The organism is Serratia bockelmannii (assembly GCF_051803255.1).
Classification (GTDB): domain Bacteria; phylum Pseudomonadota; class Gammaproteobacteria; order Enterobacterales; family Enterobacteriaceae; genus Serratia; species Serratia bockelmannii.
Genome location: NZ_CP196512.1, coordinates 2,326,012 through 2,784,774, shown reverse-complemented (window position 1 = coordinate 2,784,774; position 458,763 = coordinate 2,326,012). Strand labels below are relative to the sequence as shown.

404 protein-coding genes, 4 pseudogenes, 2 riboswitches and 1 other annotated feature (1 of these 411 only partly in view) are annotated in these 458,763 nt (G+C 60.1%); of the genes and pseudogenes, 206 read left to right on the top strand and 202 right to left on the bottom strand.

The genetic code is table 11. From position 1 onward, the window contains the following. Positions 1–214 precede the first annotated feature (214 nt). On the top strand, positions 215–1,918 hold the full coding sequence (locus ACSJLU_RS13275; RefSeq protein WP_197790918.1) for a SulP family inorganic anion transporter: 1,704 nt from the start codon (positions 215–217) through the stop codon (positions 1,916–1,918). A gap of 53 nt (positions 1,919–1,971) precedes the next feature. On the opposite strand, the gene ACSJLU_RS13270 is transcribed toward ACSJLU_RS13275, so the two are convergent. Together ACSJLU_RS13270 and ACSJLU_RS13265 are read right to left on the bottom strand one after the other, a co-directional pair. Then, positions 1,972–2,724, bottom strand: coding sequence for a YciC family protein (locus ACSJLU_RS13270; protein ID WP_016927513.1), 753 nt, complete (start codon positions 2,722–2,724; stop codon positions 1,972–1,974). A gap of 34 nt (positions 2,725–2,758) precedes the next feature. Next, positions 2,759–3,199 (bottom strand): YkgJ family cysteine cluster protein, encoded by a 441-nt coding sequence (locus ACSJLU_RS13265; RefSeq protein ID WP_025303054.1) that lies wholly within the window; start codon positions 3,197–3,199, stop codon positions 2,759–2,761. Between the two features lie 286 nt (positions 3,200–3,485). Between ACSJLU_RS13265 and ompW the strand changes: the two genes are divergently transcribed. Beyond that, positions 3,486–4,118: an outer membrane protein OmpW gene (gene ompW / locus ACSJLU_RS13260; protein WP_016927514.1), complete on the top strand. Its 633-nt coding sequence runs from the start codon at positions 3,486–3,488 to the stop codon at positions 4,116–4,118. Positions 4,119–4,162: 44 nt separating this feature from the next. On the opposite strand, the gene ACSJLU_RS13255 is transcribed toward ompW, so the two are convergent. From ACSJLU_RS13255 to ACSJLU_RS13230, 6 genes and pseudogenes are all read right to left on the bottom strand, one after another. Next, positions 4,163–4,477 (bottom strand): BON domain-containing protein, encoded by a 315-nt coding sequence (locus tag ACSJLU_RS13255; protein WP_025303053.1) that lies wholly within the window; start codon positions 4,475–4,477, stop codon positions 4,163–4,165. Between the two features lie 217 nt (positions 4,478–4,694). Beyond that, positions 4,695–5,501, bottom strand: coding sequence for a tryptophan synthase subunit alpha (gene trpA / locus ACSJLU_RS13250; protein ID WP_025303052.1), 807 nt, complete (start codon positions 5,499–5,501; stop codon positions 4,695–4,697). Continuing rightward, positions 5,501–6,691 (bottom strand): tryptophan synthase subunit beta, encoded by a 1,191-nt coding sequence (gene trpB, locus ACSJLU_RS13245; RefSeq protein WP_025303051.1) that lies wholly within the window; start codon positions 6,689–6,691, stop codon positions 5,501–5,503. Before trpB ends, trpA begins: the two co-directional genes overlap by 1 nt. 41 nt (positions 6,692–6,732) lie before the next feature. Beyond that, complete coding sequence (trpCF, locus tag ACSJLU_RS13240; protein ID WP_099817284.1) at positions 6,733–8,094, bottom strand: bifunctional indole-3-glycerol-phosphate synthase TrpC/phosphoribosylanthranilate isomerase TrpF; 1,362 nt, start codon at positions 8,092–8,094, stop codon at positions 6,733–6,735. Between the two features lie 3 nt (positions 8,095–8,097). After that, a pseudogene (trpD, locus tag ACSJLU_RS13235) lies at positions 8,098–9,694 on the bottom strand (bifunctional anthranilate synthase glutamate amidotransferase component TrpG/anthranilate phosphoribosyltransferase TrpD). Then, positions 9,694–11,256: an anthranilate synthase component 1 gene (locus tag ACSJLU_RS13230; RefSeq protein ID WP_301480310.1), complete on the bottom strand. Its 1,563-nt coding sequence runs from the start codon at positions 11,254–11,256 to the stop codon at positions 9,694–9,696. Before ACSJLU_RS13230 ends, trpD begins: the two are co-directional and overlap by 1 nt. A 24-nt stretch (positions 11,257–11,280) precedes the next feature. After that, positions 11,281–11,384 (bottom strand) — a sequence feature (Trp leader region). A 252-nt stretch (positions 11,385–11,636) separates the two neighbouring features. Between ACSJLU_RS13230 and rnm the strand changes: the two genes are divergently transcribed. The 5 genes from rnm (at position 11,637) to rluB (ending at position 15,676) form a co-directional block, all read left to right on the top strand. Continuing rightward, positions 11,637–12,518, top strand: a complete 882-nt coding sequence (gene rnm, locus ACSJLU_RS13225; protein ID WP_325976573.1) for an RNase RNM — start codon at positions 11,637–11,639, stop codon at positions 12,516–12,518. Between the two features lie 47 nt (positions 12,519–12,565). Further along, on the top strand, positions 12,566–13,186 hold the full coding sequence (locus tag ACSJLU_RS13220) for an L-threonylcarbamoyladenylate synthase (protein WP_025303045.1): 621 nt from the start codon (positions 12,566–12,568) through the stop codon (positions 13,184–13,186). Between the two features lie 115 nt (positions 13,187–13,301). Next, a complete protein-coding gene (locus ACSJLU_RS13215) occupies positions 13,302–13,661 on the top strand; it encodes a Rap1a/Tai family immunity protein (RefSeq protein WP_025303044.1) in 360 nt (119 codons plus the stop codon). Between the two features lie 149 nt (positions 13,662–13,810). Next, entirely contained in the window at positions 13,811–14,608 is a 798-nt protein-coding gene (locus ACSJLU_RS13210; RefSeq protein WP_043142506.1) for an alpha/beta fold hydrolase, read from the top strand. A 162-nt stretch (positions 14,609–14,770) separates the two neighbouring features. Then, positions 14,771–15,676, top strand: coding sequence for a 23S rRNA pseudouridine(2605) synthase RluB (gene rluB / locus ACSJLU_RS13205; RefSeq protein WP_025303042.1), 906 nt, complete (start codon positions 14,771–14,773; stop codon positions 15,674–15,676). 38 nt (positions 15,677–15,714) lie between these two features. On the opposite strand, the gene cobO is transcribed toward rluB, so the two are convergent. Beyond that, on the bottom strand, positions 15,715–16,305 hold the full coding sequence (gene cobO / locus ACSJLU_RS13200) for a cob(I)yrinic acid a,c-diamide adenosyltransferase (RefSeq protein ID WP_342096329.1): 591 nt from the start codon (positions 16,303–16,305) through the stop codon (positions 15,715–15,717). A gap of 13 nt (positions 16,306–16,318) precedes the next feature. Next, on the bottom strand, positions 16,319–17,080 hold the full coding sequence (locus ACSJLU_RS13195; RefSeq protein ID WP_025303040.1) for a YciK family oxidoreductase: 762 nt from the start codon (positions 17,078–17,080) through the stop codon (positions 16,319–16,321). A gap of 359 nt (positions 17,081–17,439) precedes the next feature. On the opposite strand from ACSJLU_RS13195, the gene sohB reads away from it, so the two are divergent. Further along, entirely contained in the window at positions 17,440–18,486 is a 1,047-nt protein-coding gene (gene sohB, locus ACSJLU_RS13190; protein ID WP_004930703.1) for a protease SohB, read from the top strand. Between the two features lie 51 nt (positions 18,487–18,537). Here sohB and ACSJLU_RS13185 read toward each other — a convergent pair whose 3' ends face one another. Next, positions 18,538–18,789, bottom strand: coding sequence for a YciN family protein (locus tag ACSJLU_RS13185; RefSeq protein WP_025303039.1), 252 nt, complete (start codon positions 18,787–18,789; stop codon positions 18,538–18,540). 427 nt (positions 18,790–19,216) lie between these two features. On the opposite strand from ACSJLU_RS13185, the gene topA reads away from it, so the two are divergent. The 5 genes from topA to acnA all read left to right on the top strand — a co-directional run bounded on the left by topA (position 19,217) and on the right by acnA (position 29,096). Next, positions 19,217–21,814: a type I DNA topoisomerase gene (topA, locus tag ACSJLU_RS13180; protein WP_004930691.1), complete on the top strand. Its 2,598-nt coding sequence runs from the start codon at positions 19,217–19,219 to the stop codon at positions 21,812–21,814. 360 nt (positions 21,815–22,174) lie between these two features. After that, positions 22,175–23,149 carry an HTH-type transcriptional regulator CysB gene (cysB, locus tag ACSJLU_RS13175; protein WP_004930690.1) on the top strand — a complete coding sequence of 325 codons (975 nt, stop codon included), beginning with the start codon at positions 22,175–22,177 and terminating at the stop codon, positions 23,147–23,149. 333 nt (positions 23,150–23,482) lie between these two features. Continuing rightward, positions 23,483–25,792, top strand: coding sequence for a type VI secretion system Vgr family protein (locus tag ACSJLU_RS13170; protein ID WP_342096328.1), 2,310 nt, complete (start codon positions 23,483–23,485; stop codon positions 25,790–25,792). A 17-nt stretch (positions 25,793–25,809) separates the two neighbouring features. Further along, positions 25,810–26,205: a hypothetical protein gene (locus ACSJLU_RS13165; protein WP_043142513.1), complete on the top strand. Its 396-nt coding sequence runs from the start codon at positions 25,810–25,812 to the stop codon at positions 26,203–26,205. A 218-nt stretch (positions 26,206–26,423) separates the two neighbouring features. Then, the gene (gene acnA / locus ACSJLU_RS13160; RefSeq protein WP_049207441.1) at positions 26,424–29,096 is read left to right on the top strand and encodes an aconitate hydratase AcnA; all 2,673 of its coding nucleotides are present in this window, start codon (positions 26,424–26,426) and stop codon (positions 29,094–29,096) included. A 56-nt stretch (positions 29,097–29,152) separates the two neighbouring features. On the opposite strand, the gene ribA is transcribed toward acnA, so the two are convergent. Next, a complete protein-coding gene (gene ribA / locus ACSJLU_RS13155) occupies positions 29,153–29,746 on the bottom strand; it encodes a GTP cyclohydrolase II (protein ID WP_025303036.1) in 594 nt (197 codons plus the stop codon). A 279-nt stretch (positions 29,747–30,025) separates the two neighbouring features. Between ribA and pgpB the strand changes: the two genes are divergently transcribed. Next, positions 30,026–30,787 (top strand): phosphatidylglycerophosphatase B, encoded by a 762-nt coding sequence (gene pgpB, locus ACSJLU_RS13150; protein WP_049295738.1) that lies wholly within the window; start codon positions 30,026–30,028, stop codon positions 30,785–30,787. Positions 30,788–30,809: 22 nt separating this feature from the next. On the opposite strand, the gene ACSJLU_RS13145 is transcribed toward pgpB, so the two are convergent. Then, positions 30,810–31,604 (bottom strand): DeoR/GlpR family DNA-binding transcription regulator, encoded by a 795-nt coding sequence (locus ACSJLU_RS13145; protein WP_025303034.1) that lies wholly within the window; start codon positions 31,602–31,604, stop codon positions 30,810–30,812. A 404-nt stretch (positions 31,605–32,008) separates the two neighbouring features. Between ACSJLU_RS13145 and ACSJLU_RS13140 the strand changes: the two genes are divergently transcribed. The 11 genes from ACSJLU_RS13140 (at position 32,009) to lapB (ending at position 42,876) form a co-directional block, all read left to right on the top strand. Beyond that, entirely contained in the window at positions 32,009–32,812 is an 804-nt protein-coding gene (locus ACSJLU_RS13140) for a transketolase (RefSeq protein ID WP_166730056.1), read from the top strand. A 2-nt stretch (positions 32,813–32,814) separates the two neighbouring features. After that, the gene (locus ACSJLU_RS13135) at positions 32,815–33,720 is read left to right on the top strand and encodes a transketolase family protein (RefSeq protein ID WP_089195944.1); all 906 of its coding nucleotides are present in this window, start codon (positions 32,815–32,817) and stop codon (positions 33,718–33,720) included. A 9-nt stretch (positions 33,721–33,729) separates the two neighbouring features. Next, the gene (locus tag ACSJLU_RS13130) at positions 33,730–34,530 is read left to right on the top strand and encodes a GolD/DthD family dehydrogenase (RefSeq protein WP_025303031.1); all 801 of its coding nucleotides are present in this window, start codon (positions 33,730–33,732) and stop codon (positions 34,528–34,530) included. 63 nt (positions 34,531–34,593) lie between these two features. Then, complete coding sequence (locus ACSJLU_RS13125; protein WP_025303030.1) at positions 34,594–35,526, top strand: D-ribose ABC transporter substrate-binding protein; 933 nt, start codon at positions 34,594–34,596, stop codon at positions 35,524–35,526. Positions 35,527–35,590: 64 nt separating this feature from the next. Beyond that, positions 35,591–36,208: a DUF2291 family protein gene (locus ACSJLU_RS13120; RefSeq protein WP_025303029.1), complete on the top strand. Its 618-nt coding sequence runs from the start codon at positions 35,591–35,593 to the stop codon at positions 36,206–36,208. Between the two features lie 9 nt (positions 36,209–36,217). Then, positions 36,218–37,717: a sugar ABC transporter ATP-binding protein gene (locus tag ACSJLU_RS13115; RefSeq protein WP_046898951.1), complete on the top strand. Its 1,500-nt coding sequence runs from the start codon at positions 36,218–36,220 to the stop codon at positions 37,715–37,717. 10 nt (positions 37,718–37,727) lie between these two features. After that, complete coding sequence (locus tag ACSJLU_RS13110) at positions 37,728–38,792, top strand: ABC transporter permease (RefSeq protein ID WP_197771160.1); 1,065 nt, start codon at positions 37,728–37,730, stop codon at positions 38,790–38,792. Next, complete coding sequence (locus ACSJLU_RS13105; RefSeq protein WP_342096326.1) at positions 38,785–40,308, top strand: FGGY family carbohydrate kinase; 1,524 nt, start codon at positions 38,785–38,787, stop codon at positions 40,306–40,308. The genes ACSJLU_RS13110 and ACSJLU_RS13105 overlap by 8 nt, the downstream gene beginning before the upstream one ends. Next, a complete protein-coding gene (locus ACSJLU_RS13100) occupies positions 40,305–41,102 on the top strand; it encodes an SDR family oxidoreductase (RefSeq protein ID WP_025303025.1) in 798 nt (265 codons plus the stop codon). Before ACSJLU_RS13105 ends, ACSJLU_RS13100 begins: the two co-directional genes overlap by 4 nt. A 292-nt stretch (positions 41,103–41,394) precedes the next feature. Continuing rightward, on the top strand, positions 41,395–41,697 hold the full coding sequence (locus ACSJLU_RS13095; RefSeq protein ID WP_342096370.1) for a LapA family protein: 303 nt from the start codon (positions 41,395–41,397) through the stop codon (positions 41,695–41,697). Positions 41,698–41,703: 6 nt separating this feature from the next. Then, the gene (gene lapB, locus ACSJLU_RS13090) at positions 41,704–42,876 is read left to right on the top strand and encodes a lipopolysaccharide assembly protein LapB (RefSeq protein WP_025303023.1); all 1,173 of its coding nucleotides are present in this window, start codon (positions 41,704–41,706) and stop codon (positions 42,874–42,876) included. 61 nt (positions 42,877–42,937) lie between these two features. Here the strand turns inward: lapB and ACSJLU_RS13085 are convergent, their stop codons facing one another. Beyond that, positions 42,938–43,237, bottom strand: coding sequence for an Arc family DNA-binding protein (locus ACSJLU_RS13085; RefSeq protein WP_025303022.1), 300 nt, complete (start codon positions 43,235–43,237; stop codon positions 42,938–42,940). A gap of 172 nt (positions 43,238–43,409) precedes the next feature. After that, complete coding sequence (gene bhsA / locus ACSJLU_RS13080; protein WP_025303021.1) at positions 43,410–43,670, bottom strand: multiple stress resistance protein BhsA; 261 nt, start codon at positions 43,668–43,670, stop codon at positions 43,410–43,412. 329 nt (positions 43,671–43,999) lie between these two features. Here bhsA and pyrF point away from each other — a divergent pair, with 329 nt between their 5' ends. Further along, entirely contained in the window at positions 44,000–44,728 is a 729-nt protein-coding gene (gene pyrF / locus ACSJLU_RS13075) for an orotidine-5'-phosphate decarboxylase (protein WP_342096325.1), read from the top strand. Between the two features lie 10 nt (positions 44,729–44,738). Next, on the top strand, positions 44,739–45,065 hold the full coding sequence (gene yciH / locus ACSJLU_RS13070; RefSeq protein WP_025303019.1) for a stress response translation initiation inhibitor YciH: 327 nt from the start codon (positions 44,739–44,741) through the stop codon (positions 45,063–45,065). Positions 45,066–45,255: 190 nt separating this feature from the next. Here the strand turns inward: yciH and osmB (ACSJLU_RS13065) are convergent, their stop codons facing one another. The 4 genes from osmB (ACSJLU_RS13065) to ACSJLU_RS13050 all read right to left on the bottom strand — a co-directional run bounded on the left by osmB (ACSJLU_RS13065) (position 45,256) and on the right by ACSJLU_RS13050 (position 49,888). Beyond that, complete coding sequence (osmB, locus tag ACSJLU_RS13065; protein ID WP_004945176.1) at positions 45,256–45,474, bottom strand: osmotically-inducible lipoprotein OsmB; 219 nt, start codon at positions 45,472–45,474, stop codon at positions 45,256–45,258. Between the two features lie 280 nt (positions 45,475–45,754). Then, positions 45,755–46,501, bottom strand: coding sequence for a DeoR/GlpR family DNA-binding transcription regulator (locus ACSJLU_RS13060; protein ID WP_004930631.1), 747 nt, complete (start codon positions 46,499–46,501; stop codon positions 45,755–45,757). A 50-nt stretch (positions 46,502–46,551) separates the two neighbouring features. Continuing rightward, positions 46,552–48,984 carry a formate C-acetyltransferase/glycerol dehydratase family glycyl radical enzyme gene (locus tag ACSJLU_RS13055; protein WP_049205491.1) on the bottom strand — a complete coding sequence of 811 codons (2,433 nt, stop codon included), beginning with the start codon at positions 48,982–48,984 and terminating at the stop codon, positions 46,552–46,554. Positions 48,985–48,988: 4 nt separating this feature from the next. Further along, positions 48,989–49,888, bottom strand: coding sequence for a glycyl-radical enzyme activating protein (locus tag ACSJLU_RS13050; protein ID WP_043140652.1), 900 nt, complete (start codon positions 49,886–49,888; stop codon positions 48,989–48,991). Positions 49,889–50,037: 149 nt separating this feature from the next. Here ACSJLU_RS13050 and fsa point away from each other — a divergent pair, with 149 nt between their 5' ends. Further along, positions 50,038–50,703 (top strand): fructose-6-phosphate aldolase, encoded by a 666-nt coding sequence (gene fsa / locus ACSJLU_RS13045; RefSeq protein ID WP_049205488.1) that lies wholly within the window; start codon positions 50,038–50,040, stop codon positions 50,701–50,703. Positions 50,704–50,751: 48 nt separating this feature from the next. Here fsa and ACSJLU_RS13040 read toward each other — a convergent pair whose 3' ends face one another. Next, positions 50,752–52,818, bottom strand: coding sequence for a carbon starvation CstA family protein (locus ACSJLU_RS13040; protein WP_025303016.1), 2,067 nt, complete (start codon positions 52,816–52,818; stop codon positions 50,752–50,754). A 385-nt stretch (positions 52,819–53,203) separates the two neighbouring features. On the opposite strand from ACSJLU_RS13040, the gene ACSJLU_RS13035 reads away from it, so the two are divergent. Further along, positions 53,204–54,367 carry a M20 aminoacylase family protein gene (locus tag ACSJLU_RS13035; protein ID WP_049207447.1) on the top strand — a complete coding sequence of 388 codons (1,164 nt, stop codon included), beginning with the start codon at positions 53,204–53,206 and terminating at the stop codon, positions 54,365–54,367. A gap of 30 nt (positions 54,368–54,397) precedes the next feature. After that, complete coding sequence (locus tag ACSJLU_RS13030; protein ID WP_025303014.1) at positions 54,398–55,708, top strand: MFS transporter; 1,311 nt, start codon at positions 54,398–54,400, stop codon at positions 55,706–55,708. A 65-nt stretch (positions 55,709–55,773) separates the two neighbouring features. Here the strand turns inward: ACSJLU_RS13030 and ACSJLU_RS13025 are convergent, their stop codons facing one another. Together ACSJLU_RS13025 and gloA are read right to left on the bottom strand one after the other, a co-directional pair. Beyond that, entirely contained in the window at positions 55,774–57,708 is a 1,935-nt protein-coding gene (locus ACSJLU_RS13025) for an exoribonuclease II (RefSeq protein ID WP_025303013.1), read from the bottom strand. A gap of 187 nt (positions 57,709–57,895) precedes the next feature. Beyond that, on the bottom strand, positions 57,896–58,423 hold the full coding sequence (gloA, locus tag ACSJLU_RS13020; RefSeq protein WP_089195938.1) for a lactoylglutathione lyase: 528 nt from the start codon (positions 58,421–58,423) through the stop codon (positions 57,896–57,898). 99 nt (positions 58,424–58,522) lie between these two features. Between gloA and ACSJLU_RS13015 the strand changes: the two genes are divergently transcribed. Then, positions 58,523–59,377 carry a LysR family transcriptional regulator gene (locus tag ACSJLU_RS13015; protein ID WP_049205484.1) on the top strand — a complete coding sequence of 285 codons (855 nt, stop codon included), beginning with the start codon at positions 58,523–58,525 and terminating at the stop codon, positions 59,375–59,377. Between the two features lie 15 nt (positions 59,378–59,392). Here the strand turns inward: ACSJLU_RS13015 and ACSJLU_RS13010 are convergent, their stop codons facing one another. After that, positions 59,393–61,699: an FdhF/YdeP family oxidoreductase gene (locus tag ACSJLU_RS13010; protein WP_142590325.1), complete on the bottom strand. Its 2,307-nt coding sequence runs from the start codon at positions 61,697–61,699 to the stop codon at positions 59,393–59,395. 282 nt (positions 61,700–61,981) lie between these two features. Here ACSJLU_RS13010 and dacD point away from each other — a divergent pair, with 282 nt between their 5' ends. Then, positions 61,982–63,151, top strand: a complete 1,170-nt coding sequence (dacD, locus tag ACSJLU_RS13005) for a serine-type D-Ala-D-Ala carboxypeptidase DacD (protein WP_380825141.1) — start codon at positions 61,982–61,984, stop codon at positions 63,149–63,151. A 64-nt stretch (positions 63,152–63,215) separates the two neighbouring features. Beyond that, on the top strand, positions 63,216–64,121 hold the full coding sequence (locus tag ACSJLU_RS13000) for a LysR family transcriptional regulator (RefSeq protein ID WP_380825143.1): 906 nt from the start codon (positions 63,216–63,218) through the stop codon (positions 64,119–64,121). A gap of 43 nt (positions 64,122–64,164) precedes the next feature. On the opposite strand, the gene ACSJLU_RS12995 is transcribed toward ACSJLU_RS13000, so the two are convergent. The 6 genes from ACSJLU_RS12995 to sapA all read right to left on the bottom strand — a co-directional run bounded on the left by ACSJLU_RS12995 (position 64,165) and on the right by sapA (position 71,068). Further along, positions 64,165–65,349 carry a CMD domain-containing protein gene (locus ACSJLU_RS12995; RefSeq protein WP_439040997.1) on the bottom strand — a complete coding sequence of 395 codons (1,185 nt, stop codon included), beginning with the start codon at positions 65,347–65,349 and terminating at the stop codon, positions 64,165–64,167. Between the two features lie 424 nt (positions 65,350–65,773). After that, positions 65,774–66,586 carry a putrescine export ABC transporter ATP-binding protein SapF gene (gene sapF, locus ACSJLU_RS12990; RefSeq protein ID WP_016927550.1) on the bottom strand — a complete coding sequence of 271 codons (813 nt, stop codon included), beginning with the start codon at positions 66,584–66,586 and terminating at the stop codon, positions 65,774–65,776. A 1-nt stretch (position 66,587) separates the two neighbouring features. After that, on the bottom strand, positions 66,588–67,580 hold the full coding sequence (sapD, locus tag ACSJLU_RS12985) for a putrescine export ABC transporter ATP-binding protein SapD (RefSeq protein ID WP_019452674.1): 993 nt from the start codon (positions 67,578–67,580) through the stop codon (positions 66,588–66,590). Continuing rightward, complete coding sequence (sapC, locus tag ACSJLU_RS12980) at positions 67,580–68,470, bottom strand: putrescine export ABC transporter permease SapC (protein WP_004930580.1); 891 nt, start codon at positions 68,468–68,470, stop codon at positions 67,580–67,582. The genes sapD and sapC overlap by 1 nt, the downstream gene beginning before the upstream one ends. Beyond that, complete coding sequence (gene sapB / locus ACSJLU_RS12975; protein WP_004930575.1) at positions 68,457–69,422, bottom strand: putrescine export ABC transporter permease SapB; 966 nt, start codon at positions 69,420–69,422, stop codon at positions 68,457–68,459. Before sapB ends, sapC begins: the two co-directional genes overlap by 14 nt. After that, positions 69,419–71,068: an ABC transporter substrate-binding protein SapA gene (gene sapA, locus ACSJLU_RS12970; protein ID WP_025303005.1), complete on the bottom strand. Its 1,650-nt coding sequence runs from the start codon at positions 71,066–71,068 to the stop codon at positions 69,419–69,421. The genes sapB and sapA overlap by 4 nt, the downstream gene beginning before the upstream one ends. Before the next feature lie 204 nt (positions 71,069–71,272). Here sapA and folE2 point away from each other — a divergent pair, with 204 nt between their 5' ends. The 3 genes from folE2 to zigA are packed head-to-tail and all read left to right on the top strand — an operon-like array spanning position 71,273 to position 73,947. Continuing rightward, a complete protein-coding gene (gene folE2 / locus ACSJLU_RS12965; RefSeq protein WP_043143648.1) occupies positions 71,273–72,199 on the top strand; it encodes a GTP cyclohydrolase FolE2 in 927 nt (308 codons plus the stop codon). Beyond that, on the top strand, positions 72,189–72,749 hold the full coding sequence (locus ACSJLU_RS12960) for a carbonate dehydratase (protein ID WP_025303003.1): 561 nt from the start codon (positions 72,189–72,191) through the stop codon (positions 72,747–72,749). Before folE2 ends, ACSJLU_RS12960 begins: the two co-directional genes overlap by 11 nt. Positions 72,750–72,759: 10 nt before the next feature. Further along, positions 72,760–73,947: a zinc metallochaperone GTPase ZigA gene (gene zigA / locus ACSJLU_RS12955; RefSeq protein ID WP_049205476.1), complete on the top strand. Its 1,188-nt coding sequence runs from the start codon at positions 72,760–72,762 to the stop codon at positions 73,945–73,947. 193 nt (positions 73,948–74,140) lie between these two features. On the opposite strand, the gene pspF is transcribed toward zigA, so the two are convergent. After that, entirely contained in the window at positions 74,141–75,148 is a 1,008-nt protein-coding gene (pspF, locus tag ACSJLU_RS12950; RefSeq protein ID WP_025303001.1) for a phage shock protein operon transcriptional activator, read from the bottom strand. 184 nt (positions 75,149–75,332) lie between these two features. Between pspF and pspA the strand changes: the two genes are divergently transcribed. The 7 genes from pspA (at position 75,333) to tyrR (ending at position 81,332) form a co-directional block, all read left to right on the top strand. Next, entirely contained in the window at positions 75,333–75,998 is a 666-nt protein-coding gene (gene pspA / locus ACSJLU_RS12945) for a phage shock protein PspA (RefSeq protein WP_025303000.1), read from the top strand. A gap of 63 nt (positions 75,999–76,061) precedes the next feature. Next, positions 76,062–76,289 carry an envelope stress response membrane protein PspB gene (gene pspB, locus ACSJLU_RS12940; RefSeq protein ID WP_004930553.1) on the top strand — a complete coding sequence of 76 codons (228 nt, stop codon included), beginning with the start codon at positions 76,062–76,064 and terminating at the stop codon, positions 76,287–76,289. Beyond that, positions 76,289–76,648 (top strand): envelope stress response membrane protein PspC, encoded by a 360-nt coding sequence (gene pspC, locus ACSJLU_RS12935; RefSeq protein ID WP_004930552.1) that lies wholly within the window; start codon positions 76,289–76,291, stop codon positions 76,646–76,648. Before pspB ends, pspC begins: the two co-directional genes overlap by 1 nt. 96 nt (positions 76,649–76,744) lie before the next feature. Beyond that, positions 76,745–77,011: a phage shock protein PspD gene (gene pspD / locus ACSJLU_RS12930; protein ID WP_025302999.1), complete on the top strand. Its 267-nt coding sequence runs from the start codon at positions 76,745–76,747 to the stop codon at positions 77,009–77,011. Further along, a complete protein-coding gene (locus ACSJLU_RS12925) occupies positions 76,992–78,389 on the top strand; it encodes a YcjX family protein (RefSeq protein WP_025302998.1) in 1,398 nt (465 codons plus the stop codon). Before pspD ends, ACSJLU_RS12925 begins: the two co-directional genes overlap by 20 nt. Continuing rightward, the gene (locus tag ACSJLU_RS12920) at positions 78,386–79,447 is read left to right on the top strand and encodes a YcjF family protein (protein WP_164099645.1); all 1,062 of its coding nucleotides are present in this window, start codon (positions 78,386–78,388) and stop codon (positions 79,445–79,447) included. The genes ACSJLU_RS12925 and ACSJLU_RS12920 overlap by 4 nt, the downstream gene beginning before the upstream one ends. Before the next feature lie 313 nt (positions 79,448–79,760). After that, the gene (gene tyrR / locus ACSJLU_RS12915; protein WP_025302997.1) at positions 79,761–81,332 is read left to right on the top strand and encodes a transcriptional regulator TyrR; all 1,572 of its coding nucleotides are present in this window, start codon (positions 79,761–79,763) and stop codon (positions 81,330–81,332) included. Between the two features lie 57 nt (positions 81,333–81,389). Here the strand turns inward: tyrR and tpx are convergent, their stop codons facing one another. Further along, positions 81,390–81,893, bottom strand: coding sequence for a thiol peroxidase (gene tpx, locus ACSJLU_RS12910; RefSeq protein WP_004930536.1), 504 nt, complete (start codon positions 81,891–81,893; stop codon positions 81,390–81,392). A 225-nt stretch (positions 81,894–82,118) separates the two neighbouring features. Between tpx and ycjG the strand changes: the two genes are divergently transcribed. Beyond that, a complete protein-coding gene (gene ycjG / locus ACSJLU_RS12905) occupies positions 82,119–83,093 on the top strand; it encodes an L-Ala-D/L-Glu epimerase (protein ID WP_043143636.1) in 975 nt (324 codons plus the stop codon). Between the two features lie 3 nt (positions 83,094–83,096). On the opposite strand, the gene mpaA is transcribed toward ycjG, so the two are convergent. After that, positions 83,097–83,804 carry a murein tripeptide amidase MpaA gene (gene mpaA, locus ACSJLU_RS12900; protein ID WP_043143634.1) on the bottom strand — a complete coding sequence of 236 codons (708 nt, stop codon included), beginning with the start codon at positions 83,802–83,804 and terminating at the stop codon, positions 83,097–83,099. Between the two features lie 206 nt (positions 83,805–84,010). Here mpaA and ACSJLU_RS12895 point away from each other — a divergent pair, with 206 nt between their 5' ends. Together ACSJLU_RS12895 and ACSJLU_RS12890 are read left to right on the top strand one after the other, a co-directional pair. After that, positions 84,011–84,361 (top strand): hypothetical protein, encoded by a 351-nt coding sequence (locus tag ACSJLU_RS12895; RefSeq protein WP_025302994.1) that lies wholly within the window; start codon positions 84,011–84,013, stop codon positions 84,359–84,361. Between the two features lie 158 nt (positions 84,362–84,519). Next, a complete protein-coding gene (locus tag ACSJLU_RS12890) occupies positions 84,520–86,154 on the top strand; it encodes a peptide ABC transporter substrate-binding protein (protein WP_049205471.1) in 1,635 nt (544 codons plus the stop codon). A gap of 160 nt (positions 86,155–86,314) precedes the next feature. Here ACSJLU_RS12890 and ACSJLU_RS12885 read toward each other — a convergent pair whose 3' ends face one another. The 3 genes from ACSJLU_RS12885 to ACSJLU_RS12875 all read right to left on the bottom strand — a co-directional run bounded on the left by ACSJLU_RS12885 (position 86,315) and on the right by ACSJLU_RS12875 (position 88,502). Further along, positions 86,315–86,563, bottom strand: a complete 249-nt coding sequence (locus tag ACSJLU_RS12885; protein WP_004930507.1) for a hypothetical protein — start codon at positions 86,561–86,563, stop codon at positions 86,315–86,317. Between the two features lie 194 nt (positions 86,564–86,757). Next, positions 86,758–87,849 (bottom strand): hypothetical protein, encoded by a 1,092-nt coding sequence (locus ACSJLU_RS12880; RefSeq protein WP_380825146.1) that lies wholly within the window; start codon positions 87,847–87,849, stop codon positions 86,758–86,760. Then, the gene (locus tag ACSJLU_RS12875) at positions 87,801–88,502 is read right to left on the bottom strand and encodes a hypothetical protein (RefSeq protein WP_049205467.1); all 702 of its coding nucleotides are present in this window, start codon (positions 88,500–88,502) and stop codon (positions 87,801–87,803) included. Before ACSJLU_RS12875 ends, ACSJLU_RS12880 begins: the two co-directional genes overlap by 49 nt. Before the next feature lie 154 nt (positions 88,503–88,656). Between ACSJLU_RS12875 and zntB the strand changes: the two genes are divergently transcribed. Then, on the top strand, positions 88,657–89,640 hold the full coding sequence (gene zntB, locus ACSJLU_RS12870) for a zinc transporter ZntB (protein ID WP_025302990.1): 984 nt from the start codon (positions 88,657–88,659) through the stop codon (positions 89,638–89,640). Between the two features lie 218 nt (positions 89,641–89,858). On the opposite strand, the gene ACSJLU_RS12865 is transcribed toward zntB, so the two are convergent. Together ACSJLU_RS12865 and ttcA are read right to left on the bottom strand one after the other, a co-directional pair. Then, on the bottom strand, positions 89,859–90,257 hold the full coding sequence (locus ACSJLU_RS12865; RefSeq protein ID WP_025302989.1) for a VOC family protein: 399 nt from the start codon (positions 90,255–90,257) through the stop codon (positions 89,859–89,861). Positions 90,258–90,403: 146 nt separating this feature from the next. Then, positions 90,404–91,342: a tRNA 2-thiocytidine(32) synthetase TtcA gene (ttcA, locus tag ACSJLU_RS12860; RefSeq protein WP_025302988.1), complete on the bottom strand. Its 939-nt coding sequence runs from the start codon at positions 91,340–91,342 to the stop codon at positions 90,404–90,406. A gap of 294 nt (positions 91,343–91,636) precedes the next feature. Between ttcA and ACSJLU_RS12855 the strand changes: the two genes are divergently transcribed. Further along, positions 91,637–91,951, top strand: a complete 315-nt coding sequence (locus tag ACSJLU_RS12855) for a hypothetical protein (protein WP_025302987.1) — start codon at positions 91,637–91,639, stop codon at positions 91,949–91,951. 86 nt (positions 91,952–92,037) lie between these two features. Here ACSJLU_RS12855 and nifJ read toward each other — a convergent pair whose 3' ends face one another. Then, positions 92,038–95,571 (bottom strand): pyruvate:ferredoxin (flavodoxin) oxidoreductase, encoded by a 3,534-nt coding sequence (nifJ, locus tag ACSJLU_RS12850; protein ID WP_049296066.1) that lies wholly within the window; start codon positions 95,569–95,571, stop codon positions 92,038–92,040. 238 nt (positions 95,572–95,809) lie between these two features. Here nifJ and ssmE point away from each other — a divergent pair, with 238 nt between their 5' ends. Together ssmE and ACSJLU_RS12840 are read left to right on the top strand one after the other, a co-directional pair. After that, positions 95,810–96,142, top strand: coding sequence for a multidrug efflux SMR transporter SsmE (gene ssmE, locus ACSJLU_RS12845; protein WP_025302985.1), 333 nt, complete (start codon positions 95,810–95,812; stop codon positions 96,140–96,142). 499 nt (positions 96,143–96,641) lie between these two features. Continuing rightward, complete coding sequence (locus tag ACSJLU_RS12840; protein WP_015377999.1) at positions 96,642–96,896, top strand: DUF333 domain-containing protein; 255 nt, start codon at positions 96,642–96,644, stop codon at positions 96,894–96,896. A 21-nt stretch (positions 96,897–96,917) separates the two neighbouring features. On the opposite strand, the gene hslJ is transcribed toward ACSJLU_RS12840, so the two are convergent. The 3 genes from hslJ to ACSJLU_RS12825 form a co-directional block, all read right to left on the bottom strand. Then, positions 96,918–97,346 (bottom strand): heat shock protein HslJ, encoded by a 429-nt coding sequence (gene hslJ / locus ACSJLU_RS12835; RefSeq protein ID WP_025302984.1) that lies wholly within the window; start codon positions 97,344–97,346, stop codon positions 96,918–96,920. Between the two features lie 50 nt (positions 97,347–97,396). After that, positions 97,397–98,389, bottom strand: coding sequence for a 2-hydroxyacid dehydrogenase (locus tag ACSJLU_RS12830; protein WP_025302983.1), 993 nt, complete (start codon positions 98,387–98,389; stop codon positions 97,397–97,399). A 141-nt stretch (positions 98,390–98,530) separates the two neighbouring features. Next, positions 98,531–98,821 (bottom strand): putative quinol monooxygenase, encoded by a 291-nt coding sequence (locus ACSJLU_RS12825; protein ID WP_025302982.1) that lies wholly within the window; start codon positions 98,819–98,821, stop codon positions 98,531–98,533. Positions 98,822–98,963: 142 nt separating this feature from the next. Here ACSJLU_RS12825 and ACSJLU_RS12820 point away from each other — a divergent pair, with 142 nt between their 5' ends. From ACSJLU_RS12820 to ACSJLU_RS12800, 5 genes are all read left to right on the top strand, one after another. After that, positions 98,964–99,785, top strand: coding sequence for a LysR family transcriptional regulator (locus ACSJLU_RS12820; protein ID WP_043143653.1), 822 nt, complete (start codon positions 98,964–98,966; stop codon positions 99,783–99,785). 324 nt (positions 99,786–100,109) lie between these two features. Next, on the top strand, positions 100,110–102,722 hold the full coding sequence (locus ACSJLU_RS12815; protein WP_147823854.1) for a YdbH family protein: 2,613 nt from the start codon (positions 100,110–100,112) through the stop codon (positions 102,720–102,722). Beyond that, positions 102,719–102,916, top strand: a complete 198-nt coding sequence (locus tag ACSJLU_RS12810) for a YnbE family lipoprotein (protein WP_025302979.1) — start codon at positions 102,719–102,721, stop codon at positions 102,914–102,916. Before ACSJLU_RS12815 ends, ACSJLU_RS12810 begins: the two co-directional genes overlap by 4 nt. An 8-nt stretch (positions 102,917–102,924) precedes the next feature. Beyond that, positions 102,925–103,248, top strand: a complete 324-nt coding sequence (locus tag ACSJLU_RS12805) for a YdbL family protein (RefSeq protein ID WP_025302978.1) — start codon at positions 102,925–102,927, stop codon at positions 103,246–103,248. Beyond that, positions 103,233–103,370: a hypothetical protein gene (locus ACSJLU_RS12800; RefSeq protein WP_127145959.1), complete on the top strand. Its 138-nt coding sequence runs from the start codon at positions 103,233–103,235 to the stop codon at positions 103,368–103,370. The genes ACSJLU_RS12805 and ACSJLU_RS12800 overlap by 16 nt, the downstream gene beginning before the upstream one ends. On the opposite strand, the gene azoR is transcribed toward ACSJLU_RS12800, so the two are convergent. Next, positions 103,367–103,972 (bottom strand): FMN-dependent NADH-azoreductase, encoded by a 606-nt coding sequence (azoR, locus tag ACSJLU_RS12795; protein WP_015377994.1) that lies wholly within the window; start codon positions 103,970–103,972, stop codon positions 103,367–103,369. The genes ACSJLU_RS12800 and azoR overlap by 4 nt on opposite strands. Positions 103,973–104,241: 269 nt before the next feature. Between azoR and hrpA the strand changes: the two genes are divergently transcribed. Next, positions 104,242–108,129, top strand: coding sequence for an ATP-dependent RNA helicase HrpA (gene hrpA / locus ACSJLU_RS12790; RefSeq protein ID WP_380825157.1), 3,888 nt, complete (start codon positions 104,242–104,244; stop codon positions 108,127–108,129). A gap of 98 nt (positions 108,130–108,227) precedes the next feature. Here the strand turns inward: hrpA and ACSJLU_RS12785 are convergent, their stop codons facing one another. Continuing rightward, on the bottom strand, positions 108,228–109,040 hold the full coding sequence (locus ACSJLU_RS12785; protein ID WP_380825160.1) for a trypsin-like serine peptidase: 813 nt from the start codon (positions 109,038–109,040) through the stop codon (positions 108,228–108,230). Between the two features lie 294 nt (positions 109,041–109,334). Then, the gene (asr, locus tag ACSJLU_RS12780) at positions 109,335–109,610 is read right to left on the bottom strand and encodes an acid resistance repetitive basic protein Asr (protein WP_025302975.1); all 276 of its coding nucleotides are present in this window, start codon (positions 109,608–109,610) and stop codon (positions 109,335–109,337) included. A 185-nt stretch (positions 109,611–109,795) separates the two neighbouring features. Between asr and ACSJLU_RS12775 the strand changes: the two genes are divergently transcribed. Further along, positions 109,796–110,701, top strand: coding sequence for an alpha/beta fold hydrolase (locus tag ACSJLU_RS12775; RefSeq protein ID WP_380825163.1), 906 nt, complete (start codon positions 109,796–109,798; stop codon positions 110,699–110,701). Positions 110,702–110,867: 166 nt separating this feature from the next. Here the strand turns inward: ACSJLU_RS12775 and ACSJLU_RS12770 are convergent, their stop codons facing one another. The 4 genes from ACSJLU_RS12770 to folM all read right to left on the bottom strand — a co-directional run bounded on the left by ACSJLU_RS12770 (position 110,868) and on the right by folM (position 115,227). Next, positions 110,868–112,367 (bottom strand): carboxypeptidase M32, encoded by a 1,500-nt coding sequence (locus tag ACSJLU_RS12770; protein ID WP_261464125.1) that lies wholly within the window; start codon positions 112,365–112,367, stop codon positions 110,868–110,870. A gap of 35 nt (positions 112,368–112,402) precedes the next feature. After that, positions 112,403–113,707, bottom strand: coding sequence for a two-component system sensor histidine kinase RstB (gene rstB / locus ACSJLU_RS12765; protein WP_164063268.1), 1,305 nt, complete (start codon positions 113,705–113,707; stop codon positions 112,403–112,405). Continuing rightward, positions 113,704–114,429 (bottom strand): two-component system response regulator RstA, encoded by a 726-nt coding sequence (gene rstA, locus ACSJLU_RS12760; protein WP_004938307.1) that lies wholly within the window; start codon positions 114,427–114,429, stop codon positions 113,704–113,706. Before rstA ends, rstB begins: the two co-directional genes overlap by 4 nt. Before the next feature lie 75 nt (positions 114,430–114,504). Beyond that, the gene (gene folM / locus ACSJLU_RS12755; RefSeq protein WP_025302971.1) at positions 114,505–115,227 is read right to left on the bottom strand and encodes a dihydromonapterin reductase; all 723 of its coding nucleotides are present in this window, start codon (positions 115,225–115,227) and stop codon (positions 114,505–114,507) included. A gap of 184 nt (positions 115,228–115,411) precedes the next feature. Between folM and ACSJLU_RS12750 the strand changes: the two genes are divergently transcribed. Beyond that, positions 115,412–115,822, top strand: a complete 411-nt coding sequence (locus tag ACSJLU_RS12750; RefSeq protein WP_049295707.1) for a hypothetical protein — start codon at positions 115,412–115,414, stop codon at positions 115,820–115,822. Between the two features lie 99 nt (positions 115,823–115,921). Here ACSJLU_RS12750 and ACSJLU_RS12745 read toward each other — a convergent pair whose 3' ends face one another. From ACSJLU_RS12745 to ydgH, 4 genes are all read right to left on the bottom strand, one after another. Further along, a complete protein-coding gene (locus ACSJLU_RS12745; protein WP_025302969.1) occupies positions 115,922–116,317 on the bottom strand; it encodes a pyridoxamine 5'-phosphate oxidase family protein in 396 nt (131 codons plus the stop codon). 33 nt (positions 116,318–116,350) lie between these two features. Further along, positions 116,351–116,836, bottom strand: coding sequence for a hypothetical protein (locus tag ACSJLU_RS12740; RefSeq protein WP_261464123.1), 486 nt, complete (start codon positions 116,834–116,836; stop codon positions 116,351–116,353). A gap of 218 nt (positions 116,837–117,054) precedes the next feature. Then, the gene (locus tag ACSJLU_RS12735; RefSeq protein WP_049207475.1) at positions 117,055–118,446 is read right to left on the bottom strand and encodes an amino acid permease; all 1,392 of its coding nucleotides are present in this window, start codon (positions 118,444–118,446) and stop codon (positions 117,055–117,057) included. A gap of 244 nt (positions 118,447–118,690) precedes the next feature. Then, entirely contained in the window at positions 118,691–119,641 is a 951-nt protein-coding gene (gene ydgH, locus ACSJLU_RS12730; protein WP_025302966.1) for a DUF1471 family protein YdgH, read from the bottom strand. 537 nt (positions 119,642–120,178) lie between these two features. Between ydgH and pntA the strand changes: the two genes are divergently transcribed. Continuing rightward, positions 120,179–121,708 (top strand): Re/Si-specific NAD(P)(+) transhydrogenase subunit alpha, encoded by a 1,530-nt coding sequence (gene pntA, locus ACSJLU_RS12725; protein ID WP_049207477.1) that lies wholly within the window; start codon positions 120,179–120,181, stop codon positions 121,706–121,708. Positions 121,709–121,718: 10 nt separating this feature from the next. Continuing rightward, positions 121,719–123,113 carry a Re/Si-specific NAD(P)(+) transhydrogenase subunit beta gene (pntB, locus tag ACSJLU_RS12720; protein WP_089180957.1) on the top strand — a complete coding sequence of 465 codons (1,395 nt, stop codon included), beginning with the start codon at positions 121,719–121,721 and terminating at the stop codon, positions 123,111–123,113. A 57-nt stretch (positions 123,114–123,170) separates the two neighbouring features. Here the strand turns inward: pntB and uspE are convergent, their stop codons facing one another. From uspE to ACSJLU_RS12655, 13 genes are all read right to left on the bottom strand, one after another. Next, entirely contained in the window at positions 123,171–124,133 is a 963-nt protein-coding gene (gene uspE / locus ACSJLU_RS12715; RefSeq protein WP_004938281.1) for a universal stress protein UspE, read from the bottom strand. 126 nt (positions 124,134–124,259) lie between these two features. Then, the gene (locus ACSJLU_RS12710; RefSeq protein WP_004938278.1) at positions 124,260–125,024 is read right to left on the bottom strand and encodes an FNR family transcription factor; all 765 of its coding nucleotides are present in this window, start codon (positions 125,022–125,024) and stop codon (positions 124,260–124,262) included. A 271-nt stretch (positions 125,025–125,295) separates the two neighbouring features. Further along, positions 125,296–125,820: a methylated-DNA--[protein]-cysteine S-methyltransferase gene (gene ogt, locus ACSJLU_RS12705; protein ID WP_025302963.1), complete on the bottom strand. Its 525-nt coding sequence runs from the start codon at positions 125,818–125,820 to the stop codon at positions 125,296–125,298. 219 nt (positions 125,821–126,039) lie between these two features. Beyond that, positions 126,040–126,351, bottom strand: a complete 312-nt coding sequence (locus ACSJLU_RS12700) for a hypothetical protein (protein ID WP_043144071.1) — start codon at positions 126,349–126,351, stop codon at positions 126,040–126,042. Between the two features lie 306 nt (positions 126,352–126,657). Next, the gene (locus tag ACSJLU_RS12695) at positions 126,658–127,512 is read right to left on the bottom strand and encodes a tagatose bisphosphate family class II aldolase (RefSeq protein WP_439040996.1); all 855 of its coding nucleotides are present in this window, start codon (positions 127,510–127,512) and stop codon (positions 126,658–126,660) included. A gap of 9 nt (positions 127,513–127,521) precedes the next feature. After that, positions 127,522–128,688 carry an SIS domain-containing protein gene (locus ACSJLU_RS12690; protein ID WP_043144075.1) on the bottom strand — a complete coding sequence of 389 codons (1,167 nt, stop codon included), beginning with the start codon at positions 128,686–128,688 and terminating at the stop codon, positions 127,522–127,524. Between the two features lie 26 nt (positions 128,689–128,714). Then, positions 128,715–129,485 (bottom strand): transcriptional repressor AgaR, encoded by a 771-nt coding sequence (agaR, locus tag ACSJLU_RS12685; protein WP_025302959.1) that lies wholly within the window; start codon positions 129,483–129,485, stop codon positions 128,715–128,717. 332 nt (positions 129,486–129,817) lie between these two features. Beyond that, on the bottom strand, positions 129,818–130,723 hold the full coding sequence (locus ACSJLU_RS12680) for an ROK family protein (RefSeq protein WP_197770403.1): 906 nt from the start codon (positions 130,721–130,723) through the stop codon (positions 129,818–129,820). 18 nt (positions 130,724–130,741) lie between these two features. Next, a complete protein-coding gene (locus tag ACSJLU_RS12675) occupies positions 130,742–132,025 on the bottom strand; it encodes a Gfo/Idh/MocA family protein (RefSeq protein ID WP_025302957.1) in 1,284 nt (427 codons plus the stop codon). A gap of 19 nt (positions 132,026–132,044) precedes the next feature. After that, positions 132,045–133,157, bottom strand: a complete 1,113-nt coding sequence (locus ACSJLU_RS12670) for an ABC transporter ATP-binding protein (protein ID WP_197836823.1) — start codon at positions 133,155–133,157, stop codon at positions 132,045–132,047. Positions 133,158–133,178: 21 nt separating this feature from the next. Beyond that, positions 133,179–133,997 carry a carbohydrate ABC transporter permease gene (locus ACSJLU_RS12665; protein WP_197836822.1) on the bottom strand — a complete coding sequence of 273 codons (819 nt, stop codon included), beginning with the start codon at positions 133,995–133,997 and terminating at the stop codon, positions 133,179–133,181. 10 nt (positions 133,998–134,007) lie between these two features. Next, positions 134,008–134,949: a carbohydrate ABC transporter permease gene (locus ACSJLU_RS12660; RefSeq protein WP_025302955.1), complete on the bottom strand. Its 942-nt coding sequence runs from the start codon at positions 134,947–134,949 to the stop codon at positions 134,008–134,010. A gap of 78 nt (positions 134,950–135,027) precedes the next feature. Continuing rightward, positions 135,028–136,281, bottom strand: coding sequence for an ABC transporter substrate-binding protein (locus tag ACSJLU_RS12655; RefSeq protein WP_380825180.1), 1,254 nt, complete (start codon positions 136,279–136,281; stop codon positions 135,028–135,030). A 464-nt stretch (positions 136,282–136,745) separates the two neighbouring features. On the opposite strand from ACSJLU_RS12655, the gene ACSJLU_RS12650 reads away from it, so the two are divergent. The 4 genes from ACSJLU_RS12650 to ACSJLU_RS12635 all read left to right on the top strand — a co-directional run bounded on the left by ACSJLU_RS12650 (position 136,746) and on the right by ACSJLU_RS12635 (position 141,967). Further along, the gene (locus tag ACSJLU_RS12650; RefSeq protein ID WP_342093670.1) at positions 136,746–138,416 is read left to right on the top strand and encodes a DUF4091 domain-containing protein; all 1,671 of its coding nucleotides are present in this window, start codon (positions 136,746–136,748) and stop codon (positions 138,414–138,416) included. 155 nt (positions 138,417–138,571) lie between these two features. Beyond that, complete coding sequence (gene olsF, locus ACSJLU_RS12645; protein WP_025302952.1) at positions 138,572–140,293, top strand: ornithine lipid synthase OlsF; 1,722 nt, start codon at positions 138,572–138,574, stop codon at positions 140,291–140,293. Between the two features lie 101 nt (positions 140,294–140,394). Further along, positions 140,395–141,177: an N-formylglutamate amidohydrolase gene (locus tag ACSJLU_RS12640; protein WP_167324336.1), complete on the top strand. Its 783-nt coding sequence runs from the start codon at positions 140,395–140,397 to the stop codon at positions 141,175–141,177. A 76-nt stretch (positions 141,178–141,253) separates the two neighbouring features. Further along, entirely contained in the window at positions 141,254–141,967 is a 714-nt protein-coding gene (locus ACSJLU_RS12635; protein ID WP_025302950.1) for a flagellar brake protein, read from the top strand. Positions 141,968–142,010: 43 nt separating this feature from the next. On the opposite strand, the gene ACSJLU_RS12630 is transcribed toward ACSJLU_RS12635, so the two are convergent. From ACSJLU_RS12630 to ACSJLU_RS12620, 3 genes are read right to left on the bottom strand one after another with little or no spacing between them, the layout of a single operon-like run. After that, positions 142,011–142,853 (bottom strand): PfkB family carbohydrate kinase, encoded by an 843-nt coding sequence (locus tag ACSJLU_RS12630; RefSeq protein ID WP_439040995.1) that lies wholly within the window; start codon positions 142,851–142,853, stop codon positions 142,011–142,013. Between the two features lie 3 nt (positions 142,854–142,856). Next, complete coding sequence (locus tag ACSJLU_RS12625; protein ID WP_197770350.1) at positions 142,857–143,573, bottom strand: glutamine amidotransferase; 717 nt, start codon at positions 143,571–143,573, stop codon at positions 142,857–142,859. Beyond that, positions 143,570–143,824, bottom strand: a complete 255-nt coding sequence (locus tag ACSJLU_RS12620; RefSeq protein WP_025302947.1) for a hypothetical protein — start codon at positions 143,822–143,824, stop codon at positions 143,570–143,572. The genes ACSJLU_RS12625 and ACSJLU_RS12620 overlap by 4 nt, the downstream gene beginning before the upstream one ends. A gap of 66 nt (positions 143,825–143,890) precedes the next feature. Here ACSJLU_RS12620 and ACSJLU_RS12615 point away from each other — a divergent pair, with 66 nt between their 5' ends. Then, positions 143,891–145,195, top strand: a complete 1,305-nt coding sequence (locus tag ACSJLU_RS12615) for an aminotransferase class I/II-fold pyridoxal phosphate-dependent enzyme (protein ID WP_380825192.1) — start codon at positions 143,891–143,893, stop codon at positions 145,193–145,195. Here ACSJLU_RS12615 and ACSJLU_RS12610 read toward each other — a convergent pair. The 5 genes from ACSJLU_RS12610 to ACSJLU_RS12590 all read right to left on the bottom strand — a co-directional run bounded on the left by ACSJLU_RS12610 (position 145,192) and on the right by ACSJLU_RS12590 (position 150,344). Then, positions 145,192–146,178, bottom strand: a complete 987-nt coding sequence (locus ACSJLU_RS12610; RefSeq protein WP_197790978.1) for an MsnO8 family LLM class oxidoreductase — start codon at positions 146,176–146,178, stop codon at positions 145,192–145,194. The genes ACSJLU_RS12615 and ACSJLU_RS12610 overlap by 4 nt on opposite strands. Before the next feature lie 138 nt (positions 146,179–146,316). Then, positions 146,317–147,153, bottom strand: a complete 837-nt coding sequence (gene pbpG / locus ACSJLU_RS12605; RefSeq protein ID WP_380825194.1) for a D-alanyl-D-alanine endopeptidase — start codon at positions 147,151–147,153, stop codon at positions 146,317–146,319. Positions 147,154–147,246: 93 nt separating this feature from the next. After that, the gene (gene nudI / locus ACSJLU_RS12600) at positions 147,247–147,672 is read right to left on the bottom strand and encodes a nucleoside triphosphatase NudI (RefSeq protein ID WP_049207497.1); all 426 of its coding nucleotides are present in this window, start codon (positions 147,670–147,672) and stop codon (positions 147,247–147,249) included. Between the two features lie 120 nt (positions 147,673–147,792). Beyond that, positions 147,793–148,707: a polyphosphate kinase 2 gene (gene ppk2 / locus ACSJLU_RS12595; protein ID WP_025302942.1), complete on the bottom strand. Its 915-nt coding sequence runs from the start codon at positions 148,705–148,707 to the stop codon at positions 147,793–147,795. A gap of 26 nt (positions 148,708–148,733) precedes the next feature. Next, positions 148,734–150,344: an inorganic phosphate transporter gene (locus ACSJLU_RS12590; RefSeq protein WP_342096310.1), complete on the bottom strand. Its 1,611-nt coding sequence runs from the start codon at positions 150,342–150,344 to the stop codon at positions 148,734–148,736. 186 nt (positions 150,345–150,530) lie between these two features. Between ACSJLU_RS12590 and ACSJLU_RS12585 the strand changes: the two are divergent. Then, positions 150,531–151,558 (top strand): annotated as a pseudogene (locus ACSJLU_RS12585) (transporter). Here ACSJLU_RS12585 and ACSJLU_RS12580 read toward each other — a convergent pair. The 9 genes from ACSJLU_RS12580 to ACSJLU_RS12540 all read right to left on the bottom strand — a co-directional run bounded on the left by ACSJLU_RS12580 (position 151,559) and on the right by ACSJLU_RS12540 (position 158,992). After that, positions 151,559–152,092: an SRPBCC family protein gene (locus ACSJLU_RS12580; protein WP_025302939.1), complete on the bottom strand. Its 534-nt coding sequence runs from the start codon at positions 152,090–152,092 to the stop codon at positions 151,559–151,561. Between the two features lie 3 nt (positions 152,093–152,095). Then, entirely contained in the window at positions 152,096–152,443 is a 348-nt protein-coding gene (locus ACSJLU_RS12575; protein ID WP_004938187.1) for an ArsR/SmtB family transcription factor, read from the bottom strand. An 83-nt stretch (positions 152,444–152,526) separates the two neighbouring features. Continuing rightward, positions 152,527–153,753 (bottom strand): Zn-dependent hydrolase, encoded by a 1,227-nt coding sequence (locus tag ACSJLU_RS12570; protein ID WP_169540526.1) that lies wholly within the window; start codon positions 153,751–153,753, stop codon positions 152,527–152,529. Continuing rightward, positions 153,750–154,241 carry an L-2-amino-thiazoline-4-carboxylic acid hydrolase gene (locus ACSJLU_RS12565; protein WP_049205643.1) on the bottom strand — a complete coding sequence of 164 codons (492 nt, stop codon included), beginning with the start codon at positions 154,239–154,241 and terminating at the stop codon, positions 153,750–153,752. Before ACSJLU_RS12565 ends, ACSJLU_RS12570 begins: the two co-directional genes overlap by 4 nt. A gap of 18 nt (positions 154,242–154,259) precedes the next feature. Then, positions 154,260–155,369 carry a branched-chain amino acid ABC transporter substrate-binding protein gene (locus tag ACSJLU_RS12560; RefSeq protein WP_376783384.1) on the bottom strand — a complete coding sequence of 370 codons (1,110 nt, stop codon included), beginning with the start codon at positions 155,367–155,369 and terminating at the stop codon, positions 154,260–154,262. Between the two features lie 76 nt (positions 155,370–155,445). Beyond that, the gene (locus ACSJLU_RS12555; RefSeq protein WP_043143459.1) at positions 155,446–156,159 is read right to left on the bottom strand and encodes an ABC transporter ATP-binding protein; all 714 of its coding nucleotides are present in this window, start codon (positions 156,157–156,159) and stop codon (positions 155,446–155,448) included. Continuing rightward, positions 156,152–156,922: an ABC transporter ATP-binding protein gene (locus ACSJLU_RS12550; RefSeq protein WP_033643185.1), complete on the bottom strand. Its 771-nt coding sequence runs from the start codon at positions 156,920–156,922 to the stop codon at positions 156,152–156,154. Before ACSJLU_RS12550 ends, ACSJLU_RS12555 begins: the two co-directional genes overlap by 8 nt. Beyond that, a complete protein-coding gene (locus ACSJLU_RS12545; RefSeq protein ID WP_197836819.1) occupies positions 156,919–158,031 on the bottom strand; it encodes an ABC transporter permease subunit in 1,113 nt (370 codons plus the stop codon). Before ACSJLU_RS12545 ends, ACSJLU_RS12550 begins: the two co-directional genes overlap by 4 nt. 10 nt (positions 158,032–158,041) lie before the next feature. Then, on the bottom strand, positions 158,042–158,992 hold the full coding sequence (locus ACSJLU_RS12540; protein WP_043143464.1) for a branched-chain amino acid ABC transporter permease: 951 nt from the start codon (positions 158,990–158,992) through the stop codon (positions 158,042–158,044). Positions 158,993–159,162: 170 nt separating this feature from the next. Here ACSJLU_RS12540 and ACSJLU_RS12535 point away from each other — a divergent pair, with 170 nt between their 5' ends. Together ACSJLU_RS12535 and ACSJLU_RS12530 are read left to right on the top strand one after the other, a co-directional pair. Further along, entirely contained in the window at positions 159,163–160,095 is a 933-nt protein-coding gene (locus tag ACSJLU_RS12535; protein WP_049207516.1) for a LysR substrate-binding domain-containing protein, read from the top strand. Positions 160,096–160,172: 77 nt separating this feature from the next. Then, positions 160,173–160,475, top strand: coding sequence for a cupin domain-containing protein (locus tag ACSJLU_RS12530; protein ID WP_043143548.1), 303 nt, complete (start codon positions 160,173–160,175; stop codon positions 160,473–160,475). On the opposite strand, the gene ACSJLU_RS12525 is transcribed toward ACSJLU_RS12530, so the two are convergent. Further along, positions 160,472–161,062, bottom strand: coding sequence for a TetR/AcrR family transcriptional regulator (locus ACSJLU_RS12525; RefSeq protein WP_025302929.1), 591 nt, complete (start codon positions 161,060–161,062; stop codon positions 160,472–160,474). The two genes, ACSJLU_RS12530 and ACSJLU_RS12525, sit on opposite strands and share 4 nt — an antisense overlap. Before the next feature lie 140 nt (positions 161,063–161,202). On the opposite strand from ACSJLU_RS12525, the gene ACSJLU_RS12520 reads away from it, so the two are divergent. Genes ACSJLU_RS12520 through ACSJLU_RS12510 form a run of 3 tightly spaced genes read left to right on the top strand, consistent with a single transcriptional unit; the run spans position 161,203 to position 164,068 of the window. After that, complete coding sequence (locus ACSJLU_RS12520; RefSeq protein WP_173890185.1) at positions 161,203–162,258, top strand: sugar phosphate isomerase/epimerase family protein; 1,056 nt, start codon at positions 161,203–161,205, stop codon at positions 162,256–162,258. A gap of 24 nt (positions 162,259–162,282) precedes the next feature. Further along, positions 162,283–163,176, top strand: a complete 894-nt coding sequence (locus ACSJLU_RS12515; protein ID WP_380825208.1) for an alpha/beta fold hydrolase — start codon at positions 162,283–162,285, stop codon at positions 163,174–163,176. Beyond that, the gene (locus ACSJLU_RS12510; RefSeq protein ID WP_089180942.1) at positions 163,166–164,068 is read left to right on the top strand and encodes an alpha/beta hydrolase; all 903 of its coding nucleotides are present in this window, start codon (positions 163,166–163,168) and stop codon (positions 164,066–164,068) included. The genes ACSJLU_RS12515 and ACSJLU_RS12510 overlap by 11 nt, the downstream gene beginning before the upstream one ends. A gap of 107 nt (positions 164,069–164,175) precedes the next feature. Here the strand turns inward: ACSJLU_RS12510 and tnpA are convergent, their stop codons facing one another. Next, positions 164,176–164,634 carry an IS200/IS605-like element IS1541B family transposase gene (tnpA, locus tag ACSJLU_RS12505; RefSeq protein WP_141997679.1) on the bottom strand — a complete coding sequence of 153 codons (459 nt, stop codon included), beginning with the start codon at positions 164,632–164,634 and terminating at the stop codon, positions 164,176–164,178. Positions 164,635–164,826: 192 nt separating this feature from the next. Continuing rightward, a complete protein-coding gene (locus ACSJLU_RS12500; RefSeq protein WP_089180941.1) occupies positions 164,827–166,260 on the bottom strand; it encodes an NAD-dependent succinate-semialdehyde dehydrogenase in 1,434 nt (477 codons plus the stop codon). Between the two features lie 196 nt (positions 166,261–166,456). On the opposite strand from ACSJLU_RS12500, the gene ACSJLU_RS12495 reads away from it, so the two are divergent. Then, entirely contained in the window at positions 166,457–167,284 is an 828-nt protein-coding gene (locus ACSJLU_RS12495) for an AraC family transcriptional regulator (RefSeq protein ID WP_089180940.1), read from the top strand. Positions 167,285–167,382: 98 nt separating this feature from the next. Beyond that, on the top strand, positions 167,383–168,351 hold the full coding sequence (locus ACSJLU_RS12490; RefSeq protein ID WP_439040994.1) for a DMT family transporter: 969 nt from the start codon (positions 167,383–167,385) through the stop codon (positions 168,349–168,351). Between the two features lie 27 nt (positions 168,352–168,378). On the opposite strand, the gene fusA is transcribed toward ACSJLU_RS12490, so the two are convergent. Then, complete coding sequence (gene fusA, locus ACSJLU_RS12485) at positions 168,379–170,484, bottom strand: elongation factor G (protein ID WP_049205661.1); 2,106 nt, start codon at positions 170,482–170,484, stop codon at positions 168,379–168,381. Positions 170,485–170,733: 249 nt separating this feature from the next. Beyond that, positions 170,734–170,982, bottom strand: coding sequence for a CsbD family protein (locus tag ACSJLU_RS12480; protein WP_016927634.1), 249 nt, complete (start codon positions 170,980–170,982; stop codon positions 170,734–170,736). 221 nt (positions 170,983–171,203) lie between these two features. On the opposite strand from ACSJLU_RS12480, the gene ACSJLU_RS12475 reads away from it, so the two are divergent. Then, positions 171,204–172,700, top strand: coding sequence for an alpha/beta hydrolase (locus ACSJLU_RS12475; protein ID WP_043143479.1), 1,497 nt, complete (start codon positions 171,204–171,206; stop codon positions 172,698–172,700). Positions 172,701–172,730: 30 nt separating this feature from the next. Here ACSJLU_RS12475 and ACSJLU_RS12470 read toward each other — a convergent pair whose 3' ends face one another. From ACSJLU_RS12470 to ACSJLU_RS12460, 3 genes are read right to left on the bottom strand one after another with little or no spacing between them, the layout of a single operon-like run. Then, positions 172,731–173,768 carry an ABC transporter ATP-binding protein gene (locus ACSJLU_RS12470; protein WP_025302920.1) on the bottom strand — a complete coding sequence of 346 codons (1,038 nt, stop codon included), beginning with the start codon at positions 173,766–173,768 and terminating at the stop codon, positions 172,731–172,733. Continuing rightward, a complete protein-coding gene (locus ACSJLU_RS12465) occupies positions 173,765–175,348 on the bottom strand; it encodes an ABC transporter permease (protein ID WP_043143484.1) in 1,584 nt (527 codons plus the stop codon). Before ACSJLU_RS12465 ends, ACSJLU_RS12470 begins: the two co-directional genes overlap by 4 nt. A gap of 33 nt (positions 175,349–175,381) precedes the next feature. After that, positions 175,382–176,398 carry an iron ABC transporter substrate-binding protein gene (locus tag ACSJLU_RS12460; protein WP_043143486.1) on the bottom strand — a complete coding sequence of 339 codons (1,017 nt, stop codon included), beginning with the start codon at positions 176,396–176,398 and terminating at the stop codon, positions 175,382–175,384. A 411-nt stretch (positions 176,399–176,809) separates the two neighbouring features. On the opposite strand from ACSJLU_RS12460, the gene ACSJLU_RS12455 reads away from it, so the two are divergent. The 5 genes from ACSJLU_RS12455 (at position 176,810) to ACSJLU_RS12435 (ending at position 181,758) form a co-directional block, all read left to right on the top strand. Then, positions 176,810–178,429, top strand: coding sequence for an ABC transporter substrate-binding protein (locus ACSJLU_RS12455; protein WP_380825219.1), 1,620 nt, complete (start codon positions 176,810–176,812; stop codon positions 178,427–178,429). Between the two features lie 142 nt (positions 178,430–178,571). Next, positions 178,572–178,745: riboswitch (M-box (ykoK) riboswitch) on the top strand. A 75-nt stretch (positions 178,746–178,820) separates the two neighbouring features. Beyond that, positions 178,821–179,843: a magnesium transporter gene (locus ACSJLU_RS12450; RefSeq protein ID WP_025302916.1), complete on the top strand. Its 1,023-nt coding sequence runs from the start codon at positions 178,821–178,823 to the stop codon at positions 179,841–179,843. Positions 179,844–179,975: 132 nt separating this feature from the next. Next, on the top strand, positions 179,976–180,068 hold the full coding sequence (mgtS, locus tag ACSJLU_RS12445; protein ID WP_004938109.1) for a protein MgtS: 93 nt from the start codon (positions 179,976–179,978) through the stop codon (positions 180,066–180,068). A 107-nt stretch (positions 180,069–180,175) separates the two neighbouring features. Beyond that, positions 180,176–180,355: a hypothetical protein gene (locus ACSJLU_RS12440; RefSeq protein WP_025302915.1), complete on the top strand. Its 180-nt coding sequence runs from the start codon at positions 180,176–180,178 to the stop codon at positions 180,353–180,355. Between the two features lie 26 nt (positions 180,356–180,381). After that, the gene (locus ACSJLU_RS12435; RefSeq protein ID WP_060433122.1) at positions 180,382–181,758 is read left to right on the top strand and encodes a cation diffusion facilitator family transporter; all 1,377 of its coding nucleotides are present in this window, start codon (positions 180,382–180,384) and stop codon (positions 181,756–181,758) included. Here ACSJLU_RS12435 and ACSJLU_RS12430 read toward each other — a convergent pair. The 3 genes from ACSJLU_RS12430 to ACSJLU_RS12420 all read right to left on the bottom strand — a co-directional run bounded on the left by ACSJLU_RS12430 (position 181,701) and on the right by ACSJLU_RS12420 (position 184,831). Then, positions 181,701–182,546: an inositol monophosphatase family protein gene (locus tag ACSJLU_RS12430; RefSeq protein WP_380825224.1), complete on the bottom strand. Its 846-nt coding sequence runs from the start codon at positions 182,544–182,546 to the stop codon at positions 181,701–181,703. The two genes, ACSJLU_RS12435 and ACSJLU_RS12430, sit on opposite strands and share 58 nt — an antisense overlap. 66 nt (positions 182,547–182,612) lie before the next feature. Next, positions 182,613–183,053: a GNAT family N-acetyltransferase gene (locus tag ACSJLU_RS12425; protein WP_127145940.1), complete on the bottom strand. Its 441-nt coding sequence runs from the start codon at positions 183,051–183,053 to the stop codon at positions 182,613–182,615. 47 nt (positions 183,054–183,100) lie between these two features. Then, complete coding sequence (locus tag ACSJLU_RS12420; RefSeq protein ID WP_380825228.1) at positions 183,101–184,831, bottom strand: ABC-F family ATP-binding cassette domain-containing protein; 1,731 nt, start codon at positions 184,829–184,831, stop codon at positions 183,101–183,103. A gap of 450 nt (positions 184,832–185,281) precedes the next feature. On the opposite strand from ACSJLU_RS12420, the gene ACSJLU_RS12415 reads away from it, so the two are divergent. Further along, a complete protein-coding gene (locus ACSJLU_RS12415) occupies positions 185,282–187,711 on the top strand; it encodes a DUF3772 domain-containing protein (RefSeq protein WP_065424061.1) in 2,430 nt (809 codons plus the stop codon). A gap of 48 nt (positions 187,712–187,759) precedes the next feature. Here the strand turns inward: ACSJLU_RS12415 and ACSJLU_RS12410 are convergent, their stop codons facing one another. Then, a complete protein-coding gene (locus ACSJLU_RS12410) occupies positions 187,760–187,927 on the bottom strand; it encodes a hypothetical protein (protein WP_164550866.1) in 168 nt (55 codons plus the stop codon). Between the two features lie 129 nt (positions 187,928–188,056). On the opposite strand from ACSJLU_RS12410, the gene ACSJLU_RS12405 reads away from it, so the two are divergent. Further along, complete coding sequence (locus tag ACSJLU_RS12405; RefSeq protein ID WP_043143496.1) at positions 188,057–188,872, top strand: alpha/beta fold hydrolase; 816 nt, start codon at positions 188,057–188,059, stop codon at positions 188,870–188,872. Between the two features lie 50 nt (positions 188,873–188,922). On the opposite strand, the gene ACSJLU_RS12400 is transcribed toward ACSJLU_RS12405, so the two are convergent. After that, complete coding sequence (locus ACSJLU_RS12400) at positions 188,923–191,061, bottom strand: TonB-dependent siderophore receptor (protein WP_380825234.1); 2,139 nt, start codon at positions 191,059–191,061, stop codon at positions 188,923–188,925. A gap of 387 nt (positions 191,062–191,448) precedes the next feature. Between ACSJLU_RS12400 and ACSJLU_RS12395 the strand changes: the two genes are divergently transcribed. The 5 genes from ACSJLU_RS12395 (at position 191,449) to ACSJLU_RS12375 (ending at position 195,995) form a co-directional block, all read left to right on the top strand. Beyond that, the gene (locus ACSJLU_RS12395) at positions 191,449–192,891 is read left to right on the top strand and encodes a GGDEF domain-containing protein (protein ID WP_049295670.1); all 1,443 of its coding nucleotides are present in this window, start codon (positions 191,449–191,451) and stop codon (positions 192,889–192,891) included. 104 nt (positions 192,892–192,995) lie between these two features. Beyond that, positions 192,996–193,346: a DUF1428 domain-containing protein gene (locus ACSJLU_RS12390; RefSeq protein ID WP_342096300.1), complete on the top strand. Its 351-nt coding sequence runs from the start codon at positions 192,996–192,998 to the stop codon at positions 193,344–193,346. Positions 193,347–193,357: 11 nt separating this feature from the next. After that, the gene (locus ACSJLU_RS12385; protein ID WP_342096299.1) at positions 193,358–193,831 is read left to right on the top strand and encodes a VOC family protein; all 474 of its coding nucleotides are present in this window, start codon (positions 193,358–193,360) and stop codon (positions 193,829–193,831) included. A 27-nt stretch (positions 193,832–193,858) separates the two neighbouring features. Further along, complete coding sequence (locus ACSJLU_RS12380) at positions 193,859–194,548, top strand: VIT1/CCC1 transporter family protein (RefSeq protein ID WP_025302903.1); 690 nt, start codon at positions 193,859–193,861, stop codon at positions 194,546–194,548. A gap of 109 nt (positions 194,549–194,657) precedes the next feature. Further along, positions 194,658–195,995: a D-serine ammonia-lyase gene (locus ACSJLU_RS12375; RefSeq protein ID WP_060447136.1), complete on the top strand. Its 1,338-nt coding sequence runs from the start codon at positions 194,658–194,660 to the stop codon at positions 195,993–195,995. 48 nt (positions 195,996–196,043) lie between these two features. On the opposite strand, the gene ACSJLU_RS12370 is transcribed toward ACSJLU_RS12375, so the two are convergent. From ACSJLU_RS12370 to tet, 4 genes are all read right to left on the bottom strand, one after another. Further along, positions 196,044–197,480 carry a 6-phospho-beta-glucosidase gene (locus tag ACSJLU_RS12370; protein WP_099817256.1) on the bottom strand — a complete coding sequence of 479 codons (1,437 nt, stop codon included), beginning with the start codon at positions 197,478–197,480 and terminating at the stop codon, positions 196,044–196,046. 130 nt (positions 197,481–197,610) lie between these two features. Next, on the bottom strand, positions 197,611–198,345 hold the full coding sequence (locus ACSJLU_RS12365; RefSeq protein ID WP_342096298.1) for a MurR/RpiR family transcriptional regulator: 735 nt from the start codon (positions 198,343–198,345) through the stop codon (positions 197,611–197,613). A gap of 258 nt (positions 198,346–198,603) precedes the next feature. Further along, positions 198,604–199,560 (bottom strand): sulfonate ABC transporter substrate-binding protein, encoded by a 957-nt coding sequence (locus ACSJLU_RS12360; RefSeq protein WP_060447138.1) that lies wholly within the window; start codon positions 199,558–199,560, stop codon positions 198,604–198,606. Positions 199,561–199,758: 198 nt separating this feature from the next. Next, positions 199,759–201,078 (bottom strand): Tet(A)/Tet(B)/Tet(C) family tetracycline efflux MFS transporter, encoded by a 1,320-nt coding sequence (tet, locus tag ACSJLU_RS12355; protein ID WP_342096297.1) that lies wholly within the window; start codon positions 201,076–201,078, stop codon positions 199,759–199,761. Between tet and tetR the strand changes: the two genes are divergently transcribed. From tetR to ACSJLU_RS12330, 5 genes are all read left to right on the top strand, one after another. After that, the gene (tetR, locus tag ACSJLU_RS12350) at positions 201,002–201,643 is read left to right on the top strand and encodes a tetracycline resistance transcriptional repressor TetR (protein ID WP_342096296.1); all 642 of its coding nucleotides are present in this window, start codon (positions 201,002–201,004) and stop codon (positions 201,641–201,643) included. The two genes, tet and tetR, sit on opposite strands and share 77 nt — an antisense overlap. A 175-nt stretch (positions 201,644–201,818) precedes the next feature. Continuing rightward, positions 201,819–202,292, top strand: coding sequence for a (2Fe-2S)-binding protein (locus tag ACSJLU_RS12345; RefSeq protein ID WP_025302897.1), 474 nt, complete (start codon positions 201,819–201,821; stop codon positions 202,290–202,292). Next, positions 202,289–204,547: a xanthine dehydrogenase family protein molybdopterin-binding subunit gene (locus ACSJLU_RS12340; protein ID WP_380827681.1), complete on the top strand. Its 2,259-nt coding sequence runs from the start codon at positions 202,289–202,291 to the stop codon at positions 204,545–204,547. Before ACSJLU_RS12345 ends, ACSJLU_RS12340 begins: the two co-directional genes overlap by 4 nt. 28 nt (positions 204,548–204,575) lie before the next feature. Then, the gene (locus tag ACSJLU_RS12335; protein WP_043143515.1) at positions 204,576–205,874 is read left to right on the top strand and encodes a c-type cytochrome; all 1,299 of its coding nucleotides are present in this window, start codon (positions 204,576–204,578) and stop codon (positions 205,872–205,874) included. Between the two features lie 69 nt (positions 205,875–205,943). After that, the gene (locus tag ACSJLU_RS12330) at positions 205,944–206,549 is read left to right on the top strand and encodes a nitroreductase family protein (protein ID WP_025302894.1); all 606 of its coding nucleotides are present in this window, start codon (positions 205,944–205,946) and stop codon (positions 206,547–206,549) included. Positions 206,550–206,758: 209 nt separating this feature from the next. Here ACSJLU_RS12330 and ACSJLU_RS12325 read toward each other — a convergent pair whose 3' ends face one another. After that, complete coding sequence (locus ACSJLU_RS12325) at positions 206,759–207,655, bottom strand: DMT family transporter (RefSeq protein WP_025302893.1); 897 nt, start codon at positions 207,653–207,655, stop codon at positions 206,759–206,761. A gap of 129 nt (positions 207,656–207,784) precedes the next feature. On the opposite strand from ACSJLU_RS12325, the gene ACSJLU_RS12320 reads away from it, so the two are divergent. Both ACSJLU_RS12320 and ACSJLU_RS12315 read left to right on the top strand, forming a co-directional pair. After that, entirely contained in the window at positions 207,785–208,354 is a 570-nt protein-coding gene (locus tag ACSJLU_RS12320) for a helix-turn-helix domain-containing protein (RefSeq protein WP_043143518.1), read from the top strand. Positions 208,355–208,477: 123 nt separating this feature from the next. Further along, a complete protein-coding gene (locus ACSJLU_RS12315) occupies positions 208,478–210,403 on the top strand; it encodes a DUF3857 domain-containing protein (RefSeq protein WP_380827689.1) in 1,926 nt (641 codons plus the stop codon). Positions 210,404–210,470: 67 nt separating this feature from the next. Here ACSJLU_RS12315 and ACSJLU_RS12310 read toward each other — a convergent pair whose 3' ends face one another. The 3 genes from ACSJLU_RS12310 to ACSJLU_RS12300 all read right to left on the bottom strand — a co-directional run bounded on the left by ACSJLU_RS12310 (position 210,471) and on the right by ACSJLU_RS12300 (position 215,670). Continuing rightward, complete coding sequence (locus tag ACSJLU_RS12310; RefSeq protein WP_025302890.1) at positions 210,471–212,765, bottom strand: FdhF/YdeP family oxidoreductase; 2,295 nt, start codon at positions 212,763–212,765, stop codon at positions 210,471–210,473. Positions 212,766–212,971: 206 nt separating this feature from the next. After that, complete coding sequence (gene ggt / locus ACSJLU_RS12305; protein WP_043143523.1) at positions 212,972–214,645, bottom strand: gamma-glutamyltransferase; 1,674 nt, start codon at positions 214,643–214,645, stop codon at positions 212,972–212,974. Between the two features lie 161 nt (positions 214,646–214,806). Next, a complete protein-coding gene (locus tag ACSJLU_RS12300) occupies positions 214,807–215,670 on the bottom strand; it encodes a LysR substrate-binding domain-containing protein (RefSeq protein ID WP_025302888.1) in 864 nt (287 codons plus the stop codon). Positions 215,671–215,814: 144 nt separating this feature from the next. On the opposite strand from ACSJLU_RS12300, the gene ACSJLU_RS12295 reads away from it, so the two are divergent. The 7 genes from ACSJLU_RS12295 to ACSJLU_RS12265 all read left to right on the top strand — a co-directional run bounded on the left by ACSJLU_RS12295 (position 215,815) and on the right by ACSJLU_RS12265 (position 224,777). Further along, positions 215,815–216,954 (top strand): agmatine deiminase family protein, encoded by a 1,140-nt coding sequence (locus tag ACSJLU_RS12295; protein ID WP_099817264.1) that lies wholly within the window; start codon positions 215,815–215,817, stop codon positions 216,952–216,954. A 76-nt stretch (positions 216,955–217,030) separates the two neighbouring features. After that, positions 217,031–217,711: a class I SAM-dependent methyltransferase gene (locus ACSJLU_RS12290; protein WP_380827695.1), complete on the top strand. Its 681-nt coding sequence runs from the start codon at positions 217,031–217,033 to the stop codon at positions 217,709–217,711. Between the two features lie 56 nt (positions 217,712–217,767). Continuing rightward, the gene (locus ACSJLU_RS12285; protein ID WP_049207561.1) at positions 217,768–218,418 is read left to right on the top strand and encodes a hypothetical protein; all 651 of its coding nucleotides are present in this window, start codon (positions 217,768–217,770) and stop codon (positions 218,416–218,418) included. Between the two features lie 124 nt (positions 218,419–218,542). Continuing rightward, positions 218,543–219,685 carry an efflux RND transporter periplasmic adaptor subunit gene (locus ACSJLU_RS12280; RefSeq protein ID WP_025302883.1) on the top strand — a complete coding sequence of 381 codons (1,143 nt, stop codon included), beginning with the start codon at positions 218,543–218,545 and terminating at the stop codon, positions 219,683–219,685. Between the two features lies 1 nt (position 219,686). Further along, the gene (locus ACSJLU_RS12275; protein WP_380827702.1) at positions 219,687–222,824 is read left to right on the top strand and encodes an efflux RND transporter permease subunit; all 3,138 of its coding nucleotides are present in this window, start codon (positions 219,687–219,689) and stop codon (positions 222,822–222,824) included. Between the two features lies 1 nt (position 222,825). Further along, positions 222,826–224,268 (top strand): efflux transporter outer membrane subunit, encoded by a 1,443-nt coding sequence (locus tag ACSJLU_RS12270; protein WP_380827705.1) that lies wholly within the window; start codon positions 222,826–222,828, stop codon positions 224,266–224,268. Positions 224,269–224,423: 155 nt separating this feature from the next. After that, positions 224,424–224,777, top strand: a complete 354-nt coding sequence (locus ACSJLU_RS12265) for a DUF1493 family protein (protein ID WP_025302880.1) — start codon at positions 224,424–224,426, stop codon at positions 224,775–224,777. A 7-nt stretch (positions 224,778–224,784) separates the two neighbouring features. Here ACSJLU_RS12265 and ACSJLU_RS12260 read toward each other — a convergent pair whose 3' ends face one another. Further along, positions 224,785–225,354, bottom strand: coding sequence for a DJ-1/PfpI family protein (locus ACSJLU_RS12260; RefSeq protein WP_043143542.1), 570 nt, complete (start codon positions 225,352–225,354; stop codon positions 224,785–224,787). Between the two features lie 298 nt (positions 225,355–225,652). On the opposite strand from ACSJLU_RS12260, the gene ACSJLU_RS12255 reads away from it, so the two are divergent. Continuing rightward, entirely contained in the window at positions 225,653–226,678 is a 1,026-nt protein-coding gene (locus tag ACSJLU_RS12255; RefSeq protein ID WP_380827708.1) for an ankyrin repeat domain-containing protein, read from the top strand. Between the two features lie 67 nt (positions 226,679–226,745). Here ACSJLU_RS12255 and ACSJLU_RS12250 read toward each other — a convergent pair whose 3' ends face one another. Beyond that, the gene (locus ACSJLU_RS12250; protein ID WP_043143546.1) at positions 226,746–228,020 is read right to left on the bottom strand and encodes a Glu/Leu/Phe/Val family dehydrogenase; all 1,275 of its coding nucleotides are present in this window, start codon (positions 228,018–228,020) and stop codon (positions 226,746–226,748) included. 618 nt (positions 228,021–228,638) lie between these two features. Here ACSJLU_RS12250 and ACSJLU_RS12245 point away from each other — a divergent pair. Next, positions 228,639–230,096, top strand: a complete 1,458-nt coding sequence (locus ACSJLU_RS12245) for an amino acid permease (RefSeq protein ID WP_060433098.1) — start codon at positions 228,639–228,641, stop codon at positions 230,094–230,096. Positions 230,097–230,206: 110 nt separating this feature from the next. Then, complete coding sequence (locus ACSJLU_RS12240) at positions 230,207–230,827, top strand: helix-turn-helix transcriptional regulator (protein ID WP_016927684.1); 621 nt, start codon at positions 230,207–230,209, stop codon at positions 230,825–230,827. 67 nt (positions 230,828–230,894) lie between these two features. Here the strand turns inward: ACSJLU_RS12240 and ACSJLU_RS12235 are convergent, their stop codons facing one another. Beyond that, positions 230,895–231,809 (bottom strand): LysR substrate-binding domain-containing protein, encoded by a 915-nt coding sequence (locus ACSJLU_RS12235; RefSeq protein WP_127145920.1) that lies wholly within the window; start codon positions 231,807–231,809, stop codon positions 230,895–230,897. A gap of 176 nt (positions 231,810–231,985) precedes the next feature. On the opposite strand from ACSJLU_RS12235, the gene ACSJLU_RS12230 reads away from it, so the two are divergent. Continuing rightward, positions 231,986–232,762: an SDR family NAD(P)-dependent oxidoreductase gene (locus ACSJLU_RS12230; protein WP_049204054.1), complete on the top strand. Its 777-nt coding sequence runs from the start codon at positions 231,986–231,988 to the stop codon at positions 232,760–232,762. A gap of 176 nt (positions 232,763–232,938) precedes the next feature. Here the strand turns inward: ACSJLU_RS12230 and ACSJLU_RS12225 are convergent, their stop codons facing one another. Next, a complete protein-coding gene (locus ACSJLU_RS12225; protein ID WP_049204053.1) occupies positions 232,939–235,128 on the bottom strand; it encodes a TonB-dependent siderophore receptor in 2,190 nt (729 codons plus the stop codon). 201 nt (positions 235,129–235,329) lie between these two features. Here ACSJLU_RS12225 and fes point away from each other — a divergent pair, with 201 nt between their 5' ends. From fes to entS, 4 genes are read left to right on the top strand one after another with little or no spacing between them, the layout of a single operon-like run. Beyond that, positions 235,330–236,637, top strand: a complete 1,308-nt coding sequence (fes, locus tag ACSJLU_RS12220) for an enterochelin esterase (RefSeq protein WP_380827714.1) — start codon at positions 235,330–235,332, stop codon at positions 236,635–236,637. 29 nt (positions 236,638–236,666) lie between these two features. Continuing rightward, positions 236,667–236,891, top strand: coding sequence for an MbtH family protein (locus tag ACSJLU_RS12215; RefSeq protein WP_025302871.1), 225 nt, complete (start codon positions 236,667–236,669; stop codon positions 236,889–236,891). Between the two features lie 51 nt (positions 236,892–236,942). Next, positions 236,943–245,453 (top strand): amino acid adenylation domain-containing protein, encoded by an 8,511-nt coding sequence (locus tag ACSJLU_RS12210; RefSeq protein ID WP_380827716.1) that lies wholly within the window; start codon positions 236,943–236,945, stop codon positions 245,451–245,453. A 60-nt stretch (positions 245,454–245,513) separates the two neighbouring features. Continuing rightward, positions 245,514–246,797 carry an enterobactin transporter EntS gene (gene entS / locus ACSJLU_RS12205; RefSeq protein WP_025302869.1) on the top strand — a complete coding sequence of 428 codons (1,284 nt, stop codon included), beginning with the start codon at positions 245,514–245,516 and terminating at the stop codon, positions 246,795–246,797. A gap of 4 nt (positions 246,798–246,801) precedes the next feature. Here entS and ACSJLU_RS12200 read toward each other — a convergent pair whose 3' ends face one another. Further along, positions 246,802–247,161: a winged helix-turn-helix transcriptional regulator gene (locus ACSJLU_RS12200; RefSeq protein ID WP_016927691.1), complete on the bottom strand. Its 360-nt coding sequence runs from the start codon at positions 247,159–247,161 to the stop codon at positions 246,802–246,804. Positions 247,162–247,262: 101 nt separating this feature from the next. Here ACSJLU_RS12200 and ACSJLU_RS12195 point away from each other — a divergent pair, with 101 nt between their 5' ends. Continuing rightward, positions 247,263–247,817: an NAD(P)H-dependent oxidoreductase gene (locus ACSJLU_RS12195; RefSeq protein ID WP_342096288.1), complete on the top strand. Its 555-nt coding sequence runs from the start codon at positions 247,263–247,265 to the stop codon at positions 247,815–247,817. Between the two features lie 92 nt (positions 247,818–247,909). Next, positions 247,910–248,560, top strand: coding sequence for a LysE family translocator (locus tag ACSJLU_RS12190; protein WP_072008229.1), 651 nt, complete (start codon positions 247,910–247,912; stop codon positions 248,558–248,560). 15 nt (positions 248,561–248,575) lie between these two features. Here ACSJLU_RS12190 and ACSJLU_RS12185 read toward each other — a convergent pair whose 3' ends face one another. After that, positions 248,576–249,352 carry an NAD(P)H-dependent oxidoreductase gene (locus ACSJLU_RS12185; protein ID WP_127145917.1) on the bottom strand — a complete coding sequence of 259 codons (777 nt, stop codon included), beginning with the start codon at positions 249,350–249,352 and terminating at the stop codon, positions 248,576–248,578. An 84-nt stretch (positions 249,353–249,436) separates the two neighbouring features. Here ACSJLU_RS12185 and ACSJLU_RS12180 point away from each other — a divergent pair, with 84 nt between their 5' ends. After that, positions 249,437–250,330 carry a LysR family transcriptional regulator gene (locus ACSJLU_RS12180; RefSeq protein WP_060433088.1) on the top strand — a complete coding sequence of 298 codons (894 nt, stop codon included), beginning with the start codon at positions 249,437–249,439 and terminating at the stop codon, positions 250,328–250,330. Between the two features lie 22 nt (positions 250,331–250,352). On the opposite strand, the gene ACSJLU_RS12175 is transcribed toward ACSJLU_RS12180, so the two are convergent. The 5 genes from ACSJLU_RS12175 to ACSJLU_RS12155 all read right to left on the bottom strand — a co-directional run bounded on the left by ACSJLU_RS12175 (position 250,353) and on the right by ACSJLU_RS12155 (position 255,426). Continuing rightward, positions 250,353–250,514: a hypothetical protein gene (locus ACSJLU_RS12175; protein WP_162837924.1), complete on the bottom strand. Its 162-nt coding sequence runs from the start codon at positions 250,512–250,514 to the stop codon at positions 250,353–250,355. A 141-nt stretch (positions 250,515–250,655) separates the two neighbouring features. After that, positions 250,656–252,668, bottom strand: coding sequence for a TonB-dependent copper receptor (locus ACSJLU_RS12170; RefSeq protein WP_337660841.1), 2,013 nt, complete (start codon positions 252,666–252,668; stop codon positions 250,656–250,658). A gap of 280 nt (positions 252,669–252,948) precedes the next feature. After that, positions 252,949–253,335 carry a DUF2946 domain-containing protein gene (locus ACSJLU_RS12165; protein ID WP_230203382.1) on the bottom strand — a complete coding sequence of 129 codons (387 nt, stop codon included), beginning with the start codon at positions 253,333–253,335 and terminating at the stop codon, positions 252,949–252,951. A gap of 353 nt (positions 253,336–253,688) precedes the next feature. Further along, positions 253,689–254,990, bottom strand: coding sequence for a PQQ-dependent sugar dehydrogenase (locus ACSJLU_RS12160; protein ID WP_025302861.1), 1,302 nt, complete (start codon positions 254,988–254,990; stop codon positions 253,689–253,691). Positions 254,991–255,000: 10 nt separating this feature from the next. Beyond that, positions 255,001–255,426 (bottom strand): DUF2231 domain-containing protein, encoded by a 426-nt coding sequence (locus ACSJLU_RS12155; RefSeq protein ID WP_025302860.1) that lies wholly within the window; start codon positions 255,424–255,426, stop codon positions 255,001–255,003. Positions 255,427–255,594: 168 nt separating this feature from the next. Here ACSJLU_RS12155 and ACSJLU_RS12150 point away from each other — a divergent pair, with 168 nt between their 5' ends. After that, positions 255,595–256,059, top strand: coding sequence for a YbaK/EbsC family protein (locus ACSJLU_RS12150; protein WP_197758736.1), 465 nt, complete (start codon positions 255,595–255,597; stop codon positions 256,057–256,059). Between the two features lie 79 nt (positions 256,060–256,138). Here ACSJLU_RS12150 and ACSJLU_RS12145 read toward each other — a convergent pair whose 3' ends face one another. Beyond that, a complete protein-coding gene (locus ACSJLU_RS12145; protein ID WP_025302858.1) occupies positions 256,139–256,516 on the bottom strand; it encodes a VOC family protein in 378 nt (125 codons plus the stop codon). Between the two features lie 400 nt (positions 256,517–256,916). On the opposite strand from ACSJLU_RS12145, the gene ACSJLU_RS12140 reads away from it, so the two are divergent. Next, positions 256,917–257,195: a GrpB family protein gene (locus tag ACSJLU_RS12140; protein ID WP_439041084.1), complete on the top strand. Its 279-nt coding sequence runs from the start codon at positions 256,917–256,919 to the stop codon at positions 257,193–257,195. Positions 257,196–257,388: 193 nt separating this feature from the next. On the opposite strand, the gene ACSJLU_RS12135 is transcribed toward ACSJLU_RS12140, so the two are convergent. The 3 genes from ACSJLU_RS12135 to ACSJLU_RS12125 form a co-directional block, all read right to left on the bottom strand. After that, on the bottom strand, positions 257,389–257,769 hold the full coding sequence (locus ACSJLU_RS12135) for a nuclear transport factor 2 family protein (RefSeq protein ID WP_049295622.1): 381 nt from the start codon (positions 257,767–257,769) through the stop codon (positions 257,389–257,391). Between the two features lie 86 nt (positions 257,770–257,855). Continuing rightward, positions 257,856–258,368, bottom strand: coding sequence for a hypothetical protein (locus tag ACSJLU_RS12130; RefSeq protein WP_049295621.1), 513 nt, complete (start codon positions 258,366–258,368; stop codon positions 257,856–257,858). A 39-nt stretch (positions 258,369–258,407) separates the two neighbouring features. Continuing rightward, positions 258,408–259,418 (bottom strand): LacI family DNA-binding transcriptional regulator, encoded by a 1,011-nt coding sequence (locus ACSJLU_RS12125; protein ID WP_049295620.1) that lies wholly within the window; start codon positions 259,416–259,418, stop codon positions 258,408–258,410. Positions 259,419–259,735: 317 nt separating this feature from the next. Between ACSJLU_RS12125 and ACSJLU_RS12120 the strand changes: the two genes are divergently transcribed. From ACSJLU_RS12120 to ACSJLU_RS12110, 3 genes are all read left to right on the top strand, one after another. Further along, positions 259,736–260,659, top strand: coding sequence for a substrate-binding domain-containing protein (locus tag ACSJLU_RS12120; RefSeq protein WP_380827732.1), 924 nt, complete (start codon positions 259,736–259,738; stop codon positions 260,657–260,659). 67 nt (positions 260,660–260,726) lie between these two features. After that, positions 260,727–261,902: a Gfo/Idh/MocA family protein gene (locus ACSJLU_RS12115; protein WP_197810917.1), complete on the top strand. Its 1,176-nt coding sequence runs from the start codon at positions 260,727–260,729 to the stop codon at positions 261,900–261,902. Positions 261,903–261,912: 10 nt separating this feature from the next. Beyond that, positions 261,913–262,854: a sugar phosphate isomerase/epimerase family protein gene (locus ACSJLU_RS12110; RefSeq protein WP_025302851.1), complete on the top strand. Its 942-nt coding sequence runs from the start codon at positions 261,913–261,915 to the stop codon at positions 262,852–262,854. Between the two features lie 43 nt (positions 262,855–262,897). Here ACSJLU_RS12110 and ACSJLU_RS12105 read toward each other — a convergent pair whose 3' ends face one another. Continuing rightward, on the bottom strand, positions 262,898–263,983 hold the full coding sequence (locus ACSJLU_RS12105) for an NAD(P)-dependent alcohol dehydrogenase (RefSeq protein ID WP_380827737.1): 1,086 nt from the start codon (positions 263,981–263,983) through the stop codon (positions 262,898–262,900). A 293-nt stretch (positions 263,984–264,276) separates the two neighbouring features. Here ACSJLU_RS12105 and ACSJLU_RS12100 point away from each other — a divergent pair, with 293 nt between their 5' ends. Further along, on the top strand, positions 264,277–264,690 hold the full coding sequence (locus tag ACSJLU_RS12100; RefSeq protein WP_071826115.1) for an energy transducer TonB: 414 nt from the start codon (positions 264,277–264,279) through the stop codon (positions 264,688–264,690). Positions 264,691–264,709: 19 nt separating this feature from the next. On the opposite strand, the gene ACSJLU_RS12095 is transcribed toward ACSJLU_RS12100, so the two are convergent. Next, positions 264,710–265,024: an ArsR/SmtB family transcription factor gene (locus tag ACSJLU_RS12095; protein ID WP_049204041.1), complete on the bottom strand. Its 315-nt coding sequence runs from the start codon at positions 265,022–265,024 to the stop codon at positions 264,710–264,712. Between the two features lie 185 nt (positions 265,025–265,209). Here ACSJLU_RS12095 and ACSJLU_RS12090 point away from each other — a divergent pair, with 185 nt between their 5' ends. Both ACSJLU_RS12090 and ACSJLU_RS12085 read left to right on the top strand, forming a co-directional pair. Beyond that, the gene (locus ACSJLU_RS12090) at positions 265,210–265,632 is read left to right on the top strand and encodes an MAPEG family protein (protein ID WP_025302848.1); all 423 of its coding nucleotides are present in this window, start codon (positions 265,210–265,212) and stop codon (positions 265,630–265,632) included. Then, positions 265,629–265,985 carry a thioredoxin family protein gene (locus ACSJLU_RS12085; protein ID WP_049207596.1) on the top strand — a complete coding sequence of 119 codons (357 nt, stop codon included), beginning with the start codon at positions 265,629–265,631 and terminating at the stop codon, positions 265,983–265,985. The genes ACSJLU_RS12090 and ACSJLU_RS12085 overlap by 4 nt, the downstream gene beginning before the upstream one ends. Here ACSJLU_RS12085 and ACSJLU_RS12080 read toward each other — a convergent pair. From ACSJLU_RS12080 to ACSJLU_RS12040, 9 genes are all read right to left on the bottom strand, one after another. After that, the gene (locus tag ACSJLU_RS12080; RefSeq protein ID WP_192974066.1) at positions 265,966–267,501 is read right to left on the bottom strand and encodes a phospholipase D family protein; all 1,536 of its coding nucleotides are present in this window, start codon (positions 267,499–267,501) and stop codon (positions 265,966–265,968) included. The two genes, ACSJLU_RS12085 and ACSJLU_RS12080, sit on opposite strands and share 20 nt — an antisense overlap. A 186-nt stretch (positions 267,502–267,687) precedes the next feature. After that, on the bottom strand, positions 267,688–267,861 hold the full coding sequence (locus ACSJLU_RS12075; RefSeq protein ID WP_154649133.1) for a hypothetical protein: 174 nt from the start codon (positions 267,859–267,861) through the stop codon (positions 267,688–267,690). Positions 267,862–267,865: 4 nt separating this feature from the next. Next, positions 267,866–270,964 carry an efflux RND transporter permease subunit gene (locus ACSJLU_RS12070; protein ID WP_380827745.1) on the bottom strand — a complete coding sequence of 1,033 codons (3,099 nt, stop codon included), beginning with the start codon at positions 270,962–270,964 and terminating at the stop codon, positions 267,866–267,868. Further along, positions 270,961–272,070, bottom strand: a complete 1,110-nt coding sequence (locus tag ACSJLU_RS12065; RefSeq protein ID WP_380827748.1) for an efflux RND transporter periplasmic adaptor subunit — start codon at positions 272,068–272,070, stop codon at positions 270,961–270,963. Before ACSJLU_RS12065 ends, ACSJLU_RS12070 begins: the two co-directional genes overlap by 4 nt. 74 nt (positions 272,071–272,144) lie before the next feature. Continuing rightward, the gene (locus ACSJLU_RS12060; protein ID WP_089180905.1) at positions 272,145–272,759 is read right to left on the bottom strand and encodes a TetR/AcrR family transcriptional regulator; all 615 of its coding nucleotides are present in this window, start codon (positions 272,757–272,759) and stop codon (positions 272,145–272,147) included. A gap of 390 nt (positions 272,760–273,149) precedes the next feature. After that, a complete protein-coding gene (locus ACSJLU_RS12055; protein WP_049207608.1) occupies positions 273,150–273,941 on the bottom strand; it encodes an AraC family transcriptional regulator in 792 nt (263 codons plus the stop codon). Positions 273,942–274,298: 357 nt separating this feature from the next. After that, positions 274,299–274,616, bottom strand: coding sequence for a cupin domain-containing protein (locus tag ACSJLU_RS12050; RefSeq protein ID WP_025302841.1), 318 nt, complete (start codon positions 274,614–274,616; stop codon positions 274,299–274,301). Between the two features lie 314 nt (positions 274,617–274,930). Beyond that, complete coding sequence (locus ACSJLU_RS12045; protein WP_089180904.1) at positions 274,931–275,977, bottom strand: NAD(P)/FAD-dependent oxidoreductase; 1,047 nt, start codon at positions 275,975–275,977, stop codon at positions 274,931–274,933. A gap of 17 nt (positions 275,978–275,994) precedes the next feature. After that, entirely contained in the window at positions 275,995–277,167 is a 1,173-nt protein-coding gene (locus ACSJLU_RS12040) for an MFS transporter (protein WP_225735576.1), read from the bottom strand. Between the two features lie 181 nt (positions 277,168–277,348). Here ACSJLU_RS12040 and ACSJLU_RS12035 point away from each other — a divergent pair, with 181 nt between their 5' ends. Beyond that, positions 277,349–278,218 carry a LysR substrate-binding domain-containing protein gene (locus ACSJLU_RS12035; protein ID WP_025302838.1) on the top strand — a complete coding sequence of 290 codons (870 nt, stop codon included), beginning with the start codon at positions 277,349–277,351 and terminating at the stop codon, positions 278,216–278,218. 82 nt (positions 278,219–278,300) lie between these two features. Here the strand turns inward: ACSJLU_RS12035 and ACSJLU_RS12030 are convergent, their stop codons facing one another. The 3 genes from ACSJLU_RS12030 to ACSJLU_RS12020 form a co-directional block, all read right to left on the bottom strand. Next, positions 278,301–278,708 carry a DUF2000 family protein gene (locus ACSJLU_RS12030; RefSeq protein ID WP_025302837.1) on the bottom strand — a complete coding sequence of 136 codons (408 nt, stop codon included), beginning with the start codon at positions 278,706–278,708 and terminating at the stop codon, positions 278,301–278,303. Between the two features lie 58 nt (positions 278,709–278,766). Then, positions 278,767–279,615, bottom strand: a complete 849-nt coding sequence (locus ACSJLU_RS12025) for an AraC family transcriptional regulator (RefSeq protein ID WP_089180903.1) — start codon at positions 279,613–279,615, stop codon at positions 278,767–278,769. A gap of 71 nt (positions 279,616–279,686) precedes the next feature. Beyond that, positions 279,687–281,567 (bottom strand): diguanylate cyclase domain-containing protein, encoded by a 1,881-nt coding sequence (locus ACSJLU_RS12020; protein ID WP_043137367.1) that lies wholly within the window; start codon positions 281,565–281,567, stop codon positions 279,687–279,689. 180 nt (positions 281,568–281,747) lie between these two features. Continuing rightward, a riboswitch (Fluoride riboswitch) is annotated at positions 281,748–281,823 on the top strand. A gap of 40 nt (positions 281,824–281,863) precedes the next feature. Here ACSJLU_RS12020 and ACSJLU_RS12015 point away from each other — a divergent pair. The 3 genes from ACSJLU_RS12015 to eno are packed head-to-tail and all read left to right on the top strand — an operon-like array spanning position 281,864 to position 284,561. Then, positions 281,864–282,829, top strand: a complete 966-nt coding sequence (locus ACSJLU_RS12015; protein ID WP_380827759.1) for a DHHA2 domain-containing protein — start codon at positions 281,864–281,866, stop codon at positions 282,827–282,829. Positions 282,830–282,832: 3 nt separating this feature from the next. Continuing rightward, positions 282,833–283,261, top strand: coding sequence for a universal stress protein (locus tag ACSJLU_RS12010; RefSeq protein WP_025302833.1), 429 nt, complete (start codon positions 282,833–282,835; stop codon positions 283,259–283,261). A 16-nt stretch (positions 283,262–283,277) separates the two neighbouring features. Continuing rightward, a complete protein-coding gene (eno, locus tag ACSJLU_RS12005; protein ID WP_043137369.1) occupies positions 283,278–284,561 on the top strand; it encodes a phosphopyruvate hydratase in 1,284 nt (427 codons plus the stop codon). On the opposite strand, the gene ACSJLU_RS12000 is transcribed toward eno, so the two are convergent. Continuing rightward, entirely contained in the window at positions 284,558–284,965 is a 408-nt protein-coding gene (locus tag ACSJLU_RS12000; RefSeq protein WP_025302831.1) for a MerR family transcriptional regulator, read from the bottom strand. The two genes, eno and ACSJLU_RS12000, sit on opposite strands and share 4 nt — an antisense overlap. Positions 284,966–285,035: 70 nt before the next feature. Here ACSJLU_RS12000 and ACSJLU_RS11995 point away from each other — a divergent pair, with 70 nt between their 5' ends. The 3 genes from ACSJLU_RS11995 to ACSJLU_RS11985 all read left to right on the top strand — a co-directional run bounded on the left by ACSJLU_RS11995 (position 285,036) and on the right by ACSJLU_RS11985 (position 289,632). Further along, positions 285,036–286,256 carry an NADH:flavin oxidoreductase/NADH oxidase family protein gene (locus ACSJLU_RS11995; RefSeq protein ID WP_197791001.1) on the top strand — a complete coding sequence of 407 codons (1,221 nt, stop codon included), beginning with the start codon at positions 285,036–285,038 and terminating at the stop codon, positions 286,254–286,256. Between the two features lie 505 nt (positions 286,257–286,761). Continuing rightward, positions 286,762–288,144 (top strand): diaminobutyrate--2-oxoglutarate transaminase, encoded by a 1,383-nt coding sequence (locus ACSJLU_RS11990; protein ID WP_380827765.1) that lies wholly within the window; start codon positions 286,762–286,764, stop codon positions 288,142–288,144. Positions 288,145–288,162: 18 nt separating this feature from the next. Next, on the top strand, positions 288,163–289,632 hold the full coding sequence (locus ACSJLU_RS11985; RefSeq protein WP_043137457.1) for a pyridoxal phosphate-dependent decarboxylase family protein: 1,470 nt from the start codon (positions 288,163–288,165) through the stop codon (positions 289,630–289,632). 76 nt (positions 289,633–289,708) lie between these two features. Here ACSJLU_RS11985 and ACSJLU_RS11980 read toward each other — a convergent pair whose 3' ends face one another. Further along, on the bottom strand, positions 289,709–290,236 hold the full coding sequence (locus ACSJLU_RS11980) for a carboxymuconolactone decarboxylase family protein (protein WP_025302827.1): 528 nt from the start codon (positions 290,234–290,236) through the stop codon (positions 289,709–289,711). Positions 290,237–290,239: 3 nt separating this feature from the next. Continuing rightward, on the bottom strand, positions 290,240–291,028 hold the full coding sequence (locus ACSJLU_RS11975) for a cyclase family protein (protein ID WP_380827769.1): 789 nt from the start codon (positions 291,026–291,028) through the stop codon (positions 290,240–290,242). A 106-nt stretch (positions 291,029–291,134) separates the two neighbouring features. On the opposite strand from ACSJLU_RS11975, the gene ACSJLU_RS11970 reads away from it, so the two are divergent. Together ACSJLU_RS11970 and ACSJLU_RS11965 are read left to right on the top strand one after the other, a co-directional pair. After that, entirely contained in the window at positions 291,135–291,962 is an 828-nt protein-coding gene (locus ACSJLU_RS11970; protein ID WP_043137377.1) for a helix-turn-helix domain-containing protein, read from the top strand. Positions 291,963–292,031: 69 nt separating this feature from the next. After that, positions 292,032–292,928 (top strand): LysR family transcriptional regulator, encoded by an 897-nt coding sequence (locus ACSJLU_RS11965; protein ID WP_060447178.1) that lies wholly within the window; start codon positions 292,032–292,034, stop codon positions 292,926–292,928. A 116-nt stretch (positions 292,929–293,044) separates the two neighbouring features. Here ACSJLU_RS11965 and ACSJLU_RS11960 read toward each other — a convergent pair whose 3' ends face one another. Then, on the bottom strand, positions 293,045–293,515 hold the full coding sequence (locus ACSJLU_RS11960) for a DUF2846 domain-containing protein (protein ID WP_025302823.1): 471 nt from the start codon (positions 293,513–293,515) through the stop codon (positions 293,045–293,047). Positions 293,516–293,972: 457 nt separating this feature from the next. Between ACSJLU_RS11960 and ACSJLU_RS11955 the strand changes: the two genes are divergently transcribed. From ACSJLU_RS11955 to pqqF, 7 genes are all read left to right on the top strand, one after another. Beyond that, complete coding sequence (locus tag ACSJLU_RS11955) at positions 293,973–294,977, top strand: dipeptidase (RefSeq protein WP_439041089.1); 1,005 nt, start codon at positions 293,973–293,975, stop codon at positions 294,975–294,977. A 117-nt stretch (positions 294,978–295,094) separates the two neighbouring features. After that, positions 295,095–295,172, top strand: coding sequence for a pyrroloquinoline quinone precursor peptide PqqA (gene pqqA, locus ACSJLU_RS11950; protein WP_004937827.1), 78 nt, complete (start codon positions 295,095–295,097; stop codon positions 295,170–295,172). A gap of 58 nt (positions 295,173–295,230) precedes the next feature. Then, a complete protein-coding gene (gene pqqB, locus ACSJLU_RS11945; protein ID WP_049207642.1) occupies positions 295,231–296,142 on the top strand; it encodes a pyrroloquinoline quinone biosynthesis protein PqqB in 912 nt (303 codons plus the stop codon). Positions 296,143–296,151: 9 nt separating this feature from the next. Next, on the top strand, positions 296,152–296,907 hold the full coding sequence (gene pqqC / locus ACSJLU_RS11940; RefSeq protein ID WP_025302820.1) for a pyrroloquinoline-quinone synthase PqqC: 756 nt from the start codon (positions 296,152–296,154) through the stop codon (positions 296,905–296,907). Continuing rightward, positions 296,907–297,185: a pyrroloquinoline quinone biosynthesis peptide chaperone PqqD gene (gene pqqD / locus ACSJLU_RS11935; protein WP_016927749.1), complete on the top strand. Its 279-nt coding sequence runs from the start codon at positions 296,907–296,909 to the stop codon at positions 297,183–297,185. The genes pqqC and pqqD overlap by 1 nt, the downstream gene beginning before the upstream one ends. Continuing rightward, positions 297,178–298,314, top strand: coding sequence for a pyrroloquinoline quinone biosynthesis protein PqqE (gene pqqE, locus ACSJLU_RS11930; RefSeq protein ID WP_439041083.1), 1,137 nt, complete (start codon positions 297,178–297,180; stop codon positions 298,312–298,314). The genes pqqD and pqqE overlap by 8 nt, the downstream gene beginning before the upstream one ends. Before the next feature lie 2 nt (positions 298,315–298,316). Beyond that, on the top strand, positions 298,317–300,632 hold the full coding sequence (gene pqqF / locus ACSJLU_RS11925; protein WP_342096251.1) for a pyrroloquinoline quinone biosynthesis protein PqqF: 2,316 nt from the start codon (positions 298,317–298,319) through the stop codon (positions 300,630–300,632). A 140-nt stretch (positions 300,633–300,772) separates the two neighbouring features. Here pqqF and ACSJLU_RS11920 read toward each other — a convergent pair whose 3' ends face one another. Beyond that, positions 300,773–303,808 carry an autotransporter domain-containing protein gene (locus ACSJLU_RS11920; protein WP_405051217.1) on the bottom strand — a complete coding sequence of 1,012 codons (3,036 nt, stop codon included), beginning with the start codon at positions 303,806–303,808 and terminating at the stop codon, positions 300,773–300,775. Positions 303,809–304,715: 907 nt separating this feature from the next. Here ACSJLU_RS11920 and ACSJLU_RS11915 point away from each other — a divergent pair. Further along, positions 304,716–306,809, top strand: coding sequence for a putative bifunctional diguanylate cyclase/phosphodiesterase (locus ACSJLU_RS11915; protein ID WP_060433043.1), 2,094 nt, complete (start codon positions 304,716–304,718; stop codon positions 306,807–306,809). Here ACSJLU_RS11915 and ACSJLU_RS11910 read toward each other — a convergent pair. Next, a complete protein-coding gene (locus tag ACSJLU_RS11910; RefSeq protein ID WP_049204017.1) occupies positions 306,806–308,002 on the bottom strand; it encodes an MFS transporter in 1,197 nt (398 codons plus the stop codon). The two genes, ACSJLU_RS11915 and ACSJLU_RS11910, sit on opposite strands and share 4 nt — an antisense overlap. Positions 308,003–308,151: 149 nt before the next feature. On the opposite strand from ACSJLU_RS11910, the gene ACSJLU_RS11905 reads away from it, so the two are divergent. Next, a complete protein-coding gene (locus ACSJLU_RS11905) occupies positions 308,152–309,069 on the top strand; it encodes an ABC transporter substrate-binding protein (RefSeq protein WP_025302813.1) in 918 nt (305 codons plus the stop codon). A gap of 55 nt (positions 309,070–309,124) precedes the next feature. Here the strand turns inward: ACSJLU_RS11905 and ACSJLU_RS11900 are convergent, their stop codons facing one another. Continuing rightward, on the bottom strand, positions 309,125–310,903 hold the full coding sequence (locus ACSJLU_RS11900) for a sigma-54-dependent Fis family transcriptional regulator (RefSeq protein WP_049295591.1): 1,779 nt from the start codon (positions 310,901–310,903) through the stop codon (positions 309,125–309,127). Between the two features lie 276 nt (positions 310,904–311,179). On the opposite strand from ACSJLU_RS11900, the gene exaC reads away from it, so the two are divergent. Then, positions 311,180–312,700: an acetaldehyde dehydrogenase ExaC gene (gene exaC / locus ACSJLU_RS11895; RefSeq protein WP_060447184.1), complete on the top strand. Its 1,521-nt coding sequence runs from the start codon at positions 311,180–311,182 to the stop codon at positions 312,698–312,700. Between the two features lie 52 nt (positions 312,701–312,752). On the opposite strand, the gene adhP is transcribed toward exaC, so the two are convergent. Then, positions 312,753–313,769, bottom strand: coding sequence for an alcohol dehydrogenase AdhP (gene adhP / locus ACSJLU_RS11890; protein ID WP_004928541.1), 1,017 nt, complete (start codon positions 313,767–313,769; stop codon positions 312,753–312,755). Positions 313,770–314,325: 556 nt separating this feature from the next. Here adhP and ACSJLU_RS11885 point away from each other — a divergent pair. From ACSJLU_RS11885 to ACSJLU_RS11870, 4 genes are all read left to right on the top strand, one after another. Further along, complete coding sequence (locus ACSJLU_RS11885; RefSeq protein ID WP_049207659.1) at positions 314,326–314,535, top strand: hypothetical protein; 210 nt, start codon at positions 314,326–314,328, stop codon at positions 314,533–314,535. A gap of 355 nt (positions 314,536–314,890) precedes the next feature. Next, positions 314,891–322,837, top strand: a complete 7,947-nt coding sequence (locus tag ACSJLU_RS11880; protein ID WP_439041082.1) for an RHS repeat domain-containing protein — start codon at positions 314,891–314,893, stop codon at positions 322,835–322,837. A gap of 58 nt (positions 322,838–322,895) precedes the next feature. Further along, complete coding sequence (locus ACSJLU_RS11875; protein ID WP_380826931.1) at positions 322,896–324,380, top strand: Ca2+-dependent phosphoinositide-specific phospholipase C; 1,485 nt, start codon at positions 322,896–322,898, stop codon at positions 324,378–324,380. 66 nt (positions 324,381–324,446) lie between these two features. Next, complete coding sequence (locus ACSJLU_RS11870; RefSeq protein ID WP_004928553.1) at positions 324,447–324,740, top strand: SelT/SelW/SelH family protein; 294 nt, start codon at positions 324,447–324,449, stop codon at positions 324,738–324,740. A 6-nt stretch (positions 324,741–324,746) separates the two neighbouring features. On the opposite strand, the gene ACSJLU_RS11865 is transcribed toward ACSJLU_RS11870, so the two are convergent. Further along, on the bottom strand, positions 324,747–325,688 hold the full coding sequence (locus ACSJLU_RS11865; RefSeq protein ID WP_025302807.1) for a LysR family transcriptional regulator: 942 nt from the start codon (positions 325,686–325,688) through the stop codon (positions 324,747–324,749). Positions 325,689–325,785: 97 nt separating this feature from the next. Between ACSJLU_RS11865 and ACSJLU_RS11860 the strand changes: the two genes are divergently transcribed. The 7 genes from ACSJLU_RS11860 to ACSJLU_RS11830 all read left to right on the top strand — a co-directional run bounded on the left by ACSJLU_RS11860 (position 325,786) and on the right by ACSJLU_RS11830 (position 330,406). Further along, positions 325,786–326,985, top strand: a complete 1,200-nt coding sequence (locus ACSJLU_RS11860) for an MFS transporter (protein WP_089195874.1) — start codon at positions 325,786–325,788, stop codon at positions 326,983–326,985. Between the two features lie 105 nt (positions 326,986–327,090). Next, positions 327,091–327,585 (top strand): TIGR00645 family protein, encoded by a 495-nt coding sequence (locus ACSJLU_RS11855; protein ID WP_025302805.1) that lies wholly within the window; start codon positions 327,091–327,093, stop codon positions 327,583–327,585. Between the two features lie 189 nt (positions 327,586–327,774). Next, on the top strand, positions 327,775–328,230 hold the full coding sequence (gene fabZ / locus ACSJLU_RS11850; RefSeq protein WP_025302804.1) for a 3-hydroxyacyl-ACP dehydratase FabZ: 456 nt from the start codon (positions 327,775–327,777) through the stop codon (positions 328,228–328,230). A 30-nt stretch (positions 328,231–328,260) separates the two neighbouring features. Beyond that, positions 328,261–329,049, top strand: a complete 789-nt coding sequence (locus ACSJLU_RS11845; RefSeq protein WP_049204011.1) for a spermidine synthase — start codon at positions 328,261–328,263, stop codon at positions 329,047–329,049. 80 nt (positions 329,050–329,129) lie between these two features. Further along, positions 329,130–329,324: a ribbon-helix-helix protein, CopG family gene (locus ACSJLU_RS11840; RefSeq protein WP_004928567.1), complete on the top strand. Its 195-nt coding sequence runs from the start codon at positions 329,130–329,132 to the stop codon at positions 329,322–329,324. 141 nt (positions 329,325–329,465) lie between these two features. Further along, entirely contained in the window at positions 329,466–329,867 is a 402-nt protein-coding gene (locus ACSJLU_RS11835) for a VOC family protein (RefSeq protein ID WP_025302802.1), read from the top strand. Next, entirely contained in the window at positions 329,867–330,406 is a 540-nt protein-coding gene (locus tag ACSJLU_RS11830; protein WP_170311432.1) for a dihydrofolate reductase family protein, read from the top strand. Before ACSJLU_RS11835 ends, ACSJLU_RS11830 begins: the two co-directional genes overlap by 1 nt. On the opposite strand, the gene ACSJLU_RS11825 is transcribed toward ACSJLU_RS11830, so the two are convergent. The 3 genes from ACSJLU_RS11825 to ACSJLU_RS11815 form a co-directional block, all read right to left on the bottom strand. Next, entirely contained in the window at positions 330,391–331,788 is a 1,398-nt protein-coding gene (locus ACSJLU_RS11825) for an MFS transporter (protein WP_049204010.1), read from the bottom strand. The genes ACSJLU_RS11830 and ACSJLU_RS11825 overlap by 16 nt on opposite strands. Before the next feature lie 113 nt (positions 331,789–331,901). Continuing rightward, positions 331,902–332,969, bottom strand: coding sequence for an oxidoreductase (locus tag ACSJLU_RS11820; protein WP_025302799.1), 1,068 nt, complete (start codon positions 332,967–332,969; stop codon positions 331,902–331,904). A gap of 12 nt (positions 332,970–332,981) precedes the next feature. Continuing rightward, on the bottom strand, positions 332,982–333,731 hold the full coding sequence (locus tag ACSJLU_RS11815; RefSeq protein WP_025302798.1) for a DeoR/GlpR family DNA-binding transcription regulator: 750 nt from the start codon (positions 333,729–333,731) through the stop codon (positions 332,982–332,984). 152 nt (positions 333,732–333,883) lie between these two features. On the opposite strand from ACSJLU_RS11815, the gene ACSJLU_RS11810 reads away from it, so the two are divergent. Beyond that, on the top strand, positions 333,884–334,759 hold the full coding sequence (locus ACSJLU_RS11810) for an alpha/beta hydrolase (protein WP_049204058.1): 876 nt from the start codon (positions 333,884–333,886) through the stop codon (positions 334,757–334,759). Here the strand turns inward: ACSJLU_RS11810 and ACSJLU_RS11805 are convergent. Together ACSJLU_RS11805 and ACSJLU_RS11800 are read right to left on the bottom strand one after the other, a co-directional pair. Continuing rightward, a complete protein-coding gene (locus ACSJLU_RS11805; protein ID WP_025302796.1) occupies positions 334,686–335,903 on the bottom strand; it encodes an MFS transporter in 1,218 nt (405 codons plus the stop codon). The genes ACSJLU_RS11810 and ACSJLU_RS11805 overlap by 74 nt on opposite strands. Continuing rightward, the gene (locus ACSJLU_RS11800; protein ID WP_197770259.1) at positions 335,903–337,060 is read right to left on the bottom strand and encodes a serine hydrolase; all 1,158 of its coding nucleotides are present in this window, start codon (positions 337,058–337,060) and stop codon (positions 335,903–335,905) included. Before ACSJLU_RS11800 ends, ACSJLU_RS11805 begins: the two co-directional genes overlap by 1 nt. 121 nt (positions 337,061–337,181) lie before the next feature. On the opposite strand from ACSJLU_RS11800, the gene ACSJLU_RS11795 reads away from it, so the two are divergent. The 6 genes from ACSJLU_RS11795 to ACSJLU_RS11770 all read left to right on the top strand — a co-directional run bounded on the left by ACSJLU_RS11795 (position 337,182) and on the right by ACSJLU_RS11770 (position 343,548). Next, positions 337,182–338,069, top strand: a complete 888-nt coding sequence (locus ACSJLU_RS11795) for a LysR family transcriptional regulator (protein WP_342099722.1) — start codon at positions 337,182–337,184, stop codon at positions 338,067–338,069. 225 nt (positions 338,070–338,294) lie between these two features. Next, the gene (locus ACSJLU_RS11790) at positions 338,295–339,599 is read left to right on the top strand and encodes an MmgE/PrpD family protein (RefSeq protein ID WP_380826922.1); all 1,305 of its coding nucleotides are present in this window, start codon (positions 338,295–338,297) and stop codon (positions 339,597–339,599) included. A 19-nt stretch (positions 339,600–339,618) separates the two neighbouring features. Beyond that, complete coding sequence (locus tag ACSJLU_RS11785) at positions 339,619–340,956, top strand: LLM class flavin-dependent oxidoreductase (RefSeq protein WP_060447190.1); 1,338 nt, start codon at positions 339,619–339,621, stop codon at positions 340,954–340,956. 17 nt (positions 340,957–340,973) lie between these two features. Further along, complete coding sequence (locus tag ACSJLU_RS11780; protein WP_380826918.1) at positions 340,974–341,888, top strand: ABC transporter substrate-binding protein; 915 nt, start codon at positions 340,974–340,976, stop codon at positions 341,886–341,888. Further along, positions 341,885–342,790 (top strand): amino acid ABC transporter permease, encoded by a 906-nt coding sequence (locus ACSJLU_RS11775; protein ID WP_025302790.1) that lies wholly within the window; start codon positions 341,885–341,887, stop codon positions 342,788–342,790. The genes ACSJLU_RS11780 and ACSJLU_RS11775 overlap by 4 nt, the downstream gene beginning before the upstream one ends. Then, positions 342,787–343,548 carry an amino acid ABC transporter ATP-binding protein gene (locus tag ACSJLU_RS11770; protein ID WP_025302789.1) on the top strand — a complete coding sequence of 254 codons (762 nt, stop codon included), beginning with the start codon at positions 342,787–342,789 and terminating at the stop codon, positions 343,546–343,548. The genes ACSJLU_RS11775 and ACSJLU_RS11770 overlap by 4 nt, the downstream gene beginning before the upstream one ends. A 39-nt stretch (positions 343,549–343,587) precedes the next feature. Here ACSJLU_RS11770 and ACSJLU_RS11765 read toward each other — a convergent pair whose 3' ends face one another. The 3 genes from ACSJLU_RS11765 to ACSJLU_RS11755 form a co-directional block, all read right to left on the bottom strand. Continuing rightward, positions 343,588–343,725: an AcrZ family multidrug efflux pump-associated protein gene (locus ACSJLU_RS11765; protein WP_016927779.1), complete on the bottom strand. Its 138-nt coding sequence runs from the start codon at positions 343,723–343,725 to the stop codon at positions 343,588–343,590. Positions 343,726–343,918: 193 nt separating this feature from the next. Next, on the bottom strand, positions 343,919–344,389 hold the full coding sequence (locus ACSJLU_RS11760) for an Rrf2 family transcriptional regulator (RefSeq protein ID WP_025302788.1): 471 nt from the start codon (positions 344,387–344,389) through the stop codon (positions 343,919–343,921). 130 nt (positions 344,390–344,519) lie between these two features. Then, entirely contained in the window at positions 344,520–344,915 is a 396-nt protein-coding gene (locus tag ACSJLU_RS11755; protein ID WP_049209196.1) for a DUF427 domain-containing protein, read from the bottom strand. A gap of 231 nt (positions 344,916–345,146) precedes the next feature. Between ACSJLU_RS11755 and osmB (ACSJLU_RS11750) the strand changes: the two genes are divergently transcribed. Next, positions 345,147–345,359, top strand: coding sequence for an osmotically-inducible lipoprotein OsmB (gene osmB, locus ACSJLU_RS11750; RefSeq protein ID WP_004940700.1), 213 nt, complete (start codon positions 345,147–345,149; stop codon positions 345,357–345,359). 154 nt (positions 345,360–345,513) lie between these two features. Here the strand turns inward: osmB (ACSJLU_RS11750) and ACSJLU_RS11745 are convergent, their stop codons facing one another. Then, on the bottom strand, positions 345,514–347,139 hold the full coding sequence (locus ACSJLU_RS11745) for a methyl-accepting chemotaxis protein (protein WP_380826914.1): 1,626 nt from the start codon (positions 347,137–347,139) through the stop codon (positions 345,514–345,516). Positions 347,140–347,475: 336 nt separating this feature from the next. Between ACSJLU_RS11745 and ACSJLU_RS11740 the strand changes: the two genes are divergently transcribed. Then, a complete protein-coding gene (locus ACSJLU_RS11740; protein ID WP_043142747.1) occupies positions 347,476–348,714 on the top strand; it encodes a hypothetical protein in 1,239 nt (412 codons plus the stop codon). 49 nt (positions 348,715–348,763) lie between these two features. Beyond that, positions 348,764–349,159 (top strand): polyketide cyclase, encoded by a 396-nt coding sequence (locus ACSJLU_RS11735; protein WP_060447193.1) that lies wholly within the window; start codon positions 348,764–348,766, stop codon positions 349,157–349,159. 6 nt (positions 349,160–349,165) lie between these two features. Here the strand turns inward: ACSJLU_RS11735 and ACSJLU_RS11730 are convergent, their stop codons facing one another. Together ACSJLU_RS11730 and mrdA are read right to left on the bottom strand one after the other, a co-directional pair. Then, a complete protein-coding gene (locus tag ACSJLU_RS11730; RefSeq protein ID WP_380826910.1) occupies positions 349,166–350,884 on the bottom strand; it encodes a penicillin-binding transpeptidase domain-containing protein in 1,719 nt (572 codons plus the stop codon). A 107-nt stretch (positions 350,885–350,991) separates the two neighbouring features. Then, complete coding sequence (mrdA, locus tag ACSJLU_RS11725; RefSeq protein ID WP_380826908.1) at positions 350,992–352,917, bottom strand: penicillin-binding protein 2; 1,926 nt, start codon at positions 352,915–352,917, stop codon at positions 350,992–350,994. Positions 352,918–353,211: 294 nt separating this feature from the next. On the opposite strand from mrdA, the gene ACSJLU_RS11720 reads away from it, so the two are divergent. Next, positions 353,212–353,493 (top strand): YjcB family protein, encoded by a 282-nt coding sequence (locus ACSJLU_RS11720; protein WP_033634498.1) that lies wholly within the window; start codon positions 353,212–353,214, stop codon positions 353,491–353,493. Positions 353,494–353,529: 36 nt separating this feature from the next. Here ACSJLU_RS11720 and ACSJLU_RS11715 read toward each other — a convergent pair whose 3' ends face one another. Then, entirely contained in the window at positions 353,530–353,976 is a 447-nt protein-coding gene (locus tag ACSJLU_RS11715; RefSeq protein ID WP_038629307.1) for a MarR family winged helix-turn-helix transcriptional regulator, read from the bottom strand. 251 nt (positions 353,977–354,227) lie between these two features. Here ACSJLU_RS11715 and ACSJLU_RS11710 point away from each other — a divergent pair, with 251 nt between their 5' ends. Beyond that, on the top strand, positions 354,228–355,427 hold the full coding sequence (locus tag ACSJLU_RS11710) for a multidrug efflux MFS transporter (RefSeq protein ID WP_004940721.1): 1,200 nt from the start codon (positions 354,228–354,230) through the stop codon (positions 355,425–355,427). 171 nt (positions 355,428–355,598) lie between these two features. Here the strand turns inward: ACSJLU_RS11710 and ACSJLU_RS11705 are convergent, their stop codons facing one another. The 4 genes from ACSJLU_RS11705 to ACSJLU_RS11690 form a co-directional block, all read right to left on the bottom strand. Next, on the bottom strand, positions 355,599–356,090 hold the full coding sequence (locus ACSJLU_RS11705) for a nuclear transport factor 2 family protein (RefSeq protein WP_025302780.1): 492 nt from the start codon (positions 356,088–356,090) through the stop codon (positions 355,599–355,601). Between the two features lie 9 nt (positions 356,091–356,099). Continuing rightward, the gene (locus ACSJLU_RS11700) at positions 356,100–356,552 is read right to left on the bottom strand and encodes a MoaF-related domain-containing protein (protein ID WP_142590397.1); all 453 of its coding nucleotides are present in this window, start codon (positions 356,550–356,552) and stop codon (positions 356,100–356,102) included. A gap of 310 nt (positions 356,553–356,862) precedes the next feature. Further along, positions 356,863–357,297 (bottom strand): glyoxalase, encoded by a 435-nt coding sequence (locus ACSJLU_RS11695; protein ID WP_369435743.1) that lies wholly within the window; start codon positions 357,295–357,297, stop codon positions 356,863–356,865. A gap of 17 nt (positions 357,298–357,314) precedes the next feature. Continuing rightward, complete coding sequence (locus ACSJLU_RS11690) at positions 357,315–358,184, bottom strand: AraC family transcriptional regulator (RefSeq protein ID WP_342102260.1); 870 nt, start codon at positions 358,182–358,184, stop codon at positions 357,315–357,317. A gap of 181 nt (positions 358,185–358,365) precedes the next feature. Here ACSJLU_RS11690 and ACSJLU_RS11685 point away from each other — a divergent pair, with 181 nt between their 5' ends. Next, positions 358,366–359,283 carry a DMT family transporter gene (locus ACSJLU_RS11685; RefSeq protein ID WP_380826902.1) on the top strand — a complete coding sequence of 306 codons (918 nt, stop codon included), beginning with the start codon at positions 358,366–358,368 and terminating at the stop codon, positions 359,281–359,283. Between the two features lie 54 nt (positions 359,284–359,337). Further along, a complete protein-coding gene (locus ACSJLU_RS11680; protein WP_380826898.1) occupies positions 359,338–360,234 on the top strand; it encodes a PhzF family phenazine biosynthesis protein in 897 nt (298 codons plus the stop codon). Positions 360,235–360,429: 195 nt separating this feature from the next. Here ACSJLU_RS11680 and ACSJLU_RS11675 read toward each other — a convergent pair whose 3' ends face one another. From ACSJLU_RS11675 to ACSJLU_RS11650, 6 genes and pseudogenes are all read right to left on the bottom strand, one after another. Beyond that, positions 360,430–360,873 (bottom strand): DUF6386 family protein, encoded by a 444-nt coding sequence (locus tag ACSJLU_RS11675; protein ID WP_197819050.1) that lies wholly within the window; start codon positions 360,871–360,873, stop codon positions 360,430–360,432. Positions 360,874–360,978: 105 nt separating this feature from the next. Then, positions 360,979–361,110: pseudogene (locus ACSJLU_RS11670) on the bottom strand (RHS repeat-associated core domain-containing protein); the annotation flags it as partial. A gap of 39 nt (positions 361,111–361,149) precedes the next feature. Then, the gene (locus tag ACSJLU_RS11665) at positions 361,150–361,638 is read right to left on the bottom strand and encodes a hypothetical protein (RefSeq protein WP_197819048.1); all 489 of its coding nucleotides are present in this window, start codon (positions 361,636–361,638) and stop codon (positions 361,150–361,152) included. A gap of 339 nt (positions 361,639–361,977) precedes the next feature. Further along, positions 361,978–362,415, bottom strand: a complete 438-nt coding sequence (locus ACSJLU_RS11660) for a type IV secretion protein Rhs (RefSeq protein WP_197819047.1) — start codon at positions 362,413–362,415, stop codon at positions 361,978–361,980. Continuing rightward, positions 362,415–366,614: an RHS repeat-associated core domain-containing protein gene (locus ACSJLU_RS11655; RefSeq protein ID WP_380826887.1), complete on the bottom strand. Its 4,200-nt coding sequence runs from the start codon at positions 366,612–366,614 to the stop codon at positions 362,415–362,417. Before ACSJLU_RS11655 ends, ACSJLU_RS11660 begins: the two co-directional genes overlap by 1 nt. A gap of 31 nt (positions 366,615–366,645) precedes the next feature. After that, entirely contained in the window at positions 366,646–367,077 is a 432-nt protein-coding gene (locus ACSJLU_RS11650) for a DcrB-related protein (protein ID WP_049207056.1), read from the bottom strand. A gap of 233 nt (positions 367,078–367,310) precedes the next feature. Here ACSJLU_RS11650 and ACSJLU_RS11645 point away from each other — a divergent pair, with 233 nt between their 5' ends. Together ACSJLU_RS11645 and ACSJLU_RS11640 are read left to right on the top strand one after the other, a co-directional pair. Beyond that, positions 367,311–368,315 (top strand): alpha/beta fold hydrolase, encoded by a 1,005-nt coding sequence (locus tag ACSJLU_RS11645; protein ID WP_049206108.1) that lies wholly within the window; start codon positions 367,311–367,313, stop codon positions 368,313–368,315. Between the two features lie 69 nt (positions 368,316–368,384). Beyond that, positions 368,385–369,038 carry a dihydrofolate reductase family protein gene (locus ACSJLU_RS11640; RefSeq protein WP_380826883.1) on the top strand — a complete coding sequence of 218 codons (654 nt, stop codon included), beginning with the start codon at positions 368,385–368,387 and terminating at the stop codon, positions 369,036–369,038. Here ACSJLU_RS11640 and ACSJLU_RS11635 read toward each other — a convergent pair. Together ACSJLU_RS11635 and ACSJLU_RS11630 are read right to left on the bottom strand one after the other, a co-directional pair. Further along, positions 368,966–369,751: a 2-phosphosulfolactate phosphatase gene (locus tag ACSJLU_RS11635; RefSeq protein ID WP_380826880.1), complete on the bottom strand. Its 786-nt coding sequence runs from the start codon at positions 369,749–369,751 to the stop codon at positions 368,966–368,968. The genes ACSJLU_RS11640 and ACSJLU_RS11635 overlap by 73 nt on opposite strands. A 61-nt stretch (positions 369,752–369,812) precedes the next feature. Then, on the bottom strand, positions 369,813–371,429 hold the full coding sequence (locus ACSJLU_RS11630) for a serralysin family metalloprotease (protein ID WP_142590405.1): 1,617 nt from the start codon (positions 371,427–371,429) through the stop codon (positions 369,813–369,815). A 411-nt stretch (positions 371,430–371,840) separates the two neighbouring features. Between ACSJLU_RS11630 and ACSJLU_RS11625 the strand changes: the two genes are divergently transcribed. Then, positions 371,841–372,194 carry a protease inhibitor Inh/omp19 family protein gene (locus ACSJLU_RS11625; protein ID WP_016927814.1) on the top strand — a complete coding sequence of 118 codons (354 nt, stop codon included), beginning with the start codon at positions 371,841–371,843 and terminating at the stop codon, positions 372,192–372,194. A gap of 4 nt (positions 372,195–372,198) precedes the next feature. Here the strand turns inward: ACSJLU_RS11625 and ACSJLU_RS11620 are convergent, their stop codons facing one another. Both ACSJLU_RS11620 and ACSJLU_RS11615 read right to left on the bottom strand, forming a co-directional pair. After that, positions 372,199–372,720, bottom strand: coding sequence for a chromate transporter (locus tag ACSJLU_RS11620; protein ID WP_025302761.1), 522 nt, complete (start codon positions 372,718–372,720; stop codon positions 372,199–372,201). Beyond that, on the bottom strand, positions 372,717–373,283 hold the full coding sequence (locus ACSJLU_RS11615) for a chromate transporter (RefSeq protein ID WP_025302760.1): 567 nt from the start codon (positions 373,281–373,283) through the stop codon (positions 372,717–372,719). The genes ACSJLU_RS11620 and ACSJLU_RS11615 overlap by 4 nt, the downstream gene beginning before the upstream one ends. A 103-nt stretch (positions 373,284–373,386) precedes the next feature. Here ACSJLU_RS11615 and ACSJLU_RS11610 point away from each other — a divergent pair, with 103 nt between their 5' ends. Further along, the gene (locus ACSJLU_RS11610) at positions 373,387–374,301 is read left to right on the top strand and encodes a LysR family transcriptional regulator (RefSeq protein WP_043143219.1); all 915 of its coding nucleotides are present in this window, start codon (positions 373,387–373,389) and stop codon (positions 374,299–374,301) included. Here ACSJLU_RS11610 and licT read toward each other — a convergent pair. Genes licT through ACSJLU_RS11595 form a run of 3 tightly spaced genes read right to left on the bottom strand, consistent with a single transcriptional unit; the run spans position 374,286 to position 378,414 of the window. Further along, positions 374,286–375,128, bottom strand: coding sequence for a BglG family transcription antiterminator LicT (gene licT, locus ACSJLU_RS11605; protein ID WP_043143221.1), 843 nt, complete (start codon positions 375,126–375,128; stop codon positions 374,286–374,288). The genes ACSJLU_RS11610 and licT overlap by 16 nt on opposite strands. A 20-nt stretch (positions 375,129–375,148) precedes the next feature. Then, positions 375,149–376,564 (bottom strand): glycoside hydrolase family 1 protein, encoded by a 1,416-nt coding sequence (locus tag ACSJLU_RS11600; protein WP_197827675.1) that lies wholly within the window; start codon positions 376,562–376,564, stop codon positions 375,149–375,151. Then, a complete protein-coding gene (locus ACSJLU_RS11595; protein ID WP_089195855.1) occupies positions 376,561–378,414 on the bottom strand; it encodes a beta-glucoside-specific PTS transporter subunit IIABC in 1,854 nt (617 codons plus the stop codon). The genes ACSJLU_RS11600 and ACSJLU_RS11595 overlap by 4 nt, the downstream gene beginning before the upstream one ends. 560 nt (positions 378,415–378,974) lie before the next feature. Here ACSJLU_RS11595 and ACSJLU_RS11590 point away from each other — a divergent pair. Then, on the top strand, positions 378,975–380,144 hold the full coding sequence (locus ACSJLU_RS11590; RefSeq protein ID WP_142590408.1) for a cupin domain-containing protein: 1,170 nt from the start codon (positions 378,975–378,977) through the stop codon (positions 380,142–380,144). Positions 380,145–380,180: 36 nt separating this feature from the next. On the opposite strand, the gene ACSJLU_RS11585 is transcribed toward ACSJLU_RS11590, so the two are convergent. From ACSJLU_RS11585 to ACSJLU_RS11565, 5 genes are all read right to left on the bottom strand, one after another. Further along, entirely contained in the window at positions 380,181–381,485 is a 1,305-nt protein-coding gene (locus tag ACSJLU_RS11585) for a c-type cytochrome (RefSeq protein ID WP_043143228.1), read from the bottom strand. Positions 381,486–381,496: 11 nt separating this feature from the next. Then, a complete protein-coding gene (locus tag ACSJLU_RS11580) occupies positions 381,497–381,955 on the bottom strand; it encodes a (2Fe-2S)-binding protein (RefSeq protein ID WP_025302752.1) in 459 nt (152 codons plus the stop codon). Next, complete coding sequence (locus tag ACSJLU_RS11575) at positions 381,955–384,177, bottom strand: xanthine dehydrogenase family protein molybdopterin-binding subunit (protein WP_025302751.1); 2,223 nt, start codon at positions 384,175–384,177, stop codon at positions 381,955–381,957. Before ACSJLU_RS11575 ends, ACSJLU_RS11580 begins: the two co-directional genes overlap by 1 nt. A 200-nt stretch (positions 384,178–384,377) precedes the next feature. Further along, positions 384,378–385,202, bottom strand: a complete 825-nt coding sequence (locus ACSJLU_RS11570; protein WP_164063133.1) for a M55 family metallopeptidase — start codon at positions 385,200–385,202, stop codon at positions 384,378–384,380. A gap of 16 nt (positions 385,203–385,218) precedes the next feature. Further along, positions 385,219–386,274 (bottom strand): P1 family peptidase, encoded by a 1,056-nt coding sequence (locus ACSJLU_RS11565; RefSeq protein ID WP_342096234.1) that lies wholly within the window; start codon positions 386,272–386,274, stop codon positions 385,219–385,221. 103 nt (positions 386,275–386,377) lie between these two features. On the opposite strand from ACSJLU_RS11565, the pseudogene ACSJLU_RS11560 reads away from it, so the two are divergent. Next, positions 386,378–386,583 (top strand): annotated as a pseudogene (locus ACSJLU_RS11560) (FAD-dependent urate hydroxylase HpxO); the annotation flags it as partial. A 69-nt stretch (positions 386,584–386,652) separates the two neighbouring features. Here ACSJLU_RS11560 and ACSJLU_RS11555 read toward each other — a convergent pair. Beyond that, a complete protein-coding gene (locus ACSJLU_RS11555) occupies positions 386,653–386,919 on the bottom strand; it encodes a hypothetical protein (RefSeq protein WP_049207193.1) in 267 nt (88 codons plus the stop codon). Between the two features lie 291 nt (positions 386,920–387,210). After that, positions 387,211–387,954, bottom strand: coding sequence for a sulfite exporter TauE/SafE family protein (locus tag ACSJLU_RS11550; protein ID WP_127146117.1), 744 nt, complete (start codon positions 387,952–387,954; stop codon positions 387,211–387,213). Between the two features lie 107 nt (positions 387,955–388,061). On the opposite strand from ACSJLU_RS11550, the gene ACSJLU_RS11545 reads away from it, so the two are divergent. Next, entirely contained in the window at positions 388,062–388,943 is an 882-nt protein-coding gene (locus ACSJLU_RS11545; RefSeq protein ID WP_127146118.1) for a LysR substrate-binding domain-containing protein, read from the top strand. A 6-nt stretch (positions 388,944–388,949) separates the two neighbouring features. Here the strand turns inward: ACSJLU_RS11545 and ACSJLU_RS11540 are convergent, their stop codons facing one another. From ACSJLU_RS11540 to ACSJLU_RS11525, 4 genes are all read right to left on the bottom strand, one after another. After that, entirely contained in the window at positions 388,950–392,519 is a 3,570-nt protein-coding gene (locus tag ACSJLU_RS11540; protein ID WP_380826868.1) for a molybdopterin cofactor-binding domain-containing protein, read from the bottom strand. Further along, a complete protein-coding gene (locus ACSJLU_RS11535) occupies positions 392,512–393,054 on the bottom strand; it encodes a (2Fe-2S)-binding protein (protein WP_167324289.1) in 543 nt (180 codons plus the stop codon). Before ACSJLU_RS11535 ends, ACSJLU_RS11540 begins: the two co-directional genes overlap by 8 nt. Before the next feature lie 85 nt (positions 393,055–393,139). Further along, entirely contained in the window at positions 393,140–393,613 is a 474-nt protein-coding gene (locus ACSJLU_RS11530; protein ID WP_025302743.1) for a MarR family winged helix-turn-helix transcriptional regulator, read from the bottom strand. Positions 393,614–393,679: 66 nt separating this feature from the next. After that, entirely contained in the window at positions 393,680–394,738 is a 1,059-nt protein-coding gene (locus ACSJLU_RS11525; protein WP_025302742.1) for a 2,5-dihydroxypyridine 5,6-dioxygenase, read from the bottom strand. Between the two features lie 326 nt (positions 394,739–395,064). Here ACSJLU_RS11525 and ACSJLU_RS11520 point away from each other — a divergent pair, with 326 nt between their 5' ends. From ACSJLU_RS11520 to ACSJLU_RS11500, 5 genes are all read left to right on the top strand, one after another. Beyond that, the gene (locus tag ACSJLU_RS11520; RefSeq protein ID WP_033645813.1) at positions 395,065–396,216 is read left to right on the top strand and encodes an FAD-dependent monooxygenase; all 1,152 of its coding nucleotides are present in this window, start codon (positions 395,065–395,067) and stop codon (positions 396,214–396,216) included. After that, on the top strand, positions 396,213–397,007 hold the full coding sequence (locus ACSJLU_RS11515; RefSeq protein WP_049207178.1) for an alpha/beta fold hydrolase: 795 nt from the start codon (positions 396,213–396,215) through the stop codon (positions 397,005–397,007). The genes ACSJLU_RS11520 and ACSJLU_RS11515 overlap by 4 nt, the downstream gene beginning before the upstream one ends. Positions 397,008–397,073: 66 nt before the next feature. Then, positions 397,074–397,775 carry a maleate cis-trans isomerase family protein gene (locus ACSJLU_RS11510; RefSeq protein WP_169541415.1) on the top strand — a complete coding sequence of 234 codons (702 nt, stop codon included), beginning with the start codon at positions 397,074–397,076 and terminating at the stop codon, positions 397,773–397,775. A gap of 9 nt (positions 397,776–397,784) precedes the next feature. Beyond that, positions 397,785–398,414: an N-carbamoylsarcosine amidohydrolase gene (locus tag ACSJLU_RS11505; RefSeq protein WP_025302739.1), complete on the top strand. Its 630-nt coding sequence runs from the start codon at positions 397,785–397,787 to the stop codon at positions 398,412–398,414. Positions 398,415–398,556: 142 nt separating this feature from the next. After that, on the top strand, positions 398,557–399,867 hold the full coding sequence (locus ACSJLU_RS11500; protein ID WP_004938595.1) for an MFS transporter: 1,311 nt from the start codon (positions 398,557–398,559) through the stop codon (positions 399,865–399,867). 127 nt (positions 399,868–399,994) lie between these two features. On the opposite strand, the gene ACSJLU_RS11495 is transcribed toward ACSJLU_RS11500, so the two are convergent. Next, a complete protein-coding gene (locus tag ACSJLU_RS11495) occupies positions 399,995–401,410 on the bottom strand; it encodes an aldehyde dehydrogenase family protein (RefSeq protein WP_025302738.1) in 1,416 nt (471 codons plus the stop codon). A gap of 105 nt (positions 401,411–401,515) precedes the next feature. On the opposite strand from ACSJLU_RS11495, the gene ACSJLU_RS11490 reads away from it, so the two are divergent. Next, a complete protein-coding gene (locus tag ACSJLU_RS11490) occupies positions 401,516–402,412 on the top strand; it encodes a LysR family transcriptional regulator (RefSeq protein WP_025302737.1) in 897 nt (298 codons plus the stop codon). Between the two features lie 107 nt (positions 402,413–402,519). Here ACSJLU_RS11490 and dcp read toward each other — a convergent pair whose 3' ends face one another. Then, complete coding sequence (gene dcp, locus ACSJLU_RS11485; protein WP_167324288.1) at positions 402,520–404,721, bottom strand: peptidyl-dipeptidase Dcp; 2,202 nt, start codon at positions 404,719–404,721, stop codon at positions 402,520–402,522. A 315-nt stretch (positions 404,722–405,036) separates the two neighbouring features. On the opposite strand from dcp, the gene ACSJLU_RS11480 reads away from it, so the two are divergent. The 9 genes from ACSJLU_RS11480 to ACSJLU_RS11440 all read left to right on the top strand — a co-directional run bounded on the left by ACSJLU_RS11480 (position 405,037) and on the right by ACSJLU_RS11440 (position 416,672). Next, entirely contained in the window at positions 405,037–405,312 is a 276-nt protein-coding gene (locus ACSJLU_RS11480; protein ID WP_439041081.1) for a hypothetical protein, read from the top strand. Further along, entirely contained in the window at positions 405,309–405,596 is a 288-nt protein-coding gene (locus ACSJLU_RS11475; protein WP_125460888.1) for an E492 group microcin, read from the top strand. The genes ACSJLU_RS11480 and ACSJLU_RS11475 overlap by 4 nt, the downstream gene beginning before the upstream one ends. Positions 405,597–405,674: 78 nt before the next feature. Then, the gene (locus ACSJLU_RS11470; RefSeq protein WP_167324286.1) at positions 405,675–407,201 is read left to right on the top strand and encodes an MchC protein; all 1,527 of its coding nucleotides are present in this window, start codon (positions 405,675–405,677) and stop codon (positions 407,199–407,201) included. Positions 407,202–407,219: 18 nt separating this feature from the next. Then, entirely contained in the window at positions 407,220–407,669 is a 450-nt protein-coding gene (locus ACSJLU_RS11465; RefSeq protein WP_025302733.1) for a toxin-activating lysine-acyltransferase, read from the top strand. Positions 407,670–407,686: 17 nt separating this feature from the next. Beyond that, positions 407,687–411,493, top strand: a complete 3,807-nt coding sequence (locus tag ACSJLU_RS11460; protein ID WP_167324285.1) for an AMP-binding protein — start codon at positions 407,687–407,689, stop codon at positions 411,491–411,493. Then, positions 411,493–415,638 (top strand): non-ribosomal peptide synthetase, encoded by a 4,146-nt coding sequence (locus tag ACSJLU_RS11455; RefSeq protein WP_167324284.1) that lies wholly within the window; start codon positions 411,493–411,495, stop codon positions 415,636–415,638. The genes ACSJLU_RS11460 and ACSJLU_RS11455 overlap by 1 nt, the downstream gene beginning before the upstream one ends. Positions 415,639–415,889: 251 nt before the next feature. Next, positions 415,890–416,150: a hypothetical protein gene (locus tag ACSJLU_RS11450; protein ID WP_016927848.1), complete on the top strand. Its 261-nt coding sequence runs from the start codon at positions 415,890–415,892 to the stop codon at positions 416,148–416,150. Between the two features lie 24 nt (positions 416,151–416,174). Further along, complete coding sequence (locus tag ACSJLU_RS11445) at positions 416,175–416,342, top strand: hypothetical protein (protein ID WP_016927849.1); 168 nt, start codon at positions 416,175–416,177, stop codon at positions 416,340–416,342. Between the two features lie 42 nt (positions 416,343–416,384). Beyond that, a complete protein-coding gene (locus ACSJLU_RS11440; RefSeq protein ID WP_025302730.1) occupies positions 416,385–416,672 on the top strand; it encodes a hypothetical protein in 288 nt (95 codons plus the stop codon). A 186-nt stretch (positions 416,673–416,858) separates the two neighbouring features. Here the strand turns inward: ACSJLU_RS11440 and ACSJLU_RS11435 are convergent, their stop codons facing one another. The 3 genes from ACSJLU_RS11435 to ACSJLU_RS11425 form a co-directional block, all read right to left on the bottom strand. Continuing rightward, a complete protein-coding gene (locus tag ACSJLU_RS11435; RefSeq protein ID WP_016927850.1) occupies positions 416,859–418,958 on the bottom strand; it encodes a peptidase domain-containing ABC transporter in 2,100 nt (699 codons plus the stop codon). Beyond that, complete coding sequence (locus ACSJLU_RS11430; RefSeq protein ID WP_049295529.1) at positions 418,951–420,237, bottom strand: HlyD family secretion protein; 1,287 nt, start codon at positions 420,235–420,237, stop codon at positions 418,951–418,953. The genes ACSJLU_RS11435 and ACSJLU_RS11430 overlap by 8 nt, the downstream gene beginning before the upstream one ends. 437 nt (positions 420,238–420,674) lie before the next feature. After that, positions 420,675–421,589 carry a LysR family transcriptional regulator gene (locus ACSJLU_RS11425; protein WP_049295526.1) on the bottom strand — a complete coding sequence of 305 codons (915 nt, stop codon included), beginning with the start codon at positions 421,587–421,589 and terminating at the stop codon, positions 420,675–420,677. 103 nt (positions 421,590–421,692) lie between these two features. Here ACSJLU_RS11425 and ACSJLU_RS11420 point away from each other — a divergent pair, with 103 nt between their 5' ends. Then, on the top strand, positions 421,693–422,859 hold the full coding sequence (locus tag ACSJLU_RS11420) for an MFS transporter (RefSeq protein WP_049296057.1): 1,167 nt from the start codon (positions 421,693–421,695) through the stop codon (positions 422,857–422,859). Here ACSJLU_RS11420 and guaD read toward each other — a convergent pair. Next, positions 422,841–424,157, bottom strand: coding sequence for a guanine deaminase (gene guaD / locus ACSJLU_RS11415; RefSeq protein WP_380826840.1), 1,317 nt, complete (start codon positions 424,155–424,157; stop codon positions 422,841–422,843). The genes ACSJLU_RS11420 and guaD overlap by 19 nt on opposite strands. Before the next feature lie 187 nt (positions 424,158–424,344). On the opposite strand from guaD, the gene ACSJLU_RS11410 reads away from it, so the two are divergent. The 6 genes from ACSJLU_RS11410 (at position 424,345) to ydfG (ending at position 430,126) form a co-directional block, all read left to right on the top strand. Beyond that, positions 424,345–424,527, top strand: coding sequence for a hypothetical protein (locus ACSJLU_RS11410; RefSeq protein WP_380826838.1), 183 nt, complete (start codon positions 424,345–424,347; stop codon positions 424,525–424,527). Between the two features lie 58 nt (positions 424,528–424,585). After that, positions 424,586–425,110, top strand: coding sequence for a ferric citrate uptake sigma factor FecI (fecI, locus tag ACSJLU_RS11405; RefSeq protein ID WP_380826835.1), 525 nt, complete (start codon positions 424,586–424,588; stop codon positions 425,108–425,110). Further along, a complete protein-coding gene (gene fecR / locus ACSJLU_RS11400) occupies positions 425,107–426,063 on the top strand; it encodes a ferric citrate uptake sigma factor regulator FecR (protein ID WP_060447217.1) in 957 nt (318 codons plus the stop codon). The genes fecI and fecR overlap by 4 nt, the downstream gene beginning before the upstream one ends. 214 nt (positions 426,064–426,277) lie before the next feature. After that, on the top strand, positions 426,278–428,530 hold the full coding sequence (gene fecA / locus ACSJLU_RS11395; protein WP_337250000.1) for a TonB-dependent Fe(3+) dicitrate receptor FecA: 2,253 nt from the start codon (positions 426,278–426,280) through the stop codon (positions 428,528–428,530). 199 nt (positions 428,531–428,729) lie between these two features. Beyond that, complete coding sequence (locus ACSJLU_RS11390; RefSeq protein WP_025302723.1) at positions 428,730–429,251, top strand: GNAT family N-acetyltransferase; 522 nt, start codon at positions 428,730–428,732, stop codon at positions 429,249–429,251. A gap of 125 nt (positions 429,252–429,376) precedes the next feature. Next, on the top strand, positions 429,377–430,126 hold the full coding sequence (ydfG, locus tag ACSJLU_RS11385) for a bifunctional NADP-dependent 3-hydroxy acid dehydrogenase/3-hydroxypropionate dehydrogenase YdfG (RefSeq protein WP_025302722.1): 750 nt from the start codon (positions 429,377–429,379) through the stop codon (positions 430,124–430,126). 36 nt (positions 430,127–430,162) lie between these two features. Here the strand turns inward: ydfG and ACSJLU_RS11380 are convergent, their stop codons facing one another. Continuing rightward, complete coding sequence (locus tag ACSJLU_RS11380; protein ID WP_025302721.1) at positions 430,163–430,489, bottom strand: YnfA family protein; 327 nt, start codon at positions 430,487–430,489, stop codon at positions 430,163–430,165. Positions 430,490–430,637: 148 nt separating this feature from the next. Here ACSJLU_RS11380 and ACSJLU_RS11375 point away from each other — a divergent pair, with 148 nt between their 5' ends. After that, positions 430,638–431,006 carry a DUF1283 family protein gene (locus ACSJLU_RS11375; RefSeq protein WP_019455910.1) on the top strand — a complete coding sequence of 123 codons (369 nt, stop codon included), beginning with the start codon at positions 430,638–430,640 and terminating at the stop codon, positions 431,004–431,006. An 89-nt stretch (positions 431,007–431,095) separates the two neighbouring features. Beyond that, entirely contained in the window at positions 431,096–431,395 is a 300-nt protein-coding gene (locus ACSJLU_RS11370) for a DUF1161 domain-containing protein (RefSeq protein ID WP_019455911.1), read from the top strand. Between the two features lie 50 nt (positions 431,396–431,445). Here the strand turns inward: ACSJLU_RS11370 and ACSJLU_RS11365 are convergent, their stop codons facing one another. Next, positions 431,446–432,933, bottom strand: a complete 1,488-nt coding sequence (locus ACSJLU_RS11365; RefSeq protein WP_043143259.1) for an MDR family MFS transporter — start codon at positions 432,931–432,933, stop codon at positions 431,446–431,448. Between the two features lie 509 nt (positions 432,934–433,442). On the opposite strand from ACSJLU_RS11365, the gene ACSJLU_RS11360 reads away from it, so the two are divergent. From ACSJLU_RS11360 to clcB, 5 genes are all read left to right on the top strand, one after another. Then, positions 433,443–434,159: an ABC transporter permease gene (locus tag ACSJLU_RS11360; RefSeq protein ID WP_004938551.1), complete on the top strand. Its 717-nt coding sequence runs from the start codon at positions 433,443–433,445 to the stop codon at positions 434,157–434,159. A 64-nt stretch (positions 434,160–434,223) separates the two neighbouring features. After that, positions 434,224–435,081, top strand: a complete 858-nt coding sequence (locus tag ACSJLU_RS11355) for a glycine betaine ABC transporter substrate-binding protein (RefSeq protein ID WP_342096364.1) — start codon at positions 434,224–434,226, stop codon at positions 435,079–435,081. An 11-nt stretch (positions 435,082–435,092) separates the two neighbouring features. Then, on the top strand, positions 435,093–435,743 hold the full coding sequence (osmW, locus tag ACSJLU_RS11350; protein WP_049199194.1) for an osmoprotectant ABC transporter permease OsmW: 651 nt from the start codon (positions 435,093–435,095) through the stop codon (positions 435,741–435,743). After that, positions 435,740–436,879, top strand: a complete 1,140-nt coding sequence (osmV, locus tag ACSJLU_RS11345) for an osmoprotectant ABC transporter ATP-binding protein OsmV (RefSeq protein WP_342096230.1) — start codon at positions 435,740–435,742, stop codon at positions 436,877–436,879. Before osmW ends, osmV begins: the two co-directional genes overlap by 4 nt. Before the next feature lie 125 nt (positions 436,880–437,004). Then, positions 437,005–438,306 carry a voltage-gated ClC-type chloride channel ClcB gene (gene clcB / locus ACSJLU_RS11340; RefSeq protein WP_182264536.1) on the top strand — a complete coding sequence of 434 codons (1,302 nt, stop codon included), beginning with the start codon at positions 437,005–437,007 and terminating at the stop codon, positions 438,304–438,306. On the opposite strand, the gene ACSJLU_RS11335 is transcribed toward clcB, so the two are convergent. Next, positions 438,303–438,695 carry a helix-turn-helix domain-containing protein gene (locus ACSJLU_RS11335; RefSeq protein ID WP_043143268.1) on the bottom strand — a complete coding sequence of 131 codons (393 nt, stop codon included), beginning with the start codon at positions 438,693–438,695 and terminating at the stop codon, positions 438,303–438,305. The genes clcB and ACSJLU_RS11335 overlap by 4 nt on opposite strands. A 69-nt stretch (positions 438,696–438,764) precedes the next feature. Between ACSJLU_RS11335 and ACSJLU_RS11330 the strand changes: the two genes are divergently transcribed. After that, positions 438,765–439,259 carry a DUF2938 family protein gene (locus ACSJLU_RS11330; protein WP_043143271.1) on the top strand — a complete coding sequence of 165 codons (495 nt, stop codon included), beginning with the start codon at positions 438,765–438,767 and terminating at the stop codon, positions 439,257–439,259. A 5-nt stretch (positions 439,260–439,264) separates the two neighbouring features. Here the strand turns inward: ACSJLU_RS11330 and bioD are convergent, their stop codons facing one another. The 3 genes from bioD to ACSJLU_RS11315 form a co-directional block, all read right to left on the bottom strand. Beyond that, entirely contained in the window at positions 439,265–439,930 is a 666-nt protein-coding gene (bioD, locus tag ACSJLU_RS11325) for a dethiobiotin synthase (RefSeq protein ID WP_025302714.1), read from the bottom strand. Between the two features lie 144 nt (positions 439,931–440,074). Continuing rightward, positions 440,075–441,292 (bottom strand): sugar metabolism global transcriptional regulator Mlc, encoded by a 1,218-nt coding sequence (gene mlc / locus ACSJLU_RS11320; RefSeq protein WP_025302713.1) that lies wholly within the window; start codon positions 441,290–441,292, stop codon positions 440,075–440,077. Between the two features lie 159 nt (positions 441,293–441,451). Next, positions 441,452–442,342 (bottom strand): LysR substrate-binding domain-containing protein, encoded by an 891-nt coding sequence (locus tag ACSJLU_RS11315; protein ID WP_049203481.1) that lies wholly within the window; start codon positions 442,340–442,342, stop codon positions 441,452–441,454. Between the two features lie 147 nt (positions 442,343–442,489). Here ACSJLU_RS11315 and ACSJLU_RS11310 point away from each other — a divergent pair, with 147 nt between their 5' ends. Continuing rightward, the gene (locus tag ACSJLU_RS11310; protein WP_192974108.1) at positions 442,490–443,758 is read left to right on the top strand and encodes an MFS transporter; all 1,269 of its coding nucleotides are present in this window, start codon (positions 442,490–442,492) and stop codon (positions 443,756–443,758) included. A 51-nt stretch (positions 443,759–443,809) separates the two neighbouring features. On the opposite strand, the gene ACSJLU_RS11305 is transcribed toward ACSJLU_RS11310, so the two are convergent. Both ACSJLU_RS11305 and ACSJLU_RS11300 read right to left on the bottom strand, forming a co-directional pair. Next, a complete protein-coding gene (locus tag ACSJLU_RS11305) occupies positions 443,810–445,096 on the bottom strand; it encodes a glycoside hydrolase family 10 protein (RefSeq protein WP_043143274.1) in 1,287 nt (428 codons plus the stop codon). A gap of 126 nt (positions 445,097–445,222) precedes the next feature. Beyond that, complete coding sequence (locus tag ACSJLU_RS11300; RefSeq protein WP_342096229.1) at positions 445,223–447,019, bottom strand: glycoside hydrolase family 3 protein; 1,797 nt, start codon at positions 447,017–447,019, stop codon at positions 445,223–445,225. 366 nt (positions 447,020–447,385) lie between these two features. Between ACSJLU_RS11300 and tus the strand changes: the two genes are divergently transcribed. Beyond that, on the top strand, positions 447,386–448,324 hold the full coding sequence (gene tus / locus ACSJLU_RS11295; RefSeq protein ID WP_342096228.1) for a DNA replication terminus site-binding protein: 939 nt from the start codon (positions 447,386–447,388) through the stop codon (positions 448,322–448,324). On the opposite strand, the gene ACSJLU_RS11290 is transcribed toward tus, so the two are convergent. From ACSJLU_RS11290 to ACSJLU_RS11280, 3 genes are all read right to left on the bottom strand, one after another. Beyond that, positions 448,314–448,682: a VOC family protein gene (locus tag ACSJLU_RS11290; protein ID WP_025302707.1), complete on the bottom strand. Its 369-nt coding sequence runs from the start codon at positions 448,680–448,682 to the stop codon at positions 448,314–448,316. The two genes, tus and ACSJLU_RS11290, sit on opposite strands and share 11 nt — an antisense overlap. A 90-nt stretch (positions 448,683–448,772) precedes the next feature. Further along, positions 448,773–449,462 carry a helix-turn-helix transcriptional regulator gene (locus ACSJLU_RS11285; RefSeq protein ID WP_380826817.1) on the bottom strand — a complete coding sequence of 230 codons (690 nt, stop codon included), beginning with the start codon at positions 449,460–449,462 and terminating at the stop codon, positions 448,773–448,775. 1 nt (position 449,463) lies between these two features. Further along, the gene (locus ACSJLU_RS11280) at positions 449,464–450,354 is read right to left on the bottom strand and encodes a LysR family transcriptional regulator (RefSeq protein WP_025302705.1); all 891 of its coding nucleotides are present in this window, start codon (positions 450,352–450,354) and stop codon (positions 449,464–449,466) included. A gap of 103 nt (positions 450,355–450,457) precedes the next feature. On the opposite strand from ACSJLU_RS11280, the gene ACSJLU_RS11275 reads away from it, so the two are divergent. Continuing rightward, positions 450,458–451,123 (top strand): peroxiredoxin-like family protein, encoded by a 666-nt coding sequence (locus ACSJLU_RS11275; protein WP_049203490.1) that lies wholly within the window; start codon positions 450,458–450,460, stop codon positions 451,121–451,123. A gap of 48 nt (positions 451,124–451,171) precedes the next feature. On the opposite strand, the gene fumC is transcribed toward ACSJLU_RS11275, so the two are convergent. Both fumC and ACSJLU_RS11265 read right to left on the bottom strand, forming a co-directional pair. Continuing rightward, positions 451,172–452,569, bottom strand: coding sequence for a class II fumarate hydratase (gene fumC / locus ACSJLU_RS11270; RefSeq protein WP_049203492.1), 1,398 nt, complete (start codon positions 452,567–452,569; stop codon positions 451,172–451,174). Positions 452,570–452,799: 230 nt separating this feature from the next. Beyond that, complete coding sequence (locus ACSJLU_RS11265) at positions 452,800–453,132, bottom strand: hypothetical protein (protein ID WP_025302702.1); 333 nt, start codon at positions 453,130–453,132, stop codon at positions 452,800–452,802. 476 nt (positions 453,133–453,608) lie between these two features. Between ACSJLU_RS11265 and manA the strand changes: the two genes are divergently transcribed. Both manA and ACSJLU_RS11255 read left to right on the top strand, forming a co-directional pair. Next, positions 453,609–454,787 (top strand): mannose-6-phosphate isomerase, encoded by a 1,179-nt coding sequence (gene manA, locus ACSJLU_RS11260; protein WP_025302701.1) that lies wholly within the window; start codon positions 453,609–453,611, stop codon positions 454,785–454,787. Positions 454,788–454,927: 140 nt separating this feature from the next. Beyond that, positions 454,928–456,460 carry a YdgA family protein gene (locus tag ACSJLU_RS11255; RefSeq protein ID WP_025302700.1) on the top strand — a complete coding sequence of 511 codons (1,533 nt, stop codon included), beginning with the start codon at positions 454,928–454,930 and terminating at the stop codon, positions 456,458–456,460. Between the two features lie 44 nt (positions 456,461–456,504). Here the strand turns inward: ACSJLU_RS11255 and ACSJLU_RS11250 are convergent, their stop codons facing one another. Next, positions 456,505–457,668 (bottom strand): serine hydrolase domain-containing protein, encoded by a 1,164-nt coding sequence (locus ACSJLU_RS11250; protein ID WP_342096227.1) that lies wholly within the window; start codon positions 457,666–457,668, stop codon positions 456,505–456,507. A 102-nt stretch (positions 457,669–457,770) separates the two neighbouring features. On the opposite strand from ACSJLU_RS11250, the gene ACSJLU_RS11245 reads away from it, so the two are divergent. Continuing rightward, complete coding sequence (locus ACSJLU_RS11245) at positions 457,771–458,679, top strand: LysR family transcriptional regulator (RefSeq protein ID WP_025302698.1); 909 nt, start codon at positions 457,771–457,773, stop codon at positions 458,677–458,679. Positions 458,680–458,705: 26 nt separating this feature from the next. Here ACSJLU_RS11245 and blaSRT read toward each other — a convergent pair whose 3' ends face one another. Beyond that, positions 458,706–458,763: the 3' end of an SRT/SST family class C beta-lactamase gene (gene blaSRT, locus ACSJLU_RS11240; RefSeq protein ID WP_025302697.1), read on the bottom strand. The gene runs 1,079 nt beyond the window's last position; the window shows 58 of its 1,137 coding nt (coding positions 1,080–1,137); its start codon lies beyond the right edge, outside the window; it ends in the stop codon at positions 458,706–458,708.

The window sequence follows — 458,763 nt, the reverse complement described above, 5'->3', positions numbered from 1 at the left end:
CCATCATCTGTTCATCGGCCGACTATACCGGATTCGGCGAGCTCTGTGTACCGCCGGGCGTTGCCGATTATCGGCGTTTGGCCGGCGGATTTCTGCCGCGAAAGCAGGAATTTGCATAAACTTACGCAAGAAAGTGCCGGTACATTGCCAGCGCGGGCCGCAGGCCGCATAGTAAGTGTCATAATAACCAGATAATTTACCGCGGAAAACAAGCATGCAGTGGAAATCTCTCCAGGCCCTGACGCCTGGTTTGACGCATTTATTGGGCTATCAACGCAGTTGGCTCAAGCCGGATATTCGCGCCGGCCTTTCCGTCGCCGCCGTCGCCCTCCCGGTGGCCATCGCCTACGCCGAACTGGCCGGGGTCAGCCCGGTGGTGGGGCTCTACTCCTGTATCTTGCCGATGATGGCCTACGCGCTGTTCGGCTCGTCGCGCCAGCTGATCGTCGGGCCCGACGCTGCCACCTGCGCGGTGATCGCCGCAGTGGTGACGCCGCTGGCAGCGGGCAATATGGAACGCCATTGGCAACTGACCATTATGATGACCGCCATGATGGGCGGCTGGTGCCTGCTGGCCAGCCGGTTCAAGCTGGGGGCGCTGGCGGATTTGCTGTCGCGGCCGATCCTCAGTGGGCTGCTGAACGGGGTGGCGATCACTATTATTGTCGATCAGATCGGCAAGGTGTTGGGGTTTACGATGCGCCCGGCACAGCTGATCGAGCGCATCTACGCGCTGCCCGGTAACCTGCTGCACAGCGACTGGCTGACGATGGCGGTGTCGTTGCTGACGCTGGTGACGCTGCTCGGATTTAAAAAATGGCGGCCTAACTGGCCGGCGCCGCTGTTCGCTATCGTGCTGGCGGCGTTCGTGACCTGGGCGGGCGGCCTGCAGCAGCATGGCGTGGTGACGGTGGGCGGTTTCAGCGGCGTGCTGCCGATCGTCCAGTGGCCGGACTTCCAGCCCGCTTTGCTGCGCGACATGGTGATCCCGGCGCTTAACCTGGCGGTGGTGAGTTTTGTCAGCATGATGCTCACCGCCCGCAGCTTCGCCGCCAAAAACGGTTATGAGGTGAACGCCGACGCCGAGTTTCGCGCGCTGGGGCTGGTGAATATCGTCTCTGCGCTGTCGCAAGGTTTCGCCATCAGCGGCGCGGATTCGCGCACCGCGGTGAATGATGCCAACGGCGGCAAGAGCCAACTGGTGTCGATCATCGCCGCCGCGGTCATTGCCTTTGTCTTGCTGTTCCTGATGGCGCCGCTGCAGTTTATTCCGGTGGCCGGGTTGGGCGTGGTGCTGATGTATGCGGCCTGGTCGCTGCTGGACATCCGCGGCATCTGGATCTTGCGCCGTCGCAACGCGCAGGCGTTCCGCCTGGCGCTGTTTACCTTCCTCAGCGTGCTGCTGGTGGGAGTGATCAGCGGCATTGGGCTGGCGGTGTTGCTGGGGCTGATGCAGTTTCTGCGCACCGTCTTCCGGCCGACGGAACAGCTGCTGGGCGTCAACGACGAAGGCATGATCCATTCCATGGGCAATAACAATGGGGTGAAGGCGGTGCCTGGCGTCATGATGTATCGCTTCAATTCGCCGCTGACCTATTTCAACGTGGCGTATTTCAAACGCCGTATTCTCAATTTGGTCGACGGCACGCCGTTCCAGCCACGTTGGGTGGTGGTGGATGCGGTGGCCAGTTTCACCCACGCCGATATCAGCGTGCTGGCGGCCATCGACGAACTGAAACGCGACCTGTTACAGCGTAACGTAAGGCTGGTGCTGGCGGGGCGCCGCACCGAGCTGACGCGTTGGTTCCGCATCAACCGCTTAGGGCGCGACAAAGAGCTGATTTTGGTGCCGGACCTGTATCTGGCCCTGAAACTGATTCAGAGTAAGGAGCAGGCGGAAGCCGCCGTGGTGGGGTAAACAAAAAAAGGGGCGCGCCGAAGCGTGCCCCTTGGTTTTTGCTTGCGCCGGCGTTAGCCGCGCAGCAGCATGTACAGACGGAACAGGTAGATCAGCAGCAGGGCAGACACCAGGTTGCTCAACGCGGTCAGTACCACGCTGGCGACGTTCGGCGTCAGCACCGACAGATGGCTCACCAAAAACAGCACCAGCAGCTTGGCCGCCAGCCACAGCATCATCGCCGGCACCAGCACGCGCGCATTGGCGAAGGCTAATTTGCTGCTCAGCTTGAGCGAAGCGAAGACGCCTTTTTTGTCGACGGAGGCGATCACCGGCGCCAGTGCGAAGGCGATAGCCATCAGCACGCCCGGCACCACAAACAGCGTCAGGCCAAGTTGGATCAGCAGGGTGCAGATAAACAGCAGCAACAACAGGCGCGGCAGATCGGGCGCCGAAGCGCCGAGCGCGCGCAGGGCGCTGGTGCGTTGCCCTTGCGACACCAGACGGATCAGCGTCAGCATCCCGCCGACCAGCAGCACGTTGCCGACCAGCGCGGAGAAGGTGGCGGCCGCCGACACTTTCAGCAACACCATCTGCTGTTCCGGCGTCATCTGCTGGATCACTTCCTGAATGCCCATGCCGGTAGAGGAAGCGAAATCGCTGGTGGTGGCAGCGAGCGTCGCCAACTGTTCGGCATCGGGGCTGAAGGCCTGATTCAGCAGCACGGAGATAAACGCCGTCAACAGCGCCAGCATCAGGATGCTGGCCAGTTGATTGCGTAAAAAGTTAAAACTGTCACGGTACAAAGCGTTGGCCGTGATAGGCATGCAGACTCCTTGGCGTCGGGAAAACAGAGATAAATCAGTGGGTGATTGTACCCTGTTCCACGCCGCTGTGGCACCCCGCGAATTGCACTACGCCTATTTCTTCAACGATCGTCGTCTCAGGCAGCGATAGCGGCAAGGGCACCGGCAAGGGGGGCAGGCCGTAGCGTTCCCGGGCGCGATCGCAGGCTTCGTTACGCAGGCCGTTTTCACCGGACTGATCGAACTCTCTGCACGGGCTGGGTCGATTGAGGTAGATCGAGCAGGACACGGCTTTGCCGATCTCGCCGTCCAGCGCGGTGCAGCGGGGGGACTTGCTGTTGGTCCCCTGCATGCAGCGCAGGAACGGGCTCAAAGGCTCCGTCAGGGAAAGGGGGACGGTGCCGCCGCCGTCTTCGGCTTCGGCCCAATAGAATGACACTCGAAAATAACCGCAGCATGCGCCGCAGCTGACACAGGGATTAAGGATTTCGCTCATCTTGATTGCCCGCCGACTCCTCACGGCACCAACCAAAACCAACACGGAAAATGAAATTACCTCAGCCGCATTTTTCTCCGCAACTGAAATTTGAACATGTAGATAATTTGCAACAAAATCGTTTTTTTGATGCAGATCAATCCTTGATTTATTAGACGGTTAGGTAACCTTGTTTTTAGTGGGATTTTAAATTTTTACACATAAGATGTGATCTCGATGGGATCACAAATACCCGAAAGTAGGTATATTCCCCCTCGAGCGATTAACCACACAAATGGAATGGATAATGAAAAAGACAACTCTGATGGTATTGGCGACGATGATGGCGCCTATGTTGGCAAGTGCGCATCAGGCCGGTGATTTCCTGTTCCGCGCGGGAACCGCGACCGTGCGTCCAAATGCGGGTTCAGACAACGTACTGGGGTTGGGCTCGCTGGATGCGAAAAACAACACCCAGCTCGGTCTGACCTTCGGTTACATGGTGACGGACAACATCGGCGTTGAGTTGTTGGCCGCAACGCCATTCCGCCACAAGGTGACGCTGGGCGGTACCGATCTGGCGACCGTTCACCAACTGCCGCCTACGCTGATGGCGCAATACTACTTCGGCGACAAGCAGGACAAACTGCGTCCTTACCTGGGCGTCGGCGTTAACTACACCACCTTCTTCGACGAGAAGTTCAACGACTACGGCAAAAGCGCCGGGTTGAGCGACCTCGATCTGAAAGATTCCTGGGGCGTGGCGGCGCAGGCCGGCCTGGATTACAACCTGGATGAGCACTGGATGCTGAACATGTCGGTGTGGTGGATGAACATCGAAACCAAAACTCGCTTCAACGATGCGAATGGTGGGCACCATAGCTTCGATACGCGTCTGGATCCGTGGGTGTTCATGTTCGGGGCGGGTTACCGCTTCTGATGAAGGCTTCAAGCAGGGAGGCGTTGCGCCTCCCTGTGTCGGTATTATTTAATCTGCATCACGTTTTCAACAGATTTCACGCCGGCTACGCCGCGTGTGACCTGCACCGCACGGTTGGCGTCATCGCTGGACGTCACGAAGCCGCTCAGCTGTACGCGCCCTTTAAAGGTTTCCACGCTAATCTCGCGTGACTTGATGTTTTTATCCGCCAGCAACGCCGATTTCACTTTGGTGGTGACCACGGTGTCATCGATATAACCGCCTGTTCCCTCTGATTTTGCCGTCGGCGCGCAAGCGCTCACCGCGACCGCCACAACGGCTGCCATGCACAAGGCCGAAAGGGTTTTAAACAGCTTCATAAATTACTCTCCATGCAATGTTATGGTTGAAATTCGCTACGGTTTTTCGCCGCAGCGAGCGCATTCCCCAAATCAAACGAAGAAATGCATAGCGAACAAAGTTCATTGTGAGACAAGACTGGGTTTTGTTCAAATTTTTGCTGTAAATAAATGGAACAAACTTTGAGGGGAAACAAGCTGTTAAAGCGAGCGCCGGCAGGGCGCTCGCTAAAGAGGATCACGCCCGGGTGGCGCGCTTCATATTGCTGACAAAGGCCGCCAGCTTAGTCAGCATCTCCGCCGGGTTGGCATGGTGCTGTTCGATGATTTTGACGATTGCCGAGCCGGAGATCGCGCCGGCGGCCCCGGCCTGCAGCGCCGCCTTCACCTGCTCGGGTTCGGAGATGCCGAAGCCCTGCAGCGGCGGCGCGGCGTGATACTCGCGCAGCTTGTTCACCAGGTGATGCAACGGCAGCTGCGCTCGGCTTTCGGTGCCGGTGACGCCGGCGCGCGACAGCAGGTAGGTGTAGCCGCGGCCGTGCGACGCGATTTCACGCAGCAGATCGTCATCGGCGTTCGGCGGGCAGATGAAGATCGGTGCGATACCGTGGCGAATGGCCGCGGCGCGGAACGGCGCAGACTCTTCAAACGGCACGTCGGCGACCAGCACCGAATCCACGCCCACTTCGGCGCAGCGTTGGTAAAACGCATCGATGCCTTTATGGAACACCAGATTGGCGTACATCAGCAGCCCAATGGGAATGGTCGGGTGCTTCTGGCGGATGGCCGCCAGCATCTCGAAGCACTGGGTCGGCGTGACGCCGGCGGCGAAAGCGCGCAGCGTCGCGCTCTGGATAGTGGGGCCATCCGCCAGCGGATCGGAGAAGGGGATGCCCAACTCCAGCGCGTCCGCACCGGCTTCGATCAGGGTGTCGATAATCTGCAGCGATAGCGTCGGATTGGGATCGCCTAACGTCACGAACGGGACGAAGGCGCCTTCCTTGCTGCTTTCCAGACGCGTGAACAGTTGCTGATAACGTTCCATCAGATTTCTCCCCGAGCTTTCAAAATGTCGTGAACGGTAAATATGTCTTTGTCGCCGCGGCCGGACAGGTTGACCACCAAGATTTGCTCTTTCTGCGGCGTTTCACGGATCATTCTCAGCGCGTGCGCCAGGGCGTGTGAGGATTCCAGCGCCGGGATAATGCCTTCATGGCGCGACAGCGCCTTGAACGCTTCCAGCGCTTCGTCGTCGGTGATCGACACGTATTCGGCGCGGCCAGTGCTGTTCAGGTAGGCGTGCTGCGGCCCGACGGATGGGAAGTCCAGCCCGGCGGAAATCGAATAGGACTCTTCAATCTGGCCTTCGTCGGTCTGCATCATCGGCGCCTTCATGCCGAAGTAGATGCCGACGTGGCCGTGCTTGAGCGGCGCGCCGTGCTGACCGGTTTCGATACCCAGGCCGGCAGGTTCCACGCCGATAAGCCCAACGTCGGCGTCATCGATAAAATCGGCGAACATGCCGATGGCGTTGGAGCCGCCGCCGACGCAGGCGATGACCGCATCCGGCAGGCGGCCTTCGCGCTCCAGCACCTGCGCTTTGGTTTCTTCGCCGATCATGCGCTGGAATTCACGCACGATGGTGGGGTACGGGTGCGGGCCGGCGGCGGTGCCGAGCATATAGTGCGCGGTTTCATAGCTGCCGGACCAGTCGCGCAACGCTTCGTTGCAGGCGTCTTTCAGGGTGGCGGAGCCGCTGTGCACCGGGATCACTTCCGCGCCCATCAGCCGCATGCGGAACACGTTCGGCGACTGGCGCTCGACGTCTTTGGCGCCCATATAGATGCGGCATTTCAGGCCGAGCAGCGCGCAGGCCAGCGCCGACGCGACGCCGTGTTGGCCTGCGCCGGTTTCCGCGATGATCTCGGTTTTGCCCATGCGCTTGGCCAGCAACGCCTGGCCCAGCACCTGGTTGGTCTTGTGTGCGCCGCCGTGCAGCAGGTCTTCACGCTTCAGATAAAGCTTGGTGTTGCTGCCGGCGGTGAGGTTTTTGCACAGCGTCAGCGCCGTCGGGCGGCCTGCGTAGTTCTTTAGCAGATCGATGAATTCCGCCTGAAACGCCGGATCGCGCTGAGCGCTGACAAAGGCTTCTTCCAGTTGTTTCAGGGCCGGCATCAGAATTTGCGGCACATACTGGCCACCAAATTCGCCGAAGTAGGGGTTAAGCAGCGTCATGAGAGTTCCCGTTATTATCCGTTATTAATGTTGAGCCGTATTCAGTAGGCGCGCAGGGTCTGGAAGACCGAGGCCAGGCGCGCGGGATCTTTGATGCCCGGTTCGCTTTCCACGCCGGAGTTGAAGTCCAGCCCGGCGCAGCCGAGCTTGGCCGCTTCGACGCAGTTGTCGGCGCGCAGGCCGCCCGCCAGCATCACGTTAGTCAGATCTTCGTCTTGCAATACCGACCAGTCGAAGCGTTGGCCGGTGCCACCGGCACCGTTGTCGAGCAGGTAGCGATCGACATACTGCAAATCGCGCGCCGGCACCCGATCTTTCACGCTAAGCGCTTTCCAGATGCGGCAATCGGCCGGCAAACGGGCGCGCAGGGCGCTGATATAAGCCTGGTCTTCCGCGCCGTGTAATTGCACCGCGTGCAGACCGAGGCGCTCAACGGTCAACGCCACGGTCTCGACCTGGGCGTCGCAGAATACGCCGACGTACTTCAGCGGCGCGCCGGAAATCACTTCGCGGGCGCGGGTGATATCCACGTAGCGCGGGGAGCGGCCGACGAAAATCAGCCCGCCGTAGATGGCGCCCGCCTGATACGCGGCGGCGGCGTCCTGTGGGCGGGTCAGGCCGCACACTTTGTTGTCGCCCAGGATCACGCGGCGCACGGCGGCGCGCAGATCGGGTTCAGACATCAGCGCGCTACCGATCAGGAAGCCGTTGGCGTAATGGCTCAGCTCGCGGATCTGCCCATAGTTGTTGATGCCCGACTCGCTGATCACCGTCACGCCATGCGGCACGCGCGGCGCCAGCTCACGGGTGCGGTTCAGGTCGATGCTCAGATCGCGCAGATCGCGATTATTGATGCCGACCACGCGCGCTTCCAGCGCGATCGCCCGCTGCAGCTCTTCTTCACTGATCACTTCGGTCAGCACGCCCATATTGAGGCTGTGGGCCACCGCGGCCAGCTGGCGGTACTGCTCGTCGGTCAACACCGACAGCATCAGCAGAATGGCGTCGGCCTGATAGTAACGCGCCAGGTAAATCTGATACGGGTCGACGATAAAGTCTTTGCACAATACCGGCTGGCTGACGGTCTTACTGACCAGCGGCAGGAAATCGAAGCTGCCCTGGAAGTATTTCTCGTCGGTCAGCACCGAGATCGCCGAGGCGAAATCTTTATAGACCGTGGCGATCTCCACCGGATCAAAGCTCTCGCGAATCAGCCCCTTGGAAGGCGAGGCCTTCTTGCATTCGAGAATGAAAGCCGTCCGGGTGCCCTGCAGCGCGTGGTAGAAGCTGCGTTCGCTCGGTACGATGTCATTCTGAAAGCCGGCCAGGGGCTGTTGCTGTTGTCGCGCCGCGATCCATTGCGCTTTGTCGCGGACAATCTTGTGTAGCACGGTTTCCTGCATCATTTATCCTCTTGCCGCCAGTGCGATGACACGCTCATAGGCCTGCCCGCTGTTGATCATATCCAGTGCCTGCCGCGCATTTTGGCGCAGGTCTTCATGTCCGAATAACTTCAGAAGCAACGCGACGTTGGCCGCGACCGCCGCGGCGTGCGCCGGCTCGCCTTTACCTTGTAACAGCCGCGCCAAAATGTCACGGTTTTCTTCCGGCGTGCCGCCCAGCAAGGCTTCCAGCGGATAGGTTTCCAATCCGAAGGACTGCGGCGTGAGCTGGTAGCTGCTGATTTCGCCGTTGTTCAATTCCGCTACGTGCGTCGGGGCGTGGATCGCCACCTCGTCCATGCCGCCGCCGTGAACCACCGCCGCACGTTGATAACCCAGCACGCGCAGGGTTTCGGCAATCGGCAGCACCAGTTCCGGGCTGTATACGCCGATCAGCGCCAGCGGCGGACGCGCCGGGTTAATCAGCGGGCCCAGCACGTTGAACAGCGTGCGGGTCTTCAGCTGCTGGCGCACCGGCATGGCGTGGCGAAAACCGGTGTGGTACTGCGGCGCGAACAGGAAGCACACGCCGAGGTCGTCCAGCGCCTTGCGCGCTTCTTCCGCCGGCAGATCCAGACGGATGCCGAACGCCGCCAGCAGATCCGAAGAGCCGGAACGGCTGGAGACGCTGCGGTTGCCGTGTTTGGCGATTTTCGCGCCGCACGCCGCCGCCACAAAGGCGCTGGCGGTGGAAATATTGATGCTGTTGGTGCCGTCGCCGCCGGTGCCGACGATATCGGCGAACGGGTAGTCAGGGCGCGGAAACGGCTGAGCGTCGTCCAGCAGCGCTTTGGCGGCGCCGGCGATCTCTTCCGGGCGCTCGCCGCGGACTTTCATGCTGATCAACGCCGCCGCCAGTTGGCTAGGTTCCAGTTCGCCGCGCACGATAGCGCTGAACAGCTGTTGGCTTTCCTGCTGGCTCATCGACTCGGCGCGGTACAGTTTCTCAAGAATAGGTTGCATCGTCGTGTTCCTTATATTACTTCGCCAGCGCCCAGGCGAGGGTCTGCTCAAGCAGGCGCGCGCCATGGGTGGTCAGAATCGATTCCGGGTGGAACTGGAAGCCGCACACGCGGCGGTGGTCGTCGCGCACTGCCATCACCATCTCGCCGAAATGGGCGTTGACGGTGAGATCGGCCGGGATGTTGCTGCCGACCAGCGAGTGGTAGCGCGCCACCGGCAGCGGGTTGGCCATGCCGGCGAACATGCCTTCGCCATCGTGAGCGATCGCCGAGGCTTTGCCGTGCAGGATCTCACCCGCCTGGCCGACCTGGCCGCCGTAGGCTTCGACGATCGCCTGGTGGCCGAGGCAGATGCCGATAATCGGCAGCCGACCGCGCAGGCGCTGCAGCAGTTCCGGCATGCAGCCCGCTTCGGACGGCGTGCCGGGGCCGGGCGACAGCATCAGCACCGGCTGAGTCATGTGCTCCAGGCGTTCGATGATCACCTCGGCGGCGATCTGGTTACGGTAAATCACCACCTGGTGGCCGCTGGCGCGCAGCTGATCGACCAGGTTGTAAGTAAAGGAGTCGACGTTGTCGAGCAACAGGATATCGGCCATCAGAACACCTCCTTGGCATGGTGCGCAGTGGCGATGGCGCGCAGCACGGCACGGGCTTTATTACGGGTTTCGTCGGCTTCCGCCTGCGGGATGGAATCCAGTACCACGCCGGCGCCGGCCTGCACGGTGGCGATGCCGTCTTCAACGTAGGCAGAGCGAATGACGATGCAGGTATCCAGATCGCCGGTGGCGGTGAAGTAGCCCACCGCGCCGCCGTAGCTGCCGCGGCGCGTGCCTTCTGAGGCGGCGATCAGCTGCATCGCCCGCACTTTCGGCGCGCCGCTGAGGGTGCCCATGTTCATGCAGGCCTGGTAGGCGTGCAGCACGTCGAGATCGGCGCGCAGGGTGCCCACCACGCGGGAAACCAGGTGCATGACGAACGAATAGCGGTCCACCTTGGTCAGGTCGGCCACGTAGCGGCTGCCGGCCTGGCAGATGCGCGCCAGATCGTTGCGCGCCAGATCGACCAGCATCAGGTGCTCGGCCAGTTCTTTGTGGTCGGTGCGCATTTCCAGCTCGATGCGGCTGTCGAGATCCAGATCCAGCGAACCGTCGGCACGGCGGCCGCGCGGGCGGGTGCCGGCGATCGGGTAGATTTCGATCTGGCGATTGCCCGCGTCGTATTTCAGCGCGCTCTCCGGCGAAGCGCCGAACAGGGTGAAGTCATCATCCTGCATGAAGAACATGTACGGGCTGGGGTTGTTGTCTTTCAACGTCTGGTAGGCCGCCAGCGGCGCCGGGCAAGGCAGGGAGAAGCGGCGCGACGGCACCACCTGGAAAATCTCGCCCTGGCGGATCGCTTCCTGCAGCTCGCTGACCACCGCGCCGTACTCTTCGTCGCTCTGGTTACAGCTCAGCTGCATGTTTTCCAGCGTTTGGTGCGGGATCGGCTGCGGGGTTTGTTGCAACTCGGCCTGAAGTTGTTCCAGACGTTGCTGCAAACGCTGCGCTTCACTCGCTTGTTCACTGAAGACGCTGGCCTGCAGACGGGCCGTACCGCGTTGGTGATCAAGCACCAACAGCGTTTCAGCCAGATAGAAGCAGAAGTCCGGGCAGCGCTGATCCTGGCGCAGTGCCGGCAGATCTTCGAAACCGGCGACCAAATCGTAGGCGAACAGGCCGCCCAGCATCACGGCTTCGCGCTCGTCCGCCGGAGAGTCCACCAGGGTCAGCAGCGTACGCAGCGCGTCGAACACCGACAGTGAGCGCAGGCGGGCATCTTCGTCCTGCACCGCGTCGATCGCCGGGAAGGTCAGCTCGCGGCCGTTGGGGCGTGCCTGGTTGCGTACCTCAGGCGGCAGCGCTTCGTCCAGCAGCGGCAGCAGCGCCGCGCCGTTGGCGGTCAGTGCCTGCACGCTGACGGTGTGGCCCAGTGCGGTAATGCGCAGCGCGCTGTCGATCACCAGCAGGCTCTGCAGATTCTGTTTGCTGTTGATTTCCGCCGATTCCAGCAGCAGGGTGGCCGGACGGGCGCCGCACAGCTGGTGGAAAAGGGTGGTGGGGTCGCCCCGGTAGCTGGCTTGCGCCTTCAGCAATGTCAGTTGTGGTTTGGTGTTCATCATCGGTGGTTCCAGTGAATTCTGTCCATAAAAAAGCCCGCATCAAGTGCGGGCTCAGGAAATCTGCATTGTCAGATGACAGCTATGCGCGATTACACCGCCCGCAAGAGGGAGGTACGCCACCAACCGTGAAGAGAAATATAGTTGTTCATTTGCCGACTCTCTCTGTTAACGCTCATCTGACACGGCCGTTGCCGTGAACTTGTGTACTAGTTAACTGGTTCGTGGCGGCAAAGTCAACCCTCTTTTTGCACAATGTTTTAGCGGCCAGCGTGAATTCTATTCATCATCCGCCTGGCGCCTGCGGCCAGGGCAGAATAGATTTCCGTCCGGCCGTCGATCGCGGGTATGATAGAAAACCAAGCCATTGCCGGATAGCCGTTTTGACAGACAGTAACCCCCCATCCACCGCTTTTACTCTGTACGATCTCCACAGCCACACGACCGCCTCCGACGGTTATCTGACGCCGACGCAGCTGGTACTGCGGGCGGTCGAGATGCGTGTAGGCGTGCTGGCGATCACCGATCACGATACCACCGCCGGATTGGCCGAGGCCGCCACGGCCATTGCGGAGCAGGCGTTGCCGCTGCGGTTGGTCAACGGGGTGGAAATCTCGACGCTGTGGGAAAATCATGAAATTCATATCGTTGGGTTGGGCATGGACGTCACGCATCCGGCGCTGGTGGCACTGTTGGCGGAACAAACCGAACGCCGCAACTGGCGGGCGCAGGAGATTGGCGTGCGCCTGGGTAAAGCGCGGATCCCTGACGCCTATGCCGGCGCGCAACGGCTGGCGGGCGCCGGCGCGGTCACCCGCGGCCATTTCGCCCGTTACCTGGTGGAGCTTGGCGTGGCGAACAACATGGCGCAGGTGTTCAAGAAATACTTGGCCAAGGGCAAAACCGGCTACGTGCCGCCGCAGTGGTGTACAATAGAACAAGCCATTGATGCGATTCATCAATCGGGCGGTCAGGCGGTGATGGCGCATCCCGGCCGTTACGATCTGACCGCGAAGTGGTTGAAACGTTTACTGGTGCATTTCGCCGAACACGGCGGCGACGCCATGGAAGTGGCGCAGTGTCAGCAGGCGCCGCATGAGCGCGCGCAGCTGGCGAAATACGCGCAGGACTACCACCTGTTGGCCTCGCAAGGCTCTGATTTCCATCAACCTTGTTCGTGGATCGAACTGGGGCGCAAGCTGTGGCTGCCGGGCGGTGTCGAGCCAGTGTGGCGCGATTGGCCGCAACCGGGCCAGGCGGTCTGATTTTACGCGCGTGGCAACGCGCGCGGGCATCATTTTAGGAGCAAGTCATGAGTCAGCTTTTTTATATTCATCCGGACAACCCGCAACCGCGTTTGATTAACCAGGCGGTCGACGTGCTACGCAAGGGCGGAGTGATCGTTTATCCCACCGATTCCGGCTATGCGTTGGGTTGCATGCTGGAAGAGAAGGCGGCGATGGAGCGCATTTGCCGCATCCGTCAACTGGACGGCAACCACAACTTTACCCTGATGTGCCGCGATCTGTCCGAATTATCGACCTATGCGCACGTCGATAACACGGCCTTCCGCCTGATCAAAAACAATACGCCGGGCCACTACACGTTCATTCTGAAGGCGACCAAAGAAGTGCCGCGCCGCCTGATGAATGAAAAGCGTAAAACTATCGGCCTGCGCGTGCCCTCAAACCCGATCGCGCTGGCGCTATTGGAGGCGTTGAACGAACCGATGATGTCCACCACCCTGATGCTGCCGGGCAATGATTTTGCCGAGTCCGATCCGGAAGAGATCAGCGATCATTTGGGCAAGGTGGTCGATCTGGTGATCCACGGCGGCTTCCTCGGCCAACAGCCGACTACGGTTATCGATCTGACCGAATCCACGCCGGAAGTGGTGCGCGAAGGGGCGGGCGACGCGGCGCCTTTCCGCTGATGTAAAAGGTTGCCACCTTGCCCATTGTCTGAAAATCGGCTGAAGCGAGGCTATTTCGCGTGAAAGCCGCTATTCTTGATTACTTCAGAATTGATAATGGGCAGGATGCGCAGCAATGATTAAACAGGTTTCTTTTTTAGCGGCCTTATTATTTTCCTCAATGGCAAATGCGGGTTTTTATTCAGGCAGCGGTTTGCTGGCGGAATCCGGCGGTTACGTAAAAAATAAAAGCGGTGAAGCCACCGTGGCCGAAGCGCTGAATGGTGGCATGTTTATGGGATACGTCGCCGGCGTATTCGATACCTATTCTATGCAGGGCAATCGCAATATCTGTCCGGCTGCCGGGATGAGCATCGGCGTCGCCGCCGACGCGGTGATGAAGTATTTGAACGAGCACCCAGAGCAACTGCATTATTCCGCTCCGTCGGTGATCATGCTGGCATTAAGCGCTGCCTATCCCTGCGTGCGCCATTAAGTTCCCGTTCCAATTAGTGCGCATTTTTTCTTAAGGTGCGCTCGGGGCGCATTCCGCACGAACTTCAATAGATCAATGCCTGCTGCGCTGTCACCTTATTCCCGTCGGTATTTCCCGAACGGGTCGGGGAGAGACGCGCAGGAGGTAATATGACCGCATTTCACAGTGCCAACATGATGCTCGACTATCAGGATATCGGCTCAGGGCCGCTCACGCTGGTGCTGTTGCCCGGCTGGTGCGAACCGAAAACCGTGTTCGAGCCGTTCATTGCTTTGGCGGCCGAACGTTATCGGGTGATCAACATCGACTGGCGGGGCCATGGCCTGTCGTCGAAAGCCGCGGAGATGTCGCTGACGGCGGACGATTTGCTGGAGGATGTGCGCCAACTGCTGACGGCGCTGCGTTTGGATAACGTGGTCACCCTGTCGGTGGCGCACGCCAGCTGGCTGGCGGTAGCGTTGGCTGAAGCGTTGCCGCAGCGGGTGCAGGGCATGGTGTTTCTCGACTGGATCATGACGCAGCCGGAACCGGCGTTCTTTACGGCGGTGAGCCGCATGCAGGAGCCGCAGCGGTGGCTGGCGGCGCGCGACGCCTTGTTCGACTTCTGGCAGGGCGGCATCCGCCACGATCGGGTCAAACGCCATCTGGAGGTTGAGATGGCGCAGGAAGATTACCGGCTCTGGCGTGCCGCCGGCGTGGCCATCGAACAGGCCTATCGGCAATTCGGCTCACCGCTGCAACGCCTGGCGGGAATGAGCGCACCGCCGCCGTGCCGGCACATTTACTCGTTGGATCGCCGTGACGACTATCTGCGGCAACAGCAGGCCTTTGCCGCCGAGCAGCCGTTTTTCTCCGTGGTGCGTCTCGGGGAGGCCCGTACTCACCTCGGCATTCTGGAACGGCCTGACTCGGTGCTGTGGGCTGTGGAGGATTTTTTGGCGCCGTGAACGCCGTCTGAAGGGGGGCACCGCCGATAAAGTGGGTTTCAACACCTTAGAAAGCCTGTATAATACACGGTTCGATCCTGATAAACGTATTATGACCGTCGTGGCTGTTGGCCACGACGGTATCCCCCCGACGCCTGTGAAGGCGACATTAGAGGTTGCTCAATGAGCGAAAAGTTACAGAAAGTATTAGCGCGCGCCGGGCATGGCTCGCGTCGTGAAATCGAAACCATGATTGAAGCCGGGCGCGTCAGCGTCGACGGCAAGGTCGCCAAGCTGGGCGACCGCGTTGAAGTGACCCCGGCGATGAAAATTCGTCTGGATGGCCATGTCCTGTCGATCAAAGAATCCGAAGAGGTGGTTTGCCGGGTGCTGGCTTACTACAAACCGGAAGGCGAGCTGTGTACCCGCAGCGATCCTGAAGGCCGCCCGACGGTGTTCGATCGCTTGCCGAAGCTGCGCGGTTCACGCTGGGTGGCGGTAGGGCGACTGGACGTCAACACCTCCGGTCTGCTGCTGTTCACCACCGATGGCGAACTGGCCAACCGTCTGATGCATCCAAGCCGTGAAGTGGAACGTGAGTACGCGGTACGCGTGTTCGGCCAGGTTGACGATGCGAAAGTGAAGCAGCTGAGCAAGGGCGTGCAATTGGAAGACGGCCCGGCCGCCTTCCGCACTATCAGCTTCCAGGGCGGTGAAGGCCTCAACCAGTGGTACAACGTGACCCTGACCGAAGGCCGCAACCGTGAAGTGCGTCGCCTGTGGGAAGCGGTGGGCGTGCAGGTGAGCCGCCTGATCCGCGTGCGCTACGGCGACATCGATCTGCCGAAAGGCCTGCCGCGCGGCGGCTGGGCGGAACTGGATCTGCCGGCGATCAACTACCTGCGCGAGCTGGTGGAACTGAAGCCGGAAACGGTCAGCAAAATGCCGGTGGAGCGTGAGCGCCGCCGCGTGAAGGCTAACCAGATCCGCCGTGCGGTCAAGCGCCACTCGCAGGTAGCCGGCAGCGGCCGCCGCAGTGCACCAGGCAGCAAGCCGGGTAAACCGGGCAAGCCAAGCAAACGCAGCTAATCCCTCATTCTGGCCCCGTTCGGGGCCAGAACTTTTTGTTACCAATCGATCCCTTGTTGCGCCTTCACGCCTGCGTCGAACGCGTGTTTCACCGGTCGCATCTCCGTGACCGTATCAGCCAGTTCCAATAGATCGCGATGGCAACCGCGCCCGGTCAGGATCACCGTTTGGTGCACAGGGCGCCGTAGGAGCGCTTCCTTCAACTCGTCCGGTTCCAGATAGCCGTAGGTCAGCATGTAGGTCACTTCGTCCAGCAGCACCAGGTCCAGGCTGCTGTCGGCCAGCATGCGTTTACCGTGCTGCCACACCGCCTGGCAGGCGGCGGTGTCGCCGGCCTTGTTCTGCGTCTCCCAGGTGAAACCGGTGGCCATTACCTGAAATTCAACGCCGTGTTGCTGTAGCAGATTCTTTTCGCCATTGGGCCATTCGCCCTTGATGAACTGGATCACCCCGGCGCGCATGCCGTGGCCAACCGCCCGGGTGACGGTGCCGAAGGCGGCGGTGGTTTTACCCTTGCCGTTACCGGTAAACACCAGCAGCAGGCCGCGGGTATCCTGCGCCGCGGCGATGCGCGCATCGACCTGTTCTTTCAGGCGCTGCTGGCGCTGTTGATGACGATCTTCCGCCATGAAACGCTCCTTATTATTCGGCCGCGCCGGGTTTACGGTTCGGCTGCGCGTCGAAGCTCATGCCAGTTTTGCGGCGGCTGTCCTCGCCCATCAGATACAGGTACAACGGCATAATATCGGCGGGGGTCTTCAGTTTGTTCTTGTCTTCGTGTGGGAAGGCGGATGCGCGCATTTTGGTGCGGGTGCCACCCGGATTGATGCAGTTCACCCGCAAATTGCGAGTTTTGTACTCGTCGGCCAATACCTGCATCATGCCCTCGGTGGCGAACTTCGACACCGCATAGGCCCCCCAGTCTGCGCGGCCGGTACGCCCGACGCTGGAGCTGGTGAACACCAGCGAACCGGCGTGGGATTTCAGCAGCAGTGGCAACAGTGCCTGGGTCAGCATAAAGGTGGCGTTGACGTTAACCTGCATCACCTCTTGCCACATGGTCATCGACAGCTCGGCCATCGGCGCGATGTCGCCGAGCAGGCCGGCGTTGTGCAGCACGCCGTCAAGGCGGGGGATCTGGCTAGCCAGATCGTCGGCTATCTGCCGGCATTGCTCCTGAGTGGCGTGCAGCAAGTCCAGCGTCACCACCAAGGCCGGGGCGCCGCCCTGGGCCGCAATTTCTTGTTGTACCGCCAGCAGTTTGCTCTCGGTACGGCCCAGCAGCACCAGTTGGGCACCGAAGCGCGCGTAGGTCAGCGCCGCTTCACGGCCGATGCCGTCACCGGCGCCGGTAACTAAAATGATACGTTGTTCGAGCAGGTCTTGTTTGGGTTGGTAATGCACGATACATCCTCGCCTGGGTGGCTGTTCTCCCGCGAATATCGGGGAGCAAGGGTGAAACGCGCGGCCGGGGCGGGAGCAAAGGCTCGACCGTCTGCGGGCCGCGCAGCGAATCCGTCTCATCGTATTGATGAATAATGGGTGTTATATGCCTTAATCCGCGGGCATTTTCAATGCGTAGCAGGCTGAAATGGCATTCTTTTGTAACAAAAGCGCGGCAGCGGCGGCTTGGTTCGACCGTAAATCGTCCCCATAGTGATGCTCCGTGCGCAATGAATTTTCATTTAGCCGCGACAGCAGCCGCTGCGGTTGGCTAGAATGGAAAGAAGTATACTAACAACCTGTAAATAAAGGCGGAATCTGTGGAGTTTATATCTGTTTATGGCCTGTTTCTGGCCAAGGTCGCCACGGTGGTGCTCGCCATCGCCGCGTTGGCCATATTGGCGGTCAGCCTGGGGCAACGCAAGAGCCGCCAAAAAGGGGAGTTGCAGCTGACCGACCTCGGCGAACAGTATCGCGAGATGCAGCGCGATATGCGCCTGGCGCGCATGGATGCCGCCGAGCAGAAGGTCTGGCTGAAACAGTTCAAGAAGCAGACCAAATCTGATGACAAATTGAAGAAGCAGCGCGCCAAGTCCGGCGCGGTGGAAGTGGCCAAGCCGTGCCTGTATGTGCTGGATTTCAAAGGCAGCATGGACGCGCACGAGGTGACGTCGTTGCGTGAAGAGATCTCGGCGGTGCTGGCGGTGGCGTCGGCGCAGGATGAAGTCCTGCTGCGCCTGGAAAGCCCTGGCGGGGTGGTGCATGGCTATGGCCTGGCGGCCTCGCAGTTGGAGCGCCTGCGCAAGGGCGGCATTCGCCTGACGGTAGCGGTGGATAAAGTGGCGGCCAGCGGCGGCTACATGATGGCCTGCGTCGCGGATCGCATCGTGGCGGCACCGTTCGCCATCATCGGTTCCATCGGCGTGGTGGCGCAGATCCCGAACTTCCACCGCCTGCTGAAAAAGAATGACATCGACGTGGAGCTGCACACCGCCGGGCAGTTCAAACGCACGCTGACGCTGTTCGGTGAAAACACCGAGCAAGGGCGCGAGAAGTTTCGCGAAGATCTGAACGAAACCCACGAACTGTTCAAGCGCTTCGTGCATGAGCAGCGCCCGTCGCTGGATATCGATAGCGTCGCCACCGGTGAGCACTGGTTCGGTTCTCAGGCCAAAGAAAAGGGGCTGATCGACGCCATCGGCACCAGCGACGATTTGCTGATCGCCGAGTTGGATAACCACGAAGTGATCGCCGTGCGCTACACGCGCCGCAAACGCCTGATGGATCGCTTCACCGGCAGCGCGGCGGAAAGCGTCGATCGTTTACTGTTGCGCTGGTGGCAGCGTGGGGAAAAGCCGTTGTTGTAACGGCGATGAGAGCAGGAATCAACGGGGGCCAGGTGCCCCCGTTTTCTTTACTCAATCGACCAGGTGGTATTTTTCCGAAAGCAGATGGGCCAAATGTTTAAACATATTAAATACCGCGGTGGTTTTGGCGGTGGGCAATCCGTCGGCATCCAAAAAGTATTCGCCGCGAAAAACTAAAACGCCGCTTTTTTGTTCAACGTCGGTGGCGAGCATGCCGTGCAGATAATCTTCGTGTTGGCGGATGATGTTATTTGCTTCCGCCAGTAGGGCCTCGCGGCCGATAGGTGCAGTATTCTTGTGCATTTATTAGACTCCAAACAAAAAACGCTGCGCATATTCTAACGCCGGTTCGCTTTTATCCGCAAACCGACTAAGGTTTATTTGCCGTCTGGATGGCCATGGGCGGCCGCCGGTTGGCGAAATCTGCCTTTCCGTGCTAATTAGGTTGCGTGACGCTTTTTATCAGGTACAGTGTGGGATTTTGCGGCGTCGGGTGGAAGGTTTTGTTTACGCCATGAATAAAACTCACACAGCCATACTTCTGGGGCATGGGTGAATAGCAGGCAGGATCAACAACTTGCGTTCAGGTTGAGCAATTGGGCAACCAAAAGAAAAAAATCTGTTGATCTCTTGCCAGACTGCCGCAATATAAAAAAAGAGACACGAATTGCCGCGGCACGGCGAGATAAAAGACTTCTTTTTAGAAGAAATAAATTAGGTAAAGGTAAATATGGGTAAAGCTCTCGTAATAGTTGAGTCCCCGGCAAAAGCCAAAACTATTAATAAATATTTAGGAAGTGACTACGTGGTGAAGTCCAGCGTCGGTCATATCCGTGATTTGCCGACCAGTGGCTCAGCCAGCAAAAAGAGCGCTGACTCAACCGAAGACAAAGCCAAGAAAAAAGTTAAAAAAGATGAGAAGGCGGCGCTGGTAAATCGCATGGGCGTCGACCCTTACCACGGCTGGAAAGCGCATTATGAAATCCTGCCGGGTAAAGAAAAAGTGGTCGCCGAGTTAAAATCGTTGGCGGAAAACGCCGACCACATTTATCTCGCAACCGACCTTGACCGCGAAGGGGAAGCCATCGCCTGGCACCTGCGGGAAGTGATCGGTGGGGATGACAAACGCTTTAGCCGCGTGGTGTTTAACGAAATCACCAAAAACGCAATCCAACAGGCGTTCAAACAGCCGGGCGAGCTGAACATTGACCGCGTCAACGCGCAGCAGGCACGCCGGTTTATGGACCGCGTGGTGGGCTATATGGTCTCGCCGCTGCTGTGGAAGAAAATCGCCCGCGGCCTGTCCGCCGGCCGCGTGCAGTCGGTGGCGGTGCGTCTGGTGGTTGAGCGCGAACGAGACATCAAGGCGTTCGTGCCGGAAGAGTATTGGGAGCTGCATGCCGATCTGCTGGCGAAGGGTGAAACCGCGCTGCAGATGGAAGTGACCCATGCGCACGACAAACCGTTCAAGCCGGTCAACCGCGAGCAGACTCACGCCGCGGTCAAGCTGCTGGAAAAAGCCCGTTATACGGTGCTGGATCGCGAAGATAAACCGACCAGCAGCAAGCCGGGCGCGCCTTTCATTACCTCCACGCTGCAACAGGCCGCCAGCACTCGCCTGAGCTTCGGCGTGAAGAAAACCATGATGATGGCGCAACGGCTGTATGAAGCCGGCCACATCACCTATATGCGTACCGATTCCACCAACCTGAGCCAGGATGCGCTCAACATGGTGCGTGGCTACATCGGCGACAACTTCGGCGACAAATACCTGCCGAAGGCGCCGAATCAGTACAGCAGCAAAGAGAATTCGCAGGAAGCGCACGAAGCGATCCGTCCTTCGGACGTGAACGTGCTCGCCGAGCAGTTGAAAGACATGGAGGCGGACGCGCAGAAGCTGTATCAGCTGATCTGGCGCCAGTTCGTTGCCTGCCAGATGACACCGGCGCAATACGATTCCACCACGCTGACGGTGAAAGCCGGCGATTATCAACTGCGCGCCAAGGGCCGTACGCTGCGCTTTGACGGCTGGACCAAGGTGATGCCGGCGCTGCGCAAGGGCGATGAAGATCGCACTCTGCCATACGTCGAAATCGGCAGCGAACTTGATCTGCAGAAACTGATCCCAAGCCAGCACTTCACCAAGCCGCCGGCGCGCTACAGCGAAGCCTCACTGGTGAAAGAGCTGGAAAAACGCGGTATCGGCCGTCCGTCCACCTACGCCTCCATCATCTCGACCATTCAGGATCGCGGTTATGTGCGGGTGGAAAGCCGCCGCTTCTATGCCGAGAAAATGGGCGAGATCGTCACCGATCGCCTGGAAGAGAACTTCCGCGAGCTGATGAACTATGACTTCACCGCGCGTATGGAAGACGGCCTTGATGAGGTCGCCAACAACCAGGCCGAGTGGAAAGCGGTGTTGGACGAATTCTTCGTCGACTTCAGCGAGCAGCTGGAAACGGCGGAGAAGGATCCGGAAGAAGGCGGCATGCGGCCTAACCAGATGGTGATGACCAGTATTGACTGCCCGACCTGCGGCCGCAAGATGGGCATCCGTACCGCCAGCACCGGTGTGTTCCTCGGCTGTTCCGGCTACGCGCTGCCGCCGAAGGAGCGTTGCAAAACCACCATCAACCTGGTGCCTGAAGCGGAAGTGCTCAACATCCTCGAAGGCGACGACGCGGAAACCAACGCGCTGCGCGCACGCCGCCGCTGCCAGAAATGCGGTACGGCGATGGACAGCTATCTGATCGACAACCAGCGTAAGCTGCACGTCTGCGGTAACAACCCGGCGTGTGACGGTTATGAGATCGAAGAGGGCGAGTTCCGTCTGAAAGGCTATGACGGCCCGGTGGTGGAGTGCGACAAATGCGGCTCGGAAATGCACCTGAAAATGGGGCGCTTCGGCAAGTACATGGGCTGCACCAACGAGAACTGCAAAAACACCCGTAAGATCCTGCGTAACGGCGATGTCGCGCCGCCGAAGGAAGATCCGGTACCGTTGCCAGAGCTGCCGTGCGAGAAGTCCGACGCCTATTTCGTGCTGCGTGACGGCGCTGCCGGCGTGTTCCTGGCGGCCAATACCTTCCCTAAATCGCGCGAAACCCGTGCGCCGCTGGTGGAAGAGCTGGCTCGCTTCAAGGATCGTCTGCCGGAGAAACTGCGTTATCTGGCCGATGCGCCGGTCGCGGATGCCGAAGGCAATAAAACGCTGGTGCGTTTCAGCCGTAAAACCAAGCAGCAGTACGTCTCTTCTGAAAAAGACGGCAAGGCGACCGGTTGGTCTGCGTTCTACGTGGACGGCAAGTGGGTTGAAGGCAAGAAGTAAGGCTGATGTCCTGCCTGCAAGATGAGAAACCAGCCCTGGCGGCTGGTTTTTTATTGGTGAAAAGGGGCAAACGGATCTATCCTTTGCTGTTTTTATCCCTCCGACACCGCCGTTTCACGTTGATACCAATGCAAAATAATCGTTATCATAGTGTGACGCGGATCTATACTTGAAGCTGCAACGTGGTATAGTGGTTATATAAAAAGTTTTTTTATTATTAAAGCTTATTAACAACGGCGCTTTCTTCACCATCAGGGTAGAACACGGTGTTTATGGCTTGTGAGTTTCAGCATACCGGGGCGACACCGATATACCTGGCTGCGGGTAAGCCGCAGTGTTTAACCTAGGATGGTATAAGATATGAAATTGCAGCAGCTTCGTTACATTGTGGAAGTGGTTAACCACAACCTGAATGTCTCCTCGACGGCAGAAGGGCTCTATACCTCGCAACCCGGCATCAGTAAACAGGTGCGCATGCTCGAAGATGAGCTGGGCATCCAGATTTTCGCCCGTAGCGGCAAGCACCTGACCCAGGTCACCCCCGCCGGCCAGGAAATCATTCGCATCGCGCGTGAAGTATTGTCCAAAGTGGACGCCATCAAAGCCGTTGCCGGTGAACACACCTACCCGGACAAAGGCTCGCTGTACGTCGCCACCACGCATACGCAGGCTCGCTACGCCTTGCCCAACGTGATTAAGGGCTTTATCGAGCGTTACCCGCGCGTCTCGCTGCACATGCACCAGGGGTCGCCGACGCAGATCGCCGAAGCGGTCTCCAAGGGCACCGCCGATTTCGCCATCGCCACCGAAGCGCTGCACCTGTACGACGATCTCATCATGCTGCCGTGCTACCACTGGAACCGTGCGGTGGTGGTGAAGCCCGATCATCCTTTGGCGGGGAAAAGCAGCATCAGCATTGAAGAACTGGCGGCTTACCCGATCGTCACTTACACCTTCGGCTTTACCGGCCGCTCGGAGCTGGACACCGCCTTCAACCGCGCCGGCCTGACGCCGCGCATCGTCTTTACCGCCACCGACGCCGACGTGATCAAAACCTATGTGCGTCTGGGACTGGGGGTGGGGGTGATCGCCAGCATGGCGGTGGATCCAGTGCAGGATCCGGATCTGGTGACGGTGGATGCGCGCGATATCTTCACCTACAGCACCACCAAGATCGGCTTCCGCCGCAGCACCTTCCTGCGCAGCTACATGTACGACTTTATTCAGCGCTTCGCGCCGCACCTGACGCGCGACGTGGTCGACAGCGCGGTGGCGTTGCGTTCCAACGAAGAGATTGAAGCGATGTTCAAGGACATCAAGCTGCCGATTAAATAGCCGCCAGCGTTGACGACATCAAACAACACCCGGACAGGCCTGCGCCTCTCCGGGTTTTTTATGCGTAAAACCCTGCGCCATAACACACCCCATTCGCAAGCTGCGCTAATCCAATCTTGGTTGGGGGAACGCGTAATGGCGCTTTAACGTCAGACCGACTCCCTCTGTCATTTCCACTAAGTTTCTGAATAACGCCCATTCTGCCTTAAGACAGCTTATGTCTTCCTTGTTAGGAATCATCTGAAAACAAAGTGTTTTTGTTCTGGCAAAGAGTTTTTTTTCTCTCGGAAGTTAAAGTAATGCTAACCAATTACCAGCGGAGCCGCTTATCTCATGACCAGCCGTATCTCTGTCCAATTGCCCGTTGAGGGCCTGCTTTTTTGGAAGCTGGCGGGCCGTGAGGCCTTGTCCGAGCCGTTTGCGCTTACGCTGACCTTGCTGGGCCGGGATGCCCGCATTAATCGCAGCGAGCTGTTGGGGCAACCGGTCACGGTGAATCTACCGACGGGGCTGCTGTCTGCGGATCGCCATATCAATGGGAAAGTGACCCGCGTTGCCGTCAGTGCCGTCGAGTTAAGTGGCACGCGTTATGCTGTGTATACGCTGACGGTGGAATCGGATCTATGGCCGATGAAGCGGGATCGCAATCTGCGCATCTTCCAGGGGCAGACGGTGCCGCAAACGGTGCATGCTTTGCTCAGCGAATATCAGGTGAACGTAGAGGATAAACTCACCGGTCGCTATCGGGTGTGGGATTACTGTGTTCAGTATCAGGAGAGCAGTCTCGATTTTATCAGCCGCCTCATGGAGCTGGAGGGTATTGTTTACCATTTTCGCCATGAGGCGGGCCGCCACACGCTGGTGCTGACGGATGCGGCAGGGCAGTATCAGCCGTTTAGCGGCTACGAGACGATTCCTTACCATCAGACTCCGTCTGGCGGCAGCACCCTCGAGCAGGGCATCGGCCAATGGGCACCGGAAGACAGCGTAACGCCGGGCATTTACGGTTTGGACGACTATGACTTTCGCAAACCGAACGCCTGGCTGTTCCAGGCTCGTCAAAACCCGGCCTCGCCGATGCCGGGCAGCATCGATGTCTACGATTGGCCGGGCCGCTATGTCGAACACGCCGATGGAGAGTTCTACGCGCGCGTGCGCCAGGAACGCTGGCAGGTGGAACATCAGCAGGTACACGGCACAGCAACGGCGATTGGAATAGCGCCGGGTTATACCTTTACCCTGATCAACGCCCCGTTTTTCAGCGATAACGGCGAATACCTGACGACGGCCGCCGATTATACGTTCTCCGAGAACCGCTACGCCAGCGGCGAAGAAGGAGAGACGGTTCATCGCATCGACTTTACGGTTATCCCGGCCGCTACCGTCTTTCGTCCGCTGACGGTGACGCCGTGGCCGCGCACCTATGGCCCGCAAACGGCCAAGGTGGTGGGGCCCGTCGGCGAGAATATCTGGACGGACAAATACGGCCGGATAAAAGTGAAGTTTCACTGGGATCGCCGCGCCAAAGGGGATGATACCAGTTCGTGCTGGGTGAGGGTCTCGAGTGCCTGGGCGGGGCAAGGGTTCGGTTCGGTACAGATACCGCGCGTCGGCGATGAAGTGGTGGTGGACTTTATCAATGGCGATCCGGATCGGCCGATTGTCACCGGGCGCGTCTACAATGAAGCGAGCATGCCGCCGTGGGTGTTGCCGGCGGCGGCTACGCAAATGGGCTTTATGACTCGCAGTAAGGACGGAAGCCGGGATAACGCCAGCTATCTGTTTTTCGAAGATAAGGTGGGCAGCGAGGCCGTGGAACTGCACTCCGAAAAGGATATGAAGGTTTCGGTGGAAAATGACCAGCAGGTCAATATTGACGGTAACCGGACGACAACTATCCTCAAGCAACAGCAAGACGAAGTGACGGGCAATGCCACCTTCCATTACAAGAGCCAGCGTACCACCACGGTGGATAAAAAAGAAACCGGCTATTTTAATGGCGGTGTCGCTACGGAGATCAAGGCGGGGCGGACGTTCGACATTAAGGACGGCGGCGACAAGGTAACGATCAAAGGCGACCGCACCAGCGATATCGACGGGAATGAAAGCCACCATGTCACCGGCAAACTGACCGAGACCCTGGATAAAGGGCGGGACGTTACGATCGGCGCCGGCGGCCATAAAGAGGACATCACCGGGGGCGTTACCCGCGAGATCAAGGGCGGCGTCAACGAAACGATCAAAGACGGCGTTACCACCAATATCAATAGCGGCGACTGGACGCAAAACGTCAACGCGGGAACCATTACGATTTACAGCCCGCATCAGATCAAGATTGTCAGCGGCGAAAAGATCAGCCTTGAAGCGCCGGAGTCCGTGTTCAATCCCAAGCTGCACAGCCTGACCGTGACCGCCTTCAGCGAAAGCATTACCGGTAATAGCGTATCGGCATCGGCGATAGCCAGCAGCATCGTTGGCGTGTCCAACGGCCTGACGGGGCTATCCAATTCTTATAAGCTGAAAGAGTTTTCAAAGACGGCGTTCAAAACGGAAACGAACGGGGTGGTGGTGAATGTCGAGGTGACCAATATCAGCAACAGAACGCTGAATGTAACGAATAACTCATTGTTTATAATTACATAAAATGGAGCAGCACGCTTATGTCTCTGGCTGATATGTCGAAATACTTCCTGTATGCGGGGATCGCCACCCCTGTCGTGATGGGCATTTTCTTTTACTGTATTTTTAAAAATAACGGCGGTAACTCGACCGAGATGTCTGCAGTTAAAAACTATCTCAACAAGGACAGCTGGCAAGGTGAAATTATCGCCTCACACCTCGAATCCTGTCGGCAAACCAACACTCGATATGGCAATGACTTTTTCTTTGACGTTGATTTTTATCTCCCGGGCGACACCCGACTCCACACTGCCAAGGCCCTGGTTCAACCAGGCCAGATGCATCTACTGCGCAAAGGGATGGACATCAAGGTAAAGAAGGGGCGTAAGAATCAGCTGGCGGTTGTGGAGATGGATTTCCCCGCTGAGCTGTTGTAGCTAACCTTTCCCTGCCAAAGCGCCGCATCGTTGCGGCGTTTTTGTTGGCGTATTGCCTAACCCCTTGGCTGGGCTCGCACTTCCTTCCCGCTGATTGTTCCCGCCTATCGTTGTGATCAAATCGTGTTGTTATCAAAACGTTAACTTATCTTTGTGGTATCTTTAAACAAGACCTCACTGATTACCCTGTTTTAGTCACAATAAGAAATGGAGGAGCTATGTCGTCCGATCTTCGTGAAACAAGTCTGGATAAGCTGGTTGCGCTGAATAGCGAATATTACTACTACAGTCTGCCGCTGGCGGCGAAGCAGCTGGGTGATATCGATCGGTTGCCGAAATCAATGAAAGTGCTGTTGGAGAACCTGCTGCGCCATGTGGATGGCGATACCGTGCAGGTTGACGACCTCAAGGCCATCGTCGCCTGGCTGCAAACCGGCCATGCTGACCGTGAGATCGCCTATCGTCCGGCGCGCGTGCTGATGCAGGATTTTACCGGCGTTCCGGCGGTGGTGGATCTGGCCGCGATGCGCGAAGCGGTACGGCGACTGGGCGGCAACGTCGACCAGGTGAATCCGCTGTCGCCGGTGGATCTGGTGATTGACCACTCGGTTACCGTCGATGAATTTGGCGACGATAACGCCTTCGAAGACAACGTGCGTATCGAAATGCAGCGCAACCACGAGCGCTACACCTTCCTGCGCTGGGGGCAGAAAGCCTTCAACCGCTTCCGCGTGGTGCCGCCGGGCACCGGCATCTGTCACCAGGTCAACCTCGAATACCTCGGCCAAACGGTCTGGCACAGCGACGAAAGCGGCCGCCGCGTGGCTTATCCGGATACGCTGGTGGGCACCGATTCCCACACCACCATGATCAACGGCCTGGGCATTCTCGGCTGGGGCGTCGGCGGCATCGAAGCGGAAGCGGCGATGCTGGGCCAGCCGGTGTCGATGCTGATCCCGGACGTGGTCGGCTTCAAGCTGACCGGCAAGCTCCGCGAGGGCATTACCGCCACTGACCTGGTGCTGACGGTGACTCAAATGCTGCGTAAGCATGGCGTGGTCGGCAAGTTCGTCGAGTTTTACGGCGATGGGCTGGCCGATCTGCCGCTGGCGGACCGGGCAACCATCGCCAATATGTCGCCGGAGTTCGGCGCCACCTGCGGTTTCTTCCCGGTGGATGACGTTACGCTCGGCTATATGAAGCTCAGCGGCCGCAGCGCCGAACAAATCGCGCTGGTGGAAGCCTACGCCAAAGCGCAGGGCATGTGGCGCAACCCGGGTGATGAACCGGTCTTCACCAGCTCACTGGCGCTGGACATGTCAACCGTGGAAGCCAGCCTCGCCGGGCCAAAGCGCCCGCAGGACCGCGTCGCGCTGCCGAATGTGCCGCAGGCGTTCACGGCCGCGACCGAGCTGGATATCGGCGGCCACAAGGCCAAGACAGACAGCAAAACCTTTACGCTGGACGGGCAGCAGCACGAACTGCGCGACGGCGCGGTAGTGATTGCGGCGATCACCTCCTGCACCAACACCTCCAACCCGAGCGTCATGATGGCGGCCGGCCTGCTGGCGAAAAACGCCGTCAAGAAAGGGCTACGCAGCAAACCCTGGGTAAAAACCTCGCTGGCGCCGGGTTCCAAAGTGGTGACCGACTACTTTGACAGTGCCAAACTCACCGCCTATCTGGAAGAGCTGGGGTTCAACCTGGTGGGATATGGCTGTACCACCTGTATCGGCAACTCCGGGCCGCTGCCGGATCCCATCGAGCAGGCGATCAAAGAGGGCGATCTGACCGTGGGCGCGGTGCTGTCGGGCAACCGTAACTTCGAAGGGCGCATCCACCCGCTGGTGAAAACCAACTGGCTGGCCTCGCCGCCGCTGGTAGTGGCTTATGCGCTGGCGGGCAGCATGAAGATCGATCTGACCAAAGAGCCGCTGGGCGAGGGTAATGACGGTCAGCCGGTCTATTTAAAGGACATCTGGCCGAGCAGCCAGGACATCGCTCAGGCGGTGGAAGAAGTGCGCACCGAGATGTTCCACAAGGAATATGGTGAAGTGTTCGACGGCGACGCCAACTGGCAGGCGATCCAGGTGACCGGTTCGGCGACCTATCAATGGCAGGAGGATTCTACCTATATCCGCCATCCTCCGTTCTTCAGCACCATGAAGGTGAAGCCGGATCCGGTGCAGGACATCAAGGACGCGCGCATTCTGGCGATTCTGGCCGACTCGGTGACCACCGACCACATCTCGCCGGCGGGTAACATCAAGCGCGACAGCCCGGCGGGGCGTTATCTGAGCGAGCACGGCGTGGCGCCGCAGGATTTTAACTCCTACGGTTCACGCCGCGGCAACCACGAAGTGATGATGCGCGGCACCTTCGCCAACATCCGCATTCGCAACGAAATGGTGCCGGGCGTCGAAGGCGGCTATACCCGCCATATTCCGTCGCAACAGCAGCTGTCTATCTACGACGCCGCCATGCAGTACCAGCAGGAGAAAGTGCCGCTGGCGGTGATCGCCGGTAAAGAGTACGGTTCCGGCTCCAGTCGCGACTGGGCGGCGAAGGGGCCGCGCCTGCTGGGCGTGCGGGTGGTGATAGCCGAATCCTTCGAGCGCATTCACCGCTCAAACCTGATTGGCATGGGGATTTTGCCGCTGGAGTTCCCGCAAGGGGTGACGCGCAAAACCCTGGGGCTGACCGGGGATGAGCAGATCAGCGTTGGCGGCCTGCAACAGCTGCAGCCGGGCCAGACGGTGCCGGTGCATATCACCTATGCCGACGGGCGCAAGGAAGTGGTCGACACCCGTTGCCGCATCGATACCGGCAATGAGCTGACCTACTACGAAAACGACGGTATCCTGCACTATGTGATCAGGAAAATGCTGTAATTAAGCAATAAAAAGGGCGCCGCGAGGCGCCCTGATTGTTTCCACCGCGGTAGCGATCACTTCTGGTCGAGCAAATGGCCCATTTTGGCGGCCTTGGTGGCCAGATAGCGTTCGTTCTTCGGATTGCGGCCGACGATCAGCGGCACGCGCTCGCTGATATTGATACCGGCTTCGGTCAGGATCTCGACCTTTTTCGGGTTGTTGGTCAGCAAACGCACCGCGTCGACGCCCAGCAGTTTGAACATATCGGCGCACAGGGTGAAGTCGCGCTCGTCGGCGGCGAAGCCGAGCTGATGGTTAGCTTCCACGGTGTCTGCGCCCTTATCCTGCAGGGCGTAGGCGCGGATCTTGTTCAACAGGCCGATATTGCGGCCCTCCTGGCGATGATAAAGCAGGATGCCGCGGCCTTCTTCGGCGATCTGTTCCAGTGCGGCTTCGAGTTGAAAACCGCAGTCGCAGCGCAGGCTGAATAAGGCGTCACCGGTCAGACATTCGGAATGCACGCGTGCGAGTACCGGCACTTCGCCGGAAATATCACCGAATACCAGTGCCAGATGGTCATGCCCGGTCGCCAGTTCTTCGAATCCTACCATCAGGAAATCGCCCCAAGGTGTCGGCAGTTTAGCCTCTGCCACCCGTTTAAGCTGCATGTCATTCTCCACAAAAACCTACGATTCAATCATTGTCGCGCATCCTAAGTCCGGTTCAGTGAATTGACCAAGACTAAAACGTGCTACGCCGATCTCTATTTCGTTAATTATCGGCTATTTTGCCACAACTTCTTGCCGGGCGGTGCTCAGCAAACCAGCAGATGGCGTTTTCTGGCCACCTATTATTGCGATAGGTTGCCTATCTGTTTAATTTTTCGCGTGTTATCAATATTGCACTCTTGTTACACTGCAGCCTGATTCACGCAGAGGAAAACGGGAATGTATGAGATAGCAAAACGCACGGCGGGCGGCGCGTTGCTGCTGCTGTTGATGCCGCTGATAGTATGGGCATCCGGCTGGCACTGGCAGCCTGGCGGCAATGATCGGCTGCTCAAAGCGCTGTACTGGGTGACCGAAACCGTGACCTCGCCGTGGGGTATTCTGACCAGCGCTATCCTTTGCGGCTGGTTTTTGTGGTGCCTGCGCTTTCGGTTGAAGGCGGCCATCGGTCTGGCAATCCTGCTTTCAGCCGCGTTGGTGATTGGGCAGGGGGTCAAATCGTTGATCAAGGATCGGGTGCAAGAACCGCGACCGTTTGTGGTATGGCTCGAGCAAACCCACGGTGTGGACGGAAAATATTTCTATTCGCTGCACCGCAAAGAGCGCAGCGCGCTGGTGCGCGAGCAGTTGCAAGACCAGACGCTGGTGCCGAACTGGCTGCGCAAGCACTGGCAGTTTGAAACCGGCTTCGCTTTCCCGTCGGGGCATACGATGTTCGCCGCCACCTGGGCACTGTTGGGCGTAGGGCTGCTGTGGCCGCGCCGCCATTATAAAACTGTCGCGCTGCTGATGGTGTGGGCAACGGGTGTGATGGGCAGCCGTCTGCTACTGGGTATGCACTGGCCGCGCGATCTGGCAATGGCCACGTTGATCAGTTGGTTGCTGGTGGTGATCACCTGCTGGCTGGCGCAGCGTTGGTTCGGTCCGCTGACGCCGCCGCCGCAAGAGCAGCAGGAAATCGCGGCGCGCAAGCCGGAATAATCACTTCTTTCACAGGCGCCGTTCAGGCGCCTGCCACCAAGACCTTAACGCCTACCTTTTCAAATGCCTGCAGTGCGGAATCGCCAATTCCGTTGTCGGTAATCAAATAGTCGATATGCTGCCAGTCACAAGGCAGCGCAAACATTGAAACCTTATCGATCTTGCTTGAGTCGGCCACCACATACACCGTGTTGGCTGCATTGATCATCGCCATTTTCAGTTTGATGTCGGTTTCGCTTGGGAAACTGAGCCCGTGGCGGGGCGAGATGCAGGCCGTCGCGAGGAACAGCTTTTGCGCCAGCACGTTTTCGAAGAAGCTGGCGGCTTTGTCCCCGGAGGTGGAGAGCGTGGGGAATTTGAATGAGCCCCCGGTCAGCAAAATATTCACACCCGGTTCGCCGCCCAGCTGCAGTGCAATATTGACGCCGGTGGTGATAACGGACAGTTTCTTTATGTGATTCAGGTGATTGGCGATAGCCGTGGTGGTGGTGCCCGAATCAAGAATGATGGTGTCGCCGGGCTCGATAAAACCGGCGGCGAGCTTGCCGATGCGATCTTTGGCGGTCAGGTTAACCTGGCGTTCCAGCAGCATGGCATGAGTATTTTGCTTGCCATCAACCAGGGTTGCACCACCGTGGAAGCGCTGCACATAGCCTTGCTGCTGCAGGACGCGCAGATCGGTACGAATGGTCGCCTCGGTCAGCTTGAAGGTATCGGTAAGCATTTTGACCGTCGCCGAGCCGTCTTCGCGGATCATGTCGAGGATCTTTTCGCGCCGTTGCTGCATTTCCGCCAGCTGTTCGCTTTTGCTTTTCAATCGAAAGACTCCTGCACCTATCAGTACCTGTCAGTTCCCGCCACGCGGTTTGCTACGGCAACTCCTTATTGATGCGCTGAATTTTAGCTCGCGATTATTGATAAAGCCACGGATAAACTGCATTGGTTTTTGTTCGAAAATCAATGGAGTCCAATGAAATCAACGGTAAAAACTAAATCAAATTCGGTGATTTTACTTTATATTATTGTTATTTATTGGTTTTTTTTGATTCTCTGATTCTCTGATTCTCTGATTGTCTGATAAGCGCTTTTGCTTGAAATTTGATCTTGCCCACATTAATTATCGTTTTTGCTGCATATGATTTCCATTCGAAAATCAATGGCGAGTTAACGGATCAATTTCGATGCGATAACGATAATCAGGGCGCTTATGCAGAGGTGACGATGGACTTTCAGACGATTAAAAACACGGCACGCCAGGCGCGCCGATATGTGGTGACCATGAACCATAAGGCAGGCAAGGGCCATACCGGCGCCGATCTGTCGGAGATCGACATCATCTGCACCTTGTATATGGCGGTGATGGATCGCAGCAATGCCCGGCCCGATCAGGATCGGTTCATTTTGTCTAAAGGGCATGGCGCCGGCGGTTTCTACTGCAGTTGCGCGGCGATGGGCTTGCTGGATCCTGCGGTGCTCGATCAGTTCATGGGCGACGACACCTTGTTGGCCGGGCATCCGGTGCGGCAGAAGCTGCCGGAGCTGGTGGAGATTAACTCTGGCGGTTTGGGGCATGGGCTGCCGATCGCCGTGGGGCTGGCGCTGGGCAACAAGCTGGCGGGGCGTGCGCATCGCCGCGCTTTCGTGTTGCTGGGCGACGGCGAACTGGCAGAGGGTTCCAATTGGGAGGCGGCGATGGCGGCCAGCAAATTTAAGCTGGATAACCTGATTGCCATCGTCGATCGCAACCGGCTGCAACTGGCGGGAAAGACAGAGGCCATCATGCCGCTGGAACCGTTGGCGGAAAAATGGCGCGCTTTCGGCTTTGAAACTCTGGAATGTGACGGCCACGATCCGGCGGCGCTGGTGGCGGCGATCCAACGCCCGAGCCAGGACAAGCCGCGAGTGATTTTGGCCAATACCGAAAAGGGGCACGGCGTGTCGTTTATGGCTAACGTTGCCGCCTGGCATCACGCGGTACCGGACGAACAACAGCTGGCGCAGGCGCTGGCGGAACTGGAGGGGTAAACATGCAGGATTTACGCGATGCGGTGGTAACGGCGTTGATCGAACAGCAACGGGCGGGTGCGGATCTGAGCGTGATGGTGGCGGATTCCACGTCCACGTCGAAAATCGCGCCCTTTGAGCAGGCTTATCCGGAGCGGGTGGTGAACGTCGGTATCGCCGAGCAGAACATGGTAGGCATGGCCGCCGGCATGGCGCTCAGCGGCCGCACGGTCTTTACCGCCAACGCGGCACCTTTCCTTTTCGCTCGTTCTAACGAACAGATGAAAAACGATGTTTGCTACACGGAGACCAACGTGAAAATGCTCGGCCTGAATGCCGGATTCGGCTATGGGCCGCTGGGGGCGACGCACCATTGCATGAACGATATCGCCATTGCCCGCACGCTGGGCAATCTCTGCGTCTATGCGCCTGCGGATGCGCGGCAAGCGGCAGAGATTGTCCGTTATGTTATCGCACAACCCGGCCCAGCCTATATCCGTATGGACAGCGACAAGTTGCCGGTGTTGAACGCGGATTACCAATTCCGTCCGGGAGAGCCGGAGGTGTTGCACCAGGGGGAAGATAACCTGGTGTTCTGTTTGGGCACGGTGGCTCATGAGGCGATGAAGGTGCTGGCATTGGGCGATAACCCGACCATTGTCTCTCTCCCTTCGCTCTGGCCACTCAATGAGGCGGCGGTAGTGGCGCTAATGCGCTCGCACCGCCGGGTGCTGACCATGGAGGAACATGCGCTCAGCGGTGGTTTAGGCACCATCATCGGTGAATTGTTGCTGCGGCATCAGCTGCCGCGGCCGTTTACCGCGCTGGGCGTGCCGGCTTACGAATTTACCCACAGCAGCAGCCGGGCGGCGCTGCGGCGGCAATACGCCATCGATGCGGCAGGATTGCATGCACAGTTAACGCAATAGGGGGATGCGATGGAGCGGAACGAATATGACGTTAATTTACGCTACGGTGTCGATAGCCGGATGTCGCTGGCAGGGAAGGTTGCGGTAATCACCGGCGGTTTGGGCGGCATCGCGATGGCAGCCAATCGCCTGCTGTTGGAAAAGGGCGCGCGCCTGGTGTTGATGTATCCGGCCTTTGAACAAGACAAGGCCGCGGCAGCGCTGCGAGAGTTGGGCGATGAACAGGTGTTCTGTCAGGTGTGCGACGTGACCGAACCCGACTCGGTGGCTGCCGCCTTCAACGCGGCTGAGCGGCGCTTTGGCCGGCTCGATATCCTGGTCAACTGCGCCGGCTACGTTAATTTGCAGCCGGCGACAGAAGTCACGCTCGAGGAGTGGCAGCGCCATCTGGCGGTCAATCTCACCGGGCCTTTCCTGTGCTCACAAGAACTGGCGCGCCGCGCGATAACCGCCGGCCACGGCGGGAAAATCATCAACATCGCGTCGCAGGCGGCTTCCATCGCCATTGACGATCACTGTGCTTACACCTCCGCCAAGGCGGGGCTGCTAGGCATGACCAAGGTGATGGCCAAAGAGTGGGCGCCGCACGGCATCACCGTCAATACGTTATCGCCCACCGTGGTGCTGACGCCTATGGGAGAGAAAGCCTGGCGAGGCGAAAAGGGCGAGGCGATGAAAAAGCTGATCCCACTGGGGCGTTTTGCTTATACCGATGAAATCGCGGCGGCGATCCTGTTTTTTGCCAGCAACGGCAGCGACATGATTACCGGCGCGGACCTGATGATCGACGGCGGTTTTACCATTTGGTAAGCGGCAACCGCAGCGATCGCCAACACCAGACGATGTTCAACACAACGATAAGAGAACACCATCATGAGAAAAATAGCCACTTACCTTACCCTGCTCACCGGTTTTGCCTTCACCTCTGCCATGGCGGCGGAAAAGGGCACGATCGCCATCCTCGTCAACTCATTGGACAACCCTTATTACTCCGCGGAAGCCAAGGGGGCCGAGGCCAAAGCCAAGTCTCTCGGCTATCAGACGCTGGTGCTGTCGCACGGCGAAGACGTTAAGCGCCAGGGAGAGCTCATCAGCCTGGTTATCGGCCGTAAGGTTCAGGGCATCATTTTGGATAACGCCGATTCCCAGGCCAGCGTCGCCGCCGTACAGCAGGCGAAAAACGCCGGCATTCCAGTGGTGCTGATCAACCGCGAGATCCCGGTTGATGGCGTGGCGTTGGCGCAGATCACCCATAACAACTTCCAGGCCGGCTCGGACGTCGCCAACCAGTTTGTGGAAAAAATGGGGGAAACCGGCAAATACGCCGAGCTGACCTGCAACCTGGCGGACAATAACTGCGTTACGCGTTCGCAGTCGTTCCACAACGTGATCGACCAATATCCTGAGATGGTCAGCGTGGCGCGTCAGGATGCCAAGGGTAATCTGCTGGAGGGGAAACGCATCATGGACAGCATTTTGCAGGCGCATCCGGACATCAAGGGCGTGATCTGCGGCAACGGCCCGGTGGCGCTGGGCGCAGTGGCGGCGCTGAAGGCCGCTGGCCGGCAGGATGTCACCGTGGTGGGCATCGACGGCAGCAACGATGAACGTGACGCCATTCTTAACGGCAACCTCTACGCCAGCGTGATGTTGCAGGCGCAGGCTATCGCTGCGCAGGGCGTTGAAATCCTCGACGGTTATTTCCAATCCGGCAGCTATACCGGCAAGGAACGCGTGATGTTCCGCGGCATCCTGATCGGCAAAGACAATGCGCAACGGGTCAGTGACTTCAACTTCAAACCGTAACCCGCGCTGAGCGGCGTCTTTCACCACCCCGTCCTGGTGGCGGGGTGCGATCGGAGGTGTTGTTATGTCGATGCGCATTGCGTTGACCGTCATCGTCGTCCTGACGTTGAGCGGTTGCCGTATCGTCTCGGAGAAAAAGCTGGCGGAGCTTCGCTCCCCGGTGAATCCACATGTGGCGCAGGCAGCGGAGATTTACCGCAGCAAAATCGCCCCGCAAACGGTCAAAACGGCGCAGCCGCTGGGCGAGCTGATCGCCCGGATCGCCCAAGCCAAGGATTTTGACAGCGCTTGCGGCCTGCTGGGGTACCGTGCTCAACCGGAGTTTCCTTGTTACTTCAACGTCAAGGTCAGTGGTGAAGTCGCGGCGGTCAACACCCGCTCGCGCAGCGGAAAATTAACGCTCGCACTGACCGATGCGCCGCTCAGCAGCGTGGAGGTGCAGATCGGGCCGGTCTACCGCGGTACGGCGTTACGCGACAGCTATCGCGGCCTGAGCTACAGCGATTTCAATGATCAAGCGCTGTTCGGCGATTTTGCCAGGGCGATTAACCAGGCTTCGATCGACGAACTGACCGGATCCCAGCCCAAGGTGGGTGACCACATTACCGTGTATGGCGTATTCAGCAGCTGGCAGGCACCTGCCGAGCCGCTGTTGATCACGCCGGTGCGCATTCAACCTTAAGGGGGCGTGATGAGCGATCCGATCATTATTCAAACGCGCAACGTTTCGCGTCTCTATCCGGGCGTCACCGCGTTGGATAGCGTGAGTTATCAAGTGTTTCGCAACCAGGTCAACGTGCTGATCGGCGAGAATGGCGCCGGCAAGTCGACCATGATGAAGCTGCTGGCGGGGGTGGAAACCCCGTCCTCCGGCACTATCGAGCTGGAGGGGAAAGCGGTGACGTTAACCTCCACGCAGCAGGCGGAGCGGCTCGGGATCAGCATTATTTTTCAGGAGCTGAACCTGTTCCCCAACATGTCGGTCATGGACAACATTTTTATGGCCAACGAGTTCTTCCAGCGCGGCCGTATCAATGTGGACTATCAGTATCAGCTGGCCAAATCCTTGCTGCAGCGGCTGGAGTTGGATATCGATCCGCATACGCCGTTGGGCAGCCTCGGTATCGGTCATCAGCAGCTGGTTGAAATTGCCCGTGCCCTGGCGAAGGACACCCGGGTGCTGATCATGGATGAGCCGACGTCGGCGCTGAGTCAGGCCGAAGTGCGCACGCTGTTTCGGGTGATCGCCGATCTGAAAAAACGCGGCGTCACCATCATCTACATTTCTCACCGACTGGAAGAGCTGATGGAGATTGGCGATCGCATCACGGTGTTTCGCGACGGGCGTTTTGTTGCCGCCGAACCGGTCAGTAACGTCAGCATTCCGTGGATCATCGAAAAGATGGTGGGGGAAAAGAGCAAGCACTTTGATTATTGCGCGGCAGAACAAGGGGATGAAGTGTTGAAGGTCGAACAGCTGACGCTGCCGCGTGAAAACGGCGGCTATTGCCTTAACGACGTCAGTTTTTCACTGCGCAAAGGGGAAGTGATCGGCATTTATGGCCTGCTGGGGGCCGGCCGTACCGAACTGTTCAAAGTGCTCAACGGCGTGATGCGCCAGACGGCAGGTCGCATTTTGCTCAATGGCAAAAGCGTGGAGCGGCTGGGATTCCGTCAACGCATGGCGTTGGGCATGGCGCTGGTGCCGGAAGACAGGCAGGCGGAGGGGTTGGTGCAGATGATGTCGATCAAGGCCAACATGACCCTGGCCAGCCTGGGACGTAATGCGCTACGGCCGTTGGCGTCGGCCGGGGAGTGTACGTTGGTCGATGGCATGATCGAAAAACTGGCGATCAAGGTCAGTGACCGGGAGCTGCCAATTACCAGCCTGAGCGGCGGCAATCAGCAGAAAGTGGTGTTGGGCAAGGCGCTGCTGACCGGGCCGCAGGTGGTGTTTCTTGATGAGCCGACGCGCGGAATTGACGTCGGTGCCAAAACGGACGTTTACCACCTGATTGGCGCGATGGCGCGCCAGGGGTTGGCGGTGATGTTCTCTTCATCGGAGCTGGATGAGGTGGTCTCACTGGCCGACCGGGTGATGGTGATGGCGGACGGGCAGCTGACGGCCGATCTGCCGCGTGAACGGGCCGATCGCGAAACGCTGATCCGCGCCTCAACCCCTCATGCATAAGGATAAGGCAATGCAAACCAAGTATCGGTTGTATATGTATTTGCTGCAGGCGCGCACCTTCATCGCCCTGTTGCTGGTGGTGCTGTTCTTCAGCAGCATGGTGCCGAATTTTCTGACCGTCTCTAATCTGCTGATCATGACACAGCACGTGGCGATTACCGGGCTGCTGGCGGTTGGCATGACGCTGGTGATCCTCACCGGTGGCATCGACTTGTCGGTCGGCGCGGTGGCAGGTTTGTGCGGGATGATTGCCGGTGCGCTATTGACCGTCGGTATCCCGCTGTGGGAGGGCAATCGGCTGTTTCTCAACGTTTTTGAAGTGATCGGCGCGGTGGCGCTGTTGGGCGTGTTGTTGGGTTTGATCAACGGCACGCTGATCACGCGGCTCGGCGTTGCGCCATTCATCTGCACCCTGGGGGCGATGTACGTGGCGCGTGGGGCCGCGTTGCTGACGGCGGACGGCAAAACCTATCCCAATCTGGTGGGCATGGAAGCGCTGGGCAACACCGGTTTCGCGGCCCTGGGGGCCGGCACCTTCCTGGGAATTTACAACCCGATTTGGCTGATGTTGGCCATCGTGTTGTTGGGGATCTATCTCACTAAGAAAACGCCGCTGGGCCGTTATATCTATGCCATTGGCGGCAATGAGCCGGCAGCGCGGCTGTCGGGGGTGCCGATCGTCAAAGTGAAAATGTTCGTCTATGCGTTTTCCGGGCTGTGCGCGGCGCTGGTGGGGCTGGTCATCGCTTCTCAATTGCAGACCGCGCACCCGATGACCGGCAATATGTTCGAAATGGACGCCATCGGCGCGACGGTGCTGGGCGGTACGGCGCTGAGCGGTGGTCGCGGCAGGGTATTCGGTTCGATCATCGGCGCCTTTGTGATCGTTTTTCTGGCGGACGGCTTGGTGATGATGGGCGTCAGCGAGTTCTGGCAAATGGTGATTAAAGGGCTGGTGATCGTCACCGCCGTGGTGATTGACCAGTTCCAGCAGCGTTTGCAGAGCAAGGTCATTCTGATGCAGCGCCAGGAAAAAAAAGCGGTGCAGCCGCTGGCTGAGGTGAGCCATGGTTAAAGCGGATTGCATTGTCGCGTTGGACGAGGGCACCAGCAACGCCAAGGCCGTGGTGGTGGATGCGCAGGGTACGATCGTCGCCAGGGCCAGCAGGCCACTGACGTTGCAGACGCCGCAGCCCGGTTGGGTGGAGCAACGGGGCGAGACCTTGCTGGCGGCCTCTCTGGCGGTATTGCGGGAGGCTATTGCGTTAGCCGGATCATCCCGCATTGCCGGTATCGCCATCAGCAACCAGCGTGAAACCGCCATCGGCTGGCGGCGTTCCAACGGCCAGCCTATCGGGCCTGCCTTAACTTGGCAATGCGCGCGTTCCGCCGATTTCTGCGAACGGCTGCGGCGCGATCGGCAGGAGGAAGCAGTGCGTCGCGCCACCGGTTTGCCGCTTTCACCCTTGTTCTCGGCGTCGAAAATGCGTTGGTTGCTCGATCACTGCGAAGAGGGACAGCGGTTGGCGGAGAACGGCGAGCTGTGCCTGGGCACCATCGATGCCTGGCTGCTGTGGCAGTTGAGCGGAGGACAGGCATTCGGTTGCGATATCTCCAACGCCGCTCGCACTCAGCTGCTGAACTTTGTTTCCGGCGATTGGGACGAGCAGATGCTGGCGCTGTTCAATATTCCCCGTCAGGCGCTGCCGACGATCCATCCCTCCAGCCATCTGTTCGGTACGACGTTGGGATTGGACGGCATTGCCGACGGCATTCCAATTGCTACGATGGTAGGGGATTCGCATGCGGCGCTTTATGGCCATGCGCTGGGTCAGGCTGGGCAGGTCAAAGCCACCTATGGCACCGGATCATCGGTGATGGCGCCAATCGCCGACGCGCAATGCGATACGAGCGCTCTGGCAACGACCATCGCTTGGCATGACGGTGGACGCATGCAGTACGCACTGGAGGGCAATATTCCCCACACCGGCGACGCTATCGCCTGGATGCTGGATATCGCCGCCATGCCGTCGGAGGACGAAGCGCCGTTGAGTGAACTGCCTGTTCGCGTGCCCGATAGCGGTGGTGTCTATTTTGTACCGGCGCTGACCGGTGCCGGCGCACCCTGGTGGGATGAGCAGGCGCGCGGCGTGATTTGCGGGCTCAGCCGCGGCACGCGGCGAGAACATTTGGTGCGGGCCGCTTTTGAATCGGTGGCTTATCAAATCGCCGATGTGATCGGCGTACTGCGGCAACAACCGGGTTTTGCGCTGCAGGGGTTGATGGCCGATGGCGGCCCCAGCCGCAATGACTGGCTGATGCAGTTTCAGGCCGATCTGCTGGGTTGCCCGGTGTGGCGCAGCAACACGGCGGAACTGTCGGCCCTGGGGGCGGCGTTGATGGCGATGCGCAGCCTGTGGGGAGCTACCGATCGGCAACTGGCGGCACTGTTGCCTCAACATGATGAGTTTAAACCCGATATGCAGCGCCACCACCAGCTGCAGGAAAGCTACAGCGCGTGGCGGCAGGCGGTACAGCGCACCTTGTGGCGGCCGCAGATGGCCTCATTGATAACAGGAGAACAATCATGAATCGTGACTTCACGGGGAAAACCGTGGTGATTACCGGCGCATGCCGCGGCATTGGCGCCGGTATCGCCGAGCATTTCGCCAGTTTGGGTGCCAATCTGGCGATCGCATCGAATGCGGAGCGCATTCTGACCGCGGCGGAAACGCTGCGCCAGCGTTATCGGGTGGCGGTGCTGCCGGTCATCCTCGACGTTACCGATGAAGCACAGGTAGTTGATTTTTATCGTCAGGTCTGGGAGCGATTTGGCGCGATCGACGTTTCTATTCAGAACGCCGGGGTGATCACTATCGATCGTTTTGACCAGATGCCCAAAAGCGATTTTGAGAAAGTGTTGGCGGTAAATACTACGGCGGTCTGGCTCTGTTGCCGGGAGGCGGCTAAATATATGGTCGGCCAGCGCAAGGGGCGCCTGATCAACACCTCTTCCGGCCAGGGGCGTAACGGGTTTATTTACACACCGCATTACGCCGCCAGCAAAATGGGGGTGATCGGCATTACGCAGAGTTTAGCGCTTGAGCTGGCGACACATGGCATCACCGTCAATGCATTCTGCCCCGGCATCATTGAAAGCGAGATGTGGGAATATAACGACCGCGTTTGGGGAGAAATTCTCAGCGGCCCGGAAAAAACTTACGGCAAAGGGGAGTTGATGGCCGAGTGGGTGGCGGGTATTCCGCTCAAGCGTGCCGGGCAACCCGAAGATGTGGCGGGTCTCGTGGCCTTCCTTGCCTCAGATGATGCCGATTATATCACCGGCCAAACCATCAATGTGGATGGCGGGTTAATCATGTCTTAACGTGACGATGTCACAAAAAGCGCGGCGTCGGATCGGCGCCGCATCAATCGCTTACATTTTCCCGCCATTGCAATCCACGCGGTTGCCCCCATATCCTTATAAATTCGACGTTTTGAGAAGCTTTCTCATCAATTTGTTCGCTAAAGCCGTTTACTGCCGAATATGCCAGCAGATATGTGGTTTTATCGTGCCGCAGGGTTTCCCTGCCGCAGCGGGAAATGCTAACTTAAGGGTTAGGGACGCCACGTTTTGGCATCGTTCATCCGATTCACTCGGCATCGCGGGAAAGAATGTGAGATATTTGCTGATTTTTTTGTTGGTTCTGGTGATCTTCGTGATTTCCGTCACTTTGGGTGCGCATAACGATCAGGTGGTCAATTTTAACTATCTGGTTGCGCAGGGCGATTATCGCGTATCGACCCTGTTGGCCACGCTGTTTGGCGCCGGCTTCGTTCTCGGTTGGATCATTTGCGGCCTGTTCTACCTGCGCACGCGCATTGCGCTGGGCCGCGCCGAGCGCAAGATCAAAAGGCTGGAGCTGCAGCTTGAGCAGCCCGCTGAACCGGCGGCTCAGGCCGTTGTCAGCAAGGAATAACCCTCTATGTTAGAACTGCTGTTTCTGTTGCTGCCCGTGGCTGCCGCGTACGGTTGGTACATGGGGCGCAGAAGCGCTCAGCAGGATAAACAGCAAGAAGCCAACCGCCTGTCGCGCGAATACGTGGCAGGGGTGAACTTTCTGCTTTCCAACCAGCAGGACAAGGCGGTCGATCTGTTCCTCGATATGTTGAAAGAGGACAGCAACACCGTTGAAGCCCACCTGACGCTGGGTAACCTGTTCCGTTCGCGCGGTGAAGTCGACCGCGCCATCCGCATCCATCAGGCTTTGATGGAAAGCGCTTCCCTGACCTTCGAACAGCGCCTGCTGGCGGTACAGCAGTTGGGCCGCGACTATATGGCGGCCGGGCTGTACGATCGCGCGGAAGACATGTTCAGCCAGTTGACTGACGAAGCGGATTTCCGCGTATCGGCGCTGCAGCAGTTGCTGGTGATCCATCAGGCCACCAGCGATTGGCAGAAAGCCATCGACGTGGCGGAAAAGCTGGTCAAGCTGGGCAAAGAGAAACAGCGCGTCGAGATTGCGCATTTCTACTGTGAGCTGGCATTGCAGGCGATGGGCAGCGACGATCTCGATCGGGCGATGAGCTTACTTAAGCGTGCGGACGCGGCCGATAAACAGTGTGCACGAGTATCCATCATGTTCGGGCGCATCTACATGGCGCAAAACGACTACGCCAAAGCGGCAGAGTCGCTGCAGCGCGTACTGAGCCAGGACAAAGAATTGGTCAGCGAAACGCTGCCGATGCTGCAGGAATGCTACACGCATCTGCCGGAACAACAGCACAACTGGGCTGAATTCCTTAAGCGCTGCGTAGAAGAGAACACCGGCGCTACCGCCGATCTGATGTTGGCCGAGATCATCGAGCAGCACGAAGGGCGCGACGTGGTGCAGGTCTATATCAACCGTCAGCTACAGCGTCATCCTACTATGCGGGTGTTTTATCGGTTGATGGATTATCACCTGGCGGACGCCGAAGACGGCCGTGCGAAAGAGAGTCTGCTGTTGTTGCGCGATATGGTCGGCGAGCAAATTCGCACCAAGCCGCGTTACCGCTGCCACAAGTGCGGATTTACCGCACACTCGCTCTATTGGCATTGTCCGTCGTGCCGCGCCTGGTCATCGGTCAAACCGATCCGCGGTCTGGACGGACAATAACGCGGCGGCGCGACAAAATAAAACGGGGCGATTCATCGCCCCGTTTTTCTACGTTCATCGCTTACTTTTTCTTGCCGCCTTTGGCGCCAGTTTTCAACAGCTGACGCAGTTTCTTCAGCTCTTTCTGGCTCAGCGGCTGTTCAATCTCTTCTTCAGTGCTTTGATTGTCGATCTCGCCGTGGTGCAGCTCATCCGCCTTTTTGGTCGGTTTTTCTGCCTTGGCGGCGGGGGCGCTGAAGCTGCTTTCCAGGCGCTGGCACACTTCCACGCTCAATGAAAACTCGTTTTCAGCGGCGGCGGCGCGGATTTTTTCCTTCAGTGCCAGAGGAATTTTAATGGTAAGTGTCGATATCTCGCTCATTTTGAAAGCCTTTCTGCAGGAAGATGCCTTCAAGCTAAGCCACTGGCGATCGGGTGTCTAGTGTGTAATAAAAATTTAATATTTTTGTAACAGTGTAAGGCGAGCAAGATGCGGTTTTTTCAGGCGGGAAACAGAGGCAGGGCCCGAGCGAGCGGGCCCTGTACCGGAAACATTATTTGTAGATGACCGCGGTGCCGCTCAGCATGTTGTTACCACCGGCGGAGATGATGCGGTAGCTGCTGGCGCCCTGGGCATCCGCTTTAGCGGCCAGTTTTTTCTCCAGGCTGCTGAGGGTGGTCGCATGACCTGCGGAAACGACGCCGGTGGCGGTCAGGCTATCGGCCTGCTGGCTGCTGATCGGCTCAGCGGCGAAAGTGGCGAAAGAGGTCAGTGCGATAGCGGCAGCGGCTGCAAAATATTTGATGGTTTTCATAGGTGACTCCAGTCTGTTTATTTAGGAAGGAAGCCATTCGCTTCCGATGTGGTGAATAATAAAGCATCTTGGCCGATTGAAAATCTGATAATGCTGAGTAATTTATTCAAAATATTTGATTGATAATTTACGCATCTTTACGGCGTTTTACGCTGCGTGGTTTATCGCTGGCGCGCTTTCGTTGACGCGCCATGACAAAGGTGAGAGGTAACATGACAGAGCGCCGGTGCGCGCTGCGGCTGGGATTTCTGGCCCCCGGCATGTAGAATGCGGCGGTCAGTTTCGCGGGTGAGTCCCTGATTATGTCTATTTTACAGAAGGTAGAAGAAATGAAGTCTAAAAATAACACTAATAACAATGACTTAAAATCATCTCCAATCGTTGTGGCGTTAGATTACGCCGATAAGAATGCCGCGCTGGCGTTCGCCGACCGTATCGATCCGCAAGACTGCCGGCTGAAAGTGGGCAAAGAAATGTTCACGCTGTTCGGGCCGCAGCTGGTGCGCGATCTGCACGGGCGTGGCTTCGACGTATTTCTTGACCTGAAATTCCACGATATTCCCAATACCACCGCGCATGCGGTCGCGGCGGCGGCCGAGCTGGGCGTTTGGATGGTCAACGTCCACGCCAGCGGCGGCGCGCGCATGATGACCGCCGCTAAAGAAGCGCTGACGTCATTCGGGGCGGATGCGCCGCTGCTGATCGCCGTGACGGTGCTCACCAGTATGGAAGCGGAAGACCTGCGCGGCATTGGTATCGAAGCCAGCCCGGCGGAACACGCCGAGCGCCTGGCGCGCCTGACCCGCGACTGCGGGCTGGACGGCGTGGTGTGTTCGGCTCATGAAGCGCAGCGCCTGAAGGCCGCCTGCGGGCAGGCTTTCCAGCTGGTGACGCCGGGGATCCGCCCTGAAGGCAGCGCGGCGGGCGATCAGCGCCGCATTATGACGCCAGTGCAGGCGCAGGCCGCTGGCGTGGACTACATGGTGATTGGGCGTCCGATCACCCAATCTGCGGATCCGGCCGCGACGCTGCGCGCGATCCGCGCCTCTTTGGCCTGAGGAACCGCCGATGAATGACGATAACAGCCGCCTGGTGTATTCCACGGACACCGGCCGCATCAAGCAGGAAGACGTTAAACCGCAACGCGCCAAGGGCGACGGCATCGTGCGCATCCAGCGTCAGACTAGCGGCCGCAAGGGGAAGGGCGTGTGCCTGATTACCGGCGTCGATCTGGATGACGCTGCGCTCGACAAACTGGCGGCCGAACTGAAAAAGAAATGCGGCTGCGGCGGTTCGGTGAAAGACGGGATCATCGAGATCCAGGGCGATAAACGCGATCTGCTCAAACAGCTACTGGAAGCCAAAGGCATGAAGGTCAAACTGGCGGGCGGTTGAGGCGAATCGCCATGCCGCAGTGCAATGCTGCGGCATGGCTTGAGGCTGTTGCTGCCGGGAGTTAGCCCGTTAACGGCGAAAGAACCATAGACTTAAAGTAAAGCAGACCTGAAATCATCGTTATTCTGGTTAATACGTCAAAGCGCCTCGGCGCTTTTGCCCGCCTGTCGGCAGAGGAACATCGGAAAGGTTATTTGCCAACCTGGTGACCGATGATGCCCCCTACCGCAGCCCCACCCAGCGTGCCCAACGCGCTGCCGTCTGTCAGCACTGCGCCGCCGACTGCACCGGCGCCAGCGCCGATAGCGGTGTTGCGATCGCGTTTGGACATGTTGGAACAGGCGCTCAGTGAAAACGCCAGAGTCAGAGCCAGAGCGGCGGTGGCGAAACGTTTATTGATAATCATCATAATGACTTCTCCTTAGCATTGGCTATATGGAAGTGCCCTCTAAGTATAGGCGCTAACCATAAATCAGGCCTGCTGTTGATTCCCGTACAGTATCGATATAAAAAATGGCACTTTTTGTTAACGGCCGAATAATTAGCAGGTTACGGCCCAAAAGTGACCGAAACTGAGTATAGGTTTCTCTGAAAGGATAAACAGGTAAATAGTCTTAAAATCCCGTTGCACAAGGGAAACGGCGCGCGGCGTGGCCCGCGCGACGCGAGAGGTGCGGTGGCGGCCCGCGTTATTCGTTGACCAGCTCCACCTGTACGCCCTGGCGTTTCAGCTGATGCTGATACTCCAGCGCCAGGCGTGAATCGGTGATCACTCGGCTGATTTGCCCCGGCTGCGCCAGCGGGTTGGGTTGGATCTGGCCGAATTTGCTGGAGTCCGTCAGCACGATATTCTCCACGCCCTTGGCCAGCACCGCGCTGACCACGTCGGCGCGCATCATGTCGCGGCCGGTAAAGCCGGTTTCGGCCTGAAAGCCGTCAATGCCGATAAACGCCTTGTTGAAATGCACCTGCTGAATGCACAGCCGTGTGAGCGGGCCGACCACGGTCTCGCTTTTCTTCTGATACATGCCGCCGAGGACAATCACGTCGCAGTCGGTTTCTTTCAGCAGGTTGGCGATATAGTGGCTGACGGTGATCAGCGTAATACGCTTGCGTTCGGCGATGTAGCGCGCCAGCAGGGCGTTGGCGCTGCCGCTCTCGATGAAGATCGTCTCACCGTCGTTGACCTGCGCCGCGGCGTACTGTGCCAATCGTTGTTTGAGGGTGAAATTGGACATCATGCGAGCGTCGACGTCGTCGCTTTCCAACGCCACGGCGGAACCGTGTACGCGCTTCAAATAACTGCGTTTTTCCAGCAGGTTGAGATCCTGCCGGATGGTGACTTCCGATACGCCCGAGGCCCGCGCCAGCTCATTGACGCTGATCCGCCGGCGATCGTTAACCAACTGCAATATGGTCTGTTGTCGTAAATTCATATCGGCCTGATGATGCGGCCGCCAAGGCGCGGCCGCTAAGAGTAAAAGGTTTAAAGAGTATGTTCTGTGCGCGCAATAATATCATCCTGCGCCTCAGGGGATAATGCGGTAAAGAAAGCGGAATAGCCAGCTACGCGAACCACTAAATCACGATATTGGTCAGGGTGTTGCTTCGCCGCCAGCAGCGTTTCGCGCGACACGATGTTGTACTGCACATGCCAACCGCGATAGCTCTCGAAGAAGGTGCGCAACATCAGCATCAGCTTTTCCCGATCGCGCGGGTTGTCCAGCGTCGCCGGATTCAGCTTCTGATTGAGCAGCACGCCGCCAAGGATCGCCTCGGTTGGCAACTTGGCGAGCGAATTGAACACCGCCGTTGGCCCCAGGTGGTCGGTGCCGGACGCCGGGCTGGCGCCTTCCGCCAGAGGCTGGTGCGCCTTGCGCCCATCCGGCGTGGCCAGGGTGGCGGCGCCGAAGGGCACGTTGGCCGAAATCGATGAGGTGCCGGCGTAGTAGCCGCCGCCGATCGGCCCGCGGCCGAAGCGGGTGTTGCGGTACTGTTTCAGTTCTTCGATGTAGGTTTGGTAGGCGCGCACCAGCAGCCGATCGACCTCGTCCACATCGTTGCCGTATTTGGGCGCGGCGTTGAGCAGCCGCTGACGCAGCTGTTCGCCATCCAGTCCGGCGAAGTCTTCGGCCAGCGCGGCCGCCAGCTGCTGCTGGCCGATTGCCCCTTGGTCGAACACCAGTTTGCGCACCGCCGCCAGGCTGTTACCCAGGTTGGCGATGCCGACCTGCAGGCCGGAAACCCAGTCGTATTTGGCGCCGCCTTGCTTGATGCTTTTGCCGCGTTCAATGCAGTCATCCACCAGCGCGGAGCAGAGGATATCGTGGGCGTTCTCCTCCAGCACGCTGTCCACCACGCACTCGATCTCGATCGACTTGCGCGTGTAGTAGCGAATTTGCCGATCCCAGGCGGTTAAGACCTGTTCGAAATCGGCGAAGTTTCCTTTGGACAGCGCCTGTTCCTGCGGCAGGAAGATCTGCCCGGAGGTGGCATCGCGGCCTTGTTCCAGCGCCGCCAGCAGCACGCGGGCGAAGTTGATGAAGCTCATGCCGGTGCAGCGATAACCCCATTTGCCGCCGACGGCGGTCTCGATACAGCCGATGGCGGCGTAGTCGTAAGCGTCCTGCGGCTCGACCCCTAGCTTGATGAACTCGGGAATGACGATTTCGTCGTTATTGAATGCCGGCATGCCGAAGCCGCAGCGGATCACCTGTACGCAGGCGTCGAGGAAATCGGCGCTCATCCCGGCGTGGTAACGCACGCTGAGGTTGGGCTGGGTGGAACGCAGGCGGCCGCAGGATTCGAGAATGGCGTAGGACAGCGGATTGACCGCGTCACACGGCCGCCCATCGACCCGTTTTTGCCCGCCGATGGTGACGTTTTGGTACAGCGGGCTGCCGGCGGAGGCCTTGGAGTGCGAGCCGGAGCGGATCTTGTTGATCTCCAGCAGCTTCAGCCAGCAGCTGTGCAGCAGCTCGATGGCGTCTTCCCGCGCCAGGTTTTGCTCCAGCTCCACGTCGCGCCGATACCAGGGATAAAGATATTGGTCGAGGCGACCGAAGGAAACCGAATGGCCGTTGGATTCGATCTGCAACGTCAGCTGGATGAAATAGCACAGTTGCAGCGCCTGCCAGAAGGTTTGCGGCGGGCGATGGGCGATCAGGTCGCAGTTGTCTGCGATAGCCAGCAGCTCGGTGCGACGCCAGTCGCGGGTTTCGCGTTGCGCCATATCGCGCGCCAGGCGTGCGAAGCGTAGGATGTGCTCACTCAGCGCCGTCAGCACGATATCGATAGCGTTGAGAAACTGCGCTTTGTGCAGATCTTCCCACTCGGTCAGGCGCAGGCGGCTGCGGCGCGCGTTCACTTTTTCGCGCAGGCCGTCGAGGCCTTGTTCCAGTAGCAGCGGGAAGTTGACCGCCAGATGGGCGTCGCCAGAGGTCATGTTGCCCTCGGCCTTGATGATGCCGGTGGCCAGCAGCGCCTTTTGTTCGTCGGTGAACATGCCGTAGCAGCGATCCTGCACCGTTTGGCCGCGCCACCATGGGCACAGACGGTGCAAAATCGCCTTATTCTCTTCGCTGACCGAGAAGCCGGCGCCCGGCCGGTCTGCCAACTGGTCTATCTCGTTTTCTATCCAGCCGACGGTGTATTCGGGGAAGATCGGCGCGGCGCGCAGCTCGCTGGCCTGGTTGCCGACGATCAGCTCGTCGTTGGCGATCCAGATGCTGCGCTTCGCCAGGTGGTTGGCCAGCGCCAGCGCACGGCGCACCGGCAACGGCCGATCCTGATGCTGCTGATAGGCCTCGGTATAGTGCTGCGCGCGTTCGGTGCACACCGGCGGTTTGACGATGTGGATCAGCGCGTTCTTATGCGCCTGAATACGGGCGCTGAGGGTGGTCAAATCCAATGTGGTCATGGCGTTATCCTCGCAAAATGGCGGTCAGGCCTTTGGCGCCGGCGTACGTTTCGGCGAAGGCCAGCAGATCGGGCGCGTCCAGCGGTGTGCGGGCGGCGCGGTAGGGTTCGCCGAGCAGGTGATACTTGTTGATGCCCAGCGTGTGGTACGGCAGAAAGTGGATCTCCGATACGCCGATCTCGTCGGCGGCGAAGTCGACAATCGCGCGGACAGAGTGGCGATCGGCATTGAAATCGGGGATCAGCGGTACGCGCACGGTCATTGGCACGCCGTGCGCCGCCAGCCGGCGAAAATTGTTCATCACCCGGCGGGCCGAGCCGCCGGTCCAGGTTTTAAAACGCGCTTCATCGGTGTGTTTGAGATCGGCCAACAGCAGATCCAGCCAGGGCAACGAAGGGGCGATGTAATGCCACGGTACGTGCAGACAGGATTCGACGGCGGTGTGGATGCCGGCTTCGCGGCCGCGCCGCAGCAGCTCCGCCGCGACTTCCGGCTGCATAAAGGGTTCGCCGCCGGACAGCGTTAAACCGCCGCCGCTGCGCAGGTAGAAAGGCTTATCCCGCATCACCTCGGCCATGATATCGTCGGGGTTGACCACGCTGCCGCACAGGCTGAGCGCGCCGGTTGGGCAGGCGGCGGCCAGCGCCGCGTAGTCGTCTGCGCTAATCAGCTCGCGTTGCAGCGTGAGCGGCCCGTCGGTGCGCTGCAGCCCTTGCGGACAACGCTCGGCGCACAGCGTGCAGCCGCTCAGGCACAGGCGTTCGTCAAACAGCAGGTCTGCGTGGCGTGAGCGGCTTTCCGGGTTCTGACACCAGCGGCAGCTCAGCGGGCACCCTTTTAGAAAAACCACGCTGCGGATGCCGGGGCCGTCATGGGTCGAGTAGCGCTGCAGATTGAAGAACATGAGTCACCCGTTTGGCGTTGCTGAATCTTTCGCCATTAAAGATGTTTCGAATGAAAGTTGAATTGATTTTGATCAAAAGTTGACGGGGTTTTTGCCCTATGATGATCAGAGTTTGAATCCGCCCACAGAACATGACACAGGAGTCCGTGATGGAGCTTTATCTCGATACCGCCGATGTGACCGCGGTAAAACGCCTGGCGCGCATTCTGCCGCTGCACGGCGTCACCACCAACCCGAGCATCGTGGCGAAGGAAGGCAAGCCGATCTGGGAAGTGCTGCCTGCGCTGCGCGACGCCCTTGGCGGCACCGGCAAGCTATTCGCGCAGGTGATGGCGGCCGATGCGGAGCGCATGGTGGCGGAGGCGTCGCTGCTCAGCCAGCGGGTACCGGGGCTGGTGGTGAAGATCCCGGCAACCGCGGAGGGATTGGCGGCGATCAAGAAGCTTAAAACGATGTCCATCCCGACGCTGGGCACCGCGGTGTACGGTGCCGGGCAGGGGCTGTTGGCCGCCTTGGCCGGGGCGGAATATGTGGCGCCTTACGTCAATCGGGTTGACGCGCAGGGCGGCGACGGTATTGAAATGGTGCACGAGCTGCAGCAGCTGCTGAGCCTGCACGCGCCGTCGGCGCAGGTGCTGGCCGCCAGCTTCAAAACACCGCGCCAGGCGCTGGAATGCCTGCTGGCGGGCTGCCAGGCCATCACGCTGCCGGTGGATGTGGCGGAGCAGTTCCTCAGTGCGCCGGCGGTGCAGGCCGCGGTCGAGAAGTTCGAGCAGGATTGGCAGGGGGCGTTCGGCTCCACGCTGTTAGGCTAAAGCCAGTAAAAAGGGCGCCGCGGCGCCCTTGCTTGATGCTCGGTTCGTTTAGCCGCGGCCGGTCTCCTCTCGCAGCGCGGCGCCGACCTCGTGCGTCGTCGGCTGTTCGGAACGCAGCGCCCGGCGGATCGCGAAGAAGGCGGCAATCAGCATGGTTACCGCCACCAGCATAAAGAACCCGCACAGCGCGGCGTTGATCTGGTTGCTGAACACGATGGTTTCCATGTCTTTCAAAGACTTGGCCGGCGCAATGATCGTGCCTTGCTCGATGCCGGTGGAGAACTTCTTCGCCTGCGCCAGGAAGCCGATGCTCGGTTTTTCGTGGAAGATCTTCTGCCAGCCGGCGGTCATGGAGGTCACGAACAGCCAGGCGGTCGGTAAAATGGTGACCCAAGCGTAGCGCTGTTTTTTCATCTTGAACAGCACCACGGTGCCGAGGATTAGCGCCATCGACGCCAGCATCTGGTTGCCGATACCGAACAGCGGCCACAGGGTATTGATGCCGCCGAGCGGATCGACCACGCCCTGATACACGAAGAAGCCCCAACCGGCCACCGCCACCGTGGTGCCCGCCAGGTTGCCGAACCAGGAGCGGTTGTTGGCCAACTGCGGTACCGCCACGCCCACCAAATCCTGCACCATAAAGCGACAGGCGCGGGTACCGGCGTCGACGGCGGTCAGGATGAACAGCGCTTCGAACAGAATGGCGAAGTGGTACCAGAAGGCCATCATCGCCCGGCTGTTGAATACCTCGCTGATGATGTGCGCCATGCCCACGGCGAAGGTCGGGGCGCCGCCGGCGCGCGACAGGATGGAGTTCTCGCCCACCTCTTTGGCGATCAGCGCCAGCGTTTCCGGCGTGACGATAAAGCCCCAGCTGTTGATCACCTGCGAAGCATTTTCCACCGTGGTGCCGATCAGTGCCGCCGGCGAGTTCATGGCGAAGTAAACGCCCGGATCCAGCACCGAGGCGCAGATCAGCGCCATGATGGCGACGAAAGACTCCATCAGCATGGCACCGTAGCCAATAAAGCGAATGTGGCTTTCGCGTTCCACCAGCTTGGGCGTGGTGCCGCTGGAGACCAGCGCGTGGAAGCCGGAAATGGCGCCGCAGGCGATGGTGATGAACAGGAACGGGAACAGGGCGCCGGCGAACACCGGGCCGCTGCCGTCGATGAAGCGCGAGACCGCCGGCATTTTCATCTCCGGCATGGCGAAGACGATGCCGATAGCCAGGCCGATGATGACGCCGATTTTCATAAAGGTGGAAAGGTAATCGCGCGGCGCCAGCAGCAGCCACACCGGCAGCACCGAGGCGACGAAGCCGTAGATCACCAGCACCCAGGTCAGGGTGGTACCGTGCAGCGTGAAGAACGGCCCCCAATAGGGATCTTGCGCCACGTTGCCGCCGTAAACGATCGCCAGCAGCATCAGCACGAAGCCAATCACCGAAATTTCAGCGATTTTGCCCGGCCGGATAAAGCGCATGTAGATGCCCATGAACAGGGCGATCGGGATGGTGGCGGCGATGGTGAACAGCCCCCACGGGCTGTCGGCCAACGCTTTTACCACCACCAGCGCCAGCGCCGACAGGATGATGATCATCACCCCCAGTGCGCCGAGCATGGTGATCACCCCGGCGAACGCGCCCAGCTCTTGCTTGGCCATTTCCCCCAGCGAACGGCCGTCGCGGCGTGTGGAGATGAACAGCACCAGGAAGTCCTGCACCGCGCCGGCCAGCATGACGCCGACCAGGATCCAGATGGTTCCCGGCAGGAAGCCCATCTGCGCGGCCAGGATCGGCCCCACCAGCGGCCCGGCACCGGCGATGGCGGCGAAGTGGTGGCCGAACAGCACCCATTTGTTGGTGGGCACGTAGTCCAGGCCGTCGTTGTGACGTTCTGCCGGGGTCAGACGACGGTCATCCAGTTCAAATACCTTGTCGGCAATGAACCGGCTGTAGAAGCGGTAGGCGATGCTGTAGCAGGCGACGGCGGCGACCACCAGCCAGACGGCGTTGACGTGCTCGCCACGGCTGAGCGCCAGCATGGCGAAAGCGAAGGCGCCGACCAACGCCACCAGCAGCCAGATAAATCCGGACCTGATGTTTTTCATGAAACAACTCCTTGGCGTGCAGAGGTAAAAATCAACGTTGTTATTAGGAATGACGTTTTAACAGTAGAAGTTTTGCCGCCGAACCGCGGCAGGTCGGATGAGAAATGTGAAGCAGGTGGGGTTTTAGTGTAAAAACAACGTGATGAAACCGCGTTGGCGCAGGCTGTCGCCCACACCATCCTGAGCAGTTATTCATTCTGCATTTTCACGGCGCGCACAGCGAATTATCGTCGTTTTTTATCTGGGCACGGTGTCTGGCGGATTATTATTTTATCTGTCGAGGCGTGCCGAAATAAAATTATTCATGCCGTGTTATACCTTTATTTTCACCCGCAGGCTTAATCATTCATCAAATAAATAATAAAGCTACGAAAGGAATTTAATTATGATAAATAAAATCATCGAAGGGTATTTACCGCAGCTCACGGCCATTCGGCACGATATTCATCAGCACCCTGAATTGGGTTTCGAAGAGTTTCGCACCAGCGATCTGGTGGCGGATTATCTGAGTTCGTGGGGCTATGAGGTGCACCGCGGATTGGCGGGCACCGGCGTGGTGGGTACGTTGCGGGTGGGCGACGGCGTTAAACGCCTCGGATTGCGTGCCGATATGGACGCTCTGCCGATCGAAGAGAACAACGGCAAGCCCTGGAGCAGCAGCGTGGCCAACCGCATGCACGCCTGCGGCCATGATGGTCACACCACTATGTTGCTCGGTGCCGCCCGCTATCTGGCGCAAACGCGCAACTTCAACGGCACGCTGCACCTGATTTTCCAACCGGCGGAAGAGATGCTGAACGGCGGCGCGCGCATGGTGGAACAGGGGCTGTTCGAGCGCTTCCCCTGCGACGCCATCTTCGCCATGCACAACATGCCGGGGATGCCGCTCGGCGAGTTCTTCTTCCAACACGGTCCGTTTATGGCCTCGATGGATCAGTTCAACGTGCGGGTGCAGGGGCGTGGCGGCCACGGCGCCATCCCGCAGCTGGCGGTCGATCCCGTGCTGGTGGCCTCGCATATCACGGTCGCCCTACAGAGCATCGTTTCGCGTAATATCGATCCGCTGGAGGCGGCCGTGATCACCGTCGGCAGCATCAAGGCCGGTGAGGCGGCCAACGTGATCCCGGACAGCGCGGAAATGAAGCTCAGCGTACGCTCTCTGGATCGTCAGGCGCGCGCAACCCTGCTGGCGCGCATTCCGGCGCTGATCGAGGCGCAGGCGGCAAGCTTCGGTGCCCACGCGGTGGTGGAGCACGTTAACGGTACGCCGGTGTTGGTCAACGAAGAAGCGATGACCCGCTTTGCCCACCGTGTGGCGGAGCAGCAGTTCGGCGCCGCCCGCGCGCACTACGGTGCCCGGCCGCTGATGGGTAGCGAAGATTTCGCCTTCATGCTCGATGCACATCCGCAGGGCTGCTACCTGATCGTTGGCAACGGCGATGGCGAAGGCAGCTGCATGGTGCATAACCCGGGATATGACTTCAATGACGGCTGTCTGGCGGCCGGCAGCCAGTATTGGGGAGCGTTGGCGGAAGCGTATTTAAAATAAACGCGAAAAATAATAACAGGGAAGATAATGATGAGTGAAAATACGGCTGAAACCCAAACGGAAATAATATCGGCCCCGAAGGTCGGTGGCAAAAAGGTCATATTCGCCGCCTCCTTCGGTAATGCGCTGGAGTTTTTCGATTTCGGTATTTATAACTTCTTCGTTATTTATATCAGCGTATTGTTTTTTCCCCCGTCTAGCGATCCGCATCTGGCGTTGCTGTTGGCGTTTGCCACGTTCGGCGTCAGCTTTTTCATGCGGCCGCTGGGCGGCATTCTGATTGGCGCCTATGCCGATCGCTGTGGCCGCAAGCCGGCGATGATCCTGACGATTTCCTTGATGAGCCTGGGCACGGCGATGATCGGCTTTGCGCCGACCTACGCCAGCGCCGGCTATTGGGGAACCGCCACGCTGGTGGCCGCGCGTCTGATCCAGGGCGTAGCGGCGGGCGGCGAGGTGGGGGCGTCGATGTCGTTGCTGGTGGAGTCGGCGCCGCCCCATCGGCGCGGTTTCTATTCCAGCTGGTCACTGGCGACGCAGGGCATCGCCACCGTGGTTGGCGGCGTCACCGCGCTGGCGCTCAGCGCGGCCTTGCCGGTGCTTTCCGGCGAACCGAACGCCATGGCCGAGTGGGGATGGCGCATTCCATTCTTTATCGGCGTGGCGCTGGCGCCGCTCGGTTGCTGGCTGCGTCTCGGGCTGGAAAGCGATCGGCCGTCGGTGGCGCGGGCTCACGAGCCGCCTGCTCAGCTGCGCCAGCACTCGCGGGCGGTAGTGCTCGGTGTGATGCTGACCATCGGCGCCACCGTCGCCACTTACATCTCGATGTATTATCTCGGCACCTACGCGGTGAAATACCTGGGAATGGCGCAGGCCTACGGTTATGCCGCGATGCTATTGGCGGGGCTCATCACCTTCGGCGGCAGTCTGCTGGTCGGGCGCTGGTGCGATCGTTACGGCCGTCTGCCGCTGATCCGCGGGTCGCGGATCGCGATTCTGATCGTGGCCCTGCCGGCGTTTTGGTGGCTGAGCGCGGTGCCGCATCCTGCGGTGCTGCTGCTGATCGTCGCGGTGCTGGTCGGGTTGACCACGCTCGGTTCGGTGCCGACCATGCTGATGATTTCGGAGCTGTTCCCGCAGCGCATTCGTGCGCTGGGGTTTGCGTTGGTCTACAGCCTCGGGGTGGCGATCTTCGGCGGCTTCGCCCAGTACATCGCTTCGCAGTCGATCGCGCTGAGCGGTTCGCTGCTGGCGCCCGCCGTCTATCTGATGGTGGCTACGCTGGCTTCGCTGGCGGTGCTGCCATTGCTGCGTGAAACCGGCGGAGAGCCGCTGCGCTAGCCGAAAAAAAACGCCGGCGGTTTTCACCGTCGGCGCTTTGCGTTGCGACCGTTTCAGGCTGGCGTTCAGGCCGCCGGGCGGGCGATCACGCTGCGGGTTTCCATGCGCACTTCGGCGATGGTGACCTGCAAGGTATCGCTCTGGCGGTAAACCACTTCGCCTTTAATCTGCACGGTGCCGGTTTCCTGGCTGCACTGCATCTCGTCACGCACCGCGTGAATGAACGGTGCCGGGATGAAGGCAACCGCGCCGTTGTCCAGCAGGCGTACACGCAGGCCGCCACGGGTCACGTCGATGATCTCGGCGTTGAAGCGGGTATCGGTACCGGCCTTGTCCTGCAGGAAGCGGGCGTACAGCCAGTCGCCGACGTCGCGCTCCGCCATACGGTTCAGGCGGCGGCGCTCCGCCAGCTGCACCGTGACGTCATCCTGTGGCTTTTCCGCCGGTTGCTGGTTGATGATCGCCTTCAGCAGACGATGGTTGACCATATCGCCGTATTTACGGATCGGCGATGTCCAGGTGGCGTAAGCCTCCAGACCCAGACCGAAGTGTGGCCCCGGCGTAGTGCTGATCTCGGCGAAGGTCTGGAAGCGACGGATGCGGCTGTCGAGGAACTGGGTCGGCTGCGCATCCAGGTGGCGGCGCAGTTCGCAGAAACCGTCGAGGGTCAGCAGCTTCTCGGCTTCGGCTTCCACGCCGTTGGCCTGCAGCACGGTGACCGCTTGTTCAACCAGCGCAGGATCGAAACCGGTGTGCACGTTGTACACGCCGAAGCCCAGGCGATCGCGCAGCACGATGGCGGCGCAGACGTTGGCGGCGATCATGCACTCTTCAACGATGCGGTTGGCGCTGCGGCGCTGCTCGGTAACGATCTCCAGCACGTCGCCTTTTTCACCCAGCACGAAGCGGTAGTCCGGACGATCTTTGAACACCAGCGCATGCTGGTGGCGCCAGGCATTGCGCGCATCGCAAACGCGCTTCAGCAGGGTGATTTGTTGCGCGATGGCGTCGCTCGGCGGTTGCCAGCCGGCAATGCCGTCCAGCCAGTCGGAGACTTCGTCGTACACCAGTTTGGCTTTGGATTCGATCTCGGCGGCGAAGAACTGAATATCGTCGCCTAGCGCGCCGTCGGCGGCGATGGTCACGCGGCAAGCCAGCACCTGGCGGCGCTCGTTAGGGCGCAGCGAGCACAGGTTGTCCGACAGATCGCGCGGCAGCATCGGGATGTTGAAGCCCGGCAGGTAGTTGGTGAAGGCGCGCACGCGGGCGATATCGTCCAGCTTGCTGCCTTGTTCGACGTAGGCAGTCGGATCGGCGATGGCGATGGTCAACTGCAGCGAACCGTCACCGTTGTCGGTCACGTACAGCGCATCGTCCATGTCCTCGGTGCTGGCGCTGTCGATGGTGACGAATTCGAGCGCGGTCAGATCTTCACGCACCAGCGCAGCGTCCGGCTCGCTGAGGGCCTGCATCTCCGGCGCCTCTTTTTCCAGGTTGTGACGCGCCAGCGTCACCCACCACGGGGCGAAATGGTCTTCGCCTTCGGTGATAAAGTGGGTCAGGTCGGCGTTGAAGCCGCGATCGCCTTTCAGCGGATGGCGGCGCATTTCCGCCACCGCCCAGTCGCCGGCCTGGAAGTTGTGGGTCAGTTCACGCACCGGGCGGCACGGAATCGCATCTTTCAGCAACGGATGATCGGGCACGATGGACAGGCGATCGTCGCGCTTTTGCACGCGGCCGACAAAGCGCGACAGGAACGGCTCGACCAGGGTTTCCGGCTCGGCGATTTCGCGCTCTTTCTCGGTGTGCAGGGTGGCGATAATGCGATCCCCGTGCATGACTTTCTTCATGTACGGCGGTGGAATGAAGTAGCTTTTTTGACCGTCTACTTCAAGAAAGCCAAAGCCTTTCTCGGTCCCTTTCACGACGCCTTCAACGCGCGGGGTCTGAGAGTGAAGTTGCTGTTTAAGCTGCGCCAGCAGCGGGTTATCTTGAAACATATCGTCCAGTGAATGGGTTGTGAGTGGCAAGATTTGCGGCTGACAGTTTTACGCGAATCACCCGCTGCGAGCAAGCCTAACGTCACGGAACCCCGCGTTGCCGCGCGATTTTGCGCAAGATTGGTCAATCGAAGGGCGAACGATGAAAAACCCCGGCGCGCAGGCCGGGGTGAAGGGCGTGGGACAATCAGTCCTGCAGCGGCGTCGGCTGCAGGATTTCAATCCAGTAATCGTCTGGATCGCGAATGAACGCCACGTAGTTCATGCGGCCTTCATGCAGGCGTTTCTGGAAGGTGACGCCCAGGCGCTCAAACCGCTCGCAGGCGGCGTGCACGTCCGGCACCGTGACGCACAGGTGGCCAAAGCCGCGCGGTTCGCTGTTGCCGTTGTGGTAGTGGAAATCCGCCTGATTTTCGGTGCCGTGGTTATGGGTCAGCTCGAGAATACCCGGCTGGCTCAGCGTCCAGCGTTTGCGTTCGTCGTCATCCTGCGGGATCTGCTCGCGCGGGCTGCGCGTCAGGTAGCAGATGGTGAAAGCGGCTTCTTTGAACTCTTCCAGATAGACCGGGGTAAAGCCCAGCACGCGCGTATAGAAATCCAGCGCTTTGGCCAGATCCTTCACGCGGATCATGGTGTGGTTGAACACGTAACCGTCGGTTACCGCGTCCGGTTGGGCTGCCACGCCGGGCAGCGTCAGTAAATCATTCAGTGGCATCAGTGATCCTCCTCAGGGTGTCGGCAGACTGTAGGTGAAATCGATGCTAATCTAAAGTAATTGTTTTTAACTAAAACACTAACTAAAAGTGAATGATAGATGAAGCTGAGCCAGCTGAAGTTTTTCTGCACCGTGGTGGAACACAAAACCATCGCCGCCGCCGCCCGCGAGCTGCACTGCGTGCCTTCCAACGTCACGCTGCGGCTGCGTGAACTAGAGGAGTCGCTGGGCGGCGAGCTGTTTTTCCGCGACAAGAACCGGCTGTACGTCAATCCCAAAGGGCGGCTGTTCTACCAGCAGGCGCGCGACATCGTGGCGCAGGCGGAGCGCAGCAAGCAGCTGTTCGCTGGCGAGCATCAGCATGGGCTGCTGAACCTCGGGGCGCTGGATTTCTCGCTGGTCAGCCATTTACCGGCGCGTATTGCCAGGCTGCGCCGTTTACAGCCTCATCTGCACATCAACGTACTGAGCCGCGACTCGCTGGTGCTGGAACGCATGCTGATCGACAGCGATCTCGACCTGGCGATCACCGACGGCCCGATTGAGCATCCGTTACTGGCCAGCCAAAAGGCATTCGATGAACGGCTGGTATTGCTGATGCCGGCCGATGTCGGGGAACCCGACGCCGCCACGCTGGTGCCGCTGGAGTTTTACACGTTCAGCCGCGAATGTTCGTTTCGCCTGAAGGTGGATCACTGGCTGGCCTCGCGCGGGCTGAAACCGCGCATGACGCTGGAAATGGAGTCTTATGCCGCGATGGCGGCCTGCGTGCAGGCCGGTTGCGGCGTGGCCTGCGTGCCCGGTTCGTTGCTGCCGCTGATCTTGCCGGCACCAGGGTTGAAGGTGGTGGAAATGGGTGAGGAGGGCGTGAGCGATCTGTACTTCGTCTGGCGACGGCATCAGCTGTCCGACGAGTTGCAGACTATCCTGGAAATATTGGCGCGCCCGGCGTGAACCGGGCGCGCATGTTCAGGCAATACGCAGCGAGGGTTGCTGCTCGCTGCGGCGAATCACCACCGGGATCGACTTCGAGGTCGGGGTGCCGGTACCGTCGCCGAAGCTGGCCAGCGGCACCAGCGGGTTGGTTTCCGGGTAGTAGGCCGCCAGGTTGCCACGCGGAATGTCGTAACTCACTAGCTTGAACCCGTCCACTTTACGCACCACGCCATCGTTCCACAGGGTTTCTATCTCTACCCGTTCGCCATCCTGTAGGCCCAGTGCCGCCAGATCCTCCGGATGGATGAACAACACTTCGCGCTGGCCGTAAACGCCGCGATAGCGGTCATCCAGACCATAGATGGTGGTGTTGTACTGATCGTGCGAGCGCAGCGTCTGCAGGGTAAACGGCGCTTGCTCGTCGCCCAGCTGCGGGAACAGGGTGGTCGGCAGCGCGGCGGCGCTGAATTCCGCCTTGCCGCTCGGCGTGGCGAAGCGCAGTTCGGCGGCAGCATTGCCCAGGTAGAAACCGCCGGGCTGGTCGCAGCGCCGGTTGAAATCTTCGAAGCCGGAAATGGTGGCGGCGATATGATCGCGGATCAGCGAATAGTCGTCGGCCAGTTCCAGCCAGTCCAGCTGTTGCGTACCTAGCACGGCGTCGGCGATGCCGCAGACGATCGCCGTCTCTGAACGTTGAGTATCCGCCAGCGGTTTGCCGATGCCTTCCGAAGCGTGAACCATGCTGAATGAATCCTCGACCGTGATGTACTGCGAGCCGCTGGCCTGCATGTCCAGTTCGGTGCGGCCGAGCGTCGGCAGGATCAGCGCGTCTTTGCCGGTCACCAGGTGGCTGCGGTTAAGCTTGGTGCTGATATGCACCGTCAAATCGCAGTTGCGCAGGGCGCGGGCGGTGCGTTCGGTGTCCGGCGCTGCGGCGGCCAGGTTGCCGCCCAGCGCGATCAGCACTTTCACTTCGCCGCGCAGCATCGCTTCGATCGCTTCCACCGTGTTGTGCCCCATCGCGCGATTGGCGGTGAAGTTAAAGTGGCGTTCCAGGCTGTCGAGCAGTGCCTTCGGCGACTTCTCATCAATCCCCATGGTGCGGTTACCCTGGACGTTGCTGTGGCCGCGCACCGGGCACAGACCGGCGCCCGGTTTGCCCAGTTGCCCGAACAGCAGCTGCAGGTTGGTGATTTCACGCACCGTCGCAATAGAGTGTTTATGCTGAGTCACGCCCATCGCCCAGGTGCAGATCACCCGTTCGGCACCCTGGTAGGTGGCCGCCGCCTGGCGCAATTGCGCTTCGCTCAGGCCCGATTGCGCGGTAATGGTCTGCCACTCGGTCGCGTCCACCTGCGCCAGGTAAGCCTCCACGCCGACGCTGTGCTGTTCGATAAATGCCAGGTCGAACAGGGCGGGTTCACCGGCGGCCATACGCTGGCGGTGAGTTTCCAGCAGCGCTTTCACCATGCCGCGCACCGCTGCCATATCGCCGCCCAGATTTGGCTGGTAATAGGAAGAGCTGATCGGCGAGGATTTTGGCGTCAGCATCTGTACCGGATCCTGCGGATCGGCGAACCTTTCCAGCCCACGTTCGCGCAGGGTGTTGAAACTGACGATACGCGCGCCGCGTCGGGCGGCGTTTTTCAGGCTGTGCAACATGCGCGGGTGGTTGGTGCCGGGGTTTTGACCGAACACGAAGATGGCGTCGGCCTTTTCGAAGTCATCGATGCGTATGGTGCCTTTGCCAACGCCGATGCTCTGCTTCAGCCCGACGCCGCTCGCTTCGTGACACATGTTGGAGCAGTCGGGGAAATTGCTGGTGCCGAGCATGCGGCCGAACAGCTGATAAAGGTACGACGCTTCGTTGCTGGCGCGGCCCGAGGTATACAGCTCGATCTGGTTCGGGTTGTCCATACCGTTGATGTGCTTGGCGATCAGCGCCAGCGCGTCCGGCCAATGGATAGGCTCATAGTGGTCGGTTTCGGCGTTGTAGCGCATCGGATGGGTGAGGCGACCCTGGTATTCGAGGAAATAGTCGCTCTGCTGCTGCAGGGTGCTGACGCTGTGGGCGGCGAAGAACTCAGGCTCCACGGCGCTGCGCGTCGCTTCCCAACTGACCGCTTTGGCGCCGTTTTCGCAGAAGCTGAAGGTGCTGTGGTTGTCGTCGCCCCAGGCGCAACCGGGGCAGTCGAAGCCGCGTGCCTTGTTGACGCGCATCAGGTTGCGCATGTTTTTTAGCGTTTGTTTACTGTCGAGGACAAAGCGGGTGGTGGCTTCAAGCGAACCCCAGCCGCCCGCTGGGCCGGTATAAGGCTTGATTGACGGTTTGAATTTCATGGTGACACTTCGCAGGTGGTTGTAGCTAAAAAGTAAACGCTTTTTTATGCGTCTTGCGTATTTATGTCACAAGTTTAGGGGCGTGGCAGGCAGGCGTCTAATCGAATGGGGCAATGGCGGCATAGAGCGTATCTATCGCAGGCGGACGCTGACCTAAACAAATGGTTGCATAAAGACACCCGCTGCAAAAGAGTAATGGTTTCGTCTGAAAGTGAATTCATGCAGTCTATCTCGCGGATTATATTGGCATTTTATTCAGCCTGCGGGCCTGAGGAACACAGCGTGAAGCGTTCAGTATCAGTGGTGATCGGCGGTATATTACTGCCTTTAGCGGCGCAGGCGGCGGAAACGACGCCCCATTTTCCCACCATAATCCCACCGGCGATAGACGCCGCCTCTTACGTTTTGATGGATTACACTACCGGCCAGGTACTGGCGGCCGGCAATGCCGACGAACGGCGCAACCCGGCCAGCTTGACCAAACTCATGACCGGGTTGGTGATCGACCACGCGCTCGATCAGCACAAGATTGGCCTCGACGATGTCGTCACCGTGGGGAAAGACGCCTGGGCGCAGGGCAACCCGGTGTTCAAAGGCTCTTCGTTGATGTTCCTGAAGCCTGGTGACAGGGTCACGGTTCGCGATCTCAGCCGCGGTATCATCATCGATTCCGGCAACGACGCCTGCGTGGCGATGGCGGACTATGTGGCGGGCAGCCAGGCCAACTTCGTCAAGCTGATGAACGAGAAGAGTGCGCAGCTGGGCCTGCAGAACACCCATTTCGAAACGGTACACGGGCTGGATGCGCCGGGGCAATTCACCACCGCCGGCGATCTGGCGGTGATTGCGCGCGCCATCATCATGAGTGAGCCGGCGGAATACCACATGTACAGCGAGAAATCGCTGACCTGGAACGGTATCACGCAGCAGAACCGCAACGGCCTGCTGTGGGATAAGACGCTGCACGTCGATGGGTTGAAAACCGGGCACACCGCCTCGGCCGGCTTCAACATCATCGCCTCCGCCACCGAAGGGGATCGCCGCCTGATTGCCGTGGTGATGGGCGGCAAAAGTTCCAAAGGCCGCGAGGAACAGGCGCGCAAGCTGCTGAGCTGGGGGCTGCGCGACTTTACCACGGTACACCTGTTCAGTGCCGGCCAGAGCCTGGGGGAAGAGCCAGTCTGGTACGGCGAGAATCACCAGTTACCGGTCGGCAGCGTGCAAGAGCAGTCGCTCAGCCTGCCAAAAAACGAAGCGGACAAGCTGAAGGCGCAGTACGTGATCAATACCGCGCGGCTGGAAGCGCCGATTGGTAAAGGGCAAACCGTCGGCGAGATCCGCATCAGCGACAATGGCCAGGTAGTGAAAACCCTGCCGCTGGTGGCGCTGCAGGCGGTACCGCAGGGCGGCGTGTTCTCGCGCCTGGTGGATTACGTGAAGCTGAGGCTCTGACTCGTCGGGCGGGCGGCGGCCCCCGGTGGTATACTGGTGCGAATGCCGATCATTGAGCTGCGCTATGGATATTAAACAACTGATTTATTTGTGCAATCTGGAACGAGAGCGCCACTTCGGCCGGGCGGCGGAGGCCAGCTTCGTCAGCCAGCCGACGCTATCCATGCGATTGAAAAATCTGGAAAAAGAGCTGGGCGTTTCGCTGATTAACCGCGGCAACCATTTCGGCGGTTTTACCGCCGAAGGCGAGCGGGTGTTGGCGTGGGCGCGTGAGATCGTCTCGGTTTATCAGGGGCTGAAGCTGGAAGTGGAGTCGCTCAAGCACGGTTTGCACGGCACGCTGCGCCTCGGCGTGGTGCCGCAGTGCAGTATCTCGGTATCGGAAATGCTCAAGGCGGTCAGCGAACGTTACCCGCATCTCGATTACCGGCTGGCGGTGCTGAGCGCCGATCAGCTGCTGGAGGCGCTGACGGCGCACACCGTCGACATCGGCATCGGCTTTTTCGAGCTGTCGACCTTGAAGGAGCTGCATTTCCAATCGCAACCGCTGGTGGAAACCGGCGTCGAGCTGGTATTTCATCCGCAATATTTCCCGAAGCTGGTGGGCGATACGCCGTTGCCGCTGGAGGCGGTGGCCGCCTTGCCGTTGTGTCTCGCCGAGCCGACGCGTTATTTCCGCCGCTATCTCGATCAACACTTTCGCGACGCCGGGTTGACGCTGCACCCGCGGCTTGAGACCGCGTCGATCTTCCAACTGCTCGAAGGTATTTTCGTCGGTTTGGGCTGCGGACTGTTCCCGCGCGGCCAGCTGCAATCGCCGTTGATGCCGGCGTTGCAGCGGCGTCCGGTGGCCATCGGCGCCATGCCGCGTCATGCGGCGGTGGTCGTCGATATGGCGGAGCGCGCTACGCCGTTGGCGCAAAAGTTCTTCGATGCCGCCAGCGAGTGGCTGCGTCAGCAGAATGTCTAAAACGCGCCGTATTGCGGCCGGTAATAAGGCCGCATAGCGGTATTCAGTCGGCGGTGATGGAAGATGTTGCATCGCCCAACGTTTGGCGCAGGCGATTTTCCCAGGCGTAGAGTGCGGCGGTGAGGATCACTTCCAGCGCCTGCGCCTGATTCAGACCGCTGTTGAACAACGGCTGCACGCTCTGCGGGGTAAATTTCTCCGGTGCGCGCGTCAGCTCGGCGGCGGTGTGGATCACCGCGCGTTTGACCGTATCCTCGGTAGAGGCCAATCCCTGAGGCAGCCCGGTGAACAGCGCCTGTACCAATCCGTCATCCTGCATTTCATGCGCCACCGTGGCCGCGCAGTAACGGCTGCCGTTGATGCGCGAGACCACCAGTGTCGCCAGCGCCTTCAGGCGGCTCGATAACCCATACCCTTCGGCATTGATGCCATTGAACACGCCGTTGCGTTCGCGCAGTGCGGCGGCATCGTGCGCTAACAGCAGATAATAAGATTCGGCGCGCGCCTGCGGGTGGCTCTGATCCAACACGTCAAGCTGTTCGGCGGCGGCGGTTTCCGTGTCGATCGGCGACAGCCGCGCAGTCCAGCTCAATTCTTCGGTACTGAAAGCGACGCCATCGGCGTCTTCGACATTCGGGAAGCCGGGCACCACTACCGCCGGTCGGCCGGCTAACGCCGCGATGCCAGCTACCACACGCGCCTGATAGCTGACAAAACCGATGATTTGCGAAAAGGTGACGATATCCGCAGGGCTCAGCCCGACGTCGACAAGCTGTTGCAGCGCCTTGCGGCAAATCAGCGTGGGTTGGCTGGCAAGCTGGCGGGCATATTGGGTGATCTGGGCGAGCCGGATATTGCTTTCCCGGGAGGCGTCCGGGCTGTGCAGCGGGGCGAGGCGGGCGGCATAGTGGCTACAGAGGGACTGCACGCCGGTCACCTGAGCGACGGTCAGTGCGGTGCTGAGGCGATCGTAGGGTGACAATGTCACGTATCGTGATAGCGACACCTGGTCGGGAAACAGGGCGTGGTAACCGGCCAGTGAGGCGTTGAATACCCCGGCGCGGGCGCCGAGCGCGCTGTTTAACGCTTCATCGGCGAAGGCACCCAGCCCCAGCAGAAAACGATCGCGCAGGGTAGCCGCCTGCGGCTCCAACGGCGTATCGCCCCGCACGCTGCTTTGGGTTTCGTGATACCACTGGGCATTATGTTGTCGATGGAGTCGTTCCATAGGGTCAATCCTTAATCATGATCAACAACCACCGCTGCGTACGGCAGCGGTGGTTGGACAAAGAGGCAACATGCCCGCAGGCGGGGCGAAAGGCGGATTTAGCGCAGCTCATCGCAGTACAGCGCGTGGCCGTAAACAGAGAAACCGGTGGCCAGCGTGAGCAGAAACTGCGCGAGGCGGCGATGGCGAAGGCTGTTCATCAGTGCGATATCCTGTCGTATGAGAGGCTCAACGTAGGGGATATCCTCACCGATCGCCCTGGCGAGATAAAATAATGTTACGGACTAATCAATAACTGAAAGGAATAAAATATAAGGATATATAACAAGAATGTAATTTGTATGTGCATTTTCTCGCTAAGCGACCGAGGCGCGCAGCAATAAAAAACCCGCCGCAGCGGGTTTGTTGCAGGCCAGGACGGGGCTCAGAAACGGCCGCCGTCGCGTCGCCAGGCGTCGGCGGTCAGCGCCTCGCCGAAGTGGCTGGCGATAAGACGCTTGGTCAATTCGTGCAGCGGCGCCGCCAACACCTCGGCGGTGCTGCCGCGTTCGACGATTTCCCCTTCGTGCATCACCAGCACCTGGTCGCTGATATGCTTCATCATGCCGAGGTGCTGGGTGACGTAGATATAGGAAATGCCGTGTTTTTCCTGCAGTTCCAGCATCAGGTTGATGATTTGCGAGCGCATCGACATGTCCAGCGAGGCCAGCGCCTCATCGGCGACGATCACCTTCGGCTGCAGGATCAGCGCACGGGCCAGCGCGACGCGCTGTTTTTGCCCGGAAGCCAGCATGTGCGGATAGTAGTAAGCGTGATCCGGCAGCATGCCGACCTGGCGCAGCGTCTGGTTGATACGCTGCTCGCGCTCGGCGGGTTCCAGATCGGTGTTCAACCGCAGCGGCGCATCCAGCAGCTGGCCGATGCGCTGACGCGGGTTGAGCGAGGTGCTCGGATCCTGAAAAATCATACGAATGCGCTGGCTGCGGTAGCGATAATCACCGAACGCCAGCGGATGATCGTCGATCAGCAGTTCGCCGGCGGTCGGTTCCACCATGCCGGAGAGCATTTTCGCCAGCGTGGATTTGCCAGAGCCGTTCTCACCGATCACCGCCAGCGTCTGACCTTCACGCAGGGTAAAGCTGACGGACTTCACCGCCTCGACGTGCTGACGGCGGAACAGCCCGGTGCGGTAGCGGTAGGTTTTGCTCAGGTTGCGCACTTCCAACAGCGTTTCCATGTTATTGCTCCTCCATGTTCAGCGGGAAGTGGCAGGCGAAGAAGTGGTTTTTGACCGGGCGCAGGCGCGGCGTTTCGATGCACTTCTTCTGCGCGTAAGGGCAGCGCGGCCCCAGGCGGCAGCCGATCGGCAGGTGTTCCAGCGAAGGAATGGCGCCCGGTAGCGTGTTCAACCGGCTTTTGTGCGGCAGCGAGCGGCCGAAGTCCGGCATGGCGCGGATCAGCGCCTGGGTATAAGGGTGGTGCGGCGCCGCCAGCAGCTCTTCGCACTGGGCGCTCTCCACCGTTTGCCCGCAGTACAAGACGTTCACCCGGTCGGCCCACTTGCTCATCATCTGCAGGTCGTGGCTGATCAGCAGAATGGTGGTATTGTTGTTCTGGTTGAGGCGCGCCAACAGGCGGAAAATCTGCGCCTGAGTGGTCGGCTCCATGGCATTGGTCGGCTCATCGGCGATCAGCAGGCGCGGCTGGTTGGCCAGCGCGATGGCGATCATCACTTTCTGGCACTCGCCCTCGGTCAGCTCGTACGGGAAGCTGCCCATGATGTCGTCGTGATCCTTGATGCCGACGCGGTGCAGCAGTTCGATGGCGCGGCGTTTGCGCCAGTTGAAGCGTTGCCACCAGCGGCCCTTGTAGGTCCAGCCTGGGATGGCCTGCGCCAGCTGGCGGCCGATGCTTTCGGAAGGATCGAGACAGGACTGCGGCTCCTGGAAGATCATCGAGACGTTGTGGCCCACCAGCCTGCGCCGCTCGCGCGGGCTTAGCTGCAGCAGGTCGATGTCGTCGAAGCGAAAGCGATCGGCGGTGACGCGCCAGTTGTCTTTGGTCACGCCGCAGATGGCCTTGGCGATCAGGCTCTTGCCGGAGCCCGATTCACCCACCAGGCCGCGCACCTCGCCCTCGGTCAGCGTCATGCTGACGCGATCGACCGCCTTGACCGGCCCTTCGGCGGTCATAAATTCAATCGTCAGATTGCGGATATCGAGTAACGGCATTATTCCACCCCGGCATTGATTGCGCGGCGCATACCGTCGCCTAACAGGTTAACCAGCAGCACGCTGACGAGGATGGCCGCGCCGGGCAGCATCACCGTCCAGGGCGCAACGTACACCAGCTCGAGCGAATCGCCGAGCATCGCTCCCCATTCCGGCGAAGGCAGCTGCGCGCCGAGATCGAGGAAGCCGAGTGCGGCGATATCCAAAATGGCCATCGACAGCGCGCGGGTGAACTCGGTCACCAACACCGCCGCGATGTTCGGCATGACCGCGTACCACAAGATCTGCAGCGTGGAAGCGCCGTCAAGCCGGGCCGCCACCACGTACTCTTTCTCCAGTTCGTCGTGCACCGCGCTGTAGATAGTGCGCACCATGCGCGGCAACAAGGCGAGCCACACCGCCAGCATGGCGTGTTCAAGTTTGGGGCCGATAAACGCCACCACCACGATCGCCAGCAGCAGCGAGGGAATCGACAGCAGGGTATCGAGGATGTGGTTGAGCACCGCAGAGCGCAGCCCGTGGGTGACGCCGGCGAACACGCCGAGGATCACCCCGCAGAACGCCGCGGCCAGCGTCACCGCCAGCGCGGAGCCGAAGGTGGCGGCGGTGCCGGTCAACAGGCGGCTGAGGATGTCGCGCCCGAGATCGTCGGTGCCGAGGAAAAACGACACGTTGCCATAGCGCGACCACGACGGCGGCAGCAGCTGATAACCAAGGAACTGCTGATCCAGCGCGTAGGGCGCCAGCAGGCTGCCGAACAGCGACAGTAGCAGCAGGGCGATCACCCCGTAAAAACCGATCATCGCCAGCGCGTCGCCATAGAAAATCCGCCAGGTGTAGCGCAGCGGGCTCGGCATCTTTTTCTCGCGGTATACGTTATCGAAGGGCATACCATTCCTTATGTTTCAGCGGGTTGGTTGCCGCACCCAGAATGTCGGCCAGGACGTTAATGGTGATCACCAGCGTGCCGACCACCATGACGCCGGCGGAAATTGCCGCATAGTCCTGCTGGCGAATGGCGTTGATCAGCCACCGGCCGAGGCCCGGCCAACTGAACACCACTTCGGTGATCATTGCCAGCGTGAGCATGGTGGAGAACTGCAGCCCCAGCTTGGGCACAATTGGCGGCAGCGCATTGTGCAACACGTGGCGGCGAATGATGGTGAAGCGCGACAGGCCGCGGGTAGCGGCGGCCTTGATGTAGTTTTGGCTCAGCACATCGTCGGTGCTGATGCGCATCAGGCGCACCACTTCGGTGGTGGGCGCCACCGCCAGCGCGGCGATCGGCAGGATCATGTGACGCAGTGCGCTGCCGATCATCTCGGCGCGGTATGGCGAGTCCGACAGCCAGGCGTCGATCAGCGCGAAACCGGTGATAGGCTTTACCTGATACAGCAGATCGAAACGGCCGGAAACCGGCAGCCAGCCGAGATGCAGCGAGAAGAACAGCATCAGCAGCAGCGCCAGCCAGAACACCGGCATTGAAAAGCCCAGCAGCGCGAAGGTGCTGATGGCGGTGTCCTGCCACTTGCCGCGCAGCACGCCGGCGATGATGCCCAGCGGAATGCCGATAAACAGCGCCAGGGCGAACGCCAGCAGGCACAGTTCCATGGTGGCCGGGAATACTTCGCGCAGCTGTTCGCTGATCGCCTGGCCGTTGATGCTGGAGACGCCGAAGTCCCAGTGCAGCAGGCTGACGAAGTAGAACTGATAGGCGTCCAGCAGGGCGGCGCCGTTCAGCGGCGCGCGCGGCGTGAAATAGCTCAGGCTGAAGCTGACCAGCGTCAGGAAGAACAGCGTGATCAGCAGCAGCAGAATGCGGCGCAGGGTAAAGATAATCACTTGTTCACCTCCGGCGCGGATTCACGGTACACCCCGGCGAACGAGGCGTTGCCGAACGGGCTCAGCACCAATCCCTTGATGTCGTAGCGGTAGGCCTGCAGACGCAAAGAAGAGGCCAGCGGCAGCACCGGCAGTTGCTGCTCGAGGATTTTCTGCGCCTTGCGGTAGTTGTCGATGCGCTGAGACAGCTGCTGCGACAACAGCGCGTTCTGCAGCACCTCGTCGAAGCCTGGGTCACACCAGTGAGCATAGTTGGTTTGCGAACGGATTGCCGCGCAGCTCAGCAGCGGCCGGAAGAAGCTGTCCGGGTCGTTGCTGTCGGTGGCCCAGCCGGTCAGGGTCAGATCGTGGTTCATTTCCATCAGGCGCGCCTCTTGGAAACGGCCTTCTACCGGCACGATGGTGACGTTGATGCCCACCTGGCCGAGATCGGCCTGGATCAGCTCGGCGGTTTTCAGCGGGCTCGGGTTGTAAGACTGCGAGGCGGTCGGCACCCACAGCTTCAGGTTCAGCTGGCCGACGCCGGCCTGCCGCAGCATCTCGCGCGATTTGGCCGGATCGTACTCGGTGACGTGCGCGTCGTTGTCATAGGCCCAGGAGGCGCGCGGCAAGATTGAGGCGGCGGTTTCCGCCGTGCCGTAATAGATCGACTGCATCAATCGTTGGTTGTTGATCGCCAGCGAAATCGCCTGGCGCACATTGAGGTTGTCGAGCGGCGGTTTGCGGGTGTTGAACGCCAGATAAGCGATGTTCATCCCAGGGCGCAGCGTCAGGCGCAGGCGCGGATCGTCGCGCAGGATCGACAGCTGGCTGGCCGCCGGATAAGCCAGTACGTCGCACTCGCCGGTCAGCAGCTTGGAGAGGCGGCCGGTGCCGCCGGCGCCCAGATCGATCACCACCTGCGGCATGCGCGGCAGGCCTTTCCAGTAGGCGGCGTTGCGTGCCAGGCGAATATATTGCCCCGAGCGGTATTCGTTGAGCAGGAACGGGCCGCTGCCGACCGGCTCGCGGTCGATCAGCTCCTGATGGCCTTGGCGCGTCAGCGTGTCGGCGTATTCGGCGGACAGCACCGGCGCGTAGTGGGTCGCCAGGTGCCACAGGAACGAGGCGTCCGGTGACTGTAGGCGAATCTCCACCGTGTAGTCGTCGAGCTTTCTCACGCTCTGCACCGAATCGCCGAACTGCAGGCTGTCGAAATAGGGGTATTCGCCACCGTTGACGTCGTGATACGGGTGTTTTTGGTCAAATACGCGCGCGAAGCTGAACACCACGTCGTCGGCGTTCATCTTGCGGGTGGGCGTAAACCAGGCGGTGGTCTGGAACGGCACGTCCTTGCGCAGATGGAAGCGGTAGGTGGCGCCGTTGTCCAGCACCTCCCAGCTTTGCGCCAGTTCGGGGATCAGCCGGTAGGTGTACGGGTCGACGTCCAGCAGGCGATCGTACAGCTGGGCGGCCAGGGTATCCACCGTCAGGCCGCTGCTGGCCATTTGCGGGTTGAAGGTATTCAGTATGCCGCTGACGCAATAAACAAAGCCGCTCTGGCGAATGTCCGGCAGCGGCGCCGCGCTGGGCACGGGCGGTGTTGTCGCGGCCAGGGCAGAGCCCGTCAGGCACAACGACAGTATCCAAAAGGGTAAACCACGCATAGAGGCTCATGGGTTAATCAGCAATAGCGTTAGTGTATCGTACTCTGACCAGCAGCCCAATCCATTGAACAAAATCGCTGAGTTTTCTGCGACTTGATTAATCAGGCCGTTCAGCGGCAAGAAAAAAGTTTTTCATGTTATGTTATAATATAACAAAACCGTGTTACCGTTCCCCGGCAAAGTCACAATAACGCAAGGGGATGTATGAACGAAGTTGCACTTCCACCACGCCGTTCGCTGCCGGACGCTCAGGCATGGCGCGGCGAAATGAGTGATGTCGGGCTCGATTGGGTCGGGATGCAAGGGATCGCGCTGCCGCTGGAACTGGCTGGCAAGCCATTGATGGCGAAGGTCGACGCCGGCATCAACCTGCGCGCCGAAGCGGCGGGCGAACGCGGTATTCACATGTCGCGGCTGTATCTGGCGCTGGACGAATTGACGCAGGGCGAGCTGACGGCGCAGCGCATCGGCCGGACGCTGCAGGCCTTTCTGGATTCGCAGCCAGAACACAGCGATCGCGCCAGCTTGTCGATCAGCGGCGAGCTGTTGCTGTCACGTCCGGCGCTGCTGTCGCCACAGCGTGGCTGGAAGGCTTACCCGCTGCGCATCGAGGCCACCCTGGCAGACACGCTGACGCTGGCGCTGACCGTCGGCGTGCCTTATTCCTCTACCTGCCCGAGTTCGGCGGCGCTTAGCCGTCAGCTGGCGCAGCAACAGTTTCAGTTTGATTTTGAACAGGCGGCAGAGCGGGTCAGCCAACGCCAGGTGAGCGAGTGGCTGCTGGAGCAAGGTATGCCGGCCACGCCCCACAGCCAACGCAGCTGGGCCTGGATCACCGTGACGCCCGAGAATGAACGGGCGTTCGAACCGGTGAAACTGATTGACCGCATCGAACACGCGCTGGGCACGCCGGTACAAACGCTGGTGAAACGCCGCGACGAGCAGGCCTTCGCATTAGCCAACGGTCAGAACCTGATGTTTTGCGAGGACGCGGCGCGCCGTCTGTATGGCATGCTGCGCAGCCAGTGCGACTACCGCGCTTTTTCGCTGCGCGTCGAGCATCAGGAGAGCCTGCATGCCCACAATGCGGTGGCGGAGCTGAGCTGGCGGGGAGAACACCATGCTGCGTAAAAATCCCAGCGGCCATCTGCCGCAGGTCTCGCCGCTGGCCTACATCGATCCCACCGCCATTATTTGCGGCCGGGTGATCGTCGAAGATTTCGTCTACGTCGGGCCGTATGCGGTAATTCGCGCCGACGAGTTGAACGCCGCCGGCGACATGGAACCTATCGTCATCGGCTCGCACTCCAATATTCAGGACGGTGTGGTGATCCATTCCAAGAGCGGGGCGGCGGTCACCATTGGCCGTTACAGCTCTATCGCCCACCGCGCCATCGTTCACGGCCCGTGTCGCATCGACGATCGGGTGTTTATCGGTTTCAACAGCGTGCTGTTCAACTGCCACATCCAGTCCGGCTGCGTGGTGCGTTATAACGCGGTGGTGGATGGCGTGACGCTGCCGGAAAACCGCTATATCCCCTCGACCGAACGCGTGGGGCCGGACAGCGACCTGTCGCGCTATCGCCAGGTCGACCGCGGCGCGCTGCAGTTTTCGGAAGAAGTGGCCGCCACCAACGTCGAGCTGGTGCGCGGTTACCAGGCATTACGCAATGAATTTTAGTGAGGCTCTCATGAAACAACTTCCCGTGACCGTGCTTTCCGGCTTTCTCGGCGCCGGCAAGACCACGGTGCTGAACCACATCCTGAACAACCGGCAGGGCATGCGCGTGGCGGTGATCGTCAACGACATGAGCGAGGTGAATATCGACGCCGCGCTGGTGGAGAATGAAGTGCACCTCGATCGCCAGCAGGAAAAGCTGGTGGAGATGAGCAACGGCTGCATCTGCTGTACGCTGCGCGAAGACCTGCTGGTGTCGGTGCGCGAGCTGGCGCAGGACGGGCGCTTCGATTATCTGCTGATCGAATCGAGCGGCATCTCCGAACCGCTGCCGGTGGCGGAAACCTTTACTTTCGAGGATGAAGAAGGGGAAAGCCTGTCGCAGTTCGCCCGGCTGGATACCCTGGTGACGGTGGTCGACGGGGTGAATTTCATCCAGCAATATCAGCAGGCGCAAAGCCTTCAGGAGGCCGGTCAAAGCCTGGGCGAGGACGATCTGCGCAGCGTGGCGGACCTGTTGATTGAGCAGATCGAATTCTGCGACGTGATCCTGGTCAGCAAAACCGATCTGTTGACGCCAACCCAGCAGGGCGAAGTGATGGCGCTGCTGGCCAGCCTGAATCCCGACGCCCACATTGTGCCGATTGCGCCGGGCAAACTGCCGCTGGAGGCGGTGCTGAATACCGGCAGCTTCAGCTTTGAAAAGGCTCAGCAGGCGCCCGGCTGGCTGAAGGAGCTGCGCGGTGAACATGTGCCGGAAACGGAAAGCTACGGCATCAGCAGCTTTGTCTATCAGGCGCGGCGGCCGTTTGCGCCGGACAAGTTCTACCGCGTGATCAACGGCGACTGGGGCGGCGGCAAGCTGCTGCGGTCGAAAGGCTTCTTCTGGCTGGCGACGCGGCCGCGGCAGGCCGGGCAGTGGAGCCAGGCGGGCGGCATCGCCCATTATGGCCTCGCGGGCACCTTTTGGCGCGCCATCCCGCAAGACAACTGGCCACAGGATCCCGAAACGCGGGCGCATATTCAGGAGAAATGGGTGGAACCGTTCGGCGACATGCGCCAGGAGCTGGTGTTTATCGGGCAGCATTTGCAGCAGGCGACGATCGTGCGTCTGCTGGACGACTGCCTGTTGAGCGACGATGAAATGGCCGCCGGCGTGGACTATTGGCTGGACATGGCAGACCCGTTCCCTGAGTGGTAATTGCGCAATCTTCGTGTGGAAATGAGAAAAATTCTCAACAAAGTGCTTTACAGACGATACTGATAACTATTATCATCGCCTGGCAGTTCACGGAAGGCCACAGTTTGCGGCTCTGATGTGGAAGGCACGACATTGCTCACATTGCTTCCAGTGTTTTTTAAGCCAGCTCGGGTGCTGGCTTTTTTTTTGCCTGTTATTCCTCGTCCGCTTCGCCGTTTTGCAGCAGCGCATGCTTTTTCAGCATACCGCGCAGCTGATGATAGGTGAGCCCCAGCAGCTGCGCCGCCTTGCGCTGATTGAACCGCCCTTGCTGCAGCGCCGCTTCGATCAATGCCTTCTCCTGCTCCAGCTGCCAGAGTTTCAAATCCAACGGCAGCGGCGGTAACGCGCCGGCGTCTTCAGGAATGGGCGCGACCGGCGTGGCCTCGCGTGGCGCAAAGGGGTTGATGACGATCTCATCCAGCGGGCTGTCGCTGTCGCCGTGACGATAGACTGAACGCTCCACCACGTTTTTCAGTTCGCGCACGTTGCCCGGCCAGCCATACTCGAGCAACGTTTGCCTGGCACGTTCGGTAAAGCCGGGAAACAGCGGCAGCGCCAGCTCGCGGCACATTTGAATGGCGAAATGCTCGGCCAACAGCATGATATCGGGCCGCCGTTGGCGCAGTGGCGGCAGTTGCACCACGTCGAACGCCAGCCGATCTAGCAGATCGGCGCGGAATTTGCCCGCCGCCGCCAGCGCCGGCAGATCGTCGTTGGTGGCGCACACCAGGCGCACATCCACCCGCAGCGGCTGGCTGCCGCCCACGCGTTCCAGCTGGCCGTATTCGATCACCCGCAGCAATTTCTCCTGCACCAGCATCGGTGCGGTCGCCAGCTCATCGAGGAACAGCGTACCGCCGTCGGCGCGTTCGAAGCGGCCCAGATGGCGCTTTTGGGCGCCGGTAAACGCGCCGGCCTCGTGGCCGAACAGTTCGGAATCCAGCAGGTTTTCATTCAGCGCCGCGCAGTTAAGCGAGATGAACGGCCCTTGCCAACGGTTGGAGAGGTAGTGCAGACGGTGGGCGATCAACTCCTTGCCGGTGCCGCGTTCGCCGATCACCAGCACCGGCTTGTTCAGCTTTGCCACCTGGGAGACTTGCTCCAAGACTTCGACAAAGGCGTTTGCTTCGCCCAACAAATTCTCTGGCTGTTCGTTCATGATGAAATTCGCCAATGTTTGGTGAAAATAATCACTCTACAGCAAGCGCGCAGAGAGTCAAAAATAAAGAGTTGTTGTTTTTCAATGAAATAAAAGTTGGCACGGGTTTTGATTGTCTCTTTGGGCAAGCTGTACGACTTAACGCGGCGCTTCAGACGCCATCAGAACCAAGAGGAAGTGAATTATGGGTATTTTTTCTCGTTTTGCCGACATCGTGAACGCCAACATCAACACCCTGCTGGACAAGGCGGAAGATCCGCAGAAGCTGGTGCGGTTGATGATCCAAGAGATGGAAGACACGCTGGTTGAAGTTCGCTCTACGTCGGCGCGTGCGCTGGCGGAGAAAAAGCAGCTGCTGCGTCGCATCGAGCAGGGTGAAAACCAGGTCAGTGACTGGCAGGAAAAAGCCGAACTGGCGCTGCGCAAAGATAAAGAAGACTTGGCCCGTGCGGCGCTGATCGAAAAACAAAAAGTGGCCGATCTGATCGCTACGCTGACGCAGGAAGTGGCGACCGTAGAAGAAACGCTGGCGCGCATGAAGAGCGAAATCGGCGAGCTGGAAAACAAGCTGACCGAAACCCGTGCGCGGCAGCAGGCGTTGGCGCTGCGTCATCAGGCCGCATCTTCTTCTCGTGACGTGCGCCGCCAGCTCGACAGCGGCAAGCTGGATGAGGCGATGGCGCGTTTCGAACAGTTCGAACGTCGCATCGACCATATGGAAGCCGAAGCGGAAAGCATCAGCATTGGTAAAAAGAAGTCGCTGGACCAGGAGTTTGCCGAGCTGAAAGCCGACGACGCCATCAGTGAGCAGCTGGCGGCGCTGAAAGCCAAAATGAACCGCTCCGAGTAAGGCGAGCCGCGGCCACACGCCGGAGGTGGCCGCCTATCCAGGATCCGATAAGAAGGAACAACAATGAGTGCTTTATTACTTGCCATTCCGCTGACAATTTTCGTGCTGTTTGTCGCGCCGATTTGGCTTTGGCTGCATTACAGCAATCGGCAACAGACCGGCATACAGCTGAGTCAGCAAGAAATGCAGCGCCTGGCGCAGCTGGCGGAAGATGCCAAACGCATGCGTGAACGCATTCAGGCGCTGGAAGAGATCCTCGATGCGGAACACCCGAACTGGAGACAGTCCTGATGAGCACGACGCTGGGCAGTAAAAAGCTTTATCGCGTTCCCGAAGAAGGCATGGTGAAAGGCGTCTGCGCCGGTTTGGCGCACTATTTCGACGTACCGGTGCGACTGATCCGCGTGATGGTGGTGCTGTCGCTGTTCTTCGGGCTGTTCTTCTTCACGCTGGTGGCCTATATCGCGCTGGTGTTCGTGTTGGATGAAGCGCCGGCCAGCCGTTTCGAAGGCGAGCATCAGAAGACGCCGCGCCAGCTGCTCGATCAGCTGGAGTATGAGTTGGGCAGCGGCGAGCAGCAGCTGCGTCAGGTCGAGCGCTACGTGACGTCCGATACCTTCGGCGTACAGAGCCGTTTCCGCAAGCTGTAACCCTTCTTGCGATACCCGGCCTGCGCAGGCCGGGCATCTTCGCCGCCGTTATCCCGTTGAATGTAACCTTAATCTCTTGTGCCGGAGGGCATTGTCATGAATAAAATCGATGTTGCAAACACCGCCAGAACGGGTGGATTTAAACGAGGAGCGGCGGCAATGTTGAAGACATTGGCTAAAGTCATCATCATAGCGTTATTGAACTATGGCCCGGCGGGCGCCGCCGGCTGGCTGCTGAAAACCGTCGGCCGTAAACCGGTGCGCGTCGTGCTGGCGCTGGTGTTGGAACCGCTGTTCCGTAAAGGCCTGAACAAGGCATTCGGGCGTTACGTCAAGGAGAGCAATGAAACGACTGCAAAATGAGTTAACCTCGCTGGTCAACCGCGGAATGGATCGCCATCTGCGCCTGGCGGTGACCGGCCTGAGTCGCAGCGGCAAAACCGCCTTTATCACCGCCTTCGTCAACCAACTGCTGCATGTGCACAGCGGCGCGCGCATGCCGCTGTTTTCACCGGTGCGCGAAGAGCGCCTGCTGGGCGTCAAACGCATCCCGCAACGCGATCTCGGCATCCAGCGTTTCACCTATGACGAAGGGCTGGCGCAGCTGTACGGCACGCCGCCGGCCTGGCCGACGCCGACGCGCGGGGTCAGCGAAATCCGGCTGGCGCTGCGTTACCGCTCCAACGATTCGCTGCTGCGGCACTTCAAAGACACCTCCACGCTGTACCTGGAGATCGTCGATTATCCGGGCGAATGGTTGCTGGATCTGCCGATGCTCGAACAGGATTACCTGGCCTGGTCGCGCCAGATGACCGGGCTGCTGCAGGGCGAACGCGCCGAATGGGCCAAGCCCTGGCTTGAACTGTGCAAGGCCTGCGATCCGCTGGCCCCGGCCGACGAAAACCGGCTGGCGGCGATCGCCCAGGCCTACACCGATTATCTGTTGCGCTGCAAAAGCGAAGGGCTGCACTTCATTCAGCCGGGGCGTTTCGTGCTGCCGGGCGACATGGCCGGCGCGCCGGCGCTGCAGTTTTTCCCGTGGCCCGACGTGGCCGCGATCGGCGAATCGAAGCTGGCGCAGGCCGACAAACACACCAACATCGGCATGTTGCGCGCTCGCTTCAACTACTACTGCCAGTCGATCGTCAAAAACTTCTACAAAGAACACTTCGTTCGTTTCGATCGTCAAATCGTGCTGGTTGACTGCCTGCAGCCGCTCAACAGCGGCCCGCAGGCGTTCAACGACATGCGCCTGGCGTTGACCCAACTGATGCAGAGCTTCCATTACGGCAAGCGCACGCTGTTTCGCCGCTTGTTCTCGCCGACCATCGACAAACTGATGTTCGCCGCCACCAAGGCGGACCATATCACCGCCGATCAGCACGCCAATCTGGTGTCATTGCTGCAGCAGCTGGTGCAAGAGGCGTGGCAGAACGCGGCGTTCGAGGGCATTAGCATGGATTGCGTCGGCCTGGCCTCGGTGCAGGCGACCGAGAGCGGCATCGTCGATCACCAGGGGCAACGCATTCCGGCATTGAAGGGCAACCGCCTGAGCGACGGCGCGCCGCTGACGGTGTTCCCCGGCGAAGTGCCCGCCCGCCTGCCGGGACCGGCGTTCTGGCAGAACCAGGGGTTCCACTTCGATGAGTTTCGTCCGCGCGCCATGAGCGTGGACAGCCCGTTGCCGCATATCCGTCTGGATGCGGTGATGGAGTTTTTATTGGGAGACAAATTGCGATGAGCGAGCCGATCAAACCGCGTATCGATTTTGACGAGCCGCTGCAGCCGCCGCAGGAGCCGGCGTTGCGCGCCGGCGTCGCTTTCGATGCCGAACAGGCAGAAAGCTTTTTCCCGGCGGCGCCGGAACTGCAGCAGGAAGAGGAAGAAGGGCGCGCCGAAGGCATCATCAACGCCGCGCTGAAACCTAAACGCAGCCTGTGGCGCAAAATGGTCACTGCCGGGCTGGCGCTGTTCGGCGTCAGCGTGGTGGCGCAGGGCGTGCTGTGGGTGCATACCGCTTGGGTGCAACAGGACTGGATCGCCATGGGCGGCGGCGTGGCCGGCGGCCTGATCGTGTTCGCCGGCGTCGGTTCGGTGGTCACCGAATGGCGGCGTTTGTATCGGCTGCGCCAGCGCGCGGAAGAGCGCGACGTGGCGCGCGAGCTGTTGCACAGCCACGGGCTGGGGCAAGGGCGCGAATTCTGCGAGAAGCTGGCGCGTCAGGCCGGGCTGGATCAGGGGCATCCGGCGTTGCAGCGCTGGCAGGCCTCGTTGCATGAAACCCAAAATGACCGTGAAGTGGTGGAGCTGTACGCCAAGCTGGTACAGCCAGTGCTCGACAACCAGGCGCGGCGCGAAATCAGCCGCTCCGCCGCCGAATCGACGCTGATGATTGCCGTCAGCCCGTTGGCGCTGGTGGATATGGCGTTTATCGCCTGGCGCAACATCCGTTTGATTAACCGCATCGCGGCGCTGTACGGCATCGAACTGGGTTACTTCAGCCGCATTCGTCTGTTCCGGCTGGTGCTGCTCAACATCGCCTTCGCCGGCGCCTCTGAACTGGTGCGTGAAGTGGGCATGGACTGGATGTCGCAGGATCTGGCGGCGCGGCTGTCGGCGCGCGCGGCGCAGGGCATCGGCGCGGGGTTGTTGACCGCGCGGTTGGGCATCAAGGCGATGGAGCTGTGTCGCCCGCTGCCGTGGCTGGAAGGGGAAAAACCGAAGCTTGGCGATTTCCGCAGCCAGCTGATCGGCCAGTTGAAAGACACGCTGAAAAAGAGCGACGGCAAGGCCAAATAACCCCGCGACGGCGCTCCCAGGAGCGCCGTTTTCTCAACGGCACCGACGCCGGACGTAATCGAGACTTGACGACAGTCGATCCCCCTGTGATTGCGTGATAAATCTCTGCAAAATTAATTCTGGTTGTGATAACTCTCTGTTTGTAGGCTAAAATGACGCCGATACTGTTATCCGCTTGCGTTTAAAATCAGCAACCACGGCAATAAATCAGAGTTCTGTCAACTTTTGCTGACAGATCGCTTCTACCGCCCGGTGCGAGGGAGTATCATCATCGTCAACGATCCCCGCACCTGCAGAGATAAGGCCAACACTGATGCGTTTGGAAGTATTTTGCGAAGACCGCCTCGGTCTCACTCGAGAATTACTCGATCTTTTGGTATCGCGCAGCATTGACTTACGTGGCATCGAAATCGATCCCATCGGCCGCATTTACCTCAATTTCTCCCAGCTGGATTTCGATACTTTCCGCGCGCTGATGGCGGAGATCCGCCGCATCGCCGGCGTGACAGACGTGCGCACCGTCAGCTTTATGCCTTCCGAACGCGAACATCGCGCGCTGCGTGCGCTGCTGGAATCGATGCCGGAACCGGTGTTCTCTATCGACATGAAGGGCAAGGTCGAGCTGGCCAACCCGGCGGCGCAGGCGCTGTTCAGCCTGAACGAAGACAAGATCCGCAACCAGACCGCCGGGGCGCTGATCGGCGGCTATAACTTCAGCCGTTGGCTGGAGAGCGAGCATACGGCGCCGCACGCCGAGCGGGTGGTGATCCGCAGCCAGGACTTCCTGATGGACATCACGCCTATCTATCTGGAAGACGAACAGCAGCAGGCGGCCGCGGTCGGCGCGGTGGTGATGCTGAAGTCCACCGCGCGTATGGGCCGCCAACTGCAAAATCTGTCGGTGAACGACGATACCGAATTCGACCACATCGTGGCGGTGAGCGCCAAGATGCGTCACGTGCTGGAGCAGGCGCGCAAGCTGGCGATGCTCGATGCGCCGCTGCTGATCGTCGGCGATACCGGTACCGGCAAGGATATTCTGGCCCGCGCCTGCCATTTGCGCAGCCCGCGTGGCAAACAGCCGTTCCTGGCGCTGAACTGCGCCGCGCTGCCGGATGACGTGGTGGAGAGCGAACTGTTCGGCCATGCGCCGGGCGCTTATCCCAACGCGCTGGAAGGCAAGAAGGGCTTCTTCGAGCAGGCCAACGGCGGTTCGGTGCTGCTGGATGAGATCGGCGAAATGTCGCCGCGTATGCAGACCAAGCTGCTGCGTTTTCTCAACGACGGCACGTTCCGCCGCGTTGGCGAAGAGCATGAGGTGCACGTCGACGTGCGCGTGATCTGCGCCACCCAGAAAAACCTTACCGAGCTGGTGCAGCGCGGCGAATTCCGCGAAGATCTCTATTATCGCCTCAACGTACTGACCATCACCATCCCGCCGCTGCGCGAACGTCCGCAGGACATCATGCCGTTGACCGAGCTGTTCGTGGCGCGTTTCGCCGATGAGCAGGGCGTGGCGCGGCCCAAGCTGGCGAACGATCTGGGCGGCTTCCTCAGCAAGTACGGCTGGCCGGGCAACGTGCGTCAGCTGAAAAACGCTATCTACCGCGCGCTGACGCAAACCGAAGGCTACGAACTGCGGCCACAGGATATCGTGTTGCCGGAGTTTGAGGTGGAGATGTCGCTGGGCGACGAGGTGCTGGACGGTTCGCTGGACGACATCAGCAAGCGTTTCGAACGCTCGGTGCTGACGCGCCTGTATCGCACCTATCCCAGCACCCGCAAGCTGGCGAAGCGGCTGGGCGTTTCCCATACCGCCATCGCCAACAAGCTGCGCGAGTATGGCCTGAGCAGCCGCAAAGGCGGCGCTGAGGGCGAAGAATAAGAAAGGCGCCTTGCGGCGCCTTTAATGGGTATCCAAAGCCGGCGTTCGCCGGCTTTGTTATTTCAGCGCAGCCAGCGCCGCGTCGTAGTCAGGCTCGGTGGTGATTTCGTTCACCAGCTCGCTGTACAGCACGTTGTCCTGGCCATCCAGCACCACGACCGCACGCGCGGTCAGGCCTGCCAACGGGCCTTCGGCGATTTCGACGCCGTACGCCTGCTTGAACTCGGCGCCGCGCAGGGTAGACAGGGTAACCACGTTGCTCAGGCCTTCCGCGCCGCAGAAGCGAGACTGCGCGAACGGCAGATCGGCGGAGATGCACAGCACCACGGTGTTATCCAGGCCGCTGGCCAGCTGGTTGAATTTACGCACCGACGTCGCGCAGACGCCGGTATCGATGCTTGGGAAGATGTTCAGGACTTTGCGTTTACCCGCGAAGCTGCTCAGCGCCACGTCTGACAGGTCTTTGGCAACCAGCGAGAAGGCCTTGGCCTGTTCGCCCTGCTGTGGCAGTTTGCCTGCTACGCTGACCGGATTGCCTTGAAAATGTACTGTCTGAGTCATTGCTAGATTCCTTTTACAGGTGTTTATACAAAGGGTATGAACCTGATGAAACGGCGCGCCGGCAACGGCATTTAACATCAGGTTCACACCCTGGCGCCAGTTTATGACAACCGGGGCGGATTGGATATCAAAGTTTGCTAAATAGTTGTATATATTAGGCTGTTCTATAAAACATCACCGGCGCATCAGCCTGGCTGAATGCGCAGTTTTCGCTCAGGAGCCGTTATGAGAGACATGCGTTTTTACCCGGAAGCCTGGCCGCTGCATACTGCCTTCGTGATTGCGCGCGGCAGCCGCACCGAAGCCCGGGTGGTGGTGGTCGAAATCGAACAGCAGGGCGTGCGCGGCACCGGTGAATGTACGCCGTACCCGCGTTACGGCGAGAGCGAGGAATCGGTGATGGCACAGCTGGCAGAGATGGCGCCGGCGATCGCACAAGGCATGACCCGCGAACAGCTGCTGGTGCAGATGCCGGCGGGCGCCGCCCGCAACGCGCTGGATTCGGCGCTGTGGGATCTGGAGTGTCGCCTGCACGGGCAGAGCCTGTGGCAGCGCAGCGGTGTGACGGCCCCGGCGCATATCCGTATGGCGCAGACCGTCAGCATCGGCACGCCGGAAGCGATGGCCTTCGCCGCGCGTGAACTGGAGCAGCAGGGCGCCACGCTGCTGAAGATCAAACTCGACGATCACTATATCAGCGAACGATTGGTAGCGATCCGCGCCGCGGTACCGCAGGCGACGCTGATCGTCGACGCCAATGAGTCCTGGCAGGCGGAAGGGCTGGCGGCGCGCTGCCAGCTACTGGCCGATCTCGGCGTGGCGATGCTGGAGCAGCCGCTGCCGGCCGGTGACGACGCTGCGTTGGAGCACTTTATCCATCCGCTGCCGATCTGCGCCGATGAGAGCTGCCACACCCGTGCCGATCTGCCGCGGCTGGCGCAACGCTATCAGATGGTCAATATCAAACTGGACAAAACCGGCGGCTTGACCGAGGCGCTGGCGCTGGCGCAGGCCGCGCGCGAACAAGGGTTCGCCATCATGCTCGGCTGCATGTTGTGCACGTCACGGGCGATATCCGCCGCCTTGCCGCTGGCGCCGGCGGCGCGCTTCGTCGATCTGGACGGCCCGACCTGGCTGGCGCGGGACGTCGAACCGGGTCTGGCGTTCGAATGCGGGGCGATCGTCGATATCGCCCCGTAGGGATTAATTCGGGTAGGTCAGCAGCTCGATCATCGCGTCGATGTAGCGCTCGCTGGCGGCATCGGCGGAGATCGGCGGGAATTCGGCGGTGATGCACGGTAGCGACAGATCTGCGCACCAGCTGCCGAACGAACCGGGCGTTTCATAGCCGACGCTGGTCACCAGCGGCAGTTCGAACTTGTGCGACAGCCAAACGCCGAGCCGCGAGCTGGCGGGATCTTCGATGCAGGCCAGCGGTTCGTGGAACGACACCACCCAGTGCGGCTTCAGACGATGGATCAGATGACACAGCGCCTGGGTTTCCGGTTCGGAACCGGGGCGCCCACCGGTGGAGAGCTTGACGTCGCGCACCGGCGCCGCGCTGTTCCAGCGGTAGACGGTATCGCCGGAGCGCCAGTTGGCGGCCGGGAAGTTGCGATTCAGATCGACGCCGTTGGCATTGGCGCGCAGCCCCAGCTGACAGCCGTCGGGGTTGACCGCCAGCACCACGTGGTGACGCAGTCGTTCGGGGGCGATGCTGCGCAGCGCGCAAGACAGGGTCACGATGGCGGCGCTCTCATCGCCGTGGGTGCCGGCGATGATAAGCCCGGTCTCCGGGCCGCTGATCGCCGCCGGGAAATAGAGCAGCGGCGCGCCCAGCAGCGAGCTGCCGTAGTTCTCTCCTGCGATGGCCAACTGGCCACGTTCACTGCGTGGTCGATGTTCGGTCATGGTGTTGTCCCTGGATTAAAGGTCGAGAGTCATTGTCATTTTATTCAGTGTATTACGCTTTGAGGCATCTTTCCCATCGCAATTGTGCGACGTTTGCGCAATCTGTGACGCCGCGGCGGTGAAAACGCCAATTAAACCGCACCTGGCCTGACGCTGTTGTTATACTAACGGCAGAGCTAAGCCAATCACCCGCAAGAGGATTTAACATGCCAGTAGCCAGAATCATCGCCAGCTATAGCGAAAATGAAAATGACACCATCACGCTGCTGTGCGGCGTGGATGCTGAAAACCAGATCCGTCAGGGGGAATGGTTCGGCGTGGTGAAAAATGACGACGGGCGCGGGGACGAATCGAACTATCCGTTCACCCTGCATATCGATTACCAAAAAGATGTCTTCTACCTCGACTACGGCTACGACGACGCCGACGCGCGCCAGCTGCAAAAAACCGATATCTCGGCCCGTCCGCTGGCCGAGAAAGGCTTTTTCACCGTGTTCGATGAAGAAGAGGGTGAAGAGTTCAGCTACCGCATCAACAGCATCCACCTGTACGACTGACGGTCGCCGCTGCAAACACCGCCCGTGCCGCCCTGCGCCGCACGGGTTTTTTATTGCCTGAATCGCACTTTTTGCAACTTCTCGGCCGTGAGCGCTAGGCCGGACGGATCTTGTGCTATATGATAAAAAATTCAGATGGTTAACGGGGGTAAATCATAATGACGGGAAGAAAAATGCAACGGGGTTTTCGTTTGGCGCTTTGCGCGGCGGCGATCGGCGCCTGTATGAGCAGCGCTATGGCGGCGCAGGTTCCCCCGGGCACCGCGTTGGCGGCCAAACAGGAAATCGTGCGCCACATTAAAGACGAACCGGCCTCGCTCGATCCGATTAAAGCGGTAGGCCTGCCGGAGGCCCAGCTGGCGCGCGACCTGTTCGAAGGGCTGGTCAATCAGGACGCCAATGGGAAAGTGATCCCCGGCGTCGCCACGCGCTGGCAGACCAGCGATAACCAGACTTATATTTTCCATCTGCGCAAAGATGCGCGGTGGTCAAACGGTGACCCTGTCACGGCGAAGGATTTCGTCTACAGCTGGCAGCGGCTGGTCGAACCGAAAAACCTGTCGCCGTTTGCCTGGTTCGCGCAGTTAGCGGGGATCCAGAACGCCGAGCAGATCATCAGCGGCAAACTGCCGGCCGATCGCTTGGGTGTGTCGGCGCCGGACGACTATACGCTTAAAGTACAGCTGGACAAGCCGGTGCCGTACTTCGTCAGCCTGACGGCTAACTTCAGCCTGTTCCCGGTGAATAAGGCGGTGGTGGAAAAATACGGCAACGACTGGACCAAGGTCGGCAATCTGGTGGGCAACGGCGCGTTCAAACTGCAAGAGCGGGTGGTGAACGAGAAGCTGGTGCTGACGCCTAACGATCATTACTGGGATCATGCGCAAACCGTGCTGACCAAAGTGACCTTCGTGCCGATCAATCAGGAATCCAACGCCACCAAGCGTTACCTGGCGGGCGATATTGACATCACCGAATCCTTCCCGAAAAACATGTATCAGAAGCTGCTGAAAGATATTCCGGGGCAGGTGTACACGCCGGATCAGCTCGGCACCTATTACTACGCGTTCAACACCCAGCGCGCGCCGACCAACGACGTGCGGGTGCGCCAGGCCTTGTCCTACGCCATCGATCGCAAGATTATCGCGGAAAAAGTGCTGGGCACCGGCGAAAAACCGGCCTATCACTTCACGCCGGACGTGACTGCCGGGTTCAAACCGGAGGCGAGTTTGCTGCAACAGCAATCGCAGGCGGAGCTGGATGCGCAGGCCAAGGCGTTGTTGCAGGCGGCCGGTTACGGCCCGAACAACCCGCTGAAGCTGACGCTGTTGTATAACACCTCGGAAAGCCACCAGAAGATCGCCATCGCCGTGGCTTCAATGTGGAAGAAAAAGCTCGGCATTGACGTCAAGCTGCAAAACCAGGAGTGGAAAACCTATATCGACAGCCGTAATACCGGTAATTTCGACGTGATCCGCGCCTCCTGGGTAGGTGACTATAACGAGGCGTCGACCTTCCTGTCGCTGTTGACCTCTACCCACAGCGGCAACATTGCCAAGTTCAAGAACGCGGACTACGACAAGCTGCTGGCGCAGGCGGGGCGGGAAACCAACCCGGCGGCGGTGACCGCCGATTACAACAAGATGGAGCAAATCATTGCCGATCAGGCACCGATCGCGCCGATTTACCAGTACACCAACGGCCGCCTGATCAAACCGTGGGTAAAAGGCTACCCGATCACCAATCCGGAAGACGTGGCCTATAGCCAAACGATGTATATTATCAAACACTGATTGGGCTTATTTTTCACCCCCGCATAACGCGGGGGATTTATTTTTATTGACGGTTAAATGAAGAAGGTAATTAATTTATCCACGCGATAAACCCCGTTTAATAATAAACAGGGTTGCCATCATCACATTATTTTTTTGCTATTTCAGAGAGCGGTTACGCTTATAGACAGTCCCGCATGGCATCCACCACCACACGGCCGCTCATGTCGGTTTGGGTGATGCGATAGCTGGTGGGATAAGAGCGGCGAGTGCTGAAACGATCGTGGACGGAGACCTTGCCAATCTGCAGGCCAGCGGCGTTTTTTACCACGAATTCACTGATCTCTTCCTGCCCCTGGTTTTGCAAATGGATATTGCTGATTTTTTCCAGCGTATCGCTGGCGTTTATTTTTAAATGGTCGCGTAACATAACTACCTCCTCGTAGTGAGAAAAGTATATGCCCCTAAAATTTGCGCTGAAACAGCTTTATGTTGATTTATTATTATCATTTTGAATTAAAAGTGATAGCAATATGTTAAGTCATAATAATAACGGCATTACCAGTGCTTTATCGGCGATATTGCCCGATTTATCGGCAATGGTTTATTTCATTACCGTTATTATTAGTCTGCATTAATCGGGAAAAGCGCCTGCCTGGCCGCCGGGGCGGGAAAGACGCAGGCGCCGTTGTGCCCGCAGCCGGGAACGATCGTTAACCGATGCGGCTTCTTCGGCGCCAGGTAACGCCGATCGTAGTCGGCATAGGCCAGGGCGCGCTGCAATCGATAGGGGCCCTGCAGCTGGGCGGCGCAGGATTTGTCGAGTATCCGATAGTAGGCGCCCGGCGTGGTGCCGGTATCCTCGGCGGCGGCCAGATAGGTGATATCGGCGGCGGCGTAACGCCGGCGTGCCGTGTCTGCGGTGCGTTGCAGATGAGCGGGAAGCGCTTCCAGACCGTATTTCCACTGGTTAGCCTGTGGGCACTGGCCGCCATTCACCGTTTGCCAACGGAATCGACAGGTTTTTTCACTGCCGCAGCTTCCCCAGCTTGTGGGCTGAGGACGCAGATTCTCAAAGTAGAGCCAGCTGCCGGGATCGGCCACCACATAGCGCAGACGCACCCCGTTTGGCGGATGGGCAAAGCCGACATAGTGCTGCACGAACTGGGCGCCGGCGGAAAAACCGGCCACGGTTATCGACTGCAGCGATGGCCAGCGCCGTTTCAGATCGGCCAGCAGGTTATCCAGGGCGTTGAACGAACCGGTTTTCCCGCTATTATCCAAATCGCCTGCGATCCAGGAGCCGCAGCGCCACAGGGCATCGCCGTCTTGCGGTGACGGGAGCCCGGCGGAATGGCAATGAACGGCAAGTTTCTCCGGCACCTGGAACAGCGGGGCGACCAATAAGCCATTGTCTCCCGCTTCCTGCGCGGCATCGATCGCCGCTTGCAACGTCTTGGCGACATCGCGCGGGCGGCCGTGCATCACCACCAGTGCGGTGCGCGGCTGGCGGGAGTGAGCGTGAGCGACAAAATAAGGCAGTGAACCCGCCGCCGTCGGCGCGTGATAGGGCGTGGCGAGGCGTTCTAATACCGGCTCTGCACGAACCGATTGGCCGAACAGCAGCAGGGCGGCCATTGCGATGTAGCGCAGGCGGCGCATCCTCGTCAGGTTCGGCGCAGCGCAGTGCGCAGTTGTCTCAGGACTTCCCGGCATCGTTGTTCCTCACGCGCTCGTTGATAGTAGCGATAAAAGGCGCGTTCCGAACTGAGGTTACCCGCCAGCGCCAGTTGCCTGAAGATTAAGTATGTCAGACTGAGCATGATGATAATAAATATAAAGCCGGGGAACAGCAGCTGCCAGCCGTCGGTGATGCGCGCACCGGACATAAACACCAGCGACGGCGCGATAACCAGCACGCCAAGCTGCCGCAAGCCCCATTGCGCCAGCACAGGCATTAGCACCAACAGAGTGACGAATAGCAGGTATTTCAACAGATAGCGACAGGAAAGCAGCGAGCGTTTTAACGCACTGTTGGCGCGTCGTTGCAAAACGAAACCCTCGGACGTGGTGCGCAGGATCTGCTGTCGGCCGCCAGTAGGTCTGTAGCGCTCCAGCGCCGTTACGCCGTCCGGCAGTGCCAGCAATTGCTGCAACTCCTCAAGCCCGACAGTTTTGCTACCGATGTAATCCCTAAACAGCAAGAGCTGCATGCGCTCACTGTGGGGCTTCTCGACGGATTCGAGTAGCTTGAGCAGCTTGTCATGGTTTTCCCGCCGAATACGAAATGGCGTTTTAACAACGGCGATAAACAGGGTGATAACGGTCAAACTGACTTTGAGAATATCTGCGGCGCTGATCTCAAACATGGGGGCTTCCTGTCGTTGCGATGTGTTCCCTAAGGCCAGAAGTATAGAGCACGTTTTTCACCTGGCGTGAAAACTGGCGTTACAGCTTGGCCTTTGATCTCCAAGGCGTTAAGGCTAGACTCAGCAACATAAGTAAGACTGAGGGGATAAATGAATGGATGTGATTGAGGGGAGCGAGCTGCAGATCGCCGATGCGGTTTACGCCTACCAGCTGGACGGCAAGGGCGGCGTCACGCCGATCGAGCAAGATGACAAGATCACCTGCGACGCGCCGTGCTGGCTGCATCTTGATTACGCGCACCCGGCCAGCGCCGAATGGCTGAGCACCACGCCGCTGCTGCCGGACTCGGTGCGCGAAGCGCTCTCCGGCGAAAGCTCTCGGCCACGCGTCAGCCGCCAGGGCGAAGGCACCATGATCACCCTGCGCAGCATCAACTTCAACGCCAACTCACGGCCGGACCAGTTGGTCACCATCCGTGTGTACATCACCGATAAACTGATTATCTCCACGCGGCACCGCAAGGTGTATTCCATCGATCAGGTGGTGAACGATTTGCAAAGCGGCGCCGGGCCGACCAACAGCGGCAACTGGCTGGTGGAGATTTCCGATGCGTTGACCGATCACACCAGCGAATTCATTGAGGATCTGCACGACAAGATTATCGATCTGGAGGACGCCTTGCTGGAACAGCAGGTGCCGGAGCGTGGTCAGCTGGCGTTGATCCGTAAACAGCTTATCGTGCTGCGCCGTTACATGGCGCCGCAGCGTGACGTTTTCGCACGGCTGGCCAGCGACCGCCTGCCGTGGATGAGCGACGACGATCGCCGCCGCATGCAGGACATCGCCGATCGCCTGGGGCGCGGGTTGGACGATCTGGACGGTAGCATCGCGCGCACCGCTATCTTGTCCGACGAAATCACCACGGTGATGGCCGACGCGATGAACCGCCGCACTTACACCATGTCATTGTTAGCGATGGTCTTTTTACCTACCACCTTCCTGACCGGGCTGTTTGGCGTCAACCTTGGCGGCATACCGGGCGGCGGTAACCCCTTCGGTTTCGCGGCATTTTGCCTGATGTTGGTCGGGTTGGTGCTTGGCGTCGCCTGGTGGCTGAAGCGCAGCCGCTGGCTGTAGGTGAAAATGACGAAAACCCGGTTAACATTGAGCAAAATCAACATTTAGCCGGGGGAAATGGGGCATGATCTCTCTCGCAGGTGAATGCAACGTCAAGCGATGGGCGTTGCGCTCCATAATTGTCTTACTTTCTTATTTTTGAATTACTGCATAGCACATTTGATTCGTACAATGCCGGTTTAATCACCGGCATTTTTTTATTCGGCTTCCCTTCTTCTTCAGGCCGCGCTTTCATCCCAGAAGCTGGCTTCAATCTTGTGCCCATCCAAATCCCGGACAAAGCAGCCGTAGTAAGCCTCACCGTAATGCGGCCGCGAACCGGGCGCGCCTTCATCGACGGCACCGGCCAGCAGCGCCTGGCGATGGAATTCATCCACCTGTTGCTTACTGGTGGCGAAAAAACCGACGTGCGTACCGTTGCCGGGTGAGGCCGGGCGGCCGTCGATCGGCACCTGCAGCCAAAACTCCGGGTAGTCGCGGCCGTAACCGATGGCGCCGGGATGCTCCAGCACCCGTCGGCATCCCAAGGCGGCCAGCGCACGATCGTAAAAGGCGGCGGCGGCCTCGAAATCGTTGGAGCCCAGCGAGATGTGGGACAGGCAGGGGGTAATATTCATTGCGCGATCTCCATATGACTGTATAAATAAACAGTATAGGGTAAAAACGGCACTGCCCAGTAAATTTTGCGCAAACTGTGAACAGGATCGAGATCGTCGAGAAAGGGAAATGTCGCCGCTCGCAGGATGGCAAGCGGCGAGGGGGCTTATTTGATTTCCAGCACGTTCAAACGTTCTGGCGCAGGTATCGCGTCGTCCGAGTCTTCCGGCTGCCAGCCGACCGGCTGCATCGGGATGTCTTCGCGATCGAAGGCCAAATCGCCGCCGTCTACCACGGCGCTCCCGTGGTGAATGCCCTTGAAATCGAACAGATTGATATCGCTCAGGTGCGAAGGCACCACGTTTTGCATGGCGCTGAACATGGTTTCCAGCCGGCCAGGATAGCGTTTGTCCCAGTCACGCAGCATATCGCCGATCACCTGGCGCTGCAGGTTAGGCTGCGAGCCGCACAGGTTGCATGGAATGATCGGGAACGCTTTGGCGATCGAGAAACGCTCGATGTCTTTCTCGCGGCAATAGGCCAGCGGGCGAATGACCACGTGCTTGCCGTCGTCGCTCATCAGTTTGGGCGGCATGCCTTTCATCTTGCCGCCGTAGAACATGTTGAGGAACAACGTCTGCAGAATGTCGTCACGGTGATGGCCCAGCGCGATCTTGGTGGCACCCAGTTCGGTGGCGGTGCGGTACAGAATGCCGCGGCGCAGGCGCGAGCACAGTGAACAGGTGGTTTTGCCTTCCGGGATCTTGTCTTTGACGATGCTGTAGGTGTTCTCTTCGACGATCTTGTATTCCACCCCCAGGCTTTCCAGGTAGGCAGGCAAAATATGCTCAGGGAAGCCGGGCTGTTTCTGATCGAGATTCACCGCGATCAGCGAGAAGTTGATCGGCGCGCTCTGCTGCAGGTTGCGCAGGATCTCCAGCATGGTGTAGCTGTCTTTACCGCCGGACAGGCAGACCATGATACGGTCGCCTTCTTCAATCATATTGAAATCGGCGATCGCTTCGCCCACGTTGCGGCGCAGGCGCTTTTGCAATTTATTCAGGTTGTACTGCTCTTTTTGGCTAACGGATTGCTTTTCTGACATTTAAATCGTGCTCATTCTCAATAGGGGGCACTAGGGGCATGGCGTTGTAGACCGCGAGTTTACCATTCAACCGGCCGATTTTGATCATTATTCATCATCCAGCTTCAACGCGCCCGACGCGAGGCCTGTATGGTACGGATTGTAGCGATGAATACCAGCAGGTTTTTCAGCTCGCCGCTTTATCGGTTTCCCTTAAAAGCCTTCGCCGTCATTTGAACGAAGGCCTTGAGGGAACGTTGTTTCGCGGTGCAGGTCTCATCTCAGACAGAACTTACTTCGAGAGGCACTGAGAGCATGAAAGGAATCGCTGTTGTTGGATTTTACGCATCGTTTTTTGCCTACGCAGAAAACGCACTGGCGTTTGACACGATACCTGTTGGTCTGAGCGAACCGACCGAAACCGTGGTACTGGTACCGCGCGAGCAAAAAGAGCGTCTTGATGGCAAGGATAAGGGAGATGCACTTTATTGTTATTATGACGGGAAATTATTCTCGCTGGGCGCCACGTTCAAAGACAAGGTTTGCGCTTTAGCGGAGATTAAAACGGATAAGCCGTTCTCGGCACGCGTCATGGCCCAATGGATAAAAGAAAAAAGTGCGGCTCGCTAAGTGTGAAACCCCTGAGCATTGAGGCCCACCGCTGATTCAAACGGTATGTGAAAACAGGGCGCGAATCGCTCGCGCCCTGAGGGAGGTTACTCAGCAGCGGACTTTTCCGCCTTACCGGCCAGCAGGCTGAGGAAATCGTATTTCTCCTTCAGCTCTTTCTCGGCGGCCTGATACAGCGCGCTGGCCACCTCCGGCTGCTGCGCGTTCAGGCGGCGGAAGCGCTGTTCTTTCAGCAGCGTTTCCGACAGGTTGCTGTTTGGCGGCCGCGAATCCAACGCTAACGCGGCCTTGCCCTCGGCGCTACGGCGCGGATCGAAGCGGTACAGCGGCCAGAAGCCGGTGGCGGTCAGCTGTTTCATCTGATCGTGGCTGAGCGCCAGATCGTAGCCGTGTTCTTCGCACGGGCTGTAGGCGATGATCAGCGACGGGCCCGGATAGGCCTCGGCCTCCTGAATCGCTTTCACCGTTTGGTTAAGCTGCGCCCCCAGCGAGATCTGCGCGACGTAGACATGGCCGTACATCATCATGCTGACGCCCAGATCCTTGCGCGCCTTCCGCTTGCCGTGCTCGCCGAACTTGGTCACCGCGCCGAGCGGCGTGGCTTTCGACTGCTGGCCGCCGGTGTTGGAGTAGCATTGGGTGTCGAGCACCAGCACGTTGACGTTCTCCGTCAGGCTGAGGACGTGATCCAACCCGCCGAAGCCGATGTCGTAGGCCCAGCCGTCCCCGCCGATCAGCCAGATGGATTTATCGACCAGGTAATCGGCGTCGGCCGCCAGCTGGCGTGCGTCTTCACCTTCAATACTCGCCAGCAGCGTGCGCAGTTCGGCGATTTGCTTACGGCGCGGCTCCGGCGCCACATCTTCCATCTGCAGGGCATTGACCAACTGCTCCGGCAGCTGCGTCGCCAGCGAATTCAGCAGGCGCAGCACCCGTGCGCGATGTTGATCGACCGTCAGACGGAAGCCCAGGCCGAATTCGGCGTTGTCTTCGAACAGCGAGTTGGCCCACGCCGGCCCGCGCCCTTCGGCGTTGGTGGTGTACGGCGTGGTCGGCAGGTTGCCGCCGTAGATCGACGAACAGCCGGTGGCGTTGGCGATCAGCAAACGGTCGCCATAGAGCTGGGTCAGCAGCTTGATGTACGGCGTTTCGCCGCAGCCGGAGCAGGCGCCGGAGTATTCGAACAGCGGCGTGATCAGCTGCGAGGTGCGAATGTCGATGCGCTCCAGCTGCGCTGGATCGATTTCCGGCAGCTGTAGGAAGAAGTCGTAGTTGTCTTTTTCCGCCGTCAGATTATCGAGGCGCGAAGCCATGTTGATGGCCTTGATCTCTGGGTTCTGGCGATCTTTCGCCGGGCAGACCTCGACGCACAGGTTACAGCCGGTGCAATCTTCCGGCGCCACTTGCAGTACGTATTTCTGGCCGCGCATATCGCGTGATTTGACATCCAGAGACTGCAGGGAAGCGGGGGCGTGTTCCATCTCCGACGGCTGAACCACTTTGGCGCGAATGGCGGAGTGCGGGCAGGCGGCGACGCAGTGGTTGCACTGGGTGCACAGATCGGGCTGCCAGACCGGGATCTCTTCGGCGATGTTGCGCTTTTCCCACTGGGTGGTGCCCACCGGCCAGGTGCCGTCCGGCGGGAAGGCGGAAACCGGCAGCGCATCGCCCAGCCCGGCCAGCATCGCGGCGGTAACGGTTTTGACGAAGTCCGGCGCGGCGTCCGAGACCACCGGTGGGCGCATCGGGCTGCTGTCGTCGACCGGCTGCAGTGGAATTTCAATCAGTGCGCCACGGGTGGCGCCCAGCGCCTGCCAGTTGCGCTCGACGATCTCCTGGCCCTTGTTGCTGTAGCTGCGCGCGATGGCATCCTGCAGCTGTTGCAGCGCCACGTCGCTCGGCAGGATCTGCGTCAGGTGGAAGAACGCCATCTGCATTACGGTGTTGATGCGCGCGCCGAGCCGGCATTCGCGCGCCAGCTTGGCGGCGTTGATGATATAGAAACGCGCCTGGCGTTGATGCAGCAGCGCCTGTACCTCCTGCGGCAAGCGTGACCAGACCTCGTCGGCGCCGTAAGGGGTATTGAGCAGGAAGGTACCGCCGGGTTTGAGACGTTCAACCATCTGATACTTATCGATAAACTGCAGCTGGTGGCAGCCGACGAAATCCGCCTGGCTGACCAGATAGGCCGAATTGATCGGCTGCTCGCTGACGCGCAGATGCGACACCGTCAGGCCGCCGGCCTTTTTGGAGTCGTAGACGAAATAGCCCTGCGCATACAGCGGCGTGGCGTTGCCGATGATTTTGATGTTGTTCTTGGTGGCCGAGACCGAACCGTCGCTGCCCAAACCGTAGAACAGCGCTTCCAGCGAGGCGCGCTGCGGCAGGATTTCGTCGCTCAGCGGCAGTGAAAGCCCGGTGACATCATCGAAGATGCCGACGGTAAAGCGCGGGCGCGGCTGCGGCTGGGCCAGCTCGCGAAACACCGCCAGCGCACAGTCCGGGCCGAACTCTTTCGACGACAGGCCGTAACGGCCGCCGATCACCCGCGGCAGCGTGGCGCGCTCACCCCGGCTGTAGGCCTCCGCCAGCGCGGTCATCACGTCCAGATACAGCGGTTCGGCCAGCGCGCCCGGTTCTTTGGTGCGATCGAGCACCGCGACGTTGCGCACGCTGTCCGGCAGCGCGCCGAGCAGGTATTTGGCGGAGAACGGCCGGAACAACCGGACTTTCAGCACGCCGACTTTCTCGCCGCGGGCCAGCAGGGTGTCAATCACCTCTTCGCAGGTGCCGGCGGCGGATCCCATCACCACCACCACGCGCTCGGCCTGCGGGTGGCCGTAGTAGTCGAACGGCCGATAGTGGCGGCCGGTGAGGGCGGCGAAGGCCGCCATGGCGTCGATCACGTGTTGGCCGGTGGCGTCATACCACGGGTTGGTGGCTTCGCGCGACTGGAAATAGGTGTCCGGGTTGGCGGAAGTGCCGCGCACCACCGGATGATCGGGCGACAGCGCCCGGCTGCGGTGAGCGTCGATCGCCGCCTGAGGCAGCATTTGCCGCAGCGTATCGTCGCTGAGCGGCACGATCTTGTTGATTTCGTGCGAGGTGCGGAACCCGTCGAAGAAGTGGATAAACGGCACGCGCGCGTTGAGAGTGGCGGTCTGTGAGATCAGCGCGAAGTCCTGCGCCTCCTGCACGTTGCTGGCGCACAGCATGGCGCAGCCGGTTTGGCGCACCGCCATCACGTCCGAATGGTCGCCGAAGATCGACAGCGCGTGTGTGGCTACGGTGCGGGCGGCGACGTGCAGCACGAACGGCGTCAGCTCTCCGGCCAGCTTGTACAGCGTCGGGATCATCAGCAGCAGACCCTGCGATGAAGTGAACGAAGTCGACAGTGCGCCGGTTTGCAAGGCGCCGTGCACGGTGGCGATCGCGCCGCCCTCAGACTGCATTTCCACCACTCGCGGAGTATCGCCCCAGATGTTTTGCCGGCCATCGCCGGACCAAGCGTCTGCTTGCTCCGCCATGGTGGAACTTGGCGTGATAGGGTAGATGGCAATCACTTCGTTGGTGCGATAGGCCACGGAAGCGACTGCGTTATTACCATCTGTAGTTATCATCGACATTACCTTTTCATTGCTCACAAAGCCGCGAAAGCACACTTTCGCAGTAATGGGAAAAAGTCTAACAGAGGGTTTGAACGTGGCTTTATCGCGTTTGTGTGGCGGGTGATAAATCGTCAATGGCGTATTTCCTCGCCGAATGAGATGCAGTGGCAATAAATTGTTTTGACCGTTTAAAGACAATTTATTTCCGGCGCGTCATAATTGCGCATCGGCAAACTGACAGAAGAAAATCATGAGCGCATTTATGTATTTGACGATGGCGATAGTCGCGGAAGTGATCGCCACCACCATGTTGAAAGCCTCCGAGGGCTTTACCCGCCTGTGGCCGTCGCTGCTGGTGGTGCTGGGTTACGGCGTGGCCTTTTGGGGGCTGTCGATGGTGGTCAAGAGCATGCCGCTGGGCATCGTGTATGCGATTTGGTCGGGTATGGGCATCGTGCTGGTGTCGATCGCCGCGGTATTCGTTTACCAGCAAAAATTGGATTGGCCAGCGATTGTCGGCATGGGATTAATTATTGCCGGCGTGCTGGTGATTAATTTACTGTCTAAAGCCTCGGTGCACTGAGTGTTATTTTAATGTGAAAAAAGGCCGGCGTGACAGCAAGTCGCGCCGGTTGAAGAATTCAGCCATCATTCACTGAAAATAGTGGAATGCTAATTACTTAGCGCCGCCAGCATAGACGCAAATATCGTCCTCTCCGGTAGCAAAAAATGCGTCGTCTCACTGAAAGCACGTGAAGATAATGAATACCGATATCGCGGGAGAAATCTCTTCGTCAGCAGCGGTGACGTTATCACTTTCTGCGTGCGGCCGGGGCCAGGCACAGGGTGGCGCTGTCACGTTTGGCGTATCGCGCCGGGGCGGAAATATTCTGCAAACAAAATAAATGTCCGGCCGGTGCAAAAAAATGACAAATAATGGCTGGAATATATTTTCATTATTTATATATCGAGCTAGATTAAACAAGTTTGCATCAAAGATAGCGAAACGTGTCCGCTAAGTGACGCGCGTTATCAGCAATGGCGATTTTACACAGCGCAGTTCCGGGTTCAGGAGTGGGATAATGACGACATCAAAATGGTTGCTTGCCAGCGCCGTGCTGCTTTTAGCCGCCTGCAGCAGCAATAACGAAGAGCCAGTACAGCAGGGCAACAGTGCCAGAATCAATACGTTGCAGACCAGCGCCGGTTGCGCGGCGGTCGGCGGCGTTACTACCATCGCGCATAACCTGAACGGTGAAGCGCTGCGCATGTGCCAAATGCCGAATGGCAAGCAGTGCGAAGAACGCACGCTGGGCCTGGGCAGCTGCGCCGGGTAAGCCCGCAGCGACAGGCCCGGATCAATACACCCAGTCGCGCAGGGTATAAACCAGCGTGTGGCCGCTGCCGTTGAGCGTCAGTTGCTGCGCGTTCAGCATCACGTCGGCGCCGTTTTCGAGCACGGTGCCGATCACCTGATCCCAGCGGTTGCGCTGCTCATCAGGGCACAGCTTGCGCGTCGAGGCCAACGGTTTTACCGTCAGCACGCCGTCGCGTAACTGCCCCTGGCCGAAGAAGCGGTTGCACATCGCGCCGGAGACATGCAGGTTCTCGCCAAATTCCAAATTGAGCAGGCCGCCATCCGTTCGTGATTGTGCCGCTTCACCATCTACGCTCTGCAACACGAAGTTGTGATGCAACAGATCGCCGGGTGTGACGGTAGACTGTGGTTTCATGCTGCATCCCCCTAGGACCAGCGTCGCAAGGGCGGCCACCGTGGTTTTTCTCATTGCGTTCTCTCAAATAAACAGGGCGCCGCAAGGGCGCCCCGAAGTTACGCTCAGGCGTTCAGCTGGTTCGGGCAGGCTTCGCCGCGATCCAACAGGCTGATGTTCTGCAGCGTGGTTTGCGAAATGCTGGTCAGCGCCTCTTCGGTCAGGAAAGCCTGATGGCCGGTGAACAGCACGTTGTGGCAGGCCGACAGGCGGCGGAACACGTCATCCTGAATCACGTCGTTAGACTTGTCTTCAAAGAACAGATCGCGTTCGTTCTCGTAGACGTCCATCCCGAGCGCGCCGATTTTTTGCTGCTTCAACGCGTCGATGGCGGCGGTAGAGTCGATCAGCGCGCCGCGGCTGGTGTTGATCACCATTACGCCGTTTTTCATCATCGCGAAGGCGTCGGCATTCAGCAGATGGTGGTTTTCCGGCGTCAACGGGCAGTGCAGGGTAATCACGTCGGATTGCGCGTACAGCGTTTTCAGGTCGACATACTCCGCGCCCAGCGCCAGCGCCTGTTCGCTCGGGAACGGATCGTAGGCCAGCAGCTTCATGCCGAAGCCTTTCAAAATGCGCATCGTCGCCACGCCGATTTTACCGGTGCCGATCACGCCGGCGGTGCGGTTGTGCATGTTAAAACCGATCAGCCCTTCCAGCGAGAAATTGGCGTCGCGAGTGCGTTGATAAGCGCGGTGAATACGGCGGTTCAGGCACATCATCATGCCTACCGCGTGTTCTGCCACGGCCTCCGGCGAGTAGGCCGGCACGCGCACTACCTTGATGCCCAGTTCTTTGGCGGCGTCCAGATCGACGTTATTAAAACCGGCGCAGCGCAGGGCGAGGATCTCGACGCCCAGTGCCGCCAGTTCTTCGAGCACTTCACGGCTGCCGTCGTCGTTGACGAAGATACACACCGCCTTGCAACCGGCGGCCGTTTTGGCGGTTTTTTTGCTGAGTAAAAAGTCGAAGAATTCCAGCTCATAGCCAAACTGCTGATTCACCAGTTCGAGATATTTACGGTCATACTGTTTGGTACTGTATATCGCCAATTTCATCGTGGTTTCTCCACCGTGATTTTGTGATCAATTTAACAGATTTTAGTAAATTCGACAATTGGTTAGCGGTTTGGCCAGCGTGGGGGTTGTTCGGTCAACCAAGAGGATGAAACCGGCCCCATAGGGCCGGTTCACGCGATGTTAGCGAGCGATTTCCGTGTAATGATGCTCATCGTAGTCATGGGTCAAGTACCCGTTGACGGCATCGTTAAAGGCGACCCAATGCGGGGTTTTCTGGTGTGCCGAAAGCGCCGCCTTATCGTCCCAGTTTTCGATCAGCGCGTAGCTGTTTTCATCGTTCTGGCATTGCCAAAGCTGGTAAAAAGAGCAGCCGGTTTCTTTATTGGATTCCTGCACCATGGTGTTGAGCAGGCTGAGAAACGCGGGGCGTTTGGCCGGATTGACCTGAAAAAAGACATTGAGCGTGATCATGGTTTATTTCCTCAGTCGATAATGAAACTGGAATTTCCAGGTGGCAGCAATGTGCTGACTGCGAGGATTCTACGGACTTGATGGTTGACTAAAAGTGAAATAAAGTTCCGTTGCTATTCATTTTTGGTGAAGGTTTGTGATATTGAAACGTGCTCAGTTGGTGACCTTTTGCATGGTGGTTGAGTCAGAGAGTCTCACGGCAGCGGCTGAGAGGCTGTTTTGCGTGCCCTCTAACGTGACCAAGAAATTAAAAGAGTTGGAAATGGCGTGTGGCGTTACGCTATTTGATCGTGAGCGCAATCGACTGTCGCTCACACCGGAAGGCCGGGCGCTTTACCATAAAGCCAAGCGCTTTTTGGCTATCGAAGAGCGGGCGCGAGCGCAGCTTGAACAGGATCCGGTGCAGGGTGAACTGAAGCTTGGCGCGCTGGATATCGCCTTGAGTCATCATCTGCCGCAAAAGTTGGCGCATTACCGTGCGCAGAACCGCCGCGTTCAGTTGAGTGTGGTGCAGGGCTATTCGCTGGATCTGGAGTTTCAATTGCAAAAAGGAACTCTGGACGTGGTGTTTTCAGATGGGCCGATAGAACATCCGCAGCTGCAGAGCCGGCGTGCTTTTCAGGAGCGTTTGGTCTTCATTGGCGGGGCGTATCAGCCAGCGTTGTTGGCAAAAAGCGATCTCTATGTTTATTCGCGTCAATGCCACTATCGCCATCTGGTGGACGCCTGGCTGCAAAAGCAGCAAGTGATCCCCGCCGCGCTGCTGGAGGTGGAATGCTATGACGTGATATTCGCCTGCGTAAGCGCGGGGTTGGGGTATGCGTTTGTCCCTGAGAGCCTGGCGCGACAGCGGGAGGTTGCGTATACCGAGTGCGGGAATGAAATGCGCAGCGATATTTATGCTATCTGGCGTAAAGCGAGCGACAGCCGCATAGTACAGGCTTTTATTGAGGCCGTGATTTGAAATTAGCGGCAAAAAAATCCCCACGGGGGTGTGGGGAATGGCTTCTCTAGTACACAGTTAGCTAGCAGCTAAACTTTTATTAGAATGGTTGCAAGACTATTAATCATCAACGGTAACGACAATAACAAAAGTCTGAAAACCGTCCTATTTATGTGATGTATATGTAACGAAAATCTACAACTTCGCACACGTTTGCGCTAAAAAGGTGCAAATCGCCTTTGCGACCCCGCTCAGCTTCACCCTATGTCAAATTCGTGCCATCATTATTGTCAATTCAGGCATAGACTTAACCAATGCCTAACTCAGGAACGAAGCAATCATTTAATGACCAGGCGATTGAAAGTATTCATAGGGACCGTGGCGGGCTGTGCAATTCTGGTGCTGGCGTTATGGCAAACTTTGCCGCGCTGGCTGCCGGGGGTGTTATCGCATTGGTTGCCGGCGGGAAGCCGACTTGAGTTACAGGGCAAGTTGCATTGGCGCCAGGGCGGCCTGGCGTTGCCGGGGGCACGTTTCACCGCGCAAGATTGCCTGCTGGCCAACGTCGGTCCGACGCGGCTGGCTTACCGCCAAGGCCGCTGGCAGCTGTCGAGCGATAAGGTCAGCGTCGATAGCGCCTGTTTGTCAAAACTGCCGGGCGGCGACGCCAACAGCGCGCCGCTCGCGCTTGATCAATTGCAGCGGCAACTGCCGGCGCTGGATCTCACCATTAATGATCTGACGCTTATTCCCTGGCAGCGCTATGCCGGCAAGCTACAGATTTCCTCCGGCCCCGACGGGCAACGTCTGCATTATCGGGGACCGAATCTCAGCGCCGAGGCGCGGCTGGATGAAAAACAGCAGCTGACGTTGCAGAGTCTGACCGTCGTCCCGCCCAACAGCGCGCAACCGCTGCACCTAGCCGGTAAGATAACTCTCCCGCTGGATCTGGCCAGCCTGCCGAAGCAGGGCGCGTTGCAGGGTGAAATGCAGACGGCCTATCTGGAAAAACCGGTTTTGCTGGATATGCGCTGGCAACAGCAGCAGGGCGTGTTGACGGTGAGCGAGAAAGGCGACGATCGGCCGCTGGCGGTGCTGCCGTGGGAAGTGACCCCGCAGCGGGTCAGCATCAAGCAGGGCGAGTGGCGTTGGCCCTACAGCGGACAGCCGTTGAACGGCGGCCTCAGCATCGCGCTGCACGACTGGAGCAAGGGATTGGATGAAACGGAGATCAGCGCGCGGCTGAACGTGATCACCGCCGGCCACAACGGCAAGGGTAATGCGGTGCTCACCCTCGGGCCGGGCAAGGTGGGGTTGACCGACAGCGATCTGCGCTTCCAACTGACCGGGCAGGCCAATCTGGCCGATTTCTCCACCACCGCGTCGATCCCGGGCGTGATCGGCGGCAGCATTCTTAACCCGACGCTGGTTCTGCAGCCAGGTTCGCTGCTGCGTCTGTGGGGCAAAGTGACGCCGGAAATGACGCTGGAAGAGGCGCGTCTACCGCTGGCCGGCGTGAAGGTGACCGCCGCCGGCATCACCGGCCGCCTGCAGGCGATTTTGAGCGCCAGCGACAGTTATTGGGGGCGTTTCAAGCTCCACCTGGACGGCCAGGCGCAGGATTTCTGGCCGGACAAGGGCGACTGGCAGTGGCGTTACTGGGGCAACGGCCGGTTGCCGCCGCTGCAGGCCGCCTGGGACGTCGCCGGCAGCGGTCGTTGGCAGGACAGCGAGCTGGTGCTCGACAAGCTCTCCACCGGTTTCGACAAATTGAAGTACGGTCTGGTGACGGTCGCCGCGCCGCGCTTGAGCCTCAACCAGCCGCTGCGCTGGCAGCGTGATGAACAAAGCCCGCAGTTCAACGGCGAATTCCAGCTGGCGGCGGATAAGGTCAGCTTCAGCGACGGTGGCTATCTGCCGGCGCCGGTGCTGGCGCTGCAGGTGAACGGCCGTTCGCCGGACAGTTTCCAGATGCAGGGCAAGCTGCAGGCGCAACAGATCGGGCCGATCGCGCTGCGCGGCCGTTGGGACGGCGAACGTCTGCGCGGCGAAGGCTGGTGGCCGAAACAGTCGCTGAAGGTCTTCCAACCGCTGTTGGCACCGGATCTCAATCTCACGCTGCGCGACGGCGAGTTTTACGCGCAGTCGGCGTTTTCCGCCGCCCGTGAACAAGGGTTCGAGGCCGGTGGCCACTGGGTGGTGAAAAACGGCGGCATGTGGCTGAAAGACGGCGAAATGAGCGGCCTGGATTTCATCCTGTCGTACCGTTTCAAGCAGCATCACTGGCAATTGGGAGCTAAACAGCCGGTATCGCTGCGCATCAAGTCTTTCACCAACCTGTTCGAGATGCAGAACATTTCCGCCGATCTGCAGGGCACCTATCCTTATAGCGAAGGGCAGCCGCTGACGTTGAGCAACGTCGGCGTGGACATGCTCAACGGGCATATCAGCCTGTCGGCGCTGCGGTTGCCGCAGCATGACGCCGCGGTGCTGAAGCTGGATAAGGTCGATCTCAGCGCGCTGTTTACCGCCCTGAAACCGAAGCAGTTCGCCATGTCCGGCCGGGTCGACGGCGAGCTGCCGCTGTTCCTGAACCATCCGAAGTGGTTGGTGCAAAACGGCTGGATCGCCAACGCCGGCACGTTGACGCTGCGCCTGGACAAAGACATGGCCGACGCCATCGGCAGCAATAACCTGGCGACCGGCGCGGCGATAGACTGGTTGCGCTACATGGAAATCAACCGTTCGCATGCCCGGGTCGATCTCGACAACCTGGGCGAGTTGACGCTGAGCGCGCGCATCGACGGCATCAACCCGCAGAAAAGCGCCAAGCGCGAGGTGATCCTGAACTATCGCCATCAGGAAAACGTGTTTCAGCTGTGGCGCAGTTTGCGCTTCGGCGACAATTTACAGGAGTGGCTGGAGCAGGCCCTCTCACAACCTGGGGAGCAACAATGAAAATCATGAGTGTGTCGACGCTGGCAGCGGTGCTGTGCGTTTCGCTGCTGAGCGGCTGCGTGCCGCGCATCGAGGTGGCGACGCCGAAGGATCCGATCACCATCAATATGAACGTCAAGATCGAGCATGAAATTCATATCAAGGTGGATAAGGACGTCGAAAACCTGCTGAAAACCCAAAGCGGTCTGTTCTAGGAGCCGACATGAAAAAACGTTATTTGTGGCTGGCCGGCGCCGCCTGGTTGTTCAGTGGCATGGCGATGGCGTTGACGCTGGATGAGGCGAAGCAGCAAGGGCGGGTAGGTGAAACCCTGAGCGGCTACATCGCGCCGGTGAAGCAGGACGCGGAAACCCTGGCGCTGGTGAAACGCATCAACGCCGGCCGCGCCGAGAAGTATCAGGAAGTGGCGAACGGCAACCATATCGCCGTCGACGAAGTGGCGCGCATGGCCGGGCAGAAGCTGGTGACGCGGGCGCAGAGCGGCGAGTATGTGCGCGGCATCAACGGGCAGTGGCTGAAGAAATAAAAAAAGCGCGCCGTCTGGCGCGCCAAAAGATACGGATAGATGATTATTATGAGGGTAGTGCAGGTTTGACAGGACTTGCCTCTTGTCCGGCAGGGGCTCGGCGCCCCTGCGCAGGGTCTTAGGCAGCAACCACCTGAGACAGGGCCGCCTTGGCGTCTTCCTGTGCTTTGGTCGCCACTTCCGGGCCATAGGCGATGCCTTCCGCGAAGACGAACTCCACGTCGGTGATGCCGATGAAGCCCAGGAACAGACGCAGGTAAGGTTCTACCAGGTCGGTCGGGGTGCCTTTATGGATGCCGCCGCGGCTGGTCAGGATCACGGCGCGTTTGTTTTTCACCAGGCCTTCCGGACCGTTTTCGGTGTAACGGAAGGTCACGCCGGCGCGGGCAACCAGGTCGAAATAGTTTTTCAGCTGGGTCGGAATGTTGAAGTTGTACATCGGTGCGGCAATCACGATGACGTCATTGGCCTGCAGCTCGGCGATCAGCTCGTCCGACAGGGCCAGCGCTTCTTGTTGACGTGGAGTCAACGGAGCATCGGAAGGACGCAGCGCGCCGACCAGTTCACCGTCCAGCACCGGGATTGGCTGTGCGGCCAGATCGCGCACGGTGATGGTGTCGCCGCTGTGGGCGTTGCTCCATTGCTCTACGAAGAAATCGGCCAGTTGGTTAGACTGAGAGTAGGTCGCCAGGATGCTTGATTTCAGAACCAATACGTTGCTCATCGATAATTCCTTACGTTGTGACAGTGACATCAGGACTCAGCGTCCCTTGCATGAAGTACATGCTATTCACATTCCCCCAACAGTGATAGCGCAATATTTCGAGATCTCCGTTCAATTTTATTGAATGACATGGCGACGCTTTACTCGCGGAAGTAGGGGGAGAAAGCCGTTTGTGATAGGCTGTGCGGCTAAAGCAAAAAAATCGCTAAAAAAACATTAAACCGTTGCCAAGCCTGGCCTTGGCGGCGAAGAAACAAGGAACACCGAACGTGAAATCTCCGCTCGAGGCACTGCCGGCCCAACTGGGCGAGCTGATGCTCCGCGATCAACAACGCCTGCGTCGTCGCCTGCAGGGCGCACGAAAAATCAAAAATCCCGATGCCCAGCTGGCGGTCGCCGCCGACGTGGAAAGCGACATCGCGACGGCGCGGCAAAAAGTGCAGGCGCGCGCCGCGTCTTGCCCGCGCATTACCTATCCGGAAAGCCTGCCGGTCAGCCAAAAAAAGCAGGACATCTTAAACGCTGTCCGCGACCACCAGGTGGTGATCGTCGCCGGGGAGACCGGCTCGGGAAAAACCACCCAGTTGCCGAAGATCTGTCTGGAGCTGGGGCGTGGGGTGAAAGGGCTGATCGGCCATACCCAGCCGCGCCGCCTGGCGGCGCGCACCGTCGCCAACCGCATTGCCGACGAGCTGGAAACCCCGCTCGGCGGCAGCGTGGGCTACAAGGTGCGCTTCAACGATCAGGTGGGGGAAAACACCCTGGTCAAGCTGATGACTGACGGTATCTTGCTGGCGGAGATTCAGCAGGATCGCCTGCTGATGCAGTACGACACGTTGATCATCGATGAAGCGCACGAGCGCAGCCTGAATATCGACTTTATTCTCGGCTACCTGCGCGAACTGCTGCCGAAGCGCCCGGATCTCAAGGTGATCATCACCTCGGCGACCATCGATCCGCAGCGTTTCTCGCGCCACTTCAACAATGCGCCGATCATCGAGGTTTCCGGCCGCACCTACCCGGTGGAGGTGCGTTACCGCCCGGTGGTGGACGACGGCGATGATACCGACCGCGACCAGCTGCAGGCGATTTTCGATGCGGTGGACGAGCTTGGGCGCGAAGGGCCGGGCGACATTCTGATCTTCATGAGCGGCGAGCGCGAGATCCGCGATACCGCCGACGCTTTGAACCGTCTCAATTTGCCGCACACCGAGGTGCTGCCGCTGTATGCGCGCCTGTCGAACAGCGAGCAGAACCGGGTTTTCCAGTCGCACCACGGCCGCCGCATCGTGCTGGCCACCAACGTGGCGGAAACCTCGCTGACGGTGCCGGGCATCAAATACGTCATCGATCCGGGCACCGCGCGCATCAGCCGCTACAGCTTCCGCACCAAGGTGCAGCGCCTGCCGATCGAGCCGGTGTCGCAGGCCTCCGCCAACCAGCGTAAAGGGCGCTGTGGCCGCGTGTCGGAGGGCGTGTGCATCCGTCTGTACTCTGAACAGGATTTCCTCTCGCGGCCGGCGTTTACCGATCCGGAAATTCTGCGCACCAACCTGGCGTCGGTCATTCTGCAGATGACCTCGCTGGGGCTGGGCGACATCGCCGCGTTTCCGTTTGTCGAGGCGCCGGACAAGCGCAACATTCAGGATGGCGTGCGCCTGCTGGAAGAGCTGGGGGCGATCACCACCGCCGATAACGGCCACTATCAGCTGACGCCGCAGGGCCGGCAGCTGGCGCAGTTGCCGATCGACCCGCGTCTGGCGCGCATGGTGTTGGAAGCGCAGAAGAGCGGCAGCGTGCGCGAGGTGATGATCATTACCGCCGCGCTGTCGATTCAGGATCCGCGCGAGCGCCCAATGGATAAGCAGCAGGCCTCGGATGAAAAACACCGCCGTTTTGCCGACAAAGACTCGGACTTCCTGGCGTTCGTCAACCTGTGGGATTATCTGCAGGAGCAGCAAAAGGCGAACTCTTCCAGTCAGTTCCGCCGGCTGTGCCGCAACGATTTTCTCAACTACCTGCGGGTGCGCGAGTGGCAGGATATCTATACCCAACTGCGCCAGGTGGTGAAAGAACTGGGGCTGCCGATCAACAGCACGCCTTCCGACTACCGCAGCGTCCACACCGCGCTGCTGACCGGCCTGCTGTCGCACATTGGCCAGAAAGATGCGGACAAACAGGAATTTACCGGCGCGCGCAACGCCCGCTTCTCGATCTTCCCCGGCTCCGGCCTGTTCAAGAAGCCACCGAAGTGGACCATGGTGGCCGAACTGGTGGAAACCAGCCGCCTGTGGGGACGCATCGCCGCGCGCATCGAACCGGAATGGATCGAGCCGCTGGCTCAGCACCTGGTGAAACACAGCTACAGCGAACCGCACTGGTCGAAGTCGCAGGGGGCGGTGATGGCCAGCGAAAAGGTCACGCTGTTTGGTCTGCCGATCGTTGCGGCGCGCCAGGTCAACTACGGCGCCATCGATCCGCTGCTGTGCCGTGAGCTGTTTATCCGCCATGCGCTGGTAGAGGGAGACTGGCAGACGCGCCACGCCTTCTTCCGCGAAAACCAAAAGCTGCGCGCCGAGGTGGAAGAACTGGAGCATAAATCGCGCCGCCGCGACATTCTGGTGGATGACGAAATGCTGTTCGGCTTCTACGATCGCCGCATCCCCAACGACGTGGTGTCCGGCCGTCATTTCGACAGCTGGTGGAAGAGCGCGGCCAAGCAGCAGCCGGATCTGCTGAACTTCGAAAAAGAGATGCTGATCAAAGACGGCGCCAACAAGATCAGCGCGCTGGATTACCCGAACTTCTGGCATCAGGGCAACCTCAAGCTGCGGCTGAGCTACCAGTTTGAACCGGGCACCGACGCTGACGGCGTGACGGTGCACATCCCGCTGCCGATCCTCAACCAGGTGGAGGAGCAGGGCTTCGAATGGCAGATCCCCGGCATCCGCCGTGAGCTGGTGATTGCGCTGATCAAGTCGCTGCCGAAACCGGTGCGTCGCAACTTCGTGCCGGCACCGAACTACGCCGAGGCGTTCCTTGGCCGCGTAACGGCGCTGGAATTGCCGCTGCTGGACGCGCTGGAGCGCGAGCTGCGGCGCATGACTGGCGTGACCGTGTCACGTGATGACTGGCAGTGGGATCAGGTGCCCGATCATCTGAAGATGACCTTCCGCGTGGTGGGCGAGAAAAACCAGACGCTGCGCGAAGGCAAAGATCTGGCCGCCTTGCGCCTGCAGTTGAAAGAGAAGGTGCAGGAGACGCTGTCGGCGGTGGCCGATGACGGACTGGAGCAGAGTAACCTGCATGTCTGGAGCTTTGGCCAATTGCCGGCGTTTTACGAGCAGAAGCGCGGCGGCTATTCGATGAAGGCATACCCGGCGCTGGTGGATGAAAAGGACAGCGTGGCGATCCGCCTGTTCGACAGCGAAAGCGAGCAGCAACAGGCGATGTGGCAGGGCACGCGTCGCCTGCTGTTGTTGAATATTCCTTCACCGATCAAATACCTGCATGAGAAACTGCCGAACAAAGCCAAGCTGGGGCTCTATTTCAACCCGTACGGCAAGGTGCTGGAGCTGATCGACGACTGCATATCGTGCGGCATCGACAAGCTGATCGCCGAACACGGCGGCCCGGTCTGGCAAGAAGCAGACTTTGCACGGCTGCAGGAGCAGATCCGCGCCGAGCTGAACGACACGGTCGTCGAGGTGGCCAAGCAGGTTGAACAGATCCTGACGGCGGTCTTCAACATCAACAAACGGCTGAAAGGCCGGGTGGACATGTCGTTGGCGCTGGCGCTGTCGGACATCAAGACCCAGCTCGGCGGGCTGGTTTACCGCGGCTTCGTGACTGGCAACGGATGGAAGCGCCTGCCGGATACGCTGCGCTACCTGCAGGCGATCGGGCGGCGGTTGGAAAAACTGGCTATTGATCCGCACCGCGATCGCGCGCAGATGTTGCGGGTGGAGCAGGTGCAGCAGGCGTGGCAGCAGTGGCTGAACAAGCTGCCGCCGAAGCGACAGCAGGAGGAAGAAGTAAAAGCGGTGCGCTGGATGATAGAAGAGCTGCGCGTCAGCCTGTTCGCGCAACAGTTGGGCACGCCTTACCCGATCTCCGATAAGCGCATTTTGCAAACTATCGAGCAGCTTTCGAGCTAAGCTCAGCCGCACCGGCCGGCAAGCGGCCGGCGCAGCGCAAGTTGAAATTCGCAGAGCAGAGCAACAGCAACGGCGCATAATGCGCCGTTGAGAGAGGATTATTTGCCTGCCGCCAGCGCGTCCAGCGCTTCGCGGATACCGGGCACCGCCAGGGCACGGTTATCGGCGCGATAGCGATCTTTCGCCGCCGGTGCCGAGCTTTGGATGGCGATCAGTTGCCAGCCGTCGGCGGTTTTCAACAGCAGCGGCGAACCGCTGTCGCCGGGCAGAGTATCGCACTGGTGCGACAGTACGCTTTGCTGGGCCCAGCCGGTGACCTTGCAGTTTTGGTGGCTGTAGAGGTCATCCAGATGATCCTCCGGGTAGCCCGCTTGAGTTATCAGCCGTTTGGCCTGTTTCAGGGCCTGAGTCAGCGCCTTGCTGTCGCCTTGCCACAGCGGCAAGGGTGCGATCGGCAGCGGTTTTTTGTCTTTCAGACGGATCAGCGCAAAGTCATAAGCGGCCGCGGCGGGCGGGACGATCCAGCCATCACCGTCCGGCTTCAGCTTTTTGCCCAGTTTGCTGTCGACCAGGGTCTCGATATTGTCGGTTTGATACTGCCACGACTTATCACCCGCCACGAAGCGCAGAGCGATGGCTTTATCCAATTGCCCCGGCGGTGCCAGCACGCAGTGGCCGGCGGTCAACGCCAGGTGTGGGGAGATCAGCGTGGCGGTACACAGATTGCCGCTGGCGGTTTCGACCTGGCCGATGGCCTGCCACGGCTTGGCGTCGGTATCCGTGACCTTGATTCGTTCATCTTTGCCGAAAAACAGACGCGTTTGCTCGGCCTTGGACGGGCCGTCTGCGCGTGCCGCCTGAGAAGCGATGAGCGGGAGTGAACACAGCAACAGTAAAACGGATATGCGCATAGATCTCTTGCCTGACAAATACGGATCATCCATAAACACACTGAATGCTAACTATAGACTGATTTAGCAGCCATGTGGATGGGCAATAATTGATTTTTCAATAATTTCCCGCCGGCGATGCGGCAGGCTACAGGTAAAAAAAGACGGCGATCAGTCCGCAAAGGATCAGGGCGGTCAGAACGATCTCGAACAGGTAGCGGCGCAGCATCAATGAGAACCCCCCGATGAAAAAACACCCGGTGAACCGGGTGTCGTACACGTCAAGCCTGAAACGGTGAGGGGACCCTCACGACATTACGCTTTTTTGTGGCTGGCTTTCTTGTGGTGCTTTTTAGCCGCCTGGGCTTTTTGCGCCGGGGCTTTCTTGCCGGCTTTTTTGTGATGCTTTTTGGCCGCCTGAGCTTTCTGAACCGGGGCTTTCTTGCCGTGGTGTTTCACCTGAGCTTTAGCCGGCGCAGCGGTGGCGGTGGTTGCGGTAGCCGCAGGTGCGGTGGTGGCAGCCTCGGCAGCGAAAGCCACGGAAGACAGACCCATTGCAGCGGCAACAACCAGAGCTAATACTTTTTTCATCGCAGAATCCTCAACATGACTTTTGGGTACCAACCCCACTGCGGGGCCGTTGAGATGATAGTAGGCAAACGGCGTCCGGCTTTCCGTGAGTGATTGGTTTCGGCATGTAACCTAATGTACAGGGCGGCGGTGGCGAGGGGGATTGCTGCTATAATGACCGCCAGACAAGAAAAAAGGGATTTAAAATGAACGAGATAACGATTCGTTGTGGCGTGACTGAACAGGGCGAGGTGCCGCTGGCCTATGAGGACTGGGGCGATGAGACGCACCCGCCGTTGTTGCTCATCATGGGCATCGGCGCGCAGCTCCTGTTGTGGCCTGACGACTTCTGCCGCGCCCTGGTGTCCATGGGGTTTCGGGTGATCCGTTATGACAACCGCGACGTCGGCCTTTCAGGAAAAACGCAGGCACAACGCTCACAGCCATTGTGGCTGCTGATGTTGCGCGCCCAGCTTGGCTGGCAAACGCCGGTGCCTTATACCCTGGCGGACATGGCAACGGACGCGGCGCATCTGCTCGATCATTTACGCATTCCGCAGGCTCACGTACTGGGCGCTTCGATGGGGGGGATGATCGCCCAGGTGCTGGCCGCCGAATACCCGCAGCGCGTCGCCTCGTTATGCATCTTGTTTTCCAGCACCAATCAGCCGCTGTTGCCGCCGCCGGCGCCTTCGCTGCTGTGGTTGCTGGTGCGCCGGCCTGCCGCCGATATGACGCTGCAGCAGCGCCAGGAAGGGATGAAGGCCTTTCTGCGCGCGCTTGGCACCGCGACTTATCCACCGGAGGAGGCGGAGCTGGATGCCCTGGTGACGCGGTTGCTGAAGCGGGGTGTGGATCCGGCAGGCATGCAGCGGCAACTTTCCGCGTTGCTAGGCAGCGGCGATCTGCGGCGTTACAGCCGGCGCATCGCCGCGCCGACGCTGGTGAGTCACGGCGATCGCGATCGGCTGGTGCGCAAGGCCGGCGGGGTGGCGATCGCTCGGGCCGTCGCCAACGCCAGATTGCAGATTATGCCGGGCATGGGGCATGACCTGCCCGCCGCGTTGAGGCCGCAGCTGGCGGCGATGATCGCCCGCCATGCATTGGGATGAGAGGCCGGTTGGTTCGGTATTTTTGCTTTTTTAGTTACAACATACTAATGGTGGGTGGCCACCCGCCACTCTGTAGCCAAGGCGTTACCCGCAGGAAAGTGCACTATGGAACAGTGTCAGGTCAACCAGAGGAAAAAAGGGCGCGGCAGGGCCGCGCCAGGAGAGATTACAGGTAGCGGTTTTCCAAATGCTGACGGAAGTAGCGTGGGTTGAGCGCTTCACCGGTCGCGTTGGCGATCAGCGTCTCGGTCGGGAAGCGGCTACCGTGGCGCCAGATGTTGTGCTGCAGCCAGTGGAACAGCGGCTGCAGATTGCCGGAGGCGATATCCTCGCTCAGCGAAGGCAGGGCCTGGCGCACGCTGTGGAACAGCTGCGCGGCGTACATCGCGCCGAGGGTGTAAGTCGGGAAGTAGCCGAACGCGCCGTCTGTCCAGTGGATATCCTGCATGCAGCCGTTGCGATAGTTGCCGATGGTGTCGAGGCCGAGGTAAGCGTGCATCTTTTCATTCCACAATGCCGGAATGTCTTCCACTTCGACCTCGCCTTCGATCAACGCTTTTTCAATTTCGTAGCGCAGGATGACGTGGGCAGGATAGCTCACCTCGTCGGCGTCGACGCGGATCAGGCCCGGTTTAACGCGCTGGTTGAGGCGAATGAAGTTGGCTTCTTCCAGCGCCGGCTGTTCGCCAAATTGCGCGGTGACCAGCGGACGCAAGATTTTCAGGAATTCATTGCCGCGCGCCAGCTGCATTTCGAACAGCAGGCTCTGCGATTCGTGGATGGCGGTAGAGCGGGCCAGGGCGACCGGCTGGCCGAGCAGATCGCGCGGCAGGTTCTGTTCGTAACGGGCGTGGCCGGTTTCGTGCACGATACCGAGCAGCGCGGTCAAGAACTCTTTTTCGTTGTAGCGCGTGGTGATGCGTACATCTTCCGGCACGCCGCCGCAGAACGGGTGGGCGCTGACGTCGACACGGCCGTTGTCGAAGTTGAAACCGAGCAGTTTCATGACGCTCAGGCTCAGCTGGCGCTGGGTGTCCACATTGAACGGACCTTGTGGCGCCTGGCAGGGCTCATTAGCCTGTTTGGCCACCACGCGCTGCAGCAGATCCGGCAGCCAGGTTTTCAGATCGCCGAAGATGCGGTCGAGATCGCTGCTGCGCATGCCCGGTTCATACAGATTGAGCAGGGCGTCGTAACGGCTGGTGCCGGCCGCCTGCGCACGGATCTGCGCCTCTTCCCGGCTGAGTTTGACCACTTCGCGCAGGTTCTCGGCGAAGCCGTCCCAGTCGTTGGCCGGGCGCTGGGCGCGCCAGGCGTGTTCGCAGCGCGCGCCGGCGAGCGATTTGGCTTCGACCAGCGACGCCGGTAGCAGCACCGCGTCTTCATACTGGCGGCGCATTTCGCGCAGGTTGGCGCGGTCGATCTCGTCCAGCGTCTCTTGCTGCGCGCGATCCAACAGCGCGCCGGTGCTTTCCGCTGTTAAAAGCTGGTGCTGCAGCACGCTCAGCTCGGCCAGTGCTTCGGAGCGCGCCTTGCTGCCGCCCGGCGGCATCATGGTTTGCATGTCCCAACCGGCGATGGCGGACAGGTGGCCGAAACGCGACAGACGGCTAAAAAGCGCGCGCAGGTGATCGTAAGCAGACGTGTTGGAATGTGCAGATGTCATTATTATTCGACTCCAATGAGAAGGGTCCGGCGGTATTACGCCAGATCGGCTTTTAAACTGAATGTCGGCTTCACCGGCCAACAGAAACGGAAACTGGCGCCGCCGAGCGAACTGCTCTCGACGAACACCTGTCCCTGGTAGGCGACGGCGATGGAATGGACGATGGCCAGCCCCAGTCCGCAGCCGCCGGTGGCGCGATCGCGGCTGGGATCGAGGCGAACGAAAGGCTCGAATACCCGCTCGCGCTCTTCCGGCGGGATACCCGGCCCGTCATCTTCGACCTGCAAACAGGCGAGGTCGCCGTCGAACCACAGACCCACGCGCAGACGCTGCTCGGAATAGCGCAGCGCGTTATTGACCAGGTTATCGAGCACGCGTTCCATCAGGCGCAGATCGACGCCGCCAAAGTCGCCGACGTGCGGGATATCGAGCTGGATGTCGCGTTCCTGATGAATAAGACGGATATCGTCGATCTTGTCCTCCAGCCACTTTGGCAGATCGATGGGTTCAATGTTTAGCGCAACCTGCGGCCGGTCCAGGCGGGCATAGGTCAGCAGCTCGTCGATCAGCGACTCCAACTGGCCGATATCGCGGTTCAGCGCCTGCTGTTCGCCTTCGGACAGGTTATCGCTCATCTCGAGCCGATAGCGCAGGCGCACCAGCGGCGTGCGCAGCTCGTGCGCGATGCCGTCGATCAGCTGTTTCTTGCTGGCGATCAGGGTGTTGACGTTGTCGGCCATCTGGTTGAACGCCACGCCGAGCCGGCTCAGGCTGGAAGTGGGATCGAAGTGGGTGCGTTCATCCAGATGCCCGGCGCCGAGCCGCTGGGCGGCGTTTTCCAGTTTGAGCAGGTCTTGCCAGTGCGGCCGCATCCACAGAAACACCGGCAGCGCCAGCGACATGCCGATAAACACCAGCAACACCAGATCCAGCAGGCGCATCTGGTGCAGATAGAACAGATAAGGAATGGGGCCGACCACCAATACATAGTGGCTGCGCGGAATGCGCTGCATAAAGGTGTACTGATCGTCGAGGGCGATGATTTCACCCAGCCGCAGCCGCTTTTTCAGATCCTCGCTCAGTTCCTGTTTGCCGAGCGGTTCGATATGCAGCTTGAACGACAGATTGAGATCCAGCGTGGCGATAGTCTTGTTCCAGTCCTTCAGCGGGATTTCGCGCAGCTCGCTGCGCATCAGGTACAGCGAGCTTTTCATCAGATCGTCCATCGACTGGCGGCCGGCGCGCTCGGCGGTCACCTTGTACACCAGGCCGACCAGCATCGCCATCACCAGAAAACAGACGAACAGCAGCAGGAAGAACTGGACGAAAAGTTTTCTCATTGTTGCACCGATGCCCAGGCGTTAGGGGCGAACAGATAGCCTTTGTTGCGCACGGTTTTGATGCGGAACGGCTCCAGCGCATTGTCGTACAGCTTACGACGCAGGCGGGAGATCGCCACGTCGATGCTGCGATCCATACCGTCGTAGCTTACGCCGCGCAGGTTTTGCAACAACGCCTCGCGATCCATGATCTGCCCGGCGTGGGTCGCCAGCTCCCACAGCAGATCGAAATCCGAGGTGGACAGGGTGATGGTTTCTTCGCCCAGCGTAACCTGACGGTTGACCGGATCGATGCACAGCAGCCCGAAATGCAGCGCGTTATGCTGGGTGAGCGGCTGAACCGACTCTTCTTTCGGCTGTTGGCTGTGTTGGCGCAGGTGCAAACGCAGGCGCGCCAGCAACACCGCCGGTGGCGTGGTTTTCAGGATATAGTCGTTGGCGCCCATCTCCAGCGACAGGATATGGTTCATGTCACTGTCGAGCGAAGTGAGCAGCACGATCGGGCCGGGGAAGGTAGGGCGCAGATCGCGGCACAGCGTCATGCCGTCTTTGCCGGGCAGCATGATGTCCAGCAGCACCAAATCGGGTTGCTCGCGCTCGATGCGCGCCTGCGCGCTGTCGCCACGCGGTTCGATCAGCACCTCGATGTCATGTTTGCCCAGATAGGCGGCGATCAGTTTGCCGACTTCAGGATCGTCTTCCACAAAAACAATTTTATGCATATGCCCGTGTTTTAATATAAAAAGCGGATTTGAGCATAGCGCGGCCCGCGACGTTGCGCCATGCGGATCTTGGCGTCAGCGCAGCGGCCGGCCGCCGTCGACGCCGTGGGTGCGGCCGGTGACGTAGCGGCTTTCCAGCAGGTAGTTCACCAGATTGACCACTTCACTTTCGCCGGGCGCGACCTTCATCAGCGATTTCGCCAGCGCCTGCTGGCGATAGGCTTCGTCGTCGCCCGGATTGAAGATGATCAGCGCCGGCGCGATGGCGTTGACCTTGACCTCCGGCGCCAGCTTGCGGGCAAACGAACGAGTCATATTGTCCAGCGCAGCCTTGCTGGCGGCGTAGGCGATATGCTTGTCGCTGCCTTTTTCCACCACGTAGTCGGTGAGATGGATAATGTCGGCGCCAGCCTGGCCCTGGCCGGTCAGACAGGATTCGAGCAGCTGGTTGAGCAAATAGGGCGTGTAAACGTGAATTTGCAGCATTGCTGCCATCACCTGTTCCGGCGGCACCTCCGGTGACTCGGCCTGCCAGGCGCTGGCGTTGTGGATCATCGCGCGCAGCTTGGGCGCCACTTGCCGCACCTGGTCGGCGAAACGGTAGATACCTTCATGTGTGGCAAAGTCGCCCTGAATGCAGCGGGCGCCCAAGGCCTGCAACTCGGCCATCGCCGGATATTCGCTGCGATAGGCGATAATGACCGGAACGCCGCGCTGGAGAAACGCTCTGGCGAGCGCCAGCCCTATGCGCCGCGCGCCGCCGGTAATCAGCACCGGGGCAGAGTTGGGGTGTTCCATTGATTAAAGCTCCTGGACAGACTGGCAAACAATAGGGGAATTATGCCATCATACGGCGGAAAGTCGTTAAAGCTTCGCATGATTATCCATTTCTGGATGTAAGATCCCCAATGCATTTCAGGTTGCCGTCCGGCGGCGGCTTGAAAGACCACGGGTTAACACTGGCCATGAGAGGAATGAGGGGATGAACAGCAATCACCTTGCATCCATCGCGCGCAGTGAGAAAATCTGTTTTGACTACATGGATTTTCTGTCCGCATCGTGCAGGAAGCACTGGCGCTTTGTTGATGCTATTTATGGTGTGATGCCGATCTTCGGCATGGTGTTGAAATCGCGCGTGACCACGTCACAAACGCGCAAAGAGCAGTTGAAAGAGCTGGCGTTGCAGGTGGTGTCAACGCAGGTTAGCGATGAAACCAATATCGTGCGCCTGATTGACCTGGCGCAGCAGCAGGGCCTGACGGTATTTGATATTCAGCTGCCCTATGCGCTGGAGGCGCAACAGCTGGCGGCCATTCAAAAAGAGTGCGCGGAAGGCATTGCGATCACCCTGGTGGGTGAGCGTATGACCGTCACCATTCCCCCTAAAAGCTGACCGGGAATCAACCCGGCCGCCCGTTCATGGTTAGGCAATTGACCTGCTGAGATGGCCTAACCATGAACGTGAAATCTCACGCCGCGTGACGCGTGCTGTCTAAAGTCGGGTCCCGGCATTGGGACCGGAACGCAGGGTGTAAATACTGTCTATATGTATTAACACCGCGTATTTCGGCGGATTCATCCCGTTTTTTTCTGCAAATGCCAGCGCCTCGTCAAACGGTTTGCCCGTCAGAAACAGTTCGGGTGTACCAACGAAGCGGTAGCCGTCCAGTGCCTCGCGGTCGATGACCACAACGGCCATTTTCGAGCCTTCCTTGATGTTTTGCAGCGTTTGGCCACCGGTATTTTCGTTGTAAATCAGTGTACGGTCATCATAGAGGCGCAGAGAACGCTTGGGGCCGATATCGGGCACGCCGCTCGGGCTGCTGGTTGCCTGCACTGGCAGCTGTTTAGCCAGCATCTTCTTCATCTCGTCATTCAATTCATTCATGGGCAGATTACCCCTCAGGTTGATGTGTCACTGTTAATGCACGGTGGCGGAATGGTGGGTAGCGGGCGAGCAGATGCTGGTTTCCGGCAGGCGGTGCTCGCGCAGTAAGTGCAGGGTTTCAATCCTGAAGCGCAGGAGGTGCCGCTCAGCGATCTGCTGCATCTGTTCGCACAGCGACGAATCGGCTAAGAGTTGCTCGATAGCGACTCGGGCCTGATGAACATGCAGCTCGATGCCGCGCAGAGGCTTCTGCCGCAGGCGCAGATGGGTGATGTTGTTGAACGTGACGATCAGCGCGGCAAGGGCAGACTCGAAAATACTCAGCGCTTCAAATCTGGCGGTATAGTCCGCATTCAGCCAAGGCTTCTCGGCGATGATCGCCTGAGCCCCCTCCAGCGCCTGTTGATAGCTGGTCATCGCCTGGCGATCGTGCCGCTGATTAAACGCCGTGTTGCCCTCGGCGATCAGCGCCTCCCAGGCGGCAAACAAAGGTAATGCGTGCAGCAGTTTCTCAGCCATGAAATGCCTTCCATTTTCAGCCTGTCTTCATCCGCCGCCTGACGCCTCTCGCCAGGGGCACTCGCGTCTTACCACTAACCAATAAATGATAATGATAATTAATTGCATTTGAGATCGCAAGCGTGGCGCATGGCTGACTGTGCAAAGGGGGGAGCGTGGTAGCAGGGAAAAAGAGGAAGCAAAATGCGGCTGACGGGCAGCCGCATTGACGGGGCACTTTAGTGCAGCATAAACCAGCCGGCGGGCAGCGTGGCCACCAACAGCAGTAAGATACTGCCTTTTTCCAGGCGATTCAGCAGATTGATATCCTGATGGCCGCGGCGGGCGTACATGAACACCAACAGGCCCGGCGCATACAGCAGCACCGACATCAGCAGGTGCATCAGACCGGAAGCGTACAGCAGCCATAAACCATAGACGCAGGCGCCGGTGGCGGCGAAGATCAGGCGTTTGTCGCGGCGGCGGTAAGCCACCTTAAACAGAAATGCGCCGACCAAGAAGTAAGGCACCAGGATCATTTCCGACGCGATGGTCAACAGCGAGTTGTAGTTGCTACCGGTCAGCCAGATCAGCACCAGCGCTAGCTGCACCGCGATGTTGGTCAGCCACAGCGAAGACGCTGGGGCGTGATGGCGGTTCTGCTTGCCGAACACGCGCGGAAACGCGCCGTGCTGTGCGGCCAGCAGCGGCACTTCCGCCGCCATGATGGTCCAGCTGAGGTAGGCGCCGCACACGGAGATGATAAGACCGGCGGCGATGATCACGTCTCCCCACGGGCCAATCAGTTCCACCATCAGCACCGCCATCGACGGATTGCGCATGTCGGCCAGTTCGCTGCGCGGCACCACGCCCAGCGACAGCAAGGTGACCATCAGGTACACCGCCAGCGCCGACAGCACTGCCAGCATGGTGGCGCGGCCCACGTCTTTCTTATTGCGGGCGCGAGCAGAAACCACCACGGCGCCTTCCACGCCGATAAACACCCACAGGGTGATCAGCATGGTATCCTTGACCTGTTCCCACACCGGCTTGCCGAGGGCGACACCTTTGAAATCCAGCGTGAACACGTCCATTTTGAAGGCGATCGCCGCCAAAACGGCGAACATCCCCAATGGCAGCAGCTTGGCGAGGGTGGCCGCCAGGTTAATGCTGGCGGCAGTTTGCACGCCGCGCAGTACCAACGCGTGCACGATCCACAGCAGGGCGGATTCGGCGATCAGCGCCTGCCAGGTATTGCCGTCACCGAGAATCACGTTGCCGCCGCGATCGGTGAAAATACTCAGCGCCGCAAACACGATCACCAGATACGAGACGTTGGCGATCACGGCGCACAGCCAGTAACCCCAGGCGGAGCAGAAGCCCATCAGCTCGCCGAATCCTTCTTTGGCGTAGGTGAAGATGCCGCCGTCCAGATCCGGGCGCAGACGCGTAAGCAACAGCATGGCGAACGCCAAAAACAGAATGCCGACGCCGGTGATCCCCCAACCCAGCAGCAACGCGGCGGGGCTGGCGACCTGCGCCATGTTTTGCGGCAGACTGAACACGCCGGCGCCCAGCATCGAGCTGAGCACCAAAGCGGTTAGCGCGGTAAGACCGAGTTTTTTTTCCAATGACGGATCCTGAACGCAGAATAAACAACTGGAAGGGAACTGCTTGGCGGCAACAATGTGTTAACAACCACTGCGCGAATAGACAATAGCCCTAAAAATTGGCGCAAATTCTACGGAGGGATGATTAGAGATGCAATGATTGAATATGCGGAATTTACAAAAAACTATTCAACGAGTGGCGAAAAGAACGGCAATAAAAACGGGCAGCTCAAGGGCTGCCCGATGGTAAACCGAAAAGCGGGTTTTATTTGAACAGATCGGCGCTGACGGTCAGGTTGCCGCCGCTCTTGTTCTGCCATTGGCGAGTGACGTGATAGTACTTGGCGCCTTTCTCGGCCGCGCGTTTCGCCACTTCGGTGGACACGTCGGTCATGCTGTTGAAGTGGCCGGTGAAGGTGACGGAATCGAACGGCACCATCTGCGCGGCGGTCACGTTGTTCACTTCCTGGATCTTGGTGCCGTTAGGCAGCGTGACGGTATAGCGCTGGCCGGTAGAGGACTGCGTTTCGAAGAAACGGCCCACTTCGCGGCTTGGCGAACCGGAAGACGCGACGCCAGGGATTTCGACTTTCGCGGCTGCGGCACCACCGGCGGCCAGTGCGGCGCGGCCGGCGTCAGAATCAGCCGGGATAGCGTCCGGGCTCTGCACGCGGCGTTTCGGCGCATCGGCCTTATAGATGTACGCGGTGACGAACTGGTTGCCGCCGGAGTTGGCGTCAACCTGGCGCACGATGAAGAACGAGGCGGCGCCTTTTTTCTGCGCTTCTTTGGAGATGGCGTCGTTGATGTCCGGCTGGCTGCGGTAGAAACCGCTGACGCTCACGGTATCGTAAGGCTCCAGCAGGTAGGCTTCCTCTTTAGGCAGTTCATTCACGCCGTTAAATACGCGGTATTTTGGTGTTTTGCTCACTTCTGGCGCATCTTTATGATAAAGGTCTGCGGTGACGCGCCAGTTGCCGCCGTTGTTGCTGTTGTTGCTGTCCTGGATATAGAAGGAATCGGCACCCAGTTTGTCTGCACGGCGGGATACGGCGTCGACGGCTTCATTGATGGCATTGAAGCGGCCGGTAATCGTGATGCGATCAAACGGCTTCAGCGCCGCTGCTTTCTCAGGAGTTAACTCTTGCGCCGCATGAGCAGACAGCGCGGTGAGTGATAACAAGGCTGACGCGATGATCGTGGTCTTCAGCTTCATAAAAAATCCTTTCGCCTAGCGCATTAACGTTTATAACGTACTGAACTGTTTAAGTGTAATTCAGCCGTCGATTATTACATGTAATTCTGAAAACTGTCTCAGCATTTTATGTTATCCAGTGCGACAAATCGCTTACGTTGACGCGGGCCGCACGGATGGCGCCATCATCATAAGTTTCCATAATAAAGGCTTTGGTGTCATTAATGTTAATTATTCACAAAATGATAACTTTTATGCTCTTTCGCCGCACGTGGCCATCAATCGTTACGCCGGGCGTAAACCTCTTGTCACGCAGAATGTGCTGTTCTGTATGGATTTTTTCACAGTAAATTGCGATTTGTCATATCACGCGCGGCATTTTTATGTAAAAACAGAGCTGAATGCGTAAGCAATTATGGATCATCGACCTTATTTTCAGTAGGTTATAGTTGGCGTCTGAAATCAGTGCGGGCAAGTTAACGCCTTGCTCGCCGGTGGCGTCGTGCTATGGGCAGGAAAATAATAAACATCATCCAAGACAGGTGAGAAGGGAACATTATGCGTATTGGTGTACCAAGAGAGCGGTTGGCCAATGAAGCCCGGGTCGCAGCCACGCCGAAAACGGTGGAACAACTGCTGAAGCTGGGTTTTACCGTCGCGATTGAACGCGGGGCGGGCAAACTGGCCAGTTTTGACGACGTCGCCTACGAAGCCGCCGGTGCGGCGCTGGTCGACGAAAACGAAGTGTGGCAGTCGGATCTGATCCTGAAAGTCAACGCGCCGCAAGACGACGAGATCGCCTTGATGCGCGAAGGCAGCACGCTGGTCAGCTTTATCTGGCCAGCGCAAAACCCCGAGCTGATGGCCAAGCTGGCGGCGCGCAACGTCACCGCGCTGGCGATGGATTCGGTGCCGCGCATCTCGCGCGCCCAGTCGATGGATGCGCTGAGCTCGATGGCTAACATCGCCGGCTACCGCGCGATCGTCGAAGCGGCGCATGAGTTCGGCCGCTTCTTCACCGGCCAGATCACCGCCGCCGGCAAAGTGCCGCCGGCTAAGGTGATGATCATCGGCGCCGGCGTGGCCGGCCTGGCGGCGATCGGCGCTGCGGGCAGCCTCGGCGCCATCGTGCGCGCCTTCGACACCCGCCCGGAAGTGAAAGAGCAGGTGCAGAGCATGGGCGCGGAATTCCTCGAGCTGGATTTTGAAGAGGAAGCGGGCAGCGGCGACGGTTACGCCAAAGTGATGTCCGAAGCCTTTATCAAGGCCGAGATGGCGCTGTTTGCCGCACAGGCGGCGGAGGTTGATATCATCGTCACCACCGCGCTGATCCCAGGCAAACCGGCGCCGAAGCTCATCACCAAAGAGATGGTGGCGTCGATGAAGCCGGGCAGCGTGATCGTCGATCTGGCGGCGCAAACCGGCGGCAACTGCGAACTGACCGTGGCCGACACCATTACCGTGACCGACAACGGCGTGAAAATCATCGGCTATACCGACCTGCCGAGCCGCTTGCCGACCCAATCTTCGCAGCTGTACGGCACCAACCTGGTCAACCTGTTGAAGCTGCTATCGAAAGAGAAAAACGGCGAGATCGACATCGATTTCGACGATACGGTGATCCGCGGCGTTACCGTGGTGCGCAGCGGTGAAGTCACCTGGCCAGCGCCGCCAATCCAGGTCTCCGCCCAGCCGAAAGCGGCACCTGCCGCTGCACCGGTCGCCAAACCCGAAGCCAAACCGACCTCGCCGTGGCTGAAGTACGGCCTGATGGCCCTGGCGATCCTGCTGTTCGGCTGGCTGGCGGACGCGGCGCCGAAAGAGTTCTTGTCGCACTTTACCGTGTTCGCGCTGGCCTGCGTGGTCGGTTACTACGTGGTCTGGAACGTCAGCCATGCGCTGCATACTCCGTTGATGTCGGTCACCAACGCGATATCAGGGATTATCGTGGTCGGTGCGCTGCTGCAAATTGGCCACGGCGGCTGGGTGAGTTTCCTCTCCTTTATCGCCGTGCTGATCGCCAGCATCAACATTTTTGGTGGATTCACCGTCACTCAGCGCATGCTGAAGATGTTCCGCAAGAACTAAGGGGTAACAAATGTCTGGAGGATTGGTTACAGCTGCATACATTGTTGCCGCTATTTTGTTTATTTTCAGCCTGGCGGGCCTGTCGCGTCATGAAACGTCGAAGCAGGGCAACCTGTTCGGCGTCGCCGGTATGGCGATCGCGCTGCTCGCCACCATTCTGGGGCCGGATTCCGGCAACGTCGGCTGGATCATCATCGCCATGATCATCGGCGGTTCGATCGGCGTCTATCTGGCGAAGAAGGTCGAGATGACCGAAATGCCGGAACTGGTGGCGGTGCTGCACAGCTTCGTTGGCCTGGCCGCGGTGCTGGTCGGTTTCAATAGCTACCTGGATCACGGCGCGCCGATGGAACCGGTGATGGCGAATATCCATCTGACCGAAGTGTTCCTCGGCATCTTTATCGGTGCGGTGACCTTCACCGGGTCGATCGTCGCCTTCGGTAAGCTGCGCGGCATCATCTCTTCCAAGCCGCTGATGCTGCCGAATCGCCACAAGCTGAACCTGGCGGCGCTGGTGATCTCGTTCTTGCTGCTGGTGGCGTTCGTGCGCGCCGACAGCGTGGGCTGGCAGGTGGTGACGCTGCTGCTGATGACGGCGATCGCGCTGGCGTTCGGCTGGCATCTGGTTGCCTCGATCGGCGGCGCCGACATGCCGGTGGTGGTGTCGATGCTCAACTCTTACTCAGGGTGGGCCGCGGCCGCGGCGGGCTTCATGCTGAGCAACGATCTGCTGATCGTCACCGGCGCGCTGGTGGGCTCTTCGGGGGCTATCCTGTCTTACATCATGTGTAAGGCGATGAACCGTTCGTTTATCAGCGTGATCGCCGGCGGTTTCGGCAGTGACGGTTCATCCACCGGCGATGCCGAAGAGATGGGCGAATACCGTGAAACCACGGCGGAAGAGGTGGCCGAGCAGTTGAAGAACTCCACCTCGGTGATCATCACCCCGGGTTACGGCATGGCGGTGGCACAGGCGCAATATCCGGTGGCGGAAATCACCGAGAAACTGCGGGCGCGCGGCGTGAAGGTCCGTTTCGGTATTCACCCGGTCGCCGGGCGCTTGCCGGGCCACATGAACGTGCTGCTGGCGGAGGCGAAGGTGCCGTACGATGTGGTGCTGGAGATGGATGAAATCAACGAAGATTTCCCGGATACCGACACCGTGCTGGTGATCGGCGCCAACGACACGGTGAACCCGGCGGCGCTGGAAGATCCGCGCAGCCCGATCGCTGGCATGCCGGTACTGGAAGTGTGGAAAGCGCAGAACGTGATCGCGTTCAAACGGTCGATGAACACCGGCTACGCCGGCGTGCAAAACCCGCTGTTCTTCAAGGAGAACACTCAGATGCTGTTTGGCGACGCCAAAGACAGCGTGGAAGCGATTCTGCGGGCGTTGCAGAAGTAAAATTGGGCAACCAAAGAAAAACGGGCCGCTTAGCGGCCCGTTTTTTATGCGCGAAGCTTAATCTTCGTCGTCGTGTTCGTCGTCTTCATCCGCTTCGATCGGGCAGTTGAAGTTTTCCGGTTTAATCACCAGCAGGTCGCATTTCAGATGATCGATCACATGTTCCGCGGTGTTGCCGATAAAGGCGGCTGAAATGCCGGTGCGGCCCAGGGTGCCCAGCACCACCACGCCGGCCTGCAGGTGTTCGGCCAGATCGGGGATCACCTCTTCCGGCAGGCCTTTTTCTACGTGGGTGAACTCTTCCTTAATGCAGAATTTCTGCCGCAGCGCCTTCATGGCGATCAGGTGCTGGCCGCGAATGGCGTCGTTGTAGACGCTCGGGTCGAAGTCGGGCAGTTCGATGGCGATGTTGATCGGCGTGACGGGATAGGCGCCGACCAGGTGAACCTCGGTCTGGTTGACGTTTTGCGCCAGTTCGACGGTTTCTTGCACCAGTTTGATATTGAGCGGGTCGTGATAGGGTTCTTCGCTGGCCAGGTTGACCGCCACCAGCGCTTTGCCGCCTTCCGGCCAGGGCTGGTCTTTCACCATCCACACCGGGCAAGGGCATTTGCGCAGCAGGTGCCAGTCGGTGGGGGTAAAGATCACCGACTCCAACCGGTCGTGCTGGTGCGCCATTTTCAGCAGCAGGTCATGTTGGCCAGAAAGCACTTCCTGAATGATGGCTTCGAAGGGGCGGTTATGCCAGACCACTTTGATTTCGATCGGCACGCCGTCGTTGAGATAGAAACGACACTGCTCGTTGATCCAGGCGGCGCGTTGGCTGATCACACCTTGCCGCATCGCCGTTCTTTCGTCCGGGGAGAGCAGGGTCGTCATTTCGTAAGAGAAGTCGTAAATGGGTAGGAAGGCTTTGATGCGCCCGCCGTTCCGTTTTACCAGGTACACGGCGCGGCGCAATGCCGGCTGATCGTCCTGATTGGGGTCAATAGCCACCAGAAGATTCTGATACTTCGCCATAGGGCCTCCTTACAGCTGAAATCAACAGTCTGTTAATTTACAGAGTAACCCAACATTGAAAAACAGAACAACAACAGAAGCGTGCCGGATCAACAATTTCGGGGAAATGTTGATCCGGCAGGGGGATCAGGCGTTGACGGTCACGTTGATACGTGGCGTTCCGGCCAGCACCGACAGGGCGTCGGCATTTTCGATGGTGATGTATTTGCCTTTCACGCTGAGAATTTCGCTTTTCTGGAAGCGGCCCAGCAGGCGGCTGATGGTTTCCACCGTCAGGCCGAGGTAGTTGCCGATGTCGCCACGGGTCATGGTCAACCGGAACTCGCGCGGTGAGAAGCCACGTTCCGCGAAGCGACGCGACAGGTTGTAAACGAACGCCGCCAGGCGCTCTTCGGCATTTTTCTTCGACAGCAGCAGGATCATGTCCTGGTCGCCTTTGATCTCGCCGCTCATCAGCCGCATGATCTGCTGACGCAGGTTCGGCATTTTGCCGGACAGATCGTCGAGGGTCTCGAACGGGATCTCGCACACCATCGAGGTTTCCAGCGCCTGGGCGAAGCTCGGGTGCTTCAGGCCGCCGATGGCATCGAAGCCCACCAGGTCACCCGCCAGGTGGAAACCGGTGATTTGCTCGTCGCCTTGCTCGGTGATGGTGTAGCTTTTGATGGTCCCGGAACGGATCGCGTACAGCGATTTCAGCTCGTCGCCGGCCTTGAACAGGGTCTGGCCTTTCTGGATGGGCTTTTTCCTCTCGATAATGTTGTCGAGCTGGTCCAGCTCGTGAGCATTAAGGGTGAAAGGAATGCACAGCTGGCTGATGCTGCAGTCCTGGCAATGGATCGCACAACCACCAGACTGGATACGACGAATCACGCGTTTTTCCGGGATCATAGATTACGCTCATTCAATAATTGATATGAGTCAATTTTAACATCTTTTGCTGCAGCTGATAAGGGTGGCATTAGCATGAATAGGGGTATTGTGTGCGAATTTTGCGCACATATGCCGCCGATTATTCTGTATGGGACTGAAGTTATGAGTATTATTTGTGACTTATGCGTTTTATTCACACAAGCTATTAATAGTACCCAAGTGGGCACGCGCGCGGCGTAGAGCAATGTGTTTTATTAAGCAGCGCCAAACAATGGCGCTGGATAGGTGGCTACAGCAAATTTTTCGGCAGGTAGCCCTCGTGCTGCAGCAGCCACTGCTTGCGTTGTACGCCGCCGGCATAGCCGGTCAGCGCGCCCTGCGAACCGATCACTCGGTGGCAGGGCACCACGATGCTGATCGGATTTGAACCGTTGGCCATGCCGACCGCGCGCGAGGCGGTCGGACGGCCGATGCGTTGCGCCAGTTGGCCGTAGGTCAGGATCTCGCCGCAGGGGATTTGGCGCAGCTGTTGCCACACGGTGCGTTGGAACTCGGTGCCGGCAGTCATCACCGGCAACCGATCGATAATGCTCAGTTCACCGGCGAAATAGCGCTGCATGGCGTCGGTCAGCCCGCTGGGATCGCGCTGTTCGCGCAGGGTGAAGCGATCGGCGCGGTAGTGGGTATTCAGCAGCTTCATGAGGCGCGCTTCGTGATCGGTCCAGTCAATCGCCCGCAGGCGCCCCTGTTCATCGGCAATCAGCACCAGTTCACCCACCGGCGTAGCGGTACGATCAATCAAAAAAGTCTGCATCTGGATCACTCCTCGGTTTAGTGTGGGGATTATCGCATGAAACGGAGGGAGACGATGGCGGATTTCGGACATGTTGATGGGCAACCGCAGGGTTACCCAAATAGGCGGCTCAGGGGAAGCCAGGGAGTCATTGTTCGACGAATTTATAAAATAAATTTATAAGTTATCAAGACAAGTTGTTTCTTGTTTATTATTTCATCAAGCATTGACACATTGGGGTTACTTATAGCTGATGGTCACACGCTTTAAATGGGGATTGTTATTCACCATTTCACTGGTGACGGCAGAGACTAATTCTTTTGGCATCTCTTTTAACGAAGAAGAAATATACCCGTTCTGATATTCCGTCACTTTGCCGAAACAGTTGGAGATAAGCTGTTCATCCTGATGTGTGATGGCGCAGGTTGGCGTAGTAATGGCGCCGGTGAAGCGCACGACGCCGGAGGCGACCTGGCTTCCGGAAAGCGGTTTTGCTTGCAGAGCGAAGGGCAGAATGACCAATGCGCTTAATACGGCTAAGTAATGGTTCATACGCTGTTCCTCTTAGAGTAAAGAATGCTGCCAATTAAAAACAAGCATGCTTGTTTTCATTAAATAAGCTATTTCGTGTGGCGAAATAAAAACGAATGGGCAAAATTCCTACTGCCTTCATCCAATGGATTTGATAATAGGGAGGTAGGGTGAGCAAAACCATGATTTGGATCATAGTGAAGACCGGTTAATGGTTTCCGGTGCGGGCAGGGTAAAAGGCTGTGATCGTTCTCTCAGGAAAGCGGGGAATGGCGGGATGTTTTCGCCCCCGTGGTGTAACGGCAGGAACCGGGGGCGAGAGCGGGCTTACAGCATGCCGCTGCTGCCGCAGATGCGGATCTTTTCCGCTACCACTTCTTTCATCGCCAGCTTGCCGGGGACGATGTATTTGCGCGGATCGTTAGCATCCGGGTGCTGCGAAAAGTAGCTTTTTACCGCATCGGCGAAGGCGATTTTCAGTTCGGTAGCGACGTTGACCTTGCAGACGCCGAGCGAAATCGCGCGCTTGACCATCGCTTCCGGAATGCCGGAGGCGCCGTGCAGCACCAGGGGCACGTCCACCTGTTCGCGGATCAGCGCCAGGCGCTCGAAGTCCAGCTTCGGCTCGCCGTGATACAGGCCGTGGGCGGAACCGATCGCCACCGCCAGCGAATCGATGCCGGTGGCGGCGACAAACTCGCGTGCCGCCATCGGGTCGGTATAGAAGCTGTCCGCGGTATCGACGATCAGATCGTCTTCCTGCCCGCCCAGGCGGCCCAGCTCCGCCTCCACGCTGGCGCCATAGCGGTGGCACAGGGCCACTGCGGCGGCCACCTTGGCGATGTTCTGCTCGAACGGCAGATGGGAACCGTCGATCATCACCGAGCGGATACCGCTTTTCACCTTGTGCTCGATGTCGTCCAGCTCTTCGTGATGATCCAGATGCAGCGCCAGCGGCAAATCGTAGCGGTGCGCGGCCGATTGGCAAATGCCGATCAGGTAGTCGGTGCCGGCGTAGCTGAAGGTGCCGGGCGTGCCGGCCATGATCGCCGGTGAGCGCAGCTCGGCGGCGGTCTCCGCCACCACCTGCACGGTTTCCAGATTGTGGACGTTAAACGCCGGAACGGCGTAACCCTGGCGCTGTGCCTTGAGCAGCATTTCTCGATTGGCTATCAGATACATGGGATCTCCTTACAACTCAGGGGAGGGAAAACGGTAAATCGTCACGCCTTTCACCACCCGGTTGACCTCGCCGGTCGGGCAAGGGTTGTCCGGGGTCAGCCCCAGCGCCAGTGAACTCTCGAAGGCCAGCATCTGGGTGAACAGCAGATACGGGAACAGCAGCCAGATATCGTCAGCCGCGTCGTGCATATTCAGCAGAGCGTCGGACAGGGGTTGGCGTTCGCCGGTCAATCCGACCAACTGCATCGCCAGCCCGTCGCGCTGCAGCTCGTTCCACAGATCGCGGTCATACTGGCGGGCGTAGTCGTCGTGGGAGAACATCAGCACCACCAACGTCTGGCCGTCGACCATGAATTTCGGGCCGTGGCGCAGGCCGAGCGGCGAGTCGTAGCGTGTAACGATGCGGCCGGCGGTCAGCTCCAGCATCTTGAGCGAGGCCTCTTCGGCGAGGCCGGTAAAGCAGCTGCCGCCGAGGGTGATGTAGCGGCGGAAGCCGCTGGCGGCCAGCGCTTTCACCTGCGCCTGCAGCGTTTCACGCAGTTCTCGGCAGCGCTGCACCATGGCACTCAGCGGTGCCTGGGCGGCCTCGAGCGACGTTGGGCCGAGCAGCAGCGCGGCGCTCAGCATCATGCAGCTGAAGCTGGAGGTCATGGCGAAGCTCTGATCGTTGGAACCTTGCGGCATCACCAGCGAACAGACGTTGTCACGCCGATGCGCGTACTGCGCCAGCCGGCTGTCCGGGTTGCACACTAGCATTAGGTGATAGCTTTCCGGCAGCAGCTGGTCGGCCAGCTCCACCGTCGCCACGCTTTCCGGGCTGTTGCCCGAGCGGGCGAAAGAGACCAGCAGCGTCGGCCGATCAGGGTCGAGATACTGCAGCGGGTTGGCGACGATATCGGTGGTGCCGTAGGCTACCACGTCGCGGCCGGTGCGTTCGCGCAGCCAGGGCGCCAGGGCACGGCCGGCAAATGCCGAACTGCCGGCGCCGCACAGGACGATCTGCAGGCGCGGATTGGCCAGCAGCGGCGCCAGGAACGGCTGCCACTGCGCCTGTTGATCCTGCAGCTGCCGGTGCAGCGCTGCCCACAGATCCGGCTGTTGCCAAATTTCTGCGGCGGTGTGCCAGGCGTTGCGCTGCTTCAGCCAATCCGCCTCGTAAGAGAAATACGCGTTCATGATGACAGCTCCTTAAAAAGCCTCGGTTAACGGTCGGCGATAATCACGTCGATCCCTAAATGGTGCAGCGCTTGCAGGTAGTGCGCCGGAATGCGGCTGTCGGTGACCAGACGGTGGATCTGACCGATTTCGCGGATCATGCAAAAACTGGTGCGGCCGAATTTGCTGGCGTCGGCGATGGCGATCACTTCACGCGCCACCTCGCACATCACGCGGTTCAGCTGCGCTTCGCCCGGATCCGGCGTGGTGATGCCGCTCGTGAGATCGAAACCGTCGACGCCGAGAAACAGCTTGTCGAACCGGTATTGGCGCAGCTGCTGTTCGGCGGCAGGGCCGTAAAGCGACCAGGCTTTGCGGCGCACGCTGCCCCCGACCACCATCAGATCGATCTGCTCGTTGCTGGCTAATTCGAAGGCGATGTTGAGCGCGTTGGTCATCACCACCAGATCCTTTTTCCCCGCCAACTGCGGCGCCATCTGGCTGGTGGTGGAGCCGGAGTCGAGGATGACGGCATCGCCGTCTTCAATCAGCGCCGCGGCCGCGCAGGCGATGACGTGTTTTACGTCGCGATTGAGGCGGCCCTTGTCCTGCAATGGGCGGTCGAAGGCGAACTGTTTGTTCAACATAGCGCCGCCGTAGGCGCGCACCGCGCAGCCGTGTTTTTCCAGCTGGCGCAGATCGCTGCGGATGGTGACGCTGGACACCGAAAACTGCTGGCTGAGCTGCTCCACGCGCACCGTGCCCTCGCGGCACAGCTGGTCGATAATTAATTCCCGGCGTTTTGCGGTATTGATCATTAACGCAGACTCCTGATTTACCTGTAGCCGTGCCCGACCGCGGCTTAATAAGCCGCAGCGATACCGACCGGAGCGCTTTCAGTTGTTCGTGGCGAATTACAGCAAACGAAACACTGAAATGCAATCGATTAATTTTAAAATATCTATATCTATCAGATGGTTATATTTAATTTTGCTTTCGGTTTAATGCCAACCGAAAGCGGTGTTAACGCAAAGTGAAAACGGCAAATTCGTTATTTTTCAGTCGCCAATTCCCGGCATTTAATTATTCAGCCCGTCGAGGCCGAAAGCCGCAACGATCGCTCGACAACCGCCAGGCTTTCACTGTTTTTTTATGCCGGCGCGCGTAAAAGCGCCGCGCCGCGTACGCCGCTGCTGTCACCGTGCACCGGCGGGAACACCGCCGCCGGTTCCACGCCCGGCAGCAGCCAGCGCCGCATCGCCGGCGGCAACAGCCGGTAAAGCTCGCCGACGTTGGACAAGCCACCGCCCAGCACGAAGGCATCAACATCCAGCAGCAGCTGTAAGCCGGCCAGCGCGCTGGCCAGAATGTCGACGTAAATCGTCATCAGCCGATGCGCGAGCGCATCACCGGCACGATAGCTGGCGACCAGCGCTGGCACGTCGGCGGCCGGATGGGCGAAATGGCGGCTCAGCGCCAGCAGTCCGCTGCCGGAGACGTAGCGCTCAAAGCAGCCGGTCAGCCCGCAGTTGCAGCCGAACAGCGGCAGATCGTAACGCTGCGCCAACTGGGCCGAGATCGGCATATGGCCCCATTCACCCGCCACGCCGCTGCGTCCCTTATGCAGTTGCCGGTTCACCACCAGGCCACCGCCGGCACCGGTGCCGATGATGGCGCCGAACACCAGCGGCAGGTGTGCGGTTTGCGGCGTACTGGCTTCCGACAGCGCGAAGCAGCGGCAATCGTTCTCGATGGCGATCGGCCGCGCCAGCGCCTGCGTCAAATCATCCGCCAGGCAATGCCCGGTCAGGCAGGGCACGTTGACCGCCAGCTGGCGGCGGCTGACGGGATCGGTGATCCCCGGTAAACCGATGCCGATGCTGCCGCGCGTATGCAGTTCGCGATCCGCCTGCTCGACCAGCCCGGCGATGCAGGCCACGAATTCGCCGTAATCTCTGGTAGGGGTGCGCACCCGCTGGATCAGCACCTGATTGAGCCGGCGATCGTAAGCGGCCATTTCAATCTTGGTGCCGCCGATGTCGAAGCCGTAACGCATCTCTGTCGTGGCCATGCTTCAGGCTCCGTTCAGGGCGATCACCGCCGCTTCACGGCGTGCGCGTTCGGCGGCGAACACCATCAGGTGGCTCTCCAGCGCTTCGGCCGGGCCGGCCAGCACCTGGCTCGGATCGTTGGCGCGAATGGCCGCGATAAAGTGCTGCATCAGGTAGTAGTCGCCGCCGCCGTGGCCGCCCATCGCGTGCAGATCCTGGCCGGCGTCGGTGTCGTAATGCGTTTCGCCGTCGTCGAGGAACGAGGTGATGCGGATATGGCGGCCGTCGCCTTCCAGGCAGCCGCGGCTGCCGAAGATGCGGGTGTGGCGATCTTCGTGGCGAGTGAAGGCCGTCATGGTGAACGACGCAGTGCGGCCGCCGGCGAACTGCATGTTGACCACCTGATGGTCGACCACGTTATTGTCGCAGCGGTAGACGCAGCGGCCGTAGGGCCCGTCGCGCAGCGCCGCCCGCAGCGTCGTCTGGTCGGGTTCCGGCGTCAGCACCCGCAGAAAACCGGGCGTGGCCTTGTGATCGTCGCCCAGATAGATGCGTTTGGCGGAATAGGGACAGGCTGCCTCCACCGCGCAATCCAGGCAGTTGTCCGCCGCGCCGGCCGGTTGGTTTTCCTGGTGGAAGTGGTGCAGGTTGCCGAAGGAGCTGACCTGTTCGCAGGGCTGTTCCATCACGTAGCGGATCCAGTCGATGTCGTGGCAGGATTTCTGCAACAGCATAAACGCGGCCTGTTGATCGTTGCGCCAGTTGCCGCGCACGAAGGAGTGCGCCTGATGCCAGTAGCCGACCGGTTCTAAGTGTTGCAGGCTGACGATGTCGCCGATCGCGCCATCGCGCAGCAGCTGTTTGAGCTTTTGGGTATAGCGGGTATAGCGCAGTACGTGGCCGACTGAGAAGATCAGCTTTTGGCGCACGACCTCGGCGACGATGGCCCGGCACTCGTCGGCGTCCGGCGACAGCGGTTTTTCCAGCAGCATGGCGTAGCCCTGACGGGCGAAGGCCAGCGCCGGCTCCAGGTGCATCTGATCCTGAGTGCAGATCAGCACCGCGTCGGCCAGCTTGCCGGCGTCGGCGGCCTGGCGCCAGTCGGTGAAGACGTTTTCCGGCGCGATGGCGTGCTGCACCACGAACGGCTCGCGGTAGGCATCGCGCGGTTCCGCCACCGCCACTACCTGCATCAAATCGGGGTGCGCCAGCGCATAGCGCGAGTAGATTTCACCGCGCGCACCGGCGCCGACCACCAGCACCCGCACCGGGCGCTGGGCAACGTTGTTGGGTTGTGTTGACGACATTGCTGATACTCCGCTGTTGTTATTTGAGGTTTTGGCCGCTGAGCTCGTCGAACAAATGCGCGCGCGTCAGATCGAATGCCAGATGAATGCTTTCGCCGAGGCGCGGCTCCCAGTCCGGCAGCGACGCCATGCGCAACACGAAGCGCAGGTCGGCCAGTTCGCAGTGCAGCAACTCTTCGTTGCCCATGCGCTCGATGGTGACGATCTGCGCAGGGAAACAGTTGGCGCTACCGGGTGCGCACAGCCGCAGGGACTCCGGCCGGATGCCGAGACACACCCGCGCATGCGGGTAGTCCGCCAACTGCCGTTGCAGCGCCGCCGGCAGATCGAGCTGGTGCTGCAGGCCGATACGCAGCCGCACCGTTTGGCCGTCGCGCACGATCGCCAGATCGTGCAAATTCATCGACGGGCTGCCGATAAACTCGGCGACGAAACGGTTGGCGGGGTGGTGGTACAGATTGATCGGTTTATCCACCTGCATGATGGCGCCGCGATTCATCACGCAAATGCGATCGCCCATGGTCATCGCTTCGACCTGATCGTGGGTGACGTACACCATGGTGGCGGCGGCGCCTTCCTGCTTCAGCTGGTTGTGCAGTTCGATCAGCTGTACACGCATCGACACTCGCAGCTTGGCGTCGAGGTTGGACAGCGGCTCATCGAACAGGAACACCTTGGGCTTGCGCACGATGGCGCGGCCGACCGCCACCCGCTGGCACTGGCCGCCGGAAAGCTGGCCCGGCTTGCGCTGCAGCAGGTTGGTGATCTCCAGTTTTTCCGCCGCGTCGCGCACCCGGCGGTCGATCTCGGCCTTGCTCTCTTTGCCGATCAGGCCGAACGCCATGTTCTTGTACACCGTCATGTGCGGGTACAGCGCATAGTTCTGGAACACCATGGCGATGCCGCGATCCTTCGGCATGCTGTCGTTGACGCAGCGATCGTGGATCAGGATCTGCCCCTCGCTGACGCTCTCCAGCCCGGCGATCATCCGCAGCAGGGTAGACTTGGCGCAGCCGGACGGGCCGACGAACACCATAAATTCCCCGTCTTCAATTTCCAGATCGACGCCGTGCAGCGCGTGGAAACCGTTGGGGTAGACTTTTTTAACGCTGTTTAACTGAATTCCGGCCATGTCGTTTACCTTGTCTGCGCGTTAGCCTTTCACCCCGGCGCTGGAGATGCCCTGGATGAAATAGCGTTGGAAAATAATGAACAGCATCAACATCGGGATCACCGCCATCAGCGCCCCGGCCATCAGCAACGGGTATTCCACCCCGGCGCGGCTGGAGAGCGAGGCGAGGCCAACCGGCAGCGTCAGCTTCTCGGTGGTGGTATTGACGATCAGCGGCCACATCAGGTTGTTCCAGCTCCACAGGCCATTGATGATGACGCAGGCGATAATGCCTGGCCGGATCAGCGGCAGCATGATGCGCCAGAAGATGGCGAAGTAGCTGTAGCCGTCGATCAAAGCCGCTTCTTCCATTTCCTTCGGTACCGCCAGGAAGAACTGGCGCAGCAGGAAGGTGGCGTAAACGCTGAAAATGCCCGGCAGCACCAACCCGGTGATGCTGTTGACCAGCCCCAGCTTCTGTACCACCAGGAATTGCGGGATCAGAAATGCCTGACCGGGCACCATCAGGATCGACACGCATACCAGAAACACCGCGTCACGGCCGCGAAAATGCAGGCGCGAGAAGCCATAGGCGGCCAGGGTAGCGATCGCCATCTGCAGGGTGACGGTGAAGAAAGTCGCCAGCAGCGAGTTGAGGTAAAAGCCGGCGAACGGGATTTCGTGCATCACCCGACCGTAGGCCTGCAGGCTAGGGTGCGCCGGCAGCAGCGTCAGCGGGATCTGAATGCTCTCGGCCTGGGTTTTCAGCGAGGTCACCAGCATCCAGATAAAGGGCACCACCGAGGCCAGCGCCGCCAGCCCCATAAACAGGTACACCAGCGTTTTCTTGCTTGCGTTCATGTGCAGCTCCTCAGCTGACTTTCAGGCGCTTGCCGATCGCCATTTGAATCAGGGTGATCACCAGCGTGACGGCGAACAGCACCACGGTGATGGCGGAAGCGTAGCCTTTTTCCTGCAGGTAAAACGCGTACTTGTAGAACAGGTTGGTGACGGTCATCACGTCGTTTTCCACCAGCGCGCGGTCGAACATCAGGAACACCACGTCGAAGATTTGCAGGATCTCGATAAAGCTCATCACCGACACGAAAAACAGCGTCGGCACCATCATCGGCAACGTGATACAGAAGAAGCGGCGCAGGGTGCCGATGCCGTCGATATCCGCCGCCTCGTATAGCTGGCGCGGAATGCTCTGCAGCCCGGCCAGCAAAATGATGATCTTCAGCGCCAGCGACGACCAGATGATGATGATGGACACGCTGATGCGCACCACGTCCGGATCGGACAGCCAGGCGACCGGCGCAATGTGCAGCAGGCCCAGCGCCTGGTTGATCAGGCCGAAATCCTTGTTGAACAGCCATTGCCACACCATGGCCACCGCCGCAGGCATGGTGACCGCCGGCAGGAACAGCAGGGTGCGCAGCAGGCCTTTGCCACGGATGTTCTGATTGAGGCCGATCGCCAGCAGCAGCGACAGGCTCAGGCTGATCGGTACGCACACCACCACGTAGAACAAGGTGTTGGCGGCGGCGGTGTAGAAGTCGTCGTCTTCGAACAGGTTGAGATAGTTATCGACGCTGATGCTGCTCCAGCGCATGAACTGGTTCAGATCGGTAAAGCTGTAAAAAATGTTTTGCAAAAAGGGGATCAGGTAAAACACCGTCACCCCCAACAACAGCGGCAGGATCATCACCCAGCCCCAGAAGCGTTCGGCGCGTTCGAGCCGATTGAGCGCGGGGCGGGCGGTGCGCCGGGATGGTTTCAGGGTGACCGTAGCCGTTTCTGCCAGCGACATGTTGCCATTCCTCACCTATGACGTTCAGCGTGGGTCCACCGCGGCGCGCGCTCGGGGCTGCGCGCCGCGGTGGGGCGATTACTGCTCCATGACGCGCGCGATCTTCTTGACCGATTTGTCCATTTCCTGCTTAGCGTCCGCGCCCATAAAGATCTTCTTCAGGCTGGCGATCCACATGTTCTGCCACTTCGGCGTATTGGTGCCGGCGGTGGGGTAAGCCTGGGTCACTTCAAGGGTCTGGATATAAGGCGAAACGTCGACTTTCTGAATCTGCTGCGCCCAGACCTTGGCCGCCGTCTTGTTGGCCGGGATCACCACCTTGGCCAGCTCAGCCTGTGAGGCTTCGCTGCTCATGAAGGCAATATATTTCCAGGCGGCCTGCTTATGGGCGCTTTTGGCCGACATGGCGAAGGCCAGGCTGTGCGCCACGCCGGACTGGCGTTCAATTTTGGGCATCATCACCACGCCGATGTGGTCGTTGATCAGCGGGTTATTGGCGAACGGTGCCGCCAGCCAGGAACCGGCATAGACCATCGCCGCGCGGTTGGACTGGAAGATGTTCTCGGTTTTGACTTCGCTCATCTGCTGGGCGCTTGGCATCAGGCCGTCTTTCATCATGCCCTGCAGCTGCTGGTAGACCCAGAGGGATTTGTCGTTGGCGATGTCGGTGGGCTGGCCGTCTTTCGGCACGATGTGATTGCCGTTTTGGAACAGCAGGTTCATGTAGCTGTCCTGACCGTCGATGCTGAGATCCATCACCAGCGGGAAGGCCGTGCCTTTCAGCCCGTTTTTCAGCGCGGTAGCCTTGCTTTTCAGATCGTCCCAGTTCCAGTCGCTGGTGGGGTAGCTGACGCCGGCCTGATCGAACAGTTTTTTGTTGTACCACACGGCGATGGAATCGACGTCGCGCGGGATGGCCATCTGCTGGTCGTCGTACTGGTAGGCTTTCACCGAGCTGGCGACCACGTCGTCCAGCTTAAGGCCGCTGTCTTTAATATAGGGTGCCAGCGGCTCCATAATGCCGTTTTTGGCGTACTGCACAAAATAAGGCATATTGATCCAGAATATATCCGGCGCCACGCCGCCGGCGGCTGCGGAATCTAATTTAACGAAATATTGCGCCGAGGGGGTTAATTCTATTTCTATTTTTATATCCGGGTTGGCCTTCTCAAATCGCTTAGCAATCTCTTGTTCGGATGATAATTGATTTCTGTCCCAAACTGCATAGCGCAATGTTATTTTATCTGCGGCGTGGAGCAGCGTGGGTAATAATAATGCGCTGGCAAGAATAGAGTGCGCCAGCAGGCGGCCGGTATTTTTTATCGGTGACATTGCTTTCCCCTCGGTGAGCGACGAATAGCGTTTTTCGCAACGTAAATTCTTTCTATCCCTTAACTTTCAATGTGTCAATACACACCCAAACGCCCAAAAATGGGGCGTTGATGTTTCATTGTTGTTAAAATCGAAAGGCTTTGACGGCCAAGTGAAAGGTGTGTTTATTCACAATTCGTTAACCTTTTGATGGGTTTTTTCCCGGTGGCGCGGCATTTAGCGGCCTTCGCAGGCATAGGAATAACTGATAACCCTTGCACCATAATGGGGATTAAAAACATTTTTATTGTGCAAGCTTCTGCTTCTTTCATTTTTGTGATGCAAATAAACAAAAAAATCTTGCTGTGGCTGTCAGAGGAGGGTGCAGGAACGTTTTTTATTGCCGGCTATTGTCTGTGGCGATAAAAGACGTTAGCCTGGATTTCACAATATTGATTTATCCAAAATAAAGAGGGCCGATTATCATGCGCCTGTCTCTGGTATTTACGCATTGCCTGGAGAAAGTATTTCATTGCCAAAATATGCCGCCCGTTGCCGTAGAAAATCGGCTGAGCGGGTTAAATAACGAGGTGCTTTCCTGGCAGGCGGTGTACTGGTTGCAAACCCCGGGCAACGAGACTCGCCATGAGCTCAGTTATCAACTTGACGGACCGCTGGCGGCGTATATCAGCGTGCGCCAGGTGCAATCGGTACCGAGCGGTTTTCCCTGTTATCGCGAGATCGATGAGAATTACCTGACGACCGAGCCGGGCTTATTTCCCGATCCGCTGATGCCGCTGCCGCAACGGCGTTTTTTTGCCGCCTGCCGCTATTATGGCAGCCTGTGGCTGACCTTGACGCCGCCGGCCGACGCGCAACTGGCTGGTGACTTTCCGTTGACCCTGCGGCTGCGGGATGCCCAGAGCGGCGAGGCGCTGGCCGAGGCCACGCTGACGCTGCATCTGGTGCCGGCGGCGTTGCCGCCGCAAACGCTGTTGCACACCGAGTGGTTGCACACCGACTGCCTGGCGGATTACTACCGTCTGGCGGTGTTCAGCCCGGATTACTGGCGCGCGGTGCGCAACTTTGTGCGCTGTGCGGTTCAGGCCGGGGTTAATATGCTGCTGACGCCGCTGTTTACGCCGCCGCTGGATACCGCCGTCGGCGGTGAACGCACCACGGTGCAGTTGGTGAGGGTGTCGCGTTCGGCGCAGGGGTATGACTTCGATTTCAGCCTCCTGGCGCAGTGGATAGCGTTGGCGCAGGAAGAGGGCATCGAGCACTTCGAAATCGCGCCGCTGTTTACCCAATGGGGCGCGGCACATGCGCCGAAGATCGTGGTGGAGGAGCAGGGCGAGGCGCGACCGCTTTTCGGCTGGCACACCGATGCGCAGGGCGAAGCGTACCAGCGTTTTCTGCAGGCGCTGCTGCCGGCGTTGACCGCCTGGTTCCGCGAACGGGGGCTGGAACGGCAGGTGTGGTTCCATGTTTCCGATGAGCCGACGCTGGACAACCTGGCGGCCTACCAGCGCGCCAGCGCCGCGCTACGCCCATTGCTGGATGGCTTTCGCACCTTCGATGCGCTGTCGGATTTCGCTTTCTATCAGCGAGGCCTGGTGGAAATCCCGGTCGCTGCCACCGATCATATCGAACCCTTTATCGAACACCGGGTGCCTGGCCTGTGGGCCTATTATTGCTGCGTACAGAAGACCGAGGTCGCCAACCGGTTCTTCGCCCAGCCTTCGGCGCGCAACCGCATATTGGGCGTGCAGCTCTATCTGTACCGCATCGCCGGCTTCCTGCATTGGGGATTCAACTTCTATAACAGCGCTCATTCGCGCGAGCGCATCAACCCTTACGCCGTGACCGACAGCGGCCATGCGTTTCCCTCCGGCGATCCGTTCGTGGTCTATCCGGGCGAGGATCTGCAGCCGCTGGAGTCGCTGCGCCTGCGGGTGCTGCATCAGGGGCTGCAGGACATGCGCGCGCTGCAGCTGCTGGAGAGTCTGACCGACCGGGCAACGGTTGAGGCGCTGATCGAACGCGAGCTGGGCATGCGCATTACCTTCAAACGTTATCCGCACCAGGCCGGGCCGCTGCTGCGCTTGCGCGAAGCGGTGAACCGCCGCATTGAAGCGCTGCTGGCGCCGATGTGAGGGCAAGTGGGGGCGAAAATGCGTCTTTCGCTCCCAATTCGTCATTACTTTGCTATACCTGATAGTCGATGGATTCATTTTATTGTCATGTAACTGACACGTCAGAGTCACGGCTCTGGCTTAAGTTTGCAGCGACTACGTCAGGAGATAACGCGATGTTCAGCCTGGATTCTCTGTTGCAAGATGCATTTCCACACCGCAATACCCCTGCCTGGCAGCGCAGCCTGCTAAGAACCCTTCTCTTCGAAAAAGAATTCAAACAGTTCGCTGCCGACTATCCCCACCTGAAAGGGCTCGATCTGATCGAGCAGGTGGTGGACTACTTCAACCTCAGCTGCGAGCTGGTGGACGGCGATCTGGAAAACATCCCGAGCCAGGGGCCGGTGGTGCTCGTGGCCAATCACCCGATCGGCTCACTCGACGGCCTGGTGCTGCTGCGCGCCGTCGCGGCGGTGCGCCCGGATGTGAAAGTGGTGGCCAGCCAGCTGCTGACCTATATCGAACCGCTGCGCAACCTGTTCGTGCCGGTGGATAACGTCGCTTATAAAACCAGCCGCAAACAGATTGAAGGGATGCAGCAGCAACTGGACAATCAGGGCGCGCTGATCCTGTTCCCGGCTGGCGAAGTGTCGCGCATGAGCCCGAAAGGCATCCGCGATGGCCACTGGCATACCGGCTTTCTGCGCCTGGCCGCCAAGGCGCGCGCGCCGATCGTGCCGATCCACATCAGCGCGCGCAACAGCAACCTGTTCTACTTTACCTCGCTGGTTTATCGGCCGCTGTCGACGCTGCTGCTGGTGCGTGAAATGTTCCAGCAGCGGGGCGGGCGCATCAAGATCCGCGTCGGCGGCCGGGTGCCGTTCGCCAGTTGGCACGACGGCCACACCAGCGCCAAGGATCTGGCGGAGCGTTTTCGCCGCCACGTCTATCGCCTGGGCCAGGGCAAACCGGGGCTGTTCGCCAGCGAGTCGCCGATCGCGCTGCCGGAAGAGCGTCTGGAGCTGAAAAAGGCGTTGGCGAACTGCGAACGGTTGGGGGTAACGCCGGACGGTAAAACCATCTACCTCTATCGCCGCCGTGACGAAGCGCGTACGCCAATCCTGCGCGAGCTGGGGCGCCTGCGCGAGATCGCCTTCCGCGCGGTGGGGGAAGGATCCGGCCGCCGCCGCGATCTGGACAGCTACGACGACGATTACTACCACCTGGTGCTGTGGGATGAGGAAGAGCTGGAGATCGTCGGCGCCTATCGTTTTATTCCCACCGCCGAACAAATCGAACGCAAAGGGCTGGAAAGCATCTATAGCAACAGCCTGTTCCATTACGACCGCGATATGGAACCGATCCTGGCGCAGGGCATCGAACTGGGGCGCAGCTTCATTCAGCCGGCCTATTGGGGCAAGCGCGGGCTGGACTATTTGTGGCTGGGCATCGGCGCCTATCTGTCGAAATACCCGCAATATCGCTATCTGTTCGGCCCGGTGTCGATCTCCGGCGGCATGCCGCTGGCGGCGCGCGATTTGCTGATCGCCTTCTACCGGCTCTATTTCTCGCCGGATCACGCCTTCGCGCAGTCGCGCCGGCCTTATCCGGCGTCGCTGCCGCAGGTGTTGGCGCAGTTTGCCGGGGACAACTACCAGGAAGATCTGGTGCGGCTGAAGAGCCTGCTCAGCAACATCGGCTGCTCGATCCCGACGCTGTACAAGCAATACACCGAGCTGTGCGAACCGGGTGGGGTGCAGTTCATCGACTTCGGCACCGATCCGGCGTTCAACAACTGTATCGACGGACTGGTGCTGGTGGATACCACGCGGCTCAAGCCGTCGCGCTATCAGCGTTATATCGCGGTGCACCAGCCACAGCCAGCCGAGACGGCATGACTACAGTCTGACTCATGCCTTTTTGATCTAAGCACGACCTTGGGGCCGGCGACGGGATAGCGCTACGATAAACGTTTTGCTTTCCACCGCCGGAGCCCGTCATGCCCCATTCGTTTATCCCGCCGTTATTGTCCGCCGATGAACCGCCCGCAGCTGCCGTTGAAATCCCGCGCGGCAAAGCGCCTTTTTTGCTGCTGTGCGATCACGCCGGCAATGCGATACCGCAGTCCCTTGGCGACCTCGGTTTGCCGCCGGGGGAGATTGAACGCCACATCGGCTGGGATATCGGCGCGCTGAGCGTGTCGCGCCATCTGAGCCGCCAACTGGACGCCACGCTGATCCATCAGCGTTACTCACGGCTGGTGATCGACTGCAACCGGGCGCCCGGCATCGCCAGCTCGATCCCGCCTTTGTCCGAACTGACGCCCATCCCCGGCAATATCGGCATCGACGGCGAACACGCGCTGGCGCGCGAGCGTGAGGTATTTTTGCCGTATCACCACGCCATCGACGATCATCTGGGGCAACGCCAACTGCGCGAACTGCCGACGGCGGTGATCGCCATGCACAGCTTCACGCCGGTGTTCAAGGGCGAATCGCGCCCCTGGCAGGTGGGCCTGCTGTTTAACCGCTACCCGGAATTTGCGCTGCTGCTGGCCGAACTGCTGCGCGAAGAGGGGGATTTGCAGGTGGGGATCAACGAACCCTATGCGATGACCGACGCCACCGACTACACGTTGCCGGTGCATGCGGAACGTCGCGGTTTGCCTTATGTCGGCATCGAAATCCGCCAGGATCTGATCGCCGATGAACGCGGGCAGCAGGCGTGGGCGAAACGTTTCGCACGCCTGCTGCCGCAGGCCTGGCAGCGTTGGCAAATTTGACTTTAGGAATATTCCCAGAGATGATAACCGTAAGGAATACGTAATACGTCATTAGAAAAAAAGTCAGGAGAGACGTGTGGAGCACAGCGATAACGGACTGTTTATCAAACGGGAGCGTTTTGAAGTTCTGGCGATTCTGCGTGAAATTTGCAAACAACGCACGCCGCTGCGCGTAGAAAATCAGCAGCACCGGTTTCAAAGTCTGTTATTGAGCGTCGGGCCGGACAATATCGTGTTTAGCGGTGAGGAAGCGGAAAATGCCATCGACGGCGCCTGCACCATCGTGATTGAAAGCAACGACGCCAAAATCGAGTTTTCCGTCGGCCAGGCGGAACTGACCGAACATCAAGGCGTCCAGGCCTGCTCGACCCGGCTGCCGCAGGAGTTGGTCTACATCCAGCGCCGCCGTCAGTTCCGCATCACCACGCCACACTGGCGTCAATTCTTCTGTACCGGCGAATACCCGGACGGCACGCCTTATGAGCTGCGGATCCACGATCTGTCTGCCGGCGGCGTCGGTTTGCGCTTCGACGGGCCGCTACCGGATTTCTTCCAGCCGGGCCTGCAGTTCAAGAAAGCGGAGTTGGATCTGGGCAGCTACGGCAGCTTCAAGGTCAACATGGAGCTGGTGGTGGTCAACGACGATCAGGAAACCGACGATAACGATCAGGTGGTGCACTTCTCGCGCCTGTCATGCCGTTTCCTCAAGCTGGGGTTGGCGATGGAGCGCAAAATTCAGAGCGCCGTGTTCGCCTTCGAGCTGGATTTCAACAAAAAGAAAAAACGCTGATAGTGATCAGGGGCGGCACGCTGCCCCTGACTCTTCACCGGTCTTACGGCTTTAACGCCCGCAGGCTGCCGATTTCCTCCCAACCGAAATGTGCCGCTTCGGCCAGCACGTCGCACACTTCCCCCCCGGCGGCGACCACGGCCGCGTCGAGCGCAGCGCCGTGCAGCAGATGGCTGACCAGCAATGCGGCGAACAGATCGCCGGTGCCTTTGACCGCCGATTTAACCTTCGGATGGGTAAAGCACTGTGTTTCCTGCCGGGTGACCAGCATCAATCCCACCTCGTCGTCGTGCTGCGCGACGCCCGGCGCGCTGGTGACCAGCACCCATTCGGTGGTGTCGTTCAACAGCGCCTGCGCGGCGTGCTGCGTCTGCTCCCGGCTGCTCAGTTGTCGGCCGCACAGCTGTTCCAGTTCAAAGCCGTTCGGCGTCAGGCCGTTGGCCAGCCGCAGGAACGGCGATCGATAGCAGTTGACGATGCGCTCATCCACGTAGATCCCTTCACCGTAATCGCCTATCACCGGATCGATATAGATTTTTATCTGAGGATTGAGCGAGCGCACCCGCTGCAGCCAGTTGGCCAGAATATGGCACTGCATCACATCGCCCAGGTAGCCGACAATCACCGCCCGGGTGCGCTTCATCACGCCGCGGGCAATCAGATCGTCGAGAAAGCCGCCGAACCACTCGCCGGAAATGACGCCGCCGTGCGGCTTGCCGTAATAGGGCGGGCAGCCGAACAGCACGCTCGGCACCTGCAGCGCTTCCAGCCCCTTTTTCAGCAGGGCGCGGTAGGCGATGCCGTTACCGACGCTGCCGTAGACTACCTGAGATTGAATGCTGATCACGTCGATGGACGGTGACCGCAAGGGTGAAGACTGTTGCATGAGTTACATCCTTGGTTCGTTATTATCCAGCCAGCGTGCGAACACCTGCCGCGCGCGTTGTTCCAGCTGTGCGCCGTGGCGCGCCGCCTGTTCGCGCAGGCTCTGGGGCGCAACGCCGGCCAGTTCCAGCTCGCAGGCATGGCCAATCAGCCAGCGTTCGATATCGCGATGATCCGCCTCCAGATGGAACTGCAGGCCGAGCGCGAACCCCTGATAGTCGAAAGCCTGATGTGGGCAAATCGCCGTGCCGGCCAGGCAGCGGGCACCGTCCGGGATCATGAACATATCGCCGTGCCAATGCAGCACCGGCGTATCGGCCAGCGGGGCCAGCACCGAGTCGTCTTCCGCCGCGAGCGTGCTCAGCGGGGCGAAGCCGATCTCTTTGACGCCGAGCGAGATCACGTCGGCGCCCAGTGCCTGGGCGATCACCTGCGCGCCGAGACAAACCCCGAGGGTCGGTCGCCGCTGCGCCAGGCGCTGTTTGACCAGCGCTAATTCATGGTCGAGAAAATCATAGCGCTGCTCACCGGAAAAGTGTTGGGCGGCGCTGATCGGCCCGCCGAGCACTACCAACAGATCGGTCTCTTCATTATTGATAGCACGAATATCATCGCGGCCGGCATCGTAATAGTCGATCTGATAGCCGCGCAGCGAGAGCAGAGAACCGAGGATACCCAGGTTTTCAAAATTGACGTGTCGAATGGCGACGGCTTTTTTCATTGTTCAACCTCGCTAGCGTGAGTGAAAGGGGTCAGCGCCAGCGACTCGCCCAGCACAGTGATGCCTTGCGCACCGCTCTGGTAGACGATGCGACGTTCGCTGACCTGGCTGAGCTGCACCTGATAACCCTGAGCGGCCGGGAACAGCGCGCACGCCTGTTCCAGCTGATCGGCTGCCCAGGGAGTGAACATCTGCAGGCGGGCAAAGGCTTTTCCTGCATACTGAATGTCGAGCACGTAATGTTTATCCATGGAACCCCTTACTTTTGGCCGCGGAAACGGGTAATCTATTTTGAACTAGTGCAAAAGGATTTATGTATGAATTCATTGTATGCAAAAGGCGGCGGCGCTGTCCAGATTGCCGAGCAGATCGCCGCACGCATCAAAGACGGCGCGCTGCAGCCAGGTGAGCTGTTGCCGCCGGTACGCCAACTGGCGGCGGAGCTGGAGGTCAATCCGAATACCGTCGCCAGCGCTTACGCCCGATTGCGTGACGCCGGTCTGGTGGCGACGCGCGGGCGGGCCGGAACGGTGGTGCTGGAGCCGCCGCTGGCGGCGGTGAGTGCGGCCTATGTGCCGCGTCAGGTGCCTGCAGGGATGTGCGATCTGGCCAGCGGTAACCTGGATGCCGCATTGTTGCCGGTGCTGGCGCTTGGCACGGCGGAGGTGTTCCCGCAGCAAAACGGCTATGACATCAGCGGTGATCTGCCGATATTGACCGGTCTGGGTCGCGAGTGGCTCGGCCGCCAGGGCGTCGCGCTGGGGGAGCCGGCGGTGTTCTCCGGCGCGCTGGATGCGATGGAAAAGGCGCTGCGCTGCCATGTGCAGCCGGGCGCGGCGGTGTGGGTGGAAGATCCCTGCTGGCCGCCGCTATTGACGCTGTTGCGCCACCTGCGCCTGCGGCCGCTGCCGCTGGCGGTAGATGAACAGGGCTGTCGGTTGCCGGAAAGCGGGGCGGCCGCTGCGGTGATCCTGACGCCGCGCGCCCACAATCCGACCGGCGCCTCGCTCTCTGCGCAACGCGCGCAGCAGTGGCGGCGTTTTCTGCACGACAACCCGCAGTGTCTGGCGATCGTCGACGATTTCTGGGGGCCGCTGTCGCAGCAGCCGCTGCATCTGCCGTTCGACGGCGATCGCGGCCTGTACGTGCTGTCGCTGAGCAAGTTTCTCAGCCCGGATCTGCGCATTGCGCTGGCCTGCGGCAGCCCGACCTTGCTGCAGGCGATGCGCGCCGATCAGTACATCAGCGAACGCTGGGTCAGCCATATCTTGCAGCAGATCGCCGCCAGACTGTGGGGACAGGCGTTGCAGGAAGGGCAACTGCAGCGGGCTCAACAGGCGTATCAGGCCAGAAGGGATGAACTGGTACAGCGGCTCAATACGTTGAATCACACGGCGCTGGCGGCGGGTGAAGGGCTGCATCTGTGGTTGCCGGTGAGATCAGAAACCGCCGCCGCGCAGCTGATGGCGCAGCGGGGGTGGTTGGTGCAGGGCGGTGAACCTTTCCGCCTGAAGGGCGGCCCGGCGCTCCGCGTCAGCCTGGCTAACGTCACGCCGGCGCAGTTGGCGCCACTGGCGCAGGATCTGACCGACGCCATGCGGGCCAGCGCGGCGATCAACTAGGCCGGCGTCAGGCTCTCCTCCGCCAGCAGCTGTAGCGAAGTGAGCCGGGCGCTCGGTTCGCCGATCGGCGTGTCGATGATGAACTCGTCCACGTCGTACCGCTGCTGCAGCAGCGCCAGTTGCTGATGTACCTGCGGCGCGGTACCGAGCAGGATATGGCTTTCCCGCGGCTCGATGCGGTAGTCGGTGGCGCCGGCCTGCTGCACGAAACTCTCTGCCTGCGCCAGGCTGCCGACGGTCACGCTCTGCTCACCGGCGACGTGCACACGGTATTGTCGAATATCGGCCGCCAGCGCCTCAGCCTGTTCCGCGCTTGGGGCCACGATCGCCGCCACCGCCAGCAGCGCCTTGCGGCCGCCGCTCAGTGCGGTGTAGTGCGCCAACGCCTCGCGGATATCTTGCGGATTGCCGTTCAGATGCGCGGCAAACACGAAGGCCCAGCCGGATTCGGCCGCCAGCGTCGCGCTCTCTTTACTGGCGCCGAGCAGAAAGCGCTGGGCGGCGTGCGGCGGCAGCGGTGTGGCGCTCAGGCCCGGTTCGGCGTCGTCGTTCAGGTAGGCGGTCAGCTGCGACAGCTGCTGCGGGAATGCCGGTTTGTTTTGTCGGTCATGGGCGGCCTGCAGCGCCTGGGTGGCGAGCGGCAGCCCGCCGGGCGCTTTGCCTACCCCGAGATCGACGCGCCCCGGCGCCAGCGCCGCCAGCAGGTTAAAGTTTTCGGCTACCTTGTAGGCGCTGTAGTGTTGCAGCATCACGCCGCCAGAGCCGATGCGAATGCGCGACGTCTGGCCGAGCAGGTAGCCGATCAGTATTTCCGGCGACGGGCAGGCGAGCTGCGGCGTGTTGTGGTGTTCCGCCAGCCAGAAACGCCGATAGCCCCAGCGTTCCGCCTGTTGCGCCAGATGCAGCGTGCGCGCCAACGCCTGCGCGGCGCTTTCCCCGTCGGCGATCGGACTTTTTTCCAATATGCTCAAGGCATAAGCCATTTTCCCGCTCCTTTGATCATCAGATATGCCTGACAAATACCATGCGGGCGGCGTGAGGCTTAATACTGATTGGCGATAGGATATTCCATTGATCCAAAACGGATTTGGATATGCGTGGGACGGTAAAGCGCCACGGTGTTACCCCTCGAGCCAGGCCTTCAGGCGAATGGCGTCACGGTAGTGGCCGTAGCGCGGCTGCGCGCCGAGCAGGATCATCACCACCGGTTGGCCTTTGATGGTGGTGCGCATCACCAGGCAGTGACCGGCCTCGTCGGTAAAGCCGGTTTTCTGCAGCTGGATCTTCCAGGCCGGGTTATTGATTAAGCCATTGGAGCTGCGGTAAACCAGTTGGCCGCGGCCGGGGCGTACGATCTGCTGCTTGTCGGTGCTGAAGAGGCGGATCGACTGATAGCGATAGGCGTGATTGACCATCTTCAGCAGATCGTTGGCGCTCGCCACGTTGCGCGGCGTTAGCCCGGTCGGATCGTAGAAGCGGGCGCGTTTCATGCCGATGGCGCGCGCTTTCTGATTCATTTTCGCCACGAAGGCCTTGCGCCCGCCGGGATAGCTGCGGCTCAGCGCCGCGGCGGCGCGGTTCTCCGAAGACATCAGGGCGATGTGCAGCATGTCGCGGCGGCTGAGCACCGAGCCGATGGTCAGCCGCGAATGGGTTTTCTTCAGCAGATCGCGATCGGCGGCGGTGACTTTGAGCTTGCCGCCCATCGGACGTTTGCTGTCCAGGGCGACCATGGCGGTCATCAGCTTGGTGAGCGAGGCGATCGGCAGTACGCGGTTCGGCTGCTTCTGATAGAGGGTCTTTCCGGTGCGTTGATTGACGACCAGCACCGATTTGGCATTCAGCACCAGCGGTGGCGCAGCCGCATACACGGGCGCCAAAACGAACAGCAGGCTGAACAGAAGGGCGGCGCCGAAGCGCCGGACAGGCAGACGGAGAAAAGCGTGAGATAAAAGCATAACGGCGGAAATAGTGACCCTAAGTGATTAAAAAATATCAGAAGAGTCTGCCCGGCAAATGTGAAGGAAATAGGGCGATAATCGCTCAAACTGTTACAACAATCCCTTTTGCTGCAGCGTGAAGCGGGTAGCCTCGTTCAAATCGTAGTCCCCCAGGCGCTCGCGCGGCACCCAGGCGTAGTCGTCGAACTCGTCGTTGATCGTTACGTCGCGGTTGGCGGCATGGCAGTCGAAAATCAGGTAAATCATGTAGATTTGCTCCTGGCGGCCGTCGGCGTAGGTTTTCATACGCACGTCGTCGCGGAAGGTCCAGGGCGTGATGTTGTCGAGGATCAGCGCGGCGCCCAGCTCTTCGCGCACTTCGCGCCGCAGCGCCTGTTCTATTCGTTCACCCGGCTCGACGCCGCCGCCGGACAGCGCCCACTGGCCGGGAAACACGCCCTTGTGCGCCGCCATTTTGCACAGCAGGAAGGCGTTATCGTTTTCAATCAGCGGGCAAACAATGATGCGTTGGCGCATGGAAGACTCCTGTCAAAATGGAAAACAACCACTTTAACATGGGGTTTGGCACAGTAGCGTGAGAGAAATCAAAGCGTTGTCCTCGTACAGAGAAGCGGCAACCGCTTCTCTGCGCTAAGGTCAGTAGATTTCCGGCACCACCATGTTGTCCGGCACCGGGCTACGGTGGTATTCCGGGCTGCGTTTGCGCTGCGGCAGCGTGATGACGTTGCCTTCGGCCTCCTCATAAGGCACCTGCTGCAGCAGGTGAGTGATGCAGTTCAAGCGGGCCTTTTTCTTGTCGACGCCCTGAACTACCCACCAGGGTGCCTCGGCAATGTTAGTGCGCGCTAACATGATCTCTTTGGCTTCGGTGTAGTCTTCCCAGCGGCGGCGGCTTTCCAGATCCATTGGGCTGAGCTTCCACTGTTTGAGCGGATCGTGAATGCGGCTGAGGAACCGCAGCTCCTGCTCGTCATCGGTGATCGAAAACCAATATTTGACGATTTGGATGCCGCTGCGCGTCAGCATTTTTTCGAATTCCGGCACGCTGCGGAAAAACTCCTCATACTCTTCGTCGTTGCAAAAGCCCATCACGCGTTCCACGCCGGCGCGGTTATACCAGCTGCGGTCGAACAGCACCATTTCGCCGGCGGCGGGCAGATGCGCGATGTAACGCTGAAAATACCACTGGGTGCGTTCGCGATCGTTTGGCGCCGGCAGCGCCGCCACGCGGCAAGTGCGCGGGTTGAGGCGCTGGGTGATGCGTTTGATCACGCCACCCTTGCCGGCGGCGTCGCGGCCTTCGAAGATGATCACCAGCCGGTGGCCGGTGCGCATCACCCAATCCTGCAGCTTCACCAGTTCGCCCTGCAGGCGCAGCAGTTCGCGGAAGTATTGTTTGCGCCAGGCTTTTTTCGCGTCGCTGTCGACTTCTGCCGCGTCGAAGCGCAGGTCGTCCAGCTCCATTTCCAGCTCTTCATCGTAGCTGTCGTAAAATTCTTGCAGCAGGCGCTGGTTGAAACCGTCATCGCGGTTGAATTCATGCATGGTCATCAGATTTTCTCCGTATCAGCCCGGTGTTAGAAATGGTTGAAGATCCAGTACAGCACCGCCGACAGCAGCACCGAGGCCGGCAGTGTCAGCACCCAGGCCATCAGTAGATTACGCAGGGTGGCCATCTGCAGGCCGGAGCGGTTGGCGGCCATGGTGCCGGCGATGCCGGACGAGAGTACGTGAGTGGTCGAAACCGGCAAACCGAAGGCGTCGGCCGCGCCGATGGTGGTCATCGCCACCAGTTCGGCGCTGGCGCCCTGGGCGTAGGTCAGGTGCGATTTACCGATCTTTTCGCCCACCGTCACCACGATACGGCGCCAGCCGACCATGGTGCCGAGCCCCAGTGCAATCGCCACCACCACTCTCACCCAGAAGGGAATGAAGCGGGTGGCGTTATCGAGTTCACCCTTCAGCGCGTCGAGGTTGCGCTGCGCATCGGGATTGATCTGCAGCTGACGCTCTGCTTTGAGGTGCTTGATGGTCTCGGACGCCAGGTACATGTCGTTGCGGGTGTTCGACACCGCCTGCGCCGGGATCTTGTCGACCGAGCCGTACTGACGGATTTGATCGCCGATCGCGCCGGCCAGCTGCGCCAGCGCCGGTACGACTTCCGGCGTCAGTTCGCTGGTGCGCACATAGCCGGTCAACACCTCACGCGGCGGGGTTTGGCCGCCGGCCGGGAACTGGCGCAGCAGCTCGTTTTTGGTCACCTCCGCCAGCGCCGCCACCCGGGGGATCTGCTCCGGCGGCATCGAACGGTTCAGGGCGTAGGCGATCGGCATGGTGCCCACCAGGATCAGCATGATAAGGCCCATGCCTTTCTGCCCGTCGTTGGAGCCGTGGGCAAAGGAAACGCCGGTGCAGGTGAGGATCAGCAGCCCGCGGATCCACAGCGGCGGCGGGGTATTGCCTTTAGGCGCGCTGTACAACTGGCGGTTCTTGACGAACAGCTTTAGCGCCAGCAGCAGCAGGCCGGCGAACACGAAGCCGATCACCGGCGACAGCAGCAGCGCATAGCCCACCTTGATCGCCTGGCCCCAGTCCACGCCGCTGGTGCCGGTGCGGCCGTGGATCAGGGCATTGGCCACGCCGACGCCGATAATCGAGCCGATGAGCGTATGCGACGACGAGGCGGGCAGCCCGAGCCACCAGGTGCCGAGGTTCCAGATGATGGCGGAGAACAGCAGGGCGTACACCATGGCGAAACCGTTGCCGGTGCCGGCTTGCAGGATCAGCTCGACCGGCAGCAGTGAAATGATGCCGAAGGCCACCACGCCGCTGGAGAGCAACACGCCGAGAAAGTTGAAGAAACCGGACCACACCACGGCGACCATCGGCGACAGCGAGTGGGTGTAAATCACCGTCGCGACCGCATTGGCGGTATCGTGGAAGCCGTTGACGAATTCAAAGCCCAGCGCGATCAGCAGCGCCAGCCCCAATAATAAAAACGGAATGTAACTGGTATAGACGGCGCCGGCATCGCTGACGTCGTTAAATAAGTTCACCCCGGCAAACGCGATCCCCAGAATTAATAAGAAAACAAAAAAAAGAACAGTGAGTCGACTGTTCTTTTGATGCAGCTTGGGCAGGCTGGATGCGGCCGGCACACCCGTTTGAACGGCGCTGTTATCGCTCATAATGACCTTCCTGAAAGGATTGAATGCGGTAGCTGTCGCCTGAAAAGTATTCTGAATGAATGTGGCCTTTTTATGACGAAAATATTAATCATCGGGAACGGCGAAAATCATTAACGCCGATAAATAAAGATTGTTATAACAGCGGGGAAGGTCTTGGGTTAACGGCAACAGGCAGGATATGGCGTTATGGTGCAACGGTTAGCGGAAAAGATGCACAAGCTGGATTTTGATGATGAGGTGACCGGGCTGATCTACGGCCATGTGTTCCGCTCCGGTGAGGCGCCGGCGCGCCTGAACTCGCAGCAGGTTTGTCAGGCCTACCAAGCGTTGCCGCCCGGCGACGGTTTTGTCTGGCTGCACCTCAATCTCAACCACGCGGCGGCGGAGAAGTGGCTGAAAAACCATTTCGCCATTTCCGATTTTTTCTTTCACGAGATCCGCCACGGCTCCCACACTACGCGCATCGAGCGCCAGGGCGACGATCTGTTCGCCGTACTCAACGACGTGATTTTCCACCCCGAGGACAGCAACCCGGAGACGGCGACGCTGTGGCTCTATTGCTGCCGTGGGCTGGTGGTCACCGTGCGTCACAAACCGGTGCGACTGATTGAACGGCTGCTCGGCCGCCTGACGGCGCTGCAGCTGGCGTCGTCTACCGAGCTGCTGGCGCACCTGCTGGAAGAGCAGGAGGACGTGCTGGAGCAGGTGGTGCGGCAGGCCAACCAGTATGTCGATACCATCGAGGATCGTCTGCTGACTCGACGCGTCAAACGCAATCGCGCCGAGCTGGGGCGCATGCGCCGCATGTTATTGCGCTTTCAACGTCTGCTGGCGCCGGAACCGGCCGCGCTGTTTCGCCTGTTGAACCGCCCGCCGACCTGGCTGAGCCGTGAGGTGGTGCAGGATCTGCGGCAGTTTACCGAAGAGTTCACCGTGGTGTTGAACGATCTGGCCAGTTTGACCGAACGCATTCGGCTGCTGCAGGAGGAGCTGAGCGCCAAGCTGATGGAGCAGAATAACCGCACGCTCTATACGTTGACGGTGATCACCGTGCTGGCATTGCCGATCAATATCGTCGCCGGTTTCTTTGGCATGAACGTGGGGGGATCCCGCTGGCCAGCAATCACCACGGTTTTATCCTGCTGGTGTTGCTGGTCGGCAGTTTTACGCTGATCGCCGGTTATTTGGCGTTCAGGCGCAGGGACGAGACGTAATTACAGGCGGGCGCGGTACTCTTCTTCCAGCCGGGCATGGGTGCTCCAGAACGGCTGCGGCGCCCGGTCGTGCAGGCGATCCAGCAGGATATCCAGATGAGTGTGCCAGCCGCCGGCGACGCTGAGCATCTCGTCGCGGTTGGCCAAGCGCCGGTGGGTGACCGTCAGCAGCACCGCGTTTCCCTGCTCCGTCAGTTCGAAGGTCACTTCGGAAGGGCGCCCCTGATCCTGTTCGGCCCAGGTAAAGCTCAGCAGGCGCGGCGGGAACAGGCAGGTGATGTGGCCGCGGTTGCTGACACAGCCGCCGTGCTGTTTGTACTTGGCCGGCGGTTGCTCGTGCTCGCCGGCCAGATCGGAGTTGCGAAACTCCAGCTCCAGCGGTGCGCCGTTTTCCAACTTCATGGCGCCGGACGCCAGCCAGGTGGCGCGCTTGTCGGATTCGGTCAGGTAAGCCCACACCCGCTCGATGGGCCCGGGCAGCAGCCGCTGGATGCGCAGCGTGCCGGGTTCGATAATCATGCCGTAATCATTCATGGTTCACTCCTTGGGAGGAAGCTGTTCGGGCTGTAGCAGCGCCTGTTCGAGCGCATCCAGCCGTTCAGTCCAGAAATGTTCATAGGTTTGCAGCCAGTGCATGGCCTGCGCCATAGGCTCGGGTTCGAGCCGGCAGATATGGTTTCTTCCTTGCACGGTGCGTTGCACCAGGCCCGCATGTTCCAGTGCTTTCACGTGCTTGGAGGCGCCGGCGAACGACATCTGCAACGGCGCGGCCAGTTCGCCGATGCTGCGCTCACCGCCGGCCAGCGCGCGTAACATCGAACGGCGGGTCGGGTCGGCCAGCGCATGAAAAATGGCGTCCAGCTGTGAGGAAGATAATTCAACCATATGGTTGAATATAGAACAGGTGGGCTAATATTCAACCGTTTTGTTGAATATTTTTTTGCCCCGGCGAGAAACCGGGGCGAGGATCAGGCGCAGGTGTGCGCCAGCAGGGCGTTGAGCAACACGTCGGCGCCTGCGGCGGCCCAGGCGGGGGTGATATCTTCCCGCTCGTTGTGGCTGATGCCGTCCACGCAGGGAATGAAAATCATGGCGGTCGGGGCGACGCGGTTAAGGTAACAGGCATCGTGGCCGGCGCCGGAAATCATGTCGCGATGGCGATAGCCCAATGCTTGCGCGGCGTGGCGTACGCTGTCGATGCAGCCCCGATCAAAAGCGATAGGGGGATACTGGAAGATGCGGTCGGCGCGGGCGGTCAGACCGTCGCCGTTGACGTGGTTTACCGCCGTCAGCAGACGCTGCTCCATCTGCTCCAGGGTAGACTCTTGCGGATGGCGGAATTCGACGCTGAAAAAGACGCGTCCCGGCACCACGTTGCGTGAATTGGGGGTAATTTGCGCCATGCCCACCGTGGCGCGCGCATCGGGCGCAAAATCCCAACCGATGCGGTTGACCGCCGTGACCAGCGCCGTAAAGCCCAGCAGGGCATCGCGGCGCCGATCCATTGGCGTGGTGCCGGCATGGGCGCTGAAGCCGACGACCTCCAGCTCATACCAGCGCTGCCCTTGTGCGGCGGTCACCACGCCGATGTCGAGATGTTCCGCTTCCAGAATCGGCCCCTGCTCGATGTGCAGTTCGAAGGCGGCGTGGATCGGCGTGCCGCCCACCGGGTGCTCGCCGGCGTAACCAATGCGTTCCAGTGCGTCGCCAAGGCTGACGCCGTGCTCGTCGCGGCGCGTCAGGCCGTATTCCAGGTCGAATACCCCGGCGAACACGCCCGAGGCGATCATCGCCGGCGCGAAGCGCGCGCCTTCTTCGTTGGTCCAGTTGATCACTTCAATCGGGCGTTCGGTGACGATCTGCCGATCGTTAAGGGTACGAATAACCTCTAATCCGGCCAGCACGCCGTAGATGCCGTCGAAACGGCCGCCGCGGGGCTGCGAATCACCGTGCGAGCCGGTGACGACCGGCGCCAGCTCGGGGCGAGCGCCTTCACGCCGCAGGAACATGTTGCCCATCCGATCGACGCGTACGCTGCAACCCGCCTCCAGCGCCCAGGCGCGCAGCTGATCGCGCGCTTGCCGATCTTCTTCACTCAGCGCCAGCCGGGTGACGCCGTTATTGGCGATGGCGCCGAACTGCGCCATCGTCTGCAGGCTTTGCCACAGGCGCTCGCCGTTGACTCGATACGTCATTGTTCTTCTCCCGACGTTTTGGCGGTGTAGCGAAAATCGCAGCAGGGGGCGCCGGACATGATGGTTTGGCTGCGCTGCAGGTCAACCTCTGGGGCATAGCCGACGATGAACTGGCTGTCGCGGGCGCAGGAGAGCAGGTGGCCGATCTCCCCCAGCCCCATCTCGTGATACATCTCGGCGTAGCGGCAGCGGGTGACGTTATAGTCGAAGTGCTGCGCATCCTGGTTGATCACCTCGACGCGCAGCGCATCGTCTTTTTCCCACAGGTACTGCAAGGCGGCGAAGCTGCGCAGATCCGCGCCGTTCGGTTCCTGGGCGGCGAACTGTTTGCCCGCCTCGATGGCGGCATTCTCGATGGCTTCGCCGATCACTGCCTGAGCGCGCGTCTTGCCGATTTCACGCACCAGGATCTGGTAGATCGGTTTGATGATTTCCGCCTCAATCTTTCTGCGGGCCAAAATGCCCAATTCGTTATTTGCACAGCTCATCGCCTTGCTCCTCTTGATTTATTGTGTTTTGTCGCCGCCCAACACGGTTTGCGGCTGCCATTTGCCGTCGACCACCCGGTACAGGGTGAAGCTCGGCTGTTGCAGGTTGCCCTGCGCATCGAAGGCAATGGCGCCGGTCACGCCCTGGTAATGTATGGCGCGCAGTTTCGGCAGGTAATCGGCCGGATTGGCCGAGCCGGCTTGTTCGATGGCGGCGATCAGCACCCGGGTGGCATCGTAGGCGAAGGGCGCATGCAGTTCGATGTGGGTGTGATAACGATCGCGGTAGGCTTGCTCAAACGCCTTGCCGCCCGGCATCTGCTCCAGCGGCAGCCCCGGCTCCAGCGCGACGACGCCTTCGCCTTCCCGCTGCGCCAACGTCAGGAAGGTTTGGCTGACAAAGCCGCCGGCGCCCATCAGCTGCGCGTTCATGCCCAGCTGTTTCAGCTTGCGCGCCAACGGCGCCGCTTGAGAATCCACGCCGCCGAAGAAAATCAGATCGGCGTTTTTACTGCGCACGGTGGTCAGCACGGCGCTGAAATCGACGGTCTTGTCATCCACATACTCGCGGGTGACCGGCTGCACGCCCTGGGCCTGCAGCGATTTGATAAACTCGTCCGCCAGCCCCTGGCCGAAAGCGGTGCGATCGTCGATTACCGCGATACGCTTGGCTTTCAGCGTTTTCACCGCATATTGCCCGGCGTAGTTGCCGCCGTCGTCGTCGTGGCCCATCACGCGGAAGCTGGTGTCAAAGCCTTGCTGCGTGTAGCCGTGACCGGTCGCCACCGGCGCCACCTGAGCGATGCCGGCGTCGTGGTAGATGCGCGCCGCCGGGATGCTGGTGCCGGTGTTCCAGTGGCCGACCACGCCGGCGACGCCTTCGTCGACCAAGCGCTGCGCCACGGCCACGGCGGTGCGCGGGTCGGACTGATCGTCCTCGGACAGTAATTTGAAGGTGACCGGTTTGCCGTTCAGCGTCGGTTTCTGTGCGTTAGCGTCGGCGATCGCCAGCCGTGCGCCGTTTTCGAGATCTTTGCCGATGCGCGCGGAAGGGCCGGTCAGCGGCCCGGCCAGGCCGATCAGCACGGTGTCGTCCGCCAGCGCCGGGAGGCTCAGGATCATTGTCATGGCGGCCAGCGCCAACGGCTTGATGCGAATGTTCTGCTGCATGTCATACTCCTGGTGCGGTTAAAGGTAACAACGGTTATTCACCCAAATAGATCTGTTTGATTTTTTCATCGTCCAGCATGTCGGCGGAGCGGCCGCTGTGGCTCAGGCTGCCGCTGTCCAATACGTAGGCGCGATCGGTGGACGCCAGCGCCAGGCGGGCGTTCTGCTCGACCAACAGCAGCGTGACACCGTCACGGGCTAACTGCTTGATGACCGAGAAAATGGCCTCCACCACAATCGGCGCCAGCCCCATCGACGGTTCGTCCAATATCAGCAGCCGCGGGCGGCTGAGCAGCGCGCGGCCCATCGCCACCATCTGTTGTTCACCGCCGGAAAGCAGCCCGGCCGGTTGATGCAGGCGCTCGCTCAGCCGTGGGAAGGTGGCGCACACGCGTTCGAAATCTTGCCGCACCGCCGATGCGTCACGCCGCGCATAGGCGCCCAGCTGCAGGTTTTCTCGCACCGTCAGGCGGGTGAAAATGCCGCGTCCCTCCGGCACCATCACCAGCCCCTGTTGCAGCAAGCGGTGCGGCGGCATGCCGCGAATCGAACGGCCGTCGAACAGGATGTCGCCCTCAAACGGCTGCAGGCCGGTCAGCGCCCGCAGGCTGGAGGTTTTGCCCGCGCCATTGGCGCCGATCAGCGTCACCTGTTCGCCGGCGTTCACCGTGAAATCGATGCCTTTGACCGCATGAATACCGCCATAAGACACTTTGAGTCGTTTAACGCTCAGCAGGGCTTCAGACATGCGCGCCACCTCCCAGATAGGCCTGAATGACCGCCGGTTCGCGCCGCACCTGCGCCGGTTCGCCTTCGGCGATCGCTTTACCGTAATCCAGCACCGTCAGCCGATCGCACAGACCCATCACCAGCTTGACGTCATGTTCAATCAGCAGCAGCGTTTTGCCGCTGTCGCGGATGCGCAGCAGCAGTTCGCGCAGCGCCACTTTTTCTCCGGCGTTCATGCCGGCCGCCGGTTCGTCCAGCGCCAGCAACCGGGGCTCGGTCGCCAGCGCGCGGGCAATCTCCAGCCGCCGCTGATGGCCGTAGGCGAGATCGCCGGCGCGGTAATGAGCGAATTGGCTGATGCCGACGTACTCCAGCAGCGCATGAGATTTATCGCGCACCGCCTGTTCCTCCTCCCTGGCGCGACGGTGCCGGGCGATCGCCGCCCACAGGCCGTTGCGGGTGCGCACGTGGCAGCCGACCATCACGTTTTCCAGCACGCTCATTTCATTGAACAACCGCAGGTTTTGGAAGGTGCGGGCAATGCCGGCCTGCGCCACTTTGTCGATCGCCTGGGGTTTATAGCGCTGGCCCGCCAGGCGGAACTCGCCCGCGTCGGCGCGATACAGGCCGGTGATCAGGTTGAAGCAGGTGGTCTTACCGGCGCCGTTCGGCCCGATCAGGCCGTAGATTTCCCCCTGGCGGATGCTCATGCTGACGTCATCCACCGCCGTCAGGCCGCCGAAGCGTTTGCTGATATGGTGTAAAGCGAGCAGCGGTGTCATGCGGCGGTCCTCCCAGCATGGCGAGCCGGCCACAGGCCCGCCGGGCGATACAGCATCACCAGGATCAGCGCCAGGCCGTAAAACAGTTGGCGAATGATTTCCGGGTCGATCAGCACCTGGCCGAACAGCGCCTGCTGCAGCGGCCCCATGCTGCTGCGCAGCAGCTCCGGCAGGGCGGCCAGCAGCAGCGCGCCCAGGATCACGCCGGGGATGTGCCCCATGCCGCCGAGCACCACCATCGCCAGTACGGCGATCGATTCCTGCAGAGTGAACGATTCCGGCGACACGAAGCCCTGAAACGCGGCAAACAACGCGCCGGCCACACCGCCAAAGGTGGCGCCGATGGCGAAGGCCAGCAGCTTGAAGTTGCGGGTATTGATGCCCATCGCCCGCGCGGCGTCCTCGTCTTCGCGGATCGCTGTCCATGCGCGGCCAATGCGCGAGTTTTGCAGCCGCAGGCTGATAAACAGGATCGCCAGCAGCAGCGCGGCGAACAGGTAGTAATAGAGATACAGCCCGGAGAAACGCACGCCGAACCACTCATGCATGCCGGAGAACTTCAGGCCGAACAGGCTGACCGGGTCGATGCCGGAAATGCCTTTAGGGCCGTTGGTGAGGTTGACCGGGCGATCGAGGTTACGCATCAGAATGCGCACGATCTCGCCGAAACCGAGCGTGACGATCGCCAGATAGTCGCCGCGCAGCCGCAGCGTCGGCGCGCCAAGCAGGATGCCGCACACCGCCGCCAGCAGCGCCGCCAGCGGGATCAGCCACAGCATCGACAGGTGCAGCCCGTCGGGGAACCACTGCAGCAGCAGCGGGAATTGCTGCGTCAGATGCGGTGATGACAGCAGCGCGGCCAAATAGGCGCCGACGGCGTAAAAGGCGATAAAGCCCATGTCCAGCAACCCGGTCATGCCCACTACGATGTTCAGCCCGAGCGCCAGCATCAGGTACAGCAGGGCGAAGTCGACGACCCGCACCCAGTAGTTGCCGCCGGCGGCGCCCGCCACCCAGGGCGCCAGCAGCAGCGCGAGAATGAACAGCGTCAGCCCCAGCCTGGCGCGACGCGGCGTGGCCAGAGGAACGGGGGGAGTCAAAACGGTCATGGTGATGTCCTTATGCGCGCGTGGCGATGCGTTCGCCCAAGAGCCCGGAGGGGCGGAAGACCAGCACGGCGATCAGCACCAGAAACGCGAACACGTCCTGGTAGTTGCTGCCGAACACGCCGCCGGTCAGCTCGCCGAGATAGCCGGTGCCCAGCGATTCGAACAGGCCCAGCAGCAATCCGCCGAGCATCGCGCCGCGCAGGTTGCCGATGCCGCCGAGCACGGCGGCGGTAAACGCCTTGATGCCCGGCAGAAAGCCCATCGAGAAACCGGCGTTGCCGTAGTTGCTGGCCATCATGATGCCGGCCACCGCCGCCAGCGCGCCGCCGAGCGCAAAGGTCAGAACGATGATGCGGTCAGGACTGATGCCCATCAGGCCGGCGACCTGCGGGTTTTCCGCCGTGGCGCGCATGGCGCGGCCGAAACGGCTGTGTTCGACCAGCAGCCAGAGGCCGGCCATGACCGCGACGGCCACCGCCAGCGTGACGATCGCCGTGCCGGTGATCACCGCCGGCGCATGCCCGCCGCTGCCTGCGGTCAGGGCGATGGGGGTCATTGGCAGCAGCTGCGGAAACATCAGGGGATTACGTGACCAGATCAGCATCGCCAGGGTTTGCAGCAGCAGCGAGACGCCGATGCCGCTGATCAGCGGAGCCAGGCGCGGCGCAGTGCGCAACCGGCGGTAGGCGAGACGCTCGATCGCCATCGAGGTAATGGCGCAGACCGCCATGGCGAACAGGGCCGCCAGCAGCAGCGTGGCGTACGGCGATAACGCGGGAAAGTGGTGTTGCAACACGCCGATCGCCGACAACGCGCTCAGCGCACCGACCATCAGCACGTCGCCGTGCGCGAAATTGATGATGCGCAGGATGCCGTACACCATGGTGTAACCGAGCGCGATCAGCGCATAGATGCTGCCGAGCATCAAACCGTTGACGGTTTGCTGTACCAGCGTATCCATAAGGAGAGTCCGGAGATAATGAGTCAGGAGGCTCACAGTAGAGAATTTAAAAAAATTGTAAAATACGGAAAAATACTTTCTTATACAAAAAACGAGTGATTTTAATACGTTGATTTTTATGTATATTGAACCCATCCCTTCAGTGTCGATTTCCCAAAAACAGTCAATATATGAAAAAAACAGAACAGTACGATGAGCCATTGCCGATGCTGCCGAACGATCCGCCGCTGCGCGCCGTGCGGGCGTTCGAAGCCATCGCGCGCCTGGGTGGCATCAGCGCGGCGGCTAACGAGCTGATGATTTCGCCTTCGGCGGTCAGTCATCAACTCAAAACGCTGGAGGCATTTTTGCAGATGCCGTTGACCGAACGGCAGGGGCGTAACCTGGTGCTGCGTAGCGAGGGGCGGGAGTATTACCGTTCGATTCGCTCGGCGTTCAACGTGCTGCGCCAGGCGACCGAACACGTGCGCGAGCAGTCCGCATCGCGGCAGGTCACCATCAGCCTGATCCCGCTGTTCGGCATGGGCTGGTTCATTCCGCGGCTGCGTGGCTTTTTGCGCGAAAATCCGGATATCGACATCAATGTGGTTTACGCCAACCACCGCAATTACCTGAGCGACGCCGCCGATCTGTCGATCCGCTTCGGGGTTGGGCAGTGGACCGGCTATCGCAGCGAAAAGCTGATGTCTGGCCAAATGGTGCCGGTGTGCAGCCGGGCATTCAGTAAACTGCACGGTTTGCTGGATACGCCGGATCAGCTGGCGACGCTGCCGCTGCTGCACGACGAGGAGCGCAATACCTGGATGCAATGGTTTCAGCAGGCCGGCGTTAAACGCCCGCTGCGCAGCATCGGGCCGATGTTTGAAGACGGATTGTTGACACTGGCGGCGGTGCAGGCGGGGCTAGGGTGCGCGTTGATGCGTGAACCGTTAATCGCCCAATACCTTGAGAGCGGTGAGTTGATCAAAATGTTCGATCTGCCGATCGACGACGGCCGCGATTATTACCTGTGCGCTCGACTGGATAGCGAGCTGTCGCAGGAAGGCGAAAATCTGCGGCAATGGCTGCGGCGTGAGGCGGCGGCTCAGAACGTCGGGGCATAATCTACAACCAACGCGTCTTTCAGCACCTGGCGGCTTGCAGTAGAGTGCGGGTTCCTGTGTCGCGATAAGGTATGACGATGCTGTTCGATTTAAACCAGCAGGCGGCCGAACTGCCCGAGGCCTGGCGTTCTGCCGTGCTGGGCCGCGTCGGTGCGGCCAATATCAAAGTGCTGCGCATGGACGCGCGCAGCATTGCGGATGAAGTGCATGATTACAGCGAAGGATTGCTGGTGATCAGCGGCCACCTGCGGCTGCAGGTGGCGGGGGAAGTGGTGGTGGTGCGCGCCGGCCAGCTGTATCAGGCCGCGGCCGGCGTGCCGCATCGCGTGTTGCCGGGCAGCGAAGGCACGCTGGTGATTGTCGATCTGCCGGAGGACTAAGCGGCGCCCAGGACCGCCAGCGCCACCTTTACCGCTGCCAATAGCCGCTCTTCAGTGACGCCGTCACGTGCCTGAATCGACAGGCCGTGCAGGAAGACGGCGAAATAGTCACCCAGGCTGTCGGCGTCGGTATCGGCCGGCAATTCGCCGGTTTGCACCGCCTGCCGCAGCCGTTCGATGATCTGCTGCGTACGCTGCAACCGATGCTCTGCCAGCCAGGTTTTGAGCCCATCGTTTTCCGCACTGACACTGGCGGCGGCGGAGACCACCATGCAGCCCTGCGGCAGATCTGGCCGGCTGTAGAGGCGCACGGCATCTTCCAGCATACGTTGGATCGCCGGGCGAATGCCGCTTTCCTGCGCGAAGGCGCGATCGGCGAAGCCGCCTTCCTCGGTTTCGTAACTGGCGATTGCCTCGCGGAACAGCTGCTCTTTGGAGCCGAACGCCTTGTAGATGCGTGCGGAAGCAATGCCCAATTCCGCCACCAGATCCGACATCGAGGTGCCTTCGTAACCTTGCCGCCAAAATAAGTTTCGCGCCTTCAAGAGCGCCTGTTCGCGGTCGAACTCACGCGGTCTGCCAGCCATTCTCTGCTCCAATTTACCTGCCATTCAGCGACATAGGATCGCTTAAATCGGCGGGAATACCAATGTCTTTATAAATTTCGCTTGCGGTGAACTCGCTTTGCTCCTATTGTTTGTCAATCGACAACCAATAGGAGTTTACGATGAAAACCCTCAAAGGTCCAAGCCTGCATCTCGCGCAGTTCAGCGATGAGACAGCGCCGTTCAACAGCCTGCCGGCCATCGCCGAGTGGGCGGCGCAAACCGGTTTTACCGCCTTGCAGATCCCGGCCTGGGATCGGCGTTTATTCGACGTGGCCACTGCCGCGGAAAGCCAAACTTACTGCGACGATCTGACTGGGATGTTGGCGGAGCAGGGGTTGGTGGTCAGTGAATTGACCAGCCATATCTTCGGCCAGCTGATGGCGGTACACCCGGCTTACGATGCGCTGTTTGACAGCTTCGCGCCGCCGGCGCTGCAGGGCAATCCGCAGGCGCGCGGCGAGTGGGCGCGGCAGCAAATGCTGCTGGCGGTGAAGGCGTCGGCGCGGCTCGGGCTCAGCGAGCTGGGCACCTTTTCCGGTTCGCTGGCCTGGCCCTATCTGTTCCCGTTCCCACAGCGCCCGGAAGGATTGATCGACACCGCGTTCGACGAACTCGCCAAACGCTGGCTGCCGGTGCTCGACGCCTGCGAAGAACAGGGCATCAACCTGTGTTATGAAATTCACCCGAGTGAGGATCTGCACGACGGCGTGACGTTCGAGAGGTTTCTTGAGCGCGTCGGTAACCACCCGCGTTGTCGGGTGCTGTTCGATCCGAGCCATATGGTGCTGCAGCAGCTTAACTATCTGGAGTTTATCGATATCTATAAGGACGTTATCGGCATGTTCCACGTCAAGGACGCCGAGTTCAATCCGACCGGTCGCCAGGGCATTTACGGCGGCTATCAATCCTGGATCGATCGCGCCGGCCGCTTCCGCTCGCTGGGCGACGGCCAGGTTGATTTCAACGGCATCTTTTCGCGCCTGACGCAGTACGGCTATTCGGGCTGGGCGGCATTGGAGTGGGAATGTTGCCTGAAAAACCCGCAGGACGGCGCGCGCGAAGGCGCAGCCTTCATTCGCGATCGCATTATCCGCGTCACCGACAAAGTGTTCGATGACTTCGCCGGTGCGCCGGTCAGCCCGCAGCAGATCAACGCCTTGCTCGGCATTCGCTGAGCCCAACTTTTCAGGGAGTCACCCATGCAATATCTACAGAACGAGGTCCCGTTGGCGGATCTCGCGGCGGAACACGTCTATCTCCAGGTGAACGGCCGGCGCCTTCACTGCGTGGTGGCCGGTGAAGGGCGGCCGGTGCTGCTGATCCCCGGCTGGCCGCAAACCTGGTACACCTGGCGTTATGTGATGCGCGCCTTGGCGGCGGCCGGTTTTCAGGCGATCGCCGTCGATCCGCCGGGCATCGGCGACTCTGACAAGCCCGCTGGCGGCTACGACACCGGCAGCATCGGTGCGGCGTTGCACGCGATGATGGCGCAGCTGGGCCATCAACGTTACCAACTGGTCGGCCACGACATCGGCATGTGGATCGGTTACGCCATGGCGAGCGATTTCCCGCAGGCGGTGGAGCGTCTGGTACTGACGGAGGCGGTGATCCCCGGCCTGGCGCCGCCGCCGCCGATTTTCGTCGCGCCGGAGGAGAATATCTTCCTGTGGCATTTCATGTTCAACCAGCTGGCGGATTTGCCGGAGACCCTGACCCAGGGGCGCGAGCGGGAGTATCTTGGCTATATCTTCAACCGCTGGTCTTATCGGCGCGATCGGGTGGCGGCTGAGGTCTATATCGCCGCCTATTCGGCGCCGGGCGGCCTGCGCGCCGGATTCGACTATTACCGGGCGATCCCGGAGACCGTTCGCCAGAACCGGCTGCGCGCCGCCACGCCGTTGACTATGCCGGTGTTGACGGTGGGAGCGGAGCACGCCACCGGCGACGCGCCGCTGACGACGCTACATGGCAATGCGCGCGATCTGCGGGGCGAAACCGTCGCCGGCTGCGGCCATTTCATCACCGAGGAGTGTCATGAGGCGTTTATCGCGCTGATTGCGCCGTTCCTGGCGGGAGAGCAACATGCCGCTTGATGAACACATCGCCGCCTTTTTGGCGGCCTCGGCCGACGCGCCGCTACCCGCTTCGTTGGCGGCAATGCGCGCGGCCACGGAAACCGGTTTACGCCAGCTGCAGGGCGAGGCGGAACCGAGCGGCGGCGTCAGGGACCATACGGTGGTCGCCGCCGATGGACACCGGATTGCACTGCGCGCCTATCTACCGGCGGGGGAAAACGGCACGACCGCGCAGCCGGCGATGCTGTTCGCCCACGGCGGCGGCTGGTGCCTCGGCTCACTGGCGTTGTACGATCGGCCCTGTCAGGCGTTGGCTAACGCCACCGGCCGGGTGATCCTGTCGGTTGACTATCGTCTGGCGCCGGAATACCCGTTTCCACAGCCGCTGGAAGATGTCTATCAGGCGCTCTGCTGGGTGGCGCAACGGGCGTCGCAGTTGGGGATCGACGCGCAGCGCCTGGCGGTGGGCGGCGACAGCGCCGGGGGTAATCTGGCGGCGGCGGTCGCGCTGTTGGCGCGGGATCGCGGCGGCCCGCACATCGAGCGCCAGCTGCTGCTGTACCCGGCGCTCAGCCGCGAGATGGCGACGACGAGCTATCGCGAGTTTGCCGAGGGGCACTTTCTGACGCGCGACGCGATGGGGTTTTGTTGGCAGCAGTATCTGGGCCAGCGGCGTGATCCCGGCGCGGAACCGTTGTATGCCGCCACGCTGCGCGGGTTACCGCCGGCCACCATCCTGAGCTGCGAATACGATCCGCTGCGCGATGAGGCCGAGCAGTATGCGCAGCGGCTACGCGAGGCGGGCGTGCCGGTGCGCTGCGAACGGTTGCCGGGCATGGTGCATGCCTGTATTCACATGCTGGGGCTGACCCCGGCGGCGCGGCAGCTGTTCGAACTGGCCGGTGAGTAAATAAATATCCTCCGGCATAGCCGGAGGTTTTTCATATGCGCCTATAAGGCTCTCTTGCCAGCTGCGCCCTAACAGGCGCATCGCGATCTGACATTTGCTTCTATCGGTTACTTCCGACCCGTAAACGGGCTACCTGGATAGGGGATCGACAACTGCTCACCCATCTTATCCTCTTCCAGTTGGTGCTTTATGTATTCTTGTATCTTGGCTGTATTTTTACCCACCGTATCAACGTAATACCCTCGACACCAAAACTCCCTGTTACGGTATTTGAACTTCAAATCCCCAAACTGCTCATAAAGCATCAGGCTGCTCTTGCCCTTCAGATACCCCATAAACCCCGATACACTCATCTTGGGGGGAATTTCCAGAAGCATATGGATGTGATCCACACAACATTCCGCCTCCAGAATATTCACGCTTTTCCATTCACAAAGCTTTCTTAAGATACTGCCAATTGCTCTGCGCTTTTCCCCGTAGAACACCTGTCTTCGGTACTTCGGCGCAAATACTATGTGATATTTACAGTTCCAGCGCGTGTGCGCTAAGCTCTTTTCGTCCCTCATAGGGACCCCCTTTTGATTTCTTGTTGAACGTTCGCAGTTGCCAGACCGCAAACTGTTTTAACAAATCAAAAGGGGTCTTTATAACTGGCTCAAAGCTGAAAGCTTTACGGAACCCCCAGCCTAGCTGGGGGTTTTTGCATACAAAAAAAAGCCCCGCATTGCGGGGCTTCTGGCTATTCATCCGCCGGGCGATTATCGGCCGGCGACGGTGACAAAGCGCGTTTCCAGGTAGGATTTGATCGCTTCGCTGCCGCCTTCGGTGCCGTGGCCGGAGTCTTTCACGCCACCAAACGGCGTTTCCGGCAGGCCGAAACCGATGTGGTTGATGCTCAGCATGCCGCTCTCCACGTCGCGCCCCAGCGCATTGACCGTGGCGATGTTGCGGCTGTAAGCGTAGGCGGCCAGGCCGTACGGCAGGCGGTTGGCTTCGGCGATCGCCTCGTCATAGGTAGCGAACGGGCGCAGCAGGGCGACCGGGCCAAACGGCTCTTCCGACATGGCGCGCGCGCTCAGCGGCACGTCGCGTAGCACCGTCGGCTCGAAGAAGTTGCCTTTGCCCGCCACGCGCTTGCCGCCGGTGCTGGCCTTCGCCCCGTGGGCGACGGCATCCTGCACCAGCGCCTCGATATTGTCGACGCTGCGGCCCAGCACCATCGGCCCCATCGTCACGCCGTCTTCCAGCCCGTTGCCGAGCTTGAGCTCACGCACCGCGGCGGTGAATTTCTCCACGAAGGCCTCATAAACGCCTTGTTGGATCAGGAAGCGGGTCGGGGCGATACAGACCTGGCCGGCGTTGCGGAACTTGGACTGCGCCAGCTCTTTGGCCGCCGCGTCGAGATCGGCATCGTCGAAGATCAGCACCGGCGCGTGGCCGCCCAGTTCCATGGTGGCCTTTTTCATATGCTGGCCGGCCAGCGCCGCCAGATGCTTGCCCACGCGGGTGGAGCCGGTGAAGGAGATCTTGCGAATGGTCGGATGCGGGATCAGGTATTCCGAGATTTCCGCCGGGGTGCCGTACACCAGCGCGATCACCCCGGCCGGAATACCCGCGTCGGCGAAGGCTTTGATCAGCTCAGCCGGTGAGGCCGGCGTTTCTTCCGGGCCTTTGACGATGATGGAACAGCCCGCCGCCAGCGCGGCGGACAGCTTGCGCACGATCTGGTTGATCGGGAAGTTCCACGGCGTGAAGGCGGCCACCGGGCCGACCGGCAGCTTGAGGGTTTGCTGCTGTACATCGCGGGCGCGGGAAGGAATGATCTGCCCGTAGGTGCGGGTGGCTTCGCCGGCGAACCAGTCGATAACGTCGGCGGCGTTGAGAATTTCGACTTTGGCCTGCGCCACCGGTTTGCCCTGTTCCTGCGTCATGACGGCGGCGATGGCGTTGGCGCGTTCGCGCAGCAGCGCCGCGGCTTTGCGCATCAGGTTGGCGCGCTGGTGCGCGGCGGTGTCGCGCCAGACGTTAAATCCGCGCTCGGTGGCGGCCAGCGCCAGATCGAGATCCTCTGCGGCGGCATGCGCCACTTGACCGATGACCTCGTCGGTAGCGGGATTGGTGACCGGCAGGGTTTTTCCGGCCAGTGCGCTGCGCCATTGTCCATCGATATACAGTTGAGTATCCGGATACATTGTTGCCTCTTGTTTGCGGAGTGTCAGGGGCCGATGAGCTTCGCGATGCGGCCCGTCTGAAAGGGACAGGGACCTTAACCCTACGCCGAATGGCGGCGATCGTCCAGGCGAGGGGCACGAAAGGAGCAGGGCGGCTACTCAACCGGCGATGTTTTGGCTATGCTGAGCAGATTGTCAGCACGGATGAGGAGGTCGGGTGCAAGGGGTTCCACAACAGTTTCCGTTCGAGAAGGACTGCGCGCAGTTCCGGCATTTGTCGCATCTGCCCGGCGTCGAACTCTATCAGGCGCATATCGAACGCTATGCCTTCGAGCCGCATACCCACGACGCCTTCGCCATCGGCACCGTGGACACCGGGGCGGAGCGTTTTCGCTATCGCGGGGCGCAGCACCTGGCGGCGCCGGGCGCGCTGGTGCTGATGAACCCGGACGAGCTGCACACCGGCGAAGCCGAAACGCCGGGCGGCTGGTGTTATCGCATGCTCTACCTGGCGCCCGAGGCGCTGGAGCAGCTGTCCGGCGATCGGTGCCAGTGGTTTACCGATGCGGTGCGCCACGATCCGCGGGCGGCGCAGCGCCTGTCCGCCATTCTCGCCACGCTGTGGCAAACCGACGATCCGCTCACGCTCGACGGCCTGCTGTTGGAGGCGGTCGAGGTGTTGCACCCGCACATCCGTACCGGGCGGCGAGAGAAAGCCGAGGCGGCGCACCGTTTCGAGGTGGTGAAAAGCTACCTGCACGATAACTTCGCCGAGGCCGTGACCCTCAACCAACTGGCCGAGCTGGTGTCGCTCAGCCCGTACCATTTCCTGCGCAAGTTCAAGGCCGAATATCACGTTTCGCCGCAGCAGATGCTGATGGCGATCCGGCTGTCACAGGCCAAACGCATGCTGGAGCGCGGCATGCCCGCTGCACAGGTGGCGGCGGCGGCGGGGCTGACCGATCAGGCTCACCTGACGCGTGCCTTCGCCAACCGTTACGGCGTCACGCCAGTGCGTTTCCAGAAACAGGTGAAATTGGGCTAAAACAGCAACCTGCTACAATAATTCCTCCCCGCGTTTTCGTTACTCTGCCGCTGTCTTGTCGGGCGGGTTGGCCGCGCCGGCCGTTTGTCGGAGTCGTTATGTTCATTGGCGTTGTGTTTGCCCTGGCCGCCGGGCTGATGTGGGGACTGATTTTCGTCGGCCCGCTGCTGGTGCCGGATTATCCCGCCGCGCTGCAGTCCACCGGGCGCTATCTGACCTTCGGGCTGATCACCTTGCCGCTGGCGTGGTTCGATCGCCGCCGCCTGCGCAAGCTGCGGCGCCAGGATTGGCTGGAAGCGCTCAAACTGACGGCCATCGGCAATCTGCTGTACTACCTGTGCCTGGCCAGCGCCATTCAGCGTACCGGCGCACCGGTATCGACCATGATCATCGGCACCTTGCCGGTGGTGATCGCCATCTGCGCCAATCTGTTTTACGGCAGGCACGACGGGCGGCTGGCCTGGAGCAAGCTGGCGCCGGCGCTGCTGCTGATCGTCTGCGGGTTAGCGTGCGTAAACATCGCCGAACTGCGCGGCAATGCGGTGCCGATCGACGGCTGGCGCTATCTCAGCGGCCTTGGGCTGGCCGCGTTGGCGGTGGCGTGCTGGACCTGGTTCCCGCTGCGCAATTCGCGTTGGCTGCGGGAGAACCCGACGCAGCGGCCGGCCACCTGGGCCACGGCGCAGGGGCTGGTGACGCTGCCGCTGGCGCTGCTGGGCTATCTGGCGGTCTGCGGCCAATTGGCGCTGAGCGAACCGGCGTTTGCCTTGCCGTTCGGCCCGCGCCCTGAGGTGTTTATCCCGCTGATGCTAGTTATTGGCGTGTTCTGCTCCTGGCTGGGGGCGCTGTGCTGGAACGAAGCCAGCCAGCGGCTGCCGACGGTGTTGGTGGGGCCGCTTATCGTGTTCGAAATTCTGGCGGGGTTGGCCTATACCTTTCTGCTGCGCCAGGCCTGGCCGCCGCTGCTGACATTGGCCGGCATCGTTTGCCTGATCGCCGGCGTGGTGTACGCCATGCGTATCAAGCCGCAGCCGGTGGTGGTGGCGTTGGAGGACAAGCCGAGGTGACGCCCGCCGCGAAGGCGGGCGCGAGGGTTAACGCTTGCTGTGGTGAATGATTTCTTCGGCCACGTTGCGCGGCGCTTCGGCGTAGTGGCTAAATTCCATGGTGTAGGTGGCGCGGCCCTGCGACATCGAACGCAGGGTGGTCGAGTAACCGAACATCTCGGACAGCGGCACCTTGGCGCGAATTTCCTTGCCGCCGCCGCCCGGGATCTCTTCCATACCCTGTACCAGACCGCGGCGTGAGGAGAGGTCGCCCATCACGTTGCCGGCATAATCCTCCGGCGTTTCCACTTCTACCGACATGATCGGCTCAAGGATCACCGGGTCCGCCAGGCGGCAGGCGTCCTTGAAGCCGAAGATCGCCGCCATGCGGAACGCCTGTTCCGACGAGTCGACATCATGGTAAGAACCGAAGGTCAGGTGTACCTTGACGTCCACCACCTGATAACCGGCCAGCACGCCGTTATTCAGCGCCTCAAGCACGCCTTTTTTCACCGCCGGGATAAACTCGCCCGGAATGACGCCGCCCTTGATCTCATCGAAAAACTCGAAGCCTTTGCCGGGTTCGTTCGGCTCGACGGTCAGCACCACGTGGCCGTATTGCCCTTTACCGCCGGATTGGCGCACGAACTTGCCTTCCACGTCGGCCACCCGTTTGCGGATGGTTTCGCGGTAAGACACCTGCGGTTTGCCGGTGGTGGTCTCCACACCGAACTCGCGGCGCATGCGATCGACGATGATCTCCAGGTGCAGCTCGCCCATGCCGTAGATAATGGTTTGGCCGGATTCTTCATCGGTGCGCACACGGAACGACGGATCTTCCGAAGAGAGCCGCTGCAGCGCGATGCCCATTTTCTCCTGGTCGCCCTTGGTCTTCGGCTCGATCGCTTGGGCGATCACCGGCTCGGGGAAGGTCATGCGCTCCAGCGTGATGATGGCGCCAGGGTCGCACAGCGTATCGCCGGTGGTGACGTCCTTCAGGCCGACGCAGGCGGCGATGTCGCCGGCGTGTAGTTCGTCGATGTCCTTACGATCGTTGGCGTGCATCTGCACGATGCGGCCGATGCGCTCCTTTTTGCCCTTGATTGGGTTGTAAACGCTGCTGCCTTTGGCCAGCACCCCGGAGTAGACGCGCACGAAGGTGAGTTGGCCGACGAACGGATCGGTCATCAGCTTGAACGCCAGCGCCGAGAATTTTTCGTTGTCGTCGGCTTTGCGAGTGATGATTTCATCGTGTTCACCGTGGCCTTCCATCGGCGGCACGTCGAGCGGCGAGGGCATCAGCTCGATCACCGCATCCAGCATGCGCTGCACCCCTTTGTTGCGGAACGCCGACCCGCACAGCATCGGCTGGATTTCGCCGGCGACGGTGCGCACCCGCAGCCCGTGAACGATCTCCTCTTCGCTCAGCGGCACCTGGTTGAGGTATTTCTCCATCAGTTCTTCCGAGGCTTCGGCGGCGGCCTCAATCATGTTTTCACGCCACTCCTGCGCCGAGTCGCGCAGCTCTGCCGGGATCTCTTCGAAGCTGAAGTTCATGCCCTGCGAGGCCTCGTCCCACAGAATGGCTTTCATCCGCACCAGATCCACCACGCCGCTGAAGTGGTCTTCGGCGCCGATAGGGATAACGATCGGCACCGGGTTGGCTTTCAGGCGCTCGATCATCATTTTGCGCACGCGGAAAAAATCCGCGCCGATGCGGTCCATCTTGTTGACGAACGCCAGCCGCGGCACTTTGTACTTGTTGGCCTGGCGCCAGACGGTTTCCGACTGCGGCTGCACGCCGCCCACCGAGTCATAGACCATCACGGCGCCGTCCAGCACGCGCATCGAACGCTCCACTTCAATGGTGAAATCGACGTGCCCGGGGGTGTCGATGATATTGATGCGGTGCTGCGGATAATTATGCTGCATGCCGTTCCAGAAGCAGGTGGTGGCCGCCGAGGTGATGGTGATGCCGCGCTCCTGTTCCTGCGCCATCCAGTCCATGGTCGCCGCGCCGTCATGCACTTCACCCAGCTTGTGGCTGACCCCGGTGTAAAACAGAATCCGCTCGGTGGTGGTGGTCTTGCCGGCATCGATATGCGCGGAGATGCCGATATTGCGGTAACGTTCGATAGGGGTGGTGCGAGCCATAATTAACCTTTCTTAGCCGCATGAAGGAGAGCGGCTTAAACAGCATGGATAATGATGATAATCCTCATAGGGTTATCCGCCGGATTGCAGAGCCTCGCTCTGGTCACAAACTAATCGTAGTTGAAGGCGTTAGTTTTTTTAAGCGATGGCTGTGATAGATGAAAGTTTGCGCGCATAACGGCGCCGGTGCAGAAAAGGGCGAAAAAAAAGGCCCGTAACGGGCCTGTTGTCGTAGGGCGCATTCGCCGCTTATTTGCGTCCCAGCAGGAAGCCGAAAACGATGCCGACCGCTGCTGCAACGGCTACGCCGGCCAGCGGGTTGGCTTCCACCTGCGTTCTTACGCTGTCCGCTGCGTCACGGGCGGCATAGCTGGCCTGGGAGGCGTATTTGCGCGCCGCGCCGCGCACCTGATGCTCCGGCGAATCAACGGCTTTGCCGAACGCTTCTTGTACCGCGCCTGCGGCTTCATTGGCTTTGTCTTCCGCTTTACCAAACATGCTGCTCTCCTGTTCCTTGTGGGTTAACGAACACTAAGCCTAGCAGGTGAATGGCATTTTTTGCAGCATTCTGTGCGTTATAAGATCAATCTGAGCAAAGAAAAGTCTTTCCATACGCACGGCGTCGGCTTCACCCGCGCGTTTTTTTATGTTCTATTGGCTAGCGGTTTAACCGAGTATCTTTACCCTTTGACCGATTCGTTGAGTTGAAAGGACTCCCCATGTCAGTACTGCGTATTCTGGCGCTGTTCGCCGCGACCGCCGCCGCGTTGCCCGCCCTGGCCAAGCCGGCGGCTCACGGCATGGCGGTCGAGAACGGCATTCGTTGGCAATCTTGTCTCAACAGCGGTTTTCAGCGCTGGTTCGATGAGGCGCCACCGCCGGGGCTGCGCTGCGGTTACCTCGAGGTGCCGTTAGCCTACGCCACGCCGCCCGCCCATGCGGCGCAGGCGGGCGAACAGACCGTGCGTCTGGCACTGACCCTGCAGCCCGCTACCGGGCCGAAAAAGGGCAGCGTAGTAATGATCAGCGGGGGCCCAGGCCTGCCGGGCATCAACCCCTATCTGGGCAACGACGCCCACGTCGCCAGACTGCGAAAATCCTACGATATCATCGGTTACGATCCGCGCGGCGTCGGTCAGTCGACGCCGAAAATTTCTTGTCAGCTGGCCGAAGGCGACGAAACCCCGACGCCGGACGATAACGACGTTGCCGGCGCGGAGAATCAGACGCGCACCCTGATTGCCGCCTGCATCAAACAGACCGGCGCGGACGTGTTGCAACACATCGGCACCGACGAGGCGGTCAACGATCTGAACGCGATCCGCCACGCGCTGGGCGAACCGGGGCTGACGGCGGTGGCATACTCTTACGGCACCAAGGTGGCGGCGCTGTATGCCGAACGTTTTCCGAAGAAGACGCGCGCGCTGGTGCTGGACGGGGTGGTGGATCTGGCGGAGGACGACTTCACCCAGCGCATGAACCAGGAGCGGGGCTTCCAGCAAAGCTTCCTGCGCTTCGCCGCCTACTGCGGCAAAACCGACAGCTGCCAGCTGGGCGGCGGCGCTAATCAGGCGCTGCAGCGCTATCATGCCTTACTGCGCAAGCTGCACGATCAACCGTTCGTCACTGCGGCGGGCTATGAAATCTCCGCCGACGATGTGCTGACGGTCACGCGTTCGCTGCTGCTGTGGCCGGAGCGCTGGCATGAGCTGGCGACCGTGCTGCGTCAACTCGATGCCGGCATCGCCGGGCAGCAGGTTTCCGATCTGATTGACGAAAGCTATTCGCCGGATGCCGATGATGCCCTGAACGTCATCACCTGCGCCGACGTCGCCAACCCGACGGCCGATCCGCAGCAGTTGCGCAGGCAGCGGCAGGAGATCAATACCGCCGCTTTGTACGCTCACTACCTGCCGCTACACGAGTATCCGCTGGAAATGTGCGATCTATGGCCGTACCGCGGCAAAGATCGGCCGCACACCCCGGTGGCGTCCGCCGCGCTGCCGCCGCTGCTGTTCGTCGCCCAGCGCTACGATCCGACCACGCCGTACCGCAACGCCCAGGTGATGGCCGCCGCCTTTAAAAGCCCGCTGATCACCCGCGAACGCGACGGACATACGCTGGCGCTGAACGGCATCGACAGCTGCGTTGACGAAAGCGTGGTGGAGTATCTGCTGGCGCCGAAAAAGCCGCGCCGCGACAAGGTTTGCCGCTGAGGAGGCCGGGGCAGCCCGGCCACAAGAGAGTCAGCCGGCGAAAATATGCGCCTGGCCCATCACGTTGAGATTGACCTGTGCACCGGGCCGCAGGCCTTCGCGGCTGACGGTTTTGATCTCGAGCTGTGCGCCGGTGGCCGCCATTTGCAGATTGAGGGTGGAGACGAAGCCGGCGAAATCGATGCCGGTGATCACCGCCTGGCCGCGCTGCGCCGGATCGGATAAACCGATTTGAATCTGCTCCGGGCGCAGCATGATGCGCGCTGAGCCGCTGCGTTGGCGATCGTCGACGGCGATGCGCCCCAATGCGCAGTCTGCCCAGCCCTGCGCCAGTTCGGCGGTCAGCACCAGCGTTTCGCCAAGGAAACTGGCGGTCGGTTCATCGACCGGGCGCAGATAGAGATCTTGCGGCGCGCCCACCTGCGCCAGCCGGCCGTTGCGCATCACCGCCACCTGATCGGCGAACGACAGCGCCTCGCTCTGATCGTGCGTAACCAGAATCGACGCCACTTTGGCCTCCGTCAGCAGTTCGGCCACCGCTTTGCGGGTGGCGGCGCGCAGGCCGGTATCCAACGCCGAGAACGGCTCATCCAGCAACATCAGCCGAGGTTGTTGCGACAAAGCGCGCGCCAGCGCGACCCGCTGCTGCTGTCCGCCGGACAACTCGTGCGGCCACAGCGCGGCCAGGCGGCGATCCAGCGCTACCATTTCCATCAGCGCCTCAATACGGTGCTGTTTCTCGCGTTTGCTTCCTTTAAGGCCAAAACCGATGTTGCCGGCAACGGTAAAGTGCGGGAACAGTGCGCCATCCTGCGGGACGAAGCCGATGCCGCGCAGATGCGCCGGCACCCAGCCGCCGCCGTTGCCCATGGCTTGCCCTTGCAGCAGGATCTGGCCGCCGTCGGGGATTTCAAAGCCGGCGATGATGCGCAGCAGGGTGGTTTTGCCGGAGCCGGAAGGGCCGACGATCGCCGTGCGGCTGCCGGCGGCAACCTGCAGGTCGATGTGTTCCAGCACCCTGATGGCATTGTAAGATTTTCCGATACCGTGCAGTTCGAGCGTGCTCATAGTCCCGCCGTACGTTTAGATTGAGAGTAAAGAAGCCAGGTGAGCGGCAGCGACAGCGCCACCATAATCAGCGCATAAGGCGCGGCGGCGACATAGTCTATCTCGCTGGTCAGCGCCCAAAATCCGGTGGCCAGCGTGCGGGTGCCGTTCGGCGCCAGCAGCAGCGTGGCGGTCAGTTCATTGGCGATCGCCAGAAACACCAGCGCGGCGCCCGCAGCGGCGCCCGGCGCCGCCAGCCGCAGCGTGGTGCTCCACAGCGCCTGCGCCGGCGATTTGCCGAGGCTGCGCGCCACGTTTTCCAATTCCACCGGCGCCTGTGCGATACCGGCGCGCAGATTGATCAGCGCCCGCGGCATAAACATCAGCAGATATGCCAGCAGCAGGGTGATTTCGGTCTGGTAAATCGGCCGGAAGCTGTGAATGGTGATGGTCACCAGCGCCAGCGCCACCACGATACCAGGCAGCGAGCTGGTCACGTAGTTGCAGCCTTCCAGCACCCGATACAGCCGGGCCGGATAGCGTACCGACAGCCAGGCCATCGGAATGGCGCACAGCGTAATCAACAATGCGCCAGCGGCGGACAGCGACAGCGTTTGCCACAGCGCGGGCCACAGCTCGGCGTTACGCCACACCTCGAATCCACCCAGCCAAAGCCAGCGGGCCAGGGTGATGAAAGGCACGCCCAGCGCCAACGCGGTCAGCGCGATCGGCAGCAGCAGCGCCAGTGCGGCGAACGGCGCTGACAGGCGACGCGGCGTTTGGCTGCGGGCGCTGCCGGAACCGACGCGGGCATAGCGCGCGCGGCCGCGGCTTATCGCCTCAAGCAACAGTAACCCCAGGCAGCACAGCACCAACACGCCGGCCAGCATGTTGGCCGCCGGGCCGTTGAAGGTCGACTGGAACTGATCGAAGATCGCGGTGGTAAAGGTATCGAAACGGATCATGGCGTACAGGCCATACTCCGCCAGCAGGTGCAGCGCGATCAGCAACGAACCGCCCCAGACCGCCAGCTTCAGCTGCGGCAGCACCACGCGGAAAAACACCGCCGGCGGCCGCGAGCCGAGTGAGGTAGCGACGTCTTCGATACCGGGATCCAGACGGCGCAAGACCGCGGCGGCCGGTAGGTAAATGAACGGGAAATAGGCGAGCACCGAGATGAAAACGCCGGCGCCCAGGCCGTGCATCGACGGCACCAGGCTGATCCAGGCATAGCTTTGCACAAAGGCCGGCACCGCCAACGGCGCGGTGGCCAATACCGCCCAGAGACGGCGGCCCGGCAGCGTGGTGCGTTCGGTCAACCAGGCCAGGGCCACGCCCAGCACGGCGCAGATCGGCAGCGTTAACACCACCAACAGCAGAGTATTCAACAGCAGTTCCGCCACGCGTGGGCGGAAAACCAGTGCTTTGACCGTTTGCCAGCCGGTTTCAAACGCCACGCCGATAACGAATCCCAGCGGCAACAGCGCCAGCAGCGACAGTAACACAGCGCTGGCCATCACGATCGCCCCTGGCCGCGGATGAAGGGGGACAACAGAATAACGCCGCGCGGTCTGCGCGGCGTGGGTACTCAGGTTTGACATAACGATCAAAAACTCTCGGTTTGCCGGCGGGCCTTACAGCAGGCCGGCCTCGGTCATCAGTTCGACCACTTTTTTACTGTTCAGCTGCGCGGCGTCTACTTTCGGTGCGTCCAGATCTTTCAGCGGCACCAGTTTCGGGTTGGAGGCCGCACCGACGCCGACGGCGTATTCGAAGGCATTGTTGGTGCGCAGGATCTCCTGGCCCTGTTTGCCGGTGATCCACTTGATGAAGGCCTGCGCCTGCTGCTGATGCTTGCTGGAAGCCAGCACGCCGCCGCCGGAGATGCTGACGAATGCGCCCGGATCCTGATGTTTGAAGTAATACAGCTTGATGTTGTTGCTGTTCTCGCCGGTTTTAGCGCCGTCGACGAACGGGTAGTAATGATAGATCACGCCGCTGTCGATCTGGCCGGCATTGACCGCTTTCATCACCGTGCTGTTGCCTTTATAGGCGGTAAAGTTGGTTTTCATCGCTTTCAGCCACTCCAGCGTGGCTTTCTCGCCTTTCAGCGCCAGCAGCGCGCTGACGATCGCCTGGAAATCGGCGCCCGATGGCGAAGCGGCCCAGCGGCCTTTCCATTCCGGCTTGGCCAGATCCAGCAGCGACTTCGGCAACTGCGCGTCGGTCAGTTTGGCCGGGTTGTAGACGAACACGGTAGAACGGGCGGCGATGCCGGTCCAGCGGCCGTGGCTGGGGCGATATTGCGGCTCTACCTGGGCCAACGTCGCGGCGTCCAGCGGGGCGAACAGCTTGGCGTTATCCACCAACACCATCGCCGGGGAGTTTTCCGTCAGGAACACGTCGGCAGGCGAGGCGCTGCCTTCCTGCACCAGCTGATTGCCCAGCTCGCTGTCGCCGCCGTTGCGCAGCGTGACTTTGATGCCGGTGTCTTTGGTAAACCCGTCGACCCAGGATTTCACCAGATTTTCATGCTGGGCGTTGTAAATAACGATGCCCTGGTCGGCGGAGGCCGCCTGAGCGCCAAAGGCCAGCATCATCGAGGAGGCGAGCAGGGCGACGGGGCCGAGAGATGAAATACGCAGCTTCATGCAGTTATCCTTTTTAGCGTTCGAATGAAGAAAACGAATATCGCCTGGCAAGCGCAAGCAGGCCGATTTTAGCCAAGAACATCAATAATGATAGTGAAAACGATTCGTATTAAATTATTTTTGACGATCGCTCACAAAATGAATTGCCCTAAGGATACGTTAAGCTTCGGCTGGAATAATCTATATTGATTGCCTGAATTTATGTCACCGCCGATTCACGGCGTTCCCGGCGGCAATGCCGGTCTCCGCGTTTATCCTCGTGTTCTTTATCGTTCCGTCACCAGTACTCCTTTGATAATGAAAGAAATTCAACACCGCTTTTGGTTATGACTCATAGCGATTAATGATTTAATTTATTCCACTGCCTCATTGCATATTGAACGCGATAAAACACTCATCAGGGATATCGACGTGAAATATTCATTCAATGGCAAGAAATTGGCTGGTTTAATCATCCTGGCTTTTAACGCGGCGGTCGCACAGGCGGCCGAGGTGCCGGCGGGCGCTAAACTGGCGGCGGCGCAAGAACTGGTGCGCGCCAACGGGTATGAACCGGCGACGCTGGATCCAAACCTGGCCGAGAGCAATGTGGAGTTCTACATCTTCAACGATCTGTTCGAAGGCTTGCTGCGCGTCGGAAAAGACGGCGAAGTGATCCCGGCGCTGGCACAGAAGTGGGAGCACCAGGGCAACGTCTGGACTTTCCATCTGCGGCCGCAGGCCAAGTGGTCGAACGGCGATCCGGTCACCGCCGACGATTTCGTTTACAGTTGGCAGCGCCTCACCGATCCGAAAACCGCGTCGCCGTACGGCAGCTATCTGGCTTCGGCCTACGTGCTGAACGCGGCGGCGATCAACGCCGGCAGCAAGCCGCCGAGCGAGCTGGGCGTCAAGGCGCTGGATGCGCACACCCTGCAGGTGACGCTGTCGGAGCCCAACTCCTATCTGCTCAAACAACTGGTGCATTTTCCGGTCTTGCCGGTTAACCGCAAGGTGGTGGAGCAGTACGGCAAAAACTGGACTCAACCGGCGCATTTTGTCGGCAACGGCGCGTTCCGCCTCAGCCAGTGGGTGGTGAACGAAAAGGTGGTGGTGGAACGCAATCCGCAGTATTGGGACAACGCCAACACCGTGCTCAACAAGGTGACGTTCTTGCCGATACAGGGATTCCCGGAAGTGGCGCGTTTTCGCGCCGGCGAGGTGGAATTGGGGTATACCACGCCGCCGGAGCTGTATCAGCAGCTGAAAAAAACGCTCGGTGAGCAACAGCTGGTGACCTATCCGCTGCTCTCCACCAGCTATTTCGCCTTCAACAACCGCCAGGCGCCGTTCAACGACGTGCGGGTGCGTCAGGCGCTGAATCTGGCGCTGGATAAAGAGATCATCGCCGGCAAGGTGCTGGGATATGGCCAGCAGCCGGCCTGGACCTTTACCCCAACGGGGGCGGGCGGCTATCGCCTGCAGCCCGGTGCCGCGGCCGGCTGGACGCCGGAACAACGGCACGCCCAGGCGAAGCAACTGCTGGCGCAGGCCGGTTTCAACGCCGAGCATCCGCTGCGCTTTACCGTGCTGTACAGTAACGACGCCACCATCAAGAAGATCGTCATCGCCGCCGCCGCCATGTGGAAAAAGAACCTCGGGGTAGAGGCCACCTTGCAAAGCCAGGAGCGTAAAGTGACGCTGGATAATATCAACCGCGGGCAGTACGGCGTGGCCTTTACTCGATGGCTGGCGGATTACAACGATCCGTCTACTTTCCTGAACGTGTTCCGTTCCGACAGCAGCGAAAACAGCCCCAAATACCGCAATCCGGAGTACGATCGCATTCTGCATCAGGCGACGGCGGCGCCGACACCGCAGCAGGTGCAGCAGTATTCCCAGCAGGCCGAGGCGGTGCTGGCCGTCGATACGCCGGTCGCGCCGGTGTACTACGAAGCCAACGCCACGCTGGTCAAACCTTACGTGAAGGGGATCGACTTTACCCGTCAGGGCGCGCTATACGATAAAAACGTCTACATTCTCGCGCACTGAGAAATAAAAAAACGGCTGATTTATATCAGCCGTTTTTATAGATTCACATTTAATAAAATTATCCTAAATACTCCATAAACGACGGGCAATCTTTTCTTCCCGCCGGATAAAACAACGCCTATACTGCGCCGGTAGTTTATATGCAGTATCTCGTTTGGCGAGGCTCCTATACAAACACAGGTTACTGATCTGACGACATCGAGAGATGCCCAAGGTTAAGACAGGCTTTATCGGATTAAGGTTCAGCCCAAAGTAACTTCCGAGCAACAATTCGGATACGTTGTATAGTGCTAAAACCTGGACGCGGAGATAGGCAGTCTGCACTCCCTCTGTGGTTACGCCCCTATGCGATTCGCTGTTGAAGTTCACAACAGAAATAGGGACTGACAAAATGATCAAGTCACATCAATACTCTTCTTCTCCGGCGCTGCGCGCGACTGAAACTCTCGATGAAACTTCAGTTGCCGGTTATATGAACGCCGATTTTATTACCGTTCCCGCGACGATGACGGTCACGCATGCCCGGGAATATTTACTTTCGCAGCTAAAAACGGACGAAATTCCCACCCGGGTCTTTATTACCGCGGACGACTATCATTTGCGCGGCACGCTGTCGGTGAAAAAACTGCTGCAGTGCGACGATGAGGATAAAGCGGTCGGCGTAATGATGGATTACAGCTATTTCCAGGTTTCACCCGACGACGATCGCAATGACGTGGCGCATCTGCTGGGCAAAGGCGGTTTGGACGTGGTGCCGGTCGTGGCGAACAACACGCTGGTCGGCGTGCTGGGCGAGCGCGAGATCGCTCGGCTGGTCGAAGATGAAAACACCGAAGACGCGCAGCGTCAGGGTGCGAGCCTGCCGCTGGACAAGCCTTATCTGGAGACCAGCCCGTGGGCGCTGTGGCGCAAACGCTCGGTGTGGCTGCTGATGTTGTTCGTGGCCGAAGCTTACACCGGCAACGTGCTGAAAGCGTTTGAAGATCAGCTCGAAGCGGCGATTGCGCTGGCGTTCTTCATCCCGTTGCTGATCGGCACCGGCGGCAACAGCGGCACCCAGATCACCTCGACGCTGGTGCGTGCTATGGCGCTGGGCGAGGTCAGCCTGCGCAATCTGGGCGCGGTGATCCGCAAAGAGGTCACGACCTCGCTGCTGATCGCCGTCACCATCGGTCTGGCGGCCTGGGTGCGCGCCTGGATCATGGGCGTCGGCATGGAGGTGACGCTGGTGGTCAGCCTGTCGCTGGTGGCGATCACCGTATGGAGCGCCATTGTTTCGTCGATCATCCCGATGCTGCTGAAACGGCTCGGTATCGATCCAGCGGTGGTGTCGGCGCCGTTTATCGCCACCTTTATCGACGGCACCGGCCTGATTATTTATTTCAAAATCGCCCAGCACGTCCTGGGAATTTAAACGGGTCCCGCGCTTGAAAGCGCGGGAATGTTGCCAAAAAGAGGAGGACGTTAAAAAACCATGGATACCGACCAACCCCGATATTTAACGCAAGGGGCTTTTATCGATAACATTTAACCTGAGGACAAAATAATGGGAAACATGACTATTTTTATGGGATTCCTGGCAATGATCAGCTCGCTGGGCCTGTTGGCGGCCTATATGAGCACCAAATGGGATGATTGATGAACGCTAAAGATCCGCCTAGATGCATCCTCCCCGTAACCGCTATTTATTATGGGGAGGATTTAGTGGCGCGCTGAACGCGCGGCCTGATACGGGAGTTGATAATAATGACGATTCTTATTTTGGGATTGCTCTACGCCATTTTAATGATCTCGGTGGGCGTTAATGAGATTTATTTTTATTCCACCGGAAAATCCAATTTTCTTACTAGCCTCATGCTGACATTCTCTGGCAGTATGCTGCTGATCGCCTTTGTCTGGCAATTATCCGCTAAAGTAAAAAAATAAATCACCGTCTGAATGTGAGCAGCATCATGCAGAATGAAAAACAGGCCGTGGCCAGAAACTCGATGATTGCCAGCGGGGTGCTGGCCACGGGCAAATTCGTCGCCGGCATTTTTACCGGCAGTATTGGCCTGATATCCGAAGGGATCCACTCTTTCACCGATTTTATCGCCACCAGCATCACCTGGCTGGCGGTGCGCATCAGCGATAAACCCGCCGATGACGATCACCACTTCGGCCACGGCAAAGTGGAAAACCTGGCGGCGCTGTTCGAAGTGCTGTTGTTGCTGGGCGCCGCCGGTTGGATTGTCTATGAGGCGGGCAGCAGCCTGCTCGGGCAACCGCATGAGATCGTCGCGGCGCCGGTGGTGATCGCGGTGTTGCTGATCTCCATCTGCGTCGATTTCTTCCGCGTGCGGGCGCTCAACCGCGTCGCCAAAGCCACCGACAGCGCGGCGCTGGAGGCGGATGCGCTGCATTTCTTCTCCGACATGCTTTCATCCGGCGTGGTGCTGCTGGGCATGGTGTTTGTGCTGCTAGGCTTTGGCCGTGCGGACGCCATCGCCGCGCTGATCGTCGCCGGTTTTATCTTTGTCGCCGCAATCAAGCTCGGTAAACGCTCCTTCGACTCGTTGATGGATACTGCGCCCGCCGGAGCCACCGAAGCGATTCGCGCCACGCTGGACAGCTTTCCGGCGGTGCTGGCCTGCGACAGCGTGCGCATTCGCAACGCCGGCGCCGTAATGTTTGTCGAGATCACGGTGGCGGTGTGCCGCACCTTGCCGCTGGAGCGCATCGATACGTTGAAGCGAGAAATCATCGAACGGTTGCGGGAGCAGTACGCCAGGGCGGAATTCACCGTCATCGCGGTGCCGCAGACCCGCAGCGACGAAGACATGGCGACGCGCATTCGGGCGATTGCCGCCAACCACGGCGCGCAGGTGCAGAATGTGACCTTGCAGCAGTTGCCGACGCGTATGGCGATCGGCATGGATTTGGCGGTGCCGGCCCACGTCAGCGTGGCGCAGGCGCATGACATCGCCACGGAAATAGAAGGGATCCTGCGCCAGGCGATCGGCGAAGACACTGAAATAGAGACGCACCTGGAGCCGCAGACGCCGCACTGGCTGACCAGCGAGGATGTCGATGCGGTGGAGCTGGCCGCTATTCGCCGCATCCTGCAATCGGCGCTGGAGCAGGGGGAGAATGTGCAAGACGTACACAACATCCGTGCGCGCAAGACCGACGGCGGCATCATCGTCAACTTCCACTGCCGCGTGTCGCCGGTGGTAACCATCGCCGCCGCGCACGATGCGGTCGATCGGGTCGAGCGGCGGCTGCGCGCGCTTTATCCGGCCATCACGCGCGCGATAGGGCACGTCGAGCCGATCAAGCCCGGCATTTGAATCAGCGCGGCCAACTGCGGATAGAGCACCGCGTTGGCCAGCAGCAGCGGGTTGCCGCGCCGCAGCCCGTTGTTGTGCATAAAGTCATTCGCCACGCCGCCGGCTTCGCGCGTCAGCACCAGTCCAGGCAGACTGTCCCAGGCATTCATGTGCGGTTCGTAATAGCCCAGCAGCCGTCCGGCGGCCACCTGGGCGGTCATCAACGCGCCGGAGCCGCTGCGCACAAACATTCCTCCCGCCTGCAGCAGGCGACAGAGAAAGCCGCTGAATTCCGCCGCCGAGGCGCGCGGTGATATCCCGACGCCCATCACGCCATCCGCAACGCTGCGCCCGGCATGCACGCCTATCGGTTCCCCGTTGAGGAAGGCGCCGCCGCCGCGGCAGGCGCGGAACATCTCGCGGTGGTTGGGATCGTAGACCACACCGATCGTCGGCTCGCCGTCGATCACCACGCCTATCGCGATACACCAGGTATGCAATCCGTTCAGGAAGCAGGCGGTGCCATCGATAGGATCGACGACCCAAACGCAGGTGGCGTGCTCGCCGCTGCTGCCGCTCTCTTCGCCGAGAAAGCCATCCTGGGGAAACCGGCGATTGATCATGCGGCGGATCAGCGCTTCGACGCGGCGGTCGGCTTCGCTGACCACGTCCTGCAGCCCCTGTTTAAAGTCGACCGCCAGGCTTTGCCGCCGTTGATAAAAGCTGAAAGCGAGATCGGCGGCGGCGCGGGCGATCTCACGCGCGAAGCGGTAGCGCGCCTCGATGTCCCGTGGGGAAAGTGAAGTCATGGCAGGCTCGATAGCAAAAAACGAATCAGCTTACCCTGCCATAAAAGGATGAAAGTAATGTGTCGCTCAGGGCGGCGGGGATGAAAAGCGCAGCTGCATCATGGCATCGGGGGCCGAAAGTGGTTGAGTCATGGTCCCGGCCGGTATTACCGAGCGCCAAAACGCCAGCCCGCGCGGATTATCCTGGCTGACCGACAGCGACCAACCGCCGGGATGCTGCACGAACAAGGCGCGGGCAGCCCGTTGCCCCATCCCGTTGCGTCGCCATTCGGGTTTGATGTAGAACTCCGCCATTTCGACGGTGGCGCTATCCAGGCGCCTGACCAACGCGAAACCGGCCGTTTGTCGATCGCTCAATATCAAATAAGGGTAGCGGCCGACCTCGCGCCAGTAGAGCGGCAGATAGGGGTAATCTCCATCGGCGCCCAACTCGCGAAGGCAATCGGACAGCATGGGCGCCAGCAGTGGCCGCTGCGAGAGTGAGGCTTGCTCAAGGGAAAATGCCATATCGCACTCCATCAAAAAACAGGCCGCCGGATGGCGGCCTGTCAAGGTTAGCCCAGATGCAACCGGGCGGTGATGTCGGCAATCTCGCGGCGCCAGCGCGCCTGAAGCTCCGGTTTCTGATGCTTCGGCTTGCGCGCCAGGTCGGCCTCCAATTTGCTTTCGAGGGCAAACAGGGCGGTCAACAGCGCTTCTTCGCCTTCCAATCGATCGTCCGGCGTCGGGCCATCAGCATTAGCCCTGTCCGCCGTCGGCAGTGCCGGCGCTTCGCCCGCCAGGCGCTGATACACCGGCGCCAGATCGTGCCACTCCTCCAGTTTTTGCTGGTCGATCAGCCAAAAGCGGTTGCAGCTCTGTTCGATCAGCATCCTGTCGTGGGTAACCAGCATGACGGCGCCGGGGAACTGGCGCAGCGTTTCCGCCAGCTCCTCTTTGCCCGCCATGTCCAGGTGGTTGGTGGGCTCGTCCAGCAGCAGCAGCGAATGGTTGGCCAGCGTCAGACCGACGAACAGCAGCCGCGAACGCTCGCCACCGCTCAGCGAACGGATCTGCTGATGGTGGCGCAGGTAAGGAAAACCGGCGCCGATCAGCGCCATTTTCCGCTGTTCCTCGGTCAGCGGTGCAAACTGCGCCAATGCGTCGCTCAACGTGTCTTCATCGCGCAGCTGTTGCAGGCTCTGATCGTAATAGCCGATGCGCACGCGCGGATGGAACAGCGCCGGGCGCTCCGTTTGTTGCTGATACTCACGCCACAACAGGCGCAGCAGCGACGATTTACCGCAGCCGTTGCGCCCGACGATGGCGATGCGATCGCCGCTTTTCACGCGCAGATGTTCCAGGCTGAACAGCACCGGCGCATCCGGCGCCGGGCGCACGGCCCAGTGCGGCAGCGCCAGCAGGCGATCGGCGTCCAGCGCTTCTCCCTGCAGCCGCAACCGCCACGGGCTGCCGGCGGTCAGGGTGGTCTGTTCTTCCTTCAACCGATCGACGCGCTTCTCCATTTGCTTGGCCTTGCGCGCCAGATCTTCGTTGTCGTAGACCTTGCCCCAGGTCGCCAGGCGTTTGGCGCTTTTTTCCACCCGGTCTATCTCTTTCTGCTCGGCGTAGCGCCGCTGTTCGTCCGCGGCGTCCTGTTCCGCCAGCGCGGTGCGCGCCGCAGAGCAGGGCAAACGGAAGAACTGCAGCGTTTTGTCGCGCAGGATCCAGGTGCAGTTAGTCACCTGATCGAGCAGGTAGCGATCGTGCGACACCAGCACGAAGCTGCCGGCCCAGCTGCGCAAGAACTGTTCCAGCCACAGCAGCGTGGGCAGGTCCAGGTGGTTGCTGGGTTCGTCGAGCAACAGCAGATCGGGTTGGCGGATCAACGCGCGCGCCAACAGCAGCCGCGTATGCTGGCCGCCGCTGAGGGTGCCGGCGGTCAACGTCCAGCTCGCCGGTTCAAACCCCAGCTCGGCCAGTAACGCTTCACAGCGCCAGCGTTCACTGAGGTGTTGGCCCGCAGGCAGCCGCGCCAGCACCGCATCCAGCAGGGTGCAGGTGTGCAGCTCCGGCGGCAGGTGCTGCTCGATGCGCGCCATCAGACATTGGTGTGACAATGTCACTGAACCGGTGTGCGCAGGTAGGTCGCCGCTGAGAATTTGCAGCAGGGTGCTTTTGCCGCAGCCGTTATCGCCGATCAAACCGATGCGATCGCCTTTTTTCAGGCTGAAGGATATCTCGCTCAGCAGGACGCCGAACGCGTTGTCGTAACCGACAGATTGTGCAGACAGTAATGTGCTCATTGCTTACTCAAGAGTTACAGGCATGACAATGCCTATCGTCAAACATCGCTGACGACAACCCGGTAAGCCGGAGGGAAGATCCTGGATTTTAGTAAGCTTCGCTCAAGCTGGGTTATCGCAGCACGATACCGGTAATGCTTGAGCGGCGACGATTACCAAAGAAGTGTGAGTGAAAAACCAATTCACACGTCAGCATAGTAAGTCTCCTTTTATTCGTTGCAGGTTAATCGGTGGCTGGAGTATAGAGCGCTTTATGCCGTATCGCCAGTGTAAAAGCGCCTGAATAATCAGCAGGCTAAGGCGAGCACGGGCGCGTGGCACACAATGGGAATAATTACTGTATTTCGGCCGACATTAAGCAGCTATTATAATTAGCGTTTATGGTTAAGCGACGGTTCATCCGCCGCCTTTTCGTCTGTCTATCAGATAATGATGCTGAGCACTGAATTTATGTTAAAGCCCCGTTCGTTCCTGCTGTTGTTGTTATTGCTGTTGGGTTTGCAGCTGACGCCGCTCGGCGCCGTCGCCGCCCCCCAGGATGATCCCACCGCCGAAAGCGCACCCGATCCCGCTACGCAGCTGAAAGCCGCGCAAAAGCAGTTGGACAGCATGAAGCAGCTGGTTTCAAAGGCTACCACCGACACCCAGCTCAGCAAGCTGCGGCTGGCGACCGACGATCTGGTCGCCAGCATGGATAAATTGTCTGCCGATCTGCAGCCGCTGCAGGAAAAACTGCAGGCACAGCTGGACGTGTTGGGGCCGGCCCCGGCGGCCGGCGCGCTGCCGGAAACCCCGGCTGTCGCCCAGCAGCGTAATGCGCTGAACAGCAGCAAGAAGCAGCTGGACGATGCGGTAAAACGCGCGCAGGCCATCAAGACCAGCGCTTTCGACCTGGGGCAGCAGATCAGCGATCTGCGCCGGGTAGCGTTTAAAACCCAGCTGGCGCTGAACACCGGCAGCATTTTGGGCGTCAAGTTCTGGACGCCGGTGGTGCAGCCGTCAGCGGATGACGTGCAGCGGCTGGACCAGTTCAACGCCGAGATGAAAGCGGCCTGGGACGCCAGTTGGCAGGACGAATGGCGGTACGGCACGCTGGCGTTGCTGGCGCTGGCGGTGATCGTCTGGTCCTGGGGGCGCTATTTGTCCGAGCGTTTCCTCGCCTGGGTCAGCATTCGCTTCCTGCCGGACGGGCGCCTGCGCCGCAGCTTTATGGCGATCATCACCGTGGCCGTGACGGTGTTCACTACCTCGATCGCGCTGAATTTGCTGTATTACGTTTTTATCCGCGTGCAGCCGCTGCCGGTGATGCTGGAAGACTTCGCCGAAGGCTTTAACCGTCTGGGGATTTTCTGCGCGCTGATCGCCGGGCTGGGGCGTGCGGCGCTGTCGCTGAATCGTCCGTCGTGGCGTTTGGCTTCGCTGGACAATGAAGTGGCCGCCGGGCTGCGTTACTTCTCGCCGCTGCTGGCCGGTCTGGCGCTGGCGTTCGGCACCGTTGAGCTGATCAACAACGTCGTCAGCGCCTCATTGGCCACCACCATCTTCGGCAACGGCCTGGTAGCGGGGCTGATCGGCATGGTGCTGCTGGCGGCGCCGCTGCGCGGCCAGCGCATTCGTCGCCGTCTGGAGCAGCAGGGCGCGCACCTGGAAAAACGCACGCTGGTCGGCGGGCTGGTGCACATCGTCACCCTGGTGTGTTCGGTGGTGATCCTGCTTTCCTTGCTTGTGGGTTACATCGCCTTCGCCCGCTTCCTGACCTACCAGCTGATCTGGGTGGTGCTGGTGCTGATGGCGTTCTACTTCATGGTGTTGTTCGCCACTGACCTGTGCGCCGCGCTGTTTTCGCCGCAGACCGTCAGCGGCAAGATGCTGAAGAAAACGCTCAGCTTCAAGGATCGCCATCTGGAGCAGGTGGCGATCATCACCACCGCGCTGGCCAAATGTTCGCTGTTGCTGTTGATGATCGTCGCGTTGTTCAACGGCTCGTTCGGCAGCACCACGCCAGGCTCGCTGATGGAGAAAATCGTCTCGATCCTGACCGGCGAAGGCTTACAGCGTTTCAACATCGTGCCCGGCAACCTGCTCAACGCCGTGATCTGTCTGGCGATCGGTATCTACATTCTGCGCGCGGTGCGGCGCTGGCTGGGCTCTGAGCTGCTGCCGAAAACCATTTCGGACGTCGGCATCCGGGCCTCGCTGGTGACGCTGTTCAGCAATATCGGTTATGTGCTGGTGATTCTGATCACCCTGGCGGCGCTCGGCATCCAGTGGAGCAACCTGGCGTGGATCGTCAGCGCCTTGTCAGTCGGTATCGGTTTCGGTTTACAGGAGATCGTGAAGAACTTTATTTCCGGCCTGATCCTGCTAACCGAGCGCCCGGTGAAGGTCGGGGATATGATCGGCATCGGCGGCGTGGAAGGCGACGTGCGGCGCATCAACGTGCGCGCCACCGAAATCCAGCTCAGCGACCGCTCCACCATGATCGTACCGAACTCGCAGCTGATCTCGCAGAACGTGCGCAACGCCACCATGGGCAACGCGCAAGGGGTAGTGACCATCGCGCTGACGTTCCCGACCTCGATCGATCCGGAGCAGGTGCGCAATATCTTGCTCAGCGCCTATAACGAGTACGAAACCATTCTGGAGACGCCGGCACCTTATGTGCGCTTTAGCCAGCTGGGGCCGGACGGTATTATCCTGAGCGTGACTGGCTACGTGCCGAGCCCGCGCATGGTCGGCGCCACCAAGAGCGAACTGCTGTTCAATATCCTCAAGCTGCTGCGCGCGCAGGAAGTGAGCCTGTCCAGCCCGCAAGAAGTGGTGTTTATGAAACAGCAGGCGACGCGGTATCAGGCCAACGAAGAGGAACACTCCTCCTAACCCAGCCCTGAGGCGGCGGGCCGTTAAGTGACGGCCCGCCGAACGTGGCTAGTACATCGACGGCTCCACCGATTGCGAGCAGTCGCTGTTGGCGCTGGATTTGGTGCAGGTGTAAGGTTCATTCGGCGATGCCGAAGGCGCATTCGATGGGCCGCCGCCTCCGCCGATACAACCGCTCAGCATCAGCATCAAAAACACGAGAATTATCTTCTTCATCTCACCGTCCTCCATTGCGATTCCTCCCTTAAGTATATGTCGGGAAAGCGAACGGCACCGCTCACCGGTGCAATCTATACTCCTTTGATAACGTTTCGGCGCACAACGGCGGCGAACGAGGAGGGAAAGATGCAAACCGACGACGATTTGACCCACTTTGCCGTGCAGGGTGCGCCGCCGTTGCCGCCCTTTACCAAGCAGGGTGATGTCGAACATGACGGCGCGCGCATCTGGTATGCGGCCTATGGCGCGGATCCGACGGTGATCCTGCTGCACGGCGGCCTAGGCCACAGCGGCAACTGGGGGTATCAGCTGCCGACGCTGCTGGCCGCCGGGTATGGGGTGTTGCTCATCGATAGCCGCGGGCACGGGCGCAGCACGCGCGACGGCCGACCGTATCGTTACGATCGGATGGCCGATGATCTGTTGGCGGTGATGGACGCGTTGCGGATCCCGCACGCCGCGCTGGCGGGCTGGAGCGATGGCGCCTGTGTTGCGCTTATCGCTGCCCATCGGGCGCCGCAGCGGGTGGACGGCGTTTTTTTCTTCGGTTGCAATATGGACGCCAGCGGCGTTAAACCGCCCGCGTCCAACCCCATCGTGGAGCGCTGTTTTGCGCGTCATGCGCAGGACTATGCCGCCTTGTCGCCGACGCCGGAGGAGTTCGACGCGTTCGTCGCTGCCGTGAGCCTGATGATGAGCAGCCAGCCAGACTACCGCGTACAGGAATTGGCAGCCATTCGCGTGCCGGTGACGATCGTTCATAGCGAGCACGATGAGTTTATCCGCGTCGAGCATGCCGCCTACCTGAGCGACAGCATCCCTGGCGCCCGTCTGGTGATGCTGCCGGGTGTCAGCCACTTCGCGCCGCTGCAGCGGCCGGCGGTGTTCAACCGCGCGCTGTTGGATTTTCTCGCCGATGTGATGTGTCGCAAGGCGTTTTGAGGGCCGCCGCAAAGAAAACGGGCGCCAAACGGCGCCCAAGGCGTGACAGGTTAGAAATCGACCGTCGCCTGCAGGCTCAGGCTGCGCGGCTCACCCTCAATCACGCGTAAATTACCGGCGCTGGAAGCATAGTATTCGCGGTTGAACAGGTTTTTCACATTCAGTTTCAGCTGAGTATGTTTCCCCAGCAGCTTGCTGTCCCAGGCGACAAAGGCATCCGCCACGGTATAGGCCGGCATGGTGAAACTGTTCTCCGGATCGCCGGCGCGGCGACCGACGTAGCGCGCGCCGCCGCCAATGCGCACCTCGCCGGGCACCACCGGCAGCGTCATGCGGTGGCTGAGGTACAGGCCGCCCATGTTGGTCGGGGCGTTGACCAGCCGATTGCCGACGTTGGTCGGATTGAGGTTGTCTTCGACGATCTCGGTTTTGTCGTAGCTGTAGTTGGCGGTGAGATCCCAGTTGGGCGCCACTTCGCCGTTCAACTCCAATTCCGCACCGGTGGAGCGCGCTTTGGGAATGCTGCGGGTCACGCCGTTGATAAAGATCGACATATTGCTTTCATCGATGCGATAGAGCGCCAGCGTGGCGTCGAACGCCGGAGTGATCTGCCATTTTCCGCCTACCTCATAGGTGGTGCCGGTTTCCGGCGTAGCGACGTCGCCATTGTCGTCGATGGCGGTGGACGGCGTGAACGAACGGCTGTAATTGCCGTACAGCGACAGGCTCGGCGTCAGCTTATACACCAACCCCGCCTGCGGCAAAAACTGGTCGTCTTTGTCATTGAGCGTATTTTTCGGTTTCTGGAAACCGTTGCTGTTGTTTTGGTAATACGACTGATAGCGCGCGCCCAGCACCGCGATCCATTGATCGGTGAGATGAATGCTGTCCTTGGCGTACAGGGAACGGCTGAACAGCGTGGCGCGCAGGTTGCTTGACGCGTCACTGTAAGTGGTGCTGTCGGTGACCGGCGTTTCGCCATACACCGGATCATGCATGTTGAAGGTCTTCGAGACCTTGCCGCGGTAGGAATAGGCCTTGTAGGTCTGATTCTTCTCGTAGTCCACGCCCAGCAGCAGGTCGTGCTGCATGCCGAACAGCTGCGGCGAACCGGTCAGATCCCAGGAGTAATAGTGGGTTTGATGATTGAAACCGCGATTGGCGTCGGCGCGGCGCGAGACGATGCCGGTCGTGGTGTCGACCGCGGTGGCGCGCACTTCGTTGCTGTCGTAACGGCGTTGCAGCCAGGCGTAGTTGAAGCGGGTCGTCCAGATCGGATCCAGCGCGTACTCATAATGGGCGTTCAGACGTTTGTTCTTGCCCCAGGCATGGTTCGCGTAGTCATCCAAGCGGCGGTCATAGGGCACATCGACCGGTTTGCCGTCGATAAATGCGGTGCCGCGATCGTAAGGAATGTCGTACTTGTATTCGCTGTAGGCGATGTTAAAGGAGGCCTGGTCGCCGAACCAACTGAGCGAGGGGGCGATCAGCGTGTGTTCGTCGCTGCCGAAATTGCGCCAGTAATCTGCGTGCTGGCGTTCGGCGATCAGGCGAAAGGCGAAGCCGCCGCCCAGCGGGCCGGTCACATCGACGCTGCCGCTGCCGCCGCCAACACTGTTGGTGGCGCCGCTGATGCGGGTGTTCCAGTCATACTGCGGTTTTTTGCTGATCAGATTGATGACGCCGCCGGGGCTGAGGATGCCATACAGCAGCGAAGCGGAACCTTTCAGGACCTCAACGCGATCGGTGGTGGCGTCCATGCTCAACCCCTGGTTGCTGCGCACGCCGTCGATGAAGACCGAGCCGTCGGAGTTAACCCCGAACCCGCGTTTGACGAAGCCATCCTCCGTGCCGCCGAGCGTGTTGCCCTGGGTGACGCCGCTGACGAACTTCATCGCGTCATTGACGCTTTTGACCTGGAAGTCGTCAATGACCTGAGAGGTGACGACGCTGACCGATTGCGGTACCTCGGCGATCGGCGCTGCGCTCTTGCCGGCGGTCGAGGCGGTGTCGGCGCTATAGCTACCAGAAGGCTGGGCCGCGGCGGTCACCGTAATGGATTCCTCCGTTTTTGCGCCGGGTGCGGCGGCGATCGTCAGGGCGGGGAACAGGCCGGCGAACAGGGGCAGCGAGCGAAAAACGTGATTTTTTTTGTTTTTGTTGGGGTGGCGAAGAACTGAGTGGCGCATATAATTCCGTAAAAAATAATAAATAGTAACGATTATCATTATAATTATCATTTATACGTTTTGAATAGTGGGGAATGCCTGTATCCCTTCACTGCGCGATTTAATTTTGTCTTTACGGTAAAAGGCGGCCATTTTTCCGGTAAAAAATCGGCTGGGTGGCAATAACGATCGTAGTGACGGGAGGGGCACGGCAGTTTGTTCGCCGGAAGGGGGATTCCTGTCAATATATTGATACACAAATATATTTTCCCTTGATGAATAAACAGGTGTCCGGGCAGGCAAAACTGGCAATAATAGGCGGGTCGGCCGTTTATCTTCGCCTCATCGCCGACGGTTGTGACGCGAACAGACGGTCACTTTATGCTAGCGGAAGTCTCTGGATCCAAGATGCAAACCACCTCGTTGTCCGATACCCGGAAAATTTGGCCCGCGCTCATCATTTTTTTGCTGGTGTTCACCCTGTGTCTGCTGGGCATCGTGAGTCGCCCCGGCAGTTTTCTGGCGATATTCTGGCCGGTGAACGCCGTACTGCTGGCCGTTTTGGTGCGGCGGCCACAGTGGGCTACGCGGGCCGGCTGGGGCATGGCGGTGCTGGGCTATCTGGCGGCGGACCTGTTGACCGGCAGTTCGCTGCAAAAGACGCTGCTGCTGAACGTCGCCAATCTGACCGGCGTCGTGGTGGGGTATCTGTTGTTCATGCGGCTGTCGCCGCCGGCGCGCACGTTGCAGCGCGGCACGTCCAGCATGTACCTGTTCGGTATCTGCCTGGCTGCCGCCGCCGCGACCGGCGCGGTGGGCGCCGCAACTTCGCAGTGGCTGTTCGGCAGACCGTATCTGACCTCGCTGGCGCTGTGGTTCTCGTCCGAATTCACCAACTACGTCACGCTGATGCCGTTTATTCTGGCGTTTCCCGCCGATTGGCGACGTCGCCTTGCGGCGGCCGGCGCCCTGTTCACCCAGCGCAGCCACTGGCCGCGCGCGGGGCGAAAACTCACGGTATTGGCGCTGCTGTTGCTGGCGGCGGTGTGCAGCGTGCTGATCGGCGGCCCCGGGGCGGTGATCTTTCCCATGCCGGTGCTGCTATGGCTGGCGATGTCCTTCTCATTGTTCTGCACCATGATTGCGGTGCTGATTTATGTGCTGTGGTGCCATCTGGCGATCGATTTCGGGTTGCTTAGCACGACGCTCGACATGAAGGTGTTGCAAAACGCGGTATCGATGCGTTTGGGCATCGCGCTGCTGGCGCTGGGGCCCATCGCCGTGGCCAGCATGAACTATGCGCGTAATGCGCTGCTGCGCACGCTGGAGCACGTGGCGAATCACGATGCGTTAACGCACGTGCTGACGCGCAATGCGTTTATGCAGCGCGGCGAACGGTTGATAGACCAAAAGGGCGAGCTGGTGTGCGTCATGATGCTCGATATCGACTATTTCAAATCGATTAATGACCGTTTTGGCCATGCCGGCGGCGATCAGGCACTGATGGCCTTTACCCGCGCGATCGCCGCCGATCTGAGCGTCGGTGACCTGTTCGGCCGCATGGGGGGCGAAGAGTTCGCCATCGTTTCGACGCTCGGCCAGCCGCAGCAAGGATGGCAATTGGCCGAACGCCTGCGGCAACGCATCGAAACGGAGTCTATCCTCATGCCGGCCGGGCATCCGCTGCAGATCACCGTCAGCATCGGCATGGTGACCTGCCCGGGCGGCGCCGGCCAAAGCCTGGCGGATCTGCTGAAGCTGGCGGATCTGGCGGTGTACAAAGCGAAAAACGCCGGCCGTAACCGGGTTGCCACACCGGAATCGTCTCCGCCGGCTGCTCATGGCCGCTGAACTTCCGATCCGCGCTCTGCCCCGGCCGTCTAAACTGGTAGGGGGCGCGGGCATTTCCGCCTGCGCCGAACCGACTGTCCTTAATCAGACAAGAGGATGCCAGAATGAAATACGTAGACGGGTTTGTGGTGGCGGTACCGGCCGCCAATAAGGAGGCCTATCACCGGTTGGTGGCCGCAGCGGCGCCGCTGTTCAAAGAGTTTGGCGCCACGCGCATCGTGGAATGTTGGGGCGATGACGTGCCCGACGGCAAACTTACCGACTTTCGCGGCGCGGTAAAAGCCCAGGAAGACGAAGTGGTGGTGTTCAGTTGGATAGAGTACCCCTCCAAGGCGGTACGTGACGCCGCCAACGAAAAAATGATGAACGACCCGCGCATGAAAGCGCTGGGCGAGATGCCGTTCGACGGCAAACGCATGATCTTCGGCGGTTTCGCGCCGATCCTCGATGCGTAAAGGAGGCACAGATGGCCAGAATTACGCAACATCTGTGGTTTGAAAAAGACATGGAAGCGGCGCTGAATTGCTATGTCGCGTTGATCCCCGGTTCGTCCGTGAACTGGTTTTCCGAGCTGCCGGCGGATACGCCGAGCGGCCCGGCCGGCAGCGTGAAGCTGGCTTCCTTCATGTTGGGCGACCAGCGCTATGCGGCGATCGAAGCCGGGCCGTTGGATCCGTTCAATCACAGCTTCTCCGTGATGGTGGAATGTGACGATCAGGCGGAGGTCGACAGGCTGTGGGACGCGTTGAGCGAGGGCGGCGAGGCGGAGCAGTGCGGCTGGCTGCGCGATCGCTGGGGGCTTTGCTGGCAGATCGTGCCGCGGCGCCTGACGGAGTTGATGAACGATCCCGACGCCGCCCGCGTGCGGCGTGTCACGGAAGCGATGCTGTTAATGGGCAAAATCGACATCGCCGGGTTGGAAGCGGCGGCGCGCGAGTAGTGCAACGCTCACTGAGGGAGAGAACGGATGCACCGAGAACGGCACAGTATTGAACGCATCGGCTGGCTGCGGGCGGCGGTGCTCGGCGCCAACGACGGCATCGTTTCAACGGCCAGCCTGCTGCTGGGCGTCGCGGCGGCCAGCGCCTCGCATTCCGCGCTGATGATCGCCGGTGTCGCCGGGTGGGTGGCCGGCGCAATGTCGATGGCCACCGGCGAGTATGTGTCGGTCTCGTCGCAGGCGGATACCGAAAAGGCCGCGCTGGCGGAGGAACAGGCGGAACTGCTTGAAGACTACCCGGGGGAGTTTCGCGAACTGACGTCAATCTACGTGCATCGCGGTCTGGATCCGGCGTTGGCCCGGCAGGTGGCGGAAAAGCTGATGGCGCATGATGCGCTGGAGGCCCACGCGCGCGACGAGCTGGGCATTTCCTCTGCCACCCGCGCCCGGCCGCTGCAGGCCGCGTTGGCGTCGGCCCTGAGTTTCTCTCTCGGCGCGCTGTTGCCGCTGCTGGTGGCGCTGTGGGTACCGGTCGCCTGGACGCGGCCGGCGCTGGTGGCGTCGGCGCTGATTTCCCTCGGCGTTCTCGGCGGCATCGCCGCGAAAACCGGCGGGGCGCCGATCTTGCCGGGCGTGGCGCGCATCCTCATCTGGAGCGCACTGGCGATGGCGGTTTCTTCCGGCGTCGGCCTGCTGTTTGGCGTGACGGCCGGCTAACGTCGCACTTGCATCAATCTATTGCACCTCAAGCTCAGAATTTATCATTTGTCAGCCGCCGGCGTTCGCGGCAAGGTGACGGCAACGCCAACCTCAGTCAGGGACACTTATGCAGAAATCACAGATCCTATCGTGGGTCGCCCAGCATCCGCTGTTGCAACGCATGGTCGCGCTAGAGCCGATCACCTGGTTCAATCCACGCGCGACAACGCTGGCCGCAGGCTTGCCCCACGTCGGGTTGACCGCCGCCGACGTCGCCGACGCGGAGCAGCGCCTGGCGCGCTTCGCGCCTTATCTCGCCGCGGCCTTCCCGGAAACCCAACCCACAAAGGGGATCATCGAATCCGAGCTGGTGGCGATCCCTGCCATGCAGCTCGCGTTGGATCGGCGCTATGGGCAGACGTTGGGCGGACGCCTGCTGTTGAAAAAGGACAGCCATCTGCCGATTTCCGGTTCAATCAAGGCGCGCGGCGGCATCTATGAGGTGCTGACGCACGCGGAAAAGCTGGCACTGGAGGCGGGGCTGCTGCACACCGGCGACGACTACGCCCGGCTGTTTTCCGACGAGTTCCGTCAATTCTTCAGCCAGTACCGCATCGCCGTCGGATCGACCGGCAATCTGGGATTATCCATCGGCATCATCAGCGCCCGGTTGGGGTTTGACGTCAGCGTGCACATGTCGGCGGATGCGCGAGAGTGGAAAAAACAGAAGCTGCGCGAAAATGGCGTGACGGTGGTGGAGTACGCCGACGATTACGGCGTGGCGGTCGAACAAGGGCGCAAACAGGCGGCGGACGATCCGAGTTGCTTCTTTATCGATGATGAAAACTCGCAAACCCTGTTCCTCGGCTACGCGGTGGCCGGCGGTCGCCTGAAGCGTCAGTTTGCCGAACAGGGCATTGTGGTGGACGCGCAGCATCCGCTGTTCGTGTATCTGCCGTGCGGCGTTGGCGGCGGGCCGGGCGGTGTGGCCTTTGGCCTCAAGCTGGCGTTCGGCGATCACGTTCACTGCATTTTTGCCGAACCGACCCATTCGCCCTGCATGCTGCTCGGCGTCTACAGCGGGTTGCATGACGGCATTGCGGTGCAAGATCTCGGCATCGACAACCGCACGGCGGCGGACGGGCTGGCGGTGGGGCGCGCCTCCGGCTTTGTCGGCCGGGCGATGGAACGTCTGCTGAACGCGTTTTACACTCTCAGCGATGAAGAGATGTTTGCGCTGCTCGGGTTGTTGGACCGGTACGAGCATATCCAACTGGAGCCGTCCGCGTTGGCGGGCATGGCCGGACCGTGGCGCGTTGCCGCCCATGCGAAGGCGCTCAGCGAGCAAGGCATCAGCGCCGAGCACCTGGCGCAGGCGACGCATCTGGTGTGGGCGACCGGCGGCGGCATGGTGCCGTCGGCGGAAATGGCGAAGTACCTCGCCGCCGGGCAGGCGGCGGAGTAAGGCACAGTAAAAAGGGGCGAAAATCGCCCCTGATTGTCTGTCGTGCGGTTACAGCTGTTCGCCGTTGCTGGCGATCACCTGGCGATACCAGTCGAAGCTTTTCTTGCGCGAACGTTCGAGCGTGCCGGTGCCGTCGTCGTGTTTGTCGACGTAGATGAACCCGTAGCGTTTGCTGTACTCACCGGTGGTGAACGACACGCAGTCGATGCAGCCCCAGGGCGTATAGCCGATCAGGTCTACGCCGTCTTCAATCACCGCTTTCTTCATCTCTTCGATATGGGCGCGCAGATAGTCGATGCGATAGTCATCGTTGATCTGGCCGTCCGCCTCCACCTTGTCGAAGGCGCCGAAGCCGTTTTCCACGATAAACAGCGGCTTCTGGTAACGTTCATACAGCACGTTCAGCGAATAGCGCAGCCCGACCGGATCGATCTGCCAGCCCCAGTCGGAGGCCTTGACGTGCGGGTTCGGCACGTTGCCCGGGAAGCCGAACATGCCGTCGCTGCCGTCCACCGCGTTGGCCTGCAGCGCATTGCTCATGTAGTAGCTGAAACCGATGTAGTCGGTGCAGCCCTCGCGCAGGATCTGCGCGTCCTGCGGCTGCATCTCGATCTTCAGCCCTTTGCGTTCCCAATCGCGCAGCAGGTAGCTTGGGTAGTAGCCGCGCATCTGCACGTCGGTATACAGATAGCGCTGGTGCATCGCTTCCACGGCGTACATCACGTCGTCCGGTTTACAGGAATAAGGATAGAACGGCACGCAGGCAAGCATGCAGCCGATTTTGAATTCCGGGTTGATCTGATGGCCGAGTTTGACCACCTGCGCGCTGGCGACGAACTGGTGGTGCAACACCTGGTACAGCGCCTGTTCCGGGTTGTCTTCCTGGGTGTAATCCACGCCGGAACAGCAGTAGCCGAACAGCGGGTAGCGGTAGTTGCTCTGGTTGTTGATCTCGTTGAAGGTCATCCAGTACTTCACTTTTTCGCGGTAGCGACGCATCACCACCTCGCTAAAGCGCACGAAGAACTCCACCACCCGGCGATTTTTCCAGCCGCCGTAGGCCTTCACCAGATGGTAAGGCATTTCGAAGTGGGACAGGGTGATCACCGGCTGGATGCCGTATTTCAGCAGTTCGTCGAACAGGTCGTCGTAAAACTGCAGGCCGGCCTCGTTCGGCGTCGCTTCGTCGCCGTTCGGGAAGATGCGCGTCCAGGCGATCGAGGTGCGAAAACACTTGAAGCCCATCTCGGCGAACAGCGCCACGTCCTGCTTATAGCGGCCGTAGAAATCTACCGCTTCGTGGTTGGGGTAGCGATAGCCATCGAGCACGCCGTCGGTCATCACGCGATCCACGCCGTGCGAGCCGCCGGACAGCACGTCGGCGATGCTGGGCCCTTTGCCGCCCCGATCCCAACCGCCTTCAACCTGGTGCGCGGCGACCGCGCCCCCCCACAGAAAATCCTTCGGCAACTGTTTCATCGTCAATGTCTCATCGGTTTATTTAATGAAGGGTAATAACGCTGCGTTGAGAATAGAGTAGCAAGACCGAAAGAAATGTCACGATATAACAAATCACCGTGAAAAGTGATTTGTCACAATAAAAAAACAGCCTGTTTTATTTTGCCGGATTAATATGCCCGAGCCGTTTACCGATGGTTTCAATAATGTAAAGCACGGGGATCTGCGTGGTGATATTGTGATGCCCGCCAATCAAATGCTGCGGAACGTGGTAGGAGAGGTTGAAGTCCGCCAGCCGCGCCAGCGAAGAGGTTTCGTTGTTGGTGATGCTGATGATCTTGCAGTGATGCAGGCTGAATTGGCTGGCCAGACGCAGGATCTCTTCGGTCTCGCCAGAGACCGACAGCATGATCGCCACCGCGTTTTTATACATGTCGCTGTTGACGGGATAATAAGGATCGTCGATATGGGTGCTGAATTTCCCGACGTTGGAAAAGAAACGCGCGCCATATTTCCCCAATGCGCCCGACGTACTGATGCCGACGAAAATAATTCGCTCGGCGGCGGCGATATGTTGCACCGCCTGATCGATCAGCTGATTAAATTCTTCGTTGCTGACGCTTTTAAAAAAGCTGAGGATTTCGCCGATGCCAGAATCGACCGGTGGCGCATCGGTTTGTTCCAGATACAGCTTGAAACGGATGCGAAATTCCGAATAGCCGTCACAGCCCATTTTCTTGCAAAACCGCAGCACGGTGGTGGTGGAGACGCCGGCGGCCTCGGCCAGCTCGCGGATGGTCATGTACATCACTTGATTCTTGTGTTTGCTGACGTAGGTATAAACCATCAGCTCCAGGGCGTTGAGCTCGGCGATTGCTTTATGGGTAAACATGAGTCGGTCCGGCGGCTGAAAACGGGAAGCTTATCTGCGGGTTAACATAGCAAAATTCACCGCCGCTGGCACTGCCGGGCAAAAAGAAAAGCCGCACCAGTCAGGCGCGGCCCAGGGTTCACGACGAACAAATTAAAGCAAAACGTTCCGGAAGACATGCCATGAAAACGCGTTTCATCACACAGGGTTAGCATAGGTCAGCTTATTCCGGTGGCAAAATGCCGGTTTCTGCTTTCTAAAGACAAAGCGCGGCAAAGGCTATGGCGTCTCGGGTTTATCTTCGGACCAGCGGGCGGCGTTGACGTCCACCTTAACCGGCAGCAGCCCGATGGCGGTGAATTTATCCGCCAACTGCTGTTGCTGCCTGAACACCTCCGGCGACATGCGCTGGCTGCCGAACGGCATGCGGGCGATGGCTCTGGCCCAAATGGCCTGATCCAGGCCGGTGCTCTGAGCGAGGATCGCCGCCGCTTCCTGCGGATGGCCGTTGGCCCAGTCGCTCAGCACGCCGAGCTGTTGAATCACCTGTTTGGCGCTGTCCGGGTACGTTTCGGCAAAGCGGCGGCTGGCGAGATAGAAGGTGTAGTGCGGCACCAGGCCTTCCGCGTCTTTCAGCAGGCGGGCGTTGGCACGGGTTTCCACCTCGGCGTAGTAGGGATCCCAAATCACCCAGGCGTCGACGCTGCCGCGCTGGAAGGCGGCGCGGGCATCGCTCGGCGGCAGGTAGACCGGCGTGATGTCCTTGTAGCTCAAGCCGGCCTGTTCCAGCGCGCTCACCAGCAGGTAATTGACGTCAGACCCTTTGTTCAACGCCACGCGTTTGCCTTTCAGATCGGCCACGGAGCGGATCGCCGAATCCTGCGGCACCACGATGGCTTCGGTTTTCGGGCTGGGCGGCGAATGTGCCAAATAAACCAGATCGGCCTTGGCGGCTTGCGCGAAGGCCGGCGGAGCGTCGCCGGTCGCCGCCAGATCGATGCTGCCGACGTTCAACCCTTCCAACATCTGTGGGCCGGCGGGGAATTCTATCCAGCGAACCTTGATACCCTGCGGCTCCAGGGTTTTTTCCAGCGTACCGCGGTATTTCAGCAGCGCAAAAATGTTGGCTTTCTGGTAACCGATGGTGATTTGTTGCGGTTTCTCCTGCGCGCCGGCCGGCAGGCCAAACAGGCCGAGCAGCAGGGCGGCGATCAGCGGCGTTGTGAGTTTTCTCATCCTGATTTTCCGATAGGCGAAGTGAACGGTAGCGATGACGCGCTGGGCGTAACGCCATGAAACGGCATTTAAATTTTCCTGCGGCGGGATAAGGGCGATGATAATGAGCGGCGCAGTGGCGTGTAAAGCGCCCGCTTATGCTGAATAATGCCTTGCTTAGCCATAAATGAGCTTAATCGGGAGAGGGTGAGCTTGACGCTACGCCGCGTCACGCTCACGCGAACGCGCCAGCAACAGCGGAACCAACAGATACAGGGCGGCGGCCAACGCCCAGACCAGGCCGGGCCAGACATCGCGCGTGGCGGCGTACAGCGCCGTCGCGACCAGCGGCCCCGCGACGCCGATCAGGCTGCCCATGCTGGCCAGCGTCCCTTGCAGCTCGCCCTGATGATCGTCGTCCACCTTGTGCGCCATCAACGCCTGCAGCGCCGGCAGCGCCATACCGCCCGCGGCGAAGAACGGCAGCAGCGCAAAGGGCGCCCAGCCGCGGGTGGCGATCGATAACAGCACCAGACCCAGCGCGTCGGCCGCCAGGCCGATCAGCAGTGCCTTGCGCTCGCCGAGCCGTGCGACCAGCGGGCCGATGGCGAAGGCCTGCGACAGCGCGTGGCAGGCGCCGTAACCGGCCAGCGACAGGCCCGCCACCATCATGCTCCAGCCGAAACGATCCTGACCGTATAAAATCCACAGCGTGGCCGGCGCCTGTGAAACCAGCGCCATGATCAGGTAAATACCGGCCAGCGGCAGCAGGCCCGGTTTGCCGTGCAGCCGACGCAATGACGAAAATGGATTAAGGCGGATTTTCTCGGCGGCGCGGGCGCGGGGTTTACGCGATTCCGGCAGCAGGAAAAACGCCATGATCAGGTTGAGGGCATTCATCGCCGCCGCCGCCAGGAAGGGGGCATGCAGATGCCATTCGCCCAGCGATCCACCGAGCAGCGGACCGACGATAAAACCGACGCCGAACACCGCGCCCACCAGGCCAAAACGCCGCGCGCGCTGGCCGGCGGGGGTAATATCGGTGACGTAAGCGGTGGCGACCGCCATGTTGGCGCCGGTGATGCCCGCCAGCAACCGGCCCAGATAGAGCCAGGCCAGCGTCGGCGCGAACGCCATCAGCAGATAGTCGGCCGCCGCGCCGGCGAGCGAAATCAACAGCACCGGACGCCGGCCGAAACGATCGCTCAGTGCGCCGAGGATCGGTGAAAACAGGAATTGCATCAACGCATACGCCGCCAGCAGCGCGCCGTAATGCACGCTGCCGGCGTCGAGGCCGCCCAGTGAGCGCAACAGCGCCGGCAGGATAGGCATGATCAGGCCGATGCCTACCGCATCCAGCAATACCGTCAACAAAATAACCAGCATAGGTTTTTTCAAAATTGCGACTCTAACAGTGATAGAGTATTGAGTATTCCATAGTAACCCTATCAGTGATAGAGAGATGAGCGAAAAAAATACCGCGACGCGTTTAACGCGAGTGACCGTCCTGCGCGGGGCGCTGGCGTTGCTGAATGACATCGGCATCGATGCCCTGAGCACCCGTCGCCTGGCACAACATTTGGGAGTGCAATCTCCCACGCTCTATTGGCATTTCAAGAACAAGGCCGAACTGCTGAAGGCGATGGCGGAAACCATCATGTTGGATCACCGTGAAGAGGTGCCCGCCGACATGCCCTGGCAGGATTGGGTCGTTACCAATGCGAGCCATTTCCGTCGGGCGCTGCTGGCTTACCGCGACGGCGCGCGTCTGCATGCCGGCACCCGGCCGCAGGAACCGCAATTCGCCATCATTGAGGCCAAGGTGGCGCTGTTGTGTCGGGCGGGGTTGACGCCGGAACGCGCCGTTAATCTGCTGTTCGCCGTCGGACGTTTCGTGGTGGGCTGGGTGCTGGAAGAGCAACAAATGCAGTCGGACGATGCGCTGAATGACGCCGATCGCCAGCGTTACCCGCTGCTGTGCGAAGGCTGGGAAACATTGCAGGATAAGGGCGCAGACGCGCTGTTCGAAGCCAGCGTGCGGCTGTTGGTTGACGGCGCCGAGGCCGAATTGACGATCGACAATAATCACGGCCAGCAATCATAAAACCGGGCTTATCTATAGGAAATTTATAGGAAATACCCACTTTTCGTTAAAGCCATGGCGGCTACATTCCCTTAACATCATCATGTCTTTTGATGATAATTATTAGCACGCTGCTCAATTGTTCTTCGCAGTGATGTTACGGATTAAATCCGTTTGTTTAAGGGATAGTTTCACCATGGAAATCAATGTTAATGGCCGGGTGGTTCCACTCGGCAATCTCGCGCCCGACACGCCGCTGCTGTACGTTTTACGCAACGATCTGCAATTGAATGGCCCCAAATACGGCTGCGGCCTGGGGGAATGCGGCGCCTGCACGGTGCTGATCGACGGCGTCGCCGCGCGCTCTTGTTCAATGCCGCTGTCCGCCGTAGGAAGCAAATCCGTCACTACCCTGGAAGGCTTGGGCACACCGGACGCGCTGCATCCAGTGCAGCAGGGGTTTGTCGATGAGCAGGCGGCGCAGTGCGGTTACTGCACCAACGGCATGATCATGACGCTGGTCGCGTTGTTCGAACGCGAGCCGGAGGCGGACGAGCAAACGATCAAGAAAGCGCTGGCCTACAACCTGTGCCGCTGCGGCACTCACCTTGAGATCTTGCACGCCGCCGAGCGCGCCCGCGATCTGTTGGCAGCACGGAGGCAAGCATGAGCCGCCTCGAACTGACTCGCCGCCAGTTGTTGCAGGCCGGCGGGGTGGTGATGGTCAGCAGCCTGCTGCCCGCGCCGTTTAACGCCTTCGCCGCCGAGGCGGTTGTAGCGCCTGCCGATCTGCTGCTGGATCGGGTGGACAGCTTTATCAGCCTCACCGCCGACGGCCGGGTAACGGCCTTCAATGGTCACGTCGATCTGGGTACCGGCATTCGCACCGCGCTGGCGCAGATCGTCGCCGAAGAAATTTGCGTGCCGTTCGAGCACGTCACGATGATCCTTGGCGATACGCAGCGCACGCCGGATCAGGGGCCGACCATCGCCAGCGCCACCATTCAGGTCACGTCGGTGCCGCTGCGACAGGCGGCGGCGCAGGTGCGGCACATGCTGACGGCGTTGGCGGCCAAAGCCTTCGAACTGCCGGCCGAACAGCTGACGGCGGCGGCGGGGCAGGTATTTGTGACCAAAAAACCGGGGCGCTCACTGAGCTATGCGCAGCTGGCGAGTGGGCAGAATCTGCACGTGATGCTGGATAAAAACGTTCAGTTGAACAGCGAACACCAGAATCGCTACGTCGGCCGCGCCGTTGCCCGGGTCGACATTCCGGCCAAAGTGAGCGGTGGGCTGACCTACGTGCACGACCTGCGCTTGCCCGGCATGCTGCATGGCCGGGTGGTGCGCCCGCCTTACGTAGGCGCCGACAGCAGCGCCCCGCTGGGCGGCGGCCTGCTGTCGGTGGATGAAAATTCGATCGCACACCTGCCGGGCATCGTGAAACTGGTAGTGATCAACGATTTCATCGGCATCGTGGCCGAGCGCGAGGAGCAGGCGATCGCCGCCATGCGCCAGCTGAAAACCAAATGGAAACCCTGGGCCGGGTTGCCGGATCTGTCGCCGGAAGCGCTGCCCGCCGCGCTGGAAGCCAACCCGAAAACCGACCGCGTCCTGCGCGACGATGCGGGAACGGACGCCGCGCTGGCGGCGCTGCATACCGAAGTGCAGGCCGACTATGTCTGGCCCTACCATCAGCACGCCTCGATCGGCCCTTCCTGCGCGGTGGCGGAGGTTAAAGACGGGCGGGCGCAGGTGTGGTCCGGCACGCAAAACCCGCACGATCTGCGCAAAGACATCGCCACGCTGCTGGAATTGCCGCCTGAGCAGGTGCACATCACCCGCATGGAGGCCTCCGGCTGCTATGGCCGCAACTGCGCCGACGACGTCTCGGCGGACGCGGCGCTGTTGGCACGGGCCACCGGCCGCCTGGTGCGGGTGCAGCTGATGCGCGAACAGGAATCCGGCTGGGAGCCGAAGGGCACCGGCCAGCTGATCCGGGTGCGCGGCGGCCTCGACGCGCAAAACCGGGTGGCGGCCTACGAACTGAAAACCAGCTATCCCTCCAACAATGCGGTGACCTTGCCGCTGGTGTTGACCGGCAAGGTGGCCAACCGGGCCGATGTGCAACAGATGGGCGATCGCACCGCCATTCCGCAATACGCGTATCCGCACATGCGGGTGATTTGTCAGGACGCCGCGCCGATCGTGCGGGCGTCGTGGATGCGCGGCGTTTCGGCGCTGCCCAACGTGTTCGCCCATGAGTCCTGGATCGACGAACTGGCCTGGCACGCCGACGAGGACCCGATCGCATTTCGCCTGCGTTACCTGAACGATCCGCGCGCGGTGGCCTTGATTGAGGCCCTGAAGCGGCAAGCCAACTGGCAAGACGGCCCGGCGCACCGCTCGCACGCCGCCGGCGCCGAAGTGGTGAGCGGCCGCGGATTCGCCTATGCCCGCTACTTCCACAGCAAATTCCCCGGCTTTGGCGCCGCCTGGGCGGCCTGGGTGTGCGATCTCAGCGTCAACCGCCTTTCCGGGCAGATCACGCTCGATAAAATCTTCGTGGCGCATGACTGCGGGCGCATGATCAACCCGGCCGGGGTGCGCCATCAGGTGCACGGCAACATTATCCAATCCGCCAGCCGGGTACTGAAAGAGTTTGTGACCTTCAACGAGACGGGGGTGACGTCATTGGACTGGGGCGGCTATCCGATCCTGCGCTTCGACGAATTGCCGCAGATCGATATCCAGCTGATTGACCGCCCGGACGAAGCGCCGATGGGTGCCGGCGAGTCTGCCTCGGTACCGAGTGCGGCGGCGATCGGCAACGCGCTGTTTGACGCGCTCGGCGTGCGTCTGCGCGAGGTGCCGTTTACGCCGGCGCGGGTGCTCGCCGCGCTGCGCGCCCAGGCCGGCCATTAATCCCCCGTAACGAACAAGGACAGCAAAGATGAGTAAGATGAAAAAAATCGTCGGGTGGGGCGGCGTCACGGTGATCGCCGTTGTGGTGGCCGGCGTGGTCGCCAGTTGGCAGCCGGAAATCGCGCCACTCGCCGCCGATGCGACCCACCGTTTCAGCGAGGCGCAGATCGCGCGCGGCAAAACGCTGGCCGACCTCGGCGACTGCGCCGTGTGCCACACCCGTGCGGGTGGTGAGCGCAACACCGGCGGGCTGGCGATGGAGATCCCCTTCGGCACCATTTACACCACCAACATCACGCCGGACGTGGAAACCGGCATCGGCAGCTGGAGCTACGCGGCGTTCGAACGCGCCATGCGCCACGGCGTCGATCGCCAGGGCCGCTATCTCTATCCGGCGTTTCCCTATACCGCCTTTACCCGCACCCGCGACGAGGATCTGCAGGCGCTGTACGCCTACCTGATGTCACAGCCGGCGGTCAAATACCGGCCACCGGCCACCGATTTGCACTTTCCGTTCAATATTCGCCAGGGCATCTTTGCCTGGAACCTGCTGTTCCTGACGCCGGGCGCGATGCCGGAACAGGCGGCCCAAAGCGCCGACTGGAACCGCGGCGCGTACCTGGTCGAAGGGCTGGGGCACTGCAGCGCCTGCCATTCGCCGCGCAACGTGCTGTTCGGCGAGAAAACCGGCGGCGAGCACCTGGCCGGCGGCGTGGCGGAGGGATGGACGGCGCCGGCGTTGACCGGCCGCTCACCCGCGCCGCTCGCCTGGACGCAGCAGGATCTGGTCGATTTCATGCGCACCGGCTACTCGGCCAACCACGGCGTCGCCGCCGGCCCGATGGCGCCGGTGATCGAAGAAGGGCTGTCGCGCTTGCCGCAGGCCGATCTGCAGGCGATCGCCGTCTATCTGCGCAGCTATCATCCTGAAACGGCGGCGGGCGCTACGGCGGCAACGTTAAACGCTCAGGCGGAACGGCAGGTGGAGCCTCTGAGTTCGGAAGGGGCACGGCTGTTTTCCGGCGCCTGCATGGCATGCCATGCGCAGGAAAAAGGCGCGCAGATGGCGGGGGTGCGGCCGTCTCTGGCGCTGAACACTAACCTGTTCGCCGATGCGCCGGACAACGCCATTCGTGTGGTGCTGGACGGCATACAGCGGCCGGCGAACGCCGAGCTGGGCTATATGCCGGGTTTTCGCCATAACCTGAATGACGCGCAGATCGCCATTCTGCTCAACTACCTGCGGCAGCATTACGCCGGTCAGGCGCCGTGGCCGGACTTGGCGGCGCAGGTCAGCCGTTTGCGCGCCGAAACCGCGCAGAAATAGCCGCCTGGGGCTGGACAGCCGCGCCGCGGTGACGACAATAGACCTTTTCACATGGACAGAGGCAGTAAAATGAATACGTTAGACGCGATCCGCCAACGCCGCGCCACCAAGCAGTTCGATACGCAGTACGTGATGACGCTCGAAGAGAAAAAAGCGCTGTTGAACATTGCGCTGCAGGGCGCACCCAGCGCGTTTAACCTGCAGCACTGGCGCCCGCTGCTGATCGAAGATCGCGCGCAGCGCGAGAAAATTCGCGAAGCGGCGTGGGGGCAGGCGCAGGTGACCGACGCATCGATGCTGGTCGTGCTGTGCGGCGATCTGTCGAGCTGGGAGTCACAGGTTAAAAACGTCTGGGCCGAGGCGGCGGAGCCGGTACAGCAGTTCATGATCCCGGCCGTCGATCAGTATTATCGCGGTAAGCCGCAGGTGCAGCGCGACGAAGTGATGCGCAGCAGCGGCATCTTCGCCCAGACGCTGATGCTGGCGGCCAAGGCGCAGGGCTACGACTCTTGCCCGATGGACGGATTTGATTTCGACGCGGTGGGTGAGATTATCAATAAGCCGGCGCACTATCAGATCGCGCTGATGGTCGCCATCGGCAAGGCGGCGGGGCAGCCTTATCCGCGCATCGGCAAACTGCCGTTCGACGACGTGGTGAAAACCGACCGTTTCTGATCTGAGCGGTGAATGACAAAAGGGAAGGCTTGCGCCTTCCCTTATTTTTTGGTGACGCACAGTTCGTTCCAGTAGCTGAAACGGATGCGCCGTTGCAGGCGGTGATGCCACATAGAAAACTCCTTCTACCCTACACGGTTTAAATAAATAGCACCGCGCCGGACACAAGGCGAATGCCTTATTGTGCATAGCTTGCCCGTCGGGCGGGATTAACCGATTTTACCGGCCCGGTGCGCGGCGAGCGTCCATCGCCAGCCGAAGTTCATGCCCGCTGCCGCGCCGAGAATGGCCAGCGTGCCCAGCAACTGCAGCAGGCTGAGACGGTGCCCGAACACTGCCCAGTCCACCACGATCGCCACCGCCGGGTAGATGAACGACAGGGCGCCGACCAGGGCCGTGGGGATCTTCTGAATGGCGCCATAGAGCAACGTGGACATCAAACCGGTATGCACCAGGCCGAGGGTTGCCAGCAGCAGCCAGTCGATGGGGGCCGCAGGCGGCGTGGCCAGGCCGGCGAACGGTGCCAGTGCCAACGTGCCAACGGTCAGTTGAATCAACACGATGAGCTGCGGCGGCAACGCGGCCAGCCGTTTGACGATCGCCGCCGCAATGGCGTACATCAGGGCCGCACCGAGCGCCAGTACCACGCCGAGCAGGTAGTCATCGCCGCTGCCGCCGCTTTGCCGGCCGGCGACGATCAACACCATCCCCGCGAACGCCAGCAGAAGCCAGCCCAGCCGGTTAGCCGTCAGTTTTTCGCCGAACAGCAGCGCCCCCAGCGCCACCAACATAAACGGCTGAACATGGTAGGTCACGGTGGCGACAGCGATCGAAGCATGCTGATAGGCGGCAAACAATAGCGTCCAGTTGAGCACCAGCGCGATACCCCCGAGGATGGCGACAGCCAGCTGCCGCCGGTTGATTGCGCCGGGTTTCAACTGCCCAAGCGCGGCGCAGGTCGCCAGCATGGCCAGCGCGCCGAACGCGCAGCGCCAAAACACCACCGTTGTGGGCGGCTGCCCTAAAACGAGTACCGGCCAACCGACGGTGCCTGAGATGGTCATGGCGAGGATCATTTGCACTGCGCCGCGCGTCTTTGTTTTCATGTTGTTGCCCTCGCTGCCTGACCGTACTTGTGGTGAAGCCGCTTAATCATTAAAATGAACAATTGGACATTATGATGAACACGCATGCGGCTGTTCGTCAAGTCGAACAAGCGGATGATATAGCGAACGATGAGCAATAACCTGATGCAGAACATTACGCCGATCGGCCTCTTGTCGGCGGCGATCCGCCGCGAGCGTGAGCGATTGAACCTGTCGGTGACCGAGCTGGCGAAGCGCGCGGGCATCGCCAAGTCCACGCTGTCGCAGCTCGAAGCCGGCAGCGGTAATCCCAGCCTGGAAACGCTGTGGGCGTTGGCGATGGCGCTGGACGTGCCGGTCAGCCGACTGATTTCGCAACCCAGCAGGCCGGTGCAAGTGATCCGCGCCCATGAGGGAACGCCGGCGCTGTCGGAGCAGGGCAACTACGCCGCCACGCTGCTGGCCACCTGCCCGCCGGGCGCGCAGCGCGACATTTACCGGCTGCGGGTGCAACCCGGAGAGGCGAAACTTTCCCGGCCACATCCCCCCGGCACCGTCGAGCATGTGATCATCAGCAGCGGGCGAGCGCGCCTCGGGCCGGCGGAGCAGCCGCTGGAGCTGAGCGCCGGCGATTACATCAGCTACTCCGCCGATCGCGAGCACGTTTTCGAAGCGCTGGAGCCGGAGACCACCGCCGTGATGTTGATAGAACAGGGTTAGCCCGGGCGTTGAAGGTCCGTTTATTGAAAATGATTCTCAATTATATTAGTGTGCCCGCCTGTTTTGACGCCGGGGCAGGCGCGTAGCCCGGCGTCACCGTTTATTGCCCTTCAAGGACCGAAGATGAAAATCGCTATTCCTTCCCTGCTGTTATTCGCCGGTTTGACGGCAACGCACCCGGCCACCGTGTTGGCCGCTACACCGCCCGTCGCGGCGGATCAGGGCCAGAACGACACGGCCAACAACGATTTCAGCTTCGTGCGCTATCGCGCGGATTACCGCGTCAACGCCAACGCCACCAACGTGAAGACGGAAAGCTACGAAGTGCTGCTGAAGACCAAGGCGGCGGTCGAAAAATTCAGCCAGATCCGCCTGAGCTACAGCGAAAAAATGGAAACGCTGGAGGTGGTCGCCGCCTACACGCTGACTGCCGACGGCCAGCGGCACGACGTGGCGCCCGATCGCATCTATACCCAGGAGAGTTACTCCAGCGCCACGGCCCCGCTGTATGCCGACCGCAAAGTGCGCGTCATCGTGTTCTCCAACCTGGCGCCGGGCTCGCGGGTGGTGTATGAGCTGCGCCGCACGCAAAACACCCCGTATTTCCCCGACTATTTCGGCCTGTGGGAGACGTTCAGCGTTTTCGATCAGTTCGACGACGCCGAAGTGACCCTGCAGGCACCGGCCAAGCTGCCGATGCATATCTTCACGCGTGGCGTGGAAGGCGGGGACAAGCCGCAGATCCGCAACGGCCAAGCGCACTGGCGCTGGCATTATTCGCGCAGCGCGCCGATGAAATCACAAAACTGGGCAGCGGACAGCTGGACCTTCAGCCCGACCATCATGGCGAGCACCTACCGCGAGTGGCCGCAGTTGGCCAAGGCCTATCAGCTGAAGGCCGGTGCGGCGGCGAAGGTGACGCCGGGCATCCAGGCACTGGCAGACAACATCACCGCCGGCATCAGCGATCGGCGCGAGCAGGCGGAGGCCCTCTATCGCTGGGTGGCGCAAAACATTCGCTACGTGGCGGTGTATCTTGGCAACGGTGGGCTGGAGCCGAATTCGGCGCAGAGCATTCTCGACAACCACTACGGCGACTGTAAGGACCACGTGGTGATCCTGGAGGCGCTGCTCGCTGCCAAGGGTATTGAAAGCTCACCGGTGCTGATCGGTATGGATGAAGGCCCGTTACTGCCTAAAGTGCCGCTGCTCAGCCGCTTTAATCACGCCATCACCTATGTGCCGGAGTTCAAACTGTACCTGGACTCCACCAATCCCTGGGCGCGGTTCGGGCAACTGCCGCAAGGCGATCTGGGGGCGCCGGTGCTGCTGACGCGCGACGCCAAGCTGGCGCGCACGCCGGGCAGCGATGAGCAGCCGGTCAAGAGCGCGCTGAGCGTCGATTTCGTGTTTGACAAAGCGGGCAATCTGCACGGACAAACCGAGCGTCGGCTGAGCGAAGTGGAAGAAATTGACCTGCGGGGCTATTTCTCGCAGATCAACCGGCAGAACCGGGCGCAGGCCGAAGCGTCGATCATGTCAGCCTCCGGTATCGACGGCAGCGGCGAAATGGCGATGAACAGCGATCCGCTGGATCTCAAAAAACAGTTCGGTTACCGCTTCCGCTTCAAGGCGGACGACTACGTCGATTTCGGCGTGGTGGGCGGCATGACGCTACCTAATCCGCCCGGTGGCAAATCTTTCCGCACGCTGTATACCACCACGGCGGCACCGGACAACGAAACGCCGTTCTACTGCAGCGCGCAGCGCTACGACGAAACCTACCGTCTGCAGCTGCCGGCCAACGTGCCGATCATTGCCATTCCGCAAGACAGACAGTTCCGCAATGCGGCGGGCGACTATCGCGTGGCGTGGCGGCGCGACGGGCAGAAGGTGACCGTCAATCACCGCCTGCAGGTGAACGCCATTCGCGGCAAGGAAGCGCTGTGCCAGGCGCAGGATTACCCGGCGTTCCGCGAGCTGTTCCAGCAGGTGCGGCGCGGTTTCCGCGGCCAGGTGGTGTACGGCGAATTGGCCAACGGCAAATAAGCCGCGGCCCCGTAGTCGGATAAAAATGGCCCCCACTCAGATACCAGTGGGGGCCGTAGCGTTCCCACTAAGCGATCTTAACCGCGCGCACCTCTTTGGATCTCAACTTCACGCGGATCGGCACCGATTTATACGAAGGCGTGCCGCTCTCCTCATCGATGTAATGCAGCGGCACCAGCACGTTGGCCTCCGGGTAGTAGGCGCCGACCGAACCGGCTGAGATGTTGTAGGCGATCACCGTGATGCCTTCCAGGCGCTGGGTGCTGCCGGGCAGCGCCGTTTCCAGATCGACCACGTCGCCATGTTCCAGCCCCAAACGTTGCAGATCGCTGTCATTCATGAACAGCACGTCGCGCCGGCCGAAGACCCCGCGGTAGCGATCGTCCAGAGCATAGATGGTGGTGTTGTACTGATCGTGGCTGCGCAGCGTTATGAGCCGCAGCGTGTCTTTGTCTGCCGTTGTCTCGTCCTCATGCAGCCCGCTGAATACGGAAAACATCGCCTTGCCCGTCGCCGTCGGCCACTGGCGCTCGGTAGGCGGCAGCGGCATGCGGAAACCGCCGGGTTGACGAATGCGCGCGTTGTAATCGTCGAAGCCGGGAATGGTTTTTTCGATCAAATCGCGGATCACGTCGTAATCTTCGATCAGTTCATCCCAGGGCACCTTGCTGGCGGGCATCACCGCTTTGGCCATGCCGGCCACAATGGCGGGTTCCGAACGCAGCAGTTCCGACGCCGGTTTTAATTTGCCGGATGACGCATGCACCATCGACATCGAATCCTCCACCGTCACCGATTGCCGCCCGCCGGCCTGCATGTCCAGTTCGGTGCGGCCCAGGCAGGGCAGAATGAGGGTTTCTTTTGCCACCAACAGATGGCTGCGGTTGAGTTTGGTGCCGATATGCACGCTTAACTCCAGGGCTTTCATCGCCGGGAAGCTCTGCTCGGGGTCCGGCAATGCTACGGCGAAGTTGCCGCCCAGGCAGATCAACGCCTTCGAGGCACCATCGATCATCGCCTGCATGCATTTCACGGCATCGTGACCATGGGCTTTGGGCGGCGTGAAGCCAAACACCGTTTCCAGCTTTGCCAAAAAATCGGCCGACGGTTTTTCGGTGATGCCGACGGTGCGGTTGCCCTGCACATTGGAGTGGCCGCGCAGCGGGCAGATGCCGGCGCCCGGTTTGCCGATGTTGCCGCGTAGCAGCAGCAGATCGGCGATCAGGCGCACATTGGCCGTCCCTTTATTGTGCTGCGTAATGCCCATGCCGTAGGTCACGATGGTGGCGTTGGATTTTGCGTAGGCGGTGGCGACCCGTTCCAGGTCCTGGCGCGCCAGGCCGCTCTCCGCTTCGATAGCCTCCCAATGGGTGGCCGCCAGATCGGCGGCGAAAGCGGCAAAGCCTTGCGTGTGCTCGGCAATAAAGGCGTGATCCACGGCGTTGCCTTGTGTTTCATCCAGCTGCAGCAGCGCTTTGGCGATGCCTTTGAGCGCTGCGGCGTCGCCGCCGGCCTTGACCTGATAGTAGGTGGACGCGATAGGGGTCGAACTGTAGGTCGCCATTTCGATGACGTTTTGCGGATCGGTGAAACGCTCGAGCGCCCGCTCGCGCAGCGGGTTAAACACGATAATCGGCACCTTTTTACGCGCCAGTTCATGCAGCGTGCCCATCATGCGCGGGTGATTGGTGCCCGGATTGTGCCCGATGGAGATAATCAGCTCCGCGCTGTCAAAGTCGTCCAGCGACACGGTGCCTTTACCGATGCCGATCGACTGGGGCAAGCCAACGCTGGTCGGCTCATGGCACATGTTGGAACAGTCGGGGAAGTTATTGCTGCCGAACTCCCGCGCAAACAGCTGGAACAGATAGGCCGCCTCATTGGACGCCCGGCCGGAGGTATAAAACTCCACCTGCTCCGGCGGCAGCGTTTGCAAAACGGCGGCGATGCGTTGAAACGCCTCATCCCAGGCCAGCGGGCGCAAGGTGTCCGTCCCGGCGTCATAGCACAGAGGGGTTGTCAGGCGGCCATAGTCTTCCAACTGGTAATCGGTTTTCTGCAGCAGCGACGTTACGGTGTTCTGCGCCAGAAATTCGGGCGTCACGCGCTTGCTGGTCGCTTCCCAGGTCACGGCTTTGGCGCCGTTTTCACAAAACTGGAAGGTAGATCGATGTTCTTTATCCGGCCATGCGCACCCCGGACAATCAAAACCGTCGGGTTGATTGGTGCGCATCAGCGTCACCGGCGCTTCTAAGGTGTCCATCTGCGTGCGCACGGCGATGGCCGTCGCTTTTAGTGCGCCCCAACCGCCGGCGGGCCCATCGTAGGGATGCACCCCGGGTACTGCTCGTCTTTTCGCCATTGTTGATTGCCTCCGACATCGCTTACGATAAATGCAGGTGATTGATTTACTGAAAATATTATTTTTATCGTCCAAGATGGAACGCAAGCGCCGTCGCCGTTAAACGCGAGCCTGTCGATTCAGTATAGATGAGTGAAAAAGGGAGCAACGTCAGTCTGTGCGGGGAGAACGGCGGCCCGGCGTGGCTGAAGCGGGCCGCCGGCGCGTTACTTTTTCACCACCAGTCCGACGCCGCGGCCGCGCGGATCTGATGCGGTTTCCGGCGTGCGGCCATCGATGCGGATAGCCTGAATATCCCCCATGTTCCAGCCCTGGTCTTCGAGGGTGTAACCCATGGCCTTCAGCTCGTCCGCCGGTTTGCCGGTCAGCGGCGCAAAGCTGTCATAGTAGACGGTGTCCTTCGGCAACAGCTGATGGTGCACGCGCTGGGCGGCCACCGCCTGCGCCAGCGGCAGGTGGTAATCGTAGAGGTTGTTGATCACCTGGAAGATCGAGGTGAAGATGCGTGAACCGCCCGGGGTGCCGATCACCAGGGTGACGTCGCCGTCGCGGGTGATGATGGTCGGGCTCATCGAGGAGAGCATGCGCTTGCCCGGCTCGATGGCGTTGGCGTCGCTGCCCACCACGCCGAAGGCGTTGGCGACGCCGGGTTTGGCGCTGAAGTCGTCCATCTCGTCGTTAAGCAGGAAGCCGGCGCCTTTGACCACCACGCCGCTGCCGAAGTCCCAGTTGAGCGTATAGGTGTTGCTGACCGCGTTGCCGGCGGCATCGACGATCGAGAAGTGGGTGGTTTGGTGGGTTTCCAGCCCCGGCCGCACCTTTTCGGTCGGCGAGATCGCCGTCGGGTTGATCTCGGCGGCGCGTTTTTTCAGGTAGTCGGGGGCGATCAGCTGCGCTTCCGGCACCTGGGTGAAGTCCGGATCGCCGAGGTAGTCGGCGCGATCGGCGAACACGCGTTTTTCGATTTCCGCCAGCAGGTGGATGTAGCGCGCCGAGTTCAGCGGCACGCCCTTGAAGTCGGCGGCGCGATCTTCTTTGATCCCCAGCAGCTGCGCCAGCGCGATGCCGCCGGAGCTGGGTAGCGGGGCGGTATACACGGTGTTGCCGCGCCAGCTGATGCGCATCGGTTCACGCCATTTCACCCGATAGTCGGCCAAATCCGCCGCGCCGATCAGCCCGTTATCGCGCTGCATTTGCGCCACCAGCAGGCGAGCGGTTTCGCCGTGATAAAAATCGTCGGCGCCCGATTTGGCGATGCGCTCAAGGGTGGCGGCCAGCTCCGGCTGCTTGAACACCGTGCCGGGCTTCATGGCGCCGAAATAGTCGCCGAAGTTGGTTTTACCGGCGAACAGCTTGTTGGCATCTTCGCGGTACTGATACTGCTGATCCGCCACGGTGAAACCTTGCCGGGCGTAACCGATCGCCGGCGTCAGCAGCTCGGCCCAGGGCAACTTGCCGAAGCGTTTATGCGCTTCCCACAATCCCAGCACGGTGCCCGGCACGCCGGCGGCGCGGCTGCCCACCAGGCTGAGATTCTCGATCACTTCGCCTTTCTCGTTCAGATACATAGTTTTGCCGGCGGCCTTGGGCGCCACTTCGCGGTAGTCGAGGAAATAGGGTTTGCCGTCGACGTACAGCGTCATAAAGCCGCCGCCGCCGATATTGCCGGCTTCAGGGTAGGTAACGGCCAGGGTAAAGGCGGTGGCGACCGCCGCATCGACCGCATTGCCGCCGGCCTGCAGAATGTGCGCGGCGACCTTGGCGCCATACTGATCCGGGGCGGCGACCGCGCCGGCGGTCAGTTCGGCGGCAAAGGCAGCGGGAACGGTGCAGGCAAGGGCCACGCTCAGAGCTATCGTTTTCAATAAACCGGCAGACATAGAAGATCCTTTTAGCGATGTTCAGTTATCAGGTGAATTCAACTAATTATTTTGAAACAGCAGGTTAGCGCGTTTTCTTCGGGCTGTTACGACGCTTTATTGAAAGTAGCAGCGGGCAGGCGGGGCCGCCTGACCAGAGTAGCAAATCGTGACGTGGCGCGTTATGCGCCGGCGGGCAGCGCCGACTGCAGCCATTGGCAGAAGTGCCGGGCGAGCGGATTGTGTTCGCTGTCGCGGTGCAGCAGCCACGCCCAGTTGGCGCCGCGCACGCGTTGCTCGGTTAACGGTTGCAGCAGCCCGGCGTCGCGCGCGTGTTGCGCCAGCAATTGGCTGACCAACGCGATGCCGAGGCCATTGCAGGCGGCGTCCAGCAGCAGACCAGGATCGGAGAAGTTCAGCCCGCTGTCGCGCTGGCCGACGTGCGCGCCGCCCGCCACTGCCCAGTGGCTCCAATCCATCTCGCGTTCGCCGTGCAAGGTCACGCGCTGCTCCGGCGTCAACGCCAGCAGGCTGGGGTGGCAGGCGGGGTAGAGTCGGTCGGTACAGAGAACGTTAAAGGTGCAGTCCGCCTGCGCGCTGAGATCGTCACGGATCGCCAGATCGATGCTGTCCGTCGCCATATCCGGCGGTTCAAAGCTGGTGAACAGCCACAGATCGATCTGCGGATGCTGCCGATTGAAATCGCCCAGCCGCGGCGTCAGCCAGTGGCGGGCAAAGGCCGGGGTGGTGTTAACGATCAGTTGGTTGGGTTTGCGGTACTGATCCAAACGGCGAATGCCGACGGCCAGCTGTTGCAGCATCACCTGTGCGGTGCTGAACAGATCGTGGCCGGCGTCGGTCAGCGCCACGCTGCGGCCGGTGCGGAAGAACAGCGGTTGCTCCAGAAACGCCTCGAGGCTGCGGATTTGCTGGCTGATCGCCGACTGAGTCAGGTGCAGCTCTTCGGCAGCCTGATGAAAACTGCCCAGGCGCGCCGCCGCTTCGAAACCGCGCAGGGCGCTCAAGGGGGGCCAGTGTTTTAACATTATCGATAAGCCTGTCTAATCAGATATCCGCTAAATATATCGTTTGTCGCGGTGGCAGGGGAAGACTAGCATGGGATTCAAGCGCTGGAGCGTAAAAAAAACCGGCTAACAGTTTGAATTTAAATCAATTTAAAGAGGCTATTTATGTCAACGCGTCGCACCTTTATCAAGCAGCTTTCGGCGGTGGCCGGTGTGAGCTTGACGGCATCATTGGGCATCCCGTTACGCGGTCACGCGAAAGCTGCGCTTAATCCGGCCTGGCGGATGCCCGACGAAGGGGAACCGCAACAGCGGGCGTTTCTCGCTTTCGGCGCGCAGCGTGCGATTTGGGGCGGGTTCACCGCGGACGTGCAGGCAGCGCAGGGGCGCATCGCCCGCGCCATCGCCGACTTTCAGCCGTTGACGGTTTTTTGCCGCGGCAATGAACGGCAATTGGCTGAGGCCACCTGCGGCAGTCACAACGTCAGCTATGTTGTCACTGAGCTGGATGATATCTGGATGCGCGACATCGGCGCCAATTTCGTCGTCAATGACGCCGGCGAACTGGGCGCGGTGGATTTCAACTTCAACGGCTGGGGCGATAAGCAGCAACATGCCAGGGATGCGCGTCTGGCAGGGTTTGTCGCCAGGCGATACGGCGTCGCTCAACCGCGCCGCAGCGCGCTGGTAGGCGAAGGCGGCGGCATCGAAGTGGATGGGCACGGCACCGGCATCATGACCGAGAGCAGTTGGGTGAATGCGAACCGCAACCCGGGCTGGAGCCGAGACCGGGTTGAGCAAGAGCTGAAGGCGATGCTCGGCCTGCGCAAAATTATCTGGCTGCCGGGTATTAAAGGCCGGGACATCACCGATGCCCACGTCGATTTTTATGCCCGTTTCGTGCGGCCTGGCGTGGTGGTGGCCAACCTGGATACCGATCCGGCCTCTTATGATCATGCGGTTACCCAAGCGCATCTGGCGATCCTCAAAGCAGCGACCGACGCCGACGGCCGCACGCTGCAGGTACATACGCTTTCGCCGCCGCGGGCACCGCGCGAAAGCCGATTCAGTCGCCGCAACCCCGATTTCGCGGCGGGCTACATCAACTATTTCGTCATCAACGGCGCGGTGATCGCCCCTGAATTTGGGGATCCGCAGGCGGATAAGGCGGCGTTTGCGCTGCTGTCGGCGCTCTATCCGCAGCGCAAGGTGGTGCAGCTGGAGATCGACGCCATCGCCGCCGGTGGCGGCGGCATTCACTGCGTGACCAGCCAATTGCCGGTGCATGGCAAGCCAGACCAGTGAGTGTTCAAAAAATGCGCACGCGGTTGTTTGTCGCCATAGGGTGTGATTGGCTGAGTGGAAACATAAGGAGGCCATAATGAACGACTCACCCTTGAGCATTCCCACCTGGTATCGCGATCCGCACGCAGAACAGGCCATGGCAGAAGGCCATGCGCCCATCTGGCGGCATCTGCTGAGCCTGGTGCCGGAACACGAATTGTCCGGCGTCAGGGTGCTGGACTTCGGCTGCAATCAGGGCGGTTTTCTGCGTCTGTTGCACCAAATCCGGCCATTTCGTGAAGGACTCGGCGTCGATATCGCCCGCCAGTCCGTCGAACAGGCCAACCGCCTGAAAGGAAACCTGCCGATCGGTTATCAGACCGACACGCGGTTGACGGGTTATGAGAACCACTTCGATATCGCCTTCAGTCATGAAGTCGTCTACCTGATTGAAGATATCGCGCAGCATGCCGCCGATATGCTGCGGGTGCTGAAACCGGGCGGCGTTTATTATGCGGTGACCGGTTGCCACACCGACAACCCGCTGTGGCCGCAATGGCGCGAAAGGGTGGCTGAACAGACGCATACCGTGGTGCAGGATCGCGCTCTGGACGACTATGCGCGCATTTTCTCCACCGCGGGATTCCAGGTCTCTGCCCGCCGGCTGGGCTTTTCCGGCTTCGTGCCCTATGAGCCGGACGGCTGGATGCCGAATATCGCGGCGGCGATCGACTACTATTGGCACACCAAAACGGTGTTTAGACTGGTTAAACCCTAAAAATCCCCACGCGGCGCTCGGTACGCCGCCGCTGACGAGATAAGATGGCGAGATTTATGATGGATGAGGATGCGAAAACAATGGACTTTCGTTTGAACACCCGGTTATCCCTGCTTATGGTCTCGCTCTTGGCGCCCGTTGTTGGGGCCAGTGCCGCTACGCTTACGCTCGATAATCAGGATCCGGCGGCGGTGTATCTCATTCCGGACGCGAAGCTGATTCAAGAACGCGAGGGGGTGAAAATCGCCGGGCAGTCATACCGTTATTTCGTACTTCAGCTCGCCGACAATCTCCAGTATGAAGGCTATATCACCCGATGCGCCGACGACGATGCCGATAAATTGAATGAACAAGCGCGGCGACAATTGAACCGTTGTACCGAACAGGTCATCGACGACCTGGATCGGTTGATGGAAAAGACCGCCAACTTGACATTCGACTACGGCGGTACGCAAAACGTTTATCGGGGCGAAGAACATTCAACGCCTTATTATTACTATTCATTCGCCCGCGTGGCCCACTATTATCAGACCGAAGACGGACGTCATCCCCTGTATGGTCTGGTTTATCGTTGCAAACAGCCGGCGAGCGATGCTCATCGGGAGCAAGAGCCTGATGCGACTGAAACGACGCAGCCGCCGGCTGAAGTGGAACGCTTTATTGCATTGGCAAAAAATCGCTGCGCCAATGTGCTGAAACCACGCTGAACGATATTGCTCCACCGTTTCCCGCTTCGACAAGATTTTACGCTATCCTTACGCAACCCTTTCAGAAGCGAATGTCTGCATTCGATATATTGAGAATAGTCATTCTCAATGGGATCGTATTGCAATGCAGAGAAAAACGCTTTTGGTGCTTGGGCTGTCGCTGTTGCTGTCCGCCTGCGATGGGCAAAACGCCGGTGCGCCGACGGGCGCAGGCGGTGAGCAGGAGGTCGGCGTCGTCACGCTGCGCGGCCAGTCAGTGACCCTGAGCAGCGAGTTGACCGGCCGGGTCAACGCCACCATGACTTCCGACGTGCGGCCGCAGGTCGACGGCATCATCAAGCAGCGGCTGTTCACCGAAGGGGCCGAGGTGAAAGCCGGGCAGGTATTGTACCAAATTGACCCCGCCAGCTATCAGGCCAGCTACGATCAGGCCGCCGCCCAGCTGAAAAACGCCCAGGCCACGGTGCAATCCACCCGGCTCAAATCACAGCGCTATGCGGCGCTGGTGAAAGAGAACGGCGTTTCTCAGCAGGATGCGGACGATGCCAAAGCCGCCTATTTGGCGGCCGTGGCGTCGGTGGCCCAGTATCAGGCAGCGCTGGAGACGGCGCGCATCAACCTCGCCTATACCCAGGTGCGGGCACCGATCGCCGGCCGCATCGGCATCTCATCGGTGACGCCGGGCGCGCTGGTCACCGCCAGCCAGACCGATGCGTTGGCCACCATCCGCGCGTTGGATCCGATCTATGTCGATCTGACCCAGTCCAGCGCCCAGTTGCTTAAACTGCGCCGTCAGCAGGCCGCTTTGCAGCGCGGTGCGGTCACGCCGGTCGCCATCAAGCTGGAGGACGGCACGCCTTATGCCCACGCCGGCAAGCTGGAGTTGACCGAGGTGGCGGTGGATGAGGCCACCGGTTCGGTCACGCTGCGTGCGGTGTTCCCCAACCCCGAGCATGAGCTGCTGCCCGGCATGTACGTCCACGCCACGGTGGATAACGGCGTCGATCCCAAAGCCATTCTGGCGCCGCAGCAGGGCATCACCCGCAACGCCAAAGGGGAAGCCACCGCGTTGGTGGTGGACGAGCAAAACAACGTGGCGCAGCGCACCGTCAGCGCCGAACGGGTGGTGGGCAGCAACTGGCTGATCGGCAGCGGGCTGAACGAAGGCGATCGCCTGATCGTCGAAGGCACCGGCAAGGTCACGATCGGCGCCGCGGTGAAGCCGGTTGAGGTTTCAGTCGACAAAACCCAACGCGGGGAGCAGTGATATGGCGCAGTTCTTTATCCGGCGGCCGGTATTCGCCTGGGTGATTGCCATCATCATCATGCTGTGCGGCCTGATGTCGATCAATTCATTGCCCGTCTCGCAGTACCCGGATGTCTCACCGCCGCAGATTTCCATCTCCGCCACTTACCCGGGCGCGGACGCGGAAACGCTGGAAAACAGCGTCACGCAGGTGATTGAGCAGCAGCTCACCGGCCTGGACGGCCTGCTGTATTTCTCTTCGACCAGCAGCTCCAGCGGCTCGGTCAGCATCAACGTCACCTTTGATCAGGGCACCGATCCGGATATCGCTCAGGTGCAGGTGCAAAACAAGGTGCAGCAGGCGGAAAGCCGTTTGCCGAGCGCGGTCACTGCGCAGGGCGTGACGGTCAAGAAATCCCAGAGCAGCTTCCTGCTGATCGTCGGGCTGTATGACGAAAGCGACAAGGCGACAATGGCCGATATCTCCGACTATCTGGTCAGCAACCTGCAGGATCCGCTGTCGCGCATTGAGGGCGTGGGGGACGTGCAGGTGTTCGGCTCGGAATATGCGATGCGTATCTGGCTGGATCCGACCAAGCTGGCGAGCTATGCGCTGATGCCTTCCGACGTGCAGACGGCGATCGAAGCGCAAAACACCCAGGTGTCTGCCGGCAAGATCGGCGATCTACCGGCTGCCGCCGATCAGCAGCTGACCGCCACGGTAAAGGCGCAGTCGCGGCTGCAAACGCCGGAACAGTTTCGCAATATCATCCTGAAAAGCGACAGCAGCGGCGCGCTGGTGCGGCTGGGTGACGTGGCACGGGTTGAGCTGGGCAACGAAGACTACTCCGCCAGCGCGCACCTCAATGGCCACCCGGCGGCGGGGATCGCGGTCAAGCTGGCGGCGGGCGCCAACGCCCTGAGCACCGCCAAACTGGTTAAGGCCAAGGTGGCGGAATACCAAAGCGCGATGCCGCAGGGCTACAAGGTGGCCTACCCGAAAGACAGCACCGATTTCATCAACATCTCGATCGAGGAGGTGGTGAAAACGCTGTTTGAAGCGGTGGTGTTAGTGGTGGTGGTGATGTTCGTGTTCCTGCAAAACCTGCGCACCACGCTGATCCCGACCATCACCGTGCCGGTGGTGTTGCTGGGCACCTTCGGCGTGCTGGCGGCGTTCGGCTATTCGATCAATACCCTGACGCTGTTCGGCATGGTGTTGGCGATCGGGCTGTTGGTGGACGACGCCATCGTGGTGGTGGAAAACGTCGAACGCGTGATGCGTGAAGATAAACTGCCGCCGCGCGAGGCGACGGAGAAATCGATGCGCGAGATCACCGGCGCGCTGGTCGGCATCGCGCTGGTGCTGTCGGCGGTGTTTCTGCCGATGGCGTTCTTCGGTGGTTCCACCGGGGTGATCTACCGTCAGTTTTCAATCACCGTCGTTTCCTCGATGGTGCTGTCGGTGGTGCTGGCGTTGACGCTGGCGCCGGCGCTGTGCGCCACATTGCTGAAATCGACGCATGAAGAACAGACCGACAAAGGGCTGCTGGGTAGATTCAACCGCGGTTATAACCGGCTGCAGGAGAAGTACGCCGACAAGGTCGGCGCAGTGATCCACCGGCCAACGCGCTATCTGCTGCTGTACGGTCTGCTGTTGATCGCCGCGGCCGTGATGTACCTGCGTTTGCCGACCGGTTTCCTGCCCAATGAGGATCAGGGTTCGGTGATGGTGCAGTACACCTTGCCGGCCGGCGCCACCAACGCCCGCACCTCGGCGGTGAGCGAGGCGGTGACCGCCTATTTCCTCGATCAGGAAAAGGCCAACGTCAGCACCATTTTCACCATCAACGGTTTCGGCTTCAGCGGCAGCGGGCAAAACGCCGGCATGGCGTTCGTCAGCCTCAAAGACTGGAGCCAGCGCAGCGGCAGCGAGAACACCGCCGACGCCATCGCCAAACGCGCCATGGCGCACTTCGCTTCGCTGCGCGACGCCCAGGTGTTCTCCATGAGCCCACCGGCGATCGACGGTTTCGGTCAGTCCGACGGCTTCACCTTCGAACTGCAGGCCAAAGGAGCGACCACCCGCGCCGAGCTACAGGCGATGCGCGACCAGATCGTCGCCGCCGCCGGCAACAATCCGACATTGCTGGCGGTGCGCGCCAACACCTTGCCGGACACCCCACAGCTGCAGGTGGAGATCGACAACGGCAAGCTGCAGGCGCTCGGCTTGAGCGCCGGCGACGTCAACAGCACACTCAGCAGCGCGTTCGGCAGCACCTACGTCAACGACTTTATCGACCGCAACCGAGTGAAAAAGGTCTATATGCAGGGCGACGTAGAGTATCGCGCCAAGCCGGAAGACCTCGACCGCTGGTTTGTGCGCGGCACCAATGCGTCGGGCGCCAGCAGCATGACGCCGTTCTCCGCCTTTGCGTCTTCGCACTGGATCTACGGGCCGGAGAACCTGTCGCGCTATAACGGGCTGTCGTCGTTCGAGATCACCGGGCAGGGCGCCGCCGGCGTCAGCTCCGGTACGGCGATGAGCGAGATGGAGAAACTGGCGGCGAAATACTCCGCCGGCAGCAGCTATTCCTGGAGCGGGCTGTCCTATCAGGAACGGCTGACCAGCGGCCAGGCGTCGTCGCTGTACGCCATTTCGCTCATCGTGGTGTTCCTGTGCCTGGCGGCGCTGTATGAGAGCTGGTCGATTCCATTCGCGGTGATGTTGGTGGTGCCGATGGGTGTGGTGGGCTCGCTGCTGGCGATCACGCTGCGCGGGCTGGAAAACGACATCTACTTCCAAGTGGCGCTGCTCACCATCATCGGCCTGTCGGCGAAGAACGCCATTTTGATCGTCGAGTTCGCCGAGGAGATGCACCAGCGGGGGGAAACGCTGATTGGCGCGGCGGTCCACGCGGCACGCATGCGCCTGCGGCCGATCCTGATGACCTCGCTGGCGTTCACCGCCGGGGTGCTGCCGCTGGCGGTATCCAGCGGCGCCGGCGCCAACAGCCGAATCGCCATCGGTACCGGCATTATCGGCGGTACGATCACCGCCACCGCATTGGCCATCTTTTTCGTACCGCTGTTTTATGTGTTGGTGCGCCGCATGTTTACCCGCCGGCCCACCAACTCGCCGTCTCAGGCAGGAGAATAACGTGTTGCAACGAGTCATGATGTTAACTTTACCGCTGCTGCTGAGCGGGTGTCTGTCGCTGGATCCACACTACCAGCGCCCAGCGGCGCCGGTGCCCGCCAACCTGCCGCAGGGCGAGGCCGCCGGCAAGCAGGCGTTGAGCTACCCGGACGTCGCCTGGCGCGACTATGTGCAGGACGCCAGGCTGCGGCAGGTGGTGGCGCTGGGGCTGGACAGCAGCCGCGATCTGCGCGAGGCGATCGCCAATATCGCCTCGGCGCGCGCCCTGTACGGTGAGCAGCGCTCGGCGCTGTTCCCGACGATCAACGCCACCGCCGACGGCAGCCGCGGGCGTTCGCTGAACGGTAGCGGCAATGCCACCGCCATCAGTCAGAGTTATGAAGCGCAGGCCGGCGTCAGCGCGTTCGAGCTGGATCTGTTCGGCAAAAACGCCAGCCTGTCGCGCGCGGCGTTCGAAACTTACCTGGCCAATTCGGAGGCGGCAAAAAGCACCCGCCTGACGTTGATCGCCGATATCGTCACCGACTGGGTGGCGGTGGCGGCCGAGCGCAGCAATTTGGCGGTGGCGCAGCAGACGATGGAAAGCGCCAAACGTTCGCTGGAGGTGACGCGCAAGAACCAGCAGCACGGCATTTCGTCGCGGGTTGACGTGGCGTCGGCGGAGACCGTTTATCAACAGGCGCGATCGGACGCCGCCAGCTACGCCACCCTCGCCGCGCAGGCGAAAAACGCGCTGGATTTGGCGGTGGGGCAAAGCGTGCCGGAAAACCTGCTGCCCGGCGGTATCGATGCGCTCGGCGAAATCATGCGCAATCTGCCGGCCGGGGTGTCTTCGCAGGTGCTGCTGACGCGGCCGGACGTGCTGCAGGCCGAGCATAACCTCAAATCCGCCAACGCCAACATCGGCTCGGCGCGGGCGGCGTTCTTCCCGTCGATCAGCCTGACCGCCAGCGGCGGCGTGGGCAGCGGTGAACTCTCGTCGCTGTTCAGCCACGGCGCGGGCGTCTGGTCGTTCGCCCCGAGCATCAGCCTGCCGATCTTCAGCGGTGGCTATAACACGTCGCAACTGAACTACAGCAAAGCGCAGAGAGATCTGTATGTCGCCACCTATGAGAAAGCGGTGCAGACGGCATTTCAGGAAACCGCCGACGCGTTGGCGCGTAAAGCGACTCTGCAGGAACAGCTGGCGGCGCAAACCGGCTATGTGGCGGCGGCGCAGCAATATTATCGCCTGGCCGAGTTGCGTTACCGCCAGGGCGTGGACAGCTACCTGACGCTGCTGGACGCGCAGCGCACGCTGTACACGGCGCAGCAGTCGCTGATCGCCGCGCAGCAGACCGCGTACGACAATCAGGCCACCCTGTATAAAGTGTTGGGCGGCGGCATTGCCGCCGAGCGGCAGGGGGACGGCGTCATCGCCGACAAGACGACGCTCAGCCGCTAACCATCGACCGCGCGCGCCAGAAGTGTGGCTGCGCGCGGTTTTTTATGGAAAGTGTAAAGAAACAGAAAACCCACGCGGCGGCCCGAACTCGCCGCGGCGAGCAGAGTCAGACAGAGAACCGCATTCATCTTTATTCATACCGGCTTGAGGTCGTCATGGCAGAAGACATTCAGCAACAGGTCATCGCGCTTATCGCCGCATTCAACGCGCCTGGGCGGCAGAAGAAGGGCGTGGTCATCACCCCGGAAACCGAGATCAACACCGCGCTCAGTCTGTCGTTCAGCGACTCCAACACGCTGATGCGCCGCTACTTCGATACCTTCGGCGTCGACAGCAGCAATTACAACCACGAGCTGTATTTCCAGCCGCCGGCCAACACCGGGCGCTGGTTTTCCCCCTCCGCCTGCAAAGAACACCCCCGGCCGCTGTGCGTGTCGATGCTGGTACGCTCCGCACGCGCCAAACGCTGGCTGTACGACATCCACTTCCTGATCGAGCAGCTCCGCTAGCACCGCATTACTGCTCCAATACCTCGGCGAATTTCGCCAGCCACTGCGGATGCGCCGGCCAGGCCGGGGCGGTGACCAGATTGCCGTCGACGTGGGCCTGATCGATGCCGATCTCCGCATAATGGCCGCCGCCGAGCCGTACCTCCGGCGCGCAGGCCGGGTAGGCGCTGCAGGTGCGGCCTTTCAACACCCCGGCCGCCGCCAGCAGCTGCGGGCCGTGGCAAACGGCGGCGATCGGTTTTTTCGCGGCGTCAAACGCCTGCACCAGCGCGATCACCTCGGGGTTCAGGCGCAGGTATTCCGGCGCCCGACCGCCGGGGATCAAGAGCGCATCGTAGTGCTCTTCTTTGGCGGCGGCGAAGTCGGCGTTCAGGGTGAAACGGTGGCCGGGCTTCTCGCTGTAGGTCTGCGCGCCGTCGAAGTCGTGGATTGCGGTCTGAATATAGTCGCCGACGGCTTTGCCGGGACACACGGCGTCCACCCAATGGCCGATCATCTGCAATGCCTGAAACGGCACCATGGTTTCGTAATCTTCGGCGTAGTCGCCGACCAGCATCAGGATCTTTTTCTTGCTCATGATCACAACTCCTGCAGGAGGGGGAATGCCTAAGGTATAGCCCAGCCCCCCTGGGAATGCGAACCGCAAAGTGCTGTGGAATACACGATTAAAAAGCATAAAATTGAGTTGACTTTCTTGGTAAGAATAAATGTCATAATTATCTTGGCGGCCTAATCAGTAATGAATTTGATTTTCGTTTGTTTCCTATGATAGAAAAACGGCTCCCCACTAAAATGGAAAGGAAATCTGTTAGCACGCTTCATACGAATACATCAGAACTCTGTGATTATGACCATTGCGTAATAATGGAAAGCACTTGTTTAATTTTTTTATTATTTTGAAGGAACAAAAAATGCCTATTTTAAATCGCTGTGCTACAGCCTGCGCACTGGCGCTGAGCCTGCTGGGGAGCTCGGTTGCAGCACACGCTGGGGAACAAGAGGAACTCACCCAAAAACTGGATGAGTCGGTAATGACGTATGCTTACTCTAAGAGCAGTAGCGATATGGACACCATTAATGAACTGATAAAAAATGGCGCTCACCCTACTATTCAAACGTTATGGTATGCCGCCTATTACAAACAGCCGGCGCTGCTCGATCGTTTTCTTGATATGTCGGTGAATGTGAATCAAGCCATCAGTGACAATGGAGAAACCGTATTGTTGTCAGCGTTGGGAAATACCGACAAGTCTGAATTATCCGATGATGACCTTCACATTTTACAGAGCTTGCTAAAAGCGGGTGCCAATACCAACGTCATTGCGCAAGGGGGGACTAATACACCACTTATTGCCGCCGCCCAAAGCCAAGGAGCCGCGCCCGCGCTGGTAAAACTGTTGCTGCAATCTGGTGCGGATGCCAAGCAGGTTACCCCGCAGGGATTCTCACCGATAATGGGGGAAGGGGCGACTAATCTGGAGGTCATCAAACTGCTGGTAGCCGCCGGTACAGATCCTTATGGCGTCAGCAAGGTAGGATCAACGCCTTTGCACTTTGTTTGCACGCGGGATGCTTCCCAAGACGGCCAGCCGGACCCGCAAGCGGCACAGCGTATCGCCTTGTTGCATAAACCCGGAACCTCTATCGATGCTCAACCGCCCCAGCAACAGGCCTGGCCTGTTGGCACACCACTGCTGGAAAGCCTGACCAGCAATAATCCTGACTGCGTCAAGGCGTTGTTGGCTGCGGGTGCCGATAAAGATGCGCTGGCTTTCCCGGCAGAGTATGTGGCAGCAGATCCAAGCGTAAAAGGTAAAACGGTTCGTCAGAATATACTCGGGTCGGCAGAAAAATATCCCGACCTGTATTCGCCAGAAATCGTGGCCTTGTTTCAAAAATAGGTGAAACGAAAAAGGGGGCTTTCGCCCCCTGAAACAATGGCCCGCTCGCAGGCCAAATAAGCCGGCATCAACCTGGGTAGATGCCGCGCTCTTTACGTGCGGTCAGGATGCGCTCACAAGCCACGATGTAAGCCGCGGTGCGCAGGCTGCACTCTTTCTCTGCGGCCTTGTTCCAGACGTGGACCATCGCGTCGGTCATGATCTTGTCCATACGCTCGTTGATCTCGGACTCGCTCCAGAAGTAGCTCGCCATATCCTGCACCCACTCGAAGTAACTGACCGTTACGCCGCCGGCGTTACAGATAACGTCCGGAACTACGGTGATGTTACGGGAGCGCAGAATGTCGTCCGCTTCTGGGAAGGTTGGGCCGTTAGCCCCTTCCAGCACCAGCTTGGCGCTGAGGATTTCGGCGCGCTGGCGGGTGATCTGGCCTTCCAGCGCCGCAGGGATCAGGATGTCCATGTCAACCGACCAGAACGCTTCGCTCTCGATCTCGCTGGCACCCGGGAAGCCGGCGATCTGCTTGTGCTTGGCCTGGTATTCGGTCAGCGCGACCAGATCGATACCGTTGGCGTTGAACAGGGTAGCGGAGTGGTCCTGGATGGTGACGACGCGAGCGCCGACGCCGACGAACAGACGGGCCGCTTCGCTGCCCACGTTACCGAAGCCTTGTACCGCCACTTTGGCGCCTTCGATCTGCACGCCCAGACGCTTGGCCACTTCGCTGCCGGTGACGAACACGCCGCGGCCGGTCGCTTTCTCACGGCCCAGGGAACCGCCGAGGTGGATTGGCTTGCCTGTCACTACGCCGGTGATGGTGGTGCCGTGGTTCATGGAGTAGGTATCCATCATCCAGGCCATCACTTTGGCGTTGGTGCCGACGTCCGGCGCAGGGATGTCTTTCTGTGGCCCGATGATGAAGCCGATTTCGCTGGTGTAGCGGCGGGTCAGTCGCTCCAGTTCACCTTCAGACAGTTTGAACGGATCGACGCGGATGCCGCCCTTGGCGCCGCCGTACGGCAGGTTGACCGCGGCACACTTGATGGTCATCCAGGCGGACAGGGCCATCACTTCGTTCAGATCGACGTCAGGGTGGAAGCGGATACCGCCTTTACCCGGCCCGCGCGACAGGTTGTGCTGTACGCGGAAACCTTCGAAGTGACGGATGGTGCCATCGTCCATCTGCAGCGGGATATCAACAATCAAAGCGCGTTTAGGGTGACGCAGCGTATCAACCCAGCGTGAGAGGTCGCCGAGGTAAGGGGCGACGCGATCGATTTGTTGCAGATATGTAGCCCAAGCGGTGGTGCTGCTGTCTGAAGCGTAGGATAGCTTTTCCATAACCAACCTTTATATTTTAGAGGTATTTATTTCGTTTAACCGTGGATTAGCAAGCGCATAACACTTTGCGACGCTAAATTTACCACTAATTATGCCGGTTGTTAGCCCCCCTCTCATCGGGCCAGCGGACGGTTTTTCGCCGCCTGCAGGGCGGCAAATGAATAGTTAATTACTTTTTGTCGACGGTGAGCGAGTTCATGCATATTTTATGCATATAAAGCGCATAAAACCCCTTTTTATCTATTTTTCAGAAGCTTGAATGTGATCAAAAAGTTTCATTTTATTTAACTGCCATGTTGACAATGGCATTTCCCCTCGCCAGAGTTAAATTAATGTTAAAACGACTCCGGCGTCGTTTTTTTGTTGCACAAGGGAAAGCATAACTATTTGATATTGTAGTATTTACCCACCACGCTCAGGCTATGTTCGCCAAACGTGGGCGATACGACGGCTCACGAGAGCATTTTCTCGGTACCCATTATTATTACCTCCCTGTTACAACGGGGCGGGCAGCGTTCGGTCTCACTTTTTTGCCGGTTAGAACGCTCACGGGCGTTTCACTCCTGCTGCAGCCGCATATCGGTTGCTTAATCGCCTTAATGACGGACAGGTAACACCATGACAAAAAATCACTGCGATCGGCTGAACCCAGGTTCAGCCGAGGGGCCAAACTGTGCCCAAACCTTGCAGCGCGGGCTGAGCGCGCGCCACATTCAACTGATTTCGATCGGCGGCGCCATCGGCACCGGGCTGTTTATGGGCGCCGGGAAAACCCTCGCGCTGTCGGGCACCTCCATCGTACTGACTTACGCCATCGTCGGCTTTTTCATGTTCATGGTCATGAGGGCGATGGGGGAGTTGCTGCTCACGCGGCTCGATTACCGTTCGTTCGCCGATTTCGTCTCCGAATACCTGGGGCCGCGCGCCAGCTTTTTTCTCGGCTGGTCCTACTGGCTGAGCTGGGTCGTGACCTGCATTGCCGACGTGGTGGTGTGCGGCGGCTACGTGCAGTATTGGCTGCCTAACGTCTCGCCCTGGTTGCCAGCGCTGCTGACGCTGGGGTTTCTGTGTCTGTTCAACATGCTGTCGGTCAAGATGTTCGGCGAAGCCGAATTCTGGTTTGCGATGATCAAGGTGGTGGCGATCGTCGCGTTGATCGCCACCGGCGCCTGGATGGTGTTCAGCGGATGGACCTCGCCGGACGGCGTGACCGCTTCGCTGCATAACGTCACCGATCCCGCCATTTTCATGCCGCACGGCATCTTCGGCTTTTTCGCCGGGTTCCAGATCGCCATTTTCTCCTGTACCGGCATCGAGCTGCTGGGCACGATGTCGGCGGAGACCAAAAACCCGCAGAAGGTGTTGCCGAAGGCGATCAACGCGATCCCGGCGCGCATCATCGTCTTCTACGTGTGCTCGATGCTGACCATTATCGCCGTCACCTCGTGGAGCCACATCTCGCCGGACAGCAGCCCGTTCGTGATGCTGTTCGATCGGGCGGGGCTGCCGGCTGCCGCCGCGGTGATCAACTTCGTGGTGCTGACTTCGGCGATGTCCTCGGCCAACAGCGGGGTGTATTCCAGCACCCGCATGCTGTACAGCCTGTCGATGGAAAAGCACGCCCACGGTCAGTTCCGCATTCTGTCTCGCACCACGGCCATTCCGATCCGCAGCCTGCTGTTTTCCTGCTTCTGCATGGTGGCCGGCACCTTGCTGCTGATACTGGTGCCGAACGTCATGACGCTGTTCACCATCGTCTCTACCGTGGCGGCGATCCTGGTGGTTTACAGCTGGGGCATGATTTTGGTCGCCTACCTGGTGTATCGCCAGAAGCGACCGGATCTGCACGCCGATTCCAATTTCAAAATGCCGGGCGGGGTCGCGATGGCCTGGCTGACGCTGGCATTTTTCGCCTTTACGCTGGTACTGATGGTGTTCGATAGCGATACGCTGATCGCGCTGTGCAGCATGCCGCTGTGGTTTACCACGCTCGGGCTGATCTGGCGCTATCGGGTCCGCGACAGCGTGGCGCACGAGAGCTACGTGTTTTATCGGCGTGGCGCCGAGGCGGAATAACCGGCGAAGGATACGCCGCTTGCCGCCGCTCCACTCGGCAAGCGGCGGCAACTGCGGTATGCTAAGCGGCTGAACAGCAAACCAAACCGGGCCATACGGAGACCCCCAGCGTGCCGAACTCTTCTTCTCAACTCGAACTTTTGCGCTCGGTCGCTGACGGCATCGCGGCGCTGTTTTTCCCGAATGCGGAAGTGGTGATCCACGATCTGGCCACCAACAAGATTGCCTATCTGGCGAACAACCTGTCGAAGCGTAAACCGGGCGACGACGCCGGGCTGGAAGACTTCGAGCTCGATGGCGGCGCCGGCGTGACCGGCCCCTATGAGAAGCTGAACTGGGACGGCAAAAAGATGCGTTCGGTGAGCATTGCCGCACGCGACGAACAGGGCAAGCCCAGCTATCTGCTGTGCATCAACCTGAGCACCGCGATGTTCGAGGACGCCCGCAACGCGCTGGACATGTTCCTGTCGGTCACGCGATTGCAACCTCAGCCACAAGAGCTGTTCAAAGACGACTGGCAGGAGAAGATCAACACTTTCCTGCACGATTGGCTGCGGCGCGAAAACGCCGCGCTCGGCGCGCTGAGCCGCGAACAAAAACGGCGACTGGTCAGCGATCTCTACCATCAGGGCGCGTTCAAGGCCAAAAGCGCCGCGGACTACATCGCCAACGTGCTGTCGATGGGGCGCGCCACGGTGTACAAGCACTTGCGGGAATTGAAGCAGGAGTAAAGGCGGCGGGAAAGGGCACGACGCCCCAGGGCGAATGCCGAGGTAGCGCAATAGCTGCGATGATCGTTTATGAACGGTCTGAGACGACGTCCTGAAGAAGCCAGTCGTGGAAAATTTTCACTTCATCACGCATGACATGTTGCTGCGGGGTGACCAGATAGTAGGACCATCTAAGTGGCCAGCGATGGTCGGGATGGAGATGAACCAACTGCCCGTTCTCGATAAGCTGCTTTACCAGAGCGTTTCGAACGATGGCCACGCCCCTGCCGCTCAGCGCCGACAGGATCACTGCTGAAGTAGAATTGATATGCAGCCCGCTTTCCCGCGTTTCGGGCGCACCGACCGCTCTCAATACATCACCCCATGATGGAAAATCCGCACCAGGATGTGGCGTGTCATCGTGAATGAGTTTTTGCGTGGCGAGCCATTCACTGCAGGCCATTTTCTCGGGGGGAGCCAGGCGTGGACTGCAGACCAGCACGGCTTCCTCATCCATTAGCCAGGTTTTACTCACGCCGGGCCACTCTCCCTGTCCACAGCGAATGCCGATATCTGCCTCGCCATACGACACGTCCATCAGCTTTTCCGTGACGTTAAGCCGCAGATCGATATTCTCATGCGTTTCCGCAAACCGGTTCAGGCGGTCCATCAGCCAGTTCATCATCAGTACCTGGGACGCCGTCACCACGACCACCGAGCGTGACCGGCGACCACGAAGCTTACTTAAACCGGTTTCCAGTTTATCGAGACCTTGAGTGATATCTTGTAGGGCCTCCTGCGCTTCGTCTACCAGCGTCAGTCGCTCCTTGCCGGAGCGGGTGCGGTGAAGAAGCGGGTGTCCGACCCAGTCTTCCAGCGAACGGACCAACTGACCTACGGCGGCGGGTGTGACACCCAGCTCCTGTGCCGCGCCGGTAAAACTGCCATGCCTGGCGGTGGCTTCAAAAGCGTGCAGCCATTTAAGTCGGTTTAACGATCGCATTGTGATCATCCTGATTCATTCTTTTCCTCAGTATACGCCGGCGAGAAAGATTTTCTTTCCTGTGTCGCAATTTCTTCTCAGTCGTCAATCGGTTTTCAGGGTGGCAATCTGGTTTCACACGATGAGAAGCCAGGCTTCTTATTAATGACAACCAGATGAATGTAAAGAGGTTAGCGATGAATACATCTTTTGCTGGCAAAAAACTGTTAGTGGTCGGCGGTACAAGCGGTATGGGCTTCGAAACGGCGAAGCGGGTCCTGAAAAGCGGCGGCAGCGTGGTGCTTGTTGGCCATCGTCAGGACAAAGCCGAGCAGGCCCGTCAGGCGCTGGCTGCAGACGGCCAGGTTTCCGTCATCGTTGCAGACCTTATGAAAGAAGAAGGTCTGCAGCATGTAGTGAACATCATTAACGCCGAACACAAAGATATCAGCCTGCTGGTCAATGCGGCTGGCGTGTTCTTCCCGAAACCGTTTACAGAACATGAAGCGTCAGACTATGACATGTACATGAGCATTAACCGCGCCACGTTTTTTATCACCCGCGACGTAGTGCGCAATATGGTCGAGGCCGATATCAAAGGCGCTATCGTCAATATTGGCTCTATGTGGGCACGACAGGCCATCGGTGCCACACCGTCTTCAGCCTACTCAATGGCCAAAGCCGGTCTGCACGCGCTGACCAAAAACCTGGCTATTGAACTGGGTGAAAAAGGGATCCGTGTGAATGCGGTTTCTCCAGCTGTCGTTCACACGCCGATTTATGAGGGCTTCATTCCGAAAGACGACGTGAAGGATGTGATGAACAGCTTCGACAGCTTTCATCCGATCGGACGCGTGGGTTCACCGGTCGACATCGCGGAAACCATCACTTTCCTGCTTTCTGACAAGACTGGCTGGGTGACCGGCGCTATCTGGGATATCGATGGCGGCGTGATGGCGGGGCGTAACGCCTGATGACCATGCCGCACGAGTTAACCCGCGTGCGGCATGGGGATTGGACAAAGGCGTGGGTTGCAAGGGGCAGCATCTTACGGCCCCTTGCTCATTTTCATTTATCGCCCGAAAACGTCATCAATACCTTCAGAAAAACGCTAACTGACAAACATTACGATGTTGGCCACCCCTTTTTGTTACCAGCGGTAGTTGACCGAAGCGATGATGCTGCGGCCGCTGCCGTAGAAGCAGGCGTACTCGCCGCTGCAGGATGAGACGTATTTCTTGTCCGTCAGGTTCTGCACGTTGAGCTGGAGCGCCGCACCGCGCAGCGCCGACGAAGCCTGGCCGAGGTCATATTTCACCATGGCATCGTACAGCGTGTAGTGCGGCACGTCGTACTGGCCGGTGGCGTCGGCCGGCGCATCGCCGATGTAACGCACGCCGCTGCCGACGGTCAGGCCGTTCAGCGCACCGCTCAGGACGCTGTAGCTGCCCCAGGCGGAGGCCGCGTGGCGCGGGATGCCCGCCGGGCTGTGGCCAATTTCATCCGCCGAGTTGGAGTCTTTGGTCACTACGTCGGTGTAGGTATAAGCGGCGGTCAGCGTGATCTCCGGCGTAGGCTGAGCGTGCACTTCCGCCTCAATCCCTTTGGATTTCACCTCACCGATCTGCTCGTAGGCGGAGGTGAGGCGGTTATAGGACGCCACATTGCGCTGGGTAATGTCGAACCAGGAGAGGGTCAGCAGGGTATTGCCGCCCGGGATCTGGTACTTCACGCCCACCTCGGTTTGTTTGCCGGTGGTCGGCTTGAGCGGATCGGCGCCCGCGGCACTTGGGTACAGGTTAGGATCGAACGAGGTACTGTAGCTGACATACGGTGAAATGCCGTTGTCGAAGGCGTAGAGCAGGCCCGCGCGGCCGGTGAACTGGGCATCGTTATAGGTCTGCTCTTTGCCGCCGCTGGTGCGATCGCGGGTGTTGACCTGCGACCAGTCCTGACGGCCGGACAGCAGCAGGTTCCAGTTATTCCACTCCAACTGGTCCTGCAGATACACCCCGACCTGATTCAGCGTCTTCAAATCGCTGGAAGCCAGCGCCAACGTGCTGCCATCGATGCTGGGGCGAACCGGGTTGGCCCAGTCGATCGGGTAATCGTTACCGCGATCGCGATACATCTTCGAATCGATATGGCTGTAGCGGTAATCTAACCCGCCCAGCACCGTGTGCTTCACCTCGCCGGTGTCGAACAAACCCTTCAGCTGGTTATCCACGCCAAACTCGTTGGTCATCTGCGTTTCATGCTGCGCCATGCGGGTGACGGTGTGGTCGTTGACCGTCGAGTTTACGTTATAAACCAGATATTTATAGTCTTCATCACGGTGGGTGAAGCGCAGGTTCTGGGTAAACGACAGCGCATCGCTGAAGTTATGCTCGAGGCTGTAGCCGATCGACGCCTGTTCGCGCCGCGACTTGTTGAAGCTGGGTTCGCTGACGTTGAAGTCGTAAGGCACGTAGCCCGCGCTGGTCGGGAACAGCGTGCCGGAACGCGGCAGGAAGTTACGCGATCCGGCTTTCGGATCGTTCTGGTAGCTGGTCAACAGCGTAAAGCTGGTATCTTCGTTCGGCAGCCAGGTGAAGGCCGGGGCGATGGCCACCCGTTGCTGCTTGCTGTCTTTGACAAACTCATGTTCGGTTCGGGCGATACCGTTCAGGCGATAGAACAGGGTGTTGTCGTCATTGAGCTTGCCGCCAAAATCAAACGCCGTTTCCGCCAGATGGCGGTTGCCGGTGCTGAATTTCACCTCGTGAATGCTCTGGGCGGTAGGGCGCTTGCTGGTCATCACCACCACGCCGCCGGGGCTGACCTGGCCGTACAGCACGCCGGCCGGGCCGTGCACCATCTCCACGCGCTCCAGCAGCCAGGGATCGATCTGCCCGGCGCCGCCATTTTGGCTCGAGAGGCCAAAGTGCAGGCCGTCGAGCAGCTTGGGCGCATAACGGAAGCCGCGGCTGATCACTTCGTCATTGCGGTTGGAGTTGCCGCGGTAGGTGGTGATCACCCCGCTGGTGTAGTTCAATGCGTCGGCGACCGACGCCGGCTCCTGGTCGTTCATCTGCTCGCGCGTGACCACCGAGATGGCCTGCGGCGTCTTACGCAGAGCGGTGGCGGTCTTGGTGCCAGCGGCGCTCTCTTTAGCGACGATCCCTTTGGCCGGTGCGGTCACGCTGTTTTGTGCGTCGGCGGTCACCAGAATCGTCTCGTCCGCTGCGGCGGACGCGTGTGGCGCGAAGGGCAGTAAGGCCAGCGCCGATCCCAGCAACAGACGCTTGGCGGACATCGCCTCCGCGTTCGCGTTTTCTATCCCTTTGTTTTTAATCTTCATTATCTCTCCTGAATACCTACTTTTGTGTGTCATGCCACCCTGATAAACCCCGAAATGCCGACAAGCGGTCTTGTCCCGTCGACGTGGAGACGTCGTGTTTGCACGACGGTAAAAATCCGACAAATAGTATTGAAAATGATAATGAGTATCAATACGATTGTCAGGTTTTGTAAAAGACACTCATGTTATGTAAGGGGCGCTATGGAGTTTTTGCCGGAAAAGAGGCCAGAAAACGGTCGTGATGGATTGGCGGCGCAGTGGCTGCGTGAAGAGGCGGCAGGGCAATCCGCGTGGTGGCAGAAGGTTGCCGCTCAGGGCACGCCTGTCGTCGAACCGCACGATGACAGTCACGTCAAAATGACCTGGCTATGGCGCGATCCCGCCGGCGATGAACGGCACTCGCCGATATGCCGCGTTTACGCCGATATCAACGGCATTACCGATCACCACAGCACGTCCCCCAGCGGCCTGACCCGGCTCCCCGGCACCGACGTTTGGTACGGCTCGGCCGTAGTCGATCGCCGCTGGCGCGGTAGCTACAGCCTGATCCCCATTACCGACCGGGATCTTCCCCCCGCATTCAGCGACGACGAAACGTTGCGCGACCGCCAGCAGCGTGCCTGGTGGGTATCGCTGTTCCCGTTGGCGATTGCCGATCCGCTGAATCGTCTCTCGTTGGGACCGTCTCATCGCCCGCGGCCCGTATCCCTGGCGCAAGGGCCGGATGCCGACGATCAAAGCGCCTGGCAGGCCGTCGATCGGCCACTGGAGGAGGCGCGGCTGCAGCTTTTCCAGTGGCAGAGCGAACGGCTGGATAACCAGCGGCGAGTTTGGCTGTATGCCAGCGGCGACGCGGCGATGAAAGCGAATCGCCCGCTGGTGCTGCTGCTCGATGGCCAAAACTGGATCGAAAAGCACGCGCTGTTGCCGGTGATCGAGCACGAAACCGCACAAGGGCACCTGCCGGCCGCATGTTGGCTGCTGATCGATGCGATCGACGGCGAACACCGGGAAAACGAGCTGCCTTGCAACGCCGCGTTTTGGCAGGCGGTGATCGACGAACTGTTGCCGCAGGCGCAGCGGCGCGAACCGTTCAGCGAGGCAGGGGCGCGCACCGTCGTCGCCGGCCAGAGCTACGGCGGGCTGGCGGCGTTATATGCCGGGTTGCACTGGCCAGAGCGCTTCGGCCACGTGCTGAGCCAGTCCGGCTCCTTCTGGTGGCCTACGGTGCAATTCGTTACCCAGTTCGAAAAACGCCACGAGCTGGAAGAAGGCTGGCTGATACGCCAGGTTCGGCAACGCAACCCGGCGGCGCCCAAGCTCACCGTGATTCAGCAAGCCGGCGATCGGGAGGCGGACATCGAATTCGTTAATCGCCAGATGCATCAGGCTCTGGCAGCGGCAGGGCACCGCGCCGAATACCGCGTGTTTTCCGGCGGGCACGATGCGCTCTGCTGGCGCGGTGGCCTGGTGGACGGCGTGCGCCAGCTGCTTTCCGCAATGAAGTAATCCCACATTTTGACAGACAGGTAAGGCAAATGACTCAGGAACAACAAAACCCGTTCGATGACGAAAATCTCCGTTTCTCCGTGCTGATCAACGCGCAACAGCAGTACTCGCTGTGGCCGCAGTTTGCCGATACGCCGCAGGGGTGGCGCGTGCTGATGGGGCCGGCGTCGCGCGGCGAATGCATCGACTACATCGAAACGCACTGGCAGGACATGCGGCCGGCGGCGCTGAAAGCGGCGGATGCGCCGCGTTAATCGCCGCACAGCCACATCGATACATTCCGTTTGAGGGAAAGGACAGACACCATGTCAGAAACGCTTTCTTTACCGGATACTCAGGTCGAGTATCGGGATTATCCGCTGGTTGCGGCGCAACCGGGGATCTGGATCGCCGACCAAATCGCGCTGCGGCGCAACAGCTTCGCCGTGGCGCACTACACCGAATTGCACGGCGCAATCGATCGTTCGGCGCTGGAGCGCGCGATCCGTCAGGGGCTGGCCGAAGCGGATACGGTTCAGGCGCGGTTCTTTGAGGCGCAGGACGGCCAGCCGGTGCAGCGTCTCCCGTTGATAGCCGACCCTGCGCGCGTACAGGCGCCGGAGTGGTTCGATTTCAGCGCGCAGCCGGACGCCGAACAGGCGGCGCTGGCGCTGATGAACGACGATCTGGCGCAGGATTTGCCTGCGGACGGCGAACGGTCGCTTTATCGCCATGCGATAATCCGCGTCAGCGCCGATCGTTGGTTTTGGTACCAGCGCTTTCATCATCTGACCCTGGACGGCTTCAGTTTCGAAGCCATCACCCGCCGGATCGCCGATATCTATCGCGCGCTGCGCCACGGGCTGTCGCCCGCGGCTTCGCCGTTTACCCCGTTCGGCAAGGTAGTGGAAGAGTTTCAGCAATGGCAAACGTCCGCCGCACGCCAGCGGGCGGCCGAATTCTGGCGCCAGCATCTGCACGAACTGCCGTCGCCGCTGTCATTATCGACGGAAAGCCGGGAGGTTGAACCGGGCGCCCGGCCGCTCAAACAGGTGCTGGTGCTGCCGGAGTCACTGTTTGACGAAGCGCTGCGCGACGACGCGCTGCAGGCGCTGCAACCGGCCGACATCGTCACGGCGGCGCTGGCCATGTATCTGGCGCGCATGAGCGGTGAAACCCGTTTTTCAGTCGGTTTTCCTTTCATGCGCCGGATGGGGTCGCAGGCACTGGCGGCGGTCGGCCCGGTGGTCAACGTGCTGCCGCTGCTGCTGAACGTGACGCCGGAACTGTCGCTGGCGGACGTCTGCCAGGCCACCGTGGCGGAGATCAAACAGGCGCGCCGCCATCAACGCTATGAGGCGGAGCAGATCAAGCGCGATCTCGGCCTGGTCGGTGGCCATCAGGAACTGTACGGGCCGGTGATCAACGTCAAGGTCTACCACAGCGCCTTGTCGTTTGACGGCCAGGCGGCCGTTACCCATACGCTGGCGATGGGGCCGGTTGATGACCTGGAGTTTGAGATCGGCTTTCGCAACGGCGTGCTGACGCTGTCTTTGGTGGCCAACCCGGCCAAATACTCGCCGCGCAGCTTGCATCATCACGCGGAGCGCATCGGCCATTGGCTGCAGCAGCTGGCGCGGCAGCCGCACCAGCCGAACGGTCAACTGGCGTTGATCGGCGAAGGGGAGCTAAGGCAACTCGCGGCCTGGGGGCGCGGCGCCGATCTGACGCCGCCAACGGGCATGGTGTCAATCATGGATGCATTCCAGCGCCAGGTTGAGCACCAGCCCGAGGCGTTAGCGGTGGCCTGCGGCGACGAGCGCCTCAGCTACCGGCAGCTCTCCGAACGGGTGATGCAGCTGGGGCGCGTGCTGATCGACAGCGGCATCGGCGCCGAAGACGTGGTGGCCATCGGCATTCCGCGCTCGGTGGACACGCTGGTCGCGCTGTTCGGCGTGTTGGCCAGCGGCGCGGCCTATATGCCGCTCGATCTGGACTATCCGCGTGAACGTTTGGCGCTGATGTGCGACGACGCGCGGCCGGTAATGTTGCTGACCCACCGCGCCACGCTGACCAACATGCCGGACCTGCCACAAGTATTGTGCCTGGACGACGCAGCGTGCCTGGCGCGCTGCGCGGCTGCCGAGGCCACGCCGATAACGGACGACGAGCGGCGCATGCCGCTGAGCGAGGCGCATCTCGCCTACATGATTTACACCTCCGGCTCGACCGGCAAACCCAAGGGCGTCATGTCCACGCATCGCGGGCTGCTGAACCTGTTCCTGTCGCACCAGGCCTCTCTGTTCGGCCCGGCGATCGAAAAATTCCAGGCTCGCCACGCGCGCCGCTTGCGTGCCGGCCATACCGCCTCGTTTTCTTTCGACTCCTCCTGGGAACCGCTGTTCTGCATGATGATGGGCAGCGAACTGGTTATCTTCGACGAGGAGCTGCGCCGCGACCCCTGGGCGCTGCTGGAACAAACCCAACAGACGCCGATCGATCTGCTGGACATCACGCCGTCATTCTTCTCGCAACTGGTGGACTGCGGCCTGCTGAAGGGGCAGTTCCCGCTGCCGTCGTTCGTGATGATCGGCGGTGAGGCGGCGACGCCGACGCTGTGGAACCTGATGCAGCAGCATCCGGAGGTGGAGATCCACAACTATTACGGCCCGTCCGAATACACCGTCGATACCCTGGGCGCGCCGGTCACGGCCGCCGATCAGCCGGTGATCGGTCGCCCCCTCGCCAATACCGCCGTCTGGCTGCTCGACAGCCGGCTGCAGCCGGTGCCGATCGGCGCGGCGGGCGAGCTGTACATTTCCGGCAAAGGCATCGCGCGCGGTTACCTGCGGCGTCCGGATCTGACGGCGGCGCGCTTTGTCGCCAACCCGTTCGCCGAAGGCGAGGTGATGTACCGCAGCGGCGATCTGATGCGCTGGAGCGCGGAGGGTCAGCTGGTATTCATTGGCCGTACCGATCACCAAATCAAGGTGCGCGGCTTCCGCGTCGAGCTGGGTGAGGTGGAAAGCGCCTTGGCCGCCTTGCCGGACGTGGGGCGGGCGGTGGTGATCGCCGAGCCGATCGGCGCCACCTATCGTTTGATCGGTTACTGCTCGGTGCAGGATGACGCGCGTCGCGCTTCGCCAACGTTGCAAAGCGAGCTGCTGGGGCAATTGGCGCAGCGTCTGCCGGATTATATGGTGCCGGCGATCCTGGTGGTGATGCCGGAGCTGCCGCTTAACGTCAACGGCAAGATTGACCGTCAGGCGCTGCCCAAACCGCAGGAAACGCTGGCGCAAAGCATTCGCGAGCCGGCCACCGAACAGGAAAGGCTGATTTGCGGCGCCATGGCGCAGCTGCTGGGGATGGAGCGCGTCGGCGCCGACGACGATTTCTTCGCGCTTGGCGGCGACAGCATCTCGGCGATGGGGTTGGGCACCGCCCTGCGGCGCAAAGGCTATCTGCTGCGGCCGCGCGAGATCTTCGCGCTGCACACCCCCGCACGCATGGCGCAGGCGATGCAGCCGCTGGTCGTAGACTCTCAGGCTGCACGCAGCGTGCAGCAAGGCCCGATCGACGGGCTGCCGATCCTGCACTGGTTTGCCGAGACGGGCGATATGCATCGCCGCTTCGCGCACGGCGTTTTCCTGCGCGTACCTGCCGAGCTGCAGCCGCAACAGCTGCGTGATGCGTTGGAACAGCTGCGCACGGCACACCCGGCGCTGGGCGCGCGGATCCGCGACGGTCAGTTGGTGGTTGAAACTGCCGCCGCCGGTGAACTGATGCAGGTTAATACCGTGTCCGGTGAGCTGGAATTAGCGGCGGAACAGGCATTTGATGCCGCACTTGACCTTCTCGATCCGGCGGCCGGCGCCATGATGCAGGCCATCCTGTTGCAGCGTGACGGGCAGAGCCTGGGGCTGGTGCTGGCGATCCACCACCTGGTGGTCGACGGCGTTTCCTGGCGCATCCTGCTCGACGAACTGCGTCAAGTGGCCGACGGCGCCATGCAGGGGCAGCCGATCACGCTGCCGCCGGAAGAAACTTCGCTCTATGAGTGGTCTGCACGCCTACGAGCCGACGTCGAACGTCGCGAAGCCGAGCTGCCGTTCTGGCGGCAGATGCTGGCGGACGACGTGCCGCGTTTGGGCCGGCGCGCGCTGGATCCGCAGACCGATCGCCTCGCCTCGGTGAACGAACGGCGCACGCTGATCGACAGCCGGCTGACCGCCGCGTTGCTCGGCACCTTGCCGCAGAACTATCGCGCCCAGGTTGAAGAGATCATGCTGTGCGCGCTGGCTCAGGCCTGTCGCCAGCGTTTCCAGGCCGCTTCGCTGCGTTTCTCTCTGGAGTCGCACGGCCGCGCCGAACTGGACGACGGCCTCGATCTGGCCCGCACCGTCGGCTGGCTGACGGCGGAGTATCCGCTGCGCATCGAACTGCATGACGCTGAGCACAATGAGGCCGTGCGCGCGGTGAAACGGGCGACGCGTGCGGTAGCCGATCGCGGCATCGGTTACGGCCAGCTGCGTTATCTGCATCCGCGGCGTGACGAACTGGCGGCGCTGGCGCAGCGCAATGCGCCGGAGATTTTATTCAACTACCTCGGGCGCTTCAGCCAGGACGAGGGGAACTGGGCGCCGCAACGCAGCCAAACCCGCTTCCGCGACGCCTTCGCCGTGGCGCAGGATGCGCAGCAGGCGCTGTCGTATGGCCTGGAGGTGAATATTTTTGTCGAAGAGCGGCGCGACGGCGCCTGCCTGGCGATCAACTGGAGCTGGCTGGAGGGGATTTTCAGCGAGAGCGACATTACGCAGCTGCACAGCGACATCGAGCAAGCGGTGCGTGCACTGTGCGAATTTGCCGAACGGCATCCCGATCGCGCGGCGGCAACGTTGGTGGCGGCCGAGATCGCCCAGCCGGGCGCCGACGATGAGGCGGTGCGCGCCTGGGAGCGGGAGTGCGGACCGTTAGCCGCGGCGCTGCCGCTGTTGCCGTTGCAACACGGCCTGCTGTTCCATGCGCAGACGGCGCAGCAGGGCGGCAGCTATAACTCGCTGACGCGCCTGAGCCTTTGCGGAGAATTGGACGCACATCGCCTTCAGCAGGCGCTGGATGCGGTGATCCGCCGCCATCCGCAGCTGGCCGCCCGATTCAACCGCGAGGGCGAACCGCTGCAGCTGATACCGCAGGAAAGCCATTGGCCGCTGGACAGCCACAGGCTGCCGCCGCTGTCCGAAGAGCAAGAAATGCAGGCGCTGAATGAGCTGGAGCAGAAAGAGCTGCAGCGCGATCTGTTCAACCAGCCGGGCGCGATGCTGCATGCGCTGTGGGTCAAACACGGCGATAGCGGACGCCACACGCTGTTCCTCAATGCCCATCACTTGATCGTCGACGGCTGGTCGACGCCGGTGGTGCTCAACGATCTGATGCTGGCCTTGCGTGAAGGCGAGCAGGCGCTGCCGACGCTGCGTTCGAACTACGCCGATATCGTGCGCCGCCTGACCGCGCGGGATGCTGAAGCTTCGCGCCGCATCTGGCGTGAGAGGCTGCAGGATGTGCGCCCAACGTTGCTGTTCGGTGAAGTGCAGGACGATCGCGTGCATGAGCTGGAAATGACGCTGCCGCCGGCCGAGGAAAGACGCTTGCTGACCCTGTGCCGCGAACGCGGGTTGACGCTCAATACCGTGATGCAGGGCATTTGGGCGCTGCAGCTGGCCAGCTATTGCGGCCATCAGGACGTGGTGTTCGGCTCGCCGGTTTCCGGCCGCTTTGGCCAGATAGAATGGGTCGAGGAACACGTTGGCCTATTCAGCAACACGCTGCCGGTGCGGGTTCGTCTGCAGCATGACCGTTCGTTGACGGAACAGCTGACCGAACTGCAGCACCGGCAGATTGAACTGCTGGAGCACGACGATTTGGGGTTGGGGGAGATCCAGCATCTGGCCGGCGCGGGCACGCTGTTCGATACGTTGTTGGTGGTAGAGAACTACCCGGACAACGACGCTCTGCTGGGCGGCGCAGGTTCCTTGCGCTGCGACGCCATCCGCAACAAAGGCTATACCCACTATCCGCTGACGCTGTTGGTGCTGCCGGGCGAACGTCTGCGCCTGCTGATGGAGTACCGCGCCTCGGTGCCGCAGCCTGAGCGCTTCGCCGCGCGGCTGATGGCACTGCTGCAACAGTGGATCGCCCAGCCGGATCTGCCGCTGCCGCGCTGGCAGTTGCAAATCCCGCAGGAGCAGGCGCTGATCGCGGCGGTCAACTGCACCGGACAGGCGGTGGCGGACACCACCTTGCATCAGGCGATCGCCGATCAAGCGCGGCGCACGCCGGAACGCATCGCGCTGCAGGATGCCGGGCACAGCCTCAGCTACCGTGACATGCAGCGCCAGGCCGCGCTGTTGGCCGAGCGGCTGACGGCGGCCGGCATTCAGCCGGGCGATATTGTCGCGGTGGCGTTACCACGCTCCGTGCGCCTCAGCCTGGCGCTGACGGCGATTGTGCAGACCGGCGCCGCCTGGTTGCCGCTGGACACCGGCTACCCGGACGAGCGGTTGGCCTACATGGTGGAGGACGCCAAACCACGGTTGATTATCACCGAAAGCGCGTTGGACGCCCGCTTTGCCGCACTGGCGCCGACGCTGCGGTTCGATGTGCTGGACGACAGCGGGCGCGAACCGGCGCCGCGCCCACCGGCGGGGAACGGCGATTATCCCGCCTACGTGCTGTATACCTCCGGGTCTACCGGGCGACCGAAAGGCGTGGTGGTGAACCACCGGGCGATCGTCAACCGCCTGTTCTGGATGCAGCACGAGTATGCGCTCGATGCGCAGGACGTGGTCTTGCAGAAAACGCCGTGCAGCTTCGACGTTTCCGTCTGGGAGTTCTTCTGGCCGCTGATGGTCGGCGCGCGTCTGGTGATGGCGCCGCCGGAGGCGCACCGCGATCCGCAGGCGCTGACGACGTTGATTGACGACTATGGGGTGACCACGCTGCATTTCGTTCCATCCATGTTGGCTATCTGGGTGGAGGCCTTGAACGAGCGGGCGCCACAGCGCGCCGCCGCCAGCCTGAAACGCGTGTTCTGCAGCGGCGAAGCGCTGTCGTGTGAACTGGCTTCCCGCTATCAGGCGTTGGTTACCACACCGCTGCACAACCTGTATGGCCCGACGGAGGCGGCGGTCGATGTCACCTATCAACCGGCGTCCGGCGCGGCATTGGCGGCGGTGAACGGCGCCGGCGTGCCGATCGGCAAACCGGTCTGGAACACCCAACTGAGCATTCTCGACGCCATGCTGCGGCCGGTGCCCGTCGGCTGCGCCGGCGATCTCTACCTGCGCGGCATTCAGCTGGCCGACGGCTATCTGCATCGGCCGGGATTGACGGCGCAGCGGTTTGTCGCCGATCCCGCCGGCAACGGCGCGCGCATGTATCGCACCGGCGATATCGCCCGCTGGCTGGAAGACGGCAGCGTCGAGTATTTGGGCCGCAGCGACGATCAGCTGAAGATCCGTGGCCAGCGTATCGAGCTGGGTGAAATCGAGCAGGCGCTGCTGGCACAGCCGGGGGTAGCGCAAGCGGCGGTGCACGCCATCGAACTGGGCGAGGGCGCGACGGGGCTGGGCGGGGCCGATATGCGCCAGCTGGTTGCCTGGCTGATCGCCCAACCGGGCGTGACGCTGGATACCGGCGCACTGCATCAGGCGCTGGAGCAACGTTTGCCGGCGCACATGATGCCGGTCAGCTATGTCATGACCGACAGCTTCCCGCTCAGTGCCAGCGGAAAACTGGATCGCAAGGCATTGCCACGGCCGCAGCTGAGCCACCAGAGCGGCCGCACGCCGGAGAGCGACAGCGAGCGCCTGCTGGCAGCGCTGTTCGGGGAACTGCTGGGGCGTGAGACGGTGTATGCCGACGACGACTTCTTCGCGCTGGGCGGCCATTCGCTGCTGGCGATGCGTCTGGCGGCGGAGCTGCGTCGGCGCGTCCCTCGGCCACTGAGCGTCGGGCAGATCATGTTTGCCCGTAGCCTAGAGAAGATGGCGCACCTGCTCGATGACGCGCAGGCCGCCAACTCGGCCGAGAGCCGTGGCGTCGGCGAGTGCCTGCAGCTGCGGGCGGGTCAAGGCCCCGCGCTGTTCTGCCTGCATCCGGCTTCCGGTTTCGCCTGGCAGTACTCGGGGCTGAGCCGTTATCTGCCGGGGAACTACCCGATCATCGGCCTACAGTCGCCAAGGCCGGATGGCGCTATCGCCACCTGCGAGGACATTGAGCAGATGGTCGATCGTCATCTGGCCAATCTGCGCCGCCTGCAGCCGCAGGGGCCTTACTACCTGCTGGGCTATTCGCTCGGCGGCACGCTGGCGCACTCGATGGCCGCGCGCCTGCAGCAGCAGGGCGAAGAGGTGGCGTTCCTCGGCATGCTGGATACCTATCCGCCGGAAGGCCAGGATTGGACCGGCCCCAGCGAGGAAGACGCGCAGAAAGAGGTGGCGCAGGAGCAGGCCGAGTTTATGGCGGAAGATCATGGCGATCCGGCGCTGATGGCGGAGAAGGCGGCGATGTTCGACAGCATCGTCGCCAACTACCGCGATGCGGTGCGCATTCTGTCTCAGGCGCGCAGCCGGCGCTTCCACGGCACGGCAACGCTGTTTGTCGCCGACCAGACGCTACCGCCGGAGATGGATATCGACGCCGTGTGGGCGCCGTATCTGGATGGATTGATCTGCCATCATCAGCGCTGCGAACACGCGGACATTCTGTCGCCGGCCTCGCTGGAGACGCTTGGGCCGCTGTTGCATTCGCTGCTGACGCGGCAATACGGCTTGGTATAACGCAACCGGGCCGGGGGGCGTGCGTCCCGGCCCGCACTAAAACATGACATGCAGGACACTATGGCCAGACCTTCTTTTTTTCTTGATTTCAGTTTACTGAGAAGCAATGCGCATTTTCGCGCGATTTTCTGCGCCCGCATGCTGTCGGTGTTTTCCCTCGGCATGTTGGCGGTGGGGGTGCCGATTCAGATCCAGGCGATGACCGGATCCACGTTGCAGGTGGGCGTGGCGGTGGCGCTGGACGGCGTAGGTATGTTTATCGGCCTGATGCTGGGCGGGGTGCTTGCCGATCGCTACGATCGCCGCAAGCTGATCCTGTTTGCGCGCGGCACCTGCGGGCTGGGCTTTGTCGCCCTGAGCCTGAACGCCTTCGCCCCGGCACCGTCGCTGTGGGCGCTCTACCTGCTGGCGGCCTGGGACGGCTTCTTCGGCGCGCTGGGTATGACGGCGCTGATGGCGGTGATCCCGCTGCTGGTCGGGCGTGAAAACCTGGCGGCGGCAGGGGCCTTGAGCATGGTGACGGTGCGCATCGGCGCGATCCTCGCACCGGCGCTGGGCGGGATTATCATCGTGTTCGGGGGTGTCGGTCTCGCCTTCGCCGTCGCGGCGGCAGGGACGCTGGGCACCCTGGTCCCGCTGGTGCGCTTGCCGACGCTGCTGCCGCAGCAGCAGGAGCCGGAACACCCGCTGCGTGCGCTCGCCAGCGGCTTCCAGTTTGTCTGGCGCAATAAGGTGGTCGGCTCGGTGGTGCTGCTGGGGATGCTGATGAGCATCGTCGGCGCCGTCAGGGTGCTGTTCCCGGCGCTGGCGCAGGACGCTTACCACGTTGGCGCGTCCTCTATCGGCCTGATGTACTCCGCGGTGCCGCTCGGTGCGATGCTGGGCGCGCTGACCAGCGGCTGGGTGGGGCGATACGCTCGCCCTGGCGTGCTGATCCTGATCGCCGCTATCGTCGCGTTCACCGCCATCGCGTCACTGGGGCTGTTCAGCCACCTGGCGCCGGCGCTGCTGGCGCTGGTGTGCTACGGCTACGCCAACGCTATCGCCTCACTTCTGCAGTTCATGCTGATCCAGAGCAACACGCCGGATCATTTGCTTGGGCGGGTGAACAGCCTGGGCACCGCGCAGGACGTGACCGGCGACTCGATCGGTGCGCTGGGGCTCGGCGTACTGGGCAGGGTATTCACCCCGTTGATGAGCGTGCTGTCGTTTGGTGCATTCGCCGCCTTGTTGGGCGTGCTGGTGGCTTTCAGCGTACGCACGCTGCGCCAGTGCCGGCCGGCGGACGCGTTGGTTGAGCACGACGATCCCGCTCCGGCAACCTCAGCGGCGGCGGACAACTAACCCCTCAGGGCACCGGCGGTTCCGGCCGGTGCTGTTCCCCCCAGTTACACATCATGTCGATCACCGGGATCAGCGAACGCCCGCGTTCGGACAGGCTGTACTCCACCTTGGGCGGGATCTGCGGATACTCCTTTCTCACCACCAGGCGATCTTTTTCCAGCTCTTTCAGCGTCGAACTGAGCGTTTTATACGAAATGGTGCCGATGCAGCGCTGCAGCTCGTTGAACCGCAATACCGGCTTATACAGCGCCAGCCAGTAGAGAATTATCATTTTATATTTGCCGTTGATCACCGACAGGGTGTAGCCATAGCCGGTGTCTTCAAGGCTGATGCCCGTTGGGCTGCAGTGGGATTCGGCGGTCATTTACACTTTCTCCAGGGTAAGTATGTGTCGTGAGTGTGCGTATTTTACATTCTGTCAGCATACCCTAAGATGCGTCGAAACACCTGACTGGAGAGATCAGTATGAAAACGTTGGTGGTAGTGACACATCCCGATATGGCGAACTCGGTGGTCAACAAACGTTGGCTGGAGAAACTGCGACGCTATCCGGCGCTGTATACCGTGCACGAATTGCATCAGGTCTACCCGGACTGGCAGATCGACGTCGCCAAAGAACAGCAGTTGATTGAAGCGCATGACAACATCGTGCTGCAGTTCCCGATTTACTGGTTCAGCAGCCCGCCGCTGCTGAAAAAATGGCTGGACGACGTGCTCACCTACGGCTGGGCCTACGGTTCCCGCAGCGGCTATAAGATGCAGAACAAGAAACTGGCGCTGGCGGTCACGGCGGGCGTGCGCGCAGAAGATTACGCGCGTGAAGGGCGTTATCGCTACTCACTGGAGGAAATCTTCCGGCCGTTTGAAGTGACCGCCGATTACGTGCGGGCTGATTATGCCTCGTTCTTTGCCTTTTACGGCAAGGAAGCCGCTTCGGACGGGACGGTGGAACCGCTGCAATCCCACGAATTGGATAGCAGCGCGCAAGGCTATCAGGCATTTCTCGCCGCCCTGAGTTAACGACACTCCCCGGATGCGCCTGATAGTGCTGTTGCGAATGTCCGGGGAGGAATATGATTGCCGTATCCTTTGACTCGCCGGTGATAACCCCCATGCCTTCAGCCGAAACGTTTATTGCTTTTCTTGTTGCACTCACCCTTCTGGAACTCTCTCCCGGACCGGACATGATGCTCACGCTGGCCCGGGGTATCGGCCAAGGCCGTCGCATCGCGCTGCTCAATGTTTTCGGCATGGTTTTTGTCGCCGGTATGGTGCAGGTTTCCATGCTGGTGCTCGGCCTCGCCACGCTGCTGCATAGTTATCCGCTGGCGTTGGACGTATTGCGTTGGGTTGGGGCCGCCTATCTGGTCTGGCTGGGGATAAAAATGCTGAAGGTAAGCCGGCAGCGTTCCGATGCCGTGCTGAAACCCCGGATGATGACCGGGTGGCAGGCGGTGAAAGAAGGGGCAATTAACAGCCTGACCAACCCTAAGTCGCTGCTGTTCATGTTTGCTTTCCTCCCGCAGTTTGTTAACCCTGAAACCGGGCCGGTTTGGTTGCAATTGCTCGTTTTAGGTTCCATTCAGAAGCTGGCCGGGATCCTTTCGCTGGGCTCTGTCGCTATGGCCTCCGGCACCGTGGGGCAATGGCTCGCCCGCAATCCTCGGTTGTTGGTGTGGCAGCAGAGATTTACGGGCTTGGTCATGATGGGATTGGGCGCCAAACTCCTCCTCGGGGGCGGCGCTGCGTCAGCGCCGCGATAAGAGGAGCGGTTCGCGCTATTTCAGGTGAATGCTAAAACCGTCTTGCCCCGGCGCGAGATGTGCTTTCAGCGTCAGCTGCGGGATCAGGTAGTCACCGGCGTTCTGCCGCCGAAACGGAATCGGCTCAGTGTGCCACAGATTGTCGAGCCGCTGTCCGAGCTGTTCACACAGGGCGGCGAAGCGCGTCTCGTCGGTCTTTCCGGCACGATAGGTGACAAACGGCGGTAACACCTCGAATCCCGGGTAATGCAGTATGCCGTGCTGGATCGGAAACAGGATATCGTCGATCGGCCCGTTAATGCCGCGCGGGGCGTAATGGGATTCCCAGCCGCCGGCGGTGACGATCAGCATCGCCCGTTTGCCCGCCAGCGTCCCCTCGCCGTAACGGTCGCCCCAATGGGTGTCGGAATGCTCACCGACGCCGTAGGCAAAACCATAGGCATAGACACGCTCGAACCAGCCTTTCAGAATCGCCGGCATCGAGAACCACCACAGCGGAAACTGCAGCAGCACCGCGTCCGCCCAGCGCAATTTTTGCTGCTCCCGTTCGATATCGGCGCTCTGCACGCCGTTGGCAAACGCGCGCTGGGAATCCAACGAAGGATCGAAACGGGGCCCTGATGCACCTTCCAGGCTGTCGTTGGCGTCAAGTGCCGCTTTCCACTTCATGGCGTACAGATCGGACACCTGTACCTGATGACCGGCCTGCGTCAGGCGCTCAACGGCGAAGTTTTTCAGTGAGCCGGTCAGCGACTGCGGCTCCGGGTGGGCGTAAACAATCAGCACATTCATAGCAACTCTCCTTGGTGTGAGAGCTGCAGGTTAGGACGTCACAAGGTATATTAGAAATGAATTACCGTTATCCCAGGTATAACCATGAATAACTTAAGGCGGCTGGATCTCAATCTGCTGGTGACGCTCGACGCGCTGCTGGCGGAGCACAACGTTACGCGCGCGGCGCAGCGGCTCAATTTCTCTCAGCCGGCGGTCAGCGTGCATCTCGCCAAACTGCGGGCGATCTTTGACGATCCGCTGCTGTTGCCCGGCCCGCGCGGCATGCGTCCTACCGCCAGAGCGGAGCAGCTGCGGGAACCGCTGCGCCAGGCGCTGGCGGCGCTTGAGTTGGCGGTAACGCCGGCGACGCCGTTCGATCCCGCCGTGGCGACCGATACCTGGCGTGTGGCCGCCTTCGACTACGGCGAATCCACCATCGTCCTGCCGGCGCTGAACGGTTTGCGCACGGCGGCGCCCGGCACCCGGCTGGCGGTGCTGGAAACCGCGCCGTCACGCATCGCCAAACTGGCGGAACAGGGAGAGATCGATCTGGCGTTTCACACCCGTGAAGGGGCGCCGCCCGGTTTGCGTCAGCGCACGCTGTTCAGTGAACGCTATGTGCTGGTGGGCAGAGTCGGCCATCCTAAACTGCATGAAAACCTGACGCTGGCGCAATTTTGCGAATTGGAGCAGGTGATGGTTTCGCCGGACGGCGCCGGTTTCTACGGCATCACCGACCAAGCGCTGGCGGACGTGGGGCTGACGCGGCGCGTGGTGCTTTCCGTGCCGCATTTTCTCTTCGTGATCTCGGTGCTGGCGCAGTCCGATTTGGTGGCGATGCTGCCGGAGCGGCTGGTGCGCAACCAGCCTTTATTGCAACAACTCGAGCCGCCGCTGGCGGTGCCGGGGTTTGAAATGACCATGCTGTGGCACGAACGATCGCATCGAGATCCCGCTCACCGGTGGCTGCGCGAACATATCGTGCGGTCAGTGTAAGCGGGTTAAACAGCGCGGGAAATTACATGAACAGGAAGCGGTCGGCCAGCGGAACGCCGCGTTCGAGGCGCGGTGGCAACGCGTCGTCGCGATCGTCTGGCTGAGTAGCCTGTGGCGCGACATCGTCGGCTTTTTCGATCATCAGCTCGCCGAGCAGGGCCAGAAAACGAGTGAGCTTTTGCATATTCCCTCCGGATCGTTGATTACGTTGAGGGTGATAGTAATCGCCGCTAAACCGAATGGGAAAAACTTAAAACTCATATCCTAAGAACCGGATCGCATATCGCATGACCGGGCGACGGTTGCCCATCGCCCGGTGGATGGCTTAGAAGGTGACGTTAACCTTGGCCCACAGGGTGCGGCCCGGTTCATTCACCGCGCTGTTGGCCGAATAGCCGAAGGCGCTGTTGCCCGCCAGGTTAAGGTGCTCGCTGTAGGTCTTGTTCAGGATATTATCCAGACCGGCGCTCAGCTTGACGTTTTTATTCACCTTGTAGGCGGCGTTGGCGGAGAGCACGCCGAAGCCGGCGCTTTCGGCAAAGTCTTTGCCCACCACGTTGCCTTCGTTGATCGCCACACGGTGCTGGCTGCTGACCAGACGCCACAGACCGGTGCCGCTCCAGTCGCCGTACTCATAGGTCAGCCCCAAGCGTGCCTCCAGCGGCGGGATCTGCGGCAGCGGGCGGCCGTCGCTGGTGTTTTTACCCCAGGAGTAGGCCAGGCTGGCGTCGGTTTTCCAGTGCTCGCTCAGTTGGTAACCCATGCCCATTTCGCCGCCCATGATGTTGGCGTTGACGTTATCGGCCTGGCTGAGACGCGCATTGTGCGGATCGTATTTGAACAGGATGAAATCATCGACGCGGCCCACATAAGCGGAGACCCAGCCGTTGAAGCGCTTGCCGTTGTATTGTGCGCCGATGTCGAGCTGCGTGGTTTTCTCGCTCTTGACGCTGGAGAACGGATCTTTGCTGCCGTTCGGGCCGAGCTTCGGCGAGAATAACTCCCAGTAATCCGGGAAGCGCTCGGTATAACCGACGCCGGCATACAACATCAGCGGCAGGTCGGCCAGCGTATGCTCAAGACGCATAAAGCCGCTAGGCAGGGTGTCTGAACGCTCCCCATCGCTGCCGCTGCGGAAATTCTCCACCAGGGTGCGGTCAAGACGCGCGCCGCCGATCAGTTTATCCTGCTCGCTGGTGGACCAGGTCAGCTCACTGAAGGCGCCGTAGCTGTTGAACTGGGCGTCTTTTTCCCAACTGCCGCGGCTCATGCTGCGGTGGGTGTTGGTCTGCGTGTCCAGGCCGCTTTCAAGCTTCACGTCCTGCCACTGCCAGGTGCCCATCACGCGGCCGCCGACGGTGCGGCGATCGAGCTGCATCGTCATGCCGGAAGACATCATGTGCCCGCCGTGACCGCCCATGCTCATACCGCCATGGCCGCCGTGCCCCCCCATGCCACCGCTGCCCGGCGAGCGCAGGGTGACGTTGTCCATCACGTGGTTGGCGTAGTTGTAGTAGACCTGCGCTTCCAGCTTATCCAGCACCTCGCCGATGTTGTATTTTTCCACCCGCATGCCCAGGCTTTCGCGCTTGAACTGCGAACCGTCCATGCTGCGGCCGGCATAGCGCGCTTCGCCGTTGCCGCGGCCCATGGTCACTTCCAGCAGCGTATCGTTGTCCGGCGTCCAGCCGAGCGCCAGATCGCCGTTCCACTTGTCCCAGCGCGACGGCACGCGTGTATTGGTGCCGTCCTGATAATCGTTGGAGCGGGATTTGTTGGCCATCACCCGCAAGTAACCTTGCTCGGCGCCGAGGCTGGCGTCGATATTCTCGTCCCAGCGGCCATTGGAGCCGGTCAGCACGCTGGCGTTGCCCTTGATACCCGGCTCGTCGAAGCGCGGACGTTCACGTTCGAAACGCACGGTGCCCGCCGACGAACCCGGCCCCCACAGCACCGTCTGCGGCCCTTTGGTGATGGTCAGCAGATCGAAGCTTTCCGGCGAGATGTAAGAGGTGGGCGCATCCATTCTCGATGGGCAGGCGCCCAGCATTTCCGAACCGTCGGTGAGGATCTTCAACCGCGAACCGAACATGCCGCGGAACACCGGATCGCCGTTGGTGCCGCCGTTGCGGATCTGAGAAAAGCCGGGAATGGTTTTCAGGTAGTCCGAGCCATCGCTGGCCGGCACCGGCTGGCGCGGAGTTTTCGGTGACGTCACGATGGTCAGCGGAGAGTAGAGCGGTGCGGTAACGGTGATCACGTCGCCATCATTAACCTGGGCGCCGGTAGGGGGCTGATGCGCCTGCGCCGCGTGGCCAGCCAGCAGGAACAACGGCATGGCGGTGGTAATGGCGCGGGTGACAGCGTTCTTTTTATAAGTCGGTTTAAACATCATCTTTCCTTAAGCTAACTCTATTCCGTTCTTGGCCGAGGGATTATTCAGGCGTAGGGCGGCCTGGCGAAAATCACCATCGGTAAATACGGGAGGTTAATTCCATCGACGTGGAAATAACCGGACTAATAATGTCGTCTCGATGATTAACCGTTGGGCGAGTTAATTCCGCCGGGTTGAAGCAATCAACGGCAATACAGAGAACGGCAATGGGCTTATTGTTAAATCAGAGGAAAGAGACGGGGGGCGCGCGCGGCTGTAATTCGGTGTGAACGACGTGGGCAAACAGGGGAACGAGGTAATGGATCGGCGGCGGGCGCGAAGCCAGCGACTGGGACCAGAACAGCGGGGCGTGGCTCACGTCCAGCAGCGGCGCGTGCAGCAACAGCACGCAGTAGCCGCAGGCGCTGTCGTCCATCATCATCGCCATGTTGTGGTGGCCGCCGCCGTGCTGCATCAGCGCCTGCGAGGCTTTTTCAGGTTCAGACGGCGGCGAGTGCATCCCGTGATGCATCGGCATATCCATGCCGCAATCCGCCATGGCGGTCGTTCCAGCACTTCCGGCGCGTACATGCTCCAGGGATCGCGAGACCACCGGCGCAATGAACAGCATCAGAATGGCAAACATCCCTAACCAGGCGGCGGCCCGATTTCGCGATGCAGAGGGCTGAATTAACGACACAATCAACCTAAAAAAAGGGTTAACACAGGGTAGGGAATTGTACTGGTTTATGTCGAAATGTTAAAACCTTTTATTTCTGGTCAACGCTCTGTTGATGAATATATTATCGGATAAGCGCTTTAATTCTGACCAAAGGCTATTTTTTTGCGCCAATGACATGACGGGGACAATATTAATGACGGAAAAACTGGCGAGCACGATTATTCCGCTTTATGACGATCTGGCTGGCGCAGAGGGATGAGTGACAATGTCACGGGCGAGTTCACCGGAACCCGCCCGTAACCTTACTTCGCGCTGACGCGCCAGACGGTGTTGCCGACGTCATCCGCAACCAGCAAAGCGCCGGTCTTGTCGATCGCCAGGCCCACAGGGGCGCCATAGAGTTCCTTCTCATCATCGGAGACAAAACCTGTCACCACGGCTTTGAGCTTGCCGACCGGCTTGCCTTGTTCAAACGCCACGTAGCTGACTCGGTAGCCGTTCAGCGGCGAGCGATCCCAGCTGCCGTGCTCGCTGACAAAGGCGCCGCCGCGATACTCGGCCGGCAGAGCGCTCGCGGTGTAGAACAGCAGCCCCAGCGGTGCGACGTGCGAGCTGAGGGCGTAGTCCGGTTTGATGGCTTTCGCCACCAGATCCGGCCGCGCCGGCTGCACCCGACGATCGACGTGCTGGCCGAAATAGCTGTAAGGCCAGCCGTAGAAGCCGCCGTCCTGCACCGAGGTCAGGTAGTCCGGCACCAGATCGGCGCCGATCTCGTCACGCTCGTTGACGATGGCCCACAGCTTGCCGCTGTGCGGTTCCCACTGTAGCCCGGTCGGGTTGCGCAGCCCGCTGGCGAAGATGCGGCTGGCGCCGGAGGCGGTGTCCACTTCCAGTACCGCGGCGCGCCGGTACTCTACGGCCAGGCCATTTTCGGTGATGTTGCTGTTGGAGCCGACGCCAACATACAGCTTTTTGCCGTCCGGGCTGGCCAGCAGAGCTTTGGTCCAGTGGTGATTGATAGTGTTCGGCAGATCGGCCAGCTCTTTACCCGGATCGCTGATGCGCGTTTCGCCCGGTTGATAGGCGTACTGCATGATATTGCCGGTGTTGGCCACGTACAGCGTATTGCCAATCAGCTGGACGCCGAACGGGGAATCGAGCCCCTCGAGGAAGACATGCTTTTCCCAGTTGCCGCCGGCGGTCGGGCGCAGAAGGGTGATACGATTGCCCCCTTTACCGCCTTTACCGGACTGGCCTTTCACCAGGCCGGCGATCAGCTGCTTGGGCGTGCTCACCGCTTCCGTGCCCGGCCCGTTGGCCTCCACGACCAACACATCGCCATTGGGCAGCGCGAGCAACTGACGCGGATGAAGCAAATCGTCCGCCACCTTATCGATTTTCAAGCCTTCCGCCACTTTCGGCGTCTGATCTTGTTGCCAGCCAACGCCCTTAGGCACCTGCATCGGCGGCATCAGAAAGTCTTGCGCCGCCGGCAACGTCGGGTCCGGGCCCATTTGTTGCTCTGGCGAAATGACGGCGCTGTTATCGCAGCCGGCCAAGGCCAATACGGCGGAAAGGGTGAGCGCCAGAGATGAGAGCTTCATGAAAACCTCCTTATTTTGCGCGGGCGCCAAGGGCCAGCAGAATATTCGCCAGGCTGAGCAGCGCGACCACGATCGCAGACAGCACCAGGCCTTGGGGCACCACGGCATACGCATCCCGGCTATGCACGAAAGCGTTGATAATGGCGAGAACGATGGCCAACAGGTTCAGCCAGAAATGGAGTTTGACCGACGAACCCAGCAGCCGGCCGCTGCCGAACCATACTTGCACCAGGTTAATCAGGCGAGGAATGATGGCAAAAATCAGGCCGATGGCGATTAGCCAGCTGGCGCCATTAACCCACTGAATATTGGCAGTGCAGGCATAAATGATGTCAAAAATTAGCGCCGCGGTGAAAAATCCATAAGGTATCGGGTTGAGCCATTCATAGACGGCCACTGCGGCCGCTGAGGGCCTTGCTGTCGTTTGCGTGGTCATGCAGGCATCTCCATGAAAAATGATAGGTAAAAAGGGCATTGGCCCCTTAAAGCTTTGTTCAGATTCACCGATTTGAACAATTTTGATTCTCATTTTTAGCATGCGATGTTAAAACCGAAACCATCACTGCGGCATTATCAATGGCTTAGCAATATCAGGAGGAAGGGCATGAGTATAGAGCGCGTTCAGCGATTTCTGGCCGAGCACGCACCGGAGACGACGGTGACGGTGCTGGCAAAGAACACCGCGACGGTAGCGCTGGCGGCGGAAGCCTTTGGCGTGGAGAGCGGGCAGATCGCCAAGACGCTGTCGTTTCGCGTGAACGATGGCGTGGTGCTGCTGGTGATGGCGGGAACCGCCAGAATCGACAACAAGAAGTACAAGCAATTCTTCGGCGTGAAGGCGCGTATGCTGCCGGCGGAAGAGGTTGAAGCATTAACCGGCTATCCGCCCGGCGGCGTTTGCCCCTTTGCCGCACCGGAAACGGTGAGAATTTACTGCGACCGCAGCCTGTGCAGTTACGGTGAAGTGCTTCCGGCAGGCGGCAGCGATAACTCAGGCGTGAGAATTGCGCCGCAACGTCTGGCCAGCATCACCGGAGCGGAGTGGATTGACGTGACAGGGCAACTATAGGTGACCGCGTCACAATTACATTATGTTAAATAGATTGTATCAATTCTTAATTAATAGATTGTTTTAACAGGGAAAATTACTAATCCATCGGGTGATGGCAAACCGCCTCGATATTGTGGCCATCCGGGGCGATCACAAATGCCGCATAGTAATGGGCATGGTAATTGGGCCGCAAGCCGGGCGCGCCATTGTCTTTGCCGCCGGCGTTTAACGCGGCGTGATAGAACGCATCGACCTGTTCACGGCTGCTTGCGGCAAATGCCAGGTGCAGATGCGCCGGTTTTTCATCGGTCTGAAACAGGCATAATGACACGTTATCTCGATCGCGGCACAGCTCAACGCCATAGTCGGGTTCGCCTTCGGCAACGATCTTTACGCCCAGTGGCGCCAGCGCATTGAGGAAAAACGCTTTGCTGAGGGCAAAGTCGCTGACGCCAAATTTCACATGATCAAACATGGGGAGGCTCCTTGAGCGTGAAAGAATGTTCCCATTCAGTATAGCCAACGCCGTGTTGGACGTAGAAAGCGATGCAAACGCACGCCAATGCGCATTTAACAGGCAAATACTGCCCGTTTAAGTGACGCGTTTGGATGAAATCTGCAGTATCGTAGCCGCCACGTTTTATCAGATTTCACGTAGCGCGATCAAAAAAGCAGAGGATTTCTGGCCAATACCGGCAGGTAGCCGCCATAGAAAATCATGTCCGGTCATCATTACTGGAGCGGGAAATGGCAGAGCGCATACCGGCCGGCATGTTAACGGCAATTCATCAGCAGGCCGGAGCTGCCGGCCAAACCAGCGATTGATATCTTAAAGCCTGGCGGCGTTGGATGGTTTGAATGACAGGATGCATGATATGAGAGCTACGCCGCGCGGCGAGAACGGCATAGCCGGCAGGCGTTACTACATCAAGGGAAACGGCAATCATGTATTTACTGCAGTAAGTGAACAGGCGATCCGACATTTGGTGTTCAGAGATTATCTGCGCAAGCATCAGGGTGTTGCTCAGCAATATGCGGCAATCAAACGTCAGGCAGCAGAAGACAGCCGGCAAAACCCGGCGGCTTATGGCCGGTTGAAAAACGAATTTGTTCAGCGGCATGAGCAGCTGGCGCTGATATGGTTAACCGCATGAGAAAGCCCATGATCAGACCTGGACGGCAGAATCCACATATCATTACTTAGGTGCGCATAATGTATATTATGTTAAATAGAATTACTGGGTACGCACCGGGATTATCCTGCCCGTCCTTTCTCACCTCACCTTCAAGGCTTATCAGGCTGACATCCTTTTTTATGTTTAAGCCCATCTATCAACCCATCTCAGTTTAACCCTTAGTCGGCGTACCTTGATGAAAGCGCATCTGCCAACCCGCCTTTTCCGTCAGGAGCCAAATCGATGAGCGTTCGGTGCAACGAACGGCGCGGCCCTGCGCGTCATGCTGAAAACTTTTATACGTCAGCAACACGGCGCCTTCACTGATTTGCGCCAGCTTAAACCCTTCGGCGAAAATTGGCGGATAATCCGTTTCCATCTCCAGCGCCGCAACGGTTTGGCATTTGTCATAACGTAGGCCTGAACGACCAATTTCTTCAAAGTCTTCATGCAACAATGCCGCGACATGTTTCGGATCGCAGCGCGTTGTTGGCTGGTGCAGTTCAACCTCAAGCGCCTGAATTTGGCTAAGCCACTGTGTAAAATGGGTCAAAATGCCCTCCTTTTTTGATCGCGCTACGTGAAATCTGGCAAACTTCGGCAGTCAATCTACACCAGAATGACACTCGTGAAACCTGACTATTCCCAGGATTCCTTCTCATAGGGTTTTTGCCAGTTCTTTTCCGTGACGGGTACGAGTTCCCCGTTGAACGTATAGGTACAACAGCGGCATCTCACCGGCACATCTTCTGCGGTGAATGCCGGGTTCACTTTCTGCAGTATCCCGTGATCATCTATGCATAGTCCGCTGTAATAGCTCGACTCACCACAGCGGACATAGCTCTGCCAGTTTTTACGGTGCAGCGCCACCAGGTAAAAAATAGGCGCTTCTTTATCCAACCGACTTACCGCTTCGCTATGTACTTCATTCCAGGGTTGGCCCACTTTACTGAGCAGAAATTGAAATAGCGGCGTGTAATCCATGCCATGTTGTATCTGCCCATGCATACTTTCACGCAGTGGCAACTGCTCATCGTCTGCCTGTTTGCCATGGCGTTCCCAGCGGTACTTACCACCGCTGGCGATGGGCCCTCTGGATGTAACGCTTTCTCTTCTATAGAGTTTCTTCTTTCCATCTCGATGTGCTCTCATCAAGCCTCAATAGTGACATTGTCACACAAAAAGAAATCCTTACGCCGGTTTCCCAGCCAAATGCGACCGCCGAACCCGCAATTCCCCGTGCCGCCAAGCGCCGTCTGCCGTGGCGCGATTGTCGAGCAAGCGATTCAAGGCCTCTTCGACCAGCCGGTCAATACGTTGGCTGTAGCTGGTCAGCGCCCAGTTGGCTGAGCCGGCCTCGTCGATATCGTCGAAACCTACCACGGCCATGGCTGACGACGGTGCTACTTGCCTGAGCGCTTCGAGCGCCCCCAGTGCCAGCACGTCGTTCTCGCAGAACAGCGCTTCAACCCGCTCACTTTCCGGCGTTGCCTGCAGGTATTCACTCATCAGTTGGAAACCGCGCTGGCGATCGTAGTGGCCAGCGGTGAGCACCCGATCCAGCTGAAAACCGGCGGCCATCAGTTTGTCGCGGTAGCCTTCCATGCGCAGCAAATGGCTACTTTGCGTATCCGGCCCCTTCATGTAGCCAAAGCGCCGATGACCTTGCTCTATCAGCAGCGTGGCGATCTCTTCGCCAGCGCGGTAGCCGTCGATGTTCACCACATCAATGTGTTCACTTTCCGTATTGCGGCATACCTGCACCAGCGGGATCTGATGCAGATCTTGCGCAATCGCCGCCCACTCTTGGGTTAACACCGTCGCCAGGAACAGAATGCCATCGACCTGCAGCTGGTCGGCCATCGCCATTACCGCCCGGTAGTTTTCCCCGGCGGTGATGTTCAGCAGCAGCGCCATATAGCCGCGGGTTTGCAGCTGTTTGGTGACCATATCGAGCATCATCATCGAATGCGGGTTCTTCATCTCGTCGATGGCTACGCCTATGATGTGCGTGCGTTTTTGCGACAGGCTGCGCGCCAGCAGATTGGGTCGATAGCCCAGCTCGGCCGCCGCCGCCAGTACGCTTTCACGCGCGCTGTCTGAGATCGACGCGCCGGGCGTAAAAGCGCGCGATACCGTCCATTTGGAGACGCCGGCCTTTTCGGCGACGTCGCTGGCGGTGGCTTTGTGGTGTTTCGTCATGGTTGCGTCGATCTCTGCTTCGGTGAAGTCACACTATACCCTGCTCGCTCAGATCCCCTAAGCGCCTGCCGGTATACCTGCTGCGATTATGTCCCGTTTTTGCACCCGATTGCAATTTGTTATGCAACCGGGTGCAAAAGGTAAAGAGTTTGTGATCGTCCGCGCTGTTTTCACCTTTCCCCTGTTGACCAAATTTTCTTCATGGCCGACATTCACGGTGGCATTCAGAGACTCATCGCGGTTTTGTCTCCTGCTTTGCACCCGGTTGCAAAAGAACTGTTTTTACATAACACCTCTTTTCTCAACAGGATACCGTAATGAAAAAAACCAGACTGCTGTTGATGTTAGCCTGCTCGCTGTTTGTCGTGACCGCCCAGGCCAAGACCTACCAGGTCGGCGTGGCGCTGGCCAACTTCGATCTCAACTTCGTCTCCATCCTGCGCAGCCAAATGGCACGAGAACTGGCTGCGCAGCAGCTGCAAGGCCAGTTCGTCGATGCCAAGGGCGATGTTGCCCTGCAGGTGCAGCAGGTAGACGATCTGATTAATCAGGGCGTGGATGCCATTATCCTCAACCCGGTCGATACGCAAGGCGTCCAGCCGATGATAACGGCTGCCCAACGCGCCGCGATCCCCCTTATCTTCGTCAACCGCAAGCCCGAAGTGCCGCTTAGCGGCGCGACGGCCTACGTCGGCTCCGATTCGGCGCTCAGCGGCCGCCTGCAGATGGAGGCCCTGGCGAAAAAAATGAATTACCGCGGCAACGTGGCGATCCTGATGGGTGCCCTATCCAACGAAGAAACCCGCGAACGTACCCGTGCGGTAGAAGCGGTGATCGCCAAACACAAAGACCTGAAAGTGGTAGAGAAACAAACCGCCAAATGGCAACGCAATGAAGCGGTCGACGTGGTTTCCGGCTGGTTGCTGAACGGCGCGGCGATCGATGCGATCGCCGCCAACAACGATGAGATGGCCATCGGCGCGATCATGGCGCTGAAACAGGCCAAAAAGCGCGACGTGCTGGTTGCCGGTATCGATGGCACGCCCGACGGCCTGCAATTTATCAAAAATGGCGACCTGGCGGTGACCATTTTCCAGGATGCCAAAGCCCAGGCGATCGGCGCGGTGCAGGTGACCCGAGCGATGTTGGATCACGCCAAAACCGAGCCCTATAACTGGGTACCCTACGCCACCGTGACGCGAGAAAACTACCCGCAATTTGCACAGATGAATCAGAAATAAGCCGTTGCCACTCTCTTTTTCAACCCACTTTGCACCCGAGTGCAAAACCACAGTATCAGGAGTCAGCATGTTAAATGGTGAAAGAAGCATCCCTCGCCCGCTGCGTTGGGCGATGATCGGCGGCGGCCGCCTCAGCCAGGTGGGCTACAAACACCGTTCCGGCGCACTGCGCGACAACACCGCCTATCGGCTGGTTGCCGGCGCCTTTGATATCGACGCGGCGCGCGGACGTGAGTTTGGCGTCAATCTCGGCGTGCCCGCCGAACGCTGCTATGACAACTATCAACAGCTGCTGGAGCAAGAAGCTAACCGCGAAGATGGCGTTGAGGTGGTGACCATCGCCACCCCTAACGGCACCCACTATGAAATCACGCGCGCCGCGCTGAATGCCGGCCTGCATGTCATCTGCGAAAAGCCGCTGTTCTTCACCACGGCGGAGGCGAGAGAAATCAAGGCGCTGGCGGCGGAGAAAGGCCTTATCGTCGGCGTAACCTACGGCTTCTCCGGCCATCCGCTGCTGATGCAGATGCGCGCCATGATCGCAAACGGCGACATCGGCGAAATACGCATGGTCGAATTGCAGTACACCCACGGCTTCAATGCCAACGAAAGCGCGGACACGTTCGAGGCACAAAAGTGGCGCGTCGACCCGAAAATCGCCGGCCCCTCTTTTGTGCTGGGTGATATTTCCACCCACACCTTCTACATCTCGCAGCTGGTGATGCCCGACATGAAAATTGCCTCCCTGCTGTGCGATCGCCAAAGCTTTATCTCTTCCCGCGCTCCGTTGGAAGACAACGCCATGGTGCTCATGCACTACGAAAACGGCGCCGTCGGGCGCATGTGGGCCTCCGCCATCAACGCGGGCGCGATGGACAGCCAAAGCATCCGCGTGGTGGGCTCACGCGCCAGCCTGCAATGGAGCGATTCCACGCCCGGCGAATTGCGCTATGAGATCCAGGGGCGGCCCAGCCAAACGCTGCACCACGGCATGCCCTATCTGGACGACAGCGCGCTGGCCGAAGAGCGGCTCGGTGCGCTGCATACCGAAGGGCTGGCCGAATCCTGGGCCAATATCTACCTCAAGTTCGCCATCGCCATCAGCGCCAGTCAGCGCGGCGATCGGCAGACGCTGGCCGCGCTGATCTATCCGGATATCGATGCCGGATTGGAAGGCGTGCGCTGGATTGAAAACTGCGTTCGCTCCGCCGACAACGGCGCCACCTGGGTCAATTACCAATAAGGAAAGCACCATGAAACTTTCGTTCTGTACCGACAGCCTGGGCCATTTACCCTTCGAGCCGATGCTGGATCGGCTGCTGGAGCTGGGGGTGCGCGGCGTGGAAATGACCACCGGCGGTTGGTCCCCGGCGCCCCATCTGGATGCCGACGATCTGCTGGCCAACCCCGCCAAACGCCGGCAGCTGCAGCAGGCGCTGGCCAGCCGCGGCATGGAGATTGCCGCGCTCAATGTCTCCGGCAATCCGCTCGATCCGGGCGAGCTGGGGCAGCGCCATCTGCGCCAAACCGACAATACGCTGGAGCTGGCCGGCCTGTTGGGGGTGAAGAAGATCGTCATGATGAGCGGCCTACCGCCGGCCAGCCCGCATGACACCATCCCCAACTGGATCACCTATACCGTCAGTTGGCCGCCGACGGTGAAAAACTGTCTGGATTATCAATGGAATGAGGTGGCGATCCCCTATTGGCAGGCACTGGTCGCCCGAGCCAAAGCGTGCGGCGTTGAGCGCTTTGCGCTGGAAAACTTCAGCGCCATGCTGGTGTGGAACCCGGAAACGCTGTTCCGGCTGCGCGAGGCCGTTGGCCCGATGGTGGGCCTGAACCTCGATCCCAGCCATTTGATCTGGATGGGCGCGGATCCCATCGCGGTCGCTCGCGCCCTTGGTCCCGCCATTCACCATGTACACGGCAAAGACGTTCGCCTGGAACGCGGTGTCGTCGAAGTTAACGGACTGCTGGAAACCAAACCGATCGACGAGGTGGCCGGCCGCGCCTGGAACTATGTCGCCGTCGGCTGCGGCCGGGATCTGCAGTGGTGGAAGGAATTCTTCTCGGTGGTGCGCATGATGGGCTACAACGACTGGGTGTCGTTGGAAATGGAAGATTTGACCATGTCGGTCGATGCCGGCATCGTCTCTTCCGTTCAGGCGCTACAGCAGACGATCAGCCAATAACACCCTGCGCGGCGGCCACGGCCGCTGCGCAGAGTTCATCACGTTACGGGGTTATCGCCAACTTAATCACGCCATCGCGCTTTTCGGAGAACAGGTGGTAAGCCTCGGCAATATTCTCCAGTTGAAAACGATGCGTCACGAACGGCGTGAGATCCAAACCGCCATGCTGAATCACGTTCATCATTCTGCGCATCCGTTCCTTGCCGCCGGGGCACAGAGCCGACCGAATCGTATGATCGCCAAGACCATTGGCAAACGCCTCGACAGGCAATTGAATATCGTCGCTATAGACGCCAAGGCTGGACAATGTGCCACCGGGTTTTAAGACTCGCAGCGCCTGATTAAAGGTGGCCTGCGTCCCCAAACACTCGATGCTGGCATCCACGCCGCGCCCTGCCGTAATCTTGAATATTTCATCAATCACATCGGTTTCCTTGTAATTCAACAAGACGTTTGCCCCCATTTTTCCCGCCATCATCAGCTTTTCGGGAGAGCTGCTGATGGCAATAATCAGGCTGGCGCCCCGCAGGCGAGCCCCCGCGGTGGCACATAAGCCGATCGGGCCCTGGGCGAAAATGGCTACCGTATCGCCAATGTTAATGTTGGCATTTTCTGCCCCTTTGAAACCGGTAGACATCACATCCGGACACATTAGCACCTGTTCATCCGTCAGACCGTCGGGGATGAGCGCCAGATTAGCTTCCGCATCAGGCACCAAGACATATTCAGCCTGAGTGCCGTCGATAACGTTGCCGAAGCGCCAACCCGCCGTGGCTTTATAGCCATGGCAGCGGCATTCAGGTAAATAGGAACCGTCCTGCGCGGGAAAGCCGTCCTGACATGAATAGGAGGTAAAAGAGGGGCAAATAGCCCCAGCCAATGCCCGCTGCCCCTCTTGAAAGCCTTTAACATTGCTTCCCAACTTTTCAATAATGCCGACCGGCTCATGGCCAATGGTCAACCTACGCGGCACCGCATACTCTCCCTTGAGGATATGAATATCCGTGCCGCAGATTGTCGTCGTGGTTATTTTGAGCAAGGCATCGTTGGGGCCAGGGGAAGGAATAAGTTTTTCAATGAGTTCTATTCGCCCCTTTTCGATAAAGGCAGCGGCTTTCATCATGCGCATGGCGGAAGATCCTTTGGTTTCTGCCGAAGTGGCTACAGAAAAGAATAATCCAATCGGTCATTTTTTCCGATTTTACCGCCTTGGGAAATAATTAAACACGCCAGTAATCTTTATCGGTAAATAATATAAAAAATATAATTCAATAAAATAACATCCAATAAAATCTGCTTTGTCACGCTGCCGAAAAACACGGTCGATTTATATCGACAGACGCTGCATCATTTCTCTTTCCAAATACTCTACGCTCAGCGAAGATATACGTTATCTGATTGATAAGTCATGCAGGAAATGCCATGTCACGACTCACCCTCCTCCCGCTGAGCCTGGCACTTGCCGGCTGCGTGCCAATGCAGCCTGATGGCTGTGAAAAAGCCAGTGCGGTGAATGATTGCGTTTATGCCTGGCGTGCAGGCAGCGATGTTCCAACGGCAAAGCAACCGCCTAACTTGGGATGCGACGGACAAGTTTTTTATGAGCGGCCGCACTATTCCGCCTCTGCGAAGGCAGAAAAACGCGAAGGCGAAGTGAGCGCAACGTTTGATGTTGATGATAAGGGTAAAGCCAGAAATATCGTGCTGACGGGCACCCCAGAGTTCTATCGCGACACCAAAAGCGCCATCGCACGCAGCTGCTGGACACCGAGCCGTGTTCATGAAACGGCGTTGTTTACTTTTAAACTCTCTGGTGATGCGGACGCCAACCGATAAGCGAATCTCGGCCGGCGGTTCACTTCGGCGCGTAAATCTCTCTGAGCGTGGCGATCACTTTCGCCACGTTTGGGTTATCGATGCGGTAAAACAAGGTTTGCGCTTCGCGTCGGTACGTCACCAGACCTTCATTGCGCATTTTCGCCAGGTGCTGCGACAGCGCCGATTGGCTTAGCGGCACCAATTGTTGTAGCTCCCCCACGGCAATCTCATCGTGTTTCAATAGCAGGCAAAGCACCAGCAAGCGGTGTTCGTTGCCTATCGCTTTCAACAGCCTGGCGGCTTCAATCGCCCCTTCGATCAGAAAGGGATCTTGGCTAGCTTTTGCATTCATGGTCAATCACGGCCCCGTCATCATTCAGCCGCATTATAGCGGCTTTCAGACGCTGGCACAGCATTATATTAGCACCATTTAAATTAGATATTGCTAATTTACATAAATCTAATATAACCTTGTATTCATGCCAAGTGGCTCTCCCTGAGGCCGCAGGCCTTCCCCAACACAAGTGAGAATGCATTATGAATATGCCAACCCTGGTACTGCTGGCGTTTGCCGGCTGGACCTTATTGATTCTATTCGGCACCGTCGGCGTTTATCGCTGGTCCAGAATTTTAACCGGCCGTGCCACGGTGAGCGAATGGCAAGCGAACAAACCACAGGGCAGCGATAGCTACCAGCGCGCCATTGCGGCGCATCGCAACTGCATTGAAAATTTGCCGGTTTATACGGCCCTCGTCGTGGCGATAGCTGTATTTCAGGTGGAAAGCACGACGCTGAATGTCTTGTCTCTGGTGCTGCTCGGCGCGCGCATGGCGCAGAGTCTGGTTCACATCGGTTTCGAGCAGACGGAAAACGTCGCCACATGGCGTTTCGCTTTCTTTTTCACACAAATCGTCACGATGTTTTGGATGGGAATAGAGATCGTCGGGAGCCTGCCATGACGATCACGAACCTGGCAGAGCCCCATGAGGTGGCCCATTTCCTCTATGATGCGGATAAACCCAAGGGGCAGCGGGCCATCCTCTACTTTTCCGCCTCCTGGTGTCGCCCCTGCCAGAATATGCAGGGGATCGTTGAACAGCTGCACCGTCACGCCAACGAGATCGCCTTCGGCAGCATTGACGTCGCGCAGGCGCCGACGCTCGCCCCTGCATTCGGCATTAAATCCGTGCCCTCCCTCGCCCTGTTTGAGGATGCGTGCCTCGTTGCGATCATCGCGGGCGAGGTTCCCTTGCAACGGCTCTCTCACCGGGTGGCGGCGGCATTCGCCGGCGTTACAACATCCACTCAATAGGCAGCCAGCCGGCCACGGTAAGAACGATGCGTTTTACCCAGCCGGCGCCGGGTTCTTGCTGGTGCACCTCGGTATGGCCGTCTTCGAAGGCTTCTTTCCACACCATTTTGCCTTCGGGCGTCAATGCCGGCCGATAGGCGGCGTACTCGAGCGGGCCATCAAACAGTTGGCGGGTGTCGGCCGCCAGCGCCGGGCTGTCGATCAAGAATCCCATTTCGCAGTTCAGGTGCGCCGAGCGCGGATCGAAATTGAACGAGCCGATAAACACCCGCTTATCGTCGATGGCGAAGGTTTTGGCATGCAGCGCCGCGCCGGACAGCCCCAGCGGCTTGAGCTCCTTGCGCCCGGTCGGTTGACCGGCGCGCAGCTTCAGCTCGAACAGTTCGACGCCCGCCTGCAGCAGCTCACGTCGGTATTTGGCGTAGCCCGCATGCACCACCAGCACGTCGGTGGTGTTCATCGCGTTGGTCAGCACGCGAATGGATTTCCCCTGTTTGGCAAGCGATTCAAAGAAAGTCGCCCCTTCTCGCCCCGGCACGAAATAGGCGGAGACCAGATCCAATTGCCGGCTGACGCCGCCGATGATCTTACCCAGTTGCGTCACCATCAAACGATCGCGCGAAGCCTTGCCCAACCCTTTCGCCGGATCGTCGGCCACCAGCTCTACCTGGGTGAATTCCGGCTGTACGGCGCCATCGCGAAAGCGCACCGCGCTGGTTTCCAGCTGCACCGCCAGTTTACGGGCGCGCTCGCTGGTTTCGGTGGCGGCGGCCTGCGTCAGGAAGGCGGAAAGATCGCCTTTTCCCCGAATAATCTGCTCAACGCCGAACACCGAGGCGCTGTTCCAGTAGCGATCGAAGACCTCGGCGGTCTCCGCCACCACGTTGCCGACGCTCAACACGTCGAGATCGAGGAAATAGTTTTCGTCACCGACCTGAAAATACTCGTCGCCGATGTTGCGGCCGCCGATGATCGCCACGGCGCCGTCGACGATGTAGGACTTGTTATGCATGCGCCGGTTCATGCGCATAAAGTCGAAGGCGTAACCGGCCAGCTTCGGCGTACGTACGGTGGACGGATTGAACAGACGGATCTCGACGTTTTCCTGGGCGTTCAGCGCCGCCAGCGTCTCATCCATGGCGACGCCGTTATCGTCCAGCAGCAGCCGCACGCGCACCCCACGTTGGGCCGCGTCATACAGGGTTTTCAGCAGGATCTGCCCGGAGGTGTCGTTATGCCAGATGTAGTACTGAGCGTCGATAGACCTTTCCGCCATCCGCGCCAGCGCCAGGCGGCTGGCGAACGCATCGTGGCCGCTGACCAGCGGCACCACGCCGCTCAGGCCGGAATGTGCCGCCATCTGTTCGGCGGCCCGCGCCGGCAATAGCGCGGTAGGATCAGCCGGCAATGCCGCCTGCGGCAGACGCTGCGAAATATCCGGCAAACGAAAGATGACTCTTGCCGCAATAATGGCGATCGTCACGGCGATAATCAGATACACGACAATTTTTATCACGGGAGGCGGCCTCGGAGGTTGACTGCTTTGCTTTATACGTCATTAGGTTGCTTCAATCTATAGGAGAAGCGCGCTATGCGCGAGGTCCGCTTGGAAAACGAAAAATATCTTACGTTACTATCCAAATCATGCCAGTTGCGCCGTATTGCGCAACTGGCATATCTATCGGCTTTAATTTATTCCAGCTTAGGCATGATGCTTAAATGACGAACATCCATTTCTGTCAGCGCAACGCCATTCAACGGCGAAGCGCCATCGATATCCCTGACGGTACCAACCTCTGGCTTTAAAAGCCAAGGCGGCAGCCCTGCCAATGCCTGATGAAACGCCGGCAATCAGAACAGCTTTATATTCAGACATTTTTTTATCCTTCAGACGTGGAATGGCTTTCGGTTGGCAAGGTTGCCGTTGGGCTCTTTATCCGGAACCAGATAGCATACATAGCAGGCAGGAACACCAGCGTAATAATGGTTCCACCCAGTGTCCCGCCTATCAGGGTATAGGCCAGGGTTCCCCAGAATACCGAGTGGGTTAACGGGATAAAGGCCAGAATGGCCGCCATCGCCGTCAGCAGTACAGGCCTGGAGCGCTGTACCGTTGCCTCAATGACCGCATGATAGGGTTCAAGCCCTTCCTGCTCGTTGTGATGGATCTGCCCAATGAGGATCAGCGTGTTACGCATCAAGATCCCTGACAGGGCAATCAAACCAACCAGCGCATTGATACCAAAGGGCTGGTTGAAGAGCAGCAAGGTTGGAACCACACCGACCAGCCCCAGAGGTGCGGTCATAAAGACCATCACCATCGCCGACATCGAACGCACCTGAAGGATAATGATCAGCAATGTCATGGCTATCATGATAGGGAATAACGGCACCATCGCTTGGGTAGCTTTCCCTGACTCCTCAATAGAGCCTGCCTGTTCAACCCGGTATCCATTCGGAAGCGTTGTGATGATGGGCTGCAGTTGTTTAAAAATCGCAGTGGAAACATCAGGTGCCTGAAGGGATTCGGCAATATCGCCTCGCACGGTAATGGTTAGCATACGGTCACGACGTCGCAGGACCGGGTCTTCCATGCGCACTTCGACCTCGCCAACCTGCGATAACGGAATACGCTGCCCTGCAGAACCGACCAGGGTGAAACCCTCTATTTTCGCCGGATCAAGTCTGATATCGCCGGCAGCGCGTCCCACGACCTGCACCGAACGGATATCTTCGCGCACCGCGGTGATAGGAACACCCGAAAGCAAGAATTGAAGCTGCTGGGCCACGGCATTTGACGTCAGCCCCACGGCCTGCAGGCGGTCCTGATTCAGGGTGAAATGCAGTGTTGGCACGCGTGAGCCCCAATCCGTGTTGACCGTTCTCATCAGCGGGCTGGCCTGCATCAGCATTTTCACCTTGTCCGCGATGTCTCGTAATACCGTCGGATCAGGCCCTGTCACACGGAAGGCAACCGGATAGGGTGAGTAAGGGCCAAACACCAGTTGGGTCACGCGAACTCGCGCCTCAGGAGCCAGTCCATCAGCCGCAGCCTGGCGAAGACGGAACTTGAGCGCCTCACGGGCTCCCTCACTGTCCGTCAGGATAACAATTTTCGCAAAAGAGGGATCAGGTAGCTCGGGTGCCATGGCGAGATAAAAACGAGGTGCCCCTTGCCCGATATAAGCCGTCACGATTTTTGCTTCTTTCTGGTGCTTCAGCCAGTCCTCAATTTTCGTCACGGCGGCGCTGGTTCGTTCAATGGACGAGCCATACGGCATCTGGACGTCCACAAGGACCTCTGGCCGGTCAGACGTCGGGAAAAACTGTTTTTTCACCAGCGCCATGCCGAGAACAGCAACGGTGAATACCGCGACGACAGAAGCCGCGACCAGCCATTTTCGCGCGATGACCTGCGCCAGCAACTGACGAAAACGGTTGTAGCGGCGGGTGTTGTAGATAGCTGTGTGCCCCCCTTGAACCGTTTTGATATCCGGCAGCATTTTCACCCCAAGGTAAGGGGTGAACACCACTGCCACCACCCAGGAGGCAATCAATGCAATTCCCACAATCCAGAACATATTGCTGGTATATTCACCCGCCGTGGATTGTGCAAAACCGTTGGGCATAAAGCCAACGGCCGTCACCAGGGTGCCTGCCAGCATCGGCGCAGCAGTGTGGCTCCATGCATAGGCCGAGGCTTTGATTCGGTCGTACCCCTCCTCCATTTTCACCACCATCATTTCAATGGCAATGATGGCGTCATCCACCAACAACCCCAGGGCCAGGATGAGCGAGCCCAGGGTAATACGGTCGAAGTTTTTACCTGACGCCTCCATGACCACAAAGACGACAGCCAGCGTCAGGGGCACAGCAGCAGCGACCACCACACCCACACGCCAACCCATACTGAGAAAGCAGACCACCATCACGACCAGCAACGCGACGAAAAATTTGATCATGAACTCATCTACGGCGGAACTGATGTTAACTGACTGATCGGTGACTTTCACGAATGTCATGCCGAGTGGCATGTCCGCATTGATGCTGGCGGCTTCCTTATCCAGCGCTTTACCCAGCTCTAGACCATTCCAGCCCTCACGCATCACGATACCCAGCAGAAGTGCAGGTTCGCCCTGATTACGCACCATAAAGGTCGCCGGATCTTCGTAGCCACGCTCGACCGTCGCCACATCGGAAAGCTTCAGCGTCCTCCCTTGCACCACAACCGGCGTTTCACGAATTTTTTCCAGTGTGTCAAAAGCCCCATCCAGACGGATAAAAACCTGCGGCCCACGGGTATCTATCGAGCCCGCAGGTGTCAGCACGTTCTGGTTGTTCAGGGCTGCAAAGATATCCTGGGCAGAGACCCCCAGGGTTGCCAGACGGTCATGGGAAAATGAGACAAATATCCGCTCGGCCTGCTCACCGATAATATTGACTTTTTTTACCCCGGGAACATGTAATAAGCGCTGGCGTAATGACTCGGTATCGCGCACCAGTAGCCGCTGTGACTCGCCTTTTGCCTTCAGCGCAAAGAGCGCAAACGTGACATCCGAAAACTCATCGTTAACCATCGGCCCAGACACCCCTGCCGGCAAGTTTTTAGCCTCGTCGCTGAGTTTTTTGCGTGCCTGATAGAACGCTTCCTGGACCTCTGAGGGGGGAGTGCTGTCCAACAATGAGAGCATGGTAAAAGCCAGACCGGGACGCGTGTAGGTCTCTGTGCGGTCATACCACTTGAGCTCCTGGAGACGCTTCTCCAGCGGTTCGGCCACCTGATCCTGCATTTCCTTAGCCGTTGCTCCAGGCCAGGCGGAAATGATGGTCATCTGCTTGACCGTAAAAGGCGGGTCTTCTGCGCGCCCCAGCCCAAGGAACGAGAGAATACCGGCAACGGTGATCAACAGGATAAGAAACAGCGTAACGGAACGCTCGCGTACGGCGAGCGCGGAAAGATTGAAACGTCCGCGACTCATGGACGACTCCCGGCGACACGGATATCGCTCTGCTTCGCCAGCCGGACTGTCTCACCATCATGCAGTAGATGAGCGCCCAGCGCTACGACCTGTTCGCCAGGCTTAAGGCTGCCGGTTACGCTTGCTGCATCATCCCCGAGGCTCACGACCTGTACGGACCGCCAGGTCACTCTGGCGGGATTTCCTGAAATGCTCCAGACCCCCGGACCTTTACCCGCGTCAAAAACAGCCGCTAAAGGCACCTGCAGCAACGGCTGCGATGCTCTGCTCTGCGCAATATGGATGGTGACAGTGGCCCCCAGAGGGGCACCAGACAATAGACCGTCGAGCACGTACCTTGCTTCAAACGTGCGCGTCAGCGGATCGGCTGCATCAGAGAGTAACCGTAGCTTCGCGGAAACAGAGGGTGTATCGCTGCCGTACAGAGAGGCCTGTGCCACGCTTCCAATTACCGGGCGCAGCGTCTCAGGCAGTTGGACGACCGCTTCGCGTTGTCCAGCCCTCGCCAGCCTGATAACTGGCTGTCCGGCACTGACCACCTGACCTGGCTCGGCCAGCGTGTCCATCACCACTCCGTCGGCGTCAGCGACCAGGACTGCATAGCCCATGGCGTTTTGCGCCACATTCGCCTGCGCCTGGGCGGCACTGAGGTCAGCCCTGGCCGTCTCTGCGGCAGCCTTAACCTGATCGTAAGCGGATGCCGACACAGCACCTGTAGTGACCAGACCGCGATAACGCGATTCATCATCCGCTGTCTGTCGGGCTCGCGCTTTTGCTGCGGCGACTGCCTGCTGTTGAGCCTGAGCCTGTAGGCTCAGATCAACCGGATCCAGACGCATTAACGGCTGGCCACGTTTCACGGCCTGGCCGGTATCGACGAGACGTTCCAGGATTTTGCCTTGAACCCTGAAACCAAGGTCGCTCTGAATTCGTGCAACCACCACCCCCGTAAAAGCACGGGAAAAGTCGGTTGCATTGATCGCTGCGGCAGACCTGACCAGAGGTGGCAGACTGCGTGGATCGCGGTTATCGGAAGCCTCACCGCAGGCCACAAGGGCAAACGGCAACAGACAGACAGCAAAGGTGACAGGTTTAAGTCCGAGCATGGGTTCCCTTAATTAATTAACAGGACAGGAACCCATACTTATACTTGTGACCATTATTGTCAATGGTCACAAAGTCAGGGTGACAAACTTCTCAAGATCAGTGATGGCAGCAACACCGCCGCTGCTTGGACGGTGTCCAAATTATATTGCAGCTGAACCGGGCTGATATAGGGACGCATGACCATAAAAATCGCATCCGCCGCCTCATCCAGTGGCGTTTTTCTTTCGAACTCACCTGCCTGGCGCCCTTCAACAATGATCTGCTCGATTAGCTGCCGCAGGTGCTGCTCATGAGCTTGTGCTGAGGGCCATTTATCACGCACAGCAACAGCCGCAATATCGTGCAACTTACGGTCATGAAAAAATAAATCGCAGCCAGATTCTGACAATGCCTTGAATAACCGCCTTATTTTCTCTGCAGCTGTCGGCGCATCCGCAATCGCTGCGTGGACAATATCCCTTATGATCGCCAGCCGATTAGCGCAGATCACTTCTCCAATCGCCTGCTTGGAATCGAAAAATTTATAGATATAAGCTTTTGAAAAACCAATTGCTTTGGCGAGGTCGGAAACCGTTGTTTTTTCGTAGCCATAGTGACCGAAATGCTCAGTGGCCGCGTCAACGACCTGATCGCGGACACTGTGGTCGGAAGGTCCCCTGGAAGGGGTTTCATTCATCTGTTTAGTCATTTTCCCATCCTAGCTCAATGAAGCCCGGCTGACAACGAGTGACCAGTTGGTAATATAGTCACAATTCAAATTCGGTTCAAGGCTTCTTCCTGTTTGCCCTAAATACACTTGCACTCTGGCAGACTTTTCGCCGGATGATACAGCGCCCCCGGGCACTCCACTTAATCAACAAAACGGAACATCTCACCATGAATAATGACGTCATCATCATCGGCGGCAGCTTTGCCGGTCTCGCCGCAGCCCTGCTATCAATATGGTTAATGCCCGCGCGGACAGCCTCTCTGATACTCCCTCAGTCACCACGGCGCGATGGCGGGTATCTTCGCTCGGCAGTCGATGCTCACCTGAGTGCAAGCAACAACAATCTCCAAGCGGATCACTGCCATAAGGCTATAGCGTAAAGCGCGAAGGCGAAACGCCAAACAGTTTTTTGAACGCCACCGAATAGGCGCTGTGGCTCTCATAACCGCTTTCGAAGGCGGCGTGGATGATCGAGTTGCCCGCCAGCAGCAGCGGGATGGACGACAACAGCCGTAGACGCTGTTTCCACTGACCAAAGGTGATGCCGGTTTGTTGAGTGAAGTGACGCTGGAAGGTTTTCGCGCTGATCGACAATGAATCCGCCCAGATCTCAATGCCGCGATCGTCGGCCGGCGTGATGACCAACTGCCGGCAAATGTCAGCCATTCTCGCTTCCATCGGCCAAGGGAGATGCAGCGCCAGCTGCGGCTGCAGGCTCAGTTCCTCGAGGAACAATGATCTGAGCAACGCGTGGCGTTTGGTCTCCTCGCCCTCGGGCGCCAGCGTCGCCAATTGGGCGATCAGCTCGCGCAGCAGCGGCGACACCTGCAAGACGCCGTCGCGCAACGGCAACCGCGCGGCGGTGAATTCATCAACAAAAATCCCGTAAACGCAAATGTTGCTCTGCATGACCAGCTGATGTTCTACCCCCGGCCGCAGCCAGACTGCGGTGGTAGGCGGTACGATCCAGCGTCCGCAGCTCGCCTCGACCGCCATAACACCCTGTTGCGAATAGAGCAAATGGCAGCGTTTATGCGAGTGGTAAGGAATGACAAAGCCCGCCGGGTAGTGTTTCACCAGCCCCGTCACCTCGAACGCAGAGTTTTCGTGGCTGCTGAGGTCGATGCGTTTCGTTTCGGCGTTGTCGACGTCGAATCCCATGGTCGTTTGTCCCTTTTGATAACGCGAATGTCTTTTATTTGATAGAGAGGCCGCATGATCCTCCATATAGTGACGTTCTCGCAAGCCACACCAGGGGCCTTATGCGAAGAAACTCACTATTTACACCAAAATTTCATCGTTCTGCTTAAAACGAAGGCGATGACGTTGCGCATGCGCTGCGCAATGGCGGCTCGTTGCGGGGGCGACGCGGCCGAAAGTGATGGAAAGGGAAAGCGCGGTGGCTTAAATCAGGAGGTATGCGCATCAATCAGCAGGTAGCTCAGCCTGGGGGGCGGCTTAATGCTAAAGGGATAGGGAGAGCGCCTAGGCTCTCCTCCATCCAGAATGGTTATCTCGTCAACGGGCCAACTCGGCGCCGTCCAGCTCGGAAATCGCCAGACAAATCACTTCCGTGATGGCCTGTACCGTATAGGCGGTCTTGGCAGGAATGATTAACATCTCATGGGGTTGCAACGTCTGATCGTCAACCTTCAGTTCACCGCTCAGCACCATCAGTTTCACCCAGCCCGGATGAAAACGCGCCGGTTGTTGGCTGCCCGCATCGAGCTTCAGCAACGCCGTATGGCCAGGCGTCTCCCGTTTCAAAATGTGAAAGTGTACCCCATCGTAAGGCATGTTTTCGTAATGCAGTGACGCCAGTGTTCTCTTATGCATGGTAAGTGTCCTCGTGACCTGTGAGTAGCTGCTCCGCCTTCGGTCGCCGTAAAAACGATTGGCGGCTGTCCCTACCGAAAGCACCGGCTCGCAGCCTCTTGGCGAACGGATTAACTGTCGTACTTGCAGCGGCCAGATCGACCGCCGTTTCATGCCTAACCTGCCTCAGGCATGCTACTAAATATATAAGAGCCTCGCCGACGGCGCAAAAAACCGCTGCAGGGTTGAGCGTATTACGGTGCTGATCCGTAGTCGGAAAACCTGAACGGCGAGACCAAGGCGCCGTCTGCCGGAGATCGCGATGGCCTCCCCCTTCACACCCCATCATTAATAAATCGCGCCGGGCGATAAGCGTGCGGAATGGCGGAATTGACGCCATGCAGCAGCTCGTCTCCGATCAGCCGGCCAAGCGTCGGTGCGCACATCACGGCCGGATGCATCACCGCCACATAGAGACAGGTGGCGCCCAGCGGCCCAACGATGGGATAACCGTCGCGCGGCCGGGGGCGCATCCCCACCGAACACGCCTGCAGTTGCAAGGGCGCCGTGCCTGGCAGGCGCCCTTCAATCGCCGATTGCGCTTCGCCCTCCACGCGATTTTCATCGCCGTGCGCAGGATAATCTTCCGCCGCCAGCAGATCGCCATTTTGCGCATGACGCACTTCGATGTCGTCGCCCGCAATCAGCGTGTTCACCACCTGCGCCGCCGCGTGATAGCGTAACAAAATGGCCGGCGACGCCTCGATCGGCAGCGAGAATCCGCTACCGTCCAACAGCGCCGAGATCCCCGTGCCGCAGGCGAGCACCACCCGATCGGCGGTAATCGCGCCTTCCTCGGTAACGATGCCGATTATCTGCCCGTCTTCATGCAAAAATCCGCTGACGGTTCGCCCCAGGAACAACTCCCCGCCCCACGCGCGAACGCATTCGAGCAACCGCTGCGTCACTTCTTGCGGATCGACGGCGCCGTCACGCGCCGCAAAATAGGCTTGGCTATCGGGCTGCCTGAGCCCCGGTTCCAGCGCGGTCACCTCGGCGGAGGGCAAAAGCCGATTATCGGGGTTTTGCGTCGCCGGCGCCTGACCATAGCTGAGCGCGCCGGACCAATTCACCCAGAGATCCGGGATCTCCTGCGCCAGGCGTATCCAGTCAGCCACGATCTCGCGCCGCAGAAACGCGTCGGGCGCGCCCTCAGGCACGCCTTCGCTGATCCAGCCAAACGAGCGGCCTGTGGCTCCCGCCGCGGGATGCGCCTGCTCAACCACGATAACGTGCTGCCCTTGGCGCGCGAGATGATAGGCGATCGATGCGCCGACAATCCCGGCGCCCACGATAACCATGCGTGATGATGTTCCATTCATTTAATGATGTCCGAACCTCATTTCAAGTGTTGTCGCCAAAGCAATCCTGCCGCCAGGCAGGCTACCCCGCCGCCGCAGGCCAACACGGCATAAGACGTGCCCCAGCTCTGGGTGGTATCCATCACGATGCCAAAGGATAACGGGGCGAACGAACCGATGCCGAACCCCAGCAACGATCGCCAGCCCATCACGCTGCCGAGCTGTTGCGGCGGCACGTTGTCCGCCATCGCCGCCGACAGCACGCCGGAGTCGCCAAGAATAAAGAAACTGCCGATGCTGACGAACAGCAGCGTCCAGCCCGGCCCCCAGTTCGCCGACCACCCCATCAGCAGCGATCCCAACGCACCGGCGGCGCCCACAAACGTCAGCACCGAGGCACGATTGAAATAGTCGGAAACGGTGCCGACAATCAGCGTGGCGATCATGCCGGCCAGGTGGATCACCGCCGCGGCGATCAATCCGGCGCTGAGCGGATCCAGAGAGAAACCGCTCAACGCCTCGCTGACCAGGCTGGGTGCCCAGGCCCAGTTACCGAGCAGTTCCCAGCTGTGAGCGATATACCCGATCAGCAACAGCAGGGTCGCATAGGTGATAGCATAGCTTTCTCGTTTCGTCTTCCTCCCCAGCGTGCGCGGTTGCGGTTCCTGATAACCGACCAGGGCCAACGAACCCGCCAGCGCCCCCAGTAGCGCACCGGCGGCGCACAGGGCAAACGCCACGCCGGCGCCCCAGCGCATGGCGCTCCAACCGGCGATGAAAACCGACAGAAAATACCCCAACGAACTGGCCGCCAGGATCATGCCGATGGCGTAACCGCGTCGGGCCGGGCCGTTCATCCCCATCGCTAACAGCAGCGCCGGCGTATAGGCGCCGCCCTGCGTCAGGCCGACGAAGGCCATCAACACCAGAGCGCCGATATACGAATGGGCAAACACGGCGAACAGCATCAGCGCACCGGCACCCAGCCAGGAAAACAGCAGATACACCCGACGCGCGCCCAGCGAATCACACCACCAGGAAGCCACCAGCAACGCCAGGGCGTTGGTCAGGCTGAACACCGTCTGCACTGTACCGGCGGAGGCGGCGTCGAGCTGCCACTCGCTTCTGATGGTCGGCAGCGCGCCGGCGAACATCATGGTGCCCAGGCAGAGGCCGGCCCGGCTCACGCAAAGCAAAAAGAAAGCTCGCATCTCAGGGGCGCCTCCCTGTCAACCGCAGGGTGAGGATAACGCCATTAACACGCATGACCGATAGCCAAAAGATCCGCATCATAAACTCAGCAATCAGAAGGAGATGCCTCATCATAGTGAGCAAAATCAACGGCTGACAAACGATCTTTCCTCCCTCACTTGGTTGAGCTAGACTCAACCTATGAAAAAAATTCACTCCCTGCCGCACCTGTCCGCTTTCGAAGCCGCCGCCCGTCTCGGCAGCTTCAGCGCCGCTGCGGATGAGCTGTTTCTCACTACCGGCGCGGTCAGTCGCCACATCCGCAGCCTGGAAGAACAGCTGGAGCTCAAACTGTTTTATCGCGGACACAAGTCCGTGCGGCTGACGCAGGCCGGCGAGAATTTTTCCCGCACTGCGTCCCGAGTGATAAGCGAATTGTTTTCGGCGGAAAGCGCACTGAAAGCGAGCGCCGGCCGGCAGCGGCTGGTGGTACACAGCCTGCCGACGTTCACCATGCACTGGCTGATGCCGAAATTGGCAGCGTTCAACGAGATTCATCCGGAGGTCGCGATTGATATCACCACCGCCACTGGGGCCGTCGATCGCAATATGCCGTTTGACCTGGCGATCCGGCGCGATCCCGCGCACTTCTCCGGACTGAAAGCGATCCCTTTTTTGCAGGAAGACAGCCTGCTGGTCTGCAGCCAGAGCTATTTGCGCACCATGCCGATCAGCGCGCCAGACAATCTGGCCGAGCATACCGCCATTCGCATCCGCGCCCGTGAGGATTTATGGCACAGCTGGTTGAATACCTATCCGACGGCACTGGACGCCTCGCCGCCGCCGCTGACGCTCGACCATACCTTCGCCGCCATTCAGGCGGCCGAAGACGGCCTGGGACTGGCCGTCGTGCCTTACCTGTTCTGCGCCAAACATCTGTCGTCTGGCCGGCTGGTGTCGCCTTTCCCAGCGTTGACTATCCGAACCGGCGTTTATTCCCTGCTGCTGCGCGATCGGGACGATGAGGTCGTGAGCCAATTCGCCGCCTGGCTGCAGACGTTCCAGGCGTAAGCGCCGTATCGGAAACGCGTCACCCTCCTGGACATGCGCGAGCGTTTCGCGCGTCCACTCGGTAAACCAGGCAAAGACATTCTCAGGCGTGGAGCGTCAGGCCTTTTATCGCCTTATCCACCGCTTTCTTCGGCCCGCGCAGCGCCAGGCCGACCAAATCCAGATTGTCCGCGTCTTCAGCGAGAAAAACCTGCCGGTTGGCTGCATCGTGCCCGGTCGCAAACATGGCGTGCACATAGGGAACCAACGTCAATTCCCGCTCCAGCCCTTTGCGATGCACATTTTGCAGGCCCGGCAGATCCGCGGCAAAAATCAGCATCGGCTGCCCGGAAATGCCGCCGTAGCGTCTGCCTTGCGCATCCACATAACACTCGCCGATGATTTCCGGGGCGGCGGCGGCGATGCCCGTCGCCAGAAAGGCCACCACATTCAGCCGCTGCCAGGTCTGCAGATCGTCGCGTACGATAAACGCTATCTTGGTATCAAACATGTTTCGCTCTACTCCGTTGTGCTCTTAAAATAAAAGCGCATCATCGGCGATGGGCGAATCAGCGGTATAGAACGTTTGTGCACTGACGTTGATAGGCCGCCGGCGATAAACGGTAGGCGCGCTGGAACCAGCGGCCCAAGTGGCTCTGATCGGCAAAGCCCACCTGCATCGCGACCTGCGCCGGTTCTTCCCCCTGCGCCAACAAAAAGCGTGCAGCCCGCAGCCTCAGCCGGACCAGGTAAGCATGCGGCGACTGGCCGAAGGCCCGGGTGAACTGGCGAGTCAGGCGGAAGCGGTCCAGGCCGCACTGAAGCGCAAGTTCATCCAGGCTGGGGTTACCCGCCATGTGCTCGTGCAGGTAGTCTCGTAAGCGATTCATCACAATCAAAGCATCATCGCTTTGGGACGTTGGCCTGACGCGTATATGCCGCGCCAAAAGCGTCAGCAGTTGATCCAGGCTTTGATCGCGCGCCAGCCGGCCTTCCCCCTGATGCAACGCAAAAAAAGCCTGTTGTATCGCGGTCGCCAGCATCGGATCGTCGGTCAACGTGCTGTGGAAGGCGCCTTCCAGCACAGAAACGTCCCCTAATCCGCGGCGGTTCATCGCATCGGAAACCCAATGCTGCGGCAGATAAAGCATGGCATAGGTAAACCCTTCGGCCTGCGGCGCATGACCATCGTGCACCGCGCCCGGCTCGATCAGCATGGCACGTCCCGGCCGGCTGGTATGCAAGGAACGATGACAGTTGAAACGTTGTAAACCTTGCTGCGTCACGCCCACCAGCATTTCGTCATGATCGTGGGGATCGTAGGCATGCCCCTGAAAGTGGGCATTGACGCTTTCGATGCCGGTTTCGTCATCGCGCCGCAGTTCCAGCCAGTCTTTGTGTTGATGATTAGACGCCATGCAGTCAGTCCGGAGTTCTGCCCATAGGAAAGAAGAAAACAGCTTACCCTGAGACGGTCACCGTTTCACGCTCATAACTCGCAGATGGCATAAGTGCCCTTACCGGCCGATTTCGCCTGATACATCGCGCCGTCGGCGCGGGTCAACAGCATCTCCTCCGTCACGTCAGTGTGTGAGGAAATCGCCGCCCCCAGGCTGGCGGACAGGCTCACCGTCTGCTGCCCGATCTGCGAAATATCAGCCAGCCGCGCCAACACGTTTTCGCAAAATTCGCTGACCTCGCGCTGCGGTTCCGCCAACGGCCACAGGATGACCGTGAATTCGTCACCGGCCAGGCGCGAAACGCTATGGCGCTCGCCGGCGCAGGCGCTGAGCAACCTGGCGAACGTCTTGAGGATCAGATCGCCGAAGTCATGGCCATAGCTGTCATTGAGGGCTTTGAAACCATCGAGATCGATGAACACCAGCGCCATTTGCCGCTGTTCGCAACAGGCCTGCACCGTGCTGGACAACCGACGCAGAAAAGCGCGGCGGTTGGTCAACCCAGTCAGCATGTCGTGCGTAGCATCGTACTCCAGCCGTTGCTGCAGGCGCTTCAACTCGGTAATGTCCATGGACAGAATGTAAAACCCCTGAGCCTCGCACGGCACCAGCGTAGTGTGGATCATCAGCAACCCCTTCTGGGTCTGGAGCTCATTTTCGAAGCTCACCATTTCCCCCGCCAGGGCCCTGTCTATCATCGGTTTCGCTATCTGATAAACGTTCTCCCCCATAAAATCGCGCACCGTCATTCCTCTAAGGCGGCTTTCTTCCAGGCCAAACCAGGTTTTATAGGCGCTGTTAGCGAACAGGTAGCGTTCATTACCGTCGATTTGGCTGATCAACGCCGGCATGTTGTCAGTAATGGCCCGCAGGCGTTCCTTCTCCGTGCTGAGCTGATATTCGGCGAGTACCCGGGTTTCAATCTCTTCGTTGAGTTTCTTGACGACCACGTTCAGCTCCCGCGTGCGGATTTCGACGCGTTGTTCCAGCTCGTGTTGCAGAGAGAACAGATCGGCCTCCGCCGCCTTGCGCTCGCTGATATCGACGATAACCGAGATGAAATGATCCGGTTTGCCGTTAGGCAGCCGGTTTAACGCCACCGTCAGCTGCACCCAGACGATCGAGCCATCGGCACGGAAATAGCGTTTCTCAAGCGAGTAAGTACTGATCTCGTTTCTCAGCAGTTGCTGCAGTTTTTCCAGATCGGTGTTGAGATCGAGCGGATAGGTAATGTCCTGAAAGGTGCGATCCATCAGCTCGCGCTCGGAATAGTGTAACATTTCGCAGATGCGCGGATTGACCCGCAGCCAATACCCCTGCAGCGACACCAGCGCCATCCCTACCGCCGCCTGGGCGAAGGTCTGTTCGAACAAGGCTTCCGAGCGTTGCAGGTTGGACTTCAGGTTTTCGGTATAGACATGGCGTTCAATGCTCTGCAGGTACTCTTCCACCACGGCGGCGAAGTCGTGCAGGTCGGCCACCTGTTCCGGAGAAAACGGCTGCGGCTGGCTGTCGATAATGCACAGGGTGCCGAGCGGCAAACCGTCGAGCGACAGCAGCGGTTGCCCAACGTAGAAACCGATTCGCGGCCCGCCGATCACCAGCGGATTGTCGAAAAAACGCGGGTCGTTGGCGGTATCGGGCACCACCAGCGCTTCACGTTGCAAGATCGCATGGCCACAAAATGAGATGTTACGCGGCGTTTCCCGGACATCCAGACCGTAGCGCGATAGAAACCATTGGCGATCCCGGTCGATCAATGACACCAGCGCAATGGTGACGCCGAAGTATTTCGCCGCCAGCCGTGTAATACGATCCAGTTTTTCCACCGAGTTCGAATCCAGCACGTTCAGCGAGTTCAGTACCGACAGACGTTCGGCTTCGTTTTCGGGGAAGCAGGGTTCAAGCATGTTGTCTCCCATTGTGTCACCCACGGATCCGGCGCAGCCAGCCTGCGTGATTCCGTTCAGCCTATCCGTCGGTTAGCGGCAAATATCCTTGTCCATCATAGACTCACTCAGTATCAATCCGATTGCGCATTCTCGCCAGCTTTGCCGGGCGTTGCGTTTGCCACCGCGCTGCGCTACAGTCGTTCACAAGGTGATGGTGTTCCACCTTTCCCAACCGCCGCGTTCGCTCGAACCGGATGATGACGCCTGATATACAACTTCGCTTTATTTTTTAGGCAGGTATGTCAGGAGTCGCTATGAATGAAATCTCACGTATTACCCCTTTTCCATCCCAGCCTGATCTCGCCGTGCGGGAAATGCCGCTGTACGTTTTCGGCCATAAAAATCCCGACAGCGACAGCATCTGCAGCGCGCTGGTGGTCGCGGACTGGCTCAATCACCTCGGCAAACCGGCCGTCGCTTTCCGCCTTGGCGAATTGACGCCGGAAACCCGCTACATACTGGCCGCCGCCGGCGTACAAACGCCTGCGCTGCTGAAAGGCGATCTCCGTGACCGCAAAGTCTGGCTGGTGGATTTTACCGACGTCGAACAAGGGCCGGCCTCATTGCCCGACAGCGATGTGGTCGGCGTTATCGATCATCACCGGCTGGGCACCTTGATCACCCGCAACCCGCCCGATGTCTGGATCCGCGCCGTTGGCTGTTGCGCCACCGTGATCCTGTCCATACTGACGTCAGATACGCCGATGCCGCTTTCTTCCGCCCAGGCCACGCTGCTGCTGGGCGCGATTTTGAGCGATACCGTTGCGCTGAGCGCACCGACCACCACCGAACAGGATCGGGTGGCGGTCGCGCGGTTATGCGCAATCTCTCACGTTGACTATGACGCCTTCATCGCCGGATTGCTTGCCGCCAAAACCGATCTTTCGGGGCAATCCGCCCCGCAGTTGCTGCACCGTGACGCTAAGAATTACCGCATCCATAGCGTCTCGCTGCTGCTGTCGCAGATAGAAGTGCGGGCTATGAGCGATATCGATCCGCTGTTGCCCGCGCTGCAACAGGCGCTCGATCAGGCTAAGCAGGAGGCCGGGCTGGAGATGGCCGCGCTGCTGGTTACCGATATCACCCGCCACCGCTCTACCCTGTATTTCTCGTCGAACCGGGTGCTCGCCATTCGGCAGGTGTCGCTGCCCGGCATGACGAGCCGGAAAAAAGAGGTTTTACCGTGGTTAACCCTACAGATTGCTAACGCAGGGAGATAAGTCATGTCGCTCTATCAACATGCTTTACTGCTGGTGCAGGATGAACGCGACGGCCGGCTGCTGTTACGCCATGCCGAACGCCTCAATCAGCAGATGAATACGCGCATTACCGTGGCGCACATCAGCGCCGACTATGCCGAGCTGGACTACCTCAGCGATGCACAAACCAAAGATCGCCAGTCCAGCGAGGTGATCGCTGCCAAAGCCATGCTCAGCCGGCTGGTGGAAGACTGCACAATCCCCCTGGAGGTGCGCGCAATTGTCAGTATTCACCGCTTCAAAGACATCGAGGCCCTGATTGCCCGTGAAGGCGTCGATCTGTTGCTGCTCGGCCATCAGAACCGTCCGTTCGGCGTCTTTGCCTCCTTCGGCTTCGAGTTCATTAACCATTTGTCGATCGACGTGCTGATAAAGCACGTGCCCACTCCCTAGAATGAGGTGATCATCCATGAGCTATGAAATTGAAAACGTAACCGCCAGAGAGATCCTGGATTCGCGCGGCAACCCCACCGTCGAAGTTGAAATGACTGCGGCGGGCGTCGTGGCACGGGCCTCGGTTCCCTCCGGCGCCAGCACCGGTTCACGCGAGGCGGTGGAACACCGCGACGGCGATCCGCACCGTTACGGCGGCAGAGGCGTACTGGAGGCGGTGCAAAGCGTCAAAACGGCGATCAATGAAGCGCTGCGCGGGGTAGATGTACGCCAACAAGGGGAGATTGACCGCCGGTTGATCGCACTGGACGGCAGCGAGAACAAGAGCCGATTGGGGGCCAACGCCCTGCTCGGCGTTTCTCTGGCCGCCGCCCGCCTCGCGGCGCAATTGTCGCAGCTGCCGCTGTATCGTTATCTGGGCGGTCTCGGCGCCAACCTGCTGCCGGTGCCCTGCATGAATATCATCAACGGCGGCGTGCATGCCCGCTGGCAAGGTGCGGACTTTCAGGAATTTATGATAGCGCCGCTGGGCGCGCCGTCGCTGCGCGAGGCCGTGCGCTGGGGCAGTGAAGTTTATCAGGCGCTGCGCCAAATTCTGTTGGAGAAAGGCCTGTCGGTCGGCGTTGGCGACGAAGGCGGTTTTGCGCCGGCGGTTGCCTCTAACCGGCAACCGCTGGAGCTGATCGTACAGGCGATAGAGAAAGCCGGTTATCAACCGGGAGACGATATCGCCATTTGCATGGACCCGGCCTCGAGTGAATTCTATGCCAACGGCAAATACCGCCTGCGCAGCGAAAACGCTGAACTGGATGCCGAACAGATGACGGCCTATTACCAGCGGCTGGTGCAAGATTTTCCCATCGTGCTGATTGAAGACGGTTTGGCCGAGGACGACTGGGCGGGCTGGCGCATTCTCAGCGACGCCCTGGGCGATCAGGTGGAACTGGTCGGTGACGATCTGTTCGTCACCAACGTGAAATACATCCAGCGCGGGATTGATGAAAGATTGGCCAATGCGGCGCTGATCAAGCTGAACCAGATTGGCACGCTGAGCGAAACTTTCGCCGCCGTGCAGCTTTGCCAGGCAAATGGCTGGGGCGCCTTTATCTCACACCGCAGCGGCGAAACCGTCGACAGCTTTATCGCCGATATGACGGTTGCGATGCGAGCTGGCCATGTGAAAACCGGCGCGCCGTGTCGCGGCGAGCGGATCGAAAAATACAATCAGCTGATGCGCATCGAAGACCAATTGGGCATCGCGGCGGTATATGCCGGGCGCGCCGCCTTTAAACACCGTTAATCTTTGCAGGCCGGCCACGCACCGGCCTGTTTTTCATTTTTTGCGCGGCATAATCCCGCCACGCCGGATTCCAACAGAATACGCCGCGTCGCCATCAACGTCTCACGCTGCTCGTTCAGCGTCGCCATCATCCGCTCGATTTCCGCCAGTCGGCTGTCGACGCCCTGTATCAACCCATCCTGATAGGCGCTGCCCTGCAGCGCCAATACCCCGCGGATCGCCTGCAGCGAAAACCCCAGATTCTGGCCGATTTGGATCAGGTGCAGCCGCTCCAGCGCGCTTTCGCTATACACCCGATATCCGTTAACGCCGCGCACCGCTTTGGGCAGCAGACCCTGCTGTTCGTAGTAACGTATCGCCGACGCGGCCATGCCGGCGCGCTCCGCCAACTCTCCGATTTTCATGCCCTATTGACCTTAAAGTTAACTTTAACCCTAGTATAGCGCCATTCCCCCTGCGACAGGAACGTACCCGATGTTTACCCCACTGATTCTGCCCAACGGCAGCCGCTTACCCAACCGTCTGGCCAAGGCCGCGTTGGAAGAAAATCTGGCCGATGAGGGCCAACTGCCCGGCCCCGCGCTATGGCGCCTGTATCGCCACTGGGGTATCGGCGGCGCCGGCCTCATCATCACCGGCAACGTGATGATCGACGGACGCGCCATGACCGGCCCCGGCGGCGTAGTGTTGGAACAGGATACGCTGCTCGAGGCGTTCAAAACCTGGGCGGCGGCCTCGCGCCAAGAAGGCGCGCAGGTATGGATGCAGCTCAGCCACCCGGGCCGTCAGGTGATGGCCAACATGGGCGGCAACGCCTGGGCACCCTCCGCCATCCCAATGGCGATGGGCAAGTACAGCAAGCAGTTTGCCCCGCCGCAGGCCATGAGCGAAGCGCAGATTGCCGAGGTGATCGCCCGCTTCGCCGCCAGCGCGCACGCCGCCGAACAGGCCGGGTTTACCGGCGTGCAGATCCATGCGGCGCACGGCTACCTCATCTCCCAGTTCTTGTCGCCGTTGTCCAACCAGCGCAGCGATCGTTGGGGGGGCGAGCTGGCGAATCGCGCCCGCCTGCTGCTGGAGGTGGTGCGCGCGGTGCGCCAGCGTGTCTCGCCAGGCTTTTGCGTGGCGGTCAAACTGAACTCCGCCGATTTTCAGCGTGGCGGCTTTTCGCCGGACGAGGCCCGACAGGTATTGTTGATGCTCAACGAACTGCCGGTCGATCTGGTGGAGTTGTCAGGCGGGAGTTATGAGAGCCCGGCGATGCAGGGCGAAGCGGCGGACGACAGCACCCTGGCGCGCGAAGCCTATTTTCTGACCTTCGCCCGCGATCTCGCCGCAGTGGCCCGCATGCCGGTGATGACTACTGGCGGCATCGCCCGCCCGTCGGTGGCGCAACGGGTGCTGAACAGCGGCATCGCGGTGGTCGGCATCGCCACCGCCATGGCGGAAATTCCCGATCTGCCGCACCGCTGGCAAACCGGCGAAGCCCCTCATGCGCTGCCCGCGCCGGTAAAATGGCGCGATAAAACGCTGACGCTGCTCGCCCGTATGGCGCTGATCAAGCGCCGCATGCACGCCCTGAGCCGCGATCGGACGCGCAACGTGCGTTACTCCCCGCTGTGGTCGCTGCTCATCGACCGGTGGCGCACCCGCCGCACTCTGCGGCGCTATCACGCCTGGTTACGGCAACGTTAATAACCGCGGTGCCGGCAGACTCGCCGGCACCGCACAAAAATCCCGCTTTTTTGATCGCGCTACGTAAAATCTGCAAGAAATCACCACTCTGGGTACTGCGCTTTTAACGCTCGGCCGCTTATATTCATCACAAATTTTGTGTATATAACCGCTATAGGACTTAAGGTGGTGAATAGATGAAAATAAGCCGCTATTTTCTATTTATGTTATTAATCGGAAATTCACCTTAATAATAAATGCATTAAAGAAGTAGCCAAAGGAAAGCAGAAAAGGATTTTTACGCAATGTTAAAGAAATGTTGTTTTTTGCTGGCAAAACCAACGGTCAACAAATCAACAACATATTGATGAGCCTAAGAAAAAACTAAACAATTCAAAACAAAATCGGCTATTGAGTCCCAGGCAAAAAAGCCATATATTGGTCGCGCTTTTCACAAGGCAGTTACTTTTCTAATTCATTAATTCAATCGTTGCGTCTTGAGACCTTCGGTTGTAGGAGAGATATGATGACGGATAAAGTCCGTATTGATACTTTAGTTGCAAACTCATTAAACGGAAACAATGAAACCTATTTGGCGCGTCAAGCCGAATTTGAGTCGAATGTTAGGAGTTATCCGCGCAAATTGCCGTTGGCAATTGCGAAAGCCCAGGGCGTTTGGATCACTGATGTTGAGAATAATCAATATCTTGATTGCCTGGCCGGGGCGGGAACGTTGGCTCTTGGACATAATCACCCCGACGTCCTGCAAAGCATCCAAAATGTCATTACCAGCGGCTTGCCGTTACATACTCTCGATCTCACGACCCCGTTGAAAGATCGTTTCTCCGATTACCTGCTCTCTCTGTTGCCTGGCGAAGGCAAAGGGTATCGCCTGCAGTTCTGCGGCCCGTCCGGCGCCGATGCGGTGGAAGCCGCGCTGAAGCTGGCGAAAAAGCACACCGGCCGTTCCGGCGTGATCAGCTTCTCCGGCGGCTATCACGGCATGACCCACGGCGCGCTGTCAGTCACCGGCAACCTGTCGCCGAAGGCGGCGATCAACGGCATGATGCCGGAAGTGCAGTTCATGCCTTATCCGCATGAATACCGCTGCCCGCTGGGCATCGGCGGCGAAGCCGGCGTCAAGGCGCTGACCTACTACTTCGACAACCTGATCAACGACGTGGAAAGCGGCGTGCGTAAACCGGCGGCGGTGATCCTGGAAGCCGTTCAGGGCGAAGGCGGGGTTAACCCGGCGCCGGCCGAGTGGCTGCAGCGCATCCGCAAAGTGACGCAGGAGCATGGCATTCTGCTGATCATCGACGAAGTTCAGGCTGGTTTCGCCCGTACGGGCAAGCTGTTCGCCTTCGAACACGCCGGCATCGAGCCGGACATCATCGTGATGTCGAAAGCGGTCGGCGGCGGCTTGCCGCTCGCGGTGCTGGGCATCAAAAAAGAGTTCGATGCCTGGGAACCGGGCCACCACACCGGCACCTTCCGCGGCAACCAGCTGGCGATGGCCACCGGCCTGACCACCCTGCAGTACCTGAAAGAGCATAAGGTCGCCGATAAAGTGGCCGCTCAGGGCGAATGGCTCAAAGGCAAGCTGACCGAGCTGCAGAAACGTTATCCGGTGATCGGTCACGTCCGCGGTCTGGGCCTGATGATCGGCATCGAGATCGTCAAGCCGAACGAAGCGCAGGATCACATGGGCTGTTACCCGGCCGATGGCGAGCTGTCCGCGCTGCTGCAGAAAAAATGCTTCGAATCCGGCTTGATCCTGGAGCGCGGCGGGCGCAACGGCTGTGTGCTGCGCCTGTTGCCTTCCCTGCTGATCACCAATGATGAGCTGGGTATTTTCCTGGATAAATTTGAGCAGGCGCTGTTGGCCGCCGGCGTCAAGCCAGTCTGATTGGAGCGAATGACCGCGATGTCCAAGTTAAACCCGATTCTGGCTTCCTCGGCGCACAGCGCCGAGGCTTACCGCCAGGCGATCGCACAGAGCAGTGAAGCCGTCGTGCAGTGGCTGCAACAGCCCGAGATGTATCAGGGCAAAAGCGTTGCCGAACTGCGCGAGCGCATCCAGCTAGACTTTACCCCGCAAGGCCTGGGCAACCAGGCGGCGATCGAGCGCGCCATCGAGTACTTTTTGAAAGACAGCCTGTCGGTGCACCACCCGCAGTGCGTGGCGCACCTGCACTGCCCGAGCCTGGTGATTAGCCAGGCTGCCGAAGTGCTGATCAACGCCACCAACCAGAGCATGGACTCCTGGGATCAGAGCCCGTCGGCCACGCTGATCGAAATGAAATTGATCGAGTGGCTCCGCGCCCAGGTCGGTTACCCGTCCGGCGACGCCGGGGTGTTCACCAGCGGCGGCACCCAGAGCAACCTGATGGGGCTGATGCTGGCGCGCGACGCGTTCTTCGCGCGTCAGGGCCACTCCGTGCAGCAGGACGGTCTGGTGGGCGATCTGCGCAAGCTGAAGGTGTTCTGTTCTGAAAACGCCCACTTCTCGGTGCAGAAGAACATGGCGCTGATGGGCCTCGGCTATCAGTCCGTCACCCTGGTGAAAACCGATCGCTTCGCCCGCATGGACGTGAACGATCTGGCGGAAAAACTGGCGCAGGCCAAGGCCAACGGCGAGCAGGTGATGGCGATTGTCGCCACCGCCGGCACCACCGACGCCGGTGCCATTGACCCGCTGCGCGACATCGCACGGCTGGCGGCGGAGCAGCAGATTTGGGTGCACGTGGATGCGGCCTGGGGCGGCGCGCTGCTGCTTTCCGAGCAGTACCGCGACTACCTGGACGGCCTGGAGCTGGTGGACTCCATCACCCTGGACTTCCATAAACAGTTCTTCCAGACCATCAGCTGCGGCGCCTTCCTGCTGAAAGACGAGCGCCACTACGAGCTGATGCGCTATCAGGCGGCCTACCTGAACTCCGAGTTCGACGAAGCGCAAGGCGTGCCGAACCTGGTGTCCAAGTCGCTACAGACCACCCGCCGCTTCGATGCGTTGAAGCTGTGGATGGGGCTGGAAGCGCTCGGGCAGAAGCAATACGCCGAGATCATCGATCATGGCGTGACGCTGGCGCAACAGGTGGCGCGCTACATCGCCGATCAAGAAGCACTGGAACTGGTGATGCAGCCGCAGCTGGCCAGCGTGCTGTTCCGCTACCGTCCGGCGCAGCTGGCGGCGAACGGCGATGCGGCCGTCGCGCTGTTCAACCAGCGTATCGGTGACGCCCTGTTGGAATCGGGCCGCGCCAACGTCGGCGTGACCGAGTTCGATGGCGTGACCTGCCTGAAGATGACGCTGCTGAACCCGATCGTGACGCTGGAAGACATCAAGCTGTTGCTGGCGCTGGTCGAGAAAACCGCCCAGCAGCTGCCCGCGTAACCCTCTGCCACTGCGCATTAAAAGCCGATAACCCCAGGTTATCGGCTTTTTTATCGCGCTCACGCCGTGCGCGTATTCAATCCGTTGACATGTTTTCCCAGGATGTCGCTTGTAGGTCCAGATCGATTTCCAGCGTTTCCAAAAAGCGCGCCGTCATCATGTAGTGCCCAATCATTAATGCCAGTTCAGCCAGTTGAACCTCGTCATAATAGCGCCTGACCGCGTTAAATGTGTCGGCAGAGACCTTCACCTGCTTCACGCATTCATCGACAAAATGCAAGATGGCCGTCCCTCTGGCGTCGATGCCCACACCCTGCTCTATTTTCTCGATGTCGTCATCGCGCCACCCCGCAAGGATCGCCAGCGGATAGTGTTGCATACGCTCATAAGCGCTGTGGCTTAACGCGCCAACCCTTAATATGATCATTTCCCGATCTTTATCACACAGTCGCCCGGCCGGAAAAGAAGCGCCCAGGGACAGATATCCCTGCGCCGAACGGCTGGTTTTCAACAGACCCAGCGTAAGATTGGCGGGAAAACGGGCATATTGCTGCTGCTGCTCAGCCGTTAATTCACTCACTACCGGCAGTTTTATTCTGGCCATCGTTTATTCCCCTGCGCGTTCATCGATAATTGCAACCGGCCGAGCCCAGCCGGCGGATGCCTTATAAACCTTCACCGGCAGACTGATCACGTTAAATCCGCAGGGCGGCAGCAATTCAAGATTGCACAGTTTTTCAATCTGGCAATAAGGATATTGACTGCCGGCATAGTGCCCTTCCCAAATAAGCGAAATATCGCCGCTTTGTTCAAATTTGGTGCGCGTATGGCTGAATGGCGCGTCCCAGCTCCAGGCATCGGTGCCCACCACCCTGACACCACGTTCAGTAAGATACAGCGTCGCTTCACGGCCCATGCCGCAACCGCGATGAATAAAATCTTCGCTGCCGTAACGCCCGCCGGCCGCCGTGTTGACCAGGACAATATCGCCGGCGGCGATAGGATGGCCGATCCTCGCTAATTCACGCTCAATATCATGTGCAGTGGCTACATAGCCGTCGGGAAAATGCCGAAAATCCAATTTGACGCCAGGGCCGATACACCATTCCAGCGGTATTTCATCAATGGTTTTTGATGCAGAGCCGTCGTCCATATGCGAATGGTAGTGATACGGGGCGTCCATATGCGTCCCCGCGTGGGTGCTCATGCGGACAAATTCCACCGCCCAGCCCTCCTGAAGCGGCAGCGCTAAGGGATCCAGGCCGGGAAATGATTCCGCCAGCTGCAACGCTCCGCGCTTGTTGTCAACATACTCGATTTCCGGCAGAAACCGCTCCGGATCGGAAGCGATCCCGCTCATCAGCGGCACCGAAAGATCAATGATTTTACCGTACATATTGTTACCTTTATCCAGGGGAATGACCTGCCCAGAGTAAGCTTTCCCCATAGAATAGAAATGCCGATTATCAGACAACTTATTGTTATAATAGGAAGGCGCAGCCATGAACGGACAGGAAGGCGTCATGAAACCGTCAGAATTGACCGGGGAAATCCCAATATCGATTTGGTTCAGAAATAAATCCTGGCCGGCAGGAACGCAATTCCCTTTACAGGCGTTGCCATGGGGCAAACTGATGTATTCCATGAAAGGGTTGGCGGAAATAAATATTGAGAACAATATTTATTTATCCACACCGGAATATGCCATTTGGCTCCCCGTTAATACCGAACATGAATCCGTAGCAAAGAGTGCAATTGACTATGTCATTCTTCATGTCAGCCCCTCGCTATGCCAATCCTTACCGAGCAGACCGCAAACCCTGCGGCTGAATAAGATCGTCAAAGCGGTGCTGGCCGATTTTTCAGAAAGGCTTATTGGCTATCCGCACACGCCTCAGGACCAGACGCTGGTTACCGCGTTGCTTGAGCAGCTGGCGCTGTCGGAGCGTTTTGACAGCTACCTGCCGCTCGGCAGCGATGACGTTGTCAAGATCATGACCGAAAAGATGAGCGCCGCGCCGCACGATCTCAACACCCTGACACAATGGTCGGGCATGCTGGGCTTGAGTGAGCGTACGCTGTCGCGGCGATTTCTCGCCGCTACCGGCATCTCTTTCAATGAATGGAAGCTGAGAAGCAAAACCCTCATGGCGATGACGCTGTTACAGGAAGGGAAAGCCGTCAAATATGTCGCCTCTACCCTGGGATATAACGATCCGTCCGCGTTTATCGCCATGTTCAGACGGCAAACGGGCCAGTCCCCCTCCGGTTTTTTAGCGGTAAGTCATGGCACAGCGAAAACAGGCTCAGGCATAATGCATGGCGACTGATGCAGCATTCGCACGCACAAACTGCATCGAACGCCTTTCCCCCTATTCAGCATGACAGGATGCGCACGCATGACCGACCCTGATTTCAACCTGCTGATCGCACTCGACGCGCTGCTGACGGCGGGCAGCGTTGCCGGCGCGGCGCGGCGTCTCGGTTTAAGCGCCTCGGCGATGAGCCGCACCCTCAGCCGGCTGCGCACGGCCACCGGTGATCCTCTGTTGGTGCGCGCCGGCCGTCATATGGTGCTGACGCCTTATGCCGAAACGCTGCGCGAACGGGCGCGAAACGCGGCATTCGAAGCCCGCGCTGTGTTGCGTCCGGCGCAGGGAGCATTGGATCCCGCCGCGCTGGATCGTACCTTCACGCTGCGCGCCAATGACGGCTTCGTCGAGGCCTTCGGCCCGGCGCTGATCGCCGCCGCCGCCGAACAGGCGCCGCGGGTGCGGTTGCGCTTTGCGCCCAAGCCGGAGAAAAGCGACCGCCCCCTGCGTGAAGGTCTGGTCGATCTGGAGATCGGCGTGTTGGGTGACATGGGCCCGGAAATCCGCCTGCAGGCGCTGTTCCGCGATCGCTTCGTTGGCGTGATGAGAACCGCACATCCGCTGGCGCAACAGCCAGAGATTGGCGTCGCCGACTACGCCGCTTGCGGCCACGTGGTGGCCTCGCGCAGCGGGCGCATTCTAGGGCCGGTAGACGCTGCGCTGGCGGAGCTGGGGCTGGCACGCCATATCGCCGCCGTGGTGCCAAGCTTTCCCGCCGCGCTGGCGGTGGCGCAAGCCTCAAACCTGTTGGCGTTGCTGCCCACCTCTTTCCTGCAGGCTCAACCTGCCGATGGCCCGCTGCGCGTCTTCGAGCTGCCGGTGAAAACGCCGCCCATTACCGTCTCGCAAATGTGGCACCCGCGCCTGGACGCCGAGGCGGATCACCGCTGGCTGCGGCAGTTGGTGTTGTCGGTTTGTCATTAAAGAAAAACGGAGTGACATCGTCACTCCATTCATAGCCGTAGGGTAAACAGCGAAGGTTTAAACAGATAATGGGGATTTCAGGAGGAATATCCCTGAAATCCCACGGGCAAGGAGCATTAGCTATCGCAACGGCCGCCCTTGGCAAGCTTTACCGCAGCTTTAGAAATAACACGTTTGCCTTCATCCTCTGTCGATTGACTCAGACCGGCACCGCCGACGAATACACCCATCTTAATATATTGTCTTACGAAGTAATTTTTCCCCGCTTCGGTATAAATGGAAAGATCGTTAGGAGAAAATTCAGATTCGGTAGAGATTTTATGCTGTTGTCCGCCGTCAACCTGGGTATAGAAAAACGTTTTATCCGCGGTCTCACCCACGCATTTGCCGTCAAGATAAACATCTTTCTTCAACGCCTTGCCGACAAAACTGTCACGATAAATATAGAGGCCCGCTTTGTTTTCATCCAACGCAGGGAAGCTTTTGGCATGCGCTGATTCTTGATCTGTTGCGAGAGGGATGCTTGCACACCCGCTTAATAATAATGCGCTCGCCAGTGAGGCGGAGAGGAGTAGTCTTTTGGTCATGATCAATCCTTCGGTATAAAAATGTAGCAAGGAACAACGCTTAATTCACTGTGAACATTTAATTATCACATTAAATATAACCAACAGTTATTATATTGATAGTGGTGAAATTCATTTTCAAACAGTGAGTTAGGGGGGGGTCGTGCCCAACACACAAGCGATAACGATATTGCCACAAATAAAATTTGATTCAAGAAATCAATGTCTAAAATATTACAGAATCATCAATTTTATTGGCATAATCAACGCTGATCCACACGTTTAAATTACCTTGACCGCTGGCTGAAAATAATTTCGGTCAGGTTAATCTCCGTATGTTCACTGCATTCGAATCTCCCCATCGAGCGAGGGTTGTTCCCCCTCGCTCGATGGGAGAACATAGCGTTCACGATGCCTGACTCAGTGAAACGCCCATGACGCTTCCCCTCTCTGGCCGGTCTTCGACGGCCATAACGACCTGCTGCTCAATCTGTGGCTGCAGCATGACGACGATCCGGTCGCCGCCTTTTATTCCCGCGTCACGCCGGGCCACCTCGATTTCTCCCGCATGCGGCGCGGCGGATTTTTCGGCGGGCTGTTCGCGGTATTTATTCCTCCGGTCAGCTATATCGCCCAGATGCGTAATCAAACGCAGGACGAGGCGCAGGCCGCCTTCGATCCGCTGGCGATCGCCGAACGGCAAATCGCCATCCTGCAGCAGCTGGAGCAGGCTTCTCAGGGGCGGCTGCGCATCTGCCGCACCGCCACCGAGATAGAGCAGTGCCGCCTCAACCGGCAAATCGCCGCGGTGCTGCATATCGAAGGCGCCGGCATGATCGATGCAGAACTGACGCAGTTGGAGGCCTTCTACCGGCTGGGCGTGCGCAGCATCGGGCCATTCTGGAATCTGCCAAACGCCTTCGGTACCGGCGTCAGCGGGTCGTTCCCCGGCTCACCCGATACCGGCCCCGGCCTGACGCCGGCCGGCGAGGCACTGATTCGTGCATGTAACCGCCGACGCATCATGATCGACGTCTCGCACATGAACGAGAAAGCCTTCTGGCAAACCGCCGCGTTGAGCACCGCACCGCTGGTCGCTACCCACTCCAATGCCCATGCCCTCTGCCCGCAGCCGCGCAACCTGACCGACGCGCAGCTGGACGCCATCGCCCAGAGCGGCGGGATGGTCGGCGTCAATTTCGGCACCGCCTTCCTGCGGGCGGACGGTAAACGTGACAGTGCAACGACCGGCTTAACAGAAATTGTTAAACACGTTGAGTATTTGATCGCTAAACTTGGTGAAGATCGCGTGGGATTTGGCTCTGATTTTGACGGGGTCAACGTACCGCAACCGTTGGAGGACGCCGCAGGCCTGCCGCGCCTGACGCAAGCGCTGGCGCAGGCCGGGTTCGATAACCGGCTACTGGAGAAGCTGACCTGGCGTAACTGGCTGAACGTGCTCGCCGCCACCTGGGGTGAATAACCCGGTTACGCTTTAAAGGTTGCGATCTCCGTCACATTTCGCCAACATTGGGCCGGCCGAATGCGAACGTTTCTCATTGGGTTCGACATATTACGATGCATGCTAAGGAGCACCGCTATGACTACCTGGACTAAACCTGAGTTTGTTGACCTGCGTCTGGGGCTGGAAGTAACGCTGTACATTTCCAACCGTTAATCGCCCGTCTGCCCGCCCTTCGCGCGGGCATTTCTTTCCCTCTCTTTCTGGTTTAGACATGCAGATAAAAGTTCTCGGCTCGGCGGCGGGCGGCGGCTTTCCCCAGTGGAATTGCAACTGCGACAACTGTCGGGGCGTTCGCGACCACAGCATCAGCGCCACGCGCCGCACGCAGTCTTCCATCGCTATCAGCGACGACGGTAAAAACTGGGTGCTGTGCAACGTTTCCCCGGACATTTGCCATCAACTGTTGGCCTCGCCAGAATTGAATAACCCCGACGTGCTGCGTGGCACCGGCATCGGCGCGATCGTGCTGACCGACAGCCAGATCGATCACAGCGCGGGCTTACTCAATTTGCGTGAGGGCTGTCCGCATCACGTCTGGTGCACGCCTGAAGTACATGACGATCTCAGCACCGGCTTCCCGGTGTTTCCCATGCTCTCCCACTGGAACGGCGGGCTGATTCACCACCCGGTGACGCCCGGTGAGCCGTTCCACACGGCGGTCTGCCCGACCGTGCGCTTTACCGCCATTCCGCTGCTCAGCAACGCGCCGCCCTATTCGCCGTATCGCGATCGTCCGTTGCCGGGCCACAACGTGGCGCTGTTTATCGAAGATACCGCACGCGGGGTCGGGCTGCTGTACGCACCGGGCCTGGGTGAGCCGGACGAGGCGCTGATGCCGTGGCTGCACCGCGCGGACTGCCTGCTGATCGACGGCACGCTGTGGCGCGACAACGAGCTGGCCAACGCCGGCGTGGGCCGCAATACCGGCAAGGACATGGGGCATCTGGCGCTGGCGGAAGAACACGGGCTGGCGGCCCTGCTCGCCACCTTGCCCGCCAGGCGCAAAATCCTGATCCACATTAACAATACCAACCCTATCCTCAATGAAAACTCGGCAGAGCGGCAAAGCCTGACCGCCGCCGGCATTGAAGTGAGCTGGGACGGCATGAATATCGAACTGTAGGGAACCGCCATGACGCAACCACTCCCCCTTGACCCACAGGCGTTTGAAGCGGCGCTGCGCGCCAAAGGCGCTTATTACCATATCCACCACCCGTACCACATCGCGATGCACAACGGCGAAGCGACCCGCGAGCAGATCCAGGGCTGGGTGGCCAACCGGTTCTACTACCAGACCAGCATTCCGATTAAGGATGCAGCGATCATGGCCAACTGCCCACAACCGGAAACACGCCGCAAATGGGTACAGCGCATCCTGGATCACGACGGCTACGGCGGCAGCGAAGGCGGCATCGAGGCCTGGCTGCGCCTGGGCGAAGCCGTTGGGCTGCAGCGCGACACTTTGCTCTCTGAAGAGCGGGTACTGCCGGGCGTGCGCTTCGCGGTGGACGCCTACGTCAACTTCGCGCGCCGCGCCTGCTGGCAGGAAGCAGCCTGCAGCTCACTGACCGAACTGTTCGCGCCGCAAATCCACCAATCGCGCCTCGACAGCTGGCCGCAGCACTACCCGTGGATCGACGCCGCCGGCTACGACTATTTCCGCAGCCGCCTCGGCCAGGCCAACCGCGATGTGGAACACGGCCTGGCGCTGGCGCTTGACTATTGCGACACCGTTGAAAAGCAGCAGCGCATGCTGGAGATCCTGCAGTTCAAGCTGGACATTCTGTGGAGCATGCTGGACGCCATGAGCATGGCCTACACCCTGAACCGCCCGCCTTACCACAGCGTGACCGCCGCGCGGGTATGGCACAACCAGAGGCTGGTGTAATGACGCTGAACCCTGAACACACCCCCGTCTTCCGCCGCGGTTACCGCCTGCAATGGGAGCAGGTGCAAAACAGCCATGTGATCCTCTACCCGGAAGGCATGGCCAAGCTGAACGACAGCGCCGCCGCCATTTTGCAACTGGTCGACGGCCACACTACGCTGAACGGCATCATCGCCCAGTTGAACGCCCGCTTCCCCGGCGCCGAAGGGTTAGCGGACGACGTGCTGGAATTTTTCCAGCGCGCCTACGAACAAAAATGGGTGACCTTCCGTGACTGAACCACGTGCGCCGGCGGTGAATCCGCCGCTCTGGCTGCTGGCGGAGCTGGCCTACCGCTGCCCGCTGCAGTGCCCCTATTGCTCTAACCCGCTCGATTTTGCCACGCAGGAAAAAGAGCTGACCACCGCGCAGTGGATCGAGGTGTTTCGCCAAGCGCGGGCGATGGGCAGCGTGCAGCTCGGCTTCTCCGGCGGCGAGCCGCTGGTGCGTAAAGACCTGCCCGAGCTGATCGCCGCCGCCCGCGATCTCGGGTTTTACACCAACCTGATCACCTCCGGCATCGGCCTGACCGAGAAAAAGCTGCAGACCTTCGCCGACGCCGGGCTGGATCACATTCAGATCAGTTTTCAGGCCAGCGATGAAACGTTGAACGCCGCGCTGGCGGGCTCCGCCAAAGCATTTCAGCAGAAGTTGGCCATGGCCAAGGCGGTCAAGGCGCTCGGCTATCCGATGGTGCTCAACTTCGTGCTGCATCGCCATAATATCGGCCAGATCGACCGCATTATCGAACTGGCGATCCAGCTGGACGCCGACGACGTCGAGCTGGCGACCTGCCAGTTCTACGGCTGGGCGCACCTCAATCGCGAGGGCCTGCTGCCGACCCGCGAACAGATCGCCGATGCGGAAACCGTGGTGAAACGCTACCGCGAACGCATGGCCGCCGACGGCAAGCTGGCCAACCTGCTGTTCGTCACGCCGGACTACTACGAGGAGCGCCCCAAAGGCTGCATGGGCGGCTGGGGCGCCATCTTCATGAGCGTGACGCCGGAAGGCATGGCGTTACCCTGTCACAGCGCCCGTCAGTTACCGATCGCCTTCCCGTCGGTGCTGGAGCACGATCTGCAGCATATCTGGTACCACTCGTTCGGTTTTAACCGCTATCGCGGCTATGACTGGATGCCGGAGCCCTGCCGTTCCTGCTCGGAGAAAGAGCAAGACTACGGCGGCTGCCGCTGTCAGGCGTTCATGCTAACCGGCAACGCCGACAACGCCGACCCGGTGTGCGGCAAATCGCCGCACCACGGCACCATTCTGGCGGCGCGGGAAGCGGCGAACCGTTCGCAGATCGGTATCGATCAGCTGCGTTTTCGCAATCAGACCAACTCCCGTCTGATCTTCAAGGGTTGACGATGGCACTCGCCGGCGCCTCTTGGCAGCTCGAGAACGGTTTGGCCGTCAAGGCGATAAGCGACCCTGCTGTCGGCTGCGCCGCCGCGCTGGTGCGCATTGAGGCGGGCAGTTTTCAGGCGCCCGTCGCCTGGCCGGGCCTGGCGCACCTGCTGGAGCATATGTTGTTTCGCGGCAGCGCGAACTTCAGCGCGCAAGAGGGCCTGATGAGCTGGGTACCGTCGGTCACTGGCCGACTGAACGCCACCACCCAGGCTACGCAAACCGCGTTTTTCTTCGAGGTGGGCACCGAACATTTGGCGCAGGGGTTGGCGCGGCTAAGCGATATGCTCGCCGCCCCACAGCTGGCGACCGAGGCGATTGAGCAGGAGATCGAGGTCATCGACGCCGAATACCGCCTGCTGCGCGCCGAGGTAGAAACCCGCTGCGAAGCGGCGCAGCGGCAGATGTTCGGCGGCCTTGGTGCAATGCATCGCTTTCATATCGGCAGCCGCGCCGCCTTCGGCAGCGACATTTCCGCGTTGCAGCTGGCGCTGCGGCAGTTTCACCAGCGCTATTTTCGCGCGCCAAACATGACGCTGTGGCTGCAAGGCCCGCAATCGCTGGCGCAGCTGCATGCGCTGGCACAGCGCTACGGCAGCCGCTTGCCATCGGGCAGCGCCATACCGCACGAAGCCTCACCGCCGCTGACCGCTGCGAAAGATTACACCCTGTCTCTTCCCGGCACGCCGCAGCTGAGGCTGGTGTTTGCCCTGTCGCGTTCCCATTCACGCGGTTGGCTGCGGCGGCTGGAGCGCCTGCTGTTGGACGAAGCCCCCGGCGGGCTGCTGGCGCGGCTGCGCGCTCAGGCGTGGTGTGACGCCGTTCGGCTGGATTATTCGCGCTGCAGTGAGAACAACGCCCTGCTGAGTTTTATCTTTACCGTCAATCGCGGTTCAGCCGTTGAAGCCGCCCACATCGAAAGCGCCCTGCTGGCGTGGCTACAGGCGCTGCAGGTGCTGACACCGGCTCAGCTTGCGCATTACGAGCGGCTGGCAAATCGCGATTTCCACCGTTTGGCGCCGCTCGATCAGCTGCGGGCCAGAGCGCTTGGGCTACCGCCGGTGGAGTCGAACGACGATTGGCCGCGGCATATTGCGGCGCTGATTAGCGCGCCGCGCCGTCGCCTGGCCGTGCGGTCTGATGGCCACGGCGAAACCCGTGAAATTCAAGGGCTGCCTCTGGCGCTTGGCCCCTTCGCCGGCGCCGCGCTGACGTCTGCCGCGGAACCATTCCGCTTTTTCGCCACCTCGGCGACGCTGCCGAGCCCGAGATTGCCTTCCGGCCTGGCGCCGCTGCGGCATCTGCTCCCCGGCGAAGCGCAGCCTGTGCTGCTGCTGCGGCCGACGCCGTCGAGCCGCTTCAGCGATGGACAGGCCTACGGCTTACAGGCGGCGCTGCGCACCGGGGCGGCAGAACTGACGCATCGGGAGGGACATTTGAGCTTCGAGCGCCATCAGGGCGTGTGGCTGCTGCAACTGGCGGGCAGCCACGCGCTGATCTGCCACGGGCTGAGTGAGGTGAACCGAGCGCTGGCGGTGTTGCCGCCGACCGTTCTCAGCGAAGCGGCGAGAAACCTGCGCCATACGCAGCTGAAAGAACAAAGCGATATCGCCATTCACCGCCTGTTAGCTCAATTGCCGGCGGCGCTCAGTGCGCCAACCGAAGCAGCACAATGGCATGCCACCTTGATCGGCGGCGATGACGAGTTAAAACGGCAGCTGTCGCACCTGCTGTACGACTTCCCCTATTTCGTGGCCGCGGAGCCGCCGCTGCCGACACATCAACATCATTGCCCCATCACGCTGACGGAAAGCGGCGCCGAAAGTGCCTTACTGCAGTTTTACCCGCTGCAAAACGATGAAGCCGAAGGCCGTTGGGCGCTGCGGGTGCTGGCCCAGCTTTACGCGCCGCGCTATTTTCAGCGGCTGCGCGTGGAACGCAACGTGGGTTACGTGGTGCAATGCGCCTTCCACCGCTGCGCCGATGCCGAAGGCCTGCTGTTCGCGCTGCAATCCCCGACGTTCACCGTTGAACAGCTGAGGCAGTTAACCGACGAATTCTTATTGCAGATGCGTCATGAGTTGCCGCACGTTAGCGCGGGTGAACTGGCGCAAATACAACAGGCGACGCAACAAAACTTGCAGCGCCTCAGCACCGAATCGTTGCAGCGCGCCCGAGAAATTGCCTTGGAGGATCGCGCGGCCATGGCTGCCGCTGCGCCAGTCACGCTGACCCAACTGTTGCACTGGCAGCAGCGTTTGCTTTCCTCTGATTGATTAACCCGACGGGGAACACCGGCCAGGGGGAATAGGACGCGGAGAAAGTATCACCTCATGCCAAAGAAGGCCGGCTGGCCGCGAAAAAAACCCCCATCGTCACGATGAGGGCTGAATAAAGCGAAGCACGCTAACCGCGATCAGAAGCGCCAGGTCAGACCGGCGTTGACGCTGTTATCCTGGTGGTTGGACGACAGCAGCCCGCCGTAGCCAAGGGACAGGACGGCGTTTTTGTTAATCGACACATCGACGCCCGCTTTCAGAACCGCGCCATCGCGAGAAACCGGCACGCTGTTTACGTCGAACGCCGCATCGGTACGTTTGAACATCAGCTGCGTTTTGCGCTCCAGCTTGCCGTATTGATGCTGCCAACCCAGCTCGCCGCGCAGCGCGATCGCCACACTGTCGGTTTGCCACTCGGTGTCGGCGCGGAGACCCAGCGTCGAGGCGGTGGCGGACTGACTTTGTTTGTCGCCGCGCAGTGCCGCTGCCCCGCCTTGCTCGTTGATCTCCTCGTTACGGTAATGGGTATACGCCAGGTTGGCGAACGGCTCAAGGTTGACCGCATCGCTCGACCAATCGTAGCCGCTTTCGATGAACAGCTGACCGGTACGCGCGTTATACTTGGCCTTCTCGCGATCCGACTGCGCGCCGTAGTTCACCGAGCGCGAGGTGTCGATGCGATGCCAGGTATAGGTGCCGCCTGCTCGCAGGGCCAACGCACCGAAGCGTTTGTCGCCGTACAGCCCCAGATGGTAGTTGTCGCTGTGGGCATCTGACTGATAACCGCCATCCAGCGAAGTGCGGGTATAGCCGGTCATCACCCCAAGCCGGCCGTCGTCAAACAGTTCGCTGTCCAGACCTAACAGTACGCCATAGGTAGAGGTCTGGTAGCCGGTGGCGTTGTCGTTGCCGGAAGCATGCCCCCAGTTGCCCAGCAGTTTCGCCCAGGCCCCATTATCATCCGCCTTGATATCGGAAGCGATACGGCGGCCTTCCGCCTGGCGCAAGCGCTCGGTGGCGGCATCGCGCAGGTAACGGCTTTCGTTAATCTGGGCGGAAGCCATATCCGCGTGGATCTGGCCGGACAGTTGACGGGTCGCCTGTTGCAGCTCTCTGGCCGACGTGAAGCCGAGGAAGCTTTCATACACCGGATGGCCGGTTACGACGCCCGCATCTTCGGTAGCGGCTTGCGCTTTGCCTTCATCACCTTGCAGTGCGCTTAGCGCCTCAGCGGTAGGGGCAGCCACGCTGCGCTTCACCGTTTCCGTGACTGGTTCCGTCGCGTTGAGCGTCTCCACCGCACGAGCTACCGCTTTCTCGTTCTCAGTGCTGGCCAGGCTGTCAAAGCTGGCGTCGGTGCGCGTGATGCCAAGGCCGACGTCATTGCCCTGATAATCCAGCGCGACTTTAACAAACGGATACGATGGGTTGGCGTTTTCGAACCGGCCGTTGACGCCGTCCGTCGTGGTCAGGATGGTGTACTTGTTGCCCAGCAGACTCTGCGCCTCATTCTGCGACAGCAGGTTTTGGCTGCGCTCCAGGCTGACATTCACACTGCCGCCGTTGAGGAAAGCGCGCCGCGCGGCGATCTTATCGCTGCGGCCATTGTCCGCCACTTCCACGTTATACTGCGAACCGCGATCAAAAATGGCGTCGTGCAACACATGCAGCGTGCCGATGCCGTTACCCGGCGCGACGCTGCCGCCCCGAACCGCTCTGAAGGCGCCTACGGTACCCTCACCGGACAACGTGCCGCTATTTTCGATATAGACGTTGGAGGCCACCGAACCGTTGATCGCCAACACGCCCTGTTTCACCCAGGTATCACCGCGATAGGTGTTATTACCCAACAACGCCAGCGTACCGGCGCCCGTTTTGGTCAAGCCGCCGTGCCCGCTGATGTCGTTACTCCACGAATCGAAGTCGCATTCGCTCGACGTGCAGCGCCGCTCAACAGAGGTACCGGGTTCGACGATATTTCCCAGGCCGGGGATATTCACCACGAACTGTTTTTCACTGTAGGAGCCCGGTACATAATATTCCTGCGGGATATCCTCTTGGGTAATAAACATTTTCGGACCGTTGATCGCATCGCGTAAATTGACACGTCCCCAGCCGAACAGATTATCAATACCGGCAACACCCAAATCGGTGGCGGTGGTTTTAATTACCGCGGATATTTGATCGGCGCTCATATAAGGGAAACGTTGCATCAATACGGCGGCAACGCCGGTAACGTGCGGCGCCGCCATTGAGGTGCCGGATTTATTGCCGTAGCCGGGATTAACCGACAACTCGCCATTATTATAAGCTTCGCGATTCACGGCGCCACCGGTATTGGATTCCAGCCGGCCAACGGTGCTGTAAATATCAGAACCTGGCGCGGAAACGCAGTAGCTGGCCGTTTGTCCGCAGCTGGTCGAGGAAACGCTTAACTGATTTTCGTCACTCAGGTTGGTCACAATCAGGTAATTATTCAGTACGTCCGGGAAAGCGTAAGGCAGTGACTTTTGAGCTTCCGGGATATTGTAGTTGTTGTAATTTCCTGCCGAGAAGACGATCAGCTTGCCGTGCCTGGCCGCCCGCAGCAGCGTCGACATGGCGCTGTGCCCGCCGGTGGGCACCGGTTGTTCGCTGCCCCATTCCACGCTGGATTTGCTGCGCATCATCTCGGCGATCACTTCGCTTTTTACAAATGCCACGTAGTCCGGCCTGCCGTTCGGCAACCAGATGATATCGCCTTTGGCGTCTCGCCGTATATCTGGCGCGATCCCCCAGCTGTTATTGATGACGCGGGCTGCGCTCTGAATCAGCTCTTCACGGCCGTTGCGATTACCGTAATCATTCAATTTGGTGCCGATAATATCCGCGTCGAAAGCAACGCCGTGCATACCTGCGCCATCTCTTTTAGCCGCCGCGATACCGGCTACGTGCGTGCCGTGATCGCCGAAAGACATATTATCTTGTTTATCATACGAGAAATTATAACTGCCGTTATCCAGGCGCGTCAGTTTACCGGCGAATTCAGAATGGGAAAGAATGGCGTTATCGATAATGCCGATGGTTATACCTTTACCGGTATAGCCTCTGGCATAGGCGAATTCGGCGGAAATAACCTTAAGCCCCCATTGGCGATTAAACTCCGCGGTTTTCCAACTGTCAGGCACGCCCAATCGACCGGGATCCTGATAAGCGGCAAGAGAAGAATGAATGGATAAGCCATAACAACCCAGAAAAACGCAATACGCTAACTTCAATCTTTTATTAAGTATCATTTTACGCTCCATGTTTATTTATACCCAGAAGAAAACTTACGTTTTAACCGCGCTGAAACCTCCTATGATCGTGAAACGACGGATAACACATGCGGGCCCGACGCGGGCCGCGCGAACAGACAGGCTGAGAGATGCAAATGGGCGCAGACAGACAAAGAGATGCCATCGCGCCGGGCGCCTATGGCGCAGACGTTTGGAGAGGAGGCGAATGTACGCTTGCCGGCGCCGTTGCGCCGAAATGCCCCGACCATCGGGTGCGGGCGTAAGGATCAGGCTGTGGGTGCATTTCGCCTCACCATCCAGTTTTGCTAATGATTATCATTCGCGAGGCTATCTTATACGTAAGCAAAGTGTCAACAGATGAAACAAAACATTTCTTGATTTGCATCATAACTTTTCTCTAAACGCCGGGTGACGGTGCTGCGACAACCGCTGAAGAGTGCATAAAATGGCGGTTATTGCCGCCATAAGTGAGATTTTCGTCAGTGAAGACGCATAGCGCCGGCAGAGCAACCGGTGGAAGAGCATAAAAACACCTGAACATTTCATCAAATAGAAACATCAGATTGATTAATTTTTATGGCAAAACCCCATCGTGGTCCGATCACTTATTTTTCGTTGCAATATAAGGGGGGCTTATAAATAACAGGAGTATTCCTAATGCGTTCACGCTGGATGTATTCCATGCTAGCGGGCTGATTTTTAGCCGCGCCCGCTGGCTATTCCCAATTTCATTGGCAAGACTATATTGAAAGAGGCTCTGCTAGAGAGCGAGAATATGGGTAATTTTCCGAGGAAATGCCGCATGACCCTGTTGCCCAAGCAGACCAATAACAAAAATCCGATTGATCTCTATAGCGAAATCGTAGACGACTTGCCCGGTCTGATTTGCTTCGGCAACCGCCTTGGCGGCTACTTCAATAAACAGTGGCGCGACTATACCGGCGCAATCGCCGGTGAACACGGCGCCGCTGATTGGCTCGATACCCTGCACCCCGACGATCGCGAGCGGCTGGCCACACAATGGCGCCAGGCGATCGTTGCCCTCTCCTCATTCGCCGGTGAGGCCCGCCTGCGCGATCGCAGCGGCGCCTACCGTTGGTTTATGTTGGCGTTTAACGCCCGTCAGGACGGCATGGCGCTGGAGCCCAGCTGGTACCTCACCGCCACCGACATCCACCCGCAAATGCTGCAACGTCAGCAAAACGTTCAGGCGCTCTCTATCCAGCAAGACATGCTGGACGCCAGCGTCGACTGCATCAAAGTGATCAATCGCGACGGCACGCTGCGGCACATGAACCGCTCCGGCAGCCTGGCGCTCGGCCTGGATCCGGCGCAAAAAGAGTTTGGCATGCCCTGGCTGGGGCTGTTGTCGCCCGAAGTCCGCCGCCGTGGCAGCAAGGCGCTGCACAGCGTCAGAGCCGGTAAAAATGCGCGCTTCGCGGGATTAAGCGTGACGCCGCAAGGAAAAAAACAGCATTGGGACAACATTCTCTCTCCCGTCAGCGATGAACACGGCGCAGTGGCCGAGATCTTGTGCGTCTCGCGCGACGTGACGTCGCAACGCGTGATGGAACAGCGTCTGTTGCTCGCCAGCGAATATGACGAATTGACCGGCCTGCCCAACCGGCGCTTATTCAAGAAAAAGCTGAAGCAAGAGATGAAGCGTGCCCTGCATGGCAACAAGTCCCTCGGGCTGATGCTGCTGGATCTTGACCACTTCAAGCTGGTGAACGACACGCTGGGCCACGCGGCGGGCGACCATCTGCTGCGGGTTCTGGGTAAAAGGCTCAGCGCCTGCATGAATACGCATTCGTTCGTCTCCCGCCTCGGGGGGGACGAATTCGCGGTGGTAATCAGCGACGTTGAAAACGAGCAGGATATTTTCCGCATCGCCAACAAGTTTCTGCTGCAGCTGGAGACGCCGATCACCCACGGTGGCAAGACGCTGCATTGCGGCATGAGCATCGGCGGCGCCATCTACCCCAAAGATGCCCGCGACGCTTCGGAACTGATGAAATGCGCCGATACCGCGCTGTATGAGCTGAAAGACGGCGGCCGCGGCGGCGTCTATATGTTCGATCGCAAGATGATGGACAAGGCCCGCGCGCGCGCCAGCCAGCTCAACTACGCGCGCCAGATCGTGCGCGACAACTGCATCCGTCCCAGCTACCAGCCGAAGGTCAGCCTCTCCGACGGCAGCATCGTCGGCTTCGAAGCGTTGCTGCGCTGGCATTGCCCGCAAAACGGCATACAGCTGCCGGCGACGGTCAGCGAAGCCTTCAACGACTACGAGCTGGCGACCAAGATCAGCGAAGCCATGCAGCTGAAGGTCTTCGCCGATATCGCCCGCTGGCGCGCGGCCGGCGTGGCGGTACGCCCTATCTCGCTGAACGTGTCGCCGATCGAATTTTTACGCGACAACTACGCCGAAACCTTCCTGCAGCGCCTGCTGAAATTCCATATTCCCCACCACCTGATCGAACTGGAAGTGACCGAGCACGCGTTCAACAAACATGGCTCCAAGTACGTGCTGCGCGCGCTGCAAATGCTCAAAGAGATGGGCATCCGCATCGCACTGGACGACTTCGGCACCGGCCATTCCTCATTCAGCCATATCATGGATTACCCGCTGGACTGCATTAAGCTGGACTGCGATTTCGTTCAACGCATGAACACCGAACCGGCGATCCTGGCGATCGTGGAAAGCATCGGTATCCTCGGTCAGAAGCTGTCGATCGATATCATCGCCGAGGGCGTGGAAACCGAGCAGCAGCGGCAAACGCTGTGCGAAGCCGGTTTCCATATTGGCCAGGGTTTTCTGTTCAGCCGGGCGGTGGAATCCCAGCGGGTGCCCGAGCTGCTGCAAGCGGTGCCGCAATCTGTCGAGGGCCGTTAAGCCCCCTGCCGTGCGCCAAACGGCGCCAGCTGCATACCGATAAGCGTCACTACGCAGATGAGTGCCCCGGCGTAGAAGGTGGAGGCGGAACCGAACAGCTCCCACAAGGTTCCAGCCCCAAGACTCGCCAGCAGCAGCGCCACGCCGCTGATCAGATTGAACATGCCAAACGCGGTGCCGCGCAGATGAGCCGGCGCTGTATGCGCCACCATCGCCGCCAATAGCCCCTGGGTCATGCCCATGTGCACCCCCCACAGCGCTACGCCAAACAGCACCCCGCCCCAATGATCGCTCAGCGCCAATACCAGGTCGGCGGCGATCAGCACCAGCAACCCGGCTTTCAGCAATCCTTCATGGCTCATGCGGTCAGACAGTTTTCCGAACGGATAGGCCGAGCAGGCGTAGACCAGATTCATGGCGACCATCACCAGTGGGATCAGCGCCAGCGGCGTGCCGCCCTGCTGCGCCTTCAACACCAGGAACGCTTCGCTGAAGCGCGCCAGCGTAAAGATCGCGCCGATGCTCACCACCCACCAATAGCTGCGCCCCAGCAGCCGCAGGTTGGCGCGGGTGATCGGGTTGGTGCGCTTGTGGGTTATCGCGGCGGTCGGCTCTTTCAGGCCGAAAAACAGCAGCGCAATCGCCAGCGCCGCCGGGACCGTCGCCACCCAAAAGATGGCGCGAAAATCGTTGTGCCACAGCAGCATCAGGCCGACGGCCAGCAGCGGCCCTAAAAAGGCGCCGACGGTATCCAGCGACTGCCGCAGCCCGAAGGCCGCGCCGCGAATTTCCGGCGGCGTCACGTCGGCCACCAGGGCATCGCGCGGCGCCCCGCGGATGCCTTTGCCCACGCGATCCAGCAGGCGCGCGCTCATCACCATGCCGGACGACGATGCGATAGCGAAAAACGGCTTGCTGATGGCGCCCAGCCCGTAGCCCAGCAGCGCCAGCCCTTTACGTTTACCGAGGTAATCGCTGAGCACGCCGGAGAACACCTTGACGATCAATGCCGTCGCCTCCGCGAGCCCTTCGATCAGCCCGATGACGATCACGCTGGCACCGAGCGTCGTCGCCATAAACAGCGGCAGCAGGCTATGGATCATTTCCGAGGAAACGTCCATCAGCAGGCTCACGCCACCCAATACCCACACGCCGCGCGGTATGCGGCCCAACGTAGCGAAACGCGACGACATGCTTCATCCTCGATCGATTCAGCGCCGCCAGAGGCGCCTCATGATTTTTCCAAGATTGGTTAGTTGATTTTGTTCGTTCACAGATCTGCAGCCTTTAGAGATAGTGCAACGACCGTGTGACACCCATAATAATGAAGGTAATTAACATAATGATATATAGCAAAAAGATGATAGTGATTGCGGCGCTGCTGAGTTTTTCCGCCGCCGCCGCACCGGGCGTGGATCTCGTCGCCAACGAAACGCCGATCCACACGGTGAAGAGCGCCGAAGCCGTGGCCAAAATCCCCGCCGGCTTCCGGTTCGTGGAACCCGGCACGCTGACGGTGGCCATTTCCCTGCTGGGCAGCGGCCCGCCGTTCGGCCTGTACGCCCGCGACAATAAAACGGTGATCGGCAGCGAGGCGGACATCGCGCGCCTGGTGGCCGACGGTTTGGGGTTGAAACTCAAACTGGTGCCCACGTCGTGGGAAGACTGGCCGCTGGGGGTGGCCTCCGGCAAATATGACGCCGCGGTTTACAACATCACCGTGACCAACGAACGCAAGACCAAATTCGATTTCGCCACCTATCGGCAGGATACGCTGGGCTTCTACGTCAAGTCCGACAGTAAAATCACCCAGATCAAAACGGCGCCGGATATCGCCGGTAAAAAAATCATCGTCGATTCCGGCACCAATCAGGAAGCGGTGCTGCTGGCCTGGGACAAGGAGAACCGCGCCAAGGGATTAGCGCCGCTGCAGCCGGTGTACGTCACCGATAAGGCCGCCTCCACGTTGGCCATTCAGTCTGGCCGCGCCGACGCCACCTTCGGGCCCAACGTCTCCGGCGCTTATCAGGCGCGGCTGACCGGCAAAACCCGGCTGGTGGGCATTGTGCCCGGCGGCTGGCCGAAGACCGCCAACATCGCCGTCACACTGAAGAAAGGCAACGGTCTGGTGGACGCGGTGCAGGCTTCGCTCAACAGCGCCATCGCCAACGGCAGCTATCTGCAGGTGCTGGATCGCTGGGCGGAAAGCGACGAGAAGATTGCCCGTTCGGAGATTAACCCGCCGGGGCTGGGGGACTAGAGCATGAACCGGCCCCGCATCGAGGGGCCGGTTATTGATGAGCAATCATGACGTTTCATTCCGCCACCGCTTTCTGCCTCCACAACTTGCGGTACAGCGTGCTGCGCGAAACGCCCAGCGCCTTCGCCGCCCGGCTGAGATTGCCGCCCGCCCTGTCGATCGCCGTCTGCAGATCCGCCTGGCCGGTATCGGCGTTCTCCTGGCGCGGCGCCAGCACCGCGATGGACTGAGGCAGATCGTCCAGGGTGAGCACCGCATGATCGTCCGCCAATGCCAGCAGCACCTTGAGCGTACTCAACAGCTGCCGCACGTTGCCGGGCCATGGATAGCGCGCCAGCATCGCCAGCGCCTCCGGTAACAGGCGAATGTCGCGCCGCTCGCCGCCCAGCTCTCGCCACAGCTGCAAAATGAAAGCCTCCAGCTGCGCCCGCTCTCTGAGCGGCGGGATGCACAGGCTGTATTCCTGTATGCGGTACAGCAAATCCTCACGAAACGCCCCGGCCTCTACCTGCCGATGCAGATCGTGGTGCGTGGCGCACACCAGCGCGAAATCGACCGGATAAGCGCTGCGGCTACCGAGCGGCGTGACCGTTTTTTCCTGTAACACCCGCAGCAGGCGCGTTTGCAGGCCCGCCGGCATGTCGCCGATTTCATCGAGGAACAGCACGCCGCCGTCCGCCTCGCGGATCTTGCCGATATACCCTTTCGGGTTGGCGCCGGTAAACGCCCCCGGCGCATAGCCGAACAGTTCGGATTCGATCAGCGGCTCAGGCAGCGCCGCGCAGTTGATCGCCACGAAGTTGCCGTTGCGCCAGCGGCTCTGTTGAAACAAGCGTCGGCTGAAATGCTCTTTACCGCAGCCGGTTTCGCCGGTCACGCACAGCGAAAGGCCGGCGTTGAGAATGCGTAGCGCCTTCTGATGCTGTTCGTCATGCCTTTCCGCCGGCGGCGGAACCGACCGCAGGGCGCTAACGCGGCGCTGCGGCGCCTCGAGCAGCGAATAATAATGCCGTTGATTGCCGGCCAGCGTCTGGTGCGGTGCGCCGGAGGGCTGTCGCAGCAGGTCGGGAAACAGCTGGGCAAACTCAACCGAGCCTAATGCGGCCGGTGAAAGCCGGAACTCCAGCATCGCCAGCCGATTGGCGGCGACCAGCACTTCGTCGTGAAACACCAGCAGCAGCTCCTGCGCGCTGCCCAGGCTCCCGGCGTTGGCGTGCAGGCGCAGCGTCCAGTGACGGTCGGCGATCGCGCTTCTGACCCAGCGGTGTTCGATATGCCGCACCGCCTGCATGATCAGGCGCTGTGCATCGCGGTACGGGCGCTGCGCGGGGGCGGAGAGATCCAGTATGCCGGCAATGCGGCCATCCGGCCGATAGATCGGTGCGGCAGTGCAGTTCAATCCGGCATTTTGGTTGAGGAAATGCTGGTCGCCTCGGACCTCGCAGAACGCGCCGAGTGCCAGCGCGGTGCCGATGGCATTGGTACCCCGATCCGCTTCGCCCCACTGGTTGCCCGGCGCCAGCGCAAAGCGCGACGCCTTGTGCAGAAAGTCGGTATTGCCGCGGGTTTCCAGCACCAGTCCGTCGGCATCGGCGATCACCACGATGGCGGGCTGGCGCGTAATTTGCGCGCCCAGCTGCTCGATCAGCGGCTGTACCCGTTGCGGCACCCAGTCATTGCGGCTGCGTAGCTCTTCGAGTAATCCGGCTTTGATAAAAGGGATATGTTGATCGGCGCGTGTCAGGCCGTAGCCCCGGCTGCGCTGCCAGGATTCCGCCAGCGGGCGGGTCAACAAACTGGCGCCCTCGGTGGGCAAGCGGTCATCAGGCAACATGCGTTTCTCCCCCCGTTTACGAGTGTTGCAAATATGTATCACAGATGTGTATCAGGCGTTGCGACACGGAACACAAAAACCCATCGCCGGCGGCGGTACCGCATGATTCGTCACGTCATATCAATTTTTAACGCGTTAATAAATGAGATCTTTTAACGATCATCTTCGCCATTCATCAATCTGGCACGGGCCGTGCTTCTCCGTGCTGCGGCGACATGCCGCACTCACAGGCGCAGCCCAATAGCGCCGGTTATCATCTGCAGAGAGGTGCTTCACATGAAATATGTCCACCCCGGTTTGCCTGGCTCGCTGGTTTCGTTCCGCAAACGCTATGGCAACTACATTGGCGGTAAATTCGTCGAACCGGTATCCGGCAACTACTTCACCAACACCTCGCCGGTGACCGGCCAGCCGATCGCCGAATTCCCACGTTCCGACGCCAAAGACATCGAACTGGCGCTCGACGCGGCGCATGCGGCGGCGGACGCCTGGGGCAAAACCAGCGTGCAAGAACGCGCCAACGTGCTGCTGGCGATCGCCGATCGCATCGAGTCGCGGCTGGAGATGCTGGCGCTGACCGAAACCTGGGACAACGGCAAACCGATCCGCGAAACCCTGAATGCCGATTTGCCGCTGGCGGTCGACCATTTCCGCTACTTCGCCGGCTGCCTGCGCGCGCAGGAAGGCACTGCGGCGGAGATCGACCAAAATACCGTGGCCTACCATATCTATGAACCGCTGGGCGTAGTCGGTCAGATCATACCGTGGAACTTCCCGCTGCTGATGGCCGCCTGGAAACTGGCGCCGGCGCTGGCGGGCGGTAACTGCGTGGTGCTGAAACCGGCGGAACAGACGCCGCTCGGCATCAGCGTGCTGATGGAAGAGATCGGCGATCTGCTGCCGCCGGGGGTGCTCAACGTGGTGCAAGGCTTCGGCGCCGAGGCCGGCGAAGCGCTAGCGCGCAGCAAACGCATCGAAAAAATCGCCTTCACCGGCTCCACGCCGGTCGGCCGCCACATCCTCGCCTGTGCGGCGGAGAACATCATCCCCAGCACCGTCGAGCTGGGCGGCAAATCGCCGAACATTTATTTTGAAGACATCATGCAGGCGGAGCCGGAGTTTATCGACAAGGCGGTTGAGGGGCTGGTGCTGGGCTTCTTCAATCAGGGGGAGGTGTGCACCTGCCCTTCACGCGCGTTGATCCAGGAATCCATCTACCCGCAGTTTATGGAGAAAGTGCTGGCACGCATCGCCACCATCCGCCAGGGCGATCCCTTCGACACCGAGACCATGATCGGTGCCCAGGCGTCAAAACAGCAGTATGACAAGATCCTGTCGTACATCGACATCGCTAAAAACGAGGGAGGCAAAATCGTTGCGGGCGGCGAACCCGCTCAGCGCGGCGACGAAGTGCAAAACGGTTTCTACCTGCAGCCGACGCTGATTACCGGCAACAACAGTATGCGTTTCTTCCGTGAGGAAATCTTCGGGCCGGTGATTGGCGTCACCACCTTCAAGGATGAGGCCGAAGCTCTAGCGTTGGCCAACGACACCGAGTTCGGACTGGGCGCCGGGCTCTGGACCCGCGACATCAACCGCGCCTACCGCATGGGGCGCGCGATCAAGGCCGGGCGCGTGTGGACCAACTGCTACCACCTGTACCCGGCGCACGCCGCGTTCGGCGGCTACAAGAACTCCGGTATCGGGCGCGAAACCCACAAGGCGGCGTTGTCGCACTATCAACAGGTGAAAAACCTGCTGGTCAGCTACGACGCCAAACCGCTGGGCCTGTTCTGAGCCGGGCATAGCGACAAGAAGGCCACCCGCGGGTGGCCTTTTTTAGCGATGCTTATTTCGCCATGCCGAGATCGATCACCATGCGACCGCGAATGGTGCCCGCCTTCATCTCGTCGAAGATGGCGTTGATATCGCCCAATGGCCGTTTGGTCACTTTCGGCGTCACTTTGCCTTCGGCAGCGAACTGGAACGCCTCTTTCAGATCTTCGCGTGTGCCGACCAGCGACCCCACCACCTGAATGCCGTCCAGCACCAGGCGCGGAATGCTCAGATCCATGCTCTCCGGCGGCAGCCCCACGGCCACCACTTTACCGCCGGCGCGCACCGCATTGACCGCCGAGTTGAAGGCGGCTTTCGCCACCGCCGTCACCACCGCCGCGTGAGCGCCGCCGGTTTGCTGCTGAATGATCTCCTCCGCATTTTGCGTTTTGGAGTTGATGGTCAGATCGGCGCCAATCTGTTTGGCGAACTCCAACTGGCCGTCGTTGACGTCGATGGCAATCACTTTGGCGTTAAACACATTTTTGGCGTACTGCAACGCCAGGTTGCCCAGCCCGCCCAGGCCATAGATGGCGATCCACTGCCCCGGCTTGATATCGGAAATTTTCACCGCCTTGTAGGTGGTGACCCCGGCGCAGGTGATACTGCTGGCGGCGAAAGAATCGAGCCCGTCCGGCACTTTCACCGCGTAGTCCGCCACCACGATGCACTCTTCCGCCATGCCGCCGTCAACGCTGTAGCCGGCATTTTTCACCGAGCGGCACAGGGTTTCGTTGCCGCTGACGCAATATTCGCAATGGCCGCAACCCTGGTAAAACCAGGCGACGCTAGCGCGGTCACCCACTTTTAACGAGGTAACGCCCTCACCGACGGCGGAGACCACGCCGATACCCTCATGTCCCAACGTAATGCCCGGCACCTCGCCGAAATCGCCGTTTTTCACGTGCAAGTCGGTGTGGCACACCCCGCAACACTCCATTTTTAACGCCGCCTCGCCGTGCTTCAGCGGGCGCAGCACTTTATCCTGAATGTCTACGGTATGGTTTTTCGTCACTACGGCAGCTTTCATGCTGTATTCCTCCAGCCGGATTATAAAAACGGTCTTGATCACGGTCGTTACTGTCACCCAGGGCGACAATTCACATTCTCTTTTTCCGCTAAACGGTTAGCTTTAAAATATAGCAGAGAAATTTTTTTTATTGAATTAATTGCACGGCATTGCAGAAGCATGAGTGCCATTCACTTAACACAATAAAAACAACGCTCTCTAATTAATGTAACATCACCTGTCACAGAAATACCCTTAGTTCAATAACGACTGAATAAGATTATAATTAACACGCTTAATATCATTGATAAAAAAGTTATTTTATTTATCATCATGATTTTGAAATGGTTTAATTTTATTTATACTTTCATTGACAGAATCAATTACCTCCCCTAGTTTTAACTATGCTGTTTATCTCTGACAAGACTTTTCTTCACCTTCTATTTTTCATCGCCGCTATTTTTAGCGGCGCTACCCACAGCTGTCTAAAAATTCGAGGTTATATATGTCGACGACACAATTTAAAGTTATTAGCGTCAGTTCCGGCTCCACTCAAAGTTTGGATTTTGGTTCACGGGTGATTAATGCTTCCGTCGCCGTTCAGGGGTTTAACGTTTCTTACGGCAACACCGACCACCACCTGAAAACAATCGACGTCTCCAGCGCGATCGCCGGCCTCAGCGGCAGCAGTGTCACGGTGTCCGCCACCTGCTTTATGGAGGACAAATCCAACAATAAAACCTCAGGTACGGTAAGAGTGCTGGTGATCGCCGAATGCGAATCCTGAGACGTTGAGCGGCCGCTGGCCCGCCGTTTGGGCGCAGAGGCGCATCGCCTGGCTTTCAATCGCCCCTGGCGATTGAAAGCCATTTTGTTTCCCTGCGCTTTATCGATGAGGGTATTTAAAAATGAGTGACAAAACCAACGGTCAGATCCCGCCAGTACGGCCAAGCCAATTCGAAAGCAATGAAAAAAACATATTCGAAGACAGCGTCAATCTGTTTCGCGGCGATGTGAATTTATCGCTTGATTTGGTTGCGTTAACCGGAAGGAATCAACTCGACGTCAAAGTCACTGCATTTTATGGCAGCAACATCAAAAATGAAATTTATCAATCAAATGTTAGCGCACCAACCGGAATTATGGGATTAGGCTGGCAATTGCCTTTCGAACGCATTGAAGCCGATCACCGGGATAATGCAACACCCGGTGACAACCTTTATCGAATTTATACCAACAACGCCTCATCAGAATTAATTCGCGCGCCCAACGATTGGCTGAGAGCGAAATTACCAATCGCCGCCACCACCGCGCTCAATAGCGGCAAAGTGGACACCGAAATCCAATCCGCTTTCATCGCCGCCGGCCTGCAGTTGGGTTGCCATGCTCAGGTCGTCACGCGGTTCGACGATCGACAATGGGAAATTATCGACCCAGTCTATCAGCGCACCTTCAACGTGCTGCGCCAGGACGCCGAACTCGCCGTCTTCTCCGGCGGTGAAGCGTTTGAGTGCTTCCACTATGATTTCAGCAAGGTCCTGTATTATCCGCAGTTCGAACGCTGGGAGCTGGTCAAGGACAACGGGGTCAGCTACTTCTACGGCGGCAACGCGCAGGATGATCAGAGCATTCAATGGAAAGTGCGCTGGGGCAACTGGTCGGGACAATCCGCTTTGACCCACTCGCCCCAGGGCGATGCCTTGCAGTCTCGCTTTGCGGCAATCTGGAATCTGGCGCAGGTGGAAAGCCTGTGGGGCGATCGGATCGCCTTCCGTTACGAGGCCGTTGAACAGCCGGTTGGCGAACGAGGCTTAAGTTTTACCAAAGCCTGCTACCTGACGCGCATCACCGACATGTTCGATCGCACCGTCGATTTTGGCTATCAGGAGAAGCGGTACGACACGCAGTCGCCCGCAGGCCCACGGGAATACCTGTCTCCGCATTGGGATACCCCCTACAGCAAGGCCCCCGGCAACGCCGCTTCAGCCTATCAGGATCGCTACGAAACGCGCTATCTGGACAACATCGTCGTCAAAAACTCGCAGGGCACATTGCTCTATGCGGTGCAGCTGAGCTATGACACGCAGAGTAATTTCAGCGGTTACCCGCAAAGCGATCCGCTTTACGGTGATACCGTCAAACGCACGCTCACCGGCGTCCAGCGGCGCTATGCGGAAAATTATGCGCTGCCGCAGATGCAGTTCAGCTACTGGCCGGCGGGTACGGTCAATGCCGGCGCGCTCAGTGGCGCCGTCACGCCGGACGGTGCGAAAATCGCCTACCGGTATAAGCAACAAACGCTGCCGCTGTGCGATCGCCAGCGGCAGATCGTCAGTCCCTGGCCGCGCAGCGCCAAACCGCGCGTATGGTTCGGCGGCGATTACGCGGTCTGCCTGTGGCTTAACGAGTCGAGCGACCAAATCCACGTCACGTTTTACACCTGGCTTGGGCGCTGGCAATGCTGGGCTCCCGAGCAGCAAACGATCAAGGCCGCTTTCGACATCAACAGTGTCAACGTCGTCACTGCCGGTGATTTCGCCTGCCTGACCTATGCCACCCCGCAGAGCGGCAAATCCTATGCGCATGTCTATCACAAGGATAACCGCAAATGGGGCGAGTGGTTCGACAGCGCGCCAATCGCCGCCAACACCACCCAACTGCAGCTGGCCGCCGGCGACAACTTTTTTGTGGTCTGCGACAAGGATCAACGGACGCTGCTGCGCTACACCTGGGATAACTTCACCAAACGGTGGGCGATCGCCGATAGGTCTGGCGATCTCAACGCCACCGCCCGCCCCTACATCGCGGCGGCCAACGGCTATTACGCCGTCCTGGATTATGCCCCCCTCACCGGCGGCGAACACCGTAATCGGCTGGCGCTTTATTATCAGGATAGCCAAGAACAATGGCGAAACGGCGCCTCACTCCCGCTGGTGTTCACCCTCGGCGGCGATGCGTCGGCCACCCGTTTCGGTTTTGCCGCCGGCGCCTCGTTTATCGCGCTGACCTACATCACGCAGGAGGTTTCGCTCAGCGTTGATTACACCGTCAAGGTCATCGGATGGGACGCGGCATTCGGCGCCATGACCAGCACTGACTTTCCCTGCCGCCTGCCGAAAAGCGCGCCGTCGCAAACCCTCACCATTCCGTTCCTGGCAAAATTCGTCAACAACGCCATGATTGCGTCCGGCCCCTATCTGCTGCGCTATAACGGCGCAGACTGGCTGCGTAACGACAGCCTGCTGTTACGCAGTACCTGCAGCGATCAGGACATCAACTGGTTCGCCTACGGCGCCGATTACGCAATCGCCGTCAGCAACCGCGAATTCGCGGCTCAGGCGCGCATGGTAGCCTACGATCCCAACCGGCAAATCACCGCCTGGAACGATGCGGCGCGCGATCTCTATACCCGTGACGATCCAACTTCGGAAAGAAAAAGACACTACTTCCCGACGGCAGGCGCGGATATCGCCACCATGGGCAACCGCGTCTATCACCGCGGTTCCTGGTGCAATTGGTTGGACGCGGCAGCCGGATATGCCGAAGTGCCCTACGCGATAGACAGCACCACCATGATCAATCAGGGACCGCGCTTTATCTCTTATCTGAACCTGGACGGCACGGCAGCCAAAAACACCACCGTGAAAACCTTCCGCAATCAGGCCTTCGCCGGCGATGACACGCTCACGCAACGTTATTTCACGCAGATTGGCGTCTCCGGCATGGTCAAACCCAATATCAACGGCCAATATCCCGCCGGCCTGTCCGCGTTCGTTACCTATCTACCGCTGAACAAAGACTTCGATAATGCGGAAAGCCTGACGCTGAATCGCTACCTCGACAACACGCTGCAAGGCGCACTGGTGGATTACTGCGTCGACACGGTCAGCATCGATGACGGCTACGCCGTCAGCACCACCTGCTACGTGTTCGACATTGCGACAGCGACCTGCGACCCTACCGGCGCGGTCTTCAAGTACTACAAGAGTGCCAGCTATCCCGGCAGCGAGAGCATGTCCGCGCCGCGCTTCGGCTATCGCGAGAACTATTACTTCAATGGCCTGACGCGCCAGGATCCGCAGGTCGGCGAGCGAGTTCGCGCTGCAGATCAAGCGTCATCCGGGCTGTTGGACGGCCAATTGATCGAGCAAAAGGTGTTTGACGCCGACGGCAATCTGTTGGTTCACGAACAAAAAAACCTGATGGCCTTCACCTCCGTAGCGATCGACGGCGTCGAGCGACCTCTGTTCGGCGGTTATACGCGCTGCATCGCCGACAACAGCCTTAATGATGGCCTGGCGATACGTACCGATTATCGCTATGACTCACGCTTCGGCAAATTGATCCGCGAGCGCTTTGACAATGTGACCGCCACCGGAGAAACGCAGGGCGTTGCCAAACTCTACGGCTATGCGTTCGAAGCCTATCCCTGGTTCTTACTGAAAAATGCGATCGACGCGCCCTTCAGCCAATTCGACGCAGCGGGGAGCGCGGCGCTGGGAGAGGCGCTGCCAATCTACGCCGGCAGTCTGCAACGCTACGGCGCTCTGCAACGGCAACAGCCGCTTGCCGATGAAGCTGCGCCGACAGTGTGGGCCGCCACGCAAGCCTATGTGCTGCAAGCCGCGATTGGCGCCCAGCCCCCCAGCCCGCCGGCGCTGGCAAGCGATCCGGGTGACGCGTGGTTGCCGGTAGGCACGATACTGGCCAGAACATTCTATGGTGCGATCCTCTCCCAGAAAAACAGCGAAAGCCAGGTCGAAAGCACGCTGTGGGACAACAACCAGATCCTGCCGGTGGCGGCGTTCGTCAGCGGCGCGGCGGATGAGTGCGATTTCATCGGTTTCGAACCCTATCAACACAGCACCGATCCCTGGCGGCTCGACGGCGATACGGCGATCGTCGACGACGACGCCTATGTCGGCAGCCGCAGCCTCAAACTCGGCGTCGGTGCGACCCTGACCCGAACGGCGCCGCTGCGGCAAACGCAGCCGGTCGTTGTCTCCGCCTGGCTCAAAACCTCGCCCGGTTTCAACGCGGCGCCCGGTGCGGCAAACTTGATCAGCCGTAGTGGCAATGCCGCGCCGCACACCACGCCGATCGTCCCCACGGCAGAAGGCGCTTGGGTTTACTGGCAAAGCGTCATCCCCTATAGCGGCGTTCCGGAGCGTCCGCTCGCGCTCGCCTTCGACAACCAAAAAACGGTCGGCTATGTGCTGTTCAACACCGTCAGCGTCACGCCGTTGGCCAGCAAGATGGAGGCCCGCTGCTACGATCCGCTGTATCTGGATGAGATCGCCGTTATGGGCAACAACGCCGATGTCCTGCGCTGCGGCTACGATCCGCTGCGGCAAAAGTTCGTTGAGACCGGGCCACAAGGCGAAAGCAAGAAAGGCGTGGTGAACTATGCGCCACGCAGTTGGCACGATACGCTGCCATTCAGCTACCCGCAGCACGATCCCGCCAGCAGCTGCGAAATTCTGGCCGCCGACGGTGGGCAATACGAAACCTTCACGCAGGGCGAACAAACCTGGACGCGCTGGCGGCGCGACGACGACAGCGCCTGGCGTCTCAGCCAGGGCCGGCTACTGCATTGCGGTACGACGCTCAACCGCCTGCGTTGGTTGGCCACCGCCGGCCGCTACGCGGTGGGCTTCACCCTTTCGTCGCCGGCGACGCAGAACCTCGCCTTCGGCCTGACGATCGGCGACAGTCTGAGCGCCCAGTGGGACGCCATCGCGGGATGGCGGCTGACGCTGGCGGGCAACACCTACACTGACGACGCGACCAACGGCTGCCTGCCCACCTCGGTGCTGCTGGTACCGGGCGACGATGCCGTTCTGTTATATGCCGACGGTCGTCAGGTTTTCGCCCTTCAGACCGATGCAAGGATCGACGGTGAATTCAGCCTGCAGGCACAGGGGGAAATCTATTTTGCCAATGCGGTTACCTTCCGATCGCCGCAGCTGGCCATCACGTATAAAAACGCCAACCGGCAGGAAACGCAGCACCAGGTGCTGAACGAAGGACGATGCCTGGTGCGTGAAACGCTGTACGACGCGCTGGGCAATACGGTTGCCGAAACCAAGATCGCCGCCTTTGAACGCACGTTGTTCGGCTACCGGGCGGCCTTTGTCCGCACACTGGACGCCGCAAACGGCGTGATGACCGGTGAAGTGAGTGATTATTACCCGCAGGACGAAGGTTACCCCTATAGCGGCACCCGTTATGAGGCTTCCTCGCTGAAACGCCCGGTGGCCAAAGGCATGCCAGGCAAAATCTTCGCCATTACCGGCGACAACCCGCATATTACACGGTTCATTTACGCCGTCACCGATCACACGCAGGTGGCAGGTATCGCCTGTCGCCCTGGAGAATTGCGGGTGAGCGCCCTGTACGATGCCGATGGCACCGGCGTGCTGTCACTCAACGATCGCCGTGGCCAGACGCTGAGCAAGCAGACCGAGGCCGGCGGCGTTGTTCGCGACGCTGTCCAACAGATCTTCGACGCGGCGGGCAATATCGTGCAGGTTCGCCACCCGTCGTCTTCCCCGGCGGATGACGCCTTCATCAGCCACAATCGCTACAACTTCCTGTGTCAGCTCGCTGCACGCGTCACGCCGGATGCCGGAGAAACGACGTATATCTACGATCCTGCCGGACGTCTGCGTTTCAGCTCAACGCCGCTGAGCCGCGCGAAAGACCGCGTGTTGTATAAAAAATATGACGTTCTGGGGCGCCTGAGCGAGGATGGCGAAGTGGCGCAAGCCTGGGGTGACGGTTCGGCGCTGCAGGCGATCGCCGATAACGATCCGCACTACCCGCACCATGATGACTGGCAAACGCAAAACGTCTATGACGGCGAAGGCGACGAGCCGACTCTGCGCGGCCGCCTGTGGAAAATGTACCGTCGCGCCGCTGACGGACTCTGCGTCGAAAACTGCTATGGCTACGATACGGGAGGCAATGCGACCCTGTCGCAACTGCGTCTGCCGGACGCTGGCGATTACATCACGGGCTATGCCTACGACAACCTCGGCAACGTCATCCGCATCGATTATCCCGCCGGCGCGCCGCTCGCCAGCGTGGCCTATCGCTATAACGACATGGGACAAACCGCCGCCATCGGCACGCCGGACGATCCGGAGAAGTTCGTTCGCTACCGTTACCATGCCGACGGCAGCCTGGCTGAAGAGCAGTTGAATTCACAGGGGGGGCGGGCGCTGCGACGCACCATGAGTTATAACTCTCCCGGCTGGTTGAATGAAATCAACAACCACTATGCCGACGGCGCACCGCTGTTGAAACATCGCTTCAGCTACACCGACGGCGGCTACGAGGGCGCCGGTTACTTCAACGGCAATATCGCCGGCGTAGTGCACGACAATGCGGTCAGGCCCGAAAACAGCTTCGCTTATCGCTATCGCTACGATCCGCGCGGCCAATTGACGGTCGCCGAGCACAGCGTCAATTCCGCCTACAGCCTCGGCGTCGGCGCGCCGCTGACCTTCGACGCCGGCGGCAACATCCTCCGGCTGCAACAGGGAGACACCCTCTTCAGCTACGAGTATCAGCCGAACAGCGGCAAAGTCGCCGCCGTGCTCGCCAATGACGCGGTCGCGCAGCGTTACGAGTATGACGTCGTCGGTAACGTCACGCTCTCCGCCAGTCGCGGTATTCAGCGTATCGATTACAACCCACTGAATAATCTTCCGTTAACGATCGCACTGGATGACGGCCGCCAGCTTGCGCTGTGCTACAACGGCATCAATCAGCGGGTGCAAAAGCGGTTCGCCGACGGCAGCAAACTCGCTTACGTACACGGCCTGAGCGACGCGCCGCTGATGGAGTTCGGCGCTCGTACGACGCAATATCTCTATGGCGTCGGCGGATTGCTGCTGCTCATCGACGGTGGTGAGGCCCAGTACGTGCTGAAGGATCAGCAAGGTTCGATCCGTGCCGTAGTGGCGGAAAACGGTCAGGTCAACGCATTGCTCGACTACATGCCCTTCGGCCAATCGTTGCCGACTGGCGTCGGCACGTCCTCGTTACTGCGCTATCGCTACACCGGCCAGGAGTTGGACGAAGATTTGGGACTCTATAACTATCGGGCGCGCTTCTACGATCCGCAATTGGGGCGCTTTTACTCCTGCGATCCTAGATTCCAGTATGGCGGCCCTTACGTCTACTGCGGCAACAACCCGGTTAATCAGACCGACCCTTCCGGTGAGATCGCCCCAATCATTATCATCTTGCTGATCGGGGCCGCCGTCGGCGCCGTGCTGGGCGGCGGGGTCGCCCTGTACAGCGGCTATCAGTCCGGATTGCGCGGTGGCGCGCTAGCCGGTTATGTATTCGCCGGCGCAGGGATAGGAGCCCTCGCCGGGGCTCTGTCCGCCGCCGGCGGAGTCGGCGCCTTTGCCGCAGGGTCGGCAGCGGCGGCGGCGGCTTCCACCACCGCCGGCGGCATTGCGGCGGGCCTGGCGGCCGGCGCAGGGGTCGGAGCCACCGTAGGCGCGGCAGTAGGTGCGGCGCAGGGAGTGAGCCAATTCTTCATCAACGACGCCTTTGGCGTCGCCAACAGCGGCAGTTGGCAACAGTCGCTGCTGAAAGGCGCCGTTACCGGTGCCGTCGGCGGCGCGATCAGTGGCGGCGCCGCAGGGGTTGGCGGTGCGGCCGCCTTCCAGCAGGCTGCGCGTTTCGCCGAGCTGACCGGCGGCAACGGCTGGGCCTTCAGCCCGACCTCGCTCACCCAGGTCAGCAACGCCTACAACGCTTTCGGTAGCCTGGGCATCGTGCCGTTGCCAGCCTTCGTCAGCCGCATCCCCAACTACAACCTGCCACTGGTCGGGGGAATGCAAAGTTTCGTCCTGGGGAAATTCAGCCTGCCAACTTTCAGCAGTCTCGGCGGTGCGGTGGCCAAGCAGACCGTCTCGCCGCTGCTGCCGAGCGGCGGTGGCACGGCGACAGGAACCCCGCCGACGGCCTTCTATGGACAACAGGCCTACAGCCCGGCGATGACCGGCAGCATCGGGCTGCAAACGGCGCTGGTATTGGATCCCGCCGGCTGGAGCAACGGCAAAGCATAACCCACGCAGGGTGCGGGACTGCGCGTCCCGTCCCTGCGTCTTGATGAGAGGCAACGTCATGAATGATGCAACGATTCGCTACCATCAGGTGCGGCAAAAGAGCACCCACAACTCGTATCAACGCACGGAAAGCTACCCGGCTCAGGCGCTGTACTGGCGCATCCGTTCCCTTGAGATCGATATCCACAACAGTAATAACGCCGCCGGTTGGCCGCAGTTAAACGGCAACTGGTACGTTTATCATCTGGCGGTCATCGATCAGGTCAGCTCAGTCAACACCTTGGCGGATGCACTGGACGCGCTGTTGGCGTTTCATCGCGCGGTGCCGCAGCACGAAGTCGTCACCCTGTGGCTGGATTTGAAAGACGACTTCAACGCCGCCCGAGATCAAACACCCGAATCGCTCGATCGTTTGTTGGCCGAGCGCCTGGGGCGCGAACACATTTGGGGACCACCCGATCTGATCGGCGACTGCACCGATCTGCAAGCAGCGATCGCCGCCTATGGGTGGCCGTCGCTCGACACCCTGCGCGGCAAGTTCATTGTTGGCTGCACCACCGGCGATCTCGCCTCGCCGAATTCGGTGCTCAATCAGTATGTGCAAAACGGCGCCACCGCCAATCAACGGCTGGCGTTCGTCACGCCGGAAATCACCCAGGCGCAACAAATCGACCAACACGCCTGCGCCGTGATGTTCAACCTCTCGGCCGCCCACACCGCCCTGGCGAACGCGGTGTTTACCGCCGGCTTTGTCGGCCGCGCCTACGGCCTGAACGACGCAAACAGTTGGGCTACCGGCTGGAACAGTCGCGCGCACCATCTGGCCACCAACAAGGTTAACGCCGATTGGGACGGGTGGGCGCGCACCGATCTGCCGATGACCGGCTATCCGTTTACCGGCATCGACGTCACGCTACCGCCGGATCTGCCCGAATCCGGTGCACTCTGCGCCATCAAGGTCGACTCCGGCGATATCTGGAATAAACGCGACAGCGGCTATTTTCGTTTCGATCGTACCACTATCGGTGCCGAACGCACGCTCAGCGCCTTCGTCGCCAACCCGCAGTCACATACCGACGGCTTTATCAAAGGCGGAGTGATGGCGCGGGCCACGACCGCCGATGACGCCGCCTATATCGCAATATTTCAAACCGCTGCTCACGAAATCCGCATGCAGTACCGGCGGGATAACTGCGCCGGTACGGAAAAAATCGATGCCCGTCTGCCAAATGGCGTCAACGGCAAGCCCGTCGTCAGCAGCAATACGCCGATATGGCTGAAGCTGACGGTTCGGGCCGATGGCCACCAGGCACAAGGCAGTTATTCAATCGACGGCCTGATCTGGCACGCCGTAGGGGAGATCGGCGTCAGCCAAACGCTGCCGCTGCAAGGCTGGGCGGCCTCTTCACACGGCGCCGGCTCCGTAAAATGGCTGTTCGGCGGCGCAAAGACGCCGACAGAGAGCACCGTCTTCGGCAACTCGGCCACCGGCGAATTCATCGCCGACAGCGCCCCTGCCGCGAGCCTCGGCCCCTACCGTTAGGAAAATTGACAACGGCGGTGCGGCAGCTGATGATGCAAGCACCGCTTCCTACTCGATCCGCCAACGATGAAAAATGCCCCCGCAGTGACGATCCACTACTGTTCGCAATGCAACTGGCTGCTGCGCGCCGGCTGGATGGCGCAAGAGCTGCTAAACACCTTTGGTGACGATCTCGCCTCCGTCACCCTGATGCCGGGCACCGGCGGGGTCTACCAAATCAGCGTCGATGGCGTGATGATTTGGGATCGCAAGATTGACGGCGGCTTCCCCGATGCGGCGCAGTTAAAGCAGCGGCTGCGCGATCACAGCTTCCCCGATCGCTCTCTCGGCCACAGCGACGGTAAAAAAGCCAGGCACTGAAGGCCGTCAGCGCCCCGTCGGCGGCTGCGCGCCGATAATGCGCGGCATCGTTTCTTTCATCATTTCCATGAATTTGCGTAAACGCGCGGGATAATAGCTGGCGTAAGGATACAGCAGGTAGATAGGCAGTGGCTCGGCTCGCCACAGGGGCAACAGCGTCTGCAGAGATCCTTGCGCCAACTCTTCTTTCACCACCCAAGACGACACGATCGCTACGCCCAGCCCTTCCAGCGCCGCTTTACGCGCCGCATAAAGGCTGTCGGTGCTCAACCTGGGTGCGATGCCGAAACGCCGCTGCTCGCCGCTGGTCGCGTGGGTCAGGACGACCTCATTGCGATAAAAACTGTTTACCGCCAGCCACGGCAATGATGCCAAATCGTCGAGATCGACGATCGCCGGTCGTTCAGTCAACAGTGCGGGTGACGCCACCGTGCTGCGCGGCACTTCCGCCAACAGCACCGCCACCACCGAAGGATCGGTCACCGCACCAACGTGAATGGCGCAGTCTACGCCTTCGGAAATGAAATCGGGAGAGTGGTCGTTCAGCGTCCACTCCACGCTGGTTTGGGGATAGCGCCGCAAATACTCCCCGAGCGGCCCGATCAGCTGATCCTGCCCAAAGGCGTGCGGAGCGCGCACGCGCAGTGCGCCAACCGGTTCGTCGCGCGCGCCGCGCAGCGCATCTTCCAGGCTTTGCCATTGCGCGAGCAAGCCGCGCGCTTGCTGATAGCAGCGTTCGCCGTCATCGGTAAGATGGAGCGCATGCGTCGTCCGTTGGATCAACCTGGTGCCCAACAGCTGTTCCAACGCCCGCAGACGTCGGCTGATGGTCGGCTGCGAGGTGCCCAGCTGCTGCGCCGCCGCCGACAGGCTCCCGCTCTCGACAATACGCACCAGGGTTTGCAGCAGGATTATACGGTCGCCGTTGGGTAAATTAATTTTATTCATACGTGTTACGTATAACAGTTCTACCCATATCGGGTCTACCCGCCGATAACATTCACGACAAAAATAGCCGCACATCCACCTTGTCAGGAATTATCGAATGAGCCTCTCACCCACCGGCGGTGCGCTTTCCGCCAAAACCGTTTTCCTGTTGGCCACCGGCGCCGGCCTTAGCGTCGCCTCTATTTACTACAGTCAGCCGATGTTGAGCGTCATGGGTGCCGACTTCCATGTCGGCGTTGGCGATACCGGATTCGTACCGACCCTGACCCAATTGGGGTATGCCTTGGGTATTCTGTTACTGGCGCCGCTGGGCGATCGCCACGATCGCCGCGGGATCATTCTGGTGAAGGGCGTGCTGCTGGCCATGATGCTGCTGTTGTGCAGCCTGGTTTCCTCTTTTTCGCTGCTGTTGCTCAGCAGCCTGACGCTCGGCCTGGCCGCCACCGTCGCGCAGGACATCATCCCCGCCGCCGCGGCTCTGGCTCCTGATGCCCGACGCGGTAAAATCGTCGGCACCGTGATGACCGGGTTGCTGGCCGGTATTTTGCTGTCGCGCGTGTTCAGCGGGCTGGTCGCCGATTATTTCGGCTGGCGCAGTGTTTATGCGTTAGCCGCGCTGGCCGTTTTACCGATCACGCTGGTGATAGGGCGAGCTTTGCCGCGCTTTCAGCCTCACAGCACGCTGAGTTATCCCGCCTTGCTGCGTTCGATGAGCCGGCTTTGGGCCACCTACCCTGAATTGCGGCGCGCGGCGTTGTCTCAGGCCTTTTTGTCCGTCGCCTTCAGCGCCTTCTGGTCCACGCTCGCGGTGATGCTGGCCGATCGCTATCAGCTGGGCAGCGCAGTCGCCGGCGCGTTCGGCCTGGCCGGCGCAGCGGGTGCACTGGCGGCACCGTTGGCGGGCAGTCTGGCTGACCGATACGGCCCAGACGGCGTCACTAAAATCGGCGCTGCGCTGGTAACGGTTTCTTTCGCCCTGATGTTTTTACTGCCGTTACTACCGCAATCGGCGCAATGGGGGCTGATCGCGCTGAGCGCCATCGGGTTTGATCTCGGCATTCAGGCCACGCTGATCGCGCACCAGACCATTATTTACGGCCTCGATCCGGCTGCCCGCAGCCGCCTTAACGCCATTCTGTTCACGCTGGTATTCATCGGCATGGCCACCGGCGCCGCACTGGGCAGCCGCGTACTGGAACACCTGGGATGGCCGGGCGTAGTGGCGCTGACGACGGCCGCGGCGGGTGTTGCTTTGCTGATCCGCATGACGCGCCACTCTTTGCGTGCAACAGCCTGATCCGCGCCGTGATAGGCGCTCGGATAACGCAACCGGTTGATTTCGCCCGGGCCACCTGCGCTATACTGAGCGCCCTTTTTGCCACGCATTTAAAACAATTTTATGATGGAACGCTTGCTAGAAAACGCGATGTACGCCTCCCGCTGGTTGCTCGCACCGGTTTATTTCGGCCTTTCACTGGCCCTGGTCGCCCTGTCGATCAAATTTTTTCAGGAGATCCTGCACGTCCTGCCCAACATTTTTTCTGTCGCGGAAGCCGATCTGATCCTGACCCTGCTGTCGCTGGTCGATATGGCGCTGGTGGGCGGGTTGTTGGTGATGGTGATGTTCTCCGGGTATGAAAACTTCGTCTCGCAGCTGGATATCACCGAAGGGAAAGAAAAACTGAGCTGGCTGGGCAAAATGGACGCCACCTCGCTGAAAAACAAAGTCGCCGCGTCTATCGTCGCCATTTCCTCCATTCACCTGCTGCGGGTGTTTATGGACGCCAAGAACGTGCCGGACAACAAGCTGATGTGGTATGTGATCATCCACCTTACCTTTGTGCTGTCCGCCTTCGTGATGGGCTACCTGGATAAAGTGACCCGCTCAAAACACTAAAACGTACTGCCACACCCGGTCGTCATGATCGGGTGCCTCCCTCACGCGCCCTTCTTCGCCTGTTTCCCCGCCGTCGTTTTTTTCATCTGGCACATCTGATGATAATTTTATTATAATGTTATTACACTCATCATGGACTGAACGCCGGCCCTTGCACCGGTTTCGCCGCAGACAGGATCACGCTCTCTCATGCCATTGACTGGTCACCCCCTGCAATTCAACGATATTCAGGCGATTTTGCCTCATCGTTATCCCTGCCTGTTGGTCGATCGCGTGCTGCCCGCCGGCACCTGCATTGCCGAAGGGAGGCTGAGCGCCATCAAGAACATCACCGCCAATGAGCCGACGTTCTGGAACGGCCACGCACACTTCGCCGGTTTTCCCGGCGTGCTGTTGGTGGAAGCGCTGGCGCAAAGCACCGGTCTGCTGGCGCATTACTATCTCGGGGCGCTAAACGAGGGGGAGCATTACTATTTTGCGGCCATTCAGCGTGCGCGGTTTTATCGCGCCGCCCGCCCCGGCGATCAGGTGCTGATGGAGGTGGCCTTTGTGCGCCGCCGCGGGGCGATCGCCCGCTTTACCGGCCGCGCCAGCATCGATGGCCAGCGCATTTGCACCGCCGATTTCATGTGCGCCCGTAAATAGGCCGCTTGCCGAAGGAGCCCTGCGAATACCATGTCTCTGGTTGACAGCTTACTCAAAACCCTTGATTTCTCTCCGCGCGGCCAGGTGATCGCTCGCGAAACCGACGCCTGGGGCGAAATCATCGTTTCCGACCACAAGGACTACCGCACGCTGCGGTTTGACGGCATCTGCGAACAGAGCAAGATGAGCCTCAGCAACCCCGCGCAGCCGATCCACAACTACATCAAAGCGATGCTGATGGCGGTGGCCTGGCAGCCGCCGGCCTCGGCGTTGATTTTGGGGTTGGGCGGCGGCAGCTTGCTGCGTGCGCTGCACGCGCTCGATCCGGCGATGCGCCTCGACGTCGTCGAGCTGCGCGCTGCGGTGATCGCCGTCGCACGCCGCTATTTTACGCTGCCGGCCACCGACACCATCAGCCTGCGCACCGCCGACGCCATGGACTTTGTGCGCCCGCCCGCCGAGACGCGTTACGATCTGATCTTCTCCGATCTCTATTCGGCGTTCGCCATGGATCCGCAGCAAGGCACCCAGACATTCCTGGAAAACTGCGCCGCGCGGCTGAACGACGGGGGCTGGCTGGTGCTGAATTACCACGATCTGCCCGACGAAAACAGCCTGCTGTACCACAGCCTGCACCGGATATTCGGCACCGTATTGTTTTGCGTCGCCCCCAGCGGCAACGTGATCATTTACGCCACGCCGGCCCAGGTGACATTGCCGCTGAGCGCGCTGCGCAACCTGGCCGCCGGCAGCGGCGAGCTGTTCAACTGCGAACTCGGCTACCTGTCACGCAAAATAGAGCGGCTGCATTTCCGCTAAAGACGAGCGGCGACGCGGTCTGGCTGGCCGCTTCGCCCACGTGGTATTATCATTCAGTTATCATTCTCTGGAGGATCCTGATGGAAAAGAAAACGGCGCGGCTAACGGTGCTGATTGACCCGGACAAGAAGAAAGCTCTGGAAGAACTGTGTCTACAGCAGGACGTCACTCCTTCCCAGGTGGTACGCCAGCTGATCCGCGATTATCTGCACAAGCATCAGGTTGACTATCCCAGCCAGCCGACTCACGCCAATCCACGCGTCGAAAGCAATTGAGCGGCTGCCTGTTCCGCCTACTGTGAAGCGCGCGTTGCTCCTGCGCGCGTCCCTAATCCGAATCCTCCTTTACGGTCTGTCCATTCTGCAATATCGCTGCTACTGTTTGCGTTCATACTCTCTCTTCGGAAAGGAAGCGCCATGTTCAGCCATATTACCGTCGGCGTCAGCGATCTGGACGCCGCCGCCGCCTTCTACGACGCCATTCTGTTGCCGCTGGGATTACAGCGGCGGGAAGTGACGCCGGACGGCGGTCCCGCTGCCCGCTGCTGGGTGAAGCCGGGCCAAACGCTGCCGCGTTTCTATGCTTACCAACCCTTCGACAGGCAGCCAGCCAGCGCTGGCAACGGCAGCATGCTGGCCTTTCTCGCCGCCGATGAGCTGGAGGTTAAACGCGCCTACGCTGCTGGCCTGCTGGCGGGCGGCAGCAGTGAAGGCGAGCCCGGCGAACGCGCGCATTACGGCAAGGGCTATTACGGCGCTTACCTGCGCGACCCCGACGGCAACAAGGTCCATGTGGTGTACCGGGGAGATCTCGCCTGATGAAATGTTCGGTTTATATCGCCACCAGCGTAGACGGATTCATCGCCGGCGCGGACGGCGACATCGACTGGCTGCTGCGCCCCGAGTACGCGGTTTCGTTGCTAAACGGCCTGAGTTATGAGGCATTTATCGCCGACATCGACGCACTGGTAATGGGGCGCCATACCTATGAAAAAGTCCGCGCCTTTCCCGAATGGCCCTATGGTGACCTGCCGGTGGTGGTGCTGTCGACGCAGCCGCCCTCGCCGCACGAGACAGGCCACGTTCGCTGGATGAATGGCGAACCGGCGGCCATCGTGGCACAGTTGGCCGAGCAAGGCTGCGGTCACCTGTATATCGACGGCGGCCAGACCGTACAGCGTTTCTTGCAGGCCGGATTGATCGACGAACTGACGATTACCCGCGTGCCGCTGCTGCTGGGTGGCGGCATTCCCTTGTTCGGTGCCGATGGCCCGGAGCAACGCCTGCGCCTGCTCGCCGTCACCCAGTCGGACAATGGTTTCGTGCAAGAACGCTACGCGGTTCAGCGCGCATCGTAACGCAGCATCCGTCGGCGGCCGCCGAAGGCGATGAGCAACGCAGCCAGCGCCAACAGCGCCGCCACGCCGTAAGTCACCCGCATGCCGTCAACCGCGGCCGCCGCCGCAGTACCCGCCACCTGCTGCGAAGCCAGATAAAACAGCGCCCCCATCGCCGAAGCGCCGGTGATCGCCCCGAGATTGCGCGCCAGGTTCACCATGCCGGCGATCAGTCCGCGCCGTTCAGGAAACAGATCCTTCATCAGCATGGTGTTGTTGGCCACCTGAAACAGCGCATAGCCGGCGGTCAGCAGCGCGATGGGGGCGATATAGCCGAGCACGCCCCAGCGGTTAAGCAACGACAGCAATGCCGCCCCGGCGGCCACCGCCGCCAGCCCAAACTGGGCGATGCGCTGCGAGCCAAAACGATCCACCAGATAACCGGCCGGTATGCCGGTCAGGATCGCCACCGCCGGCCCCGCCGACATCACCAGCCCGACCTGCGCAGCGCTTAACCCCAGCGCGCGTGACAGATAGAACGGCCCGACCACCAGCGTGGCGGTCATCACCGTCATCACCAGCGCGCTGGCCGCCAGCCCCGCCGTCAGGGCCGGATGGCGGAACAGCGTCGGCGCCAACAGCGGCGATACGGCGCGGCGTTCCACACCGATGAACAGCGCCCCCGCCAACAGCGCCCCCAGCATCAACGCCAGGTTGAGCGCGCCAAAATTGCCGCGCCCAAGGGTCATCGCCAGTGAATAGCAGAGCAATGCGCCGCCCAGCAGCAGCGTACCGGCGCGATCGAACGGTTCCGGGGGCGCTGCCGCGCGCGGCCCATTCGGCAAGTATCGCCAGGCGAGCCACAGCGCCAGCAGCCCCAGCGGCAGGTTGATCAGGAACATCGCCCGCCAGCCGAAACCGACGATCAGCGCGCCGCCCAACGACGGCCCCAGCGCGGTGCCCACGGCCGACATAGTGCCGAGCAGCCCCATCGCGCGGCCGATTTTTTCCGTGCCCAGCGCCTCGCCCGCCAGCGCCATGGCGATTGACATCATGACTGCGCCCCCCAGCCCCTGCGCCAGGCGCGCCGCCAGCAGCAGCCAAAGCTGCGGAGCCAACGCACAAGCCAACGAAGCGGCGGTAAACAGCGCGATGCCCGCCAGCAGCAGGCGGCGGCGATTGAGGCTGTCGCCCAAGCGGCCGATGCCGATGATGCAGGTGGTGACGGCCAGCAAATAACAGAGCAATACCCACTGCACCGCTTGGAACGAGGCATGGAACGCGGTGGCGAGCGCCGGCAGCCCGACATTGGCGATGCTGATGCCGAGCGATGACAGCAGCATGCTCAAAGACAGTGCGGCCAGTATGCCGCGGACGCCCTGCGGCGAAGGATGGGATAACATGATAAGCACTCCTGACATAGACTGAGGATTAGCCTATGTCAGGAGGTAGGATGGCGGAAGACGCACGGTGTGCACTGTATCCATGCGCCTGACGCCTTATCTGACGCGAGCCGTTACCAGGCGGCGATTTCCGCCTCGGTGAGCGGCAACGGCTGAGTCACACCGGTTTCCGCCGCCAGGGTGGCCGCCTCCAGCACCGCCATTACCGCCAGCGCCTGCGGTGCGGTAACCGGATTGCTGCCGGCGCCGCGCAGCGCGTCGCGCACCTGGACGTAATATTGACGCTGGTCGCCATCCGGCGTCGGCAGCGTACGCACCGGCTCCGTGCCGATAAACAGGCTCATCGCATCGTCGTCTTTGCCCCACTCCGCCGAGCCCGGCGTCACGCCAGCCAGCAGTTGGCTCTCCTGCCCGTCGGCGCGCGCTTTGACCACGCTGCCTTTCTCGCCGTGCACGGTAAAGCGTGAGACGCCGCCCGCCACCAGCATGCTGCCGTGCAGGATCACGCGGTGCGTCGGGTAGTTGAGCACCACGTGGGCCCAGTCGTTAATCTGCGCGTTGGGGCGCAGCGTAGCGATGTTGGCCTGCACGCTGTGCGGTAAACCGAACAGCTGCAGCGCCTGATCGACCATGTGTGGCCCCAGATCAAACCACAGCCCGCTGCCCGGCAGGTTCTGCTCGCGCCAGCGCACCCGCACTTCTGGGCGGTAACGATCGATGTGCGACTCAAAGTGCGTCACCTTGCCGATCAGCCCCTGTTCGATCACCTGCTTCACGCCCAGGAAATCGCTGTCCCAGCGGCGGTTCTGGAATACCGACAACAGGCGATCGTGTTTTTCCGCCGCCGCAATCAGCGTACGCGCCTGCGCCAAATCCAGCGTAAACGGCTTATCCACCACCACGTGCTTGCCCGCCTCCAGTGCGGCCAGCGCCAGCGGCGCATGGGTGTCGTTCGGCGATGCGATCACCACCAAATCCACCTCCGGCCGGCGGATGGCCTCCAGCGGATCGGCGATCACCTGCACGTGCGGCAGATCGGCATGCACCTTGGCGGCATCGCGCGAAGCCACCACGCTCAGTTCCAGCCCCGGCACCGCGTTAATCAGCGGCGCGTGAAACGCCTTGCCGACAAAGCCGTAGCCAATCAGCGCCACCTGCAACGGTCGAGCAGTATCGTTCATCAGTGTTCTCCTCTAGCGGTCGTCGGCGACGACACAAAGTTCAATCAATGATTGTTCGTCCAGGTTGTCCCACGGGCGATCGGTAAACAGACGTTGGATCTGCGCCAAATCCGCAACGTGATGCGGCTCGCAGCGGTCCAGTTTCATATGGTCGGCCACCAGCCAGCGCTCGCCGCTGTTGGCCAACATGGCGCGTTTGACCTCTGCATCGGCCTCTTCGCCGGCGCTCAGTCCCAGCTGGGGATGCACCGCACAGGCGCCCAGCAAGGCGATGTCCGCGCGGTAGCGCGCCAGCAACGCCAGCGTGGCGCTGCCGGCAAATAGCCGCTGACGCACATCCCACTGGCCGCCAAGCAGGATCAGGTTAATCTCCGGCCTGTCGCTCAGGCACTGCGCGATATCCAGCGAAGCGGTGATCACCGTCGCCGGGCCGCGCAACGCCTGCGCCACCGCCAACAGCGTACTGCCCGCATCCAGCATCAGGGTGCTGCCGGGCGGGATCTGCGCAGCCACCGCGCGGCCGAGCCGCTGCTTGATCTGCGGCAACAGCGCCGCGCGCGCCTGACGTGGCATGCCGGACGGTTCGAGCGCGATCGCCCCGCCGTGATTTTTCTGCGCCAACCCTTGCCGCTCGAGATCGGCCAGATCGCGGCGCACGGTATCGACCGAAACGCCGATGGCGCCGGCCAATTCCGCCACCGCCGCCTGCCCGCGTTCGCTGAGCAAATCCAGTAAATGGCGCTGTCGTGCCGCTTTGTGCATGGGCTTATTCCGCCGTAAAAAGCATAAAACAGCAATATACAGCAGATAACAGCAATGGAGAAGCCGCAATTGTGCGCACCGGCGATCAAACATCTTTTCGCCTGTGGGACGATGATGATGAAGACATAACGCATAACAATCCGGAGAAACGCATGAACATCGATCTGACGTTTGAACACCTGAACGCACGCGCCGTGCAATACAATGCCCGCGCTTCGGTGGAGGATTTTGACGCCTGCATGGCGGAATACGCCGCGCTGGCCCAGCGCGCCAAGGCCCAGACGCCGGGCATTTACGATCTGCGCTACGGCATGAGCGCCGCCGAGCGCCTCGACCTGTTCCCGGCCAGCGCACAACCCGCCCCGCTGCTGATCTTTATTCATGGCGGCTATTGGCATTCACAGCGCAAAGAGGAAGCCTGTTCGATGGCCGCCGCGTTTGCTCGCCGCGGCGTGGCGGTCGCCACGCTGGAATACACGCTGGCGCCGGAAGCGACGCTCGCGGAGATCGTACATGAGGTGCGCAGCGCCGTCGCCTGGCTCTATCATCACGGGGCGCCGTTCGGCATCGATCCGGCGCGCATTTTCGTCAGCGGCAGTTCGGCCGGCGGCCACCTGTGCGGCATGCTGATCGCCGACGGCTGGCAGCAACGCTATCGCCTGCCGCCCGACGCGATCAAAGGCGCGCTGGCGCTGAGCGGCCTCTACGATCTGCGCCCGCTGTGCGATATCTACATCAACGACTGGTTGCACCTGACGCCCGAGCAGGCGCAAACCCTCAGCCCGCTGTTTTTACTGCCGGCGAAAGACCATGCGCCGCAGATCCTGCTCGACGTCGGCCAGCGGGAAACGCAAGGTTTCAAAAACCAGACGCAGGCCTATTATGACGCTTGCCTGGCGCATGGCCTCGACGTCCAGCTGCTGGCCGACCGTCACTGCAATCACTTTACGCTGGTCAACGAGCTGGCGGATGCGGAAAGCGCGATGTTCCGGCAGGTGATGGCGATGATCGACGCAACGCAACGGTAGCCTGCCGCTGCAACCGCAGCCTGGCGGCGATCGTAATCACCGCCAGCGCGGCGAACAAGGCTCCGCACAGCAGGCTGCCCTGTAGCCCCCACGCGGTAATAAACCCGCCGCCCGCCAGCGAGCCCAGCGCCACGCCCAGATTGATAAAGGCGATATACAGCCCGGTGGCGAACGCCGGCGCTTGCGGGGCTTCGGAGGTCAGCCAAATCTGCGTGACAATCAAACCGCTGGTGTGCGCCGCTCCCCAATACAGGCAAAGCGCCGTCATCGAGCCAATATTCACGCTGCCATAGCGATACAGCAGCGCATAAGCCGCAATCAAGGCTATCGGATGCAGCAGCACCGTCACCGCACGATGGCGGCTCAGCCATCTGCCGGCCAACAGGTTGCCCACGACACCGCCCACACCGAACGCCACCAGAAGAAAGCCGATGACGCCGCCGCTGAGACCGATTTCGCGGCTGAGGTACTCGGCCGCGTAAGCATAGACGGCAAACATGGCGGCAAAGATCAGCACGCAGGTAGTGATATTCAGCCACAGCGTACCGCTGCGCAGTATCGCCAACTGTTTGCCATAGCTGAGGCGCTGTACGGCCGCATCAGGCAAACGCCACAGCAATCCCAGCGCCGCCAGAAGGTTCACCCAGGCACAGAACCTGAACGACGCTTCATAGCTGAACTGTCCGGCGATCCATTGCGTCAGCGGTATCCCCAGCACCATGCCCATGCTGGTGCCGATGAACGCATAAGCGGTTGCTTTGGTAGCTTGATGCGGCGGATAAAGCGCCGCGGCCGCCACCATGGCCAGTGAAAAATAGATCGGATGAAACAACGCCGGCACAATGCGCAGCAGCATGAGCATGGAGAAGCTGTCCACCTGGGCGGACAGCGCGCTGGCCGCCGCAAACACGGTCAACGCGATCAACAACATGCGTTTGCGATTGAATTGCGACGCCAACAGCACCAACAGCGGCCCGAGCAGCGCAATGGTCAGGGCGAAGATCCCGACCAGCCAGCCTGCCTGCGCCGTGGAGATGCCATACCGTGCAATGATCAGCGGCAAAATGCCCACCACGCCGAACTCGATGCAGTAAACGCCGAACAGCCCCAGCGCGAGGAAGAAAATCGGTGGCATCAGACCCATCACCTCGCTCCCGTCGCGGCATAAACCGCCTGACAAATCTCGCCGACAAAGGCGCCGGACATCCCCTCCAGCGCCGTGTTGGTAAACGCCACCACGCTGAGCTGTCGGGCAGGATCGACGAACCACGAGTGGCCATAGGTGCCCCCCATCCGCCAGCTGCCTACGGACTCCGGCGTTTGTGCGGCGACGGGATCTTTCAGCACGGTGATGCCCAGGCCAAACCCGCGCCCTGGCCAAAACGGCATCGTTAAATCGCCGATTTGGTTGGTGGACAGCGCCGTCACCCACTCGGTTGGCAGTACCGGCTTTCCTCCCTGGCGCAACGCTTCCAGCAAGCGCAGGAAATCCTCGGCCGATCCGACCATACCGGCGCCGCCTGAAGCGTAAGCCTGCGGATCCAAGGCTCGCGCCGGCGACAGAAGAAAACCGGCGCTGCCATCGATGAACGGTAAACGATCCGGTTGGCGCAGGCGGCGTGGCCCACCGGGATGGTCGGCGTAAGCGGCCGCCAGGCGCGCGGCGTCCACCGCCAGGAAGTCGGTATCCGTCATCGCCAGCGGCCCGGTCACCCATTTTTTTACTGCCTGCGCCAGCGGCAGGCCGCTCGCCTGTTCAATAACCGCGCCCAACACATCGGTGGCGATAGAATAGCGCCACGCCGCGCCGGGCGGAGCCAGCAAAGGGGCGCAGGCAATACGCCGCACGTTTTCCTGCAGGCTGACGGACGCGTCATCCATACCGTCGGAGACCGCCGACTGAGCGTAGAATCCCCCTTCCGGCTGGAAAAATCGGTAGCTTAATCCGGCGGTGTGGGTCATCAAATGCCATAACGTCATCAACGGTTGGGTGCCATCCGCCAGTCGCGGACGAAAATTCGGTAGCCAACGCGTGATCGGATCGTCTAACCGCACGGCGCCTTGCGCCATCAACGCCAGCGCCGCCGTGGACACGATCGGTTTGGACACCGAGGCCAGACGAAACAGCGTATTGAGCGCCATCGGCCGGCCGGCTTCGCGATCCGCCATGCCCGCCGCGCGTCGATAAACGATTTCACCGCCCTGCGCCACCAAAACGACCACACCAACCAATCGTTTTTCGCGTAAGGCTTTCTCTATCGCGCCGTCAATCGCGTTGGCGGTGGATCCGTATTCATTCATCTTTATTACCCCAGGTAGTCAGCCCATGCTGTCGCCACCGAGCATAGGGCGTGGCGATTAACGAAAAAACAGGCTAGATTTCCTTTCATAGCGGACACTCACGTCCGTAATGGGGCAAGCAATGGATAATCTGTCTGGGGTGAGCGTCTTTGTGCAGACCGCGGAGACGCTGAGTTTCGTTGAGGCCGGGCGCGTGCTCGGCATTTCCGCTTCCGCGGTGGGGAAAAGCATCGCCCGCCTGGAAAACCGGCTGGGCACGCGCCTGTTTCACCGCAGCACGCGCAGCATGACCCTGACCGCCGAAGGCCGGCTGTTTCTGCACCGTTGCCAGCGCATTCTGGATGAATTGGCGGCGGCGGAACGGGAAATCAGCGATACGCACAGCGCGCCGCGCGGCAAGCTGCGTGTCAGTTTGCCGCTGGTGGGCGGCCTGCTGAATCCGGTGCTGGCGGAATTTGTTCGGCGTTACCCGGAGATTGAGCTGGAAACCGATTTTTCCGACCGTCGAGTCGCGGTGATTGAAGAAGGGTTCGATGCGGTGATCCGCGTGGGCGATACCGAGGACTCTCGCTTAATGAGCCGCCAACTGGGCACGTTTCACCTACAGCTGGTGGCGGCGCCGGACTATCTGCGCCGGGCGGGAATACCCCGCCAGCCGGCAGAACTGCGCGATCACGCCTGCCTGTTATACAGATTCCCCACCACCGGCAAAGTCGAGACCTGGCCGGTGGCGGGCGGAGATAAACTGCTCGACGAAGGCCTGGGCAAGCGCACGGTATGCAACACCGTCGATACGCTGATTTACCTGGCGGAACAGGGCCTGGGCATCGCCTGCCTGCCCGATTTCGCGGTGCGACAGGCGCTGGAGCAGCAGCGGCTCCAACACGTGCTTGGCGACCAATGCCGACACAGTGGCAGTCTCAAAATCCTCTGGTCTTCAAGCAAACATCTTACACCGCGTCTCAGGGCATTTATCGACATCATGAGCGTTCGCCTTTTCTCAGCCTAAGTCCTCTACCGTGTTAGAACAAATTCAGCTTTGTTTTGCACAAAAATAGCTAAAGCGCAGCCTGCCGCGCCTGCCAGCAGCCCTGACGGCGGCGCAGTGCCGTCGTGATATTCCATTCAGCGATATAGAAGCGCCGTTCGTTCTTTCGGGACAAAGAAAACCGCCACACAATACCTTTCACCCCGCACTCGTGCATAACCATCTATAAATTCAGGTGTTAACGCCTTGTCATTATCGATAACCGCCCAATTCGCTCATCTGATATTGAACAGCCAGCCGGATCAAACCGCCCTGTCAGCCGCTCGCCGCGGCGTGAAAGATTACTTCGCCTGCGCATTGCCGATTGCCCGCGGGGCGTTGAGCGATGCCGGTCTGGCAGCGATCGGCACGACGTTTCCGCCGACCAGCAGTGAGAACCGTGCAATGCGCTATGGCTATGTCAGCCACTCGTTGGACTTCGATGATTACCATCCTGCGCTGCGTGGCCATCCTAGCACCGTAGTGCTCTCCGCCCTGCTGGCGCTGAACGGTGAGAGTGACAATGTCACTGAGCTATTAACCGCCTATGTCATCGGCGTAGAGGCCGCTGGCCGGCTGGGATTGGCCGCTGGCACGCAACATTACGTGCTGGGTTTTCACAGCACCGCCACCCTGGGCGCGGTCGCCGCCTGCGCCGCCGTGGCGCGTTATCTGCAGCTTGACCAGCGGCAAACGCAGATTGCTCTCGGCCTGGCGGCCACGCAGGCGGCGGGCCTGCGCAGCCAGTTCGGTTCGGCGGCCAAACCGCTGCACGCAGGGCTGGCGGCACGCAACGCGGTCAATGCCGCCCTGCTGGCTCAGGCCGGTTTCATCGGCCAACCGGAGGGCGTGCTGGACAGCCTGCTGACTTCCCACGGCGACGGCCGGCAAAAACCGGAATGCCTGACCGCCGACTGGGGCACGCCCTGGCGCATCCTGCAACCAGGGCTGGAGTTCAAGCGGTACCCGACCTGCGGTGGCACTCACAGCGCGGCCGAGGCGGCGCTCGCCCTGCGCGCGCGGCTGCTGGAACAAGGCGACGCCCTTGCGGAGATCGCACTGGTTGAGGTCAGTTTTCCGCCCGGCGCAGATACCGCACCCTATATTCGCCAGCCGGCCACCGGTGTGGAAGCGCGCTTTAGCCTCGAATACGTCATAGCCGATGCGCTATACCACGGCGAGGTCCCGCTGACGCATTACGGCGAACAGCCGGTCGATGCGGCTATCGCCGCCCTGGCGGCAAAAGTTGAGCGCCATGTCGATCCCGCAGCCCCGCCGGACGCGCTCGATCCGGAGATGCGCTTCCATCGCCTGACCCTGACGCTGCAGGACGGAAGGCAAATAAGTGACGTGGTCACAAGAAAGCAAACCGCCGCCCGGCCGACAGACCTCGACGCCAAGCTGCACGCCATTCTGCAGCTGCTTCCGGGCCTCGAAGGCGAAAGCGTTATCCGCGACTGCGCCCTCATGTCCCCTGGCGCGCTGCCGCGACTGATTGCATTGTTAAATTAATAATAAAACAGGAATAATTATGAGTACTTCACCTTTAACACCATCGCGCCAACTCCGTCTCGGCCTGTTCGTTCAGGCGCTGGGACACCACATCGGAGGATGGCGCGCACAAGGCGCCAGCGGTTCACCGACCGATATCGACTGGTTCACCTGGATCGCAAAAAAAGCCGAAGAAGGCACCTTCGATATGTTCTTCGTCGGCGACGCGTTGGCCACCAGCGTGCACCGCCTGCCCTCGACGATGTCACGCCTGGAGCCGCTGACGCTGCTGGCGGCGCTGGCGGTTAACACCCGCCATATCGGGCTGGCGGCGACCGCCTCCACCACTTTCGATCAACCTTTCCACCTGGCACGCGCCATGGCCTCCATCGACCATATCAGCCACGGCCGCGCCGCCTGGAACGTGGTGACCTCTTTCTCCAGCGATGCGGCGCGCAATTTCAGTCGTGAAGACCTGCCGTCGCACGCCGAACGCTATGAAGTGGCGCGGGAATTCCTCGAGGCCAGCTACAAACTGTGGGACGGCTGGGAAAAAGACGCCATCGTGCGCGATAAGCAAAATGGCGTATACGCTATCGACGAGAAAATCCACGCCGCCAACCATAAGGGCAAGCATTTCTCGGTGCAGGGCCCGCTGAATATTTCCCGCTCGCCGCAGGGGCGGCCAGTGATCATTGAGGCCGGCTCTTCCCCGGCCGGCCAACAGCTGGCGGCGGAAACCGCCGAAGTGGTGTTCACCGCCGCCGCCAGCCTGGAAGAAGGACAAGCTTTCTACCGCAGCCAGAAAAAATACGTGGCCGACGCCGGCCGCAACCCGGACCACCTGCTGATCCTGCCAGGTGTGATGCCGATTGTCGGCCGTACCAAAGAAGAAGCACAGGAAACCTGGTATCAGCTGAATCAACTGGTGGATATCGATAACGGCATTGAGCAGCTGTCGGCGCGCTTTGGCTTCGATTTGAGCGATTACCCGCTGGACGGCCCGGTGCCGAACGTGGGCGCCACCGAAGGCGGCCAAAGCCGCGTGAAACTGCTGACCGATCTGGCCGCGCGGGAAAACCTGACGCTGCGCGAGCTGGCGGCCGTCGCGGCCGGTTCGCGTGGCCACCGCGTGGTGGTAGGCACCGCCGCAGAGATCGCCGACGACTTCCAGCTGTGGCTGGAACAGCAAGGCGCAGACGGCTTCAACATCATGCCGGCGGTGTTGCCCAACCAACTGGAACTGTTCGTCGAGCTGGTGATCCCGGAGCTGCGCCGCCGTGGCCTGTTCCGTGAAGAGTATCAGCATGCAACCCTGCGTGAAAACCTGGGCCTGCCGGAACCGGCAATCAACTTCGCTAACGTAAAATCGGCTTAATCCGCAGGGAAATCATGATGAAAAACACATTCAAACGCACCGTACTGTCCCTGCTGTTGGCTTCCTCCACGCTGGCGCCGTTGGCCGCCGGTCATGCCGCTGAAGGCGATGTTCCCTTCAAGGCGGCGGTGAAAGCTGCCGCCGATCCGGCGCTGCACGACAACCTGCCTGACGCTATCAAAAAGGCCGGCTATATCGTTGCCGGCACCAACCCGAACACCCCGCCGACCACCTTTTACCAGGCGGACAACAAAACGCTGGCCGGGCGTGAAATCGACGTGATGAGCGCAATTGCCGATCGCCTGGGCGTGGCGATCCACTGGAAGGACACCGGCGGTTTCGACAACATCATCCCCGGCCTGAAGTCCGGCCGTTATGACGTCGCGCTGGCCAACATTGACGCCAACAAAAAGCGCTTCCAGCAGGTGGACTTCGTCGGCTATTACAACGCTTCCAAACTGGCCTTGATCGCCCGCAAAGACGCTGCGCTTGGCCCTTACACCGAGCTGGCCCAGCTGTGCGGCCAGACCGTCGGCGCCGGCGCAGGTACCTCGCAAATCACCCGCCTGCAGCAGGCCAGCGATCAATGCGTCGCCGCCGGCAAGCCGGCCATCACCATGCCGATCTTCCCGGACCGTCCGGCCGGGGTGCAGGCGGTGATCAGCGGCCGCGTGCCGATGTTTTTCGGCCCGTATGAAGGGCTGCGCTACCAGGCCACCCACGTCAAACCGCTGACGCTGGCCGGTGATATCAACATCGACGGTACCACGGTGGCCATCGCCCTGCCGAAAGGCTCCGAACTGGTGAAACCGGTGCAGGCGGCGCTAAATTCGCTGATCGCCGACGGCAGCTACCAGAAAATCCTCGACGGCTGGGATATCGGTTTTGGTGCCGTGAAAACCGCCGGCATCAATGAAGAGATCGCAAAATGAGTGGGCAATACCCTGTCGACGACGCGGAACTGAGCATCGTTGGCCACCGGCATTACGGGCGCTGGCTCAGCGCCCTGGTTGTGCTGCTGATCGTCGGCGTTATCGTCAATTCCATGCTGCACAACCCGCGCTTTGAATGGTCGGTGGTGGCGGAAAATCTTACCGAGGCGTCCATCCTCAACGGCGTGCTCATGACGCTGAAGCTGACGGTGATTTCGGTGGTGTTCGGCTTCGCCGGCGGCGTGCTGCTGGCGCTGATGCGCCTGTCGGCCAATCCGGTATTGGTGGCGGTAAGCTGGTTCTACACCTGGTTCTTCCGTGCAGTGCCGATGCTGGTGCAGCTGTTCCTGTGGTACAACATCGCCGCGCTTTATCCCCGCATCAGCTTGTGGATCCCGTTTCTGGGCGAAGTCGCCAGCGCACCGACCAATACCCTTATCAGCACCTTCAGCGCCGCGGTGATTGCGCTGGTGATGCATCAGTCGGCCTATGCGGCGGAGATCGTGCGCGCAGGCATCCAAAGCGTCGGCAGCGGCCAGTTGGAAGCCGCCAAAGCACTGGGCTACCGTCGTGGGCAAATCCTGTGGCGCGTGGTATTGCCGCAGGCGATGCGCACCATCCTGCCGCCGGCGGGCAATGAGGTGATCGGGCAGTTGAAAACCACCGCGGTGGTGTCGGTGATTGCCCTGCAGGACGTGCTGTATTCGGCGCAGATCATTTACCAACGCACCTACGAGGTCATCCCGCTGCTGCTGGTCGCCACCCTGTGGTATCTGGCCATGACTTCGATTCTGTCGATTGGTCAATACTACGTGGAGCGCTATTTTGGCCGCGGCACGCAGGCAACGCGCAGCGGCCGGTTCTTCCTCAACCGCAAAGCCCCTCAGGGAGGTGAACAATGAGCGCATCTATCCACATCAACCGGGTGCGGAAATCCTTTTCCGGCACCGACGTGTTGAAAAACATCAGCCTGACCATTCCGGCAGGTTCGGTAACGGTGATCCTCGGCCCTTCCGGCTCCGGAAAATCCACCCTGTTGCGCTGCATCAACCACCTGGAAAAGCTGGACGGCGGCACCATTCGTGTTGGCGAACAGCTGATCGGCTATCGCCAAAAAGGCCGGCATCTGTACGAGCTGAAAGAAGCCGAGGTGGCCGAACAGCGTAAAAGCATTGGCATGGTATTTCAGCAGTTCAACTTGTTTGCACACCGCACCGTGTTGCAAAACGTCAGCGACGCGCCGCTGCGGGTGAAAAAGGAAAAAAAAGCCGAGGTGCAGGAACGGGCGAAACAGCTGCTGACCCGCGTCGGGCTGGAACATCGCATCAACGCCTGGCCGCGTGAACTGTCCGGCGGCCAGCAGCAGCGCGTCGCCATCGCCCGCGCGCTGGCAATGAACCCACAGGTGTTGCTGTTTGATGAACCGACCTCCGCCCTCGATCCTGAATTGGTTGGCGAAGTGCTGCAGGTGATGAAAGACTTGGCGCATTCGGGCATGACCATGGTGGTGGTCACGCACGAAATCGGCTTCGCACGCGAAGTGGCCGACCAGATTGTCTTTATGGATCAGGGAAAGGTGGTTGAAACGGGCAGCGTGCAGCAGGTTCTGGATGCGCCGGGACATGAGAGGACGCGCAACTTCCTGGCGACGGTATTGTAACCCTCCGTCAGGGGGCGTTGCGTCCCCTGACGTTCAAATTCAGCCGTTATTTTTTCTGCCGATAGCGGAAAAGACGTTGAACACTTCACCCAGGCCGTAAATCGCGCCGAGCAAGACGGCCACCATTACCGGCACCAGGACCACCACGGTGGCCAAGCTTTCAATCATTTCTAACATCGTTCTCTCCTGGTTTATAAGCACAGCGAATCTACGCCGGAAGAAAAGGTTTCCGGCCAATCGATCGATTATCGTGGGGAGGCAGTCTAAAACGTGAGCTACATCACACTTGATGCGAGCTAATGTAACTTACACAATTACATTAACGCAATGCAAAAAATGCTCTGCGCGTAGCGGGAATTTGCGTGGTTTTTTATTGCGTATCCGCTTGATATTGCGGTGAACAAGGGACAAAAGGATAGCCTGCGCACCGTTCGACCTGCCCGGCCATTTCGGCGATGCTGGTTTGCGCCAGGCTGGCTTCCAGCGCGTGACCGACGCGTGCAAATTCTTGCTCCAGCACCGGGGTAATGGCGTGGCCGATATAGCACGCATCGTTAGGCCGGGTACGGTGCAGCATGAAATACGGTTGATCCTCTACCGCGCGATACACGTCCAGCAGCGAGATCGTTTCCGCCGGCCGCGCCAGCAGCGCCCCACCGCCTTGTCCCATCTGTGAATAGGTCAGCCCGGCCTCCGCCAGCGCGCCGAGGATGCGCCGTACTACCGTCGGATTCGTGTTGACGCTGCGCGCGATGTCTTCGGAACGCACCGTCTGGCCACGACACAGCGTGATATTGGTCAGAATATGGATGGCAACGGCAAATCGCGTAGAGGTAGACACCTTGGCACCTGCTCAGAGTTTCGTTTATGTCGGATTAAAACATAAGGAAAGCGTATCAATTTACGGTAATACACATAATGAGTAGGGATAATGAGAATGTCAACCTGCCCCGCCCGATGGCGGCGGCGGCTCACGCTTCTGTGCGGATCTTCGTCACTTTATCGGGATAAAATGCCAGATGATCCTTGATCGCTACCACGGCGTTGTAGGGCATTTCATAACTCCAGGCCACATTGGCCTCCTGCTCGCCGTTAAGCACAAGGGAGAAATAACTGCAGTCGCCCTTATAAGGGCAGTAGCTGACGTGCTCGTTTTTCTGCAACAGCGCCCGATTCACATCCTCACGCGGAAAGTAAAACACCGGCGGATAGGTGGCTTCCTGCAGGATGAGCACGTTGCGGCTATCGGCCAGGGTCTGACCGGCTGCACGCACGACAACCCGCGCCGGATGGCGGGTCAAGGTGATTGGGTGGTCCGGGCCGGGGATTTTCACCGGTTTGCCGGATGCGGAAACGAGATCGGACATGGCGGCCTCCAGAGTGTGCGCCCCGCACCCCGCGAGGCGTCTTTCCAGTATAGACCCACGATTTTACCGGCGGCCGCACATTCGGCGAGCAATCGCTTTTCACCGCCGCAAAATTAAGAATTTTTACCTGTTCGATTTTCTTACGGAGGAATACATTCATCCCAACTTCTACCGGCAGGTTAATCGGATTATTTTTAATCCATTAATCAGTCAATTTACCAGGAACTCATTATGAATATTAAACGTGCCGCAGGTGTGTTGGTGGTGGTGATGGCAACGCTTTCCGTTACCGCATGTGGGCATATGTCCAATCGCGATCGCAACACGGCGATCGGCGCGGGCGTCGGCGCAGTCGGCGGTGCGGTGCTGACCGACGGCAGCACGCTGGGTACCCTCGGCGGCGCGGCGCTGGGTGGCATTATCGGCCACCAGACCAGCCGTTAATCATCGCGCTAAAATAATCTCTGCAGGCCGGCACTTTTTTAATCCATAAGCGCCGGTCTGTTTTTTATTTATCGAAATAACGTCCCTCAGCGGTGGAAAATAATAAATAACGTTTAGCGCAGCTTTATTATTCATTAACCTGCGTCAGGGTTATTTATTGCACAGGCAGCCTGAAACGCGCCATCGCTTTTTCCAACCGTTCCGATTCGCCCTGCAGCGACTGAGAAGCTTCAGTCACCGCGTTCACCACGGCGCCGGTTTGTTGCGACACCTGATTCAGCGCCGCAATGCGCGCCGTCACGTCCTGAATGCTCTCCCCCTGATTGAAAGACGCCTGCGAGATTTCCCCCATCAGGGCACTGCATTTGTTCACCAGATCGATAATCTGGCGCAGGTTGCCGGTCAGCAGATCCACCGCCTGCGAACCTTGATCGATTTGCTGCAGTGAACGGTTGATCAACTGCTGAATATCGCGCGTCGAATGGCTGCTCTTTTGCGCCAACAGACCCACCTCTTTGGCTACGATGGCAAAGCCGCGGCCGTGAACGCCGGCATGCGCGGCCTCGATCGCCGCATTCAGCGCCAGAATATGGGTCTGGAACGCCACGCTGTCGATCAGCGCGACGATGCCACGCATCTCGGCCGATTGGTTGACGATCCCTTGGATTGAAACATTGACGGTTTCCATCATCTGCTCACCGGCGCCGGCGTACTGCCGGGCTTGTTCGGTTCGTTGGCTGGCCTGCTGGGCATATTGGCCGTTTTCTTCCACCCGCGCCGCCAGCTGCTGCACGTGCTCGGTCGCCAACTGCAATTCGCCGTCCTGCTTCGCCGATTGTGCCGTCAACTGGCGATTGCCGTCCGCCAGCCGGCCGACGCCACTCAGGATCCCGCTCGCCGCATCGCGCACCTCGCTCACCAGCCGCTGCAGGCCGTTTTGCATATGGCCAATGCTGGTCTGCAGCTGACGCATCTCGCGGTTCAACACCCGCTCAGGCGGCAGCGGCCGCGAAAGATCGCCGGCGGCCAGCACGTTGAGGTGCGCGATTGCCCGCTGCAACGGTGCGATAACCCAGCGAGAGACGCCGACCCAGACCCCCACGGCAATCAGCACCAGCGCCGCCAGCGCGCCAAACGCAAAGATCTTGGCCTGCTCCAGCGCCGCCAATTGCCGCACGTTGACGTCATCGCCACGCCGCTCGTTCAGCGTCTGGTAGGCAAGATACTTCTCGTTGAAATCCGCCTGAAACGCCTGGATCGGCACGGCGAAAAACGCATCGACGCTGGCGCTGCTTTGCAACCCTTGCGCCTGTTCCTTCAGGCCGTCATAGAACAGACGATAGCTGTCTTTCAGGGCGCCCGTCGCTTCGGGCGCAGCCGTGCTCAAGCGCTCGAACCGGGCAAAGGCCTGCTTTGAAGCCGCCAACGCCGCCAACGATTCATCCAGCAGGCTATGCCAACTGCCCTCGGAGCCGGTGGCTTTATCCTGCAGATAATAGATGCCCGCACGGTTCAGGGTATCGCTGGCCGTCAGCAGCGACAGTCTGGCGCGATCCATTGTCGCCTGCTGGCGATGCAACGCATCGCCCGTCACCAGATTAACCTTGGCGTCGCGCAAAATATTGGAAATAAATAGGGTGGAAAACAATTGCAGCAGAGAAAATAGCGCGATAACGCAAATTACCCCGCTTAATAAGCCCATGCTCTTGCCGAAGCCAAACGCACGCGGTAGCGCTGCCGCAGGTTTTACCCTGCGGCCCAGTGTCAGTTTTATGTTCATGATTTTTAGTCAGTCATACCAGGATGCCGCGAGTCTAACGGGCATTGATGACACGACTATTTCAGCCTGCTCTGCGTCGCCCCCGCCGGCCAAGATCCCCCAATAATCGGTATTGCCCGTCAACTCTCATTTTTATTTCTTGACTTGTTTAATACCGGATTTATAGTTTTTCCATTAAAAAAGAAACAAAGTTTCATATATTAACCGGCGCGGAATTTAATATATGAAACGCTCAATAAAATCGTCTCAAATATAAAACCGATGAGCGTAAATGCCCTGTTCACAGGTGAAACTCGCTCGCCTTAATAAACAGTCTATTTTCTTCAGGGGCCTGCTATGCGCAAGATCACGCTTTGTTTTTTCCTTGTTTCACCAGTGAGTTATGCAACCGTCGCCGCATTGCCCAACGATGCTGCCACCACCGCAGCGCCGGTAAAAAAAAGCCGCCCGGCATTTCCGCATATTCATTGGCAAAGCGAGGATAATAAAAAGAATATTGATATCGGCGGCGCACTGCGCGCCAATTATCGCTATGAAGACTGGCACAGCAGCAATTATCGTAATCCTCCGCATTTACGCTTTGACGCCTTTCGCATCGATGCCGCCGGCCAGGTAAACGATGCATTTTTCGATGGCGGATTCTGGTTTCAGGATCGGCGCAAATACGCCATCGACCGCGCCTATGTCGGCTATCACCTGTCTGAACGTTCCGCCGTGCAACTGGGCGCGCCGTTCAAACCGTTCGGCCTGATGCCCTACCCGCAGTTCGGCTGGTCGTACGGCATTCCGTTTTACCTCGGCTTTGGCGTCAACACCGGGCTGGGCGCCAAATACCAATATCAGCATGACGATTGGGCCTTCGACGCCGCCTATTACCCGCGCATGATGCCGACCGGCGTGCGTTACGCCCCCGACGTCGCCAGCTACGACGATTTGAAAAACACCAACTATGCGTCACAGCACCTGCAGCGCAACGAAAAACGCGATCAGATAAACCTGCGGCTGACGCGCGCTTTCCACCAGGGCGGCTGGGACAATGAGCTCGGCGGTTCGCTGGCGGCCTCACGGCTCTACAACCAGGCTACCGGCGATAACGGCAGCTTCTGGGCGGCAGGCCTGCATACGCTGGTGAATAACGATCCCTGGCATCTGTCCGGCCAGGTGATCCGCTACGGTTACGACGCCAAAGGCCCGGCCGGGGCCAACAATTCGGTGATCCTGATGGGCGGCAACGGCCTGACGCCGGCCTATCTGATCCCGTCGCAGGCCACCACCGCCGCCATCAACCTGGCGCGCGACGTCGACGTACCCTGGGGGCCGGTGAAAAAGCTGCGCTTCTACAACGACTACAGCGTGCTCTGGAAGGATAAGCACGGCGGTTCCGACTCCAAAATGAATACGCTCGGGGTGCAGGTGTTCGCCATGCCGGTGATGCTGTGGGTGGATCTGACCTGGGCGCAGAACGCCAACCCGTGGGGCGGCGTGGAAAACGCCACCGGTTGGACCGGCACGCAATCCTCCGGCAGCAATAAATGGTATTTTCGCACTAACGTGAACATCGGTTACTACTTCTGAGCACGGCGAGATCTACACTGAAGTATCACCGCCAACCGGAGAAGCCACGATGCTGAGCACGCAAACGCTGCATATTGCCATCAACCGCCCCTGTGACGAGGTGTACGCCTTTCTCAGCCAGCCGGAAAATTTCCCCTTGTGGGCCAAAGGGTTGGCCAACAGTTTACGGCAGGAAGATGAAGAATGGGTGGCAGACACCCCACAGGGAAAACTTCGTATTCGCTTCAGCGCGCCGAATGCCTTCGGCGTGCTGGATCATTGGGTGACGCTGCCGAACGGCGGCGTGGTCTACGTGCCGCTGCGCGCGCTCGCCAACCGGCACGGCACCGAGGTGATCTTCACCCTGTTCCGCCAGCCGGACATGGACGACGCGCTGTTCGCCCGCGACGCCGGGCTGGTGAACGCCGATCTGCAGGCGCTAAAGCGCCTGCTGGAATCGCGCTAATCCCCATCAGCTCTTGACCGACGACACCACGTTAAGCGGTTGGGCATCCGGCAGGATATTCATGTGCTCCAGCACCTGGGCCATGATCTTGCCGAACACCGGCCCCGCCACCGAACCGCCGAAGTGCTTGCCGGCTTTCGGGTTGTTGACCATCACCACCAGCGCCACCTGCGGATCGCTGGCCGGCGCCACACCGGCGGTGTAGTTGATGTAGCCGCCGTCGTATTTGCCGCTGGGGCCCATTTTCTCGGCGGTACCGGTTTTGATCGCCAGCCGATAGCCCGGCACCGCGGCGCTCACCCCGCTGCCGCCAGGCAAGGCGTCGCTCTCCATCATATGCACCACGGACCGTACCGTATCCGCCGGCAGAATACGTTGCCCCATCACCGGCGGCGTCACCTTGGTGATCGACAGCGGCCGATAAATGCCGAAGGAACCGATAGCAGCATATTCGCGTGCCATCTGCAGCGGCGTCACGCGCAGCCCATAGCCGAAGGAGAAGGTAGCGCGTTCGATATCGGCCCAGCGTTCACGGTGCTGCGGCAGATAGCCGCTGCTCTCGTTGCCGATGCCAAGCTCGGTCGGCCGCCCCAGGCCAAAGCTACGGTAGACCGCCGGCAGCACGGTGGCCGGCAGCGCCAGCGCAATGTGCGATACCGCGATGTCGCTCGATTTTTGCAGCACGCCGGTGATGGTCAGTTTCGACCAGTGGCCGACGTCTTTGATCAGGTGACCGTTCACCCGATACGGCGTGGTGTCCAACACGGTATCCGGCCGGATCAGCTTATGTTCCAACCCCACCATCACCACCACCGGTTTCACCGTCGAACCCGGTTCGAAGCTGTCGCTGCTGCACACGTTGCGGATATCTTTCGCCGGCGTGCTGCCATAGTTGTTCGGGTTGAACGACGGATAGCTGGCCATACCGAGGATTTCGCCGGTGTCGATCTTGACCAGTACCGCACAGCCGGAGTCGGCCTGGTTAGCCACCACGCCGTCGCGGATCTGCGCATAGAGCACGTACTGGATAAATTTGTCGATGCTGAGCGTCACGTTCGGCGGTGGCACCGGATCCACGCTTTTGAGCACGCCGATCACCGCGCCGCTGCCATCCTTCTGATAGACCCGCAGGCCGTTTTTGCCCTGCAACAGCGGATTGAAGCCCAGCTCGATGCCCTCCAGCCCCTGATTGTCCTGGCCGACGATACCGATCAGCCCGGCGGCATCCTGGCCCATCGGATAAAAGCGGCTGAAATCCTGCTCGGCGCTGACGCCGGTCAGGTGCAGTTTGCTGATGTAGGCGGCGTTGTCGTCCTCCACCTTGCGCGCCAGGTAGACAAAACGTTTGTGCGCGTTGCTCTGGATCAGATGCTGTACGTCCGCCAGCGGGATCTTCAGCACGTTGGCCATACTCTGCCAGCGTTCGTTACCGGTATCGGTCTGGGTATCGAGAATATGCTTCGGGTCCAGCACGATGTCTTTGGAGGACACGCTGACCGCCAGCGCCTCATCGTTGCGATCGGTGATCATGGCGCGGTTGGTCGGCACCACCTGGGTGCGGATCGAGCGCTGGTCCGCCTGATCCGCCAGCTGCTGGTGCTCCAGCAGCTGCAGGTAGCCGACCCTGAACGCCAACAGAAAAAAACAGACCAGTATGCCGGCGCAAATCCAGCCGAAACGAACTGTGGAATAGGTTTTACCGCTCTTTTTGGTCGATGGCGCCACTGTTGTGTTAACCCTGCGTTTTTATTCGGTTTATGGTGTTATTTCAGTCTACCTTGCCGGAAATGGTCAGGAGATTGCAGTTTGTAAGAAAGTAAAAACAAACCGCATCACCGTTGCACATCCGCACTGTCGTTTAACTGCGGTTTACTTTGCGCCGGATCGCCGGGCTGCGGCGCGTTGGCCGGGTCGAAAATATGGTCAAGGATCGCGCGGGCGGTCGGCCCCGCCACCACGCCGTCGCCACCGCCGTTTTCCAGGATCAGCGCCATCGCCACCCGGGGGGTTTTGTAAGGCGCGAACAGCGTATAGAAGATGTGATCGCGCAGCCGCACCGGGATCATTTTGGCGTTGTAAGTCTGGTTTTGCTTCAGGCTGAACACCTGCGAGGTGCCGGATTTGGCGGCGATCTGATACGGCGCGGTGTGGAACAGTTTGTAACCGGTGCCGTTCGGCAGGTTGGCCATGCCGTACATGCCGTTGCGCACGATGCCCCAGTAAGGCGAGTGGGGATCGCCGATCTGCGCCGCTTGCGCCGGCGGCTGGTAGCGCGTCACCCGGTTGCCCTGCTGCAGCGAATACAGCAGGTGCGGCGTTTTCACCTGGCCGTTGTTGATCAGCGTGGTCAGCGCTTTTACCATCTGGATCGGCGTCGCCACCCAATACCCCTGGCCGATGCCCACCGAAACCGTATCCCCCTGATACCAGCCCTTTTTGTGCACCTTCAGCTTCCAGTCGCGGCTCGGCAGCACGCCGCGGTACTCTTCGTTCAGATCGATGCCGGTGGACTGGCCGTAGCCGAACTGGCTCAGCCAGTGGTGGATACGGTCGATGCCCATCTCATACGCCACCTGATAAAAGAAGGTGTCGGCGGATTCCTCGATCGCTTTGGTGACGTTGAGTATGCCGTGGCCGGTTTTCAGCCAGTCGCGGTAGCGGCGTTCGGTGCCGGGCAGCGTCCAGGTCGGCGCGCCGAAAAAGGTAGTGGTGGGTGTGATCACCCCGGCGAACAGCGCAGAAACGGCCATGTAGGGCTTCACCGTCGACGCCGGCGGGTACAAGCCCTGAGTGACGCGGTTGATCAGCGGCAGATCCGGGTTGGTCAGCAGCGTCTTATAAGCCTGATAGCCGATGCCTTTGACGAAAGGATTGGGATCGTAGCTGGGGCTGGAGACCATCGCCAGGATGCCGCCGTCGCGCGGATCTTCCACCACCACCGCGGCGCGCTGCCCCTTCAGCACCGATTCGATGTACTGCTGCAGCGGCAAATCCAGCGTCAGGTAGATGTTCTTGCCGGCCTTCGGCGGCTGCTCCTTCAGCAGGCGGATCACCCGCCCGTGGTTATCCACCTCCACCTCCTGATAGCCGGTGGTGCCGTGCAGTTCGGACTCGTAATAGGCCTCGATGCCCTGTTTGCCGATGTTGCGGTCGGCGGCATAGTTCTCGCTCAGCCCGGCCTTGTCCAGGCGTTTGAGATCGCTGTCGTTGATCTTCGACACATAGCCCAGCACGTGCGCCAGCTGGGCGCCGTAAGGATATTCACGCTGTTGATAGGTATCGATCGTCACCCCGTCGAAACGGTATTGATTGACGGCAAAGCGCGCCACCTCGGTGTCGTTCAGCCCGGCTTTGAGCGTCACCGGCTTGTAACGGCTGTTGTGGTGCATGTCGTCGCGAAACGCGCTGATGTCTTCCGGCGTCAGGTCGACGATCGGCGTCAGCGCCTGCAGCAACGCCGCCATGTCGGTGATTTTGCTGGGCGTGATCTCGATACGATACAGTGTCACGTTTCGCACCAGCGGAGTGCCGTTACGATCGAAGATCAGCCCGCGGCTGGGGGCGATCGGCAGCATCTTGATGTCATTCTGGTTGGAGCGCGTCTGGTAAAAGCCGTGCTGGCGGATTTGCAGCCGGTAGAGGTTGACGATCAATACGCCGAAGCAGACCACCACCAGCGCCAGCGCCACGCCTGCCCGGCCGATAAACAGCCTTTCTTCCGCAGAGTGGTCGCGAATTGTTTCTTTTAACAGGGCCATGCAGTGCCGGTACCTTTTGCGTCACATTTCCCCGCAAAATCAGGGAGCTGAAAAGCCGGCAAGCATAGCGTTATCGGGCGCGACGCCCCATGAAAAGGTTGCTAATGAAATGGCATAACTGTTTCAGCATATTGGAATGTTACCGGCGGCGATTTTTTCACCGCGATCCCCATTGAGCCCCCGTTCGCCCCAATGCTACAATGTGATCTTAATCACACTATTACCGATATTCCCCCGCATTTCCCTGTCGGCGCCCTGCCGGATGCGGCTTTTTGTTACATAGGATCGAGTTCGATGAGTACCATTGCCACCGGTTTAGTCATGATGCGCTGGGAGTTGCTGAGCGCCGTGATGATGTTCTTCGCCAGCCAGTTAAACGTCGTTTGCCGTAAAACCAGCCGCAACGGCATGGCGTTCATGTTCAGCAGCCTGGGCCTGTTTACCGCCTGCTGGTTCGTGATGGGCCTGATGGGCATCCACCTTACCCTGGAAGCCTTCACCCAGTTCTGGTCATCGGCCTGGGATCGCTACGTGGACGTGGTCAGCACCATGCCGGTCGATTGGCCGATGCCGTAACCTCGCTGCACGGGCGGCGCACCGGCCGCCCAGCGATTATTCCTCGTCCGTTGGCGCCGCCGCCAGCCGCGCCATCAACGCCCCCGCCTCAACCAACAGCGCCTGTTCTTGCTCCGTTAAACAACTTTCCATCGCCGCCAGCAGCCACGCCTCGCGCCGGCTGCGGCTTTGCTGCAGCAGGCCCAGCCCGGCGGGCGTCAGACGTACCCGCACCCGGCGTTTATCTTCGGCATCCGGCGTGCGCACCAGCAGCCCGTCGGCCTCCAGCTCACGCAACGCGGCCGCCAGGTTAGAGGAACGCATGCGCTCCGATTCCGCCAGCAGCGACGGCGTCGCCTCGCCGCCGTGGCGATCGATAGCCCCCAACAGCATCAGCTGGGCCCAGGATTTTTCGTCGCTACGCGACTCGCGCCGTAAACGGCGCACCAGCGACATTAACTGCGTGCGCAGCAGCGTCACGTCTTCAGGGTGATCTTTTTTCATTGGCATCAATCTAGCGTTCAGTTTATCCCTGCTTTCACACCGCCGGATCGCGCAGTGCCCTGCCTGGCTACCGCGCCGCTCTGGCTTAACCTAGTTACCTATGATAATATAGCTATTAATATATAGCAAAAAAGACACTGCATCGGCAGGGTTACGTTTGCTCACGCATTTGCCCCTCGCCGATTAATTTGCAGTGTTATTATTATTTTGATTAATAAATCCCTCCTTATTCAACGTGGTACGGTAAGCCGATGGAAGCGTGGAAAGTCAATCTGATCTCGGTCTGGCTCGGGTGTTTCTTCACCGGGCTGGCGATGAGCCAAATCCTCCCTTTTCTGCCGCTGTACGTCGAACAGCTCGGCGTCAGCGATCACCAATCCCTCAGCCTGTGGTCCGGGCTGGTGTTCAGCGGCACCTTTTTGGTCTCGGCGGTGGTCTCGCCGCTGTGGGGCAGCCTGGCCGACCGCAAAGGCCGCAAGCTGATGCTGCTGCGCGCCTCGCTGGGCATGGCGATCGTCATCGCGCTGCAGGGGCTGGCCACTAACGTGTGGCAGCTGTTCGCGCTGCGCGCCCTGATGGGGCTGACGTCCGGCTATATTCCCAACGCCATGGCGCTGGTCGCCTCGCAGGCGCCGCGCGATAAAAGCGGCTGGGCGCTGGGCACGCTCTCTACCGGGCAGATCTCCGGCGTGATCGCCGGGCCGCTGTTGGGCGGGCTGATGGCCGACCATCTGGGGCTGCGGGTGGTATTTTTCGTCACCGCCGGGCTGATGTTCGTCAGCTTCCTGGTGACGCTGTTCCTGATTAAAGAGCGGCGCATCACGGTGAAAAAAGCGGATCAGCTGAGCGGCAAGGCGGTATTCCGTTCGCTGCCCTATCCGACGCTGATCGTCACCCTGTTCGTTTGTACCCTGATGATCCAGCTGGCTAACTCGTCCATCAGCCCGATCCTGACGCTGTTCATTCGCGAGCTATCGGGCGACGTCAGCAATATCGCCTTTGTCAGCGGCATGATCGCCGCCGTGCCCGGCATTGCGGCGCTGATCTCGGCGCCACGCCTCGGGCGGCTCGGCGATCGCATCGGCACCGCGCGCATCCTGATCGCCGCGCTGCTGTTCACCACCGGCCTGTTCGCCGTGATGGCCTGGGTCAATACGCCGCTGCAGCTGGGCATTCTGCGCTTCCTTCTGGGTTTTGCCGACGGCGCGCTGATGCCGGCGGTGCAGGCGCTGCTGCTGAAGTATTCCTCCGATCAGGTGACCGGGCGCATCTTCGGCTATAACCAATCCTTCATGTACCTGGGGAACGTGGTTGGCCCGCTGCTGGGATCGGGCATTTCGGCGATGATGGGGTTCCGTTGGGTGTTCGCCGTCACGGCAGTCTTGGTGCTTTGCAATGCGCTGCAGCTGCGCCATCAGTTCAAAAAAGTGGAAAATCAACGTGCGGGATAACGGGGAATGTGGGGAAACGCCTCAAGCAGTGGCGGGACAATGACGCCCATCAACCGTACCACCACTGCCAAAGGCGGCCGTAGCCTACTCGACGCGGCGGTCATTTAATATTTATGTAAGTAAATAAAGTGTTGCAGGCGCGTAGAGGGCCGCCGCAGCGGCCCTTGTGGCTCAGAACATGGTATTGTCGTTAGCCGATTTTTCCGGCACATCCTGATTGACGTCCCAATGCTCGGTGATTTTCCCCTGATCGTTCACCCGATAAATATCCACGCTGGCGGTGCCGCGATCCTGCGGGTTATTTTGGTATTTGACGTGAACGTAGACCAGATCGCCGTTGACCGCGCTGCGGTATATTTTGGCGCTGTATTGCGGATTGTCTTTAAAGGTCTGGCTGAAGAAATCGAGGAACGGCTTGATGCCGTCGCCGACGAACGGGTTATGCTGCTTGTAGTTTTCCACAATCAGCCTCTGCGCCACGCCGATGTCGTGGCGGTTGAAGAAGCCCGCGTACAGATCTTCCACCACCTTCAGCTTTTGCTGGGCATGATGATAGCCGCCCTTGCCGGCCGACTTTTGCGACGCCGCCTGATCCGTTGACAACGCCGGGTAACTCGCCAGCAAGCCGCCGACGATCGCACAGGCGATCAATGCCTTTTTCATAACTGCTCCTTAGTTTCCTGAGTGACCTACGATTTTCAGCTGCCCTTTCAGATGGGTGAAGCTGCCGTCCTTGGCGGCGATGTTGGTGTACACCTCGCCGCGCTCAAAGTCCTCGATATGCGTCACGTTGTCGCCGGACTGCGGTTCGTGCCAATAAACCATGTAGACCTTCGGCCGAATCTCCACTGCGGTGTACTGTACCGTGTCGGTAATGCCCTGCGACGCCTCGCCGATACCGGTGAAGGTCATGGTCTTGTCATCGGTAAAATCCAGCTTGAAGGCGAAATCGCCGAAGGTCACCTGCACCACTTTACCGACCGCAATAAACTGCCCGTGTTTTTCCGTCATCGTCGCCGCCTTACTGTTTGTCAGGGAGGGTTGCGCCGCCGTAGCGGCAGGCAATGCCAGGGGGAAAGTCAGGGCTATCGCCAGCGCGATGCCCGTTCGCTTCACTGTTTTCATCGTTCCTTCTCCTTTCCGTGGTTGAAAACGAGAATCATTATTATTTCTTAAGCATTGATGGAAATATAAGAATAATCTCTATTCGCATCAGGCACCTGGCGGCAAAAAAAGACGAGGGAAAATCGCCGTAAAATGGCATGGCAATAGTGCGCTCTGGCCCTTGGTTTTTACGCAATGAACGGGATTACTGCTTTCAAGGAAGGAAACAACTCGGGGATTCGATAGGTCTATAGCGCAGATCGCTTTAAGCTAATGCGTATTTGTTCTTAGGCCGCCCGCCGCTGCAAAACGGCGACGAACGGCACGGCGTTTAACGCAGCCAGGGCGTATAGGTGACGCCAACCAGCAGTCCTTCCGGGCTGAGCAACCGGGTAACGCTTTGCCCCCACGGCTCTTCGCGATTGGCGACCAGCAGCCGATAACCGCGATCGACCAGCCCCTGGGTGGCTACCGCCATGTCGGCTACGTCAAACTCGATCCACGCCTGCGGCACCGCGAGATCCGCCGGCCAGCGATCGTCGCCAAAGCAGGACTGCGCCGCCTGCGCCAGCGGCCACAGGGCAAAATGCTTCACGCCGTCCAGCGCGCCCTGCTCGGCCAGCAGATAGCTCTCGTTGCCCGGCATCGGCTTGAGCGGCAGCCCCAGCGCCTCGACATAAAACGCCTTGCTCTCGTCGCTCTCACGCGTGATGGGCCCGAATCCGGCGACAAACAACACGCCCAGCCCGGCAAATTGTTGATCCATGCTGCACTCCCTTTCGGTTAGCGCCCCTGCCGCACCTGCAGCGGAGCAAATCCATAGGCCGCCTTGAAGCGGTTGCTGAAATGGCTGGCGGAACTGAAGCCGCACGCCAGCGCGATCTCGGTGATCGGCTGTTGGCTATGCCGCAACAGCTGTTCCGCCCGCTGCAGCCGGGCGCGCATCACAAACTGGTGCGGCGCCAGGCCGGTGGCGTGCTTGAACATGCGGGCGAAATGGTATTCGCTCAACCCGGCCTGCGCCGCCAGATCCGCCAACAGCAAAGGCCGATCGAGGTGGCTTGCGATATATTCCCGCACCCGCCTGGCTACCGCAGGGGCCAAGCCGCCGCGCACCGGCGGCAGCTTCCACTGCAGCTGGCTGTAACGCTGGATCAGGTGTGACATCAGCAGGTTCGACGCGCTGCTGAGCGCCAGCAGATTGGCACTGTCTTGCCAGTCGCAGTTAAGCAAAAACTGGCGATACAGCAGCGTGATCTGCGGATCTTCGCCGAAGCTGCGCGGCTCCACGTTGATCGCCGCCGGGCTGCGATCCCAGGTGTGCTCCGCCAGCTGCCGCAGATGCCCATCGGTGCAATACAGGTGCACGAACGACAGATCGCTGCGCACATCCCAGGTGGAGGCGTATTGGCGCGGCATGATGCAGAACCGATCCGGCCCGCCGCCGTTGCGCCAGCCGCCCGGCACCTGCTGGTAACACTCATAGCCGTCGGCGACGTACAGGCTCAGGGTATGGTGGTCGGCGCTCTCCTGCGTGACGCGATCGTTGCAGTTGGACCAGGCGGCCAGCTCCACGCCGGTGCCCAGCAGCACGCTGCCGTGCAGCCGCGCTTTATGCTCACGCAGTGTTTCAAACGCCTGATAGTTGGACATCGCCGGCCCCGTTGTTCGACATGCCGACAGTGTAAAGAGTGGCACCGCCGCATACCAGCCGCCGCCCCGCGCTTTTGGCAAAAAAAGCGCAAGAATATGCAACTGGGCGCAAAGCGCTGCAAGCGCCGCCGCGCGCCAAAGCGGATACTGCGCCATCGGTTTTTTCGGAGTAACAAATAGAATGAATGCGCTGTTGTACCTCGCCGTGGTGCTGATTTGGGGCACCACCTGGATTGCGATCACCCTGCAACAGGAAGGCCCGGTGGCCATTCCCGTCTCAATCGCTTACCGCTTCGCCATTTCCGCCGCGGTGATGTTCGTCGTGCTGTTGCTAACGCGCCGCCTGCGCCGCCTCGCCCCGCGCGATCATCTGTTCTGCGTGCTGCAGGGCTGCTGCGTATTCGGCTTCAACTTCTTCTGCTTCTACCACGCGGCCGCCTACATCAGCAGCGGGCTGGAATCGGTGATCTTCTCGATGGCGGTGCTGTTCAACGCCCTCAACAGCCTGCTGTTTTTCCGCCAGCGCCCCAGCCCCAACCTGCTGCCGGCGGCGCTGCTGGGGTTGACCGGCATCGTGGCGCTGTTCTGGCAAGATCTGGCCGCCACCCGCATGGCGCCGGAGCTGCTTAAAGGCATCGGCCTGAGCGCGCTCGGCACCTACGGCTTCTCGCTGGGCAACATGATCAGCACGCGCCATCAGCGCCGCGGGCTGGATATCTTTTCCACCAACACCTACGCCATGACCTACGGCGCGCTGTTGATGGCGCTGATCGCCCTGGCACAGGGCGCGTCGTTCCAGATGGAATACAGCAGCCGCTATATCGGCTCCCTGTTGTATCTGGCGATCTTCGGATCGGTGATCGCCTTCGCCGCCTACTTCAGCCTGCTCGGCCGCATCGGCGCTGGCGCGGCGGCCTACAGCACCCTGCTGTTCCCGCTGGTGGCGCTGACCATCTCGACGATCTACGAAGGCTACCAGTGGCACTTCAACGCCGTGCTGGGCCTGTGCCTGATCCTGCTGGGCAACCTGGTGATGTTCGCCAAGCCGGGGCTGAAATGGCGACGGGCAGGTATGCCAAAACAAAACTCAACCCTTTGAAGCCATTGGCGAATATCGTTATCATCAGGTTTTGTTGATAACGGATGATGGCCAATGCTCAGAAGTGATGATGTGACACCCCGCGCCTACAAACAGGTGGACGTTTTCACCGCAACGCCGCTGCTCGGCAATCCCGTGGCGGTGGTGCTGGAGGCCGAAGGGCTGAACGACGCGCAGATGCTGGCATTGGCCCGTTGGACCAACCTTTCGGAAACCACCTTTGTGCTTAAACCGACGCACCCGGCGGCGGATTATAAGGTGCGCATCTTCACTACCGAAAAGGAGCTGCCCTTCGCCGGCCACCCGACGCTGGGCACCGCCCACGCCCTGCTGGAAGCCGGATTGGCACCTAAACGGCCTGGGACGGTGATGCAGGAATGCGGCGTCGGTCTGGTGGCGGTCAATATCCAGCCGGAAGGCACCTTGGCGTTCGCCGCGCCCGAAGTTGAGCTCCGCCCAATGGCGGCTGAGGAAACAGAACGGCTGATGGCCGCTTTACGGCCCGCGATGATTGCAGCAAGCCCCCTGCCGGTGATTGCCGAGATGGGTATTCGCTGGCTGATGGTGCGCCTGCCGGACGCGCAGTCCTGCCTGGCGGTGACGCCGGATCAGGACACGATTAAACAGCTGCAAACGGCTTGCGATGTGGATGGCGTGGTGATTTATGGCGCCTGCCCCGCAACCGAACCGGCCGATTACGAAATGCGCGCGTTTATGGTGGAATGCGGTGTTTTGATTGAAGATCCGGTGACCGGCAGCGCCAACGCCTGCCTGGCGCGCTTGCTGAAGGCCAGCCGCTTCCCCGACGGCGGCCAGACCGCACAGGGCTACCTGGTGCGCCAGGGCACCCAACTGAATCGAGATGGCCGCGTGAGCGTGCGCTTTATTGACGGCGAACCCTGGATCGGCGGGCAGTGCTGCACCCTGATTGATGGCACTTTGGGTATTTAGTTTGGGGGCGATCGGCGCCAGCGGCAGGTGCGCGTCGATGTAATTCTGCAGGCTGCGCTCGCCCAGCAGGTTATCCGCCAGATCGTACACCAGCCGCGCGCCCGGTTTGCCCTGATTGGGTCGGCGGTGTTCCTTTCAACGAATTCCCCTAAAATAAAAGAGGGTCATTGTTGACATGTTGTAAAAAATTAAAAATCAGATCCTAATTAATGCACTCTCTTCATTTTTATTTTCACTACTTTTAATAAATGAAATAACTATATCGAGAGAGTCTCTTCTAAATCTTACTTCGTAATTGCCTATATCCATAATCAAAAACACACCTGACATATAGTCAGAACCGTCAGGTTCAAGGTCACCACCGCTAGTATCTTCCCCTGCACCAACCAAAACCTTTCCTGAAGGCACATTCAAAAATAACGATTTATAGTTCTCACTTATGTTATCAACAACTCGAACCGTATACTGACCGTCCTCACCAAGATTCAAAAACAACACGTTACCTTTATTTACTTCTTCCAGTTCATCCTCTGGAATGCTCCACCAATCAGCATCGTCGCTAACTCTATGTTTTAAAGACACCAAATCAAAAATTAACAAGGTCGCAGTATCTGTTGTGAAAGAGAAAGTCTTATTCATATCCCCCCTACTGAAATATTATTTCACTAATTCGGTCGCCCGGTTGGAGACCTGCTTTTCTACCCGCATTTTTAAAGAGCTACCAATGGAGTGTTTGTAATCTTTGTTGCCCGCCGCGTCGGTCACTTCCAGCGGCGAGCTGTTCAGATAAGTGTGATACCCGCATATATTCGCCGGGCGCCTGTCGCCCGCCTGCTCCAGCGCCGCCAGCGGGCTCCACGGACTGGCTAGGTCGTATGGTTCTGCAAAGATATTTATCTTTGCAGTCAACAAATATTAAATGGTAACTATCTTATCTTTTGCTATACCCACAGGCCAGTGACCAGAAAAGTATATACCCACAACTTCTTCCCACTTATTCCCTAAATGTAGATACTGTTCAGAAACATACTCTCTGAAAGCAAAACAAATTCCATTTCTGGCTGCTAAGCTGAAGTCATGAGGCCCGTAATTGAATTTATCCTTAGACAATCCCTTTGTTGCATTCATGACAGCCTTGTTTACTCGAATACGTAAACCAGTAAGTTCCTTAGGTAATACCTCCTTTACTTTGTAGAAAGGAGCCTCCTGAGTCATTGATGTTGGCAACCATTCCACACTATCATAGTATCCCTTAAACTCTGCATCAGTGGGATTAACAAACACCTTCTCAACATTTTCAATTAAAATCACGCGACTATCCAGAACATCTGGGAGTCCCATTCTTGAGAAAAAGCATGAGTTATCGATGCGCTGTAGTAAACTATCAAAGTCAAAATCATTCATGTCACAATCTCAAATCAGTTATAGTTCCAGGAGGCAGTGCTTTTCTGCTTTGTTGAACAGTTGTTCGAAGCACTCCACCGGCGGTATGTGGGTCTGGTACACCAGGTAAATAATGATTAGGTAAAGTGCCATGAGTAGGCATCAAATTACACCATTTATTCGCCCCTACTTTCTAGTGGAATTATCTGGTTCGGGGTAGCGCCTGTCGGCCTGGCTCTACCTGTCTAGCTCATAGGCGGTTTTCAGTGAAATAAACATCGATCTTTTAATTAACTCTCAAGGAACGATGTTTATTTAAACTGTTTTATAAGGTTTTTCGACGTCTATCCCAACAACACTTCACCTACCAGAAATACCAAAATCGGCATAACCTTCAGAACTAATTACAAGGCACCACTTTTTATTTCTTTCAAAGAAATAATGATGCTGAGGTATATTTTTTAAGGCAAAATTAAGAAATTCATTAAGTTTATCAGAGTTCATCTTAACTGAAAAATCCAGAGAAGAATCATTGATGTAGTAAATCTCATCGCTCATGGCAATTTCTCTATTTACTGCATTATCCTCTAAAAAAGAAGACACCTGAGATAACCATGACTGATAGTCTCCATGTAACTTAATAAACTTATGTTCTTTTGTTTTAGACCAACTTATCTTAGAGCCAGTCCATTCAAAAGAATCTGACAACTCATCGGCAATCGCTTCCCAATCATCTACGATATTAAAGAAAATAGATTTTTCACCTATTTTATTTCTAATTTCTTCATCAAGTGTCATTACATTCCTCTCCACGGTTTCGACGGGAAATCAAATAGTTCCTGAAGCTTAGTTACTGTAGATTCTTTTGCATCAAATAAGAAGTGCTCTCCCTTATCCTTCCCACTAAAGACATTGATATGAGCACCACTTCTCTCATCATATTCAATCCTAAACCCTGTTTTACCATCAAGGGTGGTCATTCCGACAGGTTGTCCTCTGGTTGCGCCAAATTTCCCTGTATTGACTTTTTCCGCTTTGAAACCACGTTCCTCAAGCCATTTGAGTGCTTTATTCCTAGCTTGTTCATAAGAATCTTTCGGCTCTTTTTCTGTTTTACAAGGCTTACTACTCAACCCCAGCGGATCCACCCACATCAGCGGGTTCGGCGCATACTGATACAGGTTCAACCCGCCCCGCAACCCTATCGGATCCTGCGTGGTGAAACGCCCCACCTCGGGTTCGTAGTAGCGGAACAGGTTGTAGTGCAGGCCGCTTTCGTCGTCCTGGTATTGCCCGGCGTAGCGCAGCGGCTGCTGATACTGCGCGCCCTGCCGCTTCGCCGCGCCGGCCACCGTCTGGCCCTGCAGCTTGCCGAAGGTGTCGTACTGCCCGGACCAGCACAGGTTGCCCGCCGCGTCGGTCACTTCCAGCGGCGCGCTGTTCAGATCGGTGTGATACCAGTAGATATCCGCCGAGCGGCTGTCGCCCGCCTGCTCCAGCGCCGCCAGTGGGCTCCACGGGCTGGCCGGATCGTAGCTCCAGCTGCGACGGCTGCCGTCGTCGCGCTGCTCCTGCAGCAACCGGTAGCCCTGCCACAGGAAACGGGTCGTCTGTGCGGTTTTGCCCTTGTAGCGCACCGCCTTGCGGCTGCGGCGGCCCAGCGCGTCGTAATGGTACTGCGCCTCGAACTCGCCCTGCGGGCCCCGGCCGTGCGCCTGCACCAGCCGGTTGTCGGCGTCGTAGCGGTAGTGCTGTTCGTACAGACCGTTGCGCCGGCTGATCAGGTTGCCCCAGGCGTCGTAACGGTAAAACAGTTTTTGCCAGTGCGTCAGGCGGTTGTCGGCGATCGGCGCCAGCGGCAGGTGCGCGTCGATGTCGTTCTGCGGGCTGCGCTCGCCCAGCAGGTTATCCGCCAGATCGTACACCAGCCGCGCGCCCGGTTTGCCCTGATTGGGTTCGCGGTGTTGCAGCAGGCGGCCTTCGGCGTCGTAACCGTAGTGCACTTCGCCGCGCAGCGCGTCGCTCACCCCGGCCAGCTCGCCGCGGCCGGTGTAGCGATAAGCGCGCCACAGCACGCCGTCTTCCGGCCGGGTCAGTTTGTCGTGGCCGAAGGCGCTGCTCTGCCAGCTGCGGCGGCCCATGGCGTCGTAACGCCGCTGCTGCTGCAGCGCGCCCTGGCTGCGGCCGGTTTCCCGGTGCAGGCGATCGCGGGTGAATTCGCTCACCACCTGCTGGTTGAATTTAATGGCGCTGGCGTGGCCGGAGCCGTAATACAGCCACTGCAGGCGATCGCCCTGCGGCAGCGTCAGCGTCTGCAGGTTGGCCAACGCATCCCACTGGTATTGCAGCTCGCCGTTGACGCCTTGCTCGCCGAGCAGCCGCCCGGCGGCGTCATAGCGCATCTGCACGCTGTCCGGCTCGATGCCCAGCGCCGCGCCGCTCGCCGTCGGCAGGCGGTTCAGCTCGCGCAGCCGCCCCATGGCGTCGAAACGGTAATGCCATTCCGCACTGGCGTTACTGCGCCAGACCAGCTGCCCGGCCTCGTCGAAGCGGAAGCGCTGTTCGCGCTGAGTCAGCTCGCCCGCGCCGCCCGGCAGGCCGACCTCACGGTGCTCTTCCAGCAGCCCGGCCGCGCCGTAACGATAATAGTGGCGGGTGTCGTCCGGGCGCTCTTCGGCCACCACACGGCCCACCGCATCGTAGCTGAAGCGGTAGTCGCCGCCGTTGCCGTTCTCCAGCCGCGTCAGCCAGCCCTGCGGGCTGTAGTGATAGCGCCGGGTGCGGTTGATGCGGTCGGTGATGCTGACCGGCAACCCCAGGGCGTTGTACTGCCAGCGGGTCAGGCTGCCCAGCGCGTCCTGATGTTCGGCCAGCTGGCCGTGCGCATTCCAGTTAAAGCGCTCTTCGCCGCCGTCCGGGTGGATCAGGGTGTGCAGGCGCCCGCCGTTATCCCATAGGTAGCGCGTCTGGTGGCCTTCGGCATCGGTCTGCGCCGTCAGTTGCCCCAGCGCATCGTAGGTATAAGCCGTGACGCTGCCGGAACAGTCGGTGTAGCGCGTCAGCTGGCCGCGGGCGTCCCACTCCAGCTTCACTTCCCCGCCCAGCGCGTCGATCACACTGGCCGGCAGGCTCTCTTCGTCATCCGGATAGCGGTACAGCGTGGCATTGCCCAGGGCATCGACATAACGCGTCGGGCGCCCCAGCGTGTCCCAGTGCTGCGCCTCGCTGCTGCCATCCGGGTACGCGACGGCGAACAGCCGGCCGCTGTTGCGCGAATATTGATAGCGCGTCACGCGGCCGAGCGGATCGGTCTCCGACAGCAGGCGGCCATAAGGATCCCATTCGCTCTGGCGCTGCGCGCCGCCGGGCAGCAGCACGCTGCACAGCTCGCCGCGTTGGTAGATAAAACCGTAGCGGCGCTGGTCGAAATCGGTGTACTGCGCCACGTTGTCGTCGTCATCCAGCCGCCACTCCGCGCGCTTGCCGTCGCCGCGCACCGCGCTGCGGCGCCCGCCGGCGAAGTCGTAACCGAACTCAAGGGATTCTCCGGCGCTGTTGCGGTAGGCCGTCACGCGCGGCACGCCGTCGATCTCTTGCCATTGGTATTCGTTCAGCAGCCCGGCGGCGTCCTGGTGGCTGATCATCAGGCCGTCGCGCCAGCCAAAGCGGCGCGTCACCTCACCGGCGCGGTTGCTCACCGTCGTCAGTTGGCCCTGCTCATCGTAACCGTAGCGCGCCAGCGTCCGTTCGCCTTCGGCGGTTTGCAGCGCCACTTCGCGCAGGCGGCCCTGCGCATAGCGGCACATCAGGCGCTGCCCGGCGCTGTCCACCAGTTCGCTCAGCAGCCCCTCGTCGTCGTAAAACAGCGAGGTGGCGTTGCCGATGGCGTCGGTGATCATGCTGAGCCGGCTCGGCTGCTCGCCCGCCAGCGGCGGGTAGTGGAAAATCTGTTCGCCGACGTCAAACAGCTGCCAGCTGCCGTCATCGTTGTGCATCAGCCAGCATTTTTCGGCTTCGCAGTAAGTTTTGTGGCCGCGCGGCACCATAGGGAAAGCGACGAAGTCGCCGGAAGGCGCGCGCCACACCAGGCCGTCCTGATACGGCTGCAGGCTGCTCTCCCAGAACAGATTCCAGCCGCGGCCCAGTACGCTGTCGCCGGGGTTGCCGCTGCGCCAATAGCGCTGCCAGGCGACCGGCAGGCGCGATGGCAGCACGAAATCGAGATCGTCTTCGCCGTCGAGGAATTTCTGGCCGCTGACGATATCCACCGGCCGGGCGATAATGCCAACCGCGGCGGTCGCGGTCATCAGGGTGCCGGCACGGCAGGCGATGCGCGCCAGTTTGTTGATGCCGGGCAGCTTGCCCAGCAGTTTGCCGAGCGCCCCCAACTTGCCGGCGGCGCCGCCCACGCCGCCCACCAGGCCGGCGAACAGCAGCGTCAGGTCAGAGACCTTGTACAGCCAATCCGGCACTTCGGGCTTGATCGGCAAGGTGGTGACGGTGCCGCCGCCGATAAACACGTTGGGCGAACCTTCCATCACCTGCGCGTCGCAGTTGGTTTTGTCCCCCACGCGCGAGGCGGGCTGGCCGTTGATGCTGACCTTGTCGGAGCCCTGCGCCATCTGCATGCTCGGGCCGTCGTCGCTGCAGGCCACCTGGCTATTGGTGGCGAGCGCGGCGGGTTTGCCGTTGATGAAAACGTTGGGGGAACCGGTGACGATATTGCCTTTGGGGGTCAGGCTACCGGCACCGGCGTCGGCAATGCCGTCGCGCGCCGCGGTGGCCGCCTCCCCGGTGAGATACCCCACCGCCAGGCTGGCGCCGATAAGCAGCACGCCGACGCCGATACAGGAGGCCGCCAGGCCGGCGACGAACAGCGCCCCCGCCGCCACCGCGCCTGCGGCGGCGATCAGGCCGCCGACAAGGGTGCCGGCAATCATGCCGGCCAGGGCATGGGAATGCCCGATAATATCGCCGACGCGAGCCGCTTCGGTCATCGTAAGGTCCTTTTACGCAAAGAGTTCATCGTTAGGCCGCCCGGTAGCTGCTCAGCACCTGCTGCAGCAGCGCGTCGTCTTGTGGCGTCAGCTTGCGCGCCATCGCCAGGGTGAACACCAGCACCCGGCCTTCCGCCAGGGCGAACACCGCCTGGTTCTGCCAGATGCGTTTGCCGTCGCGCAGGTAGCTGGCGCGCACCCATTCACCGGCGGCCAGCCCATCGCCCAGCGTCGCCGGCTCGCGGCTTTTGAACGCCCAACCTTTCAGCCCCTGTGCCAGCGCATCGAGCTGGCGGGTGACGTAGCCTTCCAGGTTCTCCGCCGGCTGCAGCGCATCGCGGGAAATATTGACTGAGGGGGAAACATCATCGCCGGCCAACAGGACGTTGACCGTGCGATCGGCATAGCCTTCCGGCAAAGCGACGCTGCCTTCGCTGAAAGCGCAGCGGGATAAAGCGGACATGCGAGGATCCTTTTGCATAAATAATGCTTAAGCATCGCATAACTTAGCCTTGAAATAAAACCATCAGGCGCCGCCAATGTTGCGCGGCGTGACCGCGTTCACTGTGAAAAAGAGCGTTGCCCGGAATCTGGCCGGGAATCAAACCGTCATATACAGAATTATCTGAAACCACTGGCGCGCCGCCGCGCCGATTATGGCTATACTCGGCTTTCGTCCGTTTTCAGGAGATCAGGATGCTGAGATTCACCCGTAGTGCGCTGCTGTGCGCCGCGCTGGCCGCGTTCAACGCCGGCGCCGCCGAAACGCCGACGTTCGGCCCGGAGCTGCAGGGCTTTCACTACCCCTACCCGTTGCAGCAGTTCAGCTTCACCTCGCAGGGGCAGCCGTTAAAAATGGGCTATATGGACGTGCCGCCGGAAGGCGCCGCCAACGGCCGCACCGCACTGTTGCTGCACGGTAAAAACTTCTGCGCCGCCACCTGGCAGGACACCATCAAGGCGCTGAGCAAGGCCGGCTACCGCGTGATCGCGCCGGACCAAATCGGCTTTTGCTCCTCTACCAAGCCGGCGCATTACCAGTACAGCTTCCAGCAGCTGGCGCAAAATACCCACGGCCTGCTGCAGAACCTGAACATCAGCAAGGCCATCGTCATCGGCCACTCCACCGGCGGCATGCTGGCCACGCGCTACAGCCTGATGTATCCGCAGGCGGTGGAACAGCTGGTGATGGTCAACCCGATCGGCCTCGAGGACTGGAAGGCGAAAGGCGTGCCGTGGCGCAGCGTCGATCAATGGTTCGCGCGCGAGCTGAACACCACCGCCGAGGGCATCCGCAATTATGAGCAGCACACCTACTACGGCGGCCGCTGGAAGCCGGAGTACGATCGCTGGGTGGATATGCTGGCCGGGCTGAACAACGGGCCGGGCCACCGCCTGGTGGCGTGGAACTCGGCGCTGATCTACGACATGATCTTCACCCAGCCGGTGTACTACGAGTTCAAGGATCTGCAAACCCCCACCACGCTGATGATCGGCACCGCCGACACCACCGCCATCGGCAGCGATATCGCCCCGCCGGCAGTCAAGGCCAAAATCGGGCATTACGCGGTGCTGGGCAAACAGGCGGCGAAACTCATCCCGCACGCCACGCTGATCGAGTTCGCCGGGCTGGGCCATGCGCCGCAAATGGAGGAGCCGGCGCGCTTCCATCAGGCGTTGCTCAAGGCGCTGCAACCCTGAGCGGCCGGTTGGCGCGGCCGCCGCACGGCGGCTAAACTTTCAGCTGGCACTCAACTGCAGGAGACAGCCATGCGACAGATTATTGCCAGCGCGTTCGTCAGCCTCGACGGCGTGATGCAGGCGCCCGGCGGGCAAGACGAAGACCGCAGCGGCGGCTTTCGCTTCGGCGGCTGGACCGCGCCCTATTGGGATGACGCCGTCGCGGAAACGATGAGCGATCTTTTCTCTGCGCCTTTCGATCTGCTGCTCGGGCGGCGCACCTACGATATCTTCGCCGGCTACTGGCCGCATATCACCGACGAGGCCGACCCGTTTTCCGCCGACATCGCCCGCGTGTTCAATCAGGCCACCAAGTACGTCGCCACCCACCACGGCGAGACGCTGACGTGGGAGAACAGCCAGTGGCTGGGGCAAGACATCCTCGCCCGGCTGCGCGAGCTGAAGCGCACCCAGGGGCCGGTGCTGCTGGTGCAGGGCAGCAGCACGCTGATGCAACAGCTGCTGGCCAACGATCTGGTGGATGAACTGCGCTTGCTCACCTACCCGGTGCTGCTCGGCGGCGGCAAGCGGCTGTTCGATGACAACGCGGCGCCGGCGGCCTTCACGCTGGCCCACTCGGTGGTCTCACCCGGCGGCGTGATCGTGGCTCATTACCGCCGTTCCGGCGAGGTAACGACCGGTTCCTTCGTGGCGGAAAGCGCGGCGGCGGCCCGGTCAGTGTAAATGAAGTAGTCGTCTTGCAACCGGCTGGCATCCTTCTCGGCGTCAAGTGTCAGACAAAGCTCAACGTCTTTGGCAAAGCCGCGTTCTATCAGCTCCCGGGCAGAACTGCACTCGAACAATATGTTAATTGGTAGCGTTCGATAGCAAGCTGCGGCCGCCAAGGCTTCTGGGGACAGTGTTTTCCCCGAGAACAGAGAGGCTATGCCGCCTGCAACCACCCAGTCCTCTAGCGCCGGACGCAAACTGCCGTCCGGCCACTTCTCTCCACCGGCAACGATCAATATTTTTTTGTACCCGTTGCAAGCATCCGCCGTCGCCGTCAGATTTCTCAAACAGCCGGCGTACACCACGGCTCCTGACTCACGAGCCTTAAACGCCAGTGCAGAGCCATTAGGTGATGGTAGCACTAATTTTGTGCCCGGATTCAACGCGGCCAGTGAAGCAGGTGAAAGAGAGTAGCCTTCTCCGGCGAAGCGTCGGTTGGCATTGGCAGCTACAGCCCCGAATGTTTCGGCATACTGCTGTACCCTGTCATCTTTCCATGGGTAAGGATAAACCACCGCGCCTCGAGATAATGCAACGCTCACACAGGTTGCGAAAGACATCACATCGACGATAACGACGCAATCCACATCCTGCGCCATCAATTCAACCGCCTGAATTCCCCATTCAAGACGAACATCGAATCTTGATTGTGAAAAAAAACCGCTCATGATCACGCTCCCAAAAAAGGGCCGTCAGGCCCTTGTATAATGAGACGATTTGCTCAGTTTATCAGGCAAACAAAATATCGCTCTGTTCGACCTGCCCGACCACGTGGATCTTGAAGTCGGCGGCGTAGCTGTTGCTCTGGGTGTTCATCAGCAGATCGGTGGTGCCGTTGAAGGCGTCGAAGTTGAGCTGGATCTCGCCTTTCTGGCCGCTGAAGGCGCTGCCGCTGTCGATAAAGCGCAGCTCGCTCAGGCTGTTGTTGAAGCGCAGGCCGGAGAGATCGATCTTGTCGATGCCGTGCTCGAAGTCTTCAATCACGTCGAACGCCGCCACCGTGGACTCTTTGGCGTTGAGATAGACGAAATAGTCGGTGAAGTTATTGGCGTCTTTGCCGCCCCACAGATGATCCGCCCCCAGGCCGCCGTACAGGATATCGGAGCCGGCGTTGCCCGCCAGCAGGTTGTCCTGATCGTTGCCGATGATCACATCGCGCCCGCTGCCGCCGATGGCGTTCTCGATGATCGCCCCGCGCGCGATGGCGACGTTCTGCGTGCCGCCGCCGACGCTGGAGAACGCGCCGTCGTTCAGATTGATCATCTGCTGCTGGCTGTAGCCGGAGAAGTCCAGCGTGTCGTTGCCGCCGGCGTCCCACACCGCGAAGTTGACCGGTTTGCCGTTGTCCGCCGTGGCGGTCAGGAAATCGCGCCCGGTGTTGGAGTTGAAGCCGTACACCGTGTCGCCGGTGCGGGTGCTCATGTTGGCGCCGTACAATTTTTGGATCGCGGCGATGTCATCCACCATCGGGCCATAACCATAGACCCCTTTGGTGTCGGCGCCGGTGTAACCGGCGTTGAAATAGCTCATGATCGAGTATTGCAACGAATCCTGATAATAGGCGGCATCGTTCTGGTAGCTCGGGTTGCCCAGCGACGCGTCATAAGATCCCGGGTGCGCCAGCCCCAGGGCATGCCCCAGCTCGTGGGTGAAGGTCTGGCTGCTGAAGTCACCGCTAACCGGCGCCTGATGGGTGGCAAAGTTCTTGTTGAACCACACCGTGCCCGCAAAGGCGTTATCGCTGCCCGATTTGGAACTCGGCGGGTAATAGGCGTACGCGTTGATGGCATTCGGGCCGCTGCCGGCGGCGGTGCTGCCGTCGGCGCGCTGGGTGAAGTAAGCGAAGGTGATGTCCGCGCGGTGGTTGATATCGGTGGACGCCGCCTCGGTAAAGGTCACGTTCGCCACGTCGGCCCACGCCTGCATCGATTTCAGCGCCTGAGCCTGCGCCGCCTGGGTCAACGGCTGCAACCCCTTGTCGCCGTCACCGGTCTGGCCGATGCGGTTCAGCGCGCTCTGCGTCAGGAAGGAATAGGTCAGCGCGACCGGCTGGTGATACACCTGATCGCCGTTGTGCGTCAGGCCCGGCCGCGTCAGCTGATCGGCGGCGCGATCGAAGCTGAAGTTATCGCGGATTTTACCCAGGTTGTCGATGGCTGCCCCGCCGCGCTGGTTGCTGTACAGGTTAGCGTTGTCCAGCGTGAACAGCGCGCCGTAGCCCAAGCCGTCATAGGGGCTGCCGGGCTGGTGATAGTAAAACTGATAGTTATGATCGTTGGGGGATGTGGCGGCCAGGCTGGTGAACTCATCATCATCTTGCAAAATGTCGTTGTGGCGACTGCGCATTGTATTCTCCTTTTACACAATAGGAACCCACTCGCTTTGTAAGACTATTCATCAGTCGTTCTAATCTAAGCCAAGGCTTAGGAATGACCAGTATAGTGACTCACCCCGCTGGCGCGAGCCCACCCGGCCTGGCTTCACCGCGCCGGGCATAGAGATGGAGATACGCATAACAATTTGTATTCTCACTATATTAATGAGAAAAATGAGCGCATTAACGGGTTAATTATTCGTCTTTTTGCGTATTTTATCACCGATCAGATCAGAATAATCGAGGATTAAAAAACCTAATCCTTCCCTCATCATCAAGATAGGTACGTGCTAAAGTGTGAACGGACAGCCGAAAGGAGTGACCCGATGCCAACCCATTTCCTTATGCGCGCCTTGCGCCGCGCCAGCCTGACAGGAGTCGTTATGAGCATATTGTGCAGCAGTGCCCTGGGCAGTTCACTGCCGTTGCTGGAACCCGCCGCGCTGAAGGGCGACTGGCAGCTCGCCGCCATCGGCGACGGTAAAACCGTCTGCGAGGTGCAGCTGAGCGACGAAGCGGTCGCCAACACCAACGCTTTCCGTTTCAGCGCCTCCGCCCAATGCCTGCAGCCGCTGGCGCTGCACGCGCTGCCGGTCGCCTGGCGGCCGACGCCGGACGGCATGACGCTGACCGACGCCGAAGGGAGCATGGTGGCGTTTCTGGCCCTGACCGCGCCGAAGCGCTATGAGCTGATCGACCGCAACGGCCCTTCGCGCTTTGTACTGATCCCGCGCTAACCCTTCAGGCGAACAGTAACCCGAGCAGCGCGCCGCCCGCCAGCACCCACAGCGGATGGAGGCGCTTGCTCATGCTCAACCCCGTCGCCAGCGCCACGATTGCCGCCAGCCGCCAGCTGGGCGCGGAAGCCTCGGCGATCAAGATACCGCTGGCCGCCACCAACCCCACGGTCAGCGGCACCAGTCCGGCCTGCACGATGCGGCGCCACGGGCGATCCTTAAAGCGCCGCCAGGCGCCCATCACCAATAGCGTAACGATGGAAGACGGCCCGAACTTGGCGATCGAAGACACTAACAGCCCCGCCCAGCCGGCGACGTGCCAGCCGACCAGCGGCACGATCATCATGTTCGGCCCCGGCGCGGCCTGCGCCATGGCGAACAGCGCGCTGAACTCCTGGGCGCTCATCCACTGATGCACCTCAACCACCTGCCGCTGCATTTCCGGCAGAATGGTCATGCCGCCGCCGAACGCCAATAAAGAAAGCTCGGTGAAGATCAGCGCCAACGCAATCAACACCCCGCTCATGACGGCCACCGCCACATCAGCAGAATGCTCAGCGGCGCCAGCACCAGCATGGTCGGCAACAGCGGCAGGCGCAGCCAGGCGATGGCGATCAGCGCCAGCGCGACGATCGCCATCGCCGGCCATTTACCGCGCAGCGGCAGCAGCATCTTGATCCCGGTAGACAGCAGCAGCCCGGCGGCGGCGGCGGCCAGCCCGGCGAACACATGCTGCACATGCGGATCGTTTTGGAAGCGGGCGTACACCACGCCCAGCCCCACCACGATCGCCGTCGGCGCGCTGATGAGGCCCAGCAAGGCGCACAGCGCGCCGCGCAGCCCGCGAAACTCCATGCCCACCGCCACCGACAGGTTGATCACATTGCCGCCGGGCAGGAACTGGCACAGACCGAGCAGCTCGGTAAACTGTTCGCCGCTCAGCCAGCGCCGGCGCTCCACCAGCATACTGCGCGCCATCGGCAGCACGCCGCCGAAGCCGATCAGCCCCAGCCAGAGAAAGCCCAAAAACAGCTCCGCATTACCCGGCGCTGCCGCCGGGTGCGGTTTTAACGTATTGATATCTGACATGACATTGCCGTTCCACATCGCTTGTTTTGATGTCTGGTATCATGCGCGCCGCCGTGCCATGATGTCTAATGCATTCCGGAGAAACTAACAATACCTTTGAGGTATGGCTATGATCGAACTGCGTCGCCTGCGGGCATTCGTCACCGTGGTGGAAGAAGGCAACATCACCCGCGCCGCCGAGCGGCTGTTTATCCAACAGCCGCCGCTGACCCGCCTGCTGCAGGGGCTGGAAGACGAACTGGGCGTAACCTTGTTGCAGCGCCTGCCGCGCGGCGTGCGCGTCACCGAAGCGGGGGGCGTGCTGTTTGAAGAGGCTCGCGCCCTGCTGGCGCGCGCCGAACGCCTGCGCGAAGCGGTACAGCGCGCCGCCCGCGGCGAGCAGGGCCACATCGCCATCGGTTTCACCAGTTCCGCCGCGCTGCATCCGTTCGTGCCCAACCTGCTGCGCCGCTACCGCGACATCCTGCCGGGTATCACCACCCAGTTGGAAGAAGCCGGCAGCGGCGAACTGATGGAGGCGTTGCTGGAACAGCGCCTCGACGCCGCCTTCGTGCGTTCGCCGGCCAACGGCATTCCCGGCCTGAGCGTCGAGCCGGTGCTCAGCGAGCCGATGATCGTCGCCCTGCCGCTGGGCCACCGGCTGGCGCAAGAAACGCAGCAGCCGCTGCCGCTGGCCGAACTGGCCCACGAGGCGTTTATTCTCTATCGCCGCCCGGCCGGCCAGGGGCTGTACGACGCCATCCTGGCCGCCTGCCACCGCGCCGGCTTCAGCCCGCGCATCGTGCAGGAAGCGCCACGCCTGCCGGCCACCCTCAGCCTGGTCGGCGCCGGGCTGGGGTTGTCAATCGTGCCCGGCTCGATGCGGCGGCTGGGCGGCGACGGCATTGTCTACCGCACCCTCGCCGAAGAAGCGCAGCTCAGCGCCCCGCTTTACCTGGCGCTGCGCCATAGCCCGGCCTCACCGATCGTCGAGCGCTTTCGCGAACTGGTCGCCGAGGCGGTTCAGGCCTCGGGCTGATCGGTGATGCGCGTCAGGTGGATCATCAAATACAGCAGCTCATCGTTCGACATCTCCATTTGCAGCAGATTCTTCACGTAATCGCGGATCAATAGCGCACCACGATAGGCATGCGGGTACTCGGCCATCATCTGGGCAAACAGAAAGTCGGCCTTCGAGGTCATCTGTTTGCCGTCGAGCATGCGCTGGATAAAGAACTGCATATGCACTAAAAAGCGCGCGTAGTTCAGCGAATCGGTGTCGATATTGAGGCGAAAGTGATACTTGATGATATTGAAAATATCTTTCAGCATCTTCACCGCCAGCAACGTGTGCTCCATGTTTTGCACTTCGGTCTGGCCGTTGACCAGGTGAAAGGCGATATTGCCCGCTTCCTCTTCAGGCAGTTGGATACTCAGCCGCTGGTTAATGTAGGCCAAGGCTTGCAGCCCCACCGCAAACTCTCGCGGGTAGAAACGCTTCACCTCGAACAGCAGGCGGTTTTGGATGGCGATACCCTTGTGATGACGTTCGATAGCAAAACTGACGTGATCCGCCAGCGTAAAGAAAATCTGTTCATTAATGTTGCCGTTCAGTTGGCGGTTGGCCTCACTGAGGATCATCTGCACAATTTCGATGTGTTCCGTCGGGGCAGTTTCAATCAGCCGCAGGTAATCGCGCCCCTTTTGCCCCTCCTGCACCACATACACTTTCTCAATGGCGGCCGGGTTGATCTCGTCTCCGGTTTTGCTGTTAAAACCAATTCCCTTGCCCATGACGATAACCTCACGGTTATCGTCGTCCGCGGTTAACACCAGACTGTTGTTGAGCACCTTAATGACTTTCATCGTCTCGGCCGTCACCTTGCTTATTTGCCTAACCGGCCATTGGCGGCGATAAGCTGCCGATACCAGTCAAAACTGCGTTTTTTGATGCGCCGCAGATCCTTAAGATCCCGTTCTCCGCGGTTCACGTAGATAAATCCATAGCGCTTGGCGTAGCCCTGATGCGTGCTGACGACGTCAATCGCCGCCCACGGGCAATAACCGAGCAGCTCGACGCCATCGTTGATCGCCAGCCGCATCTGTTCGACATGCTGCCGCATGAATTCAATGCGATAGTCATCGTCGATGGTCTCATCCGCCCGCAATTCATCCGGCGCGCCAATGCCGTTCTCCGTGATCAGTATCGGCAGGTGATAGCGTTCGAAGGTCTTGCGCAGCGTTAAGCGCAGGCCAACCGGATCGATCACCCATCCGTAGCGCGTCTTGCCGACAAACGGGTTTTCCGCCGCACGATACACGCCCGGTTCGCCGAGCATGATTTGCTGATCGCCGGCGCGTGCGCTCACGTCTGCACCGTCGCCGCGGCTGGCGGCGATCGTGGCGGTGGAATAGTAATTGATCGCCACATAATCCGGTCGTGCCGCCAACAGCAGCGCCGCATCCTCCGGCTTCCTGTCCGGCGCCCACCCCCGATCCTCGAGATAACGCCAGGCCAGGGCGTTGTAGCGGCCATGCACCGCCACATCGAGAAAACTCCAACAGCGCAACGTCTCCCAGTTATGAGCGGCAATGGCATCCAGCGGATTGCAGGTCTCCTGATACATCGAGGTGGTATTGATCGCCGGGCCAATTTTCCCGCCGGGACAGCGCTGATGGCATAATGCCATGACTTTGGCCTGAGCGACCAACATATGATGACTCTGCTGATACAGCGTCCGTTTGTCAGGCAACGCACCGCCTTTGGGCGTGCCGATAGCGCCGGGGTGCAGGATCATGGTGTTCTGTTCATTGATGGTGAGCCAATACTTCACCCGATCGCCGAAGGCGTCGAACAGCACGCCGGCGTAAGTGACAAAAGCCTCGATGGTGGCGCGATTGGACCAGCCGCCCTGCTGCTCCAGCACATAAGGCAGATCGAAATGATACAGCGTCACCACCGGCTCGATGCCGTGCGCCAGCAATTCGTCGATCAACTGCCGGTAAAACGCCAGCCCCGGCGCATTGACTTCGCCGACGCCATCGGGCAACACGCGCGTCCACGCAACCGAAAACCGGTAGGCCTTTAACCCCAGTTCTGCGAACAGCTTCACATCCTCGCGAAAGCGATGATAGTGATCGCTGGCCACCGTAAAATCCGCCGTGCCTGCGGGATGTTCAAGCATATCGACGATCGACGGGCTTTTTCCGTCTTCATTCCATGCGCCCTCCACCTGATAGGCGGAAGTCGACGCGCCCCAGAGAAACTCGGCGGGAAAATCGTGCAAGCGTTGATAAATCATGCCGGCTCCTTATTGGCCTTCAGCGCCATAATCGTCTCACCGGCATGAACGCCATGCGGCTTAGGTAACACCTGAACCTGAAACGCTTCGCTGTTGACGATCAATACCGGCGTCGTCAGATCGAAGCCCAATGCGGCGATCGCGCCGATGTCAAAACGCACCAGCTCGTCGCCGACCTTCACGCGATCGCCAATCTGCAGTCCGGAGTCAAAGTGTTGGCCACCCAGGTTTACCGTGTCGATGCCGATATGCAGCAACAGCTCCGCACCGTTGTCCCCCTTGATGCCGACCGCATGTTTTGACGGCAGGAAAGTCACGATCTCGCCGTCCAGCGGCGCACGCAGCACCCCTTCCGACGGTATGATCGCCATGCCCTGGCCCAACAAGCCCTGTGAGAAGACGTCATCGTTGACCTGATCCAACGTCACGGCTTTGCCAGTCAGCGGGCTGAAAACCGGCGATACCTCGTCGGCCGCCACCTGAGTCACTTCGTTCGCCTCCTCGACCGGATCGTCGAAGCCAAGGATCCAGGTCAGGGCAAAGGTCACGACGATGGCAATGGCGCAAGTGATCAGCGCATGCACGATATTCATCGGGTTCTCACCGATAAACGCCGGCAAAGCAGCCAGGCCAGGAGAAACGAAGGCATAGCGCACCAACCCGCTCAACCCGGCGTAAATGCCGGCGCAGCCACCGCCGATCATCGCTGCGATCAACGGCTTGCGCAGTTTCAGCGTCACCCCGTACAGCGAGGGTTCAGTGATCCCCAACAACGCGGTAAAACCGGCGGAGGACGCCAACTGGCGCAAATTCGTGTTCTTGGTGCGGAATGCCACACATAGCGTCGCCGCACCTTGCGCAATATTGGACGCCAACATGCCCGGCCCGTTAATCATCTCAAAACCATTCTTGGTCAATTGGCCGGTGGCGATCGGTGTCATCGCCCAGGCGGTGCCGGTGATCACCAAAAATGGCTGCAGCCCGCCCATCAACATAGGAATCAGCCAGCTAGCCCTACCATCGACGATCGCCGCACCGGCGGCCACCATGTCATTGAGGAAAATGCCGAACGGCCCGACCACCACCAATGCCAGCGGCGCGGTGACCAGCAGCACAATCATCGGTTTGGTGAAGAACTTGATCATCGTCGGCGAAACTTTCTCGGCAAACCGCTCGATATAGGACATCAGCCACACGGTAAAAATGATCGGCAACACCGAACCGGCATAATCTGCCAGCCGCACCGGCATGCCGAGAAAATCAATCGCGGTGCCTGCCGCCAGCATCTGAGCCAGATTAGGGTGCAGCAACGCGCCGGCGAGGGTCATCGCCAGGATGGGATTGCACTCGAATTTTATCGCGGCACCGTAAGCCAACAGCACCGGCAGGAAGAAAAAGGCCGCATCGGCGACGGTATCCAGCAATCGATAGGTCGTGCCGGCGGGATCTATCGCCCCGGCCAGCTTGAGGATCGCCAGCAGCGCCTTGATCATCCCCGCGCCGGTAATGGCCGGGATCACCGGGGTAAAGGTCGTGGAAATCACGCTGATAATCCGTGACACCACGCCACCTTTCGGCTGCTGCTTTTGAGCGCCGGTTTGCGGCTGGCCAATCTCCTTTTGCAGCACGCGGAACGTTTGCTGCACGTTATTGCCGACCACGATCTGAAACTGGCCGCCGCGCACCACCACGCTGATAACGCCCGGCAGGGCTTCGATCGCCTTCGAATCCACTTTAGCGTCGTCGTTGAATTCCATACGCAAACGGGTCGCGCAGTGCGTCAGCTTGCTGACGTTGCCTTTACCGCCGACCCGCGCCAATATTTCTAAGCCAAGTTTCTGATAGTCCATCGTTTTCCCCGGTAAAATGCAAAAAAAAAGACCAAAATGGAAATGCGCCTCGTCACAAGGAGAAGTGCATTCCTATTTTGGTCTTGCCTGCTTTAGCAGTAACACGCCGCAATAAAAATGGTGTGCGGTCTTCTCGACCGCGCTAAAAGTATCACCATACTCGCGAATACTCGGCAATAGCCATACGTCAGCGTTGTGAAAGGCGTCACGATTTAGCGTAAATGCACTGCAATGTCGCCGCTGCACGCTTTTTGCGCACACCCATAGCGCAATCGGAAGGAAATAACCCAAAATAATGCGCTTTATTGTCACTTTGTTTATTTAATTACGGGGGAAGATTAATTCAGATCCATGACTATTCAACTTCCGGGCAATTAATTAAACCTGCACTCACTTAGTAACAAACGCAAACAAATAAGCGCCTACGCAATACATTCCAGCCGCTAGGATTTAAGGGTCACAGCCTATTCCCGCCGATGACAAAAAATCATTTCAATGGCGATCGCGCCTTCCCCGTCGCCTGCTGCTGCAGGCGCACGGTTTATATTGGAGAAAATGCTATGCTATCGCGTCGTGATATATTGAAAGTCTCCGCCGTCAGCGCGGCCGCCGCCGGCATGATCGGCGGCATCGCCAAAAATGCCGCTGCCGACGACCATCGTAATATCGTGCCTCCCAGCAGCTATCAGCCGCCTGCCGATGCGCAGCATCTCTATAAATACAAATTCACCGACAGCAAAAAACGCAGCCTGCCCAACGGCTGGGCACGCGAAGCCACCGTCGAGCAATTCCCGATCTCCGAAGGCGTGGCGGGCGTCGACATGACGCTGGAGCCGGGCGGCGTGCGCGAACTGCATTGGCACGCCATCGCCGCCGAATGGGCATTCATGCTGGAAGGCCATGCGCGCATCACCATCCTCGATCCCGAGGGAAAATGTGAGGTGGCGGATTTCGGCCCCGGCGACGTCTGGTATTTCCCGAAAGGCTATGGCCATTCCATTCAGGCGCTGGCAGACGGCGCGCATTTTATTCTGGCATTCGATAACGGGCATTTCTCCGAATTCGGCACCTTCAGCATCACCGACTGGGTGGCGCATATGCCGAAAGAGGTATTGGAAAAAAGCGTCGACATGCCGGCGGCGGTATTTTCCAAGGCCAAACAGGGCGAAGCGTATATTGTCGGCGGCGCCGTTCCGCCCGCCTTGCCATTGCCGAAAAGCGACGGCGGATTAAATAATGCCCCGCTGACCCACCGCTATGAATTAATGAAGCAAAAGCCGTTCTTTGAAAATGACGCCGGCAGCGTCCATTTGGTGTCGTCGAAAGAATTTCCTATTTCCACCACCATGACCGGCATCATCGAGATCGTGAAACCCGGCGCGATCCGGGAATTGCACTGGCACCCCAACGCCAACGAATGGCAATACTATATTGCCGGCAAAGGCCGGATGACGGTGTTCAGCTCGCACAGCCACGCGCAGACGGAAGAGTACGCCCCTTCGGACGTCGGTTACGTGCCGCAGGGCTTCGGCCATTACATCGAGAACATCGGCGATGAGGATTTGAAGGTACTGATCGTGATGGACAACGGCATTTATCAGGATATTTCGTTGTCCGACTGGCTGGCGAAAACCCCGGCTTACCTGCTGGCGGACAACTTCAATAATCAGGTTGAGGACTGGCAGGATAGACCGAAAGACAAACGGGTGATGTCGCGGCGCAGCCGCTGACGCCGCGGCGAGGGAGAATCTCCCTCGCCGCTTTCTTTACTGCTTGCGCTGCTCCGCCACCTGTTTGGCGGTGACCTTGCCCTGTTTGTCGCCGAAATGGCCGACCACGAAGTTGGCGACCGCCGCCACTTCCTCGTCGGAATAGGCGCTGCCGAACGACGGCATCATCTCATGCCGCTCGCCGACGCTGATGCTCGTCCCCTTCAGGATAGCCTGCACCACGCTGCGCCCCTGCGGATCGTTCACCGCCGTGCTGCCCACCAGCGACGCGTACTCGCTCTGGCGGCCCGGCCCGTTCCACTGGTGGCAGCCGCTGCAGTCGTTGGCGAACATCCGCCGCCCGAGCGAGCTGTCTTGCCCGCCCGGCAGGATCGGGGTGGAAGCCCCCGCGCCCTTCGGCTGCAAGTTCACCGCTGCCGCGCTGTCGCCGGCGATGGGTTCGATGTCGCGCAGGTATTTCACCAGCGCCAGATTATCTTCCGGCGTCAGGAACTGCAGGCTGTTTTCCACCGCTTCCGCCATCGGGCCGGCGGCGCTGCTGCGCCCCGGCGCATGGCCGGTGGCCAGATATTGCGACAGTTGCTGGTCGCTCCAGCCGCCGATGCCGGTCTGTTTGTCCGGCGTGATGTTGGCGGCGAACCAGCCCTGCACCACTTCACCGCTCAGGTGCTTGCTCTGGTTAAGACCAAACCCCAGATTGCGCGGCGTATGGCACTCGCCGCAGTGGCCGAGCGCCGTCGCCAGATAGGCGCCGCGATTCCACTGCTCATCCTTGTTGAGATCCGGCGCGAAACGCTGCTCCTGGAAGAACGCCAGGTTCCAGAATTTCATGCCCCAACGCTGGTTGAACGGGAACGACAGCTCGTTTTGCGGGTTGGCCTGTTTCACCGGCGGCAGACTGAACAGATAATCCTTGATCGCCAGCACGTCATCGCGGCTCAGTTCGGTGTACGAGGTATAAGGCATCGCCGGATACAGGTTGCCCTGTGGGCCGATGCCCTCACGCACCGCGCGTACGAACTGATCGTCGCTCCAGTTGCCGATGCCGGTTTCCTTGTCAGCGGTGATGTTGGTGCCGTAAATGGTGCCGAACGGCAACTTGAAGGCGAAGCCGCCTGCATAAGGCGCGCCGCCCGGCGCGGTGTGGCACGCCACGCAGTCGGCGGCACGCGCCAGGTACTCGCCGCGCGCCAGTTTGTCGGTGATGCCGGCCGGCGCCCCGGCGATCGGCGCCGCAGGCTCAGCGCCGGTGGGCCGCAGCAGCGTATACAGCGCGTATCCTCCCGCCAACACCACCACGGCGATAATCAGCCATAACAGCCCTTTCAAGGCATTGCTCATCGCATCTCTCCCTAACCCAACGCCTTGGCGGCCTGGTGGATGGCGGCGCGAATGCGCACATAGGTGGCGCAACGGCAAACGTTGCCGCCCATCGCCGCGTCGATGTCCGCATCGCTCGGGTTCTTGCTTTGCGCCAGCAGCGCGCTGGCGCTCATGATCTGGCCGGACTGGCAGTAACCGCACTGCACCACGTCCAGATCAAGCCAGGCTTCCTGCACCGCCTTGCCTTCCGGCGTGGCGCCCACGGCTTCGATGGTGGTGATTTTTTTGCCGACGGCGGCGGAGACCGGCGTCATGCATGAACGCACCGGCACGCCGTCCAGATGCACGGTACAGGCGCCGCACATGGCGATGCCGCAGCCGAATTTGGTGCCGGTCAGGCCGGCTTCGTCACGCAAGAACCACAGCAGCGGCATGTGCGGATCGCCCTCGAAGGTCAGCGGCTGCTCGTTTACGGTTAATTGAATCATCAGGTTCTCTCCTTGTCAGACGCCGGATTCGCAGTGGGATTATGCAGCGGCAGGCTCAGCGAGGTGCGCGGCCGCCCGAGCAGCGCCAGCGCGTTGCCGACTGCCGGGGCAATGGTCGGCACCCCCAGCTCGCCCACGCCGGTCGGTTTCTCGGTCGAGGGCACAATGATCACCTCGATCTCCGGCATCTCATCGATGCGCAACGGGCGGAAGTTATTGAAGTTGGACTGTTCGACCACGCCGTCTTTCAGCGTGATATTGCCGTACAGCGCCAGGCTCAGGCCGTAACCGATGCCGCCCTCGATCTGCGCGCGGATCACATCGGGGTTCACCGCCACGCCGCAATCCACCGCGCACCACACTTTATGCACTTTCGGGATGCCGCCTTCGCCGATCGACACCTCGGCCACCTGCGCCACATAGGTGTCGAACGCCTTGGCGACGCCCACGCCGCGCGCGCGTCCGTCTACCACTTTAGCGCCCTGCCAGTCAGCGGCTTTCGCTACCGCCCGCAGCACGCCCGCCGCCCGCGGCGCATCGCCCATCAGCGCCAGCCGCCCTTCGACCGGATCCTGGCCGGTTTCCTGCAACAGCTGATCGATAAAGCTCTCCACCGCGTGGCCGGTGTGGGTGCTGGCGACCGACCGCAGCGAGGTGGTCGGCACCTTGCCGGGCACGATATGCGCATCGCAGCGGAAGGCTTCGAAGGTGTATGAGACCTCGCTGGCGCCTTCGACCATCATCTGATCGAGGCCGTTGACCACCAGCGCATCCATCGCGCTGTGGCGCGTCCAGGAGTGACCGACCACGGTATCGGTCCAGCCCACCACCTTGCCGCCCCGAATGGCGCCGCGCAGGCGGTGCAGGATCATCGGGCGATACCAGCCGTTGCGGATGTCGTCCTCGCGCGTCCACACCACCTTCACGCCGTGGCCGGGGCCGATGCCTTTGGCCGCCGCCGCCATGTCGGCCGCCAGATCCGGCCCCAGCGTCGGGTTGCCTAAATCGATGCGCCGGCCGAAGCTGCCGCCCGCCAGAATGGTTTCAATCTGTACCTTGTCCGGCGGCAACTCGAACAGATCGCACAGCTGCTTGTGGTCGAGCGTTTGGATTTGGCAGCCGTAGCGCGCCTTGACGCTCTCGCCGTCCCAGAACAGATAGCCGTCCAGCGGCTCCATCGGCGCGTGCGCGACGTACGGGAAGGTGTATTCGGCCTCGATCACCTTGTCGGCCTTGTCGAACACCTCGTCCGGCTTGCCAAGACTCTTCGCCACCACGCCGGTTTTCTGCGCCACCTGGCGGAACTCGGCGTAGATTTCCTCGGTGTTGCGTCGCTCCGCCTGCGCGTCGTCCCAGGTGACCCGCAGCCGGTCCCGCCCCTGGATCGCCGCCCAGGTATTGTTGGCGTAAACCGCCACGCCGGTGGCAACCTGTTTCACCGCCACCACGCCCGGTACCGCCAGCGCGCGTTCGGCGTCAAACGTCGCCACCTTGCCGCCGAAACGCGGCGGTTTTTTGATGGTGACGGTCAACATGCCCGGCTCGTGGATATCCTGCGAGAACTGCGCGCTGCCGTTGGTTTTCGCCAGCGAATCGACGCGGTGCAAACCGCGCGTTTTGCCGATCAGGGTGAAATTGGCCGGATCCTTCAGCGTCAGGCTGGCGGGATCGGGCGGCGGCAGCGTGGCGGCCAGCGCGGCGAATTCGCCGAAGCCCGCTTCGCGCCCGCTGGCGGCATGGTGGATCTTGCCTGCCTGCACGGTGATTTCCTGCGCCGAGGTTTTCCAGCTCTGCGCGGCGGCCTGCACCAACAGCGCGCGCGCCATGGCGCCCATGCGCCGCATTTGCTCATAGGCATTGGCCACCGAGCTGGAACCGCCGGTGCCCTGGAATCCGAAGGCCAGGTTTTTGTAGATATTGGTGTCCACCGGCGCGGCCACGACCCGCACCTGTGCCCAGTCGGCATCGAGCTCTTCGGCGACCAGCGTCGCCATGCCGGTATAGACCCCCTGGCCCACTTCGGTGTGTTTACTGATGACGGTGACGACGCCGTCGGCGCCGATCTGAACGAAGGCGTTGGCGTCTAACGCCGCCGCGCCGGAGGCGATCGGGGCAGCCGAACGCGCCAGCGCGCCGGTGGACGGCAGATAGGCGCCGATCACCAACGCCCCGGCGCCGACGATAAACCGCCGCCGCGAAAGCGGAACTTGGGATATGCTCATTGCTCATGACTCCAAAAAAACCGAAGGCGTCACTGCCTTCGGCGAAACAAATCTTGTTATGGGAATGGCTTGTTGCGCCCGTCAGGTGATATAGCGCAACAGAGCAATAATTAGCGTAGCCTATTATCCAGTAGACTTAATGTTGAAGAGGGTTTTTCTATTGGAGAATCGTGCGGTGCGGGCAGGCACCCGCACCGGGGTCAACTCTGCGTCGTCGCCAGATAGGAGAAGACGCTGAGCAGGTTGATTTGCGCCGCCATGTTGTCGCTGTCGAAGGCCACGGTCAGCGCGTCCTGGCGCTCCACGCCAGGCACCAGGCTGAACAGATCCGCCAGCACCGGTTTGGCCGCCATCAGCGTCAGCCGGTAAGGCGGCATAAAACGGCGCTCCACCGGCAGTCTGGCGCCCTGGCGCACCTGTTGCATCGCCCGCTCGCGGATCTCCACCCGCGCCCGCTGTGGGCTGAGCGATTCGGCGGCGGTTTGCGAGAGGGCGCGTTTTACGCAAACATAGCCAGATTGCGGATAACGTTCAGCGATCCAACGTTGCAGCTCGTCGTCACCGCTCACCAGCCACAACGGCACGTTCAACTCCGCCGCCATCGCCGCATACAGATCGCTTTCGCCTACCACTTCGCCGTTCAGGCTGACGCGATAAAAGGCCCGACCGTTGATGGTATGCGCCAGCACGCCGCGTTCGCCGGCGGCGCTGTGATAACCGATGCACATCAGGCCGTCGTAACGTTGATGCTGCAGCCCTTCCACCATCGACAGCCCGCGCGGTTTGCCCTGCACCAGGCGCGCCCGCGCATCAATGCGGTCGGCGCGCAGATTCTGCATCATGGCGTGGCTGTCGGCCACCGTCACCTCGGTAGCGCCGCCGGCAAAAGCGCCGTCGATCGCGGCGTTGACTTCCTGCTCCATCAGCTCGCGCGCAGCCGCATAGTCGGCGTGGGCCGGGTTGCACTGCTCCGGCCGCATCACACCGGCAATACCCTCGATATCCGCAGAGATAAAGACTTTCACATCACACTCCCGTTATTCAATTTGCCGCCAGCCGATCGAGCAGCGGGCCCAACGCCATACGCGCGTGCTGCTGGAAACCGCTGACGCCCTCGGCGCTCAGCAACGCATCCAATACTGCGTATTCGGTGGCATCCGCGGCAGCCGCAAACAGCGGCTCCAGCCGTTCGTCCGGCAGCGTGGCCCCCAGCAACCGGGTGGAGAACGCCAGCGCGATGTCGCCGGAGCCGTGCCCCCAATGGCTGCCCACCCGCCCCAGACCCGCGCCCGCTCGGCGGGCGATGCGGTTCAGCTGCCGGCTGTCCAGCGCCCGATCGCAGGCGATGATGATGATGACCGAACCGGCGTCCACCTGCGGCGGTGGATCCGCCAACAGCTTGCCTAGCGCCGGGCCAACGCGCACGCCGCTCAGCGTCAACGAGTCGAGGGTGCCGAAGTTGGCCAGCACCAGTACGCCGAGCGTGGTGCCAAGCCCCGGGCAATAACGCGAGGCGGTGCCGATGCCGCCCTTCAGGCCAAAGCTGCTCATGCCGCGCCCGGCGCCGACGCTGCCGCGCGCAAAGCGGGTGGAATGATTATCCAGCGCGCTGAAGACGTGCTCCTCACGCACCGCCATCGCCTGAATATCGTTGAGGTAGCCGTCGTTGCACTCCAGTACCAGCGGGTTGATGGTGGGGCTGCCGCGGCCGATCTGCGGGTAGCGCAGACAGCTGCGCCGCACCATGGCGTTGAACAGCGTGCCGACGGCGAAGGTGTTGCTCAGCAGGATCGGCGTTTGCAGCACCCCCAGCTCGTTCAGCTGCACCAGCCCCAGCGGCTTGGCGAAGCCGTTGAGCACCGCACTGCCACACGGCAGAGGCTGGTTGAACAGGTCGCCCGGCGGCACGATGGCGGTGACGCCGGTCTGGCATTCTCCGCCGGCCAAGGTGTGATGCCCGACGCTGACACCCGGCACGTCGCACAGGCTGTCGGTCGGGCCGGCCGGATAGCGCGCCCCCGGCAGGCGGCGATGGCGCCGCCAATAGCTCAGCAGATTGTCGAGGCTTTGTTGTTCAAACACCTGGCTGTCTATCATGGTTCCCTCATCCGCCGTTAGCCCATCAGAAAACCAGAATATCGCGCAATGCGCCGCGCCGTAAATTGAAAGCGGAAGCGGGCAGCAAAAATCGCCTTGCCCCATCGCCGTTCAGACCCACTCGCAGGGCATCGAAGACACCCTGCTGCGTTATCAAGGTCTGGTGCTGAAGGCACGCAAACGCTGCGACGTGGCGCACGGCAAAGACATGGCTATCACCCACGGCGGGTATGAAGACTGAAGAGCGAAATCGGCAAACACATTCTCGCCGGCATGTGGGAGACCATTTTGGGCGGCCCGCAGGCCTGAGCCTTATTGGGTTTTTAGCGGGCAATCGGATAGTATAAAAAAATGAATGATTCAAAACTGGATTATGGCTCAATTGAATAAATAAACCATGACCATAACAATGACGCAAACAGAGCAAAACAATAAATCACCGGAAAAATTTCTCAATGAGTCCAAATAGTCATTGCTGTTCTTATTTAGTTGGTTAATGGCATCATTTTCGTTCTCAGCTTCTACTTCAATATGATGCTTTCTGAACCCTTTCTGCTTCATATCTTTAATTATTTCTCGTGTAACCACTTCCTTTCTCTGCCCCCTTGATTCATCGCTCTTTATAAAAACAACATATTTATTCATCATATACCCCATAAAAGCACAGAATTTTACTTCTGTGCTGGGATTGCAGCTGTTAATTAGCGTTTGGTTCTGGATTCTCTGGCCTCTCTCGGTCCAGTGCCATTGCCGCCATAACCATTTCCTGTAGAACTGCCATTCCCCAGAAACCACTGGCGCAGGAACCGCTGTCATAAGGGCTATTTTTTGACAAGAATGACTGAAGGTGTATTCTCACTGCTGAAAATAATCATATTGGAATAAAATCCAGAATAATATACCGAACCTAATTACACGCAGATGCTATCGATTCAATTAATTGAATCGCCAAATAATCTCAACGCCCAAGATTAATAACCCAATAAAGAAGAGGCGGCGGAACAGCTGCGGGCGACAATGACGACGCACCCTCTCCCCCAGCCACATGCCGCCCAGCGCCGGCAACAGCGCCAACAGCGAACCGCCGAGCAGCGTAGCGGGCAGCGCCTGATGCCAGGCTAATCCGGCGGCCAGCGCCAGCGTCGAGACGGTGAACGACAGCCCCAGCGCCTGCACCAGATCGTCACGCGCCAGGCCCAATGCGTTCAGATAGGGCACCGCCGGTATGACGAATACGCCGGTGGCGCCGGTCAGCGTACCGGTCACCAGGCCGCACAGCGGCCCCAGCCAAGGCTCTGCCGTGGCGGAAACGCGCCAGTCGAAACGGGTGAATCCCAACAGCGCATAGCCGATCAGGCAAACGCCCAGCGCCAGCGGCGCCAGGCGGCCATCGGTTGCGGTGAGCGCGCCGGCGCTCAATAACGTGCCCAGCATGACGCACAGCATCATCGGCCAGAGCCGCCGGCACAGCGCCCCCAACCGCGGCCCGCACAGCAACTGCCACAGGTTGGTGATTAGCGAGGGCAACAGCAGCAGCGCGGCGGCCTGCCCCGGCGGCATCATCAGGCTGAGCAGCCCCATCGAGACCGTCGGCAACCCCAGACCGATCGCCCCTTTGACCGTGCCGGCCAGCGTAAAAATGCCCGTCAGGGCGATAATCTCGAGTAACGTCAGCGACATGCGTCTATCCTTATGGCGAATCAACGGCTCGATTGTGGCCAGCGCCGCGCCGCAGCACAATGCGGCAATGGCAGAGCCTGCCTGCGGCAAAGACAGAGGAAGAACGCATGCATTTTGACTTTATCGATCTGCGGCTGTTGGTGGCGGTGCTCGAAACCGGCAGCATCACCGCCGGCGGCGAGCGCGTCGGGCTGTCGCTGGCCGCCGCCAGCGCCCGCATGCGCGGGCTGGAACAACAGGCCGGCGTGGCACTGTTGACGCGCAATCCGCGCGGCGTCCAGGCGACGCCCGCCGGTGAGCGCCTGTTGCAACACGCGCGCGTGCTGCTGCAACAGCGCGACCGGCTGCGGGGTGATATGGCCGAGTTCGCGCCGGGCCAGCGCAGCCAGCTGCGCATCGTCGCCAATACCGTCGCCGCCGACGCTTTTTTGCCGGAGCTGTTGGCGGATTTTCTGGTGCTGCACCCGCACACCGACATCGCGCTGGAGGAGCTGCCCAGCCCGGCCATCGCGCTGGCGATCGCCGAACGGGCGGCGGATATCGGCATCGTGGCGGACCACGCCGATCTGCGTGGGCTGGCAAGCTACCCTTTTCGCCAGGATCGTCTGGTGCTGGCGCTGCCGCCGGGGCATGCGCTCAGCGGCCGCCGCACGCTCAGCTTTGCGGACGCCCTGCCTTTTGATTTCATCGGCCTGCCGGAAGAGAGTGCGCTGCAACAGCATCTGGAACAGCTGGCGATACGCAGCGGCGGCCCGATGCGGCTGCGGGCGCGTGCGGCTAATTTCGACGCCATCTGCCGCATGGTGCTGCGCGGCGCCGGGCTGGCGGTGGTGCCGGAAGAGAGCGCCCAACGCCATCCGGAGATCCGACACGGCGCCCTGCCGCTGACGGACGAGTGGGCAACCCGGCGTCTGTCAATCGCGGTGCGTGACCTGGCGCAGCTGCCGCTGCCGGCGCAGCGGCTGGTGGCGTTCCTGCGCCAAGCCTGAGGCGGCTCAGTGCGTGCCCGGCTCTGCGCGCAGCCGCGCCACCTGAGCCTCCACGTCGCGCCAGGCCGGTTTGTCGCCGGCATAGCGTTGGCGCAGATAATTCACCAGCGCCGTCACCTGCCGATCGGAAAAGCTGTCCTTAAAGCCCGGCATAAAGCCCAATTCGGCGGTGGCCGGCTTGGGGATCCCTTGCAGGATCACCTTGATCAGGTTATCGGGGCGATCGCTGAAGATATTGGTGTTATTGGCCAGATCCGGGCTGACGCCGAACAGCTGCGGCCCGCCGGCGGCGGCGCTGTGGCAGGCCTGGCAAGCGCCCTGGAACAACCGCTCGCCCGCCAGTTGACCCGCAGGCAACGCGCGGGCCGCCAACTGCGCCTGCGGTTCCACATTCAGCGTCGCCTTGGCGCTCAGCGACATCACATAGTTGGCCATCGCCCGCAGATCGCTCTGCGGCAACGTCGCCAGTTCGCTGACCACCGGCCCCATAGGCCCGGCCGCCACGCCGTGCTCGGCGGAATGCCCGGTGCGGAAGTACTGAAACAGCTGCTCCTCAGTCCAGGGCTTGTCCGCATTGGCCAATTGATTCAGCGCCGGCGCTTCCCACCCGTCCACCATCCCTCCCGCCAGGAAGGCCGCGCCGCCCTTTTCCGCCCCCAGCAGATTACGCGGCGAATGGCAGGCGGCGCAGTGGCCAAGGCCGTTGACCAGATAGGCGCCGCGGTTCCACTGCGCGCTTTGCTGCGGATCGGGTTGATATTCCCCCTGGCGCAGGAATAGCGCGTTCCAGCCCGCCATCAGCGGCCGCAGGTTAAACGGGAAGCGCATCTGATTGGCCGGATTGCTCTGGCGCACCGCCGGTTGCGACATCAGATAAGCGTACAGCGCCTGCATGTCGCCGTCGGTCATTTTACTGAAGGCGGTGTAAGGAAATGCCGGATAGAGGTGGCGGCCGTCGCGGGCGATGCCCTGACGCATCGCCCGATCGAATGCGGTAAACGACCAGTTGCCGATGCCGGTTGCCACGTCCGGGGTAATGTTGGTGCTGTAGAGCGTGCCGAACGGCGTCGCCATCGCCAACCCACCGGCGTTGGTCGCCCCTTCCGACGCGGTATGGCAAACCGCGCAGTCTCCGGCGGCGGCCAACTGACGGCCGCGCTCCAGCGTGGCGGCCGACCAGGTGCCGGCGCCAGGCGTCGCCACCGGCGCGATCTCCGTCCGCCATGGCAAGGCGCTGCCGGCGATGCCCAGCACCGCGCCGAACAGCCCCGCCGCGCCGCCGAACCACCATTTACCGCGTTTCTTTTTCTTGGGAGGCGCGTCCTGCCGCTCGGCATCCGGCCCGTTCAGGGCCTCACGCAGCTTGTCCGAGGTGATCGGCAGCTCGCGAAAACGAATGCCGGTGGCGTCGAACACCGCGTTGGCGATGGCCGCCGCGCTGGGCACCGACGCCGACTCCCCGGCGCCCAGCGGCGGATCGTAAGGGCGCGGCATCATCACCACGTCCACCTCCGGCACCTCCGGGAAGGTCAGGATCGGGTAAGCCCCCCACTCTTTGGCGGAGACCGTCGATTCCTCAAAGGTCACGCGCTCTTTCAACACCCGGCTGGTCGATTGCAACACGTTGCCATGGATTTGGTGACGCACGCCGTCCGGGTTAACCATCATGCCCGCGTCGTGGCCGACCACGATGCGCGTTACCGCCACTTCGCCGCTGGCTTTGTCGATCGCCACGTCGGCCACCCAGGCGGCCCAGGCCGCGCCAAAGCCGGGAAACTTGCTGTGGATGTAACGGGCGTAGGCAAAGCCGCGCCCGCGCAGCACGCCGTCTTCCGCCGGGGTCTGCATCGGTTCGGTATGCGGCGTCCAGCCGGCGCGTTCTGCGGTGCTGCGCATCAGTTCACTGGCGCGTTCATCATGGATGTAGCGCAGCCGATACTCCAGCGGATCGACGCCGGCGGCGTGGGCCAGCTCATCGATATAAGACTCGTGGGCGAAGGTGTTGGGCAAGGCGGAAACGCCGCGCATCCAGGAGGCGCGCACGATCGGCGCCATGTCCTCGATGCTGACGCGCAGCGACGGATATTCGTATGGCGGCACCGAGGTGCGGTCGCCCATTTCATAGGCCACCGGCAGCGGCTCAACCCGGCCGGTCAGCAACAGCGCCAGCGTCGGCGCGCCGTTGGAAGGATAATAGGTGCGAAAATCGTAGGCGACCGGGTGCCCGGCGGCGTCCAGCCCGCCGTCCACCTCCATCAGTTGCGCCGTGCCCTTCGGTTCCCACACATGCTCTTGCTCGCGGGTCAGCTGCACCCGCACCGGCCGGCCCACCGCCCGCGACAGCAGCGCCGCGTCGGCGCAGACGTCATCGGCGCAATTGCGGCCATAGCAGCCGGCCGCCTCCATGCGAACGATCTCGATCTGCGCTTCCGGGTATTCCAGCAGCCAGGCCAGATCGGCGCGCAGCAGGTGCGGATTCTGGCTGCCTGACCAGACCTGCAGGCGCTCCGGCCGATAGTCCGCCAGCGCGCAGGAAGGGCCTATCGAGGCATGCAGCTGATACGGCCACAGGTAGCTGCGGGTGAAGCGCCTGTCGGCCGCCGCCAGCGCCGCGTCCACATCGCCGGTATCGTGCACCACCCGGGTCGAGTGCGGATTGTCGCGCAGCGCCTGCGCCACGTCGGTCATCTGCGGCAAATTGCGGCGCCAGTCTTTCCAACTGACCTGCAGCGCCTGTGCCGCCTTGATCGCCTGCTCTTCGCGCTCGGCGACGATGCCGATGAAATCGCCGATCACCACCAGTTTGACGATGCCGGGAATATGCGCGATCGAGGTTTCGTCCACCGCCAGCAGGCTGGTGCCGACAAATTCGCCGCTGTCGTAGCCGGCATAGGGCGGCCGCACCACCCGGCCGTGCAGCATGTTCGGCAGGCGCATATCGTGTACGTAGGTGGTTTCGCCGGTCGCCTTGGCCGGAATATCGACGCGCGCGGTGCTGGTGCCCACCAGGCGATACTCCGCCTGCGGTTTCAGCGGCGCGTCGCCGGAAATCGACAGCTCGACATGACCGCCGGCCACCAGCTCGGCGTAGCTGAGCGCCTGCCCCTGCGGGCTGCGGATCACGCCCACCTCCAGCGTCAGCTGTTCCACCGGCGCATCGAAGCGCTGCGCCGCCTGGCGCAACAGCCAACGGCGCGCTTCGGCGGCGGCGTTGCGCAGCGGCACGGCGGAGATCTGCAGCGTGGCGCTGGCGATGGTGGCGCCCTGATTCGGCGCGCGCTCGGTATCGCCCAACACCATTTGCACCTGATCCATGCGCAGGTACAGCTCTTCGGCGACGATCTGCCCGAGCGCGGTGCGCACGCCGGTGCCAAGATCGACATGGCCGTTAAAGGCATAGATTTCGCCGCTGCCGCACAGGGCGATAAACAGCCCCTGCTCTTTGGGCTTCAGCACCGGCGTTTGCCCTTTGGGCACCAGTCCCGGCGGCGGTTGCACGCTGTCGACGATCAGCAGCACGCCGTCGCGCTGCAGCAAGTCGGCCTGGCTCGGCGATGGGACACGGGAATCAGTCATGGGCGTGGGCGTCCTCATCGCGGCAGAGAATGATGGCGCGCTGAACCGCACGCAGGATTTCGAGATGGGTGCCGCAGCGGCACAGGTTGCCGGACAGCGCCTGACGGATCTCCGCCTCGCTCGGGGCGGGATTACGATCCAACAGGGCTTTGGTGGTCATGATCATGCCATTGAGACAGTAGCCGCATTGCGCCGCCTGCTCTTCGATAAAGGCACGCTGCACCGGGTGCGGGCGCTGGCGATCGCCAAGGCCTTCCAGGGTCACGATCGCCCGGCCGGACACGCCGAGCGCCGGGATCACGCAGGAGCGCGCCGCCACGCCGTCGATCAACACGGTACACGCACCGCATTCGCCCAGGCCGCAGCCGTACTTCGGGCCGTTGAGCGCCAGATCGTTGCGCAGTACCAGCAAGAGCGGCGTATCCGCCATCACCTGCGCATGAAGCTGTTCGCCGTTCACCGACAGCATCAGCGGATGCTCCGTCAGCGTGGTTTTCGCGCCGTCCCTGGGCGATTGCACTTCAGATATCACCATTGTTCGCGTCTCCGCCTGCACGTGATGATCTTATGGGCTGGCCTTTCGCCACCGACCACCAGGCAACCGACGTTGCGCGGGCGAATCAGCCGGTGGGCGGATCTTCCAGCATTTTATTCAGCAGGAATATCAGCGCTATCCGTTCGGCCGGGTTCAGCGTACCGAACGTCAGTTCTGTGATTTTCGCCGCCTGCGGCACCGTTTCCGCCAGCAGCACGGCGCCGGCGTCGGTGAGGCCGACCACCACCTTGCGCCGATCGATCGGATCCGGCGTTACCGTGATCAGATCGCGCGCCTTCAGCCGTTCGACGATGCCGCGGATGGTGGCCTGATCCACCGCCGTCACCTGCACCAGCTCGGTCAGCGAGCTCGGCCCCATATCGCGCACCGCGCACAGGGTGATGAACTGCACCGCCGTCAGCTGCGAATCGCCGACGTTTTGCTGGAAAATCGCCACGTGGCGCTGATAAACCTTGCGCAGCAGGTGCCCGACTTGCTCGGTAAAATGATAATTTTCAGGTTGGCCGCTCACGGCTGACGGGTATTCGGGGGGCGTCATTGCGTTACTCTCACCATCTATGGAATCCACGAGAATAGTACAAACCCCCGCCGTTGGCAGCAACGATTACGCCCGGCGCACGCGCGACGCCTCCGGCGCTACCACTTCACCGTCCGCCACCACCGTTTGCCCGTCGAGGCGAATGTCGCAGCGGCGCAGCGCGATATCCATATGGCAAGGCGTTTTGCGCGTGCCGCCCACTTCGGTGTTCGGCCCGGTGGAGAACAGGAAGTTGCCGTAGAACGCGCGCGCGTCCATGCACATGCCGTCGTTCTTGTCGTGCAGACCCATCGCCGTCCACTGGGCGCGCGGCTGCAGACCCCAGCCGATGTGCGAGATGCCGTACACCTCCGGATCGTCGAAGTATTTCATGTATTCGCGCAGGTATTCCGCCTCGAAGCCGCCGTGAATGCGAGTAACGAACCCTTGTTCGATCTCCAGCGTGATGCGTTCACGCGCATAGCTTTTGAACGGCAGCAAGATATCGCCGACCTCCAGCACCAGCACCCCTTCCGCCTGCTCCTCATTCGGCCAGGTGAACAGGAAACCGCTCGGCCAGTGATCCCAGCGCCCCGGTTCATCGGCATAGCCGTACTCGGTCACCGTCGGGTATTGCCCCAGCGGCGCGCGGAAATCGCTGCCGGCGGCGGAGGTCACCTGCATCAGCTTCGCCTGCTCCAGCACGGCGGCGGCGGCCAGCACCCGCGCCTTGTCCTCCGCGTTGGGCAACATGCGCGCCAGCACCTCCGGCGGCTCCACCGCCAGCAGGATGCGGGTGCCAGTTTTCAGGATCTGTTCCTGCTCCGGCGAATGCAGCAGCATCATGGTATCGACGATCAGGTCGGCGGCCTCCAGCGCACGCTGCGCCGCCAGATTGCCGGTCAGCGCGGTATCGCCGCAATAGGCGGTCATGTCGTTGCCCATCGCTCGCGGATGGTTGAACGCCGGCAGTTCGACGGCATACACCTTGGCGCCCAGCCGCAGCGCTGCGTCGGTCGCGGCGCGCACCGTGCGCGCATCGGAATAATGGCTTTTCAAAATCGCCACGCTCTGCGAAGCATCGACCTTCGACAGCGTAAGCACCTGCTCGAACAGCTGTACCAACTGGGTTTCATTGACCGCCATGGCCTGTCTCCTGTCTCGTCAAGGGTGACCGACGCCCGCAAGGCGGCGGTGATTTTTCAAACAATTTAAAGTGAACACACTCATTTCATCTAAGTCAAAAAAGCAAAGGAAAGCAAGCTGCGAATATCCACCATAAGAAAGTCCTATTTCATCCCGCATCAATCCTGTGATTAACATGAGCTTAACAGTAATACGCCGTCAATTAGCGTGAGCGAGATCTGATTTAACACTTTTGCAACTTTGCGTTATCTAGCGCATACACTATAAATCGATCGTCCAGCCACGCGTTGGGCCTACGCTGAAAAAAGCCAACAGACAGGGGAAACATGATGAGCAAACAACCACGCATCGCCGTCGTCGGCGCCGGGCTGGGGGGCGCCGCCGCCGCCGGGCTGCTGCAAAAAGCCGGCTTTACCGTCGATCTGTATGAACAGAGCCCGGCGTTCTCACGCCTTGGCGCCGGCATTCACATGGGGCCGAACGTACTGAAGATTTTCCGCCGTCTCGGTATTGAGCAGCGGTTGGAGCAGATGGCGTCTCATCCCGATTTCTGGTTCAGCCGCGACGCCGAAAGCGGCGACTACCTGTCGCGCATCGAACTGGGCGCCTTCGCCCGCCGGGAGTACGGCGCCGCCTATGTGACGGTGCACCGCGGCGATTTGCAGGCGTTGCAGCTCTCCGCGCTGCAGCCCGGCACCCTGCACTTCGGCAAATGCCTGAGCAAAATTGAAGATCGCGGTGACGAGGTGGTGCTGAACTTCGTCGACGGCACCTCGGCCCACGCCGACATCGTGATCGGCGCCGACGGCATCAATTCGCGCATTCGTGAGCACCTGCTGGGCGCTGAAGCGCCGACCTACAGCGGCTGGGTGGCCCACCGCGCGCTGATCCGCGGCGAGAAGCTGGCGAAATACAACCTGACGTTCGAAGACTGCGTGAAGTGGTGGTCGGCGGATCGCCATCTGATGGTCTACTACACCACCCAACGGCGCGACGAGTATTACTACGTCAGCGGCGTGCCGCACCCGGCCTGGGATTTCCAGGGCAGCTTCATCGACAGCAGCCGCGAAGAGATGTTCGAGACCTTCGCCGGCTACCACCCGATCGTGCAGGCGCTGATCGAATCCAGCGAGCAGGTCACCAAATGGCCATTGCTGAACCGCAAACCGCTGCCGCTGTGGAGCGAAGGCCGTCTGGTGCTGCTCGGCGACGCCTGCCACCCGATGAAACCGCACATGGCGCAGGGCGCGGCGATGGCGATCGAAGACGCCGCCATGCTGACCCGCTGCCTGCAGGAAACCGGCCTCGGCGACTACCGCACCGCCTTCCAGCTGTATGAAGCCAACCGCAAGGAGCGCGCCTCCCGGGTGCAGGCGGTGTCCAACGCCAACACCTTCCTGCGCACCCAGGAAGATCCGGCCTGGGTCTACGGCTACGACCTGTACGCGCAAGCGCTGAAATCGGAGAACGCCGCATGAGCACCTTCCTCTACGGCGCCCACGTTCACGCCAACGACATTCGCCAACACTATCTGCGCTACGGCGGCCACGGCCCGGCGCTGATCCTGGTCCCCGGCATCACCAGCCCGGCGATCACCTGGGGCTTCGTCGCCGAGCGGCTGGGGGAAAAATACGACGTCTACGTGCTCGACGTGCGCGGCCGCGGTCTGTCGTCCAGCGGCCCGGAACTGGCTTATGACGCAGAGACCTGCGCGCAGGACGTCAACGCCTTCGCCGCTGCGTTGAACCTGGGCAGTTACGCCCTGCTCGGCCATTCGATGGGCGCCCGCTTCGCCCTGCGCGCCGCCGCTCTGCAGCCCGCCGGCGTGCGGCGGCTGGTGCTGGTCGATCCGCCGGTTTCCGGCCCCGGCCGCCGCGCCTATCCCGGCCAATGGCCGTGGTACGCCGACTCCATCCGGCAGTCGCTGCCGGGCATGAGCGCCGAGCAGATGCGCGCCTTTTGCCCAACCTGGAGCGAAGAGCAGCGCCGGCTGCGCGCCGAGTGGCTGCACACCTGCTACGAGCCGGCGATCCAACGCGCCTACGACGATTTTCATCAGGTGGACAGCCACCGTGACTACCCGCTGCTGACCATGCCGACGCTGCTGATGGCCGCAGGCAAAGGCGGCGTCATTCAGCCCGAAGACCGGGCAGAGATCCGCGCGCTACAGCCGGAGATCGCCATCGTCGAGGTCGAGAACGCCGGACACATGATCCCGTGGGACGATTTCGACGGCTTCTTCCGCGCCCTGGGCGTTTTTCTGGATTAACTGAGGAACACCGACATGAGCAACCACTACCGCATCGGCCAGATCGTGCCCAGCTCCAACACCACAATGGAAACCGAGATCCCGGCGATGCTGGGCGCGCGCCAGCTGATACGCCCGGAGCGTTTCACTTTTCACTCCAGCCGCATGCGCATGAAACACGTCAATAAAGAAGAATTGGCGGCGATGGACGCCGAGTCCGATCGCTGCGCGCTGGAGCTGTCCGACGCGCGGGTCGACGTGCTCGGCTACGCCTGCCTGGTGGCCATCATGGCGATGGGGCTGGGCTATCACCGCGAATCGCAGGCCCGGCTGGCGCAGGTGACGAAAGACAATCAGGCCGCCGCGCCGGTTATCAGCAGCGCCGGCGCGCTGGTCAACGGCCTGAAGGTGATCGGCGCCAAACGCATCGCGCTGGTGGCACCCTACATGAAACCGCTGACCCAGCTGGTGGTGGACTACATCCAGCACGAAGGCATCGAGGTCAAGGTGTGGCGCGCGCTGGAGATCCCGGACAACCTCGAGGTCGGCCGGCACGATCCGGCCAGGCTGCCGGGGATCGTCGCCGAGATGGATTTACGCGAGGTCGATGCTATCGTGCTGTCCGCCTGCGTGCAGATGCCTTCTCTGCCGGCCGTCCCAACGGTAGAGGCCCAAACCGGCAAACCGGTGATCACCGCCGCCATCGCCACCACTTACGCGATGCTGACCGCGCTGGAGCTGGAACCGATCGTCCCCGGCGCCGGCGCCCTGCTGTCCGGCGCCTATTGAGGAGGCAGAATGAACGACACCCTCAGCGACAACTACCGCGGCGTCTGGGGCCAGCGCATCGGCTTCGGCCGGCGCCCGGCGCTGCTGGCGATCGATTTTATGCAGGCCTACACCACCGAAGGCGCGCCGCTGTTCGCGCCGGGCGTGGTGAGCGCGGTCGAGGAAAGCCGCGAGCTGCTGGCCTGCGCGCGCCGAACGGGAATTCCGGTGATCCACACCCATATCCGCTATCATGCAGGCCATTTTGCCGATGGCGGCCTGTGGGTGAAGAAAGCGCCGGTGATGAAAGACATGGTGGCGGGCAACCCGCTGGCGGCGTTCTGCCCGCCGGTGGCGCCGCTGGCCGATGAGGTGGTGCTGAGCAAGCAATACGCCAGCGCCTTCTTCGGCACCGCGCTGGCGCCGCTGCTGGTGGCGCAAGGGATCGACACGCTGCTGATGATCGGCTGCTCCACCAGCGGCTGCATCCGCGCCAGCGCGGTGGACGCGGTGCAGCACGGCTTCCGCGCCATGGTGGTGCGCGAGTGCGTCGGCGATCGTCACCCCGACCCGCACGAAGCCAACCTGTTCGACATCGACAGCAAATACGGCGACGTGGTGCACAAACGGGAGGCGCTCGACTACCTGAACCGGTTATGAGTCAACGATTCACCTGCAACGACAATAACGAAGGCGCAGACAGCGCCTCACGCGACCGCCCGAAACAGGGCGGCGTCCATGCAACGCAAACACAACAGGCGCCTCCTGCGGAGGCCAACACGCACCACCTGGAGACAACATCATGGCCATTGTCGACACCCCGCTGGCGGGGAAAGCGGACGCAGAATCGCTGCTGCTGTACCGCAAAATCACCTGGAAACTGATCCCGTTTCTTTGCCTGTGTTACCTGGCGGCCTACCTCGATCGCATCAACGTAGGGCTGGCCAAGCTGCAGATGGCCGACGCGCTGCAGCTGAGCGAAGCGGCCTTTGGTCTGGGCGCCGGGCTGTTCTTCGTCGGCTATATTCTGTTCGAGGTGCCGAGCAACCTGATCCTGCAGCGCGTCGGCGCCAAGATGTGGATTGCCCGTATCATGATCACCTGGGGGCTGCTGTCCACCGCCACCATGTTCGTCACCACGCCGACCCAGTTCTACGTCATTCGCTTTCTGCTCGGCGTGGCGGAGGCCGGTTTCCTGCCCGGCGTGCTCTTTTACCTGACGCTGTGGTTCCCGACCTATCGCCGCGGCCGCATCATCGCGCTGTTCATGATCGGCCTGCCGCTCTCCAGCGTGATCGGCGGGCCGCTCTCCGGCTGGATCATGGGCCATTTCGACATGCGCCACGGGCTGCACGGCTGGCAGTGGCTGTTTTTGCTGGAGGGCATTCCCAGCGTGCTGTTGGGCGTGCTGACCTTCTGGCTATTGCCTAACACTTATCAGCAGGCCAAGTGGCTGACGCCCGAGGAAAAACAGCGCATCGCCGACGATCTGGCGCGCGACGACGCCGAGGCCGATCACGGCAAGCACAGCTTCCGCGACGGCTTCTTCAACCTGAAGGTGTGGATGCTCGGCGGCATCGACTTCGCTATTCTGCTCAGCGCCTACGCCATGGGCTTTTGGATGCCGACCTTCATCAAAACCGCCGGCGTTACCGACATCACCACCATCGGTTACCTGACGGCGATCCCCAGCGTCGCCGCCCTGCTCGGCATGCTGCTGATCGGCAGCAGTTCCGACCGGCTGCGCGAACGGCGCTGGCATATCATCGTGCCGTTTATCGTCGGCGCGCTGGCGATGGCCGGCAGCACCTTCTTCACCCACAATGCGCTGGCCACGGTGCTGCTGTTCTCCATCGCCCAGGCGGCAATCATCGGCGCGGTGCCGGTGTTCTTCAGCCTGCCGGCCACCTTCCTGCGCGGCACAGCGGCGGCGACCGGCTTCGCGCTGGCCTGTTCGCTGGCCAACATCGCTGGGCTGGTGAGCAATTCGCTGATGGGGCTGGCGCTGGATCTGACCGGCAAGAGCGGTGGCGCGCTCTGGGCCTTCGCCGGCTGCCTGCTGCTCAGCTCGCTGCTGGTGGTGGCCCTGCCGGCCAAGGTGGTGAACCGCTGAGCGTTAATAGAAAGGGAAAAGGCGCAAGACAATGACAATGATGATAACGGACCGTTGTCTGCTTTGATTCTTGCGCCGTTTTCTCCCCCCACAACACGGCATGTCAATAACGACGATGGGCTCTGGGTTACCCCACCAACAACGTTTTTGCTTCCAGATAGGCCTGCATCCCCCATTTGCCCATCTCGCGCCCCAGCCCGGACTGTTTGAAACCGCCAAACGGCGCTTTAGGTTCATGATCCAACGTGTTCAGCAGAACACGCCCGGAGTCAATCTGCTGCGCCACCCGCACCCCGCGTTCGCGATCGCCGCTTAACACCAGCGCACTCAGCCCGTAGGCGGTGTCGTTGGCGATCGCAAGCGCTTCGGCCTCATTGTCGTAAGGGATGATCACCAGCACCGGACCAAAAATTTCTTCCCGGGCAATGCGCATCCGGTTATTGCCCGCAAATACCGTAGGCTTCACGCACCAGCCTTTATCCATACCCGATGGACGGCCAACGCCGCCAACCAACAATGTCGCCCCTTCTTCCTCGCCCAAGCGGATATAATCCTGCACCCGTTGCCACTGTTTTTGGCTCACCATCGGGCCGATTTCCGTATTTTCATCGCGCGGATCGCCCGACCGGACTTTGCCTACCGCGTCGGCAATCGCCTGTTCAAACTCCGCCTGACGGCTGCGCGGCACCAGAATTCGCGTGCCTGCAATGCAGGCCTGGCCGCTATTCATAAAACCGGCGGCAAGCGCCAAAGGCACGGCCTGCATGACATCCGCATCGTCCAGGATCAGCGTCGGCGATTTGCCCCCCAGTTCCAATGTCACCCGTTTCAGCGATTCTGCACCGCTTTCTACGATATGTTTGCCCACCGCCGTGGAACCGGTAAACGAGATCTTGGCAATATCGGGATGTCGATTAATGACCTCACCCACCACCTCGCCTCGCCCGGTGATAATGTTAAATACCCCGGCAGGAATGCCCGCATCGTGCAACGCTTCGGTGATGACCCGCGTTTGCATCGCGCTCATTTCGCTGGGCTTGATCACCGCGGTGCACCCTGCCGCCATCGCCGTCGCCAGTTTGTTGCAGATAAACCCGGCATCGCTGTTCCATGGCGTAATCAGCCCGGCGACGCCGACAGGCGTCATGATGACCTGCGCCTTACCCGCCTGTTCCGTAAACTCGAAATTTTCCAGCGCGTCGATCGCCTGAGCTATCGCGTCCGCCGGGTAGCTGGCCATCCAGCGCCCACGAATTTTGGGCGCGCCATATTCCATCACGACGGCGTCCATCAGCTCATCTTCACGGGCCATAACCGCTTTGTGCATACGGCGCAATACGGCAAGGCGTTCCGCCTTACTGGTCTTGGACCAGTAAGGAAATGCGGCCTTGGCTGCGGCAATCGCCCGTTCGGCATCCACCTCGTCCGCCAGACGCACAGTGCCAATCACGTCTTCTGTCGCCGGGTTAAACAGCGTGAAGCGTTCTTCACCGTGGGGTGTCACGAATTCACCGTTGATATAAATGCTGTCAATTTTTTGCATGGTGCGCTCCACATGTTCCGATTAGTCAAACGAGTATAGAAACAGATGATCAATACGATAAGTGGGTCTATCCTGTACGAACTGTACCGATAATCGGGATAATCTATGCATCGCAGTGGACTAACAGAGTTGGAAGTCGTGTTGGCGGTGGCGCAGCGACAAAGCTTTCGCGCCGCCGCACGGCAATTAGGCATGTCGGCCACCGCCGTCAGCAATGCGGTGGCCGGGTTGGAAAGCCGCCTGAAAATACGTCTGTTTAACCGTTCGACCCGCAGCGTGGCGCTGACGCCGGCGGGCGCGCGTTATGTAGAACGAATCGCCCCCGCTCTGGCCGAGATTCGGCGTGCATCAGAAGAGATCGCCACCCAGCCCGACGCGCCAACCGGCACGCTGCGCATCAGCGCACCGCAGGAGTGCGTCTCCCTGCTCTACGAACCGTTGATCGAAACGTATTTGCGGCGTTACCCGCAAATGCGGCTCGATATCACCAGCGAATCAAGAATGGTGGACATTGTGGCGGAAGGTTACGACGCGGGGATCCGTTTGGCGGAGTCCGTCCCGCAGGACATGATCGCCGTGGAGCTAACGGGAGATATCCGCATGTTGGTGGTCGCTACACCAGACTATTTCGCTGAACATGGCATACCGCAATCGCCGGAGGATCTGTTACGGCACAAAAGCGTCGGGATGCGTATGTCACACGGAGGGATTTACCATTGGGAATTGGAACGCCACCAACAGAAACTTCGAGTCAACGTACCGCCGCGCATTGTATTGAATGAAATGCGCGCCATTCATCGTGCCGCATTGAGCGGTGTGGGGATTGCCTTCGTTTCAGATTGGTTTGCCCGTGAAGATATCGCATCAGGTCGTCTTATTAGCGTACTGGACGAATGGTGCCCAGCTTTCGGCGGATTGCGTCTCTATTATCCCGGCAGACGACATGTTCCTCCGGGGCTCAAGGCATTTATCGATTTGGTGCATGAAATTCAGGCCAGGTAGCTTGTCTTCTCTCTGTCGACCAGAAAACGGCACCGCCAAACGTCGGAATGCGACCGGCATTTGGCGTGCCGTTGGTTTACTCACTCTCCTTGTTCATACCCTCGGGACTATTCGCCCTTCAGCCCGCGGTTGATCAGCATCGGCTCGATGCTCGGCTCTTTGCCGCGCCAGTCGATGTACAGCTTCTCCAGATCCTGGCTGTTACCGCGCGACAGGATCATGTCGCGGAAGCGCTGGCCGTTTTCGGCGGTCAGGCCACCGTGCTCGGTGAACCACTGGAAGGCGTCGTCCGCCAGCATTTCCGTCCACAGATAGGCGTAATAGCCCGCGGCGTAGCCGTTACCCCAGATGTGCTGGAAATAGCTGGAACGGTAGCGCGGCGGCACGTAGCTGAGATCGACCTTGTCTTTTTGCAACGATTCGGCCTCGAACTTGTCCACGTCTTGCTGCGGCTGGTCGGCGGTCAGCATGTGCCAGTGCATGTCCAGCAGCGCGGCGGACAGCAGCTCGGTCATGCTGTAGCCCTTGTTGAACTTGTCGGCCTTCTTGATCTTGTCGACCAGTTCCTGCGGCATCGCCTCGCCGGTCTGATAATGCTTGGCGAAGTGGCTGAACACTTTCGGATCGCTGACCCAGTGCTCGTTGAACTGCGACGGGAACTCGACGAAATCGCGCGCGGTGTTGGTACCCGACAGGCTCGGGTATTCCTGATCGGCGAACATACCGTGCAGCGCGTGGCCGAACTCGTGGAACATGGTGATCACGTCGTCATACGACAGCAGCGCCGGCTGCCCCGGCGCCGGTTTGGTGAAGTTGGCGACGTTGTAGATCACCGGCTTGGTGCCGTTGAGCTTCGACTGATCGACGAAGTTGCTCATCCAGGCGCCGCCGCCCTTGTTGTCGCGCTTGAAGTAGTCGGTGTAGAACAGCGCCAGCGATTTGCCGTCCTTGTCGAACACTTCATACACCTTAACGTCCGGCTGGTAGACCGGAATGTCCTTGCGTTCTTTGAAACTGATGCCGTACAGCAGGTTGGCGGCGTAAAACACGCCGTTGTTCAGCACGTTGTTCAGCTCGAAGTAAGGTTTGATCTGCGATTCGTCCAGATCGTACTTGGCCTTGCGCACCTGTTCGGCGTAGAACTGCCAGTCCCAGGCCTGCACCTTGAAGTCGCCTTTCTGCTGATCGATCACCGCCTGAATGTCTTTGGCTTCACGCTCGGCGCGCGCGGTGGCCGCCGGCACGATGTTGCGCATAAAGCTCAAGGCGGCATCCGGCGTCTTGGCCATCTGGTTTTGCAGCTTCCAGGCGGCGTAGTTCGGGTAGCCCAGCAGTTTGGCCTGCTCGGCGCGTACCTTGGCCAGACGGGAAAGGGTCTGGCGGGTATCGTTGCCGTCGCCCTTCTCCGCGCGCGTCCAGGAGGCGTCGAACAGCGCTTGGCGGGTGTCGCGATCTTTCAGGCTCTGCAGCAGCGGCTGCTGGGTGGTGTTCTGCAGCACCAACAGCCACTGTTTCTCCAGCTTGCGCTCGGCGGCCGCCTGCGCTGCCGCGGCCAGCTCACCTTCGGACAGACCGTCCAGTTTCGCCGGATCGGTTATCGCCAGCGCGCCGTTTTTGCTCGCCGCCAGCAGTTTGTTGGTGAACTGGGTGCTCAGCGTCGCTGCTTCCTGGTTCAGCGTCTTCAGCTTGGCCTTGTCGGCGTCCGACAGGTTGGCGCCCGCCAGCTCGAAGTTCTTGTAGGTCACTTCCACCAGCCGGCGCGATTCCGGATCCAGCTTCAGCGCATCGCGATCCTGATAGATGGCCTTGATGCGCGCGAACAGCTTGCCGTTGAGCATGATGTCGTCGTTCAGCGCCGCCAGCATCGGCGAGGTTTCTTCATCCAGCTTCTGCAGCGCATCGCTGGTGTTGGCCGAGGTCATGGCGCCGAACACGTTCATCACCCGCGTCAGCAGCGAACCGGCCTGCTCCAGCGCCACGAAGGTATTCTTGACGTTGGGCTTGGCCGGGTTGTTGGCGATCTTCTCCACCTCTTCCCGCTTTTGCTTGATGCCCGCCTCGATCGCCGGCGCGTAGTCGCTTTCCTTGATCAGGTTGAACGGCGGCGCCTGGAACGGCAGACGGCTTTGATAGAAGAACGGGTTTTGGGTCTTTTGCTTGTCGTGCTGATTGGCTTCACCGGTCACGGTAGCCTCCTTCGCCTGGCCGCTGGGCAGGGCACTATGGTCGGCGTGAGGTTGGGTTTCTGCTGCCTGTGCCTGCGAGCCCAGCGCCATGCCGATCGCCAGCACCAATGTGGATAAACGCATCAAATCGAAACTCCTCCATGTTCACGGAATAAGGTCTCGGGGAATGGCTCCCTCAGAGTCATCACCTAGCTTAGGCGCAGTTGGCAGTTTGAGCAAAAACAAGTGATTAGAAGTTAACCGCCTCGCCGACCGCGGCCAAACGCTTCTTTGACATCTTTATTTTTCATCATCGACACATAGTCACAAAATGTAATCATTTTATGATTAATTAATTCAATACCATGATAAATAAAGAGGAATCATAAAATACCCTGTTGACTTATCAGGTTACCCAATGTAACTTGATGTAAATTTTGATTAATGGAGCTAATCAAATTGTATCTTATAACGGAAATAGTTCTTATTGTCATTTTCATCCTCATTATCAGTGCCGTCTATAAAAACGCGAAGAAAAAAGGCGTGCGCACGTACCACATCGTTATGCTGTTCTTGATATTTCCCCTTGCCGTATTTTTAGACTACTGCCTGCAGCGCCAGGCGATCCTTTTGGATACGGCCGCCCTTAAAACCACGGCCAGTTATGGTTTGCCGATGGCGATTATTTTTTCGCTTGTTTTATCTATCACCTCTCGCAAGAAGGAGTTTAAATGAGAGCCTTAACGGAAGTTGAATTGTCATGTATTAACGGATCTGACGGCAACGATTCTTATAATCCGACTTCGCTCATTGTCGGTAGCCTGAGCACAATAGCGAAATTACCCACCCCCGTATCCTTAGCCGTGGGCGTCGGGACGGAAATAGCTATTCAAGCCGCACCACACATGCCGGTTAACGTTGCTATTCCACAGGTTCCTATGGGCCCAACCTGGAATGGCAGTGGCGGTGGCCGCCCTTCACCTTCGTCTTCACTTTCAACACCGGATTCATCAAATTAAAAAAACAGTCTTATTATTCCTTGTGCAATAAGGCCGGGATTGAACTTACTCTGCACCAATAAAAATAACGATTAAAAAATGACAAAGCTCGCCATGCTTCACGAAAGCTTGATCCCTTTCGTCGCAAAAAAGACAGGTTCTCAATTACTCTGGCACAATGCATTAAGCCCTGCCGAACAAGACGAACTGAAAAAAGAGACCAGCTATCTCATCGAAGAAAATAATCGCCATGCTATTTTTGATGACGGTACGCCGCGCTTAAACGATGAAAAAGTCTTTTTCGCCGAACGTTATGGCGGCGGCGCTATTTCGCGCAACGGCGGCGGAGCACGCTGTGGCTTTGATGGGCGTTGGCAGGTTAAAGGTATTGGGGCTAATGCGTTAGTCGGTCAAGGGGCAAAGCATGTCGATGGCGAGTTGACGATGACCGGCGCAGTATTGGAGGCATTATGGGGGAACGTCATGGCCAAACTGCTGCCTTACGGTGCCGTGCCCAATAAGGCGATCTTGGTGACCGATAGCCCCTTAGCCGCCATCTCTCCTGAATCGGCGAGAAGTCCCCATAACCGCAAGGCGTTGCTGGTGCGTGAGCCCGTCGTGCGCCCTGCACATTTTTGCCGCGCACCCTACTATCATCCTCATGATGCGATGCAAAGGCAGCCTTCGGATATTCAGCGGGTCGAAAAGCTGATTGTCGCCGCGCCGGCTTTTCTGCCTCGTCCCCCGGAGTTTGACGCCGCAAGCTGGTTGGCATTGCCCCAGGAAGAACAAGCATTCTACGGGCTCTGCGAGCTTGCCCGGCGTCTCGCGACGCAGATCGCGTACTGCCGCACCCGGCATTTGGTGATGATGACCTCACCCTCCAATTGCGATATGGCCGGTAGGCTGCTGGACTTTCATGGTGTTCGCAGTGTTTTTCCCGCAGAACGTCGCGATCCCGGGCGCAGCTACATTCAACACAACAAGCTCAATGAAGACGCCCCTTTGTTGCTGAGAGGCTTGCAAGATCTCGCTTTTTATTTAGCCAAGCATCAATTCGGCCCGGCATTTCTCGCGGCAGCGCACCAAGGCATCGGTGCGGCCTTCAACATGGCCTATAAACGAGCCTGCCTGCTGGATAATCTCGGTATGGCGGGTTTTGACCCTGCATTTTTACAACGCCTGCCTCTCACCGCCGAGTGGTTCGCCTTAGGCGAACGCTTGCAAAAAATGTTCGATTTGGCTCCCGGCATCTTTACCCGTCGACAAGGTCTTGGCCTGGGGAATGCTCATCCGGCGATTGCCCTATTGCACCGGCTCATCGACGCACCCGTAAGGGTTCCCGCCGAACAACAGGGTACGACCGCGGAGGAGAGATTTTCTCTGGCGTTCCGTCGGTTATACGCGCAATACCTTCAGGAAACATCAGCAGCTCAAACCTCCGCCGGATTACAACTGGCGATGAAGCAGACCGTCACCAGAAGGTTGGGTTCCCGCACGTTCATGCGCCGTGAAGTGATTTTTCAAGAAATTTCCGGCTGGCGCGGCGAAGTCAGCGAGATCACCGAACAATTGCAAACCTATCTCGACCGTTTCGAGCGCCAGGCGATCAACGTATTACAATAACAACGCTGAGGATATTTCGTGAGTTTTATCAAAGAAAACCAGCAGGGTAAAAGTAGGTTCAGTCAATACGAGAGCCTGGGCTTCGCCGTTAACTGTATGTTGATGAATAAAAATTACAGTTTGTACCATATAAAAACGTTGCAGCTATGGACTCAGGAAGCGATTAATCAAAACCAATTTAAAATATTATTCGACCATTTGGATAACCCGATAGGGTATATAACCTGGGCCTACCTGAGAGATGAGACGCTGAGTCGATTTATTAACGATCCGCAGTTTCTTCTCCATAACTCAGAATGGGATGAGGGCGGTACGCTGTGTATTTTAGATTTTTGCTGCAAGCCAGGCAGCGCGCATTTATGTTTGGAACACCTTAAAAGAGTTCACCCCATCGTAGAACGCCGCACGGTTGTGTGGCGCTCCCGCCGAACGGGCAGACTGATGACTGTAAAAAATAAAGAAAAATAATTGTCAGGGATGAGGCAATGAGCAAACATCAATTACTGGATTCACAGGCAGGATTTTACTATGGCACCAAGATCGGCGATGATAAATCGAGCTATAATATCGCGGAATATGTCGAAATAAATCACACTCTCGATATCGCAAGAATGAAACGTGCTATTCATCGTGTCATCAGCCAAACCCCTACGCTGCACGTTCTGTTTGATGAGGATAACGGCACGCCTTATCAATATTCCGTCACCGCCAATATCTCAGTGGAATGGGTAGATCTTTCGCAGAGCGCCAACGATATGGCCACCGCTATCGAATTAATGGAAGCGGATGCTAAGCGCCCCTTCTCGCTGAACGCAGCGCCGTTATTCAGACAAAAAATCATCAGGCTGGGTGAGAAACGCTTTCTGTGGTATTTCTGCAGCCACCATCTGCTGCTTGATGGTTACGGCACTTATTTGCTGATCCATCAAGTGGCGCAGGCCTACCGAGACCAGACACAACAACCGCAAGACGTACCGGCGATCGATGCCTTGCTCAGGGCTGAATCTGAGTATAAACAGTCAGCCGCCTATCAAGCAGACCGACATTTTTGGCAAGCGGCCAGCGCCTCACTGCCAGACCCGATGACATTAGCCTGCGCCAATATTCCCTCGGGACAGACCATCCGCCATGTGACGTCGTTGCCCTATCCTGCCGAGCGGCTTGCGCTGCAAACCGAACATCCTTCCTGGCTGGCGCGCACTTTTGTAGCGGTGATGGCGTATTTGTACCTATGTACCGGCGAGAAGCAGCAAACGATCGGCGTCCCTATGATGGCGCGAACAGACGCCCTGTCGAGGCAGGCGCTAACCTGCAAGACCAACGTTGTTCCTTTGACTCTCGATATTGAGGACACCGCCTCATGCCGACAGTTGGCGCAAACCATTGAACACGCGCTCAAGCAACTCAAGAAACATCAAGCGTTTCGTTACGAAGAGATAAAAAGTCTGAGGAGCGTCGCCAGCCGCTCGCCGTTGTTCAACATCGTGGTCAATATCATTCCCTTTGAAGCGGCAGCCTCATTCTCTCCCGCTCAGCGTAGTGAAATCCGTAACTTACGCTCAGGAGGCGCGCAGGATCTGGTCTTCAACATGCGTCCCGATCTCGATAACCAAACGCTGCGGCTGGAGATCGATGCCGACTCAGGGCTTTACGATGCGGCCAGTCTGGTGCGGCACAGCCAGGGGATACAGACCTTGTGCACCTTGCTGTACGACGATCCGGAAAATCTTTCCGTCGCGGCATTGCGACAACGTTTCCCGCTCTCGCTGCTGGGTAAAACAGCCAACGACAACGTGGTCGATATCATGCAGCGTATCGATCGTGCCGTCGTTCAAGCGCCGCAACGCACGGCGATCCTCACGCCTGAACACGCTTCGTCATCGCTCAGAACGCTGTCTTATGCCGTTTTGCAGCAGCAGTGGCGTGCGCTGGCCGATGTCCTGGCTCCCGTTCGCGCCGCACATACCGTACTGTTGCTCGACTTGCCGCAAGGGCCGGAGGCCATCATCTGCATGCTTGCTGCGTTGCAATTGAAAATGCCCTTCGTCAACCTGAATGCCAAAGGGGATGGAGCGGCTTACCGTCAACTGCTTGAACAGTTTAGCGACGCTATCCTGATTACCGATCGCACGCGTCCCTCCGTTCATTCCGAGCCTGGCGCATTGGCGCATTGGCGCGCATCGACACTCAATATGCCGACGGATTTCGCACACTTCACCGTGTTTCGCCGGCAAACATCGACTGAGGCGCCGGCGTTCCCGGTCGGTACCAGCTATATCATGTTTACCTCCGGTTCGACGGGAATGCCTAAAGGCGTGATAGGCGCCCGACATGCTCTCAACGTTTTTGTCGATGCGGCGATAAAATGCTATGGCATTCAACCGCACGAACGCGTGTTGCAATTTGCGCCCTTGCATTTCGATGCCTGCATCGAAGAAATTTTCATGACGCTGGGGGCCGGCGCCCACCTGTGTATCGCCCCCGAGACCGTCAAGCACAGCTTTGCCGCTTTCTTCACATTCTGCGACGATCATCACATCAGCCTGTTGGATCTGCCGACCGCCTACTTTAATGAAATGCTGTTCGCCTCCGGCGGTGAACAGACGCTACCGCCGGCCGTCACTACCGTTATCATCGGCGGCGAAAGCCTTTCACCGCGAGCCAAAGAACGCTGGTTCGCGCACTACCCCAAAGGCAGGAAGTTATTCAACTCCTACGGCCCAACCGAAACAACCGTGGTGGCGACGGCCGCAGAAATCAAAAACGATGGCGCCGCCGTGACGATAGGCACACCGCTGGATGGTATATACACGGCGATCGTCGGCGAGGATCTCAGGCCGTTGCCGCTCGGCTGCAGCGGCGAATTACTGATAGCCGGAGCGACCGTCGGCCTGGGATATTGGCATCAGCCAACGCTGAGCGCGGAAAAGTTCGTCACCCTTGAGGCCAACGGCCATCTCATGCCCGCCTTTCGTACCGGCGATATCGCCTGCCAGCGCCAAGATGGGCAGTTGGTGTTCCTTGGCCGCAAAATTCGTGAAGCGAAAATCGCCGGGCAGCGCGTCAATATGGGTGAGATAGAAAGCTGTCTGGCCCGCTTGCCCTCCATTGTCGAGATTGCCGTACTGGCCAAAAGCGGCGACGCGGGAACGGAACTGTACGCGCATTATCACAGCCGGCAGCCGCTCAGTGAGGCAATGCGTCGCACACTGTACGGCGAACTGCCCAATGCCCATATTCCTCAGCGCTTCGTGCATCATCCAACGCCGCTGGTCAAACTGGCTAACGGCAAGATTGATTATCGCACCCTGGAGAGACAATCCCGGATGCCTGAACCCACACGGGAGTTGCGTTCGACGACATTCAACACCCTGGTGCATGAAGTTTGGCTGGCGACGCTGGGCAGTGACGATGGCGACTTCTTCACGCTCGGCGGCGAGTCCCTGCAGGCCATAAAAATCATTAACGTGCTTAACGCCCACTGTCGGTTGGATCTGAACCTGAGCGACATTCTTGAACATCCAAGACTCGCCGATTTCTGCCGACACCTGACGCAGTTGGCCCATGCACGCTATGGTCTGGATCCGCAGCATCTGGACATCCGTTGCGCTATCGGCCGCTGTCTATCAACCGAGGCGCCGACCAGCAGCAGGCTGTTTATTCAATCTCCCGAAGGCACAGATGAACGGCTTTTATTGGCCGCCCTTGCCGACAAACGCGGTGTGGACATTCTGTCACCGCAGGCGCTGCCGTTGCCTGCTGAATGGTCGCTGAACGCGGCCATATTCAACGTACCGAACGAAGCCACTCAATATGCCAGTTGGCTCGATGCACTTTCGGCCCTGCTGCACACCCTGCTCGGCCGAGTTAACCACATGATCTTTATGCATGATACGGCCGGCGGAGCCAGACTCACGCAGGGCCTGCTACGCGATTTCCGGCATGAGCGACTACTGTTGCTGCATAAAGTCGATGCGCGCCGCCAAGCCGTCGACGCCGGTGTTACAGAGTTGATAGCCCTCTCTGCGCGGCTGGGTTATTTCCCGCACATTCGGTTCGATACGGCCAATGAGCGATTGAACGGCTGCGTACTGAGGATCTTCGGTTTCGATGATGGCGAGAATATCGACCATCGCGCCGCCTTCACAATGGCGCAGCGGAGAAACCCGGGAGTGCAGTTGTGTAGCTTAGCGCATTGGCTGAATTTGATTTCCGCCCACAGCGACAAACGCCCGAATAAAAGCGGTCGAACAGCGAAAACTATCGACGTCAACATGGAAGGAGCGCACTGATGAGCGTCATCGGCTTGATCAATCTGATGGAAATGGCGAAACAGGGAGCAAAATTCGGCGAGCTGTCGCCTCGACGCCAAACCATCGAGCATGTTGACGCCGCCGCACTCAGTGCGGTGCAGGAAGACATTACCGCATTTTTATCTGTCTGTACGCCAGACAATTCAGAGCGGCACACCGGCGAGAAGCCTTGTTACACCGTCAATCACTACGCGGGCCAATACCTGTGGCTGTATGAAAACTTCACCAAGAACAGCCCGCTGTATAACATTCCGATCGCTAAAGAGATCCTGGGGCCCTTTGAACCCGAGCGTTTGCTCGCCGCGTTGAAAAAACTGCTCAAGCGGCACGGTGCGCTTTGCGGCCGCTACCGGCTAGACGGTGAAGCCATTACCGTTGACATCGTGCATCCTGATGAAACCATTTTCGAACACAGCCTCGAGGACATCAGCAGGCTGAACAGTGAAGAGCAGCAAGAAAATATGCTGGCGGCGCTTAACGCCCAGTGTACGATTCCGTTTGACCTCGCGGCTGAGTATCCCCTGCGCTGCCGGATCTTGAGAAAGAGCGCGCAGCACCACTATCTGTTCTTGACCTTCCACCATTGCGTGGTCGACGGCTGGACGGCCAATTTGCTGGTGGATGAACTGAGCCGTGACTATCAAGCGTACGAAGAGCATTGGCATTATGACAACGGTCAGGCGTTTTTCCGCTATCTTGAAGACCCTTTCCTCGCCGTCGCCAATGTCGATGACAGCATGGCGTTTTGGCGCGATGAACTGGATGGTGCGCCGGAAAAACACGCGCTTGAATACGATATCGCCATCACCGCGGCAGGCAAAACACAGAATATCGTCAGAACATCGCTGACGAACGAACTGCAGCCGGCCCTGGCCCAGTTAGCCAAACATAACGGTACGACGCTGTTTACGCTGTTGCACTCCGCCTTCGCGTTACTGATTGCCAGAGAATCGGCGACGGATCGCGTGGTCATCGGTAGCCCGATCGCCAACAGGAACGAGCCGACGTTAAACGACGCCGTTGGCAGCTTCGTCAACACGATCGCTCACCAATTTATCATCACTGGCGACGACAGTTTCACCGCGCTGCTGCAAAAGAACGCCAATAAATTTGCGCGCGCTTTCAAACATCAGGGATTGCCCTTCTCTTACCTGGTTGAACAACTCAAGCCCACGCGCGGCAAGTTCCACCCCATTTTTCAAATCATGTTCGTCTGCCAACATCGCAAAAGCAACGAGCTAAATCTTGGCAGTGCGCAGGTTAACACCCTGCCAAGACGCTATGCGCCGCCCAAGTTTGATCTGGTTCTGGAAGTAATTTCTGGCGCAGAGGGCATTCAGTTGGAGTGGCAATACAACGCCAAGCTGTTTACGCCGGAGCGTATTAACGGATTGGCGCAAGCTTACGCATTGCTGTTGCAGCAAATTGCCTGCGATCCTTCGCGGGCCGTCGACCACTATTCGCTGGCGCCAATGGCCGATAACCGGCAATTGCGGCAGCTCTCCGTCGGGCAGGCGATGCCGGTATGCTTGCGGCAACCTCTTTCCGATCGGCTGTTACGCGCTGCCCACCAGCATGGGGATCGCCCGGCGTTGTTCGAGGGAGATCAGGTGTGGCATTACGATCGGCTATTGCGGCACGCCGGCCTCGTGGCGCATTGGCTGAACGCCCATACCGCCCCTGGCACACTCATCGCCATCGATCTTCCACGCGGCGCTCATCAAGCTATTGCGGCGCTCGGCGTGATCCTCGCCGGACGCGCCTACTTGCCGTTGGCCGAAGGATTACCGGATGCCCGCGTAGCGGCCATTATGCGAATATCGGGTTGCGCCTGGGTTTTGAGCAATCGGGCTCACCATCGTGCCCGCTATCCGCAGACAACCCGCGTTCAGGATCTGGAGGCGCTGTTTTCTCCCTCTGCCACAGGCACAGCAACCTTCCCATCAGGCGAAGCGGAAGCACTCGCCTATGTCATTTATACATCGGGGACGACAGGCACGCCAAAAGGCGTGGCGATGGAACACGGCGCCGTCACCAATACCTTGCTGACCATGAATCAACTGTTTAACGTTTCACATCGTGACAACGTATTGGCGCTCGCCGACCTGGCCTTCGATTTATCGGTCTATGACCTGTTCGGCAGTTGGCTAGCCGGCGCATCGGTAACCGTGTTATCGCCGCACGACGCTAAAGAGCCGTCAGCATGGCTACATGCGATACGCCAGCGGAAAATCAGCATCTGGAACTCGGTTCCCGCCATCTTGCAAATGCTGGTGCAATACTGCGCACAAGAAAACATCCTGTCGCTGCCTCAACTGCGGCATATCTGGCTGAGCGGCGACCGTATCTCTCCGCGGCTGATCGCCGAAGCACATCGGCTTTGCCCCAACGCCACCATCACCAGCCTTGGCGGTGCCACCGAAGGGGCAATATGGTCAATTTATCATCCACTTACACGAGATACGCACTACAGAAACGCCATCCCCTATGGAACCGCATTGCCGAATCAAAGCATGTGGGTGTTGAATGAAAAACTCGAGCCGTGCGGTTTCGGCGTTACCGGCGACATTTATATCGGTGGCGTTGGCGTTGCCCGCGAGTATTGGCGCGATAGGCAAACCACCGCCGGCAGCTTTGTTCTTCTCCCAACCACCGGAGAACGCGTGTACCGCACCGGCGATCGTGGCCGTTGGCATCGCAGCGGTTACATCGAATTCCTCGGCCGCGAAGACCAACAGGTGAAACTGCAGGGTTTTCGCGTCGAATTGGGTGACGTCGAATTCGCGCTCAAAAGCAGCGAACTGGTCGCTGAAGCGTGCGTCGTCTGTCGCGATGAAACCAGGAACGGCACACCGTATCTGGAAGCCTATATCACATTGACCGAGTCGGGGAAAGCCAGCGTCCAGGCGGAGCAAAGAATACGCGAGCAGGTTACGGCCGCATTGCCCGCATATATGGCGCCATCCCACTATCATCTTATTGAACGTTTCCCGCTTTCACGCAACGGCAAATTGGATCGCACCTTGCTATCGCCAGGCACCGAACGGAGTCAGGCCAGCGATGTTGTTCCCGCCGCGTCCGCGGAACTCATGCTGCTACGTGAGTTGTTGGCGGATACGTTAGGCTGTGATCCAGACAAGATCGACCCCTATGCCAGCTTCTTCAGCAATGGCGGCAGCTCGCTTTCCGGCATTACGTTTTTGGGTAACATCAAGCGCGCCCTTAATGTGGAATTAACCCTGGCGGAAATCCTTGGCTACTCACAGCTCGATAAACTTGCCGAGCGTCTGCGCGATAACGCGCCCCTGCCGTTATCGATGTTGTCCGGCGCAGCCGATCGCCCCTCTCTGCCCACCTTGTATTTGGTGCATGGTGCCGGTGGCCAGGTACATCAATATGCAAAGTGGATAAAACAACTTTACGCCTGCGCCAACATCATCACCATCGCCAGCCCGGGGTTGGCCGCGCCAGGCGCAGACGACACACTCACCCTGCAGCGATTGGCCGCCTCCCATTTGGCGGCCATACCGCGTGCCAAACGCGACACTGCCGTTATCGCCGGCTGGTCATTGGGCGGCCAATTAGCTGTCCATATGGCGGCGCAGGCGACGGAACAAGGCGCGCCCTTTGCGCATGCGGTGCTTGTCGACAGCGGTTTGCCCACCCAGCACCCCTCAGTGAATCGAGGTTTCAGCGTGGCGCAAAGTTACCTCAGCCTGTTCGACTCTCTCGGTATTGCGCGCCATTTGTGTCGGCATCAAGAAACGAACGCGATAGACAGCTTCGCCAACGAGATAAAAATGCACTATGCGCTGAATCAGAGCGTGCTTGCGGAGAAGATCACGCTGGAACATGCCGAAGCCTTTTGTTGGGCGCTGAAAAAATCCTTTGATCTGACGAATAACGCCGGCCCTCTGCCACAGATAGCGATACCGCTGACGCTTTGGCTCAGCCAGCAACGTCAGCGTAAACACCCCAATCTTGCACAACGCTGGGAGAGGCAATCCTCTCATGACGTTCAACTCAATTATTGTGCAGAAACGCATTACAGCATTTTAAACAACGCTCAACTTCTTCGAGCGCTGACGCGGATGCTGCGCGCGTTGTCCACATCATTGGAATAACGCGAGAAGATACCCCTGGCCAATCAAACCTATCGAGGCACTGATGAAATTACCCAGCAGTTGGATTTTTTTGTTCTGCTTTTACTACACATTCATGGATATTTTTTATTCGTTATTTTTTTCCGAAGACAGGAGGTTTACCAGCACAATCATTCAATCCTTTATCTTTTCAACCTTGCTAGTGGCATTTTTCTGGTATCGGAAAACTGCAAAAACCAAAAACCAAAAACCAATAATATAAGGAAGTCGTTATGAGAGAACTTACGATTAATGAAGTGAACTTTATCGCAGCCGCTGGGGATTTCAGCTATGCGGAACTGGGCGGGGCCGTCGCGGCCGGCGCGGTTGGTGGCGCGATGACCGGCGCCATGGCTGGCGGTGTCGGTGCCGGCCCAGGCGCTGTTGCCGGTGCCGTTATCGGTGGTGCCGCCTATACCGCAGGCAAAATGGTGGAATCCATGTTGGGTGGCAATAAACAAACATCGACGAACAATCCTGCCGACAGTAACTAATACAGGAAGATTCGTGTTCATCATATGAAAAAGTCACTTATTGTATTGTTCGCCATTTTAATTGGGCTTGTTGCTGGCACGATTGCGGATTATTTCACCCTCAATCGCTTCTTGAAATACGCCCTTATCGCCGTTGCCGTTATCGGCACGCATAAATTGCTCAATAGCGATCGCGGGCAACGCTCGGCATGATAAACGTGGCTTATTTGAAAATTTAATGATTAAGGAGCAAATATGCGCAATCTTACCTCTGAAGAATGTTCAATCATTTCCGGTGCAGGAGATCGCAGCGGTACATTGACGGTTTCCGCGGAAACGGTCGGCGCAGCGATCGGCGGTGGCATCGGCTCTATCGGTGGCGTGGCGGGCGGCGTTGTCGGCACCATTGTCGGCGGTGCTGTCGGTAACTATGTCACCGGCGATCGTGCCCCCGGCTCTGTTGGCCCATCAGGCATTCCCTGGGGCGGGAGCAACGGCGGCGGTACCATGTGGGGGAACAACAACAATACCGATTCGAACTGATCGGGGCCCTGCCAGCCACACGGCTGACCTCCCCGGTTAACGTTGGCTTCAGCGCCTAAAGCGTCATTTCATGCCAGGGTTATCGTTATGATAACCCTTTTTGTCATGGGCCCACCACAGGGTGAGCAGCGCGGTTGGCGTAGCGAAAATGTCGAGATGAAGAAGCCAGGTGAAGCGAAGCTGACGTTACCCGAGTTGAATGACTCTATCCGCAGAGGCAATCGTCGATGGACGGTGCGCAATAATCACGCGGGTAATGTTCAGTTGTGAAATAGCGCGGTTAATATGTGTTTCATTATCGAGATCCAGGTGGCTGGTCGCTTCGTCCATAAACAGAATGCTGGGGCGACGATAGAGCGCACGGGCTATCAATAAACGCTGTTTCTGTCCGCCAGAAAGGCTTCCCCCCAATTCGCCGATCAATGTTTCGTAGCCCATCGGCATGTTTTGAATATCATCATGCATATTGCAACGCCGTGCGCACGCCTCAATACGTTTCAGATCCATTTCGGCGTCAAATCCTGAAATATTTTCAGCGATAGATCCCGCCAGCAGCTTGTCATCTTGCAGCACGCAAGCGATACATTGGCGATAATTATTAACGCCAATGTTGCTGATATCCATACCATCGACCAGCACGGCTCCTTCATCCGGCGACAGCAACCCACACATTAACTTCATCAATGTGGTTTTACCCACGCCGGAGGGGCCGACAATCGCCACGCTTTCTCCCGCGGCAATGCTGAGATTCAAATCCGTGATAATGGGTTTCGCCAAACGATCATACTGGTAGCGCAGATTCCGCACCTGAAGCTCTGCGGCGTTGCCTTTTGTGAAGAGCTGACGCGCGGGCATTTGCGGTTCCGGTGACGAAAGCACAATGTCCGCCACCCTTTCATTGTGCAAGCTTAACATTCGCAGCTGAAGCATCATGTCGATCAAGCTGCTGGCACGCTCCGAGAACTGCCCACGGTAGGCGTTAAACGCGATAAACATGCCGATCGTCATTTGATTGTCTATGACCAATGCCGCGCCGAGCCAAAGGATGATCACCTGATCGCAGGTGGCAATAAACGCCCCCAAACCGCCAAACATCATGTTTAACTTGGTCAGCTTGATACCCGCATTGATCGTTTCTACGTTTAGATTCAGCCAATACTGTGAACGGGTTTCAGATAACCCCAACGCCTTTAACGTACTGATGCTATATAACGTCTCCATGAAATGAGACCCGGCCCGCGCGCCCTTCACCAACTGCTCTTCCGACAGCTGCCGATAATGTTGATAAGTCGACAGCCTGAGAATGACGTATATCGCCGTAAAGCCGAGCACCACCCAAACTAACCAGCCGCCATAGAGCAGCATCATGACAAATACCCCGACAGACATGATGCCATCAATAATGCTGCTGACGATGCTGGTAGTGAAAGTCGCTCTTATCGTATCCAATGAGCCGAAACGGGATTGAATATCACCCAACTTGCGCTTCTCAAAGAAGGAAAGCGGCAATTTCATCAGATGATCAAACACTCCCGCCTTCCATTGCACGTCTATCAACGCGCCCATGACGATAGAGATCCATGAGCGCAACATGGATACGCCGGTGCGGAATAAAATAAAGAACAGCAATCCTATACATATCAGCGCTAAAAGATCATGATCGCCGGCCAAAATCACATGGTCCATGACCAACTGCGTACCAACGGGCAACAGCAGATTAACCGCTTCAATCACGATCGACAGACAGAAGATCTTTAGCAAGGCTCCCTTAAGGCCGCGCACATTGCTCATCAGCTTACGAAAGCGCAATCTGCTTTGCTGTTTGATCGGCTGAAATTCACTGTCTGGCCATAGCTCAAGCGCTACGCCGGTAAAATGCCGCGACAGTTCATGCAACTCCAGCACTTTACGGCCAAAGGCAGGATCATGGATCACCGCCCGTCCTCGGCTGACACTGACAAGCACCACGAAATGCTTCATGTCCCAATGCAGAATACAGGGCATTTTCAACGCTTTAAGCTCATCGATATTCAGCGATAACGCTCTGGATTGCAGCTTGAGTGCGCTCGCGATGTCAATCAACGCGGAGAGCGTCGCCCCGCGTGAAGAAAAGCCGTAGCGGCTGCGCAGATTAAACAGATCGATTTGCAAACCATGGTAATGGCATACCATCGCTAAACTGGCCAGCCCGCATTCCGAGGCTTCAGTTTGCAGGATCTGCGGCACTTTGCGGCGCAGCGACAAATTGAGTTTGCCCTTTAGCGCGTCTAAATAAGATTCAGTCATTGATTGGCCCCATCAGGCTGTTTTTCATATCGTAGAAAGGTGAGAACATCCATTGATATAGAGGCCTTTCTTCCAGAAACAGCGTGGATTGAGCCCGCATGCCGTTAGTGAGCTGCAACGCTTTGCCCTGGTAACTGACATGCGTTTTATCCAGGGAAACGGTCACCTTGTAAAAAGATGCCGTTTGCGCGCTGGGTTGATGCACGGGAGAACTGCTGTAAGTTGACATTTCTTGAATGGAGGCCGGTACATAAGCGATGCTTTCTATTCTGCCGGGAAACTGACCGAACTTCTCATAAGGGAAAGCGTCATAGCGAATGTTAATGCCGTCCCCCGCTGAAACATAAGGCACACTGGTGTTCGGCAACCATAAAACTAGCTGATAAATCGCGCCATTACGTGGAATAATCTGTACCAAGCTGTCACCGCTATTGACCATCTGACCCGGCGTAACGCTGAGAGACTCAATGCGGCCATCGCTTGGGGCGTTCACGATCAATGCGCCGCTGGCATCGGCTTCCGCTAACTGCCGTTGCAAATCATTGCGCTGAAACTGGTACTGCGAAATTTGGTTATCGAAATCTGCCGCGCGCGTAACGATGTCACTTTCCAAATTCGTAATTTGCAACGACTCCTGAATGTGTTGACTATGCAGGTTTTGGAACAGACTTTGTTGTTGATAAAATGAATAGGTTTGCCCGCTAAGCTGATCCTTGGTAATCAGACCGCGTTGCTGATATTCCTTATAGGAACGCATGTTGTCCTGAGCAAATGCCACCCCCTCTCGTGCATTATCCAACAGCTGTTTGGACTGCATATGCGCCAATTCATACTGTTTTTTTTGCGCGCGTAGATTTTCCAGCGTCATACGCTTGTTGTCTTGCAACTTAAGAATGATGCTGTCGACATGTTTTAACTGGTTTTCAAGCGCCAGGCGCGTATTGGCGCTCACTTTCCCGTTATCCGTCACTCGGCTGACATCAATCTGATAAAGACGCTGGCCTTTTTTAACCACATCCCCCACTTCGACGAAGCGTTCTGAGATAAAACCCTGTTGGGGCGCAAACACGTTGACTGAGCGGGGGAAGGTGGTGATTTCACCATAAACATTAATGCGGCGTGTATAATGACTGAATATAAGAAAAGAGAGGAAAACAAGAATAAATAAAAACGATAAAAGACCAAAGCACCAGGCAGGCAAGCCGTTTATCAATAAAGCCTTACCCGCCCATTTCGCCCGCTGATGATCCGTGGCTTCCTGTCGAAACAAATCACGCATGACATCCCTTTCCAGAAATAAAATTCAAGCCAGCCTTGGCTCGTAAAATGCGGAAGCATATCGAAAAACAGCAGCAGAGATTAAAACAGATCTGTTGTTTTTAATTAGCGATATCGTAAAGATAATTATTCTCATTATGATATCGGGCGTTCCGAATAAATGCAATGTTTTTTACGCACTTACCCAGCCACATAGCCGTATATCACTATGCATATCGATAAAAAACCAATAAAGAGCCTCCTAATCAAATAACTCTATTCATTCTATCTCTCGCCATATGTAATAGGCAGCGGCGTGACCGCCGGATCGAGCAGCAATGTGGATAAACGCATCAAATCGAAACGCCTCCATGTTCACGGAATAAGGTCTCGGGGAATGGCTCCCTCTGAGTCACCTCCTAGCTTAGGGCAGTTGGCAGTTTGAGCAAAAACAAGTGATTAGACGTGAGCCGCCTCGCCGACCTGCTGTATCAGAAAGGTCAGCAGCGCGCGCGTTTTGGCCGGCAGATAGCGGCGACCGGGGTAAACGGCATACAGCTGCAGCGGCGCCGGCGGCAGTGCCAGCGGCACCTCAACCAAACGGCCATCGGCCAGAAACGGCCGGCAGCCGAGCTCGGAGAGCATGGCGAACCCCACGCCGGCCAAGGCCGCCTTCAGCGCCATCTCCCCGCTATTGACGCGATAGCGCGCATTGACCGGGACGGTAACGAAGGTTCCGTCCGGGCGGACGAACTGCCACGGCATGCCCTTCAGCGCATCCACCGTGCTGATGCAGGGCAATTGCGTGAATTGTTCAATCTCCGACGACGGCGACCACTGCGCCAGCAACGCCGGAGCGGCCACCACGATGCAGGGGAAAGACGCCAGCGGCTGCGCGACATAGTCGCTGTCGTCCAGCATGCCCCGGCTGATCATCACCGCCAGATCGACATCGTCGAGCAGCGACGTCATACCCGCCAGGTTGGTCACGCAGCTGATTTCGATCTGCGGATGCTGCAGGGCGAACGCCGCCAGCGGCTCGCCCAACAGGTATGGCCCCACTTCATTGGGCACGCACAGGCGCAGCGGCCCACGCAGCTGTTGCTGCCGTTCGCTGAGGGTTTGCGCGGTGTGTTCCAGCGACGCCAGCAGCGGCTGGGTGCGTTCATGCAACAGCTGGCCGTTCGGCGTCAGCCGCATCGAGCGAGTGCTGCGTTCGAGCAATCGCTGCTCGAGCTGGCGCTCCAGCTGAGAGATATAGCGGCTGACGTTGGAGGTCGGCATCGCCAGCGCCCGCGCCGCCCCGACGAAGCTGCCTTGCTCCACCACCGCCACGAAGATGCGTAACAGGTTTAAATCCAATTTATCGCGCATGATTATCCCTGATTTGATAACAAACCATGCCATTTCTACCATCTAATCCCGATCAACGCCAAGCGCTACACTGCCGGCCTGACTCTGCAACCGATAGATGCTTATGACACCCACGAGAAAGCTGACGGCGATAGCGCTGGTCATCGCCTTTATTCAGTTCACCAACGCACTGGAATACATGGTATTCAACCCGATATTCCTCTACATGGCCGCCGATTTTTCCGTGCCCGTCAGCTTCGCCGGCTATGTCAGCGCGGCCTATACGCTGGCGGCGGTGATTTCCGGCATCGGCGCATTTTTCTGGATCGGCGGCGTTGAGAAGCAGCGCTTTCTGATGCTCAATGTCACGCTACTGGGCGTGACCACCTTATTGATCGCCACAACCCAGCAGTTTTACTGGCTGTTAGCGCTGCGGCTGCTGGCCGGGCTGTTGGGCGGCACCACGATGGGCGTCGGGATCGGCTTGCTGCTCAACGCCGCGCCGGCCGCGCTGCACGGCAGAATGCTGGCGACGGTGATCGCGTCTTTTTCGCTGGTGAGCATTGTCGGCATGCCGGGCATGCTGTACCTGTGCGAAGTGGCAAGCTGGCGCGTTGCGCTGGCGGCTATCGGCGGGCTGTGTCTGCTGGCGGCGGTGTTGGTGGCGCTGTTCGTTCCCAGGGATGCGCCGCAGCCACAGGCTGCCGCGCCCGTCACGCTCGATCGCCGGTTGTTACTGTTCGCCGCCGCCGCCGGCCTGACGCAGTTCAGCCCAATGCTGCTGATCCCGGTGCTGGCGCCGCTGCTCACCCAGCGGTTACAGGTGGTAGACGCGCATTTGTCCTGGCTATTTTTCATCGGCGGCGTGGCCGGTTATCTGGCGACCGTGCTGGCAGGCCGCTGGCTGCAACGCTTTGGTGCCGTGACGCTGACGGTGGGCGCCACGCTGTTGCTGCTGGGCAGCCTGTGGCTGGTGGCGCGCGGTGGCGATCGCGGTGAACTGTTCATGGTCGCGTTTCTCGCGGCGGCCTATGCGCGGCTGGTGGCGATCTCTTCCCTGAGCATGCGCTGGCCGGACAATCGGCAACGCGCCGCCTTCGGCGTACTGCAAACCGCCCTGATACACCTGAGCGCCACGGTGGCCTTCTTGCTCTCCTCCACGCTGCTGAGCGGCGGCCTCACCCCGCTCAGTTTGCAACGTCTGTTATGGCTGTGCGCGCTGAGTGCCGTCGCCGTCGCACCGCTCAGCGTTTGGCTGCAGGCGCGGCTGTGTCAGCGCGACGCCTCATAAACCACCTTACCATTCACATAGGTGCGATAAATGTTGCGATCGTCTCCCAGGGTCATCAGCACGAACCCTTGCTCCGCAGACGTGGCGCTGTTGGCGTAGCGCAACTGCTGCAGCGGCGTGACCGCCGGATCGAGCACCACGAAATCCGCCTCTTTGCCGACGTTGAAGTTGCCGATTTTGTCGTCCAGCGACAGCGCGCGGGCACCGCCCAGGGTGGCATGATAGAACGCTTCTACGGCGGCGAGCCGGTAATGCTGCAGTTGGCCGACCTTGTACGCCTCACCCAGCGTGCGTAGCATATTGAAGGTGGTGCCGGCCCCTACGTCGGTGCCGATACCGAGCTTCACCCGCTTGCGCCAGGCCTGCTGCAGGTCAAACAGCCCGCTGCCGAGAAACAGGTTGGAGGTGGGGCAAAAGGCGATTGCCGAGCGGGTCTCGCACAGGCAGTCCCACTCCTGCTCCTCCAGGTGCAGGCAGTGGGCGAACACGCTTTTGCCGCCGGTCATGCCGTAGCGGTGGTAAACGTCCAGATAGCTTTGGCTCTGCGGGAACAGCGCTTTTACCCAGGCCACTTCCTGCGGATTCTCGCTCAGGTGCGTCTGCAGCCAAACGTCGGGGAATTCTTCGCGCAGCCGCTGCACCTGCGCCAGCAATGCCGGCGTACTGGTGGGCGCAAAGCGCGGCGTAATGGCGTAACCGAGGCGGCCTTTGCCGTGCCAGCGTTCGATCAGTTCACGCGTTTGGCGGTAACTCTGCTCCGGCGTTTCCAGCAGCGCCTCCGGCGCATGGCGATCCATCATCACCTTACCGGCGATCAGGCGCATGTTCAGCGTTTGCGCCTGGGTGAACAGCGCATCGACCGACTGCGGATGCACGCTGCCGAACACCAGCGCGGTGGTGGTACCGTTGCTCAGCAACTCCCGCAGAAAGAAGGCCGACATCTCGTCGGCGTGCTGCTCGCAGCCATAACGGCTTTCGGTCGGGAAGGTGTAATTGTTTAACCAGTCCAGCAGTTGATCGCCATAGGCGCCAATCATTTCGGTTTGCGGATAGTGGATATGGGTATCGATAAACCCCGGTACGATCGGTTTGTCGCGATACTCCGTGACCGCGAAGCCCGGTGGCAGCAGCGCCTCGCCCTGCTGCCAGCTGCCGAACCAGACGATGACGCCGTCGTTCAGCAGCAGCAAACCGTCGGGAATGTGCCGCAGGCGTTCCTCAAGCTGTTGCGGCGCCTCCACACAGGCGGCGATATCAAAAAAATTGCCACGAATAGCCGTGGTGAATTGCAGTGCCATTATTTTCTTCCTTGTGACGACCGGCCAAGCTCACCCGCGTAATAACTTGCGATGATGAAACAAGGCCCTTTTTACCCAAACGCAAAGACCGGATTAAGCATAGCAAGCCGTGTGCCAATAGGCGGTCATAAAATATATTTTTATTTAAAAACAGAGTGATACTAATTCAACCAAAGAAAACCAACCGATGAAAAAGAATAAAACGCGCGGCGGTCTTCAACGGCAGACGAATAGCAACCGTTTGCTTGCCGAAATAACACCGCGCCGCTGCACCTTTATTGGGCAAGCGGATAATTTCGCGGCCGTGACGTTTATTCCAACACGATGCAAAGTGGTCTGGCCCATTCCGCAGGCCACCCGACAAACTTGAAACGATAACCATTCTCAATTATCATCCGCGCATCTTTTTGACCAGCAATGCGAAAACCATGTCCGCCACCGCTTCCGCCCCGCACACCGCGCTGTCGCGCCTTTACGCCACCCATCATGCCTGGTTGCAGGGATGGTTGCGCAGGCGGCTGGGCTGCGCGTTCGACGCGGACGATGTGGCGCAGGACACCTTCATGCGTCTGCTGAAAAGCGACGCCGCGGCGACCCTGCGCGAGCCGAAAGATTTTCTGGTCACCGTCGCCAAGCGGGTGATGGTCGATCTGTTCCGCCGCAGAACGCTGGAACGCGCCTATCTGGAGATGCTGGTGCTGATCCCGGAAGGCTACGCCCCGTCGCCGGAGCAGCGCCAGAGCCTGCTGGAAAGCCTGCAGCAGATCGACGCCATGCTCGATGGCCTGGGGCCGAAGGTAAAACAGGCCTTTCTGTTGTCGCAGCTCGACGGTCTGGGCTATGCGGACATCGCCGCGCGCCTCGGCGTGTCGGTCAGTTCGGTTAAAAAATACATGGCCAAAGCCACCGAGCATTGCCTGCTGTTCAGCCTCGAAAACGACATTTATTCATGAGCAACGCCATCACCCCCGAGCAGCGCCAGGCGCTGAAAATGGCCGCACACTGGTATGCCCTGCTGTGCGATGAGCACGTCACCGAACGCCAGCGCCAACAATGGCAAGCCTGGCACCAGCAGCATGACGATCACCGCTGGGCCTGGCAGCGCGTCGAAGCGCTGCAGAGTCAGTTGCAGGGCGTGCCGGGCAAGTTCAGCTACCGTGCGCTCGATCGCGCCGACCGCCAGTCGGCGATCGATCGCCGCACCCTGCTGAAGAGTCTGCTGTTGCTGCTCGGCGTGGGCGGCGGCGGATTCTTCTACCAGTCGCCGCTCGGCCGGGAGCTGCGCGCCGACTACCGCACCGCCACCGGCGAAATCAAACCCATTGTGTTAAGCGACGGCACCCAGCTGGTGTTGAACACCGCCAGCGCGGTAGACGTGCATTACGACGATCGCCAACGGTTGATCCGCTTGCACGCCGGAGAAATCAGCCTGGTGACCGGACGCGATCCCCGGCCGCTGTGGGTACAAAGCCCGCAGGGGGCGATGCGCGCGCTCGGCACCCGTTTTTTGGTGCGCGAGAGCGACGGCGAAACGCGCCTGGCGGTGCTGGAACACGCGGTCGAGGCGCAGCTGGCGCAAGACGCGCAACAAAAGCGCCGGGTGAACGCCGGAGAACAGATCAGCTTCAGCACCACGGCCTTCAGCGACAAACAACCGGCCACGACGGAGGACGGCTGGCTGCGCGGCGTGTTGAGCGTCAGCCAGTGGCGGCTGGACCGGGTGATCGCCGAACTGGCGCGCTACCGGCGCGGCCACCTGAGCTGCGATCCGGCCGTCGCCGGCCTGCGCGTCAGCGGCAGTTTCCCGCTCAACGATACCGATCGCGCCCTCGCCCTGCTCAGCCAGACCCTGCCGGTGCGCCTGCAGAGCTTTACCCGCTATTGGCTGCAAATCGTCCCTGCCTGAATCTTTTTAAATAAAAATGATAAAAAATCGCATTCTTGATTGTCCCTTTTGCTTCGCTCATCCGACTCCCAGGAAAACACTGCAGCAATAAATAAAAAATGATTCAGGAGAAGGTATGAACAACGCTTGGGGAAAGGTCGCTCCGGCTTCGCTTTGGGGAAAACGGGCCACGCCGCTGGCCGTGGCCATTGGCCTGGTCTTCGCTGCACCGCAGATGGCGAGCGCCGCCAGCGCCGCTGCCGCCTATCACATTCCGGCCGGTGAGCTGGACGGCGCGCTGAACGCTTTCGCCGCGCGCGCCGGCATCGCGCTCTCGGTGGACGGCGCACTGACCGCCGGTAAACGTTCGCCGGGCCTGAGCGGCAGCTACGGCGTCGATGACGGCCTGAACGCCCTGCTGGCGGGCAGCGGCCTGCAGGCTAAAGCGCTCGGCAACAACGGCTACACGCTGGCCAAACTGCCGCAGCCGCAGAAAGAAGAGGACATCACCGTGGTCGGCGACTGGTTGGCGGAAGGCCGTCAGGCAGACGTGTTCGAGCATCCCGGTGCACGCGACGTAGTGCGCCGCGAAGACTTCGTCAAAACCGGCACCACCACCGTGCGTGAAGCGTTGAACCGCGTGCCGGGCGTAGTGGCGCCGGAGAACAACGGCACCGGCAGCCATGACATGGCGCTGAACTTCGGCATTCGCGGCCTCAATCCGCGCCTTGCCAGCCGCTCCACCGTGCTGATGGACGGCATCCCAGTGCCCTTCGCCCCTTACGGCCAGCCGCAGCTGTCGCTGGCGCCGGTCTCGCTCGGCAATATGGATGCGATTGACGTGGTGCGCGGCGGCGGCGCGGTGCGCTACGGGCCGCAGAGCGTCGGCGGCGTGGTTAACTTCGTCACCCGCGCCATCCCGAAAACCTTCGGCATGGAGGCCGGCATGCAGGGGCAGCTCAGCCCGACCTCGCGCCAGGATCACCCGAAAGGCACCGGCAACCTGATGATCGGCGGCACCGCCGACAACGGCTTCGGCGCGGCGCTGCTCTACTCCGGCACCCGCGGCAGCGACTGGCGCGAGCACAGCGCGACCAAGATTGACGACGTGATGCTGAAAAGCCGCTACGCCCCGAACGAGGTGCACACCTTCAACAGCCTGCTGCAATACTACGAAGGCGAAGCGGACATGCCGGGCGGCCTGAGCCGGGCGGACTACAACGCCAACCCATTCCAGTCGACGCGCCCGTACGACAAGTTCTGGGGCCGCCGCCAGTTGGCCAACTTCGGCTATCAGTATCAGCCGGATCAACAGCATAAGTTCGACGTGCAGAGCTTCTACACCTACACCCTGCGCAGCGGCTATCTGGATCAGGGTAAAAACCTGACGCTGTCGCCGCGCGAATACTGGGTACGCGGCGTGGAACCGCGCTACAGCCAGAGTTTCCGCTGGGGCGATTCGGCGCATGAGGTCGGCGTCGGCTACCGCTACGTCAGCGAATCCACCCACGAGCTACGCTACACCAGCAAGGCCAGCACCGGCAGGCTGCCGTCCACCGCCAGCCCGTACGATCGCGACACCCAGTCCGGCACCGAGGCGCACGCCTTCTATATCGACGATCGCATCGACATCGGCGACTGGACTATCACGCCGGGCATGCGCTACGAGTACATCAAGTCGTATCAGAACAACTACATCAAGAACAACCGCCTCGACGTTAGCTATAACGCACCGCTGCCGGCGTTGAACGTGATGTATCACCTGAACGAATACTGGAACCTGTACGCCAACACCGAAGGCTCCTTCGGCACCGTGCAATACAGCCAGATGGGCAAAGCGGTCGACAGCGGCAAGATTGAACCGGAGAAGGCGCGCACCTGGGAGCTGGGCACCCGCTACGCCGGCGATGCGCTGACCGGCGAGATCGGGCTATTCCTGATCAACTTCAACAACCAGTACGACTCCAACCAGGTGACCGACAGCGTGACCGCGCGCGGCAAAACCCGCCACGCCGGGCTGGAAGGCAGCCTGCGTTACGATCTGTCGCAGCTGACGCCGAAACTGGACGACCTGACCGCCTACGCCAGCTACGCCTACGTCAACGCCACCATCCGCGAAGACGGCGGCTACAAGGGCAACCAGGTGCCGTTCTCGCCGAAGCATAAAGGCACGCTGGGGCTGGACTACACGCCGGGCAACTGGGCGTTTAATCTTAACGGCGAGTTCCAGTCCAGCCAGTTCGCCGACAACGCCAACACCGTGGCGGAAAGCGCCGACGGCAGCACCGGCCGCATTCCCGGCTATATGCTGTGGGGCGTGCGCGCCGCCTATGATTTCGGCCCGGAAATGGCCGGTCTGAATCTGGGCGTCGGGGTGAAAAACCTGTTCAACCACGAGTATTTCACCCGCGCCTATGACGACAACAACAAAGGTCTGTACATCGGTCAGCCGCGCACGATCTATCTGCAAGGTTCGGTGAAGTTCTGATCTTCAGCGGCGGGTGCGGTTAACCGTGCCCGCCGCCTTTCCCATCAACGTGACGATGTCACATAAAACCACTCCTCCGCGCCGCCGCAACGGCGAAAAATAAGTCGCTTCTGACGCTAATACGCGTAGTATCGACGATCCGCCCCGATTTATGGGCGCGGATTTTTTGCCGTTCTGGCCTGAAAAGCGAGGGAATAAGATGAATCATAATGACCTTTCTCAGTGCCGCGTGGACACCGACCGTTTGTTGATTGCCCCCTTTACCGCAGCAGACGCCGACGATGTTTACCAGGCGATCACCCCCACTCTGACGCGCTTTATGACCTTTGAGCCGGAAGCGTCACCGGAAGATTTCGCCAACGTCTGGCAAGGCTGGCTGCCGCTGATGCGCGAAGGCGAAGAAGTGATCTTCGTCGCCCGCCGGCGCGAAGACCGAGAGTTCGTCGGCGTCGGCGGCGCACACAACCTGCGCAGCCACACCCCGGAGCTGGGCATCTGGGTCAAAGAGAGCCTGCATGGCCAGGGTTACGGCCGCGAAATCGTTGAGAGCATCGCGCGCTGGGTCAGCGAACGCTTTCAGCCGCAGCACCTTATCTACCCGGTGGCCGAACAGAATACCGCCAGCCGCCGCCTCGTCGAGTCGCTGGGCGGCGTGCTGGCCGGCCGTTGCGAACGCGTCAAGTATGATGCCGTAGTGTACCACTTACCGCCTCAGCGCTAATCAGCATCGGGCCGCCGGCCCGGTGTGACCTTTTTTGCTTTCCGCCGTGATAACCGCTGCCACTGCCTGCGGGTTTGTGCTAATGATAGAGGCATGTAGGGTAAAAACAGTTGAGGAACAGCAACATGATTATTTTTGTTACCGGCGCCACCTCCGGTTTCGGCGAAGCCATTGCGCGCCGTTTTATCCGTGAAGGCCACCAGGTGATCGCCGCCGGGCGCCGCCTTGAGCGTCTCGAAGAGCTGCAGGACGAATTAGGGCAAGCGCTGCACATCGTGCGGCTCGACGTGCGCAACCGCGCCGCCATTCAACAGGCGATCGAAGCACTGCCGGCCGAGCTGCGTCAGATCGACGTGCTGGTGAACAACGCCGGGCTGGCGCTGGGGCTGGAGCCGGCGCACAAGGCCAACGCCGATGACTGGGAAACCATGATTGACACCAACGCCAAAGGGCTGGTGAACATGACGCGCGCGCTGCTGCCGGCCATGGTCGAACGCAACGTCGGCCACGTGATCAACATCGGCTCCACCGCCGCCAACTGGCCTTACGCCGGCGGCAACGTGTACGGCGCCACCAAGGCGTTCGTCAAACAGTTCAGCCTGGGCCTGCGTGCCGATCTGCACGGCACGCGCATCCGCGTGACCGATATCGAGCCGGGCCTGGTGGGCGGCACCGAGTTTTCCAACGTGCGCTTCAAGGGCGATGACGGCAAGGTCAATAAAACCTACGAAGGCGCCGATGCGCTGACGCCGGAAGACATCGCCGAGTCGGTGTTCTGGGTCGCCACGTTGCCGGCGCGCGTCAACATCAACACGCTGGAAATGATGCCGGTCAGCCAGTCCTTCGCCGGGCTGAACATCCACCGCGGCGCCTGATCCCTGGCGGCGGGAGGCGACTCCCGCCCTGTTTCCTCAGGCCGCGCGCCAGCCGGAAACGATGATCAGCATGCCCACCAGCGCCACCCCGGCGCCCACCCAGTCCAGCGCAGACAGCTTCACCCCATCCACCACCCGCAGCCACAGCAGCGCCGTCGCCACATACACGCCGCCATAGGCCGCGTAGACTCGCCCGCTGGCCGCCGGATGCAGTGTCAACAGCCAGACAAACAGCATCAGGCTTAATGCCGCCGGCAGCAGCAGCCAGGCGCTGCCCTGCTTCTTGAGCCACAGGTAAGGCAGGAAACAGCCGATAATTTCGGCGAGCGCAGTGGCGAAAAACAACAGCGTGGTTTTTAACATCGGTCGCAGTTTTCTCTCGATAAAGTAAACGAATCGGCGCTTGGCTGGTGAATTCCAGGAACGCAGTGGTATATTTGTCACCACGCCTGCGGGCGAGGTAACGCCAGTGCCGCCATCATCAGGCGCACTCACTCATAAGGATGAAACGATGAAAACATTTTCGACCCAACGACTGCTGCGCGGGATGCTGCCGGTCGCCATGCTGGCCGTTATGGGCGCCTGGCAGGCGCCGGCGCTGGCCGCCACCTGCACTCAGGGCAGCACCTGCGTCACCGTCGATGGCAAAGGCAGCGGCGCGATGAGCACCGAAGAAGCGCGCCAGAGCAAAGAGCAGTGGAATGATACCAAAACCCTGCGCCACAAGGTTAACACTCGCGTCGAGAAAGAGTTCGACAAGGCCGATCGCGCCGCGGATGACGAAGACCGTTGCAACGACAGCAACAACGTCAACGCCTACTGGGAACCGGACACCCGTAAATGCCTGGATCGCCAGACCGGCCGTCGGATTAATCCTTAATCCGCCTGCGGCGGGCGGGCAAGCGTGAAACCCGGTCGCCGTTGCTGCTATCCTGTTACAGGAAGTCCATTGTCTAAAAGGATGACGTGATGAAAAAAACGCTGATATTAACCGCTGTGTTGCTGGCCGGCGCCCCGCTGGCGGCACTGGCCTCCTGCGAAAGCGTGAAAGCGGACATTTCGCAAAAAATCGTCAATAACGGCGTACCGGAGTCCGGCTTCAAACTGGAGATCGTGCCCAACGATCAGGCCGATCAAGCGGGTGGCCAGGTGGTCGGCCACTGCGAAAACGACACCCAGAAGATCGTCTATACCCGCCTGAACAACGGCGACGATCGCGGTGACGCGGCGCAGACCGGCACCAGCCAGGATACCTCCAACACGCAGTAAGCCACACCGGCTATCCCGGGCGCTCTGCAGCAGCGCCCTTTCCTTCTCCCTTACGCCTGCTCCGCCTCTTCTTCTTCGCCCTGCGGCCGACAACGCGCCGGGATCAGCATCGCCGCCGCCAGCGCCAGCAACGACACCAGCGCCGACACCAGAAATACCCAATGCAGCGAAGCCGCCACCTGCTGGGTCAGCTGCGCCAACGCCTCGCCCCCCATGCTCTGCCGCACCGCCGGCTCCATCAGCCGCTGCACCGGATCGTCGATTTCCGGCAGACGCCATTGCAGGTTGAGGTTCAGCGTGGCGCCCAGAATCGCGGTGCCGATGGCCGACCCCACCATGCGGGTAAACACCGTACAGGCGGTGGCGATGCCGCGAATGCTGTAATGGGCCGCGTTCTGCACCGACACTAAAAATGTGGTGTTGCACAGCCCCATGCCGGCACCGACCATAAACGCCGCCACCCGGCCCCACAGCAGGCCGCCGTTCGGCTGCAGCATCAGCAGGATCAGGCCGCCCGCCACCAACAGCAGCGCCCCCAGCAGCGCCGTGGCGCGATACGAGGTCATCAGCATCAAACGGCCGCTCAGCGTGCTGGCCAGCGGCCAACCGATCGACATCAGCGCCAGCGTGGTGCCCGCCTCCAGCGGCGAGCCGCCCATCACGCCCTGAATGAAGGTGGGCAGGAAGGCGCTGATGCCCATCATCGCCGCGCCGATCACCAGCCCGCCGATGTTACCGGCGACGATCACCCGGCTTTGCCACAGCGCCAGCGGGAACAGCGGTTCGACCGCGCGCCGCTCCTGGCGGACAAGCAGCGCAAGCGACGCCGCCGCCAGCGCCAGCAACGGCGCCACCCACCATCCCAGACTTTCCATCTGCAACAGCGCCAATAGCAGCGCCGAAACGAACAGCGTCAGCCAGGCGGTGCCCGCCAGATCCAGCGCGTGCCGGCGCAGCTGCTGATGCGCAGGCAGATAGCGCCAGAGGAAGAACATCGCCAGCAGGCCGATCGGCAGGTTGACCCAGAACACCAGCGCCCACGGCAGATGCTGGACGATAAACGCCCCCAACAGCGGGCCGATGATCGCCGACACGCCCCATACGCTCGACAGGTAGCCCATCACCTTCGGCCGCTCGGTGGCGCTGTAGATATCGCCAATGATGGTGGAAGCGATCGGCATGATGGCGCCGGCGCCCAACCCCTGCAGCAGACGAAAGCCGATCAGCCAATACATGTCGGGGGCGAAGCCGCACAGCACCGAGCCCAGCAGGAACAGCGTGGCGCCGAAGAAGAACACCCGCTTGCGGCCGTAGAGATCCGCCAGCCGCCCGTAGATGGGGATGGTGATCGCCTGCGCCAGCAAATAGACCGCGAATACCCACCCCAGCAGCGAGAAGCCGCCGAGGTCACCGATGATGGTCGGCATGGCGGTGGCGACGATGGTGGCTTCGATCGCCGACATGAACATCGCCAGCATGCAGGCGATCAGAATCAACGGGCGGTGGGCGATGGGTGCGGGTGAAACGTTATTTGTCATGGCGTTATGCAGCTTTCCTGGCGTTTTTATTTTCCCTGAGTATATCAGCAAGCGCCTGCGCCGAGTCTATCCGCCCTCACATCCTGTCTTTGCCGGCGGCGAATCGCATCATTTGGACCGATTGTTACGGCGTAACGTTTCGCTGCACATTTTTTTCACTTTCCGCGCATCCCAGCGCTGACGCGGGCTGAGGCGCCGATCCGCGTAATCTCAATCAACTGATTTTGTTCATAAAACTTGGCATGGCTAACGACAGGGTGCTATACCTTCCCTAGCCGGGGTCATTGGGCTTCGTGCTTTCTCTAGTTTAAATATCAGTATCTTATGCTGATTAATTCACGTATTGAGCCGCCGTTCAGCACGCTATGCCGAACACACCCTTCGCTCAATGTCGCTAACCTCATGCGAAACGCCCGTTTTGTACCGCCACGCCCGTCGGGCAGTGGGTAACAATCAGAGCGGAATGCGCCATCTCATCGGCCGCTCCGCGCAACGGAGGACGCAACATCATGCACAAGTCAGCGCCATACCGGCGCCTGCTCCTCGGGAGCCTGCTGTTTATCGCCGTCATCGCGCTGCTGGTTTACGGCATCGGTTGGGAAACCCTCAAGTCGCGCCGGGAAGATTTGATTTATCTCGGCCAGCAGCACATGTTCCTGGTGGTGTGTTCCATGCTGCTGTCGCTGCTGGTCGGCATTCCCAGCGGCATCCTGCTGAGCCGCCCCTTCGCCCGCCGCTGGGCGGAGCACGTGATGCAGATCTTTAACGTCGGCAACACCCTGCCGCCGCTGGCGGTGCTGGCGCTGGCGATGGTAATCATCGGCATCGGCGATCGGCCGGCGGTAGTGGCACTGTTCCTCGCCTCGCTGCTGCCCATCGTGCGCAATACCTATGCCGGCCTGCGTTCGGTGCCGCCGGCGCTGGTCGAGGCCGCCAACGGTATTGGCATGACCGCCGGGCAGCGGCTGCGCCAGGTTGAACTCCCTAACGCGCTACCGGTGATCTTCGCCGGGGTGCGCATCGCGATGGCGATTAACGTCGGCACCGCGCCGCTGGCGTTTTTGATCGGTGCCAGCAGCTACGGCGAGCTGATCTTCCCCGGCATCTACCTGAACGACTTCCCGACGCTGATCCTCGGCGCCGCCGCCACCGCGCTGATCGCCCTGCTGCTCGATCTGGCGCTGGCCGGTCTCGGCCGCCGGCTCAGCCCGCACACCGCATCCTGATGGGAGAAACGCGATGACTCGATGGTTACAACGACTCCGCCACGCGCTGCTGCTCTCCTTGCTGATGACCGGCGCGGCCGCCTGGGCCGCCCCGCTGACGCTGGCGAGCAAGAACTTTACCGAACAGCGCATTCTGTCGGCAATCACCGTGCAATACCTGCGGACCAAAGGTTTTCAGGTCGAACCCAAGACCAATCTGGCCACGGTGATCACCCGCAACGCGATGATCAACAAACAGATCGACATGACCTGGGAATACACCGGCACCTCGCTGATCATCTTTAACCACATCAATAAGCGCATGTCGCCGCAGGAAACCTACGACACGGTGAAAAAGCTCGACGCCAAACTCGGGCTGGTTTGGCTGCAGCCGGCGGACATGAACAACACCTACGCCTTCGCCATGCAGCGACAGCGCGCGGAAAAAGAGCAGATCCGCACGATGTCGCAGCTGGTGGCCAAAGTGGAGCAGGTGCGTAAAACCGACCCTAAACACAACTGGCTGCTGGGGCTGGATCTGGAGTTCGCCGGCCGCTCGGACGGCCTGAAGCCGATGCAGGCGCTGTACGACATGCCGCTCGATCGCCCGCAAATCCGCCAAATGGACCCCGGCCTGGTCTACAACGCCATCCGCGACGGCTTCGTCGATGCCGGGCTGGTGTACACCACCGACGGCCGGGTGAAAGGCTTCGATCTGCAGGTGCTCGAAGACGACAAGGGCTATTTCCCGAGCTATGCGGTCACGCCGGTGGTGCGCGCCGAGGTGTTGCAAAACACGCCGGGGCTGGAAGCGGCGCTGAACACGCTGTCGAAACAGTTCAACAATCAGGTGATCACCGAGCTGAACGCTAAGGTGGATATCGACTACCAGACGCCGCAACAGGTCGCCGATGCGTTCCTCAAGCAGCGCGGCCTGATTTAGGGAGGCATGTGATGAATACTGTACTTTACGCCTGGCAAAACTGGGCCTATATCGCCGGCTTGACGCTGGAGCACCTGCTGCTGGTCGGCGTCGCCGTCGGCCTGGCGATCCTGATCGGCGTGCCGCTCGGCGTGCTGATCGTCCGCCACAAATGGCTGGCGACGCCGGTGCTGAGCCTAGCCACGCTGGTGCTCACCGTGCCCTCCATCGCCCTGTTCGGGCTGATGATCCCGCTGTTTTCCTTAATCGGCCACGGTATCGGCTACGTCCCGGCGATCACCGCGGTGTTCCTCTACTCGCTGCTGCCGATCGTGCGCAACACCCACACCGCGCTCGACAACCTGCCCGGCGGGCTGCGCGAAGCCGGCCGCGGCATCGGCATGACGTTCTGGCAACGCCTGCGCTGGGTAGAGATCCCGGTGGCGCTGCCGGTGATTTTCGGCGGCATTCGCACCGCCGTGGTGATGAATATCGGCGTGATGGCGATCGCCGCGGTGATCGGCGCCGGCGGTCTCGGCCTGCTGCTGCTCAACGGCATCAGCAGCAGCGACATCCGCCAGTTGATTACCGGCGCCGTGATGATCAGCCTGCTGGCGATCGTCCTCGATTGGTTATTGCACCGCTTGCAAATTGCGCTAACGCCCAAGGGGATCCGTTCATGATTAAATTGGAAAATCTGACCAAACAGTTCATGCAGAAGAACGGCACGCCGTTCAACGCCGTCGACAACATCAATCTGGACGTGCCGGAAGGCGAAATCTGCGTGCTGCTCGGCCCTTCCGGCTGCGGCAAAACCACCACGCTCAAGATGATCAACCGCCTGATCGAACCCACCGGCGGCACCATTCTGATCAATGGCGAAGACACCAGCGTGCTGGATACCGTCAGCCTGCGCCGCAAAATCGGCTACGTCATCCAGCAGATCGGTCTGTTCCCCAACATGACCATCGAGGAGAACATCACCGTAGTGCCGCGCATGCTGGGTTGGGACAAAAAACGCTGCCACGATCGCGCCGAGGAGCTGATGAGCATGGTGGCGCTGGATCCCAAGCGCTTTTTGCACCGCTACCCGAAAGAGATGTCCGGCGGGCAGCAACAGCGCATCGGCGTGATCCGCGCGCTGGCCGCCGATCCGCCGGTGCTGCTGATGGATGAGCCCTTCGGCGCGGTAGACCCGATCAACCGCGAAACCATCCAGAACGAGTTTCTCGACATGCAGCGCCAGCTGAAAAAGACCGTGATGCTGGTCAGCCACGACATCGACGAAGCGCTGAAGCTCGGCGATCGCATCGCGGTGTTCCGCCAGGGCAAAATCGTGCAGAACGCCAGCGCCGATGAGCTGCTGGCGCGCCCGGCGAACGACTTCGTCGCGTCCTTTGTCGGCCAGGATCGCACGCTGAAGCGCCTGCTGTTGGTGCAGGCCGGCGACGTGGCCGATCAACAGGAAACGGTGACGGTGCGCCGGGAGACGCCGCTAGTGGAGGCGTTCGGTCTGATGGACGATATCGACGCCCGCTCGGTGACGGTGGTGGATGCCGACGGCAAACCGTTGGGATACGTCAAACGCCGTGAGGCGCGCGGCGCGCCCGGGGTCTGCGCCGACAGCCTGCACCGTTTCCGCGTCACCGCCCGTGCGGAGGAGAACCTGCGCGTGGTGCTGTCGAAACTGTACGAGCACAACACCTCCTGGATGCCGATCGTCGATGAAGACGGCCGCTACAGCGGCGAAATCTCGCAGGATTATATCGCCGACTACCTCAGCTCCGGCCGCACGCGCCGGGTGTTGACGCCGCAATAACCCCCGCCGGGGCGCTCGCCGCCCCGCCTAAGCCGCAGTTTGCTAAAGATTCACTGGTCATCGGCCGGAGCGCCAAGCACAATGCGCTGATGACCCTTTGATTTTTCTCACGACGCCGCCCACGCATGAAAAGATTGGTCCACCTGCACCACTATCGCGCCCTGCTGCGCAGCCTGCTTATCGCCGTGTTTATCGGCGTCGCCGCCGCCCTGGCGGTGTGGCTGTTCCACCGTTCGATGATTGGCCTCGAGTGGCTGCTGCTCGGCAATGCCGACGGCAGCCTGGTGGCCGCCGCCGCCGCGCTGCCCGGCTGGCGACGCGCGCTGACGCCCGCGCTGGGCGGTCTGGCGGCGGGCCTGCTGCTGTATATTCACCAGCGCTACCGCCACCAGCGTCCGGCTGCGCCCACCGACTATATGGAAGCGATTGAGACCGGTAACGGCAAGCTGGATACCGGCGCCAGTCTGGTGAAGTGTCTGGCGTCGCTGCTGGTGGTGTCGAGCGGCAGCGCCATCGGCCGCGAAGGCGCGATGATCCTGCTGGCGGCGCTGGTGGGCTCGTTGTTTGCCCAGCGTTTTACGCACGAGAAAGAATGGAAACTGTGGGTGGCCTGCGCTGCCGCCGCCGGGATGGCTAGCGCCTATCATGCGCCGCTGGCGGGCAGCCTGTTTATCGCCGAGATCCTGTTCGGCACCCTGATGCTGGCCTCGCTCGGCCCGGTGGTGATCGCCGCAGTGAGCGCCCTGCTGATGACCAACCTGCTCAACGGCGGTCAGGCGCCGCTCTATCTGGTGACGCCACTCGCGGCCCCCCTGCCGACGCAATATCTGCTGATGGCGCTGGTCGGCGTGGTGGCCGGCGCCGGCGGGCCGCTGTTTTTATGGCTGATGACCGCCACCGGCCGCGCGTTCCGATCGCTGCGGTTGAAGCCGCCGTTGCAGCTGGCGTTGGGCGGCCTGATCGTCGGGCTGCTTTCGCTGCTGTTCCCACAGGTGTGGGGCAACGGTTACAGCGTGGTACAGGCGCTGCTGATTGCGCCACCGGGGGTGTTGCTGCTGGGGGCGATCCTGGTATGTAAACTGTTGGCAATCCTTGCCAGCAGCGGGTCGGGCGCACCCGGCGGGGTCTTCACCCCGACGCTGTTCGTCGGCGCCGCGCTCGGCTCGATCATCGGTCAGCTGTTTGGCCTGTGGCCGGGCATGGATGCGGCGGTGCCGCTGCTGCTGGCGCTGACCGGCATGGCTACCCTGCTGGCCGCCACCACCCATGCGCCGATCATGGCGGCGCTGATGGTGTTTGAAATGACCGGCGAATACGCGCTGCTGCCCGGCATTCTGCTGGCCTGCGTGATCGCCACCACCGTGTCGCGCGGCCTGCGACCGGTGTCGGTGTACCACACGGCGCCGCCGCCCAAACGCGAGGCTTAGAACTCACCCTGCTGCAATATTTTCCTGAACTGCGGGCACTGCAGGTGCTCGGGTTCAGGACAATCGACCATGTGCCGCAGCCCATCGCGCACCTGCATCAGGCGCTGGATATGGCGATCAAGCTCATCCGCCCGCGCCGCCAGCAGCCCGCGATCGATCGCGATTTGGCCCCGTTCGTCAAACAAGGCACTCATCTCATCCAACGTAAAGCCGGCCAGGCGTGCGAGCGCAATCAGCCGCAGTTGATCGAGCACCCCGGCGGCGTATTGACGGCGCAAACCGTGGCGGCCTATCGACGCAATCAGCCCCTTTTTCTCGTAATGCCGCAGCGCAGAAGGCGCGACTCCGCTCAGGCGCGCCACCGCGCCGATATCCAGTTCTTTTGCCATTGACTTGAAGCCGACTTTAAGTTGCACACTGTGCGCACATTATCACGTCACTGAGTTAAGGACACCCGTATGACCCCCGATATGTTAGTGCGCATCCTGTTAACCGGCGCCGGCGCCACCCTCTGCATGGATTTGTGGGCGTTGCTGCTGAAGCGGCGCTTCGGCATCCCTTCCCTCGATTACGCGCTGGTGGGCCGCTGGTTTCTCGGCATGTTCGACGGCCGCTGGTTTCACGCCACCATCGTCACGGCGCCGCCGCGCCAGGGTGAGAGAAAAATCGGCTGGATACTGCACTACGCCATCGGCTTGGCGTTCGCCTTTATCCCGCTCGGTTTGGCGGGCATCGAGTGGTATGCGGCGCCGGAACCGCGCATCGCGCTGTTGAGCGGCTGGCTAAGCCTGGCGGCGCCGTTTCTGGTGATGCAGCCCGCGCTGGGCTTTGGCGTGGCGGCGGCGAAAACCGCCAATCCGCGCAGAGCGCGGCTCCTCAGCCTGCTCACCCACACGGTGTATGGGCTGGGCCTGTTGATCGCCGCCCGATTGTTGGCGACGTTCTGTGCCTGAATGGGCTACAGCAACGTGGAAATATCGAGGTAGTGCGCCAGTTCGCGCTGCTCCGCGCGCGGCAGATACGGAATTTCACCCAGCAGCGGCGCGGAAATGCGCTGCTGCAGCGCCGTGATGGTTTCGGCGTAGTGCGCCAACCCCGGATTGATGCGGTTGGCCACCCAGCCCAGCAGCGGCAGGCCGTCGTTGATGATCGACTGCGCGGTCAGCAGCGCGTGGCTGACGCAGCCCAGCTTGATGCCCACCACCAGCACCACCGGCAGTTGCTCCTGCACCACCCATTCGGCGTACGGCCGCAGATCGTTCATCAGCACGCGCCAGCCGCCGCTGCCCTCCACCACCACCGTATCGGCTTTGGCGGACAGATCCCGCAGGCCGCTGCTCATCAGGCCATAGTTGATATCCTCGGTCGCATGCGCGTGAAACACCTCATCCAGACAAGTGATGGGGTTGATCTCCTCGTAGGACAGCGGCAAGGTTGAAGATGCCTGCAACACCAAAGCGTCTTTATTGCGGATGCCCTCGCTGGTTTCCTGGCAGCGCGCGGCGATCGGCTTGTAGCCGGCCACTGAACGGCCTTCGGCGGCCAGAGCCTGCATCAACCCGCGGGAAACCACGGTTTTACCGACGTCGGTATCCGTGCCTGTCACAAATAAACGCTTCAACATGAATAAAATGCCCCAGAATGCCCCGTTAACAATGTGTCGCCGCATCGGCGGCGAAGAAGTCTTTCGGAAAAATTCTAGGGGATGCTGCCACGTAGGGGCTTGAGGTAGCTCAATCTTTTGCGGGATTAATAAGAAGTTCTGATGTTAGCCTTGCAGCAATTGCACCAGCAGCGAACCGTTGTACAGCGCCTCTTTCACCAGCGCGGCGCCGGGCATGGTGCCCTTATTGAAGAACTGCGTGGATTCGACCTTGACCTGCTCGCTGTAGGCCGGCAGCGCCTGCTGGCGAATGCAGGACGCGATGGCCGGGTGCAGGATCTCCGCCGCGCGGTTGAGCGGCGAGCCCACCAGGATCTTCTCCGGATTGAACAGGTTGACCATGATCGCCAGAATGCGCCCCACGCTGTGGCCGACGCCGAGAATGATGTCCCGCGCCAGCTGATCGCCCGCCAGCGCGGCGTCGCACAGCGATTCAACGGTCAGCGGCGCGCCGTGCAGGCTGGAGCTCATCGAACCGCTCAGCCGCTGCTGGGCGATCTCCAGGATGTTCTCGATGCTGGCTACGGTTTCAAGGCAGCCGTGGTTGCCGCAATAGCAGCGTTTGCCGTACGGATCGACCTGGGTGTGGCCGATCTCCACCACGCTGTGGCTGCCGGCGTGCAGCACGTGGCCGCCGGTGATCACCCCGGCGCCGACGTTGTGGTCGATCACCACCTGAATCACGTTCTGGCTGCCGCGCGAGGCGCCATACAGCGCCTCGGCCATGGTCCAGGCGCTGATGTCATGCTGCAGGTAAACCGGCAGGCCGGTGCGGGTTTCCAGCGCCGGGCCGAGCGGCATCTCCAGCACGTCGTAAAACGGCATGCGGTGCACCACGCCGGACTGCACGTCGATCATGCCCGGCAGCGTGATGGCGATCGCCGTCAGCCGCTCCAGCTTGCTTTGGTGGCGGATAAAGAATTGGTCGACTTCGGTCAGGATGCGTTTCAGCAGCGGTTCAGGGTGTTCGGCCGCCAGCGGCAGCAACTCCTCCACCACCAGTTTGCTGCTGAGATCGCGTAGCGCCAGCGTGATGCTGCCGCGGCTGATACGGGCGGAAAGGTAATGCCAAGCCTCGGTGTCCAGCACCAGCCCCACCGCCGGGCGGCCCCGGCTGCCGATTTCCTGGTACTCGGTTTCCTTGACCAGATGGGCTTCCAGCAGTTCGCGCACGATCTTGGTGATGCTGGCGGGCGCCAGCTGTGCGCGTTTTGACAGTTCGATACGCGAAATCGGGCCCAGCTGATCGATTAGCCGATAAACCGCCCCCGCATTGGTCTGCTTGATTTGATCGATATGCCCAGGCTGCCCAACCGCAATCACAAACCGGCTCCTACTATTTTTCGCGCTTCTAAATAAAGACTAGGGGTTATGGTGGGGCTTTTGTCATACAGCGTCAACTATTTGATTCGTTATGTGATTTGCTGCACAAATTCCTCGCAATTTCAGCGTGAATTGATTTTTATTTGCCCAACCTCAACGTCATTTCAGCATCAACGCCATCAGCGCCTGCGCCGCGGCGGTCAGCGGCCGGCGGCGGTGATGAACCAGCCAAACTTCGGTGGTGGCGTCCGGCTCCGCCAGCGGCAAATAGCGCACGCCGTCCACTCGCACTCGGGCGAATGACGCTGGCAAAATCGACACCCCCAACCCGGCGGAGACCAGCCCGATGATGGTCATCGCTTCCCCCACTTCCTGGGTGATATAGGGAGTAATGCCGGCCTTGCCGAGCAGCAGCAGAATTTCGTCATACAGCGCGGTGCCCACTTCGCGCGAGAAGAACACGAACGGCTCCTGCGCCAGGTGTTGAAAACGCAGCGCGCCGCCGGGCGTTTCCGCCAGCGGATGCCCCTCCGGCACCACCGCCACCAGCGGTTCGCGCAGCAACAGCTGATAGTGCAGCGCTTCCGGCAGCCGCGTGTTGCGCATCACCCCCAGATCCAGCTCACCGTTCAACAGCGGTTCGATCTGCTGTTTGGTGTTGATTTCGCGCATTTTGATATGCACCTGCGGGGATTGCTGACGAAAGGTGCGCAGGCTGCGCGCCACCACGCCGATAAAGGGCGCGGAAGAGGTAAAGCCGATGGTCATTTCCCCCAGTTCGCCACGATCCAGACGCGCCGCCTTTTCCGCCGCGCGCCCGACCTGATCGAGCACCTGGTAGGCTTCTTTGAGGAACATTTCCCCGGCCTGGGTCAAACTGACGTTGCGGTTGTTGCGCGCCAGCAGCCGCGCGCCGACCATCTCTTCCAGCGCCTGGATTTGCTGGCTGAGCGGTGGCTGGGAGATCCGCAACCGCTCGGCGGCACGGCCAAAATGCAGCTCTTCCGCCACGGCAATAAAGTAACGCAGGTGTCTCAGCTCGATATTCATATTTAAAACGTCTTAATTTGAATTATTAATATATTAGACAAAAAATTCGCCACTCCCTATCATTTTGTTATCTGCAAAGTGTCTGTTTATCTCCCCGAAGTTCGGTAAGGAAACGCTGTGACAACCCCTGTGCGTTCTGCGGCCGTGATGCCGTCGACGCTGGCCGCCAACGATGACGCGGCCGCTGCGCCAAACGTAAAACGTTCCACCCTCAACAACAAACTCCCCTATATCGAACGCGGCACGCCGCAGTTTATGCGCGTAACGCTGGCGCTGTTTTCCGCCGGGCTGGCAACCTTCGCGCTGCTCTACTGCGTGCAGCCGATCCTGCCGGTGCTGTCGCAAGACTTCGGCGTATCGCCGGCGGAAAGCAGCCTGTCGCTTTCGGTCTCTACCGGCCTGCTGGCGATCGGCCTGATGTTCACCGGGCCGCTGTCAGACGCCATCGGCCGTAAATCGGTGATGGTGGTAGCGCTGCTGCTGGCGGCGGTCTGCACGCTGATCTGCGCCTTTATGACCAGTTGGCACGGCATTTTGCTGATGCGAGCGCTGATCGGCCTGTCGCTGAGCGGCGTGGCGGCGGTCGGCATGACCTATCTCAGCGAAGAGATCCATCCCAGCTTCGTCGCCTTCTCTATGGGGCTGTACATCAGCGGCAACTCGATCGGCGGCATGAGCGGCCGCCTGGTGACCGGGGTATTGACCGACTTCTTCTCCTGGCGCGTATCGCTCGGGGTCATCGGCCTGTTCGCCCTCGCCGCCGCCTGCATGTTCTGGCGTATCCTGCCTGCCTCGCGGCATTTTCGCGCCAGCTCGCTGCGCCCGCGCACCCTGCTGATCAACTTCAAGCTGCATTGGCACGATAAGGGCCTGCCGCTGCTGTTCGCGGAAGGTTTCCTGCTGATGGGCAGCTTCGTCACCCTGTTCAACTATATCGGCTATCGCCTGCTGGCGGATCCTTACCACCTGAGCCAGGCGATTGTCGGCCTGCTGTCGGTGGTGTACCTCACCGGTTCCTACAGCTCGCCCAAGGCCGGCGCGCTCACCTCACGCTTCGGACGTGGCCCGGTGCTGCTGGCGTCAATCGTGATTATGCTGATCGGGATCCTGATTACCGCGCTACCGCAGGTGCCGGCGATCTTTATCGGCATGATGCTGTTCACCGCCGGTTTCTTCGCCGCCCACTCGGTGGCCAGCAGCTGGATTGGCCGCCGTGCGCGCCGCGCCAAAGGCCAGGCGTCGTCGCTGTATCTGTTCTGCTATTACGTCGGCTCCAGCGTGGCCGGCACCCTCGGCGGCGTGTTCTGGCACAGCTTTGGCTGGAATGGCGTAGCGGCGTTTATCAGCCTGATGCTGTTGCTGGCGCTGCTGGTGGTGCATTACCTGAAACGCCTGCCGGAAGCCGCTCGTCTTTGAAAAGAAAAAGCCGCGGCGATTTGCCGCGGCTCGTCCTGCCAGTGCCTGTGGTTATTGACCGGTTTTCCAGCGGGTGCGCAGGTACTCCACGGCCTTATCCGTTTGCGGCTCGGTCAGATAGCGTTGCCGGAACAGGATGGTTCCCCCCATCCCCGGCAGGCTCTCGTTGAGATCCAACTGCCTTTTCAGCTCGGGAACGCCGCCATCGACGGTCCAGGCCGGCTCGCTGGCCGATGGCGTGCCCACTTTATACAGCGCCACCCCGGCATAGAGCCGAACCGGCGTGCCTTTCACCACCTCGGCCCACCAGTTGGCCAGCACGTCGTAGCGGACAATTTCACGATCAAAAGGCCAATACAGCTGTGGTGCGATATAGTCGAGCAGCCCCAGTTTTACCCACTGGCGCGTATCGGCATAGGCCGTATCGTACGATGGCGCCCCTGCCCGCGTCGCCGAGCCGGCAGGATCGTCCGCTTTGTTTCGCCATACGCCCGCCGGGCTGACGCCAAACGCAACCGCGGGTTTCAACGCTTTGACGGTGGCTGAAACCTGTTTTATCAATTGCAGCGTGTTGTCCCTGCGCCAGGCGGCTTTGTCTGCAAACCCTTTGCCGTAGGCGCGATACGTCTTCCCATCATCCAGCGGCGATTGCGGCGTTTCGTAATAGAAATAATCGTCAAATTGAATGCCATCGACATCATAGTTTTTGACTATTTCAGCCACCACGCCAGTGATCCAGTTGCGCACGTCGGGTAAGCCAGGATCGAGCACGAAGCGGTCGTTGGCCGTGCGGATCCAGTCAGGATGCAGCGCATAGACGCTGGCCGGCGGGGACTGCAACGTCTGATTAAGTGCATCAATCGTTTGCTGTCGGGTATTCATGGAAACCCGATAAGGGTTCAGCCAGGCATGCACTTTGATGCCGCGCCGGTGCGCTTCTTGCAGCATAAAGGCCAGCGGATCATAACCCGGATCCTGGCCCACGGTGCCGGTCAAGACCTCAGACCAAGGCAAGATGTCAGAACGCCACAGGGCCGTTCCGTCCGGTTTAACCTGAAAATACACCGTGTTAATCCCGGTTTTCACCATGTCGTCCAGTGCGTCCGTCAGCCCCTGCTGCTGCAGGCGCACCCGCTCTTGCGCCGTTTCCGCTTTCAGGGAGGCCGCCGGCGGCCAGTCCAAGCCAATGACCGTGGCCAGCCAGATGCCCCGCATCGGTGTAACCGGCGGTGTCGGCTGTGCAGGTTTCTCCGGTTCGGGGGGCTTGGCGCATCCGCTCACGCCCAGCATGGCGGCCATCAACAGCCATCCGCCTAGTTTTGTTGCGCCTGTCGGCATAAATATTCTCCTTCCGTGAGTGACGGTTATCCCATGTCGTTTCGTGCAGAGCAAGAAACCGCCCGCTTTCTCAACGCGAGCAAGCTGCCGGCGTCGCCCTTTCTGACGACGCCGGTACTTGTCCCATTACCAGCTCAGCCCAGTCCCGCGAGGGAATGCGATCTTGCCCGTGTTGGTCTCCACATCGTAGTCATGCCAGGTGTTGACCGGCAGTTTTCCGTGCGGTGTGATTTTTCCCGTCAGCACCTGTGCCAGAGATATCATCGAGGGACCGCGCCACACGCCGCTGTCATACCCGTAGTAAGAATAGGTGGCGACGGCCGCCTCCACGTCTGCGGCATAGTTCACGATATCGTAAGGTGCGCGCAGTGAGAGGTGAACGCGCTTTTTCCCCTGTTCGGCGGCGTATTTCAACCAGCCCGGATAAGGGATGCTGTCATTACTCGCTCCGGTTGCGGAGGTAATGACCCCATCCTGTTCAGCAGGCGTAAAGCGGGTCGAAAGCGTGCCGAGCAGGAACACGTCGCAATCGGCAATATGCGCCCTGACCTGAGCATCGCTCAGTTCCGTTTCCTTCGCGGCAACGACGTTCTGGTAGCCTTCCTGTGCCATCACGTTAGCGATGCCTTTGGCCTGCTCACCCCACGGGGTCAGGATAAAATAACGCAGCGCCTTGTCTTTCAACGGCAGCAGGCTGTGACGGTTGATAACCACGGTAATGGAGCGATCGGCAATGCGCTTTTCCAGCTTGTGCGCTGACAACGCGACGTCGTTGGAACAAGGTTTATCGCTATGCCCCATCAGGCCATGGCGTAATTTCAGGCGCAAAATGCGCTCGACCGAAGCATCGATATCGGCCTCGCTGAGATGCCCTGTTTTCACCCGGTCCGCAAGGTAACGAATCAGGTCCGGCAGCAGGTTAGCCTGGGCCGGCGACGCGATGCTGACAGGCATCAGGGCGATATCCACCCCGGCGGCAAAGACGTTTTCAGCCGCCCCCTGTTGGGTGAAGTGCTCAGCAATCGCGCCCATATCCAGCGCGTCTGAAATCGTTACGCCGGCATACCCCAACTCATTGCGCAGGATGCGGGTCTGAATTTCATACGACATGGTGGCCGGCACCGTGATTTTTTCTCCGCTGCGGGTGTCGATCTGGCGGTTATCCAGCGCGGGGTACTGAATATGCGCGGTCATGACCATGTCCGGCGCCGCACAGCGGTCAATGGCCTGTTTGTAAGGCGCGATATCGATGGCAAACGCCTCTTCCCGCGTACGATCGACGCGCGGCAAACCGGTATGCGAGTCGGTGGAGGTGCTGCCATGGCCAGGGAAGTGTTTGTAAGCGGTGATCAGCCCTTGCTGCTTCATCCCCGCAACCATTTTCTCGGCCAGGCGGGACACGGTGTTCTTATCATCGCTGAAGGCGCGAACGTTAATCACCGGGTTGAACGGGTTGGTGTTGACGTCCACGACCGGGGCAAAGTTGGTGTTGATATGCAACGCGCGCATATCCTGGGCCATCAGTTTGCCTTGTTCAACGGCGAGCTGTTTATCCGCACCGCCCTCAATCGCCGCCGCCAGCGCCATATTGCCGGGAAATGAGGCGTAGTCGCCGCGCGGCAACCGGAAAACGTTACCGCCCTCGTTGTCCGTGCCAATAAACAGGCGAATGCCGGCGTGCGTTTTCATCGCGGCATACCAAGCCGTCAACGTGTTGATCTGCTGCTTGTCTTTCAGATTATTGGTAAACAGGATCACCCCGCCCACGTGGTTATCGGCGATCAGCTTGCCAATGGCTTCATCGGGAACGGTCATATCCTGATTGCTGCTACCGTTCCGATCCCAGTAGCGAAAATCCAGCATGATTTTTTGCCCGATCTTCTCTTCCAGCGTCATGTTTTTGACTTTCTGTTTAATATCCACAGTAAACCTCCTGTTAAAGCACCCGTTAATGACAGAAGAAAAGATAACCCCAAGGGCTCATAGCGTCCTGCCATTCTGTTTGTTCCAGCGATTGGACAACGGCAAACGAGAAATGGACTAAACAAAAAATAAACGAGCGGGAAAAAATTCATCCATGAATCAAAACCATAAGAAGACCAGGTTTATTTTCGACAATCACGCTTACCCGCATGTGTGGCAGACGAGCGAGAGAATTCCCCCTGCTACCCGCCCTATTTCCCCCTGGTAAGCCGGGCGGGCAGTTAAGCCGAGTATTTCCCCATCGCCGATGTTGCCCCCAGCCTGCTACTCTCCTATAGTATGTTGTAACTAAAATAGGAGCGTACGATGAGCAGATACGATGTGATTGGCCGAATGAATGCCTGCTTTAACGAACTGGAGCAGGCGCTCGGCGCGTTGCAGCAGCAGATCACCCCGCTGCGCTTGCTGGCAGCGCGGGTGTTCAGCCTGCCGGAGGTTGAAAAAGGCCAGGAACATCAGGCTATCTCGCATATCGCGGTCGAACAGCACGTGGGACAAGCGGCGCGCGATCTGGCGCTGGAGCATTATCAGCGGCTGTTCATCCACCATAACCGGGAGAATGTCAGCAGCAAGGCCGCCGTGCGGCTGCCCGGCGTTATCTGTCTGGCGGTGGAGCAACCGGAGTATCAGGCGCTGCAGGCGCAGCTGGCGCTGATCAACCGCCTGAAGGGCGAACTGGAGCAGATTATCACCGTCGATTCCGGTCTGGCGCCGGAGCAGCGTTTCGAGTTCGTACACACCCATCTGCACGGGCTGATTACCCTCAGCGCCTACCGCACCCTCACCGCCCTGACCAACCCCGACTCGGTGCGCTTCGGCTGGGCCAACAAGCACATCATCAAAAACGTCAAGCGGGACGACATCCTGGCGCAGCTGGAGAAAAGCCTGAAAGCCGGCCGCGCGGTGCCGCCGCACAGCCGTGAACAGTGGGCCGCCCTGGTCAGCCGCGAAATAGACGATGTCAGCCGTCTGCCGCAGTACGCGACGCTGAAAATCAAGCGGCCGGTCAAAGTACAACCTATCGCCCGCGTGTGGTATCAGCAGCAGCAAAAGCAGGTGCAGCACCCCTGCCCGCTGCCGCTGATCGCCCTGTGTCAGGTAGAGAGCGGCGCCGCAGTGCCGAAGATTGGCGAGCTGCTCAACTACGACGTCGACGCGGTGAAACACCGTTACAAACCCGACGCCCGACCGCTGCGGCTGCTGGTGCCGCGCTTGCACCTGTATGCCGATGACGCTACTCGCTGAGGGCATATACTCGCAGGCGATGGCCGTCCGGATCCCGCGCGACGAAGGTGTAACCGAATTCCATCTCGGTCGGCGTTTGCTCGATAGGCAGCCCGAGTTCGCGCCACTGGTTATAGCGCGCTTCGACCTCATGCGGATCCTGGCACAAGAAGCCCAGCTCACCGCCGCCGCCGGTCAACGTGGCAGCGGGTTTTACCCCCTGTTTGGCCCACATCCCCAGCTTGAAGCCGTTGTTGAGCACAAACAGGGCGAAGCCGGGAGAAAGCTCTACCGGCGCCTGTCCCAGTAAACGTTGATAAAAGGCGGCACTGTTCAGCGGATTGTCGACGTAAAGCAGGGTCATGCTGGGAAGGGTCATCGGTCTGTCCTCTGGATGATGGGAACCGGCCGGTTCCCGATAGGCACAGACTAAGGCGCGCGACTGACAGTTTATGGCAGCAGCGTGCCGCTATTGCTCCGCAATGCCCTCGCTGAGGCGCCACTCTTTCAGCAGCCGCCGCCGTCCGCGCGGATAGCGCGGTTCCAACTGCGTGGCGGCCTGGATGCGATCGAGGCGAAAATGACGAAAGGCCTGGCGCAACTCGCACCAGGCGACCAACATCTGGAACTGGTCGAAAAAACCCAGTGCAAAGGGCCACAGCAGGCGTTCGCTGCGCTGCCCCGCCAGGTCAAGATAGTCGATATGCAGCTTGCGCTCGCGGCGGATGGTGTCACGGATCAGCACCCGCAGCTCATCCGCCACCGGCGGCGCCTGAACCGGCGCTATCAACAGCGTGTTGGCCTCAAGCTCCTCCCGCAGTGCCGGCGGCAGCACGTCAGCGATCTTGGCCAGCGCCTGGCCCGCCGCACTCGCCAGCTGACTGTCGCCGTGGCGGCTGACCCAGCGCATCCCCAGCACCAGTGCTTCTGTCTCCGCCTGCGAGAACATCAGCGGCGGTAGCATGAAGCCGGGGCGCAGCACATAACCGACGCCCGCCTCGCCGGCGATCTCCGCCCCCTGCTGCTGCAGCGTGGCGATATCGCGGTACAGCGTGCGCATGCTGATGCCCAGCGTCTGCGCCAGCGCATGGCCCGCCACCGGATAACGGTGGCTGCGCAGCAGCTGCATCAGATCGAGTAAACGTTGTGCGCGCGACATATCACGGCTCCCTGCATAACGCGGTTTGGACAAAATCGGCAAAGGCCCGCGCCTTGGCCGAAACGAAATGGCCGCCGGGGAACACCGCCCACAGCGCCAGCGGCGGCAGTTGCCAGTCCGCTAAGGCCGCAATCGCCGCCCCGCTTTGCAGCTCGTTGCGAAACATGCCTTCGCTGGCGACGGTAGCACCGAAGTCCGCCATCACCAGCTCGCGCACGCACTCCGCCGCGTTGACCCGCATGCGCCCTGGCAGCCGCAGCGTGCGCTGTTCCTCTCCACGGCTGAAGCGCCACTGCTCGCCGCCGCCACGGTGATGGTAAATCACCATCTCATGCTGCAACAGATCTTCCGGCCGCTGCGGCATACCGGCAGCGGCAAAATAGCCGGGCGTGCCGATCACGCATTGCTTTACCTCACCCAGCTTGCGGGCGGTAAAGCCGGAATCCTCCAATTCGCCAATACACAGGGCAATATCGATGCCCTCTTCAATCAGCGACAAATTGCCGTCATCCAGCAGCAGATCGACGTTCAACCGCGGATTGGCGCGCATAAACGCCGTCAAATCAGGCAAGGGAACGATGCGGGCGAACACCGCCGCCGAAGCGACCCGAAGCCGGCCGCTCAGGGTCTCGCCAGCGCTCTGCACCAGCGCTTCGGTCTCCGCCAGCTCGTTAAGGATACGTCGGGTGCGTTGATACAGCTGCTGTCCCGCATCCGTCGGCTGCAGGCCGTGGGTCGAGCGCAGCATCAGGCGCGTGCCGAGCTGCTGTTCCAGCCGCGCCACCGCTTTTGAGACTGCCGGCTGCCCCACGTGCAGCCGCCGCGCTGCCGCGGTAAAGGAACCGCTCTCGTAAACGCAGGCATAGGTTTCGTAATCGGCAAATTTACCCATGACATTCCTTGATGGAATAACGGTTAGCATTTATTGCAGTCTACACGCGCCATTTAGGAATGGGCAAGATGAGCGCTCCCCCTCATTCCCATCAGGAGAACGCATGACACTGCAAGACAAACTCGATGCCTTCAAAGTGGCATTCGAAACCGACCAACTGCCGTTCAAACTCGCGGCGCAAGATCACGCGCTGATGCGTGAGGCGATCCAGGCGCAGATCGCGTCGGGCATTACCGAATGCGCGCTGACGGTCGGCGACGCCGCGCCCGGCTTTATCCTACCGGACAGCGAAAACCGGCCATGCTCTTCCGCGGCGCTGTTGGCGAAGGGCCCACTGGTCATCAGTTTCTATCGCGGGGTCTGGTGCCCTTACTGTACGCTCGATCTGCAGGCGCTGCAGGCCGCACTCCCCGCCATCACGCATCACGGCGCGCAGCTCGTGGCCATTTCACCGCAGAGCGCGGTGCATAACCGCCAGGCCGCGCGCGATCACGATCTCACCTTTCCGCTGCTCAGCGATGCAGGCAATCGCCTGGCGGCTCAATTCGGCCTGCGTTACCGCCTGCCGGACGCGCTGATCGCCCTGTATCAACAGCGGCTCGGCCTCGATCTGGCGCAGTTCAACCAGGATGACAGCTGGACGCTGCCGCTGCCGGCGCGGTTCGTCATTACTCCCGATGGCCGTATTGTCTACGCCGAAGCGCACGCCGATTACACCCGGCGGCCGGAGCCGCAGGCGCTGTTGTCGGTGCTGGAAGGATTAGCATGAAAAGACGGGGCGCAACCGCGCCCCGTTAAGAGATGGTGATGAACGCGGTTACTTCTGCATGCTGCCGACCATCGCTTCCGGCCGCACCCACTCATCGAACTGCGCTTCGGTCAGATAGCCGAGCTTCAGCGCCGCGGCTTTCAACGTCAGCCCTTCCTTGTGCGCTTTCTTGGCGATTTCCGCCGCTTTGTCATAACCGATATGGGTGTTGAGCGCCGTCACCAGCATCAGCGATTCATTCAGCAACTGGGTAATGCGATCGCGGTTCGGTTCGATGCCCACCGCGCAGTGCTCGTTGAAGCCCTGCATACCGTCGGCCAGCAGGCGGATCGACTGCAGGTAGTTGTGGATCACCATCGGGCGGAACACGTTCAGCTCGAAGTTGCCGGAAGCCCCGCCGATGTTCACCGCCACGTCGTTGCCCAGCACCTGCGCGCACAGCATGGTCATCGCTTCACACTGGGTCGGGTTGACTTTGCCCGGCATGATGGAGCTGCCCGGCTCGTTCTCCGGGATCGAGATCTCTCCGATGCCGCAGCGCGGGCCAGACGCCAGCCAGCGCACGTCGTTGGCGATCTTCATCAGCGAAGCCGCCAGCCCTTTCAGCGCGCCATGCCCTTGCACCAGCGCATCGCAGGTCGCCAGCGCTTCGAACTTGTTCGGCGCGGTGACGAACGGCTGATGGGTCAATTCCGCCAGCGCTTTAGCGACGCGCACCGCGTACTCCGGATGGGTATTCAGGCCGGTGCCGACCGCCGTGCCGCCCAGCGCCAGCTCGGCGATGTGCGGAATACTGCCCTCGATGTGTTTCAGATTGTGCGCCAGCATCGCCGCCCAGCCAGAGATTTCCTGCCCCAGGGTCAGCGGCGTGGCGTCCTGCAGGTGGGTGCGGCCGATTTTAACGATGTCGCGGTAGGCTTCGGCCTTGTCGCTCAGCGTCTTGTGCAGCACTTTCAGCTCGGGGATCAGGTGCTCGCGCAGCGCAATCACCGCCGCCACGTGCATCGCGGTGGGAAACACGTCGTTGGAGCTCTGGCTTTTATTGACGTCGTCGTTCGGATGCACCTTGCGCTCTTCACCGCGCACGCCGCCCAGTAGCTCGCTAGCGCGATTGGCCAACACTTCGTTCATGTTCATGTTGGTCTGGGTACCGGAGCCGGTTTGCCAGATGGACAGCGGGAACTGGTCAGCATGACGATCCGCCAGCACTTCGTCGGCGGCGTTGATGATGGCGGCACCCCGCTCGGCCGGCAGCAGCCCCAGATCCACGTTCACCTGCGCGGCGGCGCGCTTGGTCAACGCCAGCGCGTGGATCAGCGCGGTCGGCATCTTTTCGGAGGAAATACGGAAATGTGCCAACGAACGCTGGGTTTGCGCGCCCCACAGCTTGTCGGCCGCGACTTCGATGGGGCCCATAGAGTCTTTTTCGATACGAACGCCTGCCATCATGATCTCCTTAGCATAATTCCTAAAATTGTAGGGTTAGGCCGACGCGCTACCCCCCGTCGGCATGCACTCCCAGTATAGTGACATAATAACTATTCGCATTAAGAGAGTTATCTCACAGCACGTTTCATCTCTTTTACCCATCAATGACGCGGTTATTTTCCGCCGGTTAACCCGCGCCGAAATAAACGGCCGGAAATGAGTCCGGAGAATAAAAATGTGGGTAGCCATTAACGCGGATGACGCGAATTAAAATTATTGATGCGTTGCGCCTGTAAATGATTGAGCTCATCGATACGTTGTTGCTGCAGATGATTGATCTCGTCATAGGCGTCCTGCCGTTCATTATGCCGATACGCCCCGGTCGCCACCGCGCCGGCGGTAAGTGCCAGCGGGTGCGCCACGGGTGCGATCGCGGTGGGAACCGCTACCGGCGCGGGTGCAACGACGATCGGTGCCGGCGCGATCACCACGGCGCGCGGAGCCGCGTAGGGATAGGCGACAATCACCGCCGCCTGAGCTGCGCCGGTGCAAAAGCCCAACAACAACAACAGTTTTTTCATGCAACAGACCTCTTGTTTCGTTAAATCGACTCATTGGCCGTTACGGTAAAGGGGTCTGACGCGCCGGTTTAAGCTCGACGTGTGATCGCCCGGCGCAGCGCGAAAATAATAATAAGGGAATGGCTCAGACGGTAAAAAATAAATTCAGCCGACATAGTATGACATGCTGAAGAATAAATAATGACGCAGGATAAGCGGGCTATCGGCAATAACCCATTCTCCCAAAGAATAATCTTGCGACGGATTTTCTGGGCCGCGTTGAGACCTGCGCACCAATTGAGACGCCGATCGTTATCACGCTATACTTTGGCCCCGTTGCCGGGCGCGACGTTATCCGGCGATGTTTTGATCGCGCCCATGATTTTTCCTGCCGACGCGAGGGTATGATGGTCGTCGGCATAGATTGAGTTAACCGTATAAAATCAGAAGGTTAATTGCCAATAGTGCGGCAGTGACGCAGAAGGACGTTTATCGACATGCAAAAAATGACCAACGCGGTACAGAATTACGCTTGGGGCAGCCACGACGCGCTGACCCGTCTTTACGGCATCGCCAACCCGGATAATCAGCCGATGGCCGAACTGTGGATGGGCGCCCATCCCAAGAGCCCTTCCCGCGTGCCGGGCGCCGACGGTGAACTGCGTTCGCTGCGCGATCTGATCGACGAAGACCAGCCAAAACAGCTGGGCGCCAACGTCGCCAGCCGTTTTGGCGAGTTGCCGTTCCTGTTTAAAGTGCTGTGCGCCGATCAGCCGCTGTCGATCCAGGTCCACCCGAGCAAAGCGGCGGCCGAGGTCGGATTCGCGAAAGAGAACGCCGCCGGCATCCCGCTGAGCGCCGCCGAACGCAACTACAAAGATCCCAATCACAAGCCCGAGCTGGTGTTCGCGCTGACGCCGTTCCTGGCGATGAACGGTTTTCGTGAATTGGCCGATATCGTTTCCCTGCTGCAACCTATCGCCGGCGCGCACCACGATATCGCCGCCTTCCTGCAGCAGCCGGACACCGCCCATCTGTCCACCCTGTTCGCCAGCCTGTTGACGATGAGCGGCGAGCAGAAGTCGCTGGCGCTCGGCGTGCTGAAAGCCGCGCTCAACAACCAGCAGGGTGAACCCTGGGATACCGTGCGGTTCATCGCCGGTTTCTATCCGGACGACAGCGGCCTGTTCTCACCGCTGCTGCTGAACGTGGTGCAGCTCGCGCCGGGCGAAGCGATGTTCCTGTATGCCGAAACGCCGCACGCCTACCTGAAAGGCGTGGCGCTGGAAGTGATGGCCAACTCGGATAACGTGCTGCGTGCCGGCCTGACGCCGAAATTTATCGACGTGCCCGAGCTGCTGGCCAACCTGCAGTTTCGCCCGCAGCCGGCTTCCGGCCTGCTGACCCAACCGGAGCGGCGCGGCAACGAGCTGTTCTTCCCGATCCCGGTGGAAGATTTCGCCTTCTCACTGCACGATTTGACCGCCGCGCCGCAGGCGCTGGCACAGCGGAGCGCGGCTATCGTGTTCTGCGTCAGCGGCGAAGCGACGCTGGAAAAATCCGGGCAGCGCCTGACGCTCAAACCGGGTGAATCCTGCTTTATCGGCGCCTTCGAATCCCCGGTCAACGTCAGCGGCAGCGGCCGCATCGCCCGGGTTTATAACCAACTGGCCTAACCGTTGATAAATTTCAGCAAATTGCTTGCTGAAAGCGAGAGCTGCCCCCACAATTAAACGCCTGCGGGCGTTTTTTGGCGGCCCCTATTTGCCCCTCCCACGCAACGGAGGGTGATAAGAAAAAAGGATGAAACAGAGCTATGAAAAAATCGTTAGTCGCTGTCAGCGTCATTGTCGTTCTTGGCGCAGCATGGACCGGGGCATCCTGGTACACCGGGAAACAGATCGAGCAGCACATGGGCGAAGTCGTCGACAACGCCAACGGCCAACTGAAAGCCTACCTGCCGAAAGCCGGCGTCAAGCTGAGCTATGAAAATTACCAGCGCGGCCTGTTCAGCAGTAAAGTGCGTTATGTGCTGCGTTCCGACGGCACGGATACCAGTGAAAACGCGGCGCTGAAAGCCGGTGAAGAAGTGGCGTTCCTGGAAACCATCGATCACGGTCCGTTCCCGTTCGCGCAGCTGAAAAAATTCAACCTGCTGCCGAGCATGGCGTCGGTGCATACCGAGCTGGAAAACACCCCGGCGGTGAAAGGCCTGTTTGAAACCACCAAAGGCAAATCGCTGTTTACCGCCGATTCGCGCATCTCGTACAGCGGCGATACCGCGTCCACCATCGACTTTATCCCACTGGACTACCAGAAGGATAAGTCTTCGTTGAAATTCAGCGGCGCCACCATTGACGCCGACGTGTCCCGCGATCTGAAAAAATTCGCGCTGGACGCCAATAGCGACACTATCGTGTTCGCCAGCCCGAACGAATTCGGCCAAAACGAGCAGATCACCTTCCAGGGCTTCAACCTGAAAGGCAACAGCAACGAAAGCAAGTTCGGCGTGAAGCTCGGCGATCAGACGATGACCCTGAAACAGTTCAAACTGACGATCGACGGTAAAGACACCGTGGCGTTGGACGGTTTCAATCTGGTGAGCAAGTTCGGCGAGCAAGGCAGCAGCAACATCGGCGGCCAGATCGATTACACCATGGACGCGCTCAAGGTGCAGGGCAACGACTTCGGCGCCGGTAAACTGACGCTGAAAATCGACAACGTCGACGGCAAGGCGCTGAAAGACTTCTCCGACAGCTACAACCGCCAAACCATGGCGCTGCTGCAGCAGGGCGAGAACCTGGATCCGGACGTCTACGAACAGCAGACCTCCGAGATGCTGCAAAAGAACCTGCCGATGCTGCTGAAAGGCAACCCAAGCCTCAGCATCGCCCCGCTGAGCTGGAAAAACAGCAAGGGTGAGAGCCTCTTCACGCTGGATCTGGCGATGACCGATCCGAGCAAGGCCGCCTCCCCGGCACAGTCGCCGGATCAAGTGATCGCTCAGGCGGTCAAAAAGCTGGATCTCAGCCTGACCATTCCGGAAGCGATGGCCACCGAAGTGACCGCGAAGACCGCTCTGTTGCAGGGTTACAATGAGGAAGACGCGCAGAAACTGGCGCAGCAGCAAGTGCAGGGCCTGGCGGCCATGGGCCAGATGTTCAAGCTGACCACCCAGAAAGACGGCGTGATCGCGAGCAAGTTCCACTACGCTGACAATCAGGTTGACCTGAACGGCAACAAGATGTCGCTGCAGGAGTTCATCGGCCAGTTCGCCATGCTGGGCGCCCCGGCGGAAGACGCTGAACCGGCGCAGGAAGCGGAACCCGCTCCGGCACCGGCGCAGTAATCGCCTGAAAGCCTGACAAGGGCCCCCTGCGGGGCCCTTTTTATTTACCCCTGCAGCGCCGCATACACCGCATCGCGGATCTGCTGCGGATAGCGGCCGCACATGCCCTCAAACGCGGTGTTGGTCAGTATCACCACGCTCAGCTGCGCCTGTGGATCAAAGAACCAGCTGTGGCCATAAACGCCGCCCCAGGTCAGCGTGCCGACATGCTGCGGCGTCTGCGCCGCTTCTGCGTCCACCAGCAGCGCGCCGCCGAAACCAAATCCCCAGCCCGGCCCTTGCGTTTGCGCCTGCGCCCCCACATGCGGACTGCGCAGCAACGCCACCGTGTCCGGCTGCAAGATGCCCTGCCCGCCGCTGCGCAACGCTTCCACCAGCTGCAGCACATCGTCGGCATCGCCGACCATGCCCGCGCCGCCGGAAGGATAAGCCTCCGCGTTAAGCGCCCGCGCGGGTGAAAACAGCACCTCGCCCCCCGCCATCTCCTCCGGCAGCGCCACCCGCAGGCCTTCATGCATGCGCTGCGGCCCTTGCGGCGTGTTGTAATACGGCGTCGCCAGGTTCGCGGCATCCGTCGCATGGAACGCCGTATTGCCAAGCCCCAGCGGCTGCGCCACCCATTCGACAAACAGCTGCGGCAGCGGCATGCCCGTCACCCGCTCCAACACCGCGCCAAGCACGTCGATAGCCAGCGAATAATTGAAGCGCTCTCCCGGTTGCGACAGCAACGGTGCCTGCGCCAACAGCCGCAGGTTTTGCTCCAGCGTCAGCGTCGACAGCTCCACGCCGTCCTGGATCCCCAACTGATGGTAAACGCCTGCCGGCGGTTGGTTCAGCCGATAGTCCAGCCCGGCGGTATGACTCAGCAAATGACGGATCTTGATCGTCGGGCGCCGGCCATCCGCCAGCGCCGGGGTAAACCACGGCAGCCAGTCGCTGACCGCATCGTCCAGGCTCAGCTTGCCCCGTTCAATCAGGCGCAGCGCCGCCAGCGTGGTATAGGGTTTGGAAACCGACGACAGCCGAAACTGCGTTTCTCGCCGCATCGGCCGCCGCGCTTCGCGATCGGCATAACCGGCCGCGCCGGCGTAACAAATCTCGCCCTGCCGCGCCACCAGCACCACGCTGCCCACGATGCGCCCTTCGGCCATCGCCTGTTGATCGATCGCCGCGATCCGTTCTGTTAACGCCCGTTGTGTTGCCGACATGATTTTTATCTCGCTGAGGGAAAGTAAAACCAGTCTAAAACGTTCTTCATAAATTAAAATAAGGCATAATTTAATGAATCATTAAGCACAGGTTATTAATAGATGAGTTCACTCCTGCAACTGCTGCCCTATTTCGAAGCCGTCGCACGCCTGGGCAACTTTACCCGCGCAGCCAACCAACTGGGCGTCACGCCGCCGGCGGTGTCACAAAACATTCAGGCGCTGGAGAATCAGCTGGGGGTGCGCTTATTTCACCGCACCAGCCGCTCGGTGCGCCTCAGCGACGAGGGCCGGTTGTTCTATCAGAAGGTCTCGCCGGCCATGAGCCAGATCGACGTGGCGGCAGACGACGTGCGCACCCTGGGCGCACAGCCGGCGGGCCTGCTGCGCATCACGCTGCCGCAACTGGCCGCTTCGCTGCTGGTGATGCCGCACCTGGCGGAATTTCAACGGCGCTATCCCGAAGTACAGCTTGAGCTGTTTACCGAAGACCGCTTTTCCGATCTGGTACTGGGCAGTTTCGATGCCGGCATTCGCATGCACGCGATGCTGCAAAAGGACATGATCGCCGTGCCAATCGACAACGGCCAGCGCCGGGTGCTGGTCGCCTCGCCCGACTATCTGACGCGCTGCGGCGTACCGGCCACGCCGGACGATCTGCCAGCTCACCACTGCCTGCGCTACCGCTTTCCCGGCAGCGGAAAAATGGAGCCCTGGTATTTCAGCCTGGGCGACGATGAACGCGCGCTGGACGTCAGCGGCAGTTTGATCTTTAACGAGGATCGGTTGATCAAGGATGCGGCATTGGCGGGCCTGGGTATCGCACAGCGTTTTCAGGGCACGGTGGTGCAAGAACTGGCGCAGGGGCAACTGGTGGAAGTGCTGCCGGAGTATGCCAGCGAGGCATCGGGATTTTTCATCTACTTTCCCGCCGGCAGGCATCTGCCGCTCAAGCTGCGCGCCTTTATCGATTTCATGCGCGAGCGGCGTGAACGGCAGCATCGGTGGTAGGGGCGCCTCGCCGTCGCCCCTGAGCGTCAGTGCTTCTCCAGCGCCTGGATGATGTGGTAAGCCGCCTCGACGCGATCGTCATTC

Coding starts and splice junctions, on each gene's coding strand:
- ACSJLU_RS11495 (WP_025302738.1), bottom strand. CDS start 401,410: ATGCAAAAAATTGACAGCATTTATATCAACGGTGAATTCGTGACACCC.
- zntB (WP_025302990.1), top strand. CDS start 88,657: ATGGATGTGATTGAGGGGAGCGAGCTGCAGATCGCCGATGCGGTTTAC.
- ACSJLU_RS12055 (WP_049207608.1), bottom strand. CDS start 273,941: ATGGGATTCGACGTCGACAACGCCGAAACGAAACGCATCGACCTCAGC.
- ACSJLU_RS12185 (WP_127145917.1), bottom strand. CDS start 249,352: ATGAATGTGCTGATTGTTTACGCCCACCCGGAGCCGCAGTCGCTGACC.
- ACSJLU_RS12165 (WP_230203382.1), bottom strand. CDS start 253,335: ATGCTGTTCATTGCGCCGGTGGTCTCGCGATCCCTGGAGCATGTACGC.
- ACSJLU_RS12335 (WP_043143515.1), top strand. CDS start 204,576: ATGAGTAAGATGAAAAAAATCGTCGGGTGGGGCGGCGTCACGGTGATC.
- ACSJLU_RS11660 (WP_197819047.1), bottom strand. CDS start 362,415: ATGACACTTGATGAAGAAATTAGAAATAAAATAGGTGAAAAATCTATT.
- ACSJLU_RS11745 (WP_380826914.1), bottom strand. CDS start 347,139: ATGAACATAAAACTGACACTGGGCCGCAGGGTAAAACCTGCGGCAGCG.
- rluB (WP_025303042.1), top strand. CDS start 14,771: ATGAGCGAAAAGTTACAGAAAGTATTAGCGCGCGCCGGGCATGGCTCG.
- ACSJLU_RS12380 (WP_025302903.1), top strand. CDS start 193,859: ATGCACCGAGAACGGCACAGTATTGAACGCATCGGCTGGCTGCGGGCG.
- ttcA (WP_025302988.1), bottom strand. CDS start 91,342: ATGTCAGAAAAGCAATCCGTTAGCCAAAAAGAGCAGTACAACCTGAAT.
- ACSJLU_RS12815 (WP_147823854.1), top strand. CDS start 100,110: ATGACCAGGCGATTGAAAGTATTCATAGGGACCGTGGCGGGCTGTGCA.
- ACSJLU_RS11455 (WP_167324284.1), top strand. CDS start 411,493: ATGAGCGTCATCGGCTTGATCAATCTGATGGAAATGGCGAAACAGGGA.
- ACSJLU_RS12140 (WP_439041084.1), top strand. CDS start 256,917: ATGAGAGCTACGCCGCGCGGCGAGAACGGCATAGCCGGCAGGCGTTAC.
- ycjG (WP_043143636.1), top strand. CDS start 82,119: ATGAGAGACATGCGTTTTTACCCGGAAGCCTGGCCGCTGCATACTGCC.
- ACSJLU_RS12365 (WP_342096298.1), bottom strand. CDS start 198,345: ATGTTTACCCATAAAGCAATCGCCGAGCTCAACGCCCTGGAGCTGATG.
- ACSJLU_RS12010 (WP_025302833.1), top strand. CDS start 282,833: ATGTCGCTCTATCAACATGCTTTACTGCTGGTGCAGGATGAACGCGAC.
- ACSJLU_RS11505 (WP_025302739.1), top strand. CDS start 397,785: ATGAACGACACCCTCAGCGACAACTACCGCGGCGTCTGGGGCCAGCGC.
- ACSJLU_RS12190 (WP_072008229.1), top strand. CDS start 247,910: ATGCCTTCAGCCGAAACGTTTATTGCTTTTCTTGTTGCACTCACCCTT.
- pspC (WP_004930552.1), top strand. CDS start 76,289: ATGAGCACGACGCTGGGCAGTAAAAAGCTTTATCGCGTTCCCGAAGAA.
- ACSJLU_RS11835 (WP_025302802.1), top strand. CDS start 329,466: ATGTTCAGCCATATTACCGTCGGCGTCAGCGATCTGGACGCCGCCGCC.
- ACSJLU_RS13220 (WP_025303045.1), top strand. CDS start 12,566: ATGAGTCAGCTTTTTTATATTCATCCGGACAACCCGCAACCGCGTTTG.
- ACSJLU_RS11840 (WP_004928567.1), top strand. CDS start 329,130: ATGGAAAAGAAAACGGCGCGGCTAACGGTGCTGATTGACCCGGACAAG.
- ACSJLU_RS12250 (WP_043143546.1), bottom strand. CDS start 228,020: ATGGAAAAGCTATCCTACGCTTCAGACAGCAGCACCACCGCTTGGGCT.
- pspA (WP_025303000.1), top strand. CDS start 75,333: ATGGGTATTTTTTCTCGTTTTGCCGACATCGTGAACGCCAACATCAAC.
- folE2 (WP_043143648.1), top strand. CDS start 71,273: ATGAACGAAGTTGCACTTCCACCACGCCGTTCGCTGCCGGACGCTCAG.
- ACSJLU_RS12235 (WP_127145920.1), bottom strand. CDS start 231,809: ATGCGATCGTTAAACCGACTTAAATGGCTGCACGCTTTTGAAGCCACC.
- ACSJLU_RS12070 (WP_380827745.1), bottom strand. CDS start 270,964: ATGAGTCGCGGACGTTTCAATCTTTCCGCGCTCGCCGTACGCGAGCGT.
- ACSJLU_RS13115 (WP_046898951.1), top strand. CDS start 36,218: ATGAGCGATCCGATCATTATTCAAACGCGCAACGTTTCGCGTCTCTAT.
- manA (WP_025302701.1), top strand. CDS start 453,609: ATGCAAAAAATGACCAACGCGGTACAGAATTACGCTTGGGGCAGCCAC.
- ACSJLU_RS12200 (WP_016927691.1), bottom strand. CDS start 247,161: ATGACCGCCGAATCCCACTGCAGCCCAACGGGCATCAGCCTTGAAGAC.
- ogt (WP_025302963.1), bottom strand. CDS start 125,820: ATGCAGACTTTTTTGATTGATCGTACCGCTACGCCGGTGGGTGAACTG.
- fusA (WP_049205661.1), bottom strand. CDS start 170,484: ATGGCTCGCACCACCCCTATCGAACGTTACCGCAATATCGGCATCTCC.
- ACSJLU_RS11460 (WP_167324285.1), top strand. CDS start 407,687: ATGAGCAAACATCAATTACTGGATTCACAGGCAGGATTTTACTATGGC.
- fecI (WP_380826835.1), top strand. CDS start 424,586: ATGTCCGCCACCGCTTCCGCCCCGCACACCGCGCTGTCGCGCCTTTAC.
- ACSJLU_RS13030 (WP_025303014.1), top strand. CDS start 54,398: ATGAGTGAAAATACGGCTGAAACCCAAACGGAAATAATATCGGCCCCG.
- osmB (WP_004945176.1), bottom strand. CDS start 45,474: ATGATGATTATCAATAAACGTTTCGCCACCGCCGCTCTGGCTCTGACT.
- ACSJLU_RS12460 (WP_043143486.1), bottom strand. CDS start 176,398: ATGAAGCTGCGTATTTCATCTCTCGGCCCCGTCGCCCTGCTCGCCTCC.
- acnA (WP_049207441.1), top strand. CDS start 26,424: ATGTCGTCCGATCTTCGTGAAACAAGTCTGGATAAGCTGGTTGCGCTG.
- exaC (WP_060447184.1), top strand. CDS start 311,180: ATGAAATATGTCCACCCCGGTTTGCCTGGCTCGCTGGTTTCGTTCCGC.
- ACSJLU_RS11470 (WP_167324286.1), top strand. CDS start 405,675: ATGACAAAGCTCGCCATGCTTCACGAAAGCTTGATCCCTTTCGTCGCA.
- ACSJLU_RS11865 (WP_025302807.1), bottom strand. CDS start 325,688: ATGAATAAAATTAATTTACCCAACGGCGACCGTATAATCCTGCTGCAA.
- sapD (WP_019452674.1), bottom strand. CDS start 67,580: ATGCCGTTACTCGATATCCGCAATCTGACGATTGAATTTATGACCGCC.
- ACSJLU_RS11275 (WP_049203490.1), top strand. CDS start 450,458: ATGACACTGCAAGACAAACTCGATGCCTTCAAAGTGGCATTCGAAACC.
- osmB (WP_004940700.1), top strand. CDS start 345,147: ATGAATATTAAACGTGCCGCAGGTGTGTTGGTGGTGGTGATGGCAACG.
- pqqC (WP_025302820.1), top strand. CDS start 296,152: ATGACGCAACCACTCCCCCTTGACCCACAGGCGTTTGAAGCGGCGCTG.
- ACSJLU_RS12025 (WP_089180903.1), bottom strand. CDS start 279,615: ATGGCGTCTAATCATCAACACAAAGACTGGCTGGAACTGCGGCGCGAT.
- ACSJLU_RS12075 (WP_154649133.1), bottom strand. CDS start 267,861: ATGTCTGAATATAAAGCTGTTCTGATTGCCGGCGTTTCATCAGGCATT.
- ACSJLU_RS13035 (WP_049207447.1), top strand. CDS start 53,204: ATGATAAATAAAATCATCGAAGGGTATTTACCGCAGCTCACGGCCATT.
- tetR (WP_342096296.1), top strand. CDS start 201,002: ATGAGCGAAAAAAATACCGCGACGCGTTTAACGCGAGTGACCGTCCTG.
- fecR (WP_060447217.1), top strand. CDS start 425,107: ATGAGCAACGCCATCACCCCCGAGCAGCGCCAGGCGCTGAAAATGGCC.
- pqqF (WP_342096251.1), top strand. CDS start 298,317: ATGGCACTCGCCGGCGCCTCTTGGCAGCTCGAGAACGGTTTGGCCGTC.
- ACSJLU_RS11640 (WP_380826883.1), top strand. CDS start 368,385: ATGCGACAGATTATTGCCAGCGCGTTCGTCAGCCTCGACGGCGTGATG.
- ACSJLU_RS11535 (WP_167324289.1), bottom strand. CDS start 393,054: ATGGTGATATCTGAAGTGCAATCGCCCAGGGACGGCGCGAAAACCACG.
- ACSJLU_RS11440 (WP_025302730.1), top strand. CDS start 416,385: ATGCGCAATCTTACCTCTGAAGAATGTTCAATCATTTCCGGTGCAGGA.
- ACSJLU_RS13085 (WP_025303022.1), bottom strand. CDS start 43,237: ATGAGCGAGATATCGACACTTACCATTAAAATTCCTCTGGCACTGAAG.
- ACSJLU_RS11870 (WP_004928553.1), top strand. CDS start 324,447: ATGAAAAATGCCCCCGCAGTGACGATCCACTACTGTTCGCAATGCAAC.
- tus (WP_342096228.1), top strand. CDS start 447,386: ATGAGCAGATACGATGTGATTGGCCGAATGAATGCCTGCTTTAACGAA.
- ACSJLU_RS12825 (WP_025302982.1), bottom strand. CDS start 98,821: ATGATCACGCTCAATGTCTTTTTTCAGGTCAATCCGGCCAAACGCCCC.
- ACSJLU_RS11675 (WP_197819050.1), bottom strand. CDS start 360,873: ATGAATAAGACTTTCTCTTTCACAACAGATACTGCGACCTTGTTAATT.
- ACSJLU_RS11430 (WP_049295529.1), bottom strand. CDS start 420,237: ATGCGTGATTTGTTTCGACAGGAAGCCACGGATCATCAGCGGGCGAAA.
- ACSJLU_RS11420 (WP_049296057.1), top strand. CDS start 421,693: ATGACACCCACGAGAAAGCTGACGGCGATAGCGCTGGTCATCGCCTTT.
- ACSJLU_RS12865 (WP_025302989.1), bottom strand. CDS start 90,257: ATGAATATTACCCCCTGCCTGTCCCACATCTCGCTGGGCTCCAACGAT.
- pspD (WP_025302999.1), top strand. CDS start 76,745: ATGAATAAAATCGATGTTGCAAACACCGCCAGAACGGGTGGATTTAAA.
- ACSJLU_RS12340 (WP_380827681.1), top strand. CDS start 202,289: ATGAGCCGCCTCGAACTGACTCGCCGCCAGTTGTTGCAGGCCGGCGGG.
- ACSJLU_RS12015 (WP_380827759.1), top strand. CDS start 281,864: ATGAATGAAATCTCACGTATTACCCCTTTTCCATCCCAGCCTGATCTC.
- ACSJLU_RS12020 (WP_043137367.1), bottom strand. CDS start 281,567: ATGCTTGAACCCTGCTTCCCCGAAAACGAAGCCGAACGTCTGTCGGTA.
- ACSJLU_RS12095 (WP_049204041.1), bottom strand. CDS start 265,024: ATGAATGCAAAAGCTAGCCAAGATCCCTTTCTGATCGAAGGGGCGATT.
- ACSJLU_RS11595 (WP_089195855.1), bottom strand. CDS start 378,414: ATGGACTATCAGAAACTTGGCTTAGAAATATTGGCGCGGGTCGGCGGT.
- ACSJLU_RS12560 (WP_376783384.1), bottom strand. CDS start 155,369: ATGACAATGATCCTGAGCCTCCCGGCGCTGGCGGACGACACCGTGCTG.
- ACSJLU_RS11445 (WP_016927849.1), top strand. CDS start 416,175: ATGAAAAAGTCACTTATTGTATTGTTCGCCATTTTAATTGGGCTTGTT.
- ssmE (WP_025302985.1), top strand. CDS start 95,810: ATGAGCGCATTTATGTATTTGACGATGGCGATAGTCGCGGAAGTGATC.
- ACSJLU_RS11435 (WP_016927850.1), bottom strand. CDS start 418,958: ATGACTGAATCTTATTTAGACGCGCTAAAGGGCAAACTCAATTTGTCG.
- ACSJLU_RS12310 (WP_025302890.1), bottom strand. CDS start 212,765: ATGGCGAAAAGACGAGCAGTACCCGGGGTGCATCCCTACGATGGGCCC.
- ACSJLU_RS12425 (WP_127145940.1), bottom strand. CDS start 183,053: ATGGCATTTTCCCTTGAGCAAGCCTCACTCTCGCAGCGGCCACTGCTG.
- licT (WP_043143221.1), bottom strand. CDS start 375,128: ATGAAAGTCATTAAGGTGCTCAACAACAGTCTGGTGTTAACCGCGGAC.
- ACSJLU_RS12325 (WP_025302893.1), bottom strand. CDS start 207,655: ATGAAAACAAAGACGCGCGGCGCAGTGCAAATGATCCTCGCCATGACC.
- ompW (WP_016927514.1), top strand. CDS start 3,486: ATGAAAAAGACAACTCTGATGGTATTGGCGACGATGATGGCGCCTATG.
- zigA (WP_049205476.1), top strand. CDS start 72,760: ATGAAACAACTTCCCGTGACCGTGCTTTCCGGCTTTCTCGGCGCCGGC.
- ACSJLU_RS11315 (WP_049203481.1), bottom strand. CDS start 442,342: ATGAATATCGAGCTGAGACACCTGCGTTACTTTATTGCCGTGGCGGAA.
- ACSJLU_RS12525 (WP_025302929.1), bottom strand. CDS start 161,062: ATGGCTGGCAGACCGCGTGAGTTCGACCGCGAACAGGCGCTCTTGAAG.
- ACSJLU_RS11530 (WP_025302743.1), bottom strand. CDS start 393,613: ATGACGCCCCCCGAATACCCGTCAGCCGTGAGCGGCCAACCTGAAAAT.
- ACSJLU_RS11555 (WP_049207193.1), bottom strand. CDS start 386,919: ATGAATAAATATGTTGTTTTTATAAAGAGCGATGAATCAAGGGGGCAG.
- ACSJLU_RS12750 (WP_049295707.1), top strand. CDS start 115,412: ATGAACAGCAATCACCTTGCATCCATCGCGCGCAGTGAGAAAATCTGT.
- pspB (WP_004930553.1), top strand. CDS start 76,062: ATGAGTGCTTTATTACTTGCCATTCCGCTGACAATTTTCGTGCTGTTT.
- rstA (WP_004938307.1), bottom strand. CDS start 114,429: ATGCATAAAATTGTTTTTGTGGAAGACGATCCTGAAGTCGGCAAACTG.
- pspF (WP_025303001.1), bottom strand. CDS start 75,148: ATGAACGAACAGCCAGAGAATTTGTTGGGCGAAGCAAACGCCTTTGTC.
- agaR (WP_025302959.1), bottom strand. CDS start 129,485: ATGATCAATACCGCAAAACGCCGGGAATTAATTATCGACCAGCTGTGC.
- ACSJLU_RS12330 (WP_025302894.1), top strand. CDS start 205,944: ATGAATACGTTAGACGCGATCCGCCAACGCCGCGCCACCAAGCAGTTC.
- fsa (WP_049205488.1), top strand. CDS start 50,038: ATGGAGCTTTATCTCGATACCGCCGATGTGACCGCGGTAAAACGCCTG.
- ACSJLU_RS11255 (WP_025302700.1), top strand. CDS start 454,928: ATGAAAAAATCGTTAGTCGCTGTCAGCGTCATTGTCGTTCTTGGCGCA.
- ACSJLU_RS12290 (WP_380827695.1), top strand. CDS start 217,031: ATGAACGACTCACCCTTGAGCATTCCCACCTGGTATCGCGATCCGCAC.
- ACSJLU_RS11720 (WP_033634498.1), top strand. CDS start 353,212: ATGAGTACCATTGCCACCGGTTTAGTCATGATGCGCTGGGAGTTGCTG.
- pqqD (WP_016927749.1), top strand. CDS start 296,907: ATGACGCTGAACCCTGAACACACCCCCGTCTTCCGCCGCGGTTACCGC.
- ACSJLU_RS12890 (WP_049205471.1), top strand. CDS start 84,520: ATGACGGGAAGAAAAATGCAACGGGGTTTTCGTTTGGCGCTTTGCGCG.
- ggt (WP_043143523.1), bottom strand. CDS start 214,645: ATGTCTGCCGGTTTATTGAAAACGATAGCTCTGAGCGTGGCCCTTGCC.
- ACSJLU_RS12405 (WP_043143496.1), top strand. CDS start 188,057: ATGCAAACCGACGACGATTTGACCCACTTTGCCGTGCAGGGTGCGCCG.
- ACSJLU_RS11620 (WP_025302761.1), bottom strand. CDS start 372,720: ATGAGCGGGGTGTTGATTGCGTTGGCGCTGATCTTCACCGAGCTTTCT.
- bioD (WP_025302714.1), bottom strand. CDS start 439,930: ATGTTGAAGCGTTTATTTGTGACAGGCACGGATACCGACGTCGGTAAA.
- ACSJLU_RS11775 (WP_025302790.1), top strand. CDS start 341,885: ATGAGTGGGCAATACCCTGTCGACGACGCGGAACTGAGCATCGTTGGC.
- ACSJLU_RS12045 (WP_089180904.1), bottom strand. CDS start 275,977: ATGAATGGAACATCATCACGCATGGTTATCGTGGGCGCCGGGATTGTC.
- ACSJLU_RS11450 (WP_016927848.1), top strand. CDS start 415,890: ATGAGAGAACTTACGATTAATGAAGTGAACTTTATCGCAGCCGCTGGG.
- ACSJLU_RS12610 (WP_197790978.1), bottom strand. CDS start 146,178: ATGGCTTATGCCTTGAGCATATTGGAAAAAAGTCCGATCGCCGACGGG.
- ACSJLU_RS11980 (WP_025302827.1), bottom strand. CDS start 290,236: ATGGCCAGAATAAAACTGCCGGTAGTGAGTGAATTAACGGCTGAGCAG.
- nudI (WP_049207497.1), bottom strand. CDS start 147,672: ATGCGCCAACGCATCATTGTTTGCCCGCTGATTGAAAACGATAACGCC.
- ACSJLU_RS12670 (WP_197836823.1), bottom strand. CDS start 133,157: ATGGCCGGAATTCAGTTAAACAGCGTTAAAAAAGTCTACCCCAACGGT.
- ACSJLU_RS12745 (WP_025302969.1), bottom strand. CDS start 116,317: ATGAATGAATTGAATGACGAGATGAAGAAGATGCTGGCTAAACAGCTG.
- ACSJLU_RS13165 (WP_043142513.1), top strand. CDS start 25,810: ATGTCTCTGGCTGATATGTCGAAATACTTCCTGTATGCGGGGATCGCC.
- ACSJLU_RS11370 (WP_019455911.1), top strand. CDS start 431,096: ATGAAAAAAACGCTGATATTAACCGCTGTGTTGCTGGCCGGCGCCCCG.
- ACSJLU_RS11995 (WP_197791001.1), top strand. CDS start 285,036: ATGTTTACCCCACTGATTCTGCCCAACGGCAGCCGCTTACCCAACCGT.
- ACSJLU_RS12665 (WP_197836822.1), bottom strand. CDS start 133,997: ATGAACGCAAGCAAGAAAACGCTGGTGTACCTGTTTATGGGGCTGGCG.
- ACSJLU_RS11245 (WP_025302698.1), top strand. CDS start 457,771: ATGAGTTCACTCCTGCAACTGCTGCCCTATTTCGAAGCCGTCGCACGC.
- ACSJLU_RS11500 (WP_004938595.1), top strand. CDS start 398,557: ATGGCCATTGTCGACACCCCGCTGGCGGGGAAAGCGGACGCAGAATCG.
- ACSJLU_RS12440 (WP_025302915.1), top strand. CDS start 180,176: ATGACGATTCTTATTTTGGGATTGCTCTACGCCATTTTAATGATCTCG.
- ACSJLU_RS11740 (WP_043142747.1), top strand. CDS start 347,476: ATGCGCAAGATCACGCTTTGTTTTTTCCTTGTTTCACCAGTGAGTTAT.
- ACSJLU_RS11855 (WP_025302805.1), top strand. CDS start 327,091: ATGGAACGCTTGCTAGAAAACGCGATGTACGCCTCCCGCTGGTTGCTC.
- ACSJLU_RS12175 (WP_162837924.1), bottom strand. CDS start 250,514: ATGCAAAAGCTCACTCGTTTTCTGGCCCTGCTCGGCGAGCTGATGATC.
- ACSJLU_RS12060 (WP_089180905.1), bottom strand. CDS start 272,759: ATGACTAAACAGATGAATGAAACCCCTTCCAGGGGACCTTCCGACCAC.
- ACSJLU_RS12650 (WP_342093670.1), top strand. CDS start 136,746: ATGCGCCTGTCTCTGGTATTTACGCATTGCCTGGAGAAAGTATTTCAT.
- ACSJLU_RS11600 (WP_197827675.1), bottom strand. CDS start 376,564: ATGATTTATCAACGCTTGCACGATTTTCCCGCCGAGTTTCTCTGGGGC.
- ACSJLU_RS12885 (WP_004930507.1), bottom strand. CDS start 86,563: ATGTTACGCGACCATTTAAAAATAAACGCCAGCGATACGCTGGAAAAA.
- ACSJLU_RS11700 (WP_142590397.1), bottom strand. CDS start 356,552: ATGAAAACAGTGAAGCGAACGGGCATCGCGCTGGCGATAGCCCTGACT.
- ACSJLU_RS11785 (WP_060447190.1), top strand. CDS start 339,619: ATGAGTACTTCACCTTTAACACCATCGCGCCAACTCCGTCTCGGCCTG.
- pyrF (WP_342096325.1), top strand. CDS start 44,000: ATGAAGTCTAAAAATAACACTAATAACAATGACTTAAAATCATCTCCA.
- ACSJLU_RS12100 (WP_071826115.1), top strand. CDS start 264,277: ATGTCACGACTCACCCTCCTCCCGCTGAGCCTGGCACTTGCCGGCTGC.
- ACSJLU_RS11755 (WP_049209196.1), bottom strand. CDS start 344,915: ATGTCCGATCTCGTTTCCGCATCCGGCAAACCGGTGAAAATCCCCGGC.
- ACSJLU_RS12110 (WP_025302851.1), top strand. CDS start 261,913: ATGAAACTTTCGTTCTGTACCGACAGCCTGGGCCATTTACCCTTCGAG.
- ACSJLU_RS13170 (WP_342096328.1), top strand. CDS start 23,483: ATGACCAGCCGTATCTCTGTCCAATTGCCCGTTGAGGGCCTGCTTTTT.
- ACSJLU_RS12180 (WP_060433088.1), top strand. CDS start 249,437: ATGAATAACTTAAGGCGGCTGGATCTCAATCTGCTGGTGACGCTCGAC.
- ACSJLU_RS12555 (WP_043143459.1), bottom strand. CDS start 156,159: ATGTCTGAAGCCCTGCTGAGCGTTAAACGACTCAAAGTGTCTTATGGC.
- osmV (WP_342096230.1), top strand. CDS start 435,740: ATGATTAAATTGGAAAATCTGACCAAACAGTTCATGCAGAAGAACGGC.
- ACSJLU_RS11875 (WP_380826931.1), top strand. CDS start 322,896: ATGAATGATGCAACGATTCGCTACCATCAGGTGCGGCAAAAGAGCACC.
- cobO (WP_342096329.1), bottom strand. CDS start 16,305: ATGGCGGAAGATCGTCATCAACAGCGCCAGCAGCGCCTGAAAGAACAG.
- ACSJLU_RS12035 (WP_025302838.1), top strand. CDS start 277,349: ATGAAAAAAATTCACTCCCTGCCGCACCTGTCCGCTTTCGAAGCCGCC.
- ACSJLU_RS12120 (WP_380827732.1), top strand. CDS start 259,736: ATGAAAAAAACCAGACTGCTGTTGATGTTAGCCTGCTCGCTGTTTGTC.
- ACSJLU_RS11780 (WP_380826918.1), top strand. CDS start 340,974: ATGAAAAACACATTCAAACGCACCGTACTGTCCCTGCTGTTGGCTTCC.
- cysB (WP_004930690.1), top strand. CDS start 22,175: ATGAAATTGCAGCAGCTTCGTTACATTGTGGAAGTGGTTAACCACAAC.
- ACSJLU_RS12565 (WP_049205643.1), bottom strand. CDS start 154,241: ATGAGCTGTGCAAATAACGAATTGGGCATTTTGGCCCGCAGAAAGATT.
- ACSJLU_RS13275 (WP_197790918.1), top strand. CDS start 215: ATGCAGTGGAAATCTCTCCAGGCCCTGACGCCTGGTTTGACGCATTTA.
- ACSJLU_RS12480 (WP_016927634.1), bottom strand. CDS start 170,982: ATGTTTGGTAAAGCGGAAGACAAAGCCAATGAAGCCGCAGGCGCGGTA.
- ACSJLU_RS12880 (WP_380825146.1), bottom strand. CDS start 87,849: ATGCCGGGAAGTCCTGAGACAACTGCGCACTGCGCTGCGCCGAACCTG.
- ACSJLU_RS12960 (WP_025303003.1), top strand. CDS start 72,189: ATGCTGCGTAAAAATCCCAGCGGCCATCTGCCGCAGGTCTCGCCGCTG.
- ACSJLU_RS11365 (WP_043143259.1), bottom strand. CDS start 432,933: ATGACAAATAACGTTTCACCCGCACCCATCGCCCACCGCCCGTTGATT.
- ACSJLU_RS11380 (WP_025302721.1), bottom strand. CDS start 430,489: ATGTTAAAAACCACGCTGTTGTTTTTCGCCACTGCGCTCGCCGAAATT.
- tpx (WP_004930536.1), bottom strand. CDS start 81,893: ATGACTCAGACAGTACATTTTCAAGGCAATCCGGTCAGCGTAGCAGGC.
- ACSJLU_RS12265 (WP_025302880.1), top strand. CDS start 224,424: ATGGCAGAAGACATTCAGCAACAGGTCATCGCGCTTATCGCCGCATTC.
- entS (WP_025302869.1), top strand. CDS start 245,514: ATGGCCAGACCTTCTTTTTTTCTTGATTTCAGTTTACTGAGAAGCAAT.
- ACSJLU_RS13130 (WP_025303031.1), top strand. CDS start 33,730: ATGGAGCGGAACGAATATGACGTTAATTTACGCTACGGTGTCGATAGC.
- ACSJLU_RS11305 (WP_043143274.1), bottom strand. CDS start 445,096: ATGCCGACAGGCGCAACAAAACTAGGCGGATGGCTGTTGATGGCCGCC.
- tnpA (WP_141997679.1), bottom strand. CDS start 164,634: ATGAGGGACGAAAAGAGCTTAGCGCACACGCGCTGGAACTGTAAATAT.
- ACSJLU_RS13255 (WP_025303053.1), bottom strand. CDS start 4,477: ATGAAGCTGTTTAAAACCCTTTCGGCCTTGTGCATGGCAGCCGTTGTG.
- fes (WP_380827714.1), top strand. CDS start 235,330: ATGGAGTTTTTGCCGGAAAAGAGGCCAGAAAACGGTCGTGATGGATTG.
- ACSJLU_RS13010 (WP_142590325.1), bottom strand. CDS start 61,699: ATGAAATTCAAACCGTCAATCAAGCCTTATACCGGCCCAGCGGGCGGC.
- ACSJLU_RS11425 (WP_049295526.1), bottom strand. CDS start 421,589: ATGCGCGATAAATTGGATTTAAACCTGTTACGCATCTTCGTGGCGGTG.
- ACSJLU_RS11815 (WP_025302798.1), bottom strand. CDS start 333,731: ATGCACAAAGCGGCACGACAGCGCCATTTACTGGATTTGCTCAGCGAA.
- ACSJLU_RS12415 (WP_065424061.1), top strand. CDS start 185,282: ATGTTAAAGCCCCGTTCGTTCCTGCTGTTGTTGTTATTGCTGTTGGGT.
- ACSJLU_RS13060 (WP_004930631.1), bottom strand. CDS start 46,501: ATGAATTTACGACAACAGACCATATTGCAGTTGGTTAACGATCGCCGG.
- pbpG (WP_380825194.1), bottom strand. CDS start 147,153: ATGCTTTTATCTCACGCTTTTCTCCGTCTGCCTGTCCGGCGCTTCGGC.
- ACSJLU_RS13000 (WP_380825143.1), top strand. CDS start 63,216: ATGGATATTAAACAACTGATTTATTTGTGCAATCTGGAACGAGAGCGC.
- ACSJLU_RS11905 (WP_025302813.1), top strand. CDS start 308,152: ATGATATATAGCAAAAAGATGATAGTGATTGCGGCGCTGCTGAGTTTT.
- ACSJLU_RS11585 (WP_043143228.1), bottom strand. CDS start 381,485: ATGAGCAATGCCTTGAAAGGGCTGTTATGGCTGATTATCGCCGTGGTG.
- pqqA (WP_004937827.1), top strand. CDS start 295,095: ATGACTACCTGGACTAAACCTGAGTTTGTTGACCTGCGTCTGGGGCTG.
- ACSJLU_RS11710 (WP_004940721.1), top strand. CDS start 354,228: ATGGAAGCGTGGAAAGTCAATCTGATCTCGGTCTGGCTCGGGTGTTTC.
- dcp (WP_167324288.1), bottom strand. CDS start 404,721: ATGCGTTTATCCACATTGGTGCTGGCGATCGGCATGGCGCTGGGCTCG.
- ACSJLU_RS11630 (WP_142590405.1), bottom strand. CDS start 371,429: ATGCGCAGTCGCCACAACGACATTTTGCAAGATGATGATGAGTTCACC.
- ACSJLU_RS12535 (WP_049207516.1), top strand. CDS start 159,163: ATGAAAAAAACAGAACAGTACGATGAGCCATTGCCGATGCTGCCGAAC.
- ACSJLU_RS11770 (WP_025302789.1), top strand. CDS start 342,787: ATGAGCGCATCTATCCACATCAACCGGGTGCGGAAATCCTTTTCCGGC.
- ACSJLU_RS13110 (WP_197771160.1), top strand. CDS start 37,728: ATGCAAACCAAGTATCGGTTGTATATGTATTTGCTGCAGGCGCGCACC.
- ACSJLU_RS12315 (WP_380827689.1), top strand. CDS start 208,478: ATGAAAATCGCTATTCCTTCCCTGCTGTTATTCGCCGGTTTGACGGCA.
- ACSJLU_RS13055 (WP_049205491.1), bottom strand. CDS start 48,984: ATGACCACATTGGATTTGACCACCCTCAGCGCCCGTATTCAGGCGCAT.
- ACSJLU_RS12275 (WP_380827702.1), top strand. CDS start 219,687: ATGGCGCAGTTCTTTATCCGGCGGCCGGTATTCGCCTGGGTGATTGCC.
- ACSJLU_RS11705 (WP_025302780.1), bottom strand. CDS start 356,090: ATGAAAAAGGCATTGATCGCCTGTGCGATCGTCGGCGGCTTGCTGGCG.
- ACSJLU_RS12545 (WP_197836819.1), bottom strand. CDS start 158,031: ATGACCGTTTTGACTCCCCCCGTTCCTCTGGCCACGCCGCGTCGCGCC.
- ACSJLU_RS11355 (WP_342096364.1), top strand. CDS start 434,224: ATGACCGGCGCGGCCGCCTGGGCCGCCCCGCTGACGCTGGCGAGCAAG.
- ACSJLU_RS11695 (WP_369435743.1), bottom strand. CDS start 357,297: ATGGATCAACAATTTGCCGGGCTGGGCGTGTTGTTTGTCGCCGGATTC.
- ACSJLU_RS11285 (WP_380826817.1), bottom strand. CDS start 449,462: ATGTCGCGCGCACAACGTTTACTCGATCTGATGCAGCTGCTGCGCAGC.
- ACSJLU_RS11910 (WP_049204017.1), bottom strand. CDS start 308,002: ATGTCGTCGCGTTTCGCTACGTTGGGCCGCATACCGCGCGGCGTGTGG.
- ACSJLU_RS12520 (WP_173890185.1), top strand. CDS start 161,203: ATGAAAACCCTCAAAGGTCCAAGCCTGCATCTCGCGCAGTTCAGCGAT.
- ACSJLU_RS12920 (WP_164099645.1), top strand. CDS start 78,386: ATGAGCGAGCCGATCAAACCGCGTATCGATTTTGACGAGCCGCTGCAG.
- yciH (WP_025303019.1), top strand. CDS start 44,739: ATGAATGACGATAACAGCCGCCTGGTGTATTCCACGGACACCGGCCGC.
- ACSJLU_RS11250 (WP_342096227.1), bottom strand. CDS start 457,668: ATGTCGGCAACACAACGGGCGTTAACAGAACGGATCGCGGCGATCGAT.
- ACSJLU_RS11625 (WP_016927814.1), top strand. CDS start 371,841: ATGAGCATATTGTGCAGCAGTGCCCTGGGCAGTTCACTGCCGTTGCTG.
- ACSJLU_RS12575 (WP_004938187.1), bottom strand. CDS start 152,443: ATGGTTGAATTATCTTCCTCACAGCTGGACGCCATTTTTCATGCGCTG.
- ACSJLU_RS12995 (WP_439040997.1), bottom strand. CDS start 65,349: ATGGAACGACTCCATCGACAACATAATGCCCAGTGGTATCACGAAACC.
- ACSJLU_RS12065 (WP_380827748.1), bottom strand. CDS start 272,070: ATGCTCGGACTTAAACCTGTCACCTTTGCTGTCTGTCTGTTGCCGTTT.
- fabZ (WP_025302804.1), top strand. CDS start 327,775: ATGCCATTGACTGGTCACCCCCTGCAATTCAACGATATTCAGGCGATT.
- tyrR (WP_025302997.1), top strand. CDS start 79,761: ATGCGTTTGGAAGTATTTTGCGAAGACCGCCTCGGTCTCACTCGAGAA.
- ACSJLU_RS12925 (WP_025302998.1), top strand. CDS start 76,992: ATGAAACGACTGCAAAATGAGTTAACCTCGCTGGTCAACCGCGGAATG.
- ACSJLU_RS12895 (WP_025302994.1), top strand. CDS start 84,011: ATGCCAGTAGCCAGAATCATCGCCAGCTATAGCGAAAATGAAAATGAC.
- azoR (WP_015377994.1), bottom strand. CDS start 103,972: ATGAGCAACGTATTGGTTCTGAAATCAAGCATCCTGGCGACCTACTCT.
- ACSJLU_RS11330 (WP_043143271.1), top strand. CDS start 438,765: ATGACCCCCGATATGTTAGTGCGCATCCTGTTAACCGGCGCCGGCGCC.
- guaD (WP_380826840.1), bottom strand. CDS start 424,157: ATGGCACTGCAATTCACCACGGCTATTCGTGGCAATTTTTTTGATATC.
- eno (WP_043137369.1), top strand. CDS start 283,278: ATGAGCTATGAAATTGAAAACGTAACCGCCAGAGAGATCCTGGATTCG.
- ACSJLU_RS12640 (WP_167324336.1), top strand. CDS start 140,395: ATGCCCCATTCGTTTATCCCGCCGTTATTGTCCGCCGATGAACCGCCC.
- ACSJLU_RS12150 (WP_197758736.1), top strand. CDS start 255,595: ATGAGTATAGAGCGCGTTCAGCGATTTCTGGCCGAGCACGCACCGGAG.
- ACSJLU_RS12115 (WP_197810917.1), top strand. CDS start 260,727: ATGTTAAATGGTGAAAGAAGCATCCCTCGCCCGCTGCGTTGGGCGATG.
- ACSJLU_RS12000 (WP_025302831.1), bottom strand. CDS start 284,965: ATGAAAATCGGAGAGTTGGCGGAGCGCGCCGGCATGGCCGCGTCGGCG.
- ACSJLU_RS13230 (WP_301480310.1), bottom strand. CDS start 11,256: ATGATGAACACCAAACCACAACTGACATTGCTGAAGGCGCAAGCCAGC.
- ACSJLU_RS11900 (WP_049295591.1), bottom strand. CDS start 310,903: ATGTTGCCTGATGACCGCTTGCCCACCGAGGGCGCCAGTTTGTTGACC.
- ACSJLU_RS12375 (WP_060447136.1), top strand. CDS start 194,658: ATGCAGAAATCACAGATCCTATCGTGGGTCGCCCAGCATCCGCTGTTG.
- ACSJLU_RS12550 (WP_033643185.1), bottom strand. CDS start 156,922: ATGACACCGCTGCTCGCTTTACACCATATCAGCAAACGCTTCGGCGGC.
- ACSJLU_RS11610 (WP_043143219.1), top strand. CDS start 373,387: ATGGCTATGATCGAACTGCGTCGCCTGCGGGCATTCGTCACCGTGGTG.
- ACSJLU_RS12785 (WP_380825160.1), bottom strand. CDS start 109,040: ATGCGCATATCCGTTTTACTGTTGCTGTGTTCACTCCCGCTCATCGCT.
- ACSJLU_RS12680 (WP_197770403.1), bottom strand. CDS start 130,723: ATGCGTTACGGCTTCGACATCGGCGGCACCAAGATTGAAATGGCCGCT.
- ACSJLU_RS11280 (WP_025302705.1), bottom strand. CDS start 450,354: ATGGGTAAATTTGCCGATTACGAAACCTATGCCTGCGTTTACGAGAGC.
- ACSJLU_RS11390 (WP_025302723.1), top strand. CDS start 428,730: ATGAATCATAATGACCTTTCTCAGTGCCGCGTGGACACCGACCGTTTG.
- ACSJLU_RS12430 (WP_380825224.1), bottom strand. CDS start 182,546: ATGACTTCACTTTCCCCACGGGACATCGAGGCGCGCTACCGCTTCGCG.
- ACSJLU_RS11990 (WP_380827765.1), top strand. CDS start 286,762: ATGACGGATAAAGTCCGTATTGATACTTTAGTTGCAAACTCATTAAAC.
- ACSJLU_RS12230 (WP_049204054.1), top strand. CDS start 231,986: ATGAATACATCTTTTGCTGGCAAAAAACTGTTAGTGGTCGGCGGTACA.
- clcB (WP_182264536.1), top strand. CDS start 437,005: ATGAAAAGATTGGTCCACCTGCACCACTATCGCGCCCTGCTGCGCAGC.
- ACSJLU_RS13265 (WP_025303054.1), bottom strand. CDS start 3,199: ATGAGCGAAATCCTTAATCCCTGTGTCAGCTGCGGCGCATGCTGCGGT.
- sapA (WP_025303005.1), bottom strand. CDS start 71,068: ATGCGTGGTTTACCCTTTTGGATACTGTCGTTGTGCCTGACGGGCTCT.
- ACSJLU_RS11645 (WP_049206108.1), top strand. CDS start 367,311: ATGCTGAGATTCACCCGTAGTGCGCTGCTGTGCGCCGCGCTGGCCGCG.
- asr (WP_025302975.1), bottom strand. CDS start 109,610: ATGAAAAAAGTATTAGCTCTGGTTGTTGCCGCTGCAATGGGTCTGTCT.
- ACSJLU_RS13135 (WP_089195944.1), top strand. CDS start 32,815: ATGCAGGATTTACGCGATGCGGTGGTAACGGCGTTGATCGAACAGCAA.
- ACSJLU_RS11975 (WP_380827769.1), bottom strand. CDS start 291,028: ATGTACGGTAAAATCATTGATCTTTCGGTGCCGCTGATGAGCGGGATC.
- ACSJLU_RS13125 (WP_025303030.1), top strand. CDS start 34,594: ATGAGAAAAATAGCCACTTACCTTACCCTGCTCACCGGTTTTGCCTTC.
- uspE (WP_004938281.1), bottom strand. CDS start 124,133: ATGGCGAAGTATCAGAATCTTCTGGTGGCTATTGACCCCAATCAGGAC.
- ACSJLU_RS12475 (WP_043143479.1), top strand. CDS start 171,204: ATGTCAGTACTGCGTATTCTGGCGCTGTTCGCCGCGACCGCCGCCGCG.
- ACSJLU_RS12345 (WP_025302897.1), top strand. CDS start 201,819: ATGGAAATCAATGTTAATGGCCGGGTGGTTCCACTCGGCAATCTCGCG.
- ACSJLU_RS11845 (WP_049204011.1), top strand. CDS start 328,261: ATGTCTCTGGTTGACAGCTTACTCAAAACCCTTGATTTCTCTCCGCGC.
- ACSJLU_RS11575 (WP_025302751.1), bottom strand. CDS start 384,177: ATGAGCATATCCCAAGTTCCGCTTTCGCGGCGGCGGTTTATCGTCGGC.
- ACSJLU_RS11375 (WP_019455910.1), top strand. CDS start 430,638: ATGAAAACATTTTCGACCCAACGACTGCTGCGCGGGATGCTGCCGGTC.
- ACSJLU_RS12050 (WP_025302841.1), bottom strand. CDS start 274,616: ATGCATAAGAGAACACTGGCGTCACTGCATTACGAAAACATGCCTTAC.
- ACSJLU_RS12470 (WP_025302920.1), bottom strand. CDS start 173,768: ATGAGCACGCTCGAACTGCACGGTATCGGAAAATCTTACAATGCCATC.
- ACSJLU_RS12515 (WP_380825208.1), top strand. CDS start 162,283: ATGCAATATCTACAGAACGAGGTCCCGTTGGCGGATCTCGCGGCGGAA.
- ACSJLU_RS11290 (WP_025302707.1), bottom strand. CDS start 448,682: ATGACCCTTCCCAGCATGACCCTGCTTTACGTCGACAATCCGCTGAAC.
- tet (WP_342096297.1), bottom strand. CDS start 201,078: ATGTCATTCAGCAACGCCAGCGCCCCGCGCAGGACGGTCACTCGCGTT.
- ACSJLU_RS12040 (WP_225735576.1), bottom strand. CDS start 277,167: ATGCGAGCTTTCTTTTTGCTTTGCGTGAGCCGGGCCGGCCTCTGCCTG.
- pntB (WP_089180957.1), top strand. CDS start 121,719: ATGTCTGGAGGATTGGTTACAGCTGCATACATTGTTGCCGCTATTTTG.
- ACSJLU_RS11680 (WP_380826898.1), top strand. CDS start 359,338: ATGCTCAGAAGTGATGATGTGACACCCCGCGCCTACAAACAGGTGGAC.
- ACSJLU_RS12225 (WP_049204053.1), bottom strand. CDS start 235,128: ATGAAGATTAAAAACAAAGGGATAGAAAACGCGAACGCGGAGGCGATG.
- ACSJLU_RS11360 (WP_004938551.1), top strand. CDS start 433,443: ATGCACAAGTCAGCGCCATACCGGCGCCTGCTCCTCGGGAGCCTGCTG.
- ACSJLU_RS11310 (WP_192974108.1), top strand. CDS start 442,490: ATGCCGTCGACGCTGGCCGCCAACGATGACGCGGCCGCTGCGCCAAAC.
- sapF (WP_016927550.1), bottom strand. CDS start 66,586: ATGGAAACGCTGTTGGAAGTGCGCAACCTGAGCAAAACCTACCGCTAC.
- ACSJLU_RS11820 (WP_025302799.1), bottom strand. CDS start 332,969: ATGAACGATACTGCTCGACCGTTGCAGGTGGCGCTGATTGGCTACGGC.
- topA (WP_004930691.1), top strand. CDS start 19,217: ATGGGTAAAGCTCTCGTAATAGTTGAGTCCCCGGCAAAAGCCAAAACT.
- ydfG (WP_025302722.1), top strand. CDS start 429,377: ATGATTATTTTTGTTACCGGCGCCACCTCCGGTTTCGGCGAAGCCATT.
- ACSJLU_RS12295 (WP_099817264.1), top strand. CDS start 215,815: ATGTCAACGCGTCGCACCTTTATCAAGCAGCTTTCGGCGGTGGCCGGT.
- ACSJLU_RS13105 (WP_342096326.1), top strand. CDS start 38,785: ATGGTTAAAGCGGATTGCATTGTCGCGTTGGACGAGGGCACCAGCAAC.
- osmW (WP_049199194.1), top strand. CDS start 435,093: ATGAATACTGTACTTTACGCCTGGCAAAACTGGGCCTATATCGCCGGC.
- ACSJLU_RS13100 (WP_025303025.1), top strand. CDS start 40,305: ATGAATCGTGACTTCACGGGGAAAACCGTGGTGATTACCGGCGCATGC.
- ACSJLU_RS12840 (WP_015377999.1), top strand. CDS start 96,642: ATGACGACATCAAAATGGTTGCTTGCCAGCGCCGTGCTGCTTTTAGCC.
- ACSJLU_RS12285 (WP_049207561.1), top strand. CDS start 217,768: ATGATGGATGAGGATGCGAAAACAATGGACTTTCGTTTGAACACCCGG.
- ACSJLU_RS12280 (WP_025302883.1), top strand. CDS start 218,543: ATGCAGAGAAAAACGCTTTTGGTGCTTGGGCTGTCGCTGTTGCTGTCC.
- ACSJLU_RS11550 (WP_127146117.1), bottom strand. CDS start 387,954: ATGTCGCTGACGTTACTCGAGATTATCGCCCTGACGGGCATTTTTACG.
- fumC (WP_049203492.1), bottom strand. CDS start 452,569: ATGGCAGGCGTTCGTATCGAAAAAGACTCTATGGGCCCCATCGAAGTC.
- ACSJLU_RS11515 (WP_049207178.1), top strand. CDS start 396,213: ATGAGCACCTTCCTCTACGGCGCCCACGTTCACGCCAACGACATTCGC.
- trpCF (WP_099817284.1), bottom strand. CDS start 8,094: ATGCAGGAAACCGTGCTACACAAGATTGTCCGCGACAAAGCGCAATGG.
- ACSJLU_RS12630 (WP_439040995.1), bottom strand. CDS start 142,853: ATGCAACAGTCTTCACCCTTGCGGTCACCGTCCATCGACGTGATCAGC.
- mrdA (WP_380826908.1), bottom strand. CDS start 352,917: ATGGCCCTGTTAAAAGAAACAATTCGCGACCACTCTGCGGAAGAAAGG.
- ACSJLU_RS13215 (WP_025303044.1), top strand. CDS start 13,302: ATGATTAAACAGGTTTCTTTTTTAGCGGCCTTATTATTTTCCTCAATG.
- ACSJLU_RS11800 (WP_197770259.1), bottom strand. CDS start 337,060: ATGAATGAATACGGATCCACCGCCAACGCGATTGACGGCGCGATAGAG.
- ydgH (WP_025302966.1), bottom strand. CDS start 119,641: ATGAAGCTGAAGACCACGATCATCGCGTCAGCCTTGTTATCACTCACC.
- mpaA (WP_043143634.1), bottom strand. CDS start 83,804: ATGACCGAACATCGACCACGCAGTGAACGTGGCCAGTTGGCCATCGCA.
- lapB (WP_025303023.1), top strand. CDS start 41,704: ATGTTAGAACTGCTGTTTCTGTTGCTGCCCGTGGCTGCCGCGTACGGT.
- ACSJLU_RS11545 (WP_127146118.1), top strand. CDS start 388,062: ATGCATTTTGACTTTATCGATCTGCGGCTGTTGGTGGCGGTGCTCGAA.
- sapC (WP_004930580.1), bottom strand. CDS start 68,470: ATGCCCTTCGATAACGTATACCGCGAGAAAAAGATGCCGAGCCCGCTG.
- ACSJLU_RS11565 (WP_342096234.1), bottom strand. CDS start 386,274: ATGATAGACAGCCAGGTGTTTGAACAACAAAGCCTCGACAATCTGCTG.
- ACSJLU_RS12130 (WP_049295621.1), bottom strand. CDS start 258,368: ATGAGAGCACATCGAGATGGAAAGAAGAAACTCTATAGAAGAGAAAGC.
- ACSJLU_RS12775 (WP_380825163.1), top strand. CDS start 109,796: ATGAACGAGATAACGATTCGTTGTGGCGTGACTGAACAGGGCGAGGTG.
- ACSJLU_RS12090 (WP_025302848.1), top strand. CDS start 265,210: ATGAATATGCCAACCCTGGTACTGCTGGCGTTTGCCGGCTGGACCTTA.
- ACSJLU_RS12855 (WP_025302987.1), top strand. CDS start 91,637: ATGAAAGGAATCGCTGTTGTTGGATTTTACGCATCGTTTTTTGCCTAC.
- ACSJLU_RS13140 (WP_166730056.1), top strand. CDS start 32,009: ATGGACTTTCAGACGATTAAAAACACGGCACGCCAGGCGCGCCGATAT.
- ribA (WP_025303036.1), bottom strand. CDS start 29,746: ATGCAGCTTAAACGGGTGGCAGAGGCTAAACTGCCGACACCTTGGGGC.
- ACSJLU_RS11685 (WP_380826902.1), top strand. CDS start 358,366: ATGAATGCGCTGTTGTACCTCGCCGTGGTGCTGATTTGGGGCACCACC.
- ACSJLU_RS12805 (WP_025302978.1), top strand. CDS start 102,925: ATGAAAAAACGTTATTTGTGGCTGGCCGGCGCCGCCTGGTTGTTCAGT.
- ACSJLU_RS12170 (WP_337660841.1), bottom strand. CDS start 252,668: ATGCCGTTGTTCCTGCTGGCTGGCCACGCGGCGCAGGCGCATCAGCCC.
- ACSJLU_RS12625 (WP_197770350.1), bottom strand. CDS start 143,573: ATGAAAAAAGCCGTCGCCATTCGACACGTCAATTTTGAAAACCTGGGT.
- ACSJLU_RS12105 (WP_380827737.1), bottom strand. CDS start 263,983: ATGCGCATGATGAAAGCCGCTGCCTTTATCGAAAAGGGGCGAATAGAA.
- ACSJLU_RS12465 (WP_043143484.1), bottom strand. CDS start 175,348: ATGTCAAACCTGAGTACCCACGCCGCGCAGACCGCGCGGCGTTATTCT.
- ACSJLU_RS11765 (WP_016927779.1), bottom strand. CDS start 343,725: ATGTTAGAAATGATTGAAAGCTTGGCCACCGTGGTGGTCCTGGTGCCG.
- ACSJLU_RS11525 (WP_025302742.1), bottom strand. CDS start 394,738: ATGGCGGTCAATGAAACCCAGTTGGTACAGCTGTTCGAGCAGGTGCTT.
- ACSJLU_RS11810 (WP_049204058.1), top strand. CDS start 333,884: ATGAACATCGATCTGACGTTTGAACACCTGAACGCACGCGCCGTGCAA.
- ACSJLU_RS12510 (WP_089180942.1), top strand. CDS start 163,166: ATGCCGCTTGATGAACACATCGCCGCCTTTTTGGCGGCCTCGGCCGAC.
- ACSJLU_RS12245 (WP_060433098.1), top strand. CDS start 228,639: ATGACAAAAAATCACTGCGATCGGCTGAACCCAGGTTCAGCCGAGGGG.
- ACSJLU_RS12210 (WP_380827716.1), top strand. CDS start 236,943: ATGTCAGAAACGCTTTCTTTACCGGATACTCAGGTCGAGTATCGGGAT.
- ACSJLU_RS11985 (WP_043137457.1), top strand. CDS start 288,163: ATGTCCAAGTTAAACCCGATTCTGGCTTCCTCGGCGCACAGCGCCGAG.
- ACSJLU_RS11335 (WP_043143268.1), bottom strand. CDS start 438,695: ATGGCAAAAGAACTGGATATCGGCGCGGTGGCGCGCCTGAGCGGAGTC.
- adhP (WP_004928541.1), bottom strand. CDS start 313,769: ATGAAAGCTGCCGTAGTGACGAAAAACCATACCGTAGACATTCAGGAT.
- ACSJLU_RS12320 (WP_043143518.1), top strand. CDS start 207,785: ATGAGCAATAACCTGATGCAGAACATTACGCCGATCGGCCTCTTGTCG.
- ACSJLU_RS13040 (WP_025303016.1), bottom strand. CDS start 52,818: ATGAAAAACATCAGGTCCGGATTTATCTGGCTGCTGGTGGCGTTGGTC.
- ACSJLU_RS12620 (WP_025302947.1), bottom strand. CDS start 143,824: ATGGATAAACATTACGTGCTCGACATTCAGTATGCAGGAAAAGCCTTT.
- ACSJLU_RS12125 (WP_049295620.1), bottom strand. CDS start 259,418: ATGACGAAACACCACAAAGCCACCGCCAGCGACGTCGCCGAAAAGGCC.
- ACSJLU_RS11915 (WP_060433043.1), top strand. CDS start 304,716: ATGACCCTGTTGCCCAAGCAGACCAATAACAAAAATCCGATTGATCTC.
- ACSJLU_RS11795 (WP_342099722.1), top strand. CDS start 337,182: ATGGATAATCTGTCTGGGGTGAGCGTCTTTGTGCAGACCGCGGAGACG.
- ACSJLU_RS12690 (WP_043144075.1), bottom strand. CDS start 128,688: ATGAACGCGTATTTCTCTTACGAGGCGGATTGGCTGAAGCAGCGCAAC.
- ACSJLU_RS12435 (WP_060433122.1), top strand. CDS start 180,382: ATGCAGAATGAAAAACAGGCCGTGGCCAGAAACTCGATGATTGCCAGC.
- ACSJLU_RS12260 (WP_043143542.1), bottom strand. CDS start 225,354: ATGAGCAAGAAAAAGATCCTGATGCTGGTCGGCGACTACGCCGAAGAT.
- ACSJLU_RS12490 (WP_439040994.1), top strand. CDS start 167,383: ATGTTCATTGGCGTTGTGTTTGCCCTGGCCGCCGGGCTGATGTGGGGA.
- ACSJLU_RS12875 (WP_049205467.1), bottom strand. CDS start 88,502: ATGTTTGAGATCAGCGCCGCAGATATTCTCAAAGTCAGTTTGACCGTT.
- ACSJLU_RS11580 (WP_025302752.1), bottom strand. CDS start 381,955: ATGATTCAATTAACCGTAAACGAGCAGCCGCTGACCTTCGAGGGCGAT.
- mgtS (WP_004938109.1), top strand. CDS start 179,976: ATGGGAAACATGACTATTTTTATGGGATTCCTGGCAATGATCAGCTCG.
- hslJ (WP_025302984.1), bottom strand. CDS start 97,346: ATGAGAAAAACCACGGTGGCCGCCCTTGCGACGCTGGTCCTAGGGGGA.
- pgpB (WP_049295738.1), top strand. CDS start 30,026: ATGTATGAGATAGCAAAACGCACGGCGGGCGGCGCGTTGCTGCTGCTG.
- ACSJLU_RS11615 (WP_025302760.1), bottom strand. CDS start 373,283: ATGTCAGATATCAATACGTTAAAACCGCACCCGGCGGCAGCGCCGGGT.
- ACSJLU_RS12395 (WP_049295670.1), top strand. CDS start 191,449: ATGCAAACCACCTCGTTGTCCGATACCCGGAAAATTTGGCCCGCGCTC.
- ACSJLU_RS11475 (WP_125460888.1), top strand. CDS start 405,309: ATGAGAGCCTTAACGGAAGTTGAATTGTCATGTATTAACGGATCTGAC.
- ACSJLU_RS12145 (WP_025302858.1), bottom strand. CDS start 256,516: ATGTTTGATCATGTGAAATTTGGCGTCAGCGACTTTGCCCTCAGCAAA.
- ACSJLU_RS11490 (WP_025302737.1), top strand. CDS start 401,516: ATGCATCGCAGTGGACTAACAGAGTTGGAAGTCGTGTTGGCGGTGGCG.
- ACSJLU_RS11540 (WP_380826868.1), bottom strand. CDS start 392,519: ATGACTGATTCCCGTGTCCCATCGCCGAGCCAGGCCGACTTGCTGCAG.
- ACSJLU_RS12360 (WP_060447138.1), bottom strand. CDS start 199,560: ATGAGAAAACTCACAACGCCGCTGATCGCCGCCCTGCTGCTCGGCCTG.
- ACSJLU_RS12385 (WP_342096299.1), top strand. CDS start 193,358: ATGGCCAGAATTACGCAACATCTGTGGTTTGAAAAAGACATGGAAGCG.
- rstB (WP_164063268.1), bottom strand. CDS start 113,707: ATGAGAAAACTTTTCGTCCAGTTCTTCCTGCTGCTGTTCGTCTGTTTT.
- ACSJLU_RS12580 (WP_025302939.1), bottom strand. CDS start 152,092: ATGAATGATTACGGCATGATTATCGAACCCGGCACGCTGCGCATCCAG.
- ACSJLU_RS12615 (WP_380825192.1), top strand. CDS start 143,891: ATGAATTCATTGTATGCAAAAGGCGGCGGCGCTGTCCAGATTGCCGAG.
- olsF (WP_025302952.1), top strand. CDS start 138,572: ATGTTCAGCCTGGATTCTCTGTTGCAAGATGCATTTCCACACCGCAAT.
- pqqB (WP_049207642.1), top strand. CDS start 295,231: ATGCAGATAAAAGTTCTCGGCTCGGCGGCGGGCGGCGGCTTTCCCCAG.
- ACSJLU_RS11860 (WP_089195874.1), top strand. CDS start 325,786: ATGAGCCTCTCACCCACCGGCGGTGCGCTTTCCGCCAAAACCGTTTTC.
- ACSJLU_RS12030 (WP_025302837.1), bottom strand. CDS start 278,708: ATGTTTGATACCAAGATAGCGTTTATCGTACGCGACGATCTGCAGACC.
- ACSJLU_RS13210 (WP_043142506.1), top strand. CDS start 13,811: ATGACCGCATTTCACAGTGCCAACATGATGCTCGACTATCAGGATATC.
- ppk2 (WP_025302942.1), bottom strand. CDS start 148,707: ATGACCATGCATGAATTCAACCGCGATGACGGTTTCAACCAGCGCCTG.
- ACSJLU_RS11655 (WP_380826887.1), bottom strand. CDS start 366,614: ATGACCGAAGCGGCTCGCGTCGGCGATATTATCGGGCATTCCCATGCC.
- trpB (WP_025303051.1), bottom strand. CDS start 6,691: ATGACGCTGCTTAACCCCTACTTCGGCGAATTTGGTGGCCAGTATGTG.
- ACSJLU_RS13270 (WP_016927513.1), bottom strand. CDS start 2,724: ATGCCTATCACGGCCAACGCTTTGTACCGTGACAGTTTTAACTTTTTA.
- ACSJLU_RS12740 (WP_261464123.1), bottom strand. CDS start 116,836: ATGGCTGAGAAACTGCTGCACGCATTACCTTTGTTTGCCGCCTGGGAG.
- ACSJLU_RS12710 (WP_004938278.1), bottom strand. CDS start 125,024: ATGATCCCGGAAAAACGCGTGATTCGTCGTATCCAGTCTGGTGGTTGT.
- folM (WP_025302971.1), bottom strand. CDS start 115,227: ATGGAACACCCCAACTCTGCCCCGGTGCTGATTACCGGCGGCGCGCGG.
- ACSJLU_RS11830 (WP_170311432.1), top strand. CDS start 329,867: ATGAAATGTTCGGTTTATATCGCCACCAGCGTAGACGGATTCATCGCC.
- ACSJLU_RS12540 (WP_043143464.1), bottom strand. CDS start 158,992: ATGGATACGCTGGTACAGCAAACCGTCAACGGTTTGATGCTCGGCAGC.
- ACSJLU_RS11635 (WP_380826880.1), bottom strand. CDS start 369,751: ATGAGCGGTTTTTTTTCACAATCAAGATTCGATGTTCGTCTTGAATGG.
- ACSJLU_RS12530 (WP_043143548.1), top strand. CDS start 160,173: ATGCTGTTCGATTTAAACCAGCAGGCGGCCGAACTGCCCGAGGCCTGG.
- ACSJLU_RS12300 (WP_025302888.1), bottom strand. CDS start 215,670: ATGTTAAAACACTGGCCCCCCTTGAGCGCCCTGCGCGGTTTCGAAGCG.
- ACSJLU_RS12655 (WP_380825180.1), bottom strand. CDS start 136,281: ATGTCACCGATAAAAAATACCGGCCGCCTGCTGGCGCACTCTATTCTT.
- ACSJLU_RS11805 (WP_025302796.1), bottom strand. CDS start 335,903: ATGGGTCTGATGCCACCGATTTTCTTCCTCGCGCTGGGGCTGTTCGGC.
- ACSJLU_RS12570 (WP_169540526.1), bottom strand. CDS start 153,753: ATGACGTATCGAGTCAACGGCGAGCGCCTGTGGCAAAGCCTGCAGACG.
- ACSJLU_RS12195 (WP_342096288.1), top strand. CDS start 247,263: ATGAAAACGTTGGTGGTAGTGACACATCCCGATATGGCGAACTCGGTG.
- ACSJLU_RS11520 (WP_033645813.1), top strand. CDS start 395,065: ATGATGAGCAAACAACCACGCATCGCCGTCGTCGGCGCCGGGCTGGGG.
- ACSJLU_RS11715 (WP_038629307.1), bottom strand. CDS start 353,976: ATGAAAAAAGATCACCCTGAAGACGTGACGCTGCTGCGCACGCAGTTA.
- bhsA (WP_025303021.1), bottom strand. CDS start 43,670: ATGAAAACCATCAAATATTTTGCAGCCGCTGCCGCTATCGCACTGACC.
- ACSJLU_RS12590 (WP_342096310.1), bottom strand. CDS start 150,344: ATGAGCGATAACAGCGCCGTTCAAACGGGTGTGCCGGCCGCATCCAGC.
- pntA (WP_049207477.1), top strand. CDS start 120,179: ATGCGTATTGGTGTACCAAGAGAGCGGTTGGCCAATGAAGCCCGGGTC.
- ACSJLU_RS12675 (WP_025302957.1), bottom strand. CDS start 132,025: ATGTCGTCAACACAACCCAACAACGTTGCCCAGCGCCCGGTGCGGGTG.
- ACSJLU_RS11735 (WP_060447193.1), top strand. CDS start 348,764: ATGCTGAGCACGCAAACGCTGCATATTGCCATCAACCGCCCCTGTGAC.
- ACSJLU_RS11970 (WP_043137377.1), top strand. CDS start 291,135: ATGAACGGACAGGAAGGCGTCATGAAACCGTCAGAATTGACCGGGGAA.
- fecA (WP_337250000.1), top strand. CDS start 426,278: ATGGCGAGCGCCGCCAGCGCCGCTGCCGCCTATCACATTCCGGCCGGT.
- ACSJLU_RS11410 (WP_380826838.1), top strand. CDS start 424,345: ATGAAAAAGAATAAAACGCGCGGCGGTCTTCAACGGCAGACGAATAGC.
- gloA (WP_089195938.1), bottom strand. CDS start 58,423: ATGCCACTGAATGATTTACTGACGCTGCCCGGCGTGGCAGCCCAACCG.
- ACSJLU_RS11690 (WP_342102260.1), bottom strand. CDS start 358,184: ATGTCCAACTATCAGGCGTTTGAAACACTGCGTGAGCATAAAGCGCGG.
- ACSJLU_RS11510 (WP_169541415.1), top strand. CDS start 397,074: ATGGAAACCGAGATCCCGGCGATGCTGGGCGCGCGCCAGCTGATACGC.
- ACSJLU_RS13120 (WP_025303029.1), top strand. CDS start 35,591: ATGTCGATGCGCATTGCGTTGACCGTCATCGTCGTCCTGACGTTGAGC.
- ACSJLU_RS11960 (WP_025302823.1), bottom strand. CDS start 293,515: ATGACCAAAAGACTACTCCTCTCCGCCTCACTGGCGAGCGCATTATTA.
- ACSJLU_RS11825 (WP_049204010.1), bottom strand. CDS start 331,788: ATGTTATCCCATCCTTCGCCGCAGGGCGTCCGCGGCATACTGGCCGCA.
- ACSJLU_RS12830 (WP_025302983.1), bottom strand. CDS start 98,389: ATGAAATTGGCGATATACAGTACCAAACAGTATGACCGTAAATATCTC.
- ACSJLU_RS12085 (WP_049207596.1), top strand. CDS start 265,629: ATGACGATCACGAACCTGGCAGAGCCCCATGAGGTGGCCCATTTCCTC.
- ACSJLU_RS12700 (WP_043144071.1), bottom strand. CDS start 126,351: ATGAACCATTACTTAGCCGTATTAAGCGCATTGGTCATTCTGCCCTTC.
- ACSJLU_RS13185 (WP_025303039.1), bottom strand. CDS start 18,789: ATGCACAAGAATACTGCACCTATCGGCCGCGAGGCCCTACTGGCGGAA.
- nifJ (WP_049296066.1), bottom strand. CDS start 95,571: ATGATAACTACAGATGGTAATAACGCAGTCGCTTCCGTGGCCTATCGC.
- ACSJLU_RS12155 (WP_025302860.1), bottom strand. CDS start 255,426: ATGACCACGCAAACGACAGCAAGGCCCTCAGCGGCCGCAGTGGCCGTC.
- ACSJLU_RS12500 (WP_089180941.1), bottom strand. CDS start 166,260: ATGTATCCGGATACTCAACTGTATATCGATGGACAATGGCGCAGCGCA.
- ACSJLU_RS12215 (WP_025302871.1), top strand. CDS start 236,667: ATGACTCAGGAACAACAAAACCCGTTCGATGACGAAAATCTCCGTTTC.
- ACSJLU_RS12695 (WP_439040996.1), bottom strand. CDS start 127,512: ATGTATCTGATAGCCAATCGAGAAATGCTGCTCAAGGCACAGCGCCAG.
- ACSJLU_RS11965 (WP_060447178.1), top strand. CDS start 292,032: ATGACCGACCCTGATTTCAACCTGCTGATCGCACTCGACGCGCTGCTG.
- trpA (WP_025303052.1), bottom strand. CDS start 5,501: ATGGAACGTTATCAGCAACTGTTCACGCGTCTGGAAAGCAGCAAGGAA.
- ACSJLU_RS12660 (WP_025302955.1), bottom strand. CDS start 134,949: ATGTCGCTGGCAGAAACGGCTACGGTCACCCTGAAACCATCCCGGCGC.
- ACSJLU_RS12400 (WP_380825234.1), bottom strand. CDS start 191,061: ATGCGCCACTCAGTTCTTCGCCACCCCAACAAAAACAAAAAAAATCAC.
- ACSJLU_RS11590 (WP_142590408.1), top strand. CDS start 378,975: ATGCTATCGCGTCGTGATATATTGAAAGTCTCCGCCGTCAGCGCGGCC.
- ACSJLU_RS12420 (WP_380825228.1), bottom strand. CDS start 184,831: ATGAGCACATTACTGTCTGCACAATCTGTCGGTTACGACAACGCGTTC.
- ACSJLU_RS12770 (WP_261464125.1), bottom strand. CDS start 112,367: ATGACATCTGCACATTCCAACACGTCTGCTTACGATCACCTGCGCGCG.
- ACSJLU_RS12160 (WP_025302861.1), bottom strand. CDS start 254,990: ATGAAGCTCTCATCTCTGGCGCTCACCCTTTCCGCCGTATTGGCCTTG.
- ACSJLU_RS12810 (WP_025302979.1), top strand. CDS start 102,719: ATGAAAATCATGAGTGTGTCGACGCTGGCAGCGGTGCTGTGCGTTTCG.
- ACSJLU_RS11265 (WP_025302702.1), bottom strand. CDS start 453,132: ATGAAAAAACTGTTGTTGTTGTTGGGCTTTTGCACCGGCGCAGCTCAG.
- ACSJLU_RS12450 (WP_025302916.1), top strand. CDS start 178,821: ATGATCAAGTCACATCAATACTCTTCTTCTCCGGCGCTGCGCGCGACT.
- ACSJLU_RS13050 (WP_043140652.1), bottom strand. CDS start 49,888: ATGTTCTTCAATCTGCAGCGCTACTCGACCCATGACGGCCCCGGCATC.
- ACSJLU_RS13025 (WP_025303013.1), bottom strand. CDS start 57,708: ATGTTTCAAGATAACCCGCTGCTGGCGCAGCTTAAACAGCAACTTCAC.
- ACSJLU_RS12410 (WP_164550866.1), bottom strand. CDS start 187,927: ATGAAGAAGATAATTCTCGTGTTTTTGATGCTGATGCTGAGCGGTTGT.
- ACSJLU_RS11880 (WP_439041082.1), top strand. CDS start 314,891: ATGGGATTAGGCTGGCAATTGCCTTTCGAACGCATTGAAGCCGATCAC.
- ACSJLU_RS13015 (WP_049205484.1), top strand. CDS start 58,523: ATGAAGCTGAGCCAGCTGAAGTTTTTCTGCACCGTGGTGGAACACAAA.
- ACSJLU_RS11650 (WP_049207056.1), bottom strand. CDS start 367,077: ATGTCCGCTTTATCCCGCTGCGCTTTCAGCGAAGGCAGCGTCGCTTTG.
- ACSJLU_RS11665 (WP_197819048.1), bottom strand. CDS start 361,638: ATGAATGATTTTGACTTTGATAGTTTACTACAGCGCATCGATAACTCA.
- ACSJLU_RS12390 (WP_342096300.1), top strand. CDS start 192,996: ATGAAATACGTAGACGGGTTTGTGGTGGCGGTACCGGCCGCCAATAAG.